Annotated in this window: 422 protein-coding genes, 6 tRNA genes, 3 rRNA genes, 1 other RNA gene, 4 pseudogenes, 2 CRISPR repeat arrays, 2 riboswitches and 1 other annotated feature (2 of these 441 running past the window's edge); of the genes and pseudogenes, 156 read left to right on the plus strand and 280 right to left on the minus strand. The window is 30.8% G+C overall.

Features of this window, described 5'->3' with window-relative positions; all coding sequences use genetic code 11:
* The 5 genes from BQ9840_RS06465 to BQ9840_RS06485 all read right to left on the minus strand — a co-directional run.
* Window positions 1–12, minus strand: partial view of a DUF4367 domain-containing protein gene (locus tag BQ9840_RS06465; protein WP_077369007.1) — the beginning only. It extends 675 nt beyond the left edge of the window; 12 of the gene's 687 nt are visible here — the first part of the coding sequence; its start codon is at window positions 10–12; its stop codon lies off the left edge, out of view.
* The gene (locus tag BQ9840_RS06470) at window positions 5–544 is read right to left on the minus strand and encodes an RNA polymerase sigma factor (RefSeq protein ID WP_077369008.1); all 540 of its coding nucleotides are present in this window, start codon (window positions 542–544) and stop codon (window positions 5–7) included. Before BQ9840_RS06470 ends, BQ9840_RS06465 begins: the two co-directional genes overlap by 8 nt.
* A 169-nt stretch (window positions 545–713) precedes the next feature.
* Window positions 714–2,099, minus strand: a complete 1,386-nt coding sequence (gene rlmD / locus BQ9840_RS06475) for a 23S rRNA (uracil(1939)-C(5))-methyltransferase RlmD (protein WP_077369009.1) — start codon at window positions 2,097–2,099, stop codon at window positions 714–716.
* Window positions 2,100–2,156: 57 nt separating this feature from the next.
* Complete coding sequence (locus BQ9840_RS06480) at window positions 2,157–3,986, minus strand: WG repeat-containing protein (protein WP_077369010.1); 1,830 nt, start codon at window positions 3,984–3,986, stop codon at window positions 2,157–2,159.
* Between the two features lie 73 nt (window positions 3,987–4,059).
* Window positions 4,060–4,332, minus strand: a complete 273-nt coding sequence (locus tag BQ9840_RS06485) for a hypothetical protein (RefSeq protein ID WP_077369011.1) — start codon at window positions 4,330–4,332, stop codon at window positions 4,060–4,062.
* Window positions 4,333–4,532: 200 nt separating this feature from the next.
* Here BQ9840_RS06485 and BQ9840_RS06490 point away from each other — a divergent pair, with 200 nt between their 5' ends.
* From BQ9840_RS06490 to BQ9840_RS06500, 3 genes are read left to right on the plus strand one after another with little or no spacing between them, the layout of a single operon-like run.
* Window positions 4,533–4,904: a response regulator gene (locus tag BQ9840_RS06490; protein WP_077369012.1), complete on the plus strand. Its 372-nt coding sequence runs from the start codon at window positions 4,533–4,535 to the stop codon at window positions 4,902–4,904.
* The gene (locus tag BQ9840_RS06495; RefSeq protein ID WP_077369013.1) at window positions 4,897–5,532 is read left to right on the plus strand and encodes a chemotaxis protein CheC; all 636 of its coding nucleotides are present in this window, start codon (window positions 4,897–4,899) and stop codon (window positions 5,530–5,532) included. Before BQ9840_RS06490 ends, BQ9840_RS06495 begins: the two co-directional genes overlap by 8 nt.
* Window positions 5,525–6,463 (plus strand): sensor domain-containing diguanylate cyclase, encoded by a 939-nt coding sequence (locus BQ9840_RS06500; protein WP_077369014.1) that lies wholly within the window; start codon window positions 5,525–5,527, stop codon window positions 6,461–6,463. Before BQ9840_RS06495 ends, BQ9840_RS06500 begins: the two co-directional genes overlap by 8 nt.
* Window positions 6,464–6,517: 54 nt before the next feature.
* On the opposite strand, the gene BQ9840_RS06505 is transcribed toward BQ9840_RS06500, so the two are convergent.
* The 25 genes from BQ9840_RS06505 to BQ9840_RS06625 all read right to left on the minus strand — a co-directional run bounded on the left by BQ9840_RS06505 (window position 6,518) and on the right by BQ9840_RS06625 (window position 42,404).
* Window positions 6,518–6,847 (minus strand): DsrE family protein, encoded by a 330-nt coding sequence (locus BQ9840_RS06505; protein ID WP_077369015.1) that lies wholly within the window; start codon window positions 6,845–6,847, stop codon window positions 6,518–6,520.
* Window positions 6,848–6,907: 60 nt separating this feature from the next.
* On the minus strand, window positions 6,908–10,618 hold the full coding sequence (bchH, locus tag BQ9840_RS06510) for a magnesium chelatase subunit H (RefSeq protein WP_077369016.1): 3,711 nt from the start codon (window positions 10,616–10,618) through the stop codon (window positions 6,908–6,910).
* 114 nt (window positions 10,619–10,732) lie between these two features.
* Window positions 10,733–10,939, minus strand: a complete 207-nt coding sequence (locus tag BQ9840_RS06515; RefSeq protein WP_077369017.1) for a hypothetical protein — start codon at window positions 10,937–10,939, stop codon at window positions 10,733–10,735.
* Window positions 10,940–10,947: 8 nt separating this feature from the next.
* Window positions 10,948–11,682, minus strand: coding sequence for an ABC transporter permease (locus tag BQ9840_RS06520; protein ID WP_077369018.1), 735 nt, complete (start codon window positions 11,680–11,682; stop codon window positions 10,948–10,950).
* Between the two features lies 1 nt (window position 11,683).
* Window positions 11,684–12,520 (minus strand): ABC transporter ATP-binding protein, encoded by an 837-nt coding sequence (locus BQ9840_RS06525; protein WP_077370119.1) that lies wholly within the window; start codon window positions 12,518–12,520, stop codon window positions 11,684–11,686.
* A gap of 25 nt (window positions 12,521–12,545) precedes the next feature.
* Window positions 12,546–12,758, minus strand: coding sequence for an iron chelate uptake ABC transporter family permease subunit (locus BQ9840_RS06530; protein WP_200804888.1), 213 nt, complete (start codon window positions 12,756–12,758; stop codon window positions 12,546–12,548).
* Between the two features lie 21 nt (window positions 12,759–12,779).
* Entirely contained in the window at window positions 12,780–13,550 is a 771-nt protein-coding gene (locus tag BQ9840_RS06535; RefSeq protein ID WP_077369019.1) for a sirohydrochlorin cobaltochelatase, read from the minus strand.
* Window positions 13,551–13,660: 110 nt separating this feature from the next.
* Window positions 13,661–13,836, minus strand: a riboswitch (cobalamin riboswitch).
* Window positions 13,837–13,932: 96 nt separating this feature from the next.
* Window positions 13,933–17,166 (minus strand): SNF2 helicase associated domain-containing protein, encoded by a 3,234-nt coding sequence (locus BQ9840_RS06540; RefSeq protein WP_077369020.1) that lies wholly within the window; start codon window positions 17,164–17,166, stop codon window positions 13,933–13,935.
* A 118-nt stretch (window positions 17,167–17,284) separates the two neighbouring features.
* Entirely contained in the window at window positions 17,285–17,599 is a 315-nt protein-coding gene (locus tag BQ9840_RS06545; RefSeq protein WP_077369021.1) for a hypothetical protein, read from the minus strand.
* A 327-nt stretch (window positions 17,600–17,926) separates the two neighbouring features.
* Complete coding sequence (locus BQ9840_RS06550) at window positions 17,927–18,364, minus strand: type VII toxin-antitoxin system MntA family adenylyltransferase antitoxin (RefSeq protein WP_077369022.1); 438 nt, start codon at window positions 18,362–18,364, stop codon at window positions 17,927–17,929.
* Window positions 18,365–18,380: 16 nt separating this feature from the next.
* On the minus strand, window positions 18,381–18,818 hold the full coding sequence (locus BQ9840_RS06555; protein ID WP_077369023.1) for a type VII toxin-antitoxin system HepT family RNase toxin: 438 nt from the start codon (window positions 18,816–18,818) through the stop codon (window positions 18,381–18,383).
* A 200-nt stretch (window positions 18,819–19,018) separates the two neighbouring features.
* Window positions 19,019–19,831, minus strand: coding sequence for an energy-coupling factor ABC transporter ATP-binding protein (locus BQ9840_RS06560; RefSeq protein WP_077369024.1), 813 nt, complete (start codon window positions 19,829–19,831; stop codon window positions 19,019–19,021).
* Between the two features lie 4 nt (window positions 19,832–19,835).
* Window positions 19,836–20,516 carry a cobalt ECF transporter T component CbiQ gene (gene cbiQ / locus BQ9840_RS06565; protein WP_200804889.1) on the minus strand — a complete coding sequence of 227 codons (681 nt, stop codon included), beginning with the start codon at window positions 20,514–20,516 and terminating at the stop codon, window positions 19,836–19,838.
* Entirely contained in the window at window positions 20,500–20,793 is a 294-nt protein-coding gene (locus BQ9840_RS06570) for an energy-coupling factor ABC transporter substrate-binding protein (RefSeq protein WP_077369025.1), read from the minus strand. Before BQ9840_RS06570 ends, cbiQ begins: the two co-directional genes overlap by 17 nt.
* Complete coding sequence (locus tag BQ9840_RS06575) at window positions 20,777–21,508, minus strand: energy-coupling factor ABC transporter permease (RefSeq protein WP_077370121.1); 732 nt, start codon at window positions 21,506–21,508, stop codon at window positions 20,777–20,779. Before BQ9840_RS06575 ends, BQ9840_RS06570 begins: the two co-directional genes overlap by 17 nt.
* Window positions 21,509–21,612: 104 nt before the next feature.
* Window positions 21,613–21,788, minus strand: a riboswitch (cobalamin riboswitch).
* A gap of 119 nt (window positions 21,789–21,907) precedes the next feature.
* Window positions 21,908–29,024: direct repeats of the CRISPR family, unit length 30 nt; unit sequence GTTTCAATTCCTTATAGGTAGTCTAATAGT.
* 192 nt (window positions 29,025–29,216) lie between these two features.
* Window positions 29,217–29,480, minus strand: a complete 264-nt coding sequence (gene cas2 / locus BQ9840_RS06580; protein ID WP_077369026.1) for a CRISPR-associated endonuclease Cas2 — start codon at window positions 29,478–29,480, stop codon at window positions 29,217–29,219.
* A 9-nt stretch (window positions 29,481–29,489) separates the two neighbouring features.
* Window positions 29,490–30,482: a type I-B CRISPR-associated endonuclease Cas1b gene (cas1b, locus tag BQ9840_RS06585; RefSeq protein WP_077369027.1), complete on the minus strand. Its 993-nt coding sequence runs from the start codon at window positions 30,480–30,482 to the stop codon at window positions 29,490–29,492.
* Between the two features lie 12 nt (window positions 30,483–30,494).
* On the minus strand, window positions 30,495–30,995 hold the full coding sequence (gene cas4, locus BQ9840_RS06590) for a CRISPR-associated protein Cas4 (RefSeq protein ID WP_077369028.1): 501 nt from the start codon (window positions 30,993–30,995) through the stop codon (window positions 30,495–30,497).
* Between the two features lie 27 nt (window positions 30,996–31,022).
* On the minus strand, window positions 31,023–33,509 hold the full coding sequence (locus tag BQ9840_RS06595) for a CRISPR-associated helicase/endonuclease Cas3 (RefSeq protein WP_077369029.1): 2,487 nt from the start codon (window positions 33,507–33,509) through the stop codon (window positions 31,023–31,025).
* A gap of 60 nt (window positions 33,510–33,569) precedes the next feature.
* Window positions 33,570–34,334, minus strand: a complete 765-nt coding sequence (cas5, locus tag BQ9840_RS06600; RefSeq protein ID WP_077369030.1) for a CRISPR-associated protein Cas5 — start codon at window positions 34,332–34,334, stop codon at window positions 33,570–33,572.
* 2 nt (window positions 34,335–34,336) lie between these two features.
* Window positions 34,337–35,389 (minus strand): CRISPR-associated protein, encoded by a 1,053-nt coding sequence (locus BQ9840_RS06605; RefSeq protein ID WP_077369031.1) that lies wholly within the window; start codon window positions 35,387–35,389, stop codon window positions 34,337–34,339.
* A gap of 25 nt (window positions 35,390–35,414) precedes the next feature.
* On the minus strand, window positions 35,415–37,481 hold the full coding sequence (locus tag BQ9840_RS06610; RefSeq protein ID WP_077369032.1) for a TM1802 family CRISPR-associated protein: 2,067 nt from the start codon (window positions 37,479–37,481) through the stop codon (window positions 35,415–35,417).
* Window positions 37,482–37,501: 20 nt separating this feature from the next.
* Window positions 37,502–38,245 (minus strand): CRISPR-associated endoribonuclease Cas6, encoded by a 744-nt coding sequence (gene cas6 / locus BQ9840_RS06615; protein WP_200804891.1) that lies wholly within the window; start codon window positions 38,243–38,245, stop codon window positions 37,502–37,504.
* A 13-nt stretch (window positions 38,246–38,258) separates the two neighbouring features.
* Window positions 38,259–38,537 carry a transposase gene (locus BQ9840_RS06620; RefSeq protein WP_159436095.1) on the minus strand — a complete coding sequence of 93 codons (279 nt, stop codon included), beginning with the start codon at window positions 38,535–38,537 and terminating at the stop codon, window positions 38,259–38,261.
* Window positions 38,538–38,944: 407 nt separating this feature from the next.
* Window positions 38,945–41,315: direct repeats of the CRISPR family, unit length 30 nt; unit sequence GTTTCAATTCCTTATAGGTAGTCTAAAAAT.
* Between the two features lie 234 nt (window positions 41,316–41,549).
* On the minus strand, window positions 41,550–42,404 hold the full coding sequence (locus BQ9840_RS06625) for an AAA family ATPase (RefSeq protein ID WP_077369034.1): 855 nt from the start codon (window positions 42,402–42,404) through the stop codon (window positions 41,550–41,552).
* 239 nt (window positions 42,405–42,643) lie between these two features.
* Here BQ9840_RS06625 and BQ9840_RS06630 point away from each other — a divergent pair, with 239 nt between their 5' ends.
* Window positions 42,644–44,701, plus strand: coding sequence for an S-layer homology domain-containing protein (locus BQ9840_RS06630; protein ID WP_077369035.1), 2,058 nt, complete (start codon window positions 42,644–42,646; stop codon window positions 44,699–44,701).
* A gap of 81 nt (window positions 44,702–44,782) precedes the next feature.
* On the opposite strand, the gene BQ9840_RS06635 is transcribed toward BQ9840_RS06630, so the two are convergent.
* Both BQ9840_RS06635 and BQ9840_RS06640 read right to left on the minus strand, forming a co-directional pair.
* A complete protein-coding gene (locus BQ9840_RS06635) occupies window positions 44,783–45,058 on the minus strand; it encodes a hypothetical protein (RefSeq protein WP_077369036.1) in 276 nt (91 codons plus the stop codon).
* Window positions 45,059–45,162: 104 nt separating this feature from the next.
* The gene (locus tag BQ9840_RS06640; RefSeq protein ID WP_077369037.1) at window positions 45,163–47,505 is read right to left on the minus strand and encodes an ATP-dependent DNA helicase; all 2,343 of its coding nucleotides are present in this window, start codon (window positions 47,503–47,505) and stop codon (window positions 45,163–45,165) included.
* 189 nt (window positions 47,506–47,694) lie between these two features.
* Between BQ9840_RS06640 and BQ9840_RS06645 the strand changes: the two genes are divergently transcribed.
* On the plus strand, window positions 47,695–48,930 hold the full coding sequence (locus BQ9840_RS06645) for an aminopeptidase (RefSeq protein ID WP_077369038.1): 1,236 nt from the start codon (window positions 47,695–47,697) through the stop codon (window positions 48,928–48,930).
* A gap of 71 nt (window positions 48,931–49,001) precedes the next feature.
* Here BQ9840_RS06645 and BQ9840_RS06650 read toward each other — a convergent pair whose 3' ends face one another.
* The 4 genes from BQ9840_RS06650 to BQ9840_RS06665 form a co-directional block, all read right to left on the minus strand.
* The gene (locus tag BQ9840_RS06650) at window positions 49,002–49,508 is read right to left on the minus strand and encodes an ECF transporter S component (protein ID WP_097677467.1); all 507 of its coding nucleotides are present in this window, start codon (window positions 49,506–49,508) and stop codon (window positions 49,002–49,004) included.
* 135 nt (window positions 49,509–49,643) lie between these two features.
* Entirely contained in the window at window positions 49,644–51,044 is a 1,401-nt protein-coding gene (locus BQ9840_RS06655; protein ID WP_369800223.1) for an MATE family efflux transporter, read from the minus strand.
* A 126-nt stretch (window positions 51,045–51,170) separates the two neighbouring features.
* Window positions 51,171–51,491, minus strand: a complete 321-nt coding sequence (locus tag BQ9840_RS06660; RefSeq protein ID WP_077369041.1) for a P-II family nitrogen regulator — start codon at window positions 51,489–51,491, stop codon at window positions 51,171–51,173.
* Between the two features lie 15 nt (window positions 51,492–51,506).
* Entirely contained in the window at window positions 51,507–52,208 is a 702-nt protein-coding gene (locus BQ9840_RS06665; protein ID WP_077369042.1) for a DUF1538 domain-containing protein, read from the minus strand.
* Between the two features lie 229 nt (window positions 52,209–52,437).
* Here BQ9840_RS06665 and BQ9840_RS06670 point away from each other — a divergent pair, with 229 nt between their 5' ends.
* The gene (locus BQ9840_RS06670; protein ID WP_200804892.1) at window positions 52,438–53,118 is read left to right on the plus strand and encodes a hydrolase; all 681 of its coding nucleotides are present in this window, start codon (window positions 52,438–52,440) and stop codon (window positions 53,116–53,118) included.
* 23 nt (window positions 53,119–53,141) lie between these two features.
* Here the strand turns inward: BQ9840_RS06670 and BQ9840_RS06675 are convergent, their stop codons facing one another.
* The 11 genes from BQ9840_RS06675 to BQ9840_RS06725 all read right to left on the minus strand — a co-directional run bounded on the left by BQ9840_RS06675 (window position 53,142) and on the right by BQ9840_RS06725 (window position 63,759).
* The gene (locus tag BQ9840_RS06675) at window positions 53,142–54,557 is read right to left on the minus strand and encodes an alanine/glycine:cation symporter family protein (RefSeq protein ID WP_077369044.1); all 1,416 of its coding nucleotides are present in this window, start codon (window positions 54,555–54,557) and stop codon (window positions 53,142–53,144) included.
* A gap of 91 nt (window positions 54,558–54,648) precedes the next feature.
* Complete coding sequence (locus BQ9840_RS06680) at window positions 54,649–55,494, minus strand: DNA-binding domain-containing protein (RefSeq protein ID WP_077369045.1); 846 nt, start codon at window positions 55,492–55,494, stop codon at window positions 54,649–54,651.
* A complete protein-coding gene (locus tag BQ9840_RS06685; RefSeq protein WP_159436096.1) occupies window positions 55,495–56,757 on the minus strand; it encodes an ATP-binding protein in 1,263 nt (420 codons plus the stop codon).
* A gap of 131 nt (window positions 56,758–56,888) precedes the next feature.
* Window positions 56,889–58,088 (minus strand): methionine gamma-lyase, encoded by a 1,200-nt coding sequence (megL, locus tag BQ9840_RS06690; RefSeq protein ID WP_077369047.1) that lies wholly within the window; start codon window positions 58,086–58,088, stop codon window positions 56,889–56,891.
* A gap of 22 nt (window positions 58,089–58,110) precedes the next feature.
* A complete protein-coding gene (locus BQ9840_RS06695; protein ID WP_077369048.1) occupies window positions 58,111–58,992 on the minus strand; it encodes a DMT family transporter in 882 nt (293 codons plus the stop codon).
* Window positions 58,993–59,064: 72 nt separating this feature from the next.
* Complete coding sequence (locus BQ9840_RS06700) at window positions 59,065–59,481, minus strand: hypothetical protein (RefSeq protein ID WP_077369049.1); 417 nt, start codon at window positions 59,479–59,481, stop codon at window positions 59,065–59,067.
* A gap of 1 nt (window position 59,482) precedes the next feature.
* Window positions 59,483–60,139, minus strand: a complete 657-nt coding sequence (locus BQ9840_RS06705; RefSeq protein ID WP_077369050.1) for an ABC-2 transporter permease — start codon at window positions 60,137–60,139, stop codon at window positions 59,483–59,485.
* A gap of 45 nt (window positions 60,140–60,184) precedes the next feature.
* Entirely contained in the window at window positions 60,185–60,820 is a 636-nt protein-coding gene (locus BQ9840_RS06710) for an ABC-2 transporter permease (protein WP_077369051.1), read from the minus strand.
* Window positions 60,821–60,824: 4 nt separating this feature from the next.
* Entirely contained in the window at window positions 60,825–61,679 is an 855-nt protein-coding gene (locus BQ9840_RS06715; protein WP_077369052.1) for an ABC transporter ATP-binding protein, read from the minus strand.
* A gap of 2 nt (window positions 61,680–61,681) precedes the next feature.
* Window positions 61,682–62,056 (minus strand): GntR family transcriptional regulator, encoded by a 375-nt coding sequence (locus BQ9840_RS06720; protein WP_077369053.1) that lies wholly within the window; start codon window positions 62,054–62,056, stop codon window positions 61,682–61,684.
* A gap of 170 nt (window positions 62,057–62,226) precedes the next feature.
* Entirely contained in the window at window positions 62,227–63,759 is a 1,533-nt protein-coding gene (locus BQ9840_RS06725) for an IS1182 family transposase (RefSeq protein ID WP_077369054.1), read from the minus strand.
* Between the two features lie 267 nt (window positions 63,760–64,026).
* Between BQ9840_RS06725 and BQ9840_RS06730 the strand changes: the two genes are divergently transcribed.
* Window positions 64,027–64,584 carry a biotin transporter BioY gene (locus tag BQ9840_RS06730; protein WP_077369055.1) on the plus strand — a complete coding sequence of 186 codons (558 nt, stop codon included), beginning with the start codon at window positions 64,027–64,029 and terminating at the stop codon, window positions 64,582–64,584.
* Between the two features lie 35 nt (window positions 64,585–64,619).
* Here the strand turns inward: BQ9840_RS06730 and BQ9840_RS06735 are convergent, their stop codons facing one another.
* Complete coding sequence (locus BQ9840_RS06735) at window positions 64,620–65,651, minus strand: HD-GYP domain-containing protein (protein WP_077369056.1); 1,032 nt, start codon at window positions 65,649–65,651, stop codon at window positions 64,620–64,622.
* Between the two features lie 425 nt (window positions 65,652–66,076).
* Here BQ9840_RS06735 and BQ9840_RS06740 point away from each other — a divergent pair, with 425 nt between their 5' ends.
* The 4 genes from BQ9840_RS06740 to hydF are packed head-to-tail and all read left to right on the plus strand — an operon-like array spanning window position 66,077 to window position 69,960.
* Window positions 66,077–66,334, plus strand: a complete 258-nt coding sequence (locus tag BQ9840_RS06740; protein ID WP_077369057.1) for a TM1266 family iron-only hydrogenase system putative regulator — start codon at window positions 66,077–66,079, stop codon at window positions 66,332–66,334.
* Window positions 66,334–67,371 (plus strand): [FeFe] hydrogenase H-cluster radical SAM maturase HydE, encoded by a 1,038-nt coding sequence (gene hydE / locus BQ9840_RS06745; protein ID WP_077369058.1) that lies wholly within the window; start codon window positions 66,334–66,336, stop codon window positions 67,369–67,371. The genes BQ9840_RS06740 and hydE overlap by 1 nt, the downstream gene beginning before the upstream one ends.
* Before the next feature lies 1 nt (window position 67,372).
* Window positions 67,373–68,761, plus strand: a complete 1,389-nt coding sequence (gene hydG / locus BQ9840_RS06750) for a [FeFe] hydrogenase H-cluster radical SAM maturase HydG (protein ID WP_077369059.1) — start codon at window positions 67,373–67,375, stop codon at window positions 68,759–68,761.
* Between the two features lie 11 nt (window positions 68,762–68,772).
* Window positions 68,773–69,960: a [FeFe] hydrogenase H-cluster maturation GTPase HydF gene (hydF, locus tag BQ9840_RS06755; RefSeq protein WP_077369060.1), complete on the plus strand. Its 1,188-nt coding sequence runs from the start codon at window positions 68,773–68,775 to the stop codon at window positions 69,958–69,960.
* Window positions 69,961–69,988: 28 nt separating this feature from the next.
* Here the strand turns inward: hydF and BQ9840_RS06760 are convergent, their stop codons facing one another.
* From BQ9840_RS06760 to BQ9840_RS06830, 15 genes are all read right to left on the minus strand, one after another.
* Window positions 69,989–70,972, minus strand: a complete 984-nt coding sequence (locus BQ9840_RS06760) for a biotin--[acetyl-CoA-carboxylase] ligase (RefSeq protein WP_077369061.1) — start codon at window positions 70,970–70,972, stop codon at window positions 69,989–69,991.
* Window positions 70,973–71,087: 115 nt separating this feature from the next.
* Window positions 71,088–72,104, minus strand: a complete 1,017-nt coding sequence (gene fni / locus BQ9840_RS06765) for a type 2 isopentenyl-diphosphate Delta-isomerase (RefSeq protein WP_077369062.1) — start codon at window positions 72,102–72,104, stop codon at window positions 71,088–71,090.
* Between the two features lie 26 nt (window positions 72,105–72,130).
* The gene (locus BQ9840_RS06770) at window positions 72,131–73,057 is read right to left on the minus strand and encodes an LCP family protein (protein ID WP_077369063.1); all 927 of its coding nucleotides are present in this window, start codon (window positions 73,055–73,057) and stop codon (window positions 72,131–72,133) included.
* Between the two features lie 108 nt (window positions 73,058–73,165).
* Entirely contained in the window at window positions 73,166–74,347 is a 1,182-nt protein-coding gene (locus BQ9840_RS06775; RefSeq protein WP_077369064.1) for a cation:proton antiporter, read from the minus strand.
* Between the two features lie 13 nt (window positions 74,348–74,360).
* Window positions 74,361–74,702, minus strand: coding sequence for a hypothetical protein (locus BQ9840_RS06780; protein WP_077369065.1), 342 nt, complete (start codon window positions 74,700–74,702; stop codon window positions 74,361–74,363).
* A gap of 41 nt (window positions 74,703–74,743) precedes the next feature.
* Window positions 74,744–75,361, minus strand: coding sequence for a DNA-3-methyladenine glycosylase (locus tag BQ9840_RS06785; protein WP_077369066.1), 618 nt, complete (start codon window positions 75,359–75,361; stop codon window positions 74,744–74,746).
* A gap of 174 nt (window positions 75,362–75,535) precedes the next feature.
* Window positions 75,536–76,498 (minus strand): hypothetical protein, encoded by a 963-nt coding sequence (locus tag BQ9840_RS06790; protein WP_077369067.1) that lies wholly within the window; start codon window positions 76,496–76,498, stop codon window positions 75,536–75,538.
* A 207-nt stretch (window positions 76,499–76,705) separates the two neighbouring features.
* Entirely contained in the window at window positions 76,706–78,649 is a 1,944-nt protein-coding gene (locus BQ9840_RS06795) for a vWA domain-containing protein (protein ID WP_077369068.1), read from the minus strand.
* A gap of 11 nt (window positions 78,650–78,660) precedes the next feature.
* Window positions 78,661–79,887 carry a hypothetical protein gene (locus BQ9840_RS06800; protein WP_077369069.1) on the minus strand — a complete coding sequence of 409 codons (1,227 nt, stop codon included), beginning with the start codon at window positions 79,885–79,887 and terminating at the stop codon, window positions 78,661–78,663.
* Window positions 79,884–81,998 (minus strand): hypothetical protein, encoded by a 2,115-nt coding sequence (locus BQ9840_RS06805; RefSeq protein ID WP_077369070.1) that lies wholly within the window; start codon window positions 81,996–81,998, stop codon window positions 79,884–79,886. The genes BQ9840_RS06800 and BQ9840_RS06805 overlap by 4 nt, the downstream gene beginning before the upstream one ends.
* A 114-nt stretch (window positions 81,999–82,112) precedes the next feature.
* The gene (locus BQ9840_RS06810; RefSeq protein ID WP_077369071.1) at window positions 82,113–83,906 is read right to left on the minus strand and encodes an oleate hydratase; all 1,794 of its coding nucleotides are present in this window, start codon (window positions 83,904–83,906) and stop codon (window positions 82,113–82,115) included.
* Between the two features lie 172 nt (window positions 83,907–84,078).
* Entirely contained in the window at window positions 84,079–84,681 is a 603-nt protein-coding gene (locus BQ9840_RS06815) for a TetR/AcrR family transcriptional regulator (RefSeq protein ID WP_077369072.1), read from the minus strand.
* A 143-nt stretch (window positions 84,682–84,824) separates the two neighbouring features.
* A complete protein-coding gene (locus tag BQ9840_RS06820) occupies window positions 84,825–86,525 on the minus strand; it encodes a [FeFe] hydrogenase, group A (RefSeq protein ID WP_077369073.1) in 1,701 nt (566 codons plus the stop codon).
* Window positions 86,526–86,528: 3 nt separating this feature from the next.
* The gene (locus BQ9840_RS06825) at window positions 86,529–88,400 is read right to left on the minus strand and encodes an NADH-quinone oxidoreductase subunit NuoF (protein WP_077369074.1); all 1,872 of its coding nucleotides are present in this window, start codon (window positions 88,398–88,400) and stop codon (window positions 86,529–86,531) included.
* The gene (locus BQ9840_RS06830; protein ID WP_077369075.1) at window positions 88,390–88,878 is read right to left on the minus strand and encodes an NADH-quinone oxidoreductase subunit NuoE family protein; all 489 of its coding nucleotides are present in this window, start codon (window positions 88,876–88,878) and stop codon (window positions 88,390–88,392) included. The genes BQ9840_RS06825 and BQ9840_RS06830 overlap by 11 nt, the downstream gene beginning before the upstream one ends.
* A gap of 236 nt (window positions 88,879–89,114) precedes the next feature.
* On the opposite strand from BQ9840_RS06830, the gene BQ9840_RS06835 reads away from it, so the two are divergent.
* On the plus strand, window positions 89,115–90,479 hold the full coding sequence (locus BQ9840_RS06835) for an aldehyde dehydrogenase (RefSeq protein WP_077369076.1): 1,365 nt from the start codon (window positions 89,115–89,117) through the stop codon (window positions 90,477–90,479).
* Window positions 90,480–90,520: 41 nt separating this feature from the next.
* Here BQ9840_RS06835 and BQ9840_RS06840 read toward each other — a convergent pair whose 3' ends face one another.
* A complete protein-coding gene (locus tag BQ9840_RS06840; protein WP_077369077.1) occupies window positions 90,521–94,789 on the minus strand; it encodes a 2-hydroxyacyl-CoA dehydratase in 4,269 nt (1,422 codons plus the stop codon).
* Window positions 94,790–95,112: 323 nt separating this feature from the next.
* Between BQ9840_RS06840 and BQ9840_RS06845 the strand changes: the two genes are divergently transcribed.
* A complete protein-coding gene (locus BQ9840_RS06845; RefSeq protein ID WP_077369078.1) occupies window positions 95,113–95,985 on the plus strand; it encodes a CPBP family intramembrane glutamic endopeptidase in 873 nt (290 codons plus the stop codon).
* A 35-nt stretch (window positions 95,986–96,020) separates the two neighbouring features.
* Here BQ9840_RS06845 and BQ9840_RS06850 read toward each other — a convergent pair whose 3' ends face one another.
* The 9 genes from BQ9840_RS06850 to BQ9840_RS06890 all read right to left on the minus strand — a co-directional run bounded on the left by BQ9840_RS06850 (window position 96,021) and on the right by BQ9840_RS06890 (window position 103,565).
* On the minus strand, window positions 96,021–96,953 hold the full coding sequence (locus BQ9840_RS06850) for a muramidase family protein (RefSeq protein WP_234978633.1): 933 nt from the start codon (window positions 96,951–96,953) through the stop codon (window positions 96,021–96,023).
* Between the two features lie 113 nt (window positions 96,954–97,066).
* On the minus strand, window positions 97,067–97,603 hold the full coding sequence (locus tag BQ9840_RS06855) for a LysM peptidoglycan-binding domain-containing protein (protein WP_077369080.1): 537 nt from the start codon (window positions 97,601–97,603) through the stop codon (window positions 97,067–97,069).
* Window positions 97,604–97,708: 105 nt separating this feature from the next.
* Window positions 97,709–98,329 (minus strand): hypothetical protein, encoded by a 621-nt coding sequence (locus tag BQ9840_RS06860; protein WP_077369081.1) that lies wholly within the window; start codon window positions 98,327–98,329, stop codon window positions 97,709–97,711.
* A 112-nt stretch (window positions 98,330–98,441) separates the two neighbouring features.
* Entirely contained in the window at window positions 98,442–99,773 is a 1,332-nt protein-coding gene (locus tag BQ9840_RS06865; RefSeq protein ID WP_077369082.1) for a Na+/H+ antiporter NhaC family protein, read from the minus strand.
* A gap of 116 nt (window positions 99,774–99,889) precedes the next feature.
* Complete coding sequence (locus tag BQ9840_RS06870) at window positions 99,890–100,690, minus strand: ABC transporter permease (RefSeq protein ID WP_077369083.1); 801 nt, start codon at window positions 100,688–100,690, stop codon at window positions 99,890–99,892.
* A 4-nt stretch (window positions 100,691–100,694) separates the two neighbouring features.
* Complete coding sequence (locus tag BQ9840_RS06875) at window positions 100,695–101,426, minus strand: ABC transporter ATP-binding protein (RefSeq protein WP_077369084.1); 732 nt, start codon at window positions 101,424–101,426, stop codon at window positions 100,695–100,697.
* Window positions 101,416–101,721 carry a hypothetical protein gene (locus BQ9840_RS06880; RefSeq protein WP_077369085.1) on the minus strand — a complete coding sequence of 102 codons (306 nt, stop codon included), beginning with the start codon at window positions 101,719–101,721 and terminating at the stop codon, window positions 101,416–101,418. The genes BQ9840_RS06875 and BQ9840_RS06880 overlap by 11 nt, the downstream gene beginning before the upstream one ends.
* A gap of 15 nt (window positions 101,722–101,736) precedes the next feature.
* Window positions 101,737–102,255 carry an RNA polymerase sigma factor gene (locus tag BQ9840_RS06885; RefSeq protein WP_077369086.1) on the minus strand — a complete coding sequence of 173 codons (519 nt, stop codon included), beginning with the start codon at window positions 102,253–102,255 and terminating at the stop codon, window positions 101,737–101,739.
* Between the two features lie 287 nt (window positions 102,256–102,542).
* Entirely contained in the window at window positions 102,543–103,565 is a 1,023-nt protein-coding gene (locus BQ9840_RS06890) for a DUF4885 family protein (RefSeq protein ID WP_159436097.1), read from the minus strand.
* 192 nt (window positions 103,566–103,757) lie between these two features.
* Here BQ9840_RS06890 and BQ9840_RS06895 point away from each other — a divergent pair, with 192 nt between their 5' ends.
* Window positions 103,758–104,318: a hypothetical protein gene (locus BQ9840_RS06895; protein ID WP_077369088.1), complete on the plus strand. Its 561-nt coding sequence runs from the start codon at window positions 103,758–103,760 to the stop codon at window positions 104,316–104,318.
* Here the strand turns inward: BQ9840_RS06895 and BQ9840_RS06900 are convergent.
* The 11 genes from BQ9840_RS06900 to BQ9840_RS06950 form a co-directional block, all read right to left on the minus strand.
* The gene (locus BQ9840_RS06900; protein WP_143254319.1) at window positions 104,228–105,703 is read right to left on the minus strand and encodes a M1 family aminopeptidase; all 1,476 of its coding nucleotides are present in this window, start codon (window positions 105,701–105,703) and stop codon (window positions 104,228–104,230) included. The genes BQ9840_RS06895 and BQ9840_RS06900 overlap by 91 nt on opposite strands.
* An 80-nt stretch (window positions 105,704–105,783) precedes the next feature.
* Entirely contained in the window at window positions 105,784–108,048 is a 2,265-nt protein-coding gene (locus tag BQ9840_RS06905) for an insulinase family protein (protein ID WP_077369090.1), read from the minus strand.
* 447 nt (window positions 108,049–108,495) lie between these two features.
* Window positions 108,496–110,085, minus strand: a complete 1,590-nt coding sequence (locus tag BQ9840_RS06910; protein ID WP_077369091.1) for a DEAD/DEAH box helicase — start codon at window positions 110,083–110,085, stop codon at window positions 108,496–108,498.
* Window positions 110,086–110,167: 82 nt separating this feature from the next.
* Window positions 110,168–111,088: a TIGR01212 family radical SAM protein gene (locus BQ9840_RS06915; RefSeq protein ID WP_234978634.1), complete on the minus strand. Its 921-nt coding sequence runs from the start codon at window positions 111,086–111,088 to the stop codon at window positions 110,168–110,170.
* 146 nt (window positions 111,089–111,234) lie between these two features.
* Window positions 111,235–111,588, minus strand: coding sequence for a hypothetical protein (locus tag BQ9840_RS06920; RefSeq protein ID WP_077369092.1), 354 nt, complete (start codon window positions 111,586–111,588; stop codon window positions 111,235–111,237).
* 42 nt (window positions 111,589–111,630) lie between these two features.
* Window positions 111,631–113,874, minus strand: a complete 2,244-nt coding sequence (locus BQ9840_RS06925) for an EAL domain-containing protein (RefSeq protein WP_159436098.1) — start codon at window positions 113,872–113,874, stop codon at window positions 111,631–111,633.
* A gap of 147 nt (window positions 113,875–114,021) precedes the next feature.
* Window positions 114,022–114,189 (minus strand): zinc-ribbon domain-containing protein, encoded by a 168-nt coding sequence (locus BQ9840_RS06930; RefSeq protein WP_077369094.1) that lies wholly within the window; start codon window positions 114,187–114,189, stop codon window positions 114,022–114,024.
* A gap of 212 nt (window positions 114,190–114,401) precedes the next feature.
* On the minus strand, window positions 114,402–114,878 hold the full coding sequence (ybaK, locus tag BQ9840_RS06935; RefSeq protein WP_077369095.1) for a Cys-tRNA(Pro) deacylase: 477 nt from the start codon (window positions 114,876–114,878) through the stop codon (window positions 114,402–114,404).
* Window positions 114,879–114,977: 99 nt separating this feature from the next.
* Window positions 114,978–115,280, minus strand: a complete 303-nt coding sequence (locus tag BQ9840_RS06940) for a hypothetical protein (protein WP_077369096.1) — start codon at window positions 115,278–115,280, stop codon at window positions 114,978–114,980.
* A 165-nt stretch (window positions 115,281–115,445) separates the two neighbouring features.
* A complete protein-coding gene (locus tag BQ9840_RS06945; protein WP_077369097.1) occupies window positions 115,446–116,636 on the minus strand; it encodes an anaerobic nitric oxide reductase flavorubredoxin in 1,191 nt (396 codons plus the stop codon).
* 170 nt (window positions 116,637–116,806) lie between these two features.
* Window positions 116,807–117,490 carry a phosphoribosylaminoimidazolesuccinocarboxamide synthase gene (locus tag BQ9840_RS06950; RefSeq protein ID WP_077369098.1) on the minus strand — a complete coding sequence of 228 codons (684 nt, stop codon included), beginning with the start codon at window positions 117,488–117,490 and terminating at the stop codon, window positions 116,807–116,809.
* A gap of 267 nt (window positions 117,491–117,757) precedes the next feature.
* Here BQ9840_RS06950 and BQ9840_RS06955 point away from each other — a divergent pair, with 267 nt between their 5' ends.
* Window positions 117,758–118,510 carry an exodeoxyribonuclease III gene (locus BQ9840_RS06955; protein ID WP_077369099.1) on the plus strand — a complete coding sequence of 251 codons (753 nt, stop codon included), beginning with the start codon at window positions 117,758–117,760 and terminating at the stop codon, window positions 118,508–118,510.
* A gap of 43 nt (window positions 118,511–118,553) precedes the next feature.
* Here the strand turns inward: BQ9840_RS06955 and BQ9840_RS06960 are convergent, their stop codons facing one another.
* Window positions 118,554–119,912, minus strand: coding sequence for a sensor histidine kinase (locus BQ9840_RS06960; RefSeq protein WP_077369100.1), 1,359 nt, complete (start codon window positions 119,910–119,912; stop codon window positions 118,554–118,556).
* Window positions 119,909–120,571, minus strand: coding sequence for a response regulator transcription factor (locus tag BQ9840_RS06965; protein WP_077369101.1), 663 nt, complete (start codon window positions 120,569–120,571; stop codon window positions 119,909–119,911). The genes BQ9840_RS06960 and BQ9840_RS06965 overlap by 4 nt, the downstream gene beginning before the upstream one ends.
* A gap of 235 nt (window positions 120,572–120,806) precedes the next feature.
* Between BQ9840_RS06965 and BQ9840_RS06970 the strand changes: the two genes are divergently transcribed.
* Window positions 120,807–121,991, plus strand: coding sequence for a serine protease HtrA (locus BQ9840_RS06970; RefSeq protein ID WP_077369102.1), 1,185 nt, complete (start codon window positions 120,807–120,809; stop codon window positions 121,989–121,991).
* Window positions 121,992–122,063: 72 nt separating this feature from the next.
* Here the strand turns inward: BQ9840_RS06970 and BQ9840_RS06975 are convergent, their stop codons facing one another.
* From BQ9840_RS06975 to BQ9840_RS06985, 3 genes are all read right to left on the minus strand, one after another.
* Window positions 122,064–123,317, minus strand: coding sequence for a hypothetical protein (locus BQ9840_RS06975; RefSeq protein ID WP_077369103.1), 1,254 nt, complete (start codon window positions 123,315–123,317; stop codon window positions 122,064–122,066).
* A 108-nt stretch (window positions 123,318–123,425) separates the two neighbouring features.
* Entirely contained in the window at window positions 123,426–124,868 is a 1,443-nt protein-coding gene (locus tag BQ9840_RS06980; protein ID WP_077369104.1) for a phospholipase D-like domain-containing protein, read from the minus strand.
* 57 nt (window positions 124,869–124,925) lie between these two features.
* Window positions 124,926–125,813 (minus strand): LysR family transcriptional regulator, encoded by an 888-nt coding sequence (locus BQ9840_RS06985; protein ID WP_077369105.1) that lies wholly within the window; start codon window positions 125,811–125,813, stop codon window positions 124,926–124,928.
* 119 nt (window positions 125,814–125,932) lie between these two features.
* On the opposite strand from BQ9840_RS06985, the gene BQ9840_RS06990 reads away from it, so the two are divergent.
* Complete coding sequence (locus tag BQ9840_RS06990) at window positions 125,933–127,123, plus strand: coenzyme F420-0:L-glutamate ligase (protein ID WP_077369106.1); 1,191 nt, start codon at window positions 125,933–125,935, stop codon at window positions 127,121–127,123.
* A gap of 158 nt (window positions 127,124–127,281) precedes the next feature.
* Here the strand turns inward: BQ9840_RS06990 and BQ9840_RS06995 are convergent, their stop codons facing one another.
* Window positions 127,282–129,468 (minus strand): DNA topoisomerase III, encoded by a 2,187-nt coding sequence (locus BQ9840_RS06995; protein ID WP_077369107.1) that lies wholly within the window; start codon window positions 129,466–129,468, stop codon window positions 127,282–127,284.
* Window positions 129,469–129,707: 239 nt separating this feature from the next.
* Between BQ9840_RS06995 and BQ9840_RS07000 the strand changes: the two genes are divergently transcribed.
* The gene (locus BQ9840_RS07000) at window positions 129,708–131,045 is read left to right on the plus strand and encodes a TldD/PmbA family protein (protein WP_077369108.1); all 1,338 of its coding nucleotides are present in this window, start codon (window positions 129,708–129,710) and stop codon (window positions 131,043–131,045) included.
* Window positions 131,046–131,057: 12 nt separating this feature from the next.
* Window positions 131,058–132,290, plus strand: coding sequence for a metallopeptidase TldD-related protein (locus tag BQ9840_RS07005; protein ID WP_077369109.1), 1,233 nt, complete (start codon window positions 131,058–131,060; stop codon window positions 132,288–132,290).
* 44 nt (window positions 132,291–132,334) lie between these two features.
* Here the strand turns inward: BQ9840_RS07005 and BQ9840_RS07010 are convergent, their stop codons facing one another.
* The 3 genes from BQ9840_RS07010 to BQ9840_RS07020 are packed head-to-tail and all read right to left on the minus strand — an operon-like array spanning window position 132,335 to window position 135,631.
* Complete coding sequence (locus tag BQ9840_RS07010) at window positions 132,335–133,045, minus strand: pseudouridine synthase (protein WP_077369110.1); 711 nt, start codon at window positions 133,043–133,045, stop codon at window positions 132,335–132,337.
* Window positions 133,046–133,073: 28 nt separating this feature from the next.
* On the minus strand, window positions 133,074–133,733 hold the full coding sequence (locus BQ9840_RS07015; RefSeq protein ID WP_077369111.1) for a YczE/YyaS/YitT family protein: 660 nt from the start codon (window positions 133,731–133,733) through the stop codon (window positions 133,074–133,076).
* A gap of 2 nt (window positions 133,734–133,735) precedes the next feature.
* Complete coding sequence (locus tag BQ9840_RS07020) at window positions 133,736–135,631, minus strand: ABC-F family ATP-binding cassette domain-containing protein (protein WP_077369112.1); 1,896 nt, start codon at window positions 135,629–135,631, stop codon at window positions 133,736–133,738.
* A gap of 198 nt (window positions 135,632–135,829) precedes the next feature.
* Here BQ9840_RS07020 and BQ9840_RS07025 point away from each other — a divergent pair, with 198 nt between their 5' ends.
* The 3 genes from BQ9840_RS07025 (at window position 135,830) to BQ9840_RS13080 (ending at window position 138,413) form a co-directional block, all read left to right on the plus strand.
* Window positions 135,830–137,413, plus strand: a complete 1,584-nt coding sequence (locus BQ9840_RS07025; protein WP_077369113.1) for an ABC-F family ATP-binding cassette domain-containing protein — start codon at window positions 135,830–135,832, stop codon at window positions 137,411–137,413.
* A gap of 22 nt (window positions 137,414–137,435) precedes the next feature.
* A complete protein-coding gene (locus BQ9840_RS07030; RefSeq protein WP_077369114.1) occupies window positions 137,436–137,876 on the plus strand; it encodes a YaiI/YqxD family protein in 441 nt (146 codons plus the stop codon).
* Window positions 137,877–137,990: 114 nt separating this feature from the next.
* A complete protein-coding gene (locus BQ9840_RS13080) occupies window positions 137,991–138,413 on the plus strand; it encodes an NAD(P)-binding domain-containing protein (protein WP_369800180.1) in 423 nt (140 codons plus the stop codon).
* Here the strand turns inward: BQ9840_RS13080 and BQ9840_RS12710 are convergent.
* Window positions 138,347–138,547 carry a hypothetical protein gene (locus tag BQ9840_RS12710; protein ID WP_369800181.1) on the minus strand — a complete coding sequence of 67 codons (201 nt, stop codon included), beginning with the start codon at window positions 138,545–138,547 and terminating at the stop codon, window positions 138,347–138,349. The genes BQ9840_RS13080 and BQ9840_RS12710 overlap by 67 nt on opposite strands.
* A 249-nt stretch (window positions 138,548–138,796) precedes the next feature.
* Between BQ9840_RS12710 and BQ9840_RS07040 the strand changes: the two genes are divergently transcribed.
* From BQ9840_RS07040 to rpoD, 7 genes and pseudogenes are all read left to right on the plus strand, one after another.
* Window positions 138,797–139,240 carry a hypothetical protein gene (locus tag BQ9840_RS07040; protein WP_143254320.1) on the plus strand — a complete coding sequence of 148 codons (444 nt, stop codon included), beginning with the start codon at window positions 138,797–138,799 and terminating at the stop codon, window positions 139,238–139,240.
* A 26-nt stretch (window positions 139,241–139,266) separates the two neighbouring features.
* Window positions 139,267–139,800: a hypothetical protein gene (locus tag BQ9840_RS07045; RefSeq protein WP_077369117.1), complete on the plus strand. Its 534-nt coding sequence runs from the start codon at window positions 139,267–139,269 to the stop codon at window positions 139,798–139,800.
* A 210-nt stretch (window positions 139,801–140,010) separates the two neighbouring features.
* The gene (locus BQ9840_RS07050) at window positions 140,011–140,892 is read left to right on the plus strand and encodes a Rossmann-like and DUF2520 domain-containing protein (protein ID WP_255371026.1); all 882 of its coding nucleotides are present in this window, start codon (window positions 140,011–140,013) and stop codon (window positions 140,890–140,892) included.
* Window positions 140,867–141,697 carry a 3-methyl-2-oxobutanoate hydroxymethyltransferase gene (gene panB, locus BQ9840_RS07055; RefSeq protein WP_077369119.1) on the plus strand — a complete coding sequence of 277 codons (831 nt, stop codon included), beginning with the start codon at window positions 140,867–140,869 and terminating at the stop codon, window positions 141,695–141,697. The genes BQ9840_RS07050 and panB overlap by 26 nt, the downstream gene beginning before the upstream one ends.
* A gap of 12 nt (window positions 141,698–141,709) precedes the next feature.
* Window positions 141,710–142,543, plus strand: a complete 834-nt coding sequence (panC, locus tag BQ9840_RS07060; RefSeq protein ID WP_077369120.1) for a pantoate--beta-alanine ligase — start codon at window positions 141,710–141,712, stop codon at window positions 142,541–142,543.
* A 10-nt stretch (window positions 142,544–142,553) separates the two neighbouring features.
* The gene (gene panD / locus BQ9840_RS07065) at window positions 142,554–142,901 is read left to right on the plus strand and encodes an aspartate 1-decarboxylase (RefSeq protein WP_077369121.1); all 348 of its coding nucleotides are present in this window, start codon (window positions 142,554–142,556) and stop codon (window positions 142,899–142,901) included.
* Between the two features lie 171 nt (window positions 142,902–143,072).
* Window positions 143,073–143,894 (plus strand): annotated as a pseudogene (rpoD, locus tag BQ9840_RS07070) (RNA polymerase sigma factor RpoD); the annotation flags it as partial.
* A 66-nt stretch (window positions 143,895–143,960) separates the two neighbouring features.
* Here the strand turns inward: rpoD and BQ9840_RS07075 are convergent.
* The 17 genes from BQ9840_RS07075 to BQ9840_RS12510 form a co-directional block, all read right to left on the minus strand.
* On the minus strand, window positions 143,961–145,424 hold the full coding sequence (locus BQ9840_RS07075) for a TrkH family potassium uptake protein (RefSeq protein ID WP_077369123.1): 1,464 nt from the start codon (window positions 145,422–145,424) through the stop codon (window positions 143,961–143,963).
* Window positions 145,402–146,781: a Trk system potassium transporter TrkA gene (gene trkA / locus BQ9840_RS07080; RefSeq protein ID WP_077369124.1), complete on the minus strand. Its 1,380-nt coding sequence runs from the start codon at window positions 146,779–146,781 to the stop codon at window positions 145,402–145,404. Before trkA ends, BQ9840_RS07075 begins: the two co-directional genes overlap by 23 nt.
* Before the next feature lie 126 nt (window positions 146,782–146,907).
* Window positions 146,908–148,338: a TraB/GumN family protein gene (locus BQ9840_RS07085; RefSeq protein ID WP_077369125.1), complete on the minus strand. Its 1,431-nt coding sequence runs from the start codon at window positions 148,336–148,338 to the stop codon at window positions 146,908–146,910.
* A gap of 18 nt (window positions 148,339–148,356) precedes the next feature.
* Window positions 148,357–149,253 carry a sensor histidine kinase gene (locus BQ9840_RS07090; protein WP_077369126.1) on the minus strand — a complete coding sequence of 299 codons (897 nt, stop codon included), beginning with the start codon at window positions 149,251–149,253 and terminating at the stop codon, window positions 148,357–148,359.
* Between the two features lie 16 nt (window positions 149,254–149,269).
* Window positions 149,270–150,022 (minus strand): ABC transporter permease, encoded by a 753-nt coding sequence (locus tag BQ9840_RS07095; protein WP_077369127.1) that lies wholly within the window; start codon window positions 150,020–150,022, stop codon window positions 149,270–149,272.
* Window positions 150,015–150,935, minus strand: a complete 921-nt coding sequence (locus BQ9840_RS07100; protein WP_077369128.1) for an ATP-binding cassette domain-containing protein — start codon at window positions 150,933–150,935, stop codon at window positions 150,015–150,017. The genes BQ9840_RS07095 and BQ9840_RS07100 overlap by 8 nt, the downstream gene beginning before the upstream one ends.
* An 87-nt stretch (window positions 150,936–151,022) precedes the next feature.
* Window positions 151,023–151,718 carry a response regulator transcription factor gene (locus BQ9840_RS07105; protein WP_077369129.1) on the minus strand — a complete coding sequence of 232 codons (696 nt, stop codon included), beginning with the start codon at window positions 151,716–151,718 and terminating at the stop codon, window positions 151,023–151,025.
* Window positions 151,719–151,738: 20 nt separating this feature from the next.
* Window positions 151,739–152,836, minus strand: coding sequence for an ABC transporter permease (locus BQ9840_RS07110; protein WP_077369130.1), 1,098 nt, complete (start codon window positions 152,834–152,836; stop codon window positions 151,739–151,741).
* The gene (locus BQ9840_RS07115; protein ID WP_077369131.1) at window positions 152,836–154,008 is read right to left on the minus strand and encodes an ABC transporter permease; all 1,173 of its coding nucleotides are present in this window, start codon (window positions 154,006–154,008) and stop codon (window positions 152,836–152,838) included. Before BQ9840_RS07115 ends, BQ9840_RS07110 begins: the two co-directional genes overlap by 1 nt.
* Window positions 154,009–154,019: 11 nt before the next feature.
* On the minus strand, window positions 154,020–154,958 hold the full coding sequence (locus tag BQ9840_RS07120; RefSeq protein ID WP_077369132.1) for an ABC transporter ATP-binding protein: 939 nt from the start codon (window positions 154,956–154,958) through the stop codon (window positions 154,020–154,022).
* Window positions 154,959–155,106: 148 nt separating this feature from the next.
* Window positions 155,107–156,756: an ATP-binding cassette domain-containing protein gene (locus BQ9840_RS07125; RefSeq protein WP_077369133.1), complete on the minus strand. Its 1,650-nt coding sequence runs from the start codon at window positions 156,754–156,756 to the stop codon at window positions 155,107–155,109.
* Window positions 156,749–157,879 (minus strand): lanthionine synthetase C family protein, encoded by a 1,131-nt coding sequence (locus tag BQ9840_RS07130; RefSeq protein ID WP_077369134.1) that lies wholly within the window; start codon window positions 157,877–157,879, stop codon window positions 156,749–156,751. Before BQ9840_RS07130 ends, BQ9840_RS07125 begins: the two co-directional genes overlap by 8 nt.
* Before the next feature lie 57 nt (window positions 157,880–157,936).
* Window positions 157,937–158,695, minus strand: coding sequence for a protein kinase domain-containing protein (locus BQ9840_RS07135; RefSeq protein ID WP_159436101.1), 759 nt, complete (start codon window positions 158,693–158,695; stop codon window positions 157,937–157,939).
* A gap of 339 nt (window positions 158,696–159,034) precedes the next feature.
* The gene (locus BQ9840_RS07140; protein WP_143254321.1) at window positions 159,035–159,910 is read right to left on the minus strand and encodes a SagB/ThcOx family dehydrogenase; all 876 of its coding nucleotides are present in this window, start codon (window positions 159,908–159,910) and stop codon (window positions 159,035–159,037) included.
* A 13-nt stretch (window positions 159,911–159,923) separates the two neighbouring features.
* A complete protein-coding gene (locus tag BQ9840_RS07145) occupies window positions 159,924–160,994 on the minus strand; it encodes a hypothetical protein (protein WP_077369137.1) in 1,071 nt (356 codons plus the stop codon).
* 99 nt (window positions 160,995–161,093) lie between these two features.
* Window positions 161,094–162,053, minus strand: a complete 960-nt coding sequence (locus tag BQ9840_RS07150; RefSeq protein WP_077369138.1) for a DUF2268 domain-containing protein — start codon at window positions 162,051–162,053, stop codon at window positions 161,094–161,096.
* 52 nt (window positions 162,054–162,105) lie between these two features.
* Window positions 162,106–162,261 (minus strand): hypothetical protein, encoded by a 156-nt coding sequence (locus tag BQ9840_RS12510; protein ID WP_159436102.1) that lies wholly within the window; start codon window positions 162,259–162,261, stop codon window positions 162,106–162,108.
* A gap of 246 nt (window positions 162,262–162,507) precedes the next feature.
* Here BQ9840_RS12510 and BQ9840_RS07155 point away from each other — a divergent pair, with 246 nt between their 5' ends.
* Window positions 162,508–163,434, plus strand: coding sequence for a helix-turn-helix domain-containing protein (locus tag BQ9840_RS07155; protein ID WP_077369139.1), 927 nt, complete (start codon window positions 162,508–162,510; stop codon window positions 163,432–163,434).
* Window positions 163,435–163,713: 279 nt separating this feature from the next.
* Here BQ9840_RS07155 and BQ9840_RS07160 read toward each other — a convergent pair whose 3' ends face one another.
* From BQ9840_RS07160 to BQ9840_RS07170, 3 genes are all read right to left on the minus strand, one after another.
* Window positions 163,714–165,378 carry an ABC transporter transmembrane domain-containing protein gene (locus BQ9840_RS07160; RefSeq protein ID WP_077369140.1) on the minus strand — a complete coding sequence of 555 codons (1,665 nt, stop codon included), beginning with the start codon at window positions 165,376–165,378 and terminating at the stop codon, window positions 163,714–163,716.
* Between the two features lie 145 nt (window positions 165,379–165,523).
* Complete coding sequence (locus BQ9840_RS07165) at window positions 165,524–166,246, minus strand: CPBP family intramembrane glutamic endopeptidase (protein WP_077369141.1); 723 nt, start codon at window positions 166,244–166,246, stop codon at window positions 165,524–165,526.
* Window positions 166,247–166,343: 97 nt separating this feature from the next.
* Window positions 166,344–167,177 (minus strand): SagB/ThcOx family dehydrogenase, encoded by an 834-nt coding sequence (locus BQ9840_RS07170; RefSeq protein ID WP_077369142.1) that lies wholly within the window; start codon window positions 167,175–167,177, stop codon window positions 166,344–166,346.
* A 481-nt stretch (window positions 167,178–167,658) separates the two neighbouring features.
* On the opposite strand from BQ9840_RS07170, the gene BQ9840_RS07175 reads away from it, so the two are divergent.
* Window positions 167,659–168,372, plus strand: a complete 714-nt coding sequence (locus BQ9840_RS07175; RefSeq protein WP_077369143.1) for a hypothetical protein — start codon at window positions 167,659–167,661, stop codon at window positions 168,370–168,372.
* Window positions 168,373–168,652: 280 nt separating this feature from the next.
* On the opposite strand, the gene BQ9840_RS07180 is transcribed toward BQ9840_RS07175, so the two are convergent.
* From BQ9840_RS07180 to BQ9840_RS07205, 7 genes are all read right to left on the minus strand, one after another.
* Window positions 168,653–170,317: an ABC transporter transmembrane domain-containing protein gene (locus BQ9840_RS07180; RefSeq protein ID WP_077369144.1), complete on the minus strand. Its 1,665-nt coding sequence runs from the start codon at window positions 170,315–170,317 to the stop codon at window positions 168,653–168,655.
* A 36-nt stretch (window positions 170,318–170,353) separates the two neighbouring features.
* On the minus strand, window positions 170,354–171,655 hold the full coding sequence (locus BQ9840_RS07185; RefSeq protein WP_077369145.1) for a S41 family peptidase: 1,302 nt from the start codon (window positions 171,653–171,655) through the stop codon (window positions 170,354–170,356).
* Between the two features lie 22 nt (window positions 171,656–171,677).
* Complete coding sequence (locus BQ9840_RS07190; protein ID WP_077369146.1) at window positions 171,678–171,878, minus strand: hypothetical protein; 201 nt, start codon at window positions 171,876–171,878, stop codon at window positions 171,678–171,680.
* Window positions 171,879–171,951: 73 nt separating this feature from the next.
* The gene (locus BQ9840_RS07195; protein WP_077369147.1) at window positions 171,952–173,280 is read right to left on the minus strand and encodes a radical SAM/SPASM domain-containing protein; all 1,329 of its coding nucleotides are present in this window, start codon (window positions 173,278–173,280) and stop codon (window positions 171,952–171,954) included.
* Between the two features lie 231 nt (window positions 173,281–173,511).
* Window positions 173,512–173,655 carry a hypothetical protein gene (locus tag BQ9840_RS12515; RefSeq protein WP_159436103.1) on the minus strand — a complete coding sequence of 48 codons (144 nt, stop codon included), beginning with the start codon at window positions 173,653–173,655 and terminating at the stop codon, window positions 173,512–173,514.
* Window positions 173,656–173,774: 119 nt separating this feature from the next.
* Window positions 173,775–174,422 carry a response regulator transcription factor gene (locus tag BQ9840_RS07200; RefSeq protein ID WP_077369148.1) on the minus strand — a complete coding sequence of 216 codons (648 nt, stop codon included), beginning with the start codon at window positions 174,420–174,422 and terminating at the stop codon, window positions 173,775–173,777.
* A gap of 8 nt (window positions 174,423–174,430) precedes the next feature.
* Window positions 174,431–175,588 carry a sensor histidine kinase gene (locus BQ9840_RS07205; protein ID WP_077369149.1) on the minus strand — a complete coding sequence of 386 codons (1,158 nt, stop codon included), beginning with the start codon at window positions 175,586–175,588 and terminating at the stop codon, window positions 174,431–174,433.
* A gap of 117 nt (window positions 175,589–175,705) precedes the next feature.
* Here BQ9840_RS07205 and BQ9840_RS07210 point away from each other — a divergent pair, with 117 nt between their 5' ends.
* Window positions 175,706–176,407: a FadR/GntR family transcriptional regulator gene (locus BQ9840_RS07210; RefSeq protein ID WP_077369150.1), complete on the plus strand. Its 702-nt coding sequence runs from the start codon at window positions 175,706–175,708 to the stop codon at window positions 176,405–176,407.
* Window positions 176,408–176,448: 41 nt separating this feature from the next.
* On the opposite strand, the gene BQ9840_RS07215 is transcribed toward BQ9840_RS07210, so the two are convergent.
* The gene (locus BQ9840_RS07215; RefSeq protein WP_077369151.1) at window positions 176,449–177,417 is read right to left on the minus strand and encodes an L-lactate dehydrogenase; all 969 of its coding nucleotides are present in this window, start codon (window positions 177,415–177,417) and stop codon (window positions 176,449–176,451) included.
* Between the two features lie 289 nt (window positions 177,418–177,706).
* Between BQ9840_RS07215 and BQ9840_RS07220 the strand changes: the two genes are divergently transcribed.
* The gene (locus tag BQ9840_RS07220) at window positions 177,707–180,628 is read left to right on the plus strand and encodes an insulinase family protein (protein WP_077369152.1); all 2,922 of its coding nucleotides are present in this window, start codon (window positions 177,707–177,709) and stop codon (window positions 180,626–180,628) included.
* 29 nt (window positions 180,629–180,657) lie between these two features.
* On the opposite strand, the gene BQ9840_RS07225 is transcribed toward BQ9840_RS07220, so the two are convergent.
* The 17 genes from BQ9840_RS07225 to BQ9840_RS07305 form a co-directional block, all read right to left on the minus strand.
* Window positions 180,658–182,298 (minus strand): hypothetical protein, encoded by a 1,641-nt coding sequence (locus tag BQ9840_RS07225; RefSeq protein ID WP_077369153.1) that lies wholly within the window; start codon window positions 182,296–182,298, stop codon window positions 180,658–180,660.
* The gene (locus tag BQ9840_RS07230) at window positions 182,295–183,089 is read right to left on the minus strand and encodes an ABC transporter ATP-binding protein (protein ID WP_077369154.1); all 795 of its coding nucleotides are present in this window, start codon (window positions 183,087–183,089) and stop codon (window positions 182,295–182,297) included. The genes BQ9840_RS07225 and BQ9840_RS07230 overlap by 4 nt, the downstream gene beginning before the upstream one ends.
* Window positions 183,090–183,199: 110 nt before the next feature.
* Window positions 183,200–183,637 carry an acyl-CoA thioester hydrolase/BAAT C-terminal domain-containing protein gene (locus BQ9840_RS07235; protein ID WP_159436104.1) on the minus strand — a complete coding sequence of 146 codons (438 nt, stop codon included), beginning with the start codon at window positions 183,635–183,637 and terminating at the stop codon, window positions 183,200–183,202.
* A 79-nt stretch (window positions 183,638–183,716) separates the two neighbouring features.
* Entirely contained in the window at window positions 183,717–185,285 is a 1,569-nt protein-coding gene (locus BQ9840_RS07240; protein WP_077369156.1) for a M1 family metallopeptidase, read from the minus strand.
* 278 nt (window positions 185,286–185,563) lie between these two features.
* On the minus strand, window positions 185,564–186,322 hold the full coding sequence (locus tag BQ9840_RS07245; RefSeq protein WP_159436105.1) for a sensor histidine kinase: 759 nt from the start codon (window positions 186,320–186,322) through the stop codon (window positions 185,564–185,566).
* Window positions 186,323–186,479: 157 nt separating this feature from the next.
* The gene (locus BQ9840_RS07250; RefSeq protein ID WP_077369158.1) at window positions 186,480–187,295 is read right to left on the minus strand and encodes an ABC transporter permease subunit; all 816 of its coding nucleotides are present in this window, start codon (window positions 187,293–187,295) and stop codon (window positions 186,480–186,482) included.
* A complete protein-coding gene (locus BQ9840_RS07255) occupies window positions 187,279–188,202 on the minus strand; it encodes an ATP-binding cassette domain-containing protein (RefSeq protein WP_077369159.1) in 924 nt (307 codons plus the stop codon). Before BQ9840_RS07255 ends, BQ9840_RS07250 begins: the two co-directional genes overlap by 17 nt.
* A gap of 89 nt (window positions 188,203–188,291) precedes the next feature.
* Window positions 188,292–188,978 carry a response regulator transcription factor gene (locus BQ9840_RS07260; RefSeq protein WP_077369160.1) on the minus strand — a complete coding sequence of 229 codons (687 nt, stop codon included), beginning with the start codon at window positions 188,976–188,978 and terminating at the stop codon, window positions 188,292–188,294.
* A 125-nt stretch (window positions 188,979–189,103) separates the two neighbouring features.
* Window positions 189,104–190,003 carry a D-alanyl-D-alanine carboxypeptidase family protein gene (locus BQ9840_RS07265; RefSeq protein ID WP_077369161.1) on the minus strand — a complete coding sequence of 300 codons (900 nt, stop codon included), beginning with the start codon at window positions 190,001–190,003 and terminating at the stop codon, window positions 189,104–189,106.
* A 133-nt stretch (window positions 190,004–190,136) separates the two neighbouring features.
* Window positions 190,137–191,216 carry a sensor histidine kinase gene (locus BQ9840_RS07270; protein ID WP_077369162.1) on the minus strand — a complete coding sequence of 360 codons (1,080 nt, stop codon included), beginning with the start codon at window positions 191,214–191,216 and terminating at the stop codon, window positions 190,137–190,139.
* Window positions 191,209–191,901, minus strand: coding sequence for a VanR-ABDEGLN family response regulator transcription factor (gene vanR / locus BQ9840_RS07275; protein WP_077369163.1), 693 nt, complete (start codon window positions 191,899–191,901; stop codon window positions 191,209–191,211). The genes BQ9840_RS07270 and vanR overlap by 8 nt, the downstream gene beginning before the upstream one ends.
* 124 nt (window positions 191,902–192,025) lie before the next feature.
* Window positions 192,026–193,822 carry an ABC transporter ATP-binding protein gene (locus BQ9840_RS07280; RefSeq protein ID WP_097677500.1) on the minus strand — a complete coding sequence of 599 codons (1,797 nt, stop codon included), beginning with the start codon at window positions 193,820–193,822 and terminating at the stop codon, window positions 192,026–192,028.
* A gap of 55 nt (window positions 193,823–193,877) precedes the next feature.
* The gene (locus tag BQ9840_RS07285) at window positions 193,878–196,097 is read right to left on the minus strand and encodes an ABC transporter ATP-binding protein (protein ID WP_077369165.1); all 2,220 of its coding nucleotides are present in this window, start codon (window positions 196,095–196,097) and stop codon (window positions 193,878–193,880) included.
* Between the two features lie 11 nt (window positions 196,098–196,108).
* A complete protein-coding gene (locus BQ9840_RS07290) occupies window positions 196,109–196,555 on the minus strand; it encodes a MarR family winged helix-turn-helix transcriptional regulator (RefSeq protein WP_077369166.1) in 447 nt (148 codons plus the stop codon).
* Window positions 196,556–196,727: 172 nt separating this feature from the next.
* Entirely contained in the window at window positions 196,728–197,855 is a 1,128-nt protein-coding gene (locus BQ9840_RS07295) for an ABC transporter permease (protein ID WP_077369167.1), read from the minus strand.
* Window positions 197,842–198,897 (minus strand): ABC transporter permease, encoded by a 1,056-nt coding sequence (locus BQ9840_RS07300; RefSeq protein WP_077369168.1) that lies wholly within the window; start codon window positions 198,895–198,897, stop codon window positions 197,842–197,844. Before BQ9840_RS07300 ends, BQ9840_RS07295 begins: the two co-directional genes overlap by 14 nt.
* 1 nt (window position 198,898) lies before the next feature.
* Window positions 198,899–199,831 (minus strand): ABC transporter ATP-binding protein, encoded by a 933-nt coding sequence (locus BQ9840_RS07305; protein ID WP_077369169.1) that lies wholly within the window; start codon window positions 199,829–199,831, stop codon window positions 198,899–198,901.
* Window positions 199,832–200,008: 177 nt separating this feature from the next.
* On the opposite strand from BQ9840_RS07305, the gene BQ9840_RS07310 reads away from it, so the two are divergent.
* Together BQ9840_RS07310 and BQ9840_RS07315 are read left to right on the plus strand one after the other, a co-directional pair.
* Window positions 200,009–201,043, plus strand: a complete 1,035-nt coding sequence (locus BQ9840_RS07310; protein ID WP_077369170.1) for a sensor histidine kinase — start codon at window positions 200,009–200,011, stop codon at window positions 201,041–201,043.
* Between the two features lie 5 nt (window positions 201,044–201,048).
* Window positions 201,049–201,666 (plus strand): response regulator transcription factor, encoded by a 618-nt coding sequence (locus tag BQ9840_RS07315; RefSeq protein WP_077369171.1) that lies wholly within the window; start codon window positions 201,049–201,051, stop codon window positions 201,664–201,666.
* Between the two features lie 18 nt (window positions 201,667–201,684).
* Here BQ9840_RS07315 and BQ9840_RS07320 read toward each other — a convergent pair whose 3' ends face one another.
* The 12 genes from BQ9840_RS07320 to BQ9840_RS13085 all read right to left on the minus strand — a co-directional run bounded on the left by BQ9840_RS07320 (window position 201,685) and on the right by BQ9840_RS13085 (window position 213,812).
* Window positions 201,685–203,046: an MATE family efflux transporter gene (locus tag BQ9840_RS07320; protein ID WP_077369172.1), complete on the minus strand. Its 1,362-nt coding sequence runs from the start codon at window positions 203,044–203,046 to the stop codon at window positions 201,685–201,687.
* A gap of 414 nt (window positions 203,047–203,460) precedes the next feature.
* Window positions 203,461–205,161 carry an FAD-dependent oxidoreductase gene (locus BQ9840_RS07325; RefSeq protein WP_077369173.1) on the minus strand — a complete coding sequence of 567 codons (1,701 nt, stop codon included), beginning with the start codon at window positions 205,159–205,161 and terminating at the stop codon, window positions 203,461–203,463.
* A 230-nt stretch (window positions 205,162–205,391) separates the two neighbouring features.
* Window positions 205,392–206,357, minus strand: a complete 966-nt coding sequence (locus BQ9840_RS07330) for an IS3 family transposase (protein ID WP_077368205.1) — start codon at window positions 206,355–206,357, stop codon at window positions 205,392–205,394.
* On the minus strand, window positions 206,354–207,031 hold the full coding sequence (locus tag BQ9840_RS12850) for a helix-turn-helix domain-containing protein (protein WP_077368208.1): 678 nt from the start codon (window positions 207,029–207,031) through the stop codon (window positions 206,354–206,356). Before BQ9840_RS12850 ends, BQ9840_RS07330 begins: the two co-directional genes overlap by 4 nt.
* 86 nt (window positions 207,032–207,117) lie before the next feature.
* Window positions 207,118–208,707, minus strand: a complete 1,590-nt coding sequence (locus BQ9840_RS07340) for an NAD(P)/FAD-dependent oxidoreductase (protein WP_077369174.1) — start codon at window positions 208,705–208,707, stop codon at window positions 207,118–207,120.
* A gap of 422 nt (window positions 208,708–209,129) precedes the next feature.
* Window positions 209,130–209,507: a hypothetical protein gene (locus tag BQ9840_RS07345; protein WP_077369175.1), complete on the minus strand. Its 378-nt coding sequence runs from the start codon at window positions 209,505–209,507 to the stop codon at window positions 209,130–209,132.
* 357 nt (window positions 209,508–209,864) lie between these two features.
* A complete protein-coding gene (locus tag BQ9840_RS07350; RefSeq protein WP_077369176.1) occupies window positions 209,865–210,272 on the minus strand; it encodes a GNAT family N-acetyltransferase in 408 nt (135 codons plus the stop codon).
* A gap of 98 nt (window positions 210,273–210,370) precedes the next feature.
* Window positions 210,371–210,997, minus strand: coding sequence for a class I SAM-dependent methyltransferase (locus BQ9840_RS07355; protein WP_077369177.1), 627 nt, complete (start codon window positions 210,995–210,997; stop codon window positions 210,371–210,373).
* The gene (locus BQ9840_RS07360) at window positions 210,984–211,535 is read right to left on the minus strand and encodes a GNAT family N-acetyltransferase (RefSeq protein WP_159436107.1); all 552 of its coding nucleotides are present in this window, start codon (window positions 211,533–211,535) and stop codon (window positions 210,984–210,986) included. Before BQ9840_RS07360 ends, BQ9840_RS07355 begins: the two co-directional genes overlap by 14 nt.
* A 435-nt stretch (window positions 211,536–211,970) precedes the next feature.
* Window positions 211,971–213,290, minus strand: coding sequence for an RNA-guided endonuclease InsQ/TnpB family protein (locus BQ9840_RS07365; protein WP_200804893.1), 1,320 nt, complete (start codon window positions 213,288–213,290; stop codon window positions 211,971–211,973).
* 13 nt (window positions 213,291–213,303) lie between these two features.
* The gene (locus tag BQ9840_RS07370; protein WP_369800224.1) at window positions 213,304–213,678 is read right to left on the minus strand and encodes an IS607 family transposase; all 375 of its coding nucleotides are present in this window, start codon (window positions 213,676–213,678) and stop codon (window positions 213,304–213,306) included.
* A gap of 8 nt (window positions 213,679–213,686) precedes the next feature.
* A complete protein-coding gene (locus tag BQ9840_RS13085; protein ID WP_369800170.1) occupies window positions 213,687–213,812 on the minus strand; it encodes an excisionase family DNA-binding protein in 126 nt (41 codons plus the stop codon).
* Between the two features lie 157 nt (window positions 213,813–213,969).
* Between BQ9840_RS13085 and BQ9840_RS07375 the strand changes: the two are divergent.
* Window positions 213,970–215,332: pseudogene (locus BQ9840_RS07375) on the plus strand (transposase).
* A gap of 519 nt (window positions 215,333–215,851) precedes the next feature.
* On the opposite strand, the gene BQ9840_RS07380 reads toward BQ9840_RS07375, so the two are convergent.
* The 6 genes from BQ9840_RS07380 to rlmH all read right to left on the minus strand — a co-directional run bounded on the left by BQ9840_RS07380 (window position 215,852) and on the right by rlmH (window position 219,830).
* Window positions 215,852–216,877: an Rpn family recombination-promoting nuclease/putative transposase gene (locus tag BQ9840_RS07380; RefSeq protein ID WP_077369179.1), complete on the minus strand. Its 1,026-nt coding sequence runs from the start codon at window positions 216,875–216,877 to the stop codon at window positions 215,852–215,854.
* A 70-nt stretch (window positions 216,878–216,947) separates the two neighbouring features.
* Entirely contained in the window at window positions 216,948–217,430 is a 483-nt protein-coding gene (locus tag BQ9840_RS07385; protein WP_077370126.1) for a transposase, read from the minus strand.
* 257 nt (window positions 217,431–217,687) lie between these two features.
* The gene (locus tag BQ9840_RS07390) at window positions 217,688–218,389 is read right to left on the minus strand and encodes a Fic/DOC family protein (protein WP_077369180.1); all 702 of its coding nucleotides are present in this window, start codon (window positions 218,387–218,389) and stop codon (window positions 217,688–217,690) included.
* A 10-nt stretch (window positions 218,390–218,399) separates the two neighbouring features.
* On the minus strand, window positions 218,400–218,567 hold the full coding sequence (locus BQ9840_RS12720) for a hypothetical protein (RefSeq protein ID WP_200804894.1): 168 nt from the start codon (window positions 218,565–218,567) through the stop codon (window positions 218,400–218,402).
* A 334-nt stretch (window positions 218,568–218,901) separates the two neighbouring features.
* On the minus strand, window positions 218,902–219,099 hold the full coding sequence (locus tag BQ9840_RS07395; RefSeq protein WP_077369181.1) for a DUF2281 domain-containing protein: 198 nt from the start codon (window positions 219,097–219,099) through the stop codon (window positions 218,902–218,904).
* A 251-nt stretch (window positions 219,100–219,350) separates the two neighbouring features.
* Complete coding sequence (gene rlmH, locus BQ9840_RS07400; RefSeq protein ID WP_077369182.1) at window positions 219,351–219,830, minus strand: 23S rRNA (pseudouridine(1915)-N(3))-methyltransferase RlmH; 480 nt, start codon at window positions 219,828–219,830, stop codon at window positions 219,351–219,353.
* Between the two features lie 133 nt (window positions 219,831–219,963).
* Between rlmH and BQ9840_RS07405 the strand changes: the two genes are divergently transcribed.
* A complete protein-coding gene (locus tag BQ9840_RS07405; protein ID WP_077369183.1) occupies window positions 219,964–221,619 on the plus strand; it encodes a M20/M25/M40 family metallo-hydrolase in 1,656 nt (551 codons plus the stop codon).
* A gap of 30 nt (window positions 221,620–221,649) precedes the next feature.
* Here the strand turns inward: BQ9840_RS07405 and surE are convergent, their stop codons facing one another.
* The 9 genes from surE to BQ9840_RS07450 form a co-directional block, all read right to left on the minus strand.
* Entirely contained in the window at window positions 221,650–222,399 is a 750-nt protein-coding gene (gene surE / locus BQ9840_RS07410; RefSeq protein ID WP_077369184.1) for a 5'/3'-nucleotidase SurE, read from the minus strand.
* 88 nt (window positions 222,400–222,487) lie between these two features.
* On the minus strand, window positions 222,488–222,655 hold the full coding sequence (locus BQ9840_RS07415; protein WP_077369185.1) for a CxxH/CxxC protein: 168 nt from the start codon (window positions 222,653–222,655) through the stop codon (window positions 222,488–222,490).
* 85 nt (window positions 222,656–222,740) lie between these two features.
* Entirely contained in the window at window positions 222,741–223,916 is a 1,176-nt protein-coding gene (locus tag BQ9840_RS07420) for a serine protease HtrA (RefSeq protein ID WP_077369186.1), read from the minus strand.
* Window positions 223,917–223,930: 14 nt separating this feature from the next.
* Window positions 223,931–224,725 (minus strand): MBL fold metallo-hydrolase, encoded by a 795-nt coding sequence (locus BQ9840_RS07425; RefSeq protein WP_077369187.1) that lies wholly within the window; start codon window positions 224,723–224,725, stop codon window positions 223,931–223,933.
* Window positions 224,726–224,841: 116 nt separating this feature from the next.
* Window positions 224,842–225,693 (minus strand): two-component system regulatory protein YycI, encoded by an 852-nt coding sequence (yycI, locus tag BQ9840_RS07430; RefSeq protein ID WP_077369188.1) that lies wholly within the window; start codon window positions 225,691–225,693, stop codon window positions 224,842–224,844.
* 2 nt (window positions 225,694–225,695) lie between these two features.
* Entirely contained in the window at window positions 225,696–227,153 is a 1,458-nt protein-coding gene (yycH, locus tag BQ9840_RS07435; RefSeq protein WP_077369189.1) for a two-component system activity regulator YycH, read from the minus strand.
* Window positions 227,154–227,183: 30 nt separating this feature from the next.
* Window positions 227,184–227,699, minus strand: a complete 516-nt coding sequence (locus BQ9840_RS07440) for a hypothetical protein (protein WP_077369190.1) — start codon at window positions 227,697–227,699, stop codon at window positions 227,184–227,186.
* Between the two features lie 93 nt (window positions 227,700–227,792).
* Window positions 227,793–229,598, minus strand: coding sequence for a sensor histidine kinase (locus tag BQ9840_RS07445; protein WP_077369191.1), 1,806 nt, complete (start codon window positions 229,596–229,598; stop codon window positions 227,793–227,795).
* 2 nt (window positions 229,599–229,600) lie between these two features.
* On the minus strand, window positions 229,601–230,293 hold the full coding sequence (locus BQ9840_RS07450; RefSeq protein ID WP_077369192.1) for a response regulator: 693 nt from the start codon (window positions 230,291–230,293) through the stop codon (window positions 229,601–229,603).
* A 239-nt stretch (window positions 230,294–230,532) separates the two neighbouring features.
* Between BQ9840_RS07450 and BQ9840_RS07455 the strand changes: the two genes are divergently transcribed.
* Complete coding sequence (locus BQ9840_RS07455; RefSeq protein WP_077369193.1) at window positions 230,533–233,214, plus strand: calcium-transporting P-type ATPase, PMR1-type; 2,682 nt, start codon at window positions 230,533–230,535, stop codon at window positions 233,212–233,214.
* A gap of 307 nt (window positions 233,215–233,521) precedes the next feature.
* On the opposite strand, the gene BQ9840_RS07460 is transcribed toward BQ9840_RS07455, so the two are convergent.
* From BQ9840_RS07460 to BQ9840_RS07610, 31 genes and pseudogenes are all read right to left on the minus strand, one after another.
* Window positions 233,522–236,773, minus strand: a complete 3,252-nt coding sequence (locus tag BQ9840_RS07460) for a DEAD/DEAH box helicase (RefSeq protein WP_159436108.1) — start codon at window positions 236,771–236,773, stop codon at window positions 233,522–233,524.
* On the minus strand, window positions 236,766–237,629 hold the full coding sequence (locus BQ9840_RS07465; protein ID WP_077369195.1) for a hypothetical protein: 864 nt from the start codon (window positions 237,627–237,629) through the stop codon (window positions 236,766–236,768). Before BQ9840_RS07465 ends, BQ9840_RS07460 begins: the two co-directional genes overlap by 8 nt.
* 318 nt (window positions 237,630–237,947) lie before the next feature.
* The gene (locus BQ9840_RS07470; protein ID WP_077369196.1) at window positions 237,948–238,481 is read right to left on the minus strand and encodes a hypothetical protein; all 534 of its coding nucleotides are present in this window, start codon (window positions 238,479–238,481) and stop codon (window positions 237,948–237,950) included.
* A 115-nt stretch (window positions 238,482–238,596) separates the two neighbouring features.
* Window positions 238,597–239,550 (minus strand): restriction endonuclease, encoded by a 954-nt coding sequence (locus tag BQ9840_RS07475; protein ID WP_077369197.1) that lies wholly within the window; start codon window positions 239,548–239,550, stop codon window positions 238,597–238,599.
* 201 nt (window positions 239,551–239,751) lie between these two features.
* Entirely contained in the window at window positions 239,752–240,600 is an 849-nt protein-coding gene (locus tag BQ9840_RS07480) for a hypothetical protein (RefSeq protein WP_077369198.1), read from the minus strand.
* A gap of 277 nt (window positions 240,601–240,877) precedes the next feature.
* Entirely contained in the window at window positions 240,878–242,131 is a 1,254-nt protein-coding gene (locus BQ9840_RS07485) for a PIN domain-containing protein (RefSeq protein WP_077369199.1), read from the minus strand.
* A 442-nt stretch (window positions 242,132–242,573) separates the two neighbouring features.
* Window positions 242,574–243,218 carry a uracil phosphoribosyltransferase gene (locus BQ9840_RS07490; protein WP_077369200.1) on the minus strand — a complete coding sequence of 215 codons (645 nt, stop codon included), beginning with the start codon at window positions 243,216–243,218 and terminating at the stop codon, window positions 242,574–242,576.
* Between the two features lie 12 nt (window positions 243,219–243,230).
* The gene (locus tag BQ9840_RS07495; RefSeq protein ID WP_159436109.1) at window positions 243,231–243,926 is read right to left on the minus strand and encodes a DUF4062 domain-containing protein; all 696 of its coding nucleotides are present in this window, start codon (window positions 243,924–243,926) and stop codon (window positions 243,231–243,233) included.
* Window positions 243,927–244,003: 77 nt separating this feature from the next.
* The gene (wecB, locus tag BQ9840_RS07500) at window positions 244,004–245,152 is read right to left on the minus strand and encodes a non-hydrolyzing UDP-N-acetylglucosamine 2-epimerase (protein ID WP_077369202.1); all 1,149 of its coding nucleotides are present in this window, start codon (window positions 245,150–245,152) and stop codon (window positions 244,004–244,006) included.
* Window positions 245,153–245,156: 4 nt separating this feature from the next.
* A complete protein-coding gene (gene murJ / locus BQ9840_RS07505; RefSeq protein WP_077369203.1) occupies window positions 245,157–246,674 on the minus strand; it encodes a murein biosynthesis integral membrane protein MurJ in 1,518 nt (505 codons plus the stop codon).
* 7 nt (window positions 246,675–246,681) lie between these two features.
* The gene (locus BQ9840_RS07510; RefSeq protein ID WP_159436110.1) at window positions 246,682–247,302 is read right to left on the minus strand and encodes a polysaccharide deacetylase family protein; all 621 of its coding nucleotides are present in this window, start codon (window positions 247,300–247,302) and stop codon (window positions 246,682–246,684) included.
* 220 nt (window positions 247,303–247,522) lie between these two features.
* On the minus strand, window positions 247,523–248,635 hold the full coding sequence (locus BQ9840_RS07515; RefSeq protein WP_077369205.1) for a glycosyltransferase: 1,113 nt from the start codon (window positions 248,633–248,635) through the stop codon (window positions 247,523–247,525).
* A complete protein-coding gene (locus tag BQ9840_RS07520; RefSeq protein ID WP_077369206.1) occupies window positions 248,628–249,869 on the minus strand; it encodes an O-antigen ligase family protein in 1,242 nt (413 codons plus the stop codon). Before BQ9840_RS07520 ends, BQ9840_RS07515 begins: the two co-directional genes overlap by 8 nt.
* A gap of 17 nt (window positions 249,870–249,886) precedes the next feature.
* On the minus strand, window positions 249,887–250,966 hold the full coding sequence (locus BQ9840_RS07525; protein WP_077369207.1) for a glycosyltransferase family 4 protein: 1,080 nt from the start codon (window positions 250,964–250,966) through the stop codon (window positions 249,887–249,889).
* Window positions 250,967–251,040: 74 nt separating this feature from the next.
* Window positions 251,041–252,354 (minus strand): nucleotide sugar dehydrogenase, encoded by a 1,314-nt coding sequence (locus tag BQ9840_RS07530; protein WP_077369208.1) that lies wholly within the window; start codon window positions 252,352–252,354, stop codon window positions 251,041–251,043.
* Between the two features lie 26 nt (window positions 252,355–252,380).
* Window positions 252,381–253,652, minus strand: coding sequence for a nucleotide sugar dehydrogenase (locus tag BQ9840_RS07535; protein ID WP_077369209.1), 1,272 nt, complete (start codon window positions 253,650–253,652; stop codon window positions 252,381–252,383).
* A 23-nt stretch (window positions 253,653–253,675) separates the two neighbouring features.
* Window positions 253,676–254,935 (minus strand): glycosyltransferase family 4 protein, encoded by a 1,260-nt coding sequence (locus BQ9840_RS07540; protein WP_159436111.1) that lies wholly within the window; start codon window positions 254,933–254,935, stop codon window positions 253,676–253,678.
* Between the two features lie 93 nt (window positions 254,936–255,028).
* Complete coding sequence (locus tag BQ9840_RS07545; protein ID WP_077369211.1) at window positions 255,029–255,673, minus strand: acetyltransferase; 645 nt, start codon at window positions 255,671–255,673, stop codon at window positions 255,029–255,031.
* 67 nt (window positions 255,674–255,740) lie between these two features.
* A complete protein-coding gene (locus tag BQ9840_RS07550; protein WP_077369212.1) occupies window positions 255,741–256,391 on the minus strand; it encodes a PIG-L deacetylase family protein in 651 nt (216 codons plus the stop codon).
* Between the two features lie 59 nt (window positions 256,392–256,450).
* Window positions 256,451–257,353 (minus strand): UDP-3-O-(3-hydroxymyristoyl)glucosamine N-acyltransferase, encoded by a 903-nt coding sequence (locus BQ9840_RS07555; protein ID WP_077369213.1) that lies wholly within the window; start codon window positions 257,351–257,353, stop codon window positions 256,451–256,453.
* Window positions 257,354–257,384: 31 nt separating this feature from the next.
* Window positions 257,385–257,990 (minus strand): sugar transferase, encoded by a 606-nt coding sequence (locus tag BQ9840_RS07560; protein ID WP_077369214.1) that lies wholly within the window; start codon window positions 257,988–257,990, stop codon window positions 257,385–257,387.
* A 25-nt stretch (window positions 257,991–258,015) separates the two neighbouring features.
* Complete coding sequence (locus BQ9840_RS07565) at window positions 258,016–259,161, minus strand: DegT/DnrJ/EryC1/StrS family aminotransferase (RefSeq protein ID WP_077369215.1); 1,146 nt, start codon at window positions 259,159–259,161, stop codon at window positions 258,016–258,018.
* Window positions 259,162–259,192: 31 nt separating this feature from the next.
* Complete coding sequence (locus BQ9840_RS07570; protein ID WP_077369216.1) at window positions 259,193–259,816, minus strand: winged helix-turn-helix domain-containing protein; 624 nt, start codon at window positions 259,814–259,816, stop codon at window positions 259,193–259,195.
* A 156-nt stretch (window positions 259,817–259,972) separates the two neighbouring features.
* A complete protein-coding gene (locus BQ9840_RS07575) occupies window positions 259,973–260,665 on the minus strand; it encodes a Kiwa anti-phage protein KwaB-like domain-containing protein (RefSeq protein WP_077369217.1) in 693 nt (230 codons plus the stop codon).
* Window positions 260,626–260,838: a hypothetical protein gene (locus tag BQ9840_RS07580; RefSeq protein WP_077369218.1), complete on the minus strand. Its 213-nt coding sequence runs from the start codon at window positions 260,836–260,838 to the stop codon at window positions 260,626–260,628. Before BQ9840_RS07580 ends, BQ9840_RS07575 begins: the two co-directional genes overlap by 40 nt.
* A gap of 2 nt (window positions 260,839–260,840) precedes the next feature.
* Window positions 260,841–261,263 (minus strand): hypothetical protein, encoded by a 423-nt coding sequence (locus BQ9840_RS07585; protein WP_159436112.1) that lies wholly within the window; start codon window positions 261,261–261,263, stop codon window positions 260,841–260,843.
* A 128-nt stretch (window positions 261,264–261,391) separates the two neighbouring features.
* On the minus strand, window positions 261,392–262,420 hold the full coding sequence (locus tag BQ9840_RS12520; RefSeq protein ID WP_159436113.1) for a restriction endonuclease subunit S: 1,029 nt from the start codon (window positions 262,418–262,420) through the stop codon (window positions 261,392–261,394).
* Window positions 262,407–264,200 carry an HsdM family class I SAM-dependent methyltransferase gene (locus BQ9840_RS07595; protein ID WP_077369220.1) on the minus strand — a complete coding sequence of 598 codons (1,794 nt, stop codon included), beginning with the start codon at window positions 264,198–264,200 and terminating at the stop codon, window positions 262,407–262,409. Before BQ9840_RS07595 ends, BQ9840_RS12520 begins: the two co-directional genes overlap by 14 nt.
* A pseudogene (locus tag BQ9840_RS12855) lies at window positions 264,190–264,336 on the minus strand (helix-turn-helix domain-containing protein); the annotation flags it as partial. The pseudogene BQ9840_RS12855 and the gene BQ9840_RS07595, both read right to left, overlap by 11 nt.
* Window positions 264,337–264,630: 294 nt before the next feature.
* The gene (locus BQ9840_RS07605) at window positions 264,631–264,963 is read right to left on the minus strand and encodes a hypothetical protein (RefSeq protein WP_077369221.1); all 333 of its coding nucleotides are present in this window, start codon (window positions 264,961–264,963) and stop codon (window positions 264,631–264,633) included.
* Between the two features lie 364 nt (window positions 264,964–265,327).
* Window positions 265,328–265,618, minus strand: coding sequence for a hypothetical protein (locus BQ9840_RS07610; RefSeq protein ID WP_077369222.1), 291 nt, complete (start codon window positions 265,616–265,618; stop codon window positions 265,328–265,330).
* 287 nt (window positions 265,619–265,905) lie between these two features.
* On the opposite strand from BQ9840_RS07610, the gene BQ9840_RS07615 reads away from it, so the two are divergent.
* Window positions 265,906–267,321 (plus strand): DDE-type integrase/transposase/recombinase, encoded by a 1,416-nt coding sequence (locus BQ9840_RS07615; RefSeq protein WP_077367778.1) that lies wholly within the window; start codon window positions 265,906–265,908, stop codon window positions 267,319–267,321.
* Between the two features lie 775 nt (window positions 267,322–268,096).
* On the opposite strand, the gene BQ9840_RS07620 is transcribed toward BQ9840_RS07615, so the two are convergent.
* Together BQ9840_RS07620 and BQ9840_RS07625 are read right to left on the minus strand one after the other, a co-directional pair.
* A complete protein-coding gene (locus BQ9840_RS07620; protein WP_077369223.1) occupies window positions 268,097–270,157 on the minus strand; it encodes a UvrD-helicase domain-containing protein in 2,061 nt (686 codons plus the stop codon).
* A gap of 2 nt (window positions 270,158–270,159) precedes the next feature.
* Window positions 270,160–272,202 carry an ATP-dependent nuclease gene (locus BQ9840_RS07625; protein WP_077369224.1) on the minus strand — a complete coding sequence of 681 codons (2,043 nt, stop codon included), beginning with the start codon at window positions 272,200–272,202 and terminating at the stop codon, window positions 270,160–270,162.
* A gap of 318 nt (window positions 272,203–272,520) precedes the next feature.
* Between BQ9840_RS07625 and BQ9840_RS07630 the strand changes: the two genes are divergently transcribed.
* On the plus strand, window positions 272,521–273,813 hold the full coding sequence (locus tag BQ9840_RS07630) for a S8 family peptidase (protein ID WP_077369225.1): 1,293 nt from the start codon (window positions 272,521–272,523) through the stop codon (window positions 273,811–273,813).
* A 17-nt stretch (window positions 273,814–273,830) separates the two neighbouring features.
* Here the strand turns inward: BQ9840_RS07630 and BQ9840_RS13090 are convergent, their stop codons facing one another.
* The 8 genes from BQ9840_RS13090 to BQ9840_RS07670 form a co-directional block, all read right to left on the minus strand.
* Window positions 273,831–273,956, minus strand: coding sequence for a transposase (locus BQ9840_RS13090; RefSeq protein ID WP_077369226.1), 126 nt, complete (start codon window positions 273,954–273,956; stop codon window positions 273,831–273,833).
* A complete protein-coding gene (locus tag BQ9840_RS07640; RefSeq protein WP_077369227.1) occupies window positions 273,916–274,329 on the minus strand; it encodes a DarT ssDNA thymidine ADP-ribosyltransferase family protein in 414 nt (137 codons plus the stop codon). The genes BQ9840_RS13090 and BQ9840_RS07640 overlap by 41 nt, the downstream gene beginning before the upstream one ends.
* A complete protein-coding gene (locus BQ9840_RS07645) occupies window positions 274,329–275,198 on the minus strand; it encodes a macro domain-containing protein (RefSeq protein ID WP_077369228.1) in 870 nt (289 codons plus the stop codon). The genes BQ9840_RS07640 and BQ9840_RS07645 overlap by 1 nt, the downstream gene beginning before the upstream one ends.
* A gap of 298 nt (window positions 275,199–275,496) precedes the next feature.
* Window positions 275,497–275,631, minus strand: coding sequence for a ParA family protein (locus BQ9840_RS13095; RefSeq protein ID WP_077369229.1), 135 nt, complete (start codon window positions 275,629–275,631; stop codon window positions 275,497–275,499).
* A gap of 53 nt (window positions 275,632–275,684) precedes the next feature.
* Complete coding sequence (locus tag BQ9840_RS07655) at window positions 275,685–276,086, minus strand: retropepsin-like aspartic protease (RefSeq protein ID WP_077369230.1); 402 nt, start codon at window positions 276,084–276,086, stop codon at window positions 275,685–275,687.
* A complete protein-coding gene (locus BQ9840_RS07660; protein ID WP_077369231.1) occupies window positions 276,079–276,339 on the minus strand; it encodes a hypothetical protein in 261 nt (86 codons plus the stop codon). Before BQ9840_RS07660 ends, BQ9840_RS07655 begins: the two co-directional genes overlap by 8 nt.
* 547 nt (window positions 276,340–276,886) lie before the next feature.
* Window positions 276,887–277,543, minus strand: a complete 657-nt coding sequence (locus BQ9840_RS07665; protein ID WP_077369232.1) for a hypothetical protein — start codon at window positions 277,541–277,543, stop codon at window positions 276,887–276,889.
* A gap of 1 nt (window position 277,544) precedes the next feature.
* Window positions 277,545–280,493, minus strand: a complete 2,949-nt coding sequence (locus BQ9840_RS07670) for an Eco57I restriction-modification methylase domain-containing protein (protein ID WP_159436115.1) — start codon at window positions 280,491–280,493, stop codon at window positions 277,545–277,547.
* A 330-nt stretch (window positions 280,494–280,823) separates the two neighbouring features.
* On the opposite strand from BQ9840_RS07670, the gene BQ9840_RS07675 reads away from it, so the two are divergent.
* Window positions 280,824–281,141, plus strand: coding sequence for a hypothetical protein (locus BQ9840_RS07675; protein ID WP_077369234.1), 318 nt, complete (start codon window positions 280,824–280,826; stop codon window positions 281,139–281,141).
* Window positions 281,142–281,189: 48 nt separating this feature from the next.
* On the opposite strand, the gene BQ9840_RS07680 is transcribed toward BQ9840_RS07675, so the two are convergent.
* Genes BQ9840_RS07680 through BQ9840_RS07695 form a run of 4 tightly spaced genes read right to left on the minus strand, consistent with a single transcriptional unit; the run spans window position 281,190 to window position 284,557 of the window.
* Window positions 281,190–281,843, minus strand: coding sequence for a phosphate ABC transporter ATP-binding protein (locus BQ9840_RS07680; protein ID WP_077369235.1), 654 nt, complete (start codon window positions 281,841–281,843; stop codon window positions 281,190–281,192).
* Complete coding sequence (locus BQ9840_RS07685; protein ID WP_077369236.1) at window positions 281,844–282,680, minus strand: PstA family ABC transporter permease; 837 nt, start codon at window positions 282,678–282,680, stop codon at window positions 281,844–281,846. It lies immediately after the preceding gene.
* Between the two features lie 19 nt (window positions 282,681–282,699).
* Window positions 282,700–283,563, minus strand: coding sequence for a phosphate ABC transporter permease subunit PstC (pstC, locus tag BQ9840_RS07690; RefSeq protein ID WP_077369237.1), 864 nt, complete (start codon window positions 283,561–283,563; stop codon window positions 282,700–282,702).
* Window positions 283,564–283,603: 40 nt separating this feature from the next.
* Window positions 283,604–284,557: a phosphate ABC transporter substrate-binding protein gene (locus BQ9840_RS07695; protein WP_077369238.1), complete on the minus strand. Its 954-nt coding sequence runs from the start codon at window positions 284,555–284,557 to the stop codon at window positions 283,604–283,606.
* A gap of 272 nt (window positions 284,558–284,829) precedes the next feature.
* Here BQ9840_RS07695 and BQ9840_RS07700 point away from each other — a divergent pair, with 272 nt between their 5' ends.
* The gene (locus tag BQ9840_RS07700; protein WP_077368785.1) at window positions 284,830–286,347 is read left to right on the plus strand and encodes an IS1182 family transposase; all 1,518 of its coding nucleotides are present in this window, start codon (window positions 284,830–284,832) and stop codon (window positions 286,345–286,347) included.
* An 83-nt stretch (window positions 286,348–286,430) separates the two neighbouring features.
* On the opposite strand, the gene BQ9840_RS07705 is transcribed toward BQ9840_RS07700, so the two are convergent.
* The 4 genes from BQ9840_RS07705 to BQ9840_RS07720 are packed head-to-tail and all read right to left on the minus strand — an operon-like array spanning window position 286,431 to window position 290,301.
* Entirely contained in the window at window positions 286,431–287,384 is a 954-nt protein-coding gene (locus BQ9840_RS07705; protein WP_077369239.1) for an ABC transporter ATP-binding protein, read from the minus strand.
* 2 nt (window positions 287,385–287,386) lie between these two features.
* Window positions 287,387–288,403, minus strand: coding sequence for an ABC transporter ATP-binding protein (locus BQ9840_RS07710; RefSeq protein WP_077369240.1), 1,017 nt, complete (start codon window positions 288,401–288,403; stop codon window positions 287,387–287,389).
* Window positions 288,404–288,417: 14 nt separating this feature from the next.
* Entirely contained in the window at window positions 288,418–289,356 is a 939-nt protein-coding gene (locus BQ9840_RS07715) for an ABC transporter permease (RefSeq protein WP_077369241.1), read from the minus strand.
* Window positions 289,357–290,301: an ABC transporter permease gene (locus tag BQ9840_RS07720; protein ID WP_077369242.1), complete on the minus strand. Its 945-nt coding sequence runs from the start codon at window positions 290,299–290,301 to the stop codon at window positions 289,357–289,359.
* A gap of 225 nt (window positions 290,302–290,526) precedes the next feature.
* Here BQ9840_RS07720 and BQ9840_RS07725 point away from each other — a divergent pair, with 225 nt between their 5' ends.
* Window positions 290,527–292,218: a peptide ABC transporter substrate-binding protein gene (locus BQ9840_RS07725; protein WP_077369243.1), complete on the plus strand. Its 1,692-nt coding sequence runs from the start codon at window positions 290,527–290,529 to the stop codon at window positions 292,216–292,218.
* Window positions 292,219–292,251: 33 nt separating this feature from the next.
* Here the strand turns inward: BQ9840_RS07725 and BQ9840_RS07730 are convergent, their stop codons facing one another.
* The 15 genes from BQ9840_RS07730 to gndA form a co-directional block, all read right to left on the minus strand.
* Window positions 292,252–293,235 (minus strand): DUF2971 domain-containing protein, encoded by a 984-nt coding sequence (locus BQ9840_RS07730; RefSeq protein WP_159436116.1) that lies wholly within the window; start codon window positions 293,233–293,235, stop codon window positions 292,252–292,254.
* A gap of 106 nt (window positions 293,236–293,341) precedes the next feature.
* On the minus strand, window positions 293,342–293,911 hold the full coding sequence (locus tag BQ9840_RS07735; RefSeq protein ID WP_159436117.1) for a competence protein ComK: 570 nt from the start codon (window positions 293,909–293,911) through the stop codon (window positions 293,342–293,344).
* 165 nt (window positions 293,912–294,076) lie between these two features.
* Entirely contained in the window at window positions 294,077–294,664 is a 588-nt protein-coding gene (locus BQ9840_RS07740; protein WP_077369246.1) for a glycoside hydrolase family 73 protein, read from the minus strand.
* A 116-nt stretch (window positions 294,665–294,780) separates the two neighbouring features.
* On the minus strand, window positions 294,781–295,821 hold the full coding sequence (locus tag BQ9840_RS07745) for an aldose epimerase family protein (protein ID WP_159436118.1): 1,041 nt from the start codon (window positions 295,819–295,821) through the stop codon (window positions 294,781–294,783).
* 16 nt (window positions 295,822–295,837) lie between these two features.
* Entirely contained in the window at window positions 295,838–297,349 is a 1,512-nt protein-coding gene (xylB, locus tag BQ9840_RS07750) for a xylulokinase (RefSeq protein WP_077369248.1), read from the minus strand.
* A 14-nt stretch (window positions 297,350–297,363) separates the two neighbouring features.
* The gene (gene xylA / locus BQ9840_RS07755; protein WP_077369249.1) at window positions 297,364–298,677 is read right to left on the minus strand and encodes a xylose isomerase; all 1,314 of its coding nucleotides are present in this window, start codon (window positions 298,675–298,677) and stop codon (window positions 297,364–297,366) included.
* 13 nt (window positions 298,678–298,690) lie between these two features.
* Window positions 298,691–299,710, minus strand: a complete 1,020-nt coding sequence (locus tag BQ9840_RS07760; protein ID WP_159436119.1) for a LacI family DNA-binding transcriptional regulator — start codon at window positions 299,708–299,710, stop codon at window positions 298,691–298,693.
* A gap of 21 nt (window positions 299,711–299,731) precedes the next feature.
* The gene (gene mmsB, locus BQ9840_RS07765) at window positions 299,732–300,892 is read right to left on the minus strand and encodes a multiple monosaccharide ABC transporter permease (protein WP_077369251.1); all 1,161 of its coding nucleotides are present in this window, start codon (window positions 300,890–300,892) and stop codon (window positions 299,732–299,734) included.
* Between the two features lie 2 nt (window positions 300,893–300,894).
* Complete coding sequence (gene mmsA, locus BQ9840_RS07770; protein ID WP_304528590.1) at window positions 300,895–302,412, minus strand: multiple monosaccharide ABC transporter ATP-binding protein; 1,518 nt, start codon at window positions 302,410–302,412, stop codon at window positions 300,895–300,897.
* Window positions 302,413–302,521: 109 nt separating this feature from the next.
* Entirely contained in the window at window positions 302,522–303,598 is a 1,077-nt protein-coding gene (gene chvE, locus BQ9840_RS07775) for a multiple monosaccharide ABC transporter substrate-binding protein (protein WP_097677468.1), read from the minus strand.
* 242 nt (window positions 303,599–303,840) lie between these two features.
* The gene (locus BQ9840_RS07780; RefSeq protein WP_077369253.1) at window positions 303,841–305,358 is read right to left on the minus strand and encodes an IS1182 family transposase; all 1,518 of its coding nucleotides are present in this window, start codon (window positions 305,356–305,358) and stop codon (window positions 303,841–303,843) included.
* 141 nt (window positions 305,359–305,499) lie between these two features.
* Window positions 305,500–306,555, minus strand: a complete 1,056-nt coding sequence (locus BQ9840_RS07785) for an ABC transporter substrate-binding protein (protein ID WP_200804896.1) — start codon at window positions 306,553–306,555, stop codon at window positions 305,500–305,502.
* Window positions 306,556–306,596: 41 nt separating this feature from the next.
* Window positions 306,597–307,685 (minus strand): ABC transporter ATP-binding protein, encoded by a 1,089-nt coding sequence (locus tag BQ9840_RS07790; RefSeq protein ID WP_077369255.1) that lies wholly within the window; start codon window positions 307,683–307,685, stop codon window positions 306,597–306,599.
* A gap of 12 nt (window positions 307,686–307,697) precedes the next feature.
* Complete coding sequence (locus BQ9840_RS07795; RefSeq protein ID WP_077369256.1) at window positions 307,698–309,410, minus strand: ABC transporter permease; 1,713 nt, start codon at window positions 309,408–309,410, stop codon at window positions 307,698–307,700.
* Window positions 309,411–309,441: 31 nt separating this feature from the next.
* Window positions 309,442–310,842, minus strand: a complete 1,401-nt coding sequence (gene gndA, locus BQ9840_RS07800) for an NADP-dependent phosphogluconate dehydrogenase (protein ID WP_077369257.1) — start codon at window positions 310,840–310,842, stop codon at window positions 309,442–309,444.
* A 168-nt stretch (window positions 310,843–311,010) separates the two neighbouring features.
* Here gndA and BQ9840_RS07805 point away from each other — a divergent pair, with 168 nt between their 5' ends.
* Complete coding sequence (locus BQ9840_RS07805; protein WP_200804897.1) at window positions 311,011–311,883, plus strand: MurR/RpiR family transcriptional regulator; 873 nt, start codon at window positions 311,011–311,013, stop codon at window positions 311,881–311,883.
* Window positions 311,884–311,940: 57 nt separating this feature from the next.
* Here BQ9840_RS07805 and BQ9840_RS07810 read toward each other — a convergent pair whose 3' ends face one another.
* Entirely contained in the window at window positions 311,941–312,576 is a 636-nt protein-coding gene (locus tag BQ9840_RS07810) for a rhomboid family intramembrane serine protease (RefSeq protein WP_077369259.1), read from the minus strand.
* Between the two features lie 240 nt (window positions 312,577–312,816).
* Here BQ9840_RS07810 and BQ9840_RS07815 point away from each other — a divergent pair, with 240 nt between their 5' ends.
* Window positions 312,817–313,161 (plus strand): carboxymuconolactone decarboxylase family protein, encoded by a 345-nt coding sequence (locus BQ9840_RS07815; RefSeq protein ID WP_077369260.1) that lies wholly within the window; start codon window positions 312,817–312,819, stop codon window positions 313,159–313,161.
* 94 nt (window positions 313,162–313,255) lie between these two features.
* Window positions 313,256–315,187, plus strand: a complete 1,932-nt coding sequence (locus BQ9840_RS07820; RefSeq protein WP_077369261.1) for a tetratricopeptide repeat protein — start codon at window positions 313,256–313,258, stop codon at window positions 315,185–315,187.
* A gap of 157 nt (window positions 315,188–315,344) precedes the next feature.
* Here BQ9840_RS07820 and BQ9840_RS12525 read toward each other — a convergent pair whose 3' ends face one another.
* The 5 genes from BQ9840_RS12525 to BQ9840_RS13020 form a co-directional block, all read right to left on the minus strand.
* Entirely contained in the window at window positions 315,345–315,506 is a 162-nt protein-coding gene (locus BQ9840_RS12525) for a hypothetical protein (protein ID WP_159436120.1), read from the minus strand.
* A 264-nt stretch (window positions 315,507–315,770) separates the two neighbouring features.
* A complete protein-coding gene (locus BQ9840_RS07825; protein WP_077369262.1) occupies window positions 315,771–316,160 on the minus strand; it encodes a hypothetical protein in 390 nt (129 codons plus the stop codon).
* The gene (locus tag BQ9840_RS07830; protein ID WP_077369263.1) at window positions 316,150–316,329 is read right to left on the minus strand and encodes a hypothetical protein; all 180 of its coding nucleotides are present in this window, start codon (window positions 316,327–316,329) and stop codon (window positions 316,150–316,152) included. The genes BQ9840_RS07825 and BQ9840_RS07830 overlap by 11 nt, the downstream gene beginning before the upstream one ends.
* A gap of 18 nt (window positions 316,330–316,347) precedes the next feature.
* Complete coding sequence (locus BQ9840_RS07835) at window positions 316,348–317,025, minus strand: hypothetical protein (RefSeq protein ID WP_077369264.1); 678 nt, start codon at window positions 317,023–317,025, stop codon at window positions 316,348–316,350.
* 383 nt (window positions 317,026–317,408) lie between these two features.
* Window positions 317,409–318,815 (minus strand): M23 family metallopeptidase, encoded by a 1,407-nt coding sequence (locus tag BQ9840_RS13020; RefSeq protein WP_077369265.1) that lies wholly within the window; start codon window positions 318,813–318,815, stop codon window positions 317,409–317,411.
* Window positions 318,816–319,080: 265 nt separating this feature from the next.
* Here BQ9840_RS13020 and yyaC point away from each other — a divergent pair, with 265 nt between their 5' ends.
* Window positions 319,081–319,665 carry a spore protease YyaC gene (gene yyaC / locus BQ9840_RS07845; RefSeq protein WP_077369266.1) on the plus strand — a complete coding sequence of 195 codons (585 nt, stop codon included), beginning with the start codon at window positions 319,081–319,083 and terminating at the stop codon, window positions 319,663–319,665.
* A 128-nt stretch (window positions 319,666–319,793) separates the two neighbouring features.
* On the opposite strand, the gene BQ9840_RS07850 is transcribed toward yyaC, so the two are convergent.
* From BQ9840_RS07850 to ytaF, 9 genes are all read right to left on the minus strand, one after another.
* Entirely contained in the window at window positions 319,794–320,072 is a 279-nt protein-coding gene (locus BQ9840_RS07850; protein WP_077369267.1) for a YkuS family protein, read from the minus strand.
* 66 nt (window positions 320,073–320,138) lie between these two features.
* A complete protein-coding gene (locus BQ9840_RS07855; RefSeq protein WP_077369268.1) occupies window positions 320,139–320,657 on the minus strand; it encodes a DUF4446 family protein in 519 nt (172 codons plus the stop codon).
* A gap of 16 nt (window positions 320,658–320,673) precedes the next feature.
* Window positions 320,674–321,816: an aminotransferase class V-fold PLP-dependent enzyme gene (locus tag BQ9840_RS07860; protein ID WP_077369269.1), complete on the minus strand. Its 1,143-nt coding sequence runs from the start codon at window positions 321,814–321,816 to the stop codon at window positions 320,674–320,676.
* Window positions 321,817–321,876: 60 nt separating this feature from the next.
* Window positions 321,877–323,565 (minus strand): adenine deaminase, encoded by a 1,689-nt coding sequence (ade, locus tag BQ9840_RS07865; RefSeq protein ID WP_077369270.1) that lies wholly within the window; start codon window positions 323,563–323,565, stop codon window positions 321,877–321,879.
* Window positions 323,566–323,618: 53 nt separating this feature from the next.
* Entirely contained in the window at window positions 323,619–324,935 is a 1,317-nt protein-coding gene (locus tag BQ9840_RS07870; RefSeq protein ID WP_077369271.1) for an NCS2 family permease, read from the minus strand.
* Window positions 324,936–325,007: 72 nt separating this feature from the next.
* Window positions 325,008–325,646: a cyclodeaminase/cyclohydrolase family protein gene (locus tag BQ9840_RS07875; RefSeq protein ID WP_234978636.1), complete on the minus strand. Its 639-nt coding sequence runs from the start codon at window positions 325,644–325,646 to the stop codon at window positions 325,008–325,010.
* 156 nt (window positions 325,647–325,802) lie between these two features.
* Complete coding sequence (locus BQ9840_RS07880) at window positions 325,803–327,158, minus strand: alanine/glycine:cation symporter family protein (RefSeq protein ID WP_077369273.1); 1,356 nt, start codon at window positions 327,156–327,158, stop codon at window positions 325,803–325,805.
* 177 nt (window positions 327,159–327,335) lie between these two features.
* The gene (locus BQ9840_RS07885; RefSeq protein ID WP_077369274.1) at window positions 327,336–328,286 is read right to left on the minus strand and encodes a calcium/sodium antiporter; all 951 of its coding nucleotides are present in this window, start codon (window positions 328,284–328,286) and stop codon (window positions 327,336–327,338) included.
* Window positions 328,287–328,383: 97 nt separating this feature from the next.
* Window positions 328,384–329,001, minus strand: a complete 618-nt coding sequence (gene ytaF / locus BQ9840_RS07890) for a sporulation membrane protein YtaF (RefSeq protein ID WP_077369275.1) — start codon at window positions 328,999–329,001, stop codon at window positions 328,384–328,386.
* Window positions 329,002–329,215: 214 nt separating this feature from the next.
* On the opposite strand from ytaF, the gene BQ9840_RS07895 reads away from it, so the two are divergent.
* Window positions 329,216–330,748, plus strand: a complete 1,533-nt coding sequence (locus BQ9840_RS07895) for an IS1182 family transposase (RefSeq protein ID WP_077369276.1) — start codon at window positions 329,216–329,218, stop codon at window positions 330,746–330,748.
* 70 nt (window positions 330,749–330,818) lie between these two features.
* Here BQ9840_RS07895 and BQ9840_RS07900 read toward each other — a convergent pair whose 3' ends face one another.
* The 12 genes from BQ9840_RS07900 to rpmH form a co-directional block, all read right to left on the minus strand.
* Complete coding sequence (locus BQ9840_RS07900; RefSeq protein ID WP_077369277.1) at window positions 330,819–331,715, minus strand: PhzF family phenazine biosynthesis protein; 897 nt, start codon at window positions 331,713–331,715, stop codon at window positions 330,819–330,821.
* Between the two features lie 50 nt (window positions 331,716–331,765).
* Entirely contained in the window at window positions 331,766–332,626 is an 861-nt protein-coding gene (locus BQ9840_RS07905; RefSeq protein ID WP_077369278.1) for a ParB/RepB/Spo0J family partition protein, read from the minus strand.
* The gene (locus BQ9840_RS07910) at window positions 332,627–333,400 is read right to left on the minus strand and encodes a ParA family protein (protein WP_077369279.1); all 774 of its coding nucleotides are present in this window, start codon (window positions 333,398–333,400) and stop codon (window positions 332,627–332,629) included.
* A 108-nt stretch (window positions 333,401–333,508) separates the two neighbouring features.
* Complete coding sequence (gene noc, locus BQ9840_RS07915) at window positions 333,509–334,333, minus strand: nucleoid occlusion protein (protein WP_077369280.1); 825 nt, start codon at window positions 334,331–334,333, stop codon at window positions 333,509–333,511.
* Window positions 334,334–334,412: 79 nt separating this feature from the next.
* The gene (gene rsmG, locus BQ9840_RS07920) at window positions 334,413–335,129 is read right to left on the minus strand and encodes a 16S rRNA (guanine(527)-N(7))-methyltransferase RsmG (protein ID WP_077369281.1); all 717 of its coding nucleotides are present in this window, start codon (window positions 335,127–335,129) and stop codon (window positions 334,413–334,415) included.
* A complete protein-coding gene (gene mnmG / locus BQ9840_RS07925) occupies window positions 335,122–337,032 on the minus strand; it encodes a tRNA uridine-5-carboxymethylaminomethyl(34) synthesis enzyme MnmG (protein ID WP_077369282.1) in 1,911 nt (636 codons plus the stop codon). Before mnmG ends, rsmG begins: the two co-directional genes overlap by 8 nt.
* Window positions 337,033–337,057: 25 nt before the next feature.
* Window positions 337,058–338,437, minus strand: coding sequence for a tRNA uridine-5-carboxymethylaminomethyl(34) synthesis GTPase MnmE (gene mnmE, locus BQ9840_RS07930; RefSeq protein WP_077370129.1), 1,380 nt, complete (start codon window positions 338,435–338,437; stop codon window positions 337,058–337,060).
* Between the two features lie 48 nt (window positions 338,438–338,485).
* Window positions 338,486–339,112 (minus strand): RNA-binding cell elongation regulator Jag/EloR, encoded by a 627-nt coding sequence (gene jag / locus BQ9840_RS07935; RefSeq protein WP_077369283.1) that lies wholly within the window; start codon window positions 339,110–339,112, stop codon window positions 338,486–338,488.
* Window position 339,113: 1 nt separating this feature from the next.
* A complete protein-coding gene (locus tag BQ9840_RS07940) occupies window positions 339,114–339,827 on the minus strand; it encodes a YidC/Oxa1 family membrane protein insertase (protein ID WP_077369284.1) in 714 nt (237 codons plus the stop codon).
* 14 nt (window positions 339,828–339,841) lie between these two features.
* Window positions 339,842–340,057, minus strand: coding sequence for a membrane protein insertion efficiency factor YidD (gene yidD, locus BQ9840_RS07945; protein ID WP_077369285.1), 216 nt, complete (start codon window positions 340,055–340,057; stop codon window positions 339,842–339,844).
* Between the two features lie 8 nt (window positions 340,058–340,065).
* The gene (gene rnpA / locus BQ9840_RS07950; RefSeq protein WP_077369286.1) at window positions 340,066–340,404 is read right to left on the minus strand and encodes a ribonuclease P protein component; all 339 of its coding nucleotides are present in this window, start codon (window positions 340,402–340,404) and stop codon (window positions 340,066–340,068) included.
* A gap of 64 nt (window positions 340,405–340,468) precedes the next feature.
* Entirely contained in the window at window positions 340,469–340,603 is a 135-nt protein-coding gene (gene rpmH / locus BQ9840_RS07955) for a 50S ribosomal protein L34 (RefSeq protein WP_077369287.1), read from the minus strand.
* Between the two features lie 586 nt (window positions 340,604–341,189).
* On the opposite strand from rpmH, the gene dnaA reads away from it, so the two are divergent.
* The 16 genes from dnaA to BQ9840_RS08035 all read left to right on the plus strand — a co-directional run bounded on the left by dnaA (window position 341,190) and on the right by BQ9840_RS08035 (window position 358,684).
* Window positions 341,190–342,533, plus strand: a complete 1,344-nt coding sequence (gene dnaA / locus BQ9840_RS07960) for a chromosomal replication initiator protein DnaA (protein ID WP_077369288.1) — start codon at window positions 341,190–341,192, stop codon at window positions 342,531–342,533.
* A gap of 250 nt (window positions 342,534–342,783) precedes the next feature.
* Complete coding sequence (gene dnaN / locus BQ9840_RS07965) at window positions 342,784–343,890, plus strand: DNA polymerase III subunit beta (RefSeq protein ID WP_077369289.1); 1,107 nt, start codon at window positions 342,784–342,786, stop codon at window positions 343,888–343,890.
* A 19-nt stretch (window positions 343,891–343,909) separates the two neighbouring features.
* Window positions 343,910–344,119, plus strand: coding sequence for an RNA-binding S4 domain-containing protein (locus tag BQ9840_RS07970; RefSeq protein WP_077370130.1), 210 nt, complete (start codon window positions 343,910–343,912; stop codon window positions 344,117–344,119).
* 31 nt (window positions 344,120–344,150) lie between these two features.
* Window positions 344,151–345,266, plus strand: coding sequence for a DNA replication/repair protein RecF (gene recF, locus BQ9840_RS07975; RefSeq protein WP_077369290.1), 1,116 nt, complete (start codon window positions 344,151–344,153; stop codon window positions 345,264–345,266).
* Between the two features lie 5 nt (window positions 345,267–345,271).
* Window positions 345,272–345,541 (plus strand): extracellular matrix regulator RemB, encoded by a 270-nt coding sequence (remB, locus tag BQ9840_RS07980; protein WP_077369291.1) that lies wholly within the window; start codon window positions 345,272–345,274, stop codon window positions 345,539–345,541.
* Complete coding sequence (gyrB, locus tag BQ9840_RS07985) at window positions 345,525–347,444, plus strand: DNA topoisomerase (ATP-hydrolyzing) subunit B (RefSeq protein WP_077369292.1); 1,920 nt, start codon at window positions 345,525–345,527, stop codon at window positions 347,442–347,444. The genes remB and gyrB overlap by 17 nt, the downstream gene beginning before the upstream one ends.
* 38 nt (window positions 347,445–347,482) lie before the next feature.
* The gene (gene gyrA, locus BQ9840_RS07990; RefSeq protein WP_077369293.1) at window positions 347,483–349,921 is read left to right on the plus strand and encodes a DNA gyrase subunit A; all 2,439 of its coding nucleotides are present in this window, start codon (window positions 347,483–347,485) and stop codon (window positions 349,919–349,921) included.
* Window positions 349,922–350,027: 106 nt separating this feature from the next.
* Window positions 350,028–350,345 (plus strand): STAS domain-containing protein, encoded by a 318-nt coding sequence (locus BQ9840_RS07995; protein ID WP_077369294.1) that lies wholly within the window; start codon window positions 350,028–350,030, stop codon window positions 350,343–350,345.
* 5 nt (window positions 350,346–350,350) lie between these two features.
* Window positions 350,351–350,719, plus strand: coding sequence for an ATP-binding protein (locus BQ9840_RS08000; protein ID WP_200804898.1), 369 nt, complete (start codon window positions 350,351–350,353; stop codon window positions 350,717–350,719).
* Complete coding sequence (locus BQ9840_RS08005) at window positions 350,712–351,503, plus strand: SigB/SigF/SigG family RNA polymerase sigma factor (RefSeq protein ID WP_077369296.1); 792 nt, start codon at window positions 350,712–350,714, stop codon at window positions 351,501–351,503. Before BQ9840_RS08000 ends, BQ9840_RS08005 begins: the two co-directional genes overlap by 8 nt.
* Before the next feature lie 298 nt (window positions 351,504–351,801).
* A 16S ribosomal RNA gene (locus tag BQ9840_RS08010) occupies window positions 351,802–353,331 on the plus strand.
* Window positions 353,332–353,372: 41 nt separating this feature from the next.
* Window positions 353,373–353,448, plus strand: a tRNA-Ala gene (locus BQ9840_RS08015).
* A 57-nt stretch (window positions 353,449–353,505) separates the two neighbouring features.
* Window positions 353,506–356,579: ribosomal RNA gene (locus tag BQ9840_RS08020) — 23S ribosomal RNA — on the plus strand.
* Between the two features lie 33 nt (window positions 356,580–356,612).
* Window positions 356,613–356,729 (plus strand): 5S ribosomal RNA (gene rrf, locus BQ9840_RS08025).
* The 16S, 23S and 5S rRNA genes sit together here with 1 tRNA gene alongside, the layout of an rRNA operon.
* A gap of 128 nt (window positions 356,730–356,857) precedes the next feature.
* A complete protein-coding gene (locus BQ9840_RS08030; protein ID WP_077369297.1) occupies window positions 356,858–357,877 on the plus strand; it encodes a YkvI family membrane protein in 1,020 nt (339 codons plus the stop codon).
* A 12-nt stretch (window positions 357,878–357,889) separates the two neighbouring features.
* Window positions 357,890–358,684 carry an alpha/beta fold hydrolase gene (locus BQ9840_RS08035; protein WP_077369298.1) on the plus strand — a complete coding sequence of 265 codons (795 nt, stop codon included), beginning with the start codon at window positions 357,890–357,892 and terminating at the stop codon, window positions 358,682–358,684.
* A 38-nt stretch (window positions 358,685–358,722) separates the two neighbouring features.
* On the opposite strand, the gene BQ9840_RS08040 is transcribed toward BQ9840_RS08035, so the two are convergent.
* Window positions 358,723–360,192, minus strand: a complete 1,470-nt coding sequence (locus BQ9840_RS08040; protein ID WP_077369299.1) for a MocR-like pyridoxine biosynthesis transcription factor PdxR — start codon at window positions 360,190–360,192, stop codon at window positions 358,723–358,725.
* A 145-nt stretch (window positions 360,193–360,337) separates the two neighbouring features.
* On the opposite strand from BQ9840_RS08040, the gene BQ9840_RS08045 reads away from it, so the two are divergent.
* Window positions 360,338–361,417, plus strand: coding sequence for a DUF5711 family protein (locus tag BQ9840_RS08045; protein WP_077369300.1), 1,080 nt, complete (start codon window positions 360,338–360,340; stop codon window positions 361,415–361,417).
* Window positions 361,418–361,443: 26 nt separating this feature from the next.
* A complete protein-coding gene (locus tag BQ9840_RS08050; protein WP_077369301.1) occupies window positions 361,444–362,073 on the plus strand; it encodes a hypothetical protein in 630 nt (209 codons plus the stop codon).
* 16 nt (window positions 362,074–362,089) lie between these two features.
* Here BQ9840_RS08050 and BQ9840_RS08055 read toward each other — a convergent pair whose 3' ends face one another.
* Genes BQ9840_RS08055 through BQ9840_RS08065 form a run of 3 tightly spaced genes read right to left on the minus strand, consistent with a single transcriptional unit; the run spans window position 362,090 to window position 364,108 of the window.
* Window positions 362,090–362,455 carry an SHOCT-like domain-containing protein gene (locus BQ9840_RS08055; RefSeq protein WP_077369302.1) on the minus strand — a complete coding sequence of 122 codons (366 nt, stop codon included), beginning with the start codon at window positions 362,453–362,455 and terminating at the stop codon, window positions 362,090–362,092.
* 1 nt (window position 362,456) lies between these two features.
* Window positions 362,457–363,719, minus strand: a complete 1,263-nt coding sequence (locus tag BQ9840_RS08060) for a DUF4097 family beta strand repeat-containing protein (RefSeq protein ID WP_077369303.1) — start codon at window positions 363,717–363,719, stop codon at window positions 362,457–362,459.
* 11 nt (window positions 363,720–363,730) lie between these two features.
* Window positions 363,731–364,108, minus strand: a complete 378-nt coding sequence (locus BQ9840_RS08065; protein WP_234978637.1) for a DUF2089 domain-containing protein — start codon at window positions 364,106–364,108, stop codon at window positions 363,731–363,733.
* A 314-nt stretch (window positions 364,109–364,422) separates the two neighbouring features.
* Here BQ9840_RS08065 and yedF point away from each other — a divergent pair, with 314 nt between their 5' ends.
* The 24 genes from yedF (at window position 364,423) to BQ9840_RS08185 (ending at window position 383,872) form a co-directional block, all read left to right on the plus strand.
* Window positions 364,423–365,019 carry a sulfurtransferase-like selenium metabolism protein YedF gene (gene yedF / locus BQ9840_RS08070; RefSeq protein WP_077369304.1) on the plus strand — a complete coding sequence of 199 codons (597 nt, stop codon included), beginning with the start codon at window positions 364,423–364,425 and terminating at the stop codon, window positions 365,017–365,019.
* 12 nt (window positions 365,020–365,031) lie between these two features.
* The gene (locus BQ9840_RS08075; RefSeq protein WP_077369305.1) at window positions 365,032–365,298 is read left to right on the plus strand and encodes a DUF3343 domain-containing protein; all 267 of its coding nucleotides are present in this window, start codon (window positions 365,032–365,034) and stop codon (window positions 365,296–365,298) included.
* 13 nt (window positions 365,299–365,311) lie between these two features.
* The gene (locus tag BQ9840_RS08080; RefSeq protein ID WP_097677470.1) at window positions 365,312–366,175 is read left to right on the plus strand and encodes a mechanosensitive ion channel family protein; all 864 of its coding nucleotides are present in this window, start codon (window positions 365,312–365,314) and stop codon (window positions 366,173–366,175) included.
* 7 nt (window positions 366,176–366,182) lie between these two features.
* Window positions 366,183–366,389 (plus strand): DUF951 domain-containing protein, encoded by a 207-nt coding sequence (locus tag BQ9840_RS08085; protein WP_077370132.1) that lies wholly within the window; start codon window positions 366,183–366,185, stop codon window positions 366,387–366,389.
* A 148-nt stretch (window positions 366,390–366,537) separates the two neighbouring features.
* The gene (locus tag BQ9840_RS08090; protein ID WP_077369307.1) at window positions 366,538–367,719 is read left to right on the plus strand and encodes an aminotransferase-like domain-containing protein; all 1,182 of its coding nucleotides are present in this window, start codon (window positions 366,538–366,540) and stop codon (window positions 367,717–367,719) included.
* Window positions 367,720–367,881: 162 nt separating this feature from the next.
* A complete protein-coding gene (gene rpsF, locus BQ9840_RS08095; protein WP_077369308.1) occupies window positions 367,882–368,166 on the plus strand; it encodes a 30S ribosomal protein S6 in 285 nt (94 codons plus the stop codon).
* An 18-nt stretch (window positions 368,167–368,184) separates the two neighbouring features.
* Window positions 368,185–368,613 (plus strand): single-stranded DNA-binding protein, encoded by a 429-nt coding sequence (locus BQ9840_RS08100; RefSeq protein ID WP_077369309.1) that lies wholly within the window; start codon window positions 368,185–368,187, stop codon window positions 368,611–368,613.
* A gap of 14 nt (window positions 368,614–368,627) precedes the next feature.
* Window positions 368,628–368,855 carry a 30S ribosomal protein S18 gene (gene rpsR / locus BQ9840_RS08105; RefSeq protein ID WP_077369310.1) on the plus strand — a complete coding sequence of 76 codons (228 nt, stop codon included), beginning with the start codon at window positions 368,628–368,630 and terminating at the stop codon, window positions 368,853–368,855.
* Between the two features lie 166 nt (window positions 368,856–369,021).
* Window positions 369,022–369,351 (plus strand): MazG-like family protein, encoded by a 330-nt coding sequence (locus BQ9840_RS08110; RefSeq protein ID WP_077369311.1) that lies wholly within the window; start codon window positions 369,022–369,024, stop codon window positions 369,349–369,351.
* Between the two features lie 5 nt (window positions 369,352–369,356).
* The gene (locus tag BQ9840_RS08115; protein ID WP_077369312.1) at window positions 369,357–370,307 is read left to right on the plus strand and encodes a YybS family protein; all 951 of its coding nucleotides are present in this window, start codon (window positions 369,357–369,359) and stop codon (window positions 370,305–370,307) included.
* Between the two features lie 18 nt (window positions 370,308–370,325).
* Entirely contained in the window at window positions 370,326–372,329 is a 2,004-nt protein-coding gene (locus BQ9840_RS08120) for a DHH family phosphoesterase (RefSeq protein WP_077369313.1), read from the plus strand.
* Window positions 372,326–372,769: a 50S ribosomal protein L9 gene (gene rplI / locus BQ9840_RS08125; RefSeq protein ID WP_077369314.1), complete on the plus strand. Its 444-nt coding sequence runs from the start codon at window positions 372,326–372,328 to the stop codon at window positions 372,767–372,769. The genes BQ9840_RS08120 and rplI overlap by 4 nt, the downstream gene beginning before the upstream one ends.
* A 38-nt stretch (window positions 372,770–372,807) precedes the next feature.
* Window positions 372,808–374,130 (plus strand): replicative DNA helicase, encoded by a 1,323-nt coding sequence (gene dnaB, locus BQ9840_RS08130; protein WP_077369315.1) that lies wholly within the window; start codon window positions 372,808–372,810, stop codon window positions 374,128–374,130.
* Window positions 374,131–374,203: 73 nt separating this feature from the next.
* Window positions 374,204–374,812, plus strand: a complete 609-nt coding sequence (locus BQ9840_RS08135) for a GNAT family N-acetyltransferase (RefSeq protein WP_159436121.1) — start codon at window positions 374,204–374,206, stop codon at window positions 374,810–374,812.
* Between the two features lie 38 nt (window positions 374,813–374,850).
* Window positions 374,851–375,951: a DnaD domain protein gene (locus BQ9840_RS08140; protein ID WP_077369317.1), complete on the plus strand. Its 1,101-nt coding sequence runs from the start codon at window positions 374,851–374,853 to the stop codon at window positions 375,949–375,951.
* A 3-nt stretch (window positions 375,952–375,954) separates the two neighbouring features.
* On the plus strand, window positions 375,955–376,938 hold the full coding sequence (locus BQ9840_RS08145; protein WP_077369318.1) for an ATP-binding protein: 984 nt from the start codon (window positions 375,955–375,957) through the stop codon (window positions 376,936–376,938).
* 18 nt (window positions 376,939–376,956) lie between these two features.
* Window positions 376,957–377,478: a transcription repressor NadR gene (locus BQ9840_RS08150; protein WP_077369319.1), complete on the plus strand. Its 522-nt coding sequence runs from the start codon at window positions 376,957–376,959 to the stop codon at window positions 377,476–377,478.
* Window positions 377,479–377,542: 64 nt separating this feature from the next.
* Window positions 377,543–378,571 (plus strand): PTS transporter subunit IIC, encoded by a 1,029-nt coding sequence (locus tag BQ9840_RS08155; RefSeq protein ID WP_077369320.1) that lies wholly within the window; start codon window positions 377,543–377,545, stop codon window positions 378,569–378,571.
* A gap of 43 nt (window positions 378,572–378,614) precedes the next feature.
* Window positions 378,615–378,782: a binding site (T-box leader), on the plus strand.
* Between the two features lie 53 nt (window positions 378,783–378,835).
* On the plus strand, window positions 378,836–380,107 hold the full coding sequence (gene serS, locus BQ9840_RS08160; RefSeq protein WP_077369321.1) for a serine--tRNA ligase: 1,272 nt from the start codon (window positions 378,836–378,838) through the stop codon (window positions 380,105–380,107).
* A 114-nt stretch (window positions 380,108–380,221) separates the two neighbouring features.
* Window positions 380,222–381,730: a M1 family metallopeptidase gene (locus tag BQ9840_RS08165; protein WP_077369322.1), complete on the plus strand. Its 1,509-nt coding sequence runs from the start codon at window positions 380,222–380,224 to the stop codon at window positions 381,728–381,730.
* 227 nt (window positions 381,731–381,957) lie between these two features.
* Entirely contained in the window at window positions 381,958–383,160 is a 1,203-nt protein-coding gene (locus tag BQ9840_RS08170) for a D-alanyl-D-alanine carboxypeptidase family protein (protein WP_159436122.1), read from the plus strand.
* Between the two features lie 58 nt (window positions 383,161–383,218).
* Window positions 383,219–383,295: transfer RNA gene (locus BQ9840_RS08175), tRNA-Arg, on the plus strand.
* 28 nt (window positions 383,296–383,323) lie between these two features.
* Window positions 383,324–383,776 (plus strand): tRNA adenosine(34) deaminase TadA, encoded by a 453-nt coding sequence (gene tadA, locus BQ9840_RS08180; RefSeq protein WP_077369324.1) that lies wholly within the window; start codon window positions 383,324–383,326, stop codon window positions 383,774–383,776.
* A gap of 4 nt (window positions 383,777–383,780) precedes the next feature.
* Window positions 383,781–383,872: transfer RNA gene (locus tag BQ9840_RS08185), tRNA-Ser, on the plus strand.
* Between the two features lie 38 nt (window positions 383,873–383,910).
* Here BQ9840_RS08185 and BQ9840_RS08190 read toward each other — a convergent pair.
* Window positions 383,911–384,834: a DUF2935 domain-containing protein gene (locus BQ9840_RS08190; RefSeq protein ID WP_077369325.1), complete on the minus strand. Its 924-nt coding sequence runs from the start codon at window positions 384,832–384,834 to the stop codon at window positions 383,911–383,913.
* A 314-nt stretch (window positions 384,835–385,148) separates the two neighbouring features.
* Here BQ9840_RS08190 and BQ9840_RS08195 point away from each other — a divergent pair, with 314 nt between their 5' ends.
* From BQ9840_RS08195 to BQ9840_RS08335, 29 genes are all read left to right on the plus strand, one after another.
* Window positions 385,149–386,117 carry a sulfurtransferase gene (locus BQ9840_RS08195; protein ID WP_077369326.1) on the plus strand — a complete coding sequence of 323 codons (969 nt, stop codon included), beginning with the start codon at window positions 385,149–385,151 and terminating at the stop codon, window positions 386,115–386,117.
* A gap of 30 nt (window positions 386,118–386,147) precedes the next feature.
* On the plus strand, window positions 386,148–386,594 hold the full coding sequence (locus BQ9840_RS08200; protein WP_077369327.1) for a rhodanese-like domain-containing protein: 447 nt from the start codon (window positions 386,148–386,150) through the stop codon (window positions 386,592–386,594).
* Between the two features lie 28 nt (window positions 386,595–386,622).
* Window positions 386,623–387,345 (plus strand): TVP38/TMEM64 family protein, encoded by a 723-nt coding sequence (locus BQ9840_RS08205; RefSeq protein ID WP_200804899.1) that lies wholly within the window; start codon window positions 386,623–386,625, stop codon window positions 387,343–387,345.
* A 74-nt stretch (window positions 387,346–387,419) separates the two neighbouring features.
* The gene (locus BQ9840_RS08210) at window positions 387,420–387,857 is read left to right on the plus strand and encodes a 4Fe-4S dicluster domain-containing protein (protein WP_159436123.1); all 438 of its coding nucleotides are present in this window, start codon (window positions 387,420–387,422) and stop codon (window positions 387,855–387,857) included.
* Between the two features lie 50 nt (window positions 387,858–387,907).
* Entirely contained in the window at window positions 387,908–388,555 is a 648-nt protein-coding gene (locus BQ9840_RS08215; RefSeq protein ID WP_159436124.1) for a (Fe-S)-binding protein, read from the plus strand.
* Window positions 388,556–388,568: 13 nt separating this feature from the next.
* Window positions 388,569–389,231: a TVP38/TMEM64 family protein gene (locus BQ9840_RS08220; RefSeq protein WP_077369329.1), complete on the plus strand. Its 663-nt coding sequence runs from the start codon at window positions 388,569–388,571 to the stop codon at window positions 389,229–389,231.
* On the plus strand, window positions 389,231–390,481 hold the full coding sequence (locus BQ9840_RS08225; RefSeq protein ID WP_200804900.1) for an ABC transporter substrate-binding protein: 1,251 nt from the start codon (window positions 389,231–389,233) through the stop codon (window positions 390,479–390,481). The genes BQ9840_RS08220 and BQ9840_RS08225 overlap by 1 nt, the downstream gene beginning before the upstream one ends.
* Before the next feature lie 44 nt (window positions 390,482–390,525).
* Complete coding sequence (locus BQ9840_RS08230) at window positions 390,526–391,347, plus strand: ABC transporter permease (protein ID WP_200804901.1); 822 nt, start codon at window positions 390,526–390,528, stop codon at window positions 391,345–391,347.
* Window positions 391,348–391,351: 4 nt separating this feature from the next.
* On the plus strand, window positions 391,352–392,161 hold the full coding sequence (locus BQ9840_RS08235) for an ABC transporter permease (protein WP_077369330.1): 810 nt from the start codon (window positions 391,352–391,354) through the stop codon (window positions 392,159–392,161).
* Between the two features lie 11 nt (window positions 392,162–392,172).
* Window positions 392,173–393,183: an ABC transporter ATP-binding protein gene (locus tag BQ9840_RS08240; protein WP_077369331.1), complete on the plus strand. Its 1,011-nt coding sequence runs from the start codon at window positions 392,173–392,175 to the stop codon at window positions 393,181–393,183.
* 12 nt (window positions 393,184–393,195) lie between these two features.
* Window positions 393,196–393,870 carry a TIGR04283 family arsenosugar biosynthesis glycosyltransferase gene (locus BQ9840_RS08245; protein ID WP_077369332.1) on the plus strand — a complete coding sequence of 225 codons (675 nt, stop codon included), beginning with the start codon at window positions 393,196–393,198 and terminating at the stop codon, window positions 393,868–393,870.
* The gene (locus BQ9840_RS08250; RefSeq protein ID WP_077369333.1) at window positions 393,871–394,569 is read left to right on the plus strand and encodes a TIGR04282 family arsenosugar biosynthesis glycosyltransferase; all 699 of its coding nucleotides are present in this window, start codon (window positions 393,871–393,873) and stop codon (window positions 394,567–394,569) included.
* On the plus strand, window positions 394,551–395,567 hold the full coding sequence (locus BQ9840_RS08255) for an aminoglycoside phosphotransferase family protein (protein ID WP_077369334.1): 1,017 nt from the start codon (window positions 394,551–394,553) through the stop codon (window positions 395,565–395,567). Before BQ9840_RS08250 ends, BQ9840_RS08255 begins: the two co-directional genes overlap by 19 nt.
* Window positions 395,568–395,580: 13 nt before the next feature.
* The gene (locus tag BQ9840_RS08260; RefSeq protein ID WP_077369335.1) at window positions 395,581–396,168 is read left to right on the plus strand and encodes a CDP-alcohol phosphatidyltransferase family protein; all 588 of its coding nucleotides are present in this window, start codon (window positions 395,581–395,583) and stop codon (window positions 396,166–396,168) included.
* A gap of 141 nt (window positions 396,169–396,309) precedes the next feature.
* Window positions 396,310–397,377, plus strand: a complete 1,068-nt coding sequence (gene cobT, locus BQ9840_RS08265; RefSeq protein WP_077369336.1) for a nicotinate-nucleotide--dimethylbenzimidazole phosphoribosyltransferase — start codon at window positions 396,310–396,312, stop codon at window positions 397,375–397,377.
* Window positions 397,378–397,381: 4 nt separating this feature from the next.
* Window positions 397,382–397,918 carry a bifunctional adenosylcobinamide kinase/adenosylcobinamide-phosphate guanylyltransferase gene (gene cobU / locus BQ9840_RS08270; RefSeq protein ID WP_077369337.1) on the plus strand — a complete coding sequence of 179 codons (537 nt, stop codon included), beginning with the start codon at window positions 397,382–397,384 and terminating at the stop codon, window positions 397,916–397,918.
* A complete protein-coding gene (cobS, locus tag BQ9840_RS08275; RefSeq protein WP_159436125.1) occupies window positions 397,915–398,652 on the plus strand; it encodes an adenosylcobinamide-GDP ribazoletransferase in 738 nt (245 codons plus the stop codon). The genes cobU and cobS overlap by 4 nt, the downstream gene beginning before the upstream one ends.
* Window positions 398,643–399,197 (plus strand): histidine phosphatase family protein, encoded by a 555-nt coding sequence (locus BQ9840_RS08280; RefSeq protein ID WP_077369339.1) that lies wholly within the window; start codon window positions 398,643–398,645, stop codon window positions 399,195–399,197. The genes cobS and BQ9840_RS08280 overlap by 10 nt, the downstream gene beginning before the upstream one ends.
* Window positions 399,198–399,220: 23 nt before the next feature.
* Window positions 399,221–400,684: a glutamate--tRNA ligase gene (gltX, locus tag BQ9840_RS08285; protein WP_077369340.1), complete on the plus strand. Its 1,464-nt coding sequence runs from the start codon at window positions 399,221–399,223 to the stop codon at window positions 400,682–400,684.
* A gap of 110 nt (window positions 400,685–400,794) precedes the next feature.
* Window positions 400,795–400,868, plus strand: a tRNA-Gln gene (locus BQ9840_RS08290).
* Between the two features lie 15 nt (window positions 400,869–400,883).
* Window positions 400,884–400,958: transfer RNA gene (locus tag BQ9840_RS08295), tRNA-Glu, on the plus strand.
* Between the two features lie 174 nt (window positions 400,959–401,132).
* On the plus strand, window positions 401,133–402,299 hold the full coding sequence (locus BQ9840_RS08300; RefSeq protein WP_077369341.1) for a CD0519/CD1768 family membrane protein: 1,167 nt from the start codon (window positions 401,133–401,135) through the stop codon (window positions 402,297–402,299).
* 162 nt (window positions 402,300–402,461) lie between these two features.
* Window positions 402,462–404,225: an indolepyruvate ferredoxin oxidoreductase subunit alpha gene (iorA, locus tag BQ9840_RS08305; protein WP_077369342.1), complete on the plus strand. Its 1,764-nt coding sequence runs from the start codon at window positions 402,462–402,464 to the stop codon at window positions 404,223–404,225.
* A gap of 1 nt (window position 404,226) precedes the next feature.
* Window positions 404,227–404,796: an indolepyruvate oxidoreductase subunit beta gene (locus BQ9840_RS08310; RefSeq protein ID WP_077369343.1), complete on the plus strand. Its 570-nt coding sequence runs from the start codon at window positions 404,227–404,229 to the stop codon at window positions 404,794–404,796.
* Window positions 404,797–404,916: 120 nt separating this feature from the next.
* A complete protein-coding gene (locus BQ9840_RS08315; protein ID WP_077369344.1) occupies window positions 404,917–405,135 on the plus strand; it encodes a FeoA family protein in 219 nt (72 codons plus the stop codon).
* A 65-nt stretch (window positions 405,136–405,200) separates the two neighbouring features.
* On the plus strand, window positions 405,201–407,216 hold the full coding sequence (feoB, locus tag BQ9840_RS08320) for a ferrous iron transport protein B (protein WP_077369345.1): 2,016 nt from the start codon (window positions 405,201–405,203) through the stop codon (window positions 407,214–407,216).
* A 13-nt stretch (window positions 407,217–407,229) separates the two neighbouring features.
* Window positions 407,230–407,511: a DUF2325 domain-containing protein gene (locus BQ9840_RS08325; RefSeq protein WP_077369346.1), complete on the plus strand. Its 282-nt coding sequence runs from the start codon at window positions 407,230–407,232 to the stop codon at window positions 407,509–407,511.
* A 16-nt stretch (window positions 407,512–407,527) separates the two neighbouring features.
* Complete coding sequence (locus BQ9840_RS08330; protein ID WP_077369347.1) at window positions 407,528–407,782, plus strand: FeoC-like transcriptional regulator; 255 nt, start codon at window positions 407,528–407,530, stop codon at window positions 407,780–407,782.
* 127 nt (window positions 407,783–407,909) lie between these two features.
* Window positions 407,910–409,364, plus strand: a complete 1,455-nt coding sequence (locus BQ9840_RS08335; protein ID WP_077369348.1) for a nicotinate phosphoribosyltransferase — start codon at window positions 407,910–407,912, stop codon at window positions 409,362–409,364.
* A 25-nt stretch (window positions 409,365–409,389) separates the two neighbouring features.
* On the opposite strand, the gene BQ9840_RS08340 is transcribed toward BQ9840_RS08335, so the two are convergent.
* The 5 genes from BQ9840_RS08340 to BQ9840_RS08360 form a co-directional block, all read right to left on the minus strand.
* Complete coding sequence (locus tag BQ9840_RS08340; protein ID WP_077369349.1) at window positions 409,390–410,601, minus strand: hypothetical protein; 1,212 nt, start codon at window positions 410,599–410,601, stop codon at window positions 409,390–409,392.
* A 2-nt stretch (window positions 410,602–410,603) separates the two neighbouring features.
* A complete protein-coding gene (locus tag BQ9840_RS08345; RefSeq protein WP_077369350.1) occupies window positions 410,604–411,716 on the minus strand; it encodes a DUF58 domain-containing protein in 1,113 nt (370 codons plus the stop codon).
* A gap of 9 nt (window positions 411,717–411,725) precedes the next feature.
* Window positions 411,726–412,670, minus strand: coding sequence for an AAA family ATPase (locus BQ9840_RS08350; protein WP_077369351.1), 945 nt, complete (start codon window positions 412,668–412,670; stop codon window positions 411,726–411,728).
* A 123-nt stretch (window positions 412,671–412,793) separates the two neighbouring features.
* The gene (gene feoB, locus BQ9840_RS08355; protein WP_200804902.1) at window positions 412,794–414,809 is read right to left on the minus strand and encodes a ferrous iron transport protein B; all 2,016 of its coding nucleotides are present in this window, start codon (window positions 414,807–414,809) and stop codon (window positions 412,794–412,796) included.
* Window positions 414,810–414,837: 28 nt separating this feature from the next.
* Window positions 414,838–415,062, minus strand: coding sequence for a FeoA family protein (locus BQ9840_RS08360; protein ID WP_077369353.1), 225 nt, complete (start codon window positions 415,060–415,062; stop codon window positions 414,838–414,840).
* Window positions 415,063–415,359: 297 nt separating this feature from the next.
* On the opposite strand from BQ9840_RS08360, the gene BQ9840_RS08365 reads away from it, so the two are divergent.
* Window positions 415,360–416,313 carry a DnaJ C-terminal domain-containing protein gene (locus BQ9840_RS08365; protein WP_077369354.1) on the plus strand — a complete coding sequence of 318 codons (954 nt, stop codon included), beginning with the start codon at window positions 415,360–415,362 and terminating at the stop codon, window positions 416,311–416,313.
* A gap of 90 nt (window positions 416,314–416,403) precedes the next feature.
* On the plus strand, window positions 416,404–418,992 hold the full coding sequence (gene clpB, locus BQ9840_RS08370) for an ATP-dependent chaperone ClpB (protein ID WP_077369355.1): 2,589 nt from the start codon (window positions 416,404–416,406) through the stop codon (window positions 418,990–418,992).
* Window positions 418,993–419,036: 44 nt separating this feature from the next.
* On the opposite strand, the gene BQ9840_RS08375 is transcribed toward clpB, so the two are convergent.
* Genes BQ9840_RS08375 through BQ9840_RS08385 form a run of 3 tightly spaced genes read right to left on the minus strand, consistent with a single transcriptional unit; the run spans window position 419,037 to window position 421,452 of the window.
* Window positions 419,037–420,617, minus strand: a complete 1,581-nt coding sequence (locus BQ9840_RS08375) for an ABC1 kinase family protein (RefSeq protein ID WP_077369356.1) — start codon at window positions 420,615–420,617, stop codon at window positions 419,037–419,039.
* A gap of 55 nt (window positions 420,618–420,672) precedes the next feature.
* The gene (locus tag BQ9840_RS08380; protein ID WP_077369357.1) at window positions 420,673–420,972 is read right to left on the minus strand and encodes a phasin family protein; all 300 of its coding nucleotides are present in this window, start codon (window positions 420,970–420,972) and stop codon (window positions 420,673–420,675) included.
* 30 nt (window positions 420,973–421,002) lie between these two features.
* Window positions 421,003–421,452, minus strand: coding sequence for a YaaR family protein (locus tag BQ9840_RS08385; RefSeq protein WP_077369358.1), 450 nt, complete (start codon window positions 421,450–421,452; stop codon window positions 421,003–421,005).
* 178 nt (window positions 421,453–421,630) lie between these two features.
* Between BQ9840_RS08385 and BQ9840_RS08390 the strand changes: the two genes are divergently transcribed.
* The 5 genes from BQ9840_RS08390 (at window position 421,631) to BQ9840_RS08410 (ending at window position 427,503) form a co-directional block, all read left to right on the plus strand.
* Window positions 421,631–424,015, plus strand: coding sequence for a DUF6240 domain-containing protein (locus BQ9840_RS08390; protein ID WP_077369359.1), 2,385 nt, complete (start codon window positions 421,631–421,633; stop codon window positions 424,013–424,015).
* 9 nt (window positions 424,016–424,024) lie between these two features.
* The gene (locus BQ9840_RS08395; RefSeq protein WP_077369360.1) at window positions 424,025–424,222 is read left to right on the plus strand and encodes a hypothetical protein; all 198 of its coding nucleotides are present in this window, start codon (window positions 424,025–424,027) and stop codon (window positions 424,220–424,222) included.
* Window positions 424,209–425,048, plus strand: a complete 840-nt coding sequence (locus BQ9840_RS08400; RefSeq protein ID WP_077369361.1) for a flagellin N-terminal helical domain-containing protein — start codon at window positions 424,209–424,211, stop codon at window positions 425,046–425,048. Before BQ9840_RS08395 ends, BQ9840_RS08400 begins: the two co-directional genes overlap by 14 nt.
* A 16-nt stretch (window positions 425,049–425,064) precedes the next feature.
* The gene (locus BQ9840_RS08405) at window positions 425,065–425,505 is read left to right on the plus strand and encodes a flagellar protein FliS (protein ID WP_159436126.1); all 441 of its coding nucleotides are present in this window, start codon (window positions 425,065–425,067) and stop codon (window positions 425,503–425,505) included.
* Between the two features lie 147 nt (window positions 425,506–425,652).
* The gene (locus tag BQ9840_RS08410) at window positions 425,653–427,503 is read left to right on the plus strand and encodes a 5'-nucleotidase C-terminal domain-containing protein (RefSeq protein ID WP_077369363.1); all 1,851 of its coding nucleotides are present in this window, start codon (window positions 425,653–425,655) and stop codon (window positions 427,501–427,503) included.
* 172 nt (window positions 427,504–427,675) lie between these two features.
* On the opposite strand, the gene ffs is transcribed toward BQ9840_RS08410, so the two are convergent.
* An RNA gene (gene ffs / locus BQ9840_RS08415) (signal recognition particle sRNA large type) lies at window positions 427,676–427,942 on the minus strand.
* Between the two features lie 12 nt (window positions 427,943–427,954).
* A tRNA-Ser gene (locus BQ9840_RS08420) sits at window positions 427,955–428,045 on the minus strand.
* Between the two features lie 162 nt (window positions 428,046–428,207).
* Here BQ9840_RS08420 and dnaX point away from each other — a divergent pair.
* From dnaX to recR, 3 genes are read left to right on the plus strand one after another with little or no spacing between them, the layout of a single operon-like run.
* Window positions 428,208–429,830: a DNA polymerase III subunit gamma/tau gene (dnaX, locus tag BQ9840_RS08425; RefSeq protein ID WP_077369364.1), complete on the plus strand. Its 1,623-nt coding sequence runs from the start codon at window positions 428,208–428,210 to the stop codon at window positions 429,828–429,830.
* Window positions 429,831–429,844: 14 nt separating this feature from the next.
* Complete coding sequence (locus BQ9840_RS08430) at window positions 429,845–430,177, plus strand: YbaB/EbfC family nucleoid-associated protein (protein ID WP_077369365.1); 333 nt, start codon at window positions 429,845–429,847, stop codon at window positions 430,175–430,177.
* Between the two features lie 12 nt (window positions 430,178–430,189).
* Window positions 430,190–430,789 (plus strand): recombination mediator RecR, encoded by a 600-nt coding sequence (gene recR / locus BQ9840_RS08435; RefSeq protein WP_077369366.1) that lies wholly within the window; start codon window positions 430,190–430,192, stop codon window positions 430,787–430,789.
* A 25-nt stretch (window positions 430,790–430,814) separates the two neighbouring features.
* On the opposite strand, the gene BQ9840_RS08440 is transcribed toward recR, so the two are convergent.
* On the minus strand, window positions 430,815–431,573 hold the full coding sequence (locus BQ9840_RS08440) for a transposase (RefSeq protein WP_077369367.1): 759 nt from the start codon (window positions 431,571–431,573) through the stop codon (window positions 430,815–430,817).
* Between the two features lie 164 nt (window positions 431,574–431,737).
* On the opposite strand from BQ9840_RS08440, the gene BQ9840_RS08445 reads away from it, so the two are divergent.
* The gene (locus BQ9840_RS08445; RefSeq protein WP_077369368.1) at window positions 431,738–432,220 is read left to right on the plus strand and encodes a pyridoxamine 5'-phosphate oxidase family protein; all 483 of its coding nucleotides are present in this window, start codon (window positions 431,738–431,740) and stop codon (window positions 432,218–432,220) included.
* 142 nt (window positions 432,221–432,362) lie between these two features.
* Window positions 432,363–433,895: pseudogene (locus BQ9840_RS08450) on the plus strand (IS1182 family transposase).
* A gap of 102 nt (window positions 433,896–433,997) precedes the next feature.
* Here the strand turns inward: BQ9840_RS08450 and BQ9840_RS08455 are convergent.
* Window positions 433,998–434,654: an RluA family pseudouridine synthase gene (locus BQ9840_RS08455; protein WP_077369369.1), complete on the minus strand. Its 657-nt coding sequence runs from the start codon at window positions 434,652–434,654 to the stop codon at window positions 433,998–434,000.
* A gap of 139 nt (window positions 434,655–434,793) precedes the next feature.
* On the opposite strand from BQ9840_RS08455, the gene BQ9840_RS08460 reads away from it, so the two are divergent.
* The 8 genes from BQ9840_RS08460 to BQ9840_RS08495 all read left to right on the plus strand — a co-directional run bounded on the left by BQ9840_RS08460 (window position 434,794) and on the right by BQ9840_RS08495 (window position 443,280).
* On the plus strand, window positions 434,794–435,303 hold the full coding sequence (locus tag BQ9840_RS08460; RefSeq protein WP_077369370.1) for a hypothetical protein: 510 nt from the start codon (window positions 434,794–434,796) through the stop codon (window positions 435,301–435,303).
* 26 nt (window positions 435,304–435,329) lie between these two features.
* Window positions 435,330–436,964, plus strand: a complete 1,635-nt coding sequence (locus BQ9840_RS08465) for a carbon starvation CstA family protein (protein ID WP_077369371.1) — start codon at window positions 435,330–435,332, stop codon at window positions 436,962–436,964.
* Window positions 436,965–437,050: 86 nt separating this feature from the next.
* Complete coding sequence (locus BQ9840_RS08470; RefSeq protein WP_077369372.1) at window positions 437,051–437,344, plus strand: hypothetical protein; 294 nt, start codon at window positions 437,051–437,053, stop codon at window positions 437,342–437,344.
* Window positions 437,345–437,362: 18 nt separating this feature from the next.
* Entirely contained in the window at window positions 437,363–438,286 is a 924-nt protein-coding gene (locus tag BQ9840_RS08475; RefSeq protein WP_200804903.1) for an ArsA family ATPase, read from the plus strand.
* Window positions 438,287–438,412: 126 nt separating this feature from the next.
* Window positions 438,413–439,465, plus strand: a complete 1,053-nt coding sequence (locus BQ9840_RS08480) for a uroporphyrinogen decarboxylase family protein (RefSeq protein WP_077369374.1) — start codon at window positions 438,413–438,415, stop codon at window positions 439,463–439,465.
* A gap of 38 nt (window positions 439,466–439,503) precedes the next feature.
* Complete coding sequence (locus BQ9840_RS08485) at window positions 439,504–440,013, plus strand: hypothetical protein (RefSeq protein WP_077369375.1); 510 nt, start codon at window positions 439,504–439,506, stop codon at window positions 440,011–440,013.
* A gap of 11 nt (window positions 440,014–440,024) precedes the next feature.
* On the plus strand, window positions 440,025–441,788 hold the full coding sequence (locus BQ9840_RS08490; protein ID WP_077369376.1) for a sigma-54 interaction domain-containing protein: 1,764 nt from the start codon (window positions 440,025–440,027) through the stop codon (window positions 441,786–441,788).
* A gap of 217 nt (window positions 441,789–442,005) precedes the next feature.
* Window positions 442,006–443,280 carry an L-cysteine desulfidase family protein gene (locus BQ9840_RS08495; RefSeq protein WP_234978638.1) on the plus strand — a complete coding sequence of 425 codons (1,275 nt, stop codon included), beginning with the start codon at window positions 442,006–442,008 and terminating at the stop codon, window positions 443,278–443,280.
* 26 nt (window positions 443,281–443,306) lie between these two features.
* Here BQ9840_RS08495 and nadC read toward each other — a convergent pair whose 3' ends face one another.
* The 3 genes from nadC to BQ9840_RS08510 are packed head-to-tail and all read right to left on the minus strand — an operon-like array spanning window position 443,307 to window position 445,479.
* Window positions 443,307–444,143, minus strand: coding sequence for a carboxylating nicotinate-nucleotide diphosphorylase (gene nadC, locus BQ9840_RS08500; protein ID WP_077369377.1), 837 nt, complete (start codon window positions 444,141–444,143; stop codon window positions 443,307–443,309).
* Window positions 444,144–444,163: 20 nt separating this feature from the next.
* Window positions 444,164–445,069, minus strand: a complete 906-nt coding sequence (nadA, locus tag BQ9840_RS08505) for a quinolinate synthase NadA (protein ID WP_234978639.1) — start codon at window positions 445,067–445,069, stop codon at window positions 444,164–444,166.
* 29 nt (window positions 445,070–445,098) lie between these two features.
* The gene (locus BQ9840_RS08510; RefSeq protein ID WP_077369379.1) at window positions 445,099–445,479 is read right to left on the minus strand and encodes a RidA family protein; all 381 of its coding nucleotides are present in this window, start codon (window positions 445,477–445,479) and stop codon (window positions 445,099–445,101) included.
* Window positions 445,480–445,766: 287 nt separating this feature from the next.
* On the opposite strand from BQ9840_RS08510, the gene BQ9840_RS08515 reads away from it, so the two are divergent.
* The 5 genes from BQ9840_RS08515 to BQ9840_RS08535 all read left to right on the plus strand — a co-directional run bounded on the left by BQ9840_RS08515 (window position 445,767) and on the right by BQ9840_RS08535 (window position 451,188).
* On the plus strand, window positions 445,767–446,732 hold the full coding sequence (locus BQ9840_RS08515) for an ABC transporter permease (protein ID WP_077369380.1): 966 nt from the start codon (window positions 445,767–445,769) through the stop codon (window positions 446,730–446,732).
* A gap of 14 nt (window positions 446,733–446,746) precedes the next feature.
* Entirely contained in the window at window positions 446,747–447,589 is an 843-nt protein-coding gene (locus BQ9840_RS08520) for an ABC transporter permease (protein WP_077369381.1), read from the plus strand.
* 12 nt (window positions 447,590–447,601) lie between these two features.
* Window positions 447,602–448,573, plus strand: coding sequence for an ABC transporter ATP-binding protein (locus BQ9840_RS08525; protein ID WP_077369382.1), 972 nt, complete (start codon window positions 447,602–447,604; stop codon window positions 448,571–448,573).
* Window positions 448,566–449,525: an oligopeptide/dipeptide ABC transporter ATP-binding protein gene (locus tag BQ9840_RS08530; RefSeq protein WP_077369383.1), complete on the plus strand. Its 960-nt coding sequence runs from the start codon at window positions 448,566–448,568 to the stop codon at window positions 449,523–449,525. The genes BQ9840_RS08525 and BQ9840_RS08530 overlap by 8 nt, the downstream gene beginning before the upstream one ends.
* 61 nt (window positions 449,526–449,586) lie before the next feature.
* Window positions 449,587–451,188: an ABC transporter substrate-binding protein gene (locus BQ9840_RS08535; protein WP_159436127.1), complete on the plus strand. Its 1,602-nt coding sequence runs from the start codon at window positions 449,587–449,589 to the stop codon at window positions 451,186–451,188.
* A gap of 55 nt (window positions 451,189–451,243) precedes the next feature.
* Here BQ9840_RS08535 and BQ9840_RS08540 read toward each other — a convergent pair whose 3' ends face one another.
* From BQ9840_RS08540 to BQ9840_RS08550, 3 genes are all read right to left on the minus strand, one after another.
* Window positions 451,244–451,828 carry a metal-dependent hydrolase gene (locus BQ9840_RS08540; RefSeq protein WP_077369385.1) on the minus strand — a complete coding sequence of 195 codons (585 nt, stop codon included), beginning with the start codon at window positions 451,826–451,828 and terminating at the stop codon, window positions 451,244–451,246.
* Window positions 451,829–452,038: 210 nt separating this feature from the next.
* Window positions 452,039–452,188, minus strand: coding sequence for a hypothetical protein (locus BQ9840_RS12730; protein WP_200804904.1), 150 nt, complete (start codon window positions 452,186–452,188; stop codon window positions 452,039–452,041).
* Window positions 452,189–452,222: 34 nt separating this feature from the next.
* The gene (locus tag BQ9840_RS08550; protein WP_077369386.1) at window positions 452,223–452,558 is read right to left on the minus strand and encodes a cupin domain-containing protein; all 336 of its coding nucleotides are present in this window, start codon (window positions 452,556–452,558) and stop codon (window positions 452,223–452,225) included.
* 158 nt (window positions 452,559–452,716) lie between these two features.
* Between BQ9840_RS08550 and BQ9840_RS12735 the strand changes: the two genes are divergently transcribed.
* The 12 genes from BQ9840_RS12735 to BQ9840_RS08610 all read left to right on the plus strand — a co-directional run.
* Complete coding sequence (locus BQ9840_RS12735) at window positions 452,717–453,007, plus strand: sodium ion-translocating decarboxylase subunit beta (protein WP_097677472.1); 291 nt, start codon at window positions 452,717–452,719, stop codon at window positions 453,005–453,007.
* Between the two features lie 171 nt (window positions 453,008–453,178).
* On the plus strand, window positions 453,179–453,526 hold the full coding sequence (locus tag BQ9840_RS08560; RefSeq protein WP_077369387.1) for a PadR family transcriptional regulator: 348 nt from the start codon (window positions 453,179–453,181) through the stop codon (window positions 453,524–453,526).
* On the plus strand, window positions 453,510–454,760 hold the full coding sequence (locus BQ9840_RS08565; RefSeq protein ID WP_077369388.1) for an FtsW/RodA/SpoVE family cell cycle protein: 1,251 nt from the start codon (window positions 453,510–453,512) through the stop codon (window positions 454,758–454,760). Before BQ9840_RS08560 ends, BQ9840_RS08565 begins: the two co-directional genes overlap by 17 nt.
* A 256-nt stretch (window positions 454,761–455,016) precedes the next feature.
* A complete protein-coding gene (locus tag BQ9840_RS08570) occupies window positions 455,017–455,787 on the plus strand; it encodes a hypothetical protein (RefSeq protein ID WP_077369389.1) in 771 nt (256 codons plus the stop codon).
* Window positions 455,788–457,908, plus strand: coding sequence for a DUF3160 domain-containing protein (locus BQ9840_RS08575; protein ID WP_077369390.1), 2,121 nt, complete (start codon window positions 455,788–455,790; stop codon window positions 457,906–457,908).
* Window positions 457,909–458,011: 103 nt separating this feature from the next.
* Window positions 458,012–458,380: an iron-sulfur cluster assembly scaffold protein gene (locus BQ9840_RS08580; RefSeq protein WP_077369391.1), complete on the plus strand. Its 369-nt coding sequence runs from the start codon at window positions 458,012–458,014 to the stop codon at window positions 458,378–458,380.
* A 115-nt stretch (window positions 458,381–458,495) separates the two neighbouring features.
* The gene (locus BQ9840_RS08585) at window positions 458,496–459,239 is read left to right on the plus strand and encodes an N-acetylmuramoyl-L-alanine amidase family protein (RefSeq protein WP_077369392.1); all 744 of its coding nucleotides are present in this window, start codon (window positions 458,496–458,498) and stop codon (window positions 459,237–459,239) included.
* Between the two features lie 16 nt (window positions 459,240–459,255).
* Window positions 459,256–459,549, plus strand: a complete 294-nt coding sequence (locus BQ9840_RS08590; RefSeq protein WP_077369393.1) for a hypothetical protein — start codon at window positions 459,256–459,258, stop codon at window positions 459,547–459,549.
* Window positions 459,550–459,665: 116 nt separating this feature from the next.
* On the plus strand, window positions 459,666–460,022 hold the full coding sequence (locus BQ9840_RS08595; RefSeq protein WP_077369394.1) for a NifB/NifX family molybdenum-iron cluster-binding protein: 357 nt from the start codon (window positions 459,666–459,668) through the stop codon (window positions 460,020–460,022).
* A 107-nt stretch (window positions 460,023–460,129) separates the two neighbouring features.
* Entirely contained in the window at window positions 460,130–460,411 is a 282-nt protein-coding gene (locus BQ9840_RS08600; RefSeq protein ID WP_200804905.1) for a DUF2508 family protein, read from the plus strand.
* Between the two features lie 61 nt (window positions 460,412–460,472).
* On the plus strand, window positions 460,473–460,733 hold the full coding sequence (locus BQ9840_RS08605) for a pro-sigmaK processing inhibitor BofA family protein (RefSeq protein ID WP_077369395.1): 261 nt from the start codon (window positions 460,473–460,475) through the stop codon (window positions 460,731–460,733).
* 85 nt (window positions 460,734–460,818) lie between these two features.
* Window positions 460,819–461,373 carry the 5' portion of a 50S ribosomal protein L25 gene (locus tag BQ9840_RS08610; RefSeq protein ID WP_077369396.1) on the plus strand. It continues 90 nt past the right edge of the window, so 555 of the gene's 645 nt are visible here — the first part of the coding sequence; it begins with the start codon at window positions 460,819–460,821; its stop codon lies off the right edge, out of view.

A 461,373-nucleotide genomic window follows, 5' to 3' on the forward strand; every position in this document is an offset into this window, starting at 1 on the left:
ATATTTATTCATAAGACTTCTCACTCCCTTCAGATAAGCTCTCTGTTAACTTATTCCTGCCTCTTACTAATCTTTGCCTTACATTTTCTTCTGATATTCTCAAAATCTCTGAAATTTCTTTATTGGTATATCCTTGAGAATATTTTAGTCTTAACACAATTGAATAATTTATGGGAAGTTTTAGGATAGCTTCTTCTATTTCATTCAATATAAATATACTCTTATTTTTTACATCTTCTATATAAATTCCAACTTCATCAAAGGATATACTATTTTCACGTTTTCGTTTTCTATAAAAATCAATTGCTATATGTTCTACTATTATAACGATGAAAGCTTTGGTTTTGTGACAGTCAATTTTATCTATTTTAGATAAGTTATCAATAATTCTTAAAAATGCTTGGTGAACAACATCTTCTGATAAATATTCATCTCTAAGTATCCTATTAGCAACATAAAACATTGTTTGTCTGTATGTAATATAAAGTTGTTCGAATTTGCTTTTATCTTCTTCTGATTCAATTATGGATAAATAAATTATCATAAGATTCACCCCACATTTTTAACCCTAGCTTTTCTACTTTTACTTTTTATCTTATCACCTAAATTATTCAATGTCATCTGTCAAACGCCCTATTTTTAAGGGTCAAAAAACGGTGTTTTTTAGCCGATTTTTGACCCAAAACTCATCCCCTAACCACTATATGTTGTGGTTAATCTCTGTTTTTCCCCTTATCACCACAATACATCATCAGAATTATACACTCCACATGCCCAGTTTTAGGAAACATATCCATACATTTTACTTTCTTAATCTTATATCCCCTATTTAAAAACTCCTTCAAATCTCTCGCCAAGGTTACTGGATTGCAGGATACGTATACGAATACTTCTGGAGAAAAGTCTATTATCTTTTCAATTGCCTTAGGATTAATTCCATCTCTAGGTGGATCTAATATAATCAAATCTGGTTTCTCAGATAAATTATCTACTTCTTTTAGCACATCTCCAGCTATAAATTCTACATTTGTAAGCCCATTTAAACTTGCATTTTCTTTGGCCTTTAAAACAGCTTCTTCTACTATCTCTATTCCTATAACCTTCTTGGCTACAGGAGCCATTATTTGAGATATAGTACCTGTTCCAGAATACAAATCAAATACTACCTTATTGTCAATATCTCCTGCAAATTCCCTCACTATAGAATAAAGCTTCTCCGCGCCAAAGGTATTGGTTTGGAAAAAAGAAAATGGTGATATTTTAAACTTAAGCCCTAGCATTTCTTCTATGATATAATCCCTACCATAAACAATTTCAGTACTATCTACATTTATAGCATCTGCCAGCCCATCATTAATAGTATGAATAAATCCAACTATTTCACCATTAAGATTAAGATTGTTAAGCCTTTCTACAAGCTCATTAAACTCCACCTCTCCTTGAGAACTAGTAACAATATTTAAAAGTATTTCTCCTGTAGAAAGTGCCTTCCTAATGACAAAATGTCTTAAGATACCTTTATGAATCTTCTTATTATAATAAGGTACAGCTTTTTCCATAAAATAATCCATCACTTCTTTTCTTATTACAGTAAAATCCCTATCAACAATATTACAAGTATCCATATCTAATATTTCATAAAATCTGCCCTTCTTGTGAAGGCCTAATTTCAATGGTCCATCTTTAACTTCATTTCCAAAGGTATACTCCATTTTATTTCTATATTCATACTCCTTAGGGCTACTCTCAATTCCTAAAAAGTTAATATCATCAAATCCTTCTCTTTCAAACAACTCTTTCACTTGTTTTTCCTTCATTTTTAATTCTGTATCATATGAAAGAGTCTGATAAGAACATCCTCCACATTCATTATAATGGGGACATTTCCCTTCTATTTCTAAAGGTGATCTTTCTATGATCTCTAAAATGCTTCCAGAAAGATAATCTTTTCTTCTTTTATTTATATGAATTCTAACCTTTTGTCCTACTATTCCACCCTTTACTTTTGTCTTTTTACCATCTACTACTCCATAAGCTCTATTTGGAAAACGTACGTCTAATATTTCCATTTCAATAGGTTCTTTCAATTTTTTAGCCATAAATTTCAACTCCTTAAATATATTATTACAATAAAAAAGAAAAAAATAAGGGGAAAACTAGTTCCCCTTTTTCGTACTTGTAAATGCCCACCAAAATTCTGAATCCTTATTCATTATATCATCTATATCTGTATATGGTATATTAAATCTTGAAAAACCTTCAGCATAACCAGATACTTCATAAGGATAAAAATACAATTGAATATAATCTTTAAACAATATGAAATTTTGATCTTCTCTTATACCTTCAAACTCATCAACAAAATATACGCCTTGACCTTCATTTTGTTTTTTAACCATTTGTTCTTTAACTATTTTGCTAAGTTTGTCTACATAATTACTATTTGCCTTAAACAAATCACTCAATTCATAAAATTCTCCAGTGTTTAAATTTATATTATATGTTTCTTCAGTAGGCATACCATGAGCAGCACCTTGCATAAAATAGTAAGCACTTTTTTGCACTACCAATAAATCATGACTTCTCTTTATCCCGTATTCAATACTAAGAGTTGTTTCCGCCTCAGACTTTTCTAATCCTTCCATAGATTCAGTTACAAACAATCTATATAATTCTTCATTTAAATGCTTTTCTAGCTTTTTATTATCTGTATTTTTAATTTCTGGATAATAAATTGTAACTCCTAATTTAGGTGAATATTTTTTCTCATTTACAACTCCTTCACCCATTAATTTATATGATCTATCTTCTTCCCAAACTACTTTTCCCTTACTATCATAATAACTTAGTCTTCCATCAACATTAGCTTTAACCAAATTATTGAAACATGTCAATTCTCCCATACCTTCTAATTGTGGAAGCTTTGAAACCTTATTTCCCTTTAAATCTAGTAAAAATGTATTTTTACCATTACTTACAGAAATGTATTTGTTTTTTACCTCTCCAATACTATAAAAATCAAAATCTGTTAACTGCTTACCTTCTACATTAACAATGGCTTTCTTTACAAATGTATCGCTTTCATCAATTGGATCCTTTGAAACTGCAAACAATCCTTCACCTAAATATCTTATACTTGTATATTTAGGTTTTACAATAAATTTACCTTTATTATCAATAACTCCCCATTTATCTTCTTTTTCATATGTTTTAGAATCATAAACTATAGCCATATCATCTTCATAGTTATAAGCATTTGCAAATTTAGGTTTAACTAAAACCTCTCCATTACTATCTAAGTATCCATATAAATGGTCTTCATTGGTAAAAATAAAGGTTTCGTTGTTATCATCTGGTGATACAGATGCATAATTAAGTTCCTTTATTACTTTTCCTTTTTTATCAATTAAAGCATACTTATTTTCACTGACCATAACCAATGCCTTTCCATTGTTAAAATCATAGGCAATACTGTACTCTGGTCTAATAAGTACTTTACCATTCTTATCTATATATCCCATCTTCATTTCATCATCTTCAGTTACCTTAGCAGCAGCTATATACTCATCACTTGATTGTCCCAAAAATACATAATCATCTGTTGTGTATAATATTTTCCCATTTATATCTACTATAGTATATATATTACCTTGTAAAGCACTTACTACTCCATCTCTTACTTCGCTTATAGCCTCATACATTATAGGTACTATCAATTCTCCATCTTCATTTATCAATCCTACTTTACCTTCTTGATATACTTTAGCAACTCCATTTTCATCAAATTCTCCCACTTGATTGTATTGACCTTTTATCTTAAAATCTCCCTTTTCATCTATAAAACCCCATACAGTCTTGTTTCCTTCCTTTTCATAAGCTGGGAAAAGTCCCACTTCCTTACCTACTTCTACATTTCTTTTGCCACAAGAACTTAAAGTAAGCACTAAAATAATTAGTGATATAAGTAATAAATATTTTTTCTTCATACTGCACCTCTTTTCATGATATTATACAGTATAATTATATACTTGATAGTGCAGTATATCAAGTTATAGAAAATCAATACCTACCATAATATGTGTGGTCATTTCCTAGATAGTGTATGTCTGCAAAAATCCTTACCATATTATCATTTTTATCATACTGTATTTGAACATCTGCTGGTATACCATCATCGTCTTTCTTTTCTAAATACTCACTAATAATTTCAGAAGCTATCTCATTATTGTATTCATCATAAAACTTGTTGTATTCTTCACTAGAAATCTCTAAAACCACACTGCTAAGCCCATCATTATTCACAAATCTCTTTTCTAAAATACTATTTAGCATAATATTCCTCCTTGATTTATTGTTTTATATTATCTTCTCAATAAAAGAATTTTTTATGTCGTTTTTAATATTGTCAATATGATTTAACATTGCTAAATGAAACTATAAATGCTATTATGTAGTAATATGATATAATATATGAGATTTAAAAATAATAATTTTAGATCAATTTTACTTTCGTAACAGGAGGGAATTTATTAATGAAATTACTAATTGTTGACGACTCAAAATTTTCCCAAATAATTACATCAAAGCTAATAAAGAGCTTTATTAAAGATATAGAAATCTCTTTTGCAAATGACGGTGAAAAAGGATTTGCTAAATACAAAGAAATAAATCCAGATTACGTGATTGTAGATTTACTTATGCCTAATATAAATGGGAAAGAACTAATAAAACTAATAAAAGAATACGACAATAACTCAAAGATATTTGTTGTTTCAGCAGATGTACAAAGAAATGTAAAAGAAGAAGTAGAGTCATATGGAATAATAGAATTTATAAATAAGCCCTTAAATGAAGAAAAAGCAAAAATTATAAGTAATATTATTAAAGGTGATATAAATGAGTGAAAAAGATTTAAAGTATGACATATTAAAAGAAATCTTCAATATTGGTGTTGGTAAGGCTGCAGACATGCTTTCAGAAATAGTAGAAAAAAAAATAATATTAAATGTCCCCAATATTGAAATTTTAAACTCTAAAAATAAAGAACTAGATTTCGATAATCATTTTTCTAAAGGACTAAACGGAACATTAATGGTGTCTTCTATCTCCTTCGAGGAAAAAATAACTGGAGAAGCAAATTTGATCTTTCCTGCAGAAAAGATGAGAACATTTATCAATCTCTGTATGAAAGAAGATGATGATAACTCTGCCGAAGATATGAATTTTACAGATATTGATTTTGATATCATAAAGGAAATAGGAAATATCATCTTAAACTCTATCATGGGTGAAATAGGAAACTTTTTAAATGTAAACTTAGAATATACCCTGCCTAAAGTTAGCATTTTTGATTATCTAGAGTTTAAAACCGATCTTAAAAATAATAATGATTTTTACATACTAATGCTTTATATAACTTTTATTTTAGATGATACTCCAATAGAAGGAGCTGTAATAATAAATTTAACTTTAAATTCATTAAATGAATTAATGAAAATAATTGAAAAAATGGAAGATGATTTGTATGGATAAATTAGTATTTGACATATTAAATTATGTTAACGAAGGTATTGTAATACTGAACGAAAATTCAGAAATACTATTTTGGAATAATTATATGGAATATATAACAGATACTAAAGCAAATGAAGTTATCAATTCTAAAATATTTGATGCAATTCCAGGATTAAACAAAGTTTATTTCAAAAAAGCTTTTAATTCAGCAATGGAAAAGGATTTCAAATTTTTCTTTTCTTCTGAAATGCATAAGAACTTAATTTCTAATGATTTTGAACTTAACTTTAGAATAAATAAATTCAAAAGTTCTAATTCACAGTACTTGATTATTGAGTTCATGGATGTCACCAGTCAATTCATTAGAATAGAACAATTAAAAGAATATGCAAATGAATTATACTTATTAAATAAAAAATTAAAACAAAAAGAAAAAGAAATTGAAAGATTAGCTTATTATGATACACTTACTAATTTAGCAAATAGAACACTTTTTTATAACCTAGCTGAAAAACTATTAGCTAATGCTAAAAGAAGAAATACTATATTGGGATTAATGTTTATTGACATTGATAAATTCAAATATATAAATGATACATATGGTCATAGAATAGGAGATAAGATTTTAATTGAAGTAGCAAAAATACTTAAAAAGTGTACAAGAGAAAATGATGTTGTAGCAAGACTGGGTGGAGATGAATTCTTAGTATTGCTTCCTGATTTAAGAGATTACAGCAACTACAGAACTATTGCTAAAAGAATTGCAAATGCAAATAGCAAAGTAAAGGTTGATGACGATATTGAGTTAAATATAGCTTTAAGTATAGGGGTAAGTTTTTATCCTCAAGATGGAAATACTATTGATGACTTAATATCAAAATCAGATAAAGCAATGTATAATGTAAAAAATATTGGCGGAAATAAATGTGTACATTATATAAATGGATAAATTTTAATAAGGGAAGGGATTACGGCTTAATAAGTCTATCCCTTCCCTTACTTACTATGGTCTTATATACGCAAAACCTTCTTCTTGTTTTTTTATCAATTCAATCATACTATTAGGTATAACTTCTACAAAGTCCAATATCTCATCCTCTTTTATTTCATGAGCTTTAAGAGCATTAGCACAAGCTTCAAACACAACACCCTTAGCATTTTGCTTAGTCATCACATGAGCTAGTTCAAAATCTTTAGTGTATCCATCCACTGCTTCAGCATTTGCAACAACTACAATCTCTACATCCTCTTTAGCATCTCTCAAAAGATTTCTTACATTAATAAGAGATAAACTCCATTTTTCCATTTCAACTACATGAAATACTGCCTTCATTTCATTCCCTCCTTTAAAACCGTTAATTTGATTATAACATAAAAAGGTGGCATGGAAAGTTTAGTGAATTTTTTCTTCTATACTTCCTTCTACTTCAATATAAACCTTTCTTAATTCTTCTAACTGTTTATCTGTTGCATCCCAGTATCCTCTTTGATTTGCTTCTAGTAGTCTTTCCATCATGCTCAAATAAGCCCATCTATTGTTTTCCTTAAGCTTTTCTCTCAATTCCTCATCTGATACATAAGTTGACTGAAGGCTATCAAATACCCAATTGTCCACTTTGTTTGTTGTAGCTGAAAGGCCTATTATGTTTTCAAATCTATCATATATTTCCTGAACCCCGTGGTATTTGTGTTCAAGCATGGCATCTATCCACTTTGGATTTAACAGCCTAGTCCTAACACCTCTCTCTATGGACTTATCTACAGTTTCTGTTTCAATAGACTCTCCAGTAGTATCACTAATATATATTTCAGCTTTTTTCCCTTTTACCATTTCTATAGATTTTGCCAATCCTCCAAAGAACTCATAGTAATGGTCTAAATCAGTGACCTCATATTCGTGATTACTCCTAGTTTGAGATACAATATCTACCGTCTTAAGATTGTCTTCTAATAGTCCTTCTACTTTCTTCCCACTATGATTCAAACTATATACATATTTTAAACTATCGATAAACTTATCCCCAAGTTGTTCTTCACTAGTCCAGTTTTTAGTTTCTATAATAGTTGTAATACCTGTTCCATAATCTCCTTCTTTAGGCCCAAATATTCTTGATACAGCCAACTCTCCTGCCTCATCAGGAGAATATCCTTTATCTAATAAATTTTTATAAATCTTTTTTGTATTTGCCTTAAAATAGTTCATATCATCAGGTTCATCTAGTAAATATACATCCTTAAAAATCTTATTCATAAACTGTATCATATTATAGAACATATCCCTAAAGAATCCACACATATTAATAGTGATATCTATTCTAGGTCTACCCAATTCTTCCAATGGTATTATCTCATATTCAGGGTCAAAACCTCTATTCCTAACAATCCTCACCCCTAAATAATGAAATATCTGCCCCAATGTTTCTCCTTGAGTTCTTGAAGTTTCAAGTCCCCATAGTACCATAGCCACTGTTTTAGGATATTCGCCACTAGATTTCATATATTCCTTTATAGTATTGTCTGCGATTTTGGCACCTCTTTCACAGGCAACTTCACTAGGTACAAGCCTAGGATCAAATTGATAAAGATTATATCCAGTAGGCAATACCTCAGGACTTCTTATAGTATCACCAGCCAATTTTGCTGGTAAATATTCTCCATTTAATACTTTTAGTAGCCCCTTTATTTCATAACATTCCTTTGAAGAATTGTAACATTTCCTGCCAAATTCTAAAGAATCCGAATATCTATCTTCACAAATTCCTTCCATTACATACTTTTCTATGATTTCAGTAGATTTTTCATCTAATTCTGCCAACTTTTCAGTATCATTTCTATCAAGCAATTCTTCATAATCTAGTCCTTCATTTTCTGCTACCAATCTTCTTATAGCCTTTATATTTCCCCTATCATATCTCAATAAAAATCTCATATAATCACAGGCTTCACTATCAGTATACCCCTGTCCAAATATGTGCAATCCTCTAGGAATAAGAGATCTTTTAATCCTATAAAGTTCTCTTTCTAACATATCTAAATCTTCTCCATCAAAATTAAGCTCACTAGCTTTTTCTTTGATCTTTTCCTTCAAATCATCACATCTAATTGGGTCTACTCTCTCTGCTTCTTTTAATTCACTAATTAAAGTCTCAAGTACAATCATTTCACCGTATAGTTCAGCTTCTGTATATGGTGGAGACTGATATCCAACTAATACTGCATGAGATCTTCTCTTAGCAATGACTGATTCTGCAGGATTTCCACAATAATATAAATAAGCATGAGGAATATCATAAACTAACATATCAGAAAAACAATCCTTAGACATACCACATTCTTTTCCCTTTAAAAATTCCAATGTTCCATGAGTACCTACATGTACCACTGCATCAGCTTTAAACTCTTCCTTTAGCCATTTATAAAAAGCTATATACTGGTGATGAGGTAATAATGTCTTGTCATGATAACATTTCTCAGGATTTTCATGAACACCTCTAGATGGTTGAAGTCCCACAAATACATTTCCAAATTCTTTTCCTGGAATCAAAAACTTCTTATCTTCAGTCATTACCTCTCCTGGTACTTCTCCCCATTGGCTTATCATCTCATCATACCAATCCTTATCCTTCAAATCTATACTGTACTTATCCTTTTCATAAGTTATCATGTGTTCACTTTGTTTTCCAACTATCCACTTTCCAGAGTTTACGATTTTACCTTGAGTAAAGTATTCCATCAATTCTTCACTAGTTTTAGCATCTACATTATATCCTTCATCTTTCAATGCAGACATTATCTTCTCTATAGATACAAAGGTATCAAGAAATGCACCACCAAATATATTATCTTCTCCTGGAGGATAATTGTAGCATATTATAGCAACCTTTTTATCCTTATTTGGCTTTTTCCTCAAGTTTATCCAATTGTTTATCCTTGAAATAACCTTTGTAACTCTATCCTCTATAATATCAATTTCTCCTATTTCTAAATCCAATTCTTCATCCCTATCATTAACCCTTATAGCTCCAATTGGAATAGACTCTATAGAACCATCAAGTTCTGGCAACATAACAGAAACTAAAAACTCTGGGGGAGATATACCTGCAACTGATTCTTCCCATTCTCTAAGTTCCCTCTTTGCCATCAAGTAAGGATGTAGTTGTGGAACATTTATCTTCTTTAACAATTCAACTGCCTTATCAGCATCTCCACCCATAGGTCCTGCCCCTAGTCTAAAAGACATTACATTTACTATCAAATCTATATTTGGGCTTTCAGGACTTAATAATATTTTTTCCAAAACATCTACATTCTTGGGAGTAACTGAATTAAATGCAACAGGCAAAACATTCACATATTCACTTAACTTTTCACAAAACTTACCCACACATCCACAACTCCTATGAGGATAATTATCGCTACGGTACAAAACTGCAACCATAGCTTTATCTTTATCAAAACCAAAATCATCAGCATATTCTGCCCAATCCCTATAAATCTTCAAAGTAAGTGGATCACAAATAGAAATAGGTTCATTTTCTTTTGGATCCCTTGGTTTTGGGAGATTATTTACCTTTCCATATTCTCTAAGGATTAAATAAAACAAATCCTCTATGCCTTCTCCAGCTAGTGTCCAATACTTAGATATAAGGACAAAGTTCCTCATATCTCTAGGTTTGCCAAATGGTACAAACTTTCCCATCTTTTCAGCCATATCCATCATTTTCATAATGGCCTCTACATTAATATCTTTTCTATTTTTCTTTGAACCCATTTTCATATCCTTAGCACTTAAAGAACCTAGCTTTAAATATGGGCCAATTTCCTTTCCTTGTCCTCCAATATTCACTATATCTCCACTACACTTTTTACATCCTGCTACAGTAGCAACTACTACATCCTCTTTAGCTCCCATAAGGTCAGTAAGTACAAAATCCGCTTCTCCAATATGTTTTTCTATTTCAGGAAGTTTTTCCTTTCTATATCCTCTTCCCACATAAAAAAGTTTTAAATCCAATATATTTCCGTATTCTTCTTTAAGTTTTTTGTAAAATCTTGACATATCAACAGCAACAGGATTTGATACAGTAACAACTACTAATTTCATATAAACACCTCTTTTACATAAACTTGGATTTAGTTATATTTAGAAAAGCAAAGATTGTTTTTAATCTTTGCTTTTCTATCTATTAGTTAAATACTTCTGGATATAGCATTTTTGCTAAACCCTCATACGCCTCACCATATCTATCATTTTTACAGCTTTTATTGAACTCCAAGCTGAATTAGATTCTACATCCTTTTTCAATCTCTGTTCAAGCTTATCTACTTTTCCCATAGCTTGAACAAATATAAAATCTGGATCTTCTTCTATTATTTTTTCCATACTAAAAACCTTGTCTTTTTCACTTAAAACATTCCTTATCATAAATTGTTTTACTTTACTTCTCTATAGCTCATAGCTATACCCCACAAATAAAACACTACTGAATAAATCAAAAGTACTAATATTGATTTATGGTCAAACTGCCCTTTCAACACAATATCCCTTAGGGATTGGGATGTATGTGAAAGGGGCAATACTCCAATTACACCTTTCACAAGAGGAGGTAAGTTCTTCAATGAAAAGAAAGTACCACATAAAAATGACATAGGAGTCATAACATAAGTAGTAAACCTACTCATATCGTAGTGACTTTCAATTGAAAGAGCAGCACCATATCCAAAAGCTGCAAACAAAAAACTATTTAAAAAACATATTAAAACAAAATAAAAATCAATATGTATCTTTATTCCAAACAAATATGATATCAATAATATAAGGCCAGATGCATACATCCCTCTAAAGGTGCCAGCCAGAATATGTCCTAAAGCTAGCAACTTCATATTCACCGGGGAAGTCAAATAATATTCAAAACTTTTTTCATATAATTTAGAAATATTAATCCTAACAGATATAGCATTAAAACTTGTATTCATAGTTGTAAGAGCAATAATTCCTGGTATTATAAAATGCATATAAGTTGCACCTTCTATAACTATATCCTTACCTAATCCCCATCCAAATGCAATTAAATACAAAAGTGGAGTCATAATAGCTGAACTTGTAATCTTAAAAAATCTTCTTTTAAAAAATATAAACTCTCTCCACAACACAGTAAAAACTTCCATATTATACTACCTTCCTATTCGTAAAGTTATAGAAAACATCTTCCAAAGTTGTTTTTCTAATAGTACATGAAATACTCTCAACATTTGAAATATACTTTTCTGCTTCTTCCTTCTCCTTAAAATATGCATAATTAGTCTTCATTTCATTGTCAAAATATTCAACAGTGTAAATACCTAAATCTTCTTTAAACCTATCAGGAGTATCCTTTTTGAATATTTTTCCCTCATTTATCAAGCAAACTTGATTGCAAAGATAATCTGCTTCTTCAATATAATGAGTCGTAAGAAGTATGGTCTTACCTAATGTCTTCATATATTTCAATATATCCCATATCTTCCTTCTACCATTTAAATCAATCCCCACAGTAGGCTCGTCAAGAAAAACAACATCTGGATCGTTAATTAAAGCCTTAGCTATCATAAGTCTTCTCTGCATTCCTCCAGAAAGATTCATAGCCTTTTTATCTCTATGTTCTTCTAACTCCATAGCAACAAGAAGTTCATCTATTAAATCTTTATAGTCCTTTATTTTGAATAGTTTAGCAGCAAAAACTAGATTCTCATATGCTGTTAGTTCTTTGTCTAAATTGGTATATTGGGGAACAACCCCTAATCTCTTTTTTATTTGCATATTATCCCTAGACATAACTTGTCCATCTATTCTCAATACCCCTGTTGTAGGTTTTAATAATCCTGTAAGCATATTGATAAGGGTACTTTTACCTGCTCCATTGGGTCCAAGAAGGCCTAAAAATTCTCCCTCTTTAATCGTTAAGCTCACATTTCCTACAGCAGTAAAATCCCCAAACTTTTTAGTCACACCATCTATTTCAATCAAACAAATCACATCCATCCTTTATTAATTAACATCTCCTCACCTTTTCGGGTATAAAATAAAGACCTACCACACTAACTGCACTTCCTGCAAGTAAAGATGAAAGAATAATAAACATAAATCTAGTCCTCTCAACATTAAGACCAAGGCCAGTAGCCACTTCATCTCCCAACATCAAAATATTTAATTTGCTTGGTAAAAGCATTACCAACACAATTCCAACTGCAGCATATGGAAACAATATCTCTTCTGGCAGAATTGCTTAAATCATATCCTTCAAATGAGAAACAAATATTTCTTGTACAGCTTCATTTTCCCCTAAACCATTAAGATAAGTTTCTACTTCAAATCCTTCACTTAAAAGAATACTCTTCCAAGAATCTTCCTCATCTCCAGCCATATCATTAGTTGCATGATCCCCTGCCACGAGCATAAATGGTTTCAAAACAATCTTTTTAATATTCTTTTCTTTCAAAATAGGAACTATATCCATAATAGTTTTACTTCCTTCCACTGTAGCAATATAAGCATTTTCAATATTCTTTTCTCTTAACTTTTCTTCAAGTATAGAATAAGACTCATCACTCACATGGTCAGTTCCATGACCCATAAATATCACTGCTTCATCATCACTAATTTTCCCAATATTAAGTGCTTCCACTACTCTTTCATAATCCCTATCATCAGACAATAATGGTTTCCCAACTTTAATATCTATACTGCTATTCTCTTTAAAGTCAGCAATTTGTTTTTGCATCTTCTCATATTCATGCCCAGGTATTATATGAAGAGATTGTACATATATCTCGTCAAATTCATCTTCCTTCAACTTGTCCAAAGCTTCAGCTACATTATCAATAACAAGCTTGTCTCTTTTTTTAAGAATATTTATAACCATCTGAGATGTAAAAGCCCTCCTCACATCGCAGTCTTTAAATTCATCTCTAATCCTATTCTCTACACTTTCAATACATTTCTTCCTAGTATCCTCATAAGTAGTTCCAAAGCTAACAACAAGAATTCCCTTTTTCATCTTATCCCTCCGTAGTTTGATTTTAAAAATAAAAAAGCCCTAACCTTCAGGTTAGGGTATTTTTTGACATAAATACACAATAAAAACAAGTAACGACTTCCCTCCGAAGGTTTACTAAAAAAGCAATAGGCAGGTCTCCTGACTTGTGTTTCATCCTACTCTCAACGCCTTCCCAGTTAAGCCAGTGGCAACAAGTTGATTTCATCACACTTACAGTAGCGGGGGCTGTATCGGATTTTAACCGATTTCCCTTTTAATCAAATGAACCTCATACTTTTTCATTATTCGATTTTATCCATTTATATATTATCATATAAGATTTTTTTGTTCAATTAATTTTTGTGTTTTTTTTGACAATGGTAGAAAACCTACATTTAATTCCCTATATATCAAATAAATATTTTATTTCCTCTTCACTTAATTTTGATACCAAAGTTTCTCCTTCTGTTATTACCTTGTCTATCATTTCTTTTTTTGATTCTTGAAGTTTAAATATCTTTTCCTCAATAGTCCCCTTGGTTATAAGTTTAATCACTTGAACTGTATTCTTCTGACCAATTCTATAAGCTCTATCTGTAGCTTGATCTTCAACAGCAGGATTCCACCAAGGGTCAAAATGAATAACCATATCTGCTCCTGTTAAATTAAGACCAGTACCTCCAGCTTTTAGCGAAATTAAAAACACATCTCCCTTTCCTCCATTGAAGTCTTTTACTAACTTACCTCTTTCCTTAACATCAGTAGAACCATCTAAATACATATATTCAATATGATTTTTTGCCAACACATCTTTTATAAGGTGTAACATACTAGTAAATTGAGAAAACAACAATATCCTATGTCCACTTTCAATAGCATCAACTAATATCTCTTCTAGTGAATCAAGTTTCCCACTACTAGCACTATAATTTTCAATAAACATTCCCGGATGACAACAAATTTGTCTTAATCTTGTAAGACCTGCTAGTATCTTTATTTGACTTCTATTAAAACCACTAACATTTATTTCTTCTTCAATTTCTCCTTTTATAGCTTGTAAATAAGCAAGGTAAATTTTTCTTTGCTCTACCGTCATATCTACTACAATTTGTTGTTCTATCTTATCTGGAAGTTCTTTTAGTACATCTTTTTTAAGCCTTCTCAAAATAAATGGCCTTATATGATTGTTTAAATCCCTAAGTGCACTTCCATCTTTGTCTCTTACAATAGGCTTTTCGTACTTTTCAATAAATTTCCCATGGGAAAGTAAATATCCAGGCATAAGATAATCAAATATAGACCAAAGTTCTGTAAGAGAATTCTCCATTGGTGTTCCTGTTAGAGCAAAATAATTCTTCGCCTTTATTCTCTTTACTGTTCTGGCATTTAATGACTTAGGATTCTTAATATGTTGAGCCTCATCTAATACAACATATCTAAAAGAAAAATCCTTGTAAAGTTCTAAATCCTTTCTAATAAGTGGATAAGAGGTAACAACAACATCATAATTCTCCATATCCTTAACCATTTGAGTTCTTTCACTTTTGCTACCTGACACTACCAATACTTTAAGTTTGGGTGCAAACTTTTCTATTTCAGATTCCCAATTGTATATTACTGAACTAGGTGCTACAACCAATGAAGGCCTTGAGCCATTTTCTTCAACTTCAGATAATAAAAATGTAATAACTTCAAGAGTCTTTCCTAATCCCATATCATCAGCTAAAATTCCACCAAATCCATAATTAGATAGTACCTTTAACCACTTAAAACCAAATCTTTGGTAATCTCTAAGAACTCCTTCTAGCCCTACTGGAATTTCAAAATCCATATCTTCAGGTTCATTTATATCATTTATTAATTTCTTAAAGCTTAAATTCTTTTTAATAAAATTAATCTGTCTATCCTTTAAATAATTATCTAAATAAGCTGCCCTAAACTTAGGTATTGAAACACTTCCATTTGCTAATTCATCATTACTTACATTTAGATAATCCAAAATCTCCCCCATATACTCTAATTCACTATTATCAAGAGGTAAAAATGAGCCATCTTTTAATCTAAAATATCGTTTCTTTTCTTTTATGGCATTAAATATATCTCCCAGCTCATTCATATCTATATCATCTGTTTCAAAATCGAAATCCAACATATCTGTTTCTTCATTAAGCTGAATTCCTCCACTAATATATGAGGACTTTCTAAATGTCATATCCTTAAAACTTTCCGAATAATAAATATTGCATAAACTCTGTAATTCAGGTATAGTTTCAAAGACAAAATCATATATCTTTTCTTCTTCATCCATATAAATTTCACCATCTATAACTTTAAAAGCACTTTCCTCTAATTCTTTAAGAATTGCCCTTTCCTTTTGTACATCCCGAAGAAGTATTTTATCTTTTCTAGTTAAATTGCTATCATCAGAACTAAAAGGATTAATATTTATATCATCATATATGAAACTAAGCTTTCCAGTAATCGTATTGTCTTTTCTATCTAGGTATATTTCACCTATAAATTCAGGACTATATATTGCCTCATTAATAGAATCAGATAACTTCAATTCTGCTATATCTTTCACCTTTGGGAGCACTTCTGAAATAAAAGATTCCCTATGCTTCAAAGGTACTTTCAATACTCCTCCATTACTTCTTATTACTTCATTATATAGTGGTATTATTTTTTTCCTTTGTTCATCAGAAATCTTATAAATCATACCATTATTAAAAAAGTACATTCCATTCGAAATAATAGGAACCATTTGTGATTCATAGTCTATTTTGAATAGTAAATCATTATCGTCCTCACTAATATTTATAGATAGTGGCAAATCACTTTCAATTATCTCTACATTATTATAAGTTTCACCCTTAATAGTAGCATTAAAACTTCTACCCTTAATAAGTTCAAAAAACTTTTGAAGACTTTTGGGTGTAAATAATATCCTCTTATCTTTAAATATACTTTCGCCATAATTATTATATCCACTGTAATTTGCCTGATAGTTTTCATATAGTAACTTCAAAAAGCTAATGATTTCCCTATCTTCTTCTTTGAAAACGTGTATACTTGGATTAAAAGTGAAATACTTCCCAAATACAATCTCTTCCCCATCTTCTAAGCTTTCAAAAAACTTTCTAATGCTCTTCACTACATACAGCTTATCTTCACCCATTCTCAAATTTAAAAATGAGGATTTTGACATCCCATCAAAGCTATTGTAATCGAACTCATAATTATATTCTATATTAACTGGAATCTTATCCTTTTCATCTTCATAACTAAAAAAATTAATCAAGTTTAAAACAGCTTTTTCGTCTTTCCTTTGCAGAATAGTATTATGAATTTGAGAGTTTTTTAAATAGAAAAGAAATGCTATGACATGCTTACAGTCTCCTGAATATTTTTGAAAGGCTGGGCAACTACATTGTGTATGAATAAGATTTCCATATTCATCAAATCCTACTTCCACTTTGTAATATTCAGATCCCTTAACCAATCCCAACATATATCCTGTATTTTCATCTTGTACAGCACGGATTACTTTTCCATTATTATAATATTGTTCCCCTCTGAAAAAAGTTGCATAATTATCTGCCCTTTGCAATAAAAACTTATCATTTATATTAAACATAATACACCCCAATAATAACTTTTCTATGATTATTGTCAAATGTTATAAACATTATAATTATATCATAAAAAATGTTCTTCAGACGCATTTTCTACATTTCCATTGCAGACTGATCATGTTAAGATCCAACATAATTTCCAAAACAGTACTGAATATATTGGCTTCTATTTCTATCAAAAATAAAACCTTGTTTTTCAAGTTCCCCCAATATATACCTATCAACTCCATAAGCACTTTTAAGTTCATCAATAAGTTCCCTACTCATTTTAACACTATATCCCTTCATCACTATTAAATATTCATCATCATTAATATTCTCTAATTTTACTTCTTCTTCAAATTCTCTACTTATAGCTGTAACAACTACCTTGATAAAATATTCAGCATTCATATTTTTTGCCATATAGCCTCTTATAAAACCAGTGGTATTCATGTAATCATCTCCTATAAAATAATTATGAAATAAAAAAATCTTCTGATCCTAAGATAAGAAGATTTGAAATCACTATGTTTTCACCTCCTTATCGAAATTTTAGCTGAACCACCTTACATATTGCAGGTTGGTATAGGGTCACAGAGCTAAATCTCTACCCTAACTCTTGATATTTTGGTGTTAATTTGTATAGTTTTATTATATCACAATAGTTTAATAAATGCTAAGTTTTTCTAAAAGCGAAATATCAACTTTCATAAGTACATGTAATAGCAAAGGTGGCAAACAAAACGTCCCTATGCTACCAATTGATAATTGCTTTTTAAATTAAGTTTTAGAATCATTCATAACTTCTAAAAATCTCTTATGACTATATTTATTTCTAACTTCTCTGAAATACTCCATATCCATATATTCGCTCATTACCCTTGATTCAAATGTGACTTTGGTTACTAAATCTTCCATATATACTACTTTCCCATATTTTATAACTTGAAATTTCAATACTTCATCTACATTATTTAAAATAACTAAATCTATGTCTTCTCGATTAAATATTCCAACTAGTTCATCTAATATATCTAATTTAACAAATCCGTCTACTTTCCTATCAAAATACATAGCTATATCCAAATCACTATCCACTCTATTTTCTCCTTTAGCATAAGAGCCAAATATATAGATAAGTTTTATTTCAAAATCACGAACTAATTTATCAATATGCTTGTTTAAAACTTTTTCTACTTCACTAATATTTCTTTGCATGCGTAACTCATCCTTGTTATTTATAGTTTTCTTTTAACCATTTATCTACATAATCCATATATTTAATAAAATCGCCTAATTCATTCTTTAATATATATATGATCATATCTTCATCTATCTTGGTATAGTCATGTACAAGTATATTTCTAAAGCCTACCATTTTAGATAGTTTTTTTGAAAACTTTTCAGAGATAACACCTATCTGTGATAAAGTAATCATTGTTTCTCTATAAGTAGATGGCTTATCATTGTCCGTAACAGAAATCAAAATATTACCAATATCAATAACACATTCAATACATATTTGTATACCTCTCTCAATTCCCCAATACCTAATCATATCTTCTTTTAGATTGTCTTTATTAACATCAAAAGAAACTTGCTTTAGAAAAATTAAATTGCTCTCTAATTCTTTTAATTTTCTACGTATAACATCATAAACATCCTTAGTCATATATAAGCCTCCATATGTTTTACTCACTACTTATAGTTTACCATTATATTAAACATAATACACCCCAATAGTAACTTTTCTATGATTATTGTCAAATGTTACGAACATTATAATTATACCATAAAAAATGAATGGGAAATTTAATTTGAATTGATAAATGAAAAGAATAAATACGTTAAAGAAAACAAACCGTTATCTTTTTATCTTATACCTCCACAGTTTGTTTCCCAAAATTTATAAAACTCTTCTTCTTTTCTAAAAAGCGGAATATCTAAATTCTTGTGGAGCTTTACAAGCCAAGGTTCTTCAAGGCCAGCCCCTTCTAAAATAGACTCTTGTACAAAGACTTCAGTAACAGTTCCTTCCCCTATTACCTTCCCACTTTTCAGTACATAAACATAATCACATATCTCATATATTAAATTCATATCATGACTAGATATTGCAATATTCTTCTCCCTGCTGATATCCTCAATAATATTAACTATCTCCCTAGTCATAATAGGATCAAGTCCACTTGTAGGTTCATCAAATAACAATGTACTACTATCCATAACCAATACCCCAGCTATAGCAATTCTCTTTTTTTGACCATAGCTCAAAAAATGAACAGGTTTCTCCTTTAAATCATAAGCCCCTACTCTTTTAAGAGTATTTACAACCCTGTTAGATATTTCATCTTCATCATAGCCTAGATTTCTAAGAGCAAAAGCTACATCATCACAAACATTTGAATAAAAAATCTGCTTATCAGGATCTTGAAATACAATATTTACTTGCTTCCTATACTCTCTTAGAAACTTTTTGTTGTACTCAATAGGACTATCCTTATACAAAATTGCTCCACTCTTAGGTTTTAATATCCCTATCATATTTAAAAATAGAGTAGACTTTCCAGAACCATTTGAACCTATGATTCCAACAACCTTTCCCTTACTTAAGTCAATATTCACATTCTTCAAAGCAATCGTACCATCTTCATAGGCATATGTTAAATCTTTAGTTTTTAGCATCCCATCACCCTATTTTAAATTCTCCATCATATAATTTTGTCTCCAAGGAAATAACCATATCCTCATACTTTTGTAAAACCCTAACAAACAAACACTTAATCAGTAAACCCAATGATCTATAAGAATTTTTCATACCACAATAACCAAATTTCATCTCCTGAATATTATATATTTCCATCATCTCTTCAAGGAATATGAATATTGACCTATATATTAAAATAATCAACTCAACCACATTCCCTGGAACCCTTAACTTTTTAAATACTACAATCAACTGATTTATAGGAATAGTTAGCGCAATAAAAAAAGTAGAAGAAATACTAGCAAATACCCTTGCAATAATAATGATAACCTCATTTAATGACTCACTTTTTATTCCTATAAAGCTTTTTCCTATTCTAATTGACCATATAAAAACATCTAAACTAGATTTGCTAATCAATATAGTCAATATACTTATTATCAAAAATACACTTGGTATCAAATACAGTTTCAAATAATTTTTAATAGGTATTTTAGCAACTACTGTTGTCGATAAAAACATAATTAAAAAAATTATAATATTAAGATAAAAATTATTAAGTCCTACAGCAAGAATAAGGGCACCTATGGCAAATATAAACTTTGCCATAGGATTTACATTTACTATTTTATTTGTATAAGCATACTTATCTATTACCAGCAACTTTTTTCTTCCCCTTCATCATTCCCAATATATAGCCAAAGGCCCCAGCTCCAATTGCAACTTGAAGAGAAAACAACAAACTTTCAATCTCACCACTTGGTGGTTCCCAAAGACTTTCAAACCATGGTTCATAGTCAGGATCTATTTCAGCAATAACATCTTCAGCTTGATCATCAGCTCCACCAAACTCTGATCCACCCATGAATATAAGAGGCACTAAAACAATAACTATAGCAATTAATATTAACCATAAATTCTTCTTACTTGATGATTTCACTTCCAAGCACCCCTTCCCTGTTATATTCAATAAGCAAATTGTACACAATAGCTGTCAATATTCCCTCTACAATAGCTAGTGGAATTTGTGTCACTGCAAACACACTTAAAAATTTCCCCATAGATCCCATAAAACCCGCAACAGAATCAGGAAATGCCAATGAAAGTTGTATTGATGTAATTACATAAGTAGCCAAATCCCCCAATGCTGCAGCTACAAATACTGCAAATGATGTATTTGCATTTCTCTTTTTCAAAAATTTAAACAATCCATAAGAAACCAATGGACCTACAACTGCCATTGAAAAAGTATTTGCTCCTAATGTAGTTAACCCACCATGTGCAAGTAATAGTGCTTGAAATAATAGAACAATAATGCCCACAACAGTCATGGTAGTTGGCCCAAATAAAATTGCTCCTAAGCCCACTCCAGTAGGATGAGAACAGCTTCCGGTAACTGAAGGAATCTTTAATGCAGATAATACAAATACAAAACCTCCTGCCAATCCTAATAATGCCTTCTTGTTGATATCAGATTTAAAAATACCATTAACTCTTTTAATACCAACAACTAAAAATGGTAAAGTAACTACAGCCCAGAATATTGCCCATTTTGCAGGTAAAAACCCTTCCATAATGTGCATTGCATTTGACACACTTGGTACCATTAACAAAAGAAAGAACATACTAAGTAACAAGCTTCTTTTGTTTTTCATTTGTCTCACACTCCTCTCTAATATTAAAAAAGCCCTAGCCTTCTGGCTAGGGTCATTTTTGACATAAATATACATTAAAAATAAGTAATCACTTCCCACCGAAGGTTTACTAAAAAGCAATAGGCAGGTCTCCTGACTTGTGTTTCATCCTACTCTCAACGCCTTCCCAGTTAAACCAGTGGCTATAAATTGATTTCGTCACACTCACAGTAGCGGGGGCTGTATCGGATTTTAACCGATTTCCCTTTTAATCAAATGAACCTCATACTTTTTCGTTATTCAATTTTATCCACTTATATATTATCATATAAGATTTTTTTGTTCAATTATTTTTTGTGTTTTTTTTGACAATTGTGGAAAAGTGACAAAAACCCTCTTGAATATAATTAGATTCAAGAGGGTTTAAATCCTTATAGGTAGGCTAATAGTCAGAATATGTTGTGCTCCATATCCAGAAGAACCAAGGTTTCAATTCCTTATAGGTAGGCTAATAGTATATTTAAATATATCAACTGGAAAGTTCCAATATAAGTTTCAATTCCTTATAGGTAGTCTAATAGTTTATATAGTTGCCATACCAATTACATTAGTGTATATGTGTTTCAATTCCTTATAGGTAGTCTAATAGTATTTTTTCATCACCATAATAGTCAAAGCCATAGTCCTGTTTCAATTCCTTATAGGTAGTCTAATAGTTTAGATTGGACAGAGTATTGCCTGAACAAGATGGATGAGTTTCAATTCCTTATAGGTAGTCTAATAGTCTGCTATAGAGGAGTATTTGCAGCTATAGAAGAGAATGGTTTCAATTCCTTATAGGTAGTCTAATAGTTTTTAATTTTTCCCATGTTTTGCACCTCTTTATGATTGTTTCAATTCCTTATAGGTAGTCTAATAGTTATCCTGAGTGGTATCCTCAACTAGACGAGAAAAAAAGTTTCAATTCCTTATAGGTAGTCTAATAGTCTATATTGTACTAAAGGTTAAAAGTTTGGTACAATAGTTTCAATTCCTTATAGGTAGTCTAATAGTTTCTCCTTTCTTTTACATAAATATATTATTATTAGTTTCAATTCCTTATAGGTAGTCTAATAGTCCAAATATTCCATTCCCTAACATAAATCCTATTCCATGTTTCAATTCCTTATAGGTAGTCTAATAGTACTACTGCAATAGCATATAGCTTGTTTACCATCACTGTTTCAATTCCTTATAGGTAGTCTAATAGTTATCTCATACACCTCATTGATTGTTGAATGTACAGAGAGTTTCAATTCCTTATAGGTAGTCTAATAGTTTATATAGTTGCCATACCAATTACATTAGTGTATATGTGTTTCAATTCCTTATAGGTAGTCTAATAGTTTCAGTATCGATGCCCCAATATAAACCCATTTTATGTAGTTTCAATTCCTTATAGGTAGTCTAATAGTACAAAGAATCTTTTATTAATATTAAAGCACTTAAAAAGTTTCAATTCCTTATAGGTAGTCTAATAGTTTGATATTTCAATCGTTTTACGTGCTTATATTTTATAGTTTCAATTCCTTATAGGTAGTCTAATAGTATATAGATTATAATCTTCTGCTATTGCATCAGTATAGGGTTTCAATTCCTTATAGGTAGTCTAATAGTGCAGTAGAGGACTATTTAAATCGTTTATTAGAGATAGTTTCAATTCCTTATAGGTAGTCTAATAGTTCAATACTATAATAGTTCAAACGATAGCACTGTATTTTAGTTTCAATTCCTTATAGGTAGTCTAATAGTATTGAAAAAGGAGAAGAAATTATTCCATGGGAAGTAAGTTTCAATTCCTTATAGGTAGTCTAATAGTCTGTTTCCCATCCCGAGAGAGAAAAAACCATTTTCATAGTTTCAATTCCTTATAGGTAGTCTAATAGTAATTAACCCACATATAGTTTTTATTTTCAATTATTTGTTTCAATTCCTTATAGGTAGTCTAATAGTTCAAGTAGTAAAAACTACTAAAAAGACAATAACACTGTTTCAATTCCTTATAGGTAGTCTAATAGTTTTCTCCTCGGGCTTGCTGGTGTAGAGTTATATATATCGTTTCAATTCCTTATAGGTAGTCTAATAGTAATTAGCGAAGAATTGGGAAGGAGGTGCGAATAGATGGGTTTCAATTCCTTATAGGTAGTCTAATAGTGGAGTAGCATTAGAGGTATTAAGCCATGGCATAGGTGGTTTCAATTCCTTATAGGTAGTCTAATAGTATAACCAGGGAAGAATTTGCAACTGTATTGTATAGATGTTTCAATTCCTTATAGGTAGTCTAATAGTCACATCAAAAACGCAATACAAGCTAAATGTGAGAGTGTTTCAATTCCTTATAGGTAGTCTAATAGTGCTATAGTCCAAAGAGTATCTCCGGCTTTTACAACAGTTTCAATTCCTTATAGGTAGTCTAATAGTTAAGTTAATGAATCATATGTCGGTTTATCTAAAGAAGTTTCAATTCCTTATAGGTAGTCTAATAGTCTTAAAATTGCCTTGACTATCAAATGCACTAAATTTGTTTCAATTCCTTATAGGTAGTCTAATAGTATCCAAACTCATACAGAAACACGAAAGATGGATTCGAATGTTTCAATTCCTTATAGGTAGTCTAATAGTTTTTATGTTTTTGTGATATATAACCTACTTTTGCCAGTTTCAATTCCTTATAGGTAGTCTAATAGTTGGAAAACAAATAGGGAAAGTTGAAAATGCTGATTGGAGTTTCAATTCCTTATAGGTAGTCTAATAGTGCGAAAAGTGATGAAAGAGAACATATGCTTTGCAGAGTTTCAATTCCTTATAGGTAGTCTAATAGTGCGAAAAGTGATGAAAGAGAACATATGCTTTGCAGAGTTTCAATTCCTTATAGGTAGTCTAATAGTAAATCCAGCTTTAAAAGAATTACCTATTAATTTAAAGTTTCAATTCCTTATAGGTAGTCTAATAGTTTTAGATGGTGAAATGTATTATAAAGCGGATTTTAGTTTCAATTCCTTATAGGTAGTCTAATAGTTAAGACTTTAAAAGGGGTTAGCTATATAGGGTTTCAGTTTCAATTCCTTATAGGTAGTCTAATAGTTATGATCCAGTGGCAAAACAAGCCATTGACAATGAAAGGTTTCAATTCCTTATAGGTAGTCTAATAGTTATGCCTCCCTTACTCGATTGAGTAGTTTCCTTTGAGTTTCAATTCCTTATAGGTAGTCTAATAGTTGGAATAATAATATCAACAAAACAAAACGTAGTAAAAAGTTTCAATTCCTTATAGGTAGTCTAATAGTTTCCTCTTAGTTTCCTTTTTTGCTAAGCAGATACCTTGTTTCAATTCCTTATAGGTAGTCTAATAGTCATTTATATTATGAATGATGTTATTGAATATACAAGTTTCAATTCCTTATAGGTAGTCTAATAGTTGGACACCTGCTCCAGAGGACATACAGTCTGAAATAGAGTTTCAATTCCTTATAGGTAGTCTAATAGTAAGATAAAAAGCTACTATTAAAATTCACAGGGCTTAGTTTCAATTCCTTATAGGTAGTCTAATAGTAAGATAAAAAGCTACTATTAAAATTCACAGGGCTTAGTTTCAATTCCTTATAGGTAGTCTAATAGTCCTAGGACCTATAATGCTTGTTTGTATAATCTATAATGTTTCAATTCCTTATAGGTAGTCTAATAGTTCTCCACTCCCCTTATGTTTATTATATACATAATAACAGTTTCAATTCCTTATAGGTAGTCTAATAGTAAGCGGGAGCCGGAAAGAGTCAAACTGCAGAAACTAGTTTCAATTCCTTATAGGTAGTCTAATAGTACGATACTATAAATCAGATTAAAAACATTTTAAAAGAGTTTCAATTCCTTATAGGTAGTCTAATAGTTGTCCTATTTCTTCAAATATCTTTGTTTTTCTTGTTTCAATTCCTTATAGGTAGTCTAATAGTAATTAGAGACTTGGAAATTTTATTATTAGATGGAAGGTGTTTCAATTCCTTATAGGTAGTCTAATAGTGGCAAAGAGCTACAGGAAAATATATGACTATTTTCCGTTTCAATTCCTTATAGGTAGTCTAATAGTGTTCATTTTGGTACATTTTAAATTGAACGAAAAACTAGTTTCAATTCCTTATAGGTAGTCTAATAGTAAGTAAAATGTCCATACTGCGGATTTGAAAATCAAGGTTTCAATTCCTTATAGGTAGTCTAATAGTTAGGTATAGATTTGATGCAGAAAAAGCCCAACAAAACAGTTTCAATTCCTTATAGGTAGTCTAATAGTGATATTTCTAGCTCAACTAAAATTTCATTGATTGATTCGTTTCAATTCCTTATAGGTAGTCTAATAGTAATTAGAGGAATACTTTCTAATCCAGTTTATATTGGGTTTCAATTCCTTATAGGTAGTCTAATAGTGTAGATTTAGCAAGTGGCGAGAAGTTACCTAACAGGGGTTTCAATTCCTTATAGGTAGTCTAATAGTAATGACAATAGAGCAGATATAATAACTACTCTAGTTCAGTTTCAATTCCTTATAGGTAGTCTAATAGTTACCAATAAATATTGGAAACCTCTTGCCACTTTTAGTTTCAATTCCTTATAGGTAGTCTAATAGTTAATTTTGTCTATTTTTTTTGAATCAACTAGAAACTGTTTCAATTCCTTATAGGTAGTCTAATAGTAGCCCCACATGGAGCAGGAAGATTAATGAGTAGGAAGTTTCAATTCCTTATAGGTAGTCTAATAGTAGAGATGGATTATGAGGAGTATATAAATTATAAAAGTTTCAATTCCTTATAGGTAGTCTAATAGTCTTATAGAGTGCCTTCCTCTACTACCCGTTAACCTCTGTTTCAATTCCTTATAGGTAGTCTAATAGTGAGGACATTATACAGCCGTATTAATAAAAGAAACTGCAGTTTCAATTCCTTATAGGTAGTCTAATAGTAGTACAGCTGGTACCATAAGAGAAAAAGTGTTTGACTGTTTCAATTCCTTATAGGTAGTCTAATAGTTATGTTTTTTTGTCTTTTTTTCTGATTGAGTTCACCGGTTTCAATTCCTTATAGGTAGTCTAATAGTCATTTAAATGATTTTTCAGATAATAGTTTGGATTTTGAAAGTTTCAATTCCTTATAGGTAGTCTAATAGTGCTATAAATGGAGAATTATATGAACATGATAGTTTCTGTTTCAATTCCTTATAGGTAGTCTAATAGTTTTGCTCAGTTAGAACGTGAGACTATCGCTGAACGTGGTTTCAATTCCTTATAGGTAGTCTAATAGTTCAATTATATAAAATCCAGGTTGAGTAGGATGATCAAGTTTCAATTCCTTATAGGTAGTCTAATAGTGAAAATTTTAAATATACTTATGAATATTTAGATCTTGAGTTTCAATTCCTTATAGGTAGTCTAATAGTATGTTCACAGAAAACAAAGGTTTTAAATTAGTCAAAGTTTCAATTCCTTATAGGTAGTCTAATAGTAAATTATAGTAGAAATTAAAGAATCACCTTACAATTAGTTTCAATTCCTTATAGGTAGTCTAATAGTATATAAATTACAGCATAGTAAAGATATTTATACGGAGTTTCAATTCCTTATAGGTAGTCTAATAGTACAGAAGTGGATGGACTAGTAAAATTATAGTAGAAATGTTTCAATTCCTTATAGGTAGTCTAATAGTTGAGGATTGGAATTTTGCATATAGTTGCTATTGTGATGTTTCAATTCCTTATAGGTAGTCTAATAGTCATCCGATTACTTCAAATCTTTTATAAATCATCTTTGTTTCAATTCCTTATAGGTAGTCTAATAGTGGTATATATATATGAAAGAAAAATTTATCAATAAGATGCGTTTCAATTCCTTATAGGTAGTCTAATAGTCATTGATAAAATAAAAGAAGAATTAGCAGACACAACAGTTTCAATTCCTTATAGGTAGTCTAATAGTCTACAGCCAAAGATTTAATGTACAGGTGTATGTCTAGTTTCAATTCCTTATAGGTAGTCTAATAGTTCATAGCTAGTAAATTGAAAGAGAAAAATTGGGGAATTGAGTTTCAATTCCTTATAGGTAGTCTAATAGTATTGAAGATGAAAGAATGTTTGCATTAATATATTATGGTTTCAATTCCTTATAGGTAGTCTAATAGTTTCTTTCTTGCACTTTCAGCCACATCCTTTTATCAAGTTTCAATTCCTTATAGGTAGTCTAATAGTCTGTAAGTTTGTCCAATGGTCTTTCCCCCCCCTTGGGTTTCAATTCCTTATAGGTAGTCTAATAGTAACATGACCCAAAGAGAACTAGGAGAGAAAGTAGGAGGTTTCAATTCCTTATAGGTAGTCTAATAGTCATATCTTATTGATTCTAACGTTTTATTTTGTTGTTGTTTCAATTCCTTATAGGTAGTCTAATAGTAAATTATGAGGCTCTACAAGGCGATTTAAGGAACGAGTTTCAATTCCTTATAGGTAGTCTAATAGTTTAATATTAGAATATACTGGAATGAAAGATTTTTCAGAGTTTCAATTCCTTATAGGTAGTCTAATAGTATAAATATAAAAAAGAGGAGTGGAAGAATGAAGAAATAGTTTCAATTCCTTATAGGTAGTCTAATAGTAAATATTCCATCATCTATGTCCTTCCTAATACTTATAAGTTTCAATTCCTTATAGGTAGTCTAATAGTAAATATTCATTAATCAGAGAATATTATAGGAAAGGATAGTTTCAATTCCTTATAGGTAGTCTAATAGTTACAGGACTTTATCCTAATGGATATAGTGAAATCGTTTCAATTCCTTATAGGTAGTCTAATAGTCTTAATTAGGAGGTTCTACAATGGAACAATTATTAGTGTTTCAATTCCTTATAGGTAGTCTAATAGTAAATATGTTAAAAAATCACAAACTAGCAAAAGCAAGTGTTTCAATTCCTTATAGGTAGTCTAATAGTAAACAAATGAAGTAACTATTGAGACACATGGTACTCAGTTTCAATTCCTTATAGGTAGTCTAATAGTTTAAAGTTGCAACTTTTAATGCATCCATCCACCTTGTTTCAATTCCTTATAGGTAGTCTAATAGTTAGCCTATATCTTATATAACAGCTCAAAAACTGGGGTGTTTCAATTCCTTATAGGTAGTCTAATAGTAAAGATTTGACATTTGGAGTCAAAAAGAAGTTGATGAGTTTCAATTCCTTATAGGTAGTCTAATAGTTGTCTGAAGTGTTCAAGTCTTTATATAATGGTATATGTTTCAATTCCTTATAGGTAGTCTAATAGTCTACATCTGACAATCGCATTAATGACGCATTACAGTCGTGTTTCAATTCCTTATAGGTAGTCTAATAGTATGCTGGTGTTAAATAGGTCAGGAATCCTGGTTCTGGTTTCAATTCCTTATAGGTAGTCTAATAGTTATCTTTACCGCTACAAATTACCTTCATCAAATCACCAGTTTCAATTCCTTATAGGTAGTCTAATAGTCCATCTAACACCTTGATATTACTACATTCCTATAATTATGTCAAATTATAAATAAGCTTCTAAATATTACATACTTTTAATATAATTTCATCAAATCCTGTTAGTATCAATGTTTTACAAAAAAATAAAATGTCGTCGATCCCCAGTGGTTTTTGCACTACTGATGGTCGACGACATTTTTATTGCTTGTTTCTATAAAAAATTATTTTCTCCACCTTTTTTTATACCCATTATTTCAACAGAAGAATATCTAGTTGTTCTAAATTGATATATTATAACTGAATCTTCTTCAAAATTAATTATTCTGTTTAATTCTATTTTTAGTTTTTCTAAATTCGCAACAGATATTTCACCTTCAAAAACAGAGTTTTGTACCCAATATAGATACTTTCTACAAGTTTTTAAAACTTTTGCAACTCTTTTTTCGCCAATGTCATACACAAGTATTACAAACATTATATCACCTTACCATCTTGAAACATATGGTTCATACTCAGATTCACCCATAAGATGCTTTTCCAATTTATATAACTCAAGCCTAATTAACCTTCTATATGAAACTTTCCTTCCTAATTGCCTATGTTGTATAGTAGTTATTAATCTTTTATCAAATTCTTCAACAAAAGTTTTTCTACCTTTTTCTTTTAATAAAATTCCACCCAATTCTTCTTCAAAGTCACTTTTTTTAATCATTTTTTTACTTATTAATGTGAAAATAATCCTATCTATGATAATTGGTTTAAATATCTCCGCTACATCTAAATTCAATGTAAATCTTCTAAAATTAGTTGTGTGTAAATAGCCAATTCTAGGATCTAAGTGTGTTTTATATATCTCACTTAAAACTAGTACATATAAAATTGAATTTCCAAAACTAATCATAGCATTTAACTCATTTTTAGGTGGTCTCCTAGTTCTTTGTCCGAATACAAAGTCATCGTTATTTATAATCGTATCAAAGCTTTTATAATAAGTATCCCTTATATTTCCCTCTATGGCCATTAATTCATTTATATTATTACAATACGAAATCCTATCTTGTAACGAATAAATACTATCTTCTATATTCACTAAATCCTTATCTCTATTCTTATAGTATCTAATTATATTTAGTATGTTTTTACTACTACCTTCTACAAATTTACTTGCTATTAGCATTCTTTTATTATCATCTAAATAGTTTTCAGCTTGTTTTAATATCATGTATCCAGAATTATAATGTTCTCTAGGATAATAAGTTCCTGTATAATAGCCATAATAGTTAAAAAAATGTAATAAAATTTCCTTTTGTGATAAAAATTCCAATAAGCTTTTATTTAAACTTACTTCTCCAAATATGAATATATCATTAATATCTTCTATTGGAAAATATCTCTTCCCTTCAGATGTCTCGAAACATAAGGTATTATCTTTCCTTTTTATTTCTCCATCATTAAACACATATAACGTCTTCTTCATGTTTACTCCCCCTTATGACCAACAAAATTCTCTATAAGCACATTTATTACAAAAATTAATCTTTATTGGTTGAGGTGGAAATGGTTGATAACAAATTCTAAGTATTTCTGTCTCAATTTGTTCTAAGCCTTTCTTAACCTCATCTGTTAATTCAATTTCTTCCCTTTTTCTCTCCTTAGGAAACATTAAAGTACCTTTCCCCTCTATACCATTCCTTTCTAATTCCAATAAATAGTATGCTAGCTGTTTCCTAGCACTTTCTATATATTTTGAGCTTTTCTTTACTTCACCAATCATCACATATCCATCATTTTCTTCCACTATATCAACTTTAATATTCCCTATTGATACTTCTTTTGTTTTTCTGGTATATGAATTCTCATGAATAAATCTACCTAAATCAATGTTTTCATCGTCCTGATCTGGAGATATACTATGAGACATCAACCATACTTCCCTTTTACAAATAAAATAATACCAAACTAAGGTTCCGTTTACGTTTAAACCTTCCACTTATTTCACCACCATACTTGAATAAAATTATAAAATAAAACCCTCTCCACTCTCATCTATAAATCCTGTATTCTCATTATAGTACTGTTCTTTTTGATCAAGTGGTATCCAGAATAAAGATGAAACAGCGTCTCCTCTTGCTACAAATTCTATAGGTCTATTTTTTATTAATTTATTAATTCTAATTTGTATAATATAATCATTCATTTTTGTCATAACTAATCTTATCAGAGCCTTTCTTTGAAATATATCAAGTTCTCCTTTTACGTCTTTGAAATCTTCCCCTAATACAGGTACTAAATCATAGTTAAATTCATTTTCATATTTAATTAAAGCTTCATAAGCGTCTGCTAAATCAGAAGCCTTCTCATCCTCTTCTAGAAATACATCCACAACTTCACCAATATTATCAATAAGCTTAAATTCGTATAAAGCATCAAAATCCAGCTTCATTATTCCTTCATCCCAAATATACCTTGATTTATCTGAAATACCTCTAGCTAATGCTAAATTATAGTATTCATCAATTAATTCACCATAGTCTTCCTCATTTATTTCTTCTTTCTTTTTAAATAAATCCAATGTTGACTGTCTGTGAGAAAGATCATATATATAATTATTATCATTTCCTAATTGAACAATATAAACAGGTAGGTTAGTTCCCTTTTTCCCTTCTCTGTTAATTCGACCTGCTGTTTGAATTAAAGAATCTAAAGGAGCAAAGTCTCTAAATCCCATGTCAAAATCCAAATCGACACCTGCCTCAATTGTTTGAGTTGAAACTAATATAACTGGTTCACTTCTATCAAGTATTTTCTTTACTTCATCTATTACTTGTCTTCTTTCTTTTGGAATAATATTTGTAGATAGATAATAAATAGGCACACCAAAATCTCGATCTGCTAATTCTTTTTTTATTCCATTATAAACTTCAATACTACGCTTTATTGTATTAACAACAACTAATCCAGATTTGTTACTTTCCCATTTTTCGAAAAATATTTCTATAAATTCTTGAGTATTTATTTTTTTATTTAGAATTGGAACAAATTTAGTTCTGTTAAGTTGATTGAAATATTTTTTATTATTAGGTAACAATTCGATTCTTCTAGCACTTTCTAAAACAATATTGTTTTCAGAAAGAAGCATATCGCCAAATTGTAATAACTTAGGTTGTGTTGCTGTCATTAATATAAATCGTGTTCCATAGTATTTACTTATCATTTGCAACGTTGCCCCAACTAAAGGCATATAATCTTCTGGTATTGCTTGTGCTTCATCTAATATAACTATACTTCCTGCCAGCTTATTTATTTTCTTTAAAGGCTTATTTTCACCTGTAAATATTGAATGAAAAAGTTGCACAAATGTTGTTAGTATAACATCTCCATCCCAAGCTTCAGTTTCTAATAAGGCCTTATCTACTGGAGTTTCTTTATAAGAGGCTATTCTTGCTGAAAAATCTGATAGTCTATGATGAACTACTATTTTTGCTTGATTTGATAATACATTTTCATACTCCTTTACATTTTGCTCAATAATGTTTATAAACGGTATAGCAGTTATTATTCTAGGAGTATATTCTTCAACTTCTTGAATTCTATCTTGTAATTTCAAAGCACATTGTAGTGATGATAAAGTTTTACCAATTCCTGTAGGGGCTGTAAGGGTGAAAAACTTAGTCTTCTTTATTTCCTCATCTGTTAACTTATCAATAACTTCTAACATAGTAATCCTTGCTTCTTCTCTATTATCCATCAAATCACATTTTTCTTTCCCAAAACGAATAGTAGCTAAATATTTTGTTACACTGTCTGGAGAAATCTTTTTAACTTTATATGGTGAAATATATGCAGAATCTAACTTATCAACATCTATAAGAATAGAAAATATATAAATAAGTAAAAAATACCATCTGACATTTCTTATTCTTCCGTTGTTAAACATAAGAGGTATATATTCTACACCCCTTTTATTTTCTTTCAACAATTCAATATCAAAATAATTTAAAAAACATTCTAAATCCATTTTATTTTCAAATCCTAAATCTCTAAATACATCCTCTCCTTTTATTAGAAAATGTTCTTCTAATTTCTTTATTTCTTTCCACATACTTTTTTCAAACAAACCATTTTTTCTCAAAGAAGTATGATGTAATCTTGTGGAAAGATAACATAAAAAAATCAATACTTCAAATGTCTTCCTATCTAAATTTTCTTGATTTAAATTATTGTTTAAATAATTGTAAGTAAAACAAGCTGAAATATGTGCATGATTTTTAAATTTACTATTTTTATTATTAATTAAATAGTCTTGAAAATAATCGCTGTACTTACCTATATCATGATAATATCCCGTCCAGTAAATAACATCTCTAATAATAGAATTGTCTATATCGTCAAAGCATACTAATGGTGGTACTTGAGCTTCAGCTAGTTTTGCTACAGAATTTAAATGATCTTTCAAAAACTGTTTCTCGTTCTTCTCTTTATCATAGTGTGCATAATATTCCATATAAGTATTCACCTCTTTAGTTAAAAGCATTGTGATTTAGTTAAATCACAATGCTTTTATTTACTCTAGCCATACTATATTTTCTTTGTTTTCTAATCTTACAAAAGAATCTACACAAGCAGGAATACAGTTACCATTTATATTTACCAAAATATCCTTTAATCCTTCTGAAGTTAGTTTTCTTTCCATGTCAAACTCTAAAGGTAATTCTTCTTTTAAAATTCTATATTTTCCTTCCAACATACTACCAATTTTTATTTCTTCAACCTTTTCTAAAGGGATAGCTGAAGAAAATATTACTTCACTTAATCCTTCAATCTTTTCTCCTTCTATAATTTCAATTCCATCAATCCATCCTAAATTAAATGCACTACCTAAGGCTATTGATATACCATAACTTAAATAATAATCCTTTTCATAATCAGCAAATAAATCTTCTATCCTATTCATAATACTTGTTTCAGTATGATGTATCCAAATTTTATAATCTATATAATCGTTTCTTATATTTTGAGGTATAACTAATTCCATTGGAGTTTGACTATGATGTTCTTGAGAACCATTCAAATCATTGGGAGATTTTATCATTAAATAATTTAACTTTTGCATTGTCTTTTTAATTGGTCTACATGAAGCTATAGCAATTTTACATTTATTTAATGAAAATTCTTCATAGTAACCATCTCTCTCCCATCCCAAAAGCCCTGCTACAATTCCACATACAGTCATTCTTGGAGGTATAAAATAAGAAAGAGCTGATGAGTTACTATAAAACTTTCTAAAATGTGCCATCTTTCCTTTTAAATGAAATGAAATTACTTTCATTATTAACCCTCCATTTTTATAGGTTCCCACAGATCTACTTTCTCAAATTGTGGCATATTGATTAATAATTCTTCTTTTTCAAAAGGATGTTTCCAACCTATAACCTTATCTATATATCCTTCCTCTTTCATTTTTTCTAAAACAGTATTTAACCTACTAAAATCTACTATTAAATCTTCTAAACTTCTAATAGCTTTATCCTCATAATTAACATCAATAAATCTTCTCAAATCACCTAAATATCCGTCAAAATCTTCTTTATAGATAACTTCTAAATAAAATAATGGTTCTTGGCCTTGTTTACTATCCGTTTGATTAGACATTATACTTTGTACTAAGGATTTTCTAAATAACTCCCTGTCTTCTACTGTCATTCCAGTCCTTTGAGCATTATATTTATTTATTGTTCCATAATGGGATATAAGGGCATAATACAATTTGTATTTTTTCCCAAAAGTAGAACTATCATCATTCATTATAGATGTTATAGTACTAGATTTCACTAGTTCTACTGGATGGAGAGAATACCCCCAACTCAATTGGATAGGGCCTGTATATGTTCTGCTTACTCCCTCTACAGCCATAGCACTTCCAAACAAGCGAATATCTATCAGTGAACTTTTTATTATTTCTGTCAAAAATATATTGTTAAACTTCACAAAATTCTTGTTTTTCTTTAATTTATCTTTCTTTTCTAAATAAATTTTTAGATAATTTTCTTCTTTACCAAAAATATTTTCCCATTCATCTTTTAATGTAGGATTATTTTTAAATAAACCATTCATTTTTTCATTACTACTAAGCCAACTGTCTCTTATAAACTCAAACATCTTATCCATTGGAACTTTTTGGTCAGCTAATGTATCTACAAATATTGGATACCCTTTATTCTTTAAAAAATCCCTTACATCCCTTTTCCTTCTACCATCGCTTACTAATATAGTAGAAGTTTCATAATCCATTCTCGGTTTATTCTCTTGATCAGGGTCTCCATTTGGATTAGAAAGGGTTGATTGAAACCCGAATAAAAAATCACTATTATTATTCACTATCATCTTTATTTCTCCCTCCATTTTTATTCTATTCTATATTTTCATTGAATTCTTCTATTGTTTGCTTCTGTGCTTCTATTTCATCTTTACTTAAATCGGGTGATTTATTGCCTATCATATACGAATATCCTGCCATTATATAAAATACATTTTCTTGATCACTTAAAGACCAACTCTTTTCTAATGTACCAAAATAATTATGAAATCGATTCATAATACCTTCTACAAATAAATTCATTTTTTCATATTGCCTTAATTTTTCTACTATATCTCCGTATAGTCTATATAAATCTTTTTCATTCATTCCTTGGAATTGTATTTTCTTTAAAATAGGTTTAGTTTTGTGTTCTTTTTGATATTGAGCAATAGCCACCCTATTAACTAATATTCCTAAATAAAATAATGCTCTAGCATCATTTACAAATCCTTGCTCATCTAAAAATGTTTCTATTTTCATAATAGATGAATTAACCTTTTCCGATGGAGTATTTATTTTATTCAAAACTTGTCCCCCCTCTTCATTTTTTTCAAATACTTCTTTATCTAAAACATTAAGTTCCTGACATGTTTTTAAAAGTACAATATATCCAAATATTATTCTTTTGATAAAAAAATCTTCATATTCTAAATACCCTTTAATTCCCATATTAAGATAATTGTCAATTTTAGATTTACCTAATTGTCTAAGCCCTTTTTCCAAAGCTTCTACAGCATATGAATATAAAACACTTGCAGCAACCTGTTCCCCTGATAATAAAGCTTTATACAGTGATAATACCCTACCTATATCAATCTGTTCTTTATTATTGTTAGTTTTCACAGGTATTAATCTATATATTGATCCTAGTGATATCTTTTTAGTATGGGATTCTAAAATTTCCGTATAATCAGCTAATATTTCCATAACCTTTTTTAATCTAAGAGTAGGTACATCTTCTATTGTTTCTAAAACTGTAACCGAATTTCCGTCAGTTCTATAAAAAACAAAGCTAACAGTATATAATCCTACATCATCAATATCTTGTATCATATTTATATTTTCAACCCAAGTTTTTGCATCATCACTTTTAAATGCTAAGTCTACATCTTTTTTAAGTATGTTTAATGAATTATAATCAAAATTTGCCATCAAAGCTTCAGGTACTATAAACACATCTTCACCAGCAATTCTACTTTTGAATTCTTTAGAGATTATTTTTTCACCCGTTAATAATTTCTGATAACAATCACTACATATTGAATATGTGTTGTCATAATCGAATTTTTGTAAAAATTGAGATGTATTTATTGTGGTAGTTGTAAATATTTTATTTATTCCTGTTCTACTAAACTTTTTAGAATATTTACTTGAAACATCACTTTTTTGTTTTTTGCAAATATAACAAACTTTCTTTTCTTTTTTATCATCATCTTCTTTATCGTAAGCACCTAAATTATTAACCTTTTTTATAACCTCTAAATAATCAATATGAGTAGAAAGAACAATTTCTTCTTCACTTTCTAATATAACCTTGGGAACCACTAATACAAATTTATTGTTTTTGTTGTCATCTTCTATAAATAATCTTATAAAAGCTTCTGGATTATGTCGTTTATCATCAATTTCAATGTTTTTCTTTTCATCTAGTGCTATTTTATTTACTTTGTTATCTTGAACTATAGAAAATTTAGATAAATTTAATTTTCCTTCTCCTTTTTTCTCTCCTAGTTGCATAAATTCTTTATCTTCTAATTTTTTTAATAAAATTGCTAATTGACTTTCTTGCATACCATATTTAACTAAGGTTTGATATAAATCTCCAAAAGCATTAGTTAACAAATATTTAATAGAGTTCGTTTGCCTTGTTAAATAACATTGAGCTGCTGCTGCTGAATTATTTCCAAAATAATAATACTCAAAAACCGAATTTTCACTCATTCTCTTATCTAGTTGAAAATATATTTGCTCTTTTGATAAATCTAGTACTAAAAAAACTATATAAGGCACTTCCTTTTCTTTTACTTTTTTAGCATTTTTTATTACAGAAGAAAATTCACTCTTATTTTTTTGAGAAATATTCTCCCCTATAAATGCAGTTATTTTAGGTAAACTCATCTTTACACCTCCCCTCAAATTCATATTATTTTTATACAGCCAAATCCTTGACTGCTCTTACTACCTAATCCAGTATCTACTCCCATCTGAAGTAGTGGTATTGGCCCTTTCATAACAAATCTTCCTGTATATCCTTTAATAATAAAACCCTTATACTTTACAACAGATAGTTTTGTATATCCAATTGGCGTTAGAATTACTTCTTCTAGAACATCTTTTAAATAAAAAGCTTTATATTTATTTTTAAGATTCTGACTAATCAACTCTGAGAAATCGTTTTCTTGAGGATTGAAATAATAAGTAAACTTCTTTCCATCCTTCCTGTATAAAGTACTATAAACAACTATTGGAGATAGTGTCTCTATTTTTATTTCATTTTCAACAATGTTTTCTTTTACTACACTAATTTCCTTTACTTCTAATTGGTTATTAGCTAGCCTCACTGTCTTCTTAGACAATAATCCATTACCAATAGAATTACTAAACTCATTAAATACAGAAGATATTGTCAATTTTACTGGGCCATTAAATATTATTTTACCTTGCTTCCTATCTAAAAAATAATCTCCTATTAACCTAGAAAAAGTAAACATTTTAAATACTCTTTTTTCATTTTTAAATCCTTCTTGATGCAAAAAACTTGCTAATTCTTCATTTAAAACGTCATATATCATAGCTTGTACCAAATGATTATATTGAATAGGTAAAACTAGCTTTTTATCATTAAACGGTACGAATGTTATAGTTTCTTTTATCTTTCTCACCTCACGTTTTACTTTATAATAATATTTGTTTTTTTCCTAAAAGTTCCTTAAATGTATGTATTTCTATATCTTTTTCCATTATAATTTTTTTAAGAATCTCATTTTCTTTATTTAACAACATAAAATCATTATATGTATCACTTGTAATTGATTTTTCACTCTTTTTTACCCAATAATAAACAGTACTAGGAGGAATATTATACTTTTTTGCAACTAAAGTAGTACTTTCAACCTTCTTGACTTCGTTGACAATTTTATGTTTGAATTTATTTGTATATTTGTTGTTTTTCATCATTTAAAACCTCCAAAATATTTTAATGTATTATTATTATATGGTTATGCCTTTAATTATACTTTTTATATTTTTATTTGTCAATTTTATATTGATTTATTTTATATTTAAATATAATATATATCTATGTAGATTACTTAAAAAGACTTGAAACATGTAATATTATTATATTAGTTATAGTCTACCTATAAGGATTGAGAAGGCATTAGCCTTCTTTTTTTTATTTACACCTAATTACTTCTATAAATATTTAGATTATCCTTCTAAATATTTCATATAAATACAATATTATTAAATTATTTTGTTGACTAAAATTTAATTATTAGTATGGTAATTAAATTGAATGCGATAAAGATAGAAATATCAATAAATCTTTTCAAAATGTCAACCCTAATTTCTATCCTCAATTTACAATTCCTTATAGGTAGTCTAAATATTATGTAAGACCATTTTGTTGGCATCAACATTATGGTGTTTCAATTCCTTATAGGTAGTCTAAATATATGTAGCAAGTAAAGATGAAATAAAAGAAAATGATTAGTTTCAATTCCTTATAGGTAGTCTAAAAATTCATTTTCTTACCTCCCTATCTGTTGTACATACCAAAGTTTCAATTCCTTATAGGTAGTCTAAAAATATTATATGTTCTGTTTTTAGATTTAAGTTCTTTCATGGTTTCAATTCCTTATAGGTAGTCTAAAAATTTTGCCAGTCAAACTCATGTCTCTAATCCATTCTATGTTTCAATTCCTTATAGGTAGTCTAAAAATTCTTAATACCGCTATACACAAAGCTGCAATATTGTCTCTGTTTCAATTCCTTATAGGTAGTCTAAAAATGGTTTTAAGATGAAAGATATAAAAGATAAAACTATAAGTTTCAATTCCTTATAGGTAGTCTAAAAATAGGGGATGAGCATTATATTGATATTTGTGATTTTGAGTTTCAATTCCTTATAGGTAGTCTAAAAATTGGGAAACCTCCAAAAAGGTTTTGGTCGAATGCCTTGTTTCAATTCCTTATAGGTAGTCTAAAAATAGATTGACTATATTTTTATCTAGATTTAGTTTCATAGTTTCAATTCCTTATAGGTAGTCTAAAAATCAATAGGCAAAGCTTTTACTTGTCTTAAACTGTTAGGTTTCAATTCCTTATAGGTAGTCTAAAAATAAAGATGGTGATACTATGCCTAGAAAAGGTGGTTCTAGGTTTCAATTCCTTATAGGTAGTCTAAAAATTGGCATAGCTTCGTGTCAACGTGGTTCTAAGAGAAGTTTCAATTCCTTATAGGTAGTCTAAAAATTATCTTGTATTTGATAGCATCAATAAGATTGTTCATCGTTTCAATTCCTTATAGGTAGTCTAAAAATCTGGCAAAGAGCTGAAAGCATTGCTAAAAAGCATGGGGTTTCAATTCCTTATAGGTAGTCTAAAAATTCCGTCCAAGCATTGCCATCACTATTGTCTATACCTAGTTTCAATTCCTTATAGGTAGTCTAAAAATGATGAAAAAGAACAGATTAACAAAATGAAAGAAATATAGTTTCAATTCCTTATAGGTAGTCTAAAAATGTAACTTTTAAAAGTTGCTAATGGTACGGCTATAACAGGTTTCAATTCCTTATAGGTAGTCTAAAAATTTGGCTTTTATGATAGTATATCTATTGATTATGATTAGTTTCAATTCCTTATAGGTAGTCTAAAAATTATATGTATGTATAGTTTTATATTAGTATATATAAAGTTTCAATTCCTTATAGGTAGTCTAAAAATCAATATCAATTTCATTATCTTCTTGATTTTTCCTATGTTTCAATTCCTTATAGGTAGTCTAAAAATTCAATAACTGATACACCAGATGTGTAATGCTCTTTTATGTTTCAATTCCTTATAGGTAGTCTAAAAATTTCAGCACAGGCACTATCTATCATGGAAGAAGGGTTGTTTCAATTCCTTATAGGTAGTCTAAAAATTAGTAATGTTAATATATAAAATATAACAAATTCTTTGTTTCAATTCCTTATAGGTAGTCTAAAAATCTTGTTTTTTATTTTATCTCTTTTTACTTGATTAATAGTTTCAATTCCTTATAGGTAGTCTAAAAATTGTTACTATGGCTAAGGAACAAGGAAGAAGAGAATCGTTTCAATTCCTTATAGGTAGTCTAAAAATTACTGCAATCATTACATTGCTTTTTACCATTGTATTGTTTCAATTCCTTATAGGTAGTCTAAAAATCGTCTTGTAGAAATTCAATTCTTAATGCTTCGTTACCATGTTTCAATTCCTTATAGGTAGTCTAAAAATTTATAATATGTTTACTACTAAAAAATGCACTATTTAGTTTCAATTCCTTATAGGTAGTCTAAAAATGAAAAACAAGTATTACTATCAAAGTACCAAGTAATCTGTTTCAATTCCTTATAGGTAGTCTAAAAATTTGTAGATATAGTTATAGTTTTATGTTGTGGGCTTTTAGGTTTCAATTCCTTATAGGTAGTCTAAAAATTATAGTTCCTTTGTAAATCTCATCATATCCATTAGGAGTTTCAATTCCTTATAGGTAGTCTAAAAATAGGATAAACAAGATTGTATCATAGCATTAAATAATCTGTTTCAATTCCTTATAGGTAGTCTAAAAATTATCATAATCATAAGTGAGGAAACAAGGGTAAAATTGAGGTTTCAATTCCTTATAGGTAGTCTAAAAATTTCTATTAAGCTATCAGTGCTTATCTTATGATTTAGGTTTCAATTCCTTATAGGTAGTCTAAAAATCCATTGCATACCTTGATATTACTCTATTCCTATAATTATGTCAAATTATAAAAAAACTTCAAAATACCAAGAATTTTTAATATGATTTCAATAAACCCTGTTAATATCAATATTTCACAAATAAATAAAATGTCGTCGATCCCCAGTAGTTTTTGCACTACTGAAGATCGACGACAACTTTTCTTAATATCATATTTGGTTTAAATATCTCTAGTATATACTTATTAATATATTTCAAAACTCCTTTTCATGTCTTTTGAAAAATTCATAATATGTTCTCACATTTTCTAACTCTGTCCATTCTTTCACATCAACTGGATTTTCATCAAGATCATACGTTTTGGCTCCATGCATAGCAAGCAAAAATGGTGAGTGGGTTGATATTATAAACTGACATCCAAAAAATCGTACACAATCCTCAATAAATTTCATTAATTCAATCTGACGTTTTGGAGAAAGACTGTTTTCAGGCTCATCTAATAAATAAAGTCCATTTTCTTTGATTTTTTCTGTGAAATATAAGAATGCACTTTCACCATTAGAATATTCCCTTACATTATCCATCAAGTTTTTTCTCACAAAACGTGACTGAGTTTTGCTTCTAGCAGTATTTACTTTTTTAAGTTGCTCATAATCAGAGATAGACTTCATTTGAAATTGAGAATATTTAGCATCCAAATATTCTTCAAAAAGATCTTCCCGTTTTTGGTCAATTCCTTCGTTGAGATTACGTATATTCAACATATAATCAAATACATCATCACTGGTAATAATTCTGCTATTTTGAGGAATATCGGTCTCAATCTCCATTTCACACATATTGACATAGTCGGTATAGAAATTTGATTTATTATAGATAGAATCACGATTGATTCTTGTTTTTTCTGCTATGACATTTAATGCTGTTGATTTTCCTGAACCATTTCCTCCATATAAAATAGTTAATGGCTCAAAATCAATTCTTTCAAAGCCATGTCTTGACAATATCTTAAATGGATAAAAAGAATCATAGCATTTTCTTTTTATCCTCATGAAAAAATCAAATTCTTTATCTTCATTCGGAAATGTAAAAACATTTAAATAAATCATTATAATCTTCCTTATTATAATATTTTATTAATAATCTATTGATTTTTCACTATTCTCAAACCATCATATCTTTGTTCTATTATACAATAAATTATTATTGAAGTAAAATTTAAGAACATCCATTAGATTAAGTTACAAATGCTATTCTATCTGCAAATCCAGAAAACATCACAATGCCACCTCTTTCCCAATTGACTTATCTTGGTAAATATAATATATTGTGTATAGGAGGCGATATTATGAAAAAAATGAGATTCAAATTTTTAATGTTTGTGATGATATTAACATTGTTAATCACGTGCATACCATTGTATGGATTTGCAGAAGGGGACAGTTTAAACAAGAATATCGAAAAAATAAAAACTCTATTTAAAATAGGGGATGAGTATGAACATTTTAATAATCATCAGTACGACGACCACAATGGTAAAAATATTACAAATCTATATTGGAGTGACCAAAACAATAATATTAATGTAGAAATTGATGAAGAGGAAAACATAATAGGTTATTGGAAAAGTGACTTTATTAGTGATAAAGATAAAAGAATTTATAAGTTCCCTAAAATAACCAAAGAACAAGGAGAAAAAATTGCTAAAGATTTTATAAAAAAATTATATCCTGATATATTAGATAAAATCAAATCAGATGAAAATGATAGTATATATCATAGAAATGATTTAAAAGCATATCATTATAGTTTTGTAAGGACAGAAAATGATATATTCTATAATGAAAACAATGTAAATATTAGTGTAGACACTCAAACTGGAGAAATAACTAGTTTTAATATAAGTTGGGAAAAAGATTTAAAATTTGCAGACAAAAAAGATATCATATCAAAAGATGAAGCAAAAAAAATATATAATGATAATATTGATTTAGAACTATTATATAGTATAAAAGAAACAGATAAAGACGAAAAATCACACTTAGCATATCGTATTATAGATACAGATAAGACAGTTGATGCTAATACAAAGGATATACTAAGCACTTCATATACATCTGCATATCCTATATATGGAAATATGTTTTATCCAGCTATGGAAAATATACCAATTGAAAAAGAAAACGAATTAATAAGCTCTAAAAAAATAATAAGCAGGAAAGAAGCAGGCGAAAAAATAATAGATACATTTAAACTAGGAAAAGGATATGAAATTAATGGTTATAAATTAATGGGCATTAAAGATAAAGATATTTATATATGGCAAGTAATGGTTATGAAGCATATAGAAAACCAAGGAAGTGGTTCTGGTTCAACAATAAATGCCAAAACAGGGGAGATTATGAATTTTTCTGATCCTGGGTTTTCGATGGAACATGAAAAAAAAGCAAAATACAGTAAAGAAGAGTTACTTAAAAAAGCAAATGAATTAATAAAAAATAGTAATCCCGAAAAGTATAAAGAAGTAGAATATATAGAGAATGAAAATGAAGATTTAATTTATAGGAACAATAATATATCAAGTTTTTCATTCGTAAGAAAAGCAAATGGTATAAAAGTTGAAAATGATGGTTTCAATATAACTTTAAGTAACTATACAGGCAATGTACTATCATATAATTATAACTGGAGTGATTTAGAGTTTGAATCTCCAGATAATATAATACAAAAGGATAAAGCTAAAGAAATATTATTAAAAGATAGAGAATTAGTTTTAGAATATCAAAAAGAAACAAATAAAAAAGAAACAAAAGATGTTAAGTTAGTATATGATTTTAAAGAGAAATATTCAACCGTAGATGCTAAAAAGGCTGAAATAATAGACAATACAAAAGAATTAATGGAAAAAGCAAAGGTAAAAGAATATCAAGATATAAAAAATAGTTTTGCTAAAAATCAAATACAAAAATTACAAGATTACATTATTTTATTCGAGGGAGAAGAGTTCAAACCTAAACAAGATATAACTCAAGAAGAGTTTTTCCAATTACTTGCCCAAACCAAAGGTATATATTATTTTTATAACAATCAAGATTATATGTATAAAAGACTTATTGATGAAGGAATACTAAAAAAAGAAGAAAAAAATACAGAAGGAAAAATTACTAGAGAAGAAGCTATAAAATATATAATTAAAGCTTTTGGGCAGGAACCATTAGAAAATTTAGGAGATATATATAATTTAGAGTATGATGATGCAGATAAAATATCAACTAATTTAAAAGGACATATAGCAATTGCTAAAGGACTAGGACTTATAAGTGGAAAAGGAAACTTTAGACCAAAAGATAATTTAACAAGAGAAGAAGCGGCTATTCTAATATATAATATCTTAAATAGGGAATAAAAAATGCATTAGGACGGTTAGAGTACCGCTGTAAAAGTGGACTCAACCGTCCTAAAAATACTTATTTCTCCGCTTTTTTCCCTAATAATACCTCATCAAAGATAACATACTTATACCACTTATTATTGCTATGATAATATTAATACCTAAAATTATAGCTAACATTATAAGTTGTGCCTTACAATAGTTTTTCTTGTTTTCATTAGTATCTCCACTAAATGCCCATACAAATAGCAAAATAATATTTACTATTGGTATAACTAATAAAAGTAACGTTATTACCCAGTCCTTGACCGACATGATTTCATATTTATCCGATGATTCGATATGATTTTGATAATTCCCTTGTTCGTCCATAAGCTCCCCCTTTCCACAATATTTTTCCTCTATTACTAATAGTATTCAGTGGATTCTTTTATGTTCCACTTTTTTGTGAAAAAAGTTTGAAAAGCACAGGAGAACTAACCCTGTGTTTGATTCCAAAACATCTTCAATTGTAATCTCAAACTTTCCAAATTTTTTACTCTATTATACCCCATCCATTCTCTAGGAAATAGTTGCTTATATTTATATGTTGCAAATCTATCATCTATTAATAGTACAATTCCTCTGTCCTTTTCAGTTCTTATGACTCTTCCTGCGGCTTGAAGGACTTTGTTCATTCCTGGATACATATAGGAATATTCATATCCTACATTCTTCTTTTCTTGAAAGTATTCTCTCACTATATTTCTCTCAAGGCATATCTGAGGTAATCCTACCCCTACTATTATGGCTCCTATTAGCTTATCTCCTATTAAGTCTATTCCTTCTGAAAATATCCCCCCTAAAACTGCAAAAGCCACCATAGTCTCATCATTTCTATTGAATTCATCTAAAAATATTTCTCGATCTTCTTCCTTCATAGAAGAATTTTGAAGTATTGTTTTAATGTCAGGATTTCTCTCATTGAATTGTTCATATACTAGTTCCATGTATTTATATGAGGGAAAGAATACGAAATAGTTTCCTTTTTTAGCCCTTACTGTTTCTTCTATATATTTTACAATGCTTACATAGGTTTTTTCCCTGTCTTTATATCTTGTGGAAATATTGTCAGCTATAAATAAACCTAGATTGTCTCTATGGAAAGGGGATGGGGCTTTTGCGGTATAGTCGTCTTCACTTCCACCTAGTATTTCTTTGAAATATTCAATAGGCGTTAGGGTAGCTGAAAAAAATATAGCACTTCTTCCTTTTTTCAATGTTTCACCCAATACATAGGAAGGATCTAAACAATATAGTTTAAATATTATATCATCCCTATTTTCTCCATAGTTTACATACCTTTCGTCATAGTAATCCCATATTCTCATAAAGCCAACTAGATTAAAATATATATCTAATACATCCTTGTACTTTTCATCCTCTTTGTTGTCTAAAAGCCAAGACTCCAACTTTTCTGTTGTCCTTCTTACAAGGGAATATATTTCATCTACTACATCCTTTTTCACAAAGTATTCATCATTACCGTACCATTTTTTAGTCTTAAGCATAAAGCTGTTTAGTTCACCAAAAGACTTTGACAGAGATATGTTTTTATCTTTAAAATATTTTTTGTATTCTAGAAATGGCTCTTTATATATTTCAATAGAATACATTTCCCTAGCTCTATCCACTAGATTGTGAGCTTCATCTATCAGGAAAACAAAGTCTTCTTTGCCTTCTTGGAAAAATCTCTTTAAGGATACTCTTGGGTCAAAAACATAGTTATAATCACAAATAATACAATCAGCAAAAAGACATAAATCTAGTGAAAACTCAAAAGGACAGACAGTATGTTTTTGTCCATAAGCTTCTACTACTTCTCTAGTTATAATATCTTCATTTATCAATACATCCATAAGTGCATGGTTGACTCTATCGTAGTGCCCTTTAGCATAAGGACAGTTTTCCGGTGTACAGTTTACTTCATCATTAAAGCAAATCTTTTCCTTAGCTGTTAATACCACTGTTTTTATTCTAAGACCCTTTGATACCATTTTTCCCATAGAATCTATTGCTACCTGTCTAGTAATAGTCTTTGCAGTAAGATAAAAGATCTTATAGGTGAGGCCTTCTCCTATAGATTTAACTGCTGGAAACATAGTAGATATGGTCTTTCCTATGCCAGTTGGTGCTTGGACAAAGAGGTTTTTCCTATCTAATATGGTTTTGTATACTCCTACTGCTAGTTCTCTTTGACCACTTCTATAAGTTTCAAATGGAAAATCCAATTTTACAATAGATTCATCTCTAGTGATTGCCCAATTAGATAATAGCCTTATCCATTCAATATATTTATCTATTAGTGAATAAAAAAAGTCTTCCAATTCATAAATTGATAGTTTTTTTCTAAATATTTTAGTTTCATCAACGTCTATATTATAATATGTAAGTTGTACATCTATTTCTTCAAGTTGCTTTTCTAAACTATACATATAGGCATAACATTTGGCTTGAGCCCAATGTAGAGGATTATATTCTTCATCTATTAATTCCAATGACTTTGTTGTAGTCTTTATCTCATCAATAACTATTCTATATCCATCTTTTAAGATACCATCAGCTCTTCCTTCCAATGTAATAGAAAAGCCATCTTTTTGGAAGGTATGTTTTAGTACAACTTCGCTTTGATAATTGTCATCATATGAATTTTGTACCTTTTGATGTCCTTTTGTTCCCTCTAAGGCCCGACTTGCTCCCATAAATGTAGAGTCCAAATCTCCAGAACGAAGGACAAATTCTACAAGATTACGTACTGAAATTTTGATTTCCTTATTCATATAAAATCAACCTTTTTCATAATATTAATAGTACTCTTATTGAATTATATCATTTATAATCTCTATCTGCATTCAATAAGTTAGAAAGTTAGTGCCGGGGGCAAATATTTAAGTTGTCCTGAAATCGTTTACATTTTGACAAATTTCATATAAAATATACTTACAGACTAAAATGGCGAGGTGATTTTGTTGAATAAATTTGAAGAGACTTTAAAGAACTATGCAAATTTAGCAGTAAAGGTTGGTATCAATATTCAGAAAGGTCAAAAGCTTGTTATCAATTCTCCTATTGAATGTGCTGATTTTGTACGTCTTATTGCTGAATCTGCTTATGCAGAAGGAGCTAAAGATGTATATGTAGAATGGCATGATGAAAAAATGACGCTTTTAAGGTATATGAATGCTCCTATGGAAGTATTTCAAAACTTCCCAACATGGAAGGCAGACGGTTTCAACCAAATGGCTGAAGAAGGAGCAGGTTTCATCTCTATTGCAGCCTCAAATCCAGAACTTTTGAAAGATGTAGATCCTAAAAAAGTTGCTGAAAACAACAAGGCTAGTTCTATTGCAATGAAGAAATTTAGAGAATACTCTATGAACAATAAAGTTGCATGGTGTGTTGTTTCTGTTCCTACAAATGATTGGGCAACAAAAGTATTCCCAGATCTTCCTGAAGAAGAAGCTGTTGAAAAACTTTGGAAAGCTATATTTATGACTGTAAGAATGGACCAAGAAGATCCTATCAAAGCTTGGGAGGAACATTTGAGGAATACAGAAAATAGAGTTAAATTCTTGAATGAAAAAGCATTCAAAACTCTTCACTATACTTCTTCCAACGGTACTGATGTAGTTGTTGAACTTCCCAAGGGTCATATTTGGGCTGGTGGTGGAGAATACAATACTAAGGATGTATTCTTTGTTGCTAATATGCCTACTGAAGAAGTTTTCACTATGCCTAAGAAAACTGGAGTTAATGGTGTAGTTGTAAGTACTAAACCTCTTAACTATGGTGGAAATTTAATTAACAATTTTAAATTAACTTTCAAAGACGGTAAGGTTGTAGATTTTGAAGCAGAAGAAGGTTACGAAACATTAAAACATCTTTTAGATACAGATGAAGGTGCTAAATACTTAGGAGAAGTAGCTTTGGTTCAATATGATTCTCCTATTTCAAATTCCAATATATTGTTCTACAATACATTGTTTGACGAAAATGCTTCATGTCACTTTGCATTTGGTGCTGCTTATCCAACTTGTATTAAAGGTGGAAGCGAAATGGATGAAAAAGAAAGAGAAGCTCATGGAGTTAATACTTCTCTGACTCATGTGGACTTCATGGTAGGAAGTAGTGATTTAAATATAGTTGGAGAAACTCCTAGTGGAGAAAAAATCCAAGTATTCAAAGATGGAAACTGGGCATTTTAATTCTTCCTTACAATATAAAAATGGCTCTAGTATTAATTTACTAGAGCCATTTTCTGTTTAAGAGGAATTCCTTATGAATTAAATACTTTTGTTCTCTTCAATGCAACACTTAGTACTACTGCTACTACTGCACCAAATAGTCCTTGAACCATATTTCCTGGTATGGAAGCTAGTGCAGCTTTTCCTCCATACATAAATATTTCAGCTATATAGTATCCAATAGCCATCCATACTCCTCCAATAGCTGTTGGAATGATTGGCGTTTTTTGACCTAGTTTTGTATCCAATAGTGCACCTGCAAAAAATCCTTCCAAACCCTTAACCACAAATGTAATAGGAGCATAATATGAATATCCTGATAACAAATCCGCAAGAGCAGAACCCACTCCTCCTACAACAAAACCACCTTTTTTACCTAATATCATAGCTGCTAAAAATACTACCATATCACCTAAATTTAAATATCCCTTTGTTCCAGGTGTAGGAATCTGTATTAACATTGTCATTACTGTAGTAAGGGCAATTAGTACCGCATATCTGGTCAAATCCCTTAGTTTTTCATTTCTCACAACTATCATCTCCCTTTTTACTATGTAGTGTAACGGTACACTATTTGTTTGTTTGCTAATTGTATCTATTTATATAATAATACTTTCGCTACACTTTTTCAAGTAGCAAACAAAAAAAACTGTCTCTTTTGAGACAGTTTTTTATTAAATTAAGTCATCACCAACAGGTGCACCTTTATAGGCTCTAGACTTTTTTTGTTCTATTACTTCTACTTTTTCAATTGTCTTATCAAGTTTTTTCGATTCCTTAACCATCATGACTATTGCTGTTATACTAGATATCAAATCAGATATAGGATATGAAATCCAAACTGCAAGAGCACCCAAATTAAATACCTTTATTAGTACTATGGATACAGGTAGAAGTACTATAAGCTGCCTTAGGATTGACACCATAAAAGACTTCTTTGCCTTTCCAAGGGCTTGAAAATAGTATATAGAAACATAATACAAGCTTATAAGAGGTATTATTGATACCATTATTCTAAAAGCCTTAACTGATTCTTCTAAAATATATTTATCCTTTACATATATAGATAATAGTTGAGGCGTGAATATCATAGTAATTGCCCATAGACCAGCAGAAGTCAAGAATGAGTATATTATTGTCTTCTTTGCTACTTCCTTTAGCCTTTTATATTTTTTAGCACCTAAATTGTAAGCAGCTATAGGCTGCATTGCTGAAGCCATCCCCAACATATTGATAAACATGAACATTGAAAGCTTTGATATAACACCTAGTACTATTACTCCCATATCTCCTGCATTTTTTAAGAGAAGATTATTAAGTATTGCAATCAATATTCCATCTTCTGCTTCTACTATAAATGCAGAAAAACCTACAGTTGTTATCTCGTTCCAAATGGGCATATTGAAATTAAATCCAAAGGATAAATTGAACTTTTTCTTTACTTCAATAAAATGATAATATGCATAAAGAAATCCTATAAATTGTGATATTGCAGTTGCTATTGCAGCTCCTTTTACTCCATAAGAAAACTTTGATACAAGCAAATAGTCTACAAATATATTTGTCAATGCTCCTGTCATATTGCTTTGTAATAGTATCTTTCTATTACCTAAGGACATCTCCATATAACCTATTACTACAGTCAATACCTGAAATATACTTCCAAATAATATTATGGATAAATAATCATGAGCAAATGGTAGAATTTTGTCTCCTGCTCCTAAAAACCTGAGTACATTATCCCTAAATATAAACAATATTATAGAAAGTGGAATCACAATAAATATCGCTATACTAAATGCATTTTTAATAATCTTTTTTACACTGTCATAGTCTTTTTCCCCACTACTTCTCCCTATAGCTGTAGATGAGCCAAGGGCAATCATCATGGCTATAGCTGCCATAATCCTCTGTATGGGAAATACAACCACTAATCCACCTATCCCATTTCCACCTATATGTCTTCCTACAAATACCGTATCTACCATGTTATAAAGTTCTGTTACCAGTAGGGAGATTATAGCTGGAACCGAGAACTTAAAGAGAAGTTTACCGACACTTCCCTTTTCAAATATATTATTGTCTACCCCATACGTAACTACCTCCTAAATTTATTTACCTAATTATATTATCACTTATACTGTTAAAAATCCACCTTTGCAAAAGATATTTAAAGCTCCAAAATATTGGAGCTTGTTAAATTACACTTCTTCCCTATGATGTAGTCCTACTAAGTTTGACACAGGCAAAGTAAATATGATCCCAGTTCCTGGCTCTTTTAGTTTTCCTGCTTCTACAATGGAGTCAAATATTGGTCTGTATTTTGATTCCTCACTTAATACTAATATAACTTCTTTAGATGCCTCTATATGTATGTTCAAAAACTTTTTTACTTCACTTTCACCAGTGCCTCTACCATACAGTATTGTAGCACCTTTTGCGCCTACATCTTTCGCTTTTTCAACAATTTTATCAGCTTTTCCTCTTTCTACTATAGCTATGATACATAGTACGCTTTCCATGATATCTCCCCTTTCTTAAAATTTAGTTAGTATTCCAAGTATGAGAACAGATATTACTGCTCCAAGTGATGTGAGTCCTACGATGCCAAAACCATTAAGAAGTGGGTCGGAATTTTCTATTATTTTTGAAAGTCCTATAGCAACTGCCATGTTTAATGGGATATTTACAGGACCTGTAGTTGAACTAGCTGAATCCATTGCAATAGCAACAAACTCATCTGGAGCAAAATAAACTAATATGAGTATCACTACAAGTATAGGCATTATGATTATAGTATTAGGTATGTTTTTTAATATCTTTAACATTCCTATTGCCATGCCACCACCAAAACCAATGGCAACTGCATGAATAAGTGTTTTATATGGAATAGCTCCAACGGAAACCTCCTCTACTTCTAGTGCCAACGCTTTAAGCCCTGGTTCTACAAGTGTAGCAAAATATCCTAATATAAATGCAAATAATATTATTACCCATCTATGTTCTAATGTTATAAGATTTCTACCTACTGAATCCCCCAATGGTATCAAACTCATTGACACTCCTTTTAAGAAAAAATGGAGTCCAAATACACTCAACAGAAATCCTATCACAAACTCCTTTAAATTGTCTATAGGCTTTCTTAAAATAAGGGCTTGAAAAAGCAATAAAAAAGCAGATATTGGTATAACAGTCCTTGCTGTATCCCACAGTGCACTCAATCCTTCAATATTTTTCATAAAAATGTCCCCTTTCTTAAAAAAATAGTAATAATATAATTGGAATTGTTAAAAGATATAGATGTTAATGAAAATTCAAAATAAAAGACATGTATTCCCCTTTCTCTATTATACTATATAAACGCATTATAAAAACTGTTTATTTAACTAAAGTATGGGTATAAGTATTGCATCGATATTGTTGATTACAATTAAAATTAATATTAATGTATAGATGGGAGGTATTGAGATGGAAAAATTTATTCCTGAAGTTAAGTCAAAGCTTAGATCTAGAATAATAGAAGTACCACCAGTTATTTATAGAGCAAGTGGTATTAAGATATTAGGAACAAGGATCAAGTCACTTCTATTCTCTACTGATGTAGCAATTATCAAGAATACAAATGCTAACTCTATTATAGCTGTTTATCCTTTTACCCCACAGCTTTCAATTACTCAAGCTATTTTAGAAGTTGCCCCAGTTCCTGTTTTTGTAGGCGTTGGTGGAGGTATTACTACTGGAAAAAGATCTATTGATATAGCACTTCAAGCTGAATTAATGGGTGCTTATGGTGCAGTAGTCAATGCTCCTACTGCAAATGAAGTGATTAGCAGAATGTATAATCGAATTGATATTCCAATAATCGCAACTGTAGTTACTGAACGTGACGATTATAGGGGAAAACTAGATGCAGGTGCAAGAATATTGAACATATCTGGAGGAAGTAACACCGCAGCAATAGTTAGAAAGATAAGAGAGGAATACAAAGAACTTCCTATAATAGCTACAGGAGGTCCTACAGAAGAAAGTATTGTGAAAACTATAGAGGCAGGTGCAAATGCAATTACTTATACCCCACCTTGTTGTGCTGATATATTTGGGGATGTAATGGACCAATACAGATTAGATAAGATGAAAGACAATAAATAAGAAGCCAAATGGCTTCTTATTTATTACTCAATAATTGGTTTTGATAATTCTTCTTTTACATTTTTCCCGTCAACAACTATCTTTTTATCATACTCCCTAGTCATTTTAAATACTAATGGACTAAGAGCTATAAGCCCTATTAAGTTTGGAGCTGCCATTAGTGCATTGAACATATCTGATATATTCCACACAGTTTCTAGGGAAGTAGTAGCTCCTATAAAAGTTAGAATAACCCAAACAATCTTATAGACATTTGCTGTTTTAAGTCCAGCTATATACTCTATACATTTTGAACCGTAATAATACCAACCCAAAATTGTAGAAAATGCAAAGAAAATCAATCCTATAGCTATTATATATCCACCTACTCCTGGAAGTAATTGATCAAAAGCTCCTGTTGTCAAAGTAGCTCCATTTAAATTTCCTTCTATAACCATAGCACCTGATTGATTGATTTTAACTAATCCAGATGTCAATATTACTAGAGCTGTCATAGTACAAATAATTATTGTATCAATAAATGCGCCAAGAGATCCTATAAGTCCTTCAGCTACTGGGTCCTCATTTTTTGAAGCTGCATGAGCTATTGGTGAACTCCCTAGACCAGCTTCATTTGAAAATACTCCCCTAGCAATACCAAATCTGATTACAGTGCCTAATAGTCCACCACCTACTGCTTTTGCTGTAAAAGCATTTTTAAATATCATTGAAAAAGCTGCAGGAATCATACTTGCATTAGCAAATATTGCTATTAATGCTCCACCAATATAAAGGAATGACATTGTTGGAACTACCTTTTCTGTTACATTTCCTATTTTTTTAATTCCACCTAATATTACTAAAGCTGTTAATATCGCTATGATAATACCAGTAATATAAGGACTTATTCCGAATGTAACTTTTACTGCCTCTGATATTGCATTTGCTTGCACCATGTTTCCTGTACCTAAAGAAGCTATCAATGCAAATAGTGCAAACAACCATCCAAGCCAATTAGCATTTACACCGTATAGATCTTTCATTCCCTTCCCTATATAATGCATAGGGCCACCAGACTTTTCTCCGTTTTCATTTGTAGTTCTGTACTTAATTGCAAGAAGAGCCTCTGCAAATTTTGTAGCCCCTCCTACTGCACCACTAATCCACATCCAAAATACAGCACCTGGTCCTCCCATAGCTATAGCAGAGGAAACTCCTACTATATTTCCCGTTCCAATTGTAGCTGCTAAACTCGTCATAAGCGCCTGAAATGAACTAATATCTCCATCATCATCTGAGTTTTTTGTAAACAATGACTTTATAGCATATCCCATCTTTCTAAACTGAATAAATTTAGTTCCAAAACTTAAGTATATTCCAGTTCCAACTAACAGTGCCACAGTCACCGGCCCCCACACTATTTTAGCACCCTTTGAAAATAACTCAGCAAAAAAGTCCATATATATACCTCCCACTTTACTAGTTTAAATAAGTATAATATATAGACTTCAAAAAACTTCAGAATAACTCACTAATATATTCTGAAAATTTTTAATTGTTTTTATTTTCACAATATGATATTAATCCAATTATGAACTTTTTCATATTAATCGAACCACCTCTTAGGGATTTTCCTCTGATATAATCCATCTCTTTTCTAACTTGCTCAAAATTAAAAAGACTGCTTGAGTATTCTACAAAAACATCATTCATATAATCTTCAATGCCGATGTTTGATATGTTTGACATAGCTATTGAAATAGTTCTTCTCATCCTCTGCTCCATAGATTTTGGGTTTTCCGAAAAGTTTTTGCACAACTCTCTTATAGTTATTTCTGCTATATTTATATTATTATCTATTATATATTTACATAATTCTATCATATCAGTAGTTCCCTTTTCACCGGCAACTCCTAACTTTATCAACACATTTTTGATACATTGTTCACAAAACTCATATCCTTTAGAACCGTCACATAAAGTTTGTTTACTTTCAAACAGTGATTGTATTTTTGCAATTGTCCTATCTATTTCTATTCTTTCTTGAACCTTTTTAATGATAGATTCCACTTCTAAGGCATTTATAGGCTTGTATATATAATACTCTACCCCGTATTTATAAGCATTTCCCACCATATCCTTTGAGGAAACTTGAGATATCATTACAAACTCAATTTCAGGATATTTCTTTTTCAATTCTTTTACAATGGAAAGTCCATCTTTTCCAGGCATCAGTAAATCTATTATTACTAAATCAGGTTGTATTCTCTTTATTTGCTCATATCCTTCATTACCATCTGTAGCTTTTCCAACTACAATCCCTAAATTTCTGTCATCAATTATCTTTTTTAGAATTCTAATTACATTTACATCATCATCTAAAATAAAAATTTTCATCTAACTACCCTCCAATTCCACTATAGGAATAGTTATTTCAAAAGTAGTTCCCTTATCTTTTTCAGAGTGTACTTCTAAATCTCCTTTTAGATGAACTTCAACTATGTTTTTTACAAGGCTTAATCCTAATCCTCTATTTATTTCTCCAGTGGTATAGTCTATCTTTGTTGAATATCCAGGTGAAAAAATATGCGCCAATTCTTCTTTATTTATTCCACAACCATTGTCCTTTATTATAAATATGTGTTCTTTGTCATTCATTTTGTGAATAAACACTATTTTCCCTTTATTTTCGATAGACTCTATTGAATTGACTATCATATTTCTAAATACAGACATTAAATAATAATGCTTTTTAAAGAAAAAATCCTTTCCCAGATGAAAATCAAGTACAATATCTTTTTCTATTCGTCGTATTTCTGCATCCATTGTTTCTTTTAGTATTAAGAGAAGTTCATGAAAATACATTCCACTATCATCTGTCCTATTAGCTAATATTTCCTTTATGCCTCTTGCCACAAGAGAGTATTCTTTTTTTATATCATGTACATCTCTAGATATTTCTAAGGCTCTATTCCCCCAACTTTCTCTATCTTCTTCATTTAGAATTTTAGTGAAAAGTTGATAGGCATCAGACATAACTTTTTCAATGCTATCCATGTTTTTCTCCATCCAATAGACTTCTGTTTTTAATCCAGAAGTTAGCCAAAGAAGTTTTTTATATCTTTCCTCATGCTCAGCCTTTATCAAAAACATCCTATAGTATTTGAATCCTATGATTATAAGCACAGCTAAAGAAGCTCTAATGAAAGCTACTACAAGTAAGGATTTCAATATACTTAAATCACTTATAAAGAAGTCCTTCCCTATACGAATGTAAACTTCAACAAAATTACTTAATAGATCACATCCTAATGCTATAAAAAACAACTTGTTTATTGTTATAGTTTTAAATAGTTTTAATAATAAATAAAAAATAACTCCATATATTATATAAAATATAGCTTCAGGAAAGAATGCAACAATAGACTGAGTAAATGTTCCTCCACCGATTAAACAAAACAATATTCTGAAAATAAATAGGACTATTCCTGATGAAATACCTAGAAGCATGGGATTTAGTTCAATATACATATACAAGAACACAGGAAATAGTACTCCTGCAAAGGAGAATTTGAAGTTTGATATATGATAACTTATATAAAGCTGAGAAGATAGTCCTATAAGGATTGTTGCAAATAGATATTTTTTCTTTTTATCCATCATATCCACCTCAGTCTTCCCAAATTCATTTGTTATAGTTAATTATACCACTCTATTGCATACATGTGAATTAATGTTATTTATTTAACAGAAACTAAAAGCCAAGGAAAATTTCCTTGGCTTCTTAATAACTATTTTATACTGTCTAATGCTTGTTTTAAATCAGCAATTATATCTTCTGGTGTTTCTAGTCCTATAGACAATCTTATAAGTCCATCTGTGATACCAGCTGCTTCTCTTTCTTCTTCAGTATATGGTGAATGAGTCATACTAGCTGGGTGTTGAATAAGTGTTTCTGTATCTCCTAAGCTAACAGCTAGTGAACAAAGTTTAACACTATTCATTACTTTCTTACCTTCTTCTAAGCCACCTTTTATCTCAAAGGAAATAATAGCTCCAGGAAGTTTCATTTGTTTTTTAGCTAGTTCATATTGTGGAAAACTTTTTAAACCTGGATAGTATACCTTATCAACTGCTGGATGACTTTCAAGGAACTCAGCTACTTTTTGTGCATTTTCACAGTGACGATCCATTCTTATTTCCAAAGTCTTAGCACCCCTGTTAATTAAAAATGCATCAAAAGGACTTAAACTTGCTCCTGTCATATCTTTAACGCCAAATAATCTAACTTCATCTATAAATTCCTTATCTCCTACTACAAATCCTGCTATTACATCGCCATGACCATTTAAGTATTTTGTAGCAGAATGAACTACCACATCAGCTCCTAGTTCCAATGGTCTCTGAATATAAGGAGTACAGAATGTATTATCTACTACAACAATACAGCCTTCAACTTCATGAGCAATATTTGAAATAGCTTCAATATCTGCAATGTCAAGGGTTGGATTGGCTGGTGTTTCTAAGTATACAACTCTAGTATTGTCCCTCATAGCTTTTCTTACATTTTCAGGATCAGTTGTGTCTACAAAAGTTACATCTACCCCATATCTAGTTAATCCATGGTTTAGAAAAGCAAAAGTACAACCATATAGAGTTTCAGCAGCAACTACATGATCTCCAGCTTTTAAAGCTGTCCATAAACATGAAGTAATAGCGCCTATACCTGAAGCCATTGACATACATGCTTCAGCATTTTCTAAAATAGCTATCTTTTCTTCTAACTGGGTATTAGTAGGGTTTCCCAATCTAGTATAGATATATCCTTCTTCTTCTAGTGCAAATCTCCTTCCACCTTGTTCAGCTGAATCAAAAACAAATGTTGATGTTTGATAGATAGGAGTAGCAAGAGAACCTACTTCATTTTTCTCATACCCTCCATGAATAGCTTTTGTAGCAAATCCCATACTTTTCATTTCACTCTTGTCCATTTCAATACCTCCATTTATTAAATTAAGCTTTCTTTAGAAAGCTCCATTTCGTCTCAGTAGTAATGATTGACAACAGTATTGCAATACATCCTATTAAAAATTTAATGGTAAATGGTTCTTTGAGTACTATAAATGAAAATAAACTGCCAAAAACTGATTCCATGCTAAGAATAATTGCTGTTTTAGTAGATGAAGTATGTTTTTGTGCTAAATTTTGAAGTAAAAAAGCAACTGTTGTGCTAAAAACAGCTAAATAAACAATTGGAATAGCCATTTCTTTTGTTATTACTGTTGGCATCGGTTCAAATATTGGGGCAAATATACATGATAATATAAAAGTCCACATAATTTGAAAAAATGCTAATATTATTGGATCATGCTCTTGTGCATAATAACCAATAGCAACAATGTGAGCTGCATAAAATACTGCACATAGTAATGTTAATGAATCGCCAAAACCTATCTTAAAACCACTTTCAACACTTAATATTCCTATTCCTGTGAAACATAATATTGCACCTAAAACGTCATAATTATCAGGCTTCTTTTTAGAAACTGCCCAATATAAGAAAGGTACCATTACTACATTTGTTCCTGTGATGAAAGCTTGTTTACTTGCAGTTGTAAATTGAAGAGCAAAAGTTTGAACTGAAAATCCTAAGAATAGAAAAATACCTATTACAATGCCAGCTTTAAAATCTCCTATAGTAGTTTTCTTTATTCTCTTCCTAAAAACCAAACCTAAAAGTATAGTGGAAATACCAAATCTAAAAACTAGCATATACAGAGGAGTAATATGATCTAGTCCGCTTTTAGTAGCTACAAATCCACTTCCCCATATTATTGCCACTAATAATAGTGATAAATCTGCTCGCAATGAATTATTATTTAATTTTTGGTTCATCAGACCCCTCCTTTAATCTTATAGCTTAATTATATTATAAATTCTATCTTTTAACAAAGGTTTTATTAATTTTTATTCTACTTCCCAATTGATATTAAAACTACCTTTTGTGTCTTCTCCAATGACCTTTACTGTATATTTTCCCGATTTTGTTATCTCTACGACTTCATCCTTTTTATCTGTTTCAAATTCTATAATTGTCTTACCTTCTGAATCTAATAGCACAATTGACAAATTTCCATCTTTGACTATACTTTCATAATGAAAAATAGCCACATCTCCTTCATTAAATTTAATTTTCTTGGTTAAGCTCCCTGAAAACTTAGTATATTTAGCACCAATATTATCAGAACCACTATGTTCAATCCAACCTATTTGTACCCCTGAACGTGTAGTAGGATTAAAACCAATATCATATTTACTATTTATCTTTAGAAAAACAATGCTTCCAATAATAATTAATATAGCAATAATAATGTTCTTTTTCATATCAAAACTCCCTTGTCATATATAGTTTTTTAGATATCTGAAGTGAAATAAAATACATTAATATAGTAAATATAAATATTAGCAAACTAATTTGTTTTAAACTTAAACTTGCCAACTTAGTTATTAAATCCTTTTTGATAAATCTTTTACCTATTTTCCCTAATATAGTTGGCCCAATAAAGATAAGGATAAGTAATATTGAATTGAACATTCTTAAATCACCTAATTTAAAATAGAAAGGATAATATATAGAGTAAAATACTAATAATACACTCATAGCTACTACAATATCCCATATGCCTACAGGCCTACCATCTGGCGTTAACCCTAATCCTTTAATTATATTTGTAAATAGAAATGTAAAAATACAACTGATAAGTATGAATATTATCAAAGTAAGATATTTACCTCTTACAATATCTACTTTATCAATAGGTAAACTATTTAGAACTACTTCACTTTTATTCTTGTCATCATATCCATTAGAATAAATTACAGAAACAAATACAAAATTAATGATTCCTAATATATACATTATATTTACAGGAAAATCAATGGGTACATTCATTCCCATTACAGAAATAAACAATGCATAAACTACTGCAAAAATATTTATTGCAATAGATATTTTTAAATCCTTCTTAACCAAATTAAACATAATATCACCTCTATTTTTAGGGACAATGAACCTGTCCCCTTGTCCTTATAAGTCTCTAGTTTGGTAAAGCTTCATTGATAATAGTAATGATAGTAGATATAAGACTATGGATATTGGTAAAATGTATTTACTAATAGTAGGCATATTTATATTACTTATCAAAGATTCCTCTCCTAAGTTTGCAACATTTATCATGATGATAAAAAAAGACATAAATATTATCATATGCATTATTTGAGCTATTTTAGGTTCAAATCTAAAATATGCTGGATATATAATTGATGTAGACATAAGTATTACAGGTATGGCTGATTTTATCATTTCTAAATTGAAATAATCCACATTTATTATTCCTAAAATATTAATTATCCACAAATAGACCCCAGCATACACAATTGTTATCAAAAAATACACAAATGTTAATAAATACTTATATAAAACCATCTTTTTTCTACTAATAGGTAGAGAATGTATCATATAACTAGTTTTATTCGTAACATCGTAGCTAAATGGTGTTATAGCCATAAGATAAGTATAAGTATACAATATGATAAAGTATGGCAACTGTGGATCATAGGATTCTACTACAAAAAGTAGAAAAGGTATATATAATAGAAAAAATAATCTATTTCTCTTATCTGCAATCATCAAAGTTAAATCTCTTTTCAGCATCCCTAACATCACTCTACCCCCTTACCGTATAGACCATTATATCTTCAAGAGTTGCCCTTTCAATGAGCACTTCTCCTCCAAATATTCTCTTTACATTATTACCATCATCTGTTAATCCTTCAAATCCTACATTAGTCTCTCTAAGTCCAATAAATTCCTTCCTTGTTTCACTATCAAGTAAATTCAATCCACCTTTGACTACTTTGTACTTTTCTAATACTTCATCCTTAGTTTTTGAAAAAACTATGCTTCCATTATTAATGAATGTAATATAATCTGCTATCTTCTCTAGATCAGTAGTTATATGTGTTGAAAAGAAGATGCTCTTTGACTCATCTTGAATTACATTATAAAGAATATCTAATATTTCTCTTCTAAACACTGGATCTAATCCTGATGTAGGTTCATCCATTATGATTAAATCTGCATTGTGAGAAAGTGCTACTGCTAGAGAAAACTTCATCTTCATTCCCTTTGAAAGAGTCTTGATTTTGGCCTTAGAATCTAAATTAAATTCATTGATGTAGTAGTTAAAGGTACTATCATCCCAATTGGAATAAAAACTTGCTACTATGCTTTTCATCTGTGCAATTGTCAAATCTTCATAATAGTAGTTTTCATCATATACAAATCCGATTCTATTCTTTATCTCCTTTTCATGTTTCTTGTAGTCTAGTCCAAACACCTTTATCTCTCCACTATCAGAGTTCATCAAATTCATTATTAGTTTAATAGTAGTACTCTTACCAGCTCCATTAGGTCCTATAAACCCCATAATATATCCTGGCTCTAATTTGAAACTGATATCATTTAGTGTGAATTTTTTAAATTCTTTTCTCAAATTATTTACTTCTAAAATATAGTCCATGTTTAAACCTCCTCAAACAAAATTCTTAGCATTTCACTTACTTCACTATAAGAGAGTCCTAATATATTGCTTTCCTTGACCACTTCTTGCAGTTTTTCTTCTATTATTTTCAATTTCATTTCTCTCATCAGTTCTTTGTTTTGACTGGCAACAAAGGAGCCTTTCCCTTGAACTGATTCAATAAATCCTTCCCTTTCCAATTCATCATAAGCCCTCTTTGTAGTTATGACACTTATTTGAAGATCCTTTGCAAGTCCCCTTATAGAAGGAAGCATATCCCCTTCTATTAAATCTCCCTTAAGTATCATAGCTTTTATTTGACTAGATATTTGCTCATATATAGGCTCATTTGAGGAATTCGAAATCAAAATATTCATTTCCATCTCCCCTATTCTAATTCAACTGTGTATATACTGTTTATGTAGTTTATATACAGTATATACACAGTAATTATATTTGTCAACACTTTTTTTCGCGGGACATGGGGACAGGTTCGAGACCACTGAAAAAGTAGCCTTAAAAATTTCCCTCGTCCCTTAAATTATTATTAAACCACAATTTTTTTATAAAATATTGAATTAAACCTTAAAACACATAAAAATGAAGATAATTTAGAGGATAGTATGCTTGCTATCCTCTTTAAATTAACTGCTATTGCAGTTAATTTTGCTTGCGTGGACATGCTTCTTAAACCGTACCCTCGAGCACGGTTTAATCCATGATGATTTTTCATTTCACCATTTTTCCCTTCATGGCAAGCTCTTTTTTTGTATTTTTCTTTGAATCCATCTGTTTTTTGTTCTTGGCTGTATCCATAAAATTCAGGAGTGTTTATACCTACTTCAAGAATCTTACCAATATTTTTGCCAGTTTTGCACTCTTCTCTTTTACTACAATTCCTGCACTTTTCCTTTTCAAAGTAATATTTATATGTCTCTTTTCCGCTTTTGTCTTTTCTATGTTTTTTTCTTATTGTTATGTTTCCTTGGCTACAAAACCATTCATCTGAATCTTTGTTGTAACTAAATATTTCTTCATCTATCTTATATGCCATTTCACTTATTGGGATATATGCCTTTGCTTCTATTTCCTTTATTTTATCTAATATGGGCTTTCTAAAATATGCTTTATCTCCAAAGACTTCTTCTACTTTTAAACCTGTTTGATTAGTCAATTCTATTAACTTATCAAAATTTGTTCCATCTACATATTCTCCACTTTTTACTGTTACCGCTGTTATTATCCTCTCATCAGTTGTCATCATAAATTCTGTTTTATATCCAAAAAAACGTTCTGTTTTACTTTTATGTCCGACTCTTGCTTCTTGGTCAACAATTGATCGAACTCCTCTTTGTTCTATGAATTTTGGATCTTTTAATATTTCTTTTGCATTTTCCAAAACTTTTATTGTTTTAGGATTTTCCTCTTGATTAACAATGTTTTCAACTTTTTCAATTTCTTTTTCAAGATAATCCTTCATAGTTTTCTTTGCTTCTTTATGATTTTCAATTTGTTTGTAATCTGGAATATCTTTATCTATATTTTTAGGTAGTTCTCCTGATTCTTCTTCATAAGTTTTAAATATTTTCTTTGCTAAGTGTTTTATTACTCTTTCAGGAGTAGCTTTGAAAGTATTAGCTTCTGTATGGGTTGCATCTATGCTAATACCAGTATCTTTAATTATTCCTTTTTCTATGCACTGTCTTACAATTTCAGTTATTATTTGATCTAATGTTATATCATTTAATCTATGTACTCTAAATTTAGATAGTAAACTTGAATCTGGCAAATCGTCATCTGGATTTATTCCTAAAAACCACATAAATGCTAAGTTTAATGAACATTCTTCAATTAGCTTTTCATCCGACAAATTGTACAAGTACTGTAATATCAAAAGTCTAATCATAAGTTCAGGGTCCTTAGCTGGCCTTCCATAGTATTTGTTGTATGATACTTCAAGTAGTTTCGTTACAAAACTTAAGTCTATAGCTTTATTTATTAATTTTAATGTATGATTTTCTGGTATTTTATTATATAATATTGAGTAGATGCTTAATTGATTATTTTTGCCTTTAAGCATTGCAAATCCTCCTTTTGGTTATGTTTTCTTATCAATTACATTATACCAAATTAAGGAGGATTTTGCTTATCTATTTTATATTTAATTCATCTTACATATTATTACATCGTTTTTCAGTGGCCTCGGACAGGTTCACTGTCCTAAATAGGACAGTGAACCTGTCCCCATGTCCTATGTCCTAGTTGACAAACGAAGAAAAAGTGAGTATAGTGTTATTGTAATCCTTGAAAATATATTAGGTTTACAATTAGAAATGGAGGGATCTTTGTGAAGATTAGTACAAGAGATATGATCTTAGTTTCACTATTAACAGCATTAACAGCTGTAGGAGCATTTTTAAGTATTCCGCTGGGAAATGTTCCTATCACACTTCAATCAATGTTTACTATTCTTTCTGGACTTATATTAGGTCCTAAGCTTGGAAGTTTATCTCAACTTATTTATGTTCTTTTAGGTCTTGCTGGAGTAAAAATATTTGCAGGATTCTCAGGAGGGCCTCAAACTGTATTTAGTCCTTCTTTTGGATTTTTGATTGGATTTATATTTGCTTCTTATATAGTTGGAAAAATTGCTAATACTAAGGAAGGAGTAAATTTCAAAAGAATATTTTTAGCTACTTTAGCTGGTACTGCTACTATATACCTATTTGGAGTTCCTTATATGTATTTGATAATTAACAAAGTATTGCTAAAAGAAATGTCCTTCTTAACTGCAATGAAGGTAGGTTGTGTAATATTTTTGCCTGGAGATTTGCTAAAATGTTTTGTCTCTAGCTATGTTGCATTGAAGGTTGTGCCAAAGGTTAATATGAATACTGCAAAATAGACAAATAAAAGGTGACGGGAAAACTATCCTGTCACCTAACTTACTATTTCTAATATTTTTATATCACTATTCGATAATTCTATATAAGCATTTTCTAATCTTATGACTGGTTTTGTAATGTCATTTGGTGGTATAAATACTATTTCTCCTATTTCACCAATATTAGTTTTTACTTTTGCATTTACATAATAATTAATGATATTATTGAAGAATATATCCAGTATACGGGTATCAAATGAATACAATCCCATCATATGAAATTCCTCTATAGCTTCAAATGGTGTACTTTTGTTTTTATACACCCTTTCAGATGTAAGAGCATCATATACATCTGCTATAGCCAATATCTTTGCAAATATATTTATTTCTTCTCCTTTTAAGCCATATGGATATCCGGAACCATCTACTCTTTCATGATGAAGTAATATTGCATGTCTCACATCTTCATTAATATTTAAAATAGTTGCTGACATTTCATATCCTATACTAGAATGAGTTTTAACTACTTCAAATTCTTCTGGTGTAAGCTTTCCTTTTTTATTTATTATTTCTGATGGGATTTTAGATTTACCTATATCATGTAACAATCCTGCGATTACAACTTTTTCCATTTCATTTTCATTTAAACCAATCCATTTTGCGATTAGAAAAGAATAAAATGCTACATTTAATGAATGTTTATATGTATCATTATCTTCACTCTTAAAAATTCTGATTTGATCTATAATCGGCTCATTATTTGCTATTCTTTCACAAAAAGTATTTGATATTACTTTTATTTTTTCTATCTCTACACTTTCACCTGCAACTACACTGTTCATAAGATCTTTTAAAGCAAAAACATTTTCTTTGGATGTCACTTTTGAATTTTGACTTTTCCATGAATGTGATTCGGATCTTGATGGATATACAGGGATTTTTGTAATTTTGCATTTTTCTAGGGTACTTATTATATAAGGATTTATAGTCGTATTTTTACCAACTAAAAGACAACCTTCCCAATCATATATATCTTTACACAAGATCTCATTGTTGCTATCTATTAAGTTTATATATTTAGGTTTCAATTAATCACCTACATTCTTATATGATATAATATATGTGTCTTGTTATTATGTCAAATATTGATTACATTATGAATATATTGACAATATTATCAAAGTTATCTTTACTAATCAATAGTTAAACTAGAAATAGCACAAAATTGCGCCGTATATTTCACTTTTTGGGTATAGTTTCCCATAATATAATATTTTTTTGTAACAATTTGTGATGACCATTGATTTTTTTTGCCATTATTGTTAATATATTATCAAACAATAAATACTTTTTCAAACTTATTGAGGGCTTATTGCTCCTTAATAAGTTTGATAGCAAAATAAATCTAATACCTAACAGGAATAGAGTTTTCTTTCCTGAAAGGGAACTAGGCTTTTTTAGTATACCTAACTTCCTTTCAAAGGAAGTTTTTTGTTTAGAAAGGAGGATTTTTTTGAATAATAGAATTGGTGTTATTAGTGCTATCCTTGAAGAACCAGAAAAGTGCCAGTATGAATTCAATAAAATTGTTTCAGAGTATAAAGATATCATACGTGGAAGAATGGGTATTCCCTTCAAGGAAGAGAAGATTTCAGTTATATCCATAACAGTAGTTGGTTCCCTAGATGATATAAATAGCTTAACTGGGAAATTAGGAAATTTAAATAATGTTATTGTAAAAACCTCCATATCTAAAAAGGAGCTTGAATGATGAAGAAAGTTTTGGAAAAACTTTATGAAACCAATAATTTAACCAAAGAAGAACTTATATTTGTATTAGAAAATATTGATGAATCTGCAAAAGCCGATTTATTTCAATTGGCACAGGCTACATTAGAAAAAACATATGGTAGAAGATTGTTTGTGAGAGGGCTGTTGGAGTTTACCAACTACTGCAAAAACAATTGTATGTACTGTGGAATAAGAAGAGATAACAAAAATGTAGAAAGATATAGGCTTGGTAAAGATGAAATACTATTATCCCTAGATAAGGGATATGAACTAGGATATAAGACTTTTGTGTTGCAAGGTGGAGAAGATTCATTTTTTACAGATGATATATTATTAGATTTGATAAAAGAGATAAAGAAAAGATACAAAGATGTAGCTCTAACTCTGTCTATTGGAGAAAGAAGCTTTGAAAGTTATGAAAAATATTATATAGCAGGAGCGGATAGGTTTTTGCTTCGCCATGAAGTTGCAAATCCATATATATATAATGAACTTCATCCTGGGCTTAGTTTTCAAAATAGAGTTGATTGCCTTTATAATTTAAAAAAGATTGGGTATCAAGCTGGAGCTGGATTTATTGTTGGATTGCCAGGTGAAACAAATGAAGTATTAGCAGAAAATCTATTGTTTTTAAAACAACTAGAACCTGCCATGGTGGGAATTGGTCCATTTATCCCTCATCCTGATACACCCCTTAAAAATGAAACAATAGGTTCCGTTGATAAGACCATTGTTCTTTTAGCTTTGATAAGATTATTATTACCTGAAGTCTTATTGCCAGCAACTACTGCCTTAAATACTCTTTGTACAAATGGATTAGAAAGAGGTCTTCAGGCAGGGGCAAATGTAGTTATGCTCAATCTCTCTCCTATATATGTACGAGAAAAGTATGAAATATATAAAAATAAGGATTCTAAAGATATTCATGAGTTGAATACTGTTGAACAAAAAGCTTCTAGCGTAGGTTTTAGGGTAGATATGGGTAGAGGAGATAATATAAATTTTAGGAGGATTTGAAATGAAAAACGGATTTATTAATGATAGTTTAATAAGAGAAAATCTTGAAAATGGGAAAGGTGCATCTAAAGCTGAGATAAGAGAAATCATAGCTAAATCACTAGCTAAAAATCGCCTTGAACCTGAGGAAACTGCTAAACTTCTACAGGTAACTGATCCTGAACTATTAGAGGAAATGTTTGAAGGGGCTAGACAACTTAAAAAAGACATCTATGGTAATAGAATAGTATATTTTGCCCCTCTTTATATAGGAAATAAATGTATCAACAACTGTCTTTATTGTGGATTTAGAAGAAGTAATAATTCAATAATTCGTCAAACACTATCAACTGAAGAATTAGAAGAACAAGTTAAGATATTAGAAGACAAAGGTCACAAAAGGCTAATACTAGTATATGGAGAACATCCTTGCTATGGTGCAGATTTTATAGCTGAAACTATGAAGATTGTATATAATACTAAGAATGGTAATGGAGAAATCCGTAGAGTAAATATAAATGCTGCTCCACTAGACGTAGATGGGTATAAAAAACTTAAGGAAGCTGGAATTGGAACATTCCAAATATTCCAAGAAACATATCATTATGATACCTACAAATTGCTTCACCCTGAAGGAGATATGAAAAGCGACTATGAGTGGAGATTAACAGGACTTGATAGGGCAATGGAAGCAGGTATTGATGATGTGGGAATTGGAGCATTGTTTGGGCTTTATGACTGGAAATATGAAGTAATGGGACTACTATACCACACTATTCACTTAGAAGAAAAATATGGAGTAGGGCCTCACACTATTTCCTTCCCAAGGATTGAACCTGCTATAGATACTGACTTTTATGACCAAACAAAGTACAAGGTTTCTGATGAAGATTTTAAAAAGATTGTATCTATACTTCGTCTTTCTGTGCCATATACAGGAATGATACTAACTGCTAGGGAAAATCCAGAAGTTCGTCGAGAAGTAATTCCTCTTGGGGTATCCCAAATAGATGCTGGTTCTAGAATTGGTATTGGTGGATATACAAAAGATGATTATATACCAGACAAAGAACAATTCCAACTTGGAGATATGAGGTCATTAGACTCTATAATAGGTGAAATGAGTGACAATGGTTTTCTAACTTCCTTCTGTACTGCCTGTTACAGGTCTGGAAGAACTGGCGAAGACTTCATGTGCAAAGCTAAACCTGGAGAAATTCAAAACTTCTGTAGAGCAAATGCGATACTTACATTTAAGGAATATCTACTTGACTATGCTTCTGATGAAACTAAAGTGAAAGGTGAAGCCATTATAGCCAAAGAATTAGCAAGTATTGAACCAGAGAGAAGAAGGCTAATTGAAGATAAAATAAAATTAGTTGAATCCGGGGAAAGAGATGTTTATTTATAAGAGGTGAAAGTATGAATAACACACCAAATTCTAATAGAATTGTGATTTCCTTATATGGAAAGAGAAATGCAGGAAAGTCTTCTCTATTAAATGCATTAACTGGGCAAGAGGTTTCTATTGTAAGCCCTACAAAGGGAACTACTACGGATCCTGTGAAAAAGGCCATGGAACTAAATCCAATAGGACCAGTGTTATTTATAGACACTGCAGGGATTGATGATGAAGGGGATTTAGGTAATTTGAGGATTAAAAAAAGCCTAGAAACCGCAAGGCGTACTAATATTGCCCTTTATGTGATGGATGGAGAAGATATTGACGAAGATTCTTTTGGAAATATGGAACTGATATTTAAGAAGTATAATATCCCCTATATTCTTGTAATTAATAAAATGGATATTATATCTAAGGATCAAATAGATGTTTTAGGCAAGAAATTTCCTGAAGCTATTTTGGTATCCTCTACGACTAATGAAAATATAGATTTACTTAAATCTAGACTTATTGAAAAAATTGAGGATACGGAAGAAGATTTACCTATTGTAGGTGATTTAGTCCCATATGGTGGGAAAGTAATTTTGGTAGTTCCTATTGACAAACAAGCTCCCAAGGGAAGACTAATCTTGCCTCAAGTACAGGTAATAAGGGATTGTTTAGACAATGGTATAAAAGCCTATGTTGTTAGAGACACTGAACTTGAATCTGCTCTAGAAGATTTAAATGATGTTGATTTGGTAATTACTGATTCACAAATATTTAAGGAAGTTGAGAAAAAGGTACCAAAAGACATACTCCTTACTTCCTTTTCTATCCTTTTTGCAAGACATAAGGGAAATTTGATGGAATTAGCAAGTGGCGTAAAGGCTGTAGAAGCTTTGGAAGATGGAGCAAATATATTAATAGCTGAAAACTGTACTCACAACACTAGCCATGAAGACATTGGCAGAATTAAAATCCCTACTCTTCTTGAAAAGAAAACAGGGAAAAAATTTAAGTTTGTATTTAGAACTGGGTACAATTTTAGTGAAGATTTAAGTAAATACAGCCTTGTGATACACTGTGGTGGCTGTATGGTTAATAGAAAGGAAATAGAAAGTAGAATTCAAATTTGTAAAGAAAATGGTGTTCCAATGACAAACTATGGAATACTATTAGCGTATTTAAATGGAATACTTGATAGATGTATTGAGATATTTAGATAAGTGAGTCAGGGGACCGTCCCCTGACTCATTAAACATATCCATATAATCCCCTTACTGATACTTCCCCTGATAACACATTCTCAACCACGCCATTGCCATAATCAACTTCTAGTTCTCCATCATCATTTAATCCTATTACTTTGCCTGTTTTTTCTTCACTACCTCTTATTAATTTCACCTCTTTCCCTATTAGTATGGATTTTTCTCTACACACTTTTAATATACTGGAAAAGTCATCTTCTTCTACGAAAGGTATAAATAATTCTTCGAATCTATTTAAAAATAACCCTAATAATTGTTTCCTATTAACCTTCTCCCCTGTTTCTATTTTAAGAGAAGTTCCCACCTTAGAAACTTCACCTTGGAAATCTTTACTATCTAAGTTTACATTGATACCCACGCCCATTATTACATAATTAATCATATTGAGTTCACAGCTCATCTCTGTTAAGATTCCACATACTTTTCTGCCATTTATAACTATGTCATTAGGCCATTTTATAGAGGATTCTATTCCTAAATCTTGGATGGCAAGAGATACTGCTGCTGCTCCTATTTGAGTGATCTTGGCTACTTTCATTGGATCTATTTTAGGCTTTAATAATATACTCATCCAAATTCCTTTGCCTTTTGGAGATACCCAGCTTCTTCCTAGCCTTCCCCTACCTAATGTTTGTTCTTCTGATATGACTACAGTTCCCTCTTCACTTTCATAGGCTATTTCCTTAGCTTTTATATTAGTTGAATCAATTGTTTCAAAATATTGTATATTTCTCCCTATGTATTTTGTATGCAAATATTCCTCTACTTCTATATAAGTGAGGATATCTGGGCATTTAATTAATTTATACCCTTTTCTAGAAACTGATTCTATTTCATATCCTTCTTCTTTTAATGTGTTCATATGCTTCCAAATAGCAGCTCTACTTACACCAAATTTATCACTTATGTCTTCTCCTGACAAAAAATCATCACTGTTTTCTTTAAGTAATCTAAGTATTTGTTCTTTCACACTATCACATCCTTTTATTATATATTCTCCATTTTTAGCTATTTCTCCTTTATTTAATTATACTATAAATGAGCATTCAAAAGAAGACAGAGAACCATGTTTCCAGTCCCCTGCCTCATTCTATCAATTCTTTCAATTCACCTTTAATCTTATATGGTACCTCTTTTAATTGTGAAACATCTTTTTTGCCTAAAAGTAACATTAATATTTTAAGCTTGTAGGTCATTTCGTCTACATAATTATATGCAGAATCATATCCTTCTTCTAGCAATATTCTCAATATCTTGCCACTTATGCCAACCATCTTGGCTCCTATACATAGAGATTTTATCACATCTTGAGAATCTCCTATTCCTCCACTGGAGATAATATTTAAATCATCTTTTAAATCTACACACTGTAGAAGACTTAATGCTGTTGGAATTCCCCAAGAATAAATATCCGAAAAATCTTTTTCCTCACTTCTTCTTCCTTCTATTTCAATGAAATTGGTACCACCTTTTCCTGAAATATCTATATATCTCACTCCAACATCATAAAGCCTTAAAGCCACGTCCTTCGATATTCCAAAACCTACTTCTTTTACTATTACAGGTATATGAGTATTTTCAACAATATTTCCTATATTGTTGAGTATCCCACGAAACTCCCTATCTCCTTCTTTCATGACAAGTTCCTGAACTACATTTAGATGAAGTTGTACTGCATCGGCCTCTATCATTTCTATAGCCTTTTTAACTTGACTAAGGTTCATATTAGCGCTTAAATTAGCTATTACTACTCCATCTTTAACTGTATCTCTTACTACTCTAAAAGACTCAGCACTTTCAGCATCATCTAGACCAATTGTTTGTGACCCTACCGCTATTGGAATATTAAACTTATAGGCAATGTCCGACAGGTATCGATTTATTTCCCGGGAAAATTCTGTTCCTCCTGTAATGGCATTTATCATAATAGGATAATCTACTCTTTTCCCTACAAAATAAGTTAATGTATCTATTTCTTCAAAATTTAACTCGGGAATTGCATTGTGTTCTAAATATATATCTTCAAAAAGTGTATTCTGTTCATGAGTAGTTTTAAGGAAGAAATCAATATGTTCCTTCTTCCTATCCCTTCTTGTTTTCATCCTATCACCTATTCTTAATGATTTTACTATTTAAATACATAATTACCAAACATATTATTAACTATTGTATCCAATTCATCTTCATTATATATATAATAATCTCCTTTGCCAATACGTTTACCTTCTCCAGGAACAGTAGCTGTTTCCATGTTTTCAGTATTTATTTTATTTGCACTAAAAGCCATCTTTGTCAATGTACCTAAAGGAATATTGGTATCTACATATTTGTAATATGCACTTACCACCTTAGGTAGCTTTAGTAAGTTTTTAGGCTTTAATGCTTGTTCCATAAATGCTTTCATGAATTGTTGCTGAGCTCTTATTCTACCTATATCTGCATCCTTATATCCTTTTCTATATCTTAGAAACTGTAAAGATTTATCTCCATCTAGTAACTGTTGTTCACCTTTCTTTAAATTAATAAGAAGGGGTGGATCTGCTGTTGGATCTGAATAGTACATATCCTTAGGGATGTCTATTGTTACTCCTCCAATAGCATCTACTACCTCCTTAACTGCTTTATAGTCAACTTTTACAAAGTAGTCTAATTCTATTCCTAAAAGGTCTTTGACAGTTTTCACTGTTAACTCAGGACCGCCATTTGCATGAGCCGCATTGATTTTTCTTTGCCCTTTGAGTCCTCGTATGTCTACTCTAGTATCTCTTGGAATAGAAAGAATCTTTGTCTTTCCTGATTCAAAATCAATATTAACTAACATCATGGTATCTGTTCTTGTACCTTTTTGATTTATATCTTTAGCATCTACTCCTAGTAATAAAAAGAGGATTTCGTTCTTTTCTTCAAATTCCTTAACTTCTTTTTCTACTTCTTCGCCTTCTTCTCCCGCTACTTCTTTATTATTTGAATTTTTAAGAAAATGTCCTAAACCAGCATATACTAAACAAAAGACTAATAATGAAATAAAAAAGGTTGCAAAAAATTTCTTTTTCATGTTGTCACCTCTATTTTTATAAAATACCATAACCTAAATCATACTATAGCTAACAGTTTTTTTCAATGAAATAATATTCCCTAAAATAGAAGTAGGCAAATAAGTAAACTATTTGCCTACTTCTATTTCTCCTGCTTTGATAAGAGCTATTTTTGTAATCATAGGACCAACTAATTCATATATTACCGTACCTGCTAAAACAATTGTCCTAGCCTGTGCTCCATAGGGAGATGGTAAGGTGTTTTGAGCTACCATAGAAAGTCCTATTGCAACACCAGCTTGTGGAATTAATGTAAAACCTAAATATTTTTGCACGGTCTTTGGAAAATTTGCAATTTTTGATCCTAAAAACGCACCCAACATCTTTCCTACTACTCTTACTATTACATATACAATACCAATTAAACCTACTTCTTTTAATATTGATAAATTTAATTGAACACCTGCAATAGTAAAGAAGGAAATGAGAACTGGTGGTGTAAATCTTTCTACTGTAGTAAAAGCTTTTTTGTTATTTGGATCTAAATTAGTTAGTGTTGCTCCTACCATCATGCAGGCCAACAGAGATGATAGTTCTAAACTAATAGCAATACCTGCAGTTGCGAAAAGTGTGGCAATAACTAATGAAAGGAGTCCGTCTTCTCCTTTTGCTTTTTTACATAAGTAAGTTAAAAGTATTCCCATAATAAAACCTATAAGCAAAGCAAAAAATATTTCTAATAGAGGAATAAATATTATTTTTACAATTGAAATACTTTCTGTATTAGAAACTAAAGCCTTTGCAATAGTTGTAGATATACCAAAAGCAATTATCCCTACAGCATCATCTATGGCTACTACTGGAAGTAATGTATTAACTAAAGGACCTTTTGCCTTATATTGACGAATAACCATTAGTGTAGCTGCTGGTGCAGTAGCAGCTGCTATAGCTCCCAAAACTAAACTAAAAGGAATAGATTGTTTTAAAACAAATATCATAACTAAATCAACTAAAGCTACTGCTGTAAGTGCTTCAAAAACTGTAATAGTTATAATACCCTTCCCCAGTCTTTTCAAGTTTTGTATATTGAATTCACTACCAATACTATAAGCAATAAAAGAAAGAGCAGCCTCAGATATTATAGAAAGCTTGTCCGAACTTTCTTGCGGAATAATACCTAGGACCGATGGGCCTATTATAAGGCCTGCTATCAAATAACCTGTTACATTAGGTAGTTTAAATTTTGACAATATCTTTGCCATAATCATACCTGTAAATAGTATTATACCTAAGTAAAATAACATATGCATTTTTAATCATCCTTTACTTATTGATTCCGTCAGTGAAATTAACCGGTACTGTAAACATTATCCCTACTCCATCTTTATTTAAATCTCCTATAACCCTTTTTACACAATCTACAGCAATAGGGACTTTTTCACTACTTAGCACTGTAAATATAGTTTTGTTAAAAGGCCTGTTCTCATTAAGCATCATCTTCAGAGAACCAAATAAAGGTATATCATCACTGTGATCATCAGCAAGAACACGTATCATACCCATGCTATCTACTATAGTTGCTCCTCTGATTCCACAATTATTGAATTCTACCATTAGGTCTTCAAGTAAATCTATTTTATTCAGTACAATTACTAATGCTTCCATTTCATCGCCTCCTCCACTTTTTTAATTATATTCCTCACAAATTATTTTTTCAATATTTTTGAAACATATTTATTGCTTTCTATATAAAATCTAAGGGGAAAATCTCTAGCTTCTTCAGCATAGTCAATTCCTATTCTCTTGTCAGTTATTATATCAAATTTATCATTTAACCCCTCTTCAATATACAATCTATCACCACATAGATCTTCTCCATTTAAAGACTTTTCAATATTCATTGCTTTAGAAAGTTTTCCCGGTCCATTGGTTAAATTTATTATTTGCTTTTTTGTAAGTTCATCTAATGACTTTTTATAACGGTTCAATGCCATATCCTCAATTCCTTCTAATGGCTCTATTCCTCTTATGAGCACTGCTTCTGGGGTTCCCTCTTCCTTAGTCACCACATTAAGAAGATAATACATACCATATATTATATATATATATGCTCTTCCTGAAGGACCATACATGATTTCAACTCTTGCTGTTCTTTTGCCTCCATAAGAATGAGCTGCTTTATCAATAACACCTAAATAAGCTTCTGTTTCAACAATTTTCCCTTTCAATACCTTTCCATTTATATTGTGTACTAAAGTTTTACCAAGAAGTTCCTTAGCTACAATCACAGTATCTCTATTATAAAAATCTCTTTTTAGTTTCAATTAATACATTCCTTCCCTAAAAAAGTGGAGCCTAACACTCCACTTTTTTCATTAAAATACCTCCCCTTGTTTACTTATTATATACCATAAAATAAAATTATTATCAACTCAAAGGCAAAAAAATTGGCATAGTTCCTTTTGTTGAAGGGGTATAGAACTATGCCATTGGTGGGCTTATTTATGTTCTTCTAAGTTTCCTATAGCTTCAGTGTTTAAATCTATAATCTTAGAAGTAACAACATCATCAATTATATAATTATTTTCTTCTATCACTTTTAAGTATTTGCTAATAATATTACCTGTTATCCCTTCTTTATCATTGGATATGGTTTTTTTATAGCTGTTAAGCACGTCTTCAATTATCTTTTTGTCTTCTCTATTGTATATTGGAGTATTGTCTCCTCCTTGCATATACATGACTAAGTATTCACCATAAAGTCTAGTTATCTCTTCACTTTTAACTCCATCAACGTATTTTCTCAAATATTTTTCTATATTTATAAGTCTATCTGCTAAATCATCCCAAGATATAATTAGTCCTGCATCTCTCATTGGAGGATTATCTAAATGAATAGCCATAATATTAATATACTCTGCCATTTCATCTGAAATATACTGCTTGTATCCATTTAGAGCATTGTAGTCTATTGCTGGATAAAAAGCTCCCTCTGCACTAACTATTTTATATTTCCCATCAATAATATTAGTCACAAGTTTTTTCAATTCTTCATCTTCTATAGAATTAACTTTGTTTGAATCAAATTCATAATTAGGGAAAACTTTTGCTAGAGTAGATTGTCTATCTTCTTTGAAAAATTCATCCATATAATGAATTGCATAGCTTTCCTGCATACATTCTAATTCTATAACCATCTTTTCTGCAAATTCAGGAGATGCTTTTGATATATTTTCATCAATATACTTGGCTAATTTATAGGGCTCACTATTTTCTTTGATTAATACTTCAAAATCTCTTTCTATTTTTTCTTTTTCTCTCTTTTCTACTTGTGCCATCTCTTCTTCTACTTTTTTAGGATCTTCCCCATCCTTTTCTTTATTCGCTTTTACTGTGCACCCAGCTACAGAGATTATTAATATTAATCCAACTACTAAAAGTAAGTACTTTTTCTTCATCATAATATTACCTCTTTCGTTTTTCTTAAATAACTTCTTTATCTATTATACCCTATTTTTATTAATTTTGTATAATAATTTATTTCATATTATTCTATTATCAATGAACTATATTAAATATATCAAATCTAGCTCTTGAAATCGTTACAAAACAGTTACAAAATTAGTCCCTTTAAAATTAATAATCTTATTTTTATCTTTTACTATCAATTATTTGTTAAAAATTGATTGCAGGTTTTTTCCTACTGCTTTTAGCAATTCTTTAGGTAGTTTTTCTACTTGTTCGCCGACCATTATCCCCCGTGGTTGTTTATATCCTTCATTCCATACGAAATTAAATATTTTTTCATTGGTTTTAATATTTTTACCTATTTGAAATGCATATATTTCAACATTCTTAGATATCAACTCCTGTACAGCTTCTTTTGTAGACCCTGGAAAACTTGACGCGCCATCTGTAATTTCAAAAACTATCTTCATTTGTTTACCTTTTTTAAGTTCACTTTCCTGTATGGGCATAATGCTATTAGATATTTCCCTAAGGCAACTAGCATCATCAGTAGCTCCATCTGTTGCATCTAACTTTACAATTGAGCGAATTATATCACTTTTTTCTTTTTCTTTTCCATTATTATCGTTAAATTCTTTAACATTATAATACTTACTGCCAAAAAACCAAGTTTCGCTTAAAACTTCTACTTTTTGATTTAATTGTTTTCCATTAATTTTCAGATACCGATTGAAATCATCTATTGACAGTAATGTCACTGCCAAAGCTTTTCTTGCTGCCTCAATTTTTGATTCATTCATTGAGCCTGAATTGTCTATCACAAAAGAAATCTCTATTCTCTCAGGCAATATATCTGTTTGAGGCTCTAGTAAATATCGGTTGAAAATCGGAAGATTTTTGTAATTGCCCTTTTTTTCAGCCTCTACAAAATCTGGATAATAGTCAATAAAATTATCAATATCTAACTTTCCCTTTATTTGACCATCTTTTTTTACATTTATTTCTTTTTTAGCATCTCCTATAAGCTTTTCCCAAAATTTACGCATTTGTTCCCTTTCCGATTTCATTTTATTTGAATAAAACTGAAACAATTGTTGATCTGTTTGACTAATCCCATAAGGAGTTAAATCAACCTTACCTTCCCTGGTATTTTTTACACTTACGCTTATTTGGTCTCTTTTATCTAGCATTTCTTCTAAAATCTTTTCCTCTTCTTCTTGGGTAGATTCAAATGAATCTATTATCTCATCTACTTCAGATTGTTCAAAAGGATTTTTATTTCCTTTAAGTTTTTCTTTTTGCTGTCTTTTTGATTTATAAAATATCATGTCATCAATTTCTTCTTTCCACAATTGTTCAAAAACTGGAAAGATAAATGAACGAAGAAATTGATCTCTTTCTACAATTCCCTGATCATTATTAATCTGTCTAACTAATTGATAATGAATAAAGTCAAAAAAAGGTTGATTAAAAATTTTTCTATCAAAGGGATTTTGGGCACATCCTTTTATTTTAGGCTCTACTTGATATAATTCAATGATTAAAAAACTATTTGCAAAAGCTCTATGTCTAGGCATTTTAAGAATGGACTCTATGGTTTTACCTACTTGTTCCATATATGAAGCAATTTTCTCAAAATTTTCTTCATCCCTATATATAGGACACATCTGCAAAACCCTTAAGAACGCTACTTGCTTATCCAGTAAACGTAATAAGTCAAGAATTTCTTTTCTCACATAATTCAAAATAATTTTGGGTTGATATGCCTGATCTTTTTCTAACCCTTCTTTTTTTATCCTAGCTAGAATATAAATTGTCATCCGATCAATTTCTTTCTGCCAATCATTTTTTCTATTCAGATATTTTTTAGTTTGCTTTTTCCAATCAGGATAGAGGGCTAACTCATAGTAGATATGCCACATTATTTGATTTTCATCTAATTTCCTATCCAAAAAGCTTTGAAGTGGCAAATATAAAACCCCCTTTGAAGGGTCTAATAGAAATCTTTCAAATTTAGGATGGGAAATATACATCAAACTAGAATCTCCTGTAAATGTAGCTAATGAGCGTTGCTGTTTTCGCAAAAATTCTTCAAAATGTTTTTTAGATTCTTCGATTAGGATTTGTTCATCAAATTCAAACATGCCTCTCCCTCCTATTGATACAGTGGCAAATCCCATAAGTCCTTTGGTGTATTGATTCTATCAATTTCTAATAGATTTAATTTGCCTTCTATATCCATAAGTAGATATTTTGAAATGTCAAATTTTATGACATTTGTAAAAAACACATCTTCAATTGTTGTATCTTCATTCAGGTACCAATTTCCAAAGTTCATTTCAAATAAATATATGATTCCATCTTCACTTAAAACTATAGCTGTGCCTTTTTTAGATTGAACATCAAATAAATTACCTTTTAAATCATCTATTTCCATCTTTATATCTATTGTATCTTCATATAAAGAAAATATTTTAAGCTGTCCTTTATTTCCTATGGCTATAAGAGAATCCTTTTTGCCATCTTCATTCTCTAGAAATCTAATTGCTCTTATTTCATCATTTAGCAAATCTATTTCTTTGATAATACTAAGTTGTTTGTTATCATATTTAATTAAATATAATCTTCCTGTCTTTGTTCCAACTACAAAATAATCATGACTTATTTTTTCCATTGTAGCCCAATTTGAAACACTACAATATATATCCTCATGAAATATCAATTGATATTCATCTTTTTCTTTTATTATTTCAAATAAACTTAACTTTTCTTCTCCATTCTCAGCTATAAATAAAGTATCATTAATTGCTAAACATCTTCCAAATACACTAAAATCATACTCTATTTGAATTCTTTTAACTTCAATTTGTCCGTTGGCATCAGGTATTTGTTCAAAATTATCACATGAAATTAAATAGCATCCACCTATAGCTCCAAAAAGCAAAATTTCTTTATCATTTAATTTATATATAAATGAAATTCTCTCCTTTATATCTTTGATAGGAGCACTCCACTCTACTTCAATTTGATCATCATCAGAAGTATCTATATAAAAAAATTGAACACTTCTATCTACACTAGCTGTAATGAAGAGATTTTCATTAATTCTTAATATGCTTTCTATAAAACTATTAAAACTAAATGCTCCCAATTGTTTTGTCTGATTTATTAGCATTGAAGTTTCTATGACATTGTTTTTGTAAACTCGATAATATGGAATCAATTCAGCCAATAAGGCTTCCTCAATTTGCGAAAGTTTTTCTAATTGTTCTTCAAAATCTTCATTCAAAATTCCATTTGTTTGACATTCATTCAACTTTTTTCTTAGATTTTCAACTTGATTCTTGAAGTCATTTCCATCCACCGACAAATTTATTTTCATTCTTCTCCCCCATTATCTTCTAAGTATTCAAGTAAATCCTTTGAATGCTCTAAATGAGATAATTGTTGGTCTAGTTTTTCATATTTCTTTGCATCAATTGGCAATGAATCATCAATATTATATTTTAAATCTTCCATTAATTCTTTTGGCAAAGTTTTTCTTGTAGTTCCTTTCCCAAATATCAGATGAACCACATCTAAATAGCTTAAAGTTTCTATTGATGGGCGAACATAGTGATATGGGCGGGTACGAATTTCATCATATGTTGTAGTTGCTTCTCCTAAGCCTTTTGTCTCAATCTTCCATCCTTCTGATTCAGGAAAAAAACCAAAGCGCACTGCTTGTGAGAGAATATAATTTTGATCGTCAGGATAAGTAATTGAACTAATAAAACCATCCCACAAAGCCTTGCTCAAATCTTTTTCTTCCCCTTGATTCCAATTATCTAAAACATGCAAAATATTACGGATTGATAATACAGATTCTCGAAGCTCCAATCCACCTACTCCAAAATCCTTTTCTACTTCATTGTCCTTCCAATTGCCCATAAAAACATTTTGAGTAACTCTACACAACTGAGAAAATCGAAACAATTCTTCCAATGTCCTCTTGGAGTTAGGAATGAAAATATTCCCATTTTTATCAGCCAATTGTGTTAATATTATTCTAAAAAGTTCGTTTTTTTCTGGAAACTCTTGATCTTCTAAAGAGCCTGTTATATTTTGTGGTACATAATTATATTCAATAGTCACAAAACGTGATTTAAATGCTGGATTTAAATCATTTGTTCCTTCATAATTAACCGTTTGAGTTGATAGATTTCCTGTACCAATAAATCCAAATCCAGGTTTAATCAAGACAGGGCCAACTCCTGTAATATAGGCCGTACTTCCCGCATGACGCTGCAATATGTCATTCAAAGCAATTAAATTTTGCATGGCAATCGTATTTAATTCGTCAACGATTACAGGACGACCTTCTTTTACTGCAATCAAAATCTCTTTTTCTATTTTTTTGATTTCAGTTCCAAAAGCACTATTACTTGCTACTAACAAATCAGAAAAGCTCTTCCATATCTGAATCTTAAGCTGTAACTGCTCTTCATCAGTCATATTCTCTAGCCTTTCTTTGTGTTCATCCATCCACTCATAAAAATCTCCTATAATCATATTTAGATAATCCGAATATGATCCTTCAGAAAAACTATGTTCTAGAGACAAAGTTTTCTCTACAAACATATCTTCATAAGTTAAATTATGTGAACCAGATATAAAAAGTGGCTGTAAAGACTCTATTTCCTCTTTACTTCCATTAGTTAAAATATTTTTATAGTAAAGCTTTCTTTCTTCATTAAATTCTTTAAATTTTTGAATAGCCACTTTTTCTGTTGCATTTGGATTGGTAGAAAACCAACCTTCCATTTTGTCTTCTAATTCTCTTTGTATTTTGTTTTGAATAGTAAAATCTACAGCTGCTTCAATTGCTAATTGCGTTTTCCCACTGCCTAAATGTCCTACAATATATACTGGAACACCTAAGTCTAGCGAATCTATTATTTTTTGTTTTGATTTAACTACATAAGGAACTGTAACTAAATGCTGTTGATATTTGTTTTCTATATCTCTTATCAATAGACGTTTATGATAAAACTCCCACCCTTCTGGGGAGTTTCTAATAAGTTCCTCTAATTCTCTTTCTAACTTTTTTATAGAATCAACTCTATATCTTGTAGCGGAATTGCTCCTATAATTACTGTAATTATTGCTCTCACTATTTATTCTTCTTTCAAATCGCAGGAAGAACTTTTCATATTCAATTAAATTTTCAATTTCTTGTATCTTTTTGCTCATGTTTAATATTTCTTCTTCTTTATAAGCTCTGTATTTTTTATAATAAACATTATTTTTTTTAGGATTAGGAACTATTTTATCGTCCCTTTCTTCAAATCTTCTAAAAGCTTTAAAAAATGATCCTTGCTCTTCTATTTTTTTGCTATTTTCACATTCCAATGATTTTAAAGCTTCCTTGTGCAAATCATCTCTATACCAACTTTGCATTTCTTCTATGGTAGGAATATAAGATTGATTAAGCTTTTTATTTTGTTCATTCATGAAAATATTCTCCTTTACATAATATTCTATTGTATTATCAATATAAGTAATAAATTAAAATCCCGATTTTCTCAAATTCGGGATTTTAATCATATTATTTAATTCTAGATATCATTAAATAATTTTATATTCTTTCAACATCTTTTCAATCTCTGTTCCTGCTACTTGTTTTTCAATTTTACGTCTAACTAGTGGTGGCAAATCTATTTCTGGTTTTTCCCCATCTAATAAACATACACCTGCATTTAACAAATAGCGGATATCATATCTGGAAGCATATACCTCAGGAACTCCTTTTTCAACTCCAGTCAACACATATACTGCTTCCATAGCTGTACGTCCTGAGTATTCAATAGTAAATACAGTATCACGTCCTGGATCATCTAATGTTTCAGCATATTGTCCAAGGAAAGCAAAGTTTACTGCATTCTTTGGTACAACATAAGGACGATCTCCAAATTCACGAGGCATAAATTGAGATGTAATAAATGGCATCATAACAGGAACTGCAGTACAACTTTCTGCTAATTCTTCAATTTTATCTGTGGGAACTCCTATATGATATAACCATTCTTTTGTAATTTCCTTACCAGTACAATCTCTCATAGATTTCTTAATGTAGTCGCCAGGAACATCGGTAAATAAACTATATACCCAAACAACAACATCTTTTTCAGGTTGACCATAGTATTGTTCTTGACGGTTTATGGTCCAACTCATTAACCATGAAGAGTCAACTGCTGTAACTATACCACCTGTTACAGTTCGTCCAGTATATGGAGAACGTTTTGTAATCTTTTCAATATATTCAGGAACACGTTCATCATGACAAGTTACTGTACAAGACTCCCAATTAGATTTTTCTGGATCTGTACAGAATTTATCTGGATTTCCAAACTCATCACATTGAGCTGCTATATTTCTCCACAAAGTCCAACATCCTTTTGCTTCCTTGTTAAATGGAGCTGGAGTATTGTCATCACCATATCCAGAACCTTCAGTCATAGAGCCATTAGTGATAAATACTAAATCATTTTCTGTTAAGTCAATAGAAATGTCATTTTCATTTTTATCCTTTGCAACTATCTTCTTTGCAACTTTTTTATCATCTGAAATTGAGAATTCAACATTATCAACAGTGACCCCATATTCAAATTTAGCACCATGGTCTTCTAAATATTTAACCATAGGTTTTACAAATGAAGTATATTGATCATGACGTGAGAATTGCAAAGCTGAAAGAGTTGGTAAGCCATCAACATGATGGATGAAACGATTCATATATAATTTCATCTCTAAAGCACTATGCCAGTTCTCAAAAGCAAACATTGTTCTCCATATTGTCCAGAAATCAGTATTTAAAAGCTCCTCGGAAAAAATATCTTCAATAGCTTTATCTTGAAGTTCTTCATCTGTCATCATCGTAAAAGCAGCTAATTCTTTTGCCAAGTCTTGACCCAAATTAAATTTTCCATTATCATAGCGTTCACCATGGTTATGAGTAATACGACAATTGCTGAAATTTGGATCATCATGATTTGTATAATAAAAATGATCTAATACAGTCATATTAGGATCTTCTGTAGATGGTAAGGAACTAAACAAATCCCATAAAACTTCAAAATGATGTCCCTGTTCACGTCCTCCACGTGCCACATAACCTGCATTTTGGCGAACTTGACCGTCCAAAGACCCTCCAGGAATATCTAATTGCTCTAAAAAAGTAATATTGCTGCCATCCATGTGAGCATCACGAATCAAAAAACATCCAGCAGCTAATGAAGCAATTCCAGTTCCAATTAAATAAGCCTTTTTGTTTTCAATATCTTTAGGTTTTCTTGCATTTACTAAAGAATGATAGTTCCCATTTGTAAGCGTAAGCCTTTCATCATGTGTCTTTAATTTCATTTTATTCTCCCCTTTTACTTTTTTAATAGTCTTTTGATTTGGACTATTATGTTTACTTGAGTTCATTATATAAACTTTTTATAAGTTTTACATTATATAAATAAACTGTGGTGTTCAAAAATTGAACACCACAGTTTATTTATACAATCTTTATGCATCAAAATAAAAATGTCTAATAAGAAAAAAACCTCATATCACTTTTTTGCCAAATATCATTTAAATCAGCACTTCGCTTAAGAGATAATCTAATGTTTCCATCAAAAAGCTGGCCTATTCGTCGAATTATATTATTAGGGTCCCCCTTCATTCCAGAAGCTATCCAATGTAGTATCATTTCAGTAAGGGCACATTGATAAAAGAAAGCAATCAGTTTTTTATCTCCTAAAGAGGCTGAAATACCATCATTTACTTTTTCAACATATCTAATCATAACATTTCCTGATACATTATATATATAATTCTCTAATTGTTCTCTCTGCATAGAATTATATATATGATAAATAGCTTTCTGGTTTTCTAAAGCAAACTTAGTGGCTAAAAGAAAACTCTCTTCCCAAGAAAGTGTATCATTATACTCACCAATTACTCTTTGAAGTTCTGTTTGGAAAATTTCTGATAAAAGTGCATATATATCTGTATAGTGATAATAAAAAGTATTTCTATTAATATTACATGCTTTAGCAATATCCTTAACTGTGATTTTGTCAAGTGGACGCTCATTCAACATATTGATGAATACCTCTCGAATCATTTCTTTGGTATATTGCTGTACCAAGTTATCACCTCCACAATGCTTTAGCTATATAAAAATTATAGCACATGGAATGTTATTTGCAAACGCGACAGTGAGACTGGTATTAGCACTTTATTTATTTCTACTTTTTGCTAATATAATTATTATAACAATTTTTAATTTAATTAAAAATTAGATTCTTCCTTCTTATGAACATGTAGTAAATCATGTCTGTCCTTTAGCATTCCTTCAAACAATGAACTTATCAAAGGATTTTCTTCAGAACTCTTGATTTGAGAAGTTCTATCAAGTTTATATAATCCATTAGCCCTATCAATGCCCCTATTACTTGTTTTAGATACTGGTTGACCTCCACCACATACACAACCACCTGGGCAAGACATTACTTCTACAAAATGATAGCTTTTTTCTCCTGACTTTATTTGTTTTACCAATTCACTAGCATTTTTTAGTCCATGTACTACTGCTAATCTAACCTCTGTTCCATCTATATCAAATACAGCTTCTTTTATATTTTCCATTCCTCTTACATCTTTAAACATTACATCCTTAGCTGTATGATTAGGTTTATCTTTTAGAAGTCTTGTAACTACTGCCTCAGTGACTCCTCCAGTTGAACCAAATATTACACCTGAACCACTTACTAACCCAAAGGGCATATCAAAGGATTCTTCTTCTAATGATTCAAATATTATACCTGCTTCCTTTATTAAAAATGCTAATTCTTGTGTTGTTATAACTATATCAACATCTCTGTTTCCATCATGTTCAAATTGTTCTCTAGCGGCTTCAGCCTTTTTAGCTGTACAAGGCATTACTGATACAACTATAGTCTCTTTACCTTCTTCTTTGTCCTTATCCTTAAAGTACTCCTTCAAAACTGATCCAAACATTTGTTGTGGAGATTTGCAAGTAGAAATATTATCCACCATATCAGGGAATTTATTCTCAGCAAATTTAACCCATGCTGGACAACAAGAAGTAAATAGAGGAAGTTTCTTACCTTCTGTAAGCTTTGTAACAAATTCATTGCTCTCCTCTATCACTGTCATATCTGCTCCAAAGGATGTATCATAAACTTCATCTACTCCAATGGTCTTAAGAGCAGCAACTATTTTTCCTACTGTTACTTCTCCTGGATTTAATCCAAACTCTTCTCCTAGTGCAACTCTTACCGCTGGAGCTATTTGAGCTACTACTCTTTTGTTTTTATCATGAATTGCTTCCCAAACTTTATAATTCTCATTCTTAATTATAATTGCCCCTGTTGGACATACAACTCTACATTGTCCACAATCTACACAAGTTACTTGTGAAATATTCTTATTAAAAGCAGGTGTTACTATCATTTCTGAACCTCTATATGCAAAGCTTAAAGCCCCTACTCCTTGCACCTCTTCACATACCCTTACACAGTCTCCGCATAAAATACATTTATTTGGGTTTCTTATAATACTCAAACTTGATTTATCAATAGGGAGTTTATCAATCATTTTGTTAAATCTAATTTCTCTTATTCCTAATCTAACTGCCAACTCTTGAAGTTGACATTGTCCAGTTCTATTACATGCAGTACAATCCCTATCATGTTCAGCTAATAATAGTTCAAGAATTGTTTTTCTATACTTTAAAAGCCTTGGGGTGTTTGTAAATATTTCCATGCCGTCCTTTGGTACCTCTGAACAAGAAGTAAATACTTTTCCCTTAGTATCTTCAACTATACACATCCTACAAGCACCATAAATACTTAATTCTGAATGGTAACAGAATGTTGGCAAATTGATACCAGCTTTTCTCACTACCTCCAATACATTTTTTTCCTTATCAAATTCGACTTTTCTACCATCTATTATCATAGTACTCATAGCCTACTCCTCCTTTATAGCTGAAAATGCACAATGTTCTAAACAAGTACCACATTTAATACAAATATCAGGATCAATTGTAAATTTATCTTTTATTCTTCCAGATATTGCGTTTACAGGACATATTAATCTACATTTTCCACAACCTTTACATAATTCAGGTACAATCTTTATTATCTTAAGTCCTTGACAAGTACCAGTAGGGCATTTCTTATCTACTACATGAGCCAAATATTCATCTCTGAAATATTTCAATGAACTAACTACTGGGTTTGCTGCTGTTTTTCCAAGCCCACAAAGAGCAGTATTTGTTATGGTATCTGCTAATTCTTCAAGTAAATCTAGATCTTCTACTGTACCCTTTCCTACAACAATTTTTTCTAAAATTTCAAGCATTCTTTTGGTACCTTCTCTACAAGGTACACATTTTCCACAGGACTCTTTTTGAGTAAAATTCATAAAAAATCTAGCAACTTCTACCATACAAGTATCTTCATCCATTACTACCATTCCACCAGAACCAATCATAGCTCCAGCTTTTTTCAATGAATCAAAATCCAGTGGCATATCTAAATGTTCTTCCGTTAAGCAACCACCTGAAGGCCCTCCTATTTGAACAGCCTTAAACTTTTTATTATCCTTTATCCCTCCACCTATATCGAATATAACTTCCCTAAGAGTTGTACCCATAGGTACTTCTATGAGGCCAGTATTATTTACATTTCCTGTTAAAGCAAATGCCTTTGTACCAGGGCTATTTTGGGTACCATAAGACTTGTACCATTCAGCGCCGTTCATAATTATATGCCTAACATTTGCAAAGGTTTCAACATTGTTTAATACAGTAGGCTTTTTCCATAGCCCTTGTTCTACAGTTCTCTTTACCTTTACTTTAGGCATTCCTCTTTCCCCTTCGATTGAGGCAATAAGTGCACTACCCTCGCCACAAACAAATGCCCCTGCCCCTTGATTTACATGAATATCAAAATTTAAATCTGTACCTAATATATTTTTACCAAGTAATCCAAATTCTCTTGCTTGTTCAATAGCCTTATTTAATCTTGCTACTGCCAATGGATACTCAGCTCTCACATATATATATCCTTCTGACGCTCCAGTTGCATAAGCAGCTATACTCATACCTTCAACTATATTGTGTGGATCTCCCTCCATAATAGATCTATCCATAAATGCCCCAGGGTCTCCCTCATCACCATTACATATCACATATTTATTATCACTTGGATAGGAAAGTACTTGGGACCATTTCTTTCCAGCAGGATATCCACCACCACCTCTGCCCCTAAGCTTAGCATTAGTTATTTCATTACATACTTCTTCAGGAGTCATTTCATCCAAAACCTTAGCAAGTGCTTGATAGCCACCATATGCAATATACTCTTCAATTGATTCTGCATCAATGTGTCCACAGTGCTCTAACACAAGACGTGTTTGAGATTTGTAAAAAGGTATTTCTTCTTGTGTATGAAAAACTTTACCTTCAGATTTATACATAAGTCTTTCAACAGGATGTCCTTCTATTAAAGTCGTATTTACAATTTCCTCACAGTCTTCTAACTTTACTCTTATATATAAAAATTTGTCTGGTTCAATTCTAACCAATGGGCCTTCTTCGCAAAATCCATGGCAACCACTTTTTCTTATTCCAATTCCTTTATCTTCTTCATATAGTTCTACCTTTGCTAATAATCCTTTTTCTTCTACCAACTCTCTCAATCTATCATAAATTGCCAAAGAACCATTTGCTACACATCCAGTTCCTCCACAAACCAATACATGCTTTTCTTGTTTATCAAGACTGTTTTTATATCTTTGAGATATTCCTTTAAGCTTTTCAATACTATTAATTTTCATCTTTTAGACCCCTCCTTATTTCGTGTATAAGTTCAATAGCAGACTCTGGGGTCATCTTTCCATACACCTTATCATTGATATTAATGGCAGGTGCAAGGCCACATGCGCCAAGACAAGATACAGTTTCAACAGTAAATAATAAGTCATTGGTAGTATGTTTTTTATCATTTAATTCTAACTCTTTATATAGTGCTTCAAGTATCGGAATGGATTTCCTCACATGACATGCAGTACCGTCACAAACTTTAATAACATATTTTCCTTTTGGTTCTAATGAAAAGTTCTCATAAAAGGTTGCAATGCCAAATATCTTAGAAGAACTAATATCCATTTTGTCAGCTATATATTCTAAAGCCTCCTCTGGTAAATACCTATATTTCCCTTGAACTTCTTGAAGTACAGTGATTATAGAAGATTGTTTTCCACCATGTGTTTCTATAATGTTATCAATTATATCCTTCATCTCTTCAGTAAGCATAAACTAACCTCCTAACATTTTTATATTTTGTTAATTTATCAACCTTTATTCCGACTCGTCTGAATATTCTCCCTTGATTGAATACTTTGTCAATTATTTTATCACAACAAAACATATAATTCTAGTGCTTCAAATAGAGAAAATAGAATATAAAATTACTGGTAGAATAAAGAAAGTTAGTGTTTCTTTAATATTTTTTGGGTGATATAATAAATATATGGAAAGAGGTGAAATGTATGTATGATATTAAATCTATTCTAGAAAGTCAGAGAAAATTCTATAAAAGTAATAAAACAAAAGATTTAAATTTTAGATTAGATAGTTTAAATAAGTTAAAAAGTATCATAGAGGAAAATGAAAATGACATATCAGAGGCACTTAAAAAGGATTTAGGTAAATCTCCATTTGAATCTTATACAACAGAAATTGGAATTGTTTTAAGTGAAATAAGCTTTACTACAAAGTATCTAAGTAGTTGGATGAAACCAAAGAAGGTGAAAACCCCTCTAGCAGCCTTTAAGGCTAAAAGTTATATCTATCCAGAACCCTATGGAAATACACTAATCATTGCACCATGGAATTATCCTTTTCAGCTGTCACTTGCTCCACTTATAGGAAGTATAGCTGCAGGCAATACTGCTATAATAAAGCCTTCAAGTTCATCTGAACACACTGGTAAAGTATTAGAAAAATTGATAAATGAAAACTTTCCAAGTTCATATATTAGTGTTATTACTGGTGAAGAAGGGAAATTCCTTTTAGATGAGAAGTTTGATTATATTTTCTATACTGGCAGTGTGCCTATAGGAAAAATGGTCATGGAAAAAGCCGCTAAACATTTAACTCCTGTTACATTAGAATTAGGGGGAAAAAGTCCTTGTATAGTAGATAATGAAGGGGATTTAGACCTATTTGCTAAAAGAATAATATGGGGAAAGTTTTTAAATGTAGGTCAAACTTGTGTTGCACCAGACTATATATTAGTTAATAAAAATGTAAAAGAAGAATTGATAAAACATATGATTACATATATTGAACAATACTATGGCAAGAACCCTCAGGAAAATAGTGAGTATGGAAGAATAGTCAATGAAAAACAATTTGCTAGATTGGTAAAATTAATAAGCAGTAGTGAAATCATCTATGGAGGAAAATATGACAAAGATGATTTATACATTTCCCCAACATTGATAGACAATGCTAGCTGGAATGATCCTATTATGGAGGATGAAATATTTGGCCCACTTTTCCCAATATTAGAATATGATACTTTAGATGATGTTATAGAAATGGTAAACAATCGTCCAAGACCACTTGCTCTATACTTTTTCTCAACAAATAATGAAAAGATAGAAAAGATAATTGGACATACATCCTACGGTGGTGGCTGCATTAACGACACTATAATGCATTTGTCTAACCCACATTTGCCCTTTGGCGGTGTAGGCAATAGTGGAATGGGAGGTTACCATGGGAAAGGTAGCTTCGATACATTTACTCATTATAAGAGTGTTTTAAAGAGAAGTACTTCATTTGACCCTGATTTTAGATATCCTCCTTATGGAGATAAAATCAACTTGGTTAAAAAGATTTTAAAATAGTATAAAACCTGCCACAAGTTCCTTTGGCAGGTTTTATATTATTAGTTATATGAAGTAGCAGAAACATCTTTTTTTACATTAGATGAATCTTCTGTTAAATTGTCCTCTGCAGTTGAAAGCATAAGTTTTAGTCTGTTTAATTGATTTACTTCACTTGCTCCTGGATCATAGTCTATTGCTACAATATTGGCCATTGGATATCTTTCTTTTATAGCCTTAATCATTCCCTTTCCTGTTACATGATTTGGTAAGCATCCAAAAGGCTGTACACATACTATATTCTCTACTCCACTTTCAATGAGTTCTACCATTTCGGCAGTAAGAAGCCATCCCTCTCCAGCCTGATTTCCTAGGGAAATTTCAGGTGTTACTAAACTAGCCAATTCCTTTATAGTAAGTGGAGGATAAAATCTATTACTTTTCTTAAGGGCCCTCTTTAAATGCTTTCTATAGTGTTCTAAATATAATATAGAAACCTCTCCTGCAAACTTATTTAATCTAGCCTTAGACAATTGTTTGTATTTGAAAGATTCGTTATAAGCACAGTACATTAAAAAATCTGTCAAATCTGGTACTACAACTTCTGTGCCTTCCTTTTCTAATATATCCACTATATCATTATTAGCTGTAGGATGGTATTTAACAAGTATTTCTCCTACTATTCCCACTTTTGGTTTCTCTACATCTGTAATCTCTAATTTATCAAAATCTGAAACTATTTCCTCAATATTTTCTTTGAATACTTTTTTATCTCCTACTTTTACTGATTCTATACATTTTTCCATCCATTTTTCAAACAATAAGTTAGCTGAACCCTTTATCTTTTCATATGGCCTAACTCTGTATAGTACCCTCATGAGTAAATCACCATACATAATAGCCATAACACCTTTCCTTGCCAACTCCATAGAATAAGTAAATCCTGGATTTGCTTCCATGCCATTAGGACTTACACTTATAACTGGAATATGTCCAAATCCAGCATCCTTTAGTGCTTTTCTTATAAATCCTATATAGTTAGAAGCCCTACATACTCCACCTGTTTGTGTCATCAATACAGATGTATTGTTTAAATCATATTTCCCTGATTTCAATGCATTTATAAACTGACCAACAACTATAATGGATGGATAGCAAGCATCATTGTTTACATATTTAAGTCCCTCATCTATGGCTTTTTTGTCTACTGATGGCAATATTTCAAAATTGTATCCACAAGTATTTACAGCTTCTTGTAATATTTTAAAGTGAATTGGAGCCATCTGCGGTGCAAGTATAGTGTGTTTCTCTCTCATCTCTGTTGTGAATATAACCCTTTCAGGTAATTCTCCTTTTCTTACAGGTTCAAATCCTGATTTATCCCTTTCGTCAACGGCTGCATTTAGAGATCTCAATCTAATCTTCACTGCACCTAAATTATTCACTTCATCTATTTTAAGAACAGTATAAATCTTTTTAAAATTTTCCAGTATTTCCTGTACCTGATCAGTAGTTACTGCATCTAGACCACAGCCAAAAGAATTTAGCTGAACTAATTCTATATCTTGTTCTCTAGCCACAAAGTTTGCAGCTCTATATAATCTAGAGTGATATGTCCACTGGTCTACAACTCTCAATGGCCTTTCAGTTTTTTCTAGATGAGCTATTGAATCTTCTGTCAAAACAGCCATACCTAAAGATGTAATAACATTTGGAATACCATGATTAACCTCAGGATCCACATGATATGGTCTTCCTGACAATACTATCCCCTTCATATTGTTTTCCTTTAAGTATTTAAGTACTTCTTCACCTTTTTGTCTTATATCTTCTTTGTATTTTAACTCTTCATTCCATGCTATATCTACCGCACTGTCTATCTCTCGTCTTGATACATTTAATTGTTTAAGCTCTTTAGCAATACCTTTTTTCAATCCATTCAAATCATCAAATGTCAAGAACGGGTTTAGAAATACTACATCTCCTTCTTTCAATTCATCCATATTGTGCTTGATAACTTCAGGATATGAAGTTACAACTGGACAATTTAAATGATTGTTTGATTCCTCATCTTCCTTCTTTTCATAAAAAATACTTGGGTAAAATATTAACTTTACACCTTTTTCTATTAAGTCTATAATATGTCCATGTGATAGCTTAGCTGGATAACAAACAGTTTCGCTTGGAATTGTCCCTATTCCCTTTTCATATAGTTCCCTAGTAGAATGTCCTGACAATACTACTTTAAACCCTAATTCAGTAAAGAAAGTATGCCAGAATGGATAGTTTTCGTACATATTTAAAACTCTAGGTATCCCTATGATCCCTCGTTTAGCTTCACTTTCATCTAATGATTTGTAATCAAAAGTTCTATTATATTTGTACGTATAAAGGTTTGGAATATCCTTTCTCTCCTTACTTATTCCAGACCCCTTTTCACATCTATTTCCGGTAATGTATCTACTTCCATCCGAAAAGTGGTTTATAGTAAGGAGACAGTTGTTTCCACAACCCCCACATCTTCTCATCCTTGTATCATAAGAAAAATCATCTAGTTTCTCTCTGTCTAAAAGTTTTGATTTTTCACCCGACATATGTCTTTCCTTAGCTATAAGTGCAGCCCCTAGTGCCCCCATAAGCCCTGGTTCATCAGGTCTTACAACAGTTCTGCTTGAGACTAACTCAAATGCCCTTAGTATTGCATCACTATAAAAAGTCCCACCTTGCACTACAATCTTTTCTCCCATTTCTTCTGGGTCTCTAATCTTAATTACCTTTTGAAGAGCATTTCTAATAACAGAATAAGAAAGGCCTGCTGCTATATCTCCTACTGTGGCACCTTCTTTTTGTGCTTGTTTTACTTTTGAATTCATAAATACTGTACATCTTGAGCCTAAATCCACTGGATTTTCTGCCATAAGTCCTTCATTTAAAAATTCCTCTGCACTTAGGTTTACTGAATGGGCAAAGGTTTCAATAAATGATCCGCATCCAGAAGAACATGCTTCATTTAACAATATACTATCAATAACACCATCTCTAACCCTCATACATTTCATATCTTGACCACCAATGTCTAAAATGAAATCTACGCCAGGTAGAAAATAGTCTGCTGCTTTGTAATGAGCTATTGTTTCCACTTCACCTTCATCAACATGAAGAGCAGCTTTAATAAGTTCTTCTCCATAACCTGTTACTGCAGAACTTGCAATATAAGCTTCTTTTGGTAATAGGCTATAAACTTCTTTTAATAACTCTACTACCAATTCCAATGGTTTTCCCTTGTTGTTACTATAATGTGAATACAATATGTTGTTTTCATCATCTATAAGAGTAACTTTAGTGGTAGTAGAACCTGCATCTATACCAAAATAACATGGGCCACTAGCATTTTTTATATCCTTTTTAACTAACTTACGTGTTTTGTGCCCTTCCCTAAATTCCTCTAATTCCTCTTTATTTAAAAATAGGGGTCTAATCCTTTTAACACTCATATCTATAGGCCTATCTAAAGAATCAAGCCTATTCTTAAGTTCTATAAAGGTGATCTCATCAACTTCTCTTGATGCAACTGCAGCCCCTAAAGCTACAAATAGTTGGGAATTTTCAGGAAATATAATTTCATCTTCTGTTAATTTTAAAGTTTCAATGTATCTTTCACGAAGCCCTGATAAAAAATGTAGAGGACCACCTAAAAATGCTACTTTTCCTTTAATAGGTCGTCCACAAGCAAGAGTTGTAATGGTTTGATTTACAACAGACTGAAATACACTTGCTGCTATATCTTCTTTTGAAGCCCCTTGATTTATCAGTGCTTGAATATCAGTTTTTGCAAACACACCACATCTACTAGCTATAGGATAAATGGCCTTATGCCCCTTCGAAAGTTCGTTTAGACCCTTGGCATCTGTTTGAACAAGAGTAGCCATCTGATCAATAAAAGCTCCTGTTCCACCAGCACAAATACTATTCATTCTCTGGTCAACTCCACCTTCAAAGTATGTTATCTTTGCATCCTCTCCTCCTAATTCTATAGCTACATCTGTTTGTGGAATAAACTTACGTATTGCCGTAGAAGAAGCTACGACTTCTTGGATAAAAGGTATATTTAGCCACTTATTAACTGCTAAACCCCCAGATCCTGTAACCATTATTGTAATTCTTTCATTTTTAAACCTACTATAAGCTTCCAATATCAATTCCTTTACACTGCTTTTAATATCAGAAAAATGTCTCTTATAGTTACTATAGAGTATATCTAATTTCTCATTTAATACTATAAGTTTGACCGTTGTTGAGCCTACATCTAATCCCAAATGTAATATTTTCATAAATTTCAGCCCTTGGCCTTTACCTCCTTATCTCCTCAATAGAATACTATTTCTACTGAAAAATATACAATAACTTACATCTAAATACTGAATTTCAATACTTAAACTTACATGAATTATAGCACAAGTACTTGTAAGTTACAAACATTTACCATCTCGTATTAGTTCAAAATTCAAGATGGTAAATTGAATATATTCATAAATATTATACTAGGTTCTTTAATATTCGTTTTTCAATGAAATTGAAGGTTTTTAATGATTATTATATATATTTCATATATAATATACTTTGTTAATATAATTAATTATGAAAGGAGTGTACTATGGAAAGTAAAGCAATTTCAAAGGAAAGACCTATATACAAAGTCAATTTATTTTATTTTTTAACACTTATTTGGGCTATAATGGTACAGTTTTTGCCATTTAATGAAAACTTATATCAGTACATAGCTTTTTTAATCCCAATAATAATATATTTAGTTATAAATAGAAAGTCTGCAAAAAAGATATTAAAATTAAATCCATTAAACAAAAAAAGCCTTCTTTTGATCCCTGTTATATGGATTTTCATGTTGCCTCTTTCTATGTTTGTTATAACCATATATACTTCATATTTCGGGAGTACATTGGCAGAGCTTGTAACTGAAGAAACTTCTAATACCGCTTTTGGAATACTATTATTTACAGCTTTAACTCCTGCTGTATTAGAAGAAATCCTTATGAGGGGCATTGTGTTAGAAGGTTATAGTAAAAAAAGGAGATTAATAGCTGCAATAATTAATGGATTAATGTTTGGTATGCTTCATTTAAACAGTTTTCAATTTTCTCATACCTTTTTTGCAGGAATTGTAGCTTCTTATTTGGTTTACAGTACTAATTCCATATTTTCATCCATGCTTATTCACTTTATTAACAATGGATTTCCACTATTTATGGATTTAATTATGCCCACTAGTGATGCAGGGCCTGAAGCAATTGGAGAAACAAATCTTTTATTATTAGGAATAGCTGTTGTTATATGTTTGTTTATAGTATATTTACTAATGCATAAATTGGCAGAGGTAAACAACATTAGCTTAAAAGAAGAAAGAGAAGAATTGTCAGATGAAAAGATATTTAATTGGCCTTTAATAATTAGTATATTTATATTTTTATTATTTAGCTTACTATTATCTTTTTCACTAAAAACAATGTAACCTGCTAATATATATTAGCAGGTTACTTTATTTATTTATTCTTCTTCTTCATCTAAACTTTCAGAACATGGCATTGATTTTGGTATACAGATGATTTGACCCACTTGTAGATTGTTTGGATCAATCCCTGGGTTTGCTTTTATCAATTGTTGCACTGTTACATTGTACATTTGACCTATCTTGTATAGAGTATCTCCTGGTTTTATTCTATAATAGAATCCACCTGGACATGGAGGTATTGGTTGTATTCTTGGTATGCAGATGATTTGACCTATTTGTAAATTATTTGGATCTATTCCTGGGTTTGCTGCTATTATCTCTTGTACTGTTATATTAAACATTCGAGCAATACTATACAAAGTATCTCCAGCCTTTATTGTATAATAAAATCCACCTGGACATGGAGGTACTGGTTTTTGCATTGGTATACAAATGATTTGACCTATTTGTAGATTATTTGGATCTATTCCTGGGTTTGCTGCTATTAGTTGTTGAACTGTTACATTGTACATTAGACCTATACTATATAGCGTATCCCCTGCTCTTACTGTATAGTAGAATCCACCTGGACATGGAGGTACTGGAGGTGTTGGAGGTACTGGCTGTGCTCTTGGTATACATACTACCTGCCCTATTTGTAAATTGTATGGATCTACTCCTGGGTTTGCTCTTAGAATTGCCTCTAATGGTACATTAAATTGTATTGATAATTTATAAAAAGTATCCCCTGACTTTATTGTGTAATAAAACCCATTTGGACATGGAGGTAGAGGTTGTGGTGAAACACTTGGGATACAGATTACTTGCCCTATTTGTAGATTGTATGGATCTATTCCTGGATTTATAGCCATTATAGCTTCAACTGTTGTATTGTATCTTTGCGCTAATAAATATAGCGTATCACCCGATTTAATTGTATAAGGAAAACTTCCTACAGGGCAATATTTTTGCGAACGATAATAATTCATCATTTAACCACCTTTCTTTCTAAATTTCTTCAATATATTTTATGCACTTAAGTGTATAAATGTGAACAAATACAAAAGTAAACATGCCCTATAGTGGACATGTTTACTTTTTTTTAGCTTCTAGGAATACAAATTACTTGACCTATTTGAAGATTGTTTGGATTTATCCCAGGGTTTGCTGCTATTATAGCTTGAACTGTTGTATTATATCTTTGTGCTAATAGATATAATGTATCTCCTGCTCTTATTGTATATAAAAATCCATTAGGGCAAGTAGGTGTTGGAGGTGCTGATATAGGGATACAAATCACTTGACCTATTTGTAAATTATTTGGATCTACACCTGGATTTGCTCTCATAAGTGCATCTACGGTAATATTGTATTGTTGAGCTATTTTAAAGAAAGTATCTCCAGCCCTTATAGTGTAAAGGATTCCACCTGGGCATGGTGGTACAGGAGGTGCTGCACTTGGAATACATATTACTTGACCTATCTGTAAATTGTTGGGGTTAATCCCTGGGTTTATTGCAATTATTGCATTCACTGTTGTATTATATCTTTGTGCTAACAAATATAGAGTATCTCCTGCTCTTATTGTATAAGCAAAACTTCCTGCAGGGCATGTTCGTTGAGATCTATTAAAATCCATGATTATTATCACCTTCCTATATTTTAATTCAATATATATTATGCTTTTATAGGAATAAGTGTGAAAATAAAATATCAGACAAGGTATCCCTCGTCTGATATTTTATTAGTTAAATAATGTGATTTCAGTTATATAATTGTTATAGCAATCTACTTTTATAAACACTCCACTACTTTCATTATCCTTTAAATTGTACTCAAAAACATAAAACTCAATATTATCTGTGTTTTTTTCAACTTCATAACTAGTATCTACAAGAACTAGCTTATTAGCTTTATCACCTAATTTATCCTTTATAAACTCTTTACTCAATGCCTCTGCTTCATCCTTATTCAATGACTTACCATTGTTTTTTTCTGGTAGTATTTGTTTTAAATAAAAAGCATTGTCTTCTTTTTCGCTAACTCTAATATCAAAAGTACTTGAATCATTCCAAAATAGATATTGATGATATTTACTATCATCACCATAGTCATAATAGTTTGCTTTTAGCTCATATGTGCTATCAATATCTACATCAAAATAATTCTTTATCTCTTCAATAGCTACTTTTTTGCCTCTATTTTCTTCGTTAGTATTTTTTTCTTCTACTTCCTTATTTGTCTTTACACTTTCTTCAATCTTTTCTGCTTCAGCTTTATTAACATTAGTTTTAGGGCTACAAGCAGTAAGAGTAGTTGCCAATAATAATCCCGCCACTATTAAAGTTATATTTTTTCTAAACATTTCTTCATCTCCCTACAAATATTGTTGATTTTTCTATCTTTAAAACAATTATACATATCCTTGCCAATAAAGTGGTTACAATTGGTTTACAAAATAATTACAGGCTAAATAACTAGCCTGCATTGATTTTTTTCATATTCACAAGTTTTAAATGCATAATTGTTACAATTGGCACAAGACAAATATAGAAGGCATAGGGAATATATTTTACACTGCTAACACTCAAGGTTGCAGCTGGTATAAGTCCTGATATATTCCAAGGAATAAGAGGTGATATGACCACTGCACTATTTTCTATGTTTAGAGCAAATTGATATTTGTCTAAATTCATATCCTTATATATCTCACTCATTAATTGAATAGTCAAAACTATAGCTATCGATTGATTCGCCCCAAAAGCAGCTGTAATAATGCTGCAAATACATGTATAAATAAAAAGTTTATATCTAGAATCTACACCTTTAAGCAGCTTATGTACATTTGAAAGTAAATTTGTTCCTTCCAAAACACCTGCCAAGGCACAAGATACAAAAGTTATATACATAGCTCCCAACATAGAAACAATCCCTCCACCTTTAATAATAGAGGAAAGGAAAGTATCACTAGGTATTTTATAACCAAAAACTAAATAATATAAGAAGTCTTTTATTCCTACACCTTGATAAAAACAACTAATTATAAATGCTAAAATTATACTTAATAACATGGACTTTTTTACATCTATTTTAAATATGCTTAATACAAGAATTAATATGGCAGGTAATAATACTATAATGCTAATTTTATAATATTTAAGTATTTCTTCATTTATCCCCTTTTCCACAAGATTTAATGGATATTTTAAAGAAAATAGAAAATAAATTAAAATGCAAAGTAATACTGGAACAATTGTAGTCTTAATCATATTTTTAATATTTGTATATATATCTGTGTCTGTTAAATTGGCTATTAAATTTGCACTTGATGACATAGGTGAGCATCTATCTCCAAAATATGCTCCAGAAACTATTGCCCCTGCAACTATATTAGGATTTAAATTCCCAATTCTAGCAATACACATAAGACTTAAACCTATAGTCCCTACAGTTCCAAAGGCTGTACCCATTATGTAAGATACCAAAGTACATATAATGTATGTATACACTATAAAAAAACTTGGGTTCATGAACTTTATACCATAGAAAACCATCCCTTCTACTGTTCCTGATGCCATCCAAGAAGCTGTAACCATACCTATTAGTAACAGGATCTTCCCTACAATGAACGATTTTTCTCCTCCCTTGTAAGCAATTTTAAAAATCTCCTTAAAAGGATAATCTCTTCTGTGAGCAATAGTACAGAAAATAAATAGACATAATGTTAGGGGTATTCCTATAAATACATCTTTTACAACAGAATATATAAGCATTATAGATGATACTACTAATCCAATTAATATATCCATTTTAGTTTTCTCCTTGTAAGTCAGGGGGACAGGTTCATTGTCTCATTTTATAGGTGGCAAACAAAACATCCCTCCGCCACCCTGTAAATTATAACACAAATAAAACCCCTTGGGTTTTAAAATTTACCTCTCTTTCTATCCCAAAGCTTTACTGCTACAAAAAGTAATACTATTGATAACAATGTGTAGAAAATTCTATTTACGAATATAGTATGCTCTAAAGGCTGAAACTGCGAATAGGGAGCTATCTCATTGAACCTAATTATATATTTTGTAATTTGATTATTGTGTATATCTATACTATACATCCAATAAATAAACTGTATTATGATAGGTACTATACCATTATCAAAGACAACTTGAAGTACATAGCTTAAAGATGCGACAAACATAATTGTAGGTAAAATCCACAATATTGTATACTTATAAAAAGCTGTATATGAAATACTATCCCCAGTTAACTTTGAAAAACCATGAAACAGCCATGTAGCATGACCTGCTACTACCAATACTATAATTAAAGCTGTAATTACATCAGCTAAATACTTTCCTCCTACATATTTAAGGGAAGAAACTTCTCTAGTATATATAAGTTCATTAGAGCCATATCTTTTATCCCTAACAAGGGTAAACGCAGTAACAAATACCATGAAAAAACCTAATCCTATTCCAATGTAATCAGCAAAGAGTCTAGCATAAGAATTGGTAACCTTATCTTCTTTGAGAATAGCTTCGTATTCTTTTTTTTCCTCAACAGCTTTAGTATCTGTCCTAGGGGATATAGGCTTTACCCAATCTCTTTTTAAATCCCCAATAAATTGAGTATCATAAAATAAAAAAGTAGATACTATTAAAATAATAATAGTAAGACTTGTAAATTGGTATTTTAGTTCTTTGAAAAAAATCTTTCCAAACATAAGCCTACACCTCCTTTATAAATTTCATATAAGCATCTTCTAATGTCGGAGATACTAACTCTGCATCTAAAGAAGGGCTTTCTTGTTCAATCATACTTTTAACTGTACCATCATATACAACTTTGCCTTTATTTAAAACTAGTAAAGTATTACAACTTAAATCTATATCTTCAACAACATGAGTTGACAACAATACTGTTCTATCTTTTCCTATATCAGAGAGCATATTTCTTATTTTAATCCTTTCTTCTGGATCAAGTCCTACTGTTGGCTCGTCAACTATCAATACTTGTGGTTCCCCTACCATTGCCACTGCTATTCCAAGTCTTCTTTTCATTCCTGCTGAAAGAGTCTTCACCTTTACCTTAAACAAATGCTCAAGATGTACTTGCTCTAATTTATCTAAAATTTCATTTCTAGAAATTTTTTTATTTGAAAGTGCAGCAAAGTAATCCAAAATTTCGTATACTGTAAAATTAGGATAAAAAGAAAATTCTTGTGGAAGATATCCAATTATCTTTCTTATTTCTTTTTTATTTTCTACACTTATTCCATCAAAATAAACCTCTCCTGAAGTTTTAGGTATCAGAGTTGACAGTATTCTCATAAAAGTTGTCTTACCAGCACCATTTGGTCCCAAAAGTCCATGAAGTCCTTTATTTATATTTAGATTTATATTATCTAAAACTCTATTAGAACCATAATCCTTTGTAAGATTTATAGCCTCAATGTTCATAGTAAATTTTCCTCCTTATCTCTCTAAATGAAAGATATTCATAAAGTTGAGAAGCAATCAAAAAAATGAAAGTAGATATTGTCAACGATAATATCTCAAAACCCAACTTTAAATATAAAGTTAATGCTAAAACAGTTGAAATTCCAAATATGGATATTAACCAGCGAAGTTGTATTTTTCTCAATACTCTTTTGTTTTTTCTAACCTTCTCAAGTTGAGCCTTATCATATTCTAAAATTCTAACACGATTCCAAACTTCATTTAAATATTTGCGATTATCATTTTTACCATTCATTTAGTCCACCTCCTATTATTTAAATTCGTCATTGCATAGCTCTTTTAATCTTTTCCTTCCACGAAATATAGTTATTTTTACTTGAGCTAAACTTATTCCCAATACTTCTGATATCTCCTTATAAGACAATTCTTGAAAGGCATATAGATAAAGTACTTTTTTCTGTTTAACATTTAAATTATTAAAACTTTTCATAAAGCCTTCTCTTCGCTCTTTATCTAACATTTGTTCTTCAGGAGAAAAGGTAGACATCGCTCCAATATCTAAAGTCACATTTCTATTATTTTTTCTAATATAATCAACTGCTTTGTTGTGAATAATGGAAAATAAATATGCTTTTGAGGTACTATAGCTTTTAAGCCTTTCTCTATATACAAAAAAAGTAGCAAAACTATCTTGTACTATATCTTCAGCAGTATGGTAATCCTTCAATATACTTACTGCAAAAGTTGTAGCTTCATTTCTATGCATATTTACAAACTCTTCAAAAGATTGTTCATTTCCATCTTTCAATAGTTCTAGTTGTTCATCCACCTTTTCACCTCCAACTACACTACTGTTTTTCTCTCTAATAGTTTTACTTCTCTTTGGTCTAGCCTTATATAATTTTATTACAAAGCAAACAGTTTCACCATTTTAATCACTCTCCACTATATATTCGAAAAATAGAGATAAAAGTTACAAAAAATAGAGTCAATTTTGAAATAATAATAAAACATTTCAAATTTGACCCTGATTATCTACTATCTTTACCTAATTATCTGCTTAAAACACCTCTTATGGAAATTCTTTAAACTTATCTCTTTAACTTATACTATATTTTATCCGAATCTAGTCTCTAAATCCTCTATCCATTTTTCTTGTCCTTTTCCATATCCATAGACTGTATCTATATCCATTAAGCTTCCATCTCGCCAGTCTATTTTTAGTACCATGTCTGGAACGGAATTTATGCCTTTTTTAGCATATTTATTTAGTAAAGAACCATAGAAGGATATTACAGAGCCTTTATGATAATCATCTACATATTTTGCATTTCTTACACCATTTTTATATAAATCCATAAGGCTTCGACCATCTTCTGTTACAAATTTCCCATTTTTAACTTCAAGATTATTTATATTTAATCCTGTGTATTTCTTTATTTCCCTCATTAATAGATACTTTTCATATATCTCTTTCGTTTTCTGTGGTGAATTAGCTTTTAAGGTATGTGAAATATGGTAAAATAATTCCCTCCCATTATTCCCTTCGTTTAATACTGCTTCAATTAAATTCTTCGCCTTTTCATCTTCAAGTCCTTCTATCGTTATTATATAATTAAATGGATCTATGGAAAAAGTTAATCTTTGTCCTTTGGGAATTGTAATATTATTTTTATCTAGTATATTTTGAATTTGCTGATTTATCATATTTCTGTTATGAAGTTTTTGTTTTTCACTTTCTACAAGTCCATCAACTGTAATTCCTCGAAACATTGGATCGTGTAAACAAAAGCTATTCATTTCACTCCCTTGTTCATAATGTCTTTTATAATGATAATCATAATCTCTTTCAAACTGAAAACAACTAGATCTTTCTTTTTCCGTCAAACCATGAATATAATGAGGTGCAGACGAATCAAAATATCTTTGAGAAATATACCTTCTTCGTTTTTCTCTGCTCATATGTTTAGTTTCGTTATACAATCTATCATACTTTTCTCTTGTCTTTTCAGCCATCCAAGTTTCTTTTCCATAATATTTGTTTCTACTTTTTATCTCCGTTTTCGAAGCATCTTCTTTTATATTGCTCTTACTATAAATATTGTATGAGCTATTTATTCCAATACCATTAACTTTCATCTCTATCCCTCCTGCACTTTCTTCTACATATGTTATCGGCATGAAGTTTTTTTTATATACTTGTTTATGTATTTTTATAAATATATTTCAATATAAAGTATTTTAATGTTTGGTAATTTATAACAACGGGTATAAATATATTGACAAGTATAATTCCAAATATTATGAATTAAAAAAAGGAGGTTTTATGGTATGATTAAAAAGAAAAGACTATCTAAATTAACAATTTTATTAGCAGTAATGTTTTCTTTATTCGTGTCTATTCCCATGAATAAAAGTTATGCTTCTGAATCTATAACTGGAAATAATTCTTTTGAAACTGCGTATAATTTTGGGTATTGGAAGTATAAATATGGAATGACTATTTTACCAGCAGGGGAAAATGAAGCTTACTATTCCTTTACAGTCGATTCTGGAGAAAGAATAATGGCTAAAGCAGATTATAGAGATGAATACTCGGGAATGGAAATTGAAATTTTCAATAATGCAGAGCAATTAATAGATACTAACAATGGCCCAGTAAAACCAGGATATATTCCATTTATTTATTCAAAATGTGATGCTACTAAGGATAGGCAGAAATTTTATGTAAAAGTGACACGTGGAAATTATGAAGGGGACATGTATTTCACAGTATCTTTTGAAGAACGAATAAAAACTGGTTACAAAACTTTCAACTTTCCAGGAACAGCTACCAATCCAGGAAATAGAGATTTTAATTTTAATGGCCCCTTAGTAAGGTTCATTTCTTGAAGAAAATCATCATAAGTTAAATCTTTCAACAAATGTCTTCTATACACTCCCTGTATTCCTTCTAAAAAGACTTTCTCTCCTTGAATTTCTTCTTCCTTCACAAATTTAAGAGGCATTAAATAATACAATTCAGCTTTTCTTTTTTCCATTTCCAATGATTTTATAAATTTTTCATTTAATTTTTCTTTCATATCATCATTCTTTATATAATAATAATTTTTAAGTTCATCTACTCTTCGTTTCCATGCACCTAGAAAAACGTTAGAAGAAACCATGTCCCCAAATTCTTTTTGTATATATTTATATGAAAAATAATTTGCAAGTCCTTCACTTGACCAAGGAGTATCTTTTATCACATTTACACCAGTCCCCCACCATTGATGTGCCATTTCATGAGCTATGAGATTTAAGTCATCTGCATAAATATCTACTTTCCAAAGATCTTCAATATCTCCATTTTTATTTAAAATAGAATACATACTAATGTCACGATTTATAGTGTTTTCTGAAAAGGTTATAACATTTTCAGAAGAATGACCTCCTCGCTTATATATAGAAACTTCAGCAATCTTTAGTGGATATTCATTTGAATAATACTCACCAATATTTTGGACATAATACTCCATTATACCTTTTATATGTTCTGCTATTTTCATGTTATCCACATATTCTTTATGTTTTGGTGTATAGTAAAACTCAATTGTCATATTATTAACCTCAATTTGAGTTTTCTCATATCTAGCAGCAAATGCTCCAATATCTACAGTATGAGAACTGTACTCAAATATCCACTTTTTATTGCCATCAATTGTTTCTACATCTACAAGCTTACCAGGTACAACCATTGTTAAATAATCTGGTGCTATATAGTGTCCACAAATATCTATCATATCTGCCTCTGCAACTAATGGTCTAAAAATCCAATTTGAAACTTCAAGTAGATAAATACTTTCCCTAGAAATATATCCTGGCATACTTCCTCCAACACCATCTTTATCACATTTAACTTTTCCACTATAGATAATTTCTATATTTATCTTTTCTACATCGGGTATAGATACTTCAATAACACTTTTATTTTTATTTTTTTGATATGCTAAATCTTTTCCATTAACTTTTAAAGATTTTATTTTTAGTCCATCATTTGTATTAAAATTTATTTTATTTGAACCATTATTTACGAAATCATATGAAATATGAGCATCCATTACTCCATTTTCAGTGTCAAATTTAATTTCTGGATAGATACCATCTAAATATATGTTTTCATCTATGGATATATCCAAATCATCCATCAATTCCATGGTATAAGGTTCTTTAGCATAAGTAAATCCACTTCCTAAAATAACCAGTATAGTTAAAACTACTAATCCTTTACTTTTCATATTGATTAACAATGAACTACCTAGTCCACATTCATACCTTCTTCTAAATAATAATCCTATAAAAAATATTGATAGAGAAATTAAAAACCATAATAATCTATATTTCTTACTTCTTTAAGATTCTTAATGATTTCATCTGAATTCGTATCAAAGTTTTTATCTAGATCACAAATAAACTGATAAAAAGGAATATAGTTTAAATTCTTATATTTTCCACATTGAAAATCATAAGACGAAACCTGTGATAAAAGAAAATTAAAAGGATCACCTTCTATTTCAAATTGAATTCCTGTTTTTATCTGTTCAATCAGATTTTTTAAATTATCCTTATCATCAAAATTACTTTTATTAGTTATTTCATCTAATAAGTCAAATGCATTACCTAATTTACCTTTTAGTGTGTTAAAAGATATTAGTACTTTAGGATAAAAATTGTCTTTACTTTTACTGTCCTCAAATGCTATTGTTTCAACGGTAACCCCACCAGTATAAGTATATATAGCATTATTAATTTGATTATAACTATAATTTTCAGTATCTACATTTCCTAGAACCCTAGTTAACAGCATTAAATACATTAGTTTATCTTGTGGTACTTTGGTTGCATCATAGTATAGATTTACATATTGAACTCCATTTGTATATATTGGATGACTTAATACTTTCATCCCATCTAATTCTTTTATATCTATTGGTATTTCTTCAACCTTTTTATATTCTAAATTAATTTTGGATGGTCCTTCCTCTTTAGGTTTTAAAGAAGCTTCTTGCCATTTTTTAAATTCACTATTTTTGCTTATAAGAGCATTCAACTCTTCTTTAGACAAACTTGACTTATAGCTAGCAAGCTCATCATTTAATTTTTTTATATTTTCCTCTTCCAACCCTGGCTTTGGCTTTAAAACCACAAAAGATGAATGATCGTTATTCAGCATATACTTTTGAATTAATTTTTCAAAATATCCATCTTTTGCCTTTCCCTTTATTTTCTCAATTTGTGAATTCACTTTAAAACACTCTATCAAATTTCCACCGTACAACCATGCATTTCTTGCCTCGTCCATATAATTCTTCCATCTTTCTTCTGACAAGTTATCTTTTCTTATACTCACTTCATATGAATTAAGTATAGAATTAATCAATTCCTCATCAAAACCATTTTTCACTATATTGTTTAATGATTCATTTACTACTTTCACAACTTCATTTTTCTTAGATTCATTTGAATTGGATATTACTATACCTCGAATCGGCTGCTGTATATCATCTCCAACAGTACCAAGGAAAGTCCCTATTCCACTCTCTGAAATTGCCTTCTTAAAAGGTGAAGCATTGGAATTAAGCAACATCTCCAGCATATTTAATCCCATATTTGTTTCATAATCTGTATTTTTGTCAAAGGCATAGTTTATAGAAAAATATGTTCCATCCTCTACACCACTCCCCATTGGTACTGGATAATAATCCTCTACAACATTCATTTCATCAAATGGTTTTTCTCTATAAATCTTATTATCAAAGTCTACCTTCTTTAACTTACTTAAGTAACCATTGTCTATGAATTCTAATGTTTTTTCAATATCCATATCTCCATAAAGATAGATAAAGGAATTAGAAGGGGTATAGTTTTTATTATAAGCTTTCAAAAGTTCTTCATAAGTAAGTTTAGGTATATCAATTGGATTTCCACCTGAATCAAATCTATATATCGTATTTGGAACTAAAGATTTATCTACAACTTCGCACAGTTTACCTGTAGGAGAATATCTACCTTTCATCTCATTATATACAATACCATTTACATTCAACTCTTTTTCAGGGGAATCTATTTCATAACGCCATCCTTCCTGCATAAAAAGCATCTCACCATCATCCAAATCAGGAGAAAATACTGCATTTAAATATTCTCCAATATACTTTCTAAACTCATCTTCTTTATTACTAAAAGTAAAATATTGAGTAAAATCAGATCCAGTATAAGCATTTCCAACATCAACATCAGCCTTTCCTGCAAAAATATGTTCAATAATGTGATATACTCCAGTGTCATCTTTTGGCAATGTCTTGAAACTAATTCCAAATACTTTCCTTTCATCATCATTCTTAATACAAGCAAGCCTTGCCCCTGTTTTTTCATGCTCAAAATTAAAAATTGTAGAATCAATATCTTCAACATATTCCTTTTCCATTAGCTTAAATCCTGAATATACTTGTGATATTTTTAATTCATCTTTAATACCTTCAGCTAATGCAATTGAAGTATTCATTCCTATTGGCTGAATTGAGCCTAAAAAACAAATAACTACTAAAATAGATACTAAAAATAATTTAAACTTTCTTTTCATTTTTCTCTTCCTTTCCAATGAATTTTTCTATGCCACTTTTTTATATGATGTAAATGTCAAAATATAACTGCTATATTTAATTATATATAATAATGTTCTTGAATATCTTAATTAACTCTTAAAAAGTTCTTACGATTTCCTTAAGATTTTACACAACAAAAGTGCCACCTATGTCGGTAAGCACTTTTGTGATAATATAACTTTCTCTATTCAATAGACTTATTATCTTTTAAACCTTTAAAGCTATCTATCAAGTTAACCTTGTCTTGATTCCTATGTTCTTGAGTATCTACTAAAAAAATTAGACCTTGTAAAAATGCTCGCAATTATTGTTTAGATGCCACACGCCGCCATGTTCAAATTCTCCTTTAAATTAAATTAATTATTTTATATTTAAAAGAGAACACAAAAAAGTTCCTTTCTAAATAGAAAAGAACTTTTTCAAAGCTACTTTCTTGATTTTGCTATTTCAACATTAATCTTTCTACCTTTTATTCTATGATTTTTAAGTCCCTCAAGAGTTTCTTGTACATACTCCTCAGGTACTTCTACAAAGGAAAATTTATCATATATATCAATATTACCTACACTTTTTCGTGGTAGACTAGTTTGACCTGTGATTGCTCCAACAATATGTCTAGGACTTATTTTATCCCTTTTTCCACTATTTATAAATAATCTAACCATCCCTGCTTTTCCACCATTATTATAGCTACCTAAGTTTAAATCTTCATGGCCATCTTTTTTATTCATATCCATGTGCATCTTTAGTATAGCTGCAGCTACATCTATGGAACTATAGTCTTCTTCTAGTAGACTATCTACAATACTTACATACTTTGAAAGATCCTCGTTGTCTAATTCGTGTCTTATACTATCATATAGTAGACCAATCTTACTTTCCTCAACATCATCAAGAGTAGGAAGTTCAAGTCTTGTTATTTTGGTCTTTGTGTATTTTTGAATATCTTTAAGTTTGTGAATATCTCTTCCAACTACAAAACTAAAAGCCGTCCCTTTTCTACCTGCCCTAGCAGTTCTTCCAATTCTGTGAACGTAATATTCCTCATCCTGTGGAACATCATAGTTAAATACAACATCCACATCATCAACATCAATACCTCTAGCTGCCACATCTGTAGCAACCAAAATATCTATATTTCCACTTCTGAAAGTTGCCATTACCTTATCTCTTTGAGTCTGCTTCAAATCACCATGAAGTCCATCTGCAAAGTAACCTCTTCCTTGAAGTTGCATTACAAGTTCGTCTACCTTCTTCTTTGTATTACAAAATACTAGAGAAAGTTTTGGATTATATATATCAATAAGCCTACAAAGTATTTCTGTTTTCATATTGTTTCTCATATCAAAATAAAACTGTTCTACTTTAGGTACAGTTAACTCCTTGTGAACCACTTTTATAATTTTGGGATCTCTTTGAAACTTTTCTGCAAAATTCATTATTTCCTTAGGCATTGTTGCAGAGAAAAATATAGTTTGCCTTTCTTCTGGCATTTGATCTACTATATGTTCAATATCATCTCTAAACCCCATATCAAACATCTCATCAGCTTCATCAAGTACTACCATCTTTATACTCTTTGGTTTTAGTGTATGCCTTCTTAGATGATCTATAACCCTACCTGGAGTACCAACAACTATTTGAACTCCCTTTTTTAAAGCCTTTATCTGTCTTTCAATTGGCTGCCCACCATATACAGGCAATACATAAATACCTCTCTTGTATTTAGCAAGCCTACTGATTTCTTCTGCTACTTGAATAGACAATTCCCTAGTAGGACATAGTACAATTGCTTGAAGCTGTCTATCATCCTCATCACACATCTCCAATATAGGTATACCAAATGCTGCCGTTTTTCCCGTTCCAGTCTGTGCTTGACCTATTACATCAACACCTTCAAGTATATAAGGTATTGCTTGAGATTGTATAGGAGAAGTCTCCTCAAATCCCATATCTGAGATAGCCTTTTTTATCTCCTGTGAAAGTTCCATGCTTTCAAATTTTACTTTTTCCATATAAATTTATAACTTCCTTCCATAATTTAATTAGCCTATCAAGTATATCTTTATTATCCCAAAAATGCAAATAAAATATTTATTAATAATATTTAATTCCCTGATGGCTTCCTCTTCTTTTTAACTCCATATCTATACCAGATAATACGCCTAATTTATTAAGACTCCATTTAGGTTCTATCAATAATCCTTTCTTACCGTCTCCTGTAAGGCGATGAATCACCATATTTTGCGGAAGCATTTCTATGCTATCACAAACAATAGAGATATATTCTTCTTTTGATAATATATAAAAAGGAGAACTTTTATAGTATTCATAAAGATCTGTATCCTTTTGTATATATAATAGATGAAATTTAACACCCCAAGTGTTGGTATTAGCTATATATTTTACTGTTTCTAAAGTATCTTCCTTTGATTCCCCAGGCAATCCAAATATCAGATGAGTTACAACTTTAATATTCCTTTTCTTTAACTCTTCTATACCCTTATTATAAACACTTAAATCATAACCTCTTCTAATAAATTTTGCTGTTTTTTCATGAATAGTTTGAAGACCTAATTCCACCCATAGATATGTCTTTTTATTTAATTCGCTAAGTAAATCTAGTACTTCTTCTGGTAAACAATCTGCTCTAGTAGCTATAGCTAGTCCCACTACATCTTCTTTTGAAAGTGCTTCTTCATATTTTCTTCGTAAATCTTTTATAGAAGAATAGGTATTAGTGAAATTTTGAAAATAAGCGATATACTTTCCCTTAGGCCATTTCTTAGATAAAAATTCTTTTTGTTCATCTATCTGTTCACTAATTGATAATATCCTATTTGCCGTAAATTCTCCTGAACCCTCTTCACTACAAAATATACATCCTCTACTTCCTACTGTTCCATCCCTATTAGGACAAGTAAATCCACCATCTAAAGAAAGTTTAATTACCTTTGTTCCAAAAGTTGTTTTTAATTCATAGTTCAAAGAATGATATCTTTTGTCTTCCCACATCATTTACATCACCACTTTCATCGTTTTCTCCTCTCTTTTAATTATTTTGCTTTATTTATTATGTCCCATAGATTATAAAAAAACATTAAATAAACTTATATAAGTCTATTTAATGTTTTCGTTTAGGCTTGGTAATCTAATATTATATCCTAAATTTCCATTGTATCTACTACTAGTATATCATCTCCAAATTGAATATCAAATTCTATAAGCATATCTTCCCTTGAACTTCCATAGGATTTTGGAAGTTCAATTATATCCAAGGAATAACCTTCTTTAATCTTTTCTTCTACTTTTTCCTTAAAATGCTCTAAATAAACTTCGATTCTTTCATTTAAACTAAAATTTCTCTCTGATGATGCAAATTCATTTAAAATATCTAAATCTTTTAATTCATCAATATGGTATACAGAATAACGAGTAATTATTTCAACTACATTTTCATCTAAGTTTTTATATGCCACTAAACATGCCTTATACTTGATATTTACTTCTTTTTTCACAACACATTCCTCCTCAACTATCTATTATACCAAGCCCAGACTCTAACAACCTTCTGTACATTTTATGAGTAGTCTTTCAACTTCAGTTGGTGGAACAGGTTTACTATAGTAGTATCCTTGAATTTGATTGCAATTCTGATCTTTTAAAAATTGAACATGCTCCTTGGTCTCAGCTCCTTCTGCTGTAACTTTTAATCCCATTTCATGTGCCAAGTGGATCGTAGCCTTTATTATAGACATACTCTTATTACTCACATTTATGTCTTTAACAAAAGTTCTATCTATTTTTAATTCATCTACACACATTTCCTTTAAATAATTAAGACTTGAATATCCAGTACCAAAATCATCAATGGATATATATACTCCCAGATCTTTTAAATCTTTTAAAATATTTAAAGTATAATCAATATTCATAACAGCTATTGACTCAGTTATTTCCAACTCTAAATATTTCGAATCAAGCTTTTCTTCTTTCAATATTGTATCTACTTTTTTAACAAAGTCTTTCTGTAAAAATTGTCTTGCAGAAATATTCACTGAAACCCTTATAGGTCCATAGCCAGAATCTATCCAATATTTATTTTGTCTACATGCTTCTCTTAACACCCATTCTCCTATAGGTAATATTATATCAGTTTCTTCAGCTAATGGTATAAATCTTACTGGTCCTAATAGTCCTTCTGTAGGATTGTCCCATCTAATTAAAGCCTCCATACCTAATATTTTTTCCGTAGTTACTTCAACTTTTGGTTGATAAAATAATACAAATTCATCATTTTCTTTAGCTTCCCTTAGCTGATTCAATAATTTAACTTTTTTTATTTCAATTTCACTTAATTGTTTATAATATATAAAATAAGTATTTTTCCCTATTTCCTTAGCTTTGTACATGGCCATATCTGCATTCTTAATTAACGAGTTAACATCCTTTCCTCCTTCTGGATAAACGCTAATTCCAATACTACATGTCAAAAAGTGGTTTACATCATATATAGAAAAAGGTTCTTGTATTTCTTTTATAATTTTATTTGCAAAATCTATTATCTCATTTTTATTTTCTTTGTATTTCATAAGTACGAGGAATTCATCTCCTCCAAATCTAGCTAAAAAATCTCCTGGTCTCAAAATATTCTTTAACCTTACTCCAACTATATTCAATACCTTATCCCCTGTATCATGTCCTAAACTATCGTTAATATCTTTAAATCTATCTAAATCTATATATAATACAGCTAAATTTGGATTCTTTCCTTCTGATTCTTCCAATATCTCTTCAAAAGCCTCCAAGAAATATAATCTATTTGGTAAACCTGTTACTGTGTCATAATAAGCTAGATTATATATCTGATTTCGATGAGATATTAGCTTTTCATTGGCTTTCTGTAATTCAACAGTTCTCTTGTCAACTTGCTTTACTAACTGTTTGTTCCATAAGTACATAAATAGAATTATCAATGCTATAATCAGTCCTATAATACTGATTTGTTGAATAAACAAACTAAATACATTTTTCTTTTCTATATATTGTTCTCCGAACCATTTCCTATATATTTTATCATAAGTACCATCTGTTTTTATTTGCTCTATTCCTTCATTAAGTAAATTTGCAATTTCTACATTATCCTTAGTAGTTACTAAGCCATATTTAACAGTAGATATAGGCTCTCCAACTATTTTTACACTATTAAATTGCTTGTACTTTTGTAAGTTGTACAATCCAACTTCTTTATTACCTATAAAAGCTTGTACTTCACCATTAACCAAAGATAACAAACCTTCTGTTTGATTTTTTTTAGGTATAGGTATTACTCCATTAATACTCTTAATCTCTTCTTCATTTACATCACTTTCTTGATAAGCAACTTCAAAACCGTTCAAATCTTTAAGTTCCTGAATAATCTTATTATCTGCTTTTACAAATATTACTTGTGAATTGATCATAGTTGGTGTTAAAAATAAGTATTTTTTCTCTCTTTCAGGGGTTTTAGACATACCTTGAATAATATCTACTTCTCCACTATTAAGTGCATCTACTGCATCATGCCAACTCATAGGTACAAATTCAATATCTATTCCCTTTTCAATGGCTATTGCTCTCATTATATCCACATTAAAACCTTTGTATATTCCGTTCTCGTCCACATATTCATAAGGAGGGTGGCTATTATCTCCTGCTACACGAATAGTAATAGCATTTGTAGATGATGCTCTATTATAAACTATTAAAGATGAACATATGAGAATTAATATGGATAATATTATGATAAGTTTTTTCCTTTTCATTACATTCATCCTCCCATAAATATATATTAACTATTAATATTCTACATAAACTTTCCTTTTCCTCTATTTATGGTGTTTTTTTTATTTATTTTATTTAAATAGCGAAAATAAAACCTTATGAAAAATTTTCATAAGGTTTTAGATCAATTATCTTCTAAATTTTCTATCATTGTTTCTTTGTTTTCTCTTTTTTCTACAATCTGGACATCTTTGAGGTTCATTTTCGAACCCTTTTTCCTTGTAGAATTCTTGTTCACCTTCTGTAAATACAAATTCATTACCACAATCTTTACATACAATAGTCTTATCTGCCATTTTACATTCCTCCTTTTAAAGAATTTTCAGATTTAAAATGGACTAACATATAATTCCCAAAAGAGGAACGTATTTCATCCTTTAAATCTATATTATAATTTACAGTTAGCATACCACTTTTATGTACGATATGCAATAATTTTTCTATATTTATAATTGCCTTTTTAAACTTTTTTATACCTTATATTTGCTATAGTTTCTGAAGTTAAAAGCTACTTTTTTAGATCACATAGCTTTCCTTCTGTTATGCTAGCTAAATCACACACTGATAATTCAATTTGAACTCCTATTTTTCCACCGCTTACAATAATATTTCCTTGAGTAGTAGCACTTTCATCAATAAAAGTTGGATAAGACTTTTTCATACCTATAGGAGAACAACCACCACGAATATATCCAGTATGCTTATTTATATCTTTTACATGAATCATCTCAACTTTCTTCTCACCTGTAACTTTAGCTGCCTTCTTTAAATCCAGCTCTTCCTCTACAGGTATTATAAATACAAAGATATCTCTACTATTTCCATTAGCCACCAAGGTCTTATATACTACTTTTGGATCCTTCCCAATCTTTTGTGCTACAGAAATTCCGTCAATCTTTCCATCTTTTTTATCATAAGTTAATACATTGTACTTAATATTGTTTGTATCAAGTATTCTCATTGCATTAGTTTTTAATTGTGCCATATTATCTCCCCTATAATTTTAATATCATATAAATAATTTTATCATTATAACAATTATTTATCAAAAAAACATGGTAAAGTTTAAACTTTACCATGTTTACTATTCTTCTAATATATTGTCTCTAAAAAATTTAATCAATCCATACTGAGCTAATATGTCCATAAACTGACCATGTAGAGAAGCCTCTGAAGCATTCATAGTATTTTGCTTATATCTTCTTTCGTTTCTTTTGACTTCTTTTCTAAACATATCAATAGCTTCTTCTTTTGTATCTACATCCTTTAGTTTTTCAGCATATCTGTCATATTCCTTGGAAAGTTCTTCGATAAAAAATGAATCTAATTCTTCATACCTACTCTGATACTCTCTCAGTACTTCTTCTTTACTCTTTATTTTTACCATAGAACCACTCCTTTATAATATTATACACTATTATAGTAAATTATTAAAGCCTTATTTAGAATATTTAGAATATATTTTAAATTTGCACATTATAAGATTAAAAAAGGCGATTTATATCCTAGGTAGGATATAAATCGCCTTTATAGCTTATATATACTTATTTCACTATTTTAAATGACCAACAAAATTTTTACCAAACTCTCTACATCTTTCTAGTGCTTCTTCATCTGGATTCCATAGTTCCTTTATTCCATCACCTATTACTTCAAACTTAGCATCTTTTAATCTCTCATTGATAATTTGAACAGATTCACCACTCCATCCATATGAACCAAAGGCAGCAGCTTTTTTATTCTTTAATCCTAGGCCCTTCAACATATCTAACATTCCTGATACAGAAGTCAATATACTTTTATTTATAGTAGATGAACCTATTATTACACCTTTGGATTTAAATATTTCTGTAAGGACGTCATTTTTATCAGAATGAGCAGTATTAAACAGTTTTACTGTTACATCACTATCTACACTCTTAATTCCATCTGCAATTGCTTCTGCCATTCTTCTAGTACCATTCCACATAGTTTCATAGGCAATAGTTATTTGATTTTCTTCTACTCCTTTTGACCATTCTAAGTATTTTTCAATGATTTGACTTGGATTTTCTCTCCAAATAACCCCATGGCTAGTGGCAATCATATCAACAGGTAAATTTAAACTCAATACTTCTTCTATCTTTCTTGTCACCAATGGACTAAAAGGTGCTAATATATTAGCATAGTATTTTATAGCTTCTTGATACAATTCTGCTTGATCAACTAAATCATTAAACATTAAATCTGAAGCATAGTGTTGACCAAATGCATCATTACTAAATAGTACATTTTCTCCTGACATATAGGTAAACATACTATCTGGCCAATGTAGCATTCTTGCTTCTATAAATGTTAACTTACTTTCTCCTATGTCTAATGTATCTCCTGTTTTAACTTCAACAAAGTTCCAATCTTCATGGAAATGACCCTTTATTATCTTAACTCCATTTGAAGTACAGTATATTGGAACATCAGGTATCTCCTTCATAAGCAATGGCAATGCACCACTATGGTCGATTTCATTATGATTTGCTATTATATAGTCTATTTCATTTAAATCTATTTCTTTTTTTAGATTTTCTACAAATTCCTTTGCAAATGGTTCCCAAACTGTATCAATAAGTACAGTTTTTTCATCTCTTATTAGATAAGAATTATATGAGCTACCCCTGTGAGTAGATAATTCTTCTCCATGAAAACTTCTTAATTCCCAGTCAATTTTTCCAACCCAAGTTATTTTGTCTGATATTTTGAAAGACATAAAACTCCTCCTTTGATTATATTTATGGAAAGACAATATTTATAGTATTGCCTTATTTAATTGTTATATTTTTTTCAATTAATTTAGTTATACCCAAAACCCTTTCTCTTAAAGCATTGTTTATGTTTTTTTACACAAAAAAAGGAGACAGAAAACTGTCCCCTAACTTCTTACTTCAACATCATCTTTTCTAATTCTAATGGTTCAATATATTGTCCATCTTTATAAGCTCTCATATTTCCACCAGATATTTCATCAATTAGTACTATTTCCTTGCTTTCTCCTACCCTACCAAATTCCAATTTTATATCATATAGTTCAATTCCCTTTTTAGCTAATTCTTCTTTTACTACATTGCTAATCTTTCGTGTAAGATCTTTTAGCACTTTGTATTCATCTCTTGAAAGTATTCCTAACATATGAAGTGCATCTTCAGTAATTGGTGGATCGTTTCTTTTGTCATCTTTAAGAGTTACTTCGACAAAAGCATCTAGTGGTTGCCCTTCTTCAGCATACATTCCATAACGACGCATGAAGCTTCCAACAGCTCTATAACGGCAGATTACTTCAATGCCCTTCCCAAAAGCTGTTGCTGGTTTTACTGTCATAGTAGCATTTTCTATATCTGCATCTACATAATGAGTAGGTATTCCCTTTTCATTTAATTTTTCAAAGAAAAATTTAGTTAAACGAAGTCCAGCCTTTCCTACTCCCTCAATTGTTAATCCTACTGTATTTGCTCCTGGATCAAATACACCATCTTCTCCTGTTACATCATCTTTAAATTTAAGTAAATAGTTACCATTTTCTAAATCGTAAACGTCTTTTGTTTTCCCTTTATAAACAAGTTTCATCAAACCAATCCCTTCATTGAAATTTTTCATCATATATCATATTTACATTATATAATTATTTTCTCGATTTGAAAATGTTTTTGTGAATTTTTTTATTATTGTTTATTATATAGTGAACATTTTTATTATTTTCATATTTATAGTTCATATTTTTCCAATCAATATAATATTATCATTATTTTTCCCAAATTAAATTATAATTACCCTTCTTTATATAAAAATAAGCTATGATATAATATAAGTGATTACTTAAATGGAGGGTTTACTATGAAACTTGTTTCTTGGAATGTTAATGGCCTTAGAGCTTGCGTTAAGAAGGGATTTTTAGACTACTTTGAAGAAGTGAATGCGGATATGTTTTGTGTTCAGGAGACAAAACTACAAGAAGGACAAATAGATTTAGACTTAGAAGGATATCATCAATATTGGAATTATGCTGAGAAAAAAGGTTATTCTGGAACTGCAATTTTTACAAAGAAAGAACCTCTTTCTGTTAAATACGGCGTGGGAATAGAAGAACATGATCAAGAGGGAAGAGTTATTACATTAGAATATGAAGACTTCTATTTGGTAAATGTGTATACACCAAATAGTCAAAGGGAATTGGCAAGACTTGATTATAGAATGACTTGGGAAAACATGTTTAGGGAATATCTTAAGGAATTAGATTCAGTGAAACCTGTCATACTATGCGGAGACCTTAATGTTGCTCATAAGGAAATAGATTTGAAAAATCCATCTTCAAATAGGAAAAATGCTGGATTTACTGATGAAGAAAGAGGCAAGATGACAGAACTATTGGAAGCCGATTTCATTGACAGCTTTAGATACTTTTATCCAGATAAAGAAGATGCCTATACTTGGTGGTCATATATAACTAAAGCTAGAGAAAGAAATGCAGGTTGGAGAATTGATTACTTCATCGTTTCAAAAAAACTTGAAAAAAGGCTAATAGATGCACAAATTCATTCAGAAATACTAGGTAGCGATCATTGTCCTGTAGTTTTAGAAATCGAATAAAAAAACATCCACCACTTATCTTTATGCTAGTGGTGGATGTTTTTTATACTGTTGGAACTTCAATATTAAAAGATACTCCACTTTCTTCGTTTTTTGCCCAAATCTTAGAATCATGTAAGGATACAATTCCATATACAATTGCTAAACCAAGGCCATGTTCTCCTTTGTACCCTTTGCTGAATTTACTAAAAAGAGAATCCAAAACTTCTGGTTCCATATTAGGGCCATCATTCCAAATACGCAGTACCCCAGTATTTTCCTCTTGTTTATCTAATGAAATAGATATTTCACTATCTGCATAGCGTATCTGATTGTCTAATATATTCTCTAAAACCACTCTCCACAACTCAATATCACCGCTAATATTTACTTTTGATAAATTTAAATGCCACTCCAATTCAGGTCTATTCCAAGATAGTCTATCAACCACTTCTTTTGTTAAAATATCTAGTGAAATAATTTCTCTATTTAGCTCATGATTAGATAGATAATCAAGTTTCGTCAGATAAAGCAAATTCCCTATACGTTTTTCTAGTCTTTCAGCTTCTTCATCTATAACCGATACTGAACAGTCAAGATCTCCTTTTGGATATATACCATCCTTTATAGCTTGTGCAAAACTACGAATAACCATAACTGGAGTTTTTAATTCATGAGATACATGTTGCAAAAATGCCTGTTGTGCTTCATCTTGTTGTATCAACTGATTTCGAAGTTCTTCTATTGACTCCCCTAGTTTACCTATTTCATCCTTTCTATTGACTACTACTGCTTCATTCCACTCATGGTTTGCAAGTTTTTCAACACGCTTTTCTAATATAACTAAAGGTTTAGATAAGTATTTTGAAAGCCAAATAGCAGGTATCCAACTCAAAAGAAAAACTATAGTCATAATCAATGCTAGCTTCTTAAATAGTGTCTTAACTAAATCTTCTCTATATGAATCCCAAACATATGAAACCAAATAAACCTCTTGATTTAGTGCCTTTCCCTTGGTAATAACATAAAATATCTTTTCATTATCTACTTTACCGCTATACCTCTGTCTCACACTTTTTTGAGTTTTTATATCATTTCTAACCTTATTTAAAAAATCAATTGATAGAGAAGGCGATATTACTATTTGATCTTCATCATATATTATAAAATGATTTACTGTTCTGATATCTTCTAACTTTTGTCTTGGTTTTTCTAGATTTTTTGGATCTAGAAAGTCTTCATAGAACTCATCTGTAGAACGATAAAATAGTAAATCTTGAGCACTTTCAATATTGGCATATATTTCCTTGGTGAAAAAATCTCTTAAAGTCAAAGGAAGAAGTATCGATAACATTATAGAAATACACAGTGTTATTGCTGCAAAAACTATCCATATCTGTACTGATAATGGCCAATTTTTCATGATTTTATCATCCTATAGCCATATCCATAGATTGTTTCAAGGTTTAGTTTAGGCATCTTTTTTCTCAATCGTCTTACCAAATCATCAACCACCCTGTCTGTTCCAAAATAATCTTCTCCCCATATAGAATTGAGTATTTGCTCCCTAGAAAGTGCCAAACCTTGATTTTCCACAAAATATACCAACAAATCAAATTCTTTTGATGTTAAATCGAGAATATCATCCTTTAACTTAACAGTTCTGCTTCCACTGTCTATACTGTAAGGTGGAATCTCCTGTATTTGTGAATCAGTACCATATACTCTTTCTAAAAGATTTCGTGTTCTAATAACTAATTCCCTTGGCAAAAAAGGCTTTGGCAAATAATCATCACTACCAAGTTCCAATCCTACAACTCTATCTATATCTTGATCTCTTGCTGATATAAAAATAACAGGTACATTAGGAGAAACAAGTTTAATTTCTTGAATAAGTTGATATCCATTTATATCTGGAAGCATAATATCTAGTATCCACAAATCAGGTGGATCATTAATAGCTTTTTTGGCCTCTTCTCCTGTTAAAAAAGCAGAAACCTTCCATCCTTCCTTCTCTAAATAAGAAGTTAAAACTAAATTTAAATTATTATCATCTTCCACTAAATATATCCTAAAAGACATAATATCTCACTCCTCTATATGAAAATCATTATATATATTTTATCAAAAAAAACATATATATGCATAGGTACTAACTATAGTATTCAATAATAATATGGCATTATAATCATATAATTGTGGGAAATTGTGAAATTTATAAAGAAAAATTTATACAACAAAAACATATTTCATCCATATTTCTATCACAATTGATTATTAATATATAGTTACAGTAAATATTTGAGGAGGTAATAATATGGATGATGAAAGAATCGACATTATTGAATGTAGCGAATACACAAAAGATGAAAATAAGAATATTGAAAAGCCAAGGAAAAGAGGATTGCTGCCATTTTTTATTATAGCTTTAGTAGCATCAATTGTTGGAGGTGTAGTATCTTCATATATAGCTCCAAATTATCTATATGGAAAATGGCTACCTACACCTAGTATATATAGTACAGAAAAATCCTATGACGCCCAAAAAACAAATATCGTTGTAAACAATGAAACCTCTATTGAATCTGCAGTTGCTAAAAAGGCAATGGGAAGTGTAGTTGGTATTACTACCAAAGAAGTTGTAGGAAACTTTTTTGGTGAAACAGAAGTAGAAGGTACAGGTTCTGGAATAATTGTAGATGCAAATGGGTATATACTTACTAACTCCCATGTAGTAGGGGATGGAAATGCTAAAGAGATATCTGTATTATTTGAAAATGGAGACAAAAATCCAGGCACTGTATTGTGGAATGATAGTGCAATTGACTTAGCTATAGTGAAAGTAGATAAGGCAAATCTACCTGTAGCTGACTTAGGAGATTCTGACCAATTAGAAGTAGGAGAAACTGCCATTGCTATAGGAAACCCACTAGGATTGGAATTCCAAAGATCTGTAACTTCAGGTATCATAAGTGGTCTCCACAGATCTATTCAAGTAGATGAAAACAATGTAATCGAAGACTTGATCCAAACAGATGCATCAATAAATCCTGGAAACAGTGGAGGACCACTATTGAATGCCAAAGGTGAAGTAATAGGCATAAATACAGCCAAAATAAAATCTGCTGAAGGATTAGGATTCTCTATACCAATAAATACAGTTAAAACCATAATTGAACAAGTAATCAAAGAAGGAACTTACAAAACAGTATTTATTGGTATAAAAGGAGTAGAAGTTGAATTATATGAAAGACAATTGGGTATAGATTTAAGTACAGATGATGGAGTAATAGTCATAGAAGTATCTCCTAACTCCCCTGCTAGTAGCGCAGGACTAATGAGTGGAGACATAATTGAAAAAATTGATGATAAAAAAATAGAAAATATGAACCAATTGAAAAAGGCTCTTTATAAATATAATAAAGGAGATAGTGCTACATTGAGTATCATAAGAAATGGTAGCAAAAAGGAAATTGAAATCAAGTTTAGTGAATTAAAATAGCCAAACATTTACCCCCCTATTTAGTTTAATATATTAAAATAGCTAGTAGATAAATCTACTAGCTATTTTTTATTATTTTGTAGCTGCTTCAGTAGCTGCTTCAGGTACTTCTATTGATTCCATTTGTTGTTTCATTAAATCACTCATACGTAAGCTATTTTCTTCAGTTGTCTTAGGCATTTCTATTTTTACATCTTTATTGATATTGTACATATTTGTATTAAACTCTATTCCAAGTTTTAATTTACCTTTAGATTGAACTTTTGTTTCTACTCCAGTTGTCTCTTCAGTTTTAGTTGCAGTTTCAAAAGCTTTTCCAATAGCTTCTAGGTCAATAGCTAAATCTATATTTCCTTTTGTATGAACTATATATCCATCACTATTCATTCCATACTCGATAACTATCCCTTTGTCGCCTAACACTTTAACATCTTCAAGCTTATCCATGAATTCGTTAAATTGTTTTTTAATATTTGGTAATTCTTCTTTAAATTTGTCTAATCCTTCTTTTACTTCTTCCTTCATTTCTTCTTTTGACATTTGTTCTTCTTCAGGTATTTCCATGATATTTACTACATCGCTCATATATTCTTCAATAAATTTAATTGTTTCTTCATTTTCCAAAGAATTGTTTACTGCATTTCTAATAAGTTTTTTAAAGTTTGCATCATCTAAATTTACTTCATAGATATATAATGACTTTCCATTAGCAGAACGTGTTCCTTTATATTTCGCCATTTTAACGCCTAGGTCAAATTCTTTAAAGTAATTATTAAAGAAATCAACGTATTTAGTTTGCATATCCTTACTAAATTCCATTAACTTGCTATTGTTAACTTCTTCTTGACCTTCTGGTAATTCCTTCATCATTTCTTCAAAATCATAGATTAAATATTCTTTGTTTGGATTTTCTGGAGACATCATTCCCATAATCATTGCAGGCATCTTAATGATTTCCAACATTTCAGGATTATCCTTTGACATATCCATATCAACCCAAGCTTCCATTGGCATTTTCATGTCACCAAAAGTCATATCCATATCTACATATGCTTTTGTCACTGTTTTTTCTTTGTTTGTCTTTGATATTTGATGCATGCTAATTTTTGAATTGTCAAGCATATTAATTGCTTGTTGAAGCATCATTTGTTCTTCTTCTGAGAAATCTGTTGCTTCTAATATAAAAGTAACATCTGTATCACTTTCCAATGAAGTTATCTCTTGATTTTTAGCAAATCCCTTATAAAGTCTTTGTTCAACACCTGTACAACCTGTAAAAGCTAAAGCCAATACTAAAACTAATGCTACGACTGAAACTTTTTTCATAGTATCCCCTCCATTTATGTATTTGTGTCTTAATTATACACATACCTGCCACTTATTACAAATAAAATTTTAAATCTCTATTTATAATTAATATAGTATAATAAAAATCTATAACATATAATCAAATAAATAAGTAATTATAGATACAAACCTTATAATAATTGGTTTAGTAAAAGGTATCTCTTCCTCTTCTATGAGAGAATTATCTACATAAGAATAGTCCTCTGCTACCATTAAACTACTCTTCATATCTTTCTGTACTTCTCTTTCTAAGGCCTTTGAAAATTCCTCACTATCAATTACAACCATAGTTTCAGTGCTAAGATGAGTACTCCTTGAATCAAAGTTAAATGAACCAACAAGGCTAATCCTATCATCAAAAATATACGATTTAGCATGTATAGAACCCGGCCCTTGAAACTCATATACATTTACACCTTGGTCAACTATATCCTCCCTATGTCTTATATATCCTGAAAAAGCCATTACATTAGGAGTTGATCCAAGAGAATTCGTTAAAACATTTATTTTACTAGGTGAAACATTGACCCCTTCTAAACAATCAACCATTTCTTTTGTAGGGATAATGTACGGACTTTGTATAAAAATTGATTTCTCTGCTGACTTCATCAGGTTTGTAATCTCATAAAAACACCATGGCTCTTTATTTAATCTTTCAATAGGATTGTGTATTAAAGTTACTTTATTAGTTGGTAAAGACAATTCCATCCAATCAAAATCATTATTGAACATATTAGGTCTAGTAACTCTAAGATTGTTTATATATTTTTTTAAAGAATTTGCTTTTCCTTGTCCCTTTTCCTTTTTATTTAAAGTTAATCTTTTAGATGGATATTTTGAATACTCATGATTCCATACAAAATTGTAGTATTCACTTACTTGGCTAATAGCACTACTAGAAATATTTTCATCATCCGTATTGACAATAACAACATCCCTATCATTAGTCTTTTCTCCATCATAGCTATCTGGTGCAAAATACCTATCTCCTATGTTTCGCCCACCTAACATAGCATACTGTTTGTCCACTATAATAATCTTATCATGGAGTCTATTGTTCCAAGCCCAAGGCTTAAATATATTAATTGGTTCATAATATTTAAATTCAATATTAGGATATTCCGTAAGAGCATATTCTATGTCTTTCATTTTAGTTAAGTTTGATATTGAGCCATCTAAAAGTAATCGAATTTTTACTCCCCTATCTGCAGCTTCTAAAAGACATCCTGTAAAGATATCTGCAGACAAACCCTCATCTATTTTAAAATATGATATATCTATAGTTTCATTAGCGTTTTCAATAAAATTAATACGAGCTAATCCTGATTCATACCTGTCTTCTACAAGCGCCACCCTATCCTGACCAACGCTGTCCCCATAAAATCTATTAACCGGATGCGTATCTAAATATTTGCTATCCTTGTGCTTATAAAAACCAAAAACAATAGCTCCCAATACTAGAGCATACAAGACATAAATTATAAAAATATAGTTACCTACCTTTGCTATACTTTTAATATTTATACCCATATGTCAAACCCCCTTTAATATATAATACCACATGAGTCATGATTCCGTGACTCACTTCTAAGCCTTCTTTTCTAATATCTCAACAAATTTCTCTGACGCTGGAGATAGTGAAACGCTCTTTAGTGAACAAACTCCTATACTTCTCTTAGGTATTGGCTCAGTTAACTTAACTTCATATAGGTAACCATACTCTAAATACTCATGGGAAAATTCACTGACAACACAGGATATACCTAGATTGATCTTTGCAAATTCTAATAATAGTTCATGAGAGCCAAGTTCAATCTCCGGTTCAATTTTTATACCCTTAGATAATATATACTCCTCTACATACTGCCTAGAGTTTGATTTAGGCTCAAGTAATATAAGTGGAAACTTTGATATTTCTTCAAAAGACAATGTCTTAGAAATAATATCTTTATACTTTTCTCCACATACAAATATATCATGAATATCCATTAATTTTTTTGTTTCTATAGATGAATCTTTAATAGGTAAATTACATATAGCAATATCGACTTCTCCTGATTTGAGTAAAGTAATAAGTTCTAATGTTGTACGATTGATAACTTTTAATTTAATATTAGGATATTGATTGTGGTATTTTTCTAGAAAAGGTAATAGAAAATAGCGAGAAATAGTATCTCCAACCCCTATTCTCAAATTTCCTACCATTAAATTCTTTGATTCCATGATCTTCTTTTCCCCTACATTGATTAAATTAATAGCAGAGTTTGCATATTCGAATAGCATTTGTCCTTCATTTGTAAGAATAACTCCCCTAGGGGTTCGAGTAAATAGTCGCAAACCCAATTCATCTTCAAGTTGCATAATGGCCTGACTAACAGCTGGTTGCGTCATATATAAAACTTTTGAAGCCTTTGAAAAACTCTTATGCTTTGCTACTTCACAAAATATTTTATACAAATCTAATCTAATAGACATATAAGCACCCCTTATATATAGTATACTATCTATTTATTTTACTTATACCACTAAATATTATATATTACAAGTGAAGGGTTTTGTTCCTTCTAAAATCCGAATATAAAGGAGAGATTTTAATGGAAAGAATAGTTGGAACTGTAGTTAGAGGTCTTCGTACTCCAATATTCAAAGAAGGAGACAATATAGTAGATACGGTTGTAGATACAGTACTCAAAGCTTCAGAAATAGAAGGTTTTTCAATAAATGATCGTGATATTATAACTATTACAGAATCTGTAGTTGCTCGTACTCAAGGAAACTATGCAAGCATTGATGCCATAGCAAAAGATATAAATAATAAATTTGGAAATGAAACTATTGGAGTTATATTCCCAATTTTAAGCCGTAACCGTTTTGCAATTTGTCTTAGAGGTATTGCTAAGGGCGCTAAAAAGATTGTTTTAATGTTACAATACCCATCTGATGAAGTAGGCAATCATTTAGTAAGTTTAGATGCTCTTGATGAAAAAGGTATTAATCCTTGGACAGATGTATTGACAGAAAATGAATATCGTGAACTTTTCGGATACAATAAACACACCTTTACTGGGGTTGATTATATTGATTATTATAAATCACTCATTGAAGAATATGATACTGAATGTGAAATTATATTCTCAAACAATCCTAAAACAATTCTAGACTATACAAAAAATGTTCTTGCTTGTGACATTCATACAAGATTTAGAACCAAGAGAATATTAAAAGAAAATGGTGGAGAAAAAATTTATAGCCTTGATGATATACTAACTGCATCTATTGATGGTAGTGGATTCAATGAAAACTATGGTCTATTAGGCTCTAATAAAGCAACAGAAGAAAGTGTAAAACTTTTCCCAAGAGACTGCCAACCTATTGTTGATAGTATTCAAGCAAAGCTAAAAGAAAAGACTGACAAAACTGTAGAGGTTATGGTTTACGGTGATGGTGCTTTCAAAGACCCAGTAGGCAAGATTTGGGAGCTAGCTGACCCTGTTGTATCCCCTGCATATACTAGTGGACTTGAAGGAACACCAAATGAAATCAAACTAAAATATCTTGCAGACAACAATTTCGCAGATTTAAGTGGAGAAGAACTTAAAAAAGCTATCTCTAAATACATTGAAAACAAGGAATCAAACCTAGTTGGCACTATGGAATCACAAGGCACTACCCCTAGAAGACTTACAGATTTAATTGGTTCACTATCTGATTTGACTTCAGGAAGTGGAGACAAAGGGACACCAGTTATATACATCCAAGGTTATTTCGACAATTACACAAAGTAACAGGACAAGGGGACAGGTTCACTGTCCCTTTTTGGTATAAAATAGGAGGCCACAGGTCTCCCCTACTAATATTGTTTTAATAACTTGATCTAATAGACACTCTACTTTTGGCACTAATATTTGTGAATAAGTTAGTAAGTTAGTGCCTGGCACTGATATTAAAGTTCAAGTTTCTTTAGTGCATCTGCTAAATCAGTATTAATTGGTTCATCGTTTAATTTGTTTTGTTGTTTTAAGTACCTGTTTACTTCCTTTTTAGATAGACCACTCTTCTGTTTTTTCTTTCTTTGATTAAAAGAAGAAAGTTTCTCTCTATATCCACATTTACATATAAATGTTTGGCCTTCTCCTTCTCCTCGTAATTCTAACTTTTTATGACAATTAGGACATCTTGCATTTGTCACTTTTGAAACATTTTTTCTATAGCCACATTCTCTATCTTGGCAAATAAGCATCTTGCCCTTTTTTCCCTTTACTTCTAGCATATACTTTCCACATTCAGGACACTTAACCCTTGATATATTGTCATGCTTAAAGCTTGCATCACTATTCTTTATTTCTTTAGTAATAGTTTTTGAATAATTTCTCATTTCCCCTATAAACGCATTTTTATTAAGTTTGCCTTTAGCAATTGCTTCTAGCTTTTGCTCCCATTCTGCTGTTAGTGCAGGTGATTTCATATCTTCAGGAACCAACTCCAGAAGTTGTTTACCTTTCCCCGTGATAAAGATATCCTTGCCTCTCTTTTCTAATAAAAAGGTGTTAAACAGCTTTTCAATAATATCTGCCCTTGTAGCTACCGTCCCAATTCCTCCAGTTTCCCCAATTGTCTCAATTAAGTCTTTGCTTTCTCCTACCATATACTTTGCTGGGTTTTCCATAGCTGTTAAAAGTGTTCCTTCATTAAATGGTGCTGGTGGTTTTGTGTGTCCTTTAGTTTTTACAATAGTAGACACTTTCAAGATATCTCCACTATTTATACTAGGTAAAAGCTGTTCTGGAACATCTTCATTAGCATCATCATCCTCATAGTTATTAGCATATATTTCTTTCCAACCCTGAGAAATAATCCTTTTCCCCCTAGTAAAAAAGTTTTCATCTCCAATTTTTGCTTTAATTGTTGTCTGTTCATATTCAAAAGGAGTATATAATACTGCTAAGAAACGCTTAACAACTAAGTCATATATTTTTCTTTCACCATCATTTAATTCACTTAATGACACTCTCTGTTCTGTTGGTATAATAGCATGATGATCTGTTACCTTGCTATTATCAACAAAGGATTTATTAGCTTTAATAGGATTTCTTAAAATTTTTGAAACCATTGGTCCATATTCCCCAATCCCACAGGCTTTAAGTCTTTCATCTAATGTTTCTACTATATCTGTTGTTAAATATCTAGAATCAGTCCTTGGATATGTAAGTATCTTATGAGTTTCATAAAGTCTTTGCATAATGGAAAGGGTCTCTTTTGCTGAAAACCCAAATATTTTATTAGCATCCCTTTGAAGCTCTGTCAAATCATATAATCTAGGTGAAAAAGTCTTCTTATAGGACTTTTCTACACCTATTATCTTTGCATCATTTCCTTCAACAGAAGCAAGTATATTGTCACATTTTTTCTCATCAAATATCCTTGTATCTTTATTTTTAGTATCCTTCCATATTAGCTTCAAATTTTTAGTTGTAGCATTTATACCATAAAACTCCCTTGGTTTAAAATTTTGAATTTCCTCTTCTCTACTTGCAACCATTGCCAAAGTAGGGGTTTGCACTCTACCACAAGATAGCTGAGCATTGTACTTACAAGTCAATGCTCGAGTAGCATTTATCCCAACAATCCAGTCTGCTTCAGCACGTGCTACAGCTGAATTATAAAGATTTTCGTACTCTTTGCCATCTCTTAATTTGTTAAATCCATCTTTTATTGCCTTATCTGTAACAGAAGATATCCAAAGACGTTTAATAGGCTTCTTTACATTTGCCTTTTCTATAATCCATCTTGCAACAAGCTCTCCCTCTCTACCTGCATCAGTTGCTATTATTATCTGCGATACATCTTTTCTATGCATTTGTGTTTTTACACTGTAAAACTGTTTACTAGTTTGCCTAATAACAACTAGCTTCATTTGTGATGGAAGCATAGGCAAATCCTCCATCCTCCATTCTTTATATTTTTTATTGTACTCCTCAGGTTCAGCTAATGTTACTAAATGACCCAAAGCCCAAGTAACAATATATTTATCTCCTTCTAAATAGCCATTGCCTTTTTTGTTACATTTCAATACCCTAGCTATATCTCTTCCAACAGATGGCTTTTCAGCTAATACTAATGTCTTACTCATGTCTTCATCCTTTCAATTATCTATATTTAAAATCTTTATTATTATAAGTTCATAAATTACCTTTTAGTATATTTGTTCGTTTCTACTACTGTGAATATTATATCACATTGGGACAGCTCTTAAAATCTATCCTAACACAGATGAGTTAATACCCGATACTGATATTAATGTTCACCTGGCACTTACATTTATGTTATAATTATATTAACAATATTATGAAAATAAAGGGGGAACTCCAAATGTTTAAATTCCCAAAAGGGCTCTATACAGATGTACGCATAGAGGATTTGTATGAGACAAAAATTATTTATACCATGGGCGAAATTGAGGAATCAAAAATTAGAAGTTATAAAGCAGCTTTTATAAGAATATTTGATGGTGAGAGATGGTATTATAGTTCTACATCAAATATCGAGAATATTCAAAACGAAATAGAAACTCTAGCTACATATGCAAAACCAAATGAAGAAATAAATAATAATCCAATTGTTACAAAGTTCCAGTCAAACAAAGAAAATCTAATTAAATTCAAAGACAATGATGTAACTAAAATCGAAATGAGTAAAAAACAAAATTTACTAAAAGAGTATTTCCCATTATTAAAGGCAAATGAATTAATTAAACATTGGAAAACCATATATGTAGATAAAAAAATTGATAAAGAATTCTACTCAAGTAAAGGAGCTCATGTTCTTTATGACACACAAATCGTTGGTCTATCCGTAAGAATGAACTTCGTTCATGGAGAAAAAAGATTTTCTGAAAGCTTCCAAAGAGGTTATGACAGCTTTGAAAAACTAACTAACAATGTTGAAGACTGCAAAGTATATATCAAAAAATGTGAAGATTTCCTACTTAACTCTAAAGCTGTCGAGCCTGGAAAATACACAGTTATATTGTCACCATTGGCTGCAGGAGTATTCGCTCATGAAAGCTTTGGACACAAGAGTGAAGCTGACTTCATGATAGGTGATGAAACTATGAGAAAAGAATGGGCTATAGGTAAAAAAGTAGGTAGTGACATATTGTCTATAGTAGATGATGGCAATGTTTCCGGCAGTGGCTATGTACCATTTGACGACGAAGGTACTAGAGCAGAAAAAACTTACCTTGTTAAAAATGGAAAACTAAGTGGAAGACTCCATAGTGGCACTACAGCTTATTATTTAGAAGAAGAATTAACAGGAAATGCAAGAGCAATTAATTTTGAATTTGAACCAATAGTTAGAATGACAACCACATATATAGAATCAGGAGATAAGACAAAGGAACAGCTAATCTCCGAAGTGAAAAACGGAATATATATTGAAACTATAAAACATGGCTCAGGAATGTCAACATTCACAATTGCCCCATCACTTGCCTATTACATTAGAGATGGAAAAATTGCAGAGCCTGTAAATATTTCAGTAATAACAGGAAATGTAATGGAAACCTTAAATGAAATTGACGGTCTTTCTGATAATGTTGAAATACTTAGCTTTATACTAGGCGGATGTGGAAAAATGGAACAATTTCCTCTACCAGTAGGATTTGGCGGACCATATGTTAGGGTAAATAATATTAATGTTCAATAGGGGGTGGATTAAATGATAAAGGAAAAATATATAAATAGAATAAAAGAAACATCAATAAATGTAAGTCAAACGAGAATTGATTCTATCAGAAATAAGGATATTGAAAAAACAGGACTTAGAGTATATGAAAATGGATGTATAGGATATGCAGGTGCTATAGGAAATTATGACGAAGGAGAATTGGAAAATAGAGCAAAAGATTCACTTAAAAACAATATCTCCTACCAATATGAACTAGAAGAAACTCATAAGAAACACGAAGATTTTTCAACAGAAATAATAAGTGAAGATAAACTGGTAAGTGAAATTGAAGAATTATTGACTTCCATTAGAAATGAACAATCTGATTTTTATTTCTCAAACAAAATATATCTAACAGAATCTGAAGTTAAAATTCAAAATGACAAGGGACTTGATCTATACTATAGAGACAGATTATTCTCTTTAGAATTACTTTTTAAGGAAAAATCCTCTGTCAATATTATGGATGGATTTGTAGCTTTTCAAGGCAGAAAATATGATCGTAATTTAGCATTAGATATGATAAACGAAGTATGTAATGCCTATAAAAACAAAGTTGAACTTCCAAAAAAAGAAGTACTACCTGTTGTATTTCCAACAGATGAATCTCTACCTTTGAAAAAATTATTGCAAGATTTAGATGGAAACAATTTTGGAAGTGGAAGTTCACTATTAAGTGACAAAAAGAATAAAAAGGTATTTAGCGAAAACTTCACATTATATCAAAATAACAATCCTGTAGATACCTTTACTCCATTCTTCGATGCTGAAGGGGTTATAAACGAAAATTATAGATACAATCTTATTCAAGACGGAGTAGTATTATCTCCATATACTGACAAGAGAACAGCTAAAAAATATAATATTCCACTAACAGGTGCTGCAGTTGGAGAATATGATAGTCTTCCAACATTAGGAGAACCAATATTGACTATTGAAGAATCAGAAAAAACTGCTAAAGAATTACTAAATGGCGAAATGGGGATTTTTGTACTAATGGCTTCTGGAGGAGACTTTACCCCTGAAGGAAATTTTGGAACTCCTGTACAATTAGCATTTTTATTTGATGGAGAAAAACTAATAGGCAGACTCCCTGAATTAAATGTATCTTCAAATGTATTTGATATGTTTGGAGAATCCTTTAGAGGAGTAAGCAAAGATACAATAAGTCCTCTTTCAAATAGCAAATACTTAATTATGGATATGAAAGTATCAGAAATGTAATAATAAATAGTGATACAAACTGAGTCAAGGGCCCGTCCCTTGACTCAGTTTGATATCTTGGAATTAATGATTTTCAACTCCTCTTCAGTTAAATATCTCCACTTTCCCAGTGGTAATCCTTTTAGTGTTATATTCATAATTCGAATTCGTTGCAATTTCACAACCCTATATCCTAGCTTTTGACACATTCTTCGAATTTGACGATTTAATCCTTGAGATAGTACGATTTTGAAGGTCTTGTCGTTTATTTTAAATACCTTACATTTTTTTGTTACTGTATACTCGTTTTTAACGGGATTATAGATCTTTACTCCGTTTGACATATCGTTTATAAACGAAGGAGTAATTTTCTTATTTACAGTCACAATATATTCCTTATCGTGATTGTTTTCCTCTCTTAAAATCTCATTGACTATATCTCCATCATTTGTCAAAAGAATTAACCCTTCTGAATCTTTATCAAGCCTACCAATGGGAAAAATTCGTTCAGGATAATTTACAAAATCAATGATATTTCCTTTGATATGCCTCTCTGTTGTACAGGTAATTCCTGCTGGCTTATTTAAAGCAATATACACATCATTTTTCTTTTGTTTTAAAAGTTTGCCATTTAATTCAACCTTATCATTTTTCTCCACATTATATCCTAATGGTGCAATCTCCCCATTAACTCTTACTTTATTTTGTTTGATTAATTCATCTGCTTCTCTCCTAGAGCAAATCCCTGTTGATGAAATAAATTTATTTAATCTCATAAACATCTCCTTACCATGTTCTTATTATCTATTTTGCAGCTAATAGCTTATCTTTAATAAAATTAATGTCATCAGATATTAATCTTTGTTCAACTTTGCTAACATCAAATTTCATAATCCTAAAAGCAAGCTGAGTAAAATATCCTCCCCCTACTGCCATAATCACTGTTCCAACCCCTACTTTTCCACCTAATATATAACCTATTATCAATGCTCCTAATTCAATAGAAGATTTTATTAATCGAACAGATTTATGTGTTTTTTTAGTAAGAGCCACCATCAAACTATCTCTAGGTCCAGCACCTAATCCAGCACCAATATAAAGATAACAACCAAATCCTAAAATGAACAATCCAATTAACATCATAATAAGACTTTGTAAAGTTCCATTAAAAGTTGGAATTATATTATTTAACATTAGTAAATCAATAAATAATCCAATAAATATCATATTACATAGTGTTCCCCATCCTATTTTTTCTCCTATTATAATATCTAATATTACTATAAAAACCCCAACTAATATATTTGCTTTACCTATCGTAATATTGAAAATATTTGCAATCCCTTGATGAAAAACATCCCATGGGGATAGTCCCAAATTTGCATTGATTGTCATAACCATACCTACAGCACATATAAAAAGCCCTATAAATAACCTCACATATGTTAACACTGTTTTTTTCATATTTACTTTTCTCCTCCGTCCCCTATCTTAATTTTCTCTACTAATTCATTGAGATAAACCCATCTATCCATCTTTTTTTCTAACTCAAATTTTAGTTTTTCTTTTTCTTGAAGTAGTTCCTCTAAAGCTACATAATCAGTTGAAGCTTCTTCCATTTTTATTTCAACTTCATGAATTTTATCTTCTAAATCTGATATGATATCATCTATTTCTTCATATTCTTTTTGTTCTTTGAATGTTAATTTTAGTTTGTTCTCCCTTTTTGGCTTTTCTTTCTTAGCAGGTTTTTCTACTTCTTTTTTTATTTCTTGTTTTTTCTCCAAGATATTTTTTTTGTAGTACCAATAGTTCCCTGTATATTGAACTATTTTTCCTTCTCCTTCAAATACAAAAACTTTTTCTGCTAATTTATCTAAGAAATATCTATCATGAGAAACTACTATAACAGCTCCCAAAAATTCTTCAAGATAATCCTCTAAAATAGTAAGGGTTTCTATATCTAAATCATTGGTAGGCTCATCTAATAACAATACATTAGGTTCTTCCATAAGTACCCTAAGTAAATGAAGCCTTCTCTTTTCTCCTCCCGAAAGCTTAGCTATTGGAGTCCATTGTACATAAGGTGGAAACAAAAATTTCTCCAGCATTTGAGAAGCACTTATTTTTACTCCTTCCGCTGTTGTTATATTGTCTGATCCTTCTTTTATATAGTCAATAACTCTTAAACTATCATCTATATGATGAGTCTCTTGTGAATACAATCCTATTTTTACAGTATCACCTATTTCAACACTTCCGGCATCAGGTTCAATATTTCCTGCCATTATATTAATAAGGGTAGACTTACCACTACCATTTGGCCCTAATATACCTATTCTATCATCTCTCAAAACAATATAATCAAAATCATCTATAATTTTTTTGCCATCATAGGATTTTGATACATGGTTTAATTCTATTACCTTTTTCCCAAGGCGCCTATTTCCTACTGATATTTCTAAATTTTCATCTGGTAATAAATTTGTTACCCTTTCATTTAGTTCATTAAAACGATCTATTCTAGCCTTTTGCTTAGTAGATCTTGCCTTTGCACCTTGTTTCATCCATGCCAATTCTTTTCTCAATAAGCTTCGTCTCTTTTTCTCACTGGCAACTTCCATTTCTTCTCTTTCAAGTTTCTTTTCCAAGTAACTATTGTAATTTCCCTCATATGAATAAAGATTCCCACCATCAAGTTCAACAATTTTATTAACTACCATATCTAAAAAATATCTATCGTGGGTTATCATTAATAATGCACCTTTTCTTTTTCCAAGGTATTCTTCTAGCCATTCTATTGTATCATTATCAAGATGATTTGTTGGTTCATCAAGTATAAGTAGTTCTGAAGGATTGATCAATGCACTAGCTAGTGCAATCCTCTTTCTTTGTCCACCTGATAAATCCCCTACTTTTGCCTTAAAGTCAGTAATCCCCAGTTTAGTCAACACTGCCTTTGCTTCATTCTCCAAATTCCAAACATCCATTGCATCCATTTGATGAGTAAGTCTTACAATTTCTTCACTTGGAGTATTTGGATTATTAATAGCTTCTTCGTATTTTCTAAGCAATACCATATTTTTTGAATTGCCTCTAAAAACCTGTTCCTCTACAGTAGCATTAGGATCAAATGCAATTTTCTGAGGAAGATATCCTATTCTAACTGCACTTCCCTTTACTATTCTTCCTTCATCTGCTTCTTCGATTCCTGCTATTATCTTCAAAAGAGTAGTCTTTCCTGTACCATTTATACCTATAAGGCCTATTTTATCTCCTTCATTTATTCCTAAGCTTATATTTTTAAGCAATTTATTTTCATTATAGCTTTTTGAAATATTTTCTACATTTAATAAATTCATATTCTTCCCTTTCTTTTTTCTTATAATCTCCACAACGAATATTATAACATAATAAACAGTAGGGACGATTTTTTTTGTTGAATTTCAAACAAAAAGAACCGTCACAGCTGTTTGAATATTGTTAGTGAAGTATTCATGATTTTATGATATAATTACACGATGTTTCATAAATTTCATGTAAGGGAAGGTACTAATAAATTGATAACTGTAACTAATGTAAGCTTAAGATATAAAGAACAAAAACTATTCGAAGATGTAAATCTAAAATTCACACCAGGAAATTGCTATGGAATCATTGGGGCAAATGGAGCTGGTAAGAGTACATTTTTAAAAATATTGTCTGGAGAATTAGAACCAAATGTTGGTGAAGTAAGTATTCCTTCAGAAATTCGTATGTCAGTATTGAAGCAAGACCACTTTAAATATGACAATTATCAAGTATTGGAAACTGTAATTATAGGTAATCCCAGACTTTATGAAATAATGAAGGAAAAAGAAGCTCTATATGCTAAACCAGATTTCACAGATGAAGATGGAATAAAGGCAGCAGAGCTTGAAGCTGAATTTGCCGAACTTGACGGATGGAATGCAGAATCAGATGCTTCCTCTATACTTCAAGGACTAGGTATTGAAACAAATCTTCATGACAAAAAAATGTCTGAACTAACAGGTAATGAAAAGATGAAGGTGCTACTTGCCCAAGCCCTATTTGGTAAACCAGGAATACTATTATTAGATGAGCCTACAAACCATTTAGACAGAAAAGCTATCGGCTGGCTAGAAGAATTTCTAATAGAGTTTGAGGGAACTGTCATTGTAGTATCCCATGATAGGCACTTTTTGAACAAAGTTTGTACCCATATGGCAGACATAGACTATGGTAAAATTAAATTATATACTGGAAATTATGACTTTTGGTACGAATCTAGCCAATTGGCACTTCAAATGATGAAAGATCAAAATAAGAAAAAAGAAGAAAAGATAAAAGAATTGCAAGATTTTATTGCTCGTTTTAGTGCCAATGCATCTAAATCAAGACAAGCTACTTCTAGAAAAAAACTATTAGAAAAAATCACTTTAGACGAAATTCAACCTTCAAATAGAAGATATCCTTTTGTTTCTTTCCAAATGGAAAGAGAAGTAGGTAATGAAATACTTACAGTAGAAGGATTATCTAAAACTATAGATGGAGTTAAAGTTTTAAATGATATTAGTTTTAGAGTTTCTAAAGGTGACAAAATAGCCTTTATTGGAGAAAATGATATTGCTAACACCACTCTTTTTAAAATATTGAATGGAGAAATGGAACCTGACTCTGGTAGTTATAAATGGGGAATTACCATAACTAAATCCTATTTCCCAAATGATAATTCTAAGTTCTTTAATGATGTTGATTTGAACTTAGTAGACTGGATGAGACAATTTTCAGAAGAAAAATCCGAAAGCTATTTACGTGGTTTTTTGGGGAGGATGCTCTTTTCAGGAGACGAACCTCTAAAGCAAGCTAAGGTTCTATCTGGCGGAGAAAAAGTAAGATGCATGCTTTCAAAAATGATGCTTGGGTATGCTAATGTTTTAATACTAGACCAACCTACAAACCATTTAGATCTAGAATCTATTACGGCTCTAAACAATGGATTAAAGGACTACAAAGGAATAATATTATTTACTTCTCATGATTATCAGTTTGTACAAACAATAGCTAATAGAATTATGGAAATCACATCAACAGGTTTAATAGACAAACAAATGACCTATGATGAATATTTAGAGAATCTATGATACAATCATATTAGGTGATAATATGAAAATATTTGTTGACGGTGATGGCTGTCCTGTTGTAGATTTAACTATTGAAATAGCTAAATCATACGATATAGATGTTGTAGTAGTTAAAAACTACTGCCATGAAATATATGATGATTACGCTAATATTATAACTGTAGATAAATCATCTGATAGTGCTGATTATTATATTGTCAATAATGCTACTAATGGTGATATTGTAGTTACGCAGGATTATGGTCTAGCTGCAATGGCTCTTGCAAAAAATGCCATGTGTATAACTCAAAATGGCCTAATAATAACTTCTGATAATATTAATCAGCTTTTAGAGCGAAGGCATTTCAATCGTGAAATGAGAAGGAAACATAATAAATATACAAAGTTCAAAAAAAGAGATACAAAATCAGATATATATTTTGAAAATAATCTTAGAAAATTAATTGAAAATCTTAAAAAATAAACCTACACCCTAATGTACAGGGAGTAGGCTTATTTTTTTATTGATTTTTTCATTGATTCTCCTAATCATTTTATGTTACTATTTAAATGGCTCATATCCTTTTGGAATGGGACTATGGTACAAGGAGTGAAAAAAATGAATATAGGTTTTATAGGTGCCGGAAAGGTTGGCTGTTCCTTCGGACACTACCTCAAACAGCAAGATTTACCTATTGTTGGCTACTATAGCCGAAGTAAATCTTCATCTTTTTATGCCGCAAACCTAACTAGAAGCTCACCTCTTGAATTTGATGAGCTAACCAAAAAATCTGATTATATCTTTATAACAACACCAGATGATGTAATCAGCAGCATATGGAATCAAATGCTTAAATATGATTTGGAAGGCAAATTCATATTTCATATGAGTGGCTGTTTATCTTCTAGTGTATTTAAAGGTTATAAAGATAAAAATGCACACTGCTATTCCCTTCATCCATTATATTCTTTCGCAGGGAAAAATTCGTCAAGCTTAAGAAACACCATTGCATCCATTTGATGAGTAAGTCTTACAATTTCTTCACTTGGAGTATTTGGATTATTAATGGCTTCTTCGTATTTTCTAAGCAATACCATATTTTCTACATTTAATAAATTCATATTCTTCCCTTTCTTTTTTCTTATAATCTCCACAACGAATATTATAACATAATAAACAGTAGGGACGATTTTTTTTGTTGAATTTCAAACAAAAAGAACCGTCACAGCTGTTTGAACTAGGTGTAGTAATAAATGGGTCAAGGGGCAGTCTCCTAATTCAGTTTGTTTGCAGAATATTGATAATATATTGACGATTATGAATAGTTTATATATAATTTATATACAAATGAATATTATTGTATAAATGCTTTTTACTAACTCTAATATCATTATAAATATTAAATGGAGGTGAAGAAAATCATTAAAAAAACTACATTGATATTGATAATTTGCTTGTTGTTATCTATAACTGGAATTTGGGGTCATGCAGAAAATCCCGATGTCGATGGTATTGAGATTCAATATCATGCTGACTGTCCAGATTCTCCAGATGGTATACACTCTATGAATCTAATTGGTAGAGGTTTTTTATATCAAGAGGATAGAGATCACAAAATACAGAAAAAGTTAATTGAAAATGGTAATACTTTTAGATGTGAACATTGTGGACATTACTTTATATGTACTGGTAGACCACAATTGGGCTGGCCAGTAGCAGATTATTTAACAAGTGGAGACATGTATTTATATGGCATGTTGCATAATAGCATATTTGAATTTAGAACAGATTATTCTGAAACTAATTACACTTCTGATAACACTATAGAAGGGTATAGATTCAAATAGTGGCACTTCAAAAGGAGATGTGTATATTGAAAAAATTCAGATATATTATAACAATATGCCTAATATTATCATTAATTTTAATTGGTTGTAATAACAATAATTCATACAAAGAAGAAACGAAAAAAATAGAAAAAACTATAGAATTATATTTTAAAAACTACTATAGTATAGAAGATTATAAAATATTAGATGACAATAATGAATCTTATAAAAAAGAAATTAATCTAGTTGAAAGTGTGAAAGAATGTACTACAGAAGAATTTTATAATAAGCTTAAATTAAAAGGTGGAAGTGGAACTATAGTAGATACTGCTAAGGATAAAAAAAGAAATATAGAAGTTGAGAACATTGAATATGAAATAAAAAAACCTGAAGATATTAAGGATTTAAAGGACGAAATATCTTTACAGTATACAGTAGATTTTAAATTTTATAATGAAGATAAGGAAGATATATTGAAAAAGGAAGGTCAAATTCGACTTAAAAAAGTTAATGGAGAATGGAAAATTGATTATGAGCCAGGCTATATACCGTATTATTTATTAGAAAAACTAAATTAATAACTAAAATATGATATTAGAGTTAGTGTTAATATTTTTTATATAATATGTTGAATAACAACATCTTGCTGGCATTTGATCAGGTTTTTTTATTTTTACTGTCTACTCGATAGGGCTATTCATGTAAGGGAGTAGGTTTACTTTTTTATTGATTCTTTTATATGTTTTATGTTACTATTAATATGGCTCATATCCTTTTGGAATGGGACTATGGTACAAGGAGTGAAAAAAATGAATATAGGTTTTATAGGTGCCGGAAAGGTTGGCTGTTCCTTCGGACACTACCTCAAACAGCAAGATTTACCTATTGTTGGCTACTATAGCCGAAGTAAATCTTCATCTTTTTATGCCGCAAACCTAACTAGAAGCTCACCTCTTAACTTTGATGAGCTAACCAAAAAATCTGATTATATCTTTATAACAACACCAGATGATGTAATTAGCAGCATATGGAGGCAAATGCTTAAATATGATTTAGAAGGAAAATTCATATTCCATATGAGTGGCTGTTTATCTTCTAGTGTATTTAAAGGTTATAAAGATAAAAATGCACACTGCTATTCCCTTCATCCATTATATTCCTTCGCAGGGAAAAATTCATCAAACTTAAAAAATACTATTTTTTCAATAGAAGGTGAAAACATCGAAAAAGTAGAACCACTTCTTCAAAAAGCTAATATAAATTATTTTGTAATTGAAGAAGAAAACAAACCGCTGTATCATGCATCAGCAGTATTTGTTTCTAACTATATAGTTTCACTGGCAAAGATTGCAGAAAATTTGCTCATTAAATGTGGACTGAATAAATCTCAATGTGTGAATGGAATATATCCTCTAATGGAAAGTACACTAAATAATATAAAAGAAAGTGGAATTGATAATTCACTAACAGGCCCAATAGTACGAGGAGATATACACACTGTTGAAAAACATTTAGATAGTCTTGATGAATATGATGAAATATATAAAAGTTTGGGGACAATAGCATTGGATATTACAAAACAGCAAAAAAGCTTATCAAATGATACTATTTGTGAATTGAAAAAAATACTAAGAGGTGATTGTAATGAAAAAAACTGTAGCGACATTTAAAGATGCTAAAAATAAAAATGAAAAATTATCAATGGTAACTTCATATGACTATTCTATGGCAAAATTAGTTGATGAAGCAGGAATAGATGGTATATTAGTTGGAGACTCTTTGGGGATGGTAACATTAGGCTATGATGACACCTTAGCTGTTACAGTAGATGATATGATTCATCATACAAAGGCAGTAAGTAGAGGTGCTAAAAACGCTTTAATCGTTGCAGACATGCCCTTTTTGTCCTACCACATAAGTATAGAAGACAGTATCAAAAATGCCGGCAGATTGATTAAAGAAGGAAATGCACACTGTGTTAAATTAGAAGGTGGAATTGAAATTATAGACAAAGTAGAAGCAATAATAAAAGCACAAATACCTGTGATGGGACATATTGGTTTAACACCTCAATCTATTAATATGTTTGGCGGTTTTAAGGTACAAGGAAAGACTATAAATCAAATACAGAAGCTAATTGATGATGCTAAAGCTTTAGAAGAAGCAGGGGTATTTGCAATAGTTTTAGAATGCATACCTGAAAAAATAGCAAAAATAATCACAGAATGCGTATCCATACCTACTATTGGAATAGGTGCTGGAAAGTACTGTGATGGTCAAATATTGGTCGTAAATGATATGTTAGGTATGTACTCTGACTTCACTCCTAAGTTTGTAAAACAATATAAAAATTTAAAAGAAGATATAAATGAAGCAATTAATGACTATATAACTGATGTAAAAAAGGGTACTTTCCCAGAAGAAAAACACAGTTTTAAAATAGATGAAAAAATATTAGATGAATTAAATAAATAGGGGGCGACAAAGATGAGAGTAATTAATTCTATAGAAGAAATCAAAAAAATTAAAAGGGATAATATCTCCATAGGTTTTGTACCTACTATGGGATATCTCCATGAAGGCCATATAAGCCTTATAAAAAAAGCTAAAGAAGAAAATGACATTGTAATCACAAGCATCTTTGTCAATCCAACACAATTTGGTCCGAATGAAGATTTCGAAAAATACCCTAGAGATGAGAGTAGAGATCTTCAAAAATGTGAAGAAAATGGTTGCGATATAGTGTTCTTACCTCAAGTTGATGAGATGTATCCTGATTCTTTTCTTACCTTTGTACAAGTAGAAGAATTGGGAAAAGGACTATGTGGAAAATCTAGACCAACTCATTTTAGAGGAGTTACCACTGTTTTAACTAAGCTATTTAATATTGTTAAGCCTGATAGAGCATACTTTGGACAAAAAGATGCACAACAGCTAGTTATAGTAAAAAAGATGGTTGAAGATTTAAATATGGATGTAGAAATAATAGGCTGCCCTATAGTTAGAGAAGCAGATGGATTGGCCATTAGTTCAAGAAATACCTACTTAAGTCCAGAAGAAAGAAATGATGCATTATTCTTAAATAAATCACTAAAATTAGCAAAAAATATAATTGAAAATGGCGAAAAGAATATATCTATAATAAAAAATGAAATGGAAAAGGCAATACTATCAGGAAATAACAATGCTATTGACTATATTGAGTTTGTAGATACAAAAACATTGAACCCAGTTTCAGAAATTAAAGATAATGTACTCATTGCAATAGCTGTAAAAGTTGGTAAAACTCGACTCATAGATAATATAGTTGTAGAATTGTAGGAGGTCAATTATGCAAATAACTATGTTAAAATCAAAAATTCACAGAGCAACAGTAACTGATGCAAATCTAGATTATGTAGGAAGTATAACCATAGATGAAAAGCTTATGAAAGAGGCAAATTTATTTGAAAATGAAAAAGTTCAAATAGTAAATATAAACAATGGAGAAAGATTTGAAACCTACGTAATCAAGGGCCCTTCTGGAAAAGGTGATATTTGTCTAAATGGCGCCGCTGCAAGACTTGTACAGCCAAAAGATAAAATTATCATCATGTCTTATTGCATAATTGATGAAAGTGAAGCAAAAAATTTTAGTCCTAAAGTTGTTTTTGTAGACGAAAACAATAATTCAATATAATTAGAAACAAGTAAAACCACCTCCTTTTCTATCATCTCCAACATAAATATACAAAAATTATTAATAACTTTTGTAACATTGAAGGTATATGATAAGATATAGTTAAGAGCAAAGGAGATGTTTAGATGTTTATTATTTTCATGAGGAGGTGGATTTTATATGAAAGATAATAACGATCCTGTTAGAATGTACTTAAAAGAAATAGGAAAAGTCCCACTCCTTACAAAAGATGAAGAAATTCAATTAGCTAAAAGAATAGAAATGGGAGACGAATCTGCAAAAAAAATACTAGCAGAATCAAATTTGAGATTAGTAGTCAGTATAGCTAAAAAATATATAGGAAGAGGAATGTCTTTTTTAGATTTGATACAAGAGGGAAACTTAGGCCTTATAAAAGCATTGGACAAGTTTGACTATACCAAAGGTTACAAATTCAGTACCTATGCAACTTGGTGGATACGTCAATCAATAACTAGGGCAATAGCAGATCAGGCTAGAACTATAAGAATCCCTGTCCATATGATTGAAAATATCAACAAACTTGGTAGAATAGAAAAACAGCTTGTGCAAAAACTGGGAAGGGAACCAGAACCCGAAGAAATAGCCGAGGTAATGGATTTAGATGTGGATAAAGTTAGAGAAATAATGACAATAGCACAAAAACCCATATCATTAGAAACCCCTATTGGAGAAGAAGAAGATAGTCAACTAGGTGATTTCATAGAAGATGAACATATACAAACCCCTGTAGAAATAGCAACACATACCTTACTCCGTGAACAACTATTGGATATTTTAGAAACCTTAACCCCTAGAGAAGGAGAGGTGCTAAGATTGCGATTTGGTTTAGACGATGGGAGAACTAGAACCTTAGAAGAGGTTGGAATAAAGTTTGACGTTACAAGAGAACGAATAAGGCAAATCGAAGCAAAAGCACTTAGAAAACTTAGACATCCCAGTAGAAGTAAAAATTTGAAAGGATATTTAGAGTGAAATAAGTTAGGGCGACCTTTGGTCGCCCTCAAACAACTGAAATGATAATCAATTTTATTGGAAAAATTAAACATTCTTTGATAATATCTCTTTTTTCCATGTCTTAGGTGCAAACAATGCAATAATCGTAAACAATTCAAGCCTTCCTAATAACATAAATACAGATAACGTCATCTTACCAAGTTTGCTAAATTGGCTATAAGTTCTGGCAGGCCCTACAAGTCCAAGACCAGGTCCAACATTTCCAAGGGTTGCAGCTACTGCCCCTGCTGAACTTTCAAAATCAATTCCTTCTAGAGAAATTACAATTGTCCCCAATACAAATATTATAATATATAGTATAAAGAAACTTGATATGCTTGCTACCGTTTCATTTGGAACTACTTTATCTCCAGTTTTTATTGGTATAACTGCCCTAGGGTGAAATATCTTGGCAACTTCCCTTTTTATTAATTTTAATAATACCAATATCCTAATGTTTTTCATTCCTCCTCCAGTAGATCCAGCACATCCACCTACAAACATGAGTAGAAAAAGTATTCCCTTACTAAAAGTAGGCCATTTATCAAAATCCACTGTAGCATAGCCAGTAGTAGTTATAATTGAACTAACTTGAAAAAATGAATCCCTCAAAGATAAACCTATATCATGATACATGTTCTTGTTTATATTATATGCAATCAATATAACTGCAGCAGTTATTATACCTAAATATAACCTCAGCTCTTCATCTTTTAAAACTTCTCTCCATTTACCTTTAGAAAGAGAATAATATAGTGAAAAGTTAATTCCTGATAGCATCATGAATATCCCAATCACCAAATGTATATAAGTACTATCATAAGCGCCTACGCTTGAATTCTTTACAGAAAAACCACCAGTACCTACCGTTCCAAAAGTATGAACAGCTGAATCAAATAAAGACATTCCTCCAAATAATAATAGTATTATCTCTATAAAAGTGATGATTATATATGTGGTATACAATATTTTTGCTGTATCCTTAACCCTAGGCACTATTCTATCTGGCATAGGACCTGGACTTTCTACTTTGAAAATTTGAAAACCTCCTACTCCCAAAGTAGGTAAAATAGCAATAGTAAAAACCAATATCCCCATTCCACCAATCCAATGGGTAAAAGATCTCCAAAATAGTATTCCATTGGGAAGTGCCTCTACATTGTCAACAATTGTAGCGCCTGTTGTTGTAAAACCTGAAACTGTTTCAAAAAATGCATCTACCCAAGATGGTATACTACCTGAAAATATAAAAGGTAGAGAACCAAAAAATGAAGCTAAAATCCAACCAAATGCAACAATAGCCAATCCTTCTTTAGCCTTAATTCCTTTTTTATTTTTAAAACACTTACTCATTATAAGTCCAATAATTCCCGTTATTATAATGCTATATAAAAAAGCTAATTTATCTGTTTGGTTATAATATATTGCCACTAAAAGTGAAGGAATCATGAGTCCTGATTCTACTAAAAGTAAATTTCCTAATACTTTAATGATTACTCCATAATTCACTTAAAATTCCTCCCTTATTAGGTTTAATCAACTTTTCAAAAGATGCCATATCAGAACTTAATGAGAAAACAACTATTCTATCTTGTGGATAAATAACAGTATCTCCATTTGGTATAATCACTTCTCCCTTGTGAACTATTGCACCTATGATGATCCCCTTTGGTAAACCTAATTTAGATAAGGGCTTACCTACAATTGGCAAATCTTCGCTTGCAATTACCTCTGTAACTTCTCCCTGTCCTCCTAAAAGTAAAGAAACTGATACTACTTTTCCACCTCTAATAAATTTTAAAATATCACTTGCTGTAATATTTATAGGATTTAAAGCAACATCTATATTCAATTTATCAATTATATGAATATAATTTGGTCTACTAATCTTGGCAATGGTCTTACTAACTCCTGATTGCTTAGCTACTAATGCCATTAAAAGATTTTGCTCATCAAATCCTGTTGCCCCTATAAAAGCATCCATTGAAGCTAAATCTTCTTCTTCTAAAAGATTAATATCGGTTCCATCTCCATGGATTATCAAAGTTTGATCAAGCTTTTCAGCTAAATATTCACAACGGTTTTTATCTTTTTCAACAATTGTAACATATACATTTGACTTTTCTAGTCTTTGAGCTAAATAGTATCCAATCTTTCCTCCACCAAAAATCATAACTTTTTTAGTGTGTTTTTTATCCATATTGGTTTTAAGTCTTTCGCCTAATTTATTAATACTCTTGCTTTTACCTATTACATGAATTACATCATCTTCCATTAATTTTGTTGAACCATTGGGTATAATTAAATCTCCATCTCTAGATATTGCTGTAATAAGCACCCCTTCTAAACCCTCTATATCCATTATTCTCTTACCTATAAAACCTTCAATACCTGCTATATTGAAATCTACCATTGAAACTTTTCCTTTGGCAAAGTCACCAGAATAAAAATTGTAGCTTTTTAACAGATATCTCTCGATTTCAATAGCAGTAGTTAAATCAGGATTTATAATATGGTCAATTCCCATTTCAGTTTTAACAAAATCCAATTGTTCAGTAAACTCTGGATTTCTTATTCTTGCAATGGTTTTTTTACATCCTAGTTTTTTGGCTAAAGAACAAATTAGCGTATTTGTTTCATCACTACTTGTTGCTGCAACTAGCAAGTCGTAAGTCTGGATATTAAGCTCTTTCAATCTTCCAATTTGAATTCCATTTGCTACAACAGTTAGTACATCTAAATGATCATTAATTCTTTCCAAAGTTTTAAAATTTACATCTACTAATGTTACATCAATATTTTCATTATTCATTAGTTCAGCTAGTTTGTATCCTAGTTTACCAGCACCTACAATCATAACTTTCATTTCATATTCACTCCTATACAAATCATATAACATTATTATAACAGCTTTAAAAATAATTAACATCCCAAACAACGGGGACGGTTATTTTTGTTTGAAATTAAATAAAATAACCGTCCCTTGTGTTCACTATTTAGTTAACTGTTTAACTGTATATCCTTTATCTTTCATAGCCTTTATTATGCCAGTGTCTCCAACTAAATGACCTGCTCCTACTACTACAAAATAGGTTTCACCATCTTCGCTATTTAAATATTCTTCAACTTTATTTGACATATTTTCATTTCTTTTATTAAAGAGCATTTTGTTGAATTCCTGATTCCCTTCTTGGTTGTTTTTTTCCATGAACTTCTCGAATTCTACCATGTCACCTTTTTTCCACATATCTAACATATACTTTATAACTTCCCCTTGAACATTTACATCAACATCATTTTCTTTAACTTCAACCAATGAACTTTCTAATAAGCTTATTTGAAGTTCATTTGACATTGAATCAAATAAGTCTGCTTGAAACTTAATTCCTTCAATTTCTAATATCTCCTTATTTGAAAACATAGCTTTAGTCATCAAGTTAAAATCTATTCCCATAGTTGCATCAAGAGAAGCATCTTGCATATCTAATCCTTGAACTAAAAATCCTGCATACCAAGGTTTTACCTTTTCAAATTGTTTTGGATCAAGACCTGCTGCACTTATTTTCTCAACAAATGCCTTATATGTTTCAGGTGGAACATTCTTTTCTAAAGTATTGTCATCAGTATATATAGCCTTTTCCATCATATATTGAAGTCCTTCTTGATCTCCAACAATATCAGCTTCTACTGCTAATGCATCAGATTTGTCAAAACTTTCTAGTATACTTTCGCTAAATGGATATACACTTGAATCTGCCACATGTATTGACCCTAATACATATACACTATTTTTACCATTTGAAACTTCCCACAAAAATCCTTTTGCAGCTCTATCAGTCTTATGTATTACAAAATCATAAGCTCTAGCAAATAGTGAAAGTACCTCTTCTCTTGTACAAACATCACTTAGTCCTAAATTGTTATTTGATTTTCCCTTTAGTATTCCATTTGAAACTATAGAATTAACTTTGTCCTTAGAATCACCTAATATACTTGGTTCACATTTGTCTATTACATTGTAGATAATAACTGCAACATCTTCCCTTGTAACAATTTCTTCTGGAAGGAACTTATCTCCCTCAACTGTAATCAATTCTAAAGCAATTGCCTTCAGTACTCCTTTATCTTCTGTATCTTTAAAAGGATTTGATGATATAGGAGTAACTTCCTTCCCTGAAAGCTTTTCATATAATGTAGTTGCAAAGTTTGCTAACTCAGATCTTGTAACCCCTTCTTTAAACTGAGAGAAATATCCCTCATCTGCTAACTCTTGAATCTCTGCTTCCATTAAATATTCTACAGCCCAATCACTTGCAACATCTTTTGGTGTATCCTGTCCTCCATCTGCAAATGCAATACTAAAACTAGAAAAAACAATTGTTAATACTAATAATAATGATAAAAACTTTGAATTTCTTTTCACTCGTTTATCCCCTCTCTTTTATATTTTCCACTTAATTATAATACTAAGATTACAATTATGGAATTCTAAATTTATATCATGACCCATTTGTTCAACTAACTCCTTAGTTATGGCAAGACCAAGACCAGTATTTTCCCCACTTCTAGTCCTATCTGATGTAAAGAAACGTTCAAACAAATGGCTCACATCTTCTTCTTTTAAGTTTTCTGCATCATTTGAAAATGTGGTTATGACATGATTTTCATCTTGTTTTATTGATACAGATACATTGGCATTTCCATATCTCAATGCATTCTGTATTAAGTTTGAAAAAATCCTTCTTACTGCATTTTCATCAGCAATAACTAATGATACATTCTCATCTATATCTACAATAGGCTCTATCCCCTTATTTAGAAAATCATTATAAAAAGAGGCTAATAGATCACAAATTATATTAGATAAATTTAAGGATTTCAAGTCAAATTTATATTCCTTTGATTGAAGCCTTGATAGTTCATAAAAGCTAGAAATCAAATTTTGAAGTGATTTTGTCCTGTTTTTTACTATCTCAATATATTGATTTCTCTCTTCAATAGAAAGTTCATCATCCATCAGCTGTATATAGCCCATTATTGATGTAAGTGGAGTTCTCAAATCATGAGAAACATTGGCAATAGCCTGTCTAAGTTCCATATCCATCCTCTTATACTCAACTTCAGTTCTTTGTTTTTCTTCTAAGGACTTATTTATCTCTAAAATCAAATTTCCTAACTGTTTATTACAAGTAGGATTTAATATTTTAGAACTAGTGCTAGTATTATTTATTTCATGTAGTTGATTTGTAATATTATCAATATCTCTTCTTGATAAAAAATATAAGATGGCAAATATGCTTCCTATAATTGAAATAACAATAACTATTAAAGTTTCCATACTTGCCACCTCCACTTTACTTTACTTCTGCTTTCTTAAAATATATTAAACTTAATAACGTAAAAACTATAATATACATAACTCCTACTTTACCTGCAAAGATCAATTCATTAGTTGTTATAGGAGCTTGGTTTCCTAGTTTTTCAATAAGTTGTACTGTAATAAGTCTTTCATAGATAAAAGAAAATTTATCTACCTTTAGTGAAACTATCCTAATAAGGGTCCTAAAAGCTACAAATATTCCCGCATAAGTAAATGCAGATGCTGTATTGTTTTTAATGACAAAGCTCAAAAAATGGCCTACTGATATAGCTCCAATCCATAATGGAACTGCAGCTAATAATCTGAGTGCAAAATCTTTTACAATACTTAATGAAAAATCCGATCCAATTCCAAATAGTATTGCTCCACTTCCAAAATACACAGCCAATATTATAATAGCTGATATTATAGAAAGTATAACTGAAACCATAAGTTTTGATAATACCAATTTATTTCTTGAAAACCCAAAGGAAACAACATTTTTAAGAGTCTTATTCTTTATTTCCTCTGATGTTACCATTTCGATTATCATTGAAACTAAAAATACTGGCAATACAAGATTTTGAATCCCAAACTCAAATAACATATTATAAGACACACCGTTCGTAAAACCTATCTTAATCATTATAACTCCAAATAATGCAAAAGCAGCTACTCCTAATGTCATACCCCAAAAATATACTCTGTTAAAGTTTCTATACAATTCAGCCTTTATATAATTACGCATTGTGAGCACCTCCAATCAAGTCAATGAAATATTTCTCTAAATTTGCACCTACTTGATTGATTTTAGATACCTTAACTCCAGCTTTTATAAGAGCTTCTGTAACAACTTCTGGAGTATCTACACATTCGTACAATCTAATTTCATTGTCATTTAATACCTCATAATCACTACATCCTAGTTGATTTTCAATAACTACAATAGCCTTTGCTGTATCGTCAACTTTGATTGATAAGTGATGTCTACACTTTTCATTTAACTCAGTAGCTGATATCTGCTCTATTAAGTTTCCATTATGAATAAAACCATATTTTGTTGCAAGTTGTGAAAGCTCACCTAATATATGACTTGATATTATAATAGTAGTATTTCTTTCTTTGTTTAATTTCAATAAAAGTTCCCTGAACTCCACAATCCCAGTAGGGTCAAGTCCATTTATAGGTTCATCTAAAATAAGTAAATCAGGGCTTCCCATTATAGCAAGTGCTAATCCCAAACGTTGTTTCATCCCAAGGGAGAAGTTTTTGAACTTCTTATTATTATCCTCAAGCCCTACTGCTTTAAGGCTTAGAGCTACACAATCCTTTTCTTGAATGCCTCTTTGAATTCTATAATACTCAAGGTTTTTTCTAGCTGATAGGTATGGGAAAAAACTTGGTGTTTCAATTATAGATCCTGTTCTCATTCTAGCCTTGTTCAATCCATTTTCAGATGCTTCACCGAATAATTCGATTTCTCCGTTCTCAGGCATAGTAAGACCTAATATGATTCTAAGTAAAGTAGTCTTTCCTGCTCCATTCTTACCAACAAGTCCATAGATATCTCCCTGATTTATTTCTATATTCGCATTGTTTACAACAATATTGTTATGATACTTTTTAGTTAAATTGTTAGTTTTAAGTATTGTCTCTGCCATTTAATTCAACCTCCCTTTCTCGTATGACTATATATTAAAACATAATCTACAAGAAACTTTAAAGAAAGTCTTAAGAAAGTCTTAAGTTTAATCACTCATTTTAAAACCAATTCCCCATACTGTATGAATATACTCAGTATCAGGATCAATCTTAGCTAATTTTGAACGGAGATTGCTTATGTGAACATTTACCGTATTATCATCACCTAAAAATTCATCATTCCAAACATGCTCAAATATATTAGCCTTTGTAAAAACCTTATTGGGATATTCCATCAACAGTTCTAATATGGCAAATTCCCTAGCTGTAAGGATTATTTCTTCACCTTTAACCGTAACTTCTATCTTTTCCCTGTCCAAAACTAAATCCTTATGTTTAAAAATATCTGCATTTTTTTCTGTGTTAGAAAACACCATATAACGCCTTAACTGTGCCTCAACTCTTGCTAAAACTTCATTTACATCAAAAGGTTTGGATATAAAATCATCTGCCCCAAGTCTTAATACTTCTATCTTGATATCTTGGCCCGGTTTTGCAGAGATAACTATTATAGGCATAGTTTTGACCTTTCTTAATTGGAAAATAAGTTCTTCCCCTGTTACCCCGGGTAACATTAAATCCAACAAAACCAGTTGAAAGTCATATAATTCAAGGCACATCTTTGCTTCAGAACCTGAATAAGCTTGCCTTACATTGTAACCTTCTTTACTCAATATTTTGTATAGCAAATTGTTAATATCTCCATCATCTTCTACTACTAATACGTTAATATCAGTATTCATATAGATACCACCTACTTTCCTTACCCACGATTTACGAAGTCTCTAAACTTGAAGTTTCCTGCTGTAAACAATGCCAATATCATAAGTAAAAGTACTATTGTATTTGGAAATAGTTTTGATTTATCTATACTATCTAATAGCCAATACTGAGGAACAAACTTTCCTAAATTTTTAATAATCATGGGAACTTTTGGATATAAATCTCCATCTAATGCTATTAGGCTTAGAAAAAGGCTACCGACAGTAAATATAACTGTTCCAAGACTTACTACTCCTTGTTCTTCAAATATCCTAGTTAAGAATATAGTAAATGTTATGGAAAACAAACTAGCCAATACAATATTGATAAAAATTATATGAAAATCTATAATTGGATACTTTAGCAAAAGTTTTCCTATAAAAAGGACTAACAAATTCATACTTACTTGAAGAAATAGTATAGCCAAGCAAAGACTTCCCATTATTTCATAGCTTTTGTTAGCTGTAGTCATGGCTCTTGATAATATATTTTGCTTTCTCAATACAACCATTTCATCTCCTATAGAACTAGATGAAAGAATAGTAAAGTATATAATCATAAATACTACAAGGAATAAACCTCCATCTGTCTCTTTTTCATCCTTTTCTATTTGGGTTTTGGTACTAAACTTATATAGTTCTTTTTTATCCTTAATTATATCATTTTTTAGTAAAACTTCTTCTTTTATTTTTTTATTGATTTCCTTTTCAATGTTCATTTCTAAAGGTAATGTAGTATTTCCTTCCTCTCTTTTGAAAGCCTCAACACATGGTTTTTCTCCACCTTTTATTTTTTCAGTAAAGTTTTCAGGTAATATATATACAGCTACCACTTCATTGTTTTCTAACAATTCCATAGCTTCTTCTCTATTATAAAAAATATTATCTTCTATATTTAAACTTTCCAGTAACCCTTTAGCATATCCACCCTTGTCTTCTACACTGAAGGCTGTATTTGCATCTGTTGAGTAACCTCCCTTATTTGCAGTAAAACTTACCCCCAATATAACTAATAAAGGTACTATCAACATCATTATCAACTTTCCTTTGTCCTTAACCATCCTTTTATAGTTTACAAAGCTAAGTCTTAAGATTTTCACTATTGTTCACCCCACTTTAACTTAACTTTAAGTGTGCATATCAATAATATAACTACTGAAATCAATGATATTAACAATAAATTTGTCTTTATTGACTCTAAGTTATTGTAGATTAAGTAATTCCTATAAGCTCTCGCAATCAAAACATCTGGTGCATAATCAGTTGCTATTTTGGCTAAAAATCCATTGCCTATCTTTTGTAACGGTAAATAACCTACTCCTATAACTAGTTGTATAATCATTAAAGCATTTAATATACCAAGTCCTATTTTCTTTTTGAAAAATTCTAATACAAAACCAGTCAATGCTGTAGCCAGCAAACTCTGTGTCAATATAATGAGTATTAGTATTGAAATAGACCCTTGAAATGATAGTCCAGCAATCCTATAGGTAAATACATATAGGCAATTTAAAAAAACTATAAACATATAACTAGTTATCATATTGTATTTAAAATATTCAACCTCTGTTATAGATGTAGACATTATCCTATTATATACTCCACTTTCTTTTTGTGAATCTTCTCCAGCAACCATAGACATGATTACCATAATGAACATATAGCTTAAAAAGGTTATAGAAAAATGTTCATAGGAACTTAAACTTCTTTTAGTAGTAACTATTGTATTTTTAATTGAATTTGTATTGTATACTTGATAGATTTCATTGTTAACAATATTAAAAAGCTCTTCTTTTTCTTTAGGAAAAATATCTTTACCATCTATGCTTTTTCTTATATACATGCTTTGGCTTATTTCTTCATTATATTTATCAATAATATTTCCAAGCATAGTACCCATACTTTGATAACCTTTATCTTTAGTGTTTATTATTATTGGGGAATCTGTGGATAATTTCAAACTATTTTCATACCCCTTGGGGATAATTAATTCATATCTAGCATCTTTTTCTTCTTCCTTTATCTCTATAATACTTTTAATCTGGTCATTATTTAAAAATTGTTTTAGGTTCCTTGACTGAATAGAATCGTCTTCATCTACTATATGAACACTCATAATAGGCATATCCACAGATGGTGTGAATTGATCTTTTTGAAAATAACCAATAACACAACTAAGAAACATAGGAAATATTGAAAATGTCAAAACAAGGGGTAAAAAATTCATTAGCATAGATTTTACAGTTAGTTTTGTAAAAGCTTTAAGTTTCATTTTCTAACCTCCTAATCCCTTAATTTCTTTCCAGTTAAGGCTAAAAATACTTCTTCCAAAGAAGGTTCTTCAAAGTTTATTCCTTTTATTTCTCCATTGTGCTTTTCTATAATCTTTAGTAATGTTTCCAATCTAAAAGTAGATTGTTCTATCAATAAATTGATTAAACCCTCTTCTTCATTACATTCCTTAACTCCATCCATAGATTTAATATCCAGTATCATTTCTCCCTTATAATTAGCCACATTTAAAATAACCCTATTATTGTTACTTACCATAGATTTAATATGTTTTTTATCTCCATAAGCTATTTCTTTCCCTAAATCTATAATAAATAAATTGTTGCAAAGCATATCTACTTCCTCCATATAATGAGAGGTATATATAATTGTAGTATTATTTTCTCTATTGATTTTTTTGGTAAATTCAAATATATGATTTCGTGATTGAGGATCTATACCCACTGTTGGTTCATCCATTATCAAAATCCTAGGATGATGCATAATAGCTGCAGCAATATTGAGCCTTCTTTTCATACCACCTGAAAGTTTCTTTACCTTTTCCTTTTTCTTATCCATTAGCCCTGTTATTTCTAATGCTTCATCTATCCTTTCCTTCAATAACTTCCTATTTAAACCATATAGGCTACCAAAGAACTCAAGATTGTCATATACAGAAACAGTATCCATCAAAGCCACTTCTTGAGGCACTAGCCCTATTTGTTCTTTTACCTTCAACGGCTCTTTCTTTAAATCATATCCTCCTACAACGACTTCTCCTCCGCTACACTTCCAAAGTCCAGTCATTATATTTATAAGAGTTGACTTTCCTGCTCCATTAGGTCCAATTAGTCCAAATATATCTCCTTCTTCAATGGAAAAAGATATATTATCAAGTACAATTTTTTCATCAAAACGTTTAGTGATATTTTTAACCTCAATTAAACTCATAAAAAACCCCCCTTAACTTTCTAATTACATTATAGAAAATCAAGGAAGGTTTAACCATTGTCTTGAGTAATTATATATAATGACTTTAGTCACTTTATTCAATCAATCCAGTTTAAAATGCAAAATAACTTTTCACTTATTTCTTTATTTATGCTAATATAGTATCATATTTATCATCTAAATTATAAATAATATCAAATTTATTAATCACATCTTTATCATGTGTTACAACTATAATTATTTTATCATGTTTAATTTTATTAAGACAATCTAAAAACCATTCTTTTCTTTTTTGATCAAGATTTGCAGTTGGTTCATCATAAACTAATAAATCTTTTCCCGAAATAAAACTTCCTAATATAAACAAGAAAGTCTTATCTCCACCTGACAATTCATTTATATTCGATTCCCAATTAGATAAATATTTATCTACTAAAGATAAGCATTCTATTTTATTTGCTCTCAATGTAGTTAATACTTCATCTTTACTACTTAATCCAAAATAAAATGAAAAGAAATACTTAACACTAGAAATATATGTTTCTGGATATTGTTTAACTATATAAAGATGATTTTTTCTTAAAGATATAGTATTGATATCCTTTATATCATTTTCACCGTACTTCAAATCAATTGCACTATTTGAATTATCCTTAATAACTCCTGTTAATATCTTATATAATGTACTTTTCCCTGTTCCATTTCCACCTAAAATTCCATAAATATTTTCTTTAGAAAAGATAAGTTTTAAATTTGAATATAATTTTTCATTATCCTCAAAACCATAAGTAATGTCGGCAGTTATATCTTCTACATATTCAAGTAATTTGTCTCCTTCTGACACTTGAGGTAGTGAATAATACTCATCAATTTTTTCTTTTGAAGGTTGCATTTGTTGTTTTTCTTTGAAAAAATCTCCCATTTGAGATGTAACATTAATAATTGTGCCTGAAAAATTTAATAAAATTGTAATATCTCCAACAGTTATTATACCATTAAATACACGATGTGCACCTACATATAAAATAATAAACTGGATACCTATAGCTATTAAAGTTACGGCAAAATTAAATCCTAAACTTGTTTTAGTAAGTACATAAAAACTTTTAAAATAGTTTAAAAATGAGTTCGTAAAATAATTGTTATCCTTTTTGTAGTTTCCTCTTTCAACAGAATCTTCTAAGTGCAATATTTGAGCATTAAAATCATTAAAATAATTAGCTCCAACTTCTTTTACTTCTCCACTTTGTACAACAAGCTTTTCCTTGAATTTGTTAAAAACTAAAAGTAATAATGGTATAATAATTAACATTGATATCGCTGATACAACATCTAATCTAAAAGCTAGATAAAATATAATAGCTACTTGAATAAGTCCAATTATAGTAGGTATAAACATTTCAGTAAAAAAATTAATAACAACTGTTAAATCATTTTCTAAACGATTAGCTAAATATGCTGATTCTTCTTTGTTTTGTTTAAGTATATCGCTTCCTCTTAATTTATCTAATATACCTATCTTAGCATCATGTTTCATTTTTTCCACAAATTTAGACTTAAAAATCCCATTAAAATAATCTGAGCCTAGCTTAATAATAACAAATATAAAATATACCAATAAAATTTTAAAAAATGCATCTAATCCTTTATTATCAACAAGTGCATCAATTACTTTTCCGTTCGACACTGCTGTTAGGATTCCCATACTAAATGAAAAAACTAAAAATATAGCATAAGATATAAATAGCTTTTTATGTTTTTTATATGGTTCCTTCAGTGCCCCAATTTTATTAAACATTACATCGCTTCCTTCTAATTTTTTTAATAGTAAATATCGGTAATAATAACAGTGGATTTTCTTGTTCCATAGCTTCTAATGCAATCAAAATACCAACTGCACCACTATCAATATCATTACTGAATTTTAAAGAAAAATCTCCTGGAACATATAAATTATCACCATCTTTATATAAATATAAACTCAAAAGTTCAGAAACAAATTTTTTTGATTTTTTATCAGCATGAGAAATAATTATACCACTACCTGCTCCTTCTAAAAGCCCTGCATTATAAAAAGGACTAAGCTTAGATATGTTTTCAATTTTCTTTTGTTCATCTGCAAAAAACACACTATCTGATACACTATTTAAAAGATATATAGCTAATAAAATTCCGATACTGCCTTTATCAATATAAGGTGTAATTTTATTAGCTGACTTTAATTCACAAATCTCTAAATTCTCTGTACTTACGAGATTCATCATGCTTTCTTTGAGTAACATTTTGGAAATTTTAAAATATTCATAATCATTAGTTATATCATATAAAATACTATAAAAACATGATACTCCAGCTATTCCATCTAATAAATCATAAGATTTCTCGTCATCAGATTCATATAATATTTCCATAATTTTATCCCCAATTTTATATGCCTGGTTCAAAAATGTTTCATCATTTGTCCATTTATAAAAAGCAATCTCACCTAAGCCTATTCCTGATAATCCTGATTTTAATGTAATATCATAATCTAATTTATCAATATCATTATTAATTTCTTTTATAATATTTAATGCCAAATCTTTATGTCCTAATTGATAAACAACACAAGCAATACCTGTCTTGCCGTCGAGTAACCCTTTTCCCATATTATTATTTTGAATATTTTTGAACTTTTCCTCTATCCAATCATCAATTTGAGATGGCAATGAATCGGTTAATTTTAAAGAGTAAAGTATACCACTTATTCCGTGAAGATAATTATAATACCCACCTTCTTCTAAAAAAGTTTCAATTCCACCATTCCTAAATTTATTATTTTCATTAAAATTAGAAATAATACCATTTACTATACCAATTTTAATTTCTTCAAAGGTATATTTTGGTAAAAATAAATCAACTAGTTTCCAATTTGAATCCATTTTATTAATAAGTTTTTTACAAATACCAATTCTTTTAAAATGATTATAAATCCATTGCTATTGATATTCACAACTTCCATTATCTAATTCTTCTACCGGTCCAATTGGTAACAATAAACTTTTTAAAATTGATAATAAAGATTTTTTGTCACGTTCTTTTCTTGAATCATTTAAATTATTAGAAAATCCAATTGTTTTAATTCCTATGTTTTTATCATACAATGATCCTGCCGTTTCTAAATCAATAATTGTTATTTCATCATTACTATTTATTATACAATTACTTAATTGTAAATCTCCAATACCAATACCTTTTTTGTGAATATTTTGAATTATATTTTCTAAATTGTCATAAATTTTTTCAACTCTTTTTAAATAATATTCACAACTTTCATTATTATAAAAAGGATAATAAGTAGCTGCCCACGACTGCAATGTTAACCCTTCTACATATTCTTCAACCAAATAAGAATTTTCCCACTCAGAAAAAAATTCAATTGGTTTTACAACACCATCTATATCTTTTAATCTGTTCAAATTATTATATTCATTTTCTAACCTTTCAATTATATCTCTTCCTTCACTATCAAAACCAATTGAATATCTACCTTCTTTTATGACAACATTTTTATTGGATTCTTTTTCTTTTCCAAAATAAATTCCCCCACAAGTAGAAAACTTAAATGCTGATTTAAGTGAATATTTTTGTAATTTTGAGTTTTTATTATCTTCACTGTTTTTAACAATATTAATCTCTTTAAATGGATCTTTAACAAATGGTGGTTGTACATAATATGGTACTCTTTTATCTTCCATTAATTCACCTTCTGGCGTCTTAATACATAACATATTTCTATATTTAATTTGCTTAAATGCTCAATATCGATAATAAATATTTGAATCTAAATAACGTTTGTCCGATAAAATATATGAACTTTTCTTCATGCCTTTTGTAATAGTTTCCTGTTATATAAGGTAGTCCTATTGATATTATCCATGAAATAATAGAAAATATCAAAAATATGAATAATTCAATTTTATATTTAAATATATATCCTTTAACAAATTTAAATATTTTCATATAAATCAGCTACTTTCTATAATTTTAGAATGCTAATTGTTTCCCAGTTCCCCACTTTTTTAAGAATATATAATTTAAAAAGTCTGGGGCATAAATCTGTAATCTGTTTCAGTATTAGGTTTTCCAATTATTACTTCATATAACACAAATGTATCAGCTTTATCTAAATCTAATATATCAATAATTTCACCATCCAAAAAACCTCCAGAAGCAACTGCACCTGCTCCTATAGCTGTTGAAACCAAATATAAGTTTTGCGCTAAATGACCAGCCTCCAAAAGCATGAATCTATAACCCCTATCACCATATTTATATCCCATAAGACTAATTGTCCCTAAGATATAGACAACAAAAGCAGCCTGTTCACTCAAGTTAAACGAAAGAGTTATTTCTTTGAAATCATTCGATTGAAAATCCTTTTTTATTACTTTTAGAAAATGCCTTATTGGATCATAATAGTAGATCCCTGAATCTATGTCTTTTACATTACTAACAAAAACATATGAGGATAAAGGCATTAATCCGCCAGCAGATGGATGGGCAAATAAATACATATGTGGCTTGTCCTTAGTTTCAGAATACTCACCTGTCACACCACTACTATAAAATAATATAGTTGATAACTCTTCAAGAGTTATAGGCTCTTTGCTAAAGTTTCTTACACTCCGTCTTTTAGATATAACATCAAATAAATTTAATGTGGTTAACTGTGAATTGGGAGATGGAAGTTCTATTGTTTCTTTTCCCTTATGTAAAGATTTTGTAGTTAAACATTCATTTATAAAATCCTTATCTGAAAGAGCCTTTGAAATTATATCACTAAAATTATATGCATTTAAGGAATTAATCTCAGAATTTCTATGAAATAATTCATATAATGGAATTTTATTCATTTTTTTAAAGGTACTTTTTTCTTTGAAGGTTTTTTTTTGAATATTAACGTTTTCCATAATCAATTCTCCTTTAATTGCCAATTTTTAATACCCCATGCCCACAAGTTTTACAATTTGGATTTTTCAAAATAGGTTTTATTGCATAGGACAGATTTAAACCATTCATAGTAATAATGTTATTGACTGTTATTGGCGTAGAATGTATGTTTTCATAACAAAATAACTTTAATATTTCGTCTAATATATATCCAAATGCAATATACAGATTTGATTTTCGATAAACTTGGTATGTTTTTATAGTAGATTTAATATTATTTCCACAATATTTAAAATTTACTTCTTCTTGCTCTTGATTCAAGTATTTATAACAATCATAACAAGCTGTTTTATCACAGACAACAAGTGGACCAATTTCTATATTTGTATCATTAATTACACAATTTAACCATGGTATGTTAAACCGAATACTATATTTATTTATAAAAGAATTAAATTCTATGTTTTTAGCTGACTGTAATGTAATTAAAAGATTGCTGGGTAATAGGTTATCAATAAAATTTAATATATTTGAGTACTTTTGATAAGTGATTTTAAGTCTTTGATTGCTTGAAGTACATAAGTTCTCTTCTGCTATATTTTCTATATCAACATGAAAATTAATTAAATTAATATTTTTAAATGGAATTTCTTTTAATTCAGCTATTAGAGGTTTAATATCTTCCAAATTCAAAAAATTAACTATTGTTATAGTTTTAAATTTTAATATATCATTCATAACCTTTTGATTAACATTGAACACCTTAAAATTATCTGCAATTGTTTTGTTTTTTGTTGATGATTTACCTTTTTCCAACAATTCAATTAAACCAAATTTATATAATTTAAATAGAATACCTAAAAAATCATCTCCAACAATTTCTACATCTTCTTCGTTTTTAAATTTATCTTTCACATATTCTAATAAATCAGAAACAAAATTTGGTTGAAACATTTTATAAAATATTGGCGATATATATTTTTCTACGTTAGTACCTTTGATATTGTATTTTTTACTTTGCGTTTGATAAACAAAACAATCCTTTGATTCAAGATATATATCTTTATAATCAGAAAATTTAACAATATCATTGATTTCAATCATTTTCTCCTCCAATTTTTCAATGAATTCACATAATAAATCGATTATTAATATATAAATATTCTTTCACAACTTCCTCCACATATATCTTTGATATTATACTTATTTTATATTCTCCATTTTCTCTATATATCCACTCTTTTTTAACATATCCATTGCTCTCATATTAGTCCATTCTTCAATGCTAACTTCTGGATTGTTTTTTATAAATTCTTGAACTATATTGTATCCTATTGTATAACCAGCTGCTAATGGAAATTCTTTATTGTCTCCATGTAGTACTTTTTTAGAATAATCACTATCTGTATTATCAAGATTTTCTTTGATATTATTCCATATTTCTTTTTCTCTATCTATTTCAATTGGAGGTATTGGTGGTATTATTTTATTGTCTGGAAAAACTAAATCTGCAAATGAGTCGGCACGTCCTTCCAACAGTATATCCTCTATCAAAGTATCATCCATTTCTTCTAAATTACCATTTGCCCATACGATATGATGATATTCATGAGCTATAACATGTGGAAGATATATCTTCCATTTTTCAAATGTAGGATCTATAGATAATATAATGTTTCCATTTTCTAAATAAGCAAATCCCATTGCTCCCCTTGAATTTGCCTTAAAAAAACCACCTTCTTCTTCAGGCTCATACGGAAAAATATATACTGTCATATCTACACCTGGCAAAAATTTGTTACACTCTTCTAATATATCTTTTGAAAAATTTTCGACATCTTCTTGGATTAAAACATCTAATTTTGATTCTAATCTATCTAAACTTATGATTGGTCTATGACTAAAATAATCTTTAAAATTAAAATTTTTATTGCTTAATATTGGGTTATACACAGTTTTTTTATATAATTTATCTATATCATCCTCATTTTTTCTAGCTTTTTCAATGTATTCTTTTAGCTCTTTGTCTATAAGTACTACTTTGAATTCAGGTTTATTATCTTCTTTAGATGTTTCTAATTTTGAAGTTTGCTTTTCACATCCAACTATAACGGATGTCATAACAGCAATAAGTAATAATGCTATAATTCTTTTTTTCTTCATACTTAACACTCCCCTTTTTTAATTTTTATAACTTCCTTTTTATAATAATTGTTTAAGGAAAAGGAAGAAGAATTCTTATAATTTTATAAATAGGATGATTTTTCTTGTTATCAAGAGGTGTTGCACTTATTCCAAATCCCTTTTTGTCTAATAATATGTCATCATCAATAGAACCCATTTTTCTTGGACTATACTCTACCCTACGCATTATATATGAGATGCCTCGAAATCATCATCTTGAACCACATATTTGACAGATTGTCTATAATTTAACATAGTTTCTGATATTAGTGTACGTATCATTATCAATACTAATAATTTCTTCTTTATTTTCCAACCCCTCCTACTTGTCCTATTATTTAAAACATTATATAATAAATGTATATAAATCAACCTACTTTAAAGTAGGTTTTTGGGTTGCATTATTTACATATATTTTATAGGAAGTGTTTTTATGAATTTTAATCTTATTTCTTTTGGTAAAACATTGCGAAAAATAAGGGGTGAATTGGCTCTTACCTTGGATGATGTTTCGAAATTGTCTGGCGTAAATTCTGAAACTATTAGAAGGATTGAACTTGGTAAGGTTATACCAAAATTTGAAACTCTAGAATTCTTATCCCCCATATATAAACAAGATTTAAATGCTATATTTCTGAAATATAGAGTGGATGATTATTACTATTTTTATAAAATTAAAAATAGATTGGAAAGAAAATTTGATGGGGATGAATTTGATACATTATATATTGAACTTGAAGAATTAAATACTTGTATTAAATATATCAAAAGTTCATTTTATAAAAGGCTTATAGAACAGTTAATTTTACTTACGCATGCTATTATTTTATATAAAAATAATGATGATAATGAAAAATCTCTTAATAAATTAATTGAGGCAATTAAAATTACTACTCCTGATTTTTCTCTTGAAGATTACAATTTATTTATATATTCCTCTATGGAAATAAGAATACTTATGAATATGGCTTTTGTATTAAATAGATTAAAACATGAAGACAAATATCAAGAAATAATGGAATTCTGTATAAGTTCAGTGGAACCTAATGATGAAATGTATCCTAAACTGTGTCACAACTTAGCTGGAGTTTACAGAAGAAATAGGGACTTTGAAAAAGCATTGAAGTTTTCTAATATTGGAATTGATGCTTGTCAAAAAACAGGAAGCTTTAATGGATTAAGTATTCTATACTATGGTAAAGGAATTGCTGAATATAAATTGAATAAAATAGAATATAAAAAATCCCTTGAAACATCTATAGTTTTATGTGAAGCCTTTGGACAAAAAGAGTTAAAAGATAAAATTATAAGTAACTGCAAGAAGTTTTTTAGTATAAAACTGCAAAAACACTTTAGCTGAAAGCATAGATATTATCATGGTTATGGAATAACTACTTGAAAATAACATATGATATTCATGTGCTTTTTTCAAGTAGTTTTTGAGATTCTTAGTATAGACCAATAAATACTTTAACCATTAAGTTATTTTTTTTCATTATTTATTGCATGATTCTTTAAATGGAAATTCTTTATTATCTCCATGTAGTACTTTTCTACGATAATCACTATCTGTATTATCAAGATTTTCTTTGATATTATTCCATATTTCTTTTTCTCTTCATATTTAACGCTCTTCTTTTTAAATTGTATTAGAAATCTTAACTTCATAATTTAAACTATGCACTAAGTTTAAATCAATGATTTCATCTGATATATCCAATATGTCTTTATTGTGAGTAACTATGATAATTATCTTACCTTTCTTTATTTCCTTTAGTATAGATTTTAAATTTTCTATACTCTTAAAATCTAGTGCTGAAGTTGGCTCATCTAATATAATCATATCAGGATTTTTTAAAAATGTTCTAGCCAAGGATATCTTTAGTTTTTCCCCTCCAGATATGTTGTTTGCAGCTTCATGTATGTTTGTATTTAATCCATCTTGAAATTTATTTATGTCTAAGTTTAAACCTTTTAGTACTTCTTCAATATCGTCATAATTATATATATCTATTCCATAGGTTACATTTTTACCAATTGTGTCATTAATTAACGCAGGTTCTTGTTCACTAATTCCTATGATTCTTTTTCTAATATGATACATATCTAATTTTTTTAATTCTATTGAATTGTAATAGATATTTCCTTTATAATAATTGTTGAAAAGTCCAAGTATTAAATTTATAAAGGTACTTTTCCCTGTACCATTTTGTCCAATGATTCCATAAATATTGCCTTTTTTAAATGTATAGTTAAAATTATCTATGATATTATTAGTATCATCATATGAAAAACAAACTTCTTTAAGGACTATTGTATCAATACTGTTTATTCTTTTGTCCCCATTTATTTCTTTAGTTTCATTTAATATTTCTTCTAATCTATTGTATGAAACTAGTGCATCTTGATAGGATTTCCCTAAGTTTAAATAATAGCTTATACATCCCATTATCATGGAAAAGTAGCTGATTATTATAGTGAATTGTCCTATGGTTAAATTCCCATTTATTATCTCCATTCCTCCAAAGAAAAATATTATTATTTGAGATATTATCATGGTCATGGAGTCACTGCTTGAAAAAATATATGATATTCTTGTATATTTTAATAGTGATTCAAACATTGTTGAAAAACTTGTCCTAAGCTGTTTTTGAGATTCTTCAAAAGTAGAGTTCAGTTTAATCAAATTTATATTGTAAAGTTGTTCATTCATCTTTGAAAAGAACTTGTTTTGATTTTCTTTCAATTCATATCCAGATTTAAATAATGGTTTTTTGAATACGAAGTATATGGCTAAGTATAAGGGAATGAGGAGTATCAATATCATGGTTAATTTTCTGTTTATTTTAAATGAAATATAGAATACAATTATAAGGGTCAAAGCATTAATCAGAATGTCCAAAAAATTGCTCAATACAAAAGAAATCAATGTGTTACTATCTGAATTAATTCTTTGATTTAGATATGCACTGTCAAGATTTTTAAAATATAGTATAGGCATTTTACTTATATGCTCTAATGCTTTAAAGTTCAGTTCCATTCCAGATTTTGTTTGAACTTTCACATAGGAATAACTAACTATAAATGATGAAATGATACTTATTATTCCTATTAAAAGTATTTTTATGGTGAAATTAATTATGGTTTGTCTGTTTTGAAAATTCATCAACGAATCTATATAGTTTCCTGTTATATAAGGTAGTCCTATTGATATTATCCATGAAATAATAGAAAATATCAAAAATATGAATAATTCAATTTTATATTTAAATATATATCCTTTAACAAATTTAAATATTTTCATATAAATCAGCTACTTTCTATAATTTTAGAATGCTAATTGTTTGAATTTTCCTTCAATATGGGATCTATAAAAATTAATCAATAAAACATAATATCTTCTATTAAAATTTACATTTGTTATGTTCTAATTGCTATTTTCTGAATTATTAACTTCTTTCTTGGTTCTCTTTTTCTTTTTTTAATAATTCAATAATGTATTTACCGTCCTTTATTGTTGCTTTTTGATATTTATTTCTGTAAGCAATATTGATCCAATTTAATAAAATGTGAAGAACAATAGCATAAATAATGGATTGAGAAAATAAAGTTGTTGCTCCTAACATCATACCAACAAAGAAAAGATGTGCTAAGGAATCTATTAATTCAGATCCCCTAACTTGTTTATATCCAAAATACTGTAAATGATATAGCATAAATAATATAGATGAAATAATTTGTACATAATTATACATAAATTCCGAAATAGAATTGAACCCAACGTTCCCCTTATTAGGCAACATTATAATCCCTATAATTATTCCTCTAAAAAGCAATTCTTCAACAATAGGATTAAAAAAACTAGACCATATTTGCACTTTTCTACCTTCTGGTATCAAATAAGGAGATTTTAGTCCCCAAATAATATATATTATAAAAATAACAGCACACTTAAGAGACTGCTTATATTCTACTGGAAATTTGAATGTATATGTAAATTCCCTAGTTAGTATAGCTAATACTACTATTAGTATAGACCAAATAAAATGATTTCTACAACAATAATCATATTTAACGGTTTCTTCACCTAAAAATTTATCCAAAACTAAATCAACTATTTTACGTGAAAAAGTCAATAATATTATTGATATTATTTTCAAAATAATTGACATTCTAAACCCTCTTTTCTTAATCTAAATTTATTTTAATAATAAATTATTTGAATTTAACAATTATTTTTTCAACAGTTTTTAAATGTAAAATTCTCAACTATTCGTTAACATTTTGAATAGGAACTCCAACAAAGACCTCATATAATAAATACTGTTCATCTTTTCTTATACCTATATAATCATAAAAATCACCATCCAGAAATCCCCCTGACGAAACAGCTCCATATCCCATATCTGTAGCAACCAAATATATATTTTGGGCTATATGCCCCGCTTCAATATTTAAAAATCTATATCCACGATCTTGATATTTCCAACCTTTTAATCTCATATCTCCTGCAATATGAATTGAAAATAAAGAATTTTTTGCTAATTCTTCAGAAGATGTTATATTCTCATAGTCTACACACTCAAAATTACGTTTAATTAAAATCATCGAATGATTATTAGGATAATAAAGATATACACCGTTACTTATATTTTCCACTGAATTAACGATAATATATATATACATTGAATTTATTGCACCAGCTAGTGGATAACGAAATAATTTAGATACACTATGATAATTATCAGCAACATATTCTCCACTAATACCTACTGAATAATACAAAAAATTTGAAAATATTTGTTCAGATATAGTCGAACTTTTAAAATTTCTCACACTTCTACGTTGATTTAATATTTCAAAAAGCTTTCCATTGTTAAAACCTTCTATATTTGGTTCTTTTAATTTTATGGTCTCCTTACCAAATTTTCTTTTATAATTATCATCTTTACTCTCTTCCATAAATTGCGAATCTTCCAATGCTCTACTTATAAAATAACAAAATGTACTTTTATTTAAAGAATTTAATTGAGTATTTTCATGATATAATTTATAAATTGGAACATCCAAAAAATATTTATAATATTCATAATAATTCTCCATAATTATTCCTCCATTTTATGGTCTTCAAAAGATTTTATATTCAACTTATTTATCGACTTTATTGTTTCAAATTTTCTTAAAATAATATATGTCTACTGCATTGATAGATTTATCAGTAGCATTATTAAATTTATCATTATAACTTTACCTTATCTTTTATAGACATCTTTCTCTTCATTTAATTTTACCTTGTCCACCCTTCAAAAGACATCTTTTATTATGTCTATCTTCAGTTCCTTCTAATGTTATTTGAGCAGAATTAATATTTAATCTTTCTAAGTCTGCTAAAATATCTGTTGTCTATAATTTAACATAGTTTCTGATATTAGTGTACGTATCATTATCAATACTAATAATTTCTTCTTTATTTCCCAACTATGTCCTGCCTGTCCTATTATTTATAATATTATATAATAAATGTATATAAATCAACCTACTTTAAAGTAGGATTTTTTGGTATAATATTTGCATATCTCTATAAGTGGATGATTATTACTATTTTTATAAAGTTAAAAATAGATTGGAAAGAAAAATTTATGGAGATGAATTTGATACATTATATATTGAGCTTGAAGAATTAAATATTTGTATTAAATATATCAAAAGTTCATTTTATAAAAAGCTTATAGAACAGTTAATTTTACTTACGCATGCTATTATTTTATATAAAAATAATGATGATAATGAAAAATCTCTTAATAAATTAATTGAGGCAATTAAAATTACTACTCCTGATTTTTCTCTTGAAGATTACAATTTATTTATATATTCCTCTATGGAAATAAGAATACTTATGAATATGGCTTTTGTATTAAATAGATTAAAACATGAAGACAAATATCAAGAAATAATGGAATTCTGTATAAGTTCAGTGGAACCTAATGATGAAATGTATCCTAAACTGTGTCACAACTTAGCTGGAGTTTACAGAAGAAATAGGGACTTTGAAAAAGCATTGAAGTTTTCTAATATTGGAATTGATGCTTGTCAAAAAACAGGAAGCTTTAATGGATTAAGTATTCTATACTATGGTAAAGGAATTGCTGAATATAAATTGAATAAAATAGAATATAAAAAATCCCTTGAAACATCTATAGTTTTATGTGAAGCCTTTGGACAAAAAGAGTTAAAAGATAAAATTATAAGTAACTGCAAGAAGTTTTTTAGTATAAAACTGCAAAAACACTTTAGCTGAAAGCATAGATATTATCATGGTTATGGAATAACTACTTGAAAATAACATATGATATTCATGTGCTTTTTTCAAGTAGTTTTTGAGATTCTTAGTATAGACCAATAAATACTTTAACCATTAAGTTATTTTTTTTTCATTATTTATTGCATGATTCTTTAAATGGAAATTCTTTATTATCTCCATGTAGTACTTTTCTACGATAATCACTATCTGTATTATCAAGATTTTCTTTGATATTATTCCATATTTCTTTTTCTCTTCATATTTAACGCTCCTCTTTTTAAATTGTATTAGAAATCTTAACTTCATAATTTAAACTATGCACTAAGTTTAAATCAATGATTTCATCTGATATATCCAATATGTCTTTATTATGAGTAACTATGATAATTATCTTACCTTTCTTTATTTCCTTTAGTATAGATTTTAAATTTTCTATACTCTTAAAATCTAGTGCTGAAGTTGGCTCATCTAATATAATCATATCAGGATTTTTTAAAAATGTTCTAGCCAAGGATATCTTTAGTTTTTCCCCTCCAGATATGTTGTTTGCAGCTTCATGTATGTTTGTATTTAATCCATCTTGAAATTTATTTATGTCTAAATTTAAATTTTTCAGTATAGTTTCAATGTCATCATAATTATATATATCTATTCCATAGGTTACATTTTTACCAATTGTGTCATTAATTAATGCAGGTTCTTGTTCACTAATTCCTATGATTCTTTTTCTAATATAATACATATCTAATTTTTTTAATTCTATTGAATTGTAATAGATATTTCCTTTATAATAATTGTTGAAAAGTCCAAGTATTAAATTTATAAAGGTACTTTTCCCTGTACCATTTTGTCCAATGATTCCATAAATATTGCCTTTTTTAAATGTATAGTTAAAATTATCTATGATATTATTAGTATCATCATATGAAAAACAAACTTCTTTAAGGACTATTGTATCAATACTGTTTATTCTTTTGTCCCCATTTATTTCTTTAGTTTCATTTAATATTTCTTCTAATCTATTGTATGAAACTAGTGCATCTTGATAGGATTTCCCTAAGTTTAAATAATAGCTTATACATCCCATTATCATGGAAAAGTAGCTGATTATTATAGTGAATTGTCCTATGGTTAAATTCCCATTTATTATCTCCATTCCTCCAAAGAAAAATATTATTATTTGAGATATTATCATGGTCATGGAGTCACTGCTTGAAAAAATATATGATATTCTTGTATATTTTAATAGTGATTCAAACATTGTTGAAAAACTTGTCCTAAGCTGTTTTTGAGATTCTTCAAAAGTAGAGTTCAGTTTAATCAAATTTATATTGTAAAGTTGTTCATTCATCTTTGAAAAGAACTTGTTTTGATTTTCTTTCAATTCATATCCAGATTTAAATAATGGTTTTTTGAATACGAAGTATATGGCTAAGTATAAGGGAATGAGGGGTATCAATATCATGGTTAATTTTCTGTTTATTTTAAATGAAATATAGAATACAATTATAAGGGTCAAAGCATTAATCAGAATGTCTAAAAAATTGCTCAATACAAAAGAAATCAATGTGTTACTATCTGAATTAATTCTTTGATTTAGATATGCACTGTCAAGATTTTTAAAATATAGTATAGGCATTTTACTTATATGCTCTAATGCTTTAAAGTTCAGTTCCATTCCAGATTTTGTTTGAACTTTCACATAGGAATAACTAACTATAAATGATGAAATGATACTTATTATTCCTATTAAAAGTATTTTTATGGTGAAATTAATTATGGTTTGTCTGTTTTGAAAATTCATCAACGAATCTATATAGTTTCCTGTTATATAAGGTAGTCCTATTGATATTATCCATGAAATAATAGAAAATATCAAAAATATGAATAATTGAATTTTATATTTAAATATATATTCTTTAACAAATTTAAATATTTTCATATAAATCAGCTACTTTCTCTAATTTTAGAATGCTAATTATTTCTCAGTTTCTTCTGAATGAATCATATTGATTATTTCTTTCATTACTTTTATATTGTAATCTCCAACATCATCTTTTTCTATTTCTATATCTGGTACTGTTCCTGTCTCAAAATGAGAAGTCCCATCTTCATTTAACAACATCTCTAATTCAGCACGGACTATAAGCCCACTATTTGGAAGGCCTATAAACATAGTACCATTTCCCCCTGACCCTTTAGTATTACATCCAACCAATGTAGCAAATCCACTTTGCTTGCAAAACATTGCAAATTCATCTGCTGCTGAAAATACATTTTCATCAATTATCAAAAATATTTTCCCACTAAATCCTATAGGATTCCTACTTGGCAATACACTATTATCAACTTTATCTATTCTATAATATTGGAAGTTTTCTTTTACCTCTTTGGGCATAGAACTATAACATTTCAATTTCTCTATTTTGTTTTCTCGTATATCCGGATGTGCTTTTTCAAAATATTTCATTGAATAATCTCCTCCGCGAACAATACAAATATTTTCGTATTTAACTTCATTAAGTTTTTGATTTAGCAGTGGAGCTATTATTGTTTCTAGCCAATATATGCTACTTCCTCCTCCGTTGCCTGAAATATCTATTATTAAATATGGATAATGTTTCACGTTCTTTAAGAAATCAATTATTTCTTCTTTTTCTTTATTATACATTTTTTGTCCGTAGGAACAATCTATGGAAAAGGAACTTACTTTTAAATAAGCTATTTTATTTTGTTCTAATATTTGAGTATCTATAATATTTCTTGAATATATATTTGTCTCTATATCATCTATTTTTACATAGTTATCTAAACAAGTTTTAGCAAATATTTCATCCCAGTCTTTATACTTGTTTTCAGATCTTTTGAACATTTTTTTATAAGAACCGAACATTTCATCCGCTAACTTATATTGTTTTATAGTATCTAAAAATTCTTTATAGCCAGTAGGAACAAATACTCCAGTATGTGGATCGTGAAGTTTATTCATCAAAATTGAATTTAGAGTATGAAAAAATTCCATATTGTCTTTAGTCTCTCTTATTTCTTTTTCAAATTCCTCTTTATGAGCTAACCAATCGTATCCATACATTTTTTCAATACTATGAAAATGAGGATAGTTCTCTTTCATGATATCATACATATACCTAAAATCTTCTATTTTTTCTTCCTCTGTCAAATCTTTAAGTTCCCCCATATTGCTTGAAACTAAAACATATACTGCTATTCCTAGTAGAACTATAACAACAGCCCATATAAGTATTTTTTTGTTGTTTAACATTGTGCCATCTCCTTCATATAATCTATAACTCTATTTTTTTACTTGCTGGCTGTATTTTTACTGGTGAACAAATTTCTGCACCACATAAATTTGCCTTGCATGCACAAGGGTCACATTTTGTACATGTTTTTATACATGGTTCTATATACTGACCTTTACAGTCACACTTACCAAAACAAACATCATTAGGTCCATAACTAGTACCATTTATTAAGTATTCCACTTTTATCCCCCTTTCTGTTTTGATGTTTATATCTAGAATGTGCACATTCTATTCCAAAATAAACAAGCATTTATTAAGCTTCAACGGTCTTGTTTTTTCTCAATTCTTCTTTCTTAATAATTGCTGTCTTTTCCAAATATTCTTTTAATACATATTTATATGAACTACATCTATCAACTTTACCATCTATCCTCCTCCTAGGACATCCTCCCATACATATTGGAAGCATCTTGCAATTCATACATTCATTATCTTGGGTTGAATCATAAAGAATATATTTCATATATTTATCTGTATTCACTGAAATATTGTCCATAATATTTCCCACCTTATATTCGACCATTCCTATATCAGACCAGCATTTATATATGTCACCATTAGGATCAATTACTAATGAATTAGTTTTATCTGCACCACAAAAATTAGTTTTCAAATTTGGATATCCGGAAATATTATTTTCTACAAATCCAAGTTTTTTGAGTTTATCACTAAATTCAAAATCTATATTAGAATATTCCTTCATAGTTAAGCATTTACCTGTTGAGTAGCAGCCATTTATAGGCTCTACATAACCCAAATAGGCATATACTTTATTTTTAAGCCCAAACTTGTCTAATTCTTCTAGTATTTCATCAACTCTTTCAACATTTTCTTTGTCCACATTAATTCTTAAAGATATATCTGGCAAAATATCTACTAATTCCGACATATTCTCTAATATCTTACAAAAAGTTCCTTGCCCTCCTTTTAAAGGACGTCTTTTATTATGAATATCTTCTGGTCCGTCTAATGTTATTTGCATAAATTCCATATTTAATTTTTTAAGTTCTTCTGCAATTTTTTTATTTAATTTGTATCCATTTGTTACAATAAATGAACTGTACATAATATCTTTTTCTTTGCATATATTCATTACTCTTTCAGAAATATCTTTAACAACATCAAATGCCAATAAAGGTTCTCCACCATACCACCCTATATTTATACTTTCTACATATTTTGTTTGCTGTTTTACAAATTCCACTATTTTATCTTGAACATCCTTAGACATGGTTACATTTTGTCTTTCATTTTTTTCATAGCAATATATGCAATCAAAATTGCAATTCATCGTAGGTGCAATAGTCAAACCCAAATGCCTAGTATCAAATTTGGAACTAAGCATGTTATATTTTAATAAATCAAGCTCATCCAATTCATCATCTATTAAAAATTGTCCTTTCTTTAAATCTTCTATCAATTTTTCATCGTCAATAGCAATAGATTTATCAACAAAATTCTGATATTTGATATAATTCTCTTTTTCAATAAGTGCTAATGCATTAGTTCTTGCATTATATGCTATTAACTTTTCCATATCTTCAGGAAATTCATAGAAAAAATTATATTTTGATGCCTTCATTTTATACCAATCCCCCTCTTATAATATTTTTTGTTCAAATCAATAAATATAATCTCATTCCCCATAAAATAATTATTATATACAAAATTTGTTATAATAAAACATCTACAATGTAAGCATTGTTTAATAACTTAAAAATCATTATTTGATTAATTTTAAATAAAGTCAAAAATTTTCATGCAAACTTGCTAAATTAATTAAAAAGATTAAAAATAAATTTAATATTTTATACTATAGTAGTTCTTCTCCAATACAGCTATTCCATTCAATTTCATCATCATCTTGAACCACATGCTTGACAGGTTGTCTATAATTTAACATAGTTCCTGATATCATTGTAAATATCATTATCAATACTAATAATTTCTTCTTCATTTTCCAACCCCTCCTACTTGTCCTATTATTTATAATATTATATAATAAATGTATATAAATCAACCTACTTTAAAGTAGGATTTTTTGGTATAAACCTATAAAATGGTAAAAAATTCTTTTTATTCAACCAATCCAGTTTTAAATGCAAAAATAGCTACTTGAGTCCTGTCTCTTAAATCTAGTTTTGATAGTATGAAACTAATATTATTTTTTATAGTACCTTCTGAAAGAAATAGCTTTTCACTTATTTCTTTATTTGTAAGTCCTTTAGCTATCTCCTTTATCAATTCAATTTCTCTTTCAGTAAGATTGTATTTTTCTATCTCCTTAGTATAGTCTTTTTCATTAGCTACATGAGACATCATCTTGCTTGCTACCTGTGGATGAACTACTACACTTCCTTTAATTGCTGCCTTTATTCCCTCATATATTAAATCATAGGAACTATCCTTTAAAAGATATCCTGATGCTCCATATTTTAAGGCCTCATGAATATATTCTGTGTCATTAAAAGTAGTCAATATTAGAATTTTTATATCTTCAAACTCTTCTTTAATGATTTTAGTTCCTAGTACCCCATCACATTTAGGCATTCTAATATCCATAAGTATTACATCAACATTTGTCTTCTTGCAAAATTCCAAAGCTTCTCTGCCATCTTCACACAATCCTACAACTTCAATATCTTCATATGTAGACAATATTATTTTCAAGCCATCACGTATTAACTTTTCATCATCAACAATTAAGACTTTTGTCTTCTCCATAGTTCCTCCTAAGATACTAAACTTTTGTCTAATTTCACAACTACTCTCATTAAAAATCCTTTATCCTTTTTGGTATCATAATCTACTTGTCCACCTAGTTCATTTACACGTTCACAAATGTTAGTAAGTCCCATACCTTTTTCCAAATTATCAACACCTTGTCCATTATCTTTAAGGGTGAGGATTAGATCATTTTCATTAAAATTCATAAAGATATTTACCTTAGTTGCTTTTCCATGACGAATAGAATTAGAAAGAAACTCTTGAACTATTCTATAGATTACAAAGGATTGCTCCCTATTTAAAGGCCATTTTTCCCTTGTAAAGCCTAGCTTTACATCTACTCCTGTAAGTTTGCTAAATTCCTTCGTTAAATCTTCTATGGCTATTATGCTTTCATATTTTTCAAACTCACTAGGTTTTAATTGTCTTAGAGCTGTCCTTATTTCATTTAACCCATCCTTAGCAAATTCACCTAAATTATTTGCCATATCTGAAGCCATTTCTCCATTTTCTTTGGCAATTTTCTCTATAGCTCCTAATTGGATTATTATAGTGGACAAACTGTGTCCAACGCTATCGTGGATTTCTCTTGATATTCTATTTCTCTCCCGTAGTATAGCTAATTCTTTTATAGAGTTTGCATATATTTCTAAGTCAGCATTTGCCTTTCTCAATTGCTCTTCTGATATTCTCAATTTATCATATAATTCTTCTGCTTTTATCAATCTATGATTTTCATCTACTATGTAGCTGGATAATATAGCTAAAGTAACAAGAGAAGCTACATTTAAAATAATTTCATTAATGCTTAAATTTCTACTCATTAAACCTACAGTGAAAATAGCTAGTCCAATAGATATATAAGACAACTTTCCCTTCAGAAGAAAAACTCCGTCTATTATTCCTATGCACATATAAGAAAAAACTAATCCACCATAGTTTTTGTAGCAAATATATGACAATATCCATTCTAATATTAATGATATAAAGACTATATATTTATTGTCTTTAAAAGTAAAAAATCTAATTTGATTATTTATGATAATTATAAGAACCAAAATAACAGCATAAACATCTACATTTTCTTTATATGCTACAATACTAAATATTAAAATAGTTAATATAAAATATCTTATAATTAATAACTTTTTATTATTATCCATATCTCCACCTATAATTAAGTTAATAAGGTTATTATAGCATATATTTACTACCTTGAAATACAACAATATTTTAGGTAAAATATAATATAAGCTTAAATTGAGAAAGGAAGAAATACTATGTTTACTCCAATTAAGAATACAACTGTTTCTGAAAAAGTAGTTGAACAAATAAAAGAAATGCTTTTGAGAGGAAATCTCAACAAAGGTGACAAATTGCCCTCTGAAAGACAAATGGCTGAAACATTAGAAGTAAGCAGATCTTCTGTAAGAGAAGCCTTAAAAGAATTAGAGATAATGGGACTAATAGAGTCTAAACAGGGAGAAGGAAATTTTATTAAAGATAATTTTGAAGATATATTATTTGAACCTTTCTCTACATTTTTCTTAATAAAAGAAAGCAATGCAGAAGAAATATTAGAACTTAGAAATGTAATAGAAAAAGGTACAGCTGTATTAGCAGCTGAACGAATTACAATGGAAGAATTAGAGGATATAAAAAATATTTTAACAACCTCAGAAAATTCACGTTCTGAAGATGAATTGGCAAAACTTGATGTGATTTTTCACTATAAAATAGCACAGGCAAGTAAAAACTTTCTTCTACAAAGTATATTAAATGCAGTTTCATCCCTTATTGAAGCATCTATAAAGGATATAAGAAAAAACATAATGATAGAAGAAAAGCATAAGGAAATCATAAAAGCTCAGCATCTTGATATATATAAAGCTTTAGAATCTCACAATCCTAAAGCTAGTGAAAAGGCTATGACAGATCATCTTAATTTTGTAAATAATGAAATGAAAAAATCTATAATATAATAGTCACCTCTATTAGTTAGTAATAAAGGTGACTATTTGTATTATATAGCTACTCCTTCTTTTGGGAATGATGCATCTAAAACTGTTTCTAATGCATTTGCAGAACTTTGTAATCTTTCAATTTCATCATCATTTAAGCTTACCTTTAGCACTCTTTCAACACCATTTCTTCCAACTATGGCTGGTACTCCTAGGTAAATATCATCTATATCATAATAATCCTCAACTAAAGTAGAAACTGGTAATATGCATTTTTCATCACCTAGTATCGCCTCTACTATACGTTTGATAGCTAAGCCAATAGCATAGAAAGTAGCTCCTTTTCTGTTGATGACTTCGTAAGCTGCATTTTTAACATTTTCGTGGATTTCTGTTCTAACAGCTTCATTGTATCTACAACCTACTTCTTTTGCATATTCATCAATTTCAATACCTTGAATATTTGTTAAACTCCATGCTGGGAATTCTGTATCTCCATGTTCTCCCATGATATATGTTTGAACATCTCTTGCATCTACCTTTAATCTCTTACTTATTTCATATTTAAGTCTTGAAGTATCTAAAACAGTACCAGAACCTATAACTCTTTCTTTAGGAAACCCTGACAATTCATAAGCTACATAGCTTAATATGTCTACAGGATTTGAAACTACTAATAATATTGAATTTGGACTATATTTAACGACTTCTGGAACAATTGATTTGAGAATTTTAATATTTTTATTTACAAGATCTATTCTAGTTTCACCAGGTTTTTGTGCAGCCCCTGCTGTTATAATAACGATATCTGAATCCTTAGTATCTTTGTATTCTCCAGCTTTAATATTTACAGGTTTTACAAATCCTGCACCATGACTTAAATCTAGTACTTCGCCTAATGTTTTTTCTTTGTTAACATCAACTATCACTAGTTCTGAAGCCAATCCTCCCATAACTAATGCATAAGCAGCAGTTGCGCCTACGGAACCTGCACCTACTATTGATATCTTAGCACTTCTCTTCTTTTCCATTTAAGTCATCCTCTCCATAAGATTAATTTTGGTTTGATGGTTTAGTGGTCTTACCACTTCTTTTTTTTATAATACCACAATGAAATATTAATGTCTACAATAGTTATTTTATTGTCAAACTATTTAATTAATTTGTCAATACGACAGCGGGACGGTTCTTTTTGTCGCATTTTTGTGAGTCAGGGGACGGTCCCTTGACTCATTCAATAGATATTTTAGTTGGCGTTACTATCTCCATTAGTGATATAATACTTAATATGTCGATAATTTTATAAGAGGAGGTAGTTATATGATTTTTGAAGTTGGTAAAACTTACTTTGGATTTAATTTAATCGATGAGTATGAAATAAAAGAAATACAGTCAATTGCAAGAATATTCTATCATGAAAAATCAGGTGCAAGATTATTGCATTTAGAAAATGAAGATGACAACAAGGTATTTTCCATTGGGTTTAGAACTCCACCATCAGATAGTACTGGAGTTCCTCATATTATAGAACACTGCGTTCTATCTGGTTCTAGAAAATATAAAACCAGAGAACCATTCATGGACATGGTAAAAGGTTCATTACAAACCTTCATCAATGCTATGACCTTTGGAGATAAGACAGTATATCCTATAGCAAGTAGAAATGAAAAAGATTTCTTTAACTTGATGGATGTCTACTTGGATGCAGTTTTTTATACTAGCATATACGAAATACCTGAAATATTTATGCAAGAAGGTTGGCATTATGAATTATTTGACCCTGAAGATGATTTAGAATATAAGGGCGTTGTATACAACGAAATGCAAGGAGCCTATTCATCTCCTGAGACAATTCTAGATGAAAACATAAGTAAATCACTATATCCAGATACTTGTTATAAATATTCTTCTGGGGGAAATCCTGATGTTATTCCAGAACTTAGCTATGAAGCTTTTTTAGATTTTCATAGAAAATTCTATCATCCTTCCAACAGCTATATCTATCTATATGGTAATGGAAATATAGAAAAACAATTGCAATTTATAGATGAAAATTATCTATCCAATTTTCAAAAAATAGAAATAGATTCTCATATCAATGCACAAAAACCTTTTACATCTAGAAATGAAATAGTTGACTACTACCCTATTTCAAATGATGAAAGTGAACAAAATCGTACTTATTTAAGCTTAAACTACGTATTGGGAGAAAAAACAGATTCAGAAACTTATTTAATGAGTAGTATATTGAGTCAATTATTAATAGAATCTCAAGCTGCACCTCTTAAAAAAGCATTAATCGATGCTGGAATAGGAGAAGATATATTCCCAATGGTAACTGATGGCATACAACTAGGTTTTGGTATTGTTGCAAAAAATACATCTATAGATAAAAAACCAGAATTTGAAAGTGTAGTTTACGATACTCTAAACAAACTAGTTAAGGAAGGCATCGATAGAAAACTAATTGAAGCTTGTATAAATATAGTTGAATACAATCTACGTGAAGCTGGAAAATTCCCAACAAAGGGTCTTATATACAATATGCAGTCCTTAAATAGTTGGTTGTACGATAGTAGTCCTACAACTCATCTACAATATGATGAAACCATAAATAAACTTAGAAACAATATAGATAGTGGTTACTTTGAAAAATTCATTGAAGAGAGAATCATTAATAACTCCCATAGTTCAATGGTAATTATAGAACCTAAAAAAGGATTGGGAGAAGAAAAAATAAATGAAACAAAGAAAAAACTAGCTGATTATAAAAAATCTCTTACTGAGGAAGATATTGAAAAATTAATTGGACAAAATGAAAAACTTAAAAATATCCAATTAACAGATGATACTGAAGAAGCTAAAGCTACAATCCCAAAACTTTCTATATCTGATGTTGAACCTAAAGCTTTAGTTATTCCTCAGGAAATAATTAAGGATGAAAACCACACTATACTTTACCATGATATATTCACTAGTAAGATCGCCTATGTAGACTTATATTTTGATATTAGTATGCTTGATGAAGAATTGATCCCATATACAAATGTATTGGCATGGCTTTTAGGAAAAATGGATACAAGGGATATGACTTATTCTGAACTCTCAAATGAAATATATGTAAACACTGGCGGAATTAATTTCAATGTGAATGCATATGGAGAAAACAAAAACAATGAAGTTTTCCATCCTAAGTTCATCATCAGTGGCAAAGCTATAGGAGATAATATATTTAAACTATTAGAACTTACAAATACTTTGATTACTGAAAGCAAATTAGAAGACAAAAAACGAGTTAAAGAATTGCTTCAACAATTGAAATCAAGAATAGAAATGGTAATATTCGATATGGGACATTCTATAGCTTCTGCAAGAGTTGGTTCCTACTTCTCACCATCTATGAGATATATGGAAAAGATAAGCGGACTAGATTTCTATTGGTTCATATCAGACATTCTAGAAAAATTTGATGAAAATAGTGAAGAGTTCATGTCTAATCTAAACAAAGTATACGAAAAAATATTTAATATAAATAATTTAATTGTATCCTTCACTGGAGATAAGGAAGATTTCGCTATTGTTAAGGACAATCTAAAAATTGTAACAAAGGACATTAATACAGAAAAAATAGAAAGTAAGAAATTTAGTTTTTCTGAAGAAAAATTAAATGAAGGAATACTTTCATCTGGAAATGTTCAATATGTATCAAAAGGCTACAATTTCAAAAAGCTTGGATATGACTACAATGGTAGTATGTTAGTTTTAGCTACTATACTAAATGGCGATTTCCTTCACAATAGAATAAGAGCAAGAGGTGGCGCTTATGGTGCAGGTATATCCTTTGATACTACAGGTCATCTAGTAACTTACTCCTATAGAGATCCTAATCTTAAGGAAACTATAAATACTTATGATAGTATGGCAGATTATATTAAGAACTTAAATCTAGATGAATCTGATTTGACAACATTCATCATAGGTACTATGAGTCGTCTAGATCCAGCTTTGACACCTCATATGAAGGGACAAATAGCAACAATAAGATATATCTCTAATATAAGTCAAGAAGAAGTGCAAAAAACAAGAGATGAAGTACTAAGCACAAAACTTGAAGACATAAGAGCCCTTTCACCAATTCTTGAAGATACAATGAAACAAGATTATCTATGTGTATTGGGTAATGAAAATAAGATAAGAGAAAATAGTGAAGTGTTTAAGAATATTGTTAAATTGAAGAAATAATAAGAAAAGCGGGAGACCACAGGTCTCCCCTACATATTTTCTATAGATATGTTAAATGCCTTTTTCCATGCAAATATATTTGCAATCAATAATATTAGCATAAATATATACCTACCATAATCAATTTTTGTAGCCACATAGTGAACTCCACCTAATGCTAATATAACTAGAAACAATGGTATAACAATAAATCCTTGACTTTGATTTGCTACATCAAAAGACTCAGAAAAAGGTAAAGTCTTTTTCATAAATTTAAAACAAATTACTACAAATAATATTATATTTAAAAATACTATAACTAAGTCTACAGCTATTCTACCTTTAAATATAAACATAAATATTATACTTTGAAAAATATACACAGGTAACAAAAGATTGATAATTAAAGCCTTCAGCGTACCCTTAAAAATATCTCTTGTATTAGTAAAAGGTAACATCTTATAAATCCAAGCAGCTTTATATTTTTCTGAATACCCTATAATCATAAGTATAGTGGGTATCATAAGGGCAACAAAATATATATTAAAATACATCTTGCTATTAGCTAAATGTGCCCATCCTTCATTTTTAACCGCTGATAATAAAAATATAAATGGGAAAATCAAAGAAATCCCTAATGAAGGATAAGTTTTAAGCTTAAAATTTCTTTCTTTTTTCATCATATTTGTAGCAAATCTGAAAAACGTTCTTTCTTCTTTGGTCCTACAAAATATTTCTGATAAATAGAAATTTAATCCTTTGTCCTTAACTTTCACATTTCCACTACTATTATTTAACTTTTGTAGATTGCTTTCAAAAGTAGGGGTAAGCTTTACATATATTATTATTGATAATATAGGCACTATCAAAGCCAAAGCTGAAAATGCAATTATATGAGTATCATAATTTTTATTGATAATCAACTCAAAAGGCCCACCAAACCACATAGATGGAATTAAATATTGCCACCATTTTGGAACAAAATCAATATTCATAATATCACTAAAATCAAATAACCTTCCTATAAGTTGATAACCTACAGATAGGGCTATGGATAATATTATTTGAACATAGTTGATAATATCTTTAAGTTTTTCACCGTCAAAAAACTTAAGTATCAATATATACAATAGGGCAGTCAAAGCTACTATCAATAAATCCATAAGAATTACTTCTAATAGAAATACTATAAAAAACAGAAATCTACTTCTAAATAAGGATACAATAAGTGCTGGTCCTGTAAAAGAAAATGTTATATAAAACATGTATATCATTATATGGACAGTCTTTGCTGCACTTAGAGTTTTCCCATCTACTGGCTTTGATAGAATGATGTCCTTATCTCTTAAATCTAATAATACAGAAGAAAAATCTGAAATTAAAATAGTCATCATCATGAACATCAATATACCAAATAGAATACTCATTTTAAATAGATAATTTCCCTCTAAAATAACAAAAGGAACTAATATTATTCCAAGCAATATATAAAACCACAGAGATTTTACAATGCTATTTCCTTCCTCACTTTTCTTTTTGGAAGTATTATTTTTCATTACTGTAGGAACTCTTCTTTCATCTAACATAAGCTTAACTTGAAGTATTTTTCTCATAATGTCATAATCTACTCCAAATCTTTCAAATATTCTCCTAAATTTATCTATAAACCTAAGTATTTTAAAATCTTTCATATTTCCACCTCTTGAACTACGGATACAATTTCTTCTGCAATTTCTTTGTGTTCATTGAATCCAGTAAGTTCGTTAAATATTCCTTCCAATGAACCCTCCATAGACTTTTCTTTTAGTTCATCAAAGCTCCCATCTGCAACAACTTGTCCATCATTTATAAGAACTATTCTACTACTTATTTTTTCAACTACCTCCATTATATGAGAAGAATAAAATATGGTTTTCCCTTGAGAAGCCAATTCTGCCAATACTTCTTTGAAAACCATAACACTATTTGCATCCATTCCACTAAGAGGTTCATCTAAAAATAGAATATCAGGATTGTTTAATAAGCTTGATATTATGACTACCTTTTGACGCATTCCCTTTGAATATGAGGATATCCTTGAATCATATACCTTTTCTAGATTGAATAATTCCATTAGCTTCTTTGCTTTTTCATCAGCTACATCATAATCAAGTCCATATAGTTCTCCTACAAAGGTTAAATATTCTCTTCCTGTTAAACTATCATATATTTCAGCTACTTCAGGCACATAGCCTATTTTCTTTTTATATTCCACATTTTCACTAGATACATTTTGTCCAAATATCTTTATTTCTCCTGTATACTGTTCAATAAGTCCTAGCATTATCTTAACAGTAGTACTTTTCCCTGCTCCATTTGGACCTATATAACCTATAATCTGTCCTCTATAAACGTCTAAGTCTATTCCCTTCAACACTTTTTTAGTACCAAAACTCTTTTCTAATCCTCTTATAGTTATTATTGGTTGATTATGTGATTCCATCGACTCACTCCTTATTATCCATTATGATACAATTTTATCACAAAAATATGTTGAGGAGAAATCTAAATAATAGACATTTTGATTTTATTGTTTTAAATTTGATGTAATTTTTATTTAAAAATCCATATTTTTTTATGCCAACTTTTTAAAGCTTTGTACAATTTTTCATCACTATCTTTTTTGGCCTTCTGACTTGCTTCGACATCTCCTCCCATCTTCAAATTATCATATTCTGCTAAGCCTCCTATGACATGCCCAACATCAGGATATAAACATAAATCTGTGTTTTTGGGTTTTTTATTTTTTATTTGTTCTGCCATAGTATCACTAGGCCATAATTTATCCTCACATCCTGCAAATAATATAATATTATTTTTATAATTTTCAACCTTTATCCTTGCAGATTCTTTATTACTGCTATTTTTAATTGCAGACTCATATACAGGTCTAAAGGTCATTGGAACATTAGATGCGTATTCTTCGTTTACTTGTTTTCTTGATTCAAGGGATGTTAATCCCCCCATTCCCAATATATTGTTTTCCCCCAATAAATATATTATATCATAACAAAAATGCGACAAAAGAACTTGTCCCTTCTGTCGCATAAGCTTTAAAAAATCTTCCCTATTAATCTTTTTGTTTTACTCCAAAAAACCAATTATTTATATCTTCTTCATATTTTCTTTCTGCTAACTCTTCGCATACATCAATAAAGTCCCTCGTCGTAGCAATGGAAAATTTATATTTTTCGTAATAAGTGTTTAGAATATTATAAAACTTATCCTTCCCTAAATCTTTTTCAATTTCATGTAAAAACATAGCTCCTTTGAGCAATAAACCAGTATACTCATTCCCATCTTCTATCATATAAGTTGGCATCAAAATCAGTTCTTTTTTACCACTATCGCCAATCCTATTTTTATAGATAGCAACAATTTCATCATAGTATTTCTCTCCTTGCTCCTCGCCATAGACTTCATCATAGAAAAGTTTCTCTGCATATATAGCAAAGGATTCATCCAACCAAGCCTCATATATCTGGTTATTCCCTACCACTCCATACCACCATTGATGAGCTACTTCATGAATAATTGTAGTTTCAAGACTTTTATCATTTAATTTGTTACTCTTCCACACAAACACCATTCCAGGATACTCCATACCAGTTGCATCAGCAGTTACAACAGATAATACCTCATAAGGATACTTTCCGAATATTTTATTGTAGACCTCTACAGATTTATATGCTAATTCTGCTGCCTCAGTATTAATTGTCTCACTATTTGGCAATAGATAATTCTTGACCAATACTCCATCTATAACCTTTTCTTGAATAATAAAATCCTGACTCGCAGCCCAAGCAAAATCCCTCATAAGTTTTGCTTCCACATTCCAAACTTTACTTTCTCCCTGAACTTCTTCCGAAAGAATTTTCCCAGAACAAGCTATAATATAATCTTTTGGTGCCTTAATAGTAACACTATAGTTGCTAATATCACTGTAAAAAGGGTCTCCCATGGAGTAATACAAATCAATATTCCACTTTCTGCTATCATATACTGCTGCAATGGGATATCCGTTTCCTATTTGAAACGTGTTGTCTCCATAACCAAAGCGTTCTTCTGCATTAGGAAGTATAACTTCATATTCCATATAAATTTCTACAGATTTTCCAGGAACAAGAGCTGATTTCATAGGTATTTTCAATAATGTGCTGTCATCACCAAGTATTGAGGATTTAATCTTTTTACCTTCCACCATGACTTTTGTAACGTTAATTAAGCCTGAATTAAAACCTCCGATATAGGAATCTGAAGAATAAGGTGTTGTACTATCTTCCTTGAATGCATTGGGATAAATGTGAAAGTATATTTCACTTAAAGATACATCCTCATTATTTATATACTTAACCGATTGCTTGCCTATATACTTTTTCTGTATTGGATCAAACTCTATATAAATTTTATACTCATTTGGTGTCTTAATATCTAAAACATTTCGATTATATTTCTCATCTGAAAGGTAACTTTCCCAATCCGCCTTGCTTGAAAAGTCTGTTTGTCCTATCTTCTCTTTCGGAGTATCTATTTCTCCTGTTGTAGATGTAGTTCCACCTTCCTTTGTATCACAGCCAATCATTGAAAATATTATAAGGATAATCATAACAATCAATAAAAACCTTTTAATTTTACTCATTATCTTTTCACCTCCAATTATGCCTTTCCAACAATTACAGCAAACTTTAAAAGACTATCGTCAACTGTTTCATAAAACTTTACTTCCATCATCCATGAATCACCATCCTATAATACAAATTATTCTTTCAACATATTTAGAAACTTTTATCTTCCTTTGCTGAAGAATTCTCTCATAACAAACTATATAATAATGCTTACCTCTAGAAACTCAAGCTTTTCACTATAAGAAGAATCCTTCAGATATTGATTTTCTCAATTAATACTTATATATTTTCATCATGATCTTTCAATAAATACTAGTATCAAACTAAATTCAGTTCCATTTATTTCACATTTGATATTTCCCTTAATTTGTCTAACTAATTCATCTACAACAGCAAGCCCTATGCCACTAGAACTTTTACTCCTTGCTGAATCGCTTTTATAAAACAAGTCAAAAATCCTATTTGGATCAACCTTATCACTAATATCAAATTCATTTTTAAATTCCAATGTAATTTCATTATTTACTTTTGACATTGCTATTGCCGCACTATCTCTAGCATGTTCTAAGATATTTTTAATGCTGTTTTGTATAATTCTAATCAAAGCTGTTTCATTAGAAATAATATAATAATCTTCATCTTCATTAAATTCAATTGATAAATCAATGTTTTCTCTTTCAAATTCTTCATAGTATTGAAAAATTGTATTAACTAAAATTTTCTTTAAATCACATGTTTCTAGTTCCAAATGAAATGTTTGATTTTGAAGTTTTGAATATATAAACAAATTCTCAATCATGTAATTTAAGACATTTACCCTATCTTGTAATATATCTGTATAATAATCCTTTTTATTCAAATCATCACTTACTTTTAGCAATTGAATATAGCCATCTAACGAAGTTAATGGTGTTCTTATATCATGAGATAAGCTTGTTAAAGTTTCTTTTAAATAAATATCTTTATTTACATATTCCTTCTTTAAATCCTTTGATTGATTAATCAATTCATTAATTTCTCTAGCTAATTTGTTTATTTCTTTATCTTTCATATTACAAAAAATAATTTTATTTGTATCATGTGAAATAATAAATTTTAATTGCTCAGTAATAGAACGAACTTGTTTCCGATAATTATATAAATATAATATAGCAATAAATAAAATAATAATGATAATAATTAACGCAAACTTCATCCTAATACTCTCCTTATTGAATATCTCTGTTATTGATAATGTACATACTAATTGCCATATATACTGTCATTGAAACAACTGCTATAAGTAATGGTCTACAATCTCCCAAACTTAATTGTCCAATATTTCCTGAATTTAAAAAGTACATTATGCTTTTTTTATTTGATTTTATAAAAGCATCAATGATTTGTAGTATACCAGCAGAAACTAAGATACCTATCAATAAACTTGCAATTTCATTTTTTAGAAGTGTAATTAAAAATATCATAAATGATCCAAATGCCACATGTAATATCCATTGATAAAGAATATATTTTATCAATAATCCTAAATTCTCCACAAAAACATATCCAAGCAATATCTTACTACTTACAAATATTGTTACAATTGCTACTACCAACAAAATTAATGAATATATCCCTACGATAATCATTTTAGATAACAATATAAATCCACGATTTGATACTTGTCCTGCAATATTTTTAATAAAACCAGAATTATTTTCTTTACTTACAAAACCCACAACAAACACGACCAAAAACATTAGTACGATTTTGCTCTGAATATTTATTTTGATTAATCCATCAATGGGAACTTCATTATCTTCGCACCACTTTGGCGAAACACTTCCTATATATATTCCCCAATTAACTTCCTCCGAAGATGATTTTAGATTTTCTAATGCAGATGGATTGTTCTTATAATATTTTATATCTGAATAAGACATATAAACGGAGGCAAACATCATTAATATCAAAAACATCAAAATAATCCATGTGGTTTTATTTTTCCTCATACGATAAAAATCCATTCTAATTAGATTGTTCATCAATATTCCCTCCCGTTAAATGAATAAAATAATCCTCTATGGAGATAGATTCTATGGAAATACTGTTAATGGAAATATCATTCTTATATAATTCCAAAGAGATTAATCCACTATCATTTAATCTTTCATAAATATTTATCGTATGATTATCTATTACCTTGTAATTGTTAAATCCTAATTTGTCTAGGACTACAATTGCTTTTTTAGGTTCTTCTATCTTTATTTCAATATGATTGCAACATATTTCCTTAAGCTCTTCCTTTGATATTTCTTTTAATAGCCTTCCATCATTGATTATTCCAAACCTATCAACGATCTTTAACAATTCATCTAAAATGTGACTTGAAATTATCATTGTTATCCCATACTCTTTATTGAGTTTCAATACAATATCTCTAACATCTTTTATTCCTTGTGGATCTAGTCCATTTATAGGTTCATCTAATAATAATAAATCTGGTTCTCCTACTAATGCCATGGCAATTCCTAATCTCTGTTTCATTCCTAAAGAATATTGTTTTACCTTTTTATTTGACTCCGCTTCTAGCCCAACAATTTGTAAGATAGAACCAATATATTTAGAATCATTTATCCCTAAGCATAAGCACTTTAACTTTAAGTTGTCATATGCCGTTAAATTTGAATATAGTCCAGGAGCCTCTATCAATGTACCTATTCTTGATAAAACCTTTTTCCTGCTAGCCCCACTATAGTCAAATAAAGCAATTTCTCCATTGCTAGGTTTTACTAATCCCGCTACAATCTTTAAAAGAGTTGTTTTCCCTGCTCCATTTTTCCCAATTAGCCCATAAATTTCGCCTTTTTTTAAATTTAAACTTATATTATTAATGGCAAATTGATTGCTATATTTTTTTGATAAGTTTTGAACTGAAAGTAAATAATCCATTTTTTTAACCTCCTTCTCCTATAATCACTTACATTATAAAAGAAAAAGTTTAATAATTCGAAAATAAAGATTAAAGAATTGTTAAAGATTTATTTGCTTAACCGAAATCCTATTCCCCAAACTGTTTCTATATATTCTTCATCTGAATACTCTTTGAATTTTTTTCTTATATTACTAATATGTACATTTACTGTTTTATCTTCTCCTTCAAAGTATTCGTCCCAAGCAAAATCATAGATATCTTGCTTTGAAAACACCCTATTGGGAAAGTTTAATAATAATTCTAAAATTTTAAATTCTTGCGGAGTTAAATCTACCTCATGATTCTCAATCATTACCTTATGTAAAGATTTATCTAGTGTCAGATTTTTATATTTCATCAATTTATTATACACTTTCTTGTTTTTATTTCTTAATTGCACAAACATTCTAGCCTTTAACTCTTCTATTTTAAAGGGCTTTGTAAGATAATCGTCTGCTCCTAACATTAATACATCAACTTTGCTTTCCAATTCATCCTTCGCAGAAATAACAATGATAGAGGAGTCCGTCAAATTCTTTATTTCTGATATTAATTGTTCTCCTGAAATTCCTGGAAGCATTAAATCAAGCAAAATAATATCAAAATCATATTTTCCTAAATAAATCAAAGCTTCTGTCCCAGAAAAAGCCTGTTTACAATTATAATTATTAAGTAAAAGACTTTCAAAAATATAATTGTTGATATTTGTATCATCTTCAACAATAAGTATTCTTGAATCATTCTCATTAACCATGCTATTTCCACCTTCCTACCTATTCCACCTTACCAACTTTTTAGTACATTATATCATAACAAAAATGCGACAAAAAGAGAACCGTCCCTTCTGTCGCAAGACACTCTCTGCCGTTTGTTAGGTGACTATTTAATTCTCTCATATAGTTTAATGGTATCATCTATCTGTGCCATATCCGGGTTGCTGATATCCTTTAGAGGTGCACCCATAACTATGCAAATATATTCACGATCTTCCTTTATTCCAAGTGTTGCCCAACATTCACCAGCTTCATATGTTGTCCCAGATTTACCGCCTATAATCTCAAAACTCCCTTGAGGTACACCATCAAGTTTGGAGAGAACTGTTGATTTTAAGACAATACCATCAGGATGATCCACGGTAGGCGTTGTCTTGAAAGTCATCTTCGTGAAAATAGCTCTAAAGTCACCATTATCTAAAGCATAATCCAAAAGTTTAGCCATATCATAAGCTGAAGTATATTGATCCTTATCGTGAAGACCTTCCGGACTGGTAAAATGAGTATCTTCAAGTCCAAGTTCAGATGCTTTTTCATTCATAAGGCGCACAAAATCCTCTACACTCCCTGCAACATTTATAGCAAGAGAGTTGGCAGCCTCACCACCAGAGCTTAAAATTGTACCATAAAGAAGATCTCTATATGTTACTGCTTCCCTACCATAAAACCCTGCCATAGAAGAATTATTTGCAACCATTTCCCTATATGTATCTACGTCTATAGGGGCAACTGCCGATAGATCATCAATATGTTCAAGTGCTACAATAGTTGTCATAATCTTTGTTAAAGATGCAGGATATGCTTTAGTCTTAGAGTTTTTTTCATACTGAGAAGTTTTATCTTCTCGATCTAAAACATAAATATATCTACTAGCATAATCATCTGACTTAAAGACATTTAATAATTTTCCTAAATTAAAACTAGCATAACTAGATTTGTTTTTTAATGTGACAATTAAGAATAAAGCTATTACTATAAACATTAAACGCTTAAAAAATTTTTTCATTGTATGTACCTCCCATGTGTCATAAATAATTGTAATAAATAAAATACACCTTAGTTTCTGATACAATATTATCAAAAATCAAGGTGTATTTCTTTCGTTTTACATTATTAAATACTTACGATTTTCTTACAATTTAAATTGGAAGTTTTACACTCATTTCTATAATATCATCTTGACTCTTAGCATCGATGGTGCCACCATGAGCCGTTACGATTGATTTTGCAATAGCAAGTCCAAGTCCAGCATTGCCAGTCTCAGAACTTCTAGAAGGATCAAGTCTAAAAAACTCATCAAAAATATGATCAAGTTTTTCACTTGGGATTGTTGGTCCATTATTTTTAATAATTATATTTACAAAATCTTCACTTTTATTTACACAAATATCAATTATACTATCTTTAAAAGAATAATTGATAGCATTTCTAATAATGTTGTCAACAACCCTTTCAATCTTATTTGTATCTATATTTATCTTAATTCCAGATTCAATATTACTATTCATTGTAAGATTTTTTTCTATTAGTAATGGTTTGAACTCATAGATAATTTGATCCATCATAAAGCTAAAATCAACCATAGATTTTTCAAGCACAACATCCTTCAAATTATAACGTGTGATATCAAAAAATTCATTTATTAAATCTTCAAGTCTTAATGCTTTATCATAGCTAATCTGAAGATACTTTTTACGAAATCTTTCACTAAGATCATTTTCATCTTTCAGAATAGTTAGATAACCAATGATCGAAGTCAACGGTGTTTTCAAATCATGAGCAAGATATATAATCAGATCATTCTTTCTTTTTTCAGAATCTCTAGCTATTTTTTCGTTTTCCCTCAATTTAAACTTAATTTTATTCATTTTGTCATTTACTTCTTTTAAATCTCCTGAAAGAGTGATCAACTCATCATCTTTTCTATATATCTCTTCCATTGCATTGATAATCTCATCCATATATTTTAATATTTTCTTAAAAAGCCTTAAAATGATAACAGCATAACCAAAAGATAAAACTAATAAAACCAAAAAAGCTCTATTATGATTAGCCCAATGATAGAACGGATACATAAATTCATATCCGAAATAGGTTCTACTGCCTAATTTTATCTTAAATAAATAAAATAAAAGTAATATGATGACTGTATATAGAGTAGACCAAATAGCAAAACTAATTAAAAACTTTTTCTTAAAACACTTATAATAATTATTCAATGATATAGCCTACCCCCCAAACAGTCTTAATATATTTTGGTTTTCTAGCGTTTTCGCCCATCTTTTCTCTCAGCCTTGCAATATGTGCCATAACAGTATTATTATTATTTATATATTTATCTCCCCAAACATTAGTAAAAAGCTCTTCTGCAGAAATAACCTTACCCTTATTTTTAGCAAGATACAATAAAATATCATATTCCAAAGGTGTAAGATCTATAACTTTTTCATTAATATACACTTTGTGTGAGTCCATATTGATATGTAAACCATTAATGTCAATAAAATCTGATTCAATCTCTTTATTGTACAATTTAGTCCTTCTAATCTGAGTCTTTACTCTGGCAATAAGCTCAATAGGATTAAAAGGCTTAGTGATATAATCATCAGCACCTATAGTTAGACCCATTACCTTATCAATATCTTCAACTTTAGCAGTAAGCATAATCACAGGATAAAAATAACTTTCTCTAATCTTTTTTAAAATAGTAAAACCATCTATATCCGGAAGCATAATATCCAAAATAGCTAAATCAATATTATAACTATCAATAAAACGAAGAGCATCCTTACCTGTATTAGCTTTTATCACTTCATATCCCTGATTTTTAAGATAAAACTCCAATAAATCAGCTATTTCTTTTTCATCATCAACCACAAGAATTTTAATCATAATACCTCCCATATGAAATTTCTACCATACTGACTTTTAGTAAATTATATCATAATAAAAAACATCAAACAACAGAGGCAATTCCTACAGTTTGTTAAAAAATGCGACAGCGAGAACCGCTCGCTGTCGCATGCCCTTATGCACTTTCTACATCTTCAAATTGGCTATTGTAAAGGGAATAATAGAATCCGCCTTTTGCTAGAAGTTCTTCATGATTACCTTGTTCTACTATATCTCCATCCTTCATAACTAATATCAAATCTGCATCTCTTATAGTTGAAAGTCTGTGGGCAATGATGAAGGCTGTCTTTCCCTCCATAAGATTTGCCATCGCCTTCTGTATTAGTATTTCAGTTCTAGTATCTACAGAAGATGTAGCCTCATCTAATATAAGCACCTTTGGATCAGATAGAATTGCCCTTGCTATAGTAAGAAGCTGTTTCTGTCCTTGGGATATATTGCTTGCCTCCTCATTTATAACCATATTATAGCCATCTGGCAAAGTCTTTATGAACCTATGAGCATGAGCTAATTTTGCTGCTCTTATTACTTCTTCATCTGTGGCATCTAGCCTTCCATATCTTATGTTTTCCATTATAGTACCACTGAAAAGCCATGTATCCTGCAAAACCATACCAAAATTGCTTCTCAAATCACCTCTAGAAAAATCCACTATATCATGACCATCTAGAAGTATTCTACCACCATTTAAATCATAAAATCTCATGAGAAGTTTAACTATGGTAGTCTTTCCTGCTCCAGTAGGTCCAACTATGGCAACTTTTTGTCCCGCACTAATTTCTTGAGAAAAATCCTTTATTATAATTTTATCTTCATTGTAGCCAAATTTAACATTTTTAAAACTTACTCTTCCCTCTACTTTTTCAAGTTTAACAGGTGTTTGAGATTCTTTTGTCTCCTCTTCTTCACCTAAAAATTCAAACACCCTTTCTGCTGCAGCCATAGTAGACTGCAATACATTACTTATTTGAGCTACTTGAGTTATTGGCTGAGTAAAACTTCTTATATACTGAATAAAGGAAAGTATATCTCCTACTTCTATAGTCTTTTTAATAGCAAGCCATCCGCCTAATATTGAAACTGCAACATAACCTAAATTCCCAACAAAATTCATAATAGGCATCATTAAACCTGATAAAAACTGAGCTTTCCAAGCAGAATCATAAAGTTCATTATTGATATCTTCAAATTCAGAAACAACTTGTTCCTTAGCATTGAAAGCTTTCATTATATTGTGTCCACCATATACTTCCTCTATATGTCCATTAACTTCCCCAAGGGATTTTTGCTGTGCCTTGAAATATTTTTGACTTCTCTTAACTACTCCCATTACAACAATCATTGATATAGGTAATATCAATAGTGCAACAATAGTCATCTGCCAAGATATAGATAACATCATGATGAGTACACCTACTAATGTAGTAGCTGATGTTATTATCTGACTTAAACTTTGATTTAATGATTGGCTTACTGTATCCACATCATTAGTAACTCTAGATAATACCTCTCCATGGCTTACTTTATCAAAATATTTAAGGGGTAGTCTATTTACCTTTTTGGATATTTCTTTTCTCAGTTTATAAGATACCTTTTGTGAAACACCAGTTACTATAAACCCTTGTATATAGGAAAATAACGCAGACAATATATATAATCCTATTAAAGTCATTACAATATTTTTTATATAGGAAAAATCTATTCCCTCACCACCAGATACCTTTGATATCAATCCTTCAAATATCTTGGTAGTTGCCTTCCCAAGTATTTTGGGCCCTACTATTGAGAAAACCGTACTTCCTATGGCAAATATTATTACTATAATTAGTTTTACTTTATACGGTTTTAAATAGTCAAGAAGCTTAGAGAAGGTTCCTTTAAAATCCTTTGGTTTTTCAAATTTTCCAGCCATAGGTCCATGACCTTTTGGTCCTGGACCCATTGGTCTTCTATTTGTATTATTATCTTTACTCATACGCAAGTTCCTCCTCCGATAGCTGTGATAAGGCAATTTGCTTATATACTTCACATTTTCTTAGTAATTCTCTATGAGTTCCCATTCCCACTATCTTTCCTTCATCTAAGACAATGATCTTCTCTGCATTTTTTATCGTATTTATTCTCTGAGCTACTATTAGCATTGTTCTATTTTTGATATTTGAATTAATTGCCTTTCTAAGTGCAGCATCTGTCTTAAAATCAAGAGCTGAAAAACTATCATCAAATATTAGTATCTTTGGCCTCTTAGCCAATGCCCTTGCAATTGAAAGTCTTTGCTTTTGACCCCCTGAAACATTGGTTCCACCTTGAGCTATTTCAGTTAATATGCCTTTCTCCTTTTCATCAACAAGTTCTTTAGCCTGAGCTATTTCTATAGCCTTTAGTACCTCATCATTACTTGCTTTGAAGTTTTTCCCATATTTTAAATTGCTTTCTATAGTTCCTGTAAATAATACTCCCTTTTGAGGAACATATCCTATTTGTTCTCTAACATCATTAAGGGTCATATCTCTAATATCTACCCCATCAATAAGAATCTCTCCACTTGTAGCATCATAAAATCTAGGGATTAAATTGATCAGTGTAGATTTACCACTTCCTGTACTTCCTATAAAAGCTGTTGTCTCCCCAGGATTTGCAGTAAAGGATATATCTTTAAGAACATATTCCTCTGCTCCTGGATATTTAAAGCAAACTTCTTTAAATTCAACTGCCCCTTTTACATCATTTAAATATTTTGGATTTTCAGGGTCTTTAATTGTGATCTCTTCATCTAATACTTCACCTATTCTCTGAGCTGATACTGAAGCCCTTGGAAGTATCAATGAAACTGCAGATATCATAAGGAAAGACATAATTATCTGCATTGCATATTGCATAAATGCCATCATATCTCCAACCTGTATATTAGCTTTATCTATTTCATGAGCTCCCACCCATATTATTAACAGCATTATACCATTCATGATAAACATCATAGTTGGCATCATTACAGTCATTATCCTCGAAACAAATAAATGGGTTTTGGTTAAATCCACATTTGCTGCATCAAACTTTTCTTCTTCAGTTTTCTGTGTGTTGAAAGCCCTTATTACCATCATTCCATTAAGAGATTCCCTCATTACTAGATTTACCTTATCAACAAACTTTTGAACCGTTTTGAACTTTGGCATGGCAACAGCAAAAAGAGTTCCCACAAGTATAAGTATAGCTACAACTCCAACCCCTACTATCCAAGCCATAGAGGTATTTGTATTAAGAGCCCTTATTACTCCACCAACTCCAAGTATTGGAGCATAAAACACTAGCCTCAATAATAGCATTACAAACAATTGCACTTGTTGTATATCATTGGTACTTCTAGTTATAAGAGATGCAGTTGAAAAATTGTCAAACTCTGCATCTGAAAAAGATGTAACCTTTTTAAACACCTTATCCCTTAAGTTTCTACCAAGAGAAGCAGAAACTCTCGCACCTAAAAATCCTACAATTACAGAAGCAATCATTCCCAATAAGGCAATAAGTAACATTATTCCACCAGTAGATAAAATATAATTAGACTGAACCTTATCAATATCTATTCCTACTGCCTCATATTCAAGCTTAATATAATTTATAGCAGATTGGATTACTATTGATTGAGGAATATCCTTAAACTGCTTATCCATTTCAGCTTTTAGCATATCCAATTGCTCTTTAGGTAAACTTTTAAGTGCCATAAAAGGATCTGTTCCTTCAGGCAAATTTGGCATAGCTTGTTGAAGAGCACCTTTTTCTACACCATATTTACTAAGTATTGCTTTTCCTAAAAAGGAATTCATCCTATCAATATCTTCTTGATTTGAAGTATTAAGTATATACAAACTTTCATTTTCTAATGCCTTATACTTCTTTAAATAATTGTTGTATTCCTCTTTAGTTAAATTGTCTTTGTTTATTAGTTTATAATCACTGTCTATCAATTTGTTTTCTTCTTCAGTTAAAAATATCTTTAACTTATCCATTTCACTAGCTCTGATTACATCAGGCACAGCTCTTTCAATACCCTTTTGCTGAATGCCAACATTGACTATATTTGACATATAATCTGGAAGAGCTAGATCTGTCATAGCCTGAGCTAAAAGCAAAGCTACTATAATCAATATAAATATAGCAAAAGGCCTTAGCTCTTTTAAAATAATTTTCATACTCTACCTCCTTACATATCTCCATCAATTGCATTATTTAGATTGTCTCTCATCTGCATAAATAATCTTCTAAGGATTATCTTTTCTTCTGCTGTAATATTATCAAAACATTCCCCTTGAACCTTATCCATTACTTTAATAGCCTCATTACATAATTCTCTACCTTTTTCAGTTATATATACCCTAGTTATTCTCTGATCCACTTCATCTTTCCTACGTTCTACAATCCCTTCCTTCTCCATCCTTTTCAACATTACTGTTATAGTAGAAGGCTTTATCTGCATTCTTTCTGCCAATTCACTTTGACTCTGGCCGCCTTCGTTATTTAATATAAAAAGCATAGGTGGTTGACCAGGATAAATTCCCACTTCCTCAAGAAGTACATGAGTACGATAATAATGAAGTCTCAGTATTTCTAAGAATATAAAATACAGTGAATCCTTATCTAGCTTATTCATAATTTCCCTCCAACTTATATTTAGCCTACTAAACATAAAATAAATGATACCACTATTATATACCATAGTCAATATATAGTTGTTATTTTATCTGTTCATATATATTCCATTAGCCTACTAAATGATTGCTATTTAAAATGCGACAGCGAGAACCGTCCCCACTGTCGCAAACTTAAGCCTTTTGTGCTGTTTTGGAAAAGTATAGTCCCATCAATAAGAATACTACTGCAAATAACAGTTGCATAAAGATATCAAATCCCATATCCGAAAAAGAATTAACTGTCATTTCATTTATTCTCACAAAATAATATGTTGGGAAGAACTTCGCTATTGTCAAAACCTTTTCTGATAAATACTGTTGAGGTACCATTACCCCTGATATAAATGAAGTCCCTAGAGACAGTACAGTGGATAATGCATTTATAACAAATTTATTCTTTGTAACATTATTGATTAAGAATGTAAGACATAGAGCTGAAAATGAGAAAACTACTGTATTTAATACATATTTACCAAAGTTCACTTCTCCAATATATTTTCCCTTAAGTACAATACTTCCCAAAATAAATATTGTTGTAATCATAATTGCTACCATTAGCTGGCCTAAATACATTTCTTTATTAAACTGTAGAAATTTTTTTGAAGATATCTTTGTTCTACTTTGGATATTTTCATCTTTAAAATCAGTCATTACCAAACCTATTACTGCAATATAAATTGCCATAATTATATACGAAGTAAAGTTAAAATAATACTTAAACCAATTAGCTACACCATCGTTACTGCTTTCATTGTTAGATTCTACCAATTCTACTTCTGCCTTTTCATCTAATGCAGAAGCTACATCCACTAAGTTAAATTCTCCATTTTCATAAGTAGCATTGGCAAAATTTAGAAATTTATTCACCTGATTTTGAATTTGCAATGATTCTACCTTCCTATCATCATTGTACATTTGTATAGAATTTTCCTTATTGATTACCTTTTCATCAAAATCCTCTGGAATTATTATCACTGCATCCGCTACTTCTAAAAATATCTGTTCTTTAATATATTCTTCATCTGCCATAGTGTCAATTATATTATTCTTTTTCCCTAAATAATTCTTTAAACTATTTGACAGTTCACTATTGCAATTATCAATTATTCCTATATTTAATCTACTTTCAATGAAATTAGTTTCCCTTTCAACAGTACCTGAACCATTTATTATTGAAAGAATAAAAAATATTATTGTATAAGAAATGATAACCCCCTTATTTCTCAATGCTATTTTTATAAAATAATTAAATACTGTCATAATTTTTCCCCCTTAAAAATATATAGGATGCAAATATTAAAACTATTGATTCAATAGATAGGATCAATATTCCCTCTCCAACACTTTTAGTACTTTCCAATAAATTTATCCTATATAGATTATTGGTGATTATAGAAATTGGATTTAGTTTAGCTAAAATAGGTGCCTTTTCATCAATCATAACTTTAATCTGAGGGTTCATCATTCCTGATAGAAATGAGCAAAACAATATAATTGATATAGCCATAATGGTTTTTACACTATCCTTCTTTTTGTTACAACTACCTATGAATACCCCCAAGGCTACTCCAAATAGATTTCCTATTAATATGAGAATTGCACTGTATTTAATTTCTTTGAATAAGTTAATCTTCAAAACATATTTTATAAAAATAAGTAGTAATCCATTTGCAAACAAATTTAGTAATAATGCAACTATAACCCCAGATAATAGAAATTTATATTTTTTTAATGGAGTAATATTAATCCTTGAACCTAAATTAGATAAATTTGCTTGAATTAAAGTAACAGTTTCAATACCAGCAAAAACTCCATACGCTGAAACCATTGCAATTAGAGAATAAAACATAATAACTAATGGATTGGCCTTTTGATTTCTACCTAAAATATAATCTACTGAAAAATCATATTTATCAAATGATCTATTTAGCTTTTTCATTTGCCTTATTTGTTCTACTACTTCTTTAATAATAGTTTGATTTATCCCTGAATCATTAACTTTTATATTTAAATCATCATCTATAAAAGCATCTATTTGTCTATCCTCTAGCTTTGTTAAAACCTCATCTTCAGGGATTTTATGAACATTTAAAAACTCAATTTCCTCTAATATATAACTAATAGGATTTTCACTATCTATTCCCACATTTACATTTTCAAGTTCCATATTCAAAACTCCATTAATAGATATATAGAAAAAAACTGCCATTATTAAGGGATATATCAAACTCCAAAAGGAAAAACCAGCATCTCTAAATAAGTTCTTTCCTTGGTATATACAATTTCTAAATATATTTTTCATACTAATCCCTAAGCTCCTTTCCTGTTAACTCCAAAAACACATCATTTAATGAAGGTAATTGACTGTGAAGCTTTGTATAGGTTAAATTGTTAGCCTTTATAAAATCTAAAAGATTAGCTAAGTTGTTAATTCCGTTTTCAAACTTAATTATATAATCTTCTCCTTCTCTCTCTACATCAATGACATGAGGTATACTCTTCATCTTCTCAACAATTTCATCTTGAATATCTAAAAACCCAACTACTATCTTTTCAGATGTGGTTATCATGGACTTTAATTCTTCAATTGTCCCAGAAACTAAGCTTCTACCCTTATCCATGATGATAATCCTATTACATAACATTTCTGCTTCCTCTAAATAATGAGTAGTATATATAATGGTACTTCCTTCTTCATTTAACTTTTTTATCCCATTTAATATGAAATTTCTACTTTGAGCATCTACTGCAACTGTAGGCTCATCTAGAAAAATAAGCTTAGGCTTATGAACTATTCCACAAGCAATATTTAATCTTCTTTTTAAACCTCCACTAAGTTTCTTAGGATAAAACTTTACATAATCCTTTAAACCTACAAATTCAATAGCCTCTTCTACATATTGTTTTCTTACTTTTTTATCATCTATATACAATCCACAAAAATAATCTATATTTTCTTTTACATTTAAATTGTTAAAAACAGAAACTTCCTGAGGTACAAGGCCTATCTCTCTTTTAATATTATAGGCATTGGGAGTCATTTTCTCTCCAAATACTTCTATCTGCCCTTTGTCAAAACTTAATAGCGATAGTATACAGTTTATAGCTGTAGTTTTCCCACAGCCATTAGGCCCTAAAAGCCCTAAAATTTCCCCTTCCTTAACCTCCATATTAAAATGGTCAAGAGCTATTAATTCTTTATATCTTTTCACTAAATTATTTACCTTTATAACCATCAATATCACTCCCATATTTCATCTTATGTTAATTATATGATTTTAAACAAATTCATTGTAGTGTATAAAGTTATAATATAATATGACATTTGTCATAAAGAAAATTGTATTTCATATTGAATATAGTATAATTAGAACATAAAATAGAATTTAAGGCTTTCAGCTGGAGGTAGCTATATGAGAAGATTTTTGGAAAAATTAATTATTGTATCCTTTTGTTTATTTAACAGTTACAAAATAAATCCACATGAAAATTTAGTTGTTTGTTTTCTCATAAGCCTTGTTATTTCTTTGGTTTTAGACTTAATGGATAATAAAAAGATAAGAACTATTATCTATTTTTTATTTATAATAATATGCTTTTCCAATAGCTCATTTATTCTTTATTTTCCATTGATATTGTACAATGTTTATTTAGATTTTGGGATATTCACTATATTTACATTTACTTTAATATTAATGAACTTTTCTATAGCAAATTTATTATTGTCTATCACAGCAGTTTATCTCTCAACTATGACAAAAAAATATAATCAAATTCTAGATGAAAACAAAACCGTACGAGATGAATTAAAAGAAGATACCTTTTATTTGGAAAAATACAATAAGCAACTCCTAGTAGACAAAGAAAAAAACATACATATTGCAATACTCACTGAAAGAAACAGAATCGCAAGAGAACTTCACGATTCTATTGGACATGCAATAAGTAGTAGTATATTACAAGTAGAAGCATTGAAAGTGATTTCAACCGAAGAAACTGTTATAAAAAACTTAGACACCCTTCAGAATACCTTAAAAAATGGAATGGATGACATCAGAAAAAGCATCCACAATCTATACAACGAATCTCTAGACTTGAAAAATCAAATAGAAAAGCTCTGTAGTGAAATACCTAATATTGATGTTGAACTAGTATATAAATTTGACGATGAAATTAATTATGATTTAAAATTTGACATATTATCCGTTATTAAGGAGGCCCTCACCAATTGTGCCAAACATTCTAATGCTACAAAGATAAAAATAAGCTTATTAAACCAACCAAAATTTTATTCTATATTAATAGAAGATAACGGAAGTCAATTTGATGATAGAAATAAAGGCATAGGTCTTCTTTCCATGAAAGAAATAGCCGATAAATATAATGGGTTTTTCAATTGTAGATTTGATGATGGATTTAAAATACATATGACTTTAATGAAAGGATAGTGCATATGAATATTATTATTGTAGATGATGATCCACTAGTAGTGGAATCTCTAAAGATTATTATAAACGCCAATGGAATAGATATATTAGCAGTTGGCTATGATGGTTTTCAGGCTGTTGAACTTTATACTAAATATAAACCTGATCTAATCCTAATGGATATACGAATGGAAAAGATGAGTGGAATAGAGGCAACCAAAGAAATTTTGAAAATAGATCCTCAAGCTAAGATACTGTTGATCACAACTTTCCAAGATGATGAATATATTGCAACAGCCCTCTCTTTAGGCTGTAAAGGCTATATTTTGAAACAAAATATCAAAGGCATTATTCCTGCAATAAATGCAGTTCACTCTGGGAATTTAGTTTTTGATTCAAAAATTGTATCGAATATTAAAAAATACAAAGAAAAAGATGTTGAAATAGATTTGTCTGATAGAGAATTTGATATATTACTTCTAGTAGCAGATGGCTTAAATAATAAGGAAATTGCAGAAAAACTTTATTTAAGCGAAGGAACTGTTAGAAACTATATCTCAAATATGCTTGAAAAACTGTCCCTAAGAGACAGAACTCAGCTTGCAATCTACTATTATAAAATGAAATACGGAATAGAAAAATAGGTGGCAGGAAAATTCCTGTCACCTTAAGTCTTCAACAACATTGCCAATCCATTTTTTTGAACGAAGCCTTTTTGCTTCAAAGCCTACCTTGATTACTTCTTCTAAACAAATTATAAAAAATACCTTATCTAGTGGCAATTTAAAACAAACAGCTGCTATATAACCTGCAGGAATAGCAAAACACCAAACTGTTCCCAGTTGTACCCACATAGAATAAGCTGTATCTCCTCCACCTCTAAATACCCCTACAATCATAAGCACATTGAAAAACCTTAATGGAGCGAATACTGCCATGATTTTTAAAACAGTGATTGTTAGTCTTAAAGTTTCTTCATTTATATTAAATGGTTTTGTAATCAAAGGGGCTGTAAACCATAGTGCTGTACCTGTTACTATCCCTATCATTGGAGTTATTATTCCCAATCTAGTTGCATATTCAACTGCTAAATCTTCTTGTCCTGCACCTATCTTGTTTCCAACCATAATAGCAGCCGCAGTGGCAATACCTATACACAAAACCATAAACATATTGTTTATAGTGGTTGCTATCTGCATACTAGCTACTGCACTTATGCCAATTTTGGCATATATAATTGAATATGCTGTTAACCCTAATGACCATAGTAATTCATTTATGATTACTGATGAAGATGTTCCAAAATAAACCTTCACAAATTCATAGTTAAAGCCCATTATTTCCTTTATATTACTTAATATATCTTTGTTGTTTTTATGTGCTGAAGAGATTACATAAACCATTTCAACAGTTCTTGCTATACTTGTAGCTATTGCAGCACCTACTACTCCCATAGCAGGAAATCCAAAGTTTCCAAATATAAGTATCCAATTTAGAAAAGCATTGGTTAACACGCCTATAAGACTACCAAACATAGGTGGTTTTGCTTGTCCTATGCATCTTAAAAGTGTGGAATACCCTTGTGTTAAACCTGTTATTATAAAAGTTATAGAAATTACTCTTAGATATTTAACCCCCAATTCTATAACAACAGCGTCTTTAGTGAAAATATTCATGATAACTCCGGGAAATATAAATCCAAAAATAGAAAATATTATTGCTGCTATAGTGCTAAGTACAATGTCTAGTCCAAACATCTTTCGTATATTTGAAATATCTTTTTTGCCCCAAAATTGGGATATAAATATACCCGCACCAGCATTAATCCCAGATAAACATAACATGAATATGAAAAAGTATTGATTTACTAGGCCAACTGCTGCAATAGAGTTTTCTCCAAGTTTTCCTATCATTAAATTGTCCACCATATTTAATGATGAACTAATCAAGTTTTGTAATGTTATAGGTATAACCAATGTAAGAATCTCAAGAAAAAACTTCTTGTCTTTAAACAACTTTTTCATTTTCTAACCTCCTTGTCCCAAAATACAAAAATAAAAAAGCACATGGGTAATCAGCTGCCCATCTGCTTTAAGTTCTAATTAAACTACTTCATATGAAATTGCATTAAATATTATACACTAAAACCATAAATCAATCAACTATAAAATTGCGACAGCGGGGACGGTTTAAAAAGCATGTCTATGCAAGCAAAATTAACTGCAATAGCAGTTAATTTAAAGAGGATAGCAAGCATACTATCCTCTAAATTATCTTCATTTTTATGTGTTTTAAGGTTTAATTCAATATTTTATAAAAAAATTATGGTTTATTAATAATTTAATGGACAGGGGAATTTTTTAAGGCTACTTTTTCAGTGGTCTCGGACGGTTCTTTTTGTCGCAAGAACCGTCCCGCCGCTGTCGCACTGATGATTATCATTCAAAATTGTAATCTGTTACTATAGGCTTTCTTCCAGAAACCTTATCGTTAAAGTATTCAAAATATGAAATACCCATGAAGCTACCAGAAACATTGTACACATTGTCAAAGCCTAGATGTTGAAGAGCCATAACTGCATTGTAGCTTGTCTGGCCAGATCTACAATGTACATAAACCGGTCTATCTTTTGGAATCTCATCTAATCTATCTCTTATTTCAACAATTGGTATATTTACAGCATTGATCAAATGTCCCTTCTCAAAATCCTCTTTACTTCTAACATCTATGATACATTCATTATTCTCAACTAAATCTCTCACCTCAGTAACATGAACTTGTTTAAAGCAACTGTGTAATATATTTAATCCCACAAGAGCTGCCAAATTAACAACATCCCTAGCAGTACCAAAAGGTGGAGCATAGCAAAGCTCTAAATCTTTCAAATCTTCTAAAGTACCATTGAATTTAATCAAAGTAGCTATAACATCAATTCTCTTGTCTACATTTCCCTTTCCAATAGCTTGAGCTCCTAGAATTCTTCCTGTAGGCACTTCAAATATTAATTTAAAATGCATAGGCTCACTATCTGGCATTATCCCTACCTTATCAAATGGAATAATAGTAACTGAATCATATTCAACTTGCATATTTGTAGCCTTTATAAGCCCTTCTGTCAATCCAGTCGATGCACCATTGTAGTCAAATACCTTTATTACAGAAGAACCTATAACTCCAGTATTGTTAACAGGTCTTCCATAAATATGGTCTGCTGCTGCTCTAGCTTGCTTTTGAGCTGGCCCTGCTAATGATAGTTTGCTATGAGTATGAAGTAGTCTATTGTAAACTTCTATAGCATCTCCAACAGCATAAATATCCGGATCGCTTGTTCTAAAGTTTTGATTTACTTTGATAGCACCAGTAGTTCCAATCTCAAGTCCAGCTTTTTTTGCCAAAGTAGTTTCAGGAGTAACACCAATAGCCATAACTACAGCATCAGTTTCAATCTTTTTGCCAGACTCCAAAACCACTGTATTTTTCTCAAATCTTTCTACTTTATCTCCCAATACTAAATTAATACCATGATCATATATTTCCTTATGAAGTATTTGAACCATATCATAATCAAAAGGCCTCATTATTTGATTCATAGCCTCTACTATAGTCACATTATAACCTGCTAATCTCAAGTTTTCAGCAGCTTCAATACCTATAAATCCCCCACCAATTACCGTAATATCCTTGGCATCTTTTTCTTTTATAAATCCCTTTAACTTTTCTATATCTACTACATTTCTAATGGTGAAAACATGCACATCCTCCATTCCTTCAAATGCTGGAACTATAGGATTAGCTCCTGGAGACATAATCAGCTTATCATATTTTTCAATATATTCTTCTCCTGTCAAAACATTTCTTACTTTTACTTCCTTGTTCTCTCTATTTATGTCTATAACTTCACTATTAACCCTAGCATCTATTCTGAATTTCTTGTAAAACTCTCCTGGCTGCATGAGAACTAAATCCTCTTGATTCTCAATCATACCACTTAAATAAAAAGGCAATGCACAGTTTGAAAATGAAACATGTGGCCCTCTTTCAAACATGATAATATCACAATCTTCATCTAGTCTTCTAACTCTTGTAGCAGCTGAAGCACCACCAGCAACCCCACCAATTATCAAAATCTTTTTCGACATATTGAATGCCCCCTTTGGTTTTATCATTATAATATACATTACCCACGTATGCTATATTTAAACCAAATATCTTTATATATTCAAAACATTGTTCAATCAATTTTTTCATTGCTGGGCACACAAAAGAAGGTGACAGGAGAATTTGATATGCCCCTTGTCAAGTAGACAGGTAAAATATCTAAAATAATTTTTATGAACTACCACATGACATCTAAGTTATGTGGTAGTTTTTATGCTGTCCATTTTTCTTTGTACTTCTCTATTCTCTTATTCGCAGATATAGGGTATTCTATAGGAGTTTTAATTGATAAAGCTTCTGTCCTAACTTCTAATGGCGTTTTACAGTTAAATCTGTCTTGTAATCTTTCCTCTGAGTAAAAACGCATGTAATCATTAATTGCATATCTTAGGGACTCTTCATCTGTAATTTCATACATTTGATACATTTCTGATTTAATTATTCCCCAGAATCCTTCTACCGGTCCATTATCAATACAGTGTCCTACTCTTGACATTGACTGTTTCATTTCTTGTTCTTTCAGTTTTCTTTGAAATACTTTACTTGTGTATTGAAATCCTCTATCGCTATGGAAGATTGGTTTTGCTAATGGATTATCTTTTATTGCTTTATCAAAGGTCTTAAATACTAATTTGTTATCGTTTCTACTACTTAATACATAGGCTACTGGATACCTATCATACAAATCAAGTATGGCGCTTAAGTAAATCTTTTTCTTTTCTCTTGGTACTTTAAATTCTGTAATGTCTGTTACCCATTTTTGATTTGGTTCTGTTGCATAAAAGTCTCTTTGTAATATGTTCTCTGCTATTGTTTCCGGCTTAACTGAAATGTATTTATTCTTCTTTTTTCGGATTACTGAGTGAATACCTAATTTTTGCATAATCCTATGGACTCTTTTTTTACTGTAATTAGTTTGATTGAAATGGTTAATCCAAGATGTCATTCTACGATATCCTAAAATATGATTAAATCTTTCATCATATTCTTTTATTAATCTTGCTAATTCAATATTTTCTAATTCTTGTTGAGGTACTTCTCTGTGGAGCCATTTGTAGTATGATGCTCTTGATATGTTAAGTACTTTACACATCCAATTAATACTCCATATTTTTGTTTCATAAAAGTATTTTATTGCTAGATACTTATTTTCGTTACGTTGTTTGCCAAGCCTCACATCCCTTCGAATTCTTTCACTTTTTTTAGCAGTTCTACCACCATATCTTTTTCTTCTAGTTTCTTTTTTAATCTAATATTCTCTCGACGTAATTTCTCTAATTCATCTAATTCTTCATCTTTTTTATGGTGTCCTCGTCTATCTATTAGCCCTTCTTCGCCTATATCATCATACTTTTTAACCCAAGAGTAAACTTGGCTGTATGAAACATCATAAAGGCTTGCTGCTTCTTTGTAATTACGATTATGTTCAATACAATATTTAACTATTTCTTTTCGCTCTTCTATAGTTGTTTTTCTTCTGGAATTTGCCATATATACCTCCCCTTTAGGATCATAATCCTTGAGTTCTATATTGGCATTATACCTTGAAATCCAACCACTTAAAACAGAACGACTTGAAATATTATATTTTGCTGTTATATCATTAACACTTCCTTCTCCGGATAATACAGCTTCTACGCACATTGTTTTAAATTCGGAAGTATATTTTTTATTTCCTGCTTTATTTTGAAAAGCTAAAATGCCATAAAGTTTATACTTGGAAACCCATGACTGTATTGTTTGCAGACCAATACTATATTTATTAGCTAAAAAAGGGAATGAGCCTAATCCATCAAGATATTCTTGAGATACTTTCGCTTTAAATTCAGGAGTATGTGGTGATTTTGCCATAAAAAACCTCCATAAGTAGTTTTGGTTATTTACCTTGTCTACTTATGGAGTATCATATCAATTCTCCTATCACCTTCTTAATATTATTAACTTAAAGAAAATACATTTGAAATATATTCAGCTACTTTCATTCCATCTATTGCTGCAGACATTATCCCTCCTGCATATCCAGCTCCCTCACCTATAGGATACAGTCCTTTAATATTTGATTGAAAACTTTCATCCCTTTGAATCCTAATAGGTGATGAACTCCTGGTTTCTACACCTGTCATTATAGCTTCAGGATTAGCAAAACCATTAATATTTTTGTCAAATGCAATTAGTGCTTTCTTTAGTGTATCCGTTACATACTCAGGCAAACACTCTCTTAAATCCGTCATATTTACTCCTGGCTTATAGGTTGGTTTGATATCTCCAATATTCTCAGATGGCCTATCATCTAAGAAGTCTCCTACCTTTTGTGCCGGTGCCTTATAGTTCTTACCTCCTGCAACAAATGCCAAACGCTCCCATTTTCTTTGAAACTCAACTCCAGCCAAAGGATGATCCCCTTCATAGTCTTCTGGTGTTACCCCTACTAATAACGCACTATTGGCATTTTCCTTATCCCTAGCATATAAACTCATTCCATTAGTTACAACCATATTCTCCTCAGAAGCCGCAGCAACAACCATTCCTCCTGGGCACATACAAAAAGTATAAGCAGATCTTCCATTGTCAAAGTGAGCTGATAATTTATAATCAGCAGCTCCCAATTTCTCATGCTTTGCAAATTCGCCGTACTGTTTTTCATTTATTAGACTCTGAGGATGCTCTATTCTAACACCAATGGAAAACCCCTTCTGAGTTATTTCCACTCCATTTTTATATAGCATTTCAAAAGTATCCCTAGCACTATGACCTAATGCAAGTAATACCTTATCACAGCTTATAATTTCATCATCATTAATTTTAACACCTGTTACTTGCTTATCTTTGATTATTAAATCAGTAACTTTACTATTAAACCTTACTTCTCCACCTAAAGATATTATTTTGTTACGAATATTTTTGACCATAACCCTAAGTATATCAGTACCTATATGAGGCTTATTTATATAAAGTATATCTTCAGGGGCTCCAGCCTCAACCATCTCCTCTAATACTTTTCTAGATCTAGGATCTTTTACAAGAGTGGTCAATTTACCATCAGAAAAAGTACCTGCTCCTCCTTCTCCAAATTGAACATTTGATTCAGTATTTAATTTGCCCTCGTTCCAAAATGTACTTACATCAACAGTTCTCTCATCTACACTCTTGCCTCTCTCCAACAGAATAGGCCTATATCCTGTACTTGCCAAAACTAAACCTGCAAACAATCCAGAAGGGCCTGTTCCTACGATAACAGGTCTTTTAATATTTTGTGGGGCTATTTTTTCATATTTGTAACTTACCTCTGGAACCTTTACAATCCTTTTATTAGAAAGCTTCTTTAGTATTTTTTCTTCATTCTTTAATTCCACATCTATTGCATATACAAAATGAATATCGCTTTTCTTTCTTGCATCTATGGATTTTTTATAAATTCTATAGCTTATGATTGACTCTTGGGATATCTTCAATTTTTTAGCTAATTTTGCACTTAATAATTCTTCATCTTCATCTAATGCTAATTTAATTTCTTGTACTCTTAACATATTTTCTCCTTATCTTTATATAAGATTTAGTCTTTTATAGCCCACACCTTTTTATCATACAATATATTTTATTAAATTATTATACCCTTAAAATGATTATAAAATCTAGCATTTTTTTAGGAATGATTGTTTTCCATCATAAGATTAGTAAAAAGAAATTCTATATTGGAATTCCTCTTATTTTCTTATTGAACAAAATAATAGAATTAATTATAATTGCTTATTTAAGGTGAACTTACCCTAATCTATAAAAAGGCATTGCATTAAATATATATCTAATATAGGTAAGTAATTATTCAAAAAACCTTTGGCTATTTCTGCATTTCCAAAGGTTTCTTTTAAAAATTTATCATGTAGATTTTCATATCATCATCTACCTAATTTTAGTATATCATATAATATAAATGATGTGTCTTACCCTTTTAAAGTCTATTAAATTGTAAGTTCAACTCACCTTCCCCTGAATTATCGACATTCTCAAATGTTAAGGTCCACTCACCAGTTATTTTATCAAAACTCTTTACTTCTTTTAAAGGTTTATCTGAATCAACTTCTCCACTCCATTGTATGTCTCCATTTGGATCTTTAAGTTCAAATGTAACTATACCCTTAGTAAGATTAAGATTTATTTTTAATTTCATTCCTTTAAAATCGTCTTCAACATTATAACTATAGGTATCCGTAATTTTGGAGCCTTCCTTAATGCTATAATGTGCTGAACTTTGATTCCTTACTATACAGCCTGTCATCGCTAAGAGAAATACCCCAATTATGATAATAAATGTTAACCTTTTTTTCAATACAATTCCTCCTTTAATTGAACATAGTATTGCTTATACGTATTATATCATTTAATTCTAGTTTATGATAACTCATAAACATTATTCTATAACATATGGTTTATCCTACTTATGGTATGGTTCACCGTATCAGTTCTACTAGCAAAACTTATTTGATGATAGATATATCTAATTAAATTATGGTAAAATAAAATGCTTGATACTTTCATATATATCAAGCATTTTATTAACTATAGTCTACTATTCAATTTACCAAATCCTTACCAATAGCTAAGTCATCTTATAAGCCTATACAAAGTTTAATTAAATCTTCATATCTAATTTTTTCAATGTTTAAGTTTTTTATCACTCTACATTTTATTTTACAAAAGTAACGCAATTGTAGTCGCTAGCTTTTACCATTCCATTTTTCTGATAAAAATTAATTGTCTTTTCAGTTTGTTCTGTCATTAAAACAATCTGACGAATTGATTTATATCGTTCTAAAATTAGCTTTAACAAATAACTTCCAATCCCCTGCTCTTGATAACTTTTTAAGATTAAAATATCTTGTATATAGATAATTGTGTAACCATCACCTACTACACGAATTAAACCAATTAATTTCTCATTATCCCAAGCAGTTACTACCTTCAGGGAATTACTAATAGCATTTTTTAGCTTTGTTTTATCGTCTGTATATGCATACCATTCTACATCATTGTACAAATCCATTAATTGGTCAATCTCAGGTATGAAATCCTCTTTAATTATTATTTTATCCATTTTTATCCTCCTCAAATTTTATTATTTAATTTGAAGAAGATTTCTTAATCTACCCACCTTATTCACTCCTCATATAATGTTTTTCACTATCATGCAGGCTATGATAATTTTCTAATCTGAATAATCCCCGCACAATGAGATATAGTTTTAAAATTAATATATCCTTTAGGAAAAAATTCTTTTAGTTCATCAAATACAAAATATATTTCTTCATCATCCCATTCACCAATCTTTATTTTACACTGCTCTAGCAATTCTCTTGTTTCAAAAGCTATATCTCCAATGATAATTTCACCGTCATTAGAGAGATGCTTATCTAATTCTTTAATAAACTTAATTTTCTCTTTATCTTCTAAATGATGCATTGCATAAGTACTTATAATATAATCAAATTGTATATCTTCAAACTCTTTAGGTAAACCTAATGAAAAATCATATTGAATTAACTTAGCTAAAAGCATTTTTTCTTTTGCGATTTCTATCATTCTTTTAGAAAAATCAATTCCATACATTTCATATCCTTCATCATATAGTTTTTTTGTTAATACTCCTGTACCAAATCCAATATCCAATAATTTTGCTTTTTCTTTTCTATGAACTATATTGTACATAGTATTAAGAACATCTTTATATCCTGCAAATGGATATTCATTATCCTCTTCACACAATTGAACACTTTTATCATAGCCATCTGCCCATAAATCAAAACCCTTATTGTCTAGCATTAAAGAACTCCTCCTTACTAAGTTCATAATCAACAGCAGTTCTCCACATTCCAATTTGGTCTTTCCAACAATCCTTTCTTACTCCAACTTCCCGAGCTCCAATTTTATTTTCATAAACATATTGAGCCCTTTTATTTTCAAGCATTGTATCCCAAACAATTTTCTCTATTGGGAATTTGGAATTTATGACCTCATCTGTAAAAAGGAATTCAAATAGCATTCTGATAATTTTAGGGCCATATCCTCTATTTTGATAACTAAAATCACATATTTTCCATCCAAGATATGCTGCATTATCACCTTTAATTCTATAGCTTAATTCTCCTACAAAGTTGCCATCAATTTCTATAATACAAAGTTGACTTAATTTGCCTTCCCAACTCCTGATATTATTCATAGTCTCTTCTAGTGACTCCCCTAAACCATTAGGGAAACCTGCATGTTCCATAACACTACCATCATTCCACCATTTATTTAATTGAATGGCATCATGGGTAGTAGCACTTCTAATTACAATATTATCCTTTTGAATTCTCATACATTCCTCCATTAAAATTTTTTGAAGGGTTTATATGGCGTGAACCCTCCTTACACGCTTAGCTATCATTTTCATCATAGCAATCACATCCTTTCTTAATTATTTCTATGAAAACGCCTAAAGCGTCGTCAACTTTGGTAATATACTAGATAAATATGAATTTTACTTATATCACTTTCTTCTGCATTTACCATGCTCAAATGTCCTCCAGAAAATATAATTCCTGATCAATCTGTATTTTGCCTATCCTCTAATGAAATATTATCTTCATTATATATCATACACATGTTCACTTTGACTCATTGCTATACCGCTCTTATATACTTATTTGTTTTATATTCCTTGCCTTTGTAACCCGTTCTACAAAACCTACTCAAATATATCAAAATATATTTATACAAATAGATTTTGCTCAAGAAGTATCACCTTCTCGATTTAATTCATCCATATATTAGATTTCTCTAACGTATGGCCAGTAAATAGAATTTTACTTTTTTTAAAATTCCATTTAGCTGTATATGTTGAGTTGTATAAATCCCAATCAACATAGTCCGAACCAGACAATAATTTATCTTTTTTAGCTATATTAACACTACTGTTTATATCTCTTGATAATTTAGTTTTACATTTTTGACATGTAAATTCTCTTATCTGTGGATCTTTCTTTTCTTTATTTCCACATATACAACAATTTTTAGTTGTATCTTTTTCGTCTACTTTTGAATAGTGTTTACCGCTTCTTTCCATTACCCATTTTAGTATGTTTCTAAATTCTCCTATTATTTCTTGATTTAACATGCTTCTATGCATATTATCATAAGTTGCAGTATTAAGAGTAGGAGTATAGTCTCCTATTGCTACATAGTCATAGTTTTTTGCTATCCAATTAGCAATGCTATAACAACTTGACTTTATTTGTTCTCGTCTCTTGTGGTAAGCATTGTCTAATGCATTGTTTAGCTTTGTCCATCTTTTGCTTGGTAGGTAATAGCTTCTCCCTGTTTCTGTTTCTATTAGTTTTGATTTTCTGCTGCATAAATCTCTCTTTGATTTTATTTCATCTATTACCTTGTCCCAATATTTTGTTTGTGGCAGTTTTTCAAATTCATAACTTACTCCAGTATTGTCTATGGCTACAAAGAAGTTTTTATGATTTTGGTCTATTGCTATCCATTTGTTTGTTTCTTTTTTGTCTATGTCTTTTCTTTCTATACAAAATATTGCATAGAATTTGTTGCCTTGTTGTTTGCATAATCTGAAGTTTTTTATTTTGTCTGTGTTTCTTAAATTTAAATTTTCTTTTAGTTTTCCTATTACTTTTATTCTTTTATTTTCTTTATTTATTCCTAAGGATATTTGTAAATTTTTGTTTTCTATTAGTTTAAAGCCTTTGTTTGGTTCATCATAATATAGTGAAAACCAATGTTTTTTCCATGATTTGAATTTAGGATATCCTGTTTCATTGTTGAAAAATTTTTTGTATGTTTCTTTCAGTCTTATTGCTGTGTTTTTGAGTGGTGATGAATGTACTGTATTCAAAAAAATAAACTCTTGTTTTAGTATTGGAACTTGATTTCTTAAGTTCCTTCCTGTCAAGAGTTTTTTGTCATTATTATTTTCTTTATAATCTTTTATTGTCATTTCCAAAAGATAATTGTATAGCCAATTACATATTTTAGATTGTCCATCTAGAATTAACTCATCTTCTTTTGTAAAGATAACTTCTATTTTTCTATTGAATATCATTACATTCATTCACCGCCTTCGGCTATTTGAATAGTTCCTTGTTTTCTTGTTGAATTGTTTTTGCCTTATGACTTCTACTGCCATATAGTTTTGCTGAAAATACTGTTATTATTGATAAAACATCTTCTACTAGTTCTTTTTCATAAGTTTTATCTTCTGTATAATTTATTATTTCAATTTTAACACCATTAAAGTCACACATTTGTTCTATTATGTCGTATCCAAATCTTATTAATCTGTCTTTATAATTAATTACAATCCTGTCAATTTCTCTTTCGCATATTAATTTTATTAGTTCTTTTAACCCTTTTTTATTGTAATTTAAGCCACTTCCTATGTCTTTGATTATTTTAAATTGATATCCTCTTGCACTACAATAATCACTTACTGTTTTAATTTGCCTTTCTAAATCTTCTTTTTGATCTGATGAAGAAACTCTATCTTCCCTTCATCTTCCCATCTTCTTAGAGTTGATTTTGCAACTCCTAAATATTCACTTGCTTCTTTTATAGTAAGTTTTATGATAATCACCCCTTACTATAAAGTATAGTAGGCGTTTGCGAAACGCCATAACCCGCATGAATACGGGACATTTTTTCTTTAAAAAGATATAACTCCTCACTGATTTATGGTAAAATTGAAGTGTCAAGCAACAAATCCACCAAAACCTGAAAGGAGTTATAAAAATATGATACCACAAAAACAGCTTTCTTTGGCAGATATTTATTCAGATTGTAAAACTTTTTTTGAAGACGATAAACCTAAGTTTCTTTCATTACTTGAAAATACCATTAATCTTAATGAGTTTATCCCTATTTCTTTTTATCACCACTTTTATGCTTCTACTGGAAGACCCCGTGAATACAAGCTTCATTCCATGTTATAGGCTTTGATTATTCAAAGAATCTTCTCTATTCCTACAGATACTCTCTTAATTACTTTTCTTAAGTATTCAAGTGAATTAAGAGATTTTTGTGGGTTTAATAAAGTTCCTGATGGTTCTAAATTTACTCGTTTCAAACAAGATTTCTTAGAAGATTTACAAACTGTATTTGATAATCTTGTTGATGTTACTGAGCCCATATGCCAAGATATTGATGGAGCTAAAGCTTCTATGACGATTTTTGATACTTCAAGAATTGAAGCTTTTGTCGCTGAAAATAATCCTAAATATGCTAATAAAATAATTAAACAATTAAAAGCTTTTAAAAAATCTCAAGGTCTTGATGATTCTTATGATCCATACAAAGTTGCATATGGCTCCATGCCTTCGAATGCTGCGTCTAACCCTGAAATAAAGCAACTTTACATCAATGGGCACTTTTGCTATGTCTATAAATTTGGTATGGTCACAAATGGTTTAGGAATCGTAAGGGATATTTCTTTTTACAATAAAGATTTTTTAAATTCTCATCCTGAAATCATTGTTGATAAAAAATCAGATTCACCAAATGAAGATAAATCACTTCATGATGCCAAAGCTGTCATCCCTGTTCTAAAAGACTACTTTGAAAAACATCCTAGTATTAAACCAAATATTTTCATTGGTGATGCCGCTTTTGATGCTACTAATATTTACAGAGATTTACTTACTGATTTAAAATTTAGTAAAGCGTATATTCCTTTAAATCAACGTTCTTCTCTAAAGCATCCAGACTATACAGTAAATGAAGCTGGGATACCCTACTGCCCACATGACTCAACTCTTTTAATGAAGTCAGAGGGATCTTCATGTTTGAAATCTGGTATTAAAAGGTTTAAGTTTGTATGCCCAAAAATGAAATGGATTAAAGACGATAATGGTAAACGCAAAAGGAGACACTTTTGCGAAGACCCTTGTACTTCATCACCTTGTGGAAGAATGCTCTACATATATCCTGAAAAAGATCTTCGTGCTTATCCAGGTACTCTTCGAGACACAGAAGAATGGGATAAAGTTTACAAAATTCGTTCAGTAGTAGAACAGTCCATAAATCACTTTAAAGAAAGCTTTTGCATTGCTGGGCGCAAAACTCAAAACGAGAAAACTATTCATGCTGATTTACTTCTAGCAGGTATCACTCAGTTAATTACTGTTGTTCTTGCTGATAAAATACATAAACATGAATACATCAGAAGCTTAAAACCATTAATTGCTTAGATATTTGTTTAGATATTAATTTTCTCATAAATTCAATAGCTTTATTTTGTGTACCCATTTTTGAGAATAACTTATTGATTTCATTAAATTTCCACTTTCAACTCCCAAACTTTATTTTTAAAAGATTTATATTTCTATTATTCATTTTTCAAAAATAGTTTCGCAATTACTTATATAAATTGTCAATACATTGAATAATTATAGATATTATATCATTAGATAGTGATTTATAGAAATGGTTTCTAATAAGCTAAATATCATCCTATAACCTATAGCTTGTCCACTATTTATGATACGGTTCACCGTATCGGCTCTACTCGCAAAATTTATTTAGTGGTAGATATTCCCAATATATAAGATATAAATAAACCAGTAGGTTTTCATCATAATAAGCCTACTGGTTTTATTGTATTATTTATTAACTTATTCATTAAAGATATTTATCAATATCATCTAAAGATTCTAATGAAAATATTTCTTCAATTATTAAATCTAATATTTCAATATCTGCATTATTTAATTTTTCTTTATAATCTTCTGGTAATTTGCCAAATTTTTTAGTCAGTAGTTTTATTGCATAATTAAGACTTTTTCTACGCTCACCTTGTTGTATACCCTTTTCCATACCCTTTTCCATACCCTTTTCTATACCTTGCTTTATTCCTTCTTGTCTAAATATCTCAGCCAAAGTCATTACCAGTTCACTCCCTTCTGGATAAGTTTTACTAATTTTATCAATTATCTCGCCAACATCTTTTTTAGTGAGATTTGCTCTTGCATTAAATATATATTTAATAAATGTTTCAAAATACTCTATTCCCGTTTGCTTATCTTCTAATTCCTGCAAATATTCTGCCGCTCTAAATATAGATTCTTGTAATCCTTTATTATCTTTTGTAAATATATCTCTAAATATAGTGAGTATTATTCTAAGTTGTGCTTGACCTTTTATTTCTTCATCTGTATATCTTGATAGGTCATAGATTAAATATTCATAATCTGGAATAAACTTTTGTATTTCCTTTGGAAGGTCTTTATATCCTGTTATCAACTCTCCTAATGTAGTTTTTATATTCCAGTTATCTTTTCCATGATATATTACTAATGGTATTATCATGGGAAGTTCATTTATTCCTTCTTTTTTTATTTTTGCTTCCCAAATTTCTATCATATACTTTAGTAGTTGAAGTGATATGCCTTTGCTAGTATAGCTTTTATGTTCAAACAGAAAATAAATATAACCTTCTCTTTTGTTTATATTTACCCTAAATAGCATATCTGAAAAGCCTTCTTGAAGTTCTTCATTTATAAAGCTGTCCTTTTGTGGCTCTAATGTATTTACATCTATAACATTCATAATATTTTCAGGTAAATAGTTATTCAAAAAATCCTTGGCTATTTCTACATTTCCAAAGGTCTCCTTAAAGAATTTATCATGTGGATTTTGAATTTTCATATCATCACCTACCTAATTTTAGTATACCATATAATGTACTATTATTACATAAAATATAAACAATGTGTCATTAAATATAATATTTATCATCTTCCCATTTCAATGGATTTGTTTCTATGTAATTCCATATTCCTTGGTATTCTTGTTCATTTCTGATTATATGGTCATAGAATGATTTTTGCCATAATGAAAAGCCAATCTGTTTAGAGATAGAACCTTTAAATTGCTGGATAATACGAGATATTGTAGGGACGGTCTTTGACCGTCCGTTTCCATTATATAATATAATAATCATATGTATATGATTGGGCATAATAACATATTTGTTGATTTCAACATTTTCATAAATAGAATTAATTTTATTTATTTCTAAATCAATAATTTCTCCTATATTTGATAATGGTGGTCTTTCAAACTGGCGACCACAGGTCTCCCCTACTTTCCAAAATAGACTTTTCTTATCCTTGCTACATATAGTTATAAAATAATATCCTACTTGTGAATAATCATAATTTTTTAATCTAATATTCTTTCTTCGTGGTAATTCATCCATATAACCACCATCCATCTTAATATTATCCCTATGTCACATTTTTCCACTTATACACATTATACCATTTCCTTATGGTCCGTGGTAACCCCTAAATCCTAATTTATTATAGTCATACATAGGAGACCAAAGGTCTCCCCTACTTATGATACGGTTCACCGTATCAACTTGAATCGCAAAACCTATTTGGTGATAGATATGCCAAGTAAAATCAACTTTAATTAAAAAATAATCTTTATAAATTTATAAAGCCACTTGGATTAATCAAGTGGCTTCTTATCTATCATTGAATTATATGCTTTTATTACTGGACTATTTTTAGTTGCTATTTTCTTTATAAAATCTTCCTGTTCTTCTTTTGTAATAGGCTTGGTAATCTTCCCAAATATCCTTGTCATTTTATCATAATCACAATTAAAAGCATCAATGCTTGCTTCTATCATTTCTACATTAGATATATTTGAAAAATCAATTGCATAACCTGCAACTTTTGCCAAATATTCAATCATTGCTCTTTGAGTTCTACCATTACCTTCTCTGAAAGGATGTAATACATTTATTTCTCCTAAATAATAAGCAAGTTTATCATATATATTTGCCTTATCTACTCCTATCAAATAATGTTCTTCCTTTAACCATGAAAATATTCTTTCAGCATTTTCTGTAATGTACATGTAATTACAAAATTGATTACCCTTTGATATATTTACAGTCCTTAGTTCTCCTGCCCAATCATAGATATCTCTAAAAATATGTCTGTGTATACCCTGCAAATGTTTTAAATTAAAATCTCCTTTAATTGGATTATCTTTTATTTCTGCTATAGACAAAGATGTATATTCCATTTCAGCTATATTGAGTTCTTCATTATTTGTAATATTAAACTTATTCCTTAATACAAAGGAATTTGGATAACAATACTTTATATCCCACTCATAACTATAATCATAATTCTTACTCATAATACCATACCTATATCCTTACAGTATGTTTTTCAATAATTCTTTTCTTCATTTCCTCAAAACTTACTTCATCGGATAGGCATATTCTAATTCTCTCTTTGTCTTCTTCTCTTAAGCGCATTCCCTCCATAGCCATAGTAGCACTTACTTCTTTTATTATTTGTTTTATATCCTTCATAGGTACCACCTTTTCTTTTAATATCCTATATAGTATATTATATCATAATATCTATTATATATAATAAAAAAAAATGCGATACATAGTTAATTAAAATTTATAAATAATCTCCAGTAATTAATATAAATGTATAATATGTTTGATATTTAAGAATTACTTTGTTATCGCAAAACCTGCTTGGTGATAGATATACCTAAAAAAAATAACAGGATAATCTCCTGTTATTTTATTAGTTCATTGATTCTATTCTTTATCTCGTTCATAACATCATCATTAACTTCGCCAAATTTTTTAATCACAATATTTTGGGCTAAAGCATAAATTTTATCTACTCTTATACATTATTCCATACCTCATCATCTATATCATTATCCCAAAAATCCATACTACTTTTACTTGCCTCTTCTAACTCTTTAAACATATCCCTCTCATTTTTTATTTTCAAATAACCTATAAAATCTATTAATTCATGTATTTGATTTTCTGGAATTTCATCTATTAGTTTTAATAATATTTGTTTAGCAGTGTCCATTCTATCACTACCTTTCAAATAATATGGTATATATTTATTATCCCATATTATCTATTACATAAAATATAAAGAATGCGTCATAATATCCTTCACTTCGTTCAGGATGACAAGACCAGCATTTTAAGCATATTTCAGAATGACAAAGCCGCTATGTCACATTAATCTACTTATACATATTATACCATTAAACGGCAATTTATTATAGTCATACACAGGAGACCAAAGGTCTCCCCTACAACGCATAGCTTTTCCTACTTATGATACGGTTCACCTTTACTTATGCGAAATGCTCTGTATACTTGCTCAAGTAATATCAACCTCATCATCTGATGAGGAAATGTCATCTTTGAAAAGGAGAGTTTGAAGTCGCTTCTAGCTAGGACTTCTTTTGAAAGTCCTAGGGAGCCTCCTATGACAAAACTTATATCTCCAACTCCACTTAATCCTAATTCATCTATCTTCTTTGAAAAATCTTCACTAGATAGACTTTTCCCTTCTATAGCTAATGCAATTGCATGGGAATTAGTTGGAATCTTTGATAATATTTTTTCTCCCTCTCTTTGTTTGATCAGTTCCATTTCTTTATCACTTAAATTTTCCGGTGCCTTTTCATCTGGTACTTCTATTATTTTTAAATTACAATACCTTGATAGCCTCTTTGAATATTCTTTTATAGCTTCTTGCATAAACTTTTCTTTGATTTTTCCTACTCCGATTATTGTAATATTCATTTTTTCCTCCAGTTTCAATTAATATTTACAAACATTATAGCATGAATTAATATATCGTATAATCCATTGTTGATTTTTTTATTATAAGTAATAATATTATATACAGAATATTAGTTTTTTAGGAGATGATAAATTGCATACCTATGATGAAAATTTAAAAAAGCAAATTGAAAAAACTATGTTAGATTTTGTATCAATTAAAACCCATACTGGAACAAATATGGAGACAAATGCAGATGAGTTTTATAAAAAGTGGTTCAATGAAAGTAAATACTTTCAAAGAAATCCCGAAAATTGGGGACTATACCCTTTGAAAAACGATCACTTAAATAGAAATATTCCTTGGGGACTAGTTAAAGGAATTGGCAACGAAACCATAGTACTCATTCATCATTACGACACCGTTGACACATTAGACTTTGGAAAATATGAAAACTATGCATATGATCCTATTGCATTTACAGAAAAATTGAAAGAAGGTAGTATTCCATTACCTGAAGATGCAAAAGCAGATTTAGAAAGTGGACATTGGCTATTTGGAAGAGGTTGTGCAGATATGAAAGGTGGAGCTAGTATTGAACTTTCATTGATTGACAAATACTCAAATATAGACCATTTCAAAGGAAATATACTAGTCATTGGTGTTCCAGATGAAGAAAACTTATCAGCAGGAATGAGATCTGCTGCCTATTTACTTGAAGAACTTAAACTTAAGTTTAAGTTAAACTATTCCCTCATGATAAATACAGAACCTCATGATAGAGAACATGAAGATGTAGGGATAATACATGATGGTTCCATTGGAAAAGTAATGCCTTTAATCTATGTAAAAGGTAAACTATCTCATGTAAGCAAAGTATATGAAGGATTCAATCCTACACTTCTTCTTTCAGAAATAGTTAAAAGAACTGAGTTGAGTCCAGAGTTCATTGACACTGTTGGCGAATTTGTTTCTCCACCACCTACATGGCTTTACATGAAGGATAGAAAAAAAGTATATGATGTATCACTTCCACTTTCTGCAGGAGGGTATATGAGTGTTCTCCCACTTAAAAGTTCTCCAAAAGAAATATTGGATTTGTTAGTTAATATATCTGTTGAAGCTTTCCATGAAGTGATTGACTACATGAATGATCAATATAGTATTTACATGAATAAACTTAACAAAAAATACAAACCACTTCCTTGGAAAGTTAATGTAAAAACTTTTATGGATATCTATGAAGAAGCAACTAGAGATTTTGGAAATGAATTCATAAATGCCTTTAATGAAACTTCAAGTGAAGTTAAAGTAAATATTGAACAAGGTACATTAAGCTTAGTTGAAGGAGCATTTTTACTAATAGAAAAAACTTTGGAATATGTAAATGATACTTCTCCAGTAGTAGTAATAGGCCTTGCCCCACCATATTATCCATGTGTATCAAATACTATGTTGGATAACAATATGATAACTACTTTAAAGGAAAAGCTACTGAACTTTACACAAATAGAATGGAAACAAAAATATTCTATAGAAAATTATTTCACAGGAATATCTGATTTAAGCTATGCTATGTTTCAATCAGATGACGAAACTATAAAATATATTGAATCCAATATGCTACTTTGGGGTGATATCTACCATATACCCCTTGAAACTATCAAAAACATCTCCATGCCTGTATTAAATATTGGCCCTTGGGGAAAGGATCTTCACAAATATACCGAAAGAGTATGTTTAGAAGAACTATATTACAAAACTCCAATATTAATACAAAAAGCTATCAATACAGTATTAAACAAATAAAAATTAAGGTGGCAGGAAAACTCCTGTCACCTAAAGCCAACTTTTCACTTCTTCTATCAATTTAAAATTTGTAAAATCATATTGAAGGGGTGTTATTGTTACATACCCTTCTTTTAAATAGTATCTATCCGTATCTTTTTCTGATTCATTTCTTCTTCTACCACTAATAATGAGAGACATCTCTTCATCTTTCTCATCTTCTACAAAATAGTAATCATATATCCCTTCTCCTATTCTACAAACCTTTATTCCCTTTATTTCATCTTCACCAATACAAGGAGTATTTATATTGATTACAGTTTTGCTATTTAAAAATCTATGATTTGCCTTATCCAAAAACCATTTTACATATTTAACTGCAATATCAAAATTACATTTATCATCTTTTAACTCTGCTGAAATAGCCAAAGAAGGAATATCATATATATTTGCCTCAATAGCTGCAGAAACAGTTCCAGAATACAATACATCCATTCCCAAATTAAGACCCATATTTATCCCTGAAATAACCATATCCACAGGCTCATCTAATATCTTGTCAAGTGCAACCCTAACACAATCCGCTGGAGAACCTGAAATACTATATGATTTAGACTTTATATCTTTAATATGTACTCTCCTCACTATAATAGGTTGACGCAAAGTAATAGAATGGCTAGTAGCACTTCTTTGGTCTTCAGGAGCAACAATAATTATATCATGTTCTTTTTCCAATTCCCTAGCCAAAGTAAGTATACCTTCCCCATTGATCCCATCATCATTAACTAAAAGTAATCTCATCCTCTACCTCCTCAAATTAAATCATAATAACAAAGCATGGCAAAATTTTACCACACTTTATATACTAAAACAATCTATAATATCATTCCTAAACAACTAAATACTTAGGATGTCTATCGCAAAAATCACAAGTAGAAGGACTTGCCCAATCTGTAAAGCTCACCTTATCTAATTCATATATATCTGGTGGCTGTTCATAGACATCAACGAATTCCTCAATGGCATCCTCTAAGTGTTCATTACATACAACATACATATATATCACTCCCACATTATTATACCATTTCTTTCAAAAAATATTTAGGCTTGACGAAATGCCAAGCCTAGCATCCAAAGTTCTTTTATCTCTTCATTGAAAACAGTGTTATTTCTACCTTTGATTCACTACCATCTCTAATAACTGTCAAAATAGCCTTATCTCCTTCTTTGAATTTGAACATTTCTCTCTTCAAATGATTCATATCAGCTATTTTAACATCATTTATCTTGGTTATAATATCTCCAGGTCTCAAGTTTGCCTTTTCTGCTGGTGAATTAGCCAACACTTCTAACACTATAACCCCTTCATCTGCACTCAACTCTATACCCAATGCAGCTTCATATCTTTCCACTTCTACTCCCTGTATACCAATCAAAACAGGTTCAAAATCTCCTTCCTTGATTACCTGCTTAAGAATTGGCTTAACTACATTTATTGGAATAGAAAAACCTAAACCCTCAGCACTTTGTATCTTAGCAGTGTTTATTCCTATTACTTCACCTTTGTTATTCAAAAGAGGCCCTCCACTATTTCCTGGATTGATTGACGCATCCGTTTGAATCAAATCTTCTATAATATTATGAGCATCTACTTTTATAGTTCTATTAAGACCACTTATAATACCAGATGTAACAGTCCTCTGAAAATCCAATCCCAATGGATTGCCTATAGCCACAGCAAGTTGACCAACTTCCAAAATATCTGAATCTCCCAACTCTGCCACTGGAAGTCCTTTTGCATCTACCTTAACTACAGCTAAGTCTATACTTTGATCATACCACAACACTCTTCCGACTTTTTTGCTACCATCTTCAAACAACACAGTTATCCTCTTAGCATTTCCATCTCCTACTACATGAGAGTTCGTCAAAATATATCCATTGCTATCAACTATGACACCAGAGCCAACTCCCTCAACATCCCTTACCCAAAAGAATTCTCTAACTTGCTCAACAGTTGTAATCCCTACAACTGAACTAATAGTCTTTTTCGCCACTGCACTCACAGTAGTTATATCATCCTTAGGTGTAATATTTATCTGTTCATTAGCCACACCACTCTTATAGATCTCAGGCACTGGCAACACTTTACCATATAAATAATTTGGCGCTATATATGAAGAAACCAATCCACCAATAAGTGCAGCAATCAAAGCTACTAAAAAATAAGAAAAAAATCCTCCCCTTTTTTTAGGTGGTTTCTTCTCAACTACAGGCCTATCAACAAAATATTCATTATCAAAATTTCTATCATCCATAATAATCCCTCCTACTAAAAATTATATACCTTTGTAGCCTTTTCCCTATAGGTAAGGTCAATATTGATGTCATTATCGATATCAATACCCGCATCTAATACTATGTTTTTTACTGTTTCATATGCTAATAATGGATAATTATTTTCTTTGCTTAAATGCCCTAAAAGTACAACTTCTCCCTTTCCAGTAGCAATTTCAGTAATGAGTTTTCCAGCATCATCATTGGAAAGATGGCCTACATCACTCATTATCCTCTTTTTAAGATACCATGGATACTTACCAACCTTAAGCATTTCCACATCATGATTGGATTCCAATAAATATAGGGAAGAGCCTTTAATAGCATCCTTTATACTATTATTTACCCAACCAGTATCAGTTAAAAGACTTATTTTGATATTTTTATAAAATAGACAATATCCAACAGGTTCATTGGCATCATGAGACACCCTAAAAGGATAAACCCCTAAATCCTCTATATCAAATTGTTTTTCTGTAGTAAACATCTTTATATTCTCACACTTAACTTCACCAATCTTAGACTCCATACCAACCCAAGTATTTTCATTGGCCCAAATAGGAATATCATATCTTCTAGAAAGTATTCCCACTCCCTTAGTATGGTCAATATGCTCATGAGTTACCAAAATACCGTCTATACTATCAGGTTCCACATCAATACTCTTAAGCAATGTCTCAATCCTCTTGCCACTCATTCCACCATCCACTAGCAATCTTATATTATCTGTTTCAACATACTGACAGTTCCCACTACTACCACTAGACAGGGAACAAAATTTAAATCCCATATTAGTTCCTCCAGTACAAAATTTATGAAAATATAGATAAATCAACAATTACATTATATCTCTAATCGGGTATTTAATCTAGGAAAAAGAAAAAGAAGAATTAAATAATTCTTCTTTTAGTATTCATCAAGAAAGACAAAGCTATCATCATTAAATTGTATCCTCCAAGCAGGAATAGCCTTTCCCTCCTTGGCCTTTTTCAAATCTCCAACTACCTCATCACTATGCTTTTTCGGATCAAAATAATAGCAAAGTGAAATATCCTCTATAACCTTTCCATAGGCACTCTCTGTATTCAAAAGAGCTAAAATAGCCTTAGGTGCAGTACTTATGTAAATCTTATTTTCACCTATTGCCTTTGTATTCATCCAAAGTCGTTCAAATCCCTTAACTCCTCTTTTATCAATCACAAACTTTGAATAAGTATTCTCTACATAAATCCCATTGTAAACTTTCGTATACTCTAAATAAAAAGTATCATTATAATTGCTCTTATAAGTTAGCTTCATATCTTCATTTGTAAAACCTTTTGCTTTCAAAAACTCTTCAGCAATATGAATGGCTTTATCTTCATCTAAATCAGCATAATTACTCTCTATATTTTCATTTTCATAAACCAACTGCTTTTCATCAATTACTTTAACTGTTTCTCTATTCTTTTTAAATTCTACAATTCCTTCTTCCTGTGTGGTACCAATACAAGTACCATTGAAAAAGCTCATATTTATCTCAGCTATATTTCTTACTTCATATTCAACAGTCATCATGCTCAAAGAAGGCACTTCTTTTGGTATCTCGCAATTTAAAGTAATATTCTTTGATTTCAAGAGCTTTTCTACATTTTGTATGAAATCATCACTAACAGTTGGTTCAGCTACATTGTTGTTTTCAAACAACACATAAGCCAAAAGTAAATTAGTTATTATAAATGCTATTATTAAGATGGTCTTAGCTTTTGACCAATCCATTTCTATTCACCATCCACATTCTCCTTATGAAGATCATTTTCATAAACCAATTCTCCTGTATACACATCAAAGCCATAAACTCTTCCTTCAACCATCATCGCCCAAATACCTACTAACTTTTCATTGCTTTCCTTAGTACAAGGGTCAAAATATGCCAAAGAAATATCTTCAATACTGTTTATAACTTCCTCATTTAAATTTTCAATGTCTTCCTTACCATTTATACCTTTATCTTTAATAAACCTAGATTCAATCAAATCATAATTCATGTTGATTACATCAAATGCAGACAACATCTTTCTTTCTTCAAGATTTTCCTTGTATTGAGGGAGATTCATATCCTTTCTCACAAATCTCTTGTAACTTCGTACATATTTATTGAATACCTCAATCTCAATAAAAGGTTCTACATCATTATTGTCAATCACAAGGGGAATACCTCTAATTCGGTATTTAAAAGTCAGTCTATAACCTAAGTTTTTATCTGATTTAATCTTTTCAACTTTGTCTACATACATTCCCTTTAACACTGTAGAATGTTTTGAAATGAAATCTGCCGCAGTATTCAAACTAATATATAAATTTCTTTCACTTATAGGTTCTTCTAACGGAGAAAAATACTCCAAATAACCATTTAGATGAATCTTCAAAACCTTTTGATTGTAAATATATATGGTCGAACCATTATCCTCCACTATTTCTCTTAGATAATCAATGTCCCTACCAAAAAAACCCTCTGCAATATCCCTTATCTCTTCCCTGTTATCAACTTTAATTTCATTTTGAACATACACAACAGGAAGACCATCAGTCATCTTATATGGAATAAACAATTCATTATTTATGCCTAAAGTATCTTTCATAGAGTAATAATTAGTATAATTTCCTTTTGATTCTATTCCATTTGTTATTTCCCTTAAAGCCTTTGTATTAAATTTAAAACCTGTTACCTTAATATGTTCATCATTATTACTTAAAATTAAAATTGGTTCATCTTTTTCAAGAAAAATATAAATACTATTGAGTTTGGATATCTTTTCAGTGATGTCATTAGGAGCTTTAATCTCTAAAGCCTTAGCCAAAATATAAGTGCTCATTTCTTCAGAGAAAAAATAAGTAATAGATTTATAATTTTGATAGGAAAGAAATGCTTCGTCAGTAATATAGTTTGTCCGAAAATCCTTTTCTGACAACGCTTGTCTTAAAATAATCTTTCCACTAGGCCAAAGATTATAATCTTCATCTACATAGAGTAAAGTATGACTATTCTTATTAAAATTCAATAATATCTTATGGGGTCTAATCATATCAGAAAAAATATAGGAACTTGTCACACCTTCACTTCTCTTAAAAGTAGATAATAATTCTCCCGGTACTTCAATCCACAATTCCTTAGTGAAAAAAATGCTCACACAAACCAATAGTATAAGGAGTAAAGTCTTCATATCTTCTCTATTCATCAAATCATCTCCCCATACCATAAGTTTATATTATTTCTGAGCCATAATATCTGACAACTTTTTGTCAGGAATACTTTTAACTGATTTATTTGCTTGGTTCAAATCAGAAACATATATGATCTTTTGAGCTACTACTTGATCAGATGCATTTTTAAATGTTACTACTATCTTGTTAACGCCTAAAATAAGATCTAATTCTTTTGAAAAAAGTCCTGAACCATTTACTTTCATAGTTTCACTTAATCTTCTAACATAGTCTTTGTCATTAGGTAAATTAGTTAAACTGAAATTGTTTCTTGTCATATCTGTAGTGCCAAATGCTTCAATGATGACATTTGTTCCATCAGGAGCTTTGCCAGAAACCAAAACTATCCTATCAGGTGAAGCAAATATGTCTTTTTCTGGCTTTATAATTTGATACTTACTACTATCTTCAACTTTCGTTGTCACATTTCTCTTAGCATAATTAGAAGCACCATGAGAAACGGGACTATTTATAAAAATTGTAGTTAGCACCAAAATGCCAATTAGCAATTTCTTCCACATCATTCTTACCTCCTCACTAATTATATCTTTGCATTATCATTATATAATAGTTATATTACAAACATATTACAGTGGAATTAAAAACAAATTACACTATGCAAAAGGCAAGTTAATATCAACTGTTGTCCCCACATTGTATTCACTTTTTAGTTCTATTTTTCCATTATGTGCCTCTATTATCTGTTTTGCTATAGATAAACCCAATCCAGTACCTCCAAGTTCTCTACTCCTTGCCTTATCAACTCTATAAAATCTTTCAAAAATCCTTTCCATGTCTTTTTCTGGTATTCCCATACCATTATCCTCTATTCTAATCAATACACTATCTAGGGTTCTCTTCGCTGATATATTTATTTCTCCACTATCTGGTGTATATTTAATAGCATTTGAAATTATATTTAGTATAACCTGTTCAATACCATCTTTATCACCAACAATATTTGGTAAATCCTCCTCAATATCTATAATTGCCATATGACCCTTTTCCTTAAAAGACAAATCAAGTTTCATACATGAATCCCTGATAAGCTTCTCTACATCAATCTCGACTTTATTCCATTTAGTCTTTTTGTAATCTAAATTTGACAACTGAAGTAAAGCCCTAACTATTCTAGTCATCCTATCACATTCATTATCAATTACAGTTAAAAATTTATTAGATAATTCTTCATCTAAATCATCATTTTCCATCAATGTTTCAGCATAACTTTTAATAGTAGTAATTGGTGTCTTTAATTCATGAGACACATTAGCAACAAATTCCTTTCTCATATTATCTAGTTTATGCTGATCAGTTATATCTTGGAATACTATAATTAGTCCTCCAATATTATTTTTTTCATTTTTAAAAGGAGCATACTTTATCTTATATACTGAAGAACCTATTTCTAGGGTCTCATCCCCCTCAAGCTCGTCAATGGCCTTATCCTTTAACTCATCTAAACTTAAACCATTTTCCAAAGACATAAGTTTTTCCGTCATATGAGGCGATGGTAATTCTTCCGAATCAATACCCAATATCTTTGTAGCAACGGGATTGGCATGGATGATATTTCCATCCATATCCACAGCAATTACCCCATCCGCCATATATCTAAATATAGTGTCTAACTTACTTCTTTCTAAATCCATCTCCTGTATTGTATCCTTAAGCTTTAAGGTAAGATAATTAAACATATTGGCAAGTTGGCCAATCTCATCATCTGATTTGACTTCAACAAATTGGTCAAAATCCCCTCTAGCCATCTTCTCAGCCTTAATAGTGACATCCCTTATAGGCTCAGTAATACTACTAGCAATCAAAAATCCCAAAAAAACAGTAATAATCAATGCCAACAATGTAGCCTTGGTAAGTATTACCTTTGACTCATCTATGGTCTTATATACTTCCTGCAAATCTGCTGTCATATACAAAATACCCTTTACCTGTCCTACCTCATTCAAAACTGGATAAGCCATATGCTTAATAATACTATTGTCATTTAAATTTTTGCTTACACCTTCACTCGTTTCCCCTTCAAAAGCTTCCAAAATAAGAGATGGGTCCAAAAATTTGTACACTAACGCATTTTGGCCTACAACCTTTTCATAATTTTTAGATGTGGTAGCCAAAATAGTTGGCACATCTTCATTGTCTATAATATATAGTGTTTCCGTCCAATCAAGACGCCATTCATTAATAGTCTTTTGAATCTCTTCACTAACACTTTTCCAATCATCTTCAGAAATATAAGAAGAAGTGTTGATAATGGTTTCAACTCGCTGTTCCATAGTATTTGAAATATGGTTAAGTTGTTGAGTTTCAAACTTTTGAACTATGAACACACCTACTATTACCATGGCTATAAAAACCAACAAAAAATATACAACAATAAACTTCCACCTAATGCTTGAAAACATGGTTAGCTCCTCCCGAAATAATAACCTACCCCTCTTTTTGTAAGTATGTATTTATATTCTCCATCTTCATCTTCTACCTTTTCTCGAAGTCTTCTAACTGTCACATCCACTGTACGTATATCACCATAATATTCATAACCCCAAACTTCCTCAAGAAGTTGTTCTCTTGTAAAAACCTGCTCAGCACTTGAAGCCAAAAATTTAAGAAGCTCATACTCTCTCAAAGTAAGATCTACCACTTCTCCATTCTTCTTAACCTCATACTTACTTAAATCTATAACCAAATCTCCAGAAACAATAACATCTTCATTTGATATATCACCATTTGAATATTCCACTCTTCTTAAGTTTGCCTTAATCCTAGCAATCAATTCCCTCATACTAAAAGGTTTAGTAACATAGTCATCTGCGCCTAGTTCCAAGCCCAATACCTTGTCCACTTCTTCCTCTTTTGCAGTCAACATAAGAACAGGAACCTTTAAATCCTTACGAATCTCCTTTAGAACTTGAAAACCATCTTTTTTAGGAAGCATAATATCCAAAACCACTAAATCAGGTGAAGTCTTAAACGCCTTATTGATAGCCTCTTCACCATCATAAGCCAATTCAACCAAAAAACCTTCCTTTTCAAGATTAAATTTCAAAATGTCAGCAATAGACTTCTCATCATCTACAACTAATATTTTCTTATCCATATATAATCAACTCCATAAATATAGTTTGTCCACCATTTATTTAAATTTAATCAAAATGTTCTATCTTCTTATAACAATTATAACAGTCTTTTAATTATTTTAAAAATTATTTATATACATATATATATATTATCAATTATTATTAATAGACTCAATAGCTACCATAAACTTACACATTTAAGTTTAATCTGTTTTGCAAGTGGTATACTAATAATATGAATAAGAAAGGAAGGTAATATATGGACTGGTACAGAAAAAATATCCAAAACACCATGGAAGATATTTCTTCAGACTCAAATTCTGGCCTACATAAGGAAGAAGTTTCAAGAAGGCTAGAAAAATATGGCCCAAATGAGTTGAAAGAAAAAAAAGGTGAAGGACTATTAGCCAAAATACTTTACCAATTCAAAGACTTTTTAGTACTCATATTGATTGGTGCAAGTATAGTATCCATGTTAGTAGGAGAAGTGAAAGACTCCATAGTCATAATTGCCATAGTAATAATAAATGCTACATTGGGAATTATTCAAGAAGGTAGAGCTGAAAAAGCTCTAGAAGCTCTCAAAAAAATGGCCTCTCCCAATGCAAAAGTAATAAGAGAAGGTCAATTAAACACTGTACCTGCTAATACTCTAGTACCTGGAGATATGGTTGTTTTAGAAGCAGGAGATATTATTCCAGCAGATTTAAGATTAATTGAAAGTTCTAATTTAAAAATTGAAGAGGCTTCTCTTACTGGCGAATCTGTTCCTGTGGAAAAGAATGCCAGTAGTGTCTTTGATGATGAAGTACCTCTTGGAGATAGGAATAACATGGCTTACATGAGTACAGTTGTTACTTATGGAAGAGGAAAAGGAGTAGTTGTAGGAACTAGTGGTAATACTGAAATAGGTAAAATTGCAGAATTAATTCAAACCTTCGAAGACGAAACAACTCCTCTTCAAAAGAAACTAGACCAACTTGGCAAATATCTAGGAATTGGTTGCTTAGTTGTTTGTGGAATAGTATTTGCTGTTGGATTGTATCAAGGGAGAAAATTACTAGATATGTTCATGGTAGCTATAAGCTTAGCAGTAGCTGCAATACCTGAAGGACTACCTGCTATTGTAACTATAGTACTTGCCTTAGGTATGAACAAAATGGTCAAAAGAAATGCCATAGTTAAAAAGCTTCTTGCAGTTGAAACCCTAGGTTGCACAACAGTAATCTGCTCTGACAAAACAGGGACCCTTACACAAAACGAAATGACTGTAGTCAAAACCTATACAGATGGAAATATTGTAGAAGTAACAGGAAAAGGCTATGCACCAAATGGAGAATTCGTACTAAACAATGAATCTATAATTGCTACAGAATCACACGGATTAAACCTACTACTAACCATTGGAACCCTTTGCAATGATGCCACATTGGACTATGTAGGCGAAGATGATATATATAGGATATTGGGAGATCCAACAGAAGGAGCATTGGTCACATTAGCTGAAAAAGGCAATTTAAACAACAAGGAATTAAACTCAAAACATCCTAGAATAAGTGAAATACCCTTTGATTCAGAAAGAAAGATGATGACAACTTTCCATGAAAACTATATAGAAGGAAAAATTGTATCCTTCACAAAGGGAGCCCCAGATATAGTACTAAATAGATGTAACAATATCTTTCTAAATGGAAAAGTTCAGCCGTTAACTAAAGATTTAAGAAAACAAATACTAAATACAAATAGTAACTTTTCACAAGATGCCCTTAGGGTATTGGCCTTTAGCTTTAGAACTCATGACAATTTGCCAAGTGAAATAAATAGTCAAAGTATAGAAAAAGATTTGACCTTTGTAGGTCTAGTTGGAATGATTGACCCACCAAGAACTGAAGCCAAAGAAGCCATCAAGATATGTAAAGAATCTGGTATCAACACCATCATGATAACAGGAGACTACAAAGAAACAGCCTTTGCCATAGGAAAAGATCTAGGAATAGCAAACAATATAGAAAACGCCATGACTGGAGAAGATCTAAACAAAATCACAGATGAAGAACTAAGAGAAAAAGTAAAAACCACCAATGTATTTGCTCGTGTTGCCCCTGAACACAAAGTCCGTATAGTAGATGCCCTCAAACACAATGGAGAAATAACTGCCATGACTGGAGACGGAGTAAATGACGCCCTAGCATTAAAAAGAGCAGACATTGGTATTTCCATGGGAATAACCGGAACGGATGTAGCCAAAAACACAGCTGAAGTAATACTCACAGACGACAACTTCGCAAGCATTGTATCCGCTGTAGAAGAAGGAAGAATAATCTATAGCAATATAAGAAAATTTGTATTCTTCTTGTTGTCCTGTAATGTTGGAGAAATACTAATAGTATTTTTAAGCATATTGTTCAATCTGCAAGTTCCACTATTGCCAATACAATTGTTGTGGCTCAATTTGATAACAGACAGTTTCCCAGCACTAGCCCTAGGAGTAGAACGTGGAGAACCAGATATAATGGAAATACCTCCTAGAAACCCAGATGAACCAATACTAGACAAAACCATGCTCTCAGGAATAATCGTCCAAAGTATAGCCCTTACAATAGCCGTAATGCTAGCTTACTTGTGGGGACTAAGACATTTTGACGGTATAGTAATACCTAGAACCATTGCATTTACTACACTGATCACTGCAGAACTCACAAGAGCATTCTCCAGTAGATCAGAAAAACATACATTATTCAAAATAGGATTTTTCACAAACAAGACACTAGTATACGCAACACTAGCTTCCCTTGCACTAATGTTTGCAGTACTATATACTCCAACTCTCCAACCAATATTTCACACCTACCCACTTGGTATAAAAGAATGGAGTATAGTACTTAGATTTTGCTTGATACCAATAATCGCAGGAGAAGTGAATAAGTTGATAAGACGTTAAGGTTGAGGATACTTTCACAATGTTAAACATAAATCGTATAGATCATGTCTATCTAGCATTAGGACAACAGCTCTTAGAAAGTTCATCTATGGATTGGATGTTCTTATACAAGAAGATTTCAATCTTGATCCTTATATAGATTTAGATAAGCTAGAAGAGCTAGATAAGCTTCTACCTTGGTCAGATTAAATTCCACAAGAATGTAAAGTTAGTATTAAAGAATAGTATAATATATGGCCTTCATCTTTAATAGGTGGAGGCTATTTTACGCTTATGGTTTAATTAATACCTGTTCTTTATAAAAAAACTATCCTTCAACCTTACTATCCACAATCTCTTTTATAATTTTTCCCGAGACATTTTCTACCTTATATTTATCTGGATTTATATTACGAATTAACTTTTTTAAGATTTCAATATTTTTAACATCTACTTCAATTTCAGGATGTTCTTTTTTTAAAACCTGTAAAACATTATCAGTAGCAAAACGTGGAACACCAATTTTTGATACAATTACAGCTTCTTTAGAAGATACACCATAATAGATATAAGACGGCAACATTTTTGCATTATCTGTTTCAATATCATAACTCAATTCTTGATAAATATTTATCCCCCATGGCATATATGATTTCATTTGACTATTTAGATATCTATTACATAGTTCAATTACATCTTCAATTGATTGATTTTCTCTTCTAATTACAGCCGCAATATCTCTTATCTTTTGACCATTTACCCAACCAAGCAAAATACTAGCTATGCTTTGTGAATCTAATTTTCCATAACCAAGCATTTCGATATTAATTTCTGGTATTCTAGCAATAATTTCAATAATTTTAGTCAATTTATCAAGATTCTTCGTCTGCAAAATTATCTCAGATACTTTATACTCATTATCCCCCTGTTCTTTTAAATCCATTATAAAAGCACCAACCATTTTTTTAACTTTTGAATAACTTACGTCACTAATCCCTAGTTGATCCGCTTTCTCCAAATCTTCTTTCTTTTTTTCACTAATATGTCTTACATATTTTGTAACAAAACTATTTAATTTACGCTGTGCATTTATATACCCTTCTTGCTTATTCAAACTATGGTACAAAAATGAATCATTCAAAATTGTCCTGATTTTTGCCATATCTGATGGATTAACATTATAATCATAACCTATATTTAAAATATGATTAATATATTGGATTAAATTTAATACTGGTAAATTTTCTGACTCCTTAAGAATATTATAATCTAAACTTATCTGAGCATCTCCAGCAAAAAAAACATTAAGAGATGAAATAACTTCCTCTAAATCCGCTTTAATATACCTCTTAGCATTTTCTCGTGTTTCCTTTTGTGAATTAGTATAAGATATAATAACATATCCTTCTTTATCTTTATAAGCTCTTCCTGCTCTTCCAGCTATATTCCAAAATTCTGCATTTGTAAGATTACGAGGATTCTTTCCTCTAAATTTAATTGTATCAAATATTACAGTATTTATAGGAAAATTCATTCCTTGTGCTAATGTAGTAGTCGCAAATACAAGTTTAATATAATTTTTTCTTATTAATTCTTCAATTGTTTCTTTAACAAGACTTGATAATCCAGAATTATGATAACATACTCCATACCTTAAACACTCTAACAAAGTATTATCATCATTAGTTTCTAATCTAATTATCTCTAATGCCTTCTTAATTTCCAGATTCGAACTCAAATCCCTCAATTGATTCTTTGACACAAAATAACTTGTTATTTGCTTTGCTAAGTTTTTTGTAGAACCAGGCCCTGTACATAATACTAAAATATTTCCATCCTGATCAATAAAATCATTAAGTATAACACATAATTTTACTGTATTATTCACATTATCCATATTTAATTGACATTTCACATCTTTAGGATTACTTCTTAATAATATTTCAATGTTTTCAGAACCCAATTGGTTTCTAGCCGATTTATAAAATTCTAATGTTGATTTGGTTTTGTTGTGCTTTAAAAGATTACATCCAATATACTGCCTTGTTGGTGTCCATTCCATTGATATTATCGAAGAATTCCTCTTAGAATCACCTAACCACTCCCCTATTTCTTCTGGATTAGAAATAAAAGGACTTAACAATAAAAAATTAGCTTCCTTTATTTTTTGCTTAACAGCCGCCAAAACTAACTCGAATTTTGATCCTCTAGAACTATCTCCTATGTTATGTGCCTCATCCATAATCACTAACCGAGTATCCAAAATAGATGGATGTCCCTGACGAATTAGTGACTCTAATTTTTCTGGTGTACTAATTAAAATATCAATATGTTTTTGACTTAATATTTCTTCTTCTATTTCATCAACATCATAAAAAGGCAACGTAGTTTCAATATTAAAATCAAAATCTTTGAAATCCTCTTTTAAATCTCGCTTAACCTGATCAATCAATGCATTTGTTGGAACTATATAACAAACAGTCGGTTTAAAATTGTTTACACGATAATTATGCAAACTAAATAATATTTGCATTTCTGCTAATAAAGACTTTCCTGCACTAGTAGGCATATTCACTATAATACTCTTTTTTGGAGTTAACACCTCAGAAATAACATCTCTCTGTGACGGAAGTAGTGAATAAATATAGCTACCACCTCCCGATAAATTATCTTCAATGAACTTACGAATCTTTGGAGATTTTTCGGCAATATTCCAAATGGAGTTCTCTGCCACCTGCTCATAAGAATACTTTAGTAAATAACCAATTAATTTTAGTTCTATCTCTTCTGATCCAAGTAAATAAAACGCATTATAAGAATAGATATCAATTAGACTATAAATATCTTGATTGTCTTCATTTTCAATTTTCCCATTAAATAAATATTCTCTTAATAATCTGCTAAGATAAATTATATTCCCAAACGCACTTATCTTTAATCCATTTTTGATATCTATTTCCTCTTTTTCTAATTCGATTTTCTGTGCTTCTTCTAATAAACTCTCTGTTTTTTTTATATGTGAATCTAAACTGATTAATCCATTATAATTTTTGATATTGCTTACCATTAAAACAATTAAGTAGTAAGTGTGAAACTCTAATTGACTCATAATATCCATATTGGAAATTATGTCCTTATAATCTAATAGATTCATATTATATTCTTCTATAACAATATTTGATATGGTTTGTTCATCAGCTAGATAAGAAAGCATCGCATACATAACAAGATAAGATAAATTTTCTAATACATTTTCATTGTGTTGATCAAATAATTGTTCATATAAAGATGCAGTTGTCTTATATAAATCAGACAACAATCTTTTTCTTTCATAACTATCAATCTCTTCCATATTAGGATTTTCTAAAACAATAGCCATTAATGCATTAAGAAGATTTGTCTTTGAAAGCAATTCATCTTTTGAATATATATTTATATTTTCTTTTGATACAGATTTAAATTTATAATAAATGTGATTAGCATCAATATTATTAAGCATAGCAGTAAGAGAAGAAATGTTTTCTTCACTTGTATTAAATACTGCTTTTATTGAATTTATAATTCTATCAATATTATTCATTACCCATCGCCTCTGTATAAATATCATCACTAAAATCATTTATAGATCGTCCAAATGCAAATATAATATTTTCAATATTCTTATTATCTATACCTTTAACAACAAAATTTTTATAATCTCTAGAATCTCTATTTTGAACAATGTTAATATTATTTCTAATTAATACAGGAAAAAACATAATACTTTCTGCCAATTCAGTTTTATTACCAGTAATTAACTTAGTTAAAAAATCCACTATTCTTTGTAATTCCTCATCTTTTATCTTAATATTTCTTATTCCATACATATACTGTAAAATTTCTCTTGTAACTCTTTTTTCTTTATTATCAATTGATTTTTGTATATCTTCTTGTAATGAAGGAACAGAACTACAAGGTATCTTTTTCTCTTCTGAAGCTTTTACTTCACAAATTACAAACTTTATCTGATTATTAACTATTCTTATACCTGGCACATCAATACCAGGAGTATGTTTATCTATTTCTACTGGCTCAATATTCATCCTTTTATCTGCTTCTTCATAAAACTTACAATTGTATTCCTTTTCTAATAAAAGTTGAGCCATCCACTCAGTAACTCTTTCTCTTCGAACATCAAACTGAGGTATCTTAGATTTTTGTGGGATGTTAATCTTAGCAACTTGCTCATTAAATTTTTGTATAAATTCAGGATTTAAATTTTTGGAACCATAATAATTTAAATCAAAGTTTTCTATATCGTGTACTTTAGACTTTCTTATTTTACTTACCAAATATTCTTTCAATTCAGAAAAACTTTGTTCATCTTCGATATCATATTCAAACAACTTAACATTTAAACCATTTACTTTTGTTGATGCTAATTCATTAATAGCCATAAAGTCAAATCCCCTTTTAATATTCTTACAAAAGTTTATACTATGTTAATTATAGCAAATTAATCTTTTTCCTTCTACTATAATCTAATGTTATAATTCAACAAATATTATATGATAGAAAAAATAATAACTAGCTATAGTACGACAGCTAGTTATTATTATTCTATTGACCTTATAATCTTCTCTTTAATTTATTTTTTACTACATTCTTGATACCATCAACTTTATTAATTAAACTTCAAATACCTGGTCTCTATCAATTTAATCTGCTAAATCTTTATAAATTATGCATAAGGTATTAGGCTAATACCATGTTTATTATAAACAATGAAGTATCCTATTCATGATCGGAGCTTTTGGCTTTTTCATATGTGAATTATACAGTTTTTCTAAGCCATCTACATTTTGATTTATTTTTTCCTTAATAAAATCCATTTTATTCATAGGTATATGCTCAACAAATAAATACATTAAATGACTTCTTAATGAATAATCATCATATTCATAGGCAAGTTTTAAATCTTCTAGTGTAATATCTTGCCCTCTTCCTTTTTCTATTTCTATTTCTCTATATTTCATAATAGTTTCTACTATTACAGGCATAATACTATATTTAGGTTTAGTCTTTTCATACAACTTTCTAAATTCATTAAATTTATTTTTTTCGCCTTCAACTAAAAAATATATATACTCTGAAATAAAATTAAAACGATAATCATCAATACATAAATTTAGATCTAATTTTAATATCCCTTTTAATTCATCAAAGCTAATTTTTCTCTTATCTGTATACTTCTCCATTTCTATCCCATATTCTTCCCAACTTTTATCCTCATAATTTTTATCTTTCATAATAAATTCCTCCTTATTTAATTCAAATATTTCTTAAAATTAATTATCGTTATTTTATTTCCATATACTAACCATGCATTTTAAAATAATATTAATGCATCTATAGTTTAAAACCCTATATACTAATTTCATATTTCCTTCTTTGATTTTGAATAAGTATATTTAATCTTTTATACCAATCACTTCCCATATGAGCATTTAAAAGTATGATAATTTCTTCTAATATCCAAATCTGTATTCTTGGATCCATAAGCTTTATATTTTCGCTCACATATCCAGTACAAAATAAAACACCTCTATTAATTTTATCATCCACTATTGAATATCCAAATGCCCTTACAGTTTCCTTAGTTAACTTAGTCGTTTTATATAACTTGCATTCAATATATACCTTTTCACTTCCATCTGTCCGATTTATAGATGCTATAATATCTTTTCCACCATCCTTAGTTTCAGGAGTTAACTCAGTACTATAACCCAAGTCTTCATATAATGATCCTATTAGCCATTCAAATTCCCTTGGCTTTAAATTTAAAATATATTTTTCTAATCCATTACTATTTTTAATATATTTTGCTTCTATAATTTGTATGCATTGGTCTATACCAAGTATCCTATCATCTGGTAATAAACATACTTCTGCTTCTAAATATGATTTTAACGCTCTTATAGCTTTGTAGGGTTTATAAGGTAAATATTGCAATACCCAAGTTAGCCCTTCCCATGCTTCATCTCCATTTTCAATTCTTTTATTCTGTTCAGCTTCTAAAACGTCTTGGTAAACCTTTTTATGATCATCCTCCAATATTTCCCCATAATTTCGTAATAAATTAATTTTTGTTTTATAATAAACAATATCCATTGTCCTAGTAAAAGGCTGTAATAATAGTCTTAAAATAACTTTAACTTCTTTTTCCTCAATATTTGTAATATTTCTTATATATGAATCCACCCATTCTTGATAAGGAATTCTAAACCTTGGATAAACAATTTCTCTATTTTTGATTAGATCTAGCCACTCTTCAAAATTATTATAATTATCAGTATACAAGTATTCAAATAATCCCATACTAATCACTCCAGCTATTTAGTAAATAAAATATTTTTTTCAAACATTAAATTAATATTTATTATAACCATGCCCAATATTAAGCCAAATATACAAAATTAGATACTGCATATGGAATATCTATATATAACTTATCATCAATCACATTTCTAATATTATTTGTTAACAAATACAAAAATTAAGAAACACCAAATACCATAATTAAATAACCACATATCTAATATGTTCTGAATTGTCTTTCCTTAGTATAGTATCTTTATAAACTCTTCTATTTTCTATTTTGGTTACTCTTGAATCCTCAAACAGTCTTGCTGAAGGATAGCTAGCATCAACATTTGTATATAAATATAAATCCCCACTAATATATGCTACTTGAAACATTTTATCAGTTTTTCTACGATTGTAACTATGTATCATATTCAACCAATCAAAGGATATCAATACTTCTTGTGATATTTGTCTTATACATGCATATGCAGGATTATTATTAAAATCATATGAAGTATTTTGAAAAGTATATTTCCAACCTATCGAATTACTCTTTGTTAAATTTGCATATGACTCATTCAACTCTTCATCCACATGAGCTCCACCATCTTTATTAGAAACTCTTAGTATCAGTTCTTTTCTGGAAAATAAGTTTTCTTTATCATCAAGTACAATTTCATTCCACCAATCTTTAAATAATAACCATTTATTAGGCATATGATTATCCGAATAAAAACTAGGCTCATACTCACCGCTAATACCTGATGTTATTTTCAAAGAAAGTAAGCCTAAATATGGAGACAAATTAGCTGGAATATATGGAGTTACTGATGATAACAAATAAATATTATTTTTAACTTTTAAATGAGAAAGTAATGATGTCGATTTATTAGTATCATGAAATAAAACTCTTATAGTAGTTGCCAATCTCTGTGCCTCATCTTCAAATCCTTCATCATATGACTTGGATGATAATTCTATAAACTTTACCTGTGATTTTAAATGTTTCATAAAATCATCTGTACTTTTTTTATATTTCTTAACTTTCTTTTTCTTGCTCACAATATCCCCTCCGATAACTGTTAATTATTAATCAAATATTTTTTCTTATTCATTTTCCGCACTTCTTTCTACTCATATAAATACATCTTCTATAATAATTCCACTTACTTTAGTATATCTAGTAAAAACACTCACTTCTATTAAAAAGGTTTCTGAAAATATATTTAAAAATACAGATTTAACTACAAAATACTTGAATCATATAAGCCAATTTAATAAAAACACAGGGACGTTTCATTTATATTACATAAATAAAACGTCCCATTAATTTATTCATTTAGTATTGACCTTTTTTAACCCATTCACAGCCATATTGATAAATTAAATTTGCTGCTTTCTCAATTAATGTTTCATCATATAGATAGAATTTTTCACATAAAACTTCATATGGATCATAAGGTCCTCCAAGGAAATATTGATAACCTCCCTCTCTTGAATCATATGGTACGCAATTGGCTGGATCTTCATAATTTTCATAAAACCAATCAATCATTTTCCTTAATACTTCTTTCCTCCATAATGCATTAGCTATTTTATCATACCTTTTATTGTTTTTTTCAGAAACCTGAATCTTATCACAAATAATTTCTGGTATAACTTTTCTTTCATTAATAAAAACACTTATATCTTTTTTATTTTTATCTTCTTCATTTTTCACTTCTTTTACTGTTTCTGGTGATGCATTAAAAAGATTAAGTAAAGTTGAAAATTCAATTATGTGTAAGGTCTTACCTCCCGTATATCGTTTAAATTCATAAATAAGTTCATATCTTGGATAAATATTTTGTCCATTACTTTGATGCCACCAATCTGCTTTTACATCGCCACTAACAAAAATAATATCCTTTTCCCTCTCCCTTCCTATTCTAAGAATAGTTTTCCAAACTAGCAAATCTCCAATTCTTTTATCTTTTTTAGATGCGTCTTTATACCCAGGGGGAATATCGTTTCTATAACGATTTTCTAAATCATTAAGAATATCTTTTTCTTCGAATTCAGTATCCATTAAACAATCTTTCGTAAAAAACTCATTATATACTAAACTCACTGGATCATTCCAATTCCAAGTTTTGATATTATCCACTACAGTATCTAGATTTTTTTTATATTCTATTAATAGATCATCTATTTGTTTTTCTAAATCTAGTATCTTTTTATATTCTTCAAACTCCTCGAGTAAAGGATATTTCCCATTCTGCAATTTAGGTATTTTGCTTTTTTTATCTAAGAGTTGTTTAATTATTTCACATAACTTAATAGGTCTATTCTTTGCAAATTCCCTTGCTACCTGCCCTGGAATTATTAGTCTTTTTTCAGATGATAATATTTCATATACATTTTTTATAGCTTCTAAAGTTGACTTTCCTATTGTATAAGGTAATAGCAATACATTTGTATCTATCACAATTAAGCAATCATCTTTGATATTATCTAATTCCTTAAATTCATTTTTAAAAATTCCCTCTATGTCTGAATAAATCTTATTATATACAAATATATCTTTCTCATCTTCCAAAGGTTTGTCCCCCATATTTTTATACCTCCAATAATACGTGTAGTAAAGTTACTTAACAAATCTAATTTTCTACTTCTTTATTACTTCTACATAATCTCTCTAAATCCTGCCACAGTTATATGACTTAATCTAACAACTATTTTTCTTTTATTCACCTTCTACACTTCTATTTAACTTATAATTCGCAGCCTTAATCATATTATTCATGATTGTATTAACCTAAATTTTTTATAAATATTATCTATCTTAGTTATTAATGTTTGAATTCTTAAAAATATCTTTTTCGTTATTTAAAATTCATTGTATATATTTCGTTCTTGAATCTTCTGCCATTATTTAAACAATAATTCTTTTTTAATTTCAAGTTCAGCAATATGCATTTGTTGTTTTTGTTGTAATAACTCATTATCATATAATTTAATCTTTTCACAAAACCTCATATTCCCTTTTATCAAGTTTAATTTATATTAGTTTTAAGTCTCTCATCTAAATTACCTACCCCAGGTACAAGCATACCATCTTTATTTAAAGAGTCAGATTCCCCACATACATAAATTTTACAATTACGCACCTCCATCTTTAAATCTTTAATACCTTGATTTGAATAAAATATTGAAGCTACAATAACATTTTTAGGATTATACTTTTCAATAGACTTTTTTAATAAATGAACAGCTGTGCATCCAGTTGCCAATACTGACTTTGCAACTATAACCGTATCTACTATTTCATACTCCTTTACTTCAGGCAATTCCATTGCCCTAACTGGACTACTTAATGCTTCCTTCCCTCTAAGCCCTCCAAAATCCATATACCCTCTTAAACTATTTTCTATACTGCTTGAAATACCTTCTGCAAAATTATTATAATCATCTCTAGTACTTATAATTACCACTCTTGGATTCATCATTACTAATCCTTCGTATTCTATATTAAGTGGAGTAGTTATTATTTTTGTTTTAACAAATTCTTGTCCTATTATTTCTTCTCCTACATACTCTCCCACCTTATAAAGAGAATCTTTTATATCATTATTAGTAGATTCTTCAGCACGAATTTTAGTCTGAAGCATCTTTACAAATCGATTATCTATTCTATGCATTACTATACACTCCTAACCAATCCAAATTTCAAATTGTTCTTGTAACTCACTAATACATCCCCAAAAATCTTTATAAACTTTTTCCCTATCAAAATGCATAATGCATGTTTTCCCAAAAAACCCATACTCCAATTCCACAAAATCCTTTGCTAATTTATAACATACAGTAGCATTAGGTTCTGGCTTCATTTGTTTTGCAATTCTAACAAAGTGATCAAGATAATTTAAGTTTTCACCAATATCTGCTCTTTCTTTTATCCAATTAACAAAAGAATTTAGTACTAATTGTCTTAATTCATCAATATTCTGAAATGTAGATCTCCAATACCCACTATAATAGTTACATACCTTATCAATAAAATCTTTTTGCCTTTGATCTATCATCCCTGAAGACTCATAGTTTTCTTTGAAAACTAATATTTTTGTAGGGTCGTCTCTCATTGCTTCATCAAATTCAATCTCTGTCGCTGATTTTCCACTCGGTAATTCAAGTCCAAATTCTTTCCCAAGTATAAGTAAATACAAATCACAATCTCTTGCCATCTTTGCAGTTTTCATTCTTGAACTTATCCCATATGAAGAATCATTAACTGGATCTACACCTATGAGTTCAATAAATTCAATATTATCAAACACACTCTTTACTGCTTTTCTCTCCTCTTCTAGATCTTGAACAGTTGAGCTAAGCATTACTTTTATTTTTCCCATAAAACACCTCCATAATTTAAAATAAAGACAGCTCATCATTCCAAAGCTGCCTTCATCTATAATGTCAATATTCATCTTTAACTATTCCTAAACTCCTCTGGCCTATCCCCCAATCTAAAGTTATGCAATATAGCTTGTACTATCCTTTTAGATGCATTGCCATCTCCATAAGGGTTTACTGCTTTAGCCATTTTTTCATATTCAGTAGAATCTGTTAATAATAAGCTAGCAGCATTATATATATCTTCTTCATCTACTCCAACTAATTTTACAGTTCCTGCTGATACTGCCTCTGGTCTTTCTGTTTCAGTACGAAGTACTAGAACAGGTTTACCTAATGAAGGTGCCTCTTCCTGAAGTCCACCTGAATCAGTCATAATCATAAAACATCTATCCATTAGATTGTGCATATCTTGAACATCAATAGGTTCAATTAGTTTTACCCTATCCATATCTCCTAAAATAAAATAAACAGTATCTCTCACAGCAGGATTCAAATGTACAGGATAAATAATCTTAACATCTTCATTATCTTCTACAATTCTTTTTACAGCTCTACAAATATTTTCTAATGGTTCACCAAGGTTTTCCCTTCTATGAGCAGTTAATAAGATATACTTTCCATTATCAAAATCAATATCCTTCAATACATCATTTTTAAAAACATAATCACTATCAACCGTATGCTTTATAGCATCTATTACAGTATTACCAGTGATATAAATACCTTTAGTAATATTTTCTTTAATAAGATTTTCCTTATTAGTTATAGTAGGAGCAAAATGTAATTCTGCAATATTTCCAGTAAGAACTCTATTCATTTCTTCTGGATAAGGTGAATACTTATCATATGTACGAAGTCCTGCCTCAACATGTCCTACAGGTATCTTATTATAAAAAGCAGCTAATGCTCCTACAAAAGTAGTTGAAGTATCACCATGTACCAATACAATATCAGGCTTAACACTTTCCATTATATTAGCTAATCCCTCTAAAGCTCTAGTGGTAATAGTAGTTATAGTTTGTCTATCTTGCATAATATCAAGATCAAAATCAGGCTCTATATCAAATATTTCTAATACTTGATCTAACATTTCTCTATGTTGAGCAGTAACACAAACATAACTATCTATCAAAGGTTCTTTTTCCAATTCCTTAACCAATGGAGCCATCTTTATAGCCTCAGGCCTTGTCCCAAATATACTTAAAACTTTTACTTTGTTCACGACCTCACTCCCTCTTTAACTTGTTCTTCACTGCCTTAATCATACTATCCACTTCCTCAATTCCCATAAAGTAAATAATAGCAAAATATACAACTGCTCCTATAATAATAGCTGCTATCAATGATAAATTTTCACTTATATGTTTAAGTAAAACATCATATGACAACTTAGCTATAACTCCCATCGCTAACGATGCACATAGGATTTTTATAAATGAAATAACTATATTCTTCAAACCAAATGAACCTATTTTCTTTCTAAAGCTTATGAATAATAATACTGTACAAAATATAGCAGATATACTTGTTGCTAAAGCAAGTCCACCTATACCCATGTATTTTGAAAGGATAATGTTTAAAACAATATTCATAGCCATTGCTATAGCAGCATTAATCATTGGAGTTTTAGTATCTTGCAATGAATAGAAAGCTTTTGATAAGATGGCTCTGAAACTATAACCAACCATACCTATCGAATAAAAAAATAATGCATCTGCTGTCAAGTTTATTGCTTCTAAATTAAATGCTCCTCTCCCAAATAAAAATCTAATTATCTGTTTTGCAAATATTAGTGCTCCCACCGTAACTGGTATAATTAACAAACTAATTGAATTTATAGCCTCCAATACCGTATCTTTTAAGCCATTCATATTATCTTGTGTAGCCATTTTTGATATGACAGGATATATAACTGTTGATATAGATGCTACAAATATTCCCTGTATAAAGAGGTTCAATTTATTTGCATAATTAAGAGCAGATATCCCACCTACTACAATACTAGATGCCAAAGTTCTATCAACAAGTACATTTATTTGATCTACAGAAGCACCTATTATAACAGGGATTGCTAAATAAGCCATTTTCTTTAAGTTCTCGTCCCTAAAATTAAATATGAATTTATATTTATACCCCTCTCTATGAACAAATGGCATTAATATAAGCAATTGAGAAAATATGGCCAAAACACTTCCAACAGATAATATCATTATATTTATTTTAGAACTCAAAATTACTGATACTATAGTAATTATATTTAGTGGAAATCCAGTTAGTGATGGTGCTATATAGTTACCATTCACCTGCAAAAATCCATTAAATATGTATATCATAGCCGTAAAATATATCCCTAATAAACTTATCTTTGTAAATTTAGTTGCTAATATTAAAGTTTCAGTATCAAATCCTTTTGCAAACATCTTGACTATTTGCTCAGTAAATAAAAGTCCGAATATAATTATTATAGTGCATATTATCAACAGTATATTTATAAGGTTATTTGTATACTTATGACTCTCCCCCGTACCATAATTATTTTCTATCTCACTATAAATAGGTATATATCCAGTTAAAATTGCTATCCCAACAAAAGTAAATATAACTCCCGGGATTGATAAAGATATTAAATAAGCATCGCTTATATTTGAGGCTCCATAAAAATATGAAAGTGTCACATCTCTAGCAAAACCCAATATTTTAGATACTATTGTTATTAACATTATAATTATTGCTGTTCTTTTCATTTATTACTCATACCCCACTTATGTTTTTTAGCTTTGCCAAATAACCAATAGTTTTATAAGGATAGCATCTATTTATTTTAGTAACAAAAATTTCAAACGTATCCCTATTATCTATGCCTATTCTATTTAATTCATATATTGAATCTTTGCCAATATCTATATTTTTAGAACGATTTGTGGTTACAGCACCACTAAAGCCACTTTTTTGTACTATTTCTATAGTGTCTGCATTATAGTTGCATTTTTTCCCAAACGGATAAGCAAAAGTAGTTATTTTTTTATTTAAAAGTTCTTCCAAGGTTCTTTTTCCCATAAGTATTTCTTCATATGCTTCATTATACTTCAGTTTCCCTAAATCTACATGGTTTAAAGTATGTCCTCCTATGTCCATAAACTCACATTTAGACAATTCTTTTAATTGCTTAGCTGACATCATCTTATTTTTTGAACCCTCATCATTATTGTTTAATAAAGCAGGCGGTACAAAAACTGTTGCCTTAAGTTCTAATTTATTTAGGATTGGCAAAGCTATGGAATAAGTAGATTTATAACCATCATCAAATGTTATAATTATAGAATTATCTTGCAATTTTCTGCCTAAGTTTATTGATTCTATATAATCTTCCAAACTAATTACCTTATAATTATTTTTCAAATATAACATCTGTTTCTCAAACACTTTTTTATTAATTAAATCGTGATACATTATAATTTTAACTTCTTTCCTAGAGACACTGAATGCCTTTAACTTCCATAGCCTAGATAAATAAATAAAGTTCATGATTTTAAGATATAATTTTCTCAAAATATAACCAACCTTTCTCAATTATAGTCTATATTATAGGATGTTATGCGTTCTTAACCAAATCAAATACTAGGTTTTCAAATTTTCTCATATTCTTATCCCCATCAAATTTATTAATAAAAAACTCCTTAATATTCGACTCCATATCTTCCAACAATTTTTCATTGTTTAAGAGTTTTAATACGCTATTAGCATAATCTTCAGGTTCGTCACTATCTATTAATATTCCTGTTTCTCCATCAATAATATATTCACCCATAATTTCACTTTCCCTTGAAATTAAAACTTTACCACATCTTGGTATATCCACCATCCCGGCTGATTTATCTGTAGCATAAACACCTAATGTAACCTGTCGTACAATATTTGGTATATCTGTACTAAACCCTAAGAAATAAACATATTTCTCAATTTTAATTTCTTTACACATTTGTATTAATTCTTCTCTTAAAGGCCCATCTCCAACTACCAAAAATATAACTTCATTATAGTCTTCTATTACAAAAGGAACCATTTTAATGAATGTCTCAAGCCCTTTTCCTTTAACTAATCTACCAATAGAGCAAACAATTTTCTTGTTTTCAGGGACACCTATTTTTTCCCTTATATTTTCATAATTATCTTGATCTATAGCTTCATTAATCTTTGCGTACGAATATATTACACTTATTTTTTCCAAAGAAACCCCTGCTAAGTTTAGATCTTTTTTAGTACTCTCATTAAATGTTATATACCTATCAGTCCACCTCTCAAAAGGTAAAATTTTCAATGTCTTTGTATTAAGTCTTTCATGTGTTCTAATTAAATTAGGCTGTGATCTTATATGCTTAATTTTAGTAAAATGAGCTGCTGTTGCCCCTACCATATATAAAGTTGGATCAATAGTATGAATTGCATCTATATTGTTTTGTTTAACATATTTAATAGTTTTAAATATATATTTAATATTTACATAGGATTTAAGTTCTTCTCCCATTTTAACAAATTTTATTTCTGGATTAGTAATATCTTTCTTTAATACCCCCTCCTTAATATATAATACATGTACATTAAATTTATCTGTGTCTATATTATTTAACATTCTTACATTTACCTTCTGAACACCACCTATATCAAATTTATTAATCAAAAATAAAATATTTATTCTTTTATTCATAATCCTGCTCCTTGTAAAATTTTACATTATTTTTTTTATAAATTACATGATTTTTATCAAATGTTGCCCTTAGACTTAGACCTAAAAATATCCAAAACTTGAAATCTATTAAGTACGAACTACTTACCATTAAGTGGACTACCCCTATGCAAAACCATATAGCCATAAATCCTGAAACCTTTTTGTTTTTTGAAAACAATACCTTGAAAGTAATAACACCTAAAAAAGTTATTATCAATACTCCAACTATTAATCCAAAATTTCCTATTAACTCAAGAATTAGATTATGAACATATCCATTCATAATTGCCCTATCTCCCGCTAAGCCTATACCAAATAGTGGATTCGCTTTTGTTTCGTCTACCATCCTTTTATATAAATAATCTCTACCACTTAAATGTAAATCATCTTGTAAGAATAGTTGTATGCTCCTACTATGTATTCCAAACCTTAATAAAAAATTATATAAATTTTCCAATATAGTATCTAGAAATAGTAAAAAAGTAATTATAAGTGCTATAATTATTAGATACATTAATATTGTTTTAAAATTTAGCTTTTTTTTCGTAGTAATAAACTTTAATATAATAAAAACTCCAATACACATGATAGCCCCTCTAGAACCTACCGCTAAAATAATAAGAAGTGATATTAAAACAACAATTAATGATTTAAAATTAAACTTTTCTATGATTTTATCCATATACACTATAGTTGGTAACAACATATAATAGGATAAAGACATACTATAAGTACCAACAGAAGCTCTATTTGAAAATACTAGTACTCCAATAATAAACCCAACAATAAAAACTATTAAACTTGTTTTTTTCATTACATCCTTTAATACATTCCAATCATTAATACTATAACTATAAATTAAAGATGGGAGACTAGTAAAAAAGAATGGAAATATAATTGTCTTCAGATAAACCCAATTCTCTCTAAAAAAAATATAATTTAGTAAAAATATAAAAATTGATATAAAATAGGCAATCACAAATTTAAACTTATTTCTTTTTAATACTGTTGGTAAAACTATAATGTAGAAAAGCCCTACAATTATCTTCGATAAAATTTGTATTCTATTACCATTAAATGTACCTATTAAATTAAAGTAAATAAGTATTAAGTATTGTATTGTTAATATAACAAAAGATGACATAATTGCTATACTAATCTTTTTATCTTCTAATATACTTTTATTTAAACTTTTTTGTAATGTTTCAGTCATAGTTATCCTCACTTATATTAATAAATAATATTTGTTTTACTACATTCAAGATATATATTTAAATACTCTTTAGCTATCTTATCCCAATCAAATCTATCAACTTTTTCTATACAATTATTTGAAATAACTTCATAATCATTTAAAATATCTTTAATCTTCTCAACTATTTCCTCTGACGAATCATATTGAACTGAATATCCAACTTCCCCTTCGTCAAATTGTCCATCAAACCCTTGCTCTCTTGTATAAATTATTGGTAATCCTTGAGACATTGCTTCTGCATATACAAGGCCAAAGGTTTCATGTTTTGAAGGCATTACAAAAATATCTGAATCTTTATAATAATTTATTAAATCTTCTTTTTGACAATAAGGTATATACTCAATAAATAAATATTTTTTAATAAAATCATTATATTTTTTATCTGTTATCTTTCCTATTATCTTATAGCTTATTTCACAACCTTGTTCTATTAAACGTTCACAGACCATTATAGTAGTTTCTATATTCTTGTTAGTATCAACATTCCCTGCATAAATAAGCTTTATTTTATTGTCTTTATGTGTATTTCTATCTTTAAACTTGTTTTTTAACCAAAACTCATCTATACCATTTGGTATGACTACAGATTTTTTTTCTATTTCCTTTTTATATTTATCAGGAATAAATTTATTTATAGTATATTTCTTATATGGCTCAGATATAAATATAACTTTCTGTGCATTTTTTAATATATTTACACCCATTACTCTTAAGTGTATCATCTTGTCAAAGAATACATTTAGATCTGTATTTCTAACTGCCACTATATATGGTATGTTATACTCTTGATTCAATTTATACGCTATGTATCCATTTGAAAATAAAGAATGTGCATGCATTATATCATATTTTTTAAACTCCATTTTACTCTTTATATCGTTTAAAACTTTAGTATGCTTTACATGAAAGAATAATCTATCAAATTTATTGTAACATTTAGATATATAAATATTTGATGGATACTCTTCTTTTGTCTTATAACTTTTATCTATAAAAACATACGCATCTTCGTCTATATTGAGTTTTTCTAAAGAATCAAATAGTCTTTGATACAATTTAGATGTAACATAATATGAACAGATTTGTAAAATTTTAATTTAAATCATCCCCAGTTAAAATAATTTTACAATTATAAACTCCAATAAGAATATCCTTTTTTCTCACATTCTTTTCTGTCTAATATATGTTTAATATCTATTATAACTTTATCATCAGTTTTATATAGTTTGTCCAAAAATTTAAATCCATAACCTTCCTTAAAATCATTATGTGCTACAGCTAATACTACACAATTTAAATTATTTATTTCTTCCTTTTCTACTAAATGTATTCCATACTCCCTATACACTTCATCTTTATCTGCTACAGGATCATGTACCACTACATCAATACCATATTCTTCTAACTCTTCAATAATATCTACCACCTTAGTATTCCTTACGTCTGGACAATTTTCTTTAAAAGTAATGCCAAAAATTGCTACCCTAGAACCTTTTATTGACTGTTCTGCCTGAATCATTTTCTTTATTACATTACTAGCAACATACTTCCCCATGTCATCATTAATTTTTCTCCCGGCAAGAATTATTTGTGAATGATAACCTAACTGTTCTGCTTTATACACAAAATAATATGGATCAACGCCTATGCAATGACCTCCAACTAAACCTGGTGTAAAGTTAAGAAAGTTCCACTTTGTTCCTGCAGCTTCTAAAACGGCTTTTGTGTCAATACCCATTTTATTAAACACCATAGCAAGTTCATTCATAAATGCAATGTTTATATCTCTTTGAGAGTTTTCAATAACTTTTGCAGCTTCTGCTATCTTTATTGATTCTGCTTTATGAATTCCTGCTTTTATAATTGAAACATATACTTTTGAAATGATTTCAAGAGCTTCTTCGTCTGATCCAGAAACTATTTTTATTATTTTAGTTAATGTATTTACATTATCTCCAGGATTAATACGTTCTGGAGAATATCCAACTTTAAAATCAACTCCAATTTTTAAACCTGATTCTTTTTCAAGTATAGGAACACAAATTTCTTCTGTAGTACCTGGATATACTGTAGATTCATAAACTACTATAGAGCCTTTTGTAAGATTTCTGCCTACAGTTTTACTTGCATTAATAACTGGATCTAAATTAGGTGTTTTATCATGATTGATTGGAGTAGGCACCGCAATTATATGAAACCTGGCGTCTTTTAATTTGTATTCATCATCAGTAAAAGTCATAGTAGTATTTTTTACAGCTTTATCTCCAACTTCATTTGTTACATCAATACCATTTAAATATTTATCTAATTTCTTCTCATTTATATCAAATCCAACTACATCATATTTTTTTGCAAATTCAATTGCTAAAGGTAAGCCAACATATCCAAGACCAATAACTGATATTTTTTCTTCTTTATTCATAATTTTATTAAATAAGTCCATTTTATCTCGCCTCAATTCTTTCCTTTCTACCTACTACCTTCACCTAATAGCTCATAATTAAATCCCTTATCTTCGACATCATCTCTATCTAAAAAATCCCTTGTATCAAATAAAATTGTATTCCTCATTACTCTACCCATATCACTTAAAGGCAAAGTTTTAAATATATCATGATTTACAGCTAATAGTATCAAGTCACTTTCTTTTGAAGCATCTATTAAATCTTTAGCTTGATACTTATATTCCTTTACGTGAGGGTCATATACACTTATTTCATAATCATCTCTCTGCTCTAATAAATCAATAAGTTTTACAATAGGACTTTCTCTCATATCATCTATATTAGGTTTATATGTAATCCCTAGAATAGTTACTTTTTTAGTTCCTTTTATATCTTTCAAAATCTCATTTATTCTATTTAATACGTGTTGTGGCATACTATCATTAGTTTTTCTTGATAACTCAATAATTTTAGCCAATTCAGGATTTTTCTCTATGATAAACCAAGGATCTACTGCTAAACAATGTCCTCCTACTCCTGGCCCTGGTTGATGAAGATTAACTCTTGGATGTTTATTACATAGTTCAATTACTTCCCATGCATTAATTCCAGCCTTTTCACATATCTTTGCTAATTCATTTGCTAATGCTATATTTACATCTCTATAAGTATTTTCCATAGTCTTACACATTTCAGCTATAGTAGCAGTAGTAAGATATATCTCTCCATTAACAAAAATCTTATATAAATCTCTTATCTTTTCAGCAGATTCTCTATTGATTCCACCAACAATTCTATTATTATTAACTAATTCCCATAATATTTTGCCTGGAAGAACTCTTTCTGGAGAATGGCCTACATATAGTTCTTCCCCAATTTTAAGTCCTGACTTTTCTAGTATAGGTACAAGTAATTCTTCTACTGTTCCTGTTGGAGATGTTGACTCTAATATAACTAGATTTCCTTTTTTAAGATATGGTACTATCATTTCTGCTGCCGAAATAACGCAACCCATATCAGCTTTTTTATCTTCTGTAATTGGTGTTGGTACTGAAATAATAAATACATCTGCTTCATGTGGCTTTGTATCTGCTTTTAGATGTTCAGATCTAACTGCAGCTTGTACCATAATATCCAAATAAGGTTCCTCAATAATAATTTCTCCTCTATTTAATGCATTTACAACTTTTTCATTTACATCTACACCTATTACTTTACATCCATGAGTAGCAAACATAGCACTTGTTGGTAACCCGATGTAGCCTAGCCCTATAACACATATTTTTTTTCTTAACATTTTAACACCTCTGACTATTCGATTTATTTAGATTTAACATAACATGATTCAATTACATTTAAAAATTGCTCTGCTATCTTTCTATTAGTATGATTCTCCTCTACATATTTTCTTCCGCTTTCTCCATATTCTATTCCTAACTTATCTATATTGTTGTAAATATATCTTATTGTATTCGCTAAATTTTCTGGATCTCCTGGTTTAATTGTAATCCCCGCTTTTGCTTTATCTATTAAACTATCTCTAACACTTGAAGCAAAAATTATAGGTTTCCCTGAAGCCATGTAATCATAAAATTTATTTTTACTTATCCCATATTTAAAAGCTTTTCTATCTTCAAGTCCGCAAAATAGTATTTTTGATTTCTTTAATATAACTGGAATTACACTTTTAGGCTGTTTTTCTATCATAATAACATTGTCTAACTCTTCTTTATGTATTATATTTTGTAGTTTGTCCCTTTCTCGTCCACTACCAACAATTAATATTTTGATTTCATTTATATCCTTAAGATACTTTGCAGACTCAACTAAAGTAGGTAACCCTTCAGCCCTAGATAATAGACCCGTATATGTGACGCAAAAATTATTGTCCAAAACTTCCCTTAACCCATTGCTAACAACATCATCATCTTGGCTTGAATTTTTATCAAATTCTTCAATATCAATTCCATGTGGTATATGAAAAACATTATTGGGATTAATATTATAATTTTCTTCCATATATTCATAAGCATAAGGAGCAGTAGTAATAATCTTATCAGCTAATCTATAATACTTTCTTTCAAGTGATTCAAAATACGTAAATACAAATTTTCTTACTAAACCTTTAAAATCCTCATACATATCTAGTGGCCATAAATCCCTTACCTCTACAATAAATTTAGCATCATATTTTTTGCTTAATTTATATCCAGCAATCCATGCTAATGGATGAACAGAAGATGCTATAATTACATTAGGTTGATAATTAAAATCATCAAGTTTACTTACTTTTATCATATAATCGATATAATTTATAAATCTGACAAAATTGTTTTTATATGCTGGTTTCGTTTTTATTTCTTTGAAAATAAAATTGCTATTAATTATCCTTGTTTTAATATCTTCATCAGAATGATATTCATGTCTACCATTATCGTACGATGAAGCTATCACCATAATTTTATGTCCATCTTCTGATAATTCTTTGGATAACTCATAATGACGGCCCCCACCACCTACCTCAGGTACTGACGCATGGTGATTTAATATGACTATGTTATATTTATTGCCATAATACATTGTCTTACCTCCCTGCTTACCAATATTTTTATCTATCTTTATATATTTTTCGCCCATGTAACAGATAAAAATACATTATCTTTATGCTTATGATTAATCTAAGTCTCTAATTTTACTAGCAGGAACACCTACATACACACTATTCTTTTCTACATCTTTCAAAACAACAGCACCAGCACCAATTATAGAGTTTTCCTCTATTGATGTGTTTTGTATAATGCAACTTCCAGTCCCTATAGTTGAAACTCTATTTATTTCAACATTGCCAGAAATATTACACCCTGGCATGAGGGTGGTAAAATCTTCTAAAACGACATCATGACCTAATGTACAACCTATATTAATATTGCAATGATTCCCTATCCTACACTCTGGATTAATAACAACTCCACCACAAATTATATTTCCTTCCCCAATAGATATATATTTGCTTATTACTGTTTTTGGATGAATCAAATTAGGCCATTTAATGTTATGTAATTTGTTATTTATTTTCTCCCTTGCTTTTCCTTCTCCAATTGCTATTACAGCATAAATATCCTGATTGTCAGAAATATGTTTTAAATAATTCGTATCGCCAACAATTTTGTATCCGAGTACATTTTTACCTATCAAACTAATATTGTCATCAATTATTCCAGTTAATTCATATTCCTTGCTAACAATATTTATTTCTTCAACTATTTCAATAACTTGTTTACTAAACCCACCACTACCTATTATATAAAGAGATTTCATCTAGTAATTCATCCTCCATAAACATTCGTTTTTCAAGCCTTAGGTTTTATAGTCTTCAATTGAATATTTATAAAATCTTACGCACCAACATAAAGCTTTCAGCATATGGTACTCCTACTGTTGAACCCCTCCATTTTGCCAAAGCTTCAATAATTTCATTTGAACGTGGATGGGGTGCTTGTTTTATTTGAGATTTATAACAACTCATTGCTTCTTTTTTCTTATCAATAAATTCAGTTATATCACTCCATACATTTGGAATAAATGCATTGTTAACCGAAGGAATATTCCATTCAGTCTCAGATAAAGTTTCATAAGTATAAATTTCGTCTATTTTTATTTCTCCTATAGGTCTCATGGCTACCATAGCACTTTGAGCAACTACCACATGATCCATATGCATATCACCTTTATGAGGAATAAATGCTATATTAGGTTTAATATCTTTAACAACTCTCAAAAGTTCAGAATTAATATCTGCTAATGGTGTTTCGCTAAGCCGTACCACAGGGAAATCGAGAAAAATACTTTCTTTCACTCCTAATACCTTATGTGCTTTTAAAGCTTCTGTTCTTATTAAATTAAGCCTTTCTTCAGTAATACTCTTAGTCACTTCACAAACAAATACTTCGTGTCCTAAAGACACATATTTAGCTATTGTCCCACCAACTCCTAATACTTCATCATCATTGTGGGGAGCAAATATTAAAATTCTCATGCTTAAACCACCTTCATACAAATTAATGTACTACAATAAAGTTTAATAATTATTCTAATCTATCTCTCTTTAGCTGGACTACCAAAAACCATACTATTATCTTTTACATCTTTGGTTACAACTGAACCCATACCAACGGTAACATTATCTCCAATTTTAACTTGATTCCTAATTATTGAAGAAGCTATCCAACAGTTTCTCCCAATTCTAGCACTTCCATATATTGAAGAATGAACTATTATCATTGTATTTTCTCCAATATGTGTATTATGAGAAATTTGACAAAGATCATCTATTTTTACTCCATCTTCAATTACGGTATTTTCCATGGCTCCCCTTTCTATAGTTGTGTTTGAACCTATATCAACATTATTTCCTATAATTACAGAACCCAAGTGTGGAACTCTTTTATATTTTCCATCCTTTTCTCTCATATATCCATGACCTGCTTCACCAATTACTGCACCTGATTTTATAACACAATCTGTTCCTATGTTTACATTATCTGATATGGATACATTATTATATATTCTCGTTCCTTCTCCAATTACAACATTTTCTCCTATGGTACAATTATTTCCTATGTATATGTTTTTTGGTATTATTGCACTTTCAGAAATAACATTGTTTTTCCCTATAGAATATGTTTTTTTATCAGTAAAAAACTCTTCGATTATATGAAAAAATACTCTATGTGGATTATCTGTTTTTATATAATTACTAAATTCATTTGTATCTTTATAATCATTTGATAATACAATTAGTTTTATTGGAAATTTAATATTTTTTTTTGCTTCACTATAGTTTTTCTCACTTCTTAACCATGTTATTGTATTTTCATTATATTCATAGATACTAGAATATCCTTCAATTGTCTCTCTCTCATCACCAATAAATTGAAAATCCTCACAATTTCTTTTTAAAAATTCTATTAAGTCAACTATAGCAATTTTATTGTTCATTTTTATAAAACCCTCCAAGGTATTGTTTTCCCTAATTAGTTCCTCTAAATGGTTCCCTTGTTATATGCCCTTCTTGAGAAACTCCTTCTCTCTTTATTACTGTTATTACAGTAAAAATTACAATTTTTAAATCTAATAAAAACGATAAGTTTTCTATGTATTCTATATCATGTTTAAACTGATCTTCCCATGAAACATTACTTCTACCTCGTATAGCTGATAAGTCTGTTAAACCAGGTCTTACATTATGTCGCTTCCTTTGTTCATCATTATAAAGCTCTAAGTACTCTACACGCAATGGTCTTGGACCTACTATTGCCATATCTCCTTTTAAGATATTAATAAGCTGTGGCAATTCATCCATACTTGTACTTCTAAGCCACTTTCCAAATTTAGTTATCCTTAATTCAACAGGTAAGAACTCTCCACTTTCATCCTTTTCATTTGTCATACTTCTAAATTTATATACTGTAAATATTTTTTCATTTAATCCTGGTCTTCGTTGCTTAAATATTATGGGACTTCCTAAATTAATCCTTACTAATATAGCAACTAATAGCATTATAGGACTCAATACTATTATTGCTAATAATGATAATGTAAAATCCAATGACCGTTTTATACAATGTTTATACATAATTATCACCTTGTTTCATGTTAAGTTAGTTTTCATTCCATAACTTCTTAATAATTCCTATAATCCTATCTAAATCCTGATCTGTCATCTTAGTATCACTTGGTAGACAAATACCATTTTCAAATAATTCCTCTGATACATCTCCACCAATATAGTCATACTTTTCAAAGAAAGGTTGTAAATGCATTGGTTTCCATATAGGTCTTGACTCTATATTGTCCTTTTCTAAAGCTTCCATAATATCTAATGGTGAAATATAAGATTCTTCACTTCGTTCAGAATGACAGTTATTTATTGTTATACAGGATAACCAATAGTTTGGTTCATTCCACTCATTTATAGGCATAAATTCTATTCCTTCAAGATTACCTAATTCTCTTTTATAATATTCAAATATATATTTCTTTTTAGCTACTCTTTTATCTAGTACTTTAAGTTGTCCTCTACCTATACCAGCTACTATATTACTCATTCTATAATTAAAGCCTATTTCACTATGTTGATAGTGTCTTGCCTTATCCCTAGATTGAGTTGCCCAAAATCTTACTTTGGCAATTCTCTCTTCATTGTCTGAAACTAACATTCCTCCACCTGATGTGGTTATGATTTTATTACCATTAAAACTAAATATTCCATAGTCACCAAAGCTTCCTGTATATTTACCTTTATATGTTGTACCTAGACTTTCTGCTGCATCTTCAATTAAAACTACATTATGCTTTTTACATAATTGTACTATTTTATCCATATCAGCTGATAATCCATATAGATGTACTACTATTACTGCCTTTACATCTGGATATTTTACAAAAGCTTCTTCTAATGCCTCAGGATCCATATTCCATGTTTCATAGTTACTATCTATAAATACTGGAATTGCATTTTGATAAATAATAGGATTAGCTGTAGCTGAAAAGGTAAGGCTTTGACAAAATACTATATCGCCTTCACCTACACCAGCTGCTTTTAAAGCCATATGTATTGCTGCTGTTCCTGATACTAATGCTGCAGCTGATTTGCTACCTACCTTTGCAGCTAGTTCATTTTCGAACTCATTTACATTTTTACCAAGTGGAGCTATCCAATTGGTATCAAAAGCTTCCTTAACATATTCTTTTTCATATCCTTCATTGCTCATATGAGGTGAAGCTAAATAAATTTTTTCTGACATATTGCATCCCCTTATAATCATTATCAATTAGTTACTTCCCAAAAAACCTAACTACCTTCCCTATCTCATATCCTACTTCATTCAACTTCTCCATTATGTCTTCCTCAAACGTATAGCTTGTGATAACTACAGCATCCGGGTTGTACTTTTCTATTTCACTTCTGTCTATTATTCTGTATCCTAAGATTTCTGTACCTTGTTTTTGTAGATCATCGTCTATTATGGCTAGTACATTTAGTGAATAGATTTCTCTATCTCTGATTACTCCTATGATGGTTTCTGCTACTTCTCCTGCTCCATATAGAAGGATGTTTTTATACCCCTTGTTTTCTATGCTTTGTAGAAACTTTTCTACATTACTCTTAGCTAGTTTATATAGAGCAAGTAGTTCTCTCATATAGCATATTAGTAGATAGTTTTTCCTCTTTAATCCTTGTGGGGTGATTTTGTAGTTAACTATTTTCGATGATATATATTCTCTATTTAAGTAGTTTTTTTCTTCCAATTCACTAATATATACATTAACCATTGATGGTGCTGCTCCAATGGCTTCTGCTAGTTGTTTTTGGGTGATTGTGTGATTGTTTTCTATTTCTTGTAGTAGTATCATTTCTTTGAATTCTGTTGTTGGTTTAAAAAATTTCATTTTTTCCATTCCTTTCAGTACTTCGTTCGTTGTACGAACGATAATAGTGTACCATATATTAGTAGTCTTGTAAATGGATAATGAATGATTATTTATAAAAATATTCCTTATTAAGTATTTTACTATTTTTGTATTTTATCGATGCTCTATCAAGAGATATTAAATTTACCTTAATATTCTTTTTGAGTTAGTTAAATAAACATCCTCTGTTAAACTACCTTTATAAATTTCATCTGCTAAATAAAATAAAAGTTCTCTCTGTTTTGTCGTGTCTTCTGGAAACACTATTTTACTATCCTCATTAATATCAAGTTCCACCCCAAGATTTTTAGCGGCTTCTACTATATAATCCGTGGAATTATTTTCAAGAACTTTAGAATCTAATATATATGCTATTTTCCTTCTAGTCCAATTATTACTTGCTGGTATTACTGTTTCTAGATCTTTTACATAAAAACAGTTAAAAGAGCAAAACTCTTTTATATCTTCATCCGTTGCTTCTCTGTAATATTTATTTAAATTAAATATCTGATTTGCCCAATAATAAGATTTAAAATATAAAGTTCCTTCTTCATAATAGGCATCAATACTATCCGTAATAACTATCCCTGGCTTTTTAGTAGAAATAAAAGTATCATTATCCCAAAACAGTGTAAATTGATTTCCTAACAATATTTGCCTCTTTTGTATTCTTTGAAAAATAATCTTTTCTTCTGCTTCATTTTCCTGAACAGGTAAGAAAATAGCACGAATATTTAGCTCTTTGCTATTTGATGCTATTAGCTTTTCGACTCCAAGAGGATTGTTAATAGCTTCACTTATTTCATTAGATAAGTCAAAGTTTTCAATTTTGAACACTCATTTTCATCAGGCTTATAAGATCCATCAAATCTTACTGCATTTGCCTTATAATTATCTGTATCAATTTGTAAAACCTCATCAACATTATTCGTTGTTCCCCTATTCATTTCGAGAATTTTCACCGATATATTATCTCTACCTACATCTTCCAATACAAAAATTGAGCTCATAATCATACCTCCATAACCAAATTTTCAAATATTCTAATGACTTGTGTAACACTTCTTGTATTTCGTAAGTCTTTTTTTGTAAGCAATTTTAAATCTACTCCGTAATTCGTTTCAATAGAGTATATCTTGTATCCTAAAACATGCAAAATTGGATTATATACCGTTTTTCTACTTAATATCATTAATAACACGCCTCCTGCAATTAATACCCAGGTGGATTTGCTAAATGTCTTACCTATATAGCCTTCTAAGAAAGGTACGAAATAGGTCAGATAAGTAACAATTAACCCATCTTCATCATTTTGACTTATGTTTAAAACATTAATTTTTTTAATAATCAAGTTCTTTTTAGCATAACTAATTAAGGATAGCTGTAATATTGTTAAAACTATCGCTATCAGTGTGAAAATAATACCTACAGCCATATTTCTATAATAAAGTTTTACAAAACCTATTGTAAGAATAAATGGTATTAAAATAGATGTGTTAAAAATTCTGCGAACATTTTTATTAAACATATAATTCGTCTCACCTCATAGCTTTTGTTATAATTTTATATTGTATAGCCAATATTCTTTATAGTCGCTTTCGATTCTTCGACCTTAGTTTTTATAAATTCTTCCATATATCCCCAATCAACATCACCATTTTCAGTTTGGGGTAATTTTATAAATTCCTTTTTTATAGTTGTACTATTTCCCATATCCCCATATGCATATTTTTTACTCAAAAAAGAGCGTATGACAGCACTAATAAATAAACCATTATACTCATTTAATTGGTCGTTATATAAAAGAATAATAGACGAACCAGCACCACCACGCCCTAAAAAATCAACAGGTTGATAAAACGTGCTACCATCAACAGGGCTTACAGAAATACAATTTCCTTTTTCTAATTGTTCATCAGGTAGTGGTTCACAATAGCTATCTACAGCATTATTATAGTTACCAGAAGATATAAAAGGAACGTCACCTAAAAAATAATCTTTAACACTTCGAGCAGCAGGTCTTTTTATATCAGGAAAAACATCTTCAATTTTATATTCTCCCCAATTACTCACATCAAGCTTTCTTTTAGAACTTTTAACTGAGATGATACTTTCAAATTTATTACGAGCCTTTTTCTTCTTTTCTCGAATAAAATCATCCATATAATTCCAATCGGGTTCACCATCGCTAGTTTGTGGGAGTTTGATAACTGTCTTTTTGTAGCTACCTAATCGATATTGGTCCTTATAACTATATAAGGACTTTAAGTAATGAAGAGTACTGACTATATATAATAACTGATTCTCCGTCTTTTTTTCATCATGCAACACTAATATATTATCATCAGCATAAAAGTTATAATCCCTAAAAAATGAATTACCAAACATATCAATTGTAATATTTAATCCAGTAAATAATTCCCAACCTTTTGAAATATAACCAGCTATACCTTGATTCTCTATACCAGCAGTTACAAGAGGGATTTCTCCAGTAATTCTAGCACTTTGTTTTAACCGTGTACCTCTAGTTGGTTTGCCAAATAATTCATTTAAATTAAACTCCCCCCAGCTACTTACATCAATCTTCTCCATAACCATCACCTTTTTCTAAGGAGATTACAACCTCATCATCTGAGCTTATTACATCAGAAGAATAAAGAACTTTTTCAGTAACTCTATCTTTAAACTCTGTTGCATCAATTCCCTGTTTGAATAATAGATAATCCATCAAAGTCTTATTAAAATCTTCTTCAGATATCTCAAATGGTTTTTGAGGAGCCTGCCAAGATAAATGCTCATTAGAGTCTAAAACTTGTTTAGTATTATATTTTGGTTCTTCTCCATTTTGTATCGCCTTAATCCAATAATCTTCAATTTCAGGCCAACGGTTATGAATATCTTGTCTACCTTGATTCTTTACAGTTTCCAAGCCATCATTTTTGATATTATAGGCAATAATATTACTGTCTTCTTGTGGTCTACCAGATTCAATTACAAAAATCGATGTTGTAATCCCTTCTGCAAAAATTTCCTCTGGTAATTTAACAATAATTTTGATACGATGATTTTCGAGTAAATCTTCACGAAATTTTTTACTAGCTTTTTCTAGTTTTTTATCAGGAAGTATAAAGGCACACATTGTTCCTTGCTTCACATTATTCAAGACATTAAGAATAATCTTATCCCAACCGTACTTATTCTCAAAAGGTGGATTCATCAACACTTTTGTAATTGGTTTGCTATTGATCCATTCACCAGCTTCAATTTTTCGTGAATCCATATGTTCTAAATTAGTCTTTCCATCTTTATGGATGAGCATATTTGCACAAGCAAGTGCAAATATTTCTTTATCATTTTCTATTCCAAATAGTCTATTTGATTTTATTTCTTTCGCTTTATTGGTGTCGACTCCGCCAGCTTCAACAATCATATTGCTCATTGCCTTAACTAAGAAAGCACCTGAGCCGCAAGCTGCATCTAATATATAATCATTCATATTACAATCAATCAATCGATACATGAAATTCGTAATATGATCTGGTGTAAAAACTTGTCCGTGTTCTGATTTCCCTTTATAACGGTTAAATTCATTAAAAAAGATACCCATAACATCTTCGCCAGCCCAGTGATTAGAGTTGATAGCTTTTGATATTTCTTTTACATCCTCAATAAATTCATTGATTGCATCTTGATTTTCAGTATAATTCATACGAATAGCACTATAAACCTCGACAATAATTTCCAATTTCTGGTTCTGCCTTCGTGAATCTTCAAGTGATTTATTTAAGTTAGAAGCAATTGAATTGTGCAATGTACTATAATCCATACCTTTCATTAAAGCATATTTACTGTAACGTTCTGCAACTAAAGCAGAGGCTGTAAAAACCATTCTTGAATATAAGTTTTTTATGCCAAAATTAAAATGTAAATTATTATTAATTTTGGCAGTTAATCTATAAATCTTTTGTTTATCTAATGGTTCATCTTTAATTCGGTTAATGTAAAACTCTTTTGCTTGAAGCTCATCTGGTGCTTCTACTGGTTTATTATTACGGAATACTCTTGTATGCTTTCCATTGTATAATATTCCAATCACTATATTGTACCTTTCCATTACAATATCTCCATATTCACGGATTTCAACTACACATTTCTTTGTGTCTATATCTATATTTTCAGCTTTTGTTTCTAAAATAATAGCTGTTTTATTTGTATCAAATGGCAAATACCATCCATCTGGTTTTTTTGAATTCCCTGGAAATCCTAATTGATTTAGAGTAGTAATTTGACCTACTCCTGATTGAGCTGTCTCACTATCAGTAAAATCTAAAATATCTCTAGCTTCGTCCCTAACTTGGTCTTCAGTTCTCAAAACTTTTACCTCCCTCTACTTTTATTATTTCTAATTTGTATTCCATAATATCTTCAAGTTTACAATCTAAAACAGAACACATCTTAGCCAATACATCTAAATCAATTGGCTTCACCTTATTATTGGTATAAGAATTTAATTGCGTTCTTTACAATTTTGCTTCTTTCTCTAATTTGTTTTCTGACTCTTTTTTAAATCCTTCTTTTATATCCACGCAAACTATTCCATATTTTTTATTTTTAATTGATTGTATTAATTTTAAATTTTCTATTTTTCAATCTATCAGTTTCTTCTAGCAAATTTTGCTTTTTATCTTCCACTAATTAACCTCCTTTTAAAACTACTAATCTTAATATTATTACATTAAATAAAGCATTTAAATATTATTTAAATATCTTTCATATCTTTATTTATATTATATAAACATCTTCTAACCTACCAATACCCCCTTACCTAATATCGTTATTTTCAATTGCCTTAATAATTTATTATCTATCTCTTTATTCATCTCAACTATTTTATAGCCTGCTTTTAGCATATTCCAATAATATTTTCTAGGTGGAATTTCAACACTATCAATAAACTTTATATAATCTTCTACCTTTTCATTAGTTAGATTCTTGCTTAAATTATACGTCTTTTCTTTTAATTTTTTACCAACTCTATTCCCTTTCCATAGTATAATATTAATTCCTATAGCAGCTAAAATTATTAATATACAACAAAACATAATACCAATATAAGATATCATTATAAATTCCAAGACGTTCCCCCCTTATACATATAATTTTTTATATCAATATATTAAATTATTTATAACGTCTCCCATCTCAATTTTAGATAAAATTAAAGTAAACACTAAATATTTAAATTTCTTTATATAAATTATTGTATATCCTCTTATGGTTCTCTATTTCTTTTATTAACAAATCAAATTCTTTTTCGCACTTGAATTTTAAATCATATCCTATACATTTATTATTTATTAAGAAGTATAAATGTTGTGTTGTACGTTTTGCAAAATTAATAAGTTCATAGAATTCTTGTATGCTTATTTTATGTTTTTCTCTTAATAATCCTTCATCATTTAAAAATTCTATATCAGTATGAGCATAAAATTTATCACGCTAAGTTTTTAAGTTCTCTTTTAGAATTCCAATTTTTTCTCCTGCTAACTCTTTGTTTTTTTCCTTTAGATATTTCTTAATCAATTCTAAATCAACTACATTTTCATCAACCTCTTTATATGTTTTTTTATCTAAAATATGCATAATACTGACACCATTACTATTTTTATCATATATTTTTGATATAAGAACAATAAAAGCATCCGTTATTGCTCTATTAATATTAACAAAAAGTTCAGGATAATTCTCTAAGTTATCTAAATTTTCCTCTATTTTAATCAAAATAGCCAAATATGATTCCGCCCAAAAAACAATTATTTATAATATTAACTAGTTTTTCATTAAAAGATTTATTGCTCACATAAATACACTCCCTATAATTATTAGGTATTGTCAAAAATATTAATATACATCTCTGACAATCCTTGATTTTCAAACATTTATCTTAATAAAAATATTTACCCCCTAAAGAGAGCTAAATATTTTTTGTTTTTATATACAAAAATGGATGACAAATATCCATTCATTAGTTATAATATCGTCGTCAAACAAATCTAACTAGAAAGGAATTGTCATCCATGTTCGATATTATAACTTATTTACTATACTTTATTCAAGTCCAAAATAACATTATTTTATATCTTCTATTTTGTTTAGGTGCTATTAAAGCTTCGAAGCTACCTGATGAACCCATTGATAAGCCTTATCGTAAACTGAAAGTCGACGAAATGCCTATCTTTGATAAGGTTAAGAAATATGATCACAAAGTTCTTTTAAAGAATTATTTGTTGGATAAAGGAAAAGAGCTTAAACCTGTTAACTCTAAAGTTCCTGTTCCTGAATCTATTTCTTGTCCTTGTTGTGGTGCTCCTCACATTTACATATACGATAACAACGGTGGCAGAGGCCAATTTAAATGCAAGGTTTGTGAATCAACTTTTAGCCGAAAAAATCAATTTTCCAAGTCTGTTATTTTAAGATGTCCTCATTGTAACAAGGCTCTTGAGCCTATTAAGGATCGTAAATTCTTTATTATCTACAAGTGTAAAAACAATGAGTGCTCTTTTTATCTTAAAAACAAAAATTCTTTATCTAAAGAACAAAAGGAGCTGTTTGAGATTAAGCCTCATTCTTTTAAAATGCATTATATTTACAGAGCTTTTAATATTAACTTTAAGCCTTTATCTAGAACTTCTCCTGTTAAAGGTTCTGTTTCTTTGCCAAGGATTTATGCTTCCAATCATGTTTTAGGTCTTGTTTTAACTTATTATGTTAATTATGGCCTAAGTGCTAGAAAGACTGCTGCTATCATGAAAGATATTCATCAGGTTGATATTTCTCATCAAACTGTTCTTAATTATGCTAACACTGTAAGTGTTATTACTAAGCCATTTGTTGACAATTACCCTTATGAGCTATCTGACTCTATTTGTGGTGATGAAACTTATATTAGGGTTAATGGTAAATGGCATTATATCTTCTTTTTCTTTGATGCTGTTAAGAAGATTATTTTGTCTTACCATGTTTCTCCTAATCGTGACACTCCTTCAGCTATTATTGCTTTAGATGATGTTTTGTCTAAATTTAAGGAAATTCCAAAGAATCTTAATATCATTGTTGATGGTAATCCTATTTACCTTCTTGCTCAACATTTTTTTGCCCAACATGATATATTTTTTGATGTTTCACAGGTCATTGGTCTTACTAATGATGATCCTGTTTCAAAAGAATTTAGACCACTTAAGCAAGTTATCGAACGTCTTAATCGCACTTTTAAAGGCAATTACAAATCCTCTCATGGATTTGGTGCCCAGCATGGTTCTGTTACTTTTGTTACATTGTTTGCTGTTTATTTCAACTTTTTAAGACCTCATGCTTCATTGGAAGCTAGTGTACCTGTTGTTATTCCTGAACTTGAGGATTTACCCAATATGCCTGCAAGATGGATTAAATTAATACAACTGTCTGAAGAATACATATCTTCTTGTGCTTAAAGTCTTGTTTTTAGATTCTTTGAGCCCAGCAGCACTAGCCACCGTAGGCTTGCCCTTGACAAAAATATTTAAGAAAATGCTATAATGAACATTTCAAGGGCTTATTTGCGTTGTCTTGTTTTTGAGTTCCCCTCGCCCTTGTTAGTTTTAACTAAGCATTTTCTTATTTTTTGTCAAGGGTGGCGGGAGATCCCACTCAAAATTTAATTGAAAAGTATTATTTTTGACTTTTATTTTTTCATAAAACTTTTTACATTACCAATTATTATCTAACATCAAGATATATTATATATTTACATTTATTATATTAGATACAATTAATATTTCAAAGGTTAACTTGAATTATTGCCAATAATCTAAGTTAAAGGATCCTTTGTAGAATTAGCTACTCCTCTATTTGTATTTATGCTTTTGGATATGTTTTGAATAAAGATTTCACTATCTATAGAAGTGAAGTTTATAGAACAAATTGTTCCAGAATATTGGTTGTTTATGACAACTAACCAGACTCTAAGTCTTAAGGATATTTTACTATTCTGTAAACTTTTCCTATGTTTTCTCCTAAGACTATATTGTTACTTTTTATTTCTAATCCCATTGGGGATATTATGTTTAATAGGGTATTGTTGATTTGGGGTTTATTGAAATAAAAAAGAGCATTAGCCTTAGATTTGGTAACTAAGGTTTAGCTCTTAGCTTGTTAAAAATAAAATTTTTTATTTAAACTCCACTCCCTAGGATTATCATTAATTAATATTAATTTTTCAAATAATATTTATTTTGTTTTTAAAGAATATACTTTACCAAATATCTCCTCAATTTCATCTTTAAAAGTGCTTACATCATCAAGATATAAAATACTTAAATTATTAATAGCCCTAGAACAAGATACATATAAAAGATTTTTTATCTGTTCAAATTTATTCTTATCTTTCCCAATTAATAACTGTGATTTCATGTAGTTCTGAAAAAAGAAATTAAAATAGTTTGTACTTTTGCCAAATGCGTTCTCCATAATAATAATTACATTATTAAACTCCAACCCCTTTGTTCCATGATATGTATGGTAAATTACTTCCCCTTCCTGCTTATTCAATATATACGTATACCATAAATTATATTCATACATTCTGATATCTAGTAATTTTTGTATTACTGCATTTGCTTCACCTATATCATCATCCAAAAGAGATGGGAATAATTTTTCAAGAAGATAATTTTTAAACATTTCATACGAAACATTCTCAAAATCAAATAACTGCCCTATTACTATTTTGTATTTATCTTTAATATCTTGTGAGTAAGTTGCCAATATTGATTCTACATATTGCCCTAATGTATTTCCATTATTTTGTCTTAACAATCCAATTATCTTTCTTAGTTCCAACAAATTCATCTTATCGTGTAAACTTTTAGGTATAATTTCTGAAATTGTAACTTGCCCATAATCAATATTATTTTTAAATCTAATTATCTTAAACAACAAAAGTGGAATTTCACCAAGTTTGGATAAGTCATTACTTAGAAGTTCAGTATTAAGTAGCTCATAATTAATTCCAGAATATTTTTTTGTTTCCTTAAAGACATTATATATGTTATAAAAACCACTATACTTAGCTACAGTCTCATTAGTTAAAACTAAACAATGCAGTTGATTCTTCGAACTCACATTCCATTCATCTATATGATTATTTATAAATCTTTCGATATTAATTGACCCTCCTGAATAAAATTTTACACTGCCCCCTACACAATCACTATATATTGATATTTGCTTAATTTCATCATTTCGAATTTTGTTAATAACATCAATTACTTCTTTTCTAGATCTTCTATTAAATTCTTTATATACCGGCTTTAGATTTGAATGAATCTGAAATATTTTTCCTCCTACGCCATCGCTATAGATATTCTGTGCAATATCACCAAAATATCCAATAAAGATATTATGATGAATTTTTATCGCGTAATTTTGCAAATAATTCATTATTTCAACTACCTTAATGTTGGTATCCTGATATTCATCAATAAAAATATATGGATATTTATCAATTATTATCTGCTTTAATAAGTCATATTTTTCTACCATTTTTAGACCATATTCTAATAGAGTATCATGACTTATTCGCATCTTATGAAGTTGATCTCTATTGTAGGTTGAATTATATTCTACATATCTATATCCTTCTTTATTCAAAGCCATATTTTCATAGCAATTAGAATAATTATCTATTTTATAGATAGTATTTACTGTTTTTTTGAAATAATTAATATTCCTTAATAAATCATAGTAATCATTTAGTAAAATTTTAAATACATCTCTAAAATCCGCTGCATTTTTATCATAATTTTGATAAAATAATTGTTTGTTTTCCAACATGATATTTTTAAACTGTTCTTTTTTGTCATCACTTAATTCTCGAAATCTCTCATATTCCTTCTTACTATCTATGTCTTGTTTCAACTTACCGATTTCTTCCACTATTTTATCTTTATGAATTTCAACTAGTTGACTTTTATAGTCTTTAATAATTTCCCAAATTCTTTCGTGTATTGTAGAAACTAATACCATGTCTGTTTTCCCAAGCCTCGTTTTCACCTCTTCAGTTGCAACATTTGTATAGGTAATGCAAATAACCTTTTGATTGTGTCTTTTTAAATTATTCCCATATTTTTTTATTACATGCCTTAAACTTTCTATTAGAGAGTATGTTTTACCAGAACCAGCGCCTGAATTAAAAATAATACTTTCTTTTTTATCTATACAGTCATATATAGTTTTTAATATTTTTTCTTCCTTTTCTTTATTTGATTGAGATATAATCGTTAAACTCATTATTAATCTCCTCCTCTCAACCTATTAGCTAACCATAAAAGTCCATCTTCAATATATCGTGGTAAAGAAGGAATTGCTATATCTTCGCCTTGAGTTATAAGCTTATAAAGTAAAATATTAGCAAAATTACTTTTGTCTTTAGATAGTTTTACTTGAAGTTTATATGAATTTTCTTTTATCTTTGAAAAACGCCTTTCATCTTTAATAATATTCTTGTAAATATTAGGTTTTACCTTAATTATAGTACTATTTAAAAGAACATTTTTATAGTTCGTTAATATAAAAGCTTCTTCAAAGCTTGTTGCATAATATTCTTCAATCTTGCCTTGATAAACAATGCATAGGTTGTCTATTTTCATGCTTTTAGGTATATTATCTAATTTATTTGAACCATTATTATACTTCTCAATTGTCTTGTTTGTTGTCAATCTATTTTTTAAGGTAGTTATTTGTTTAAAGGTCTCTTTTTCTTCATCAAGTCGTTTTATATCTAAATCAGTTATTATAAGGGTTGGAACATTCAATAATTTTATTAGTTCATGATAAACAAGGCCATGAGCACCATCAATGTTGAAAATAGATATATAATATTTATTAAGTTTATTATCCCTATCAATATAATATTTAAGAAGTGTCTCTTCTGTTATACCTTCAACAATAATAATTGCATCTGAAAAAAATAACTCAGAGACTTTATACTTAATATGTTTCTTGAGAAATTTTAAATCGTTCTCTCGCTTATAGTTATTATCTGTAGTATTTTTAGATATAACTACGTCATCATATAAATTTACTACATGAGTATTATTATGTTTCATAGTTACATAATTTATATTATTAAAAGTATTTCCACTATGAATTTTGCTGTTTAGAATATGGGATGAATGAGTAGTGATTATTAATTGACTATTAACATTTTTATTCCTACTTTCCAAAAGAGAAGATATTGCTTCATTGATATTCTTTATAAATAACTCCTGCATCTGTGGATGCATAAATGTTTCGGGCTCTTCGATAGAGATTAAATTTACTTTGCTATTAAAAGAGTCTTCTGGATACTTCTCCATATAATCAATTAAATCAGCTATTATCATCATTAAGTTCGTATACCCTAACCCGAATTGATCTTCTGGTATATTAATATTTTGTTCAACATACTCATACTTGATTAAATTATTCATTAATCTTTTAAAAGTTATATCAGCACTTAAAAGTACCTTAAGTTTATCATTTGATTCAATTTTACTTAAAGACTCATTTAGTTCATTAGTATGCCTTTGTTCAATTAATTTAGTGAGATCAACATTAATATCAACAATTTTAGAATCTAAGTCCAACTCATCCTTAGCAAATAATAATTTATATCTATACTCTATTATTCTGCTAAAAACTTTTGATAGACATTTTTCATTTGCAATATTATTCGCTTTAATTGATTTCAACTCAATTAAATTATTAATATTAAATCTATTTACAATATCGCCATTTGAATTATAGTAATTTAATTTGAATCTCGAATCATCTATTAATTGTAAAAATCTATCAAACTTTATTCTTTCAGGATAACTTTTATATTTCTCCAAAAGTTGCTTTACATCTCTATTAAAAATTTCTTCGTTTTCTAATTCAAATCTCGCAAGTATTTCAACTTCGGATTTTTTAACATCATCCAAAACCATAAAAGGTACAAGATTAGTAACTAGATCAGTACTATTTTCTTCAATTCCTATACAAATTATAAATTGAAGATACGGTGTTTCAATTTTTTCTACAAATCTTCCATATTGATTAAATAAATCTTTTAAATAGAGAAAATTAAAATCATTTGCTTTAAAACAATTATCATTTATTAGTTTATTCAATGCATTAATAATCGTTGTTTTGCCAGAATTATTTTTACCAACTATTAATGTCGTTGTCGGAGCAACATTTATTTCCTTTCCTTCTCTTTGTTCCCTATAACTTTTAGCATCTACAAATTCTACTTTGTTATTTTTTTGTCCGAATTTCCTAAAATTAGTAATTTCAATACTCTTAAGATACATAAACCTCCCCCCGTTTTTTAAATCTTTAAAATTGATTATTCATACATTTCCTCATTAAGTGTATAAATAAAATTAGGATTGTAAAATATAAATATCTATAAAACTTACATATCATTATATATAGATTCCACATAACTTCCAAAATCCCTTCTTTTTTGCTTAATATTTACAAAATTAGCATATAACTAAAGTCAATTACATCCTCATTATTTCTCCCTAAATCCAATTCCTTGTTTAATTCAAGCATAGAAATTAACAAAATAATAACACATTCTTAACCTTGTAAGCATAGACTAGAACAAGGTAGGTGATATTATTATGCGAAGAATTAGAAGTTCTAAAATATGCCCCATACTAAGTGCAAAACTATCTTCTCAAGCTCTAGAAGTATTACCGGTAATTGTACAAAGTAATAATAATGACTTTAACCTTTTAAATAGTTTGATACAAAATATGTCTGGAAAAATCAAAAATGATCTTCCACTAATTGGAGGCATATCATGTAATTTGAGCACAGAGGCAATATATAGACTTGCAGAAGACCCAAATATAGAATATATAAGCTTTGATTCACAGGTATTTGCCCTGATGGACATCGGCACTGCTACTATAGGAGGCAACTTACCTCATGATAAAAACTACCTTGGAGAAGGGATCACCGTTGCAGTAATAGATACTGGAGTAAGCCCTCACAATGACTTAACGAAACCAAATGATAGAATTGTAGGATTTAAAGACTTGGTAAACAACAAGACCTCTCCCTATGATGATAACGGACACGGTACTCATGTAGCCGGTATAGTAGGTAGTAATGGATATTCTTCTAGAGGAAAATATGCTGGAGTTGCTCCAAAGGCTAATATATTGGCTGTAAAAGCCCTTGATGAAAACGGTAGTGGTAGTACATCAAATATAGTTAAAGCTATATCTTGGGTTATTGAAACTAAATCCCAATACAATACTAAGGTTATTAACCTTTCATTAGGTAGCCCTGCTAACAACCCTTGTTCAAAGGATCCTCTTTGCAAGGCTGTATCAAAAGCTGTAAACAGTGGAATAGTTGTTGTAGTAGCAGCAGGAAATAGTGGTCCATTAGCAAGCTCTATACTTTCCCCAGGCATTAATCCTGATGTCATAACAGTAGGAGCTGTTGATGATAAGAGAACTATTGATACTAGTGATGATACTATAGCTTCTTTTTCCAGTAGAGGCCCAACTATTGATGGACTTACTAAACCTGATTTGGTATCTCCAGGTGTAAATATCATGTCCTTGTCAAATAAAAAAGCTGATGACTATGTGTCACTAAGTGGAACATCTATGGCTACACCTTTTGTGTCAGGTAGTGTTGCACTGATGCTTGAAAAAGACAAAAACTTATCCCCTAAAGAAGTTAAAAGAAAACTATTGGATTCATGCACTGATATGAAAGAATCTAAAGAAAGCCAAGGTGTTGGAATGATAAATCTAGAGAAGCTTTTCAAAGATGTACCTAGTGGAGAAAAGGGGAAAAACGAGTTAAATCAAGATATATCACAATTTTTCAATAGTCCAATTGTGGAGACATTTTTAGTATTGTTATTTGTAATGTTATTGTTGGAGAATAATTGAATGAGTGAGTAGCTGAGTCAGGGGACGGTCCCCTGACTCAGTATTAACTCTCCATCCGATAAATTGTATAAATACTGTAATATTAATAATCTTATCATCAATTCAGGATTTTTTACAGCCCTTTTCAATAAACTGAACTCCATCTAATGATAAGGTTTTTTCTGCATCTAGAAAAAAGAAAATTGGTACTGGACAATTAGCATTTATGCCTCGTTCTCTAATACTTTCTGGTTTATGTCCTTCATTATGAAATTGGGTAGGAGTTTTAGGGCGCATGTATAATCTTGCATATCTTAATACCGTTTCATCTGTAATCTCTATCACACTTGCACTAGCATTATCAGAAACCATAAGATTTTCATCATAAGCTAATTTCCTGCCAAAGATATATTCTTTATCAATGATACTTACTGCATTATGAACATCTGTGAAATGATATAAATATAGTGGCCACCAATTAATGCTTCTATTTAATTTCAGTCTCTGTTCCTCAATTATTTGTCTGTAACTTACCATTAATTCTCACCGTCCCATGAACTTATATACTGATAGCCATTGCTAGTTTCAATAGATTCGGTATCATTATTCATTATTATAATGGGTTGAACATAATCAAGACGTTTTAGTATATCTAGCATTATTGGCCCATAACTTGTAAATCTTTCAGGTAGCCTATCTATCTCAATAACACCTACATTACGAATATAATACCAAAAATCACATAAGTCCTCCTCTGGTATTACAATTTCATCACCATTAATTAAATGAATACCATCTTCCTTCCAGGATATATGTTTTAGTAAGCTATCATTTATGAAAAGTTCACTATTTTCATTAATAGCATGTTGTAATTCTTCTTTTATAAAAGTAAATCCTATTGAATTAGTATTCTTTCTTAACCATTTCTCAATTTCTAATGTTTTTTTATGCTCTGGTATTGATTCTTTATAATTATCTAAATATATATATATATGAATTGGGAGGTTTTTTAAATATTTTTCCATTATTGGCCCAACTTCATTCCAATCTAAACCACCATTTCCACATCCTAGTTTAGGAAATGCAATAGACTCAATTCCCAACTTCTCATAAGATTGTACAAATTTTTCTAATCCCTTCTCTATATATGTAATTTTGGAAGGTGAACGCCAATGCTTTTTTGTTGGAAATAGTAAAACCCACTTTTCTCCTCTTTTCCATAATAAAAGTTTTCCTATATCAAAAGATTTGTCATCACATTTCTTTTGATATAGTTTAAACATTTCTGGATATCTTTTTTTAAATTCCAAGGCAATACCTTTACCCATAACACCTACAGTATTCACTGTATTAACTAATACTTGCGCTGGGCTGCTGAACAAGTCACCCTTTATATATGTCAGCATCTACCTTCCTCCTTATTTAATATACTTATAAATAATAATTTAGTATTAATATTATTATATCTAATATAATGATATATAACAACTTAAGCCCTTGCTATATAACGATTCCTTACACGAGAAGAAATATATGAAACAGTATAAGTAGCTATATTAAAAAAGATAAAAGTGAGTCAGAGGACCGTGACTCACTTTGACAATATTTCCATGAGGACTATCTCCTCTTCCTCTATGGTTAATACCATTAGTGTTTGTATATTTACTTTATTATCTACATTATAACCTATGGCAGTGGTAAGACTTACTTGTATACAAAATCAATTAATATTACCTCCTTCCCTTCTTCAGATAGTGCATACCCTAGGTTCAATGCTGTAGTTGTTTTTCTACCTCCTTTTTGGGTAATAAAAAAGAGCCCATTAAATTTGAGCTCCATAATATTGGATAATCCTTAGCTTATTAATTTATGTTTATAATTCTTTTTAAGTTTTAATTATTTTCATCGTTATCTCTAACAGATACAATCATTTTTTCTAAATCTATTATTGTGCCTATATGTTTCATAAAGTCCATTCCTATTATTCCATTTATTTCAAACCCATAATCCATAACCCCAATTTCAATATTGAAATTTTCTATTGTTAAAATTCCAAATCTTATTTTATCAATTTCTTTCTTATATACAAATTCTATTCCGCCTACACCTGAAATAGTTTCTATTGTATCTTCTTTTTCTATTGTAATCCCAATTTTATCAACTTCATCCATTTTTAAAATTGTCCCACCTGATCCTGTATCTAATAAAATATTATCTAATGTTATTGAGTTACCCTTATATTCAATTGTAATTTCACAAAATGGCAAACCATATTTATAATCTAATTTAACCATATTTCCTAACTCCTATCCAGCTTCGTTCTTCTATTATCAATTCCGTATTCTTAGTATGATAAACATACATCTCCCTTGATTTATCCTTCTTATGCATTTTAGAATACTCTTTTAAAGCTTCTCTACTATCATCAAATGAATTAATAACTGAAAGATCTTCTATGATTCTTTTTCCATCCTTTGAACATGCTTCTATAGCTTCAAATAACAACCATTTATTTGGATGCTTTTTTACTGCTTCAGTCCATTTCAAAACAATACACTCCTTTCGATTAAGAGATTGTAAATTTCTTTTATCATAAATATCTTCTATCTATATATTACCCTTTTTCAGCTTTTTTCTCCAGTAAGGTGAGTTAAATCAAGACATATCACAGTTTTTCAATAGTCCAATTGTGGAGACATTTTTAGTATTGTTATTTGTAATGTTATTGTTGGAGAATAATTGAATGAATGAGGGGCTGAGTCAGGTGACGGTCTCCTGACTCAGTTAGTTCTATTTTGTTTTATATTATGTTTACAATTATACCTATTGTGGTATGACAAGAACAAGGTAATCGATACCGTAAAGGTGCGGTTGCCACGATGGTGATTTAAAAAGTTTTAATCACTCTGCATGGCCGTGTAGGGTTATTATTTTTTTCAAGCTATTCCGAAATTGGAATAGTTAATTATCCTCTTTACCGAGATTAATATATTCAGATCCTTCAAGTTGTTTAATTGCTTTCTACAATATGTTATACTTCGTCCAAGTGCTTCTGTTACCCTCTTAGTTGGTAACCTGGTCATTATATTCATCATCATATATCTATTATTTTAGAAAAGTCATGAAATATGTGATATAGGGTAATGTCATTATGACAATATTTATATTTACCAGTATAAACATTATCTGACTTTTTTATAAAATCCTCTATAATGCTTAATTCCGTTTTTGACCTTTGTATTAAATTAATTTTTCCCACATTATCAATAATATCTATTTTTTTTACTATAAACCCAAACATTATATTTCTATTTTCATAAGTGGTGTAATAGGCAGTAGGACCAACAAACCTATATACACCATCATCTATATATTTTTTATTTAATATTGATGACCCATCTATTCTCTTGCATTCTATTACAAAATACGCCCTAGTATCTTCAAAACTATTTGGGTGAATTAATATTTTGATATCTATATTTCCATATTTTTGTGAACCCAATTTTCTTTCACGTACTTCTGCCTGAAACAAAAATCTAGTCAAACCAACTTTTCTACGAACTGAATTGTTGGCTAAATAGTTTTCAAGCAAATAATCCCTTATTTCTTCTTCATCATTTCTAACCTTGTCCCCATTTGCTACACAATCATCAACCATTATATTGCAGCAACTTAAAATCTTATCAATAATCTCCATTAAGATTGCATCCACTAAAGATTGATTTAATCTCCTATTTTTAAGTCCCCCCATATTATTTTTCCTCACTTTCAAATAATATAGCATCTATTGTGGCTGCCAAATCCATTTCAGCAATAGCAGGATGCCAATTTTTATATTCATTTGTTTTAATAATGAAAAATGAGGAATCTTCAAAATTTATGACATCTTTAATATCATAAAAGACATCATTTATCTCATGAATCATAAACCTAGTGAAAATATCTTTAAGTTCCCCTGGTTTTTCTATAAATTCGATGTCATTTCCATTAATATTATTTGCTTTTTCTATAAATTCCATTTCAAAAATATTATACCTACTCTTTACATTATGATATATTTTAATCCTGCCCTCAAGTCCTGCAGGGTCTAATACCTTAGTCCAATATTCTTGAAAAATAATAGCATAATCAATCATAGATTTCTTTGTTGCCAATTTAACCGCATTATGCTTATTGAAATTAGTAAGTTCAGGTATCTGTACATTTATTGCATAATCAACAAAGTTATTATTTTCTAATTCAAACATTTCTAAAACTAACATATCTAATTCCTCAATAAGTTTATCTAGAGGATTGGCATCATTGTGTTGGCGTATTTCTACATTTAGTTTGTTTTTCTCAATACATTCTTGAATTTCATCTACTTTTTTTATTAATGCTTTATTTTCTAAATATGGAAATTTGAATACCTCATCAAATATAACTATTTCCATCCATATACCTATTGAAGACCCCAGCATTAAATTTAAATACGAGTAGAATGACGAATTCAGTAATCCAACTAAATTTTTAAGTGTATCCTTATCATTTTTATTACCTTTCACACCATAGGTCATTTTTCTATAAATAAAGCCCTTTTCTGAATATACTGCCCTCATTTTATAATTATTAATATTTGCCCCTGTTCTTATTAAACAATATGGGGGTTCGAATAACTCAGGTCTTCTAGGCCTATGAATTTCTGTCTTATTAAAAATACTTGCATCCTTAAAATCTATACTAAAAGAAGAAATTTTTTTCGAATCTATAATTATTCTACCTAATAAGTGTTCTGAAGACTTTTTATATTTTCCACTCTCCTGTATGCCACCACCACATATTAATCCCCTTTCTTCAATTACATCATTTATAGTTTTATATTTTTCCTCTAGATACCTAATAATCTCAAAATCATGAATAGTTCCATATACTAAAGTTTTCCATAACCAATCATGCTCTAATAGCATTCGTTGATTTACTAATTTTGTGTCATTTTTTTCTTTAACTATAATATTAAATAATTTAAAAAATACATTAGGTTTTAATGATGTATATCTTATATTATTATCTGATGAATCTAAATCAGTTTTCTTAAACGTTATAATAGCTGCCAGTCCAACTGCCTTTTTAAAAAGCAACTTTCTCACAGGTGACAGTTCTATTACTGATATTATTTTAAAATTCTCTAGCATTAATTTTCGAAAATTTACTGCCTGTTTTCCAGCATTATATAATATTTTTGAGGTTATTACTAAACAACAAGCTGTAGAATCCCCCATAAATTCCGCACTCCTAATAATAAAATCCCTGCTTATTTCATTGTTTTGTTGTGGATAATTATGTTTTTCCCTATATTTATTTAACCTACCTTTTTCATCTTTTATAGAGCCCCAGGGTGGGTTTCCCAATATAAAATCGTATTTATTTTCTTTTAAAATACTGGTCATTTCTTCATCAAAAAAGTCTGCCACTATTAAATTTGTTCCTAGCAGGTTTGGAAATCTAAAATGATTTAACTTTTTTAGATCGGTATAATCCAAAATGGTTAAATATAAGGAAAATATTGCAACATCAATTGCCTCTGCATTTTTATCTACACCATATATATTATCAATTAACAGTTTATTTAAATTATCGTTTGATAAATATCCATTATTGGAATAATTTATATCTAACATTTTTCTGAAACTTCCAACTAAAAAAATCCCCGAGCCACAAGAAGGATCCAATACCTTACAAGTCTCGTTATTAACAACAAAATTTTCAATGTTTTCTGTTAATATAAAATCTACTAGGTATGGTGGTGTATAGAATGATTTATCTTTTTTTTGCTTATCCTCCCCTAATAATATTTCATAAATATTACTTATTAATTCAACTGGAATTATATTAAAATCGTATAGTGGTAACATAGAAAATTGGCCAGAACTTTGCTCTAGTTCTCCTGATAAAAATTCTTTTAAAATAATAAATACTTCATTAGGTAGTTCTGCACTATTTTCATTATTATCTACATCGAATAGGTTTCCATTAAACCTTTTTTTTAAATGATAAAATAACTTATATAGTTCAGTTTTGTTTTCTACTATTTTTAGTAGATTCTTTCTTGATTCTATGGTATCTGATGTTAAGCCATTGTAGCCAATGTCTATTCCACGATCTATTAAACACCTTATGAAAATTAACCTAAGAATAAGTTTCGTTGCAAAATCTATATTGTACCCATCCTTTAGCTTTTTAGTTACATATTCTAAGTTTTCAAGCATAATTTGATTTAAGTCTTTACCTGGACTTTTCTTATTAAATTCTACCCAGAAATTTTTATCAGTTATATTCCAATACGAAAAATTAGAGGTTTCATCGCATTCACTAATAGGAAGACTTTCTACATCTTTTAATATTTCATTCTCTTCTAAAATACTTCCATTATAAATTATAATATCTGTATTATTGTTAAAGATGACAATTGGTATCTGGGCATTCCAAATTTTTGTAGATAATAATCTCATTTCTTTTATATTATTTATTTCTTCAAAAAATAATATAAATGGTTTATTATCTAAACAGAAAAAGGCTACAGGATCTAATTCATTTAATACTTTTTTTTGGTGAAGATTTAATTCCTCACAATTTTGTATTTCTTTTTTATAGTAAAGTTTGTTCGAATTAATAAATCCTAGCTTTTCTAATATTAAATTTGTTGATTTCGAAACCTGTGCCATTATCATCACCTTTCCATTCTATCTTTTAGAATATATACTTAATAATACATATTATCATATATATTATATATTCTACAAGTTTTTTTAAAAGTCCTTCTTGTTTTAAAAATTTGTAAATCAAAAGATAAGCAAAATTAATTACCTACCCTTAACTTTATATTAATATATAAACTTTAATTCGCTAAACTAAAAATAATTTTTTTCATAATTTTAACTGAAATATCTACAAACTACAGCATCCCTAACCCCTGTACCCATTGAAATCAAGCCATTATATTTTTTCGCTTATGGACACTGGACTCATGTAGTAAGTAGCCCTGCTAACAACCCTTGTTCAAAGGATCTCTTTGCAAGGCTGTATCAAAAGCTGTAAACAGTGGAATAGTTGTTGTAGTAGCAGCAGAAAACAGTGGTCCAATAAAAAAGGAAAGTAAAAGAAAACTATTAGATTCATGCATTGATATGATAGAATCTAAGGAAAGCCAAGGTGTTGGAATGATAAATCTAGAGAAGCTTTTCAAATATGTACCTAGTGGAGAAAAGGAAAAAGGTGAGTTAAATCAAGATATATCACAATTTTTCAATAGTCCAATTGTGGAGACATTTTTAGTATTGTTATTTGTAATGTTATTGTTGGAGAATAATTGAATAAGTGACTAACAGGAGACAAAGAGAGCAAAGCTCTCTCCTACTGAATTAGTTGGATACGTCAATTATATGGTCGGCTATTCTTTCAGCTTGGTCTAAATTATGGGTTACTATTATTATAGTATAGTCTTTGGAAAATTGTAAAAGGGTTTGTTCTATCTTGGCAGTATTTTTGGCATCTAGTGCAGAACATGGTTCGTCTAGTAGCAATACTTCTGGCTCTACAGTCAATGCCCTTGCTATACAAAGCCTTTGCTGTTGCCCTCCTGAAAGCTTGGTAGCTTTCATATTCAAATCATTTTTTACTTCTTCATAGAGGCCTGCCTTTTTTAAGGTGCTCTCCACTATATTTTTTAACTGATTCTTATCCTTTATTCCATAATATATTGGTGCATAGGTTAAATTCTTGTATATTGAAAATGGAAATGGAGTTGGCTTTTGAAATACCATTCCTATCATTCTTCTTATATCATCTTTTTTGTAAGAACGGATATCCTTGTCTTTGAACAATATCTCTCCTTGAAAACTCCCACCATTATCCTCAATCATAAGATTCAAAGTTGAAAGAAGTGTGGACTTTCCACAGCCAGATGGACCTATCAAAGCTGTTATCTTATTTTTCTCTATATTCATAGACAAATTGTCAAGCACTTTCTTCTCTCCATAACTAACAGATAAATCCTTTATTTTTATGATATCCATCTACCTGTACTCCTTTCCCTTTAAATTCAAAACTACCGATATAATATTTATCAAAAGCAAAATAATAATCAAAACTAATGCTGTCCCATAAGCCTTTTCAAGGGATATTCCCTCTCCTGTCAATATATACAAATGAAAAGGCAGTGCCATCACAGGAGATGACAAGAACTTAGGTATGGGGGCAAATATCACCGCTCCAGTGAGTATTATAGGGGCACTGGCTCCCATGGCAAATCCTCCAGCCAATAGTATAGCAGAAACAATATCCGTTCTACACAAAGGCAATATTAATTTAAATATCATATAGCCTGTAGAGACTCCCAATGCATAGGATGAATCTACTACAAACTTGTTCACTTCCCTCAAGGTCTTTTCAACTCTTACTTCAATATATGGAAATATCATTATACCCAAAGTAATTCCTGCTGACAATAATGATCTTCCTAATCCTAGATACAATACCAACAATGTATATCCAAACAATCCTAACACTATAGAAGGGATACCAGCCATACACTGAACAATCAAATGTATAAAGCTTGCTATCCTATTGGACTTACAATAAAACACCGTATATATAGCAGTTGAAATAGCCAATATAGAAGCAAATATGCAAGCTATGGCCATGAGAAGTAGGCTCCCCACAATAGCTGGAAATACTCCTCCTTCTGAACCTATAGGCATGCCTTTGGGATTGTCAAATATGAATTCCATATTGATGGTATTAGCACCATTCTTGAAAATATATCCCAATATAAATAAAACCGCAGTTACTACTGCTAATGTACTTAGTACAATCCATATTTTAAATATATAGTCCTTTAACTTTTCACTCATTTCCATCAGTCCTTATATTTTAAATATCTATGTTCTTTTTGATAAAATACAGTATAGTATTTATGATGAGTAATATAATAATAAGCACAAAACCTGAAGCAAATAGTGCATAATAGTGTAGACTTCCTACCTCTGCCATTCCCATTTCAAGGGCAATAAGAGAAGGGATAGTTTGGCACTTTTTGAGTAGCTTTGGCATAATAGGTGCATTTCCTATGACCATCATAACTGCCATAGTTTCACCCATTCCTCTACCTAATGCTAGAACTATACTAGCCAAAATACTCTTCCTACTTTGAGGTAATATTATCTTTCTTATCATATAGCTTTTAGAAACTCCTAAGGCGTTAGAATACTGAATATAATCTCTATACACCTTTTCCATAGACTCATCACATGTAGATATTATAAAAGGAAGCATCATTATTGAAAGTAGAACTCCTCCTGCCAATACAGACTCTCCAGAGGCGAAGGAAAACTTGACTTCGAAGAATTTCACCAACACCAATAATCCTACAAATCCGTATACAACTGAAGGTATGCCAGCCAATATATCTATAATGCTTCTCGCTATTCTTTTCAACTTTTCATTTGTATAGCTAGATAATACAACAGCACTACCAACTCCTATAGGTAATGCTATCAAAATTCCTATTAATGATACATATATAGTGCCTAATATTATAGGCAATATTGACAATTCATCTGGTGAGCCCAAAGGATTCCAAGTTCTTCCTGAGACAAACTTAAAAATTGAAACTTCCTTGAAAAACACCAAACTTTCTTTAAATATAAATATAACTATAAAGGCAAGTAATAATAATGAAATAGCAGTTAGTGTTTTCATTATTATCCTAAAAATATTCTCCTTTAGATTTTTCATCTAATCACCTCAAAAAAATTCAAGGGCTAAAGCCCTTGAATTAATTTACTGGCACAAAGCCCATCTTTTCAATAATTTCTGAACCTTTTTCTGATGTTACTATATCCATAAATGCTTGTTGTTCTTTAGTCAATTCACCTTTCTTAACAACTATAAGTGGTCTTGAGATTTTATATGAGCCATTAGCTATATTTTCTTTTGTTGGCTCAACTCCGTCAACTTTTAGTGGGATCAATTTCCCTTCATTTTGATTAACCATACCAAATGAAGCATATCCTATTGCATCTTTGTTTTCTATTACTTTAGTAACCAAAGCTCCCATTGATGGTGCTTGAATAGCATCTTCTCTCACTTGAGTATCTCCCATGATGCTCTTTTGGAATACTTCATGAGCTCCACCGCCTAAGTCTCTTATTACTACTACTATTTCTTTGTGTTCAAGGCTACTATCTACTTCGTCCCAGTATTTATATTCTCCTGAGAAAATCTTCTTTATTTCTTCTGAACTCAAATCATCTTTTTTCTTATATAGTGGATTTTCAGGATTAACTGAAATAGTCAATGCATCAATGCCAAGAGTGAAGGCATTCATATCCCCTATTTTTTCTTTTTCTTCATCTTTTATTTCTCTAGCTAACATACCAAAATCACTAGTTCCTTCTAAAACAGCTTTTACGCCTGCACCGGAACCTCCAGCTGAAACATATATAGCTATATTTTCTTCTGGGAAGCTTGAATCAACTTTGTCCCAAGTAGTATATTCTTCAATGAAATCTGTAGCTATTGCTGACATAACAGGCGCTAATGTTGATGAACCGTTAAAAGTCATTTGAGCTTTGAAATCACCAGCTTCTTTGATTTCCTCATTAGCTGTACTTTCTTCATTCACTGAACTTTCTTCATTTACTGAATTTCCTTCTTCTTTCCCACATCCAGTAACAATTATTGAAAACATCAAAACAATACATAATAATAAACTAATTCGTTTTTTCATCTGTATCCTCCTCAATATTTCTATTCTTTAGCTATTCCATTATTTATTTTATATGTTCTCCATTGGTATTTCCAATAGATTATATCTATAGACGAAAGCCAATCTATTGTTTTTATCTATAAGGACACAAGGACAAGGGGACAGGTTCGAGGCCACTGAAAAACGATGTAATAATATGTAAGATGAATTAAATATAAAATAGAAAAGCAAAATCCTCCTTAATTTGGTATAATGTAATTGATAAGAAAACATAACCAAAAGGAGGATTTGCAATGCTTAAAGGCAAAAATAATCAATTAAGCATCTACTCAATATTATATAATAAAATACCAGAAAATCATACATTAAAATTAATAAATAAAGCTATAGACTTAAGTTTTGTAACGAAACTACTTGAAGTATCATACAACAAATACTATGGAAGGCCAGCTAAGGACCCTGAACTTATGATTAGACTTTTGATATTACAGTACTTGTACAATTTGTCGGATGAAAAGCTAATTGAAGAATGTTCATTAAACTTAGCATTTATGTGGTTTTTAGGAATAAATCCAGATGACGATTTGCCAGATTCAAGTTTACTATCTAAATTTAGAGTACATAGATTAAATGATATAACATTAGATCAAATAATAACTGAAATTGTAAGACAGTGCATAGAAAAAGGAATAATTAAAGATACTGGTATTAGCATAGATGCAACCCATACAGAAGCTAATACTTTCAAAGCTACTCCTGAAAGAGTAATAAAACACTTAGCAAAGAAAATATTTAAAACTTATGAAGAAGAATCAGGAGAACTACCTAAAAATATAGATAAAGATATTCCAGATTACAAACAAATTGAAAATCATAAAGAAGCAAAGAAAACTATGAAGGATTATCTTGAAAAAGAAATTGAAAAAGTTGAAAACATTGTTAATCAAGAGGAAAATCCTAAAACAATAAAAGTTTTGGAAAATGCAAAAGAAATATTAAAAGATCCAAAATTCATAGAACAAAGAGGAGTTAGATCAATAGTTGACCAAGAAGCAAGAGTCGGGCATAAAAGTAAAACAGAACGTTTTTTTGGATATAAAACAGAATTTATGATGACAACTGATGAGAGGATAATAACAGCAGTAACAGTAAAAAGTGGAGAATATGTAGATGGAACAAACTTTGATAAATTAATAGAATTGACTAATCAAACAGGTCTAAAAGTAGAAGAAGTCTTTGGAGATAAAGCATATTTTAGAAAGCCCATATTAGATAAAATAAAGGAAATAGAAGCAAAGGCATATATCCCAATAAGTGAAATGTCATATAAAATAGATGAAGAAATATTTAGTTACAACAAAGATTCAGATGAATGGTTTTGTAGCCAAGGAAACATAACAATAAGAAAAAAACATAGAAAAGACAAAAGCGGAAAAGAGACATATAAATATTACTTTGAAAAGGAAAAGTGCAGGAATTGTAGTAAAAGAGAAGAGTGCAAAACTGGCAAAAATATTGGTAAGATTCTTGAAGTAGGTATAAACACTCCTGAATTTTATGGATACAGCCAAGAACAAAAAACAGATGGATTCAAAGAAAAATACAAAAAAAGAGCTTGCCATGAAGGGAAAAATGGTGAAATGAAAAATCATCATGGATTAAACCGTGCTCGAGGGTACGGTTTAAGAAGCATGTCCACGCAAGCAAAATTAACTGCAATAGCAGTTAATTTAAAGAGGATAGCAAGCATACTATCCTCTAAATTCTCTTTTATTATGAAGTTTTTTAGATTTAAATTGGTATTTTATTAGAAAATAATTATTTTAGGATTAAGGTGTTATTAAAAGGGCACTTTTTCAGTGGCCTCGGACAGGTTCACTGTCCCCTATTTCTTTTAAAGTTTGTGGCAAGATACGAAATGTTCTTTTTGAATTTCTTTAATTTTAGGAGTTTCCTTATAGCAAATGTCCTTTTTATATTTGCAACGATTTACAAATCTGCAACCTGGCTTTGGATTTATAGGACTTGGTACTTCTCCCTTCATCCTAATCCTCCTCTTACTCATAGTATTATTTAAATCTATACTAGGTATTGCAGATATCAAAGCCTGTGTATAAGGATGCAATGGATTGTCATATAATTCCTCACTACTTGCAAGTTCTACTAAATTCCCTAAATACATAACCCCAACCCTATCAGATATATGCCTTACCATAGACAAATCATGTGCTATAAATAAATAAGTCAATCCAAACTCCTTCTGCAATCCCATCAATAAATTGACGATTTGTGCTTGAATAGACACATCTAATGCAGAAATAGGCTCATCGCATACTATAAACTCAGGCTCCACAGCTAAGGTTCTCGCTATACCTATTCTTTGTCTCTGTCCTCCAGAAAATTCGTGTGGAAACCTTGAGGCATGTTCTTGGTTTAGTCCAACCAATTTAAGTAATTCGTAGATTCTATCCGTTTTTTCCTGTCCACTATATAATCTTTGTGCATCTATTCCCTCAGCTATAATATCTGCTACAGTCATTCTTGGATTCAATGATGCATAGGGATCTTGAAGTATTATTTGAGCTCTCTTCTTAAACTCCTTTTTTTCATTTCTATTTGCCTTATGAACATCCAATCCATCAAACAATACATTACCGCTCGTTGCCTTATACAATCCCAAAATAGTCCTACCTAATGTAGTTTTTCCACAACCTGACTCTCCAACTATGCCCAAAGTTTCTTTTCTATATATATTGAAATTTATATTATCAACAGCCTTTAAAACATCTCTTCTATTGAGCTTAAAATACTTACTTAAATTATTGACCTGTACTAATATATCTTGCATCTTTAAACCCTCCTTAAGCTCTCTGGCATTTCTGTTTTGGGAGCTAAAGAATGTTTTAACCAGCAAGACACTGATTGGGTATCACTTATTTTTGTAACTGGTGGTTTGATTTTTTCACATATTTTCATACAATATTCACATCTTGCTGAGAATGAACATCCTTTAGGTGGTTCCAACAGATCAGGAGGTGTACCACCAAGTGAATACAATTTTTCTTTGTTCTTATTTTCTAAGCTTGGGACAGATTGAAGTAGAGCCCAAGTATATGGATGCTGTGGGTTTTCAAATATCTCCTTCTTCGTTCCTCTTTCTATTATCTCTCCAGCATACATAACTTGTATCCTATCTGCTACTTCTGCCGCTATACCCAAATCATGAGTTATAATCATAACAGAGGTATTAAGTTCCTCTTGCAAATCACCAATCAACTCCATAATATCAGCTTGAGTCGTAACATCTAAAGCTGTTGTTGGCTCATCTGCAATAAGTATTTTAGGATTGCAAGCCAATGCTATTGCAATCATCACCCTCTGCCTCATACCACCGGAAAACTCATGTGGATATTGAGTGACTCTTTTTTTCGCATTTGGAATTTTCACTAGTTCAAGCATTTCTACCGTTTTATCAAGGGCATCTTTTTTGTTCATATGTTCATGAAATATTAAGCTCTCTGCAATTTGATTCCCTATCTTCATAGTAGGATTAAGATATGTCATAGGGTCTTGAAATATCATAGATATATCTCCACCCCTTAAGTTTTCCAACTCCTTTTTATTCATCTTCAAAATATCCCTGTTATCAAATATTATCTCAGCCTCACTATTGATATTAGTTATATCTTCTGGAAGAAGTCGAACTATAGACTTGGATGTTACCGTCTTTCCACATCCAGATTCACCTACTACCACCAATGTTTCTCCTACATTTAAATGAAAACTAATATTCCTAACAGCTTTAACTTCCCCAGCATATGTATTAAATGAAACACTTAGATTTTTAACTGTCAAAATTTCTTCCATTACCACACCTCCTATCATTGTCTAAGTTTTGGATCTAATGCATCCCTTAATCCATCTCCTAGAAGTTGAAATGATAACATAGTAAGACTTATCATAAGAGCTGGGAAAAACAATTGATAGGGATAAAACGCCATATGTTGCTGTGCATCTGAAGCCAATGCTCCCCAACTTGTCATTGGAGACTGAACTCCCAATCCAATATAAGACAAAAATGCCTCCCCAAATATAAAAGAAGGGATATCAAATGTAATCGCAACAATTATTACCCCCAATGTGTTTGGAATAAGATGTTTTGTTATTATCTTAAAAGGACTTGTCCCCAAAGCTTTGGCAGCCAGAATATAATCCTGTGATTTGATTTGCAGTATTTGACCCCTAACAAGCCTTGCCATATAACACCATCCAGTCAATGTCATGGCTATTATCAAAGACCGTATTCCCTTTCCAAAAATCATCGAAACCAAAACAACCAATACTAAATAAGGAACGCTAACTAATATTTCCAAAATCCTCATCATAATATTATCAACTTTTCCGCCAAAATATCCTGCAATTCCACCATAAAGTAGGCCTACACATACATCTATAAATGCACCAATTAGCCCAACTATAATAGAGACCCTACCTCCAATCCATACCCTAGTAAACACATCACGCCCTAGTTTGTCCGTTCCAAACCAGTGTTCCTTTGAGGGTAATTGATTTTTGTTAGATACATCTCCAATATTGTATTCATATGGCGTTAAATGTGGTCCGATTATACACATTAAAAAGATCGTAGCCAATATTATCATAGCTAATATGGCAACTTTATTTTTTTTGAGCCTTCTCCATACATCTTCCCAATATGTAATACTTGGTCTTAGGATTTTTTCCTTAGATGAATCGTCATTATCTACTTTTTCAAAATCATCCTCAGTAAGCTCTAATTGAGCATAATTAATACTTTCCATCTATTCCCCTCCTTGTCCATCATCTGATATCTTAATTCTTGGATCGATTAATGCGTATAAAATATCTACTACTACTAGTGAAATAATATATAAAAAGGCAATAAATATGGTTTGTCCCATTATCATAGTGTAATCTCTATCTATTACTGAAGAAACAAAATATGAGCCTAATCCAGGTATTGAAAAAATTCTTTCAATAACAAAAGACCCTCCAAATAACATAGCTACTTGAGGACCCAGCAGAGTAATGATGGGTAAAATCGCATTTCTCAAAACGTGTTTTCTTATAATATGAATTCTCGGTGCGCCCTTAGCCTTGGCTGTCAATATATAGTCTTGATTTATAACATCAAGACAATTTGCCCTCATATATCGAGCATATTTTGCAATAGAATTAAAAGACAAGGCCAATGATGGAAGAATAGTATATTTAAATCCATCCCATCCGGTAGTTGGCAACAAGCCCCATTTTATTGCAAAGAAATATTGCAGTAAAGAAGCTATTACAAAGCTTGGAATGGATATACCCAGTATCGCTATAAACATGACCAAATAATCTGGCCATCTACCCCTATTTAATGCAGCTATTATACCTAAAACAATACCAATAGTTACACCAAAAACTAATGCTTGAATACCAAGCTTCCCAGAAATAGGAGCAAACTTCTTTATAGTATCCGTTACCTTTCTTCCTCTATAGGTCAAAGATTCCCCTAAATCCTTTTCTAGAATCAGCTTTTTCCAAAATTGCTTGTATTGAACCATTATAGGTTTATCAAAACCATATTGAGAATAAATGCTTTCCCTCACGTTTTCCGGTAATTGTTCGGTCATTTTTTCTATAGGATTTCCAGGTATAAGTCTAATTAAAATAAATGTTAATGTTACTATTATAAAAAGTGTCAATATAGCATAGCCTATCCTCTTTAGTATAAACTTCAACAATTCCTATACCTCCTTAAAGATAGTGTATTTATTTACAAACTGTCCATGACATTATACACTATCTTTTATATTTTTTTGATTTTTCCCTAATATTCATACTATTTTTCTTTTCAATTTTAAATAATTATCTATAGCTTTTTTCTATTTGATAGCATATGACGGTCATGATATACTAACCATTGTTTAAATTAAAAATATTTAAAAAATATCAAGGGAGGCTTTTTTATGAACAAAAGAAGAGTAATCTCTTTGTTCCTAGTCCTAGCTTTAGCATTAGGAGCTTTATTAACTGGTTGTGGAAAAGATAAAGATATAACTGAAAACAATGAAACTCAAGATCAGCAAAATGATATGAAAAACGAAGAAGTAGAACAAATCCTAAATGTAGCTTTAGATTCAGAACCTGATACTCTAGACCCATCTAAAGCTTCTGATATTAACTCTGGATACGTTATAGACCAAGTTACAGAAACCCTTACACGATTAGAAGTAGATGAAGACGGAAAAAACGTTATAAAACCTGCCGCTGCTGAAACTTGGGAACAAAGCGAGGATGGATTAGAATGGACATTCCATTTAAGAGATGCAAAATGGTCTGACGGCAAAGACTTAGTTGCTGAAGATTTCGTTTATGGAATTCAAAGAACTTTGGATCCTAAAACAGCTTCACCTATTGCTATGTTATTAAAACATATAAAAAATGCTCAAGCCATAATCGATGGAAAAATGGATGTTTCCGAAGCTGGAGCAGAAGCAATAGATGAAAAAACTTTAAAAATCACTCTTGAATACCCAGTACCATATTTCTTAAATTTAACATCAGCTAGGGAAATGCACCCACAAAGAAAAGATATTCATGAACAATATGGTAGTTCATATGGTACAGAAGGAGATAAATTAATATTCTGTGGCCCTTTTGTTATAGATGAGTGGGTACATAATAACCAAATAGTTTTATCTAAAAATGATACTTATTGGGATAAGGATTCTGTTAAATTAGATAAATTAGTTATCAAAATTATAACTGAAGAAACTGCTATAATGGGAGAACTAGAAAATGGAACTATAGACATTGCAGAGGTTAGCAGCCCAGAATGGATTGAAAGACTAGACAAAGAAGATAAATTTGACAAACTTACTACTCCATTACCAAGAACAGAGTATATGTTTTTTAATCAAGAAGTAAAACCTTTTTCAAATCCAAAAGTAAGAAAAGCTTTCTCTATAGCAGTAGATAGAGAAGAAATACAAAAATCTATATATCAAGGTCTAAATGAGGCAGCTTATGGATGGATCGCTCCACCTATCAATGTCAACGGAAAGAATTTTAGAAAAGAAGCAGGAGATCCAGTACAAGAATTAATCAAAGAAAATCCAGATCCTAAAGCATTATTGATCGAAGGATTAAAAGAATTAGGAATGGATGAAGACCCAAGCAAAGTTACAGTAACTATTATGCTACCTGGAACAAGTGAAGAAAAAGAATTTGGGGAATACTTACAACAAACATTCAACGAAAAACTAGGAGTAAACATCGAATTAGATCCTACAGAATGGCCAGTATTCCAAGAAAGAAATAGGCAACTAGACTATGAAATAGGATACAAATCTTGGGGTGTTTCTCATGACGACCCAAGTGCATTCTTAGACTTATGGTTAACAGGTACAAAAATTGTTCCTATAGCTTGGTCTAATCCAGAATATGATACTTTAGTAAAAGAAGCTTCATTAAGTCTTGATGAAAAAGAAAGATTAGAGAAATTTAAAAGAGCAGAAGAAATATTAGTTAAAGATGATTGTGCCATAATCCCTTATTCATATTTAACTAAAAACACTTATAAACACAAATATGTTAAAGGAGTTATGGAACCAGATTTTGGATATAGAGTAGTTAAATACGCATATATTGAAAAATAAGGACAAGGGGACAGGTTCACTGTCCCCTTTCTCCTAATACCTAAGTGGTATAGATGATTTATTGATAGCTATTTCATTAATATTATAGTTTGCCATCTCAAACATATTCTTTAATCCATATTCAGCAATGTCTAAGCTATTCTTAGGGCCTATTGTTACTTCTTTTAAAGGCAATAATCTCACTTCATTATCTTCAGAATTATTGAATTTAATTTCAATATAGGGAATAAATACTCCATTACTAATTCTAAATTTTAATATATCTCTAATATCCCTTTCATCTAAATTTACTAAGGCAATTCTATATTCTTCTTCCTGTTTAAAGCTAGGATTTTTTATAAATATTGAATAAATACTCAATTGATCCGCAATAGACTCAAGTATCTCTCCATTTATATACTCCCTAGCATATTCATCCTTCTCCAATAAATACTTAGGACGCAAATCATTATACAGTATACTTATGTATTCTCTTATGATTTCATTTTGCCTTTTCTGATCATAGATCACATCATAGCAAAATATGCTAAACCTTTCTGTTCCCTCAATCATGGATTTCACCTTAGGCTTCTCCATACCTATATTATAGCCATCATGAGTTGAATAGTTAGCCCACAGAGTTAAGGAATCTGGACTTTTAGACGTTGAAAGCAAAAACACATTGTTTAGCTTATTATCTATTTTTTCTATTAATAATTCAACTTTTTCTTTTAAAAAAACATCCTTTTCATACATCTCCAAACCATTTTCACAAGATTTTTGTCTTTCATTAGCTAATATTTCATCACTAATCTCTCTTATTAAGCCTATGCTATAGTTTAGATCAGTGCTATCATTCATATATTTTCCACTAGAAAACCACAAAGTTTCATTTTCCAATATGTTTTTTAATGCAAATACATTAGTATAATAATAAATAATATCTCTTTGGTCATTTTTATTTTCAAGATTCTTTTGAATCTCTCCTCCCCTGTATATGTCCATCAATTTTTCCTTGATTTGTTTTAGATCCTCCATAAGATCCCTCCCATCCACCATTATTATCTATTACTTTTCCATTATTAATACCAATATAATTCAAAAAAGCCAGTCAAAAAGGGACAGTGAACCTGTCCCCATGTCCTTACCATTGGCTTTTTATCTGTTCTGCCAAAAAAACTATATCCCCAATTGTAATAGGCTTATTGTATTGATTGTAAGGGTCTTTTTCATTTATAGTCACACACCTTTGCTTTTCCCTGTACAATTCTTTTACTATATGCCCATTTTTAATATGCTTATTAATAACTTGGATAGAACATAAACATTCAATCTTCTCGTGATTGACAAGTTCTATTAATACACTATCCTCTTCTTTTAACACTCTATCGATATATCTTATATTTACAAATCCGGAAGCACTGTCATTTTTGCAAATAGGTTTTCTAACCTTAATATAAACAAACACATCCTCTCCAGTAAAGGGGATGGGTATTGAGTTTTTAATATACAATATATTCCCATAATATTTTTTCACAGCTTCTAAATCAATAAAATAATATTTACACAACTGACTCAAAACAGTTCTACTGTTTTTTTGAACTTCATAAACTCCCCCTTGTTTTGTATACAATTTAGTACAATCCCCTTTTGATGGCGTATACACTGGAAGAAAAGCCATCAGTTCCTCAGATATTATACTTTCTAAATTCAAAAGATCCCCTCCCTTAATACAATTTTTCATCTGTTTACCCTTTTGAATAAGTAGCCACCATTCCTTATAATTATTATATACTAGTCGAACATATGTTTCAATAGTAATTATTAATATTTTTAAAAAACCCCAAGACCTTACATGTCTTAGAGTTTTTTAAAATCACTATAATATTTTAGAAAATCTATACAGCATAGTTACTACTTCTTCTCTTGTAGCACAATCCTTAGGCCGCTTACCATCAACAATGCCTTTTTCTATTGCCCAATCCCATGATTCTACAGCCCAATCACTTATGGATTTAATTTTCTCATCATATAAATATAGTTTATTTGCCTCAATAATATTTATTAGCTTTTCACTATACTTAGGGTCTGTGGCATATCCACATTCATAAACAAATCTACAAGCTTCTTTATAATCCTTAGCCTTTCCTACCTTTTCATACCTATTAGTTTTTCCCAGCAGTTTTAAATAGTCAATCACACTCTCCTCAAAACTATCATATACTCTAAATCTATCTTCCTTAGTAATATACTTTGTACCATCCCATTCCTTTGTCTTTATTATAGCTACTTTTCCAGCCCAGCTTTTCCCTGCCTTTATGCCGTAAATATTATTCTGAATATGATATTTTCCCCAGCTTGATTCAAGTACAGCTTGAGCCACAGCCAAACTAGGCAATATCCTATATTCATCATAATTCTTCATCGAAACCTTAGATATGCTTTCTATAAATTCATTCTTGTTCATATTATTCCCTCCTCATATAATATATGAGGGAATAATAAGTTTTTTTACCATGCAAACTGAGTTAGGGATAAGTCCCCTGACTCACAAAAAGGGACAGTAAACCTGTCCCCATGTCCTTACTTTAGTTGGTAGATGGTTGTGCTTGTGTATTTGTCTCCAGTCCTCAATATGGGGCTGGGAAATCCATCTATATTTATACTATCTGGATAATATTGTGTTTCTAAGCATATTCCAGAATGGTTATTATATACAATACCATCTTTTCCTCTTTCATTTTCTATATAATTACCTGTATATATCTGTATTCCTGGAGCTGTTGTATATACAAAAAGCTTTCTACTCTTATCTTCACTTGCAAGTATAGCAGCTAGTTTAAGTTGACTATCTTCTCCATTAATACAATAGTTATGATCCAATCCATTGCCATATAAAAGCTGCTCATGTTCTTCATTTATCACATCAGATATCTTTTTAGCTTTTCTTAAATCAAATGGCGTATCATCAACCTTGCGTATTTCTCCAGTAGGGATGCAATTCTGTTTAATAGGAGTAAAGTTATCTCCATTGACCATCAAACTATGTCCTAAAATACTGCCACTACTATGCCCCTTCAAATTAAAATAACTGTGATTTGTAAGATTCAATATTGTATCCTCTGTAGTTTCCCCAGTATAATTTATGCAAAGCTCATCCAAATCAGTTAAACTAAACTCTACATTTACAATACATCTGCCAGGATAACCTTCCTCCATATCTTCACTTACATAAGTAAACAACACTCCACGGTCTTTTACTTCATAATCCCAAATTTTTTTGTGAAATCCAATTTTTCCACCATGTAGATGATTCTCATCTTCGTTATTATAAAGAGTATACAGTTTACCATTTAACTTAAAAGATGAATTAGAAATCCTATTTGCATTTCTACCTATAGTAGAACCAAAAAACTTCTCACCTTTTTCGTAATCACTTATATTGTCATACCCTAGAACAATATCATCTATTTTCCCAAAATCATCTTTTGTTCTAAAAGATGTAACAGTTGCTCCATAATTTATAATGTCAACTTCCGTACCATTATTATTAGTAATAGTAAACTTATATACTTTATTTGAATCCTTTGTGATTCCAAAAAAATCTACCTTTACATGCTCCACAAAACTCACACTCCATTTATATTTCACTAAGCTTCTTAAAGGATTCTTTTAAATCTTTATAAATTTCTCTATAAATCTCATGATATCGATTATAAATCTTGTGACTAGCTTCATTTGGAATGATCTCTTGACCTTTGTTAATATATTTCTCACATGCATATTCAACAGATTCAAATATTCCTGCTCCAACTCCTGCTAATATAGCTGCCCCTAGAGAAGCTCCTTGCTCTGATTTGATAGTTCCTACATTGCAATTAAATACATCTGCTAGCATCTGCCTCCACACTTTACTCTTTGCGCCGCCTCCAGTTATCATCATTTCATCAATCTCTAAGCCCATACCAATTAAAATATCATAACAATCCTTTAGAGAAAAGGATACCCCTTCCATAACAGCACGAGCTAAATTTTTCTTATCATGTTTTGCAGACAATCCAAAGAACACTCCTCTAGCATTCGGATCTAAATGAGGAGTTCTTTCCCCCATCAAATATGGCAAATAAATCAACTTTTCGCTTCCTATTTCTACTTTTTCAATTTGTTCATTTATCATATCATAATTAGCCTTTCCTGATGAATCAAAACCTTCAAAAATATTGTTTTTAAACCATTTTAGAGAAAGACCTGCCGCTTGGGTTACACCCATAACATGCCAGCTATTGGGAACAGCACAGCAAAAAGTATGAACTCTGCCCTTAGGATCAATAAAGACCTCGCTACTATGTGCATATACAACTCCACTAGTTCCAATAGTAGTAAATGCACTTCCATCAGTAACTACTCCTGTTCCAACTGCAGCTGCAGCATTATCTCCTGCACCAGCTACAACTACTGTATCTTCCCTTAAACCTGTTTTTTTAGCTATAGATTTTGTTATATTCCCTGTAATCTCTGGGGATTCATATACTTTAGCTAATTTATCTTTATCAATTTCAAGAATTTCTAATATCTCATCAGACCACTTTCTTTTTGGAACATCTAGTAGCTGCATTCCACTAGCATCAGATACGTCTGTAGCGTATACACCCGTCAGTACAAATCTCACATAATCCTTAGGCAATAATATATGTCTACATCTATTATAATTATTTGGCTCGTTGTTTTTAACCCATAGTATCTTAGATGCTGTAAATCCTGTCAAAGCTGGATTTGCTGTTATCTCAATTAACTTTTCCTTGCCAACCTTATCTGTTATCTCAATACATTCCTTCTCTGTCCTCTGATCTGCCCATATGATTGCAGGTCTTATAACTTCATTATTTTCATCTAGCATAACTAGTCCATGCATTTGACCTGACAATCCTATTCCTTTGATGTCTTTACCATTAACTCCACTTTCCTCTATAATGGTTTTAATAGTATTAATAGTAGCATTAGCCCAGTCTTCAGGATTTTGTTCTGCCCATCCATTATGTGGTTGATAAAGTGGGTATTCCTCAGAAGCTGAACTTATTACATTCAAATTTTCATCAAATAAAACTGATCTTGTCCCTGAAGTACCTACATCTATTCCAATCAAATAATTCATAAAAATCACCTCTGTTACTTAAACAATATATTGTTTAATACTGATTCTAAATACTCTTGTCTACCACTTTCCATAGTAGGCTCACCATTGTCTATTGTATATTGTTCAAGTTCTTCAAGAGAAGTTTTTCCTTCAACAATTTTCTTACCAATGCCTGTACTATAACTTGAATATCTTGCTTTTATAAATTCATCAATTCTTCCATCATCAATTATCTCATATGCCTTTATAAGAGCCAACGCAAATGTATCCATACCAGCAATATATCCTAATGCTAAATCATCAAATTCAAATGAACCCCTTCTCACCTTTGCATCAAAATTAAGGCCACCATTTACAAATCCACCAGCCTTAATTATTTCGTACATTGCAAGAGTAGCACTATAAATATCAGTTGGGAATTGATCTGTATCCCATCCTAGTGCTGGATCCCCTTGATTAGCATCCACACTTCCAAATACACCATTAATTCTTGCAGTAGCTAATTCATGTTGGAATGTATGTCCTGCTAATGTTGCATGATTTGCTTCTATATTCAACTTAAAATCTTTTTCCAATCCATATTTCCTCAAAAACGCCAAAACTGTAGCAGAATCAAAATCATATTGATGTTTAGTAGGTTCCTTTGGCTTTGGTTCAATATAGAAATCTCCCTTAAATCCTTTTTTACGTCCATACTCTACGGCCATTTTCATAAGTCTAGCCATATTATCCAATTCCAATTTCATATCTGTATTTAGTAGGGTTTCGTAACCTTCTCTACCACCCCAGAAAACATATCCCATTCCACCTAATTGGATAGTAGCATCTATAGCATTTTTAATTTGAGAAGCTGCATATGCAAAACTATCTGCATTAGGTGATGTTCCAGCACCATGCATATATCTTGGATTAGAAAATACATTTGCTGTACCCCAAAGCAATTTTATATCAGTACCTTTCATCTTCTCTTCAATATAATCCACCATCTCATGAAAATTCTTGCGGGTCTCTTCGAAATTACTTCCCTGTGGTGCTATATCTACATCATGGAAACAAAAATATTTTATACCCAATTTAGTCATCAACTCAAAAGCAGCATCTGCTCTTGCCTTTGCTATATCCATAGGTTCTTTTTTCCCATAGCTTCTATCCATAGTTTCAGCTCCAAATGGATCAGTACCACCTGCAACCATTGTATGCCACCAAGACATAGCAAACTTCAAATGTTCTTCCATAGTCTTTCCATGTATAACCTTTTTAGCATCATAATATTTAAATGAAAAAGGATTTTTTGAATCCTTACCCTCATACTTTACTATAGGTACATTTGGAAAATAGTTTGTCATGCAATTCATCTCCTTATAAATTTTCTAATATCCTTATCTCATTTTTAACAATATATTTATCATTATTAAGCCTTTTCCCTGTAACAAAATAATTATAAGCCAATTCAATAGATTTATAACCTTGAGTAAAAGGTTGTTGGCATATTGTAGCTTTTATTATTCCTTCCTTTAACATTTCTCTCGTAATTGGAACAGCATCAAAACTGACAATTGTTATCTTGTCCTCAAGTTCCATATCCTTAACCGCTTTGCACACTCCACCAACACCGGCGGCAACTATAACAATTGAGTTGATATCATGTTTTTTTAGTATATCTATAGTCTCTATATAACCACATTTGTCACTATCATTTGTCTCAGAAATGGCCACTATATTAATATCAGGATACCTTAATTCACTAATCCTCTTAAATCCTTCTATTCTCTGATTATGTCCTAATACTTTTTTCGAACCAGTCAAAATAGCCACATTGGCCTTAGCCTTTGTCAACAATGCCAAAACTCCACAAGATGTCTCTCCACCTTTAATATAATCACTGCCAATATAATACAATCTATTGCTATTTTCCACATCCGTATTTACATTGATTACAATTAGACCTTTTTTAACCAATTCATTGATTTTCTCCACTACTAAAACATCATTAATTGGATTCAATATTATAGCATCTACTTGATCCTTTAATTCATCCATTTTTTCAATTTGCTTATCTACATTGTAACCTTCTAATTCATAAACAAAAACAGACACTCCATATTGTTTAAAATCTTTCTTGGCCTTGTCTATACCTTCCAATACATCATCAAAAAATGGATTACCTTTAGAAATTAATATTACTCCTATTTTAAACCCAGTTTTCTTTGCTGCCAAAATCTTTCCCGTTACATTAGGCGTATACTCTAATTTTTCAATAGCATCCTTAACTAAAGCTGCTGTTTCTTTGCTCACATTTCCTCTGTTGTGCAAAACTCTATCAACTGTTCCCCTTGAAACACCACACATCTCGGCTATTTCTTTTATAGTAACATCCATCATATCAACTCCAAACTATATCTATGCCTTTTTCTTTTGATTATAAGTGTCAAAAGCAACAGCAGCCAACAAAACTAATCCCTTTATAGCTTGTTGCCAGTCAATACCTATACCCATTATTGACATACCATTATTTAAAACACCCATTACAAGACCACCAACTACAGCACCAATAATAGTTCCTACCCCACCAGAAGCTGAGGCACCACCAATATAACATGCAGCAATTGCGTCTAATTCAAACCCATTTCCTGCTGAAGGTGTAGCTGCATTAAGCCTACCTGAAAATATTATACCCGCCAAAGCAGCAATTAGTCCCATATTTACATATGTTAAAAAGAAAACCTTGTTGGTTTTTATACCAGAAAGTTCAGATGCTCTCTCATTTCCACCAAAAGCGTATATTCCTCTACCAATAACAGTCTTTTTAGTTATATAGCTATAAATTAATATCAAAAGCACCAATAAAAATAACACCACTGGCACTCCATTATATAGGCTTAACCAATACAATGAAAACATAATTAAAGCTATCTCAACAATAATTTTCAATATAAAAACATTACTTTTAGTTGTTTTAATATTATATCTTTGTTCTCTTTTTCTTCTCCTAATCTCAATAAACACTACCAAAAGAGAAAACAATACTCCCACAATTAATGATACTAATCTTATCATATCAGGATTTTTAGTTAAAAATCCAGCTGCAAGATATTGATATGACTTTGGAAAAGGAGCTAAAGTATTTCCATTTAGAATAACCAATGTCAGTCCTCTAAAAATCAACATTCCTGCCAATGTAACTATAAATGAAGGAATTCTAACATATGCAATCCAAAAACCCTGCCATGCACCTACTAAAACTCCAATAGCTAAAGCTACTATTATTGTCAACCACACAGGCAGTTGATAAGTAACTATCATCACTCCTGCAATTGAACTAACAAATGCCAATACAGAACCTACAGAAAGGTCAATATTTCCCGTCAATATAACTGGTAACATTCCAATAGCCAATATAAGAACATAACTATTCTGCATAATAAGCTTAGAAACATTCATTGGCTTTAAAAGAACACCACCTGTAGTAATCTGAAACAATATAGTTATAGAAATTAATGCTATAAACATTGCATACTTTCTAATATTAATCTTCATATTCTTGTCACTCAACTTCTCCATGGCTATCCCTCCCTTATACTTTGTATAATACACTTCATAATGTTTTCTTGAGACGCATTATCCCTTGTTAGTTCTCCTACAAATCTTCCCTCGTTCATAACATATATTCTATCGCTCATACCTAATACTTCAGGAAGCTCTGAAGAAATAATAATAATGGATTTACCTAATGCCGCCAATTCGTTGATAATAGTATATATTTCATACTTTGCTCCTACATCTATACCTCTAGTAGGCTCGTCTAATATCAAAACATCTGGGTCTGAATAAATCCATCTAGCTAACATAACCTTTTGTTGATTTCCACCTGACAAATTCCCTGTTTTATGAAAAATATTTGGTGCCTTAATATTTATTTTTTCCAAATATTCATTTGCAACATTAATTTCCTTATATTCATCTAGTATTCCATTTTCACTAATCTTATCTAAACTAGCTAATGTAATATTTTCCCTAATATCATTCATCAATATTAGGCCCTTTTCTTTACGATCCTCTGTAACATATCCAATCCCATTGTCTATTGCATCAACAACATCATCAATTACTAATTCCTTACCATCTTTTAATATAGTTCCACTGATTTTAGAACCATAAGATTTCCCAAAAATACTCATTGCCAACTCTGTTCTTCCAGCACCCATTAGTCCTGCAATTCCAATAACTTCACCTTTTCTCACATAAAAGTTGACATCATCAATCACTACTTTGTCAGGAATGTGAGGAGAATATACCTTCCAGTCCTTTACTTCAAAGTAAACATCCCCTATCTCATTATTCCTAGCTGGATATCTATCTGTTATTTCTCTTCCTACCATGCCCTTAATGATTCTATCTTCAGTAATATCATCTGTTTCTCTATTTAAAGTCTCTATAGTCTTTCCATCTCTAATAACTGTAATCTCATCGGCAACCTTTTCAATTTCATTTAATTTATGAGATATGATGATACAAGTCATACCTTGTTTTTCCTTCAAACTCAAAATCAAATCCAACATCTTTTCACTATCTTGATCATTAAGTGAAGCTGTCGGTTCATCAAGTATCAACAACTTTACATCTTTAGCCAAGGCCTTTGCAATCTCTACCAATTGCTGTTTGCCTACTCCTATTTCCCTTATAAGAGTATTTGGCTCCTCTGACAGCCCCACCTTGTCCATATATTCTAAACAATCTACCCTAGTTTTTTCCCAATCTATAACACCTTTAGTAGCTCTTTCATTTCCCAAAAACATGTTTTCCATTATAGAAAGGGTAGGTATCAGGGCATGTTCTTGATGAATAATGACTATTCCCTTATTTTCACTATCCTTTATATTTTTAAAGCCACACACTTCACCTTCAAATACTATTTCTCCACTATAACTACCACTTGGGTAAACCCCACTTAATATATTCATTAGAGTAGACTTTCCTGCCCCATTTTCTCCTACTATAGCATGAATAGTGTTTTTTCTTACTTTAAAATTCACATTATCAAGTGCTTTTACTCCAGGGAATTCCTTTATTATATTTTTCATTTCCAGCAAAACATTATCCATTTATATCACCATTCCTACTGTTCAATGTAAAAGTAAATATTTAAATTAAATTTCATACTAGTTAAAACTAGTATGAAATTTAATTAGTTTATTGCAATTGATCTTCTGTATAATATCCACTGTCTATTAGCAATTCTTTATAATTGCTCTCATCAACAAATTTAGGCTCTAATAAATATGATGGAACTACCTTAACACCATTATCATATGTTTCTGTATCATTTACTTCTGCTTCTTTACCACTAACTATAGAATCAACCATTTCAGCAACCTTGTCTGCTAAAGCTCTTGTATCTTTAAATACTGACATAGATTGATCTCCAGCAATTATAGCTTTTACATTTGAAATATTAGCATCTTGTCCTGTTAATATAGGCATTGGCTTTTCACTAGTTCCATATCCTGCTGATTTCAATGCAGATTGTACGCCAAGAGAAACTGAGTCATTTGAACACAATACAGCATCTATTTTTTCATCTGTATAATGAGTTGTAATAATATTGTCCATTCTAGCTTGTGCTTCTTGTTCATCCCAATTAGGTGTTGCTGCTTGTTCCCTAGTAGTTTGGCTTGATTTTACAACTAATTGTCCATTATCAATATACTTTTGTAAAACATCCATAGCTCCACCATAGAAGAACACAACATTATTATCATCTAATGGACCAGTCGCAATTTCTAAATTAAAAGGTCCCTTTCCTTCACTTAATCCAAGCTTGTCTTCTATATACTTTCCTTGAATAGTTCCAACATTATAGTTGTCAAAAGTAGCATAATAGCTAACTGCATCTGTATTCATGATAAGTCTATCATATGCAATTATGTCTATACCATCTTCCTTAGCGCTATCCAATACATTTGTCAACGCACTTCCGTCTATAGCTGCTACAACTATTACTTTTGCACCTTTAGTTATCATGTTTTCAATTTGAGAAATTTGAGACTCTGTCTTGTTTTCTGCAAATTCAAGTTCTACTTGATAACCCTTTTCTTCTAGAATCTTCTTCATGTTTTCACCGTCTTGATTCCATCTTTGAAGTGACTTAGTAGGCATTGATACCCCAACGATAACACTATCAGAATCGTTACTTTTTTCTGTAGCACCACAGCCTACCATAGAAATTACCATTAGCATAGTTAAAACTATTGCAATAAATCTTTTCATTTTTATGATACCTCCTATAATTTTTCTGTGCTCGTGCACATTTGCAAGTATATTTTATAGTCTTTTTTATTATATGTCAATAGGAAACCGTTTTATTATAGATAAATAAGCCAAGGGACGGCATTTGAAACCTTTGGTCAATAACCGTCCCCCGACTCACACAAAAAGGGGACAGTAAACCTGTCCGAGGCCACTGAAAAAGTGCCCTTTTAATAACACCTTAATCCTAAAATAATTATTTTCTAATAAAATACCAATTTAAATCTAAAAAACTTCATAATAAAAGAGAATTTAGAGGATAGTATACTTGCTATCCTCTTTAAATTAACTGCTATTGCAGTTAATTTTGCTTGTGTGGACATGCTTCTTAAACCATACCCCCGAGCACGGTTTAATCCATGATTATTTTTCATTTCGCCATTTTTCCCTTCATGGCAAGCTCTTTTTTTATATTTTTCTTTGAATTCATCTGTTTTTTGTTCTTGACTGTATCCATAAAATTCAGGAGTGTTTATACCTACTTCAAGAATTTTACCAATATTTTTGCCAGTTTTACACTCTTCTCTTTTGCTACAATTCCTGCATTTTTCCTTTTCAAAGTAATATTTATATGTCTCTTTTCCGCTTTTGTCTTTTCTATGTTTTTTTCTTATTGTTATGTTTCCTTCGCTACAAAACCATTCATCTGAATCTTTGTTGTAACTAAATATTTCTTCATCTATCTTATATGCCATTTCGCTTATTGGGATATATGCTTTTGCTTCCATTTCTTTTATTTTATCTAATATCGGCTTTCTAAAATATGCTTTATCTCCAAATACTTCTTCTACTTTTAAACCTGTTTGATTAGTCAATTCTATTAACTTATCAAAATTTGTTCCATCTACATATTCTCCACTTTTTACTGTTACCGCTGTTATTATCCTCTCATCAGTTGTCATCATAAATTCTGTTTTATATCCAAAAAAACGTTCTGTTTTACTTTTATGTCCGACTCTTGCTTCTTGGTCAACAATTGATCGAACTCCTCTTTGTTCTAAGAATTTTGGATCTTTTAATATTTCTTTTGCATTCTCCAAAATCATTATTGTTTTAGGATTTTCTTCTTGATTAACAATGTTTTCAACTTTTTTAATTTCTTTTTCAAGATAATCCTTCATAGTTTTCTTTGCTTCTTTATGATTTTCAATTTGTTTGTAATCTGGAATATCTTTATCTATATTTTCAGGTAGTTTTCCCGATTCTTCTTCATAAGTTTTAAATATTTTCTTTGCTAAGTATTTCATTACCCTTTCAGGAGTAGCCTTAAAAGTATTAGCTTCTGTATGAGTTGCATCAATACTAATACCAGTATTTTCTATTATCCCTTTTTCTACACATTGTCTTACAATTTCAGTTATAATTTCGTCTAATGTTATATCATTTAATCTATGTACTCTAAATTTAGATAGTAAACTTGCCTCCGGCAAATCCTCATCTGGATTTATTCCTAAAAACCACATATATGATAAGTTTAATGAACATTCTTCAATTAGCTTTTCATCCGACAAATTGTACAAGTACTGTAATATCAAAAGTCTAATCATAAGTTCAGGGTCCTTAGCTGGCCTTCCATAGTATTTGTTGTATGATACTTCAAGTAGTTTCGTTACAAAACTTAAGTCTATAGCTTTATTTATTAATTTTAATGTATGATTTTCTGGTATTTTATTATATAATATTGAGTAGATGCTTAATTGATTATTTTTGCCTTTAAGCATTGCAAATCCTCCTTTTGGTTATGTTTTCTTATCAATTACATTATACCAAATTAAGGAGGATTTTGCTTTTCTATTTTATATTTAATTCATCTTACATATTATTACATCGTTTTTCAGTGGCCTCAACCTGTCCCCTTGTCCTTATTGTTCTTTTTTTGTATCCTTAATCATATTGTCCCATTTCTCTACTAGTTCTGCTCTGTGTTCTCCTGACCATTTCAAATCATAATTATTTAGCTTAACGTTAGAAAATTGTTTTGCTTGTTCTGGTATCTTAGCGTCTGGATTAGTTGGGAATTGGTATGAACCAAATTGTTGACCTATTTCTTGTGCTTCCTTAGTCAATGCCCAATCAACAAATATCTTTGCTGCTTCTAGTTCTGGTGCACCATCAATGATTCCAACAGCTGCTGTTGAATACCAAGTTCCATCTTCTGGAGCTATAACACTTATATTTTCAAATCCTTCTTCAATATGACGTAATCCATTGTGCATAAATGTAATACCTATAGCTGCTTCTCCTAGTCCAGCAGACATTGCAGGAGCTGAACCTGATTTTGTATATTGCTTAACATTTTCATCAAAGTCTTTCATATATTCAAGTCCTGCTTCTTCTCCTCTTTGTTGTACCATTCCAGATAAGAAAAGGAATGCAGTACCTGAAGCACCTGGATTAGCAACCACTATTTGATCCTTGAATTCTGGTTTCAATAAATCATCCCAAGTCTTAGGTTTTTCAATATTTCTTTCTTCAAAGAAACGATTATCTACTACAAATCCTAGTACCTCATTGTAAATACCAGTCCAATATCCTTCAGGATCCTTTTGTTGCTCATCAATATTAGCTGCATTTGGAGATACATATGGTTGCAATAATCCTTCTTGTTGTGCTGCTACAAATGAATCAGCAGGACCACCATACCAGATACTAGCTTTTGGATTGTCTTTTTCTGCTCTAACACGGCTCAATATCTCTCCACCACTCATACGAACAAAATCAACTTTAATTCCTGTTGCTGCTTCAAATTCCTCAGCAATCTTCATTGCTTGTTCTTCAACTACACCAATGTACATTGTCAATCTCTCAGGTTTTTTTTCAGCATTTTCTTGATTATTTTCTACTTTACTAGAACCACATCCAGTAACTAAAGTTAAAAGCATTGCTACAACAATAAATATACTTATTTTCCTTTTCATGTTCATACCTCGCTTTTTTATATATTTTGTTTCATAGAAACCTAGGATAATTTGATAATGTGTAAACTTTCTTCTTGAATATTAAGTTTAACTCTATCTTTCACATGATAGATTTTCCTTCCACTTGGATTAGAAACTTCAACAAATATTGTATGTTCTCCTACTTGTATGAAATATTCTTGAACATTTCCCATAAAGGTAGACATAGTAACCAATCCATCATACTTACCAGTATCTCCAACTGCTACTGCTTCAGGACGAATGACAACTTTAACCTTATCACCAATTTTAAAATTATCCTTGCCCTTTAGTGGCACCCTCACCACGCTATTTAGCATTTCAACCATAGCATGATTAGCTTCAATGCCCTTCACTACTCCATCAGCAAAATTAGCAGTTCCTATAAAATCTGCAATAAACTCAGTAGCAGGTTGTTGATATACCTCTTGAGGAGTACCTACCTGTTCAATTTTTCCCTTATTCATAATGATTACCTTATCAGACAAACTCATGGCCTCTGATTGATCATGAGTAACATATATGCTAGTCAAACCAAGTTCTTGCTGAATCTTTCTTATCTCATTTCTCATATAAATCCTCAACTTGGCATCCAAATTGGATAAAGGTTCATCAAATAGCATTACCCCTGGTTCCATTACCAAAGCTCTAGCCAGTGCAACTCTCTGTTGCTGACCTCCAGACAATTGTCCTGGATTTCTACTTTCAAGACCCTTCAATCCTACCAAATCAATTATTCTATTAACCTTCTCAGTTATTGTACTATCCTTCATCTTTTGAATCCTCAGTCCATAAGCAATATTTTCAAAAATATTGTAATGAGGAAACAATGCATAACTTTGGAACACCATAGCAGTATCACGCTTATTGGGTGGTTGTTTGTTGATGTTTTCATCACCTAGTATTATTTCACCTGAAGTAGGTGTTTCAAAACCAGCTATCATTCTCAATGTTGTTGTCTTTCCACATCCAGAAGGTCCAAGTAATGTGACAAATTCCCCAGGATTAATAGTTACTGATATATTGTCAACTGCTTTAAATACACCATTATTACTATGACTTTTAAACTCCTTAGTTACATTTTTAAGAATTACATTTTTAGACTCTTTCATACCCATTCTCCTTTAAGTTAACTTAATGCTATCTTTGCTTCCACCTAGCAATCCAACAAGCTTGTACATGATAAATATAGCAATATATACAATTATTATTAGTATTGTTGAAAAAGCAGAAGCCGTACCAAACTTACCTACTTCAACTTGATCAAGTACAACAATAGTTAGCAATCTAACTCTAGCTGAAATCAAGAATATAACAGCACTCAAAGATGTCATACTCTTGATAAAGGAATACACCAATCCTCCTAAAAACGCCGACTTAATCATTGGAAGGGTAACAGTAGTAAACACCTTAAAAGAATTTGCTCCCAAATCCTGAGCAGCCTCTTCAATACTTGGATCTATCTGTTGAAGAGTATTGACTCCTGACTTGATGCCAACTGGCATACTCCTAGCAATAAATGCAATAATGATAATAGCTGCCGTACCTGTCAAAACAATTGGTGGTGAATTGAAGGCCAATATATACCCTATACCTACAACAGTACCAGGTACTGCAATCCCTATAACTGATGTAAAATCTATGAAACTTCTTCCAACAAATCTCTTCCTTACAATCAAATAAGCAATAACCATAGAAATAATACCTGTTATAGGAGAAGCAATAGCAGAGAAAATCGTGGTATCCGCAATAGCCTTCTTACCGATTGAAAAGGCATATCTATAATGATCCAATGTAAAGGAATAATTAATACCCCATAGCTTCACAAAAGATCCCAATGGAATAAGGGCATAGAGCATTATAATTAAAGCCGATATAAAAGTACACAAAAATGATATTGGTATTCTAATATGCTTGTCTTCTATCAAAACACGGTCCTTAGCAGTCTTTCCAGTTACCGTAACATAGGATTTTCTCTCCAAATAATATTTAGAAAGTACAAATAGCAATAATGAAATATTCATTAGTATAATAGAAAGAGCTGCTGCACTAGCCAAATTATAGTTTCCAATTGCCTGCTGATAGATTTGAACCGCTAAAGTATTAAAACCTCCTCCAATAGCTGTAGGGTTTCCAAAATCAGCTATTGACTTGATAAACACCAACAAGAAAGAATTTGCTATAGCTGGCTTTGCAAGAGGCAAAGTAACCTTGGAAAACGTATCCCATCTAGAGCCACCAAGATTTTGAGAAGCTTCCTCCATAGATGGATCAATAGTCTTTAATACACCATTTAATAGTAAATAAGACAATGGGAAAAAAGACAATGTTTGTACCAAGATAAGCCCAGGTAAACCATAAATATTAAAATCCTTCAATCCCAATAGGGAATAAGTTATAAGCCCTCTACTACCAAATAAATAGATAATAGATAATGATATTGCAAAAGGAGGAGAAATCATTGGCAATAGTGCAATTAGATTAAAAAGCTTTTTCCCTCGCATCTTTATATAGGCTTCCCCATAGGCAAATATAAAACCAACAACAGTGGCCAAAACTCCTGTAATAGTTGCCAAAAGCAAAGTATTTAATATAGCTTGGAAATTTGATGAAGATGTAAAAGATTCTACATATGCCTTAAAAGTAAAATTACCATCTAAATCAATCAAACTTTGCTTTAGTACTTCATACAAAGGCAAAACAATAAATACAAATAATGCAATAATAACTGCAATTATAGTTAGTAACAATATTGGATCTCTAATGAGCTTCTGAAATTCTTCCTTATATTGCTTGCCCTTATTTGTTTCCTTTACACAACTCGTGTTTTCACTCATTAATTTTCACTCCTCACAATCCCTAAACTGGCTATTCCCAACAAGTATGGAATACGCCTTCCTTATCAATCCTATTGTAAGTGTGGGCCCCAAAGAAATCCCTTTGAGCCTGAATAAGATTGGCTGGAAGATTTTCCTCAACCATGCTATAGAAATAATCTAAAGCTGTATGGAAAGCAAAAGTTGGAACATAGTAGTCCATGGCAATATTTGATATATATTTAATAGAGTTTACTTTTCCCATAAGAAATGTCAAGGATTTTTCATTGTTTAAAAGATTGATATTTTCATTGTCTTCAGCTAATATTTCCCTGAAGAAATCCAACATCTCTGCTCTAATAATACATCCACCCTTCCATATCCTAAGGACTTCGGAAATATCTATATTAAAATTATAAACCTTTGACGCCTCAGAAATAACCCAAATTCCTTGGGAAAATAGCATAAAGTTGGTAAATAACAATGCATTTTCTAGCTCTTTCAATAGATTTTCTCTATCAGAAAATGCTTCTATATCATACTTTGAAATCATATTTGAAAGATTTCTTCTATCTTCTTTGAAAAATGAAATCTCTCTGCTCTCTACAGCTGTACTCAATGATGGAGCAGGTATCCCAAGGTCCAAAGCCACTTGAGCTGTCCACTTACCTGTGCCCTTTTGTCCAGCCTTATCAAGTATCACATCAACAATAGGCTTATTGGTTTCGTCATCTTTAAAATTCATGATCTTGTAGGATATCTCCATAAGGTATGAACTAAGTTCTCCCTCATTCCACATTTCAAATTCCTTAGCAATTTCCTCTGAAGAAAGCTTCAAAACTTTTCGCATAATATCATAAGCTTCAGAAATAGCTTGCATCATACCATATTCAATGCCATTGTGTATCATCTTTACAAAATGTCCTGCAGCACCATCTCCCACATATGAACAACAACGGCCATCCTCAGTATTGGCGGCAATCTTAACCAACATATCCTCTACCAAACCATAAGCTTCTCTTGAACCTCCAGGCATAATAGAAGGACCATTCAATGCTCCAGATTCTCCACCTGAAACTCCCACACCAAGATACAATATACCGTTTTCCTTCAACTCATCCATTCTTCTAGTAGTATCAGGGAAATGAGTATTGCCACAATCCATGATGAGATCGCCCTCTTCAATGTAGGGAAGCAATTGTCCAATAACACTGTCCACTGGTTCACCAGGCTTTATCATTAGTATGATCTTTCTAGGCCTTTCTAATGAATTTACAAAATCCTCAATATCACAAAAGCCTGAAAAATTGTGACCTTTTCCTTCATTATTCACAAAATCCTGAGTTTTACTAGAAGTATGGTTAAAAACCGATACACTATATCCATTATCTTCTATATTCAAAACAAGATTTCGTCCCATAACTCCTAGTCCAATTAAACCAATATCATTCATGTGTATATCTCCTCTTTCATAAAATATAATCATGGTAATTTTTTTCACAAACTTTTGAACTCATGAAAAAAATTTTATTTTCTTTTATTATATACCTTAGGAAAAATATTTTCAATAAGTATTTTATTATCTAGTTTTTTTGTTATAATAAAATAAGACATATAATATATGAAAAAAGGTGATACTATGAAATCAACTCCAAGTGTAATACTTCAAATAAAATCAAATTATAATACATTTAATGAAACGGAAAAAAAAATAGCTGAATATATTATAGATAATCCTAGAACATTAATAAATTCAACTATTAGTCAAGTAGCAGAAGCTCTTGATTTAGCCGATGCTACAATATTTCGTTTTTGCAAAAAAATCAATTTCAAAGGATTCCAAGATCTTAAGATAACTTTAGCAACAGAAGTTACTGATGGAATCAAAAGCTATGCAAATGAGGAACTTGATGAAAATGATGATCAACAATCTATCATCAACAAGGTTTTTAAGGCCAATATGACAGCAATAAATGATACATTGTATTCTATTGACCCCAAAAACATGGAAAAAGCTGCCAATACAATATTAGAAGCCGATCAAATAGTATTCTATGGTAATGGTGGTTCTGGTGCTGTTGCCATGGATGCCCATCACAAATTTCTAAGAACTGGATTGAAAGTATCTTCATATACGGATTATCACATGCAACTTATGTCTGTTGCACAGTTGACACCAAAAGATGTAATAATAGTAATATCTCACACTGGCTCTAATCTAAATATAATGAACATAGTAGATATAGCTAAGGAAAATGGCACGAAAAGTATAGGTATAACTTCTTTTTCAAAATCCCCTATCAATGAAAAAGTAGATATCTCTCTAAATGCTGTATCTCAAGAAACAGCATATCAATTTGAAGCTTTTGCCTCTAGAATCGCCCATTTAAGTATAATAGATGCACTATATATAAGCGTTAAAATGAAAAGAAAAGATGAAACTGACCAAGCAGTGAAAAGGATGAGAGATGCCATAGCCATCACAAGAATATAAGTCACGGATAAGTCTCCTGACTCACAAAAAGGGACAGTGAACCTGTCCCCTCGTCCTTTAATCTTTTATAAATTTTTTATACAACAATAATCCTGCTAAAAATCCAAAGATATGTGCCCACCATGCTACTCCTGCAGTGATACCATTAATACCTGAACGAAGTTGACTTATAAACCATATGAATAAGAAAATTTGAGCTGGCACTCGTATGAAAAACGGTATAAATGGAACTAAAGTCACTATTTTAGAATTGGGACACATCATAAAGTATGCTCCCATGACTCCTGCAATAGCTCCAGATGCCCCAACCGTTGGAACATTTGACATTGGATTGAAAACAAAATGAGCAAGACCTGCTATCAATCCAGTTAATATATAAAAAATAAAAAAATTAAAAGAACCCATATGGTCTTCAACATTGTCTCCAAACAACCATAACGACCACATATTACTAACAATATGAAATATATCTCCATGCATAAACATACTAGTGAACAGTGGAATATATGATTCAATATGAATGAAACCATCCTTAAACCGTGATGGTATAAAAGCATATTTATATATCTCTTCTAAAGCCTCATCATAAGGCAATGTTAACCTATTTGCAAACACTACAATATTTATCGCTATAATAGTTATTGTAGCTACTGGAATCCTCCTACTTGTAGCAGTATCCCTAAGTGGAAGCATATATAGTCACCTACTTTCTCAATCTATTGACTATATTATAGCAAAATAATGAGAATATAAAAATAGCTTATATCAATATATGTACATCATGAGTCAGGGGACAAGTCAGGGGGCTGCTCACAATCCCCTGACTCATTTCTGGTTGTAGATAGTATATGTCTAATCATTTTTCATAAAATTGACAGTATTCCGATATTATAATATAATTTGAACAAATAGAATTAAAAGGGGGTTTATTTAATGGCTACTGATCATGTTGAAGACTTAAAATGTTTACAAGAATCATATGGTAAACTAGGCAAAAACTGTCCCGAGGTAATGAAAGCTTTTATGGGCCTACATCATCAAGCTACAAAAGATGGTGCACTTTCTTTAAAAACAAAAGAATTAATCGCATTAGGAATAGCTATTGTAGTTAAATGTAAAGGTTGTATTGAAAGTCATGTAAAAACAGCTCTAGATGCTGGAGCTAAACCAGAAGAAATATACGAAACAGTAGAAGTGGCTATTTTAATGGGAGGAGGTCCTGGTACTGTTTATGGTGCCATGGCCATAGAAGTTATGGAACAATATCTAGCAAAATAATCAAACTTATTTAAGCCAAAATGAGTCAGGGGGCTGTTCAAAACAGCCCCCTGACTCATAATATTCAAATAATATTCATAATGGAGATGAAAACATGAAAAAGAAATTTTTTATTTTATTATTGTTTGTATTTGTATTTTTACTTACAGGTTGTACTAGTGATTATTATAAAAATAAAGGGGACAAGTATTTTGCTACCAAGGATTATGAAAATGCAGAAAAATATTATTTAAAGGCATTGGAAAAAGAAGTTGATTCTGATATTTATATTAAATTAGCGGATTTACATAGGGAAAATCATCAGTATGATAAAGAAATAATGGCTATTATGGATGGTAAAAATAAACTAGATGAGTCTATAGACTTAGATATAAGACTTGCCAAATATCAAGCCTTTGTAGGCAATGAAGATGAAGCTAGGACTTATTTAAAATATTTGCTTAAGGAAAAATATGATGAAGAAATCTTGAAGGAATTATTTGAAATATATTTAGAATATGGAGATAGCAATAGTATTGATGATTATTATGAAGAGTTTAAAGATAAAATAAAAAACTTAGATACTAAAATATTAGCCTATAAGGCTATCCGCTCAGATAGTAATCTTAGGAAAGAATTAGAGAGAGAATTGATAGACTCAAAAGATATAAAAGCCTATGAAGCTTTAATTGAAAGATTCTATAATTACCGAGAATATGAAAAGGTAGAAGAATTAATACTCAAATTAAACTCTATGGATGATGGATTAGAACTTTCTAAAATATATTCTAAACTTTTAACGATGAAAGATCTTTCTGTTATGGGAAAACAAACAGGTCATTTTATTAATATGGATAAAATGGACTTGGTGGTCATGTACAATGAAGATAATAGTTTCAATGACATCTATTTAGCCTTAATAGATGGGAAAACAGGAGAAATTGTAATGGATAAAAAAATGGAGGAATTTTGCCCAGATTCCTTAAGTTTATATGCATATGAACAAGAAGGTGAATTAGATAGGTTGGCTATAGTTTCTTATTATGGAATGTCAGCTACCTCTGGTAAGAATTTTAATTTATATGAATTTAGTAAAGATGACTTTAAAGAAATAGAAACTAATTTTGAAAGTGATTTAGAAATTAAATTATTAGAAGGATTTAAAATCCAAATAGAGTCAAAGAGCCTAAAGACAAAGTATATTATAGAAATCGCTAAAAATGATAGACTTGCCTATATAGAAGATGGTCAATATGATGAGAATGGAATACCTATTAAAGATAATGGAACTAGAATCTATATAGATGGCTATTCCTTGAAAAATAGTGGAGATTATAAAGATACCATAAGTGTATTATCCGGTTTTGGTGGTGCTTTTAGATATAGTGCCGATAGATTAGGCTATATTGAAGAATTATATAATGAAATAAATGGTAGCTTTAAATGCACTTCCTTTGTTGTGAAAAACATAGATGGTATGGAAAAGGAAACCAAATTTGTAGAGGGAGTGCGTGTAATCACTATTTCTGAACCTGAACAAGTCGAGGAAACTGAAGAAACTGAAGAAATTGAAGAAATTGAAGAAATCTATTATCCGGAGCGTCTAGTAGAAGATGATTACAAGCTGTTAATAGGTGATAAAACCATATTTGTTGATAATGATATAGATAATATTACGAAAATATTAGGTTCAGGAGAAGTAGAATTAGTAGAGCGTATTAATGAAGATTGTAATATGTATGAGTACAAAAAAGCTGGACTTACTATTGTCTATATAGAGAGAAATGACCCCGAAGGAAAACAAAAATTTAATGACTGTATCCTTGTAGATAAACCAGGGATAAAGACCATAAGAGGTTTGGAAGTTGGAATTGACGAAGATAAACTAGAAAAATTATATGGCCTTAAAAATTTGTTTTATGAAGATGAAAATGAATCCATATATATGTACCAAGAAGATGAGGATTTTAGATTTATGGATTTATTTGTAGTAGTTGATAAAAAAGAAAAAAAAGTTATAAGATTTAATTATTCTACTAATCTCTAAAAGATGATAACTGAGTAAGGTGAGGATATCACGTCCCCTGCTCATGACGATATTACCTCATGAAAATGCAGGATTTCATCAATTAACACAAAAGAAACATAGGAATTGTAACAATTCCTATGTTTCTTAATAAGAAATACGCTATTTCTGTGTAAAATTATCTATGCTTTTCTTCTTTTCCTTTATTTTTATCAGAATTAAGCTTTTTGTTTTGTTTCATTTCCTCATTGTCAAGTATTCCAATCTCACCAGCTAATTCATAGCTAGTTGCATCAAAATAATTTTTGTCAACCTTTTTCTTATTCTTATTATCTTTCATGATATCACCTCATATATAGTTTTTCAGTATTTCAATTTTACATACGAGGTAAACATGCCCAGCACCATGTATGAGAGAAAATAAGCTATTTCCCTCAAGTAATGATTAAACCTATCTATATTTATATGTCTATCAGATGAAATCTTCTATATTATTTTTTTCTTATTCATTTTTCCACACTTCTTTTCATTATTTCTATCATAATGTCCACTTCCTTAATTAAGATTACAATGCTTTTCCAGAAAATCTCACCATTCAACTGAGTCACTTACTTATAAGTTCTCTTATTTCATCCTTCCCAATTATTTCCAAACCTTCATATTCAACATCATATTTTCTCTTTATTATTTTCAATTGTTTTTTCAAACTTACTCTTGACTCTAAGCTTACACAACCTACTTTTATATTTTCGCTTATTTTATTGGATAAAGCTTCTAACTTCAATATATTAAGATATTTTATTACATTATCCTTGAAACTATCTGGTCTTACTTTTAATTCATAAAATTCTGAATTTATCAAATTATAACCAGCTATATCTATAGTCTTTCTATCTTTGTTAAAATCTCCAGATACATCAATGTACTCTATTTCAACTCCATCTATTATAACCTTACATCCATAATCAAAAATACTATCCCTTCTAGAATACATAGAAGACAGCTTGTCTGGAAATTACCTTTGAACTACTATTCATACTTATATTAATTGGAATTCTTTTTTTCATATCCATTTTAACATCTTCATTAAATTTACAATTTAATTCAACTAATTGTACATTTCTAAGCTGGATTTCATGATATAAATTCCTATCAACTTTCATATTGAAATCACTCCTTTTTTATATTAATAAAGTCTGCTTGCAAGCAGACTTTTCACTATTATTTTCAATTATAAAATTACTATCTTCTTCTAGGGGAACTACCCATTCAATAGAGTAATCAAAATCAATACTTATGTTTTCATTACATTGATTTCTACTTGTATATTCATTAGATATTAAAAAATCATTAGCTTTTTTAAAAGGCTCTATCATACCCTCTATCAAAAATACATCTTGAGAAACATGATCATGCTCTACAAAATCTTCTATTAAAAAATTATAATACTTAAACATATGAAAAATATCTTCATCATAATCATAAACATTAAGATTATCTAAAAATAAACTTATCTTTTCTATTCCTTCTTCCATTACGGTTTCTAAAAAAACTTGTGCCTCAACACTATCTATATCTTCATAATGATCCTTTATTTCATATACATTTGTAAAGTCACTAAAAGAAAATATTGGATCATATCTTCGAATATATTCCTGAACAAAATAAAGATAATTATGGAGATAATTATAATAGGTTATTTTATTTATATTTACTAAACAATCTAAATTTGTATACTTAGAAATATTATCTGATCCAAAATATGAACTTTTTTTATCAAATTTTATTGAAGAGGATATATTTAAACCCTTAATCCAATTATGCAAATTTAACATACTCAAAAAATCACTAATAATCATCCTCTTCCCTCCTTTATATCATTCATAATATTATATTCATATGATAATTATTATTTACTAATTTATAATAATTATTACCCATTTATCACAATTATTCATCTAAACTCTTTAAATTTAAGTACCTATTATATTTATTGTATCATATTTTTTTAAAATAAGAGAATTATTTTAATACATCTTTCTACATTTTTCTCTTATTCATTTTTTACACTTCTTTCTGCTCATATAAACACACCATCCATACTAATCTACTTACTTTAGTACATCTAATCTAGTAAGATTACTCGCAATTATATTAACTCACTAATCTGATAATGAGTCAGGGGACCGTGACTCACAAAACAAACCAGAAGCCTCAGCTTCTGGTTTTATATACACATATATTATTTTCCAACGTATTTTGATGGGTTTTGGTGTACCCCATTTTTTAGTACTTCAAAGTGTAGATGTGGTCCTGTGCTTCTGCCAGTGTTTCCTACGGCAGCTATTTTTTGACCTTTATATACTTTGGTACCTTTTTTTACATATATCTTACTACAATGACCATATCTTGTAACAAAGCCATTGCCATGATTTACTTCTACTAGATAGCCATATGCTCCTCTATATCCTGCAAAGGTTACTGTTCCTCCATCTGCTGCATTTATTGGAGTTCCTATTCTTGCTGCTAAGTCGATTCCCTTATGCATTCTTCCTCTTCTCATTCCATATCTAGAAGATAGTGATCCTCTAGTAGGCAATATGAATGCACCTGTTGCTGCTGTTAATGGAAGTTTTTTGGTACCCTTTACTATCAATTCGTCCACAGGTTTAGAGACTATTTCTTCTTTGATGATCTTTCTTTCTACTTCTACTCCATTATGTTTTGTTACCTTTGCTAATATATTGCTCTTACCTTTTACACCTTTTACTTTTACTTTCTTTTCGTTTTTGTACATGGATGTATTTTGTTCTATCTTTGTTTCATATGCTAGTTCTTGTTCGTATTGTACTTCTTCTACTGTAGCTATTGTGATAAGTGGTTTTGGCACTATTAGGCTCACTTCATCTCCAAGATAAATTTTTTCTGGATCTTTTCCTGGATTTGCACTTATCAATTCATCTACTGTCATATTGTATTTTGCTGCTATTGTCCAGTAGCTTTCTCCTTCTTCTACAATATGAGTTTTCTCTTCAGTTGTACCTGTAGCTATTATAGATTTTACTTCATCTAATGATTTAACTTGTGACATAGGTATGTCTTTTTTTACTACCTTTACATCTTCTACAAAAGTCACTTCTTCTATATTTGAATTTTCGTTTATTCCTTCAATATATGGTGATTTAACTGCATAGAGTAGTTCATCTGCTTCTTTTTTGGTCTTGAAGGCTCCAATGTCCTTCCCATCAATTTGTAGAACATAGCCGCTGACAAGAAAAGTTAATTTTGATCTGATATTTTTTCTCAAATCAGTTTCAGTGATTATTTCTTCATCTTTTGCATGAGTATCTACAAATTCTATTTTCTTATCCAATACTATTTCCACATCATATGTACTTGCCAATTCTTTTTCTATCTGTTCTATTAATTTTTCTGCAACTTCTCTATCTCTTACTGTTCCTAGATCCTCTCCTCCAAATTTAATAGAAAACGCTCTAGTCTTTACCTCATCTACCTTTAATATTATCCCAATACATGCTATCAATACTATTATTGTCAATGCCATTAAGCTGTTTTTCGTATTTAAATTTTTGGGTCTAAGCTTCCTAAGATGATCTTTAAAGTTGAAATGTTCATTAGGTAGTTCCATAGTTAGACTCCTTCCTATTTTGGTTTAAGCTTCAAACCAAAAAGTTTTTGTTGTAACTACTTTGTAACCTTTTTGTAACTTATTTGTATATAACACTTGTACATTATATCACAATTCTTTATATTATCAAATATTTTTATTTACATTATTTTATTCAATTTAATTTAAATTATTCCTATGTATTTATAATTTGTTATAGGGAAGACTTCTATTAAATGGTTTTTATTAATAAATATATAAATATAAATTTTATTAGGAGGCAAGTATGAATTTAAACCCTAAGATAGAGTCTTCTTCAGTAAATTGCTATTCTCCCATGGCTGTATATGATCTTAGCAATTATATGTTTGATACTTTTATTCAGTCTAAAGTATTTGATTATGATCAAGTAGTTATTCTTTGTATAGGCTCTGATAGATCTACTGGAGATTCCCTAGGACCCTTGGTTGGATACAAATTGAAATCTATGTTGTTTAAGCATAAGGAAGTTGTTTTGCTGGGTACTCTTGATGAGCCTGTTCATGCAAAAAATTTAGAAGAAAAAATAGAATACATATATGCTAATTTTTCAAACCCATTTATATTGGCTATAGATGCCTCTTTAGGTCAGTTTGATAAGATAGGATTTATTAATATAAGAAAAGGGCCATTAAAGCCTGGACTAGGAGTAAACAAAATACTACCTACTATAGGGCATGTAAGCATTACTGGAGTTGTAAATGCTTCTGGTATCATGGAGTATGTAGTCCTTCAAAATACTCGTTTGAATTTGGTGATGAGGATGGCTGAAGTTATTTCTAAAAGTATACATCTTTGTATGATCAAATACAAAAAGATTAAATCCAATTAATTTTTTGCGAAAAACATCGAAAAATTGTATATATTTTGGCATATGTGGTATAATTATATTGTCAAAGACCTGTCCATTTAAATATTATTTAAAAACCTCGGGATTTTCTCGAGGTTTTTGTTTGTCTATTAAAACAAGTCAGTATATACTCTGCTTTTTATTATCTCATCTATTTCATCTATAGTTCTTCCGTCTGCATTTATGAGTAGTGTTCCCATTCCATTTACTGTGGTAAATCCCATATTCATATTTATATAGTTGCTTAAGTATGGGCTTTGTCCTTCTGGGTTTTGATATATTGCTGCTTCTATATTTTCATCATCCATAGAAGTGACTATATAGCCTCTGTTTTCTAGTTCTCTTTTTACATTTTCTAAATCATCTTGTACTCCTATTCTCCTAGACATTAAAAAAACCTCCTTATTTTTAATAATATTATTTGTTAAGAAGGTTTTTTTATTCAATATTTATTTTTAACGAGCCATGATTTGATCTTCTCCATGAATGGCTCTATCTATGGCTTGCATTTCTTCAACAGAAAGTGGGTATTTTGATTGTCCTTTGACTATAGGTTTGCCATATGAAGTGGTGTATTCTCTGCCAAATATACTGGTGATGACTACTCCGTTTAGATTGTCATCTAGTAATGCAAGGGAAAAGCTTAGTTCACTTCCCATGTCTGCAAAGGCATTGTATCTTATCATTCCTACTTTTTGTATTGCATATTTTAGTCTAGAGTCTAATTCTTGACATCTACTTTCAAGTTTTTCTGTATCAGCTCTTACTCCTTCTATTTCTTTTAGAGTTTCAAGTATCAACTCTTCTAGATTTATACCTTCTACATCTTTTACTAATGCATTGTACTTTTCAGTTATTCTTCCTACTCTAAACTGTTCTATTAGATATAGGATTAAAACTACTAAAAATGCTGCCATTAGTCCTATAATTATTTCTACATTATATTCAATGATTATCTCTTTAAGTTGTTCCATATGTTTCCCCTCTCCATTATATCTCTTTAGAAATTTGTTTAATAGCTTTAACTCCCAAATCTATTTCTTCATGAGTGTTGAAAGGTCCAAAACTAAATCTTACTGCACCTTGCTTGAAGGAGCCTACTGTCTTGTGAGCTAGTGGTGCACAGTGTAGTCCGGATCTTACACCTATATTGTATTCTTCATCTAGTATATAGCTTACTTCAGATGAGTCTTCGTCTCTTATGTTTATAGTTACTACTGCACCTTGTTCCCTTACATCCTGTGGTCCATATATTTTTATACCATCAATTTTTAGTAGTTCTTCTATGAAATGTGATGTCAATTCTTCTTCTTTTTTTCTGATGTTTTCTATGCCTGTTTCTAAGATGTATTTTACACCTTCTCCTAATCCTATGATTCCTGGTGCATTTGGAGTTCCGCTTTCATATTTGTCTGGCAATATTTCTGGTTGATATAGTATGTCTGAGGCACTTCCAGTTCCACCTGCTTTTAGTTCCTTTACCTCTATGCCTTCCCTTATATATAGTCCTCCTGTGCCTTGAGGTCCAAGTAGTCCCTTATGACCTGGAAATGCTAGAAGGTCTATGTTCATCTTTTCTACATCTATATCATATACCCCTGCTGATTGGGCTCCATCTACCATGTATATTAGTCCATGTTTTTTGGCTATTTGCCCTATCTCCATGATGGGCATTATTGTTCCTGTTAGATTGGATACATGAGTGGTTATTATCATCTTAGTATTATTTTTGATTGCCTTTTGTATATCCAATGGGTTTATTCTACCCTTAGAATCACCTTGTACTATTGTTACTTCTACACCTACTTTTTCCAGATGTTTTAATGGTCTTAGAACTGAATTGTGTTCCATTGAAGTTGTTACTACATGATCTCCTGGATTTAGTATTCCTTTTATCCCTAAGTTTAGGCTATCTGTACAATTAAATGTGAATATTACATTCATAGGATTTTTTATATTGAACAGTTTTGCTAAAATCTCTCTTGTTTCATATATTTCCCTACCTGCTTTCAGTGCCATCTTATGACCTGCTCTTCCTGGGTTTGCACCATATTCCTTCATTACTTCCATTATTCTGTCATAAACTATTGTAGGTTTAGGAAAGGAAGTCGCCGCATTGTCAAAATAAATCACATCTACACCCCCAAGTTGATTGATATTTTTATTATAACATATTATATGTCATATCAAATGCTAATTGCAAAGAAAAATGAATTTGAAATCATTGACATAGAAAAGTCCCATATCTGTTATTTTCAGCTCTGGTATCACTGGGAGGGCTATAAATGATAGTGTCATAAATGGTTCTATTTCACTATTTACATTTAGCTCTTCATGGGCGATTTTTAGCATATTTTTGTATTTTTTATTTACTATTTCTAGTGGCTCACTAGACATGAGACCTGCAATAGTTAGGGGAAGGCTATCTAGTACTTTTCCATTGGATACAATTGTTATTCCCCCACCTATTCTTTGGATTTCTTCTATGCAGTATAGCATATCTTCATCATTATCTCCTATCACTATTATATTATGAGAGTCGTGAGCAATTGTAGATGCTATTGCACCATTTTTAAGACCAAAACCCTCTACAAGGCCTAGGCCAATGTTTCCAGTTTTGTTGTGTCTTTCTATGACTGCAACTTTTAGTAGATTGTCATTCATTTTTCTTTCAAGTTTTTTTGTGACTAAACTATGAGGCTCTATACCTATGACATTTACATTTTCCGATTTCAGTTGTAAATCTAAATCCTCTCGTTTTATCTTTTGAATGTTAACAGAGTTTGCAACCTTTTCTGTACTTGATGGTGTTCCTTGAAATAGGGGTTGTAGATTTTCACTTACTGCTTTTCCATTTTTAAATACTTTCAATATATTGAAGTCTTTTAAATTGTCTATAACTACTAGATCCGCAGTATATCCTGGAGCAATAGCTCCTTTTCCCTTTAGGCCATAGCATTCTGCACTGTTTAGTGTTGCCATTTTGATAGCGTCTATTGGGTCTATGCCTGATTCTATTGCCAATTTGATATTGTAATCTATATGACCATCTTTGAGAATTTCTTCTGGATGTTTGTCGTCAGTGCAAAATAGACATCTTCTCAAGTTGTCTTTACTTACAGCTTTTATGAGTTCTTTGAGGTTTTTGGCTGCTGAACCCTCTCTGATTAGTACATACATACCCAATCTCAGTCTGTTTAACATCTCTTCTAATGTGGAGCATTCATGTTCTGTGGATATACCTGCTACTATGTATGCATTTAGCTCTTTGTCTGAGATTATTGGACCATGGCCATCTATTTTTTTCCCTTCTGCCATGATTATCTTTTGAAGTACAGATTCATCTGTATTTATTACTCCTGGATAGTTCATCAATTCTCCTAGACCTAATACTCTTTCTTCACCTATGAGTTCTTTTAGATCATCAGCCTCGAGTTTTGCACCTGAGTTTTCAAAGGGTGTTGCTGGAACACAGCTAGGAAGCATTACAAATACATCTAGAGGTAAGTTTTTACTATCTTCTAAAATATATTTGATGCCATCTATTCCCTTTACATTGGCAATCTCATGGGGATCTGCTATTATGCTTGTGGTACCTCTTGGTACTATTGCCTTGGCAAATTGAGCTGGAGTTACCATGGAAGATTCTATGTGAACATGTCCATCTATGAATCCAGGGGATAGGTATTTTCCTTTTAAATCTATTTCTTCTATACCATCATATTGGCCGATTCCTACAATGGTATCTTTTTCTATGGCCACATCTCCTTCTATTATTTCATTTGTAAATACATTGATTATTTTGCAGTTTTTTAGAACTAATTGTGCTTTTTTGTCTCCTTTTGCAATGGTTATTTTATTCTTTAATTCTTCTAGTTTCATTTTTTCCTCCTTAAGTGTAAATACCACCTCCCAAATGGAAGGTGGTATATTTTTTAGATAAAGAATTTCACTACGAATAGTATGGATAGTATGAACATTACAATGGATATATCTTTCCATTTTCCAGTTAATAGTTTTAGTACTACATAGGATACCATTCCAAATACTATTCCTTCTGCGATGCTATATGCTAATGGCATCATGATGATAGTTAAGAATGCTGGTATTGCTTCTGTGAAATCATCTAGATCAATTTCTTTTATTGGACTCATCATGAACAATCCTACTAATATCAATGCTGGTGCTGTAGCTGCTCCTGGAACTGCTATGAATATTGGGGAGAATATTAGTGCTAATGCAAATAGACATGCAGTTGTAAAGGATGTTAGACCAGTTCTACCACCTTCTGCTACTCCTGAAGCACTTTCTACATATGTTGTTACTGTACTAGTTCCTAAGCAAGCTCCTGCAACTGTACCTACTGCATCTGCAAATAGGGCTTGTTTTACTTTTGGAAGTTTTCCATCTTTGTCAAGCATTTTTGCTTTCGAGGATACTCCTACAAGAGTACCTATAGTGTCAAATACGTCAACGAATAGGAATGTGAACAATACTACAAACATGTCTTTTGTGAATATTTCACTCCAAACAAATTGGAATGCTACTGGTTTTAATGATGGTGGTAATTGAACTATTTTGGTTATTGGTTCTGTAACTCCCATTGGGATACCTATTAATGTAGTAACTATTATACCTATTAGTAATGCACCTTTAACTTTTTTTGCAAGTAATACTCCCATTATTATAAGTCCTATGATAGCTAATAGTGCTGGTCTTTCACCTAAATTACCTAGTGATAGTATGACTCCTTCACCTTGTTGTATGATTCCTACATTGGATAGTCCTATACAGGCAATGAAAAGCCCTATTCCTACTGAAACTGCTTTTTTAAGATTCATTGGTATGGCATTGAATATTGCCTCTCTTACTCCAAATAGTGATAATACTATAAAAACTATACCTTCTAAAAATACTGCAGTTAGAGCAAATTGCCATGAGTGTCCCATTACTATAACTACTGAATAAGCAAAGAATGCGTTAAGTCCCATACCTGGCGCTAGTGCAAATGGATAGTTTGCATATAATGCCATTATGAGTGTTCCTATTACTGCTGATAATGCGGTGGCTGTAAATACTCCTCCCTTATCCATTCCAGCATCACCTAATATTAGCGGATTTACACTTAGTATATAAGCCATCGTCATAAATGTAGTAATTCCTGCTAATACTTCAGTTTTTACATCAGTTTTGTTTTCTCTTAGTCTGAAGGTTTTTTCCAGGAAACCTTCATTTACTGAACCATTTGACATCTCACTTCCTCCTTTTATTTTATTAAGCAAAAGGAGACCTATGGTTTTGCCTTAGGTCTACTTTTGTCTTTACTAACTTAGTTTTTCATATACTATTTCTAATACTTCTTCTTTTAGTTCTTTTCCTTCTTTTAGTATGCTATCTATTTCATTTTGAATTTTGTTTACATATTCTTCGTCTTTGATGCCTAATAGATTGATTTTTACATTGAATAGTGCACCTTCTAGTCCTGAGTATGCTAATAGTGAACCTACTCCTACATCTGTTATGGCATTTTGGTTTCCATATTGTGCAAAAGGTTTTTGAAGTCTTAGTACTGCTAGACATTCTTTAGCACAGTTTAGAGGAACTTCTAGAGCTATTTTTGTAGCATCTTCTATTGCCTTTCTTCTTATGGATTTTTCTTCTTCTGTTTCTTTTGGCAATTTCATTGCTTCCATTACTTTGTTAAATGATGTAGTGTCTTCATCAACTATTTCATTTAATCTTGATATTAAACCTTGAAGTTTTTCTAAGTTTTCATCTATGGTCTTTTTTTGACAATCATCTAATTTTTCATAAGCCTTTCTGCCTACAGTTAAGTTTCCAACCATACTAGTTAGACCTGCACCTAAGCTTCCTGCTAATGCTGAAACACTTCCTCCTCCTGGAGCTGGTTCGTTACTAGCTACTTGGCTTACAAAATCTTTTACAGTTTTTTCAATTAACAAAATACCGCCTCCTTGTTATAATCAAATGTCGTTACCTATGTTTTTAAGTATATCAAATTTATCGAAATATTTAAATTGATTTATTGATATATTTGTTAAAATAAAGGGAGAACTAAAAAAAACGGGAGAGCTAAGCTCTCCCCTACAAATGTATATTTATTGTTTTGTAACTTTTTCATAATCTCTTAAACTTTCAATAACCTTTGGACTAAGAACAAATAATGCTATGATGTTAGGAAGTACCATCAGACCATTGAAGGTGTCTGCCATATCCCATACCAACTTTACTTCCAATGTTGAGCCTAGTATTATAAATGCTAATACCAATATTCTATAGAATAGTATTCCCTTTTTTCCAAACAAAAATTTGATATTTGCTTCTCCAAAGAAATACCATCCTATTATTGTAGAAAAGGCAAAGAACAATAAACTTATAGCTATGAACGGATTACCATATTTACCAAATGCTTTTGTGAAAGCTAATTGTGTAAGTAATGGGCCAGTTTCACCAGATGTAAAGGCACCTGTCATTATTATTACTAGAGCTGTTAGTGTACATATGACTACAGTGTCAATGATTACTCCTACTATAGCTACAAAACCTTGTTCTGAAGGATATTTAACCTTTGCTACAGCATGAGCATGAGGTGTTGAACCCATACCTGCTTCATTTGAAAATAGACCTCTTGCTACCCCGTACCTTATTACTTGTTTTACAGAGGCCCCAAATATTCCACCAGCTATTGCCTGAGGGTTAAAGGCACCTTCAAAAATCATTTGAAATGTTGGTCCAATGTTTTTGTAATTTACAATAACTATTATCAAACAACCTAGTATATATAGTATAGCCATAATAGGAACGACCAATTCAGTAAAGGAAGCTATTCTACCCATTCCACCAGAAAATATTAAATAAGCTAAAATAGCTATTGCTATACCTACCACTAATTCAGATACTCCAAATGCTTTGTTCATGGAGGCAGCTATGGAATTTGACTGTACCATATTTCCTACAAAACCTAATGCTATAATGATGGCTACTGCGAAGAATGCAGCTAAAAATTTAGCCAGAGTCTTGTTTTTAAGACCTTTGCTGATATAATAAGCTGGTCCTCCTGTTACTTCTCCATCAACTCTATCTTTAAAAATTTGAGCAAGTACTGCTTCGGCAAAGATAGTACCCATTCCAAAGAATGCACTTACCCACATCCAAAATATTGCACCAGGGCCTCCAGAGGCTATGGCTGTAGCTACTCCTGCTAAGTTTCCTGTACCTACTTGAGCAGCTATAGCTGTTGCAAGAGCTTGGAAGGAAGACATACCATCTTTATTTGCTCTTTCGTCTTTTTTAAAAATACCGCCAAAAACTTGCTTCATTGCAGGTCTAAATTTCCTTATTTGAATAAATCTTAGTCTAAATGTATAATATATTCCTACTCCAACTAACAAAAATATTAATAGATAATCCCATAACACAGTGTTTATAATGTTTATAATTTTCGGAAAATTCATTTCGTACCTCCTTTGCTATTTTTATTTGTTTTCCAAAGTATAGCTTTAGTACGCTAATGTAATGTATGCTATTGGTTTAAATATTCTAACAAAAAAATATATAAGTTTCAATAATTATTTTTATCAATACTATGTTTTTTTATTAAAAAAAAAGATCCCAAAACTGGAATCTTTTTTTCAAAACAATATTAAAAGGTATATTATATATAAAATTAGTAGCAAAGCTCCTGTTTTTCTGTTTATCTCTCCTTTTAAAAAACCACTTAATACAAACAAAATCATTATTAAAAATGAAAAGGGAGTATCTAAAAACAATGTTTGCCTATTTACAAGTAGACCATGATCGCTTACAAGAGTTGAAGCTCCTATAACACTTGTTAGATTTAATATATTGGCACCGATGATATTTCCTACAGATATATTTGATTCTCCTTTGATAAGTGCTACTATTGCTGTAACCAATTCTGGCAGTGAAGTTCCTACTGCTAATAGTGTTAGGCTGACAACTTGTTTTGGTATTCTTAGCATTTGGGATATTTTTATCCCAGTATCTACTAATATATGTGCGCCTATGACAATGAAAAGTGCGCCTAGAACAAATTTGATTATATTTACAAATATTTCTTTTTTATTATAGGAAATAGATTTTTTGTTTTTTTGGATATTTTTATTTTGACTTTTTAATTCAATTATATTCATCATAATAAATATTGAAAATATTACCATTAGAAAAATTCCTTCACCAAAATCTACAACTCCATCAAAAGCAAAAACATAGAATACTACAACACATACTATCATTATGAATCCTTTCAAACTAAATGAAGCTCTATTTATCTTTATTGGTTTGATAAATGCACATAAGCCAATGATAAAAGCAATATTGCAAATACTTGAACCTATGGCATTTCCTATAGCCATATCTGAGTGACCTTGATTGCTAGCAACTGTGGATACAAATAACTCTGGCAAAGTTGTTGCAATGCTCACGATTGTTGCTCCTATTATCATTGAGGGTATTCCAGTTTTTTCAGCTATCCAAATAGCTGAATCCACAAACATATCTCCACCTTTTACTATAATAACGAGACCAATAAAAAAAACAGCAAACACTAATAAGTTTTCCATTATTACCACCAGCCATTCGTAAATTATAGTATATGTATATATGAAAACCCCTTTATATATTCCTACTATATAAAGACAAGGGACAGGTTCACTGTCCCTATGCTTTCAATTTGAAAAAAGCTAAGAATATTAGTATCAATCCTGATATCCAAGAAAACCCTATTTTAGATTTTGAAACGAGTTTTTCTCCTATTTTTAATCCTATGAAAATAATTGCTATATTGAGTATAAAAGATAGTACTATTATTTGCATATAGTTTATACTTCCCATGGCAGTTCCAAATCCTATTCCAAGGGAATCTAGAGATAGGGCTATTCCTAGATAAAAAGCTTCCATCAAGTCTATATCTCCAGATTGATTTATATCGGCTTTTGTACAGTCTACAACTACATCTATAATTATTTTTATATTTGAAAATTTTATTTCGAATTTATTTTTGTTTCTTTGGATAAAAAAGTTGACAATGCCTTCTAACAAGAAATATATTCCTATGAACAATAGTATTAAAAAACTAATGATAGTTGGCAATCTTCCAGGGAGTATGTTTTTAAGTGTATTGCCTAAAAACATAGCTATAGATAATATTCCTGTACAAATAAAATTTATTAAGAAAAGAGATTTTATAGGTATTTTTATCTTTTTCATTCCATAAGCAATTCCTATAGCTAAGGAATCTATACAAATAGCCACTACTATAAATAATGATTCTAGCATTTTAACACATCCTTTTTCAATCAAACTAGCTATAGATATAGTATTCTAAAAGATTAAAAAAGGACACAAAAAAGGACAGTGAACCTGTCCGAGGCCACTGAAAAACGATGTAATAATATGTAAGATGAATTAAATATAAAATAGATAAGCAAAATCCTCCTTAATTTGGTATAATGTAATTGATAAGAAAACATAACCAAAAGGAGGATTTGCAATGCTTAAAGGCAAAAATAATCAATTAAGCATCTACTCAATATTATATAATAAAATACCAGAAAATCATACATTAAAATTAATAAATAAAGCTATAGACTTAAGTTTTGTAACGAAACTACTTGAAGTATCATACAACAAATACTATGGAAGGCCAGCTAAGGACCCTGAACTTATGATTAGACTTTTGATATTACAGTACTTGTACAATTTGTCGGATGAAAAGCTAATTGAAGAATGTTCATTAAACTTAGCATTTATGTGGTTTTTAGGAATAAATCCAGATGACGATTTGCCAGATTCAAGTTTACTATCTAAATTTAGAGTACATAGATTAAATGATATAACATTAGATCAAATAATAACTGAAATTGTAAGACAGTGCATAGAAAAAGGAATAATTAAAGATACTGGTATTAGCATAGATGCAACCCATACAGAAGCTAATACTTTCAAAGCTACTCCTGAAAGAGTAATAAAACACTTAGCAAAGAAAATATTTAAAACTTATGAAGAAGAATCAGGAGAACTACCTAAAAATATAGATAAAGATATTCCAGATTACAAACAAATTGAAAATCATAAAGAAGCAAAGAAAACTATGAAGGATTATCTTGAAAAAGAAATTGAAAAAGTTGAAAACATTGTTAATCAAGAGGAAAATCCTAAAACAATAAAAGTTTTGGAAAATGCAAAAGAAATATTAAAAGATCCAAAATTCATAGAACAAAGAGGAGTTCGATCAATTGTTGACCAAGAAGCAAGAGTCGGACATAAAAGTAAAACAGAACGTTTTTTTGGATATAAAACAGAATTTATGATGACAACTGATGAGAGGATAATAACAGCGGTAACAGTAAAAAGTGGAGAATATGTAGATGGAACAAATTTTGATAAGTTAATAGAATTGACTAATCAAACAGGTTTAAAAGTAGAAGAAGTCTTTGGAGATAAAGCATATTTTAGAAAGCCCATATTAGATAAAATAAAGGAAATAGAAGCAAAGGCATATATCCCAATAAGTGAAATGTCATATAAAATAGATGAAGAAATATTTAGTTACAACAAAGATTCAGATGAATGGTTTTGTAGCCAAGGAAACATAACAATAAGAAAAAAACATAGAAAAGACAAAAGCGGAAAAGAGACATATAAATATTACTTTGAAAAGGAAAAGTGCAGGAATTGTAGTAAAAGAGAAGAGTGCAAAACTGGAAAAAGAGTTGGTAGGATTCTTGAAGTAGGTATAAACACTCCTGAATTTTATGGATACAGCCAAGAACAAAAAACAGATGGATTCAAAGAAAAATACAAAAAAAGAGCTTGCCATGAAGGGAAAAATGGTGAAATGAAAAATCATCATGGATTAAACCGTGCTCGAGGGTACGGTTTAAGAAGCATGTCCACGCAAGCAAAATTAACTGCAATAGCAGTTAATTTAAAGAGGATAGCAAGCATACTATCCTCTAAATTATCTTCATTTTTATGTGTTTTAAGGTTTAATTCAATATTTTATAAAAAAATTGTGGTTTAATAATAATTTAAGGGACGAGGGAAATTTTTAAGGCTACTTTTTCAGTGGCCTCGAACCTGTCCCCTTGTCCTTATATGTTAATGATGCCTTCAATAACTATTATTGATTGACCGCCTACTTTGACCATGAAACTGTCACCATCCTTTTCTATTTGGCAATGAATGTGACTAGTTCTATTCATGGTTTCACCTTGTACAGATATTATCTCATTATTTTCAAGTAAATCGTTTTTCTTTAAATAATATAACATTGCTCCATTTGCAGTACCAGTAGCTGATTCTTCGTTTATTCCTACAAGTGGTGCAAAGTTCCTAGTGTACACTATATCCGATTTGCTATCTGATAGACTAAAAGCATGTACCCCTAGTATCCCCAGCTCATGGGATAATTCTTCTAATTCTTCATAATTAGCTTTTATATTGTAAAGGGTTTCTTTGTCTTTTATAGGTAGCATGATATCTGGAAGACCTGTTGATATTATCTCTGGTTTTGCTTCTTTGAAACTTGTACCTACATCATTTGCATCTATTCGCATGGCTTTTAGTAGTCTATCTACTTGACTTACATCTCCTATAGACTTTGGTCTGCCTTGCTCCATCATCACTTTGTATACTTCTCCATCTTTGTAGTATATTTCAACTAAAAGATTTCCTACTCTTGTCTCTTGATATATTCTTTTTATACCATCATCAATTGGTGTGATATAACCTTTTTTGGCTAAGCTATAAAATGAACCTATAGTAGCATGTCCACATAAATCTATTTCACATACAGGTGTAAAAAATCTCACTCTGAAACTACTTTTGTCTTTTGGAAAAATAAAAGCTGTTTCTGCGAGATTCATTTCTCTAGCTACTCTTCGCATATCTGCTTCTGATAGTTCACTAGCATCAGGAACAACTCCAGCTGGATTTCCACCAAAAGCTACATCTGTAAAAGCATCTACTTGGTATATATTGAGTTGCATACTTTTCACCTCTGTTTAAATTTATTGTGCAAAATGTTTCACGTGAAACATTATTGTTCTATTATGGCATCTAATATTCTTTCTAGGTCTTCTTCCCCATAATATTCAATCTCTATTTTACCTTTGTCTTTTCCATAGATGATTTTAACCTTTGTTCCCAAATAACTCATCAGGTTTTCTTCTAACTCTACAACTATTGGATCCTTCCTCTTTGAACTTATGCTTTTATTTATCTTTATTTGTTTGGCCATATCCTCTGTCTGTCTGACATTTAACTTCTTACCAATTATCTCATCTGTTGCTCTTTTTCGTTCTTTTTGATTTTTTATAGATAATAATGCTCTGCCATGACCACTAGTTATTTTTCCTTCTTCTACTAAGTTTAATGTTTCATTATCAAGATTTAGTAGCCTCAATGTATTTGCTATATAAGATCTACTCTTGCCTACCACTTGAGATAATTCTTCTTGTTTTAATTTATATTTGTCCATTAGTTCTTTAAATGCTCTAGCCTCTTCTATTGGATTTAAGTCTTCCCTTTGAATGTTTTCGATAAGTGCCAACTTCATGGCTTCAAAGTCTTCTATATCTCTAACCAGACAAGGTACTTCCTTTAGCCCTGCCAACTGTGAGGCTTTCCACCTTCTTTCTCCAGCTACTATTTCATATTTGTTTTCTACTTTTCTTACTATTATTGGCTGTATAATTCCATAACTTTTTATGGAATGAGATAATTCCTCTAGACCCTCTTCATCAAACTCTTTTCTAGGTTGATTTTTGTTTGGTTTTATTAGGGAAATATCAATATTTGTAATAGAATCTTTTTCTTCCCCAATTTCAAGAAACTCTTCTATTGGTTCATCTGGAATCAATGCAGATAGTCCTTTTCCAAGTCCTCTCTTTTTGGCCATCTATATTTCCTCCTCTGATAATTCTAAAAACTCCTCGGCTAAGTCCATATATGCCTCTGCCCCTTTTGACTTTGGATCATAATCTATTACGGATATGCCGTGACTAGGTGCTTCTGCAAGTCTTACATTTCTAGGTATGATAGTTGTATATACTTTTCCTCTGAAGTATTTCTTTACTTCATCTACAACTTGTATAGATAGGTTTGTCCTTCCATCAAACATACTGAGTACTACACCTTCTATGTCCAAATTAGGATTCAAGCTTTTCTTTACGAGTTTGATGGTATCTACCAATTGGCTTACTCCTTCCAATGCATAGTATTCACATTGTATTGGAACAAGTACGCTTTCAGAAGCTGTCAATGCATTGATACTCAAAATACCAAGTGATGGTGGACAATCGATAAGTATGAAGTCATAAATCTCTTCAACTCTTTCTAAGGCTCTTTTCAATCTCAACTCTCTACCTTCTAAGCCTATCAGTTCCACTTCTGCTCCTGCTAATTCAACATTGGATGGTACTAGGTATACACTTTCCGCATTAGTTTCTACTATTATTTCATTTATGTTGTATTCATTAATAAGTATATCATATATTGATGTCTTTAGTGTCCTTTTATCTATACCTAAACCACTGGTAGTATTTCCCTGAGGATCTATATCTATTATTAGTACTTTTTTGTTTTTTTGACCTAATGCTGCACCAAGGTTTATTGTTGTTGTACTCTTTCCAACACCACCTTTTTGGTTGAATATGGAAATTGTTTTTAGCATTTGTCACACTCCTAGATACTATTTGTGTTTATATATTCATTATAATGCAAATTTGGACAAAAAAATAGTAGGTAAACACCTACTATATAAAATGATTTATGAAAATGCCTATTTTTTTGGAATTTGTACTGTAACTTGTACATAATCTCCCATATCTTTTTCACTATATTTTGCAGTTTCACAATTGTCTTTTATTGCTTTGTATGCGGTTTTTAGTGTATTTAAATATATTTTAATATTTATAAGTCCTTTTATGTTTTGACTATGTTTTTCTTCATCATCCTTTGTTAAGTCATCTAAAATGTCTTCTATTAATTTTTCAGTTTTATTTACAGTCAAATCCTGTTTGACTATTTTTGCAGTAACTTCTCTCTTTAGATCATCATCTGGAAGTCTTAAAAGAGCCCTAGCATGTCGTTCAGATAAATTGTTTTCCACTAAAAGTTCTTTTATATCTTCAGGTAATTTCAATATCCTAAGCTTGTTGGCTATTGTTGACTGACTCTTTCCTAGCTTTTCTGCAAGTTCCTGTTGTGTAAAACCATGATCATTTATTAGATTAAAGTATCCTTCTGCCTCTTCTACAAAAGTCAAATCTTCTCTCTGTAAGTTTTCTATTAATGCCACCATAGCTGAATCTTGGTCCTTATAGTTTACGATTATTGCAGGTATTTCCTCTAAATCAGCAATTTCCGAAGCTCTCAATCTTCTTTCACCCGCTATCAATTCATAACTTTCATCACACAACTTTCGTACACTTATGGGCTGAATGAGACCATAAGTCTTAATAGACTGACTCAACTCTTCTAATGCTCTTCTATTAAATTTTTTTCTAGGTTGATAAGGATTAGGTCGTATAGATTTAATAGGTATAATTTTTATTTCAGCTTGTACACTTTGCATATTATCCACATCCCTCTTCCCTTCTAACATTAGTCTTTATTTATTATTCTATAAATTGTAAAGAATTCCTTCTTTTTATTTAGAGAATCGTTCATCAAATTTGTTTATTTTACAACGGATTCTTCTTTGGTTTGCCAGCTTGTCTAGGGTATTTTGTCGGAGTTTCGCTAACTTTTTTTAATATTATCAAACTATGTACTATATCGCTATTGGGTACTGGAACTAATACTTTGTCTACAAATTCTCCACCTAATACTCTTATTGCTTTTTTTGCCTCTTCTAATTCCTCATCTATATTTTTTCCCTTCATAGATACGAAATACCCTCCTACCTTTACAAAAGGTAATGTGTATTCGCATAGTACATCTAGGGAAGCTACTGCTCTAGATATGGCTATATCGAATTTCTCTCTATACTTTTTATCTTGTCCATAGTCTTCAGCTCTTCCATGGATTGTGTTTACATTATCTAATTTAAGTTCTTTGATTACTTCATCTAAAAAGTTAATCCTCTTTTTTAAGCTATCTAATAGTACTAAGTCTATACTTTCTTCTACTATTTTTAGTGGCAATCCTGGAAACCCACCACCTGTTCCTATATCTATTACTTTGACACCCTTTTTGAATAGGTCTATTTTTAATATTGTTAAGCTGTCTAAAAAATGTTTTATATCTATTTCTTCTTCATCATCTATGGCGGTTATATTTATCTTTTGATTCCATTCTAAAAGTAGCTCTTTATATAATGTAAACTTACTCACCTGTTCTTCTGTTAGTTGGATGTCCAATTCCTTTGATCCATCTATTAATGTATTTACATTAATCATTTTTTCCACTCCTAGCTCTTCTTCTTTGTTCTAAATAAATAAGTAATACATTTATATCTGCTGGAGATACTCCAGATATTCTAGAAGCCTGACCTACAGAATCTGGTCTTATGTCGTTTAGCTTTTGCATCGCTTCGTTACTCAATCCTTTTACATCTTTATAATCTATTTCATCAGGTAGTTTCTTTTCTTCAAGTTTCTTGAAATGTTCTATTTGTGCCATCTGTTTTTTAATATAGCCTTCGTATTTTATTTCTGTCTCTACAAGTAGTCTTATTTCTCTAGGTAATTCTGGTCTTTCAGGGTCTAGTTCGGCTAATAGTTCATATCCTAGTTCAGGTCTTTTTATTAAGTCATATAGACTATTTGGGGTTTTTAGTTCTGCACTGCCCCATTGTTTTAGGTAATTGTTGTTTTCCTTAGTTGGGGTTATATTAGTCTTTCTTAGCCTATTCAATTCATTTTCTAGTGCTTCTCTCTTGTAGAGTACATTATTGTATCTTTGTTCACTTGCAAGACCTAGTTTGTATCCTTTTTCAGTTAGTCTAAGGTCTGCATTGTCTTGTCTAAGTGTAAGCCTGTATTCTGCTCTAGAAGTCATCATCCTATAGGGTTCGTTGGTTCCCTTGGTTACTAGGTCATCTATAAGTACTCCTATATAGGCCTCTGATCTGTCTAGTATAAAGGGCTCTTCGCCTTTTAAGTTTTGTACTGCATTGATTCCTGCTATTAAACCTTGGGCAGCTGCTTCTTCATATCCTGAAGAACCACATATTTGACCTGCAAAGAACAAATTGTTTATTTCCTTGTATTCTAATGTTCTCTTAAGTATTGTTGGATCGATACAATCGTATTCTATACCATAGGCACTTCTCATAAACTTGACATTTTCAAGGCCTATGACTGTTCTATACATTTCTATTTGTACTTCTTCTGGTAGGGTACTACTCATACCTTGGACATACATTTCTTTGGTATCAAGTCCTTCTGGTTCAATGAATATTTGATGTTTGTCTTTGTCACTAAATCTAACTACTTTGTCTTCTATTGAAGGACAATATCTTGGTCCTATACCTTCTATTACTCCTGAGTACATTGGAGATCTACCTAGATTTCTTCTTATTATCTCATGGGTTTCATTGGTTGTATAAGTTAAATAGCAAGGTACTTGTTCTACATCAAATTCTTTACCTATGTTTAAAAAGGAAAAAGGTATTATCTCTTCATCTCCTGGTTGAATAGTAGTCTTTGAATAGTCTATACTGTCTCTGTGAACTCTTGCTGGAGTTCCTGTTTTAAACCTTCTAAGTCCTATGCCTAATCTCTCTAGGGAACTAGATAGTATATTTGATGGGAATAGTCCATCTGGGCCACTTTCAAAATCCACTTCTCCAATATATATTCTTCCCTTAAGATAAGTTCCTGTACAAAGTATGACTGCCTTTGCATTGAATACTGCACCAGTTCTAGTAACTACCCCACTTACATTATTATCTTCAACTAATATCTCTACTACTTCACCCTGTTTTAAATCCAAGTTCTCTTCATCTTCCAATACCTTTTTCATTTCTCTATGGTATTTCTTCTTGTCAGCTTGCACTCTCAATGAGTGTACTGCTGGGCCTTTTGAAGTATTAAGCATTCTGCTTTGTATAAATGATTTGTCTATATTTAAAGCCATTTCTCCACCTAGTGCGTCTATTTCCCTTACCAAATGGCCTTTTCCTGTACCTCCAATATTAGGATTACAAGGCATACTAGCTATGGAATCTAATGTCATAGTTAGCATAAGGGTTTTCATGCCCATTCTAGCTCCAGCAAGTGCTGCTTCACATCCTGCATGCCCTGCACCGATTACAACTATATCATAATCTCCTCCTATATATTTTTTAACCTCTCTCATATTTTAAGTTTTCCTCCTCATACAACTATTTACCTATACAAAATTCTTTAAATACTTTGTCTATTATGTCTTCAGATACAGTGTCTCCAGATATTTCTCCTAAATTGCTCCAACAATTTTTCACATCTACTTCTATACAATCCAGTGGTACGTTCATATCTATACCATTTATTGCATCAAGTATATTTTTCTTTGCCTTTTGAAGTTGATCTTTGTGTCTTAGATTTGTAACCATCACTTCACCTTTTACTTCAACTTCGCCACTGTAAAACATATCTACTATTGTATTTTCCAACTCTTCTATACCTTCACCTTTAGCAATAGAGGTGTTTATAATCTTTTTGTCACCTATTATTTTAGCTAGTTTTTCCCTATCATATACATTAGGTAAATCCGTTTTGTTTAATAATACTATTGATCTTCTTTGCTTAACTAGCTCTATTATCTCTTCATCTTCTTGAGACAGTTCTCTAGAAGCGTCAAATACTGCGATTATGAGATCTGCTTGTTCAACTACTTGTTTAGCTCTGTCTACACCTATCTTTTCAACTAAATCTTCCGTATCTCTTATACCAGCTGTATCCACTATCTTTAATGGTATTCCTTCTACATTGACATACTCTTCTATTATATCTCTTGTAGTTCCAGGTACATCTGTTACAATAGCTCTATTTTCTCTTAATATTGCATTTAGTAGGGAACTCTTCCCAACATTAGGTTTTCCAAGTATTACAGTGTTTAGTCCTTCTCTTAGGATCTTTCCTCTATCCGCTGTTTCTAATAGTTTTACTATATCTTCAAGTACTACATTAGCTTTTACTTTAAGTTCATCATATGTAATTTCTTCTATGTCTTCTTCAGGAAAATCTATAGATACTTCTATATGTGCAATCATATTCAAAAGAACATCTTGTATTTCTTTAATCTTATAAGACAAAGATCCTTCTAGTTGATTTAGTGATACATCATAGCTTTTGTCAGTTTTCGCCCTTATCAAATCTATAACTGCTTCTGCTTGAGATAGGTCTAATCTTCCGTTCAAAAAGGCTCTTTTAGTAAATTCACCTGCTTCTGCAAGTCTTGCTCCGTTTTTAAGTAATAGTTCTAGTATTCTCTTTACAGATATGGCTCCTCCATGACAATATATTTCTACGATATCTTCTCTGGTATAGGTATATGGAGCCTTCATATATACTACCAATACTTCATCTACTATACTGTCATCACTTGGGTCTACTATATGTCCATATGTCAATTTTCTATTTGAAACATTTTTAAGTCCGTCTGTGTGTTTTCCTTTAAACAATGTATCAACAATATTTAATGAGTACTTTCCACTCATTCTCACTATTCCAATACCAGCTTCACCTACAGCTGATGATATAGCAGCAATAGTATCAGTCACCAAATCACCTTCTCCTTAAGATAATATAAACCCAGTAATATACTGGGTTTATTTAACTTCTATTACAACTCTTCTATATGGTTCTTCACCTTCACTAAGAGTAGTTACACCATCTGTATTTTGCAATGCTGAATGAATAATTCGTCTTTCATAAGGATTCATTGGTTCAAGTTTTATAGGTCTTTTACTGTATTTAGCTTTTTGAGCCATTCTATGTGCTAGTCTAATTAGGGTTTCTTCTCTTTTCTTTCTATATCCTTTTACATCAACTAATACTCTTATATATTTTTCTCTATTTCTATTTACTGCAAGACTTAATAAATATTGAACAGAATCTAGGGTATTGCCCCTTCTTCCAATTAAAATCCCCATATCTGAGGAATTTATGTCTTTTATATCTACAAATACTGTTGTATTTTTTCTATTTACATCTGCCCTTCCACTTAATTGCATCTTATTAAGTAGCATATCTATAAAGTTTTGAGTAATTTCTACAGGATCATTTACTACAGTTACTTTTACTTTAGCATCCTTAACACCTATAAGTCCAAACAATCCTTTACTTGGTTCTTCCATTACCTCTACATCTACATCTTCCCTATCTACACCTAGCTCCTTGACAGCTTCTTCAATAGCTTCTTCTACGGTTTTGGAAACCTTTACAATAGACCTCATATTAATTTGACTCCTCCTTAATATCACCCATAGACCTATTCAATATCAACTGTTGTATTATCTGGAATGTATTGCTTATTACCCAATACAATGCTAAACCAGAAGGAAAATTCCTTGCAGCAAACCAAATCATTATTGGAAGAAAAGTATTCATCATCTTCTGTGTTTGTGCTGCTTGTGGGTCTGGAGATTGTGCTGTTTTCATAGTTATACTCTGTAAATAGGTAGTAAGAGCTGCAACTAAAGGTAATCCCCATAAATATGGATCAGGCTTTTCCAAATTAGAAATCCAAAAGAATGTTTTGCTTATAGAATTATATAATTCTTGACTTTTAAAAACATATTGAACTGGATCACCTAGGGCCTTAAAAAACCCTAAAAGTATTGGTAATTGAACTATAAGGATCAAACAACTGGAAAATGGATTAACTTTGTTTTCCTTATAAACTTCCATTGTTTTAGCTTGCATGGTCTGTGGGTCACTTTTATATTTATCTTGAATTTCTTTCAGTTTTGGTTGAATATCATTCATCTTTTTCATTGATTTCATTTGGCCAAGGCCAATTGGAAGTAAAATAAACTTAAATACTATAGTAGTGAGTATAATAGCTATAGCATAAAAAGATAGATGCTCTGGTTCAGTACCTACCTTAGAAACCAAATCGTAAATCAATTTCAACAAGCCACCTAATGGCTTTGCGAAAATTTTTGACATATATTAACCCCCTATCACTTGACTGGATCATATCCTCCAGGATTAAAAGGATTACATCTCAATATTCTTTTTACACCCATAAATCCACCCTTTAAAAGTCCATATTTTTCAATAGCTTCCAATGTATATTGTGAACATGTGGGATAAAATCTACAACATCTATTGGGTAACAGATATCTCGATATAAATTTTTGATAAAACTTAATCATAATGATTGCAAGTCTTTTCATAATTTCACCTATTGTCTCAAAATATGAGAAATTTTAAGAAGATGAAGCATTGCACTTTCTATTTTTTCGTAACTAGAATCTTTTGTATTTCTCTTAGGTATAAATATCAAATCATATCCACCTTTAAGTTTATAGCAATTCAATCTATATATTTCTTTCATCCTTCTCTTTACTTTATTTCTATTCACACTATTTCCAATCTTTTTCGATACAGAAAACCCAATCCTATTATAATCTAATTCATTTTTAAAAACATAAAGCACCAAAAGACGATTTCCATAACTTTTCCCTTTGCTATAAACTCTTTTAAAATCCATTTTACTTCTCAGTCTTTTTTCCTTTTCCATTGCAACGCTCCTTCAAATAGCATAAAAGAACCTGTGCTACAATAAAAGGCCACTATCCGCGGCCTTATGCTGTCAATCTCTTTCTGCCCTTTCTTCTACGTCTTTTTAATACTTCTCTACCTTGTTTAGTGCTCATTCTCTTTCTAAAACCATGTTCTTTACTTCTTTGTCTCTTTTTTGGTTGATATGTTCTTTTCATTAACTACACCTCCTTCATCGACTATCTGGAGCCAATATATGAAAGTTTACTGTTTTCTCTTAATATAGAAAACTAAAATTCTACTATTGATTATAGTTGTAGCTTCAGTTAATGTCAAGAATTTTAACTATTATTTAATTAACAGAAGAAATATTAACAGCCTGTTTTTATTGTGGATAACTTTTATGTTTTTGTTGATAATAGTTTTAATTTTTGATATCATGAAATAGGATGTGGATTATTTTAAAAACTATTCACTTTTCCACAGTTATACACAGATTGTGGATAGATTGTGGAAAACTTTTGTTCTAATATAACAATATCTTACAAAGCCTTGGAAATATCTAGCTTATTATCCACACAAACATATATATTATTTCTGTGGATAATCGATTTTTAAAGACCTTATTTTCATTATTAACATTTTATCAATAGCTTATCCACAAAAATAATAATTATTTTCTAAAAGTTTTTTTTAAAACTTTAATAATGTTTTGTGGATAACCCTGTTGATATTTTTTATCTTTATAAATATTTAGGACAAATATTTTAAGTCCTATTCATTATAAATAGGGGGACAGACTTTATGAATTCAAATTTAGAAAGTATTTGGAACGATACTTTAAAAGTAATCAAAGTTGAATTAACTGAAGTAAGTTTTAATACTTGGTTAAAGACTATAGAACCTATTTCTATTACAGAGGACAATATTATACTTGCAGCTCCAAATGAATTTACAAAAGGCATATTAGTAGGTAGATATTTGAATCTTATAAAAAATGCAGTAAAACAAGTGACAAATACAGATTTTGAGGTGCAATTTATAATTCCTGGAGAAGAGATTTCCATAGATAGTGAAAATGGACAAACTCCTATTGTTGTTGAAAACAACGACAATACTCTTAGAGGACTTTTAAATCCAAAGTATACCTTTGATACCTTTGTAATAGGTAATAGTAACAGATTTGCTCATGCTGCCAGTTTAGCAGTAGCAGAAGCTCCAGCTCAAGCTTACAATCCACTTTTCATATATGGAGGAGTTGGATTAGGTAAGACCCACTTGATGCACGCTATTGGACATTATATTTTAAATCAAAACCCTAAGTCAAAAGTAGTTTATGTATCTAGTGAAAAGTTTACAAATGAACTTATCAACTCTATTAGAGATGATAGAAATGATGAATTTAGAAACAGATATAGAAATGTAGATGTACTTTTGATTGACGATATTCAATTTATAGCTGGAAAAGAAAGAACTCAAGAGGAATTCTTCCATACTTTTAATGCTCTACATGAAGCAAATAAGCAGATTATTATTTCTAGTGATAGACCTCCAAAGGAGATTCCCACACTAGAGGACAGGCTTAGATCTCGTTTTGAATGGGGACTTATAGCGGATATACAACCACCTGATTTAGAAACTAGAATAGCAATACTTAAGAAAAAGGCTAAGGTAGAGAATTTAGATGTTGAAAATGATGTGATGCTCTATATAGCTACAAAAATTCAATCCAATATTAGAGAATTAGAGGGAGCACTTATAAGGATAGTTGCATATTCTTCCCTTACAAACAAAGAAGTAACTGTAGAATTGGCTGAAGAAGCATTGAAGGATATTATTTCAAGCACTCAACCTAGAGAGATAACGGTGGATTTGATAAAAGAAGTAGTATCTAAAAACTTCAATATTAAGATGGAAGATTTTAATTCAAAAAAGAGAACTAGGGCTATTGCCTATCCAAGACAAGTAGCTATGTACTTATGCAGGGAACTAACTGATTTGTCTTTACCTAAGATAGGAGATGAATTTGGAGGAAGAGATCATACAACAGTTATTCATGCTTGCGACAAGATAGCTATAGACATTGAAGACGATTCAAATTTTGAAAGAAAAATAGATAATGTGATAAAAGAAATAAAAGGAGAATAATCAACAGAAATATGTAGATAAGCTGTTGATCCTTTGTGGAGAACTTATATTTATTTTTTTCTTTATTTTTTGTTGATAACTTTGCTTTTTATCATTTAGTTATCAACATGTTATTAAATATGCCAAAATCAATGAATTTGTGTTTTTCACACACTTATCCACATATCTACAGCCCCTACTACTATTACTACTATTATAGTATTATCATTCTATCTCTATTTAAGTCCAACAAAAAGGAGGATATTTTCAAATGAGAATACAAATAGAACAAAATCAATTGATGAAACATGTAAATATCGTTCAAAAAGGTATTTCCAGTAAAACAACTTTACCAATTTTAGATGGAATACTTATTGAGACGGTTGATGGTAGAATAAAACTTACTGGTACTGATTTGGAATTAGGTATTGAATCTTATATAGATGGCAATGTTTTAGAAGAGGGTTCTATAGTTATAAATTCTAGGATATTTGGAGACATAGTGAGAAAACTTCCTAATGAAACTATAGATATTGTGACAAAAGAAAATAAGATGAATATTTTGTGTAGAACTAGTGAATTCAATTTAATTGGAAATCCAGCTTTAGAGTATCCAGAACTTCCTACACTTATAGATCAATATAGTATTAAGATACCTATGGATTTGTTTAAGAGTACTATTAGACAGACAGTTTTTGCTACAACTCAAGATGAGACAAGGCCAATATTGACTGGTGTATTATTTGAGATAATAGATGACAAAGCATCTTTTGTAGCTCTTGATGGGTATAGATTGGCACTAAAGACTATAAAAGTAAATTCATCTGAAGATTTCAAGGTAGTAGTACCAGGAAAGACTTTGATAGAGTTAAACAAAATACTTGAAGATGAAGAAGATGATATAGATGTAGTTTTGACACCTAGCCATATAGTGTTTAAACTAGGAGATACTGTTGTCTATTCACGACTACTTGAGGGACAATTTTTGAACTATAGGGATATTATTAGAGAAGAGCACAATACTAGAGTTAAATTAAATAGAAAAGAATTCCAAAATTCATTGGAAAGGGCTTCACTTTTGGCTAAAGAAGAAAAGGCTAATTTGGTTAAATTAAATATATTAGAGGATAAACTTATTATAAAGTCTAACTCAGAAATAGGTAATGTACATGAAGAATTACCTATAGAAAAAACTGGAGAAGATGTACAAATAGCCTTCAATTCAAGATATATACTTGATGGGATAAAGGCTATGGATGTTGAGGAAATAGATCTATTCTTTATGGGAAGCTTGAATCCTTGTATTATTAGGCCTTGTGAAAGTGATAATTATACTTATTTGGTATTGCCTGTAAGATTAGCTAGAGATGATTATTAATAAAAAAAGAAGGGATAAAATGAGAGAAGTAAAAATTGATACGGAATATATAAAATTGGATCAACTGCTTAAGTATTCTGGTTTTGCTCAAACTGGAGGCCATAGCAAGATGTTGATTCAAGAGGGAGTAGTTTTGGTTAATGACAATGTAGTCACTGAGAGGGGTAAGAAGATTAGAAGTGGTGATATAGTAAAAATTGAAGATGTTGGTGAATTTGTTGTGGTATAATATTATAGGCCTCAACTAAGGAGTGTTTTAATTGTATGTTGAAAGCATAAGGCTTATAAACTTTAGGAATTATTTTAATTTGGAGTTAGATTTAAATAAAAAAGTAAATTTATTTTTAGGGAATAATGCTCAAGGTAAGACTAATTTACTTGAATCTATATATATTTGTTCTTTTGGGAAATCTTTTAGGACTAATAGAGATAGGGATATGATCAATTTCAAAAAGAATAAGTGTTATGTGGGAACAAAGGTTGTAGGAAGAAATTTTGATAAATTTGTAGAAATAAAAATAGAAGAAGATAAACCCAAGAGGATTAGATTAAATAAAGTGGAACTGGAAAAGAATAGGGAATTGTATAGTGGTTTGAATGTGGTTATTTTTTCTCCTGATGATTTGCGGTTAATAAAGGATGGCCCTTCGGAGAGAAGAAATTTTTTGGATAGAGAGATTTCTCAGTTAAAACCAGTGTATAAATACAATTTGAACAGATACAATAAAGTTCTTTTTCAGAGGAACAATCTACTAAAAAATATGATTCAAAAGAAGGGAAATGAACAACTTATAGAAATATTTGACTTTCAATTGGCTAAAATAGGAACAGATATTATTGTGGAGAGGATTAGCTTTATCAATAGATTGTCAGTCGTATCTCGAGATATTCATAGAAAGATAACTAACGGTAATGAAAATTTGTCTTTAAAATATGTATCAAATGTGGATACTGGTGTTGAAAACAAAAAAATAATTGAGAAGTGTTTTTTAGAAAGATTAAAGTGGAGTAGAAAGAGTGATATACTTAAGGGAGTAACTGAAATAGGTCCTCATAGGGATGATATTGAAGTACTCATAGACGGAATAGATTCCAAATCTTTTGCTTCTCAAGGCCAGCAGAGAACAGCTGTACTTTCCATGAAACTTGCAGAGATTAATATTATTAGTGAAGATAGTGGAGACTTACCTGTGCTTTTACTTGATGATGTGTTATCAGAATTAGATAGTAGTAGAAGGAGATATTTACTGGATAATTTTAGTGAGTTGCAGATTATTATAACTTCAACAGATACTGTTCAATTAGAGGAGTTTAAAAGTCTCGATGCACAGATCTTTTATATTGAAGATGGAAATGTATATAAGAAAGGGAGCTAGGTCAAATGTTTCTTCATATAGGAAATAATAAGATAATACCTGTGAGTGAAATTATTGCAATTATAGATGCAAAATCATATAATAGTTCATCTGAGATGAAAAAATATATAGAGAATAATAATTACAATGATGTTAAAGATGATGATTATGCGACTTATATTGTTACAAGTAGGGAAGGGTATACTAATGTATATGCTTCTAATATTTCATCATCTACTTTGCTTAAGAGATGTAATGCTATAGATTGGGGGGAATTCAATGGCCAAAGAAAATAATGGTAGAAAATATACTGCAGATGAGATACAGGTGCTTACAGGATTGGAACCAGTAAGATTAAGGCCAGGTATGTATATTGGTAGCACTGGTCCTAAGGGGCTTCATCATTTGGTGTATGAGGTAGTGGATAACAGTATTGATGAGGCTTTGGCGGGAGTTTGTGATACTATTAATGTGTGTATAAATACTGATGAATCAGTTAGTATAGAGGACAATGGTAGTGGTATTCCTGTAGAGATACATCCTCAAACTGGTAAATCAACTGTTGAAACAGTACTTACTATACTCCATGCAGGTGGTAAGTTCAATAATGGTGCTTATAAGGTGTCTGGAGGGCTTCACGGTGTAGGTATTTCTGTAGTTAATGCTCTTTCAGAGTGGCTAAAGGTAGAAGTTAAGAGAGATGGAAATGTCTATAGACAGACTTTTGAAAGAGGTGTACCTACTTCTGAACTTGAAGTTGTAGGGGAAGTAGATAGCTCATTTACGGGAACAACTATTTCTTTTAAGCCAGATGCAAAGATATTTGATGAGGTGAAATTTAGTTCAGAGACTCTTGAGTATAGACTTAGAGAGATGGCGTTTTTGAACAAAGGTATAAAGATTGTTTTAGATGATAAAAGAAGTAATAAGAAAAAGACATTTCACTATGAAGGTGGAATCAAGGCTTTTGTAGAGTATGTAAATAGAAATAAAACTTCTATTCATGAGAACATTATTTATTTTGAAAGCGAAAAGGATTCTTGTGTTGTTGAATTGGCTATGCAATATACTGATGGATATTCTGAAAATGTATTTACTTTTGCCAACAATATCAATACTCAGGAAGGTGGAACTCATTTAAGCGGATTTAGATCTGCAGTTACAAGGGTTATCAATGACTATAGTAGGAAATATGGTTATCTTAAGGAAAAAGATGAAAATTTCCAAGGAGATGATGTAAGAGAAGGATTGACTGCAGTTATATCTGTAAAGTTAATGAATCCACAATTTGAAGGACAAACTAAGACAAAACTAGGTAATAGTGAGATTAGAGGTATTGTAGATAGTTTGGTTTCAGAAAGTCTTGAAAGATTTTTAGAAGAAAATCCTAAGGATTCAAAGATAATTATTGAAAAAGCTTTGAAGGCTTCTCATGCTAGGGAAGCTGCGAGAAAAGCTAGGGAGATTTCAAGAAAGAAAAGTATACTAGACAATACAACTCTTCCTGGTAAATTGGCTGATTGTCAAGATAGTGATTTGGCTACTACTGAAGTATTCATAGTCGAAGGGGATTCCGCTGGTGGTAGTGCTAAACAGGGAAGAGATAGAAAATATCAAGCTATACTACCATTGAGAGGAAAGATAATGAATGTAGAGAAGGCAAGGCTTGATAGGATTCTTGGATATGAAGAGATAAAAGCTATGATTACTGCTTTTGGAACTGGTATTGGAAGTGAGTTTGATATTGAGAAATTGAGATATGGAAAGATTATAATCATGACGGATGCCGATGTTGATGGTGCTCATATTAGAACTCTTTTATTGACATTTTTCTTTAGATATATGAAACCATTAATTGAGAATGGTCATGTATATATTGCTCAACCTCCACTTTATAAGGTTACAAAGGGTAAACAAATTTTTTATTGTTATAGTGACAAGGAATTAGATGATTTGTTGAATGAACTTGGAAGAGATAAGAATTATCCAATTCAAAGATATAAAGGTCTTGGAGAGATGAACCCAGAACAACTTTGGGAGACTACTATGGATCCTGAAACTAGAACCATGTTAAAGGTAAGTATAGAGGATGCTGTAGCAGCGGATGAGGTATTTACTACTCTGATGGGAGATAAGGTAAAACCAAGAAGAGAGTTTATCCAAACTAATGCCAGACGAGTTAAGAATTTGGATATATAAATTGAGCGGTATACTTTTTTTAAGGAGGATTTGAAGGTATGGAGAGGGAAGACAACAACAATGTTATAATGGTTGATATTGAAGAGGAAATGAAAAAGTCCTATTTAGACTATGCTATGAGTGTTATAGTGAGTAGGGCTCTTCCTGATGTTAGAGATGGTCTCAAACCTGTTCATAGAAGGATACTATATGCTATGAATGAGCTTGGACTTAATCCAGAAAAACAATATAGGAAATCAGCAAGGGTTGTCGGTGACGTACTTGGTAAGTACCATCCTCATGGAGACTCATCTGTATATGGTGCTATGGTTAGACTTGCTCAAGATTTTAATACTAGATATCTTCTTGTAGATGGTCATGGAAACTTTGGTTCAGTTGATGGTGATGGAGCAGCTGCCATGCGTTATACAGAAGTTAAGATGACAAAATTGGCAATAGAAATGCTTAGGGATATCAACAAAGAAACTGTAGATTATGTGCCAAACTTTGATGAATCATTGCAGGAACCTGTAGTGCTTCCTAGTAGATTTCCTAATCTATTGGTCAATGGTTCTTCAGGTATTGCTGTTGGTATGGCTACAAATATACCCCCACACAATCTAAGAGAGGTTGTGGATGGGATTGTAGCTATGATTGACAATCCAGATATTGATATAGACACTCTTATTAAGATCATAAAGGGACCAGATTTTCCAACAGGTGCCATGATAATGGGCAAGGATGGTATTAGATCTGCTTATAAGACTGGTAGAGGTAGAGTAATAGTTAGAGCCAAGGCAGAGATTGAGGAATATGGAAAATCAAGAAATAGAATAGTTGTTACTGAGATACCTTATCAGGTTAATAAATCAAGACTAATTGAGAAAATAGCTGAATTAGTAAGAGATAAAAAACTTGAAGGAATTTCAGACTTGAGAGATGAATCTGACAGAGAAGGTATGAGAATAGTCATCGAAATCAAGAGAGATGCAAATCCAAATATAGTACTTAATAATCTATATAAACAAACACAACTTCAAGATACATTTGGGGTTATTATGCTAGCACTTGTAAATAATGAGCCAAAGATACTTAATTTAAAACAAGTATTACATTATTATCTAGAACATCAAAAAGAAATAATTGTTAGAAGAACAGAATATGATCTAAAGAAAGCAGAAGATAGGGCACATATATTGGATGGACTTAAGATTGCCCTTGATCACATAGATGAAGTTATAAATATCATTAGAAGTTCAAAAGAAGAAAGTGTAGCAAGGGAAAGGTTAATTTCAAGCTTTAGTCTATCAGAAAAGCAAGCTCAGGCTATACTAGATATGAGACTTAGAAGATTGACTGGATTGGAAAGAGAAAAAATCGAAGCAGAATATGAAGAATTGATAAAACAAATAACTTGGTTTAAGGAAATATTAGCCAATGAAAGATTGATATATCAAATAATCAGAGAAGAACTATTAGAAATCAAGGATAAATATGGTGATGAAAGAAAAACTTCAATTATGCCATCTTTTGATGATATTGATTTTGAAGATATGATTGAAGAAGAAAATGTAGTTATTACCCTTACTCATTGTGGTTACATAAAGAGATTGCCACAAGATACTTATAAGATTCAAAGAAGAGGTGGAAGGGGTATTACAGCTTTGACTACAAGGGAAGAAGACTTTGTAGAACATCTATTTATTACTTCTACTCATGACACTATACTATTCTTTACAAATGAAGGAAGAGTATATTCTTTGAAGGCTTATGAGATACCAGAAGGAAAGCGTCAATCAAAGGGTACGGCAATAATTAACCTTCTAAGCTTAAATGGCAAGGAAAAGGTCAATGCTGTTATACCTATAAAAGAGTATGATCCTGAGAGTATTCTAGTTTTTGCTACTAAAAATGGTATTATTAAGAAAACTAGATTTGATCAATTTAAAAACATCAGAAAAACTGGTATTATAGCTATTACACTTAAAGATGAAGATGAGCTTATAGGTGTAAGAAAGACTCATGGTAGCAAGGAAATTATCATTGCAACTGAAAATGGCAAGGCTATAAGATTTAGTGAAAAAGATGTTCGAGAAATGGGTAGAAATGCAGCAGGGGTAAAGGCTATATCCCTAGCTAAAGGCGATAGTGTCATATCTATGGATTTAATAGAAGATGGAAAAGATTTACTTGTGGTAAGTAAAAAAGGCTATGGCAAGAGAACTCCATTAGATGAATACAGAGTTCAAACTAGAGGCGGAAAAGGTATATTGACATACCAAGTAAAAGAAAAAACAGGACCATTGGTTTCTGCTAAGGTAGTCGATAAGACTGATGAAATAATGATTATTTCTCTTAAGGGTGTAATTATACGATTAGAAGTAGAAGGAATATCAGAAATGGGTAGAAGTACTCAGGGCGTTACACTTATGAGAATAGAAGAAGATGATAAAGTAGTTGCAGTAGCAAAATATGTGGAAGTTGATGAAGAAGAATAGGTGATGGAGAAGGGACAGTTCTCTGTCACCTATTTTCCTTTACTTTGGAAGCTATTTATTATACAATTATTGTTAAGTTTATGAGAAATTTGAGGAGGGATTATCCGTGAATTTAGATATAACTGTAAGCTTTGACCATGTAAAGAATGCTTGGGTAGTAAAGCCAGTGGGGGAAGTTGATATCTATACCTCTCCTAAGATGAAGGAAGTATTGACAGATTCACTAAAGGAAAAAGACGTAGATATTTTGATGGATTGTGATGAATTAGAGTATGTAGATAGTACTGGATTAGGTGTTTTGATAAGTATATTAAAAAGAGTTAGAGAAAGTGGAAATGACATAATAATAGTTAATTTAAAACAAAACATAAGGAAATTGTTTGACATAACTGGATTGGACAAGGTATTTATAATCAAGGAGTGAATAAGATGGAAAGAGATTTGATAGAACTTAAAATTCCCAATAAACCAGATTATGTAGGGGTTATTCGATTGACTACTTCTTCTATTGCAAGTAATATGGGATTTAATATAGAAGAAATAGAAGATGTGAAGGTATCCATAGCAGAAGCTTGTATTAATGCATTGGGAAGATCAGAAAACTTTATTATTAAATATGAACTATATTGTGATAGATTAGAAATATTTGTTGAAGATGTTAGAGAAGTGTGTAGCAAAGATGATTCAAAAGAGAAGGAACTAGGAATATTTATAATCAAATCATTGATGGACGAAGTGTATTTCACAGATGGTGGAATAAAAATGATAAAAACAATAGAGGATGGTATGGATGATTAAACAAGGTTTCTCAGAAAGGGAAATAAGCAAAAACATAAAGGAATTAGATGTAAAAACTTTGTTTAAAATCTATAAGGAAACTAAAGATGGAGATATTAGGCGAGAACTTATAGAGAGACATCTTTATATAGCTGAAATACTTTCTAAGAAATATGCAAACAGGGGTATTGAGTATGATGATATCTATCAGGTAGCAAGTATGGGTCTTATACTGGCAGTTGATAGATTTGATGTAGATAAGGGATTTGAGTTTTCTAGTTTTGCAACCCCTACTATAATTGGTGAGATAAAAAAGTATTTTAGAGATAAGGGTTGGACTATAAGGGTTCCTAGGAGAATTCAAGAGCTTTCTAAAAAGATCAATAACTCTAAAGTGGTTTTAAGTCAGAAGCTCCAGAGAGCGCCTACAGTTGAAGATATTGCACTGTATTTGAATTGTACCAAAGAGGAAGTATTGGAGGCTATGGAAGCTAGTAAAGTATATACACCTCAGTCTTTAGATTTGACTTATGATTCGAACAATGACGATAAAGATGTAAATTTGGCAGAACTAATTGGAGAAGAAGATATTTATTTCAATAGAATAGAAAATGAAGACTTTGTGAAAAGAGCTATGGAAAAGCTTAATGATGTAGAAAAGAAGATTTTTATTGATAGATATTTTAATAAGAAGACTCAAGTGGTTATAGCTGAAAGCTTGGGTATATCACAAATGACAGTGTCTAGGATTGAGAAAAAGGTAATAGCAAAGTTTAAAAAAGAACTAGAAAAAACATTAAATTGAAAAAAGTGTTGACAAAGATAAAGAAACCTGTTATATTATAAAAGCTGCCTGAAACACATGAAGAAGACAGCAAACAAATGAAAATTATCTCTTGACAAAAGAAACAAAAGATGATATCATTTGTAATTGTTGCTGACATAGCAGAAAAACAACTTGAAAGAAAGTTTAAAAAAAGTTGTTGACAAAGAAGTTCAAAAATGCTATATTAATAAAGCAACTTAAAGAACCATGAAAATTGAACAGCGTAATACAATCCTTGAGTTTATTAATTTTGAATAATTTGTTCAGGTAAAACTTTTTTTATGAGAGTTTGATCCTGGCTCAGGACGAACGCTGGCGGCGTGCCTAACACATGCAAGTCGAGCGAAGGATATATGAGGAAATCTTCGGATGGAATCATATAAACTTAGCGGCGGACGGGTGAGTAACGCGTGAGGAACCTGCCTTGCACAAGGGGATAGCCTCGGGAAACCGGGATTAATACCCTATGACACTTAAGATTCGCATGAATTTTAAGTTAAAGCGCTTTAGCGGTGCAAGATGGCCTCGCGTCCCATTAGCTAGTTGGTAAGGTAAAAGCTTACCAAGGCTACGATGGGTAGCCGGCCTGAGAGGGTGACCGGCCACACTGGAACTGAGACACGGTCCAGACTCCTACGGGAGGCAGCAGTGGGGAATATTGCACAATGGAGGAAACTCTGATGCAGCGACGCCGCGTGAGCGATGAAGGTTTTCGGATCGTAAAGCTCTGTCCTAAGGGAAGATAATGACGGTACCTTAGGAGGAAGCCCCGGCTAACTACGTGCCAGCAGCCGCGGTAATACGTAGGGGGCGAGCGTTGTCCGGAATTATTGGGCGTAAAGGGTGCGTAGGCGGCCTTGTAAGTCAGATGTGAAAGATCACGGCTTAACTGTGGTAAGCATTTGAAACTGCAGGGCTTGAGTACAGGAGAGGAGAGTGGAATTCCTAGTGTAGCGGTGAAATGCGTAGATATTAGGAGGAATACCAGTGGCGAAGGCGACTCTCTGGACTGTAACTGACGCTGAGGCACGAAAGCGTGGGGAGCAAACAGGATTAGATACCCTGGTAGTCCACGCTGTAAACGATGAGTGCTAGGTGTCGGGGGTCAAACCTCGGTGCCGCAGTTAACACATTAAGCACTCCGCCTGGGGAGTACGGCCGCAAGGCTGAAACTCAAAGGAATTGACGGGGACCCGCACAAGCAGCGGAGCATGTGGTTTAATTCGAAGCAACGCGAAGAACCTTACCAGGGCTTGACATCCCTCGGACCGAACTAGAGATAGTTCTTTCCCTTCGGGGACTGAGGTGACAGGTGGTGCATGGTTGTCGTCAGCTCGTGTCGTGAGATGTTGGGTTAAGTCCCGCAACGAGCGCAACCCCTACTTTTAGTTGCAAACAGTTCGGCTGTGCACTCTAGAGGGACTGCCGATGATAAATCGGAGGAAGGTGGGGATGACGTCAAATCATCATGCCCTTTATGTCCTGGGCTACACACGTGCTACAATGGTCAATACAACGGGTAGCGACCTCGCGAGAGGTAGCCAATCCCACAAAGTTGATCCCAGTTCGGATTGTAGGCTGCAATTCGCCTACATGAAGCCGGAGTTGCTAGTAATCGCGGATCAGAATGTCGCGGTGAATGCGTTCCCGGGTCTTGTACACACCGCCCGTCACACCATGGAAGTTGACAATACCCGAAGCCAGTGAGCTAACCGTAAGGAGGCAGCTGTCGAAGGTAGGGCCAATGACTGGGGTGAAGTCGTAACAAGGTAGCCGTATCGGAAGGTGCGGCTGGATCACCTCCTTTCTAAGGAGATTATGTATTACGCTGTTTTAATTTTATAAATTGGGGGTGTAGCTCAGTTGGGAGAGCACCTGCCTTGCAAGCAGGGGGTCAGGAGTTCGAATCTCCTCATCTCCACCATTGATCTTTGAAAATTTCACAGTAAGAAAGAAATTGTTATATAAATACAATTTTACTGGTCAAGCTAATAAGAGCATAGGGTGAATGCCTTGGCACCAGAAGCCGATGAAGGACGTGGTAAGCGACGATATGCCTCGGGGAGCTGCAAACAAGCTTCGATCCGGGGATTTCCGAATGGGGAAACCTGCCTAGATAAACTCTAGGTATCATCTACTGAATACATAGGTAGGTGAGGGAACACCAGGAGAACTGAAACATCTAAGTATCCTGAGGAAAAGAAAGAAAAATCGATTCTCCAAGTAGCGGCGAGCGAACGGGGAACAGCCCAAACCAGGTATTCAACTGAACTTTGTTCAGTTGGAAATTGCAAATTATGAATTGTGAATTTTAAATTAAAAGATGTTAAAGCAATCAAGTAAATAACACTTTAATTCACAATTTAAAATTTAACATTTAAAATTTTCAACTCAGCAAGGCTGAGTTGAATACCTGGGGTTGCGGACTGGCATAACTTAAGTGAATCTTGTAGTCGAAGGACCTGGAAAGGTCTACCATAGAAGGTGATAGTCCTGTAGGTGAAACAAGATAACTTAAAGCCATGATCCAGAGTACCATGGGACACGTGAAATCCTGTGGGAAGCAGGGGGGACCACCCCCCAAGGCTAAATACTATCTGGTGACCGATAGTGAAGAAGTACCGTGAGGGAAAGGTGAAAAGAACCCCGGGAGGGGAGTGAAATAGAATCTGAAACCCTATGTTTACAAGCAGTGGAAGCACTTTATATGTGCGACCGCGTACTTTTTGTAGAACGGGCCAGCGAGTTACGATATGCAGCAAGGTTAAGCTGTTAAGCAGCGAAGCCGTAGGGAAACCAAGTCTCAATAGGGCGTTTAGTTGTATATCGTAGACCCGAAACCGGGTGACCTACCCATGGGCAGAGTGAAACGAAAGTAAAATTTCGTGGAGGCTCGAACCGTTTAGCGTTGAAAAGCTATCGGATGACCTGTGGGTAGCGGTGAAATTCCAATCGAACCCGGAGATAGCTGGTTCTCCTCGAAATAGCTTTAGGGCTAGCCTCAAGAATAGTGACGTGGGGGTAGAGCACTGAATGGTCTAGGGGCACATAGTGTTACCAAAACCTATCAAACTCCGAATACCATAGTCATGTTTCTTGGGAGTCAGACTGCGGGAGATAAGTTTCGTAGTCAAAAGGGAAACAGCCCAGATCACCAGCTAAGGTCCCTAAGTACAGGTTAAGTGGGAAAGGATGTAAGGTTACACAGACAACCAGGATGTTGGCTTAGAAGCAGCCACTCATTCAAAGAGTGCGTAATAGCTCACTGGTCGAGTGACCTTGCGCCGAAGATTACCGGGGCTAAAACCTGTCACCGAAGCTGTGGGATGCATTTGCATCGGTAGAGGAGCATTCTGTACGGGCTGAAGCTACACCGTAAGGAGTGGTGGACTGTACAGAAGAGAGAATGCTGGCATGAGTAGCGATAAGGTAAGTGAGAATCTTACCCGTCGAAAGCCTAAGGTTTCCTGAGGAAGGCTCGTCCGCTCAGGGTTAGTCGGGACCTAAGCCCAGGCCAAATGGCGTAGGCGATGGACAACAGGTTGATATTCCTGTACTACCTATATGCGTTTGAGAGATGGGGTGACGCAGGAGGATAAGCTGAGCGCACCGTTGGTTGTGTGCGCCCAAACTGGTAGGAAGCTCCTATAGGCAAATCCGTAGGAGAGTTCCGAGAAGTGATGGGGAGCGAAAAATAAGTAGTGAAGCAGCTGATTCCACACTGCCAAGAAAAGCCTCTATCGAGTATATTAGGTACCCGTACCGCAAACCAACACAGGTAGGCGAGGAGAAAATCCTAAGACGTTCGGAAGAACTCTTGTTAAGGAACTCGGCAAAATAGCCCCGTAACTTCGGGAGAAGGGGTGCCGGTTAAAGTGAAGTACTTGCTACGTAAGCTTTGACTGGTCGCAGTGAATGGGCCCAAGCGACTGTTTACCAAAAACACAGGTCTCTGCTAAGTCGAAAGACGATGTATAGGGGCTGACACCTGCCCGGTGCTGGAAGGTTAAGGGGAAGGGTTAGCTGTAAAGCGAAGCTCCGAACTTAAGCCCCAGTAAACGGCGGCCGTAACTATAACGGTCCTAAGGTAGCGAAATTCCTTGTCGGGTAAGTTCCGACCCGCACGAAAGGCGTAACGACTTGGGCACTGTCTCAACAAGAGATCCGGTGAAATTGTAGTACTCGTGAAGATGCGAGTTACCCGCGACAGGACGGAAAGACCCCGTGGAGCTTTACTGTAGGCTGACATTGGATTTTGGTATTGCCTGTACAGGATAGGTGGGAGACTGAGAAACCAGAGCGCCAGCTTTGGTGGAGTCGTCCTTTGGATACCACTCTTGCAATGCTGAAATTCTAACCAGAGACTGTGAATCCAGTCTTGGGACACTGTCAGTTGGGCAGTTTGACTGGGGCGGTCGCCTCCCAAAGAGTAACGGAGGCGCTCAAAGGTTCCCTCAGCACGGTCGGAAATCGTGCGAAGAGTGTAAAGGCATAAGGGAGCTTGACTGCGACACCTACAAGTGGAGCAGGAACGAAAGTTGGACTTAGTGATCCGGTGGCGCCGAGTGGAAGGGCCATCGCTCAACGGATAAAAGCTACCCCGGGGATAACAGGCTTATCTCCCCCAAGAGTCCACATCGACGGGGAGGTTTGGCACCTCGATGTCGGCTCGTCTCATCCTGGGGCTGGAGTAGGTCCCAAGGGTTGGGCTGTTCGCCCATTAAAGAGGCACGCGAGCTGGGTTCAGAACGTCGTGAGACAGTTCGGTCCCTATCCGTCGTGGGCGTAGGAAATTTGAGAGGAGCTGTCCCTAGTACGAGAGGACCGGGATGGACAGACCGCTGGTGCATCAGTTGTCTCGCCAGAGGCACAGCTGAGTAGCTATGTCTGGAAGGAATAAGTGCTGAAGGCATCTAAGCACGAAGTCTCCCCCAAGATGAGATTTCCCACTTTTTAAGGTAAGACTCCAAGTAGATTACTTGGTTGATAGGTCCTAGGTGTAAGAGTAGCAATACTTTTAGCTAAGGGATACTAATAAGTCGAGGGCTTGACCAATTATATTCTTACTGTGATTTTCAAAATCAAATATCTGGTGACGTTGGCTAGAGGGTCACACCTGTTCCCATACCGAACACAGAAGTTAAGCCTCTAAACGCCGATGGTACTTGGGTGGTGACGCCCTGGGAGAGTAGGAAGTTGCCAGATCATACATATATAAAAAGCTCTATCTCGTAGGTCGAGGTAGGGCTTTTTTCTATCTATATAACATCCTCCTTATTTTGCATAGGATAAGCAGTATTAAGAATATGATTAATTAGTTGGGAGGGGATGTTATGGATAGGAATTTGGTTAAGATCGCCTTTATTTATATAGGAACAGTAATAGGTGCTGGATTTGCTTCAGGTAGAGAGATAATAGATTTCTTTGGAGTATATGGTCTAAAGGGAATATTAGGTATGATAATAAGTGGATGTTTATTTGCCTTCATAGGTGCATTTTTTCTCTCTAAGGTTTATGAATTAAATATACAAAACAACAATGAGCTGTTGAATTTAATATTTGGCAAAAAATTAAGTATTATTATTGAAACCATTATTGCTATTTATCTATTTGTAGGATTTTCTATTATGCTTTCTGGAAGTGGGGCTATATTAAGTGAAGAGTTCAATTTACCCATTGATTTTGGTATATATTTAATGTCTATATTGTGCTTTGTTGTCTTTATTTTTAGTATTAAGGGTTTATCCTTTATTAACACTTTACTTGTTCCTATATTGATAATAGGAATAATTTTTTTAAGTAGCAATGTTATTTTAAAAGAAGGGCTTGTATTTAGTAATACTCAAGGGGCTAGTATTACTAATAAGGGAAATTTCATTACATCTTCTATACTATATGTGAGTTTTAATAGTCTATTGATGATAGTGGTATTATCATCTCTTTTGCCTATTATTCCAAATAAGAGTACTGCTATTAGGGGAGGAATTGTAGGAGGATTGTCTTTAGGGCTAATAGGATGCTTTATATTGATGCCTTTGTTAATTCTATATACAGAAACATACAATATTGAAATACCAATGCTTAAGGTCTCTGAATATGTTAGTATATATTATAGAAAGGTATTTAATATAGTATTGTGGTTTGCTATGTTTACTACAGCTATTGCCAATGGTTATGGCTTTATTGAAAATAGGTTTAAAAATATAAATAGAATTGTACTATCATTTGTTTTTTGTCTTTGTGGTATTCCTGTATCCAAACTAGGTTTTTCAAGTCTTGTTTCAACTATGTATCCTATTTTCGGGTATATAGGAGGTGCAATACTTATAATATCACTTTTAAGATTGAGTTGAAGGAGTGACACTATGCCTTATATAAATATCAACAACAAAAATATATATTATCGTGAACATGGCAGTGGTGAAGTGATTGTATTTTTAAATGGGCTTATGATGAGTGTTGCTAGTTGGTCACCATTTATAAAGATTGTTTCTAGTGAGTATAAGATGCTTTTGGTGGATCTAATAGATCAAGGGCGTTCAGATAGTGCAGATGGACAGTATTCGCAGAATTTGAATGTTGAGATTCTAAAACAATTACTTGATGAGCTTGGTTATGAAAAGGTACATTTATTTGGAATGTCCTATGGTGGAGAGGTAGCTCAGCTATTTACACTAAAATATGACTATATGGTAAGTTCTCTTATATTATCAAATACTACTAGTTGTACAGACAATCATATGAAAGAATTAGGGGCAATATGGGGTAGTGCAGCTTCTACTTATGATGCTTCTATATTTTGTAATGCTTTTGTTAAAGGAATGTATTCCCCTCTGTACATTGAAAAAAACAATGATAAATTAGAAAAAATGGAAAAGCAGTTTAGTAAGTTATTTGATATAGAGTGGTATGAAAGATTTCGTAGGCTCGTAAAGAGTGGACACAATTTTAATATTACTGATAGATTAAATGAAATAAGAGTACCTACTTTGATTATTAGTTCGGAACTTGATGTTATAACTCCTCTAGAGTATCAAGAGGTATTACATGAGAGTATACCTAATTCTAAATGGATTATGATAAAAGATGCAGGACATGGCTGTATGTACGAGAAACCCCCTGAATTTGTTAATTTAATAATGGAATTTTTAAAAGTATAGCCTTAATGTTAAAGTTAAACCTTAACATTAAGGCTATATTATATTAGTGGGATGTATTTAGTTGATTCGGTTTTTTCTCCTTTTAGCGATGAGATGCATTCGTCTATTGTTTTTATTCCGCTTATTATTTCTCTTTTGGAAACTGATCCAAAGCTAAGTCTTATATAGTTTGAGTATTGTTTGTTTTTGTTTATAAAGAATATTTCTCCTGGAACTATTATTACATTGTTTTTGGCACATTCGTTGTATAGTTCTACGCTATTTATGTTTTCAGGTAGTTTTAACCAGATACTTAGTCCACCTTTAGGTTCTTTGAAGGATATATTGTGTTTTTCTAGGGATTTTATTTTTTTTAATAATAGTTGATATTTTTCACCATATTCTATTTTTGTTCTTTCAATATGACTTTTCCAGAATCCACTTCTAAGATAAAGGTCAAATGCTCTTTGGATGAATCCTGATGAAGTTATATCTGTGGTGTGCTTTGCTCTTACTATACTTCCAAATATTTTTTTAGGTGCTGTTAGGAAACCTATTCTTAGTCCAGGCATTAGTATTTTTGAGAAGCTCTTGATATAGACTACATGACCATGTGTATCCATTGTCTTTAGAGGAAGTCTCTTTTCACCATAGGACAAATCTGACAGAAAGTCATCTTCTATTATATATAGATTGTTTTCATAGGCAATATTTAGTAGTTCTATTTTCTTTTGTTCACTATAAGAGTAAGTAGTTGGACTTTGATAGCAAGGCATTATATATAGAAATTTTGGATGATATTGTTTTATCATTTTGTTTAGCTCTTCAATGTCAATTCCATCTTCTTTTATAGAAATAGGTACTATATTGGCTCCTCTTGATTTGAAGGCAGCTACTGCTCCAGAGTAGGTTGGGTTTTCAAGAAATATATAGTCTCCAGGTTGAATTAGTGTTTTTGATAATAGATCTATTCCCTGTTGTCCTCCTGATGTAATTTGAATTTCAGAGGGCAAAGTGTCTATTTGATAGTATTCTTTCAAAAATAGGCTTATGGATTCTCTTAATGGCCCATAACCGTTTATTTCTGGGTATACAAAGGCATTTCCCTTGTCTCTATTTAGTACTTCAATTAGAACTTTTTTGAATTCCTCTACTGGAAATAGCTCTGGTGTAGGAGAGGCACTGGCAAAATTGATGCTGTTTTCAGACATGGATAGTATGCCATTGGTCATCAAATCCATATTTTCATCTTCAAAACAACCAAATTGCAATTCACTGTCACTTTTACGCACATAGGTTCCACTGCCCTTTTTGGAATATACATATGATTCTTGCTCTAGTTGTTTGTATGCATTGACTACAGTTACATTGTTTACACCTAATTCTTCTGCTAAACTTCTTATAGAAGGAAGTTTTTCTCCTTCTTCAAGTTTCCCTGTTTCTATTAAGTTTTTTAATTTGTTATAAAGTTGTATATACATTGGTACTTTTAAATCTCTGTCTAGTTGTAGTATTATATTATTATTCATATTTACCTCCATTGAATAATATTTTAAAATGTATCGATACATTTATTATATCAGATAATTATTTTTGTGTAAACTGTAGATAATTAATTGTTTTTGAAGGATTTTTTAAAATCATGGAGAATTAAACTAATAGGAGGAAGAATTTATGGAAGATACTAATAATAAAAATAAAAGTGGTTTTAAAATATTTATACTGTTTATGTTTTTTGCTGTAGCTATATTTTTTGGGAAGGGTCATTTAGACAAGCTTTTACCTAATAAGGAAAGTAAAACACTTCAAATTGTACATAAGATTCCAGCTACTTCAGATACCGCAGTAAAGTTTTATAAAAATGTAATGATAAAATATGATAATAATGTTATTGTTGCTATAAATAGAGATGGGACTCAAGCTTGGGAAAAAAAAGTTACCTTTGAAAAACCTATAGTGTATCTTGGAGAGGAAGTAGTTTATCTTTCAGAAGGTACAACAGGAGATGTGTATATTATCAATGAAGAGGGTAAAAGTACAAATAGGATTCAGTTAAATAATCCTATAGATAAAGTAATAGAAAAAGAGGGTATTATATATGTAGTGGGAAAACAAGAAAAAAAGGAAAATTTAACCCTTTTGACTAAAGATGGAAAGGTATTGACTAGTATTTTACCAACAGGTAATATCTTGAATTTTGCTTTTAATGATACATTAAAAAAAATACTTATATCTACTTTAAATATTGGCGAAGATAATATTATGAGCAGTTTAAATATTTATAATATTAATGGAAATTCTATAGGAAATGTAAAATTTACAGATGAAATAATAACTTTTATTGATTTTATAGATGAGGAAAATATTATTGTTTTAACTGATAGTGGACTTTATGGTATAAAGGAAAGTAAGATTCTTTGGAAGAAAGATTATTCAAATGTTAAGGATATTTATATAGATGAAGAAATTGACAAGATGTATTTACTTTATGAGCATGGATTGGAATTGTTAAATTATGATGGACGTGTTGAAGAAACATTGGAGTTAAAGGGAAGTTATAATAGTATTTATCCTTATAAGAAAAGTGTTTTGATCGTAGGAGATGAGGAAGTATTAGGATTGGAGAAGAGAGAGGAATATTTAAGATATCAATTAGAAGAAGAAGGGGAAATAAAAGTTGATGGTTTAAATATTATACAAAACACTTCTGATAAAATAAATGTGATGAAGATTATAAATAAAGATAAAGAATAAAAATATATTTAAGGGGAGGTTTTATAATGGAAAGAAAAGATTACACATTAGGAGTTGTACTAATATTTATTGGTGTTATGTTTTTTCTCCTAAACTTAAATGTTTTGACCTTTAATTGGTTGCTTTTGATATTGGGAGTGGCGTTATTAATAGCTTATGGTTTTAAGAGACAGACTGGTTATTTAGCTGCTGGATTGATACTCTTAGGTATATCTATAGTTTCAATTATTGATGAATATACTTTTACCAATGTAAATATTAAGGGGTTTGTTTTCCTTTGGATAATAGGTATAGTTTCACTGGTTATGTATTCTAGACATAAAACTAGGGGATATTTGGTATTTGGCTGTTTGCTTCCTGCCATAGGTACTTATACACTTATAGATGAAATGAGTTATGGAGATACAGCTTGGGTATTGTTCTTATTTCTAGCTATAGCTTTATACATTATGTATGCATTAGAGTATAAGAAGTTGGGAATTGATTGGCCAAGAAGTTTGTCTATTATTATGATTGTACTTTCTGCATTGTTTTTACTTTCATCAAAGACAGTTATCAAGTTTAAGTTCTGGAAGTTTATATCTTACTTATGGCCTATATTGTTGATTGTAATTGGTGGAAGAATTATATACAATATGAATAAAACCAATGAATAATCCCGCAAAAGCGGGATTATTCTATTACTATTTCAACTTTTTCTCCGTTTTTACTTTCTACATCTACAATTTTTCCTAGTGCACCATTTTTAATCATTTCATTGATTTCATTGAAATCTTCTTCACTTAAGCCAGTTTCTTTTAGTTCTGGAGAGAATTTTGTAGCAAGTTTCAGTCCAAAATTGACAAAGGAAACGGGTATAGTTACATTGACTTTGTTGTCATCATCTGGGTCATATACCTTTATCTTCACCCATTTGTTAGATTTGTTAGGTTTAGTAGAGGCTTTTTCTTCAAGAGCATTTAAAAGATCTACCCCTTCTTCTACAGTTACCTTTCCCTCTTCTACCATTTTTAAAATTTGTAACTTTTCCTCTCTCATCTTAACCCTCCTTATCAATTTTAATGGATCCATTGGAAGTTGAAGCAATAAATTTAAAATTAGCTTCGTCTTCGTTAAAGTTGATGCTGTGAGCAATTATCTTTCTAGTTCCGAGTTTGTTTTGTTGATTTATTTTATAAACTAGATTTGGTATTTCTAGATTAATAGTTCCTAGGGAAGTTTCCAAGTCAAAGTATGTTTCACCTTCTAATTTGTCAAAATGAGCATTTATTCCTGAGTTAGAAGTTATTAGTTCTAACTTTTCCATTCCCTCTGAGTCTAAATCATCACATATTATTTTTGAGTTAGAAGTGTTCAATCTAATAATTCTACCTTTTATTTTTTTTGTTTCTATATTGCTATTAGAAGTTGTTGCATCTATGGAATCTGCAATTATTTCATCTAAATAGATTCTACCGTTTTTAGTAGCTACAAATACTTTTTCTCCTGTTATCTTATTTAGTATCATACTGGAATTTGTACTATTAGCTAATATGATAGGGGACTGTACTTTTTCAATATATATTTTACCGTTTTTAGTAGCCAATTTCACATCTTTTCCAACTATATCTGAAACATTTATATTGGAATTTGTAGTGTCGCAGATTAGTGAATTTAGATTTACTTTATTTACTTCAATTTTTGCGTTGGAGGTATTTAGTATTATATTATCGTATTTTTTATCAGGTAAATAAACTTCTAACTTAATTCCTATATTGCTAGTAAAATTAGGTCTAAATATTATTTTGTTATCCTCTTCATAGAAATCGTAGAATGTATCATTTTCATCTAGTACCCCTTTTTTGTAATTACATATTACTTTTATCAATAGACTTTGTTTTTCCCAAGTTTTCACGGAGATACTTCCATTTACTGAACTTAAATCAATTATAGGTTCATCTATATGGGATATGTCTTTTTCTAAAGTAGTACTTGATGTTTCGTAATTTCCCCAAAAGTTTACTGAAGAACTTTTATCTTTTATTCCACTAAATAGTTCAGATATTTTGTTACCTAAGTCTGCTCCAAGGTCTCCCACTTTTTTACCTTGTTCTTTTAAGGTCTTTTCAACCTTTTCCATGGTCTTTTCAAAGTTTATCTTTTTCTCATCTTTTTCTTGTGTCTTATCTTCATCTGTAATAATAAATTCTTCTTCTACATCTTCAGGAGTATCGTCTATTGCATCCAATAGTTTTAATGCCTCTTCGCTTGAAATTTTACCTTCTTCAAGCATAGTTAAAATCATCATTCTTTCCTCTTTCAATTTTAACCCCCCTATTCTTCACCTTTTAATAATTTTATTGCCTCTTCTGAAGTAATTTCTCCAAGGCTTAATTTTTCAAGTACTTCTTTTTTATTGACATTTGGTTCTGAATACTTAGGACTATAGCCTAATGCCTCTATGACATTTTCCAACTTATTTCTAACTGTTGGATAAGAAATGCCAAGTTCTTTTTCAATTTCCTTAATATTTCCTCTGTTTTTAACAAATACTTCTATAAAATGCTTTTGTTCGTCAGAAAGTTTGCAAAATTTACACAATGTAAAATGTCCCTCAATACTAGTTCCACAATAATTACAGCTTAATTTTGTTACTTCCAATTCATCTCCACAAACAGGACATTTACCGATGACTTCTCTGTTTATACTCATATTTTCACCTTCCTTTTATAGTTACAAAGTTAAATATCTATATTATGTTAATTATTTAGCTATTTCTATATTTTGTATCTTTAATATTATAATAGTATTTAAAATTCAAAAAGTCAACACCAATATTAATAATTTTAATTCGAGTATTAATATTATTAAGTTTGAGTTTTAAAATATTAATATAGATATATGTATGAATTATAAATTTATTCTATAGAAGAATATATATTATAGATTATATCTATATATTGTTTTTATTGTAGAAATAGCTAGTATAATATAGTTAATACTATTATTTTGAAGGAGGAATAATAATGAACAAAGAAGTAGATGCAAGAGGAGAACTTTGTCCAAGACCAGTTATTATGACTAAAAAGGCATTGGATGAGATAAATGACGGTATAGTTACAACTATTGTAGACAATGAAATAGCAAAGGAAAATGTTTCAAAATTGGCAAAGAGTTCTGGCTTTGAATTTTCAGTAGACAAAAAAAGCGATGTAGAATATCATGTTCATATTACTAAGGGTGAAGGAAGCGTAGAGGTAAGTGTAAGTAAATCAGATGATTTTAAGGATATGACTGTTGCTTTTAGTTCTAATACTATGGGTGGTGGCTCTGAAGAATTAGGAAAAATCCTTATGAAGAGCTTTATATATACTCTTACTGAAGCAAAACCTTATCCTGAAACATTGGTATTTTACAATGGCGGAGTTTATTTGACTTGTGAAGGATCAGAAGTTCTTGAAGATTTAAAAAAACTTGAAAAAGAAGGAATAGAAATACTTTCTTGTGGTACTTGCCTTGATTTCTTCAAGATGAAGGACAAATTACAAGTTGGTGGAGTGACAAATATGTATACTATATTAGAAAAATTAAAAAATCCAGCAAGTACTATTACAATAGGCTAGGAGTATGATATAATGAAGGATGAAGTATATGGAGTTCTAACTTTTGAATCAACTCATCATGCTATAAGTGGAGAAAAGGTATTTAAAGAAGCGGGACTTAAGTTTAAGACAATACCTACACCTAGAGAAATTACCTCTAGTTGTGGTCTCTCTATTAGATTTGATTTAGAAGATTTAGAGGATGCAAAGAAAAGTATTGAAAAAACTAATTTAGCTATAAAGGGAATATATAAATTGACAAAAGTTGACGGCAAATACAGTGTAGAATTAATGAATTAGTAGGTGGGATATTATGCAAGGCGTATTGGATTTTTTGAAAGGTATATTTGTAGGAAATAATAATGAATTAACTATACTTGGTAAAATCGTAAAGATAGCTATAATATTTATACTTGTTAGAATAGGGATTAGAATATTTAATGCTATTATTGATAAGTCAATAGATAGAAAGCGAAAGATTAAATTTGGAGTAGACGAGAGAAAAGCCAATACCCTTGCTACTGTTTTGAAGAATTTAAATAAGTATGTGTTTTATTTTATAGGTTTGGTACCATCTCTTGAACTATTTGGCATAAAGACTACTTCTATATTGGCTACTGCTGGTATAGGTGGATTGGCTATAGGTTTTGGTGCTCAAAGTCTTGTGAAAGATGTGATAACGGGATTTTCTATATTATTTGATGATCAATTTTCTGTAGGAGATTATGTGAAAATAGGAGAGTTTGAAGGAATTGTTGAGGAGATGGGCCTTAGGATTACAAAGATAAGAGATTTTTCTGGTGAGCTTCACATTATCCCTAATAGTAAGATAGAGGCTGTTACTAATGGGGCTAGAGGCCCTATGAGGGCGATGGTGGATATTGGTGTATCCTATGAAGAAGATATAGACAGGGTTTTAGCAGTTTTAAATGATATGTGTGAAGAAATCAGAAAGGTTGAGGATTGTATACTTGAAGGTCCTACAGTTTTGGGCATATCTAGTTTTGGAGAATATGAAGTAGTTGTAAGGATAGTTGCAAAGACTGAGCCTATGGAACAGTGGAGAATTGAAAGGCTTATCAGGATGAATATCAAAGAGACTTTTGATAGAGAAAATATTGAGATACCTTATCCAAAGAGGGTAGTTTTTGACGAAAAGCTAAAAGGAGGGAATTAATTTGGTAATGAAAATTGAACTTGGAGATATTGTGTCCCTTAAAAAAGGTCATCCTTGCGGCGAGAACAAGTGGGAAGTAATGAGAACTGGTGTGGATTTTAGGCTTAAATGTCTTGGTTGTAATAGGCAGATTTGGATGTCTAGAATGGAATTTGAGAAAAGAGTTAGAAAGATTCTGATAGATGAGAAATGGGAAAGTGTTAATAAGATTTAACAACTACTGTAACAGGCTTAAATGAAAGGCAAACCACATCTGATAGAAAGATGTATTAGACAAATCTTTTTATTAATAGTAAACTATACATATAAGGTAGTGTTTTTCAATAGGAAAACGCTTTTAAAAAATTAGGGGGTGCTTTTTCGTGAGTTTAAATTATTCAAAACGTATGAATAATATTAAGGCTTCTGAGATTAGAGAATTGTTAAAATTAACTCAAAAGCCAGAGATTATTTCTTTTGCAGGTGGATTACCAGCACCTGAATTGTTTCCAGTAGAAGAAATGAAGAAGATTTCAGTTGAAGTATTAGACGAACAAGGTACTAAAGCATTACAATATGGCCCTACAGAAGGTTATGAACCACTTAGAGTTGAAATCACAAAGAGAATGGAGAAAGTAGGGGTTAAGGCTGATCCAAATGATATTTTAGTTATCAGTGGTTCTCAACAGGGATTAGATTTTTCAGGAAAGATATTTTTAAATGAAGGCGACATAGTATTATGTGAAAGTCCAAGTTACTTAGGCGCTATAAATGCTTTTAAGGCTTATGAACCAAAGTTCATTGAAGTGCCAACAGATGAACATGGAATGATCATGGAAGATTTAGAAGAAATACTTAAGAATAATGACAGAGTTAGAATTATTTATGTTATACCAGATTTCCAAAATCCATCTGGTAGAACTTGGAGTGAAGATAGAAGAAAGAGAATTGTTGAATTAGCTAATGAATACAATGTTGTTATTATTGAGGACAATCCTTATGGAGAACTTAGATTTGAAGGAGAATTTTTACCAGCAGTAAAACACTATGATACTGAAGGTAGAGTTGTATTCTTGGGTACTTTCTCTAAGATTTTCTGTCCAGGATTAAGACTTGGTTGGGTTTGTGCTGATAGTGAAGCTCTTAATAAGTACATCCTTGTAAAACAAGGGGCTGACTTACAAGCTAGTACTATTTCACAAATGCAAGTTGCTAAGTTCTTAGAAGAATATGATATTGAAGCTCATATTGAAAAATTGAGAACAGTTTACAGAAAGAGAAGAGATTTAATGATTGGAACTATGAAGGAAGAGTTCCCAGAAGGAGTTAAGTTTACTAATCCAGAAGGAGGTCTTTTCACTTGGGTTGTTCTTCCAGAACATATAAATGCTAGAGTGCTAGCTGAAAAGGCACTTGCAAACAATGTTGCATTTGTACCAGGTGGCTCATTCTTCCCTAATGGTGGAAATGAAAATACATTTAGACTTAACTATTCAAATATGGATGAAGAAAAGATAGTTATTGGTATTAAGAGATTAGCAAAAGCTATAAAAGAAATGATGTAGTATTAATAAAAAGCCTCTAGATTATTCTAGGGGCTTTTTCAAAAAGTTCTAAGAGAATATTTGTAAATGTCCTTGAAATGTAGATATATTAATGATATAATTTGTAAGATAAATCCTTGTTCTACTTAGAGTAGAACCGTTAGTCCACAAGGAGGTGAAAATATGAAAAAATATGAAGCTATGCTTATCTTTTTACCAGAACTAGAAGAAGAAAAAAGGAACTCTCTTTTAGATAGGTTAAAGGGAATCATTGAAGCAGATGGTACAATTTCCAATGTTGATGATTGGGGAAGTAGAAAACTTGCTTATGAAATTAACGACTATACTGATGGTTATTATGTAGTTATTAATTTTGAATCTACTCCAGAAGCTGTTAAAGAATTTGACAGAATAGCTAAAATTTCAGACAGTATTTTGAGACATATGATAGTCAGAGAAGAAGAATAGTTAAGGGTGGTGTTTTTTGTGAATAATGTTGTATTGATTGGGAGATTGACAAGAGACCCTGAGCTAAGATTTCTTCCCGGAAATGGAACCCCTGTATCTAGGTTTAGTCTTGCAATAGATAAACCATTATCTAGAGATAAGAAGCAAGAATTAGAAGCAAAAGGACAACCAACAGCAGATTTTATAAATATTGTAGTTTGGGGAAGGCAAGCTGAGAATTGTGCTAATTATTTAGCAAAGGGAAGGCTTACTGCCGTTCAAGGAAGACTTCAATCAAGCTCTTATGAAAAAGATGGTATTAGAAGGTATGTGACTGAAGTAGTTGCAGAGAGGGTTGAGTTTTTAGAATGGGGAGACAATAAAGGTTCTGATTTTAGCAATGACAGTTCTGATTTTTCTGGAATAGAAGGTTTTCACACTGTAGATGATGATGATATTCCATTCTAAAGGAGGGAAAAAAGATGGCACAAAGAAGATATAAACCAAGAAAAAGAGTTTGTACATTTTGCGCAGACAAAGCAGAAGATATAGATTACAAAGATATAAACAAACTTAAAAAATATATAACTGAAAGAGGTAAAATATTACCTAGAAGAATTACAGGAAACTGTGCAAGACATCAAAGACAACTTACAAGAGCTATTAAGAGAGCTAGACAAGTTGCTTTATTACCATATAGTGCAGACTAATCTAAAGAGAGGAAGAACTCCTCTCTTTTTTATACATATATTATTAATGCATTCTATTTTGTGAATTTGTTTCCGTTTGACATCCTATGGATTAGCTTGTATTATTTTAATATAACTAGTTGTTTTTAGTTTAGCTTTTTAGAGAATATATAAAGGGCGTGGGAATATGAAGGAAGAGAAAGATATAAATGTCATAAAGGATTTAAAAATTGTTGAGTGGTTAAAGTGTGAATTACTTTCAGCTGTAGCTCATCTTTTTGAAGTTCTGACAAAGGGGATTAATAGCGGTAGAGAAGAGTTATTGGATATTTTATCAAATATTATCCTCGTTTCTTATCTATTAGGGAAACGTTTAGGTTTTAATTATGAAGCTATTGATCATAAAATTGAAGATCAGATTAAGCTTTCCCTAGCTGAAGAACATACAATAGAAAAATGGTATGGAGATTTAGGTGAGCTTAAGGAACACTTAAACACAAATAATAGACAGGAGTGAAGGTTTTGAATTTAAAAAATAAAAAGACCAAGGCTTTTTTAGAATCTCTATTGATTATAGCATTGGGAACATTATTTATGCTATTAGGGATTAACTATATTCCTATAATTGATATATTATACCCTGCTTTTTTTGTAATATTAGGGGTTAGAAATGGTATAAAATATAATATAGCAAGCATTATTATATCTGCTCTTTTAGTAGGATGTTTTGTGGATAATTATACATGTATTCATATATTGATTTCTTATGTACCATTTAGTATTGTTTTGAACTATATGATCAATAAAAGAAAGAAAATGGAAGAGACAATTATAGTTACAACTATTACATTTTTAGTTTCTTATGTGTTGTCATTAACACTATTAAGTAAAATAGCAGGGGTAAAGTTCATAAATGAACTAGAACAAGCTTTACAATTTGTTTTAAAAGGACAACTTGATATGCTTAAGGAAATGGGCCTTTCTTCTTCTCAAATGTATGAGACAAAAGGGCTTTTGGAAAGCATGTATGAATATGTTGTTCTAATAGTACCTTCAATGATTATCATATTTTCAGCTATTGCTGCATATCTTAATTCACTGATATCTATTTTAGTCCTTAGAAAATTAGGATATGGAATAGCTTATGTACCAAGGATTTCAAATTTTAAATTGCCAAACAATATTATTCCTGGTGTGATTTTGATTTATATTGGTGTTTTTCTTTTGAAGTATTTGAAGATATTTTATTATGAAACTATACTAATTAATGTAAGTGTATTAATATCTTTCGTACTATTTTTACAAGGATTATCTGTTATAGTATTCTTTTTAAATAGAAGTAGATTGCATCCAGCCATAAGAGTTATATTTGTAATCCTCTTGATTATTAGTATACCATTGAGTGCTATTATATCTATAGTGGGCTTTTTGGATATAATATTTAATTTTAGAGGAATTAAAAAGGGAATATAATCCCTTAGGAGGATTTCTATGAATAATAAAAAATATTTTGAATTTATCACTCCAGATACAAAAATACATCTGATTATAATTGGTGTTTTGGTGTTTATATTGGCTTTTTATCAACCTTTTATGGCTTTGATTGGAGCTATATTGTTGGTGTATTTAATATATTATTATTGGAAAAATGTTCACATCAAGAAGGAAGAGTGGGTAAAGTATATTGAAAGTCTTGGTGAGGATTTTGAATCTGCAACGAAACATGCTATATTCAATATGCCAATTCCTCTTACTATGGTAGATTTAGATGGGAGTATCACTTGGTATAATACAAAGTTTTTGGATATGATGGAAGATAGGGATATACTTGATAAGAAGTTGGAGGATTTGGTTCCTGGATTTAAGGCAGAGAGTTTGCTTAAGGACGAAAAAACTCCTATTGAAATAAAATTTAAAAATAACTACTACAAAGTGTATTATAATATAGTTGATACTAAAAAAACTGTTACCTCTAGTGAGGCAATTGGAATGTTATACTGGATTGATAATACTAGTTTTTCACTTCTTAAGGAAATGTACAATAATGAAAAGCTCATTGTGTGTGTGGCTCAAGTAGATAATTATGATGAGGTAAAGAATAATACGGAAGAAATTAATAGACCTATTGTACTTGCTGAAATAGATAAGAGAATCAACAGATTTGTTTCAGAGATAGAGGGTTTTGTTAGAAAATATGAAAATGATAAGTATGTGATTATATTTGAAAATAAATATTTATATGAATTGGAAAAGAAAAAGTTTGATATTTTAGATAGTATTAGGGAGATAAATTTAGGAAATAAGATTCCTATTACTTTGAGTATGGGTGTGGGAGTCAATGGAAAGAATCCAAGTCAATCTTATGAGTATGCAAGGGCTAGTATTGATATTGCCTTGGGTAGAGGTGGAGATCAAGCTGTTGTAAAGAAGATTGATAAATTGAATTTTTATGGTGGAAAGACTAAGGCTGTGGAAAAGAGAAATAAGGTAAAGTCTAGGGTTATATCTCATGCATTAAGACAACTTATAGATCAATCTGAAACTGTTTTTATTATGGGTCACAAAAATGGAGATATGGATTCCTTTGGGGCAAGTATTGGAATACTCAGTGCTGTGAAGGGTAGGAATAAAAATGGTTATATAGTTCTTAGAGGACCAAACCCTTCTATCAAAAATTTGTGTGATAGAGTGAAAAAGGAACAGCCTGAGATGCTTGATAGTATTATAACACCAGAGGAGGCTGTGAATATGGCTGATAAGTCTTCTCTATTAGTGGTAGTGGATAATCACAAGCCTAGTTTCACAGAGGCACCAGAACTTTTGAATATAACTGATAAGATAGTCTTAATAGATCATCATAGAAGAGGTGCTGAATTTATTGAAGAACCTATTTTAACATATTTAGAACCCTACGCTTCTTCTACTTGTGAACTGGTTACAGAGATACTTTCTTATATGACAGATAAGATAGATTTGACAAAATTGGAAGCTGAGGCACTTTTGGCGGGTATTAGTGTTGATACTAAAAACTTTACATTCCAAACAGGAGTTAGGACTTTTGAAGCGGCTTCTATACTTAAGAGAGCTGGAGCAGATACTACTCAAGTTAGACAATTGTTTAGGGATGATTATAAGACATTTATATTGAAGGCGGAAGTGGTTAAGGCTGCACGTATTGTTTATGGAAAAGTTGCCATATCAAAGTTTGCTGAGGATATGGAAGATTCTATTCTTATAGCTGCTCAAGCAGCAAATGAACTTTTGACTATCAATGAGGTTTATGCCTCCTTTGTGTTGACTCAATCGGGAGATAAGGTTCATATAAGTGGTAGGTCTTTAGGGGATATAAGCGTTCAACTGATACTTGAAAAATTAGGTGGAGGTGGACATTTAACAAGTGCTGGTACACAACTAGAAAATGTAACTATAGATGAAGCTGAAGAACTTCTTGAAAAAGCAATTGATGAATATTTAAGGGAAGGTGAGGAAAAGTGAAAGTAATATTACTACAAGATGTTAAAGGATTAGGAAAAAAAGGTGATTTAGTTAATGCAAAGGATGGTTATGCTAGAAACTTTTTATTGCCAAAAGAATTAGCAACTGAGGCAACTGAAGGAAATGTAAAGGTGTTGAAAGAACAAAAGAAATCTGAGGCAATTAAGAAGGAAGCAGAACGTGAAAATGCAATGAAGTTAAAAGAAAAAATTGAAGGACTTACTGTTAATATGGTAGGAAAAGCTGGAGAAGGTGGAAGATTATTTGGTTCTATAACTTCTAAAGATATAGCTGAGGCACTTTCAAAGCAACACAAAATAAAGATTGACAAGAAAAAGATAGTAATGGATGACAATATAAAGAATTTAGGGACAACCATTGTAGATGTAAAAGTTTATTCAGGTATTACTGCGAAACTTAAAGTAAAAGTTGTTGAATAAAATTAGCGAGGTGATTTAAAATAGAATCTCAAATTGCAATAGGAAGAATCCCTCCTCATAGCCTAGAAGCTGAACAATCAGTATTAGGCGCTATGATTATAGACAAGGAAGCTATAAATACAGCTGTGGAATCTATAAGGCCATCGGATTTTTATAAGGAGGCCAATAAGGAAATATTTGAAACTATTGTTGAATTGTACAATAGGAATGAACCAGTAGATTTGATTACTTTATCTGAGGAGTTAAAGAAAAGAGGAACTCTAGAAAATATTGGTGGAGTTACTTATTTGGCGAGTCTTTCTGGTAGTGTAGCTACAACTGCAAATATAAAATATTATTGTGATATAGTTGAAGAAAAGTCTATTTTAAGGCGCCTCATAAAATCTTGTGATGAAATAATGGCCAAAAGTTTTGAAGACAGCGAAGAGGTAAATAGTATTATAGAGAGTGCTGAAAAGAATATATTTGATATTACTCAAGGCAGAAACAGAGAGGGCTTTTTTCCAATAAGGGAAGTATTGTTAGATAGTTTTTCTAAAATTGAACAGATGGCTATGAAAGAAGATGGCCTAACTGGATTGACTTCTGGGTTTATAGATATTGACAACAAACTTTCAGGTTTGCAAAAAAGTGATTTGATACTTTTGGCAGCTAGACCGTCTATGGGAAAAACAGCTTTAGGGTTAAATATTGCTCTTAATAGTGCATTGAAGGGAAATGCAAAGGTTGGAGTGTTTTCTCTGGAGATGAGTAAGGAGCAATTGGTGCAAAGGTTGTTAAGTTCTATTTCTCATGTAGATTTACAAAAGATAATAAGTGGTAAATTAAATGAAGATGATTGGTTGAAAATAGTTAAGGCTATGGGACCTCTTTCAGAGACTGATATCTATATAGATGATACTGCAGGGATATCTCTTATGGAGATGAAGGCTAAGTGTAGGAAGCTTAAGATTGAAAAGGGATTGGATTTAATAGTTATTGACTATTTGCAACTTATGCAATCAGATTCTCCTTCTGAAAGTAGGCAACAGGAGATATCTTCTATTTCTAGAGGATTGAAGGCTTTGGCAAAGGAGATGGATTGTCCTGTACTTGCACTATCCCAGCTTTCTCGTGCTCCTGAGTTGAGATCTGATCATAGACCTATACTTTCTGACTTAAGGGAGTCTGGAGCTATAGAGCAAGATGCCGATGTGGTAATGTTTTTGTATAGAGATGAATATTATAATCAGGATACGGACAAAAAGAATATAGGAGAAGTAATAATTGCAAAACACAGAAATGGACCAACAGGTACGGTTGAGTTGTTGTGGATGGGACAATTCACCAAGTTTGTGAACTTAGAAAGGTTTCGAGAATAGCACTAGGACTTAAATATACTTCGAGGATTTCCTCGAAGTATTATTTTCAATACACATGAATGGATGTGGGGATATGGGAGAAGTTCTGTTATTGGGAGATAAGGTGACTATAAGAGATTTTTCTCTAAAAGATGCATTTAGTATGAGAAGTTGGGGAAAACACGAAAATCCTTTATTTGAAGACTATAATTTTCCTTATCATGATGGAGAGGATATTAAGGAGTGGTTTTCATCTAAGACATTTGGTTTAAGTAAAAAATATTTTTCTGTTTATAATGAGCAAAATATTTTTGTAGGGTATTTGGGTATGAAACAAATAAGGCGTTTAAAAAAAGAATCTACACTGGGGATAGTATTCGATCCTAATTATATGAATATGGGATATGGTACTGAAGCTTTGAATTTATTTCTTGATTATTATTTTAGGGATTTGAATATGAAGATTATGTATCTTGAAGTGGCAGAGTTCAATAAGAGAGCTAGAAGATGCTATGAAAAATGTGGTTTTGTAGAGTTTAAAAAGTATCTTGATAGGTATTTTGATGATTTTATAGATTTTGACAATCCGTATGTTAAAGAGGCAATGAATTGTTTTGTAATAAAACATGAGAAGATATATAATTATATTTACAAGATGAAAATAGATAAAAAAACATATTTTAAACTCCATCAAAATGTTTAAATAGACAAAGGTGAGAAGTAACGAAGGTGGTGAATACATTGAGCTTTAAACTTGAAACTACAGATATTGACTTGGGAGATACTCCTATTGAAAATATATTTATAAACGATTTTATGCCTATGGCTGATGGTACTTATGTAAAAGTGTATCTATTAGGTTTCAAATATGCACATGACAAAGATTCTGATATAGAGGTAGACAATGAGACAATAGCCAAACATTTAGATATTCCGCTATCGGATGTACTTCGAGCATGGGATTTTTGGAAGGACAAAGGCATTATTGAAAAATTACCTAAGAGTGATGGAAATAAATATGACTATGAGGTTAAGTTTTTAAATCTTAAACAATTGTATATAAAAAACAACTACAAGCCTATAACTGCTGTTAGTAATGTAGAACAACATTCTAGTGGATATGTATGTAGTGAGGAAGATTTGATAGAGGCAAATGATATTGTTCCTATCAATAAGATGTTTAATTCAATTGATTATATAATGAGAAGGCAACTGGTTCCCAATGAGAAGAAAAAGGTGTTGGAGTGGATATATAATTACAATATGAACCCTGATATGGTTGTTAAGGCCTTTTTCTATGCTATAGAAAAGAAGGGTATTAAAAATGTAAATTATGTGGAAGGCATTATAAGGAATTGGTATGATGATGGCATAACAAATGTGGAAGCATTGCAGCAGAAGTTTAAGAAGACAGATGAGAGGTACTATAGATACGATAGGATAATGAAATATCTAGGATTGGGGAATAGATTGCCAACGGAAAGTGAGATGAATGTAATAGATAAGTGGTTTGAATCCTATAAGTTTTCTTTGGAATTGGTTCTTAAGGCTTGTGAAAACTCCAAGAAGACTTCAAACCCTAGTATTAATTATATAGATGGGATTCTCACATCTTGGCATGGTAAGGGAATAAGTACTGTTGACGAGATAGAAGAAAAGGATAAGCCTTTAAAGAATGAACAATATAAGGACAAGAAGACATATCAGAGAACTACTGGAAAAGCAGCAAAGACAAGATTTCATAATTTTGAACAGAGGACATCTAAATATACTTCAGATGAGTTGGAAGAGATAGCAAGGAAGAAGAGGGAAGAATATTATTTTAAGTCTAAAGGAGAGTAGCCTATGAATGGGGAAGTTTTAAATGAGATACTTTATGAATATGAAAAGAAAAGAGATAGAGCATTGTATAGTCAAAGGCTTAGACAAAAAAAGGTGTATTTAAAAGTTCCTGAAATACGAGAATTAGATAATGAAATATCTAATACCGGATTTTTGATTTCAAAGGCTATTTTGGAAAACCCAGATTGCTATGAAGAGAAGGTAAAAGAGATAAAAGACAAAATGGAAAAGCTTAAGATGAAAAAAGCTGTTTTACTTACTGAAAACAATATACCTTTAGAGTATTTAGATGTAGTATATGAATGTGATAATTGCAAGGATACAGGATTTCTTGAAAGTGGTGAAAAATGTCCTTGTTTGAAACAGGCATTGATAAGTAGGGCTTATAAGATGTCAAATATTGAAGAAGCTATTAAAGTTGAAAATTTTCAAACTTTTGATATAAATATATTTCCTGATACTCCTTTTGAAGGAGAGAAACTTACTCCAAGGGAGAATATGGTAAATGTTGTAGCTATTGCCGAAGGTTTTGTAAACAATTTCCATGAGAAAAATGGAGAAAATTTATTGTTTTATGGAAGCACAGGATTGGGAAAGACTTTTTTGTGCAATTGTATAGCTAAGGGACTTATAGATAAGAACAAGATGGTTATATATCAAACAGCTTTTAAGATATTAGAGATAATAGAAAGTCACAGATTTAGAAGAAATGAAAGGCTTTTTGATGATATGGACTATGAGATACTGTTTACTTCTGATTTACTTATTATAGATGATTTGGGTACTGAAGTGGCCAATACTTTTACTAATGCTGAGATATTCAATATTGTAAATACTAGGCTTATAAATGGAAGTAAGACTATTATTTCTACAAATTTGACACCCAAGGAGATATCTGATACCTATACGGATAGGGTATTTTCAAGGGTCTTGGAGAAGTTTATACCTCTTAAGTTTTATGGACCAGATTTGAGATGGGAAAGATAATAAATGGGAGAGATGTTTATGGATTCAAATGAGAGAAGAGAAGAGATACTAAATATTCTTTGCAATGGGGAAGGGCCAGTTAAGGGAACTGAATTGGCTGAAGAACTAGGAGTTTCTAGACAGGTTATAGTTCAAGATATCGCTATACTAAGAGCTGGTGGAGAAAAGATAATCGCTACACCTCAAGGATATATTATGTTGAAAAGTGGAGAAGGAAAGTTAATTAAAAGTATAGTTTGCAAACATTCTGGTTATGATGAAATTGAAGATGAATTAAATACCATAGTGGATATGGGAGGCAAAGCATTAGATGTAATAGTTGAGCATCCACTATATGGAGAGATAAAGAGTCCCCTTATGATTAGCTCTAGATTGGATGTATCTGATTTTATGAAAAATTTAATCAAGACCAAAGCTGAGCCATTGTCATCCCTTACAGATGGTGTTCATATTCATACCATTGAGGTAGAAGATGAAAGAACTTTTGAAAAAATTGTAAATGCTTTAAAAGAAAAAAAGTACTTGATTACTGATAAATAAAGTGATATATTTTTGTATGTACAGGTGACAAGACAGAAGTAATTACAATTAAGGGGTGTTTAAAGTGGAAAACAAAGAAACAAAGGGTAATAAAGTAAAGGAGTACTTTATAAAGGTTTTTAATGGAATGGCTTTAGGACTTTTTTCTTCACTTATTATTGGACTTATTATCAAACAATTAGGTACACTTTTCAAATTAGATATTGTGATTAATTTTGGGCAGATTGCACAATATCTTATGGGACCAGCTATAGGTGCGGGTATTGCTTATAGTATAGGCGCTTCTCCATTGGGGATATTTGCTTCAATAGTGACAGGTGCTATAGGAGCAGGGACTATTTCTTTCGATGGAGGAAATACTATTATCAAAGTGGGAGAGCCTGTGGGAGCTCTTGTTGCTTCTCTACTAGGTGCTGAGTTTTCAAAATTGATTCAAGGAAAGACAAAGGTGGATATAGTATTGGTTCCTCTTGGGACTATAATAGTAGGTGGACTTGTGGGGAATTATATTGCTCCTATAGTAAGTGGACTGATGACATTGATAGGAAGTGTTATAAATTTGGCTACAGAGTTACAGCCTATTCCTATGGGGATAATAGTATCTGTACTTATGGGTATAATACTTACACTTCCAATTAGTAGTGCAGCATTGGCTATATCCCTAGGACTTAGTGGGTTAGCTGCTGGTGCAGGAGTTGTAGGATGTTCAGCTCATATGATAGGTTTTGCTGTTGCATCTTATAGAGAAAATGGATTTGGTGGATTTATAGCTCAAGGTATAGGTACTTCTATGTTACAGATTCCAAATACCATTAGAAATCCAAGGATATGGATTCCACCTGTTGTTGCTTCTGCTATTCTTGGGCCAATTTCTACTACCATATTTAAAATGGAAGGAAATAAAATTGGTGCAGGTATGGGAACTAGTGGACTTGTAGGACAATTTGCAACTATAGATGTAATGGGCTCTAGTCCTAAGGTTTTCTTATCTATTTTACTTTTACATTTTATTTTGCCAGGACTTATTTCCTTTGTAGTATCTGAATGGATGAGGAAAAAGGGCTATATTAAAGAAGGAGATATGAAAATTTAGCCTTGCAAATTATTTACATCTATGTTATAATATCAAAAAACTAATATTTGCTATGATGGGAATTAGTAAATAGTTTAATTCTCTTTAGAGAGCCAATGGTTGGTGAAAATTGGTGAGAAGGACTATTGAATCCACCCCAGAGCAATAGTATCACGAGTGAGCTTAATAGCTAACTAGGGTGGCAACGCGGGAATATACTCTCGTCCCTATTTTTATAGGGATTGAGAGTTTTTTTATTACAGAGAATAAAGAGGAGTGATTTGAATGTTAGATATAAAGACGATCAGAAAAAACCCAGAATTAGTGAAAGCTGGATTAGCTAAAAGACATGGAGATTTTGGTATTGATGATGTTATTGAACTTGATGAAAAGAGAAGAAATATACTTGTAAAAGTTGAAGAGATGAAGGCAAAACAAAATCAAGTTTCAAAAGAAATTCCTAAGATGAAGAAAGAGGGAAAAGATGCATCCCAATTACTTAATGAAATGAAAGAATTGTCTGCTAAGGTAAAGGAATTAGATGGAGAAGTTAAGGAAATAGATGTTAAACTTCATGACATTCTTTTGAGGATACCAAATATTCCAAATGAAAATGTACCAATGGGAAAAACTGATGAGGAAAATGTGGAAATAAGAAAATGGGGAGAACCTACAAAGTTTGATTTTGAACCAAAAGCTCATTGGGATTTGGGTGTAGATTTAGATATTTTCGATTTTGAAAGGGCTTCAAAGATAACTGGTGCTAGGTTTACAGTATTTAAAAACAAAGGTGCACTACTAGAAAGAGCGATTATAAACTTCATGTTAGATCTTCATACAGTTGATCAAGATTATACAGAAATTGCTCCACCTTTTATGGTAAATAGAGATAGTATGACTGGCACAGGACAATTGCCAAAGTTTGAAGAAGATGCGTTTTCATTGCCTAGCAAGGACTATTTCTTAGTGCCTACAGCAGAAGTACCTGTTACAAATCTTCATAGAGATGAAATATTAACAGAGGAAATGCTTCCAATTTACTATACAGCATATACTCCATGTTTTAGACAAGAAGCTGGATCTGCAGGAAGAGACACAAGAGGTCTTATAAGAAATCACCAATTTGACAAGGTTGAGTTAGTTAAATTTGTAAAACCTGAAGGTTCTTATGATGAACTCAACAAACTTACAAATGATGCAGAAGAAGTACTAAAACTATTGGGATTACCTTATAGAGTAGTAAGGCTTTGTACAGGAGATTTAGGATTTTCATCTGCTATGACTTATGATATTGAAGTTTGGATGCCAAGCTACAATAGATATGTAGAGATATCCTCTTGCAGTAATTTTGAAGATTTCCAAGCTAGAAGGGCAAATATTAGATTTAGAAGAAGTGATAATGGAAAACTTGACTATGTTCATACATTAAATGGTTCTGGTTTAGCTGTTGGAAGAACAAGTGCAGCTATAATTGAGAACTACCAACAAGAAGATGGCTCTATACTTGTACCAGAAGCACTTAGACCTTATATGAGAGGATTAGAAGTAATTAGATAAATATTTGAAAGCCAGCCTATAGGTTGGCTTTTTTTAGAGGTATTTTTCATTTTTTGTAGAATAAGTTTTAATAAGGATTAAAATAAGGTGACATGTTGCCTAGGGGGGATTGAAGTGTTTAAAAAGAGAAATATTAAGGGATTAATATTATTTGTCATCATTGCATTGACATTGGTAGGCTGTAATTTAAAGCCTACAGAGACTCAATATCCAACACTAATTACTGAGGATTACAACAGTATTTCACTTGATGAGATCAATCATTATAATATTGAAGTAGAACTAAATCCGGAAGACAAGACCTATGAGGGGATAGAGACTATTAAGTATATAAACAATACTGGCGTTGATTTATCTGATATATATATTCATATTTATCCTAATGCATTTAGGCGAAAACAAACTGCTCCATATTTATATAATTATTTTCAAGGGGCTTATCCAAATGGATTTGAACCTGGATTTTTAAATATTGATGTAGCAAAAGTTAAAAATAAGAATGTAGAGTTTGCCACAGAGGGAAAGGGTAGCACTATTTTACATTTAAAACTTGATTCTCCACTTAAAAGTGGTGAAAATACAAAGATATATCTAGAATATACAGCGAAACTTCCTCCTGCGGAAGATAGATTTGGGTATGGGGATAAGACTTTTAATTTTGGGAATTGGTATCCTATTGTATGTGTTTATGATGAAGATGGGTGGAATACTGACCCCTATTATAGGCTTGGAGATCCATTCTATAGTGATATCAGTAATTATGATGTAAAGATTACAACTCCAAAAGATATGATTGTTGCTTCTAGTGGAAATATTATCAATGAAAAAACAAAAGGCAAAAAAAAGATTTGGGAGATAGAAGGGAAGTTAATAAGGGATTTTGCTTGGGTTGCTAGTAAGGACTTTACAGTTTTAAAGGGAGATGTAGAAGGTACTCAGTTGAAGATGTACTTCTTAGACGCTAGCTCTCAAATAAAGGATTATGCTTTTGATATTGCTAGGGATTCATTGATAACTTTCAATAGGATATTTGGGAAATACCCCTATGGACAATATTCTGTAGTAGCCAATAACTTTTCAGGAGGTATGGAGTATCCAGGGTTGGTGTTTATAGAAGAGGGATCTTATACTGATGAATATAAAGAATATCTAGAGAAAGTCATTGTCCATGAAACAGCTCATCAGTGGTGGTACGGAGTAGTTGGAAATGATGAAATAGATGAGGCTTGGCTAGATGAATCCTTTGCCACATATAGTGAGACAATTTATATGGATGAAATATATGGTGAAGAAAATGGAGAAAATTATTTCAAAAGAAATGTAGAAGATAGCTATGATTATGCAAAAGGTATGTTCAATTTTGAGGAAGTGCCATTAAAACCACTTAGTCAATTTACTGATTGGGGTGATTATGGTTCATTGGCATACAATAGGGGAGCTATGTTTTTAAATGAAATAAAAGATGAATTTGGAAAAGAAGTTCTATATGATATACTTAATAAATATTATAATAAATATAGATTTTCAAATGCAAAAACAGAAGATTTTATAGCTGTTTGTGAGGAAGTAACAGGAACTGATTTTAAGGAGAAGGTAAACACTTGGCTTTATGGGAAAAAATAAAGTGGAGGATTACCTCCACTTTTTTGCAACTATCTTCCACAACCCCATCCGCATCCGCCAAAAAGGATTACAAGGAGTAGAAAGAAGAATAGTAAGCTAGAGTCGTCTCCAAAACCCCAACGATTCATATCTGCCATAATGGTTCCTCCTTATTGTTTTTTTAGGTATTACCTAATACATTATATAAATATGGACGTAAATCTGTTACAATAAAAAAGGTGATGTGTATGACAAAAAAATTGACAAACAAAATAACAAAACAAATAACACTTATTCTCATTTTTATTCTATTATTAAGTTCCATTTCATTTGCAAGCAATGTAGGAATAGAAGGAGAAGTAAGATCATATCTTTTAGGAGATTTCGAAACTGGAAAAATACTTGAAGAGTACAATATAGACAAGCCATTGGAAGTTGCTAGTATTACAAAGCTTATGACCTATCTAGTGGTGATGGATGAAGTATCAAGTGGGCATATTTCACTAAAGGATGCAGTGTATATAGATGAAGAGGTTGCAAATACAGGAGGCTCTAGCTTTAATCTAAGAGAAGGTGAGATATTTCCAGTTGAAACATTACTTGAAAGTTTGTTGATAGTTTCTGCAAATGATTCAGCTGTAGCATTAGCAAAGCATGCTGCAGGAAATACAGCTGATTTTGTGAATATGATGAACGAAAAGGCAAACGAATTAAATTTAAAATGCACTAATTATTTAAATCCAACTGGTTTTCCTGAAGAATATGGCCAAAATATGATGAGTACTAGGGACATATTTGTTCTATCAAGATATATTTTAGAAAACTATCCTGAGATTCTTGATATTACAAGTAAGTCTTGTATGGATATAGAGAACAGGGAATTTTTAAATGAAAACACAAATCCACTTTTGGGGGAGATAAATGGTGTAGATGGACTTAAAACAGGTTTTACAAATAAGGCAGGTAACTGTCTTGTTTCTACTGCCAATATCGTAGGTGGAATAGATGAGGGTGATTTGAGATTTATAAGTATAACTATGGGTGCAAATACTATGGAAAAGAGGAAGGAACTAAGTAAGATACTCTTGGAATATGGTATTTCCAATTATAAAAATGAAAGAATATTTTCTAAAGATGAAGCTATAGATACTTTGTATTTTCCCAAGGGTAGAAAAACGGAGGTAGAAGTATATCCTACTTTAGATGGGTATATGATAGTAAAAGCTGGGGATGATATATACAATGATATTGTATACAATGAAGAAGTAAAACTTCCCCTTAGAGCTGGAGATGAAGTTGGAAGAGTTATATTATATAATGATGATGAAATACTAGATGAATACCCATTAGAAGTAAGGGAAGATGTGAAAAAGGCTAATTTTATCATTATGATAGGAAGATATTTAAAACAATTTATTATATTTATTGGCAGCTTATTTACTAAAAGGTGATTTTCACCTTTGACTTTTATGTTATATTAGTGTAAAATATATATTTGATAAGTAGTGTGCACTCGTAGCTCAGTAGGATAGAGCGGCGCCCTCCTAAGGCGTGTGTCGGGGGTTCGATTCCTCTCGGGTGCACCATTTTATTTAAACAATTAGGTGAAACAAAATGGATGAATATTTCATGAAAATAGCCCTTGAAGAAGCCTATAAAGCTTATAGCACCTTGGAAGTTCCTGTAGGTGCTATTGTTGTTCATAAGGGAAAAATTATTGGAAGAGGTTACAATTTAAGAGAAACTTTAAAGGATCCCACCGCTCATGCTGAGATGATAGCTATAAAAGAAGCCAGTGAATATTTAGGTGGGTGGAGGCTAATTGATTGTACAATGTATGTGACAATAGAGCCATGTCCTATGTGTGCTGGTGCTATAATGAATTCAAGAATTGATAGATTAATCATAGGTGCAAGAGATCATAAGATGGGCTGTTGTGGAACTGTTTTAGATTTGACAAATAACCCTAGTTTTAACCACAAGGTTCAAGTTACCTTTGGTGTACTTGAAGAAGAATGTTCAAGCATTATGAAACAATTTTTTAGTCAATTGAGGAAAAGTAAATAATAATGGAGAGATGTCCGAGAGGTTGAAGGTGGTGGTCTCGAAAACCATTGCACAGTTCATCCTGTGCCGAGGGTTCGAATCCCTCTCTCTCCGCCAAATAAAAAATGTCTTCGTTTTGAAGACATTTTTTTATATTAGCATTCAGAAAGAGTATTTAGTAGTCTATTGTAGTGATTTGCTTCTCTTAAAACATGGTCTGCTAGTAGAGGAAGTATTATAGCTTTTATTTGACAGTTGATTAAGCCATTAACAGCAGAGGTTTTAAATTGGATAATACTCTCTGTAGCCATCTTACTCTTTTCAGTTATCTCATCTATAGGTAAGTTGTTTTCCAATACTTTTTTTGCTTCTTCAGTCAACTTTTCAAAAAGGTCGGCAAAGTCATTGGCAGTATTGAATAGGTTTTTTTCAGTTGGATCAAGAAGTCCTCTTATAAACTCAGAATGTTCTTTCATTATATCATTCCAGAAAACTTCTTTTTGTAGTAATTCATTTTTCAAAACCACTTCATCCCTAGCTTGAAGGGCATTAAGTATATTCAAATATGTTTCAGCTTCTTCAATAACATGTTCTAAAAGATGAGGATATAAGAAAATGAAAATTTGACATTTATCTACATTGTCATGAAGATTCTCTTTCATTTTAATTAATTCGGTTACTAAATTTATTCCTCTGTTATTAAGTTCATAAACCCTATTTTCTAAATCAGGTGAATAGCAAGGTTCTTTTATAGGAACCAAATTCATTTCTAATTTTGTAAGTTCAGTATTTATACATATTCCTGTATAGCTATTAGTTATTTCTTCTGCACTCAATGTATAATTAGTGACAAGTTCATTAGAGTTTATGGCTTTATCATCAACCATACCACCAGATAGGATAATAGTTTCTAATAAATAGTTTTCTAGTATATTTTTAAAATTTTCTACTTCAAGTATAAGGCTACAATTTACTATGGGAAGGGTAGCATCAACAAATATGAGATGTTCCTTCATTATACGAGCAAAAAAAAGGTTTTCCATTATTGACATGTTTATAAATTCTTCTCTAGAAAGCATAAAAATCCCCCTTTGTGTATTACTAATATATTATATTAATAATTTTAAAAGGGGTGAGAAAAAAGCTCTGCTAAATTAGATTTTATACTTTCTAAACTTGTATACAAATAATGTCAATATATAATCAAACCCATTTTTACAAAAGTACGAGATTACACTTTTTTATGCTATAGATAGATTTTATATGAAAAAAAATACTATTTAATATTTCAATTTATGTTTACATTTTTACTATGATATAATTTTTCATGGTGGATGTACGTTTATTATATGAGGTAAATGGTTTGTAAAAATTATAATTGGGGGGATATTTTGTGAAAAGGTTTTTTAGGGAAAGAACTACTTTAGTATTTGTTTTAATTTTAATACTATCTATTTCTTTATTTGGATGTACTAAAGGTCCAGATACTAGCGATAATAAAAATACTGATATGGAAGTTGATGAAAGCGTAACTTTTGTAGACACTAGTTATGTTGTAGATGCTGATTGGCTAAAGGAAAACTTAGACAGAGAAGATTTATTAGTATTAGATGCTAGGGGACAAGAAGCTTATGATAAAGGACATATACCAGGGGCTATATTTGTTATGTGGCAGCAATTCGCAAATATGGAAGGAGCTCCAGGAGAAAATCCAAATTGGGGAACTGTTCTAGAACCAAAAGTATTATCTGAAAAGCTTTCTGAAGTTGGAATTACAAATGACAAGGAAATAGTAGTATATACCAACACTCAAGAAGGTTGGGGTGAAGATGGAAGAATAGTATGGATGCTAAGAAGAGCAGGTTTAGAAAATACTAAGATATTAGATGGCGGATGGAACTATTGGGAATCTAAAGGATATGAAGTATCAAAGGAATCAGTAGAGCCAAGTCATTCCAGTGTTGAAATTAAAGAACTTGATTTAAAATCAAACATAGAAACTGAAGAATTAGCGAATAAATTAGATGAAGTAGTTATAATAGATGTTAGAGCAAAAGATGAATATGAAGGTGCTACAAAATATGGAGAAGCAAGGGGAGGACATTTACCTAAAGCAATTAATATTCCATTTAATGAATTTCTAAATAAAGATGGTACTTTTAAAACTGCAGGAGAAATAAAAGCAATACTTGATAGTAATGGAATCGAAAAGGATGATGAAATAGTTACTTATTGTACTGCTGGTATACGTTCAGCTCATATGCAAGTGGTTTTTTCAATGATGGGATACAATAATGCAAAGAATTATGATGCAAGTTTCCATGCTTGGGCTGGAAACTCAGAACTTGAATTAGAAAAATAAAATTTAAAATAACAAAAGGAGGAGTATTAAATGAAAAGATTTAGTTTAGTATTAGTTGTATTAACAGTTTTTGCATTATTATTAACTGGTTGTACTAAAAATGAAGCTACAGAAGAAGGAAATGCTGAATTTAATTATCGTACAGCTGAAGAGGTAAAGGCAAATATTGAAAACAATGATGACATTATACTATTAGATATTCAACCAGAAGATGCTTGGGAAGAACACCATATTCAAGGTGCAATACCAACACATGCTTACCCAGTTGAAACAGATGAAGACAAAGCAAAATTTGATGGAGTTATGTCGGACTTAGAATCTTCAGAAGATCCAATTATAATAATATGTCCAGGTGGTAAAAAAGGAGCAGAAAGAACTTATAATTATCTAATAGAAAAAGGTATCAAAGAAGATCGCCTATTCATATTAGAGAATGGTCAAGGTGGATGGCCTTATGATGAACTATTAGAAAAATAAATGCCTTTAAAGAAAGGTTGTTGATGTTTTGAAAAATATTAAGAAGTCTACTTGGGTAAAAATAGGTATTATAGTCGGATTAATTTGTATATATCTATTTGTTACTCCAGTGAGGACTGGCATTAAGAAAATAGTATTTTTATTTAGTATGTTAGATGTAGATGCAATCAAAGGTTATATTTTATCATTTGGAATATGGGCACCTATAATATCATTTCTACTGATGGTATTTCAATCAGTAGCAGCACCACTTCCAGCTTTTCTTATAACATTTGCTAATGCTGGATTATTTGGTTGGGTAAAAGGTGCACTACTATCTTGGTCTAGTGCTATGGCCGGAGCAGCATTATGTTTTTATATAGCAAGGATATATGGTAGAAATGCAGCAGAAAAGTTAACCAGTAAGTTTGCTTTAGAAGAAGTTGATAAGTTTTTTGATAGATATGGTAATTATGCTATTTTGATAGCAAGATTGCTACCCTTTATATCCTTTGACATAGTTAGCTATGCAGCAGGTCTTACAGCTATGGGATTTTGGTCGTTTTTCTGGGCTACAGGATTAGGTCAACTACCTGCAACATTGGTTTATTCCTATGTTGGTGGAATGCTTACAGGAGGGACAAAGAAATTTGTATTTGGGCTATTGATTTTATTTTCTTTAAGTATATTAATATACCTTATGAAGAAAATCTGGAATGATCGAAATTCTAAAAAAACAGCAGACAATACTGAGAAGATAGAAAGAAATTAATGTAACTATTATATAAAGGGGATTGTTTCAGAATATGAAGCAATCCTTTTATACAGTTAAAAGGTGGAGATATGGTGAAAGTAGATATAAACAATAAAAACTTACAAAAGATTCAAAAAGAAAAAGATAAATGTATAGGTTGCAAGTTATGCATGAATGGTTGTCCAATGCTTTGTGAATTTTGTAACTCACCAAAGGATATTCTAGAATATCTACTAGCAGAGAAAAAAGTAGACCATAAGTTGCCTTATTCTTGTTTGTTATGTGGATATTGTACAGCTGTTTGTCCAAAAGATGTTGATTTAAAGGAAATGTTTTTTAATTTAAGAGAGAATGTAGTATCTGAAACAAAGGGAAAGCTTCCTAGTGATTTAGGTTATACCTCAATTAAGTTTCACCAAAAGAATAGCTTTTCAAGGCTTTTTCGTACAGATATAATCGGTCTTGAGGAAGACTCAGATATCATATATTTTCCAGGATGTAGTATTATGGCCTTAGCCCTGAAATTGTAAATAAAGCCTATAAGTATCTTAGAGATGTGATACCAGGCATTGGCATATACTTGAATTGTTGTGGAAATCCAACTTTTTCTATGGGTTATGTAGAAGAGTTTAACCATTATTATAATATTCTTAGGGAAGAATTCAAGAAAAATGGCATTAAAAGAGTTGTGACTACATGTCAAAATTGTTTTAATACTATAAAGAAAAATAGTGAAGATATTGAAGTAATTCCTCTATGGGAGATAATTTCTCAAAAGGGTGTTCCTAAAAAGATAAAAGGAAAAGGCAAAGATGTTGATATAGTCTTTTCCATACATGATCCTTGCCCTACTAGATATGAGGTAAAAACACACGATGCAATAAGAAATATATTAGACCAAATAGGGATTAATTATACTGAAATGAAATTTAATAGAGAAAATACCCTTTGCTGTGGCTCAGGAGGAATGACTTCCTTAACGAATAATACAATAGCAACAGCTCAAAAGTTGAGAAGGGCTAATGAAACTACAGAAGGGCATATAGTTACTTATTGTGAAGAATGTGTAGAGTCTATGAAAAAAGGTGGTAAAAGTGCTGTTCACATATTAGATTTGTTGTTTAATGAAGATATATACAATACTTTCGATCAAACAGAAGTAAATACCATTAAAAAATGGATTAATAGATATAAAGGGAAAAAGAAATTTAGTAAATATAATGGGTAGGAAGGATAAATATATGAAAAAGTCTAAAAAAGACATATTAAAATATATAGCTATAATATGTATAATAGTTGGGTTAGCTATATTTATAAATAAACATAATATATTCAAGGAATATGGTCCTAACGAAATAAAGGATTATATACAATCCTTTGGAATATGGGCGCCTTTAATTTATGTTGGTATACTATCATTACTACCTCTATTATTGTTTCCTGATTCAGTATTAGTAATGGCAGGGGGCATGATATTTGGATTATTTAAAGGTACTATTTTAACATCAATTGGTTCATTAATTGGAGCAACTATTGCATTTTATTTAGCTAGAGGATTAGGTCAGCAGGTTATTAAAAAGATAATTAAAAAAGACCTAGTAATATTTAAAGACAAGTCAAAAATGAGTGGGTTCTTTTTAATACTGATGTTAAGGTTAATTCCATTGTTTCCCTTTAAAGTTGTTAGCTATAGTGCAGGACTTTCCGATGTTAAATATAAGGATTTTGCAATGGCTACTACTATAGGTTCATTACCTGGTATTTTAGTATATACAAACTTAGGTGATAAAACTACAGTATTTGGATCTAAGGATTTTTATATGGCAATCGGATTATTAGTTGCTTTATTTATTATATCTTTTGTATTAAAGAAAATATTTCAATCTAAAAAAGGAGAACTGTAATGAATAAAATAACAATTAAAAAGATTTTAATTCTTTTATTAATAGGTATATTAACTTTAAATTTAGTTGCTTGTAATTCAAAAACAAAAAATGATGAAGATGTATTAAAAAAAGATTGGGATGAAATTTTGGAATCTGCTAGAGGAACAACTGTTAACTTTTATGGTTGGGGTGGAGGTCAGCAGATTAATACTTGGATAGATGGATATCTATCTGATAAACTAAGAGAAGAATATGATATTACTATTAACAGAGTAGGTATGGATATAGATGAAATACTAAACAATTTATTAAACGAGAAACAGTTAAATGTTGAAGATGGAAATATAGATGTAGTTTGGATAAACGGAGAAAACTTCTTTACTGCTAAGGAAAACAATTTATTGTTTGGACCTTTTACAGACAAGCTACCAAATTTCAACAAGTATATAGATAAGGATTCAATTGAAGTTAAATATGATTTTGGTTATCCAGTAGAAGGATATGAGTCACCTTATGGGAAAGCACAATTTGTATTGGTATATGATAGTGATAAGGTAGATGAGGTTCCTAGTGGTCATGAAGAATTGTTAGAATGGGCTAAAAAAAATCCTGGTAAATTCACTTATCCAGCATTACCTGATTTTACAGGAAGTGTTTTTGTTAGAAATATTATATGTGATATGGTAGGTTACGAACAGTTTATGGACATGGAAGCAGATGAGGAAACTGTAAGAAAAGCTATTGAGCCAGCCATAGAATATTTGAAGGAACTGAAGCCTTATTTATGGAAAGAAGGAAAGACTTACCCTGCAGAATCAGCATTATTAGACAATATGTATTCTGATGGGGAAGTGCTTATGACAATGACATATAATCCTAATTCTCCCTCAGGTAAAATAGTTACAGGAGAATATCCAGAATCAACAAGAACCTTTGTATTTGATAAAGGAACTATAGGAAATACACATTTCTTAGGAATTCCATTTAATTCGCAGAACAAAGCTGGAGCTATGGCTGTAATAGACTATATTTTAAATGTTGAAGTACAAGCTTCAAAATATGTACCAGAAAATTGGGGAGATCTACCGGTATTAGATAATAGTAAATTAAGTACAGAGGAAAAAGATATTTTAGATTCAGTGGATTTAGGAATAGCAACTATTCCTCAAGATATTTTACTTGAAAGAAGAATACCAGAGATGCCAGCAGATTTAGTGCCTATAATAGAAAAAATTTGGATGGAAACTATACCAGGTGAGAGTGATTAGTGTTGAAATATAAAATAAGACCTTATATTTTACTGTTACCAATAATGATAGTTATACTAGGAATATTTGCTTCAGGGCTAATAATGGGATTTATTCAAAGCTTAGGACATTTTGAAGCTGTAGGTCTTCATGAATATACTCTTAGATATTACAAGGAAGTACTTAATAGCAAAGATTTTTTATCATCTTTAGGATTTAGCCTATATACTTCCTTGGTATCATCCATCATAGCTATAGTTTTGGGGGTGTTATTATCCTATTCCATACTTAAAACTAAGAGCAATAACGGATTAGTAGAAGCTATATATAAATTGCCAATTATTGTACCACATATAGTTGCAGTGCTTCTTGTGTACAATATTCTAGCACAAAGTGGGATATTTCCTAGAATTCTATATTCAATAGGTTTAATAAAAGAACCAACTCAATTTCCATCCCTTCTTCATGAGAGGAATGGGGTGGGAATAATTATCGCTTATATATGGAAGGAAATACCTTTCGTAGCCATGGTTACCTATACTATTTTAAGCAATTTAAGTTATAACCTTTCTGAAGTAGCCCTAAATCTTGGGGCTACTAAAAGACAGGTGTTTTTTCATGTCATTCTTCCTATAATAATGCCAACTGTATTTTCAGCATTTATTATTATTTTTGCGTTTTCATTTGGAGCATATGAAGTTCCTTTGCTTTTAGGTCCTACATATCCAAAAGCTTTGCCTGTTAAAGCATTTATAGAATATAATAATCCAGATTTAACAAATAGACCATATGCTATGGTTATAAATATGATATTAACTTTTGTATCATTATTCTTAGTAGGGGTTTATTATAAAACCTTTGAATTAATTTCAAAATATAAAGGATGATATTATGAGTAATAATAAAAATCAATTATATAGAATTATAACTTGTATTTTTTTAATATTTTTGGTATTACCTCTTATAGTCATAGTAGTCTGGAGTTTTACAAAAAAGTGGCCTTGGCCATATTTACTACCAAAGGAATATGGTCTTAGAGGATGGAAGTATTTGTTTAACCCTAATAGTAAATCCCTAAAAACACTTTTATACAGTGTTTGGCTTTCTACTGTTGTGACCATTATTACATTAATAATAAGCATTCCAGCAGGAAAGGCATTGGGAGTTTATAATTTTAAAGGTAAGAAGTTAATTGAAATATTGATATTTGCACCTGTAATTGTGCCTACAGTTACAGTAGCTATGGGAATACATCTTTCCTTTTTAAAGATGGGTATTGCAAATACTTTTTTGGGAGTTGTCCTGATTCATCTTATTCCTTGTATTCCATATGGCGTTAAGATACTCACAAGTGTTTTTGAAATAATAGGGGAATCTATGGAAATGCAAGCTAAGGTATTAGGAGCTAGTTCATTTCAAACTTTTAGATACATAACACTTCCACTAATAATACCAGGAATAATTTCTGCAAGTAGTATGATTTTTATTGTATCTTTTAGTCAATATTTTCTCACCTTCTTGATTGGTGGGGGAAGAGTAGTGACTTTTTCTATGATGATGTTCCCATTTATTCAAAGTGGAGATAGGATGATGGGTTCGGTTTATAGTATTGTATTTATTTTGACTACTCTTGTATGTTTAATGATAATGGAAAAAGCTATAAGGCATTATTACAAAAGTGGCAATTTCTTTTATAGTTAAGGAGAATTAATATGATTCAATTACAAAATATATCGAAGAGTTTTAGTGGTAAAAAAGTGTTAGATAATATCAACCTTGAAATTTTTGAAGGAGAATTAGTGTCACTATTAGGTCCATCTGGTTGTGGTAAGACTACTACTTTAAAGATTATTGCTGGATTGTTAAAACCAGATATAGGAGATATATTATTTAATGGTAATTCAGTATTAAAGGTTCCAGTAGAGAAGAGGGGAGCTGTAATAGTATTTCAAGACTATTTGTTATTTCCACATTTAAATGTGGAAGAAAACATTGGTTTTGGTCTAAAAATGGCAAAGGTAGATAAAGAAATTAGAAAGAAACAAGTAAAGAAGATGTTAAAACTAGTTCAACTAAAAGAATGCAATAAAAAAATGCCTCATGAACTTTCAGGGGGACAAAAGCAAAGGGTTGCACTAGCTAGGGCTTTGGCAATTGAGCCTAAGGTACTCCTTCTTGATGAACCATTCTCTAATTTAGATGCGAGACTTAGAGAAGATATGAGAGATTTAATGCTTAATATACAAAAGAAACTTAATATTACTACAATATTGGTAACTCATGATAAGGAAGAAGCCTTAATGACTTCAGACAAAATAGCGATTATGTTAGATGGAGAAATAAAGCAATTTGCAACTCCATTAGAATTATATCAAAGGCCTTGCTCTAAGGTAGTAGCTAATTTTTTAGGAGAAAAAAATTATATTGATGGCAGCATTGTAGATGGGTGTTTTGTTAGTGATATTTGCAAATTTAAAACAAACTTTAATAATAAAAAAGAGATTAGTGCAATGATTAGACCTGAAGATATTAAGCTATATTCTCCAGGTGAAACTGATATTAAAGGTATAGTAAAAATAAAAAGATATGCAGGAGATAGAATATATTATACTGTAGGAGTAGGAGATATTCAGTTGAAATTAATATCTAATCCTAATATGAACTTTCAAATAGGTGATGAAGTTTCTATTTCAATAGATTATGAAAAAGCAATATTTTTTTAGAAGGAGATTATAATGATTTCTATAATTGTGCCAGTTTTAAATGAAGAAAACAAAATCGAGAAGACATTACAAGTTCTAGATAGACTAAAGGGGCAAAAGGAGATTATAGTTGTAGACGGTGGAAGCTGTGACAATACAGTTAAAATAGCAAAGTCATATGGTATTGTAACAGAAAGTTCTAAAGGAAGAGCTAGACAAATGAACAAAGGTGCAGAAGAATCAAGTGGCGATATATTATGGTTTGTACACTCTGATTCTATTGTATCTGTAGACTCTTTAGGAAAAATAAAAGAAACTATAGATAAGGGATATATTGGGGGAGGATTCCAACTTTATTTTTATGATATGGATACTTTATTTATGAGATATATTGCTAAAACATCAAATATGAGAGCTAAGTATTTACAATTGATTTTTGGAGATCAGGGTATATTTGTGAAAAAGGATATATTTGAAAAAATGAATGGATATAAGGATATAGAGCTTATGGAAGATTGGGATTTTTCTAGGAGACTTCATAAGATGGGAAAGGTTAAGATGGTAGAATCTAAAATTGGAACATCAGCTAGGAGGTTTAGTTCAGGAGGACAATTAAAGACTTTTTTATTAATGCAGAAGATAAGACTACTATACTTACTTGGAAAATCTCCTTCAGAGCTAAATAAAATGTATAGAGAGGTGAGGTAGATGAAAGCACTTATTCTCATGACTAGAATACCTTTACCTGGAAGGACAAAAACTAGGCTAATGGATATATTTACGGGAATGGAATGTGCAGGCATTCACAAAGCTTTTTTATTGGACTTATTTAATTTATTTGATTATCTAAAAAATGAGATTGATATATTTCTTACCTATACTCCTGAAGACTCATTTCATATTATTGAGGACATGGTTCCAAATTATATTGAATCTTTTCCTCAAAAGGGAGAAGATTTAGGGGAGAAAATGGGGAATGCCATAGGGAAAGTTTTAAACAAGGGATATGATTCAGTTGTATTAATTGGATCAGATATACCAAGTATTCAACCAGAGGATATTTATAAGGCTTTTGATATATTAGAAGTCAATGATATTTGTTTGGGACCAACCTATGATGGAGGTTATTATCTAGTTGGAATGAGAAAACTTCATACTATGATATTTAATAGTAATTTAAAATGGGGAAAGAAATCTGTTTTTGAAGGAACTATTGCTATAGCAAACAATGAAGCCCTTTCAGTTGGATTAGCTCCTATTCATAGAGATATTGATACAAAAGAGGATTTAATAAAATTTATTAAAGAAACAAAGGAATGTGATAATGAAGGAATATTCATTCCTAAAAATACATTAGAATATATAGAGAATATGGAGCGGATACCATCATGGTTAAAAGTAAATTAATAAACGATATTTATAAATATATAGATAAAAATAGAGGAGCCTTAAATATTAATATTGGAGATAATTATACTGTTTCATTTTTAGCTCAAGGAGAATACAATATAAACTTTATTTTAGAATCTGAGTTCGGAAAGTATGTTTTTAGAGTAAATACTGGAAGTCAACTACAGCTAGATAATCAAATAAGGTATGAGTATAATGCATTGAAAGTATTAGAAGTAAGTGGTGTTACACCAAAAGTTTATTATGTAGATGACACAAAGAGTTTTTTCGAGTATGGAATTTTAATAATGGAGTTTTTAAATGGGGAACCATTAGAATATAATAGGGATTTAAATAAGGCTGGAGAAATATTTGCAAAGATACACTCTTTAGATTTAAGTAAAATAGATAATAGCAATTTTATAGTGGAATCAAACATTTTTACAGATAGAATAGTAGAAGCAGAAAGACTATTAAATGAATTTTGGGATTCGCCAATTATTGATATAAAATTGAAAAAGTACTTTTATAACTTTATTAGTTGGGCGAAAAATAACAGTTCAAAGGAAAGGTACTTTATTGACAACTGCTGGCATGTTATAAACAATACTGAGGTCAATTCTCATAATTTCATCATAGGAGATGAAGGAAATTATCTAATAGACTGGGAAAAGCCAGTTATAAGTGATCCCTGTCAGGATTTGACTCAGTTTCTTGCACCTACTACTACATTGTGGAAGACTAATCATGTTTTAAGTGCAGAAGAAAAAGAAGGCTTTTTTAAATCTTATATTGATGGATTAGATGTATTAGATAGAGATATTCGCTATAGAGTTCAAATGTATACTCCCTACCTATATTTGAGAGCTTTATCTTGGTGTGGATATGCATATATAGAGTATCATAATCCAAATAAGAAAATTAAAAATATGGATACCTTTAATAAAATAAAAGAATATTTACAGGTAGATTTTATGGACCAGTTATTAAAAGAATACTTCGATATAAAATTGTAAAGGAGATATAAAAGTGTTAGATACCCATGGAAGAAAATATGTAGCCCCCTTAATAAAGAGTGTTGCAAATGTTTTTATAAGATTACATTTTACTGCAAATACCATTACTAAAATAGCTTTTTTGGTAGGAATATTCTCAGGCATACTAGCCTATTTTGAAAAAGAAATTTTGGCTGTTATTATACTTTGGATATCAGGGCTTTTAGACGCAGTAGATGGGGAAGTAGCTAGAAGTCAGAAAGACACAACAGCTTGGGGAACATTAATGGACATAACCTTTGATAGGATAGTAGAGTTGTCAATTATAATAGGTCTAGGTTTAAGGTTCCCTAATTCAAGGATGGAATTATTGTTCTTATCCTCTGCAATAATAATTTCAATGACTGTGTTTTTAACTGTAGGTGCATTGTCTGAGAAAAAGGGAATGAAATCTTTCTATTATCAAGCAGGGGTTATGGAGAGAACAGAAGGATTTATATTATTTTCTTTGATGATATTATTTAATAAGTATTTAAGCATTATTACCATTATATATGCAGTATTAGTACTGTTTACTGCTTTTCAAAGATTATGTGAAGCTAAAAAGATTCTAGATAATTAAAAAGATGTCTTCGTTATGAAGACATTTTTTCAGTTTGACATTGCATTAAAATAACAAATTTAAAGCTTTTGCTATTGATTGACTATGCAACATAAGAAGAATATAATTATTATTGACTATATATGAGGGAAGGGATGGAAAATGGGATTATTAGAAGAAACTTTGAAATCTATTGTGCCTGCAGATGAAGAGGCTAAGGAAAAGGCAAAGGAAAGACTTGATAATTTTACAAAACCTATAGGAGCATTGGGGGTTTTGGAAGAGATAGTTATTAAGATGGCAGGTATTACAGGTAATATACATAATCAAATTAAAAATAAAAATACTGTGGTTATGTGTGCAGACAATGGCGTAGTAGCTCAAGGAGTAAGTGCATGTCCTCAATATTTTACGAAATTTCTTACAGAAAATTTGATTAAGGGTTATACTGGAGTTTCTGTTCTTTCAAAATTAGTAGGTTCTGAAGTTACTACAGTGGATATAGGAGTAAATGCTGAAATAGATGAACCTAAGGTTATAAACAGAAAAGTAGCTTATGGAACAAAGGATATGACAAAGGGACCTAGTATGACTAGGGAAGAAGCAATAAAGGCTATAGAAGTGGGAATTGAAATTGCTGACAAACTATATAGTGAAGGGGTAGATATCCTTGGTACTGGAGAAATGGGAATAGGAAATACTACTTCAAGTGCAGCAGTACTCAGTGTGTTTTCGGGTCTTGATCCAGAAACTACTTGTGGCAAGGGAGCAGGGCTTACAGAAGAACAATATCAAAACAAAATTAATTGTGTAAAAAAAGCTATTGAATTAAATAAGCCAAATAAAGAAGATGCTCTTGATGTATTATCTAAGGTAGGTGGATTTGATATAGCTGGAATGTGTGGATGTTTTCTTTCAGCAGCTAAAAATAGAAAACCAATAGTTATTGATGGATTTATTTCATCAGCAGCAGCTCTTTGTGCTGTGAATTTCAATCCATTGGTGAAGGATTATCTTTTCCCATCTCATCTTTCAAAGGAGCCAGGAGCAGTTTATATGGCAAAAGAATTAGGGCTTAAACCTATGCTCAATCTTGAAATGAGATTAGGGGAAGGTTCAGGTTGTCCACTAGCTTTTGAAATGATAGAAGCAGCATTATATATAATGGACAATATGGCAACTTTTGAAGAGTCTAGACTTGATAAAGATTCATTAATAGATATTAGGTGATAATATGATTACATTGGTGACAGGTGGAGCAAGAAGTGGAAAGAGCTCCTTTGCAGAAAGTTTATATAAAGACAAAAAAGATGTGGCATATATTGCCACATCTAAAATTACTGATGGGGAAATGGAAGATAGAATTAGACTTCACAGGGAATCTAGACCAAGTTACTGGAGAACCTTTGAAGGGAATTATGATTTAGATAGGGCCCTAGGAGAAGAAAGGTATTATCTACTTGATTGTATAACTGTTCTCACTTCAAATATCATGTATGATATGACAAAAGATGAAGAGAGAATTTCAATGGAACTTCAAAAAAGTGTCGAAGATACTATATACAATGAATTGAAAGCTTTAATAGATGCAGTAAATGATAGTGGACTAGAACTTGTAATGGTGACTAATGAAGTAGGAGACTCATTGGTTCCAGGATACCATATAAGCAGAGTATTTAGAGATATTCAAGGTAGAATAAATCAAAGGATAGCCTCTATTTCAGATAGAGTCTATTTGGTATGTTGTGGCATACCGGTGAAGTTAAAATGATTAAGGGACTTATATTATGTATTCAATTTCTCACAAGGATACCTATAAATATACCAGTTGATTTCAATAAAGAAAATTTGTCTAGGTCTACATTTTTCTATCCCTTTACAGGAATGATAATAGGTGGAATTGCAGGCTTAGTTTATTATCTAGCTTCTCATGTAAATACTGATATAGCGTCATTTTTAGCTGTAACTACTATAATAATTGTTACAGGTGGTCTTCACTTAGATGGTCTTGGAGATACTTTTGATGGATTTCTTTCTGCTAGGGACAGGGAAAGAATACTTGAGATAATGAAAGATAGTAGGATAGGTACCTATGGAGTTGTAGCTATAATACTAGATATATTGCTTAAATATGTTGTTATATCAAATTTAAATGGAAATGTTCCATTGTTTTTAGCCTTATCTTGTGGTAATGGAAGACTTGTATCAGTGATATTTATGTCTTTTTTTAAAACTGCTAGACCCGGTGGGATAGGAGATACTCTTGTAAAAAGCAATCCTAAAAAATATGCATTGTCAGGGGCAATATTGTATAGCATAATGACATTTTTGATAAATCCGTGGTATTTGATTCCATTGGGAATATCATTAGTTTATGCAAGTTTTATAACTGTAAAAACCTATAAGATTATTGGTGGATTTACAGGAGATGTATATGGTGCTAGCATTGAAACTACTGAGATAGTTTCACTATTGGCATTCATGGGGGTATCAGCATGGATGTGATTTTTGTAAGGCATGGGGAAACTTTGGAGAATAAAGGCAGAATATATGGAAGTCCAGATACTTCTCTATCTGAAAAAGGGAAAGAACAAATACTTAATACTAAAAAGATAGTGGAAAGTATTTCTTTTGAAAAGGTATATATAAGTCCATTAAAGAGGACTATTGAAACATCAAAGCTCTTAGGTTTGGATGGGATTTTAGAACCAAGAGTCAAAGAAATAAACTTCGGGATATTTGAAGGAAAGACTTATGAAGAAATAAAAAGAGAATACCCAGAGGAAACCTATGCTTGGACAGATGACTATATAAACTATAGGATACCTAAGGGAGAAAGTTTGATGGATTTATATAATAGAACATCAAACTTTCTAGAAGAAGTTGTGGGAGAAGATAAAGACACGATAGTTGTTACTCATGAAGGGGTAATAAAATGTGCCCTATGCTGGGTATTTGACGATATAGAGTACTTCTACAGGTTCAAGGTGAGAAACGGTAGTATTACAACAATAACTATAAATGATGGTTATAAATATATAAAGCTGTAGTTCAATTGAAGGGAGTTTTAACTATGGAGGAAGTAAGGGTTAGATTTGCACCAAGTCCTACAGGATATTTACATATTGGTGGAGCTAGGACAGCTCTATTTAATTATTATTTTGCTAAGAAGAATAATGGAAAGTTTATTTTGAGAATAGAGGATACAGATACTGAAAGACTAAAGGAGGATTCTGTATCGCAAATATTATCAAGTATGAAATGGTTGGGAATGGACTGGGATGAAGGTCCAGAGATAGGAGGAGATTTTGGTCCGTATTTTCAATCAGAAAGAACTGAACTATACACAAAAGAGATAATGAGACTTGTAGAAGAGGGAAAGGCGTATTATTGCTTCTGTACTGAAGAGGATTTAGAAGTGGAAAGAGAAGAACAAAAGGAGAAAAAACTTCCCTTTAGATATTCAGGTAAATGCAGTCATCTTTCAAAGGAAGAAGTAGAGAAAAATTTAAAAGAAGGAAAGCCTTATGTTATAAGGATTAAAATTCCAAGGGAAGGGACTACTGAAATAGAAGATTTGATAAGAGGAAATGTTTCAGTTAACAATACTCAATTAGATGATTATATCATCATGAAGTCCAATGGCATGCCTACTTACAATCTAGCTTGTGTTGTAGATGATCATAGTATGAAGATTAGCCATGTTATTAGGGCAGAGGAACATCTATCAAATACACCAAAGCAATTTCATATATATAAGGCTCTAGGATATGAATTGCCACAATTTGCTCATCTATCTATGATTCTTGCTCCTGATAGAAGTAAATTGAGTAAAAGACACGGAGCAACTAGTGTTGAAGAATTTAGAGATAAGGGATATTTGAAAGAAGCATTAGTTAATTATTTAACCTTATTAGGCTGGTCTCCAGGAGAAAATGAAGAATTATTTTCTATGGAAGATACTCTTAAAAAGTTTTCATTGGATAGAGTATCAAAAACAGCTGCCATATATGATATTGACAAATTGACTTGGATGAATGGCAACTACTTGAGAGATTTAGATTTAGATTATATCGTAGAAGAAGCTATACCATATTTTATCGAAAGTGGCCTAGTAACAGAAGTTGAATCAAAGTATGAATATATAAAAAGAGTTGTAGATTCAGTAAGAGAAAAGGTGAAATTGTTGCCTGAAATAGCTGAGGCTAGTGCTTACTTTTTTAAAGATATAGAGTCTTATGATGAAAAAGGTGTAAAGAAGAGATTTATGAAAGATGGAGTAGTTGAATTGTTAGAAAAGGGTAGTGAAGCACTAAGGGATGCTCCTGCTTTTGATATTGAAACAGTGGAAAGAGTTTATAGGGATTTAATTGACGAATTAGGCATAAAGGGTGGAGATATTATACATCCTACAAGATTGGCATTGTCAGGAAAGACTGTAGGGCCAGGTTTATTTGATATAATATCAATTTTAGGCAAAGAAGAGTGTATAAAGAGGATGAATAGTGCTATACTATATATAAAGAATATGAAATAAATGCTCCCATATAGGGAGCTTTATATATAATAAATAAAAGAACTGTTATTTTTTAAACAATTGTTGATATGTTTTACAATTAGTTGTATAATATATATTGTTCCGAACGATCCGGGATTGTGTAATGGTAGCACATGTGACTCTGGATCACATTGTCTAGGTTCGAGTCCTAGTCCCGGAGCCAGCAATGAAGATATGTGGCCCCATGGTCAAGTGGTTAAGACGCTGCCCTCTCACGGCAGAATCAGGAGTTCGAGCCTCCTTGGGGCTGCCACATTAAGTACCTTTTCAGGTGCTTTTTTTCAATAAACCAGGAATTATATCTTATAGGTTTAATGAAAATGCCTTGCATTTTAATTGATGCAGGGTTTTATTATTAGGAAGCCCAACCTAATAATTAAAAATTATACAAAATATTCATAATAAAATTGTACTAGGAGGAAAGAAAATGGAGCAAAAAACAAAGAAGGATATAACCTTAGAAACATTTGTAGCAATTGCTTTGTTTGTTTTGATATTCTATTATATGGGTTCTAAAATGGGTGTAGGAAATATGTTTAATACTATGATGGCAACTGCACATGACTTATTGTTGAATACTGTTTTCTTTATTATGGCCATTGCTGTTTTGGCTGGTGCCTTTTCTGCATTGCTATCAGAATTTGGAGTTGTTGCTTTAATCAATCGTATTATTTCACCAATTATGAAACCTCTTTATAATCTTCCAGGAGCTGCAGCTCTAGGAGTTGTTACAACTTTTTTAAGTGATAATCCAGCAATTATTAGTTTAGCAAAAGATGAAGGATTTGCTAAATATTTCAAAAATTATCAACTTCCAACCCTTTGTAATTTAGGAACAAGCTTTGGTATGGGTTTAATAGTTTGGTCTTTTATGGGGTCGCAAGGAAATGGTACTGAGTACATGGGTGCTGCAACAATAGGATTACTTGGTGCTGTTATTGGTAGTGTTGTTAGTGTAAGGATTATGATGCATTTTACTAAACAATACTACAATATAAAAGATGAAAAGCAAGAGAAAATTATTGATAATAGTAGTTTAAAAGTGAGAAAAGTAAGAGAAGGTAGTGTTGTTGAAAGAGTTTTGGAAGCCATGCTCGATGGCGGAAAAACTGGCGTTCAATTAGGATTTGATATTATTCCTGGTGTTATTGTTATTTGTACTTTTGTAATGATGTTAACTATAGAGCCTAATGTTGTTAATGGCAATGTAGTTTATACTGGGGCTGCTTATGAAGGAATTGGGCTATTACCTAAAATAGGCGGTTTCTTATCACCAATATTGACACCACTATTTGGATTTACTTCTCCAAAAGCTATTGCCTTCCCAATAACTGCTGTAGGTTCAGTTGGAGCAGCAATAGGAATGGTGCCAAAGCTTCTTAAATCAGGAGCTATTGGAGCTAATGAAATTGCAGTATTTACTTCTTTGGGAATGTGTTGGTCAGGATATTTATCAACTCATGTTGGAATGATGGATGCACTAGGTGTTAGAAAATTAGCTAATAAGGCAATTTTATCTCACACTATTGGTGGTTTAGTAGCTGGTATTTCATCTCATTATATATATTTATTATTCCAACTCATTGCTAAGTAAATTTATTTCAATTAAATAATATTGTTTAAAATCTCCTAGGATATAAAACTAGGAGATTTTTTGAATATTGTTAAGTATTTTTCATATTTTCTCAATACTATGATTATATTTGTTATAATGTATATATAAATAAGAATTAGTATAAAGATGGGAGGAAAAAACATGAAAAAGCTTTTAACAGGCAATGAAGCTATTGCTAGAGGTGCTTATGAAGCTGGATGTACAGTAGCTTGTGCTTATCCAGGGACTCCTAGTACAGAAATCTTAGAAAACGTTTCCACATATGAAGAAATATACTCAGAATGGTCAACAAATGAAAAGGTAGCACTAGAAGTAGCAAGCGGGGCTTCTATAGCAGGGGCTAGGTCTTTAGTAACTATGAAGCATGTAGGACTTAATGTAGCAGCAGACCCACTTTTTACAATGGCTTATGAAGGTGTTAATGGAGGATTGGTTGTGGTAACAGCTGATGAACCTGGATTGCATAGTTCACAAAATGCACAGGACAACAGACTTTATGCACCTCATTCAAAGGCAGCATTGATAGAACCATCAGATAGTCAAGAATGTAAAGACTATATGAAATATGCTTTTGAAATAAGTGAAAAATTTGATACACCAGTTATTTTTAGGGTGACTACAAGAGTTTGTCACAGTAAAGGTTTAGTAGAACTTCGAGAAAGAGAAGAAGTAGGAATCAAAGAGTACTCAAAGAATATTAGAAAGTATATAATGGTACCTGCTAATTCTAAGGAAAAACAAAAAGAAATTGAATATGATAGAATTCCAAGTTTGAGAAAATACTCAAATAACACTCCTCTAAACAGAATTGAATGGGGAGATAAGAAGATAGGGATTATTACTAGTGGAATTTCTTATCTACATGCAAAGGAAGTATTTGGAGATGAAGCTTCTTATTTAAAGATAGGCTTTACTTATCCACTTCCAGATGAGATGATTAAGAAATTTGCAAAAACAGTAGACAAGTTGTATGTAATTGAAGAAACTGAACCATATATCGAAAACTTTGTAAAATCACTAGGAATTGAATGTATAGGAAAAGAATTCATACCAGCTTGTGGTGAATTGAGTCCAGAAATCATTAGAAATGTATTAGTGAAAGATGAAGCAAAGGATGTTTATAAGGCTAATATAGAAGTGCCATCAAGACCACCTGCTCTTTGTGCAGGCTGCCCTCATAGAGGAATATTCTTTGAAGTAAGCAAGTTAAAAGATGTAGTGGTAACTAGTGATATAGGCTGTTATACACTTGGTATGGCGCCACCACTAAATGTTGGGGACACAGTTATCTGTATGGGTGCTGGAATAAGTGCAGGATTAGGATTTGAAAAAGCATTTAAATTGGCAGGAGTAGACAAGAAAGTATTTGGCTTTGTTGGAGACTCTACATTCTTCCACTCAGGTATGACAGGACTTGTTAATGCAGTTTACAACAAGACAAATATGGTAATGGTAATACTTGACAATAGAATTACAGCTATGACTGGTCATCAACAAAACCCAGGTACAGGAAAGACTTTGATGGGTGAAGTTACAGAAATAGTTGATATTGAAGCTATAGTTAAGGCTGTGGGAATTAAGGAAGAAAACATTAGAGTGGTTGATCCATATAAATTAGAAGAAACAAGAAAATCAGTAAAAGATGCATATGAAGCAACAGAACCTTTTGTTATTATAACAAAACAACCTTGTGCACTTATTAAGGAAGTTCAAAGAAGAAGAAAGAATATGTATTGTGAAGTAGTAGAAGATAAATGTAAAAAATGTAAATCTTGCTTGAAGATTGGCTGTCCTGCTATATCTATAAAAGACAATGTAGTTAGTATAGATAGAGCACAATGTAATGGCTGTACTATTTGTGCACAAGTCTGTCCATTTGATGCTATAGAAAGGATGGGTGAATAATATGGTTAAGAGTTTACTTTTAGTTGGAGTTGGTGGACAAGGTACTATATTGGTATCTAAGATACTATCCCAAGGGCTAATCAAAGAAGGATATGATGTGAAGATGTCAGAAATCCATGGTATGGCTCAAAGGGGAGGTAGTGTTACAACTCAAATAAGATTTGGAGAAAAAGTATATTCACCATCTATAGGAACTGGAGAAGCTGATGTTATGATTGCCTTTGAAAAGGTTGAAGCAGCTAGGTATTTACAACAACTTAAAAAAGGCGGAAGACTTATTGTCAATGATGTAGAAATGTATCCACTTCCAGTATTAACAGGAAAAGAAAAATATCCTGATGGTGTTATAGAAGCATTAAAAGATGAAGTAGAAAACATTAAAGTAATCAATGCTAGAAAGGTAGCAGAAGAATTAGGAGAAGTAAAAGCTCAAAATATAGTAATGTTAGGCTGCTTAGTAAAAGCAATGGAACTTGAAAATATAGACTGGATAGAGCTTATAAAAGCAAATCTTCCTGAAAAACTACATGAAATAAATATAAAAGCATATGAAAGCGGTCTAAATCTTTAAACAATAAAAACACCCTGTTTTGTACAGGGTGTTTTTTTACTAAAACTATTGATTTTTGTTTAATAATATTATATGATGTTATTGATAATGATTATCAATGTCGGAAAAGGGGGAATACATATGGCTAATCTTAATAATATGCCTATAGGTTCAAAGGTAAAGGTAAAAAGCATTTCGAAAGATGCTTCTGTTAGAAAAAGACTATTAGAGATGGGAGTAGTACCTGGAGTTACAGTTGAAGTGACAGGAAAAGCTCCACTAGGCGATCCTATTGAGATAATAGTTAGAGGATATAAGCTTACTTTAAGGAAAGACGAAGCGGAAGATATTATTATTTAAAAGAAAAGGCATTATTTTTTTAAAGTTTTATTGAGAATGATTTTCATTAACAAGGAGGGTTAAAATTGAATACTATTGCATTGGTTGGGAATCCCAACTGCGGAAAAACAACTCTTTTTAATGCTCTTACCGGTGCCAATCAACATGTTGGAAACTGGCCAGGAGTTACAGTGGAAAAAAAGGAAGGGACATTAAAAAACAATAATAATGTTTACAATGTTGTAGACTTACCTGGTACTTATAGTTTGGGTGCTTATTCAGAAGATGAAATTGTTGCAAGGGATTTTATAATAAAAGAAAATCCAGATGTAGTAATCAATGTTGTAGATGCGACAAATATAGAAAGAAATCTATATCTTACGGCTCAGCTTATAGAAATGGGTGCAAATGTAGTTATTGCACTAAATATGATGGATGAAGCAAAAGAAAAAAAGATAATGGTGGATATAGAAAAGCTTTCTAAGGGGCTTGGTGCACCAGTTATACCAACTATAGCTGCAAAGAAGAAAGGGATTGATGATTTAATCAAAGAAGCTATCAAAGCTATGGGTTCTAAAAATTCCCAATTGAGTAAAATCAGCTATGGCAGTGAAATAGATTCTGAAATAGATAAAATTGAAAAAGCTTTAGATTCTTCTAAAGTAAAATTGGATTATCCTTCAAAATGGCTTTCTATTAAATTACTTGAAGGAGACGAGTTTGTTTATGAGATATTTGAAAAAAACAATCAATCAAATATCCTAAATATGGTTAAGGAAAGTGCAGATACTATTGCTGCCACATCTATGGAGCCAGAGATTGTCATTGTTGATAAAAGATATGAATTTATAGGAGATGTAGTTGATAAAAGTGTTAAGAAACCTAAGGTTTCAGTAGAAACAAAATCTGATAAGATAGACCGTGTTCTTACTCATAAGTGGTTTGGTCTTCCAATATTTGCTCTTATAATGTATGGTGTATATAAATTAACTTTCTTAATTGGGGAAGACGTACTTCAAGAATGGCTTGGTGCGGGAATGGAAGCTTTAAGCGGGGCTATTGAGACAGCACTTGTAAATGCTAATGCATCTGAAATGTTAACGGCATTCATAGTTGATGGGATATTTGGTGGAGTAGGTGCAGTAATAGAATTTGTTCCACTAATCATGGTAATGTATATATTTATTGGAATACTAGAAGATAGTGGTTATATGGCAAGAGCAGCTTATGTAATGGATAGAATAATGAGATCTGTAGGATTACATGGAAAAACTTTTATTTCAATGTTAGTAGGAGCTGGCTGTAACGTTCCTGGAATCATGGCAACTAGAACTTTAGACAGCAAAAAAGATAGGATGATTGCAATACTTATAAACCCATTTATATCTTGTGGAGCTAGACTTCCTATTTATTTAGTATTTATATCTGCGTTTTTCCCAAAGCATAAAGCACTTGTTTTATTCTCAATATATGTAATAGGATTTTTAGTAGCAATAATTATGGGTAAAATATTTAGTAAGACATTGTTTAAAGGTGAATCTTCTTATTTTGTAATGGAATTGCCACCTTATAGAGTTCCAACCATTAAAGGTGTATTACTTCATATGTGGGATAAGGTTGGTTCCTTCTTAAAGAGAGCTGGAACAGTGATATTTGCAGTTGTAACTGCTCTTTGGGTATTATCTGTATTACCTTTCGGTGTAGAACCATATAGTGATGCTAGTATATTAGGTAAAATAGGTAGTTTTATTGCTCCTATATTTAAGCCTGCTGGATTTGGTACATGGCAAGCTTCTGTAGGATTGTTTGCAGGTATAGTTGCAAAAGAAGCAGTAGTTGCAACATTAGGTATGGTATATGCAGGTGTAGAAGAGGGTGCAAAGCTAGTAGCGGCTGTACAAGGAGCGTTTACACCACTAAGTGCTTTTGCCTTCATGATTATGACTTTACTTTATACACCATGTGCTGCTGTTATTGGAACTGTTAGAAAAGAAACCAACTCAAGAAAATGGGCATTATTTACTGCAGTATATACATTTCTAGTAGGTTGGATTGCCGCAGTGCTTATTTATCAAGTTGGTAGACTATTTGGACTTAGTTAGTGGAGGGATCTATATGAGTGTTTTAGTTGTAGGCGGTGATTATTTAGGAAATATTGAAGACAACTTAAAAGAAAATGGATTTAACCAAATTACTCATATCTCAGGAAGAAAGAAAAAGCAGAAGACATATAAAATCCCAAAAAATACCGATGTAGTTTTGATACTTACAGACTATATAAATCATCAAACTTGTAAATCTATTAAGAAACAACTTAAAAACTATGATACCAAAATAGGATATTGTAAACGATCTTGGAGTTCTATTGATGAAACATTAAGGGAACTAAGTAGTTAACTTAGGAGATGATTTTATGCTAATAGATACATTAAAACAAATAAATAATTCATCCGTTTTTTCAAAAAAATCATTAGCTAGAGAATTAAAAACTAGCGAAGAAATGGTAGAAGTATTAATCAATCAATTGTTGCAAATGGGATATTTGAAAAAGGAAGTTCAAGGATTTAAATGCAGTGGAAACTGTAGCGGTTGTAGTATTTCTTGCAAAGAACAAAATTTAGGCGAAACATTTATAATCACCGATAAAGGAAAAAAATTATTACAATAGCAGAGTGAGTCAGTGAGTCAGGAGACGGTCTCTTGGCTCACTTATTTTATATTTTTGCAATATAAGTTGAATTATTTCATTTTTAGAAATATAATTGAGTTAAAGTATATTTTAAAGGAGAATAAAAATGACTAGCATTGATTGGAAAGAAAAGAAGAACTTGACCATGCTTGCAGATTTCTATGAGTTCACTATGGCTAATGGATATTTTGAATGTGGAATGGAAGATGAAATAGCCTATTTTGACATGTTTTTTAGGGATATACCTGATAATGGCGGGTTTGCAATTATGGCAGGAGTCGAACAATTAATTGAATATTTAAAGAATCTAAAGTTTGATGATGATGACATTGAATACTTTAGAAGCAAGAATATGTTCAATGAACAATTTTTAGAGTATTTGAGAAATTTTAAATTTGAATGTGATGTATGGGCTATTAAAGAAGGAACTCCAATATTCCCTCATGAACCTATTGTTACTGTAAAAGGTCCTATAATTCAAGCTCAAATAATAGAGACTATGGTTCTTTTAACTATAAACCATCAAAGTCTTATAGCTACTAAATCAAATAGAATTGTAAGAGCTGCTAAAGGTAGAGGAGTAATGGAATTTGGTTCACGTAGAGCACAAGGATATGAAGCAGCTATATTAGGAGCTAGAGCAGCTTATATTGGTGGATGTATAGGTACAGCTTGTACTATTGTAGACAGAGATTTTGAGGTTCCGGCATTAGGTACTATGGCTCATAGCTGGATACAAGTTTTTCCATCTGAATTAGATGCCTTCAGAGCTTATGCTAGAACTTACCCTGATAAATGTGTACTATTAGTTGATACATACAATGTTTTAAAATCTGGAATACCAAATGCAATTAAAGCTTTTAATGAGGAAGTATTGCCAAGAGGTTTTAGACCTAAGGGTATTAGAATTGACAGTGGCGATATTGCTTATCTTTCAAAAGAAGCAAGAAAGATGTTAGATGAGGCTGGTTTTGAAGACTGTCCTATTGTTGCTAGTAGTTCCCTTGATGAATACACTATAAGAGATATAATAAATCAAGGTGCTAAAATTGACTCCTTTGGAGTAGGTGAAAGACTTATCACTGCCAAATCCGAGCCTGTATTTGGTGGAGTATATAAATTAGCTGCTATTGAAAAGAACGGAGAAATAATTCCTAAGATTAAGGTTAGTGAAAACGTTGGCAAAATAACAACGCCAGGATTTAAACAAGTTCATAGATTGTTTGATAGAGAAACTGGTAAGGCTATAGCTGATGTGGTAACACTTCATGATGAAGTAATTGATGATACTAAACCTTATAAGATTTTCCATCCTTTCTATACTTGGAAATGCAAAACTGTAACCAATTTTTATTCACGAAAATTGTTAACTAAGATATTTGATGGTGGACAATCTATATACGAAAGTCCAAATATAGAAGAAATAAAAAATTATTGTTCAGAGGAAATAAATACCCTATGGGAAGAAGTTCTACGTTTTGAAAGACCTCATAAATATTTCGTGGATTTGTCTAAACCATTGTGGGATATTAAAAATAGATTATTAGAAGAACATAAATAAAAAAATAAAGTGAGTAGATATCTACTCACTTTATTTTTTTGTAATTTTTCTTGTACTCTTTTACAGACATTTTATCTATATCTTTATTTCCATAGCGAACTCTTATATAAATATTTCTCAAATTATCCAATGCTTCAAATTCATATTTATTTGTTGCTTTTCTATTTATATCTTTAGTGGTATCTTGTTCTACTATGGGAATGTCATCTTTTATACATTTGCGTAAAAACTTCTCATAATAATATCTAATCTGTGCTTTTTCTCCTTTAGGTCTAAAAATACTTCTCTTTTTCTTTTCCTTTATCTCTTTTACATTAATAAATTCACTTTCCTCGACATATTCTTCTTTTACATGTTTTCTCGACATATTTCTCTTAAATATCTTATTTATTATATAGATAATGAATACAATAATAAGTATTTTAATCGCCCAGTTTATTATTGTTGCTACAATTGGTGGTAATCCTCCAGATTTTTTATGCTTTAAAATCTCCATTATATCTTGTGAGTTTTCTGAAGCCTCTGGAGGTTCTATTTTTTCACCTGAGGAAAGTTTTTTAAGGAATTCAGTTAAATACATGGCAATATACCCTGCGCCTATAAAAACCCAATAGAACAATTTCAAAAACAAATCTACTAAAAAATTATATGCTAACTTGATTCCGTTACCTATGAAGTTTACAAATTTCTCCATAGTCAAAAGTATTGAAAAAACTAATATAAATATAGAATAAATTATATTTTGCCTATTTATCTTTTCGATGCTTTGATTGTTTTCTATATGTCTCATGCTCCTAATTAGTATCACTGAAGAAATAAAATACATAATCATGAATAGACCAGATAAATTGTTTATAAATCCAGAAGTTCTTGTAATTAGTGAAAATACTATAATGAAAATATAAACTCCAAATCCCTTTACAAAGTTATCAATATAAAGGCCGTGGGTTGAAATTCCATTGTATCTAACTACAAAAAAGTATGTGAAAAAGATTGCCAAAGTTAAAAATATAGTATTTCCCTCTCCTTTAATTAAGAAGTAAAGGGGTATCATCAACAATCCTATCATATAATAATTTTTACTCTTTTCTTTCAAATAATAGCCTAAACATGTAACTCCGATGCTTGTCACATATATAACTGCATAGTTTACCAAATTGTTGTAGGGCATCAAATAGGTCAGTATGCTAAATACAAAAGAGAGTTTTGTTATTATATCTAATATTTTTATTCCCATATCTATACTCTCCTTACATATTTCATAATAGAATTATTTAATAGATTTAAATTTTCTTCATCAAAAGAGATTAGAACTGTTTTATTCACTTTTTTATTCAATATCTCTATTGGTTTTACATAGCCTTCAAATATCTTTGGCGTTACAATCACATAAGTAGTGTGATTAAAACTACCGTTGTTTAAATTCTCTAATAGCTCTTCAAAGGAGCCAGAAATATCATAAGAAATTCTTCCAAGCATTTCAGTTAAATAATTCAATTGATTTGGACCAATTCCCGATGGCGTTATATTCATTCCATTATAAAAACTATTTACTTGGGAATTGGTAGTAAATCCATAGGGGATTTTTTCCCTTTCCATTTCTTCAAACATTCCCCTACATAAAGAAATACACTGCTCTATAGCATCAACATCAATACCAGCCCAAAATGGCTTACTTGATTCAACATTCAATATAATAACCACAGAATTATCTGTAGTAAAGTCAAAATTTTTCACCATCAATTTTCCATATTTCAATGAAGAAGACCAATGAATATGTTTTTCAGGTTCTCTACCTGTATATTCTCTAATTCCTATAGTCATAAGTGGATCATCGATTATCCATCTCTTTACAGATATATCCCCATTATAATTTCCATAGGGAACTATGGCCTCATCTAATGATATAGACTTTGGGAGAACCACCAATTCTTGAAGAGAATCTACATCCCTGTATTCAGTATCAAGACCTATAAAATCTCCCAAGGCAAGTGTTACATCACGAAACTTATACACGCCTCTTTCAGAGCCTTTAATAGCATAAGTCCTCTTTAATCTTTGATATGGCAATAAAAACATAGTAATTGTGTGATATAAGTACCCAGCCGTATGTATGGAATTTGTCTTAAATGAATACTTAAAGTTATCAGGAAATCTTTCTGTTATCTGTAGAAATGTAACAGGGACAGGCTTTCTGTTTTCTACAATAGTAGACAATTCAAAGTCTTCTCCTATTTCAACAACATTCGTTGACAATTCCCTTTTATAGTGTAAATTTTTAAATCCATATTTTATTGTCAATTTATTTAATACTAAAGTTAAAGCTACTATTATAATAAAAAACCAAAGCATATTTTCCTCCTAAAATTCTTCTGTGGGAACTTTTAGACTATTTATAATACTCTCAATCATTTCCACAGAATCCTTTAATGCGACCATTCCCCTTATTATAATTCTGTGATTGAAAACATGAGGAGCCATGTATTTAACATCTTCAGGTATAATATAATCCCTACCATTGATAGCTGCATAAACCTGACATGCCTTAAATAATGCAATACTTCCTCTCGGGCTAACTCCTAATTGTATTCTCTCATTATTTCTAGTTGCCAAAACTAAATCCATTATATAATCCATCACATCTTCTGATACTGTAACCTTGTTAAAATTGTTAAGTAAATAATTGATTTCATCTACTGAAACCACTGTAGGCAAATCGTCAATCTTATTTGAAGATATGCTTCTAAAAATTACTTCTTTTTCTTCATCTCTACTTGGATAACCCATAGTTATTCTCATGAGAAATCTGTCTAATTGAGCTTCGGGAAGTGGAAAAGTCCCATAGGATTCTATTGGGTTTTGTGTAGCAAGCACCATAAAAGGCAAATTGAGTTTTCTAGTTTCTCCATCAACGGTTATCTGCTTTTCTTCCATTGCTTCTAGTAAACTAGATTGAGTTCTTGGAGTAGCTCTGTTGATTTCATCAGCAAGGATTATATTTGCAAATAGTGGCCCTTCTTTGAATTGGAATTCATTAAACTTTTGATTAAAAAAGTTGATTCCTGTCAAATCTGAGGGTAATAAGTCTGGAGTGAACTGTATTCTATTAGAAGGCAATCCCAATGTCTTAGCAAAAGCCTTTACAAGCATGGTTTTGCCTACTCCTGGTATATCCTCTAATAGTATATGGCCTCCTGATATAAGGGATACCAATAACAATTCAATAACCTCATCTTTTCCAACTATTACTTTTGATACATTTTCTATTACACGTTCTTTAAAATCGATAAAAGGTTTTACTTCCATGATTTACCTCCTGCTTTCATTAATATTTATATATATTTATATGTATTTATTCTACATAAAAGATGTTTTTCCTTTATAAATAAGAAAAAAAGATGGATTATATATAATCCATCTTTAAGTCTACTAACTAAATCCAAGTAATTTTCCTATTTGGAATACCAAAACTGCACCTATCCAACCTATGAGTAGGGTATAAAGGGCTGTAAATAGTGCCCATTTACTTGAGTTGGTTTCTTTTTTTATTGTGGCAATTACTCCAGCACAAGGGGTATATAGTAGTGTCATTATCATAAAAGAAAGAGCAGATAATGGTGTAAATGCTTGTTGTATAGCACCTATGAGATTTGCTCCTTCTTTAGCTCCTACATATACCATACCCAATGTGGCAACTACTGCTTCTTTTGCAGCTACACCTGCAATTAGGCTGACAGTTGCTTGCCATGTACCAAATCCAGCAGGTTTTAGTATTGGTGCAAAGAATGCTCCTATTTTACCTAGGACACTTGCTTCACTATAAGGTGTTACGCCCAATGGAAGAACTGACAATATCCAAAGACCAGTTACTATAGCAAGTATTGTTGTACCTGCTCTTTTTAGGAAAGAGCTAACTTTGTCCCACATATTGAGAAGTACTCCCTCAAGTGAAGGAACTCTATAAGGTGGTAGTTCCATTATAAAATGGGATGATTCACCTTTAAACAATGTCTTGCTGAATAATTTTCCCATAAGTATTGCTACTAAGAATCCTAATATATAAAGAGAAAATAGTATAATGCCGCCATGTTTTGGGAAAAAGGCTGAGATAAATAATAAATATATTGGAAGTCTTGCTCCACAGGATATAAAAGGATTTATAAGCATTGCAATCATTCTATCTTTTTTGCTGTCTAAGGTTCTTGTTGCCATAACTCCTGGTACATTACATCCAGTACCAATTAGCATAGAGATAAATGTTTTTCCATGAAGTCCTAAGGCTCTCATGATATTGTCCATTACATAAGCTGCTCTAGCCATATAACCACTGTCTTCAAGTATACCTATGAAAATATACATTACCATAATCAGTGGTACAAATTCTACTACTGCACCTACTCCACCTATTAACCCATCTGAGATAAATGCGGTTAACAACTCAGGTGCATTGGCCTTTACCAATAGAGCATTTATATTTTCACCTAATAACTTAATTCCAGAGCCAACTAATTCTCCAAGGATATCTTCTCCAATATAAAAAGTTAACTGATATATTATAAACATTATAATTGCAAATATAGGTAAGCCAAACCATTTATGAGTAAGAATTTTGTCGATTTTGTCTGATGTAGTTTCTGATTCCATATTTGGCTTTTTAATGCTTTCAGAAAGAACATTTCCGATGAATTCATATCTTTTATCTACAATCAAAATACTTAAGTCTCCATTTGAAACGAGATTGTCAACTTCTTTTAAAATTTCAGGACTACATTTTTCACTTACTACCTTATAGATATACTCATCACCTTCAAGGAGTTTTAAAGCTATCCATTTAGTAGGGTAAGTTGTTTCTTTGAAATAATTATCAAGCAAATCAGTCAAATGCTCAATTTGTTCATCTATATCTTTTCCATAACTGATGTTGTTAGTAGGGATATTTTTATCTAAACTATTGATAGTGCTTTTAATAAGGGCATCGATACCTGTTTTTTTTGCAGCAGAAGTTGGTACAATAGTTATACCTAATTTTTCTGCTAATTTTTTTGTATCAATAGTGATATTTTTTTCCTCTACTTCATCTATCATATTTAATGCCAATATTACATTTACATCCATTTCTAAAAGCTGAGTGGTCAAATATAGATTTCTTTCTAAATTTGTAGCATCTACTACATTTATAACTACATCTGGTTTTTCTTCTACTATGAAATTTCTTGCAACCACTTCGTCTTCAGAATATGCACCTAAACTATAAGTTCCTGGAAGGTCTACTATGATATGTTCTTCTCCATCAATTTTGAGTATTCCTTCCTTTTTCTCTACTGTAACTCCTGGCCAATTTCCCACATGTTGTCTTGTGCCAGTTAGGGCATTAAACATTGTTGTTTTACCACAGTTTGGGTTACCAGCTAGTGCTATTATAGCCATATGATCAACCTCTTTCATTATGAATAATTAATAGCCAATAGTTATACTATTGGCTTATCAGTATTTTTTGTGCTAAACCTCTACCTAAGGCAATTTTTGTTCCTGCAAGAGATACTATAATAGGACCTCTATCATTTTTTACTACTTTTAGTTCTGAACCTCTATTGAAGCCCATTTCATATAATCTTTTTGAAGCCTTTTGACCTGCAGATATATCATAAACAACACCCTTTTCTCCTGTATCAATTAAATTTAAAGGTATTCCTTGCATATTTAATTCCCCCTTATATAAAATATAAATCCGAAAATGAGAATCGTTATCAACTATATAACATTATAAAGCAAAAAGGAATAAATATCAATACAAAATCAAAAAATATTTAAAATATAAGGTTTTTTTTAAAAATTCATGGGAAAGTATTAATATATAAAATAATAATTAAAATAAATATAAAGGTATTGATTTTTTGTGGTAAAATAAGTATAATATAAATGAAGGTCAAAGAAAGTCAAAGTAAGTTTGACTTTAAGTTAAGCTATGTAATACTCCAATAGAGGAGGTTTGAGAATGAAGTATAAGGATTATTACGATATATTAGGAGTTGACAAAAGCGCTACGCAAAGCGAGATAAAAAGTGCATATAGAAAATTAGCTAAAAAATATCACCCAGATATGAATAAAGGGGATAAAAGTACGGAAGAAAAATTCAAAGATATAAATGAAGCATATGAAGTACTTGGAGATGAAGAAAAGAGAAAGAAGTATGATACTTTTGGAAGTGGTTATAACTTCACAAATGGGCAGGATTTTGATCCATCTAATTTTGGATTTGATAATTTTGGTAGAGGATATACTTATACCTATACTACTGATGGAACAGGGGGAGATTTTAGTGATTTCTTTAATATGTTCTTTGGTGGTGGAGGTTTTCAAGACGCAGGAGCTAAAAGCAGAGGATTCAATATAGGAGATCTGTTTGGGAGAGGAAAGAGAAGTTCACGAAGAGAACCACAACAGGATGTAGAAAGTGAAATTACAGTGTCATTAGACGAAGCTTATCATGGAACTACAAAGAGGGTTTCTTTTAGAGTGGGAAGTGAAAACAAAACACTGTCTGTAAAGGTACCTAAGGGCATACTTCCAGGAAAGAAGATCAAGATAAAGGGAAGTAAAATCGGTATAGCTGGAGACATATATCTTAAAGTAAATATTAAAGACAGTTCTAAGTTTAAATTAGATGGACTGGATCTAACTACCAAAGTCAAATTATTACCTTGGGAAGCAGCCTTGGGAACACAAGTGATAGTTGAGAGTTTTGATGGGAAGATAAAAGTGAAAATTCCTCAAGGTATAGACAGTGGGCAAAAGATAAGAATACCTAAAAAAGGTTATAGAGATATGAAAGAAAATGAAGGGGATTTATACATTGAAGCTACAATAGTAAATCCACCTCATCTTACAGAAGAACAGATTAAGCTATATGAAAAGCTAAGTGAAATCACAACATACAACCCTAGATAAATATTTGCCCCCGGCACTAACTTACTAACTTATTGATTATTGTTGATTTTTTATTACATTATACAATTATAGGGAATAGGAGGTATGATTATGGATATCAATAGATTTACTCAAAAGAGTCAAGAAGCTATAGGAAGAGCCCAAGAGTTGGCTATAAAATATGAAAATCCTCAAGTTGAAGATTTGCATTTATTTTTAGCACTCTTAGAGGACAATGAAGGTCTCATCCCAAGACTTATATCTTTTATGGGAGAGAACACTGATTTAGTTAGAAATGATGTAGAAAGAGAAGTGGAAAAACTTCCAAAGCAATATGGCAGTGGATCTAGTTCCCTTTATAATAGTAGAGCATTTGCGAAGATACTACTAAAAGCAGAAGATGAGGCTAAGAAGTTCAATGATGAATATATAGGTGTTGAGCATTTGTTTATTTCCCTACTTAAAGAAAGAGGAATACCTTCAGAAAGCATACTAAAGAAATACAATATAAATCTAGAAAGGTTTATGGAGGCGTTAAAAAAGGTTAGGGGAAATCAAACTATAACTACAGATAATCCAGAGGGAAATTATAATCCATTGAAAAAATATGGTAGGAATTTGACTGAAGAGGCAAGACAGGGAAAACTAGATCCAGTAATAGGTAGAGATGACGAAATCAGAAATGTTATAAGGATACTTTCTAGAAGAACTAAGAACAATCCTGTATTGATAGGAGAGCCTGGAGTTGGTAAGACAGCCATAGTGGAGGGACTGGCACAGAGGATAATAAATGGAGATGTACCAGAAGGCCTTAAAGACAAGATTATTTTTTCATTAGACATGGGTTCATTAATTGCTGGTGCAAAGTTTAGAGGAGAGTTTGAAGAAAGATTGAAGGCTGTCTTAAATGAGGTAGAAAAGTCCGATGGTAAAATACTAATGTTTATAGACGAGATTCACAATATAGTTGGAGCGGGAAAGGCAGAAGGCTCAATGGATGCTTCTAATATATTGAAACCTATGCTTGCAAGAGGAGAACTTCACTGTATAGGTGCTACAACATTGGATGAATATAGAAAATACATTGAAAAGGATGCAGCACTTGAAAGAAGATTCCAAAAGGTATTGGTTCCTCAACCTACATTAGAAGACACCATAGCTATATTGAGAGGAATAAAAGAAAAGTATGAGATTCATCATGGTATAAGAATATCTGACAGTGCTGTAATAGCTTGTGCTACACTATCAGATAGATATATAAGTGATAGATTCTTGCCAGATAAGGCTATAGATTTAATGGATGAGGCCTCAGCTATGATGAGGACTGAAATTGACAGTATGCCTGTAGAATTAGATGAAATAAGAAGAAAAATAATGCAACTTGAAATAGAGAGAGAAGCTCTAAAAAGAGAAACTGATGAAAGTTCTAAGAAAAGGCTCGAAAAGTTAGAGAAGGAATTGGCTGGGCATAGAGAAGTTTATGATGCCAAAAGAGCTAAATGGCAAGAAGAAAAGAAGAATATTAGGATGGTTAAGGAAATAAAAGAACAAATAGATATTACAAAACACCAAATAGAAGAAGCAGAAAGAAAATATGACTTAGAGAAACTTTCCCAACTTAAATATGGAAAACTTCCCGAATTAGAAAGAAAATTAGAAGAAGCAAAGGCATTGAATGAAAGTGAAGATAGAATGTTAAAAGAAGAAGTTACAGAAGAAGAGATAGCAGAAGTTGTATCTAAATGGACTGGAATTCCTGTAACTAAGCTTGTAGAAAGTGAAAGGGAAAAACTTCTTCATCTAGATGAAATTCTACACAAGAGGGTTATTGGTCAAGAGGAAGCTGTAACAAGTGTATCTGATTCAGTTATTAGGGCTAGAGCAGGACTTAAATCCTTTAATAGACCTGTTGGGTCATTTATATTCTTAGGGCCTACAGGAGTAGGTAAGACAGAACTTGCCAAGGCTCTTACAGAGACACTATTTGATGATGAAAGAAATATGATTAGAATAGACATGAGTGAGTACATGGAGAAGTTTTCAGTATCAAGGCTAATAGGAGCACCTCCTGGATATGTAGGATATGATGAGGGAGGACAGTTAACAGAGGCAGTCAGAAGGAAACCTTATTCTGTTATACTATTTGATGAAATTGAAAAAGCCCATCCAGATGTATTCAATATACTTCTTCAAGTATTAGATGATGGAAGACTTACAGACAATCAAGGAAATATAGTTGATTTCAAAAATACAGTTATAATCATGACATCAAATTTAGGTTCTCATTATCTATTAGAGGGAATAAGCAGTGATGGAAGTATAAGTGAGTCTGCAAGAGAACAGGTAATGGAAGACATGAGAAGAACATTTAAACCAGAGTTTTTAAACCGTATTGATGAAATAGTAATGTTTAAGCCTTTAGAAAGAGATGAAGTTTATAAGATTATTGACCTTCAAATTAATGAAATTCAATCAAAACTAGAAGACAGAAATATTACTATAAAATTAACAGATGATGCTAAGGAATTTGTATTAGACAGAGCTTATTCTGTACAATATGGTGCAAGACCTGTGAAGAGATTCCTTCAAAAAGAAATTGAAACCAATTTAGGTAAGATGCTCATAGGTGGAGTTGTAAAGGATAAGGATACAGTTGTAGTATCAGTTAAAAATGATCAATTAGATTTTCAAGTTGAATAAAAACAAAGGCATAAATTCCCCTACAGGAATTTATGCCTTTTCTATTACATTTTGCCTGACCGTATTATCGATATTAGCAGCCAAAATCCTGCAACAGCTGCTCCTAAGTACCCAGTGATACCAATGAGAGATATTCCATAAATCTTAGGGCCTATATTGGCAGTGATAACCAAAGACGAACTAACTACTAGACCTGCCACTATCATTCCAAACACCAAACGATTTATCATCTTATTTAATTCATTTATAATCTCTCGGCCATCTTTTAGGTCCATTTGAAGTTTCAATTTGCCATTTATAGCTTGATTTATTAAATCTAAAAATTTAACGGATAATTTCATGTTTGCCTTTACTATGGTGTAAATTTCTTCAACAATTTTTGACAAATCCAATGTATTAAGTTTTTCATCTATATAGCGGTTTTTCATATAGGGAATGGCTATATCCATAATGTTTATTTCTTTATCTAATTTAGCTATTACTCCTTGTATGGTCATTAGCCCTTTTATCAAAAGGGTAATATCTTTTGGCATATGAATATTATTGTCCTTACAAACTTTCAATACTTCCTCCATTATCTGAGGAAGATCAAAATCAAATAGGGATTCTTCAATGTATTGTTCATACATTATTTCTATATCATTGCTCAATTTTTTTATATCCATAGGGCCTTTTTTTATGCCAATTTTTAATATGGACTTGCTCATTTTGTTTATATCTCTATCCACTACTCCCTCTAGAAATTCATTGAACTTTTTCTTAAGAGAATTGTCTAATTGGCCCATTAGACCAAAGTCAATATATCCTATTTTTTTATCGTGAATTAATATATTTCCAGGATGGGGATCTGCGTGGAAAAAGCCATCTTCAAATATTTGTTTGAAGTAATTGTAAGTTAGCTTGCTAGCCAAATCCTGTAGATCATATCCTTCATCCTTTAATTTGTCTATATCATCAATTTTGATTCCTTCTATATAATCCATTACAATGATTTTATCTGTACAATATTCTTCATACACTTTTGGACATAGTATAAACTTTACATCTTTATTGTTTTCAGCAAATGTTTCTATATTTCTTCTTTCATTGACAAAGTCCAATTCTTTTTCAGTAGCATCGGCCAATTCTTCTACCACTTCTCTAGCATCCATAGCACTTCCTGTTGGAGTTAAGTTAATAACAGGGGCAAGTTTTCTAAGTATAGCTATATCTGCTGTCATTTTTTCCTTAACATTTGGCCTTTGGACCTTAACTACAACATTTTCACCAGTTTTAAGTTTAGCTAAATGTACTTGAGCCAATGAAGCAGAGGCTATGGGAGTTTTGTCGAATTGGAGAAAAATTTCATCTATTGATTTGCCAAGTTCATTTTCTATGACTTCTACCATTACATCATATTTTTCAGCTTTCACATCATCCTGTAATTTTTGAAGTTCATGTATATATTCACTAGGTAGAATATCTGGCCTTGTAGACAAAATTTGACCGATTTTTACAAAAGTAGGGCCTAGTTCCTCCAGTGTACATTTTAATTGTTCAGGATTATTTATACCTTTTTTTAATCCATGTTTTATTGAAACAGATACAATTTCCCTTATTCTCTTTTTTCTATAATTTGTATCCATAGTCTTTTAAAAAAAATACCTTGATTTAAATCAAGGTATTTTTTACCCTCCCATACTAATTATTTTTCTCTAATTTGTCAATTCTAGCATTCAATGAGTTTATATCTTCTTTAGTAGGTAAATTTAGTTGGGTTATAATATTTTTCAATGTTTCTTGATCAATTGTTGTATTTTCTTGTTGTTCTTGTTTTTTAGTGTCTATTACTTTTTTCAATTCTTCATTTAATTCTTTTCCTTGATTTACAGTGATTTCGCCTTTTTTTACTAATGTATCTACCATTTCATTTGCTTTTTCATAAGTATAAGCTATACTTCCAATGCCAGCAAGAATTATGTTTTTTAAATTTGCATCCATCTTTATCCCTCCCATTTTAACTATATAATATTATGTCAAAATATCTAAAAGTAATCCTTTTATATCATTTAATCTATCTAATATTTTAAGCCTATTTCCTTCAATATCAATAAAATCACTTGTCAATTCATCTAATTCTTTATCTACTTGTTTTACTATAGAATATACCCTATGGCGACCTCTTCTATCCAATGAGTTTTCTTTGTAAAACACATGAGAATTGTTGACAGATATATTCAAAAAATCTTTTACCAGCTTTTTATATTCAACTAAATCCTCGATAAATAATCTATTTTGTAATTTATTTGTCTTAACTTCGATTTTGTCGAATAATGTTTTTAGTTCTTCTCTTATCTGTTCTTGTTGGATGTTTTCAATCTTTTCTTTAAAGTTTGCTTTTATTTGCTTTTTATCATTAGATTGAACTCTTTTTACTTCTGGAATATTGTTTTGTGTATTTATAGAATTTACCTTAACCAAAGGAATCACTCCCCTCTATCTTCTATTATATATTATCGGCAGGTTTTTGGAAATACAAAGTAAAAATAAAAAATAATATATATTGATTAAAAGTTAGTAAGTTAGTACCGGAGGCAAGTATTAAAGAATAATCAATATTTGACGATAAAACTAATAAGAAAGAGAAAGGGGTAAAAGTATGGATTCAATAAAAAATATATCTACCGAAAAATTAGTAAATACATACAATATGGTGCCTACATTACCTTTTGATATAGAGGGAACCCTTATAGCCAAGGATGGTAAAAATATAAAGGTGGAATCAGAAGTTGGAGGCAAAGTAGTTAATTACACATTGAGATTAAAAGAAGAAATAGAAGAAGAGGTTGGAGAAAAGGTTAAGATCGAAAAGGAAAATGTTCAGTCTTATAAAATAGAAGAAAAAAAGCAAATAGAAGAAAGTCAACTTAGAAAAATAGAAGATTTACTCAAAAAAATAGGAATAGAGTCTACAAAAGAAAATATAAAGGTAGCGGAAACTCTTTTACAAAACAATATTCCTGTGACAAAAGAAAATATAGAATCCCTTCTCATGACGGAAAAGTATTTAAGTGAAGTAATAGAAAAAATAGACTATGACTCAGCTATAAAGCTGTTAAAGGATGGCATAGATTTAGAAGAAGCATCTCTTCAAACCATATATGAATCCCTAGGAGAAATATCAATAGAAGAAGATTTTTCATTAGCTAAATTATTGGGATTAAAAAGGGATTTAACTTATGAAGAAGCAGAAAAAATCTCCATAAAGGTATATGGTAGGCGTATGGGAAAAGATATCTATGATAGCATAATAGCATTGCATAGAGAAAATATGGAGATAAACAAAGAAAATATCGAATTGGTGAAAGAAGTAGTTCACAAACTACATGATTTAAAAAAAGTAGAAGATACAACATTTATCAAAGTGCTTAAAGATGAGTTAATACCTAATATTGAAAATATATATAGATTGAAGCACTCTTATGATACAAATGTTTCAGATAAAAATTTGGCTTTAGCTTACTATGATGAGAATATGTTTGAAATACAAACTACCAAAGAAGATATAGTAAATCTATTAGAACAATATAATCTAGAATCTTCAGAAGAGAATATTGCATTGATAGAAAAGTTCATATTAAATGGACTTGATATAACTGAGGACAATATAAATAAAGTGTTTAAGATGAAAGAGTCCTTGATGGAACTTGTGGATTTATTGGATGAAGATAATACAGCCAAACTTGTAAACAATGACATAGATCCACTTAAAGAACATGTAGAAAAACTTGTGGATATATTAAAAGAAGATAATCTACCTGAACATATAGAAAAAGCAGAGGAAAGGGCAAATGAGATTTTAGAAAAGTTAAACTCTGTGGGAAAGGTAAAGGATGAGGATTTGATAAGTCTAATAAAAGACTTATCAACAATTAACAACAGTGGACAATTAAGTAGTCAAACTGTGGATAAGGTCATGAGATTATCTAATGTTATCCACACATTAGGAGATTTGAATGAAAATACAATTACATTGGCTTCTAAAAGATATAATTATATTAGTTTAAATAGTCTATATGAAAGCGAAATGGCTTTAAGAGAAAATCCCGTTGTTGTAGAACCTATAGATAGCGTAGCAGAGAGCTTGATTAGACAGGAATATATGAAGGCAAAACAAAGCTTAAGTGTAAATATAGTCAAAGAAAGTATCACAGATGGTGTGGAAGTTGAGTACATGCCTTTAGGTGAATTAAATGAATATATAGATAAGAAGATAAATAGATACAGGGAAGTTGAAGATACACTTAAGAGTATAAAGGCAATGGAAGGTAAGGAAAGTGAGCTTATTCCAATAGCTATGAAAAATGGTATGGACATATCTATGAAAGAGCTTACGAGGATTAATTATTTTAATGAAAATAAAAATGGCTTAGGTTATAGTATCAATAATATCGTAAAAGAAAGCGAAAATATGGAGAAAAATGAAGCAAGACAAGCTGTAGCCCAAATAGAAGAAAATGCTAAAGCTGTTTCAAAATCATTAAAGCAGGGAGATATAAGCATAAGGGAAGAGTACAAGGAATTATTAAGAGAATTGAATAATCTAGCCAGTTCCTTTGATTTTCAAGGGGATAATAGACAAAGGCGAAACAAAGAAAAATTGATGGACAATTTAAAGATTCAAAATGAATTGTCTAAGGAAGATTTGGTATTACAGTTTCCGCTACAAGTAGGGCATGATTTTGAAAATTTACAGGTCATTATACCCAAGGGGAATAGTGGAATAAACACAGAAAATATGACTTTTATTTTAAATTTGAATACTGAAAACTTGGGAAATGTAAAACTCAATCTACAAGTTGTAGATAAAGATATAAGTGTACAATTGATTGCTAATGAGGGTAGTAGCTCTAAGATAATTGAAAATGATAGTATTCTCAAAGAAGGATTTAATAGTATAGGATATAGCCTTAAAGATATTTTTATTGAAAAGAAGGAAAAAAAGGTAGAGAATTTGTTAAAAGCAGTCGATACAAGAATATAGGAGAGATATATGAAACTTAGAATTGTTCCTAAAGGTCAAGTGAAAAGAGCTTATGAGAGTCCTCATGAGAAAAGTAAGTTTGACTTAAAAGGTGAAATGAAAATTGACGGTATTGATAAAGTACCACAAGAGCTATTTTTGATTATAAAAGAAACATTGAATTTTATAGAAAAGGTAAATGAGGAGGATAATAATGAGGATAAATAACAATATTCCAGCATTAAATACACATAGAACATTAAATATGACTACAAATTCCATTCAAAAGTCATTGGAAAGACTATCATCAGGTAAGAGGATCAATAGAGCAGCAGATGATGCAGCAGGAATGGCAATATCACAAAAGATGCAAGCACAAGTAAGAGGTTTAAGACAAGCTAGTAGAAACTCTTTAGATGGAATAAGTCTTATTCAAACCGCAGAAGGAGCACTAAATGAAGTCCATGCTATGTTACAGAGGATGAGGGAACTATGCGTACAAGGGGCAAATGGAGTTTATAAGGAAGATGATTTGAAGTCTATTGGAGATGAAATAGTTCAGTTGACTGAGCAAATAGATAAGATAGCTAAGGAAACTGAGTTTAATGGTAAGAAATTATTAGATGGGACTGAGGGTAAATTACAGCTTCAAGTAGGGGCAAATGAAAATCAAGTTGTAAAGATTGAGATGAGTGGAATAAAGGCAACAGCATCGGGGTTAGGAATTGAAGTTTTTGCAAGTGGAATAAAAGATTCTACAAACTTAACAACAAATGAATTTAGCTCAGGCATAACTACATTCAATACAGCCATAGAAAAAGTTTCTGAGATGCGTTCCAAACTTGGTGCTTACCAAAATCGTCTAGAACATACCATCAAAAACATAGATAACACAGCTGAAAACTTGACTGCATCTATGTCAAGAATAGAAGATGCTGATATGGCTCTTGAAATGAGTGAATTCACTAGATTAAATATATTACAACAGGCAGGAACAGCAATGCTTGCTCAAGCTAATCAACTTCCTCAGGCGGTGTTGCAATTACTTAGATAAATAGGAGATGAGTAATATGCTTAATAAAAAAGAAATGGAAAAGAGAATATCAACAACCAATGAGGCTGGTTTGGTTACCATCCTCTATGAAGCATTAATTGACAACTTTAAAGATTGTATAAAAGCTATAGGTGAAGAGAATTATAGTGAATTAAATAGTATTAATAAAAACTCAAGGGATTTATTAGCTGAACTATTAGCCACTCTAGAAGGAGATTCAGATATAGCTAAAGATTTAAGGGAAATTTACATAAGCGTAAATAAGATAATTACAGAGGCTGAAAGACAAAGAGACAAAGTTTCCTTTGAAATGGCAATTAAAATAATCGAACCTCTACAAAGTGGGTTTAAGGAATTGGAAAGAGAAATAGATCCAAAGGTAGTTACCGGGATGACTTATGGAAAAACTAATCTTGATGAATATCAAGTAAATGGCAATAGAACCTTTAAAGGATAAATAAAAGCTATGGAATTCTCCATAGTTTTTTTATGATTATTAAATACTTATATTTAAAATATATTTTACAATTTAAAAGAAGGGTTTTTTACTTACGGATAGAATAGATATAGTGTACATAAAATATAAGAAAGGGGATTTTATAAGATGCAAAAGTTTTTCAAAAATTTTAATTGTAAATGTTTACTTAGTCTGTTACTAGTATTTATGATGTTGTTTAGTATTAGCACTCCATTTACATTTGCAGAAGAAGTTAAGGCAAAAGAAGATACTGTTGAGGTAAAAGAGACTACTGATAAGTTACCTTCTGAAAAAGAAAATGAAAGCAATACGGTAGATGTTATCTTATTTAATGACTTCCATGGAAATTTGGCAGAAGATATTAAAGAAGGTGGCAAAAATATTGGTATGGCTAAAATGGTAGCTTATGTCAATGAAGCAGTGAAGAATAATCCAAACACTATAGTTGTATCTGGTGGGGATAATTATCAAGGAACTGCTATGTCAAATTTAACTTATGGTGAACCTGTATCTGCAATGATGAAGTCTATGAATGTAGTTGCTTCAGCAGTAGGAAATCACGAATTTGACTGGGGAGTAGACTTAATGGAAAAATGGTCAAAAGAAGGTGGTTTTGATTTTCTAGCAGCTAATATATATGATACAAAGACAAATGAACCTGTATCATGGGCAAAACCTTATAAAATTGTTGAAAAAGGTGGAATAAAGATTGCTTTTATAGGACTTGCTCACCCTGATACAGTAACTCTTACTAAGGCTGAAAATGTTACAGGAATTGAATTTAGAGATCCTGTTAAATCAGCTGAAGAATGGGTTAAGTATTTAAAAGATGGAAAGGCTGAAGAAGGCGTTCCAGATGTTATTATGGCATTAACACATATTGATTCTAAACAAGATAGAGATACAAAAGAAATCACAGGAAATGCAATAGAACTAACAAAGGTAGAAGGATTAGATGCAATATTATCAGCTCATAGTCATCAAACTGTATGTGGAAAGGTAAATGATGTTCCAGTTATACAAGCTTATAAATATGGTCGTGCAATGGGAATTGTTTCAATTGAATTAGATAAAAACAACAAAGTTAAAGATATAAATATCAAAGTTGATGATGTAGCTAAAAATAAAAATGATATTATACCAGATGAAGAAGCTACTAAAAAATATGAAGAATATAATAATAAATTACAACCAATATTAGGAGAAGTATTAGGAGAAGCTTCTGATGTATTTACTCACGACAGAAGTGAATCAAATGTATCCTTATTAGGTAGATGGGTATGTGAAGTTCTAAGAGATAAAACAGATGCACAAGTTGCTATTCAAAATGGTGGAGGACTTAGACGTACTCTTGAAAAAGGCAATATAACAATGGGTGATTTATATGAAATAATGCCTTTTGACAACTCTCTTGTAACATTGGATTTATCAGGGAAAGACTTGAAAAAAGCAATAGACCATGGTATCTTAAACCCAGAAGTTACAGATGGACAATTTGCAGGACTAATAGTAGAGTATGATAAGGATAAAGAGTTTGAAAATAGGATTACAAAGATAACTCTTGAAGATGGTACACCTTTAGAAATGGATAAGTATTATAAAGTTGTTATATCAGATTTTCTACTAACAGGTGGAGACAAGTATGATTTCTCAAATGCTAAAAATGTTGTTGAAACTTTTGTTCCTATAAGAGATGTACTTGTAGATGCAATTAAAGAAGCAAAAGTTATTACTCCAAAAGCTGTTGACTATATGAAAGAAGCTGAAAAAGTTGTAGAAGAAAAACCAGTTGTAGTACCTGAAAAAGAAAATAAAGTAGTAGTTAAGGAAAAATCCTATGTTGTAAAAGCTGGAGATGTATTGTGGAAGATTGCAGAAAAATTCAATACAACATGGGAAAAGTTGGCTCAATTTAATAAATTGAATAACCCACATTTAATATTCCCAGGTCAAAAAATATTGATTCCTGCTAATTAAAGAATTAATAATATAAAACGCTTTGTCTCTTTAGGGGCAAAGCGTTTTAGACTTAAAGGAGAGGAGAATATCTATTGAAAGGTCGCAAACTAATTATTATGATTATGATTGCTGCTCAATTAGCTAAAAAATAAAAAGCTATGGAAAATTCCATAGCTTTTTGATATGTAAGCCGTGCACCTAGTGTTGGCTTGCCACCCCAAGCGTTACCTAAACAGTTAACTCGGATCAGGCACCCCCACGGCACACGAAAGTGTTCACTTACCGCTGCTTCCTCCCGGATCTGACGGGGTTCATGAATTTCCGTTGCGCAGGACCCGACCGTCAACATCACTTATTTAGGTCAGACCATGAAATGGACGAAGTCGAAACTAGGAATTCAATCCTGCTATAGCGGATTGCAGGTTATAGGGCACCGCTACCTCCCCATCTAGCACGGCAAAACTTAATATGGCGGAGAGGGCGGGATTCGAACCCGCGAGACGTTTTGGCGTCTACACGATTTCCAGTCGTGCGCCTTCGACCAACTCGGCCACCTCTCCAAATATTATATTTAATTATGCACTACAGATTTATATTATACATTAGAAATACAACTATGTCAATAAAAAATGAAATTACTTTTACTTAAAGTGAAATGAGTGTGTATTTGACAAGATATATTTGGTATAATATATTTAACTAAGTGTGGAAGGTGGAGAAAGATGTATCAAGCCCTGTATAGAAGGTTTCGTCCTAAGACTTTTGATGAAGTATTGGGACAGGAACATATAACAACAACATTAAAAAATCAAATAACAAATAATAGCATCGGTCATGCTTACATATTTTCAGGTACTAGGGGCACAGGAAAAACTTCTACAGCTAAAATCTTTGCAAGAGCTGTTAACTGTATTGATTCTAAAGATGGCAATCCCTGTAATACTTGTGAAGTATGTGAGGGTATACTAGATGAGAGTATAATGGATGTAATAGAAATGGATGCTGCAAGTAATACTGGAGTAGATGATGTAAGGGAAATTAGAGACAAAGTAAAGTATCCCCCATCAAAAGGAAGATTTAAGGTTTATATCATCGATGAGGTTCATATGCTTTCAAAGGGAGCATTCAATGCATTGTTAAAAACATTAGAAGAACCACCTAGTCACTTAATATTCATACTAGCCACAACGGAAGTAGAAAAACTTCCTCAAACTATTTTATCAAGATGTCAAAGATTTGATTTCAAAAGGATGACAACTAAAATTATAGTCCATCATTTAAATAATATTTGCAATGAAATAGGGCTTAAAGCTGAGGAAAGTGCATTAAATCTCATAGCAAGAAATTCAGATGGAGCCATGAGAGATGCTCTTAGTTTACTTGATCAATGTGTTTCTTTTAGTGAAGGAACTTTGACTCATGAAGAAACTCTTTCAATATTGGGAATCGCAAATGAGGATTTGATATTTAATTTAGTAGATCATATTGAAAAGAAGGATCTAGACAAGGCACTACATCTATTAGATGATATCATTCAAAATGGAAAAGATATAAATCAACTTATAAAAGATTTGATGCTTCATTTTAGAAACTTGATGATAGCAAAGACTTCTGAAAATCCTCTAGATATAATAGATGCAGAAAAAGAAACTATAGAGAGATATGTAGAACAATCCCAAAAGATGAATTCATCCTTCATATTAAATGGACTTCAAGTGTTAAATGAAGGAGAAAATAGGGCAAAATGGTCAACTCAGCCTAGGATTATTCTTGAAATGATAATAGTGAAGCTAATAGAGTTGAAAGGAGAACTAAGCCTTGAGGATAGGATAGAGAGACTTGAAAAAATAATAGAAAGTGGTAATATTAAAGTCTCAACAAAGAATGAAGTTGTAAATTCTACAAAAGAAAAACCTACTAAAAAAGCAGAGAAGAAAGTGGCAAAGAAAGAGGAAGAAGAACCGAAACCTGTAATTGTTGATGATGGAAAAGAGTTAAGTTTTAATTTCATAAAAGGTGAATGGTCAAAGATACTTGAGAATATGAAGAAAACTAGGATAGCTACTCAGGCACTTTTGAGGGAAGGAAAGCTTGTCAATTATGAAAATGGAATATTGACTATTGGATATAATGATGGCTTTGGCATACATAAACAAGCCATAAGTAAGAAGGAAAACAAGGAATATGTAGAAAGCTTTGTTTCTAGGTATTTTAATAAAAATATAAGAATAAATTTCATCATGGCAAATGAAGATGAAAAAGATTCAAAAGAAGATGAAGAAGGAGAACTAATTAAGGAAGCTATTGACTTCTTTGGAGAAGACTTAGTAAATATAAAAAGATAATAGGAGGTATTGTTATGGCAAAAGGATTTCCAGGAATGGGTAATATGGGTGGTATGATGAAGCAAGTACAAAAGATGCAAAAACAAATGGCAGAACTTCAAGCTCAATTAGAAGAAAAGGAAATAGAAGCTAGTGCTGGTGGTGGAGCTGTAGTTGCTGTTGCTAATGGGAAAAAACAAATTGTTTCTATTACTATAGATAAAGAAGTAGTAGACCCTGATGATGTAGATATGCTACAAGATTTAGTTTTGGCAGCTGTAAATGAAGCACTTAGAAATGCTGAAGAGTATGTTTCAAATGAAATGGGAAAAATAACTGGTGGAATGAACATCCCAGGACTATTCTAGGAGGATTTTGAAATGGAATACTATGCACTACCTATAGCCAATTTAATAGAAGAGCTTTCAAAATTACCAGGTGTGGGAAGGAAAACTGCTCAAAGATTGGCCTTTCACATACTTGAAATGGAACCATTGGAAGCACAAAAATTGGCTCATTCAATTGTAAGCGCAAAAGAAAAAATTAAATACTGTAGTATTTGTTCTAATTTAACTGATGAAGACCCTTGCTATCTCTGCAGAGATAAGAAAAGGGATCCTTCTACAATATGCGTAGTGCAAGGTCCAAAAGATGTAGTGGCTATGGAAAAAACAAGGGAATACAATGGACTATATCATGTTCTTCAAGGGGCAATATCCCCAATGGACGATATAGGGCCTGATGATATTACCATTAAGGAACTATTGAAGAGGATTCAAACTGGAGAAGTAGAAGAAGTAATCCTTGCTACAAATCCTACAGTAGAAGGAGAAGCAACAGCAATGTATATATCAAAGCTTCTAAAACCAATGGGCATCAAAACCACAAGAATAGCTCATGGTATCCCTGTAGGTGGAGATTTAGAATACTACGACGAAGTAACACTTTCCAAAGCATTAGAAGGAAGAAGAGAAATATAAGGACATGGGGACAGGTTCACTGTCCCTATATTTTCCCTATAACACTTTTAGAAATCCCTGTTATTCTAGATAATTGTCTTATACTAACCCCTTCTACAGATTTTATTTTGACTAATATTTCATTTCTTTTGCTTTTTTCAAGTTGTTGCAATTCACTCATATTAGAAATTCCTAATTCTAAAAAGCGATTTTTAACTTCACTATCTGTAAGTCTTATTAATTCTATATAATCTAAACATTCATCATTATTATTTTCCTTCATGTATTTTATGAATAAATCAATGGCATTTTTCCTATCTGTAGAGAATAGCTCAAGTGGAAAATCAACATCTACTATTTTAGGCCTACCTACATATTCACCATAGCTACTCCAATAATAATCTGTCAAATCTTTTGATATTTTAGCTTTTACTGGGTTTTGATGGATATACCTAAGGGCAATTAAAAAATAATCTTCAGTATCTACAGGCTCACTTTTAAACCGTTCTTGAAAAAGATGGCCGCATCTTTCGTATTTATTATTGTACCAATGTACATAACTGCCGCTGATTCTTTTTATAGCATATGAAATAGATTCTGTATCTTCTTTCAACAGCAGATGTATATGATTATTCATAAGACAATAAGCATATATCTGATAATTACATACTGTTTTATAACGGTCTAAAGTGTCTAAAAACCTCATTTTATCTTCATTATCTTCAAATATATTCTGCTTATTGATGCCTCTCATAATAATATGGTATATGCCACTTCCACTCTTTTCTCGTGCACATCTTGGCATAAAAATCCCCCCTAAACGAATTATACCATAATTGGAATCGAGTGGGAAGTAGGGACGATGAACCTGTCCCCATGTCTCTTTTAAGTAATTAACTTTTTGCTATACTTTATGATAAAATATATTTAGGAAGCTTATATTATTGAGATGAAATGGGGGGAAAAATAATGTTTAGAGAAATGAGAAGAGGTAAGCAATTATTATCAATGGAAGACACTGTAGCTGTTATGGATAGATGTACAAATGGTGTTTTAGCGTGCATAGGAGATGAAGATTATCCTTATGCAGTTCCAGTTAGCTATGTTTATCTCAATGACAAAATCTATTTTCATTCAGCAAAAACTGGGCATAAAATCGATGCTATCATGAATAATCCAAAGGTATCTTTTTCAGTAGTAGATGAAGATACGATAGTAAGTGAAGAATATACTACATATTTCCGAAGTGTTATTGCTTTTGGTAAGGCAAGAATTGTAGAAGGGGATGAAAGGTTAGAAGCTTTTAAGGCTTTCGTAGAAAAGTATTCGAAAGATCAACCTGAAGAAGATAAACATAATAAAGTATTTGGATGTATCCAATCTTATGTTATTGCAATTGACATAGATCACATAACTGGCAAAGAAGCCATTGAATATGTAAAAGCTAAATAGGGACAAGGGGACAGGTCCGAGACCACTGAAAAACGATGTAATAATATGTAAGATGAATTAAATATAAAATAGAAAAGCAAAATCCTCCTTAATTTGGTATAATGTAATTGATAAGAAAACATAACCAAAAGGAGGATTTGCAATGCTTAAAGGCAAAAATAATCAATTAAGCATCTACTCAATATTATATAATAAAATACCAGAAAATCATACATTAAAATTAATAAATAAAGCTATAGACTTAAGTTTTGTAACGAAACTACTTGAAGTATCATACAACAAATACTATGGAAGGCCAGCTAAGGACCCTGAACTTATGATTAGACTTTTGATATTACAGTACTTGTACAATTTGTCGGATGAAAAGCTAATTGAAGAATGTTCATTAAACTTAGCATTTATGTGGTTTTTAGGAATAAATCCAGATGACGATTTGCCAGATTCAAGTTTACTATCTAAATTTAGAGTACATAGATTAAATGATATAACATTAGATCAAATAATAACTGAAATTGTAAGACAGTGCATAGAAAAAGGAATAATTAAAGATACTGGTATTAGCATAGATGCAACCCATACAGAAGCTAATACTTTCAAAGCTACTCCTGAAAGAGTAATAAAACACTTAGCAAAGAAAATATTTAAAACTTATGAAGAAGAATCAGGAGAACTACCTAAAAATATAGATAAAGATATTCCAGATTAAAAACAAATTGAAAATCATAAAGAAGCAAAGAAAACTATGAAGGATTATCTTGAAAAAGAAATTGAAAAAGTTGAAAACATTGTTAATCAAGAGGAAAATCCTAAAACAATAAAAGTTTTGGAAAATGCAAAAGAAATATTAAAAGATCCAAAATTCATAGAACAAAGAGGAGTTCGATCAATTGTTGACCAAGAAGCAAGAGTCGGACATAAAAGTAAAACAGAACGTTTTTTTGGATATAAAACAGAATTTATGATGACAACTGATGAGAGGATAATAACAGCGGTAACAGTAAAAAGTGGAGAATATGTAGATGGAACAAATTTTGATAAGTTAATAGAATTGACTAATCAAACAGGTTTAAAAGTAGAAGAAGTCTTTGGAGATAAAGCATATTTTAGAAAGCCCATATTAGATAAAATAAAGGAAATAGAAGCAAAGGCATATATCCCAATAAGTGAAATGTCATATAAAATAGATGAAGAAATATTTAGTTACAACAAAGATTCAGATGAATGGTTTTGTAGCCAAGGAAACATAACAATAAGAAAAAAACATAGAAAAGACAAAAGCGGAAAAGAGACATATAAATATTACTTTGAAAAGGAAAAGTGCAGGAATTGTAGTAAAAGAGAAGAGTGCAAAACTGGAAAAAGAGTTGGTAGGATTCTTGAAGTAGGTATAAACACTCCTGAATTTTATGGATACAGCCAAGAACAAAAAACAGATGGATTCAAAGAAAAATACAAAAAAAGAGCTTGCCATGAAGGGAAAAATGGTGAAATGAAAAATCATCATGGATTAAACCGTGCTCGAGGGTACGGTTTAAGAAGCATGTCCACGCAAGCAAAATTAACTGCAATAGCAGTTAATTTAAAGAGGATAGCAAGCATACTATCCTCTAAATTATCTTCATTTTTATGTGTTTTAAGGTTTAATTCAATATTTTATAAAAAAATTGTGGTTTAATAATAATTTAAGGGACGAGGGAAATTTTTAAGGCTACTTTTTCAGTGGTCTCGGACAGGTCCCTCGTCCCGGAAATTGGGACAGTGAACCTGTCCCCTTGTCCTAAAATATGTTCCAAGGATATTCATCATAAGGTAGAGATGTAAAAGTGGAGTTTGTTTTATTAGTTGGATGTTCAAAGCTTATCATATGAGACCACAATGCAATTTGTGTCCAACCTCTTTTCTTAACAAAAGTTTTGTTGTATTTGTTATCTCCCCAGATAGGAAATCCTGCATTGGAAAGTTGAACTCTTATTTGATGATGACGTCCTGTTTTTAAAATTACTTTAAGTAGGCTTAGCATACCATATTCTTCTGTTTCTTTTGTTTCCAATACCTTATACTCTAATATTGCCTCTTTGGCACCAATAGTATCTTTATTGACTACCTTACTCATATTTATAGTTCGCAATTTTTTCAAATAATTTCTTAGTTCTCCTTCACTGAATTCAGGCTTACCACATACTACTACAAGATATTCTTTGTGAAGCTTTCTTTGAGAAACTTGTGTTGAAAGATTGGAGTTGGCTTTTTTATTTTTTGCATAAACCATTACTCCACCAACAGGTCTATCTAATCTATGTACAAGTCCAAGATAAGGTCTATCCAATATAGTCATCATATCTTCATCAGAAGTCTGATCACTTTGGCAAGGAACTTTAGGTGGTTTTTCTACTACTAATATGTCTTTATCTTCAAATATAATTTTTACTTCCATTTACATACCTCCAATAAAATTTACCAGCTAATTATAATAGTATGTGCATAAAAAATCAATACTATTTTCACTTGAAATTATACATAAAAAGGTATACTATGTTTATAAAGTAGAAATTTCAAAAAAAGGGTTGATGCATATGAAAAATTCAGAATATAGGGACAAGTTAGAAAAAAGCTTAAAGAGATATTTTGATTTAGAATATGATAAAAAAATAAAAGATTTTAAATTTGATATAGTTGGGAAATTTTATCAAAGAAGTTCAAAGTATATGCTTTTCAGAGAAGCTGAAATATACGCATTTCAAACAAATGAATATATATTTTATAATATGATAGATAAAAGTTTTAATACAGACAATATCAAAAGTTATTATGATTTTTTGAATGAAAATGTAAATGAGTTAATAGATATTAATGAGGAGCATATGTCTACAATAATTACTTTTTTATTTTCTACTACTGACAAACTAGATGAGGATACAATAAAAGCGGTTCAAAAGTTTAAATTCCATAAGAATTTTAAATTTGGTCTTAGGGGATGGGTTGATGCTAGAATATTTATCGTTAATCCATTAACTGAAGATATATGCACAAATAAGTTTGGAAGGGGGGAAGAAAAGAAGTTTTTGTTCAATGAAAATGTCTAGCTCTTAAAATTAAAGGAGGGTGTTTTATGAATTCGCTTGTTCTTATTTTAGTTTCTGTTATTTGTTTTATAATTGCATATGCTACGTATGGTTCATGGCTATGTAAAAAGTGGGGCATAGACGTAAATAGAAAAACACCTGCTCATACTAGGGAAGATGGTGTCGACTATGTTCCAACAAAGGCTCCAATATTACTTGGGCATCATTTTTCATCTATTGCAGGAGCAGGACCTATAGTTGGACCTATAGCAGCGGCGGTATTTGGTTGGGTCCCTGTAATGCTTTGGATAATAATAGGTAGTATATTTTTTGGTGGAGTTCATGATATGGGTGCATTATTTACATCCGTTAGACATGATGGAAAGTCCATAGGAGAAGTTATACATGCAAACATGGGAGAAACCGGCAGAAAATTATTTTCATGGTTTGCGTGGTTAACTCTATTACTTGTAATAGCAGCATTTACTTCAATATGTGCTAATACATTTACTACAGTTCCTTCTGCGGCTACTTCATCTATGTTATTTATGGTATTGGCTGTAGCTTTTGGTTTTTTAGTATATAGAAAAGGTGTAGGACTTGGAATAAGTAGTATTATAGGAGTTATTTTATTATTTGTATGTATATGGTTAGGGATGGTATTCCCTATACAATTATCTTACAATACTTGGGTAGTTATATTGTTGGCTTATATAGTGGTTGCATCTATAGCTCCAGTTTGGATTTTGTTACAACCTAGAGATTATTTGAATTCATTTTTACTATATGCTATGCTTCTTGGTGGAATAATAGGTGTAATTATTATGCATCCAACAATAAAATTAGATCCTGTGACTTCATTTAATTTAGGCAATGGTAATTTATTGTTCCCAATGTTATTTGTAACAGTTGCTTGTGGTGCTATTTCAGGATTCCACTCATTAGTTGGTTCTGGAACATCATCAAAGCAAATTGATAATGAAAAAGATATCAAATTAATAGGCTATGGTTCTATGCTTATAGAAGGCGTACTTGCAGTACTTGCTATAATTACTGCAGCATATATCGGGAAAGACCAATTAACAGAATTATTAAAGGGTAGTGCTACAAATGTATTTGCAAGTGGTATTGGAGATTTCATGAGTACTTTTGGAATACCTTTTGAAGTTGGAAAGAGTTTTACAGCACTTGCAATATCAGCTTTTGCTTTGACTTCTCTTGATACTGCCACAAGGATTGGAAGATTTATATTCCAAGAAATGTTTGACAACACAAAAGAGGGAGAAACATCTTCAAATCCACTTACAAATAAGTATGTTGCAACTATTATTACAGTTGTACTTGGTGGATTTTTAACTTTCAAAGGTTGGAAGACAATATGGCCAATATTTGGTTCAGCTAATCAGTTATTATCCGCCTTAGCATTATTATCAACAGCTGTATACTTGAAGAAACACGGAAAAGAATACAAAATGGCATCTATTCCAACAATATTTATGTTCGCGGTGACTTTATCTGCTCTTGTATTATTAATTAAGGACAGTATAGCAAATCTTGCTAAAACTTGGCCTTTGGTAGCTATAGCTGTAGTATTGTTTGTATTAGCATTAGTGCTAATAAAAGAAGGTATAAGAGCTTTGAAGGAAGAACCAAACAAAATAAGTAAAGATATGAAAGCATAAGGATATATTATTTAATAAAGCTAACGTATTTCAAACGTTAGCTTTATTAAATATAAAAAATACCATAGTTTAAGGGAAGTGAAAATATGGACAAGGAAAAATTTAAAGAAATATTAGAGAACTTCAAATTATTTTTTCAAGGGGCTTTAGATTTCAATAGAAAATCAAGATCTATATTAGAAAAGGAAGCTCACAATGAAATGGATAATTTTATACTTTTATGTTTTGCAGATATGTTGGGTTTACCAATACCTACAACATATTATACATTGGAAATATTGCCTTATATTGCAGAAGATTTAGAGGATTGGCAGAGAAGGATGATGGATAGGAAATCAATATGGGGTGAAAGATGGGGAGATTTTGATTTAGATGCGTAGGATAAGGAGGAATTAATTTTGAATAAAATTGTTTTATTTGGAGGTAAAGGTGGCGTAGGCAAAACAACTTGTTCAGCATCTTATGCATTAAATTGTGCAAGGGCAGGGGAAAAAACACTGATTGTTTCTACAGACCCAGCTCATTCGATTGCTGATATATTTGGGAAAAGTATAGGAGAAGAAATTATAAAGCTTGAAGAAAACCTATATGCATTAGAAATTAATTCTGAAATGGAAAGCAAAAAATATATGAATAAGGTAAAAGGTGATTTAAAAAATGTATTGAGTCCTATTATTATAAAAGAAATAAATAAACAGATTGATGCAGCGGCAATATCGCCGGGAACAGAAGAAGCAGCATTATTTGATAAAATGGTTGAAATAATAATTGAAAAATATGATGCCTTTGAAAAAATAGTTTTTGATACTGCACCTACAGGACATACTGTTAGATTATTATCTCTTCCTCATTTACTAGGAGCTTGGTTAGATACCCTTATTGAAAAAAGAGTTAAAGCACTAGGTCTTATGCAGATGGCTAATAATGCTGGCAAAAAGAATAAAGAAGAAATAATGAATGATCCAGTTATAAAGATACTTAGTGGCAGATTAGATAAAATTAATAAAGTTAAAGATATAATAATGGACAAGGAGAAGGTGAGTTTTGCATTTGTTTTAAATGCAGAAAAACTTCCTATTGAAGAAACGAAAAAAGCTATTAAATTGTTAGAAGAATATAAGATAAATGTAGGATATATTGTTGTAAATAGAATACTTCCAGATAGTATTGAAGGTGATTTTTGGAAGAACAAAAAACAATTAGAAGGCAAATATTTGCAAGAGATATTTGATACTTTTAAGAATAAGAAGATAAATTTAATTCCTATGCTTAATTCAGATATGGGACCAAATAATATAAGTGAAATAGCAAAATACTGGTAAGGACAAGGGGACAGGTTCCTCGTCCTTAAAAATCAATATTATTTTTGCTTTTATTAAAAAGTTTCATCTTATATAGTATAATTGAAATATGAATTAAATATTGATATGGCAAAAGGAGTGTGTTAATTGATTAGGGAAGAGATGACACCAAAAGAGAGAATGGAGGCTTTTTCTAGAGGTGAAGAAATTGATCGAGTAATTTGTATCCCTGATATGGGGGTTACTATGGTACCTTTTATTGGGGCTAAGGCCAGTGATTATTATCATTCCGCAGAGCTTATGGCAGAATTAGAAATAGCTTTGTTTAGGAGACTTCGCCATGATAGTGTGGGAATATCTACTAGTCTTAGAGGGGTTGCTGAGGCTATGGGTGCGAAGGTAGGGTATCCTGATTACAGCATCTCCTATTTGATAGAGCCTGCTGTAAAATCTGTAGATGAAATAGAATCCCTTAAACTTCCTGATCCAAAAAAGGATGGGATTTTGCCAATTTTAATTGAAGCCATAAGATTAACTAGAGATGCACTTATGGATGAAGTTGATGTTGGGGCTTCTATGTCTGGTCCTTTTAGTGTAGCAGCTTCTGTAGTGGGAACGGAGAATCTAATGAGATGGATGATTAAATATCCTAAAAAAATTCATACTCTAATGGATATAGTAGCAGAAGCTAATAATAGATATATAGAGGAAGTAGCTAAATTAGGTGTATCTATTGGTTTTGCTGATCCGGTGTCCTCTACTAGCCTTATAAGCCCAAAACAGTTTAGAGAGTTTTCTCTACCTGCACTTCAGAAGAATGTGGACAAGATAAAAGAGAAAACAGGCAGTGCTCCTAGCATACATATTTGTGGAAAGAGTAAGGAGATTTGGGAGGACGTTGTCAATACAGGAATTTCTAATTTCAGTATAGACAATGTGGAGGATTTGGAAGAGGCCAAGGAAATAATGGGAGATAGGGTAGTGATAACAGGAAATGTTCCTCCAGTTGATGTAGTGCATTTAGGAACTAAAGAAGATATTTTTAAATCAGTAAAAGAATGTATTAAAAAAGGTCATGATTCTAAAAAAGGCTATATTTTGAGTACAGGCTGCCAAATTCCAATGCATACTCCAATAGAGAATATAGAAATGTTTATGGAAGCAGGCAAACTTTACGGAACATATCCAATAGAATTATAATATACTTGAGCTAGTCGTAATCTAAAGGAGATGAAAACATGAAAAAGACTACAACATTATATAATTTAATATTTCCAATATGGTTTTTATTATTTTTTCCACCAGTAGTATTTATAACGCTTGCAGGTAATTTTATTATTGATTCATTGGTAATAATAGTTTGTTTTTCTGTGTTTAAATTAGTAAATTTAGGATTTGATCTAAAATCCTATTACAAGAGAAGTATAATAAAAGTTTGGGGATTTGGGTTTTTAGCAGATATTATAGGTGGTGGAATATTATTTGTGCTAGGAATATTAGGAGATAGTTTAGGTTTGTCTTATGAATTGACATCAGCAATTAGTTATGATCCTTTTAGTGAGCCTCTAGCAGTTATAATAATATTAGGAGCAGTAGTGGTATCAGCTATATTAATATTTTTATTTAATTACAAACACTCTTTTAAAGATGTAATTGAAGATCAGGCTTTGAGATTCAAAATAGCACTTACACTTGCAATTGTTACAGCGCCTTGGACATTTTTGTTGCCAACAAAATGGTTTTATTAAGGGGAGATATTATGGATTTATTTAGTATTCAAAGTTCAGCACAAGAAGTAGCAGAGGCCATTTCTGCAGTTTTAAATGTTGATGTGACCATTGTAGATGCTGGGCTAAATAGAGTAGCGGCTACAGGAGAGTATATAAATTTAATAGGCCAAAAAATACCTAAAAATTGTTCCTTTGAATCTATTGCCAAAAAGAAGAAACCAGAGTTTATAGACAATCCAAATATTAGCCAAAAATGTATTGGATGTAGTTTGAGAGGTAGCTGTGCAGAAATGGCAACCATTGGTTATCCTATAATAAGCAATGGAGAACTACTTGGTGTAATAGGGCTTATAGCTTTCAATATGGAACAAAAAATGACACTCCAAAAGGATTATGATTCACTTATAATATTTTTAAATAAATTGGGAGATCTATTAGCTGGCAATCTAAAATACACAAAGACCATAACCGAACTTACCATACAAACGGAAGAGACTAAGATGATAATAAATGGATTAGGAAATGGAATTATCTGTACTGATAATCAAGGCAAAATAAAATTTGTTAATTCCAAAGCGGAAGATTATTTAAAAATCGATGGCAATTCTTTGGTTAATGAATCAATATTTGCAATAATTCCAGATTTGAGTACTGACTTAAGTAAACAAGTATCTGTTGAAGTAAAATTAACTGTTGATAATAAGAGAAAAAGCTTCATCATAAAGACAATTCCAGTAATGATACAAGAGAAAAATGTAAGCAATATAATTGAAATTCATAAGACTTCAAATATGATAAGAAATGCATATAAGCTTATTGAAGGACAAAACAATATTACCTTTGAGCACATAATTGGAGATAGTCCTAAAATAATGGAAGTGAAAGAAGTATCTGAAAAGGTTGCAATGAGTAAGTCTAGTGTGCTATTGAGAGGAGAAAGTGGAACGGGAAAAGAATTATTTGCTAGAGCAATACACAATTCAAGCAATAGAAAGAATTGCCCTTTTGTAGCTATAAATTGTGCTTCAATACCAGACAATCTATTAGAAAGCGAATTATTTGGATATGAAGGTGGAGCTTTTACAGGGGCAAAAGCAGAAGGACAAATGGGAAAATTTGAATTAGCTAATGGGGGAACTTTATTTTTAGATGAAATAGGAGATTTGCCTATACATTTGCAACCCAAAATATTGAGAGTACTCCAAGATGAAGCATTTATGAGAGTAGGTGGCAAAGAGCTTATACCTATAGATTTTAGGCTTATAGCTGCTACCAATAGGGATTTAGAAAAGATGATATCAGAGGGAGGATTTAGGGAAGATTTATATTATAGATTGAATGTAATACCTATTCGCATACCTCCTTTAAGAGAGAGAATAGAAGATATAGATTTGTTGAGTCAATATCTAATTGAAAAATATTGTATAAGATTGGGAAGGGATTTGAAATATTTCTCCAAAGAAGTAGAAGAAGCTTTCAACAGATATAGCTGGCCGGGAAACGTAAGAGAATTGGAAAATGTAGTAGAATATTTGGTTAATGTGGTGAAAGGGAAGGAAATTAAATTTGAAAATTTACCTTATAATTTAAAAAAGCAATTTATAGATAGCGGAGATAAAATAAATAATAATGAAAGTTTAAAGGATATTATGGATAATTATGAAAAAAGGGTACTGGAATCTTATTTAAGGACTTATGGAAATACCACTGAGGATAAGGAAAAAATTTCTTCTATATTGGGAATTAATCTATCTACACTGTATAGAAAGTTGAATAAATATAATTTGCAATAATGAGAAATAATTTGCAAATATGAGAAAAATCATTAGTAATGATAAAATAGCCGATTATAGGGAAGTTTTAATTCCCACAAATAATTCGCATAAATGCGAATTATTTTTTTGCAAAAAAATAAAAGTTAGTTAAATGCATGCCTATAGGGCAATACAAAATTGGCATAATTATTGCAACACTATATAAGTAAAAGTTTTAATTAGGAAGGTGTTGCATGTGGAAACTAATATGATGAAGGATTTAATAAACATGGTAAAGCAAGATGCTGTTCCTGCTTTAGGATGTACTGAACCAGTGGCTGTAGCTTATGCAGGAGCAGCAACAAGAGAGTATATAAGAGGAAATATAGAGTATATAAATATAGAAGTTAGCAAAAATATATACAAAAATGGAAAATCAGTTATGATTCCAAATACTGATGAATGGGGACTAGATTTAGCAGCTGCATTGGGTGTACTAGGTGGAGACAAAGAAGATGGGCTTATGGTTTTAAGGAAAATAGATAAAAAAATAGTAGATGCAGCTCATGAAATGTTAAAAGAAGAAAAGGTAAAGGTAAATTATGTTGAGGATGTACCAGATGTATTTGTAAGAATAACAGTAAAGAGTGATGATGAGATAGAAGCGGTACTTAAAAATTGCCATACTCATATTGAAACAGTGAAAGTTAATGGAGAAACTGTATTTGAAAACAAAACAGAAAGTAAAGATAAAGTATCATCAGATTTTTTAAAGAAATTGAGTTTTGTTGAGATTAGAGAGATATGTGAAACTATACCTATAGAAGAGTTGGATTTTATAGAAGATGGAATAAAGATGAACAAGAATGCTGCAGAAACAGGTTTAAATTGGGACAAAGGTCTAAAAGCAGGTGCTACATTAAAGAGATTACAAGATAAGGGAATACTATGCAATGATGCTCCAACACGAGCTAGGGTATTAACAGCAGCTTCCGCAGATATTAGAATGGGTGGCGGAGATTGTCCAATAATGACTAGTGGTGGCAGTGGAAATCAAGGATTGGGAGTAGTATTGCCTATTACAGTAGTGGCAGAAGAAAAAGGCATTGAAAAAGAAAGACTAATGAGAGCTGTGTTCTTTGCTCATGTAATTAATAAATATGTAAAGATATATACAGGAAAATTGTCATCTATGTGTGGTTGTGCTATAGCAGCTGGAATAGGGGCAAGTGCAGGAATAACTTGGCTATTAGGTGGAAATGATGAACAAATCCAAGGAGCATGTCAAAATATGTTGTCAAATTTAACTGGAATGATATGTGATGGGGCAAAAGAAACTTGTTCATTGAAGCTTTCTACTTCAGCTGGAGAAGCCGTTATAGCAGCTTATTTGGCAATAGAAAATGTTATTGTTCGTTCAAATACAGGAATTATTGGCGAAACAATAGAAGATACCATAAGAAACTTAGGTATATTATGTAGAGATGGATTAGCCGCAACAGACTCAGTAATAATAGATATAATAAGGTGACAGGGAAATCCTGTCACCTTAAATATTTATATCCAAATTAAGTTTTTCATACTGATATCTAGAGACTTAATTGTATGTGTAAGCATACCCAATGAAATAAAATCGACTCCAGTATTTGCTATGGAGTTTATATTGTCTAAGCTAATATTACCAGAGGCCTCAGTTGCACATCTCTTATCCACTAACTTAACTGCTTTTTCCATCATATCAATATTCATATTATCTAACATAATAATATCAGCACCAGCTTCTAATGCTTCTTTTACTTGTTCTAAATTTTCAGCTTCAACTTCAATTTTTCTACCAAAGGGAATATTGTTTTTTACCCTTTTAATAGCTTCAGTTATTCCACCAGCGGCATCTATGTGATTATCTTTTATTAGGACACCATCAGATAGATTAAATCTGTGATTGTATCCTCCGCCAACAGTAACAGCGTATTTTTCAAGGATTCTTAAATTAGGAGTTGTTTTCCTAGTATCTAATATTTTTGCTTTCGTTCCTACGATTAAATTAACAGCCTTGTATGTAGTTGTAGCAATTCCACTCATTCTCTGCAAGAAATTTAGAGCAACTCTTTCTCCAACTAAAATATTATGAGCATTACCTTTGATAGTCCCAATAACTTCACCTACATTTACATAATCTCCATCTTTTTTATTAAAACTAATATTAACTCCACCAAGTATATTAAAAACTCTTTCAAATACTTCTAATCCTGCTATTATACCATTTTCTTTATCAATCAACTCAACTTGACAATTACTATTATATTTTACAATAGAAGAAGTGGTAATATCTTTAAAAGTGCAATCTTCTTCTAGTGCTTTTTTGATAATATCATCAACGATTATCCAATTCATAATATATCCTTTCTAATCTATTATTTACCTAATTCTAGCATTTTTAAAAGTGCATTATTTGCTTTAATTCTTAAGGATTCCTCAAGAAATATTTCGTTTTTTTCAAATAATAAAGAATTATATAAATCCTCTAGAGTTATACATTTCATAGGATTACAGATGGTATCTAAGTTGTGAAATACTTTATCTGGATACCTATTTTTTAACTCATACAATATTCCACTTTCAGTTAAAACCAAGAAATCATTAGAATCACATTTTCCTACATAGTCAATCATTTGACCTGTGCTTCCGACAAAATCAGCTAATTTTCTAACTTCTAAATTGCATTCAGGATGGACTAATATTTTTATTTCTGTATCAAGTTTTTCCTTATAATTTAAAACTGATTCTGAACTGATATCATCATGTACACAGCAATAGCCATCCCATAATATTATATTTTTTTCAGGCAACATTTTTTGAATATGACTTCCCAAATTTTTGTCAGGCACAAATATTATTTCATCTGCATCAATGTTTTTAACAATATTGTAGGCATTAGAAGATGTACAACAGGCATCAGATATTGCTTTTATATCTGTAGATGAATTTACATAGCTTACAACTTTGGCGGTTTTGTGTTTTTCTTTCAAATTTAGCAAATCTTCTTTTGAAGCTAATTCAACCATATGACATTTTGCTTCTAGATTTGGTAGTAATACTTTCTTATGAGGAGAAAGTATTTTAGCACATTCAGCCATAAAACTTACACCACAAAATACAATTATTTCCGCATCAAGTTTAAGTCCTATTTTACTTAAATAATAAGAATCACCTACATAGTCAGCTAATTCTTGTATTTCATCTCTCACATAATAATGAGCTAATATAGTTGCGTTTTTCTCCTCTTTCATTTTAAGAATTTCTTCTTTGCAGTTTATCATCATTAACACTTCCTATGATTTATTAAAAATTATTTTTTTAATGCAATTGCCTCTATTTCTACATCAATACCTCTTAATTGAACACCTATAGTAGTTCTAGTTGGAAATGGTTCGCTAAACATCTCTCTATATACAGAGTTCATTTCATCAAAATATTTAATATCAGATAAGTATACAGTTGTTCTAACAACATCCTTTAATGAGCAACCAGCTTCTTTTAAAATTGATTCAATATTTTTGATTACTTGGCGAGTTTGATCTTTTATATCTTTTTTTATTTCTCCAGTAACAGGATCTTGTGGACGTTGTCCAGCTGTAAAAACATAATTATCAGTTATAATACCTTGAGAATAAGGCCCTGCAGGTGATGGAGCATTTTTTGTAGAAATACTTTTGAAATTGTCAGACATTGTAAGTCCCCCTTTAAGAAATTTGTGTTTGAAATTATTATAACAGCTGTATATACACCTGTCAATACAGGTGATTAACTTGAGACGGCGGGGACGGTGAACAGCCCCCTGACTCAGTTTAATAAACAATAGATTATATCTATTATTTACTAAAAAGCATAGATAAACTCAATTTAACATATTATAAACTGAATGTTATACTATTTAAGGCTTGATAAATAAAGAATTAAAAGATTATTGCTAGTCTAGGATAATTATTATGTGATAAGGCACAAGGAGGTATTGGAGTGAAAGGTTACATAGGAAAACGTATTGCTACTGGGATTTTGACTATAATATTTTCCTTTTGCATAACTTTTTTTATTATTAGATATGCTCCTGGTAATCCTATGAAGGTTCTTGCAGGAACAGATAATCCCAATCCAGAGCTTATAGAACATCTAACAATTAAGTATGGGTTGGACAAGCCGATTCCAGTTCAATTTGTTAATTATGTAAAAAACATATTGAAAGGGGACCTTGGCCATTCATATATGAGCAATGAGCCTGTAACAAAGTTAATTAAGGAAAAGGTATTTCCTACAATTTTGCTTACTCTCACATCCTCTATATTGGCAGTTGTAGTTGGAACTTTTCTTGGAGTTTATGCTGCAAGAAAGGTAGGTACAATATTTGATAGAGTCATGTGTGGGATTTCTTATTTTATAGATGCTACTCCTGGGTTTTGGTTAGGATTGATTTTTATCCTCATATTTTCTTCTACTCTTAAGATTTTGCCAACAGCTGGAATGTATGATTTGAGGATGGAAAATCAGGGATTTGCACACGTTTTGGATGTTATAAAGCATATGATCTTACCTGTGTCTACCCTCACTATAATTCAGATTCCATTATATTTTAGAATTTCAAGATCTTCTGTTTTGCAGACTATGTCAGAAGATTTTATTATGACTTTGAGGGCTACTGGTATGAAGGAAAGTCAAATATTTAACAAATATGTGTTAAGAAATGCCATAATTCCAACTATCACAATGTTTAGTTTGTCTTTAGCATTTACAATTAGTGGAGTGGCACTTATTGAAATAGTTTTTGCATGGCCTGGTATGGGAAGACTTATAATGGATGCCATAATGAAAAGAGACTATCCATTGTTAACAGGAATATATTTAACAATATCCATATCTATTTGTATAGTTATGATAATTACTGATATTGTGTATGCATTAGTGGATCCAAGGATTAGACTTGAATAAGGAGTTGTTTATATATGATAGAGAGTTCCCAAAAGATACTTAAAGCAATTAATTCTATTAAGGAACTTAAAGTTGGAATAATTCTTCTTATGATATTGATTGGAATAGCAATTTTTGCACCATTAATTGCTACTCATGATCCATATGTTTTAAATGACGAGATGATTGCAAAGCCTTCATCTAAATATATATTTGGAACGGATGGTCTTGGGAGAGACGTATTTAGTATGGTTGTTTATGGTTCTAGGACATCCCTCAAAATAGGAATAATAGCAGCAGCTATATCCTCTGTTATAGGAACACTAATAGGTGGAGTTGCAGGTTATATGGGAGGAAAAGTAGATAAAGTAATTTCAGAGATAATAAATATGTTTTTGATGTTGCCAACCTTCTTTTTAATACTAATAGTTGTTGCAATTTATGGTAGTAGTTTAACAAATATAATTATTGTTATAGGAATAACTAGTTGGACAGGTACAGCAAGGCTTATGCGTGCTCAGGCGATTTCTTTAAGGGAGAGGACATTTATAAAAAGTGCAAAGACAATTGGGGAAAGTGAAATGGGGATATTATTTAAACATATCATCCCTAATGGTATTTTTCCCATTATAGCAGATTCTACTATGTCTGTTTCCTCAGCTATATTGTCTGAAGCAGGTCTATCCTTTATAGGATTGGGGGATCCAAATGTTGTAAGTTGGGGACAGATAATTGCACATGGAAAAGGATATCTTCTTCGTGGTTGGTGGATATGTACATTTTCAGGACTTGCAATTGTATTTACAGTAATCTCCTTTTATCTTATTGGAGAGGGAATGAATCATATACTAAGCCCTAAATTAAACAAAATAAAATAGGGAGAAGATAAAATGTCATTACTTGAGATAAAAAACCTGAATGTTGAATATAGAGTTGAAGGAAAGAATATTAAAGCGGTAAAAGATGTTTCACTAGATATAGGGGTTCAGGATTCTATTGGAATAGTAGGGGAATCTGGTTCAGGAAAATCAACTCTTGCTATGGCAATTCTCCAACTCCTTCCAGAAAAGATTACTGAAGTTACAGGTGAGATTATATTTGATGGAGTTGATTTATTAAAAATTAGTGAAGATGAGTTGAGAAAAATAAGATGGAAAGATATTGCTGTTGTCTTTCAAAAATCTATGAATTCTTTAAGTCCAGTACATAAAATAGGATTTCAAATGAGTGATATATACAGGGTACATAAGCCAAAAGCAAGTGATAGAGAGGTAAAGGAAAGAATATTAGAATTATTTGAACTAGTAAATCTTTCAGAGAGAGTATTTGATTTATATCCACATGAGTTGTCTGGTGGAATGATGCAAAGAGTTAGCATAGCACTAAGTTTAATTTATTTTCCTAGATTACTTATATTAGATGAAGCTACAACAGCTCTTGATGTTGTTACTCAAGGACAAATACTTGATGAAATAATGAAGCTTGAAGAAAAATTACATTTAACAAGGATAATGATTACACACGATGTGTCGGTAGTATCCTCAACTTGTAAAAAAGTTGCTGTAATGTATGCAGGTTGTCTTCTGGAATCTGGATATGTTAGAGATGTTCTTACAAAACCTAAACATCCTTATACTGAAGGACTTTTAAATTCTTATCCATCTCTTAAAGGAGCAAGAAAGAACTTAAGGGGAATTCCGGGGACACTTCCTGATCTTAGTATTTCACATAGGGGTTGTATATTTGCTGATAGATGCAAAAAAGCCACTGAAATATGTTTTAATCAGGAACCTAAGATGATGGAGTTTGACAACAACTGGAATGTAGCATGTCATTTGGTTGGAGGTGTAGATTGTGGCTAATCTTATAAGAGTAGACAATTTAACTAAATGGTATGTTGAAAAAAAGAAAAAACAAACTATAAAAGCTGTTGATGGAGTAAGTTTTACTCTAGAAAAAGGAAAAATTTTAGGCATAATAGGTGAGTCAGGATGTGGTAAATCTACTCTTGGAAGATTACTAGTGGCACTTGAGAAACCAACAAATGGTACCATTGAATTTGAAGGTGAAACAATTAATCATATAGTGAAAAAAGAGCCTTTGAGATTCAGGAGAAATTGTCAAATGATTTTTCAAAACCCTTTTGATACTTTTGACCCTAGAAATGATATTCAAAAAATATTAACTACTGCTTTGAAGATACATAATATAGGGAATTCCAAAGAGGAAAGGGTAGATATTTGTATAAAGGCTATGGAAGATGCAGGAATAAAACCAGCAAAGGATTATCTCCATAGATATCCTCATGAGCTTTCTGGGGGACAACTTCAAAGAATATCCATAATTAGATCTATGCTTTTAAAGCCTAAGCTAATTATTGCTGATGAACCTGTATCGATGCTAGATGTGTCTGTTCGTGCAGATATTTTAAATGTGCTTTTGAAAATGACAAAAGAGAAAGATGCATCCATGATTTTTATAAGTCATGATATAGCAACTACTAGGTATATATCAGATATGATTGCAGTAATGTATTTGGGAAGAATAGTTGAAATGGGGATGACAGATGATATTATACAAAATCCCAAGCATCCATATACAAAGGTGCTAATTTCAAATTGTGCTTCTATAGATCCATTTGAAAAAATCAATGTGATTAAAATAAATGGAGAGCCTCCTACGCCTATAGATACAGGGCCAGGTTGTTATTTTGCTCCAAGATGTTACAAAGCATGTGAAGAGTGCAAAGTATCATATCCTCCTATGATTGAGGTAGAGGATGGGCATTATGCAAGTTGCTTTTATTTAGGGTAGTAAATAGAGGAAATTTAGAATCCTCTAGATATAATAAATAATACAAATGGAGGGAAATCAAATGAAAAGGAAATTGTCTTTATTTCTTGTTATAGTCTTATGTTTAGGACTATTTACAGGATGTAGCAACAAAAATGAAGGTCAAGAAGTTGATAAGGTTGATGAAGTTGATAATACTTCAGAGGTATCAAATGAACCTAAAGTAGGAGGAACATTTATTACAAGTCTTTCTCGTGAACCACAAACTTACAATCCTTGTGCTCAAGCTGATGATGGAGCATATAAGGTAATCCAAAATGTTTTCAATAAGCTTGTAAAGATTAATGGCGATGATAAGATAATCCCTGATCTTGCCAAGGATTGGGAGTATTCAGAAGATGGAAAAACTTTGACATTTCATCTTCAAGAAGATGTTAAATGGCATGATGGTGAGAAGTTTAGTTCAGAAGATGTTAAATGGACTTTTGATCAAATTTTAAATGAAAAGGGATTTGCTTCATCATCTCTTTCAGATATAGAAGAAATTGTATGTCCTGATGAAAACACTGTACAATTTAAGATCAAAGCACCTAATGCTGGTTTACTTGGCTATATTGCATGGTTTGGTACATATATAATGCCAAAACACATATACGAAGGAACTGATTGGCTTGAAAACCCAGCAAATCAAAATCCTATAGGTACTGGTCCTTTTAAATTTGTAGAACATAAAAAGGGAGAAAGCGTAACTGTTGAAAGAAATGATGACTATTGGGGAGATAAGCCATATTTGGACAAGGTTATATTCTCAATAATTCCAGATGAAGACACTGCATTTCAATCATTTTTAAATGGAGAAATTGATGAAACTGGAAGTATTCCAAACAGTGAAGCTGATAGATTTGATGATGATCCTGATTATGTTGTAAAAAAGAAACTTTGGCCTAATAAAGGTTATCTACTTTTCAACTATAATGAAGGTAAATTTGCAGATAAAAAGGTAAGACAAGCAGTAGCGTATGGTATTGATAGAGATGAAATATTTACTAAGGCTTTAAAGGGTGTAGGACAAAAGGCAGAATATTTTATATCTCCAGTTTATGATTGGGCATTGAACCAAGAAGCTAAGCTTCCTGAGAGAGATATTGAAAAAGCAAAAGCTTTATTAGAAGAAGCAGGATATGAAGCAGATGAAAATGGAATATACTTCTCTACAACAATAGATACTTTCCCTGGTTTTGAAGATGTAGTAGAAGTAGTTCAAGCAAATTTCAAAGAATTTGGTATAGATTTAAAGGTTAATGCAATGGATGATGCAGCTTATGACGAAAAAGTTTGGTTTGGTCATGATTTCGAAATGACAATATTAGGTGGCTACCAAGGACCTGATATATCAGCTATAGGAAGCCGTATTGGTACTGATGGTGGAATGAATTTAGGTGAATACAGTAATCCTAGAGTTGATGAACTTTTAGCTGAAGGTTTGGCATTGACAACAGAAGAAGAAAGAGCACCTAAATATAAGGAAATACAAGAAATACTTGCAGAAGATCTTCCAATGGTATTTTTCAATGAAAAAGGCGCAAAGATAATTGTTAAATCTTATGTAAAAGGTCATCCTGGAACAGAAGCATGCGAAAAAGCATCTGAATCAGAATTTACCTATGTTTGGTTAGATAAATAAATAAAAGAACTCCTACAACTGGTAATATACCATGTTTGTAGGAGTTTTGTTTTCCTTACCTTAAATAATTAAACAACAAGCAAATACAGTATATACTTAATAATAAAAATATTGTTTTTTCTGCTTTACTATTAGTTTTAATTGTAATAGGAAATGATATATTAGCCTTTATAGGATAAAATAATCTGATTCCTTTGGGATTAAATGAATCAGCTATCAAATGGAGAGCATACCCGACAACAAATCCAGTATATATTGAGGGCAAATTAAATTTCAATGTACCCATTTTGATTATGGAAGAAGCCAATAGAAAACCTATTATACTATGAGTAAAGCTTCTATGGCTTGATATCCCTACAAGGCAGCTAACTAGGCTTAAAAGCATAAAAATCTTATTTCCCATTCTATAATACAAATACATAAAAATACTACTTATAGATAAGTAAAATAGTGCTCTGTAAAAATTATTATTAATTAATAATAATTTTTGATTTAACTTACCTTTAGGATGATCCAAATCAGGAATTAAAGATCCAATTGCTGCTGATGTTACTAAGACTAGCTGACTTTCCACTGGCTGATTGTAAGATATTGTCAATGCTGCTGCAACCCCTATTGCTACATGTGTTTTTCCTGTCATAAATGCTCCTTTCTATATGAAATTTTATTGACTTTTATATTATAATTCCTTTCGAACATATATTCAAGTGTGAGATGTGAGTCAGGGGACGGTCCCCTGACTCGCTATGAGACAACGGGGACGGTTCTTTTTGTCGCACAAAAGTTAGTAAGTTAGTGCCGGGGGCTATTGACATTGCAACTGCAAAGAAAGGCTGTTTTGTGTTATTTCTTATATACCTAAAGCAACTGTACAAGCGGCAATGGGGGCAGTTCCTTTGTCCTTAGGAGTGGAATCAGGAGATATCATTTTGGCTATTGCAGTATTGTCTATTTTAATTACAGCACCTTTAGGAGCTATTGGGATTAATCTTACAGCCAAAAAATTATTAAAGTGACAGGATATTTCCTGTCACTTAAAATACTACAATTAACAACATTTTAAATCTTTCTTTTGCAAATAATGCATGAGGAATTCCTGCAGGCATTACAATTGTTTCACCTTTAGATAGATTGAAATTTTCTTCTCCAATAGTTATTTCTGCTTCTCCATCAAGAATATACACAAGTGCATCTCCTCCTGAGGAATGTGAGCTTATTTCTTCACCACTATCAAAGGCAAATAAGGTTAAACTTAATGATTTATTTTGAGAAAGAGTCCTACTTATCACTTGACCTTCTTGATATTCTACTAAGGATTCCATTTCCAATACTTTAGAAAAATCAATATTTTTAATACTATGCTTTGTCATTTTCTAACCTCCATTTCAAACTATTGTTGATTTCATGATATCATTTAACTAGCAAAGAATCGGTAACATTAGTTACAAAATACAAATAATATAATTTTAGTTTTCCCTTTTGATATTGTTTTATTTAAGCTATACTAATATTAAAGGGGGACTGGAAATTGGGAAACAAAAAAACAATTAAAGTGGTTACTGTACTTACAATTATAACTGGTATATTAACTCTTATTAGTGCGGGATTTAATTTTTTATTGCCAATGTATTTGTCTTATAAATTCAAAGTTGACACAAATAAGGCAAGTTCAATAGGGATTATAGGTGGTGCAGATGGACCAACAGCAATTTATCTTACAAGTGGGCTAAATCCATATTTGACTATGATTATATTTGGAGTACTTACTTTAGTTGGGATTGTTTATATAATTATTTCTAAGAAAAGACATATTTATTAATACAGAGAATTGTTCGCTGTTGCACTTTGTGAAGTCAGTTAAAAGTCAGTCAATAAACTTATTGACTGACTTTTATATTTTCCTTTGTTACCTTGACAATATTATAATATAATGATAATTTAATACATAGATAGCCTATGTATCGAGTAGCTATGTATAGGAGGTGAGTTTTTGAAAATTAATAGTGAGTTAATCAAGGGAAGTACAGATATGTTGGTATTAAGCTTATTAGAAGAAAAAATAATGTACGGATACGAGATAATAAAGGAAATGGAGAATAAATCTGAAGGGATTTTTGAGCTAAAAGAAGGAACCCTTTATCCATTGCTTCACAAATTAGAAGATGAAGGATTATTAGAATCCCAATGGGGAAGTGGTGAGGGCAAAAGAAAGAGAAAATATTATAGTATTACTCCTAAAGGAAAAAGAGCTATCGAAGAAAAGAAAAAGGAGTGGGGAGTATATACAATGGCTGTAAAGAGAATATTGGAGGTGAAATTCTGTGGATTTGTTGGATAATCAAAAAGTTAATATATATATGGACACAGTTTGTTCATGCGTTAAGTTTAGGGAAGCCCATAATGAAATTAGAAGAGAAATAGAAACCCATTTGATTGACACAGTAGAGGAACATGAAAAAGAAGGAATTAGCAGAGAAGAAGCAATAGATATGACAATTAAACAAATGGGGGATCCACTGGATTTAGGAAGGAAACTAAATGAGGTACATAGACCTAAACCAGAGTGGAGTGTATTGACATTAGTATTTATATTTTTAACAATTGGAATGGCTATCATTTATACAAGAAATTCAGGATTATTTCAAAGATCACTTTTTGGTGTGTTAGCAGGAATAGTAGTTATGGTTTTATTATATTTTTTCAACTATCAAAGATTTAAACCACTTTCTAAGTATATATATTTGGCTACAACAATATTACTTTTAACTGATATAAGAGTAATAATAAACTCCGGTTTTGATATAGCATATATAGCTCCAATAGTGTATGCATTGTCATTGTCAGGAATGTTTTCTGATGATGAATGGAAAAAAAGAAAAGGAATTATTAATCTAGCAATATTCATATTACCTATGGCAGTTTTACTTTATAGAAATTCTTGGTCATCATTAGTTTCAGTGGCTATGTATTTTGTTGTAGCATTAGTTATAGCCACAATGTCAGGAATAAATATTAAGTATATTTTAGGAGTAGCTGTTTTAACAATAGCAACTGGATTATATAGTATTTTTAATGTAGATTATAGAGCCCAAAGAATACTGATGTTTTTAAATCCAGAAGTGGATGCTCAGGGCGCTGGATATATCAATGTGCAATTAAAAAAAATTCTTACATCAGCAGGATTATTTGGGAATGGATTTGATATAGATAAGGATTTAACATTTACATTACCTGAAATGAACACAGATTTTGTATTTTCATATATTGTATATACCCTAGGTTGGATAGTAGGAGCAATTATAATATCACTAATAATAGTATTTTTCATACGCTTAATAAAAACATCTAAGAGTATTAAAAATTCCTATGGTAGATTAATTGTTGCAAGTTTTACTTCCATATTTATAGTTCAATTTTCATATAATATACTTATGATTTTTGGATTAGTACCTTTAGCAGGATTTTCTTTACCATTCATCAGCTATGGCTCAAGGCTAAACATTGCTAATATGGCCATGATAGGTATTATATCTAGTGTATATAGACGGAAAAACATATTATTAGAAAGATAATCTGTGACTGTGACAACCGTTCCCGCTAATGCGACAGTGGGGACGGTTAATTTTGTCGCTTTTTGTATGTTTTTCTTTATCATACCTTAAAGAGAAAATTTATTGTATACTATTTATATGATGTAATATTAATTTGGTAGACAGTAAAGTAGTCAAGTCACCTGCCAAGTGAGTCAGTGAGTCAGGGGACGTCCCTTGACTCACTTTCGGCATCGATATTTAATTTAGCTAAATCATAAAAAATGGAGTGACGACAATGGCAAGGCGCTACTATATAATTGGAATATTAATCATAATTATAGTGCTTTTATTTATTCCTAAGACAAAAGAAGAAATGTATAAGTATGATAATAATTCCTATATAAGCATACATAAGAATAAAATAACTATATATAATGATAAAAATGAAGAAATGGATACTCTTACTTTGAAAGAAGGAATAAAAGAATATTCTATCCCTACATCTTCTCAATTGGTTTTGTTGACGGGAGGAAACTTTAGTAAATATGGAAAAGATGTAGTTGTTTTTTCATTGGATGGAGAAATAAAGGAAATGTATAGAGAAGATTTTTCAAGGTTGAAACCATGGAAAATAACAACTGGAGATATAGATGGAGATGGGAAGTGTGAGGTATCCATAGGTGTATACAAAAAGACTCCATTTCATCAAGTAATGGCTAAGAGACCTTTTATATATTCATTTGAGAATAACAAGCTAGTACCAAAGTGGAGAGGTTCAAGGCTTTCTAAACCTTTTACTGATTATGATTTTTGCGATATAGATGGAGATGGAATAGATGAAATAGTATCTATTGAAATATTAGAAGACAATAAAAAGGTAATAAACACTTATAAATGGGAAGGATTTGGTTTTGAAGGATTTTTACACAGCAAAAGTTTTGAAGATGTGAAGAAACTTACCGTAAAAAGAGGTATAATTTATGTAGAGGTAAAAGACAAGGGGTTTAAATATTTAGCAAGAGTAGAGATAGAAAATAACAATATTAAAATTGAAAGGGTGAATTAAGTGAAAAGAAAGGCTTTTTCTATTGTTTCTCTAATGTTAATATTAGCTATTATGGTAACAGGTTGTGCCAACACAAAAGCTGGAGCTCAAGTCAATATAAAAAGAGAAAAAGTTGAGGTACCTTACGAACCTACTGCTTATGAGGCAAAAGTGGAACCATATAATATTAAACCAGATTTATCAAATGTTGAAAATATTGCACAGTTTGGAGAATTCACAGAAGAACAAAAGAAAATTTTGGCTAAAAACTGTTTTGTAGTTAATCCTACAAAACAAGAACAAATTTTCTATATTTATGAAGACAATCAATATAAAGACATACCTTCATTTATTACTACAGATTCAGTTTTACAAGTTTATCATATATTTTATGATTATGCACTTAGGACATTGGAAAATGAAAAATTATTGGCAACAATTGAAGAACTTACAGATAAAATGCTTAAAAATTCTATCACTATTTATAATGGCATAAAAAATAAAGATATAAAAAACATACAGCTTAAAAATATAGCGTATTTTACTGTCGCAGAGCTTTGTTTAGAAAGGAATATACCAAGTGAAGTGCCTGAAGAGGCAAAGACAATTGCCTTAGAGGAATACGAAAAAATTAATGCTCATGGAGGATTTGCTGAGTCTAGTTTATTTCCTTATGAACTAGATTATAGTCAATATGTGCCAAGAGGACATTATACTAGAAGTGAGGATTTTGAGAGATATTTTAAGGCTATGATGTGGTATGGTCAAGCTCCATTTCCTCTATATTTTAACGAAGATGAAGATAATAGAAATATTGAGCAGACCCTGCAAGCATTGCTTATAACATATAGTATATGTACTGATGAGGATTGCTTTAAATTATGGGAGAAAATTTATGAGCCAACAAACTTCTTTGTTGGAAGTTCTGATGATTTAGATATTTATCAATATGGAGAACTACTGATTAAGGTATATGGAAATAATCCTAATTTGAATAAGTTAAATGATGTGAAAAAGTTAGATGAGTTTTATAGTGAAGCAAAAAATTTGCCAGAACCAAAGATAAAGGCAAAATATACATCTGTAACTACTCCAGTTGGAAAGCAGTTTAAGCTTATGGGACAGAGATATGTGCTGGATGCTGAAATCATTCAAGAATTAGTAGAGCCAATTGTAAGACCAATACCTTCTGGACTTGATGTGCTAGGGGTATTGGGATCTGAAAGAGCAGAGTCAATTCAGATGAACAAAGAAGAAAACAAGTATTGGGAAGACTATCCAAAGATGTTTGAAAAGATGAAAGATAAAATTGGAGCATTAGATGATAATGAGTGGAAATCCAATATGTATCAAGGTTGGTTATGGACACTAAAGGGATTGTTAGAAGCTTATGGAGAGGGATATCCTTCCTTTATGACCAATGAAGCATGGACAGATAAAAATTTGACCACAGCTTTAGCAAGTTGGTCAGAATTAAAACATGACACTATATTATACGGAAAGCAAAGCGGTGCAGAATGTGGAGACGGATATGGAGAAACCAAGGGTTATGTTGAGCCAAATATAGAAGTATATGAAAAATTGTTGTGGTTAACCAAGTATTCTGTAGAAAATTTAAGACAGAGAAATATATTAGTACCAGAAATTGAAGGAAAAATGGAAGTATTTGAAGAACTATTGACATTTTTAATTGACTGTTCTGTAAAAGAACTAAGAAATGAAGAATTGACAGTGGAACAGAATGAAAGGATATTGCTATATGGTGGAACATTAGAGTATTTAAGTGCTTCCTTTGCAGGAGAGGGATTACGTTGGTTTGAAATAACTTCTGAAACTGATAAAAATATGGCAGTTATAGCAGATTTTCATACTGTTGCACCTAATGAATATAGTGAAGGAGGATATCTAGAGGCTGGTGTCGGACCTGCATTTGAAATATATGTTGTAGTGCCTATAGGAGATAAACTATATTTAACTAGAGGTGGAGTATTTAGCTATTATGAATTTGTATCAGATGAAAGACTAACTGATGAAAATTGGCAAAGCATGATTAAGGAAAACAAAGAGCCACCTATACCAGATTGGACAAATTCTTTCATTAGAGGAGGCAAGGGAGAAATACCTTATATAGATAGATACTGAGTCAAGGGACAGTCCCCTGACTCAGTTTAATGCAACGAGACTTACTTTATTGCGACAGGGAGAACCGTCCCCGCTGTCGCAAAATAAAAATGGAGTGATAAATATGTATTCAGATAAAGTTATTGAGCATTTTATGTCACCAAGAAATGTGGGTTCTATGGTTGATGCAGATGGGGTAGGGAAGTTTGGCGACCCTAATTGTGGAGATTCTTTAACTATTTATATAAAGGTTAAAGATGATGTAATTGAAGATATAAGCTTTTTGGTATTTGGATGTACTGCTTCAGTTGCTACAAGTAGTATGACAACAGTATTGGCAAAGGATAAGACTATAGAAGAAGCACTTAAAATCAAAGAAGAAGATATAGTTGAAGCATTGGACGGTCTTCCTGAAGCAAAATTACATTGTTCAAACTTAGGGGTTCAGGCTTTAAGAAATGCAATAAAAGATTATTTAGATAATAAAAAATAGTGTTGGACACTGAAATTTTTAGTCTCTTCTCTAATTGTATATAAAAAGGTAATGTAATAATTAATATAGAATAAATATAATAATAGAGTTTGTATTTAATATATAGGGGGACGATATGAAGAAAAGAAGAAGTTTTCATATAATTGTGCTTAGTAGGAAGTTATTATTTACAATAGGATTTATTATAATTATTATTGCTACGATATTTATAATAAGGACTTCTAGAGTGGCAAATATATTTAACTATAGACGAAGTGAGGTAATAGTTGTCGACCCTGGACATGGAGGAATTGATGGGGGTACTAATATTGGTGATTTACTAGAGAAGAATATAAATTTGGATATAGCTTTGAAGTTGAAGAAGGAGCTAAAAAAACAAGGATATAAGGTAATTATGACTAGAGAAGTAGATGAATCTCTAGAAAAATATAGTGATATAAATGCTTCTAGATACAGAAAGGATTTAAATGCTAGAAAGACTATTATAAATAAAAATGATCCTGCAGTGTTTGTTAGTATTCATGTGAATTCTAGTAAAAAAGGTTCAGCTAGGGGTGTTAAGGTATATCATTATCCTACATCAATTGAAGGAAAAAAGTTAGCTGAAGTTATTTGTCATTCAGTAGATGATATTGTATATGATGGTTTTTTGAAGGAAAGTTCAATTAGAACTGAAGTAATTGGTGAAAATTATTATATATTAAGAGAAACAGAAAATACTGGGGTATTAGTAGAGGTAGGGTTTATAACAAACGAAGAAGACAGAAGATTGATAACAGATGATAAGTATCAAAACAAAATTGCACAAGCTATAACAGAAGGAGTACAGAAATACATAGAAGAAATTAGAGAAAATTAACGAATGGGGGATTATTATGAAGAGGAAGGCATTGTTGTTAACTGTAATAGTTACTGTTATTTTATTTACTTTAACGGGATGTGTTCCTGGAGATGGAACTAGGACAGTTTTAAAACCAGCGGGTTTCTTTTGGGGAATACTTCATGGATGGCTTGCACCTTTTTCACTTATTATAGGAATATTTAATAAGAATATTAGAGTTTATGAGGTTATGAACAATGGTTGGTGGTATGATTTTGGATTTTATATTGCTGTTATAAGTGGTTTTGGGGGATTGTCTTTAACTCGCAAGAAGAAAAAGGATAAATGATATAGGCATTTGACAATAAATTAAAATAGTAGTAATATTTAATTAGCAAATGCCAACAACGAAACTATAAGCCATAGAATATTATGGCAAATAAATAATATTCAGGAGGATGAAATATGAAAATAGCGATTGCAAGTGAAGGAAAACAAGTAAGCGGTCATTTTGGACATTGTGAAGGTTTTACAATTTATGAAATTGGAGAAGATAAGTCATTGAAAAAGAACTTTGTAGAAAATCCAGGCCATAGACCAGGTTTTCTTCCTGTATTTTTAAAAGATTTAAATACAGATGTAATAATAGCTGGTGGTATGGGAGAAACAGCTCAAGTATTGTTCAATGAAAATGGAATAGAAGTTATAGTAGGAGCTCAAGGGGACTGTGATGATGTAATCCAAGAATATATAAAGGGAAATCTAGAATCCACAGGTAGTGTATGTACAGAACATCAACATGAAGGACATTGTGAAGAATAATATTATAGTAGGGAGCAGGGTAAGCCCATGCTCTCTTTTGTTTTTTTGAGTATAAAGCCTCAGTTTTCTGTCAAAGATACTAATAATAGAAAACTGGGGGGATTATAATGAAAAATTATACGGAAAGAGCAAAAAAGATAATAAACATGGCAAAAGTTTTATCTGACAAATTAATGGATATAAATAAGGATGAAGACGCCGCAGAAGAACAAGAAATTATAATAAATTTAAGAAAAGCCTTTAATGAATGGAAGTTTAAAGAGAATTATTTTCAAAGTGTTACAGACCCTGATTTGATAGATATGGCCATATATGAAATGGAAGCTTCAAAGATAAAATATATTTATTTTTTGAAGAAAGCTAGAGAAAATGGTCTAACAATAAAATGAATATTTGTAGTATAATTACCTTATTATATAATGAAGTAATATTTTAAGGGGGGAGTTTTGCATGACGATACAGACAGTTCTTGCATATGCTTTTGGATTGTTTCTTTTATATATTATAGGTATGCTTTTGGTCATTCCTATAAAGATTATTTTTAAGTTTATAATGAATGGCATATTAGGAGCGCTATTATTATTTATAGTAAATATCATAGGTGGTTTTGTTAATTTTACAATACCAATAAACCCTGTAAACGCTGTTGTTACTGGATTCTTAGGTATTCCAGGAGTAATTTTACTTATTATTTTACAGAAAATTTTGTAATAGTACTAATTACAAATTTGCAAAAATTATATTTTTCTGATAAACTAGATAAATGTAACAATTATAAAAAAAGGAGTGGAACGATATGGCTAATGCAAAATTGAGTGCTGAAATTAGACAAGAATTAGGTAAAAATAGATCTAGAGCATTAAGACATGAAGATTACTTGCCTGCAGTATTGTACGGAAAAGGTGAAGAAACAAAAACTATAAAGATGAATGCATTAGAATTTTTAAAGTTAGTTAGAAAACATGGTTATTCATCTCTAATAGATTTAGAATTAGAAGGAGAAACACTACCTGTAATAATTAAAGAAGTTCAAAACCATCCAGTTAAGGGTAATGTCATCCATGTTGATTTTCAAAAACTTAATAAGGATGAAAAAGTTAAGCTTACATTACCTATTAGCATCATTGGTAGAGAAAATGCAGAAACTAAAGAGACTATTTTGGTACAACAACTTAATGAAATTGAAATTGAATGTTTACCAAGATATATACCTCAATCAATAGAAGCAGATGTGTCCAATGTTGATCTAAATACACCATTGTTTGTGTCAGATTTAGAAATAGCTAAAAATGAAAATATAACTATATTTAGAGATCTACAAGACGTTGTGGCAAGCTTAACAGAACCAACT

The organism is Anaerosalibacter sp. Marseille-P3206, from assembly GCF_900155565.1.
Lineage (GTDB): Bacteria > Bacillota > Clostridia > Tissierellales > Sporanaerobacteraceae > FUHM01.

Excerpts from the sequence above, each read along its gene's own strand:
- BQ9840_RS06470 (WP_077369008.1), bottom strand. The coding sequence starts at position 544 with ATGATAATTTATTTATCCATAATTGAATCAGAAGAAGATAAAAGCAAA.
- rlmD (WP_077369009.1), bottom strand. The coding sequence starts at position 2,099 with ATGGCTAAAAAATTGAAAGAACCTATTGAAATGGAAATATTAGACGTA.
- BQ9840_RS06480 (WP_077369010.1), bottom strand. The coding sequence starts at position 3,986 with ATGAAGAAAAAATATTTATTACTTATATCACTAATTATTTTAGTGCTT.
- BQ9840_RS06485 (WP_077369011.1), bottom strand. The coding sequence starts at position 4,332 with ATGCTAAATAGTATTTTAGAAAAGAGATTTGTGAATAATGATGGGCTT.
- BQ9840_RS06490 (WP_077369012.1), top strand. The coding sequence starts at position 4,533 with ATGAAATTACTAATTGTTGACGACTCAAAATTTTCCCAAATAATTACA.
- BQ9840_RS06495 (WP_077369013.1), top strand. The coding sequence starts at position 4,897 with ATGAGTGAAAAAGATTTAAAGTATGACATATTAAAAGAAATCTTCAAT.
- BQ9840_RS06500 (WP_077369014.1), top strand. The coding sequence starts at position 5,525 with ATGGATAAATTAGTATTTGACATATTAAATTATGTTAACGAAGGTATT.
- BQ9840_RS06505 (WP_077369015.1), bottom strand. The coding sequence starts at position 6,847 with ATGAAGGCAGTATTTCATGTAGTTGAAATGGAAAAATGGAGTTTATCT.
- bchH (WP_077369016.1), bottom strand. The coding sequence starts at position 10,618 with ATGAAATTAGTAGTTGTTACTGTATCAAATCCTGTTGCTGTTGATATG.
- BQ9840_RS06515 (WP_077369017.1), bottom strand. The coding sequence starts at position 10,939 with ATGATAAGGAATGTTTTAAGTGAAAAAGACAAGGTTTTTAGTATGGAA.
- BQ9840_RS06520 (WP_077369018.1), bottom strand. The coding sequence starts at position 11,682 with ATGGAAGTTTTTACTGTGTTGTGGAGAGAGTTTATATTTTTTAAAAGA.
- BQ9840_RS06535 (WP_077369019.1), bottom strand. The coding sequence starts at position 13,550 with ATGAAAAAGGGAATTCTTGTTGTTAGCTTTGGAACTACTTATGAGGAT.
- BQ9840_RS06540 (WP_077369020.1), bottom strand. The coding sequence starts at position 17,166 with ATGTTTAATATAAATGATAAGTTTTTATTGCAAAGGGCAGATAATTAT.
- BQ9840_RS06545 (WP_077369021.1), bottom strand. The coding sequence starts at position 17,599 with ATGAATACCACTGGTTTTATAAGAGGCTATATGGCAAAAAATATGAAT.
- BQ9840_RS06550 (WP_077369022.1), bottom strand. The coding sequence starts at position 18,364 with ATGCAAAGAAATATTAGTGAAGTAGAAAAAGTTTTAAACAAGCATATT.
- BQ9840_RS06555 (WP_077369023.1), bottom strand. The coding sequence starts at position 18,818 with ATGACTAAGGATGTTTATGATGTTATACGTAGAAAATTAAAAGAATTA.
- BQ9840_RS06560 (WP_077369024.1), bottom strand. The coding sequence starts at position 19,831 with ATGCTAAAAACTAAAGATTTAACATATGCCTATGAAGATGGTACGATT.
- BQ9840_RS06575 (WP_077370121.1), bottom strand. The coding sequence starts at position 21,508 with ATGAAAAACAAAAGAAGCTTGTTACTTAGTATGTTCTTTCTTTTGTTA.
- cas2 (WP_077369026.1), bottom strand. The coding sequence starts at position 29,480 with ATGTTTGTAATACTTGTGTATGACATTGGCGAAAAAAGAGTTGCAAAA.
- cas1b (WP_077369027.1), bottom strand. The coding sequence starts at position 30,482 with ATGAAGAAGACGTTATATGTGTTTAATGATGGAGAAATAAAAAGGAAA.
- BQ9840_RS06595 (WP_077369029.1), bottom strand. The coding sequence starts at position 33,509 with ATGGAATATTATGCACACTATGATAAAGAGAAGAACGAGAAACAGTTT.
- cas5 (WP_077369030.1), bottom strand. The coding sequence starts at position 34,334 with ATGAAAGTAATTTCATTTCATTTAAAAGGAAAGATGGCACATTTTAGA.
- BQ9840_RS06605 (WP_077369031.1), bottom strand. The coding sequence starts at position 35,389 with ATGATAGTGAATAATAATAGTGATTTTTTATTCGGGTTTCAATCAACC.
- BQ9840_RS06610 (WP_077369032.1), bottom strand. The coding sequence starts at position 37,481 with ATGAGTTTACCTAAAATAACTGCATTTATAGGGGAGAATATTTCTCAA.
- BQ9840_RS06620 (WP_159436095.1), bottom strand. The coding sequence starts at position 38,537 with ATGAAAAACAACAAATATACAAATAAATTCAAACATAAAATTGTCAAC.
- BQ9840_RS06625 (WP_077369034.1), bottom strand. The coding sequence starts at position 42,404 with ATGATTTATTTAAATGTTTTTACATTTCCGAATGAAGATAAAGAATTT.
- BQ9840_RS06630 (WP_077369035.1), top strand. The coding sequence starts at position 42,644 with ATGAAAAAAATGAGATTCAAATTTTTAATGTTTGTGATGATATTAACA.
- BQ9840_RS06635 (WP_077369036.1), bottom strand. The coding sequence starts at position 45,058 with ATGGACGAACAAGGGAATTATCAAAATCATATCGAATCATCGGATAAA.
- BQ9840_RS06640 (WP_077369037.1), bottom strand. The coding sequence starts at position 47,505 with ATGAATAAGGAAATCAAAATTTCAGTACGTAATCTTGTAGAATTTGTC.
- BQ9840_RS06650 (WP_097677467.1), bottom strand. The coding sequence starts at position 49,508 with ATGATAGTTGTGAGAAATGAAAAACTAAGGGATTTGACCAGATATGCG.
- BQ9840_RS06660 (WP_077369041.1), bottom strand. The coding sequence starts at position 51,491 with ATGGAAAGCGTACTATGTATCATAGCTATAGTAGAAAGAGGAAAAGCT.
- BQ9840_RS06665 (WP_077369042.1), bottom strand. The coding sequence starts at position 52,208 with ATGAAAAATATTGAAGGATTGAGTGCACTGTGGGATACAGCAAGGACT.
- BQ9840_RS06670 (WP_200804892.1), top strand. The coding sequence starts at position 52,438 with ATGGAAAAATTTATTCCTGAAGTTAAGTCAAAGCTTAGATCTAGAATA.
- BQ9840_RS06675 (WP_077369044.1), bottom strand. The coding sequence starts at position 54,557 with ATGGACTTTTTTGCTGAGTTATTTTCAAAGGGTGCTAAAATAGTGTGG.
- BQ9840_RS06680 (WP_077369045.1), bottom strand. The coding sequence starts at position 55,494 with ATGAAAATTTTTATTTTAGATGATGATGTAAATGTAATTAGAATTCTA.
- BQ9840_RS06685 (WP_159436096.1), bottom strand. The coding sequence starts at position 56,757 with ATGGATAAAAAGAAAAAATATCTATTTGCAACAATCCTTATAGGACTA.
- megL (WP_077369047.1), bottom strand. The coding sequence starts at position 58,088 with ATGGACAAGAGTGAAATGAAAAGTATGGGATTTGCTACAAAAGCTATT.
- BQ9840_RS06695 (WP_077369048.1), bottom strand. The coding sequence starts at position 58,992 with ATGAACCAAAAATTAAATAATAATTCATTGCGAGCAGATTTATCACTA.
- BQ9840_RS06700 (WP_077369049.1), bottom strand. The coding sequence starts at position 59,481 with ATGAAAAAGAACATTATTATTGCTATATTAATTATTATTGGAAGCATT.
- BQ9840_RS06705 (WP_077369050.1), bottom strand. The coding sequence starts at position 60,139 with ATGTTTAATTTGGTTAAGAAGGATTTAAAAATATCTATTGCAATAAAT.
- BQ9840_RS06710 (WP_077369051.1), bottom strand. The coding sequence starts at position 60,820 with ATGTTAGGGATGCTGAAAAGAGATTTAACTTTGATGATTGCAGATAAG.
- BQ9840_RS06715 (WP_077369052.1), bottom strand. The coding sequence starts at position 61,679 with ATGGACTATATTTTAGAAGTAAATAATTTGAGAAAAGAATTTAAAAAA.
- BQ9840_RS06720 (WP_077369053.1), bottom strand. The coding sequence starts at position 62,056 with ATGAATATTTTGATTTCGAATTCCTCAAATGAGCCTATATATGAGCAA.
- BQ9840_RS06725 (WP_077369054.1), bottom strand. The coding sequence starts at position 63,759 with ATGCTTAAAGGCAAAAATAATCAATTAAGCATCTACTCAATATTATAT.
- hydE (WP_077369058.1), top strand. The coding sequence starts at position 66,334 with ATGAAGAAAGTTTTGGAAAAACTTTATGAAACCAATAATTTAACCAAA.
- hydG (WP_077369059.1), top strand. The coding sequence starts at position 67,373 with ATGAAAAACGGATTTATTAATGATAGTTTAATAAGAGAAAATCTTGAA.
- hydF (WP_077369060.1), top strand. The coding sequence starts at position 68,773 with ATGAATAACACACCAAATTCTAATAGAATTGTGATTTCCTTATATGGA.
- fni (WP_077369062.1), bottom strand. The coding sequence starts at position 72,104 with ATGAAAACAAGAAGGGATAGGAAGAAGGAACATATTGATTTCTTCCTT.
- BQ9840_RS06770 (WP_077369063.1), bottom strand. The coding sequence starts at position 73,057 with ATGAAAAAGAAATTTTTTGCAACCTTTTTTATTTCATTATTAGTCTTT.
- BQ9840_RS06775 (WP_077369064.1), bottom strand. The coding sequence starts at position 74,347 with ATGCATATGTTATTTTACTTAGGTATAATACTATTTACAGGTATGATT.
- BQ9840_RS06780 (WP_077369065.1), bottom strand. The coding sequence starts at position 74,702 with ATGGAAGCATTAGTAATTGTACTGAATAAAATAGATTTACTTGAAGAC.
- BQ9840_RS06790 (WP_077369067.1), bottom strand. The coding sequence starts at position 76,498 with ATGATGAAGAAAAAGTACTTACTTTTAGTAGTTGGATTAATATTAATA.
- BQ9840_RS06795 (WP_077369068.1), bottom strand. The coding sequence starts at position 78,649 with ATGTTTGAATTTGATGAACAAATCCTAATCGAAGAATCTAAAAAACAT.
- BQ9840_RS06800 (WP_077369069.1), bottom strand. The coding sequence starts at position 79,887 with ATGAAAATAAATTTGTCGGTGGATGGAAATGACTTCAAGAATCAAGTT.
- BQ9840_RS06805 (WP_077369070.1), bottom strand. The coding sequence starts at position 81,998 with ATGAATGAACAAAATAAAAAGCTTAATCAATCTTATATTCCTACCATA.
- BQ9840_RS06810 (WP_077369071.1), bottom strand. The coding sequence starts at position 83,906 with ATGAAATTAAAGACACATGATGAAAGGCTTACGCTTACAAATGGGAAC.
- BQ9840_RS06820 (WP_077369073.1), bottom strand. The coding sequence starts at position 86,525 with ATGAGTACTATGATAATAGATGGTAGAAAAGTCGAATTTGATAAGGAA.
- BQ9840_RS06825 (WP_077369074.1), bottom strand. The coding sequence starts at position 88,400 with ATGAAAATTAATAGTATTGAAAAGCTTAAAGGAATATCTCAAAGATAT.
- BQ9840_RS06830 (WP_077369075.1), bottom strand. The coding sequence starts at position 88,878 with ATGCTTACTGAAGAGATGAAGGATATAATTGATAACATTATAGAAACA.
- BQ9840_RS06835 (WP_077369076.1), top strand. The coding sequence starts at position 89,115 with ATGTATGATATTAAATCTATTCTAGAAAGTCAGAGAAAATTCTATAAA.
- BQ9840_RS06840 (WP_077369077.1), bottom strand. The coding sequence starts at position 94,789 with ATGAAAATATTACATTTGGGATTAGATGTAGGCTCAACAACGGTCAAA.
- BQ9840_RS06845 (WP_077369078.1), top strand. The coding sequence starts at position 95,113 with ATGGAAAGTAAAGCAATTTCAAAGGAAAGACCTATATACAAAGTCAAT.
- BQ9840_RS06850 (WP_234978633.1), bottom strand. The coding sequence starts at position 96,953 with ATGAATTATTATCGTTCGCAAAAATATTGCCCTGTAGGAAGTTTTCCT.
- BQ9840_RS06855 (WP_077369080.1), bottom strand. The coding sequence starts at position 97,603 with ATGGATTTTAATAGATCTCAACGAACATGCCCTGCAGGAAGTTTTGCT.
- BQ9840_RS06860 (WP_077369081.1), bottom strand. The coding sequence starts at position 98,329 with ATGTTTAGAAAAAATATAACTTTAATAGTGGCGGGATTATTATTGGCA.
- BQ9840_RS06865 (WP_077369082.1), bottom strand. The coding sequence starts at position 99,773 with ATGGATATATTAATTGGATTAGTAGTATCATCTATAATGCTTATATAT.
- BQ9840_RS06870 (WP_077369083.1), bottom strand. The coding sequence starts at position 100,690 with ATGTTTGGAAAGATTTTTTTCAAAGAACTAAAATACCAATTTACAAGT.
- BQ9840_RS06875 (WP_077369084.1), bottom strand. The coding sequence starts at position 101,426 with ATGAACATTGAGGCTATAAATCTTACAAAGGATTATGGTTCTAATAGA.
- BQ9840_RS06880 (WP_077369085.1), bottom strand. The coding sequence starts at position 101,721 with ATGAATGGTAAAAATGATAATCGCAAATATTTAAATGAAGTTTGGAAT.
- BQ9840_RS06890 (WP_159436097.1), bottom strand. The coding sequence starts at position 103,565 with ATGAAAGTTAATGGTATTGGAATAAATAGCTCATACAATATTTATAGT.
- BQ9840_RS06895 (WP_077369088.1), top strand. The coding sequence starts at position 103,758 with ATGATTAAAAAGAAAAGACTATCTAAATTAACAATTTTATTAGCAGTA.
- BQ9840_RS06900 (WP_143254319.1), bottom strand. The coding sequence starts at position 105,703 with ATGAAAAGTAAAGGATTAGTAGTTTTAACTATACTGGTTATTTTAGGA.
- BQ9840_RS06905 (WP_077369090.1), bottom strand. The coding sequence starts at position 108,048 with ATGAAAAGAAAGTTTAAATTATTTTTAGTATCTATTTTAGTAGTTATT.
- BQ9840_RS06910 (WP_077369091.1), bottom strand. The coding sequence starts at position 110,085 with ATGGAAAAAGTAAAATTTGAAAGCATGGAACTTTCACAGGAGATAAAA.
- BQ9840_RS06915 (WP_234978634.1), bottom strand. The coding sequence starts at position 111,088 with ATGATGTGGGAAGACAAAAGATATCATTCTTTGAACTATGAATTAAAA.
- BQ9840_RS06925 (WP_159436098.1), bottom strand. The coding sequence starts at position 113,874 with ATGAAAAGGAAAAAACTTATCATAATATTATCCATATTAATTCTCATA.
- BQ9840_RS06930 (WP_077369094.1), bottom strand. The coding sequence starts at position 114,189 with ATGGCAGATAAGACTATTGTATGTAAAGATTGTGGTAATGAATTTGTA.
- ybaK (WP_077369095.1), bottom strand. The coding sequence starts at position 114,878 with ATGGCACAATTAAAAACTAATGCAATGAGAATACTTGATACAAACAAT.
- BQ9840_RS06940 (WP_077369096.1), bottom strand. The coding sequence starts at position 115,280 with ATGGTAAAAATAAAGAGTAAAGAAGAAGTACTGAGAGAGTATCAGAGT.
- BQ9840_RS06945 (WP_077369097.1), bottom strand. The coding sequence starts at position 116,636 with ATGTCTTTCAAAATATCAGACAAAATAACTTGGGTTGGAAAAATTGAC.
- BQ9840_RS06950 (WP_077369098.1), bottom strand. The coding sequence starts at position 117,490 with ATGAAACTTGTTTATAAAGGGAAAACAAAAGACGTTTACGATTTAGAA.
- BQ9840_RS06955 (WP_077369099.1), top strand. The coding sequence starts at position 117,758 with ATGAAACTTGTTTCTTGGAATGTTAATGGCCTTAGAGCTTGCGTTAAG.
- BQ9840_RS06960 (WP_077369100.1), bottom strand. The coding sequence starts at position 119,912 with ATGAAAAATTGGCCATTATCAGTACAGATATGGATAGTTTTTGCAGCA.
- BQ9840_RS06965 (WP_077369101.1), bottom strand. The coding sequence starts at position 120,571 with ATGTCTTTTAGGATATATTTAGTGGAAGATGATAATAATTTAAATTTA.
- BQ9840_RS06970 (WP_077369102.1), top strand. The coding sequence starts at position 120,807 with ATGGATGATGAAAGAATCGACATTATTGAATGTAGCGAATACACAAAA.
- BQ9840_RS06975 (WP_077369103.1), bottom strand. The coding sequence starts at position 123,317 with ATGAAAAAAGTTTCAGTCGTAGCATTAGTTTTAGTATTGGCTTTAGCT.
- BQ9840_RS06980 (WP_077369104.1), bottom strand. The coding sequence starts at position 124,868 with ATGGGTATAAATATTAAAAGTATAGCAAAGGTAGGTAACTATATTTTT.
- BQ9840_RS06985 (WP_077369105.1), bottom strand. The coding sequence starts at position 125,813 with ATGTCTATTAGATTAGATTTGTATAAAATATTTTGTGAAGTAGCAAAG.
- BQ9840_RS06990 (WP_077369106.1), top strand. The coding sequence starts at position 125,933 with ATGGAAAGAATAGTTGGAACTGTAGTTAGAGGTCTTCGTACTCCAATA.
- BQ9840_RS06995 (WP_077369107.1), bottom strand. The coding sequence starts at position 129,468 with ATGAGTAAGACATTAGTATTAGCTGAAAAGCCATCTGTTGGAAGAGAT.
- BQ9840_RS07000 (WP_077369108.1), top strand. The coding sequence starts at position 129,708 with ATGTTTAAATTCCCAAAAGGGCTCTATACAGATGTACGCATAGAGGAT.
- BQ9840_RS07005 (WP_077369109.1), top strand. The coding sequence starts at position 131,058 with ATGATAAAGGAAAAATATATAAATAGAATAAAAGAAACATCAATAAAT.
- BQ9840_RS07010 (WP_077369110.1), bottom strand. The coding sequence starts at position 133,045 with ATGAGATTAAATAAATTTATTTCATCAACAGGGATTTGCTCTAGGAGA.
- BQ9840_RS07015 (WP_077369111.1), bottom strand. The coding sequence starts at position 133,733 with ATGAAAAAAACAGTGTTAACATATGTGAGGTTATTTATAGGGCTTTTT.
- BQ9840_RS07020 (WP_077369112.1), bottom strand. The coding sequence starts at position 135,631 with ATGAATTTATTAAATGTAGAAAATATTTCAAAAAGCTATAATGAAAAT.
- BQ9840_RS07030 (WP_077369114.1), top strand. The coding sequence starts at position 137,436 with ATGAAAATATTTGTTGACGGTGATGGCTGTCCTGTTGTAGATTTAACT.
- BQ9840_RS13080 (WP_369800180.1), top strand. The coding sequence starts at position 137,991 with ATGGTACAAGGAGTGAAAAAAATGAATATAGGTTTTATAGGTGCCGGA.
- BQ9840_RS07040 (WP_143254320.1), top strand. The coding sequence starts at position 138,797 with ATGGAGGTGAAGAAAATCATTAAAAAAACTACATTGATATTGATAATT.
- BQ9840_RS07050 (WP_255371026.1), top strand. The coding sequence starts at position 140,011 with ATGGTACAAGGAGTGAAAAAAATGAATATAGGTTTTATAGGTGCCGGA.
- panB (WP_077369119.1), top strand. The coding sequence starts at position 140,867 with ATGAAAAAAACTGTAGCGACATTTAAAGATGCTAAAAATAAAAATGAA.
- panC (WP_077369120.1), top strand. The coding sequence starts at position 141,710 with ATGAGAGTAATTAATTCTATAGAAGAAATCAAAAAAATTAAAAGGGAT.
- panD (WP_077369121.1), top strand. The coding sequence starts at position 142,554 with ATGCAAATAACTATGTTAAAATCAAAAATTCACAGAGCAACAGTAACT.
- trkA (WP_077369124.1), bottom strand. The coding sequence starts at position 146,781 with ATGAAAGTTATGATTGTAGGTGCTGGTAAACTAGGATACAAACTAGCT.
- BQ9840_RS07090 (WP_077369126.1), bottom strand. The coding sequence starts at position 149,253 with ATGGAAACTTTAATAGTTATTGTTATTTCAATTATAGGAAGCATATTT.
- BQ9840_RS07095 (WP_077369127.1), bottom strand. The coding sequence starts at position 150,022 with ATGCGTAATTATATAAAGGCTGAATTGTATAGAAACTTTAACAGAGTA.
- BQ9840_RS07100 (WP_077369128.1), bottom strand. The coding sequence starts at position 150,935 with ATGGCAGAGACAATACTTAAAACTAACAATTTAACTAAAAAGTATCAT.
- BQ9840_RS07105 (WP_077369129.1), bottom strand. The coding sequence starts at position 151,718 with ATGAATACTGATATTAACGTATTAGTAGTAGAAGATGATGGAGATATT.
- BQ9840_RS07115 (WP_077369131.1), bottom strand. The coding sequence starts at position 154,008 with ATGAAACTTAAAGCTTTTACAAAACTAACTGTAAAATCTATGCTAATG.
- BQ9840_RS07120 (WP_077369132.1), bottom strand. The coding sequence starts at position 154,958 with ATGAGTTTAATTGAGGTTAAAAATATCACTAAACGTTTTGATGAAAAA.
- BQ9840_RS07125 (WP_077369133.1), bottom strand. The coding sequence starts at position 156,756 with ATGTTTAATAAAATTGGGGCACTGAAGGAACCATATAAAAAACATAAA.
- BQ9840_RS07130 (WP_077369134.1), bottom strand. The coding sequence starts at position 157,879 with ATGGATTCAAATTGGAAACTAGTTGATTTATTTTTACCAAAATATACC.
- BQ9840_RS07135 (WP_159436101.1), bottom strand. The coding sequence starts at position 158,695 with ATGGAAGATAAAAGAGTACCATATTATGTACAACCACCATTTGTTAAA.
- BQ9840_RS07140 (WP_143254321.1), bottom strand. The coding sequence starts at position 159,910 with ATGGAAAACGTTAATATTCAAAAAAAAACCTTCAAAGAAAAAAGTACC.
- BQ9840_RS07145 (WP_077369137.1), bottom strand. The coding sequence starts at position 160,994 with ATGATTGAAATCAATGATATTGTTAAATTTTCTGATTATAAAGATATA.
- BQ9840_RS07150 (WP_077369138.1), bottom strand. The coding sequence starts at position 162,053 with ATGAAGAAAAAAAGAATTATAGCATTATTACTTATTGCTGTTATGACA.
- BQ9840_RS12510 (WP_159436102.1), bottom strand. The coding sequence starts at position 162,261 with ATGCGTAGGGTAGAGTATAGTCCAAGAAAAATGGGTTCTATTGATGAT.
- BQ9840_RS07155 (WP_077369139.1), top strand. The coding sequence starts at position 162,508 with ATGAATTTTAATCTTATTTCTTTTGGTAAAACATTGCGAAAAATAAGG.
- BQ9840_RS07160 (WP_077369140.1), bottom strand. The coding sequence starts at position 165,378 with ATGAAAATATTTAAATTTGTTAAAGGATATATATTTAAATATAAAATT.
- BQ9840_RS07165 (WP_077369141.1), bottom strand. The coding sequence starts at position 166,246 with ATGTCAATTATTTTGAAAATAATATCAATAATATTATTGACTTTTTCA.
- BQ9840_RS07170 (WP_077369142.1), bottom strand. The coding sequence starts at position 167,177 with ATGGAGAATTATTATGAATATTATAAATATTTTTTGGATGTTCCAATT.
- BQ9840_RS07180 (WP_077369144.1), bottom strand. The coding sequence starts at position 170,317 with ATGAAAATATTTAAATTTGTTAAAGAATATATATTTAAATATAAAATT.
- BQ9840_RS07185 (WP_077369145.1), bottom strand. The coding sequence starts at position 171,655 with ATGTTAAACAACAAAAAAATACTTATATGGGCTGTTGTTATAGTTCTA.
- BQ9840_RS07195 (WP_077369147.1), bottom strand. The coding sequence starts at position 173,280 with ATGAAGGCATCAAAATATAATTTTTTCTATGAATTTCCTGAAGATATG.
- BQ9840_RS12515 (WP_159436103.1), bottom strand. The coding sequence starts at position 173,655 with ATGAAGAAGAAATTATTAGTATTGATAATGATATTTACAATGATATCA.
- BQ9840_RS07200 (WP_077369148.1), bottom strand. The coding sequence starts at position 174,422 with ATGGAGAAGACAAAAGTCTTAATTGTTGATGATGAAAAGTTAATACGT.
- BQ9840_RS07205 (WP_077369149.1), bottom strand. The coding sequence starts at position 175,588 with ATGGATAATAATAAAAAGTTATTAATTATAAGATATTTTATATTAACT.
- BQ9840_RS07210 (WP_077369150.1), top strand. The coding sequence starts at position 175,706 with ATGTTTACTCCAATTAAGAATACAACTGTTTCTGAAAAAGTAGTTGAA.
- BQ9840_RS07215 (WP_077369151.1), bottom strand. The coding sequence starts at position 177,417 with ATGGAAAAGAAGAGAAGTGCTAAGATATCAATAGTAGGTGCAGGTTCC.
- BQ9840_RS07220 (WP_077369152.1), top strand. The coding sequence starts at position 177,707 with ATGATTTTTGAAGTTGGTAAAACTTACTTTGGATTTAATTTAATCGAT.
- BQ9840_RS07225 (WP_077369153.1), bottom strand. The coding sequence starts at position 182,298 with ATGAAAGATTTTAAAATACTTAGGTTTATAGATAAATTTAGGAGAATA.
- BQ9840_RS07230 (WP_077369154.1), bottom strand. The coding sequence starts at position 183,089 with ATGGAATCACATAATCAACCAATAATAACTATAAGAGGATTAGAAAAG.
- BQ9840_RS07240 (WP_077369156.1), bottom strand. The coding sequence starts at position 185,285 with ATGAGTAAAATTAAAAGGTTTTTATTGATTGTTATGATTATCCTTATA.
- BQ9840_RS07245 (WP_159436105.1), bottom strand. The coding sequence starts at position 186,322 with ATGAAAGATAAAGAAATAAACAAATTAGCTAGAGAAATTAATGAATTG.
- BQ9840_RS07250 (WP_077369158.1), bottom strand. The coding sequence starts at position 187,295 with ATGAACAATCTAATTAGAATGGATTTTTATCGTATGAGGAAAAATAAA.
- BQ9840_RS07255 (WP_077369159.1), bottom strand. The coding sequence starts at position 188,202 with ATGGATTATTTACTTTCAGTTCAAAACTTATCAAAAAAATATAGCAAT.
- BQ9840_RS07260 (WP_077369160.1), bottom strand. The coding sequence starts at position 188,978 with ATGGTTAATGAGAATGATTCAAGAATACTTATTGTTGAAGATGATACA.
- BQ9840_RS07265 (WP_077369161.1), bottom strand. The coding sequence starts at position 190,003 with ATGAAAAAATTTTTTAAGCGTTTAATGTTTATAGTAATAGCTTTATTC.
- vanR (WP_077369163.1), bottom strand. The coding sequence starts at position 191,901 with ATGGGAGGTATTATGATTAAAATTCTTGTGGTTGATGATGAAAAAGAA.
- BQ9840_RS07280 (WP_097677500.1), bottom strand. The coding sequence starts at position 193,822 with ATGGCTGGAAAATTTGAAAAACCAAAGGATTTTAAAGGAACCTTCTCT.
- BQ9840_RS07285 (WP_077369165.1), bottom strand. The coding sequence starts at position 196,097 with ATGAAAATTATTTTAAAAGAGCTAAGGCCTTTTGCTATATTTATATTG.
- BQ9840_RS07290 (WP_077369166.1), bottom strand. The coding sequence starts at position 196,555 with ATGAATAAGCTAGATAAGGATTCACTGTATTTTATATTCTTAGAAATA.
- BQ9840_RS07295 (WP_077369167.1), bottom strand. The coding sequence starts at position 197,855 with ATGACAGTATTTAATTATTTTATAAAAATAGCATTGAGAAATAAGGGG.
- BQ9840_RS07300 (WP_077369168.1), bottom strand. The coding sequence starts at position 198,897 with ATGAAAAATATATTTAGAAATTGTATATACCAAGGAAAGAACTTATTT.
- BQ9840_RS07305 (WP_077369169.1), bottom strand. The coding sequence starts at position 199,831 with ATGGTTATAAAGGTAAATAATTTAGTGAAAAGATATAAAGAATTAATA.
- BQ9840_RS07310 (WP_077369170.1), top strand. The coding sequence starts at position 200,009 with ATGAGAAGATTTTTGGAAAAATTAATTATTGTATCCTTTTGTTTATTT.
- BQ9840_RS07315 (WP_077369171.1), top strand. The coding sequence starts at position 201,049 with ATGAATATTATTATTGTAGATGATGATCCACTAGTAGTGGAATCTCTA.
- BQ9840_RS07320 (WP_077369172.1), bottom strand. The coding sequence starts at position 203,046 with ATGAAAAAGTTGTTTAAAGACAAGAAGTTTTTTCTTGAGATTCTTACA.
- BQ9840_RS07325 (WP_077369173.1), bottom strand. The coding sequence starts at position 205,161 with ATGTCGAAAAAGATTTTGATAATTGGTGGGGTTGCTGGTGGTGCTTCA.
- BQ9840_RS12850 (WP_077368208.1), bottom strand. The coding sequence starts at position 207,031 with ATGGCAAAATCACCACATACTCCTGAATTTAAAGCGAAAGTATCTCAA.
- BQ9840_RS07340 (WP_077369174.1), bottom strand. The coding sequence starts at position 208,707 with ATGTTAAGAGTACAAGAAATTAAATTAGCATTAGATGAAGATGAAGAA.
- BQ9840_RS07350 (WP_077369176.1), bottom strand. The coding sequence starts at position 210,272 with ATGGATAAAATAATAATTAAAGAGGATTTCATACCTGAGATTGACCAA.
- BQ9840_RS07355 (WP_077369177.1), bottom strand. The coding sequence starts at position 210,997 with ATGCTAGACAATAAGGGTTTTGATTTATGGGCAGATGGCTATGATAAA.
- BQ9840_RS07360 (WP_159436107.1), bottom strand. The coding sequence starts at position 211,535 with ATGAGAATTCAAAAGGATAATATTGTAATTAGAAGTGCTACTACCCAT.
- BQ9840_RS07365 (WP_200804893.1), bottom strand. The coding sequence starts at position 213,290 with ATGAATGTAATGATATTCAATAGAAAAATAGAAGTTATCTTTACAAAA.
- BQ9840_RS07380 (WP_077369179.1), bottom strand. The coding sequence starts at position 216,877 with ATGAAAATTCAAAATCCACATGATAAATTCTTTAAGGAGACCTTTGGA.
- BQ9840_RS07385 (WP_077370126.1), bottom strand. The coding sequence starts at position 217,430 with ATGGATGAATTACCACGAAGAAAGAATATTAGATTAAAAAATTATGAT.
- BQ9840_RS07390 (WP_077369180.1), bottom strand. The coding sequence starts at position 218,389 with ATGAGTAAGAATTATGATTATAGTTATGAGTGGGATATAAAGTATTGT.
- BQ9840_RS12720 (WP_200804894.1), bottom strand. The coding sequence starts at position 218,567 with ATGAAGGATATAAAACAAATAATAAAAGAAGTAAGTGCTACTATGGCT.
- BQ9840_RS07395 (WP_077369181.1), bottom strand. The coding sequence starts at position 219,099 with ATGGACACTGCTAAACAAATATTATTAAAACTAATAGATGAAATTCCA.
- rlmH (WP_077369182.1), bottom strand. The coding sequence starts at position 219,830 with ATGAATATTACAATAATCGGAGTAGGAAAAATCAAAGAAAAGTTTATG.
- surE (WP_077369184.1), bottom strand. The coding sequence starts at position 222,399 with ATGAGATTACTTTTAGTTAATGATGATGGGATCAATGGGGAAGGTATA.
- BQ9840_RS07415 (WP_077369185.1), bottom strand. The coding sequence starts at position 222,655 with ATGTATGTTGTATGTAATGAACACTTAGAGGATGCCATTGAGGAATTC.
- BQ9840_RS07420 (WP_077369186.1), bottom strand. The coding sequence starts at position 223,916 with ATGGATGATAGAAATTTTGATAATGAATATTTTGTTGATAGGCCTGTA.
- BQ9840_RS07425 (WP_077369187.1), bottom strand. The coding sequence starts at position 224,725 with ATGGGATTTAAATTTTGTTCCCTGTCTAGTGGTAGTAGTGGGAACTGT.
- yycI (WP_077369188.1), bottom strand. The coding sequence starts at position 225,693 with ATGGATTGGTCAAAAGCTAAGACCATCTTAATAATAGCATTTATAATA.
- yycH (WP_077369189.1), bottom strand. The coding sequence starts at position 227,153 with ATGAATAGAGAAGATATGAAGACTTTACTCCTTATACTATTGGTTTGT.
- BQ9840_RS07440 (WP_077369190.1), bottom strand. The coding sequence starts at position 227,699 with ATGTGGAAGAAATTGCTAATTGGCATTTTGGTGCTAACTACAATTTTT.
- BQ9840_RS07445 (WP_077369191.1), bottom strand. The coding sequence starts at position 229,598 with ATGTTTTCAAGCATTAGGTGGAAGTTTATTGTTGTATATTTTTTGTTG.
- BQ9840_RS07450 (WP_077369192.1), bottom strand. The coding sequence starts at position 230,293 with ATGGATAAGAAAATATTAGTTGTAGATGATGAGAAGTCTATTGCTGAC.
- BQ9840_RS07455 (WP_077369193.1), top strand. The coding sequence starts at position 230,533 with ATGGACTGGTACAGAAAAAATATCCAAAACACCATGGAAGATATTTCT.
- BQ9840_RS07460 (WP_159436108.1), bottom strand. The coding sequence starts at position 236,773 with ATGAATAATATTGATAGAATTATAAATTCAATAAAAGCAGTATTTAAT.
- BQ9840_RS07465 (WP_077369195.1), bottom strand. The coding sequence starts at position 237,629 with ATGGCTATTAATGAATTAGCATCAACAAAAGTAAATGGTTTAAATGTT.
- BQ9840_RS07470 (WP_077369196.1), bottom strand. The coding sequence starts at position 238,481 with ATGAAAGATAAAAATTATGAGGATAAAAGTTGGGAAGAATATGGGATA.
- BQ9840_RS07475 (WP_077369197.1), bottom strand. The coding sequence starts at position 239,550 with ATGGGATTATTTGAATACTTGTATACTGATAATTATAATAATTTTGAA.
- BQ9840_RS07485 (WP_077369199.1), bottom strand. The coding sequence starts at position 242,131 with ATGGGGGACAAACCTTTGGAAGATGAGAAAGATATATTTGTATATAAT.
- BQ9840_RS07490 (WP_077369200.1), bottom strand. The coding sequence starts at position 243,218 with ATGCATAGAATAGATAATCGATTTGTAAAGATGCTTCAGACTAAAATT.
- BQ9840_RS07495 (WP_159436109.1), bottom strand. The coding sequence starts at position 243,926 with ATGGGAAAAATAAAAGTAATGCTTAGCTCAACTGTTCAAGATCTAGAA.
- murJ (WP_077369203.1), bottom strand. The coding sequence starts at position 246,674 with ATGAAAAGAACAGCAATAATTATAATGTTAATAACAATAGTATCTAAA.
- BQ9840_RS07515 (WP_077369205.1), bottom strand. The coding sequence starts at position 248,635 with ATGAATAAAAGAATAAATATTTTATTTTTGATTAATAAATTTGATATA.
- BQ9840_RS07520 (WP_077369206.1), bottom strand. The coding sequence starts at position 249,869 with ATGACTGAAACATTACAAAAAAGTTTAAATAAAAGTATATTAGAAGAT.
- BQ9840_RS07530 (WP_077369208.1), bottom strand. The coding sequence starts at position 252,354 with ATGGACTTATTTAATAAAATTATGAATAAAGAAGAAAAAATATCAGTT.
- BQ9840_RS07535 (WP_077369209.1), bottom strand. The coding sequence starts at position 253,652 with ATGTTAAGAAAAAAAATATGTGTTATAGGGCTAGGCTACATCGGGTTA.
- BQ9840_RS07540 (WP_159436111.1), bottom strand. The coding sequence starts at position 254,935 with ATGTATTATGGCAATAAATATAACATAGTCATATTAAATCACCATGCG.
- BQ9840_RS07545 (WP_077369211.1), bottom strand. The coding sequence starts at position 255,673 with ATGAAATCTCTTTATATAATAGGTAGTGGTGGGTTTAGTAAACAAGTT.
- BQ9840_RS07550 (WP_077369212.1), bottom strand. The coding sequence starts at position 256,391 with ATGAGAATTTTAATATTTGCTCCCCACAATGATGATGAAGTATTAGGA.
- BQ9840_RS07555 (WP_077369213.1), bottom strand. The coding sequence starts at position 257,353 with ATGAACAATAAAATTGCTATAGTTGACTTAATAGAATTTTTAAAAAGA.
- BQ9840_RS07560 (WP_077369214.1), bottom strand. The coding sequence starts at position 257,990 with ATGTATAAACATTGTATAAAACGGTCATTGGATTTTACATTATCATTA.
- BQ9840_RS07565 (WP_077369215.1), bottom strand. The coding sequence starts at position 259,161 with ATGTCAGAAAAAATTTATTTAGCTTCACCTCATATGAGCAATGAAGGA.
- BQ9840_RS07570 (WP_077369216.1), bottom strand. The coding sequence starts at position 259,816 with ATGGAAAAAATGAAATTTTTTAAACCAACAACAGAATTCAAAGAAATG.
- BQ9840_RS07580 (WP_077369218.1), bottom strand. The coding sequence starts at position 260,838 with ATGAGCTCAATTTTTGTATTGGAAGATGTAGGTAGAGATAATATATCG.
- BQ9840_RS07585 (WP_159436112.1), bottom strand. The coding sequence starts at position 261,263 with ATGGCTGTAGGTATTATTTTCACACTGATAGCGATAGTTTTAACAATA.
- BQ9840_RS12520 (WP_159436113.1), bottom strand. The coding sequence starts at position 262,420 with ATGGAGAAGATTGATGTAAGTAGCTGGGGGGAGTTTAATTTAAATGAA.
- BQ9840_RS07615 (WP_077367778.1), top strand. The coding sequence starts at position 265,906 with ATGTTCGATATTATAACTTATTTACTATACTTTATTCAAGTCCAAAAT.
- BQ9840_RS07620 (WP_077369223.1), bottom strand. The coding sequence starts at position 270,157 with ATGAGTTTAACGATTATATCTCAATCAAATAAAGAAAAGGAAGAAAAA.
- BQ9840_RS07625 (WP_077369224.1), bottom strand. The coding sequence starts at position 272,202 with ATGTATCTTAAGAGTATTGAAATTACTAATTTTAGGAAATTCGGACAA.
- BQ9840_RS07630 (WP_077369225.1), top strand. The coding sequence starts at position 272,521 with ATGCGAAGAATTAGAAGTTCTAAAATATGCCCCATACTAAGTGCAAAA.
- BQ9840_RS13090 (WP_077369226.1), bottom strand. The coding sequence starts at position 273,956 with ATGGAGTTCAGTTTATTGAAAAGGGCTGTAAAAAATCCTGAATTGATG.
- BQ9840_RS07640 (WP_077369227.1), bottom strand. The coding sequence starts at position 274,329 with ATGGTAAGTTACAGACAAATAATTGAGGAACAGAGACTGAAATTAAAT.
- BQ9840_RS07645 (WP_077369228.1), bottom strand. The coding sequence starts at position 275,198 with ATGCTGACATATATAAAGGGTGACTTGTTCAGCAGCCCAGCGCAAGTA.
- BQ9840_RS13095 (WP_077369229.1), bottom strand. The coding sequence starts at position 275,631 with ATGGAGCTCAAATTTAATGGGCTCTTTTTTATTACCCAAAAAGGAGGT.
- BQ9840_RS07655 (WP_077369230.1), bottom strand. The coding sequence starts at position 276,086 with ATGGTTAAATTAGATTATAAATATGGTTTGCCATTTTGTGAAATTACA.
- BQ9840_RS07665 (WP_077369232.1), bottom strand. The coding sequence starts at position 277,543 with ATGGGGGGACTTAAAAATAGGAGATTAAATCAATCTTTAGTGGATGCA.
- BQ9840_RS07670 (WP_159436115.1), bottom strand. The coding sequence starts at position 280,493 with ATGGCACAGGTTTCGAAATCAACAAATTTAATATTAGAAAAGCTAGGA.
- BQ9840_RS07680 (WP_077369235.1), bottom strand. The coding sequence starts at position 281,843 with ATGGATATCATAAAAATAAAGGATTTATCTGTTAGTTATGGAGAGAAG.
- BQ9840_RS07685 (WP_077369236.1), bottom strand. The coding sequence starts at position 282,680 with ATGAGTGAAAAGTTAAAGGACTATATATTTAAAATATGGATTGTACTA.
- pstC (WP_077369237.1), bottom strand. The coding sequence starts at position 283,563 with ATGAAAAATCTAAAGGAGAATATTTTTAGGATAATAATGAAAACACTA.
- BQ9840_RS07695 (WP_077369238.1), bottom strand. The coding sequence starts at position 284,557 with ATGAAAAAACGAATTAGTTTATTATTATGTATTGTTTTGATGTTTTCA.
- BQ9840_RS07700 (WP_077368785.1), top strand. The coding sequence starts at position 284,830 with ATGCTTAAAGGCAAAAATAATCAATTAAGCATCTACTCAATATTATAT.
- BQ9840_RS07705 (WP_077369239.1), bottom strand. The coding sequence starts at position 287,384 with ATGCAAGATATATTAGTACAGGTCAATAATTTAAGTAAGTATTTTAAG.
- BQ9840_RS07710 (WP_077369240.1), bottom strand. The coding sequence starts at position 288,403 with ATGGAAGAAATTTTGACAGTTAAAAATCTAAGTGTTTCATTTAATACA.
- BQ9840_RS07715 (WP_077369241.1), bottom strand. The coding sequence starts at position 289,356 with ATGGAAAGTATTAATTATGCTCAATTAGAGCTTACTGAGGATGATTTT.
- BQ9840_RS07725 (WP_077369243.1), top strand. The coding sequence starts at position 290,527 with ATGAACAAAAGAAGAGTAATCTCTTTGTTCCTAGTCCTAGCTTTAGCA.
- BQ9840_RS07730 (WP_159436116.1), bottom strand. The coding sequence starts at position 293,235 with ATGGAGGATCTAAAACAAATCAAGGAAAAATTGATGGACATATACAGG.
- BQ9840_RS07740 (WP_077369246.1), bottom strand. The coding sequence starts at position 294,664 with ATGAACAAGAATGAATTTATAGAAAGCATATCTAAGGTTTCGATGAAG.
- xylB (WP_077369248.1), bottom strand. The coding sequence starts at position 297,349 with ATGAATTATTTGATTGGAATAGATGTAGGTACTTCAGGGACAAGATCA.
- xylA (WP_077369249.1), bottom strand. The coding sequence starts at position 298,677 with ATGACAAACTATTTTCCAAATGTACCTATAGTAAAGTATGAGGGTAAG.
- BQ9840_RS07760 (WP_159436119.1), bottom strand. The coding sequence starts at position 299,710 with ATGGATGTTACTATAAAAGAAATAGCCGAGATGTGTGGTGTTTCAAGG.
- mmsB (WP_077369251.1), bottom strand. The coding sequence starts at position 300,892 with ATGGAGAAGTTGAGTGACAAGAATATGAAGATTAATATTAGAAAGTAT.
- mmsA (WP_304528590.1), bottom strand. The coding sequence starts at position 302,412 with ATGAAAAATATAATAAAGGAATTCCCTGGAGTAAAAGCACTTGATAAT.
- chvE (WP_097677468.1), bottom strand. The coding sequence starts at position 303,598 with ATGAAAAGATTTATTGCAATAGTTTTAACTATGCTAATGGTAATTTCT.
- BQ9840_RS07780 (WP_077369253.1), bottom strand. The coding sequence starts at position 305,358 with ATGCTTAAAGGCAAAAATAATCAATTAAGCATCTACTCAATATTATAT.
- BQ9840_RS07785 (WP_200804896.1), bottom strand. The coding sequence starts at position 306,555 with ATGAAAAGGAAAATAAGTATATTTATTGTTGTAGCAATGCTTTTAACT.
- BQ9840_RS07790 (WP_077369255.1), bottom strand. The coding sequence starts at position 307,685 with ATGAAAGAGTCTAAAAATGTAATTCTTAAAAATGTAACTAAGGAGTTT.
- BQ9840_RS07795 (WP_077369256.1), bottom strand. The coding sequence starts at position 309,410 with ATGAGTGAAAACACGAGTTGTGTAAAGGAAACAAATAAGGGCAAGCAA.
- gndA (WP_077369257.1), bottom strand. The coding sequence starts at position 310,842 with ATGAATGATATTGGTTTAATTGGACTAGGAGTTATGGGACGAAATCTT.
- BQ9840_RS07805 (WP_200804897.1), top strand. The coding sequence starts at position 311,011 with ATGAAAAAAGGTGATACTATGAAATCAACTCCAAGTGTAATACTTCAA.
- BQ9840_RS07810 (WP_077369259.1), bottom strand. The coding sequence starts at position 312,576 with ATGCTTCCACTTAGGGATACTGCTACAAGTAGGAGGATTCCAGTAGCT.
- BQ9840_RS07815 (WP_077369260.1), top strand. The coding sequence starts at position 312,817 with ATGGCTACTGATCATGTTGAAGACTTAAAATGTTTACAAGAATCATAT.
- BQ9840_RS07820 (WP_077369261.1), top strand. The coding sequence starts at position 313,256 with ATGAAAAAGAAATTTTTTATTTTATTATTGTTTGTATTTGTATTTTTA.
- BQ9840_RS12525 (WP_159436120.1), bottom strand. The coding sequence starts at position 315,506 with ATGAAAGATAATAAGAATAAGAAAAAGGTTGACAAAAATTATTTTGAT.
- BQ9840_RS07825 (WP_077369262.1), bottom strand. The coding sequence starts at position 316,160 with ATGTATTCTAGAAGGGATAGTATTTTTGATTATGGATGTAAGGTTATA.
- BQ9840_RS07830 (WP_077369263.1), bottom strand. The coding sequence starts at position 316,329 with ATGAAAGTTGATAGGAATTTATATCATGAAATCCAGCTTAGAAATGTA.
- BQ9840_RS07835 (WP_077369264.1), bottom strand. The coding sequence starts at position 317,025 with ATGATTATTAGTGATTTTTTGAGTATGTTAAATTTGCATAATTGGATT.
- BQ9840_RS13020 (WP_077369265.1), bottom strand. The coding sequence starts at position 318,815 with ATGGAACTACCTAATGAACATTTCAACTTTAAAGATCATCTTAGGAAG.
- yyaC (WP_077369266.1), top strand. The coding sequence starts at position 319,081 with ATGAATTTAAACCCTAAGATAGAGTCTTCTTCAGTAAATTGCTATTCT.
- BQ9840_RS07850 (WP_077369267.1), bottom strand. The coding sequence starts at position 320,072 with ATGTCTAGGAGAATAGGAGTACAAGATGATTTAGAAAATGTAAAAAGA.
- BQ9840_RS07855 (WP_077369268.1), bottom strand. The coding sequence starts at position 320,657 with ATGGAACAACTTAAAGAGATAATCATTGAATATAATGTAGAAATAATT.
- ade (WP_077369270.1), bottom strand. The coding sequence starts at position 323,565 with ATGAAACTAGAAGAATTAAAGAATAAAATAACCATTGCAAAAGGAGAC.
- BQ9840_RS07870 (WP_077369271.1), bottom strand. The coding sequence starts at position 324,935 with ATGTCAAATGGTTCAGTAAATGAAGGTTTCCTGGAAAAAACCTTCAGA.
- BQ9840_RS07880 (WP_077369273.1), bottom strand. The coding sequence starts at position 327,158 with ATGAATTTTCCGAAAATTATAAACATTATAAACACTGTGTTATGGGAT.
- BQ9840_RS07885 (WP_077369274.1), bottom strand. The coding sequence starts at position 328,286 with ATGGAAAACTTATTAGTGTTTGCTGTTTTTTTTATTGGTCTCGTTATT.
- ytaF (WP_077369275.1), bottom strand. The coding sequence starts at position 329,001 with ATGCTAGAATCATTATTTATAGTAGTGGCTATTTGTATAGATTCCTTA.
- BQ9840_RS07895 (WP_077369276.1), top strand. The coding sequence starts at position 329,216 with ATGCTTAAAGGCAAAAATAATCAATTAAGCATCTACTCAATATTATAT.
- BQ9840_RS07900 (WP_077369277.1), bottom strand. The coding sequence starts at position 331,715 with ATGCAACTCAATATATACCAAGTAGATGCTTTTACAGATGTAGCTTTT.
- BQ9840_RS07905 (WP_077369278.1), bottom strand. The coding sequence starts at position 332,626 with ATGGCCAAAAAGAGAGGACTTGGAAAAGGACTATCTGCATTGATTCCA.
- BQ9840_RS07910 (WP_077369279.1), bottom strand. The coding sequence starts at position 333,400 with ATGCTAAAAACAATTTCCATATTCAACCAAAAAGGTGGTGTTGGAAAG.
- noc (WP_077369280.1), bottom strand. The coding sequence starts at position 334,333 with ATGTTAGAAGGGAAGAGGGATGTGGATAATATGCAAAGTGTACAAGCT.
- rsmG (WP_077369281.1), bottom strand. The coding sequence starts at position 335,129 with ATGATTAATGTAAATACATTAATAGATGGATCAAAGGAATTGGACATC.
- mnmG (WP_077369282.1), bottom strand. The coding sequence starts at position 337,032 with ATGAGAGAGGTTAAAAAATATATAGGAGGAGATTATGATATAGTTGTA.
- jag (WP_077369283.1), bottom strand. The coding sequence starts at position 339,112 with ATGAGGTCTATTGTAAAGGTTTCCAAAACCGTAGAAGAAGCTATTGAA.
- BQ9840_RS07940 (WP_077369284.1), bottom strand. The coding sequence starts at position 339,827 with ATGTCAAAAATTTTCGCAAAGCCATTAGGTGGCTTGTTGAAATTGATT.
- yidD (WP_077369285.1), bottom strand. The coding sequence starts at position 340,057 with ATGAAAAGACTTGCAATCATTATGATTAAGTTTTATCAAAAATTTATA.
- rnpA (WP_077369286.1), bottom strand. The coding sequence starts at position 340,404 with ATGGAAAAGGAAAAAAGACTGAGAAGTAAAATGGATTTTAAAAGAGTT.
- rpmH (WP_077369287.1), bottom strand. The coding sequence starts at position 340,603 with ATGAAAAGAACATATCAACCAAAAAAGAGACAAAGAAGTAAAGAACAT.
- dnaA (WP_077369288.1), top strand. The coding sequence starts at position 341,190 with ATGAATTCAAATTTAGAAAGTATTTGGAACGATACTTTAAAAGTAATC.
- dnaN (WP_077369289.1), top strand. The coding sequence starts at position 342,784 with ATGAGAATACAAATAGAACAAAATCAATTGATGAAACATGTAAATATC.
- BQ9840_RS07970 (WP_077370130.1), top strand. The coding sequence starts at position 343,910 with ATGAGAGAAGTAAAAATTGATACGGAATATATAAAATTGGATCAACTG.
- remB (WP_077369291.1), top strand. The coding sequence starts at position 345,272 with ATGTTTCTTCATATAGGAAATAATAAGATAATACCTGTGAGTGAAATT.
- gyrB (WP_077369292.1), top strand. The coding sequence starts at position 345,525 with ATGGCCAAAGAAAATAATGGTAGAAAATATACTGCAGATGAGATACAG.
- gyrA (WP_077369293.1), top strand. The coding sequence starts at position 347,483 with ATGGAGAGGGAAGACAACAACAATGTTATAATGGTTGATATTGAAGAG.
- BQ9840_RS08000 (WP_200804898.1), top strand. The coding sequence starts at position 350,351 with ATGGAAAGAGATTTGATAGAACTTAAAATTCCCAATAAACCAGATTAT.
- BQ9840_RS08005 (WP_077369296.1), top strand. The coding sequence starts at position 350,712 with ATGATTAAACAAGGTTTCTCAGAAAGGGAAATAAGCAAAAACATAAAG.
- BQ9840_RS08030 (WP_077369297.1), top strand. The coding sequence starts at position 356,858 with ATGGATAGGAATTTGGTTAAGATCGCCTTTATTTATATAGGAACAGTA.
- BQ9840_RS08035 (WP_077369298.1), top strand. The coding sequence starts at position 357,890 with ATGCCTTATATAAATATCAACAACAAAAATATATATTATCGTGAACAT.
- BQ9840_RS08040 (WP_077369299.1), bottom strand. The coding sequence starts at position 360,192 with ATGAATAATAATATAATACTACAACTAGACAGAGATTTAAAAGTACCA.
- BQ9840_RS08045 (WP_077369300.1), top strand. The coding sequence starts at position 360,338 with ATGGAAGATACTAATAATAAAAATAAAAGTGGTTTTAAAATATTTATA.
- BQ9840_RS08050 (WP_077369301.1), top strand. The coding sequence starts at position 361,444 with ATGGAAAGAAAAGATTACACATTAGGAGTTGTACTAATATTTATTGGT.
- BQ9840_RS08055 (WP_077369302.1), bottom strand. The coding sequence starts at position 362,455 with ATGAGAGAGGAAAAGTTACAAATTTTAAAAATGGTAGAAGAGGGAAAG.
- BQ9840_RS08065 (WP_234978637.1), bottom strand. The coding sequence starts at position 364,108 with ATGAGTATAAACAGAGAAGTCATCGGTAAATGTCCTGTTTGTGGAGAT.
- yedF (WP_077369304.1), top strand. The coding sequence starts at position 364,423 with ATGAACAAAGAAGTAGATGCAAGAGGAGAACTTTGTCCAAGACCAGTT.
- BQ9840_RS08075 (WP_077369305.1), top strand. The coding sequence starts at position 365,032 with ATGAAGGATGAAGTATATGGAGTTCTAACTTTTGAATCAACTCATCAT.
- BQ9840_RS08080 (WP_097677470.1), top strand. The coding sequence starts at position 365,312 with ATGCAAGGCGTATTGGATTTTTTGAAAGGTATATTTGTAGGAAATAAT.
- BQ9840_RS08085 (WP_077370132.1), top strand. The coding sequence starts at position 366,183 with ATGAAAATTGAACTTGGAGATATTGTGTCCCTTAAAAAAGGTCATCCT.
- rpsF (WP_077369308.1), top strand. The coding sequence starts at position 367,882 with ATGAAAAAATATGAAGCTATGCTTATCTTTTTACCAGAACTAGAAGAA.
- rpsR (WP_077369310.1), top strand. The coding sequence starts at position 368,628 with ATGGCACAAAGAAGATATAAACCAAGAAAAAGAGTTTGTACATTTTGC.
- BQ9840_RS08110 (WP_077369311.1), top strand. The coding sequence starts at position 369,022 with ATGAAGGAAGAGAAAGATATAAATGTCATAAAGGATTTAAAAATTGTT.
- BQ9840_RS08120 (WP_077369313.1), top strand. The coding sequence starts at position 370,326 with ATGAATAATAAAAAATATTTTGAATTTATCACTCCAGATACAAAAATA.
- BQ9840_RS08135 (WP_159436121.1), top strand. The coding sequence starts at position 374,204 with ATGGGAGAAGTTCTGTTATTGGGAGATAAGGTGACTATAAGAGATTTT.
- BQ9840_RS08145 (WP_077369318.1), top strand. The coding sequence starts at position 375,955 with ATGAATGGGGAAGTTTTAAATGAGATACTTTATGAATATGAAAAGAAA.
- BQ9840_RS08150 (WP_077369319.1), top strand. The coding sequence starts at position 376,957 with ATGGATTCAAATGAGAGAAGAGAAGAGATACTAAATATTCTTTGCAAT.
- serS (WP_077369321.1), top strand. The coding sequence starts at position 378,836 with ATGTTAGATATAAAGACGATCAGAAAAAACCCAGAATTAGTGAAAGCT.
- BQ9840_RS08170 (WP_159436122.1), top strand. The coding sequence starts at position 381,958 with ATGACAAAAAAATTGACAAACAAAATAACAAAACAAATAACACTTATT.
- tadA (WP_077369324.1), top strand. The coding sequence starts at position 383,324 with ATGGATGAATATTTCATGAAAATAGCCCTTGAAGAAGCCTATAAAGCT.
- BQ9840_RS08190 (WP_077369325.1), bottom strand. The coding sequence starts at position 384,834 with ATGCTTTCTAGAGAAGAATTTATAAACATGTCAATAATGGAAAACCTT.
- BQ9840_RS08200 (WP_077369327.1), top strand. The coding sequence starts at position 386,148 with ATGAAAAGATTTAGTTTAGTATTAGTTGTATTAACAGTTTTTGCATTA.
- BQ9840_RS08220 (WP_077369329.1), top strand. The coding sequence starts at position 388,569 with ATGAAAAAGTCTAAAAAAGACATATTAAAATATATAGCTATAATATGT.
- BQ9840_RS08225 (WP_200804900.1), top strand. The coding sequence starts at position 389,231 with ATGAATAAAATAACAATTAAAAAGATTTTAATTCTTTTATTAATAGGT.
- BQ9840_RS08230 (WP_200804901.1), top strand. The coding sequence starts at position 390,526 with ATGATAGTTATACTAGGAATATTTGCTTCAGGGCTAATAATGGGATTT.
- BQ9840_RS08235 (WP_077369330.1), top strand. The coding sequence starts at position 391,352 with ATGAGTAATAATAAAAATCAATTATATAGAATTATAACTTGTATTTTT.
- BQ9840_RS08240 (WP_077369331.1), top strand. The coding sequence starts at position 392,173 with ATGATTCAATTACAAAATATATCGAAGAGTTTTAGTGGTAAAAAAGTG.
- BQ9840_RS08245 (WP_077369332.1), top strand. The coding sequence starts at position 393,196 with ATGATTTCTATAATTGTGCCAGTTTTAAATGAAGAAAACAAAATCGAG.
- BQ9840_RS08250 (WP_077369333.1), top strand. The coding sequence starts at position 393,871 with ATGAAAGCACTTATTCTCATGACTAGAATACCTTTACCTGGAAGGACA.
- BQ9840_RS08255 (WP_077369334.1), top strand. The coding sequence starts at position 394,551 with ATGGTTAAAAGTAAATTAATAAACGATATTTATAAATATATAGATAAA.
- cobT (WP_077369336.1), top strand. The coding sequence starts at position 396,310 with ATGGGATTATTAGAAGAAACTTTGAAATCTATTGTGCCTGCAGATGAA.
- cobU (WP_077369337.1), top strand. The coding sequence starts at position 397,382 with ATGATTACATTGGTGACAGGTGGAGCAAGAAGTGGAAAGAGCTCCTTT.
- cobS (WP_159436125.1), top strand. The coding sequence starts at position 397,915 with ATGATTAAGGGACTTATATTATGTATTCAATTTCTCACAAGGATACCT.
- BQ9840_RS08280 (WP_077369339.1), top strand. The coding sequence starts at position 398,643 with ATGGATGTGATTTTTGTAAGGCATGGGGAAACTTTGGAGAATAAAGGC.
- gltX (WP_077369340.1), top strand. The coding sequence starts at position 399,221 with ATGGAGGAAGTAAGGGTTAGATTTGCACCAAGTCCTACAGGATATTTA.
- BQ9840_RS08300 (WP_077369341.1), top strand. The coding sequence starts at position 401,133 with ATGGAGCAAAAAACAAAGAAGGATATAACCTTAGAAACATTTGTAGCA.
- iorA (WP_077369342.1), top strand. The coding sequence starts at position 402,462 with ATGAAAAAGCTTTTAACAGGCAATGAAGCTATTGCTAGAGGTGCTTAT.
- BQ9840_RS08310 (WP_077369343.1), top strand. The coding sequence starts at position 404,227 with ATGGTTAAGAGTTTACTTTTAGTTGGAGTTGGTGGACAAGGTACTATA.
- BQ9840_RS08315 (WP_077369344.1), top strand. The coding sequence starts at position 404,917 with ATGGCTAATCTTAATAATATGCCTATAGGTTCAAAGGTAAAGGTAAAA.
- BQ9840_RS08325 (WP_077369346.1), top strand. The coding sequence starts at position 407,230 with ATGAGTGTTTTAGTTGTAGGCGGTGATTATTTAGGAAATATTGAAGAC.
- BQ9840_RS08330 (WP_077369347.1), top strand. The coding sequence starts at position 407,528 with ATGCTAATAGATACATTAAAACAAATAAATAATTCATCCGTTTTTTCA.
- BQ9840_RS08335 (WP_077369348.1), top strand. The coding sequence starts at position 407,910 with ATGACTAGCATTGATTGGAAAGAAAAGAAGAACTTGACCATGCTTGCA.
- BQ9840_RS08340 (WP_077369349.1), bottom strand. The coding sequence starts at position 410,601 with ATGGGAATAAAAATATTAGATATAATAACAAAACTCTCTTTTGTATTT.
- BQ9840_RS08345 (WP_077369350.1), bottom strand. The coding sequence starts at position 411,716 with ATGCTTTGGTTTTTTATTATAATAGTAGCTTTAACTTTAGTATTAAAT.
- BQ9840_RS08350 (WP_077369351.1), bottom strand. The coding sequence starts at position 412,670 with ATGGAAGTAAAACCTTTTATCGATTTTAAAGAACGTGTAATAGAAAAT.
- feoB (WP_200804902.1), bottom strand. The coding sequence starts at position 414,809 with ATGAAAGAGGTTGATCATATGGCTATAATAGCACTAGCTGGTAACCCA.
- BQ9840_RS08360 (WP_077369353.1), bottom strand. The coding sequence starts at position 415,062 with ATGCAAGGAATACCTTTAAATTTAATTGATACAGGAGAAAAGGGTGTT.
- BQ9840_RS08365 (WP_077369354.1), top strand. The coding sequence starts at position 415,360 with ATGAAGTATAAGGATTATTACGATATATTAGGAGTTGACAAAAGCGCT.
- clpB (WP_077369355.1), top strand. The coding sequence starts at position 416,404 with ATGGATATCAATAGATTTACTCAAAAGAGTCAAGAAGCTATAGGAAGA.
- BQ9840_RS08375 (WP_077369356.1), bottom strand. The coding sequence starts at position 420,617 with ATGGATACAAATTATAGAAAAAAGAGAATAAGGGAAATTGTATCTGTT.
- BQ9840_RS08380 (WP_077369357.1), bottom strand. The coding sequence starts at position 420,972 with ATGGATGCAAATTTAAAAAACATAATTCTTGCTGGCATTGGAAGTATA.
- BQ9840_RS08390 (WP_077369359.1), top strand. The coding sequence starts at position 421,631 with ATGGATTCAATAAAAAATATATCTACCGAAAAATTAGTAAATACATAC.
- BQ9840_RS08395 (WP_077369360.1), top strand. The coding sequence starts at position 424,025 with ATGAAACTTAGAATTGTTCCTAAAGGTCAAGTGAAAAGAGCTTATGAG.
- BQ9840_RS08400 (WP_077369361.1), top strand. The coding sequence starts at position 424,209 with ATGAGGATAAATAACAATATTCCAGCATTAAATACACATAGAACATTA.
- BQ9840_RS08405 (WP_159436126.1), top strand. The coding sequence starts at position 425,065 with ATGCTTAATAAAAAAGAAATGGAAAAGAGAATATCAACAACCAATGAG.
- BQ9840_RS08410 (WP_077369363.1), top strand. The coding sequence starts at position 425,653 with ATGCAAAAGTTTTTCAAAAATTTTAATTGTAAATGTTTACTTAGTCTG.
- dnaX (WP_077369364.1), top strand. The coding sequence starts at position 428,208 with ATGTATCAAGCCCTGTATAGAAGGTTTCGTCCTAAGACTTTTGATGAA.
- BQ9840_RS08430 (WP_077369365.1), top strand. The coding sequence starts at position 429,845 with ATGGCAAAAGGATTTCCAGGAATGGGTAATATGGGTGGTATGATGAAG.
- recR (WP_077369366.1), top strand. The coding sequence starts at position 430,190 with ATGGAATACTATGCACTACCTATAGCCAATTTAATAGAAGAGCTTTCA.
- BQ9840_RS08440 (WP_077369367.1), bottom strand. The coding sequence starts at position 431,573 with ATGCCAAGATGTGCACGAGAAAAGAGTGGAAGTGGCATATACCATATT.
- BQ9840_RS08445 (WP_077369368.1), top strand. The coding sequence starts at position 431,738 with ATGTTTAGAGAAATGAGAAGAGGTAAGCAATTATTATCAATGGAAGAC.
- BQ9840_RS08455 (WP_077369369.1), bottom strand. The coding sequence starts at position 434,654 with ATGGAAGTAAAAATTATATTTGAAGATAAAGACATATTAGTAGTAGAA.
- BQ9840_RS08460 (WP_077369370.1), top strand. The coding sequence starts at position 434,794 with ATGAAAAATTCAGAATATAGGGACAAGTTAGAAAAAAGCTTAAAGAGA.
- BQ9840_RS08465 (WP_077369371.1), top strand. The coding sequence starts at position 435,330 with ATGAATTCGCTTGTTCTTATTTTAGTTTCTGTTATTTGTTTTATAATT.
- BQ9840_RS08470 (WP_077369372.1), top strand. The coding sequence starts at position 437,051 with ATGGACAAGGAAAAATTTAAAGAAATATTAGAGAACTTCAAATTATTT.
- BQ9840_RS08485 (WP_077369375.1), top strand. The coding sequence starts at position 439,504 with ATGAAAAAGACTACAACATTATATAATTTAATATTTCCAATATGGTTT.
- BQ9840_RS08490 (WP_077369376.1), top strand. The coding sequence starts at position 440,025 with ATGGATTTATTTAGTATTCAAAGTTCAGCACAAGAAGTAGCAGAGGCC.
- nadC (WP_077369377.1), bottom strand. The coding sequence starts at position 444,143 with ATGAATTGGATAATCGTTGATGATATTATCAAAAAAGCACTAGAAGAA.
- nadA (WP_234978639.1), bottom strand. The coding sequence starts at position 445,069 with ATGATAAACTGCAAAGAAGAAATTCTTAAAATGAAAGAGGAGAAAAAC.
- BQ9840_RS08510 (WP_077369379.1), bottom strand. The coding sequence starts at position 445,479 with ATGTCTGACAATTTCAAAAGTATTTCTACAAAAAATGCTCCATCACCT.
- BQ9840_RS08520 (WP_077369381.1), top strand. The coding sequence starts at position 446,747 with ATGATAGAGAGTTCCCAAAAGATACTTAAAGCAATTAATTCTATTAAG.
- BQ9840_RS08525 (WP_077369382.1), top strand. The coding sequence starts at position 447,602 with ATGTCATTACTTGAGATAAAAAACCTGAATGTTGAATATAGAGTTGAA.
- BQ9840_RS08535 (WP_159436127.1), top strand. The coding sequence starts at position 449,587 with ATGAAAAGGAAATTGTCTTTATTTCTTGTTATAGTCTTATGTTTAGGA.
- BQ9840_RS08540 (WP_077369385.1), bottom strand. The coding sequence starts at position 451,828 with ATGACAGGAAAAACACATGTAGCAATAGGGGTTGCAGCAGCATTGACA.
- BQ9840_RS08550 (WP_077369386.1), bottom strand. The coding sequence starts at position 452,558 with ATGACAAAGCATAGTATTAAAAATATTGATTTTTCTAAAGTATTGGAA.
- BQ9840_RS08570 (WP_077369389.1), top strand. The coding sequence starts at position 455,017 with ATGGCAAGGCGCTACTATATAATTGGAATATTAATCATAATTATAGTG.
- BQ9840_RS08580 (WP_077369391.1), top strand. The coding sequence starts at position 458,012 with ATGTATTCAGATAAAGTTATTGAGCATTTTATGTCACCAAGAAATGTG.
- BQ9840_RS08585 (WP_077369392.1), top strand. The coding sequence starts at position 458,496 with ATGAAGAAAAGAAGAAGTTTTCATATAATTGTGCTTAGTAGGAAGTTA.
- BQ9840_RS08590 (WP_077369393.1), top strand. The coding sequence starts at position 459,256 with ATGAAGAGGAAGGCATTGTTGTTAACTGTAATAGTTACTGTTATTTTA.
- BQ9840_RS08595 (WP_077369394.1), top strand. The coding sequence starts at position 459,666 with ATGAAAATAGCGATTGCAAGTGAAGGAAAACAAGTAAGCGGTCATTTT.
- BQ9840_RS08600 (WP_200804905.1), top strand. The coding sequence starts at position 460,130 with ATGAAAAATTATACGGAAAGAGCAAAAAAGATAATAAACATGGCAAAA.
- BQ9840_RS08605 (WP_077369395.1), top strand. The coding sequence starts at position 460,473 with ATGACGATACAGACAGTTCTTGCATATGCTTTTGGATTGTTTCTTTTA.